This is a genomic window from Streptomyces sp. NPDC051913 (assembly GCF_044593635.1).
GTDB lineage: Bacteria > Actinomycetota > Actinomycetes > Streptomycetales > Streptomycetaceae > Streptomyces.
Genome location: NZ_JBIUCI010000007.1, coordinates 1 through 451,904 on the forward strand (window position 1 = coordinate 1; position 451,904 = coordinate 451,904).

At 70.8% G+C, this 451,904-nt stretch carries 425 protein-coding genes, 2 tRNA genes, 5 pseudogenes and 2 riboswitches (1 of these 434 running past the window's edge); of the genes and pseudogenes, 183 read left to right on the top strand and 249 right to left on the bottom strand.

Annotated features, from left to right (window positions below):
• Positions 1-362 precede the first annotated feature (362 nt).
• Complete coding sequence (locus ACIHIX_RS21795; RefSeq protein WP_399958607.1) at positions 363-1,004, bottom strand: DNA-3-methyladenine glycosylase; 642 nt, start codon at positions 1,002-1,004, stop codon at positions 363-365.
• A gap of 165 nt (positions 1,005-1,169) precedes the next feature.
• On the opposite strand from ACIHIX_RS21795, the gene ACIHIX_RS21800 reads away from it, so the two are divergent.
• From ACIHIX_RS21800 to ACIHIX_RS21810, 3 genes are all read left to right on the top strand, one after another.
• Entirely contained in the window at positions 1,170-1,952 is a 783-nt protein-coding gene (locus tag ACIHIX_RS21800; RefSeq protein ID WP_399958610.1) for a sporulation protein, read from the top strand.
• A gap of 44 nt (positions 1,953-1,996) precedes the next feature.
• Positions 1,997-2,536: a YbhB/YbcL family Raf kinase inhibitor-like protein gene (locus ACIHIX_RS21805; RefSeq protein ID WP_399958613.1), complete on the top strand. Its 540-nt coding sequence runs from the start codon at positions 1,997-1,999 to the stop codon at positions 2,534-2,536.
• Between the two features lie 157 nt (positions 2,537-2,693).
• Positions 2,694-3,200 (top strand): HNH endonuclease, encoded by a 507-nt coding sequence (locus ACIHIX_RS21810; RefSeq protein ID WP_399958616.1) that lies wholly within the window; start codon positions 2,694-2,696, stop codon positions 3,198-3,200.
• Between the two features lie 71 nt (positions 3,201-3,271).
• Here the strand turns inward: ACIHIX_RS21810 and ACIHIX_RS21815 are convergent, their stop codons facing one another.
• The 3 genes from ACIHIX_RS21815 to ACIHIX_RS21825 form a co-directional block, all read right to left on the bottom strand.
• Entirely contained in the window at positions 3,272-4,222 is a 951-nt protein-coding gene (locus tag ACIHIX_RS21815; RefSeq protein WP_399958618.1) for an SPFH domain-containing protein, read from the bottom strand.
• Positions 4,223-4,354: 132 nt separating this feature from the next.
• Entirely contained in the window at positions 4,355-4,789 is a 435-nt protein-coding gene (locus ACIHIX_RS21820; RefSeq protein WP_399958621.1) for an NfeD family protein, read from the bottom strand.
• Between the two features lie 49 nt (positions 4,790-4,838).
• A complete protein-coding gene (locus ACIHIX_RS21825; RefSeq protein ID WP_399958623.1) occupies positions 4,839-5,636 on the bottom strand; it encodes an ABC transporter ATP-binding protein in 798 nt (265 codons plus the stop codon).
• A 142-nt stretch (positions 5,637-5,778) separates the two neighbouring features.
• Here ACIHIX_RS21825 and ACIHIX_RS21830 point away from each other — a divergent pair, with 142 nt between their 5' ends.
• Positions 5,779-6,567: a hypothetical protein gene (locus ACIHIX_RS21830; protein ID WP_399958626.1), complete on the top strand. Its 789-nt coding sequence runs from the start codon at positions 5,779-5,781 to the stop codon at positions 6,565-6,567.
• 107 nt (positions 6,568-6,674) lie between these two features.
• Here ACIHIX_RS21830 and ACIHIX_RS21835 read toward each other — a convergent pair whose 3' ends face one another.
• From ACIHIX_RS21835 to ACIHIX_RS21850, 4 genes are all read right to left on the bottom strand, one after another.
• Positions 6,675-6,914: a chaplin family protein gene (locus tag ACIHIX_RS21835; RefSeq protein WP_399958628.1), complete on the bottom strand. Its 240-nt coding sequence runs from the start codon at positions 6,912-6,914 to the stop codon at positions 6,675-6,677.
• Between the two features lie 187 nt (positions 6,915-7,101).
• Complete coding sequence (gene chpE / locus ACIHIX_RS21840) at positions 7,102-7,344, bottom strand: chaplin ChpE (protein ID WP_059197195.1); 243 nt, start codon at positions 7,342-7,344, stop codon at positions 7,102-7,104.
• 158 nt (positions 7,345-7,502) lie between these two features.
• Positions 7,503-8,144 carry a response regulator gene (locus ACIHIX_RS21845; protein ID WP_399958630.1) on the bottom strand — a complete coding sequence of 214 codons (642 nt, stop codon included), beginning with the start codon at positions 8,142-8,144 and terminating at the stop codon, positions 7,503-7,505.
• Positions 8,137-9,315, bottom strand: a complete 1,179-nt coding sequence (locus ACIHIX_RS21850; protein ID WP_399958631.1) for a GAF domain-containing sensor histidine kinase — start codon at positions 9,313-9,315, stop codon at positions 8,137-8,139. Before ACIHIX_RS21850 ends, ACIHIX_RS21845 begins: the two co-directional genes overlap by 8 nt.
• A gap of 210 nt (positions 9,316-9,525) precedes the next feature.
• Between ACIHIX_RS21850 and ACIHIX_RS21855 the strand changes: the two genes are divergently transcribed.
• From ACIHIX_RS21855 to ACIHIX_RS21865, 3 genes are all read left to right on the top strand, one after another.
• Positions 9,526-10,224, top strand: a complete 699-nt coding sequence (locus ACIHIX_RS21855; RefSeq protein ID WP_399958633.1) for an SDR family NAD(P)-dependent oxidoreductase — start codon at positions 9,526-9,528, stop codon at positions 10,222-10,224.
• A complete protein-coding gene (locus tag ACIHIX_RS21860) occupies positions 10,221-11,315 on the top strand; it encodes an S-adenosylmethionine:tRNA ribosyltransferase-isomerase (protein ID WP_399958635.1) in 1,095 nt (364 codons plus the stop codon). Before ACIHIX_RS21855 ends, ACIHIX_RS21860 begins: the two co-directional genes overlap by 4 nt.
• Before the next feature lie 279 nt (positions 11,316-11,594).
• On the top strand, positions 11,595-12,347 hold the full coding sequence (locus tag ACIHIX_RS21865) for a transglycosylase SLT domain-containing protein (protein WP_399958637.1): 753 nt from the start codon (positions 11,595-11,597) through the stop codon (positions 12,345-12,347).
• Between the two features lie 107 nt (positions 12,348-12,454).
• On the opposite strand, the gene ACIHIX_RS21870 is transcribed toward ACIHIX_RS21865, so the two are convergent.
• Positions 12,455-14,977: an FHA domain-containing protein gene (locus tag ACIHIX_RS21870; RefSeq protein WP_399959415.1), complete on the bottom strand. Its 2,523-nt coding sequence runs from the start codon at positions 14,975-14,977 to the stop codon at positions 12,455-12,457.
• Between the two features lie 237 nt (positions 14,978-15,214).
• Here ACIHIX_RS21870 and ACIHIX_RS21875 point away from each other — a divergent pair, with 237 nt between their 5' ends.
• Both ACIHIX_RS21875 and serB read left to right on the top strand, forming a co-directional pair.
• Positions 15,215-18,127 (top strand): streptophobe family protein, encoded by a 2,913-nt coding sequence (locus tag ACIHIX_RS21875; protein ID WP_399958639.1) that lies wholly within the window; start codon positions 15,215-15,217, stop codon positions 18,125-18,127.
• A 118-nt stretch (positions 18,128-18,245) separates the two neighbouring features.
• Positions 18,246-19,457, top strand: coding sequence for a phosphoserine phosphatase SerB (gene serB, locus ACIHIX_RS21880; RefSeq protein ID WP_399958640.1), 1,212 nt, complete (start codon positions 18,246-18,248; stop codon positions 19,455-19,457).
• Between the two features lie 95 nt (positions 19,458-19,552).
• On the opposite strand, the gene ACIHIX_RS21885 is transcribed toward serB, so the two are convergent.
• From ACIHIX_RS21885 to ACIHIX_RS21900, 4 genes are all read right to left on the bottom strand, one after another.
• Positions 19,553-20,071, bottom strand: coding sequence for a SixA phosphatase family protein (locus ACIHIX_RS21885; RefSeq protein ID WP_399958641.1), 519 nt, complete (start codon positions 20,069-20,071; stop codon positions 19,553-19,555).
• A gap of 122 nt (positions 20,072-20,193) precedes the next feature.
• Positions 20,194-20,400 carry a hypothetical protein gene (locus ACIHIX_RS21890; RefSeq protein ID WP_399958642.1) on the bottom strand — a complete coding sequence of 69 codons (207 nt, stop codon included), beginning with the start codon at positions 20,398-20,400 and terminating at the stop codon, positions 20,194-20,196.
• A 180-nt stretch (positions 20,401-20,580) separates the two neighbouring features.
• Positions 20,581-20,697, bottom strand: coding sequence for an SGM_5486 family transporter-associated protein (locus ACIHIX_RS21895; RefSeq protein WP_097262240.1), 117 nt, complete (start codon positions 20,695-20,697; stop codon positions 20,581-20,583).
• Between the two features lie 48 nt (positions 20,698-20,745).
• Entirely contained in the window at positions 20,746-22,131 is a 1,386-nt protein-coding gene (locus tag ACIHIX_RS21900) for a CynX/NimT family MFS transporter (protein WP_399958644.1), read from the bottom strand.
• A gap of 70 nt (positions 22,132-22,201) precedes the next feature.
• On the opposite strand from ACIHIX_RS21900, the gene ACIHIX_RS21905 reads away from it, so the two are divergent.
• A complete protein-coding gene (locus ACIHIX_RS21905) occupies positions 22,202-22,891 on the top strand; it encodes a FadR/GntR family transcriptional regulator (RefSeq protein WP_399958646.1) in 690 nt (229 codons plus the stop codon).
• 3 nt (positions 22,892-22,894) lie between these two features.
• Here the strand turns inward: ACIHIX_RS21905 and ACIHIX_RS21910 are convergent, their stop codons facing one another.
• The 3 genes from ACIHIX_RS21910 to fabG all read right to left on the bottom strand — a co-directional run bounded on the left by ACIHIX_RS21910 (position 22,895) and on the right by fabG (position 24,872).
• Positions 22,895-23,230, bottom strand: a complete 336-nt coding sequence (locus ACIHIX_RS21910) for a hypothetical protein (protein WP_399958648.1) — start codon at positions 23,228-23,230, stop codon at positions 22,895-22,897.
• A gap of 146 nt (positions 23,231-23,376) precedes the next feature.
• Positions 23,377-24,162, bottom strand: coding sequence for an enoyl-ACP reductase FabI (gene fabI, locus ACIHIX_RS21915; protein WP_399958650.1), 786 nt, complete (start codon positions 24,160-24,162; stop codon positions 23,377-23,379).
• A 5-nt stretch (positions 24,163-24,167) separates the two neighbouring features.
• Positions 24,168-24,872 carry a 3-oxoacyl-[acyl-carrier-protein] reductase gene (fabG, locus tag ACIHIX_RS21920; RefSeq protein WP_399958652.1) on the bottom strand — a complete coding sequence of 235 codons (705 nt, stop codon included), beginning with the start codon at positions 24,870-24,872 and terminating at the stop codon, positions 24,168-24,170.
• A 241-nt stretch (positions 24,873-25,113) separates the two neighbouring features.
• Between fabG and ACIHIX_RS21925 the strand changes: the two genes are divergently transcribed.
• Genes ACIHIX_RS21925 through tyrS form a run of 3 tightly spaced genes read left to right on the top strand, consistent with a single transcriptional unit; the run spans position 25,114 to position 29,353 of the window.
• Entirely contained in the window at positions 25,114-26,637 is a 1,524-nt protein-coding gene (locus ACIHIX_RS21925; RefSeq protein ID WP_399958653.1) for a TldD/PmbA family protein, read from the top strand.
• On the top strand, positions 26,634-28,028 hold the full coding sequence (locus ACIHIX_RS21930) for a metallopeptidase TldD-related protein (RefSeq protein ID WP_399958655.1): 1,395 nt from the start codon (positions 26,634-26,636) through the stop codon (positions 28,026-28,028). The genes ACIHIX_RS21925 and ACIHIX_RS21930 overlap by 4 nt, the downstream gene beginning before the upstream one ends.
• Positions 28,029-28,084: 56 nt before the next feature.
• Positions 28,085-29,353 carry a tyrosine--tRNA ligase gene (gene tyrS, locus ACIHIX_RS21935; protein WP_399958657.1) on the top strand — a complete coding sequence of 423 codons (1,269 nt, stop codon included), beginning with the start codon at positions 28,085-28,087 and terminating at the stop codon, positions 29,351-29,353.
• 50 nt (positions 29,354-29,403) lie between these two features.
• Here the strand turns inward: tyrS and ACIHIX_RS21940 are convergent, their stop codons facing one another.
• Positions 29,404-29,682: a GlsB/YeaQ/YmgE family stress response membrane protein gene (locus ACIHIX_RS21940; protein ID WP_329340729.1), complete on the bottom strand. Its 279-nt coding sequence runs from the start codon at positions 29,680-29,682 to the stop codon at positions 29,404-29,406.
• Positions 29,683-29,925: 243 nt separating this feature from the next.
• On the opposite strand from ACIHIX_RS21940, the gene ACIHIX_RS21945 reads away from it, so the two are divergent.
• Positions 29,926-30,324, top strand: a complete 399-nt coding sequence (locus ACIHIX_RS21945) for a DUF3099 domain-containing protein (protein ID WP_399958659.1) — start codon at positions 29,926-29,928, stop codon at positions 30,322-30,324.
• A 215-nt stretch (positions 30,325-30,539) separates the two neighbouring features.
• A complete protein-coding gene (locus tag ACIHIX_RS21950; RefSeq protein WP_329340726.1) occupies positions 30,540-30,761 on the top strand; it encodes a hypothetical protein in 222 nt (73 codons plus the stop codon).
• Positions 30,762-30,784: 23 nt separating this feature from the next.
• On the opposite strand, the gene moaA is transcribed toward ACIHIX_RS21950, so the two are convergent.
• The 3 genes from moaA to ACIHIX_RS21965 form a co-directional block, all read right to left on the bottom strand.
• Positions 30,785-31,774, bottom strand: coding sequence for a GTP 3',8-cyclase MoaA (gene moaA, locus ACIHIX_RS21955; protein ID WP_399958661.1), 990 nt, complete (start codon positions 31,772-31,774; stop codon positions 30,785-30,787).
• A gap of 153 nt (positions 31,775-31,927) precedes the next feature.
• Entirely contained in the window at positions 31,928-33,553 is a 1,626-nt protein-coding gene (locus ACIHIX_RS21960) for a cation acetate symporter (protein ID WP_399958663.1), read from the bottom strand.
• Positions 33,550-33,906, bottom strand: coding sequence for a DUF485 domain-containing protein (locus tag ACIHIX_RS21965; protein ID WP_399958665.1), 357 nt, complete (start codon positions 33,904-33,906; stop codon positions 33,550-33,552). The genes ACIHIX_RS21960 and ACIHIX_RS21965 overlap by 4 nt, the downstream gene beginning before the upstream one ends.
• A 327-nt stretch (positions 33,907-34,233) precedes the next feature.
• Between ACIHIX_RS21965 and ACIHIX_RS21970 the strand changes: the two genes are divergently transcribed.
• The 5 genes from ACIHIX_RS21970 to ACIHIX_RS21990 all read left to right on the top strand — a co-directional run bounded on the left by ACIHIX_RS21970 (position 34,234) and on the right by ACIHIX_RS21990 (position 40,065).
• Complete coding sequence (locus ACIHIX_RS21970; RefSeq protein ID WP_399958667.1) at positions 34,234-35,763, top strand: S8 family peptidase; 1,530 nt, start codon at positions 34,234-34,236, stop codon at positions 35,761-35,763.
• A 107-nt stretch (positions 35,764-35,870) separates the two neighbouring features.
• Entirely contained in the window at positions 35,871-37,382 is a 1,512-nt protein-coding gene (locus tag ACIHIX_RS21975; RefSeq protein WP_399958669.1) for a S8 family peptidase, read from the top strand.
• A 55-nt stretch (positions 37,383-37,437) separates the two neighbouring features.
• Entirely contained in the window at positions 37,438-37,668 is a 231-nt protein-coding gene (locus tag ACIHIX_RS21980) for a hypothetical protein (protein ID WP_399958671.1), read from the top strand.
• A complete protein-coding gene (locus tag ACIHIX_RS21985) occupies positions 37,650-38,954 on the top strand; it encodes a CoA transferase (protein WP_399958673.1) in 1,305 nt (434 codons plus the stop codon). Before ACIHIX_RS21980 ends, ACIHIX_RS21985 begins: the two co-directional genes overlap by 19 nt.
• A 100-nt stretch (positions 38,955-39,054) precedes the next feature.
• The gene (locus tag ACIHIX_RS21990) at positions 39,055-40,065 is read left to right on the top strand and encodes a CopD family protein (protein ID WP_399958675.1); all 1,011 of its coding nucleotides are present in this window, start codon (positions 39,055-39,057) and stop codon (positions 40,063-40,065) included.
• Positions 40,066-40,082: 17 nt separating this feature from the next.
• Here ACIHIX_RS21990 and ACIHIX_RS21995 read toward each other — a convergent pair whose 3' ends face one another.
• The 8 genes from ACIHIX_RS21995 to ACIHIX_RS22030 all read right to left on the bottom strand — a co-directional run bounded on the left by ACIHIX_RS21995 (position 40,083) and on the right by ACIHIX_RS22030 (position 47,791).
• Positions 40,083-41,126: a zinc-dependent alcohol dehydrogenase family protein gene (locus tag ACIHIX_RS21995; RefSeq protein ID WP_399958677.1), complete on the bottom strand. Its 1,044-nt coding sequence runs from the start codon at positions 41,124-41,126 to the stop codon at positions 40,083-40,085.
• Between the two features lie 36 nt (positions 41,127-41,162).
• Complete coding sequence (locus tag ACIHIX_RS22000) at positions 41,163-41,882, bottom strand: lysoplasmalogenase (RefSeq protein ID WP_399958679.1); 720 nt, start codon at positions 41,880-41,882, stop codon at positions 41,163-41,165.
• On the bottom strand, positions 41,831-42,697 hold the full coding sequence (locus ACIHIX_RS22005; protein ID WP_399958681.1) for a sterol desaturase family protein: 867 nt from the start codon (positions 42,695-42,697) through the stop codon (positions 41,831-41,833). The genes ACIHIX_RS22000 and ACIHIX_RS22005 overlap by 52 nt, the downstream gene beginning before the upstream one ends.
• Positions 42,698-42,810: 113 nt before the next feature.
• A complete protein-coding gene (locus tag ACIHIX_RS22010; RefSeq protein WP_399958683.1) occupies positions 42,811-43,521 on the bottom strand; it encodes a VIT family protein in 711 nt (236 codons plus the stop codon).
• A 67-nt stretch (positions 43,522-43,588) separates the two neighbouring features.
• On the bottom strand, positions 43,589-44,815 hold the full coding sequence (locus tag ACIHIX_RS22015; RefSeq protein ID WP_399958685.1) for an amidohydrolase family protein: 1,227 nt from the start codon (positions 44,813-44,815) through the stop codon (positions 43,589-43,591).
• Entirely contained in the window at positions 44,812-46,095 is a 1,284-nt protein-coding gene (locus ACIHIX_RS22020) for an amidohydrolase family protein (protein ID WP_399958687.1), read from the bottom strand. Before ACIHIX_RS22020 ends, ACIHIX_RS22015 begins: the two co-directional genes overlap by 4 nt.
• A gap of 14 nt (positions 46,096-46,109) precedes the next feature.
• A complete protein-coding gene (locus tag ACIHIX_RS22025; RefSeq protein WP_399958689.1) occupies positions 46,110-46,994 on the bottom strand; it encodes an SDR family NAD(P)-dependent oxidoreductase in 885 nt (294 codons plus the stop codon).
• Entirely contained in the window at positions 46,994-47,791 is a 798-nt protein-coding gene (locus tag ACIHIX_RS22030) for an acetoacetate decarboxylase family protein (protein ID WP_399958691.1), read from the bottom strand. The genes ACIHIX_RS22025 and ACIHIX_RS22030 overlap by 1 nt, the downstream gene beginning before the upstream one ends.
• 107 nt (positions 47,792-47,898) lie before the next feature.
• Here ACIHIX_RS22030 and ACIHIX_RS22035 point away from each other — a divergent pair, with 107 nt between their 5' ends.
• The 5 genes from ACIHIX_RS22035 (at position 47,899) to ACIHIX_RS22055 (ending at position 53,584) form a co-directional block, all read left to right on the top strand.
• Positions 47,899-48,522 carry a TetR/AcrR family transcriptional regulator gene (locus ACIHIX_RS22035; protein WP_399958693.1) on the top strand — a complete coding sequence of 208 codons (624 nt, stop codon included), beginning with the start codon at positions 47,899-47,901 and terminating at the stop codon, positions 48,520-48,522.
• 156 nt (positions 48,523-48,678) lie between these two features.
• Positions 48,679-51,288 carry an MXAN_6230/SCO0854 family RING domain-containing protein gene (locus tag ACIHIX_RS22040; protein WP_399958695.1) on the top strand — a complete coding sequence of 870 codons (2,610 nt, stop codon included), beginning with the start codon at positions 48,679-48,681 and terminating at the stop codon, positions 51,286-51,288.
• Between the two features lie 105 nt (positions 51,289-51,393).
• Positions 51,394-52,404, top strand: a complete 1,011-nt coding sequence (locus tag ACIHIX_RS22045; RefSeq protein WP_399958697.1) for a DEDDh family exonuclease — start codon at positions 51,394-51,396, stop codon at positions 52,402-52,404.
• A 79-nt stretch (positions 52,405-52,483) separates the two neighbouring features.
• Complete coding sequence (locus ACIHIX_RS22050) at positions 52,484-52,717, top strand: hypothetical protein (protein ID WP_079083468.1); 234 nt, start codon at positions 52,484-52,486, stop codon at positions 52,715-52,717.
• A gap of 69 nt (positions 52,718-52,786) precedes the next feature.
• Complete coding sequence (locus tag ACIHIX_RS22055; RefSeq protein ID WP_399958699.1) at positions 52,787-53,584, top strand: SURF1 family protein; 798 nt, start codon at positions 52,787-52,789, stop codon at positions 53,582-53,584.
• A 21-nt stretch (positions 53,585-53,605) separates the two neighbouring features.
• Here the strand turns inward: ACIHIX_RS22055 and ACIHIX_RS22060 are convergent, their stop codons facing one another.
• From ACIHIX_RS22060 to ACIHIX_RS22075, 4 genes are all read right to left on the bottom strand, one after another.
• On the bottom strand, positions 53,606-54,544 hold the full coding sequence (locus tag ACIHIX_RS22060) for a hypothetical protein (protein ID WP_399958701.1): 939 nt from the start codon (positions 54,542-54,544) through the stop codon (positions 53,606-53,608).
• Positions 54,545-54,658: 114 nt separating this feature from the next.
• Positions 54,659-54,847 carry a YbdD/YjiX family protein gene (locus ACIHIX_RS22065; protein WP_399958703.1) on the bottom strand — a complete coding sequence of 63 codons (189 nt, stop codon included), beginning with the start codon at positions 54,845-54,847 and terminating at the stop codon, positions 54,659-54,661.
• Positions 54,844-56,946 carry a carbon starvation CstA family protein gene (locus ACIHIX_RS22070; protein ID WP_399958705.1) on the bottom strand — a complete coding sequence of 701 codons (2,103 nt, stop codon included), beginning with the start codon at positions 56,944-56,946 and terminating at the stop codon, positions 54,844-54,846. Before ACIHIX_RS22070 ends, ACIHIX_RS22065 begins: the two co-directional genes overlap by 4 nt.
• 90 nt (positions 56,947-57,036) lie before the next feature.
• Positions 57,037-57,252 (bottom strand): DUF3311 domain-containing protein, encoded by a 216-nt coding sequence (locus tag ACIHIX_RS22075; protein ID WP_356585650.1) that lies wholly within the window; start codon positions 57,250-57,252, stop codon positions 57,037-57,039.
• 164 nt (positions 57,253-57,416) lie between these two features.
• Between ACIHIX_RS22075 and ACIHIX_RS22080 the strand changes: the two genes are divergently transcribed.
• Genes ACIHIX_RS22080 through ACIHIX_RS22100 form a run of 5 tightly spaced genes read left to right on the top strand, consistent with a single transcriptional unit; the run spans position 57,417 to position 62,396 of the window.
• The gene (locus tag ACIHIX_RS22080; RefSeq protein ID WP_399958707.1) at positions 57,417-58,949 is read left to right on the top strand and encodes a sodium:solute symporter; all 1,533 of its coding nucleotides are present in this window, start codon (positions 57,417-57,419) and stop codon (positions 58,947-58,949) included.
• 11 nt (positions 58,950-58,960) lie between these two features.
• Positions 58,961-59,521 carry a sigma-70 family RNA polymerase sigma factor gene (locus tag ACIHIX_RS22085; protein WP_399958709.1) on the top strand — a complete coding sequence of 187 codons (561 nt, stop codon included), beginning with the start codon at positions 58,961-58,963 and terminating at the stop codon, positions 59,519-59,521.
• On the top strand, positions 59,518-59,814 hold the full coding sequence (locus tag ACIHIX_RS22090; RefSeq protein WP_399958711.1) for a hypothetical protein: 297 nt from the start codon (positions 59,518-59,520) through the stop codon (positions 59,812-59,814). Before ACIHIX_RS22085 ends, ACIHIX_RS22090 begins: the two co-directional genes overlap by 4 nt.
• A 33-nt stretch (positions 59,815-59,847) precedes the next feature.
• Positions 59,848-61,635 carry a glycoside hydrolase family 15 protein gene (locus ACIHIX_RS22095; protein ID WP_399958713.1) on the top strand — a complete coding sequence of 596 codons (1,788 nt, stop codon included), beginning with the start codon at positions 59,848-59,850 and terminating at the stop codon, positions 61,633-61,635.
• Between the two features lie 5 nt (positions 61,636-61,640).
• Positions 61,641-62,396 carry an SDR family oxidoreductase gene (locus ACIHIX_RS22100; protein WP_399958715.1) on the top strand — a complete coding sequence of 252 codons (756 nt, stop codon included), beginning with the start codon at positions 61,641-61,643 and terminating at the stop codon, positions 62,394-62,396.
• A 25-nt stretch (positions 62,397-62,421) separates the two neighbouring features.
• On the opposite strand, the gene amaP is transcribed toward ACIHIX_RS22100, so the two are convergent.
• Genes amaP through ACIHIX_RS22125 form a run of 5 tightly spaced genes read right to left on the bottom strand, consistent with a single transcriptional unit; the run spans position 62,422 to position 64,726 of the window.
• Complete coding sequence (amaP, locus tag ACIHIX_RS22105; RefSeq protein WP_399958717.1) at positions 62,422-63,000, bottom strand: alkaline shock response membrane anchor protein AmaP; 579 nt, start codon at positions 62,998-63,000, stop codon at positions 62,422-62,424.
• A 5-nt stretch (positions 63,001-63,005) separates the two neighbouring features.
• Complete coding sequence (locus tag ACIHIX_RS22110) at positions 63,006-63,653, bottom strand: DUF6286 domain-containing protein (RefSeq protein ID WP_399958719.1); 648 nt, start codon at positions 63,651-63,653, stop codon at positions 63,006-63,008.
• Positions 63,650-64,033: a hypothetical protein gene (locus ACIHIX_RS22115; protein WP_399958721.1), complete on the bottom strand. Its 384-nt coding sequence runs from the start codon at positions 64,031-64,033 to the stop codon at positions 63,650-63,652. Before ACIHIX_RS22115 ends, ACIHIX_RS22110 begins: the two co-directional genes overlap by 4 nt.
• 5 nt (positions 64,034-64,038) lie before the next feature.
• Positions 64,039-64,230, bottom strand: a complete 192-nt coding sequence (locus tag ACIHIX_RS22120) for a hypothetical protein (protein WP_399958722.1) — start codon at positions 64,228-64,230, stop codon at positions 64,039-64,041.
• Between the two features lie 31 nt (positions 64,231-64,261).
• Positions 64,262-64,726 carry an Asp23/Gls24 family envelope stress response protein gene (locus ACIHIX_RS22125; RefSeq protein ID WP_399958724.1) on the bottom strand — a complete coding sequence of 155 codons (465 nt, stop codon included), beginning with the start codon at positions 64,724-64,726 and terminating at the stop codon, positions 64,262-64,264.
• Positions 64,727-64,813: 87 nt separating this feature from the next.
• Between ACIHIX_RS22125 and ACIHIX_RS22130 the strand changes: the two genes are divergently transcribed.
• Positions 64,814-65,515: a nucleopolyhedrovirus P10 family protein gene (locus ACIHIX_RS22130; protein ID WP_399958726.1), complete on the top strand. Its 702-nt coding sequence runs from the start codon at positions 64,814-64,816 to the stop codon at positions 65,513-65,515.
• 199 nt (positions 65,516-65,714) lie between these two features.
• On the opposite strand, the gene ACIHIX_RS22135 is transcribed toward ACIHIX_RS22130, so the two are convergent.
• The 3 genes from ACIHIX_RS22135 to ACIHIX_RS22145 form a co-directional block, all read right to left on the bottom strand.
• Positions 65,715-66,509, bottom strand: coding sequence for an enoyl-CoA hydratase/isomerase family protein (locus tag ACIHIX_RS22135; protein ID WP_399958728.1), 795 nt, complete (start codon positions 66,507-66,509; stop codon positions 65,715-65,717).
• A 128-nt stretch (positions 66,510-66,637) separates the two neighbouring features.
• Positions 66,638-66,859, bottom strand: coding sequence for a helix-turn-helix domain-containing protein (locus tag ACIHIX_RS22140; RefSeq protein WP_004002281.1), 222 nt, complete (start codon positions 66,857-66,859; stop codon positions 66,638-66,640).
• Between the two features lie 335 nt (positions 66,860-67,194).
• Entirely contained in the window at positions 67,195-68,793 is a 1,599-nt protein-coding gene (locus ACIHIX_RS22145) for an ABC-F family ATP-binding cassette domain-containing protein (RefSeq protein ID WP_399958730.1), read from the bottom strand.
• A gap of 189 nt (positions 68,794-68,982) precedes the next feature.
• Here ACIHIX_RS22145 and ACIHIX_RS22150 point away from each other — a divergent pair, with 189 nt between their 5' ends.
• Both ACIHIX_RS22150 and ACIHIX_RS22155 read left to right on the top strand, forming a co-directional pair.
• Positions 68,983-69,876: a neutral zinc metallopeptidase gene (locus ACIHIX_RS22150; protein WP_399958732.1), complete on the top strand. Its 894-nt coding sequence runs from the start codon at positions 68,983-68,985 to the stop codon at positions 69,874-69,876.
• Between the two features lie 117 nt (positions 69,877-69,993).
• Positions 69,994-70,407 (top strand): VOC family protein, encoded by a 414-nt coding sequence (locus ACIHIX_RS22155; protein WP_399958734.1) that lies wholly within the window; start codon positions 69,994-69,996, stop codon positions 70,405-70,407.
• 7 nt (positions 70,408-70,414) lie between these two features.
• Here the strand turns inward: ACIHIX_RS22155 and ACIHIX_RS22160 are convergent, their stop codons facing one another.
• From ACIHIX_RS22160 to ACIHIX_RS22170, 3 genes are all read right to left on the bottom strand, one after another.
• Positions 70,415-71,821, bottom strand: a complete 1,407-nt coding sequence (locus ACIHIX_RS22160) for a hypothetical protein (protein ID WP_399958736.1) — start codon at positions 71,819-71,821, stop codon at positions 70,415-70,417.
• Between the two features lie 158 nt (positions 71,822-71,979).
• Complete coding sequence (locus tag ACIHIX_RS22165; RefSeq protein WP_399958738.1) at positions 71,980-73,107, bottom strand: alpha/beta hydrolase; 1,128 nt, start codon at positions 73,105-73,107, stop codon at positions 71,980-71,982.
• Positions 73,108-73,211: 104 nt separating this feature from the next.
• Entirely contained in the window at positions 73,212-73,943 is a 732-nt protein-coding gene (locus ACIHIX_RS22170; protein ID WP_399958740.1) for a class II aldolase/adducin family protein, read from the bottom strand.
• Positions 73,944-74,141: 198 nt separating this feature from the next.
• Between ACIHIX_RS22170 and ACIHIX_RS22175 the strand changes: the two genes are divergently transcribed.
• The 10 genes from ACIHIX_RS22175 (at position 74,142) to cobI (ending at position 87,809) form a co-directional block, all read left to right on the top strand.
• Complete coding sequence (locus tag ACIHIX_RS22175; RefSeq protein WP_399958742.1) at positions 74,142-74,891, top strand: lysozyme; 750 nt, start codon at positions 74,142-74,144, stop codon at positions 74,889-74,891.
• 154 nt (positions 74,892-75,045) lie between these two features.
• Positions 75,046-76,299, top strand: coding sequence for an anion permease (locus ACIHIX_RS22180; protein ID WP_399958744.1), 1,254 nt, complete (start codon positions 75,046-75,048; stop codon positions 76,297-76,299).
• 22 nt (positions 76,300-76,321) lie between these two features.
• Positions 76,322-76,543 (top strand): hypothetical protein, encoded by a 222-nt coding sequence (locus tag ACIHIX_RS22185; RefSeq protein ID WP_059197252.1) that lies wholly within the window; start codon positions 76,322-76,324, stop codon positions 76,541-76,543.
• Positions 76,544-76,701: 158 nt separating this feature from the next.
• A riboswitch (cobalamin riboswitch) is annotated at positions 76,702-76,843 on the top strand.
• A gap of 100 nt (positions 76,844-76,943) precedes the next feature.
• Positions 76,944-77,891 carry a cobalamin biosynthesis protein gene (locus ACIHIX_RS22190; RefSeq protein ID WP_399958746.1) on the top strand — a complete coding sequence of 316 codons (948 nt, stop codon included), beginning with the start codon at positions 76,944-76,946 and terminating at the stop codon, positions 77,889-77,891.
• Entirely contained in the window at positions 77,888-79,396 is a 1,509-nt protein-coding gene (locus tag ACIHIX_RS22195; protein ID WP_399958748.1) for a cobyric acid synthase, read from the top strand. Before ACIHIX_RS22190 ends, ACIHIX_RS22195 begins: the two co-directional genes overlap by 4 nt.
• On the top strand, positions 79,393-83,049 hold the full coding sequence (cobN, locus tag ACIHIX_RS22200) for a cobaltochelatase subunit CobN (protein ID WP_399958750.1): 3,657 nt from the start codon (positions 79,393-79,395) through the stop codon (positions 83,047-83,049). Before ACIHIX_RS22195 ends, cobN begins: the two co-directional genes overlap by 4 nt.
• On the top strand, positions 83,046-85,037 hold the full coding sequence (locus ACIHIX_RS22205; RefSeq protein ID WP_399958752.1) for a putative cobaltochelatase: 1,992 nt from the start codon (positions 83,046-83,048) through the stop codon (positions 85,035-85,037). Before cobN ends, ACIHIX_RS22205 begins: the two co-directional genes overlap by 4 nt.
• Complete coding sequence (cobO, locus tag ACIHIX_RS22210) at positions 85,037-85,636, top strand: cob(I)yrinic acid a,c-diamide adenosyltransferase (protein ID WP_399958754.1); 600 nt, start codon at positions 85,037-85,039, stop codon at positions 85,634-85,636. Before ACIHIX_RS22205 ends, cobO begins: the two co-directional genes overlap by 1 nt.
• Positions 85,636-87,078, top strand: coding sequence for a cobyrinate a,c-diamide synthase (locus tag ACIHIX_RS22215; protein ID WP_399958756.1), 1,443 nt, complete (start codon positions 85,636-85,638; stop codon positions 87,076-87,078). Before cobO ends, ACIHIX_RS22215 begins: the two co-directional genes overlap by 1 nt.
• Complete coding sequence (gene cobI / locus ACIHIX_RS22220; protein ID WP_399958758.1) at positions 87,063-87,809, top strand: precorrin-2 C(20)-methyltransferase; 747 nt, start codon at positions 87,063-87,065, stop codon at positions 87,807-87,809. Before ACIHIX_RS22215 ends, cobI begins: the two co-directional genes overlap by 16 nt.
• A gap of 17 nt (positions 87,810-87,826) precedes the next feature.
• Here the strand turns inward: cobI and ACIHIX_RS22225 are convergent, their stop codons facing one another.
• Positions 87,827-88,555 (bottom strand): ZIP family metal transporter, encoded by a 729-nt coding sequence (locus ACIHIX_RS22225; protein ID WP_399958760.1) that lies wholly within the window; start codon positions 88,553-88,555, stop codon positions 87,827-87,829.
• A 98-nt stretch (positions 88,556-88,653) separates the two neighbouring features.
• Between ACIHIX_RS22225 and cobM the strand changes: the two genes are divergently transcribed.
• Genes cobM through cobC form a run of 6 tightly spaced genes read left to right on the top strand, consistent with a single transcriptional unit; the run spans position 88,654 to position 94,983 of the window.
• Positions 88,654-89,472: a precorrin-4 C(11)-methyltransferase gene (gene cobM / locus ACIHIX_RS22230; RefSeq protein WP_399958762.1), complete on the top strand. Its 819-nt coding sequence runs from the start codon at positions 88,654-88,656 to the stop codon at positions 89,470-89,472.
• A complete protein-coding gene (cbiE, locus tag ACIHIX_RS22235) occupies positions 89,469-90,704 on the top strand; it encodes a precorrin-6y C5,15-methyltransferase (decarboxylating) subunit CbiE (RefSeq protein WP_399958764.1) in 1,236 nt (411 codons plus the stop codon). The genes cobM and cbiE overlap by 4 nt, the downstream gene beginning before the upstream one ends.
• Entirely contained in the window at positions 90,701-92,404 is a 1,704-nt protein-coding gene (gene cobJ / locus ACIHIX_RS22240) for a precorrin-3B C(17)-methyltransferase (RefSeq protein WP_399958766.1), read from the top strand. The genes cbiE and cobJ overlap by 4 nt, the downstream gene beginning before the upstream one ends.
• Positions 92,401-92,988, top strand: a complete 588-nt coding sequence (locus ACIHIX_RS22245) for a precorrin-8X methylmutase (RefSeq protein WP_399958768.1) — start codon at positions 92,401-92,403, stop codon at positions 92,986-92,988. The genes cobJ and ACIHIX_RS22245 overlap by 4 nt, the downstream gene beginning before the upstream one ends.
• A complete protein-coding gene (locus tag ACIHIX_RS22250) occupies positions 92,985-93,917 on the top strand; it encodes a sirohydrochlorin chelatase (protein ID WP_399958770.1) in 933 nt (310 codons plus the stop codon). Before ACIHIX_RS22245 ends, ACIHIX_RS22250 begins: the two co-directional genes overlap by 4 nt.
• Positions 93,907-94,983: an Rv2231c family pyridoxal phosphate-dependent protein CobC gene (gene cobC, locus ACIHIX_RS22255; protein ID WP_399958772.1), complete on the top strand. Its 1,077-nt coding sequence runs from the start codon at positions 93,907-93,909 to the stop codon at positions 94,981-94,983. Before ACIHIX_RS22250 ends, cobC begins: the two co-directional genes overlap by 11 nt.
• A 31-nt stretch (positions 94,984-95,014) precedes the next feature.
• Here the strand turns inward: cobC and ACIHIX_RS22260 are convergent, their stop codons facing one another.
• The 6 genes from ACIHIX_RS22260 to ACIHIX_RS22285 form a co-directional block, all read right to left on the bottom strand.
• Positions 95,015-96,091 carry a LacI family DNA-binding transcriptional regulator gene (locus ACIHIX_RS22260; RefSeq protein WP_399958774.1) on the bottom strand — a complete coding sequence of 359 codons (1,077 nt, stop codon included), beginning with the start codon at positions 96,089-96,091 and terminating at the stop codon, positions 95,015-95,017.
• A gap of 188 nt (positions 96,092-96,279) precedes the next feature.
• Positions 96,280-97,188, bottom strand: a complete 909-nt coding sequence (locus ACIHIX_RS22265) for an SCO1860 family LAETG-anchored protein (RefSeq protein WP_399958776.1) — start codon at positions 97,186-97,188, stop codon at positions 96,280-96,282.
• Between the two features lie 253 nt (positions 97,189-97,441).
• Positions 97,442-98,533: an amidohydrolase family protein gene (locus ACIHIX_RS22270; protein ID WP_399958778.1), complete on the bottom strand. Its 1,092-nt coding sequence runs from the start codon at positions 98,531-98,533 to the stop codon at positions 97,442-97,444.
• Positions 98,534-98,631: 98 nt separating this feature from the next.
• Positions 98,632-99,435 (bottom strand): amino acid ABC transporter ATP-binding protein, encoded by an 804-nt coding sequence (locus ACIHIX_RS22275; RefSeq protein ID WP_399958780.1) that lies wholly within the window; start codon positions 99,433-99,435, stop codon positions 98,632-98,634.
• The gene (locus ACIHIX_RS22280; protein WP_399958782.1) at positions 99,432-100,265 is read right to left on the bottom strand and encodes an amino acid ABC transporter permease; all 834 of its coding nucleotides are present in this window, start codon (positions 100,263-100,265) and stop codon (positions 99,432-99,434) included. Before ACIHIX_RS22280 ends, ACIHIX_RS22275 begins: the two co-directional genes overlap by 4 nt.
• Positions 100,266-100,269: 4 nt before the next feature.
• Entirely contained in the window at positions 100,270-101,133 is an 864-nt protein-coding gene (locus ACIHIX_RS22285; RefSeq protein WP_399958784.1) for a transporter substrate-binding domain-containing protein, read from the bottom strand.
• 175 nt (positions 101,134-101,308) lie between these two features.
• Between ACIHIX_RS22285 and ACIHIX_RS22290 the strand changes: the two genes are divergently transcribed.
• From ACIHIX_RS22290 to thpD, 6 genes are all read left to right on the top strand, one after another.
• A complete protein-coding gene (locus ACIHIX_RS22290; RefSeq protein ID WP_399958786.1) occupies positions 101,309-102,409 on the top strand; it encodes a pyridoxal-phosphate-dependent aminotransferase family protein in 1,101 nt (366 codons plus the stop codon).
• A gap of 82 nt (positions 102,410-102,491) precedes the next feature.
• On the top strand, positions 102,492-103,022 hold the full coding sequence (locus ACIHIX_RS22295) for a DinB family protein (RefSeq protein WP_399958788.1): 531 nt from the start codon (positions 102,492-102,494) through the stop codon (positions 103,020-103,022).
• Between the two features lie 306 nt (positions 103,023-103,328).
• Complete coding sequence (gene ectA / locus ACIHIX_RS22300) at positions 103,329-103,859, top strand: diaminobutyrate acetyltransferase (RefSeq protein WP_399958790.1); 531 nt, start codon at positions 103,329-103,331, stop codon at positions 103,857-103,859.
• Between the two features lie 104 nt (positions 103,860-103,963).
• Positions 103,964-105,235, top strand: a complete 1,272-nt coding sequence (ectB, locus tag ACIHIX_RS22305) for a diaminobutyrate--2-oxoglutarate transaminase (RefSeq protein ID WP_399958792.1) — start codon at positions 103,964-103,966, stop codon at positions 105,233-105,235.
• Positions 105,236-105,290: 55 nt separating this feature from the next.
• Positions 105,291-105,689, top strand: coding sequence for an ectoine synthase (locus tag ACIHIX_RS22310; protein WP_059197275.1), 399 nt, complete (start codon positions 105,291-105,293; stop codon positions 105,687-105,689).
• A 5-nt stretch (positions 105,690-105,694) separates the two neighbouring features.
• Complete coding sequence (gene thpD / locus ACIHIX_RS22315) at positions 105,695-106,582, top strand: ectoine hydroxylase (RefSeq protein ID WP_399958794.1); 888 nt, start codon at positions 105,695-105,697, stop codon at positions 106,580-106,582.
• On the opposite strand, the gene ACIHIX_RS22320 is transcribed toward thpD, so the two are convergent.
• A complete protein-coding gene (locus ACIHIX_RS22320; RefSeq protein WP_399958796.1) occupies positions 106,566-107,639 on the bottom strand; it encodes an alkene reductase in 1,074 nt (357 codons plus the stop codon). The two genes, thpD and ACIHIX_RS22320, sit on opposite strands and share 17 nt — an antisense overlap.
• 179 nt (positions 107,640-107,818) lie before the next feature.
• On the opposite strand from ACIHIX_RS22320, the gene ACIHIX_RS22325 reads away from it, so the two are divergent.
• The gene (locus tag ACIHIX_RS22325; protein WP_399958798.1) at positions 107,819-108,310 is read left to right on the top strand and encodes a MarR family winged helix-turn-helix transcriptional regulator; all 492 of its coding nucleotides are present in this window, start codon (positions 107,819-107,821) and stop codon (positions 108,308-108,310) included.
• Between the two features lie 42 nt (positions 108,311-108,352).
• Here the strand turns inward: ACIHIX_RS22325 and ACIHIX_RS22330 are convergent, their stop codons facing one another.
• From ACIHIX_RS22330 to ACIHIX_RS22340, 3 genes are all read right to left on the bottom strand, one after another.
• The gene (locus ACIHIX_RS22330; protein ID WP_399958800.1) at positions 108,353-109,411 is read right to left on the bottom strand and encodes an aminotransferase class V-fold PLP-dependent enzyme; all 1,059 of its coding nucleotides are present in this window, start codon (positions 109,409-109,411) and stop codon (positions 108,353-108,355) included.
• Positions 109,412-109,508: 97 nt separating this feature from the next.
• Positions 109,509-110,234, bottom strand: a complete 726-nt coding sequence (locus ACIHIX_RS22335; protein WP_399958802.1) for a DsbA family oxidoreductase — start codon at positions 110,232-110,234, stop codon at positions 109,509-109,511.
• A 45-nt stretch (positions 110,235-110,279) separates the two neighbouring features.
• On the bottom strand, positions 110,280-111,299 hold the full coding sequence (locus ACIHIX_RS22340) for a GlxA family transcriptional regulator (RefSeq protein WP_399958804.1): 1,020 nt from the start codon (positions 111,297-111,299) through the stop codon (positions 110,280-110,282).
• Between the two features lie 70 nt (positions 111,300-111,369).
• On the opposite strand from ACIHIX_RS22340, the gene ACIHIX_RS22345 reads away from it, so the two are divergent.
• Positions 111,370-112,743, top strand: coding sequence for an MFS transporter (locus ACIHIX_RS22345; protein ID WP_399958806.1), 1,374 nt, complete (start codon positions 111,370-111,372; stop codon positions 112,741-112,743).
• Here ACIHIX_RS22345 and ACIHIX_RS22350 read toward each other — a convergent pair.
• Both ACIHIX_RS22350 and ACIHIX_RS22355 read right to left on the bottom strand, forming a co-directional pair.
• Positions 112,709-113,317: a DUF1349 domain-containing protein gene (locus ACIHIX_RS22350; RefSeq protein ID WP_399958808.1), complete on the bottom strand. Its 609-nt coding sequence runs from the start codon at positions 113,315-113,317 to the stop codon at positions 112,709-112,711. The two genes, ACIHIX_RS22345 and ACIHIX_RS22350, sit on opposite strands and share 35 nt — an antisense overlap.
• A 106-nt stretch (positions 113,318-113,423) precedes the next feature.
• Complete coding sequence (locus tag ACIHIX_RS22355; protein ID WP_399958810.1) at positions 113,424-114,953, bottom strand: aldehyde dehydrogenase (NADP(+)); 1,530 nt, start codon at positions 114,951-114,953, stop codon at positions 113,424-113,426.
• 133 nt (positions 114,954-115,086) lie between these two features.
• On the opposite strand from ACIHIX_RS22355, the gene ACIHIX_RS22360 reads away from it, so the two are divergent.
• The 3 genes from ACIHIX_RS22360 to ACIHIX_RS22370 all read left to right on the top strand — a co-directional run bounded on the left by ACIHIX_RS22360 (position 115,087) and on the right by ACIHIX_RS22370 (position 117,878).
• Positions 115,087-115,860, top strand: a complete 774-nt coding sequence (locus ACIHIX_RS22360) for an IclR family transcriptional regulator (RefSeq protein ID WP_030956770.1) — start codon at positions 115,087-115,089, stop codon at positions 115,858-115,860.
• A 3-nt stretch (positions 115,861-115,863) separates the two neighbouring features.
• Positions 115,864-116,334, top strand: a complete 471-nt coding sequence (locus ACIHIX_RS22365; protein WP_399958812.1) for a GNAT family N-acetyltransferase — start codon at positions 115,864-115,866, stop codon at positions 116,332-116,334.
• Between the two features lie 95 nt (positions 116,335-116,429).
• Entirely contained in the window at positions 116,430-117,878 is a 1,449-nt protein-coding gene (locus ACIHIX_RS22370; RefSeq protein WP_399958814.1) for a peptidoglycan D,D-transpeptidase FtsI family protein, read from the top strand.
• A gap of 69 nt (positions 117,879-117,947) precedes the next feature.
• Here ACIHIX_RS22370 and ACIHIX_RS22375 read toward each other — a convergent pair whose 3' ends face one another.
• Entirely contained in the window at positions 117,948-119,405 is a 1,458-nt protein-coding gene (locus ACIHIX_RS22375; RefSeq protein ID WP_399958816.1) for an NCS2 family permease, read from the bottom strand.
• 232 nt (positions 119,406-119,637) lie between these two features.
• On the opposite strand from ACIHIX_RS22375, the gene ACIHIX_RS22380 reads away from it, so the two are divergent.
• From ACIHIX_RS22380 to ACIHIX_RS22395, 4 genes and pseudogenes are all read left to right on the top strand, one after another.
• The gene (locus ACIHIX_RS22380) at positions 119,638-120,204 is read left to right on the top strand and encodes a SigE family RNA polymerase sigma factor (RefSeq protein ID WP_399958818.1); all 567 of its coding nucleotides are present in this window, start codon (positions 119,638-119,640) and stop codon (positions 120,202-120,204) included.
• Positions 120,201-121,061 (top strand): hypothetical protein, encoded by an 861-nt coding sequence (locus tag ACIHIX_RS22385; RefSeq protein ID WP_399958820.1) that lies wholly within the window; start codon positions 120,201-120,203, stop codon positions 121,059-121,061. Before ACIHIX_RS22380 ends, ACIHIX_RS22385 begins: the two co-directional genes overlap by 4 nt.
• 106 nt (positions 121,062-121,167) lie before the next feature.
• Entirely contained in the window at positions 121,168-121,998 is an 831-nt protein-coding gene (locus ACIHIX_RS22390) for a pectate lyase (protein ID WP_399958822.1), read from the top strand.
• Between the two features lie 226 nt (positions 121,999-122,224).
• Positions 122,225-122,419, top strand: a pseudogene (locus ACIHIX_RS22395) (polysaccharide lyase family protein); the annotation flags it as partial.
• A 97-nt stretch (positions 122,420-122,516) separates the two neighbouring features.
• Here ACIHIX_RS22395 and ACIHIX_RS22400 read toward each other — a convergent pair.
• From ACIHIX_RS22400 to ACIHIX_RS22500, 21 genes are all read right to left on the bottom strand, one after another.
• A complete protein-coding gene (locus ACIHIX_RS22400; protein ID WP_399958824.1) occupies positions 122,517-123,671 on the bottom strand; it encodes a right-handed parallel beta-helix repeat-containing protein in 1,155 nt (384 codons plus the stop codon).
• A gap of 129 nt (positions 123,672-123,800) precedes the next feature.
• Entirely contained in the window at positions 123,801-124,598 is a 798-nt protein-coding gene (locus ACIHIX_RS22405; RefSeq protein ID WP_399958826.1) for an HAD family acid phosphatase, read from the bottom strand.
• 108 nt (positions 124,599-124,706) lie between these two features.
• Positions 124,707-125,819, bottom strand: coding sequence for a chondroitinase-B domain-containing protein (locus tag ACIHIX_RS22410; RefSeq protein WP_399958828.1), 1,113 nt, complete (start codon positions 125,817-125,819; stop codon positions 124,707-124,709).
• Positions 125,820-125,890: 71 nt separating this feature from the next.
• Entirely contained in the window at positions 125,891-126,940 is a 1,050-nt protein-coding gene (locus ACIHIX_RS22415) for a dienelactone hydrolase family protein (RefSeq protein WP_399958830.1), read from the bottom strand.
• Positions 126,927-128,171, bottom strand: a complete 1,245-nt coding sequence (locus ACIHIX_RS22420; protein ID WP_399958832.1) for a polysaccharide lyase family 1 protein — start codon at positions 128,169-128,171, stop codon at positions 126,927-126,929. The genes ACIHIX_RS22415 and ACIHIX_RS22420 overlap by 14 nt, the downstream gene beginning before the upstream one ends.
• Complete coding sequence (locus tag ACIHIX_RS22425) at positions 128,164-129,192, bottom strand: pectinesterase family protein (RefSeq protein WP_399958833.1); 1,029 nt, start codon at positions 129,190-129,192, stop codon at positions 128,164-128,166. Before ACIHIX_RS22425 ends, ACIHIX_RS22420 begins: the two co-directional genes overlap by 8 nt.
• A 1-nt stretch (position 129,193) precedes the next feature.
• The gene (locus ACIHIX_RS22430) at positions 129,194-130,324 is read right to left on the bottom strand and encodes a pectinesterase family protein (RefSeq protein ID WP_399958835.1); all 1,131 of its coding nucleotides are present in this window, start codon (positions 130,322-130,324) and stop codon (positions 129,194-129,196) included.
• Between the two features lie 150 nt (positions 130,325-130,474).
• Positions 130,475-131,809, bottom strand: coding sequence for a polysaccharide lyase family 1 protein (locus ACIHIX_RS22435; protein ID WP_399958837.1), 1,335 nt, complete (start codon positions 131,807-131,809; stop codon positions 130,475-130,477).
• A gap of 39 nt (positions 131,810-131,848) precedes the next feature.
• The gene (locus ACIHIX_RS22440) at positions 131,849-132,643 is read right to left on the bottom strand and encodes a rhamnogalacturonan acetylesterase (protein ID WP_399958839.1); all 795 of its coding nucleotides are present in this window, start codon (positions 132,641-132,643) and stop codon (positions 131,849-131,851) included.
• Between the two features lie 106 nt (positions 132,644-132,749).
• Complete coding sequence (locus ACIHIX_RS22445; protein ID WP_399958840.1) at positions 132,750-134,093, bottom strand: ABC transporter substrate-binding protein; 1,344 nt, start codon at positions 134,091-134,093, stop codon at positions 132,750-132,752.
• Between the two features lie 47 nt (positions 134,094-134,140).
• Complete coding sequence (locus ACIHIX_RS22450) at positions 134,141-136,135, bottom strand: pectinesterase family protein (RefSeq protein ID WP_399958842.1); 1,995 nt, start codon at positions 136,133-136,135, stop codon at positions 134,141-134,143.
• A gap of 42 nt (positions 136,136-136,177) precedes the next feature.
• Entirely contained in the window at positions 136,178-137,683 is a 1,506-nt protein-coding gene (locus ACIHIX_RS22455; RefSeq protein WP_399958844.1) for a family 43 glycosylhydrolase, read from the bottom strand.
• Entirely contained in the window at positions 137,680-138,525 is an 846-nt protein-coding gene (locus ACIHIX_RS22460; RefSeq protein WP_399958845.1) for a PmoA family protein, read from the bottom strand. Before ACIHIX_RS22460 ends, ACIHIX_RS22455 begins: the two co-directional genes overlap by 4 nt.
• Entirely contained in the window at positions 138,525-139,664 is a 1,140-nt protein-coding gene (locus tag ACIHIX_RS22465; protein ID WP_399958847.1) for a Gfo/Idh/MocA family protein, read from the bottom strand. The genes ACIHIX_RS22460 and ACIHIX_RS22465 overlap by 1 nt, the downstream gene beginning before the upstream one ends.
• On the bottom strand, positions 139,661-140,944 hold the full coding sequence (locus tag ACIHIX_RS22470) for a polysaccharide lyase family 1 protein (RefSeq protein ID WP_399958848.1): 1,284 nt from the start codon (positions 140,942-140,944) through the stop codon (positions 139,661-139,663). Before ACIHIX_RS22470 ends, ACIHIX_RS22465 begins: the two co-directional genes overlap by 4 nt.
• Before the next feature lie 577 nt (positions 140,945-141,521).
• Entirely contained in the window at positions 141,522-142,415 is an 894-nt protein-coding gene (locus tag ACIHIX_RS22475) for a carbohydrate ABC transporter permease (protein ID WP_399958850.1), read from the bottom strand.
• Positions 142,412-143,347: a carbohydrate ABC transporter permease gene (locus ACIHIX_RS22480; protein WP_399958852.1), complete on the bottom strand. Its 936-nt coding sequence runs from the start codon at positions 143,345-143,347 to the stop codon at positions 142,412-142,414. Before ACIHIX_RS22480 ends, ACIHIX_RS22475 begins: the two co-directional genes overlap by 4 nt.
• Positions 143,348-143,446: 99 nt before the next feature.
• Positions 143,447-145,186: an L-arabinonate dehydratase gene (gene araD, locus ACIHIX_RS22485; protein ID WP_399958854.1), complete on the bottom strand. Its 1,740-nt coding sequence runs from the start codon at positions 145,184-145,186 to the stop codon at positions 143,447-143,449.
• Positions 145,183-146,091, bottom strand: a complete 909-nt coding sequence (locus ACIHIX_RS22490) for a dihydrodipicolinate synthase family protein (protein WP_399958856.1) — start codon at positions 146,089-146,091, stop codon at positions 145,183-145,185. Before ACIHIX_RS22490 ends, araD begins: the two co-directional genes overlap by 4 nt.
• Positions 146,088-146,756 carry a GntR family transcriptional regulator gene (locus ACIHIX_RS22495; RefSeq protein ID WP_399958858.1) on the bottom strand — a complete coding sequence of 223 codons (669 nt, stop codon included), beginning with the start codon at positions 146,754-146,756 and terminating at the stop codon, positions 146,088-146,090. Before ACIHIX_RS22495 ends, ACIHIX_RS22490 begins: the two co-directional genes overlap by 4 nt.
• A 379-nt stretch (positions 146,757-147,135) precedes the next feature.
• Positions 147,136-147,729, bottom strand: a complete 594-nt coding sequence (locus tag ACIHIX_RS22500) for a TIGR03086 family metal-binding protein (protein WP_399958860.1) — start codon at positions 147,727-147,729, stop codon at positions 147,136-147,138.
• Positions 147,730-147,863: 134 nt separating this feature from the next.
• Here ACIHIX_RS22500 and ACIHIX_RS22505 point away from each other — a divergent pair, with 134 nt between their 5' ends.
• Positions 147,864-149,147: an MFS transporter gene (locus tag ACIHIX_RS22505; protein ID WP_399958862.1), complete on the top strand. Its 1,284-nt coding sequence runs from the start codon at positions 147,864-147,866 to the stop codon at positions 149,145-149,147.
• Here the strand turns inward: ACIHIX_RS22505 and ACIHIX_RS22510 are convergent.
• Positions 149,084-150,406, bottom strand: coding sequence for a hypothetical protein (locus ACIHIX_RS22510; protein WP_399958864.1), 1,323 nt, complete (start codon positions 150,404-150,406; stop codon positions 149,084-149,086). The two genes, ACIHIX_RS22505 and ACIHIX_RS22510, sit on opposite strands and share 64 nt — an antisense overlap.
• The gene (locus ACIHIX_RS22515) at positions 150,403-151,347 is read right to left on the bottom strand and encodes a 5-dehydro-4-deoxyglucarate dehydratase (RefSeq protein WP_399958866.1); all 945 of its coding nucleotides are present in this window, start codon (positions 151,345-151,347) and stop codon (positions 150,403-150,405) included. The genes ACIHIX_RS22510 and ACIHIX_RS22515 overlap by 4 nt, the downstream gene beginning before the upstream one ends.
• Before the next feature lie 174 nt (positions 151,348-151,521).
• Between ACIHIX_RS22515 and ACIHIX_RS22520 the strand changes: the two genes are divergently transcribed.
• The 6 genes from ACIHIX_RS22520 to ACIHIX_RS22545 all read left to right on the top strand — a co-directional run bounded on the left by ACIHIX_RS22520 (position 151,522) and on the right by ACIHIX_RS22545 (position 157,616).
• Positions 151,522-152,331: an NAD-dependent epimerase/dehydratase family protein gene (locus ACIHIX_RS22520; RefSeq protein WP_399958868.1), complete on the top strand. Its 810-nt coding sequence runs from the start codon at positions 151,522-151,524 to the stop codon at positions 152,329-152,331.
• A gap of 308 nt (positions 152,332-152,639) precedes the next feature.
• Positions 152,640-153,407 (top strand): DeoR/GlpR family DNA-binding transcription regulator, encoded by a 768-nt coding sequence (locus ACIHIX_RS22525; protein WP_399958870.1) that lies wholly within the window; start codon positions 152,640-152,642, stop codon positions 153,405-153,407.
• An 84-nt stretch (positions 153,408-153,491) separates the two neighbouring features.
• Complete coding sequence (locus ACIHIX_RS22530) at positions 153,492-154,862, top strand: ABC transporter substrate-binding protein (protein WP_399958872.1); 1,371 nt, start codon at positions 153,492-153,494, stop codon at positions 154,860-154,862.
• Positions 154,859-155,797: a carbohydrate ABC transporter permease gene (locus ACIHIX_RS22535; RefSeq protein WP_399958874.1), complete on the top strand. Its 939-nt coding sequence runs from the start codon at positions 154,859-154,861 to the stop codon at positions 155,795-155,797. The genes ACIHIX_RS22530 and ACIHIX_RS22535 overlap by 4 nt, the downstream gene beginning before the upstream one ends.
• Positions 155,794-156,630 (top strand): carbohydrate ABC transporter permease, encoded by an 837-nt coding sequence (locus ACIHIX_RS22540; protein ID WP_399958876.1) that lies wholly within the window; start codon positions 155,794-155,796, stop codon positions 156,628-156,630. The genes ACIHIX_RS22535 and ACIHIX_RS22540 overlap by 4 nt, the downstream gene beginning before the upstream one ends.
• Positions 156,627-157,616 carry a zinc-dependent alcohol dehydrogenase family protein gene (locus tag ACIHIX_RS22545; RefSeq protein ID WP_399958878.1) on the top strand — a complete coding sequence of 330 codons (990 nt, stop codon included), beginning with the start codon at positions 156,627-156,629 and terminating at the stop codon, positions 157,614-157,616. The genes ACIHIX_RS22540 and ACIHIX_RS22545 overlap by 4 nt, the downstream gene beginning before the upstream one ends.
• Positions 157,617-157,628: 12 nt before the next feature.
• Here the strand turns inward: ACIHIX_RS22545 and ACIHIX_RS22550 are convergent, their stop codons facing one another.
• Complete coding sequence (locus ACIHIX_RS22550; RefSeq protein WP_399958880.1) at positions 157,629-158,066, bottom strand: nucleoside deaminase; 438 nt, start codon at positions 158,064-158,066, stop codon at positions 157,629-157,631.
• Positions 158,063-158,878, bottom strand: coding sequence for an LLM class flavin-dependent oxidoreductase (locus ACIHIX_RS22555; RefSeq protein ID WP_399958881.1), 816 nt, complete (start codon positions 158,876-158,878; stop codon positions 158,063-158,065). Before ACIHIX_RS22555 ends, ACIHIX_RS22550 begins: the two co-directional genes overlap by 4 nt.
• 93 nt (positions 158,879-158,971) lie before the next feature.
• Here ACIHIX_RS22555 and ACIHIX_RS22560 point away from each other — a divergent pair, with 93 nt between their 5' ends.
• The 3 genes from ACIHIX_RS22560 to ACIHIX_RS22570 all read left to right on the top strand — a co-directional run bounded on the left by ACIHIX_RS22560 (position 158,972) and on the right by ACIHIX_RS22570 (position 160,974).
• Complete coding sequence (locus ACIHIX_RS22560; protein ID WP_399958883.1) at positions 158,972-159,418, top strand: Lrp/AsnC family transcriptional regulator; 447 nt, start codon at positions 158,972-158,974, stop codon at positions 159,416-159,418.
• A gap of 53 nt (positions 159,419-159,471) precedes the next feature.
• Positions 159,472-159,708 (top strand): hypothetical protein, encoded by a 237-nt coding sequence (locus ACIHIX_RS22565; protein ID WP_399958885.1) that lies wholly within the window; start codon positions 159,472-159,474, stop codon positions 159,706-159,708.
• A gap of 63 nt (positions 159,709-159,771) precedes the next feature.
• Positions 159,772-160,974 (top strand): TerD family protein, encoded by a 1,203-nt coding sequence (locus ACIHIX_RS22570; RefSeq protein ID WP_399959417.1) that lies wholly within the window; start codon positions 159,772-159,774, stop codon positions 160,972-160,974.
• A 214-nt stretch (positions 160,975-161,188) separates the two neighbouring features.
• Here ACIHIX_RS22570 and ACIHIX_RS22575 read toward each other — a convergent pair whose 3' ends face one another.
• The 6 genes from ACIHIX_RS22575 to ACIHIX_RS22600 all read right to left on the bottom strand — a co-directional run bounded on the left by ACIHIX_RS22575 (position 161,189) and on the right by ACIHIX_RS22600 (position 168,119).
• Positions 161,189-162,208: a 1-aminocyclopropane-1-carboxylate deaminase gene (locus ACIHIX_RS22575; RefSeq protein ID WP_399958887.1), complete on the bottom strand. Its 1,020-nt coding sequence runs from the start codon at positions 162,206-162,208 to the stop codon at positions 161,189-161,191.
• Between the two features lie 18 nt (positions 162,209-162,226).
• Positions 162,227-162,877, bottom strand: a complete 651-nt coding sequence (locus ACIHIX_RS22580) for a GntR family transcriptional regulator (protein ID WP_399958889.1) — start codon at positions 162,875-162,877, stop codon at positions 162,227-162,229.
• A gap of 106 nt (positions 162,878-162,983) precedes the next feature.
• Positions 162,984-164,564, bottom strand: coding sequence for a TROVE domain-containing protein (locus ACIHIX_RS22585; RefSeq protein WP_399958891.1), 1,581 nt, complete (start codon positions 164,562-164,564; stop codon positions 162,984-162,986).
• A gap of 366 nt (positions 164,565-164,930) precedes the next feature.
• Positions 164,931-165,006: transfer RNA gene (locus ACIHIX_RS22590), tRNA-Ile, on the bottom strand.
• 41 nt (positions 165,007-165,047) lie between these two features.
• The gene (locus tag ACIHIX_RS22595) at positions 165,048-166,484 is read right to left on the bottom strand and encodes an alkaline phosphatase PhoX (protein WP_399958893.1); all 1,437 of its coding nucleotides are present in this window, start codon (positions 166,482-166,484) and stop codon (positions 165,048-165,050) included.
• Between the two features lie 207 nt (positions 166,485-166,691).
• Positions 166,692-168,119 carry a hypothetical protein gene (locus ACIHIX_RS22600; RefSeq protein ID WP_399958894.1) on the bottom strand — a complete coding sequence of 476 codons (1,428 nt, stop codon included), beginning with the start codon at positions 168,117-168,119 and terminating at the stop codon, positions 166,692-166,694.
• A gap of 297 nt (positions 168,120-168,416) precedes the next feature.
• Here ACIHIX_RS22600 and ACIHIX_RS22605 point away from each other — a divergent pair, with 297 nt between their 5' ends.
• Entirely contained in the window at positions 168,417-170,246 is a 1,830-nt protein-coding gene (locus tag ACIHIX_RS22605; protein WP_399958896.1) for an endonuclease/exonuclease/phosphatase family protein, read from the top strand.
• 57 nt (positions 170,247-170,303) lie between these two features.
• On the opposite strand, the gene ACIHIX_RS22610 is transcribed toward ACIHIX_RS22605, so the two are convergent.
• The 5 genes from ACIHIX_RS22610 to ACIHIX_RS22630 form a co-directional block, all read right to left on the bottom strand.
• Positions 170,304-171,005 (bottom strand): antibiotic biosynthesis monooxygenase, encoded by a 702-nt coding sequence (locus ACIHIX_RS22610; RefSeq protein WP_399958898.1) that lies wholly within the window; start codon positions 171,003-171,005, stop codon positions 170,304-170,306.
• Between the two features lie 72 nt (positions 171,006-171,077).
• Complete coding sequence (locus ACIHIX_RS22615) at positions 171,078-171,578, bottom strand: DUF3618 domain-containing protein (RefSeq protein ID WP_399958900.1); 501 nt, start codon at positions 171,576-171,578, stop codon at positions 171,078-171,080.
• A complete protein-coding gene (locus ACIHIX_RS22620; RefSeq protein WP_399958902.1) occupies positions 171,575-171,985 on the bottom strand; it encodes a phage holin family protein in 411 nt (136 codons plus the stop codon). Before ACIHIX_RS22620 ends, ACIHIX_RS22615 begins: the two co-directional genes overlap by 4 nt.
• 52 nt (positions 171,986-172,037) lie before the next feature.
• Positions 172,038-172,733 (bottom strand): hypothetical protein, encoded by a 696-nt coding sequence (locus tag ACIHIX_RS22625; RefSeq protein ID WP_399958903.1) that lies wholly within the window; start codon positions 172,731-172,733, stop codon positions 172,038-172,040.
• A complete protein-coding gene (locus ACIHIX_RS22630; protein ID WP_399958905.1) occupies positions 172,730-172,867 on the bottom strand; it encodes a hypothetical protein in 138 nt (45 codons plus the stop codon). Before ACIHIX_RS22630 ends, ACIHIX_RS22625 begins: the two co-directional genes overlap by 4 nt.
• 179 nt (positions 172,868-173,046) lie before the next feature.
• Here ACIHIX_RS22630 and dapA point away from each other — a divergent pair, with 179 nt between their 5' ends.
• Positions 173,047-173,943: a 4-hydroxy-tetrahydrodipicolinate synthase gene (gene dapA / locus ACIHIX_RS22635; protein WP_399958907.1), complete on the top strand. Its 897-nt coding sequence runs from the start codon at positions 173,047-173,049 to the stop codon at positions 173,941-173,943.
• 1 nt (position 173,944) lies between these two features.
• On the opposite strand, the gene ACIHIX_RS22640 is transcribed toward dapA, so the two are convergent.
• Positions 173,945-175,165, bottom strand: coding sequence for a WD40 repeat domain-containing protein (locus ACIHIX_RS22640; protein WP_399958909.1), 1,221 nt, complete (start codon positions 175,163-175,165; stop codon positions 173,945-173,947).
• Positions 175,162-175,710 carry a SigE family RNA polymerase sigma factor gene (locus ACIHIX_RS22645; RefSeq protein ID WP_329344410.1) on the bottom strand — a complete coding sequence of 183 codons (549 nt, stop codon included), beginning with the start codon at positions 175,708-175,710 and terminating at the stop codon, positions 175,162-175,164. Before ACIHIX_RS22645 ends, ACIHIX_RS22640 begins: the two co-directional genes overlap by 4 nt.
• Positions 175,711-175,874: 164 nt before the next feature.
• On the opposite strand from ACIHIX_RS22645, the gene ACIHIX_RS22650 reads away from it, so the two are divergent.
• Positions 175,875-176,369, top strand: a complete 495-nt coding sequence (locus ACIHIX_RS22650; protein ID WP_399958911.1) for a hypothetical protein — start codon at positions 175,875-175,877, stop codon at positions 176,367-176,369.
• A gap of 32 nt (positions 176,370-176,401) precedes the next feature.
• Complete coding sequence (locus ACIHIX_RS22655) at positions 176,402-177,322, top strand: DUF4231 domain-containing protein (protein ID WP_399958913.1); 921 nt, start codon at positions 176,402-176,404, stop codon at positions 177,320-177,322.
• A 67-nt stretch (positions 177,323-177,389) separates the two neighbouring features.
• Here ACIHIX_RS22655 and dapD read toward each other — a convergent pair whose 3' ends face one another.
• Positions 177,390-178,379, bottom strand: a complete 990-nt coding sequence (gene dapD, locus ACIHIX_RS22660; RefSeq protein WP_399958915.1) for a 2,3,4,5-tetrahydropyridine-2,6-dicarboxylate N-succinyltransferase — start codon at positions 178,377-178,379, stop codon at positions 177,390-177,392.
• A gap of 138 nt (positions 178,380-178,517) precedes the next feature.
• Positions 178,518-179,774, bottom strand: coding sequence for an MFS transporter (locus tag ACIHIX_RS22665; protein ID WP_399958917.1), 1,257 nt, complete (start codon positions 179,772-179,774; stop codon positions 178,518-178,520).
• A gap of 87 nt (positions 179,775-179,861) precedes the next feature.
• Between ACIHIX_RS22665 and ACIHIX_RS22670 the strand changes: the two genes are divergently transcribed.
• Positions 179,862-180,749 carry a winged helix-turn-helix transcriptional regulator gene (locus ACIHIX_RS22670; protein ID WP_399958919.1) on the top strand — a complete coding sequence of 296 codons (888 nt, stop codon included), beginning with the start codon at positions 179,862-179,864 and terminating at the stop codon, positions 180,747-180,749.
• Here the strand turns inward: ACIHIX_RS22670 and ACIHIX_RS22675 are convergent.
• Genes ACIHIX_RS22675 through ACIHIX_RS22685 form a run of 3 tightly spaced genes read right to left on the bottom strand, consistent with a single transcriptional unit; the run spans position 180,733 to position 182,664 of the window.
• A complete protein-coding gene (locus tag ACIHIX_RS22675; protein WP_399958921.1) occupies positions 180,733-181,275 on the bottom strand; it encodes a TetR/AcrR family transcriptional regulator in 543 nt (180 codons plus the stop codon). The genes ACIHIX_RS22670 and ACIHIX_RS22675 overlap by 17 nt on opposite strands.
• Positions 181,275-181,595, bottom strand: a complete 321-nt coding sequence (locus tag ACIHIX_RS22680; protein WP_399958923.1) for a DMT family transporter — start codon at positions 181,593-181,595, stop codon at positions 181,275-181,277. The genes ACIHIX_RS22675 and ACIHIX_RS22680 overlap by 1 nt, the downstream gene beginning before the upstream one ends.
• Positions 181,596-181,635: 40 nt before the next feature.
• A complete protein-coding gene (locus tag ACIHIX_RS22685) occupies positions 181,636-182,664 on the bottom strand; it encodes a sulfotransferase family protein (RefSeq protein WP_399958925.1) in 1,029 nt (342 codons plus the stop codon).
• A gap of 231 nt (positions 182,665-182,895) precedes the next feature.
• Here ACIHIX_RS22685 and ACIHIX_RS22690 point away from each other — a divergent pair, with 231 nt between their 5' ends.
• Positions 182,896-183,720 carry an AbfB domain-containing protein gene (locus ACIHIX_RS22690; protein WP_399958927.1) on the top strand — a complete coding sequence of 275 codons (825 nt, stop codon included), beginning with the start codon at positions 182,896-182,898 and terminating at the stop codon, positions 183,718-183,720.
• A 55-nt stretch (positions 183,721-183,775) separates the two neighbouring features.
• Here ACIHIX_RS22690 and ACIHIX_RS22695 read toward each other — a convergent pair whose 3' ends face one another.
• Genes ACIHIX_RS22695 through ACIHIX_RS22730 form a run of 8 tightly spaced genes read right to left on the bottom strand, consistent with a single transcriptional unit; the run spans position 183,776 to position 190,336 of the window.
• A complete protein-coding gene (locus ACIHIX_RS22695) occupies positions 183,776-184,108 on the bottom strand; it encodes a metal-sulfur cluster assembly factor (protein WP_079308860.1) in 333 nt (110 codons plus the stop codon).
• Positions 184,105-184,572 carry a Fe-S cluster assembly sulfur transfer protein SufU gene (gene sufU, locus ACIHIX_RS22700; RefSeq protein WP_329340513.1) on the bottom strand — a complete coding sequence of 156 codons (468 nt, stop codon included), beginning with the start codon at positions 184,570-184,572 and terminating at the stop codon, positions 184,105-184,107. The genes ACIHIX_RS22695 and sufU overlap by 4 nt, the downstream gene beginning before the upstream one ends.
• Before the next feature lie 15 nt (positions 184,573-184,587).
• Positions 184,588-185,844 (bottom strand): cysteine desulfurase, encoded by a 1,257-nt coding sequence (locus ACIHIX_RS22705; protein WP_399958930.1) that lies wholly within the window; start codon positions 185,842-185,844, stop codon positions 184,588-184,590.
• Positions 185,841-186,605, bottom strand: a complete 765-nt coding sequence (sufC, locus tag ACIHIX_RS22710) for a Fe-S cluster assembly ATPase SufC (RefSeq protein ID WP_399958932.1) — start codon at positions 186,603-186,605, stop codon at positions 185,841-185,843. The genes ACIHIX_RS22705 and sufC overlap by 4 nt, the downstream gene beginning before the upstream one ends.
• A gap of 7 nt (positions 186,606-186,612) precedes the next feature.
• On the bottom strand, positions 186,613-186,930 hold the full coding sequence (locus tag ACIHIX_RS22715) for a bifunctional 3-phenylpropionate/cinnamic acid dioxygenase ferredoxin subunit (RefSeq protein ID WP_399958934.1): 318 nt from the start codon (positions 186,928-186,930) through the stop codon (positions 186,613-186,615).
• Positions 186,930-188,111 carry a Fe-S cluster assembly protein SufD gene (gene sufD, locus ACIHIX_RS22720; protein ID WP_399958935.1) on the bottom strand — a complete coding sequence of 394 codons (1,182 nt, stop codon included), beginning with the start codon at positions 188,109-188,111 and terminating at the stop codon, positions 186,930-186,932. The genes ACIHIX_RS22715 and sufD overlap by 1 nt, the downstream gene beginning before the upstream one ends.
• 60 nt (positions 188,112-188,171) lie before the next feature.
• Complete coding sequence (gene sufB / locus ACIHIX_RS22725; protein WP_399958937.1) at positions 188,172-189,596, bottom strand: Fe-S cluster assembly protein SufB; 1,425 nt, start codon at positions 189,594-189,596, stop codon at positions 188,172-188,174.
• Positions 189,593-190,336 carry a helix-turn-helix transcriptional regulator gene (locus ACIHIX_RS22730; RefSeq protein ID WP_399958939.1) on the bottom strand — a complete coding sequence of 248 codons (744 nt, stop codon included), beginning with the start codon at positions 190,334-190,336 and terminating at the stop codon, positions 189,593-189,595. The genes sufB and ACIHIX_RS22730 overlap by 4 nt, the downstream gene beginning before the upstream one ends.
• A 161-nt stretch (positions 190,337-190,497) precedes the next feature.
• Here ACIHIX_RS22730 and ACIHIX_RS22735 point away from each other — a divergent pair, with 161 nt between their 5' ends.
• The 4 genes from ACIHIX_RS22735 to ACIHIX_RS22750 are packed head-to-tail and all read left to right on the top strand — an operon-like array spanning position 190,498 to position 194,109.
• Entirely contained in the window at positions 190,498-191,295 is a 798-nt protein-coding gene (locus ACIHIX_RS22735; RefSeq protein WP_399958941.1) for an aminoglycoside N(3)-acetyltransferase, read from the top strand.
• Between the two features lie 45 nt (positions 191,296-191,340).
• On the top strand, positions 191,341-192,264 hold the full coding sequence (locus ACIHIX_RS22740; RefSeq protein ID WP_399958943.1) for an ABC transporter ATP-binding protein: 924 nt from the start codon (positions 191,341-191,343) through the stop codon (positions 192,262-192,264).
• Between the two features lie 50 nt (positions 192,265-192,314).
• Positions 192,315-193,031, top strand: coding sequence for an ABC transporter permease (locus tag ACIHIX_RS22745; protein ID WP_399959419.1), 717 nt, complete (start codon positions 192,315-192,317; stop codon positions 193,029-193,031).
• 58 nt (positions 193,032-193,089) lie between these two features.
• Positions 193,090-194,109 carry a heme A synthase gene (locus ACIHIX_RS22750; protein WP_399958945.1) on the top strand — a complete coding sequence of 340 codons (1,020 nt, stop codon included), beginning with the start codon at positions 193,090-193,092 and terminating at the stop codon, positions 194,107-194,109.
• Here ACIHIX_RS22750 and ACIHIX_RS22755 read toward each other — a convergent pair.
• The 4 genes from ACIHIX_RS22755 to ACIHIX_RS22770 form a co-directional block, all read right to left on the bottom strand.
• Positions 194,064-194,804: a nucleotidyltransferase gene (locus ACIHIX_RS22755; protein WP_399958947.1), complete on the bottom strand. Its 741-nt coding sequence runs from the start codon at positions 194,802-194,804 to the stop codon at positions 194,064-194,066. The two genes, ACIHIX_RS22750 and ACIHIX_RS22755, sit on opposite strands and share 46 nt — an antisense overlap.
• Before the next feature lie 46 nt (positions 194,805-194,850).
• The gene (locus ACIHIX_RS22760) at positions 194,851-195,957 is read right to left on the bottom strand and encodes an amidohydrolase family protein (RefSeq protein ID WP_399958949.1); all 1,107 of its coding nucleotides are present in this window, start codon (positions 195,955-195,957) and stop codon (positions 194,851-194,853) included.
• A 99-nt stretch (positions 195,958-196,056) separates the two neighbouring features.
• Positions 196,057-196,389 carry a hypothetical protein gene (locus tag ACIHIX_RS22765; RefSeq protein ID WP_399958951.1) on the bottom strand — a complete coding sequence of 111 codons (333 nt, stop codon included), beginning with the start codon at positions 196,387-196,389 and terminating at the stop codon, positions 196,057-196,059.
• Between the two features lie 69 nt (positions 196,390-196,458).
• Positions 196,459-197,412 (bottom strand): heme o synthase, encoded by a 954-nt coding sequence (locus tag ACIHIX_RS22770; RefSeq protein ID WP_399958953.1) that lies wholly within the window; start codon positions 197,410-197,412, stop codon positions 196,459-196,461.
• Between the two features lie 389 nt (positions 197,413-197,801).
• Between ACIHIX_RS22770 and tkt the strand changes: the two genes are divergently transcribed.
• Genes tkt through pgl form a run of 5 tightly spaced genes read left to right on the top strand, consistent with a single transcriptional unit; the run spans position 197,802 to position 204,369 of the window.
• Positions 197,802-199,889, top strand: a complete 2,088-nt coding sequence (gene tkt, locus ACIHIX_RS22775) for a transketolase (protein ID WP_399958955.1) — start codon at positions 197,802-197,804, stop codon at positions 199,887-199,889.
• Between the two features lie 33 nt (positions 199,890-199,922).
• A complete protein-coding gene (gene tal, locus ACIHIX_RS22780) occupies positions 199,923-201,041 on the top strand; it encodes a transaldolase (protein ID WP_399958957.1) in 1,119 nt (372 codons plus the stop codon).
• Between the two features lie 3 nt (positions 201,042-201,044).
• A complete protein-coding gene (zwf, locus tag ACIHIX_RS22785; RefSeq protein WP_399958958.1) occupies positions 201,045-202,568 on the top strand; it encodes a glucose-6-phosphate dehydrogenase in 1,524 nt (507 codons plus the stop codon).
• Entirely contained in the window at positions 202,565-203,590 is a 1,026-nt protein-coding gene (gene opcA, locus ACIHIX_RS22790; protein WP_399958960.1) for a glucose-6-phosphate dehydrogenase assembly protein OpcA, read from the top strand. The genes zwf and opcA overlap by 4 nt, the downstream gene beginning before the upstream one ends.
• Positions 203,587-204,369: a 6-phosphogluconolactonase gene (gene pgl, locus ACIHIX_RS22795; RefSeq protein ID WP_399958962.1), complete on the top strand. Its 783-nt coding sequence runs from the start codon at positions 203,587-203,589 to the stop codon at positions 204,367-204,369. The genes opcA and pgl overlap by 4 nt, the downstream gene beginning before the upstream one ends.
• 30 nt (positions 204,370-204,399) lie before the next feature.
• On the opposite strand, the gene ACIHIX_RS22800 is transcribed toward pgl, so the two are convergent.
• The 13 genes from ACIHIX_RS22800 to uvrC all read right to left on the bottom strand — a co-directional run bounded on the left by ACIHIX_RS22800 (position 204,400) and on the right by uvrC (position 221,000).
• A complete protein-coding gene (locus ACIHIX_RS22800; protein ID WP_399958964.1) occupies positions 204,400-205,359 on the bottom strand; it encodes a hypothetical protein in 960 nt (319 codons plus the stop codon).
• Between the two features lie 103 nt (positions 205,360-205,462).
• Positions 205,463-207,115 carry a glucose-6-phosphate isomerase gene (gene pgi / locus ACIHIX_RS22805; protein WP_399958966.1) on the bottom strand — a complete coding sequence of 551 codons (1,653 nt, stop codon included), beginning with the start codon at positions 207,113-207,115 and terminating at the stop codon, positions 205,463-205,465.
• 52 nt (positions 207,116-207,167) lie between these two features.
• Entirely contained in the window at positions 207,168-208,436 is a 1,269-nt protein-coding gene (locus ACIHIX_RS22810) for an MFS transporter (protein ID WP_399958967.1), read from the bottom strand.
• Between the two features lie 139 nt (positions 208,437-208,575).
• The gene (locus ACIHIX_RS22815) at positions 208,576-208,911 is read right to left on the bottom strand and encodes an RNA polymerase-binding protein RbpA (protein WP_003957010.1); all 336 of its coding nucleotides are present in this window, start codon (positions 208,909-208,911) and stop codon (positions 208,576-208,578) included.
• Between the two features lie 199 nt (positions 208,912-209,110).
• Positions 209,111-209,341: a preprotein translocase subunit SecG gene (secG, locus tag ACIHIX_RS22820; protein ID WP_059197350.1), complete on the bottom strand. Its 231-nt coding sequence runs from the start codon at positions 209,339-209,341 to the stop codon at positions 209,111-209,113.
• Between the two features lie 102 nt (positions 209,342-209,443).
• Positions 209,444-210,220, bottom strand: coding sequence for a triose-phosphate isomerase (tpiA, locus tag ACIHIX_RS22825; RefSeq protein WP_399958969.1), 777 nt, complete (start codon positions 210,218-210,220; stop codon positions 209,444-209,446).
• Positions 210,221-210,226: 6 nt separating this feature from the next.
• The gene (locus ACIHIX_RS22830) at positions 210,227-211,438 is read right to left on the bottom strand and encodes a phosphoglycerate kinase (RefSeq protein ID WP_399958971.1); all 1,212 of its coding nucleotides are present in this window, start codon (positions 211,436-211,438) and stop codon (positions 210,227-210,229) included.
• 122 nt (positions 211,439-211,560) lie between these two features.
• Positions 211,561-212,571 (bottom strand): type I glyceraldehyde-3-phosphate dehydrogenase, encoded by a 1,011-nt coding sequence (gene gap, locus ACIHIX_RS22835; RefSeq protein ID WP_361526855.1) that lies wholly within the window; start codon positions 212,569-212,571, stop codon positions 211,561-211,563.
• A 255-nt stretch (positions 212,572-212,826) separates the two neighbouring features.
• Positions 212,827-215,778: a M14 family zinc carboxypeptidase gene (locus ACIHIX_RS22840; protein ID WP_399958973.1), complete on the bottom strand. Its 2,952-nt coding sequence runs from the start codon at positions 215,776-215,778 to the stop codon at positions 212,827-212,829.
• A 146-nt stretch (positions 215,779-215,924) separates the two neighbouring features.
• Positions 215,925-216,914 carry a DNA-binding protein WhiA gene (whiA, locus tag ACIHIX_RS22845; protein ID WP_329340465.1) on the bottom strand — a complete coding sequence of 330 codons (990 nt, stop codon included), beginning with the start codon at positions 216,912-216,914 and terminating at the stop codon, positions 215,925-215,927.
• Complete coding sequence (gene yvcK / locus ACIHIX_RS22850) at positions 216,905-217,981, bottom strand: uridine diphosphate-N-acetylglucosamine-binding protein YvcK (RefSeq protein WP_399958976.1); 1,077 nt, start codon at positions 217,979-217,981, stop codon at positions 216,905-216,907. The genes whiA and yvcK overlap by 10 nt, the downstream gene beginning before the upstream one ends.
• A complete protein-coding gene (rapZ, locus tag ACIHIX_RS22855; RefSeq protein WP_399958978.1) occupies positions 217,978-218,913 on the bottom strand; it encodes an RNase adapter RapZ in 936 nt (311 codons plus the stop codon). Before rapZ ends, yvcK begins: the two co-directional genes overlap by 4 nt.
• Positions 218,910-221,000 carry an excinuclease ABC subunit UvrC gene (gene uvrC, locus ACIHIX_RS22860; RefSeq protein ID WP_399958980.1) on the bottom strand — a complete coding sequence of 697 codons (2,091 nt, stop codon included), beginning with the start codon at positions 220,998-221,000 and terminating at the stop codon, positions 218,910-218,912. Before uvrC ends, rapZ begins: the two co-directional genes overlap by 4 nt.
• A 448-nt stretch (positions 221,001-221,448) precedes the next feature.
• Here uvrC and ACIHIX_RS22865 point away from each other — a divergent pair, with 448 nt between their 5' ends.
• The 3 genes from ACIHIX_RS22865 (at position 221,449) to ACIHIX_RS22875 (ending at position 224,616) form a co-directional block, all read left to right on the top strand.
• The gene (locus tag ACIHIX_RS22865; RefSeq protein WP_399958981.1) at positions 221,449-222,408 is read left to right on the top strand and encodes a hypothetical protein; all 960 of its coding nucleotides are present in this window, start codon (positions 221,449-221,451) and stop codon (positions 222,406-222,408) included.
• Between the two features lie 163 nt (positions 222,409-222,571).
• Complete coding sequence (locus ACIHIX_RS22870; protein ID WP_399958983.1) at positions 222,572-223,699, top strand: LacI family DNA-binding transcriptional regulator; 1,128 nt, start codon at positions 222,572-222,574, stop codon at positions 223,697-223,699.
• Entirely contained in the window at positions 223,696-224,616 is a 921-nt protein-coding gene (locus ACIHIX_RS22875; RefSeq protein ID WP_399958985.1) for a carbohydrate kinase, read from the top strand. The genes ACIHIX_RS22870 and ACIHIX_RS22875 overlap by 4 nt, the downstream gene beginning before the upstream one ends.
• 31 nt (positions 224,617-224,647) lie before the next feature.
• Here ACIHIX_RS22875 and ACIHIX_RS22880 read toward each other — a convergent pair whose 3' ends face one another.
• Together ACIHIX_RS22880 and uvrA are read right to left on the bottom strand one after the other, a co-directional pair.
• Entirely contained in the window at positions 224,648-225,109 is a 462-nt protein-coding gene (locus ACIHIX_RS22880) for a DUF4231 domain-containing protein (protein WP_399958987.1), read from the bottom strand.
• Positions 225,110-225,266: 157 nt separating this feature from the next.
• A complete protein-coding gene (gene uvrA / locus ACIHIX_RS22885) occupies positions 225,267-228,323 on the bottom strand; it encodes an excinuclease ABC subunit UvrA (RefSeq protein WP_399958989.1) in 3,057 nt (1,018 codons plus the stop codon).
• A 224-nt stretch (positions 228,324-228,547) separates the two neighbouring features.
• Between uvrA and ACIHIX_RS22890 the strand changes: the two genes are divergently transcribed.
• The 5 genes from ACIHIX_RS22890 to ACIHIX_RS22910 all read left to right on the top strand — a co-directional run bounded on the left by ACIHIX_RS22890 (position 228,548) and on the right by ACIHIX_RS22910 (position 232,744).
• Positions 228,548-229,234 carry a maleylpyruvate isomerase family mycothiol-dependent enzyme gene (locus tag ACIHIX_RS22890; protein WP_399958991.1) on the top strand — a complete coding sequence of 229 codons (687 nt, stop codon included), beginning with the start codon at positions 228,548-228,550 and terminating at the stop codon, positions 229,232-229,234.
• A gap of 21 nt (positions 229,235-229,255) precedes the next feature.
• Complete coding sequence (locus ACIHIX_RS22895; protein WP_399958993.1) at positions 229,256-229,912, top strand: MBL fold metallo-hydrolase; 657 nt, start codon at positions 229,256-229,258, stop codon at positions 229,910-229,912.
• Between the two features lie 296 nt (positions 229,913-230,208).
• On the top strand, positions 230,209-231,096 hold the full coding sequence (locus tag ACIHIX_RS22900) for an ABC transporter substrate-binding protein (RefSeq protein WP_399958995.1): 888 nt from the start codon (positions 230,209-230,211) through the stop codon (positions 231,094-231,096).
• Positions 231,093-231,989, top strand: coding sequence for an amino acid ABC transporter permease (locus ACIHIX_RS22905; protein WP_399958996.1), 897 nt, complete (start codon positions 231,093-231,095; stop codon positions 231,987-231,989). Before ACIHIX_RS22900 ends, ACIHIX_RS22905 begins: the two co-directional genes overlap by 4 nt.
• Complete coding sequence (locus ACIHIX_RS22910) at positions 231,986-232,744, top strand: amino acid ABC transporter ATP-binding protein (protein ID WP_399958998.1); 759 nt, start codon at positions 231,986-231,988, stop codon at positions 232,742-232,744. Before ACIHIX_RS22905 ends, ACIHIX_RS22910 begins: the two co-directional genes overlap by 4 nt.
• A 61-nt stretch (positions 232,745-232,805) precedes the next feature.
• Here the strand turns inward: ACIHIX_RS22910 and aroQ are convergent, their stop codons facing one another.
• Positions 232,806-233,279 (bottom strand): type II 3-dehydroquinate dehydratase, encoded by a 474-nt coding sequence (aroQ, locus tag ACIHIX_RS22915; protein WP_399959000.1) that lies wholly within the window; start codon positions 233,277-233,279, stop codon positions 232,806-232,808.
• Positions 233,280-233,382: 103 nt separating this feature from the next.
• On the opposite strand from aroQ, the gene ACIHIX_RS22920 reads away from it, so the two are divergent.
• Both ACIHIX_RS22920 and ACIHIX_RS22925 read left to right on the top strand, forming a co-directional pair.
• Complete coding sequence (locus ACIHIX_RS22920; RefSeq protein ID WP_399959002.1) at positions 233,383-234,429, top strand: S66 peptidase family protein; 1,047 nt, start codon at positions 233,383-233,385, stop codon at positions 234,427-234,429.
• Positions 234,430-234,491: 62 nt separating this feature from the next.
• Complete coding sequence (locus ACIHIX_RS22925; RefSeq protein WP_399959004.1) at positions 234,492-235,805, top strand: MFS transporter; 1,314 nt, start codon at positions 234,492-234,494, stop codon at positions 235,803-235,805.
• Positions 235,806-235,891: 86 nt separating this feature from the next.
• Here the strand turns inward: ACIHIX_RS22925 and ACIHIX_RS22930 are convergent, their stop codons facing one another.
• The 7 genes from ACIHIX_RS22930 to ACIHIX_RS22960 all read right to left on the bottom strand — a co-directional run bounded on the left by ACIHIX_RS22930 (position 235,892) and on the right by ACIHIX_RS22960 (position 244,641).
• Positions 235,892-236,992 (bottom strand): calcium:proton antiporter, encoded by a 1,101-nt coding sequence (locus ACIHIX_RS22930; RefSeq protein ID WP_399959006.1) that lies wholly within the window; start codon positions 236,990-236,992, stop codon positions 235,892-235,894.
• Positions 236,993-237,053: 61 nt separating this feature from the next.
• On the bottom strand, positions 237,054-237,368 hold the full coding sequence (locus ACIHIX_RS22935) for a hypothetical protein (RefSeq protein WP_399959007.1): 315 nt from the start codon (positions 237,366-237,368) through the stop codon (positions 237,054-237,056).
• Between the two features lie 128 nt (positions 237,369-237,496).
• Positions 237,497-238,486, bottom strand: a complete 990-nt coding sequence (locus ACIHIX_RS22940; protein ID WP_399959009.1) for a TerC family protein — start codon at positions 238,484-238,486, stop codon at positions 237,497-237,499.
• Positions 238,487-238,719: 233 nt separating this feature from the next.
• Positions 238,720-240,774 carry a TerD family protein gene (locus tag ACIHIX_RS22945; RefSeq protein WP_399959011.1) on the bottom strand — a complete coding sequence of 685 codons (2,055 nt, stop codon included), beginning with the start codon at positions 240,772-240,774 and terminating at the stop codon, positions 238,720-238,722.
• A 91-nt stretch (positions 240,775-240,865) separates the two neighbouring features.
• Positions 240,866-241,444, bottom strand: coding sequence for a TerD family protein (locus ACIHIX_RS22950; RefSeq protein ID WP_329340429.1), 579 nt, complete (start codon positions 241,442-241,444; stop codon positions 240,866-240,868).
• Between the two features lie 151 nt (positions 241,445-241,595).
• Positions 241,596-243,731 carry an excinuclease ABC subunit UvrB gene (gene uvrB, locus ACIHIX_RS22955; RefSeq protein WP_399959013.1) on the bottom strand — a complete coding sequence of 712 codons (2,136 nt, stop codon included), beginning with the start codon at positions 243,729-243,731 and terminating at the stop codon, positions 241,596-241,598.
• A gap of 40 nt (positions 243,732-243,771) precedes the next feature.
• Positions 243,772-244,641 carry an MHYT domain-containing protein gene (locus tag ACIHIX_RS22960; RefSeq protein ID WP_399959015.1) on the bottom strand — a complete coding sequence of 290 codons (870 nt, stop codon included), beginning with the start codon at positions 244,639-244,641 and terminating at the stop codon, positions 243,772-243,774.
• A 291-nt stretch (positions 244,642-244,932) separates the two neighbouring features.
• On the opposite strand from ACIHIX_RS22960, the gene ACIHIX_RS22965 reads away from it, so the two are divergent.
• From ACIHIX_RS22965 to ACIHIX_RS22975, 3 genes and pseudogenes are all read left to right on the top strand, one after another.
• Positions 244,933-245,808, top strand: a complete 876-nt coding sequence (locus tag ACIHIX_RS22965; RefSeq protein WP_399959017.1) for a glycerophosphodiester phosphodiesterase — start codon at positions 244,933-244,935, stop codon at positions 245,806-245,808.
• Between the two features lie 55 nt (positions 245,809-245,863).
• A complete protein-coding gene (locus tag ACIHIX_RS22970; protein WP_399959019.1) occupies positions 245,864-246,418 on the top strand; it encodes a methylated-DNA--[protein]-cysteine S-methyltransferase in 555 nt (184 codons plus the stop codon).
• Between the two features lie 20 nt (positions 246,419-246,438).
• A pseudogene (locus ACIHIX_RS22975) lies at positions 246,439-246,606 on the top strand (VOC family protein); the annotation flags it as partial.
• 5 nt (positions 246,607-246,611) lie between these two features.
• Here ACIHIX_RS22975 and ACIHIX_RS22980 read toward each other — a convergent pair.
• Positions 246,612-246,854, bottom strand: a pseudogene (locus ACIHIX_RS22980) (VOC family protein); the annotation flags it as partial.
• A gap of 99 nt (positions 246,855-246,953) precedes the next feature.
• Here ACIHIX_RS22980 and ACIHIX_RS22985 point away from each other — a divergent pair.
• Complete coding sequence (locus ACIHIX_RS22985; protein ID WP_399959021.1) at positions 246,954-247,862, top strand: pseudouridine-5'-phosphate glycosidase; 909 nt, start codon at positions 246,954-246,956, stop codon at positions 247,860-247,862.
• Between the two features lie 2 nt (positions 247,863-247,864).
• Positions 247,865-248,812: a carbohydrate kinase family protein gene (locus ACIHIX_RS22990; RefSeq protein ID WP_399959023.1), complete on the top strand. Its 948-nt coding sequence runs from the start codon at positions 247,865-247,867 to the stop codon at positions 248,810-248,812.
• Positions 248,813-248,918: 106 nt separating this feature from the next.
• Here the strand turns inward: ACIHIX_RS22990 and ACIHIX_RS22995 are convergent, their stop codons facing one another.
• Positions 248,919-249,713 carry a methyltransferase domain-containing protein gene (locus ACIHIX_RS22995; protein ID WP_399959025.1) on the bottom strand — a complete coding sequence of 265 codons (795 nt, stop codon included), beginning with the start codon at positions 249,711-249,713 and terminating at the stop codon, positions 248,919-248,921.
• Between the two features lie 292 nt (positions 249,714-250,005).
• Here ACIHIX_RS22995 and corA point away from each other — a divergent pair, with 292 nt between their 5' ends.
• On the top strand, positions 250,006-251,133 hold the full coding sequence (gene corA / locus ACIHIX_RS23000) for a magnesium/cobalt transporter CorA (protein WP_399959026.1): 1,128 nt from the start codon (positions 250,006-250,008) through the stop codon (positions 251,131-251,133).
• Between the two features lie 18 nt (positions 251,134-251,151).
• Here corA and ACIHIX_RS23005 read toward each other — a convergent pair whose 3' ends face one another.
• The 4 genes and pseudogenes from ACIHIX_RS23005 to ACIHIX_RS23020 form a co-directional block, all read right to left on the bottom strand.
• On the bottom strand, positions 251,152-251,580 hold the full coding sequence (locus ACIHIX_RS23005) for a CBS domain-containing protein (RefSeq protein WP_399959027.1): 429 nt from the start codon (positions 251,578-251,580) through the stop codon (positions 251,152-251,154).
• Between the two features lie 162 nt (positions 251,581-251,742).
• Positions 251,743-252,156: a PPOX class F420-dependent oxidoreductase gene (locus tag ACIHIX_RS23010; protein ID WP_399959028.1), complete on the bottom strand. Its 414-nt coding sequence runs from the start codon at positions 252,154-252,156 to the stop codon at positions 251,743-251,745.
• Between the two features lie 79 nt (positions 252,157-252,235).
• Positions 252,236-252,877, bottom strand: a complete 642-nt coding sequence (locus tag ACIHIX_RS23015) for a uridine kinase (RefSeq protein ID WP_399959029.1) — start codon at positions 252,875-252,877, stop codon at positions 252,236-252,238.
• Positions 252,878-253,028: 151 nt separating this feature from the next.
• Positions 253,029-253,076, bottom strand: a pseudogene (locus ACIHIX_RS23020) (transcriptional regulator); the annotation flags it as partial.
• A gap of 183 nt (positions 253,077-253,259) precedes the next feature.
• Between ACIHIX_RS23020 and ACIHIX_RS23025 the strand changes: the two are divergent.
• The 3 genes from ACIHIX_RS23025 (at position 253,260) to ACIHIX_RS23035 (ending at position 256,237) form a co-directional block, all read left to right on the top strand.
• Complete coding sequence (locus ACIHIX_RS23025) at positions 253,260-253,955, top strand: DUF2293 domain-containing protein (RefSeq protein WP_399959030.1); 696 nt, start codon at positions 253,260-253,262, stop codon at positions 253,953-253,955.
• A gap of 177 nt (positions 253,956-254,132) precedes the next feature.
• On the top strand, positions 254,133-254,612 hold the full coding sequence (locus ACIHIX_RS23030) for a DUF1772 domain-containing protein (RefSeq protein WP_399959032.1): 480 nt from the start codon (positions 254,133-254,135) through the stop codon (positions 254,610-254,612).
• A 137-nt stretch (positions 254,613-254,749) separates the two neighbouring features.
• Complete coding sequence (locus tag ACIHIX_RS23035; RefSeq protein ID WP_399959034.1) at positions 254,750-256,237, top strand: glutamate synthase subunit beta; 1,488 nt, start codon at positions 254,750-254,752, stop codon at positions 256,235-256,237.
• A 28-nt stretch (positions 256,238-256,265) separates the two neighbouring features.
• On the opposite strand, the gene ACIHIX_RS23040 is transcribed toward ACIHIX_RS23035, so the two are convergent.
• A complete protein-coding gene (locus tag ACIHIX_RS23040; RefSeq protein ID WP_399959036.1) occupies positions 256,266-256,745 on the bottom strand; it encodes a carboxymuconolactone decarboxylase family protein in 480 nt (159 codons plus the stop codon).
• Positions 256,746-256,792: 47 nt separating this feature from the next.
• On the opposite strand from ACIHIX_RS23040, the gene ACIHIX_RS23045 reads away from it, so the two are divergent.
• Complete coding sequence (locus tag ACIHIX_RS23045) at positions 256,793-258,256, top strand: PLP-dependent aminotransferase family protein (RefSeq protein WP_399959038.1); 1,464 nt, start codon at positions 256,793-256,795, stop codon at positions 258,254-258,256.
• 122 nt (positions 258,257-258,378) lie between these two features.
• On the opposite strand, the gene ACIHIX_RS23050 is transcribed toward ACIHIX_RS23045, so the two are convergent.
• On the bottom strand, positions 258,379-258,633 hold the full coding sequence (locus tag ACIHIX_RS23050; RefSeq protein ID WP_266828603.1) for a DUF397 domain-containing protein: 255 nt from the start codon (positions 258,631-258,633) through the stop codon (positions 258,379-258,381).
• On the bottom strand, positions 258,634-259,494 hold the full coding sequence (locus tag ACIHIX_RS23055; protein ID WP_399959041.1) for a helix-turn-helix transcriptional regulator: 861 nt from the start codon (positions 259,492-259,494) through the stop codon (positions 258,634-258,636).
• A gap of 254 nt (positions 259,495-259,748) precedes the next feature.
• Between ACIHIX_RS23055 and ACIHIX_RS23060 the strand changes: the two are divergent.
• The 3 genes and pseudogenes from ACIHIX_RS23060 to ACIHIX_RS23070 form a co-directional block, all read left to right on the top strand.
• Positions 259,749-260,366 (top strand): annotated as a pseudogene (locus tag ACIHIX_RS23060) (ATP-binding protein); the annotation flags it as partial.
• A gap of 635 nt (positions 260,367-261,001) precedes the next feature.
• Entirely contained in the window at positions 261,002-261,442 is a 441-nt protein-coding gene (locus ACIHIX_RS23065) for a hypothetical protein (RefSeq protein ID WP_399959042.1), read from the top strand.
• 128 nt (positions 261,443-261,570) lie between these two features.
• Positions 261,571-263,502 carry an ABC transporter ATP-binding protein gene (locus ACIHIX_RS23070; RefSeq protein WP_399959044.1) on the top strand — a complete coding sequence of 644 codons (1,932 nt, stop codon included), beginning with the start codon at positions 261,571-261,573 and terminating at the stop codon, positions 263,500-263,502.
• On the opposite strand, the gene ACIHIX_RS23075 is transcribed toward ACIHIX_RS23070, so the two are convergent.
• The 3 genes from ACIHIX_RS23075 to ACIHIX_RS23085 form a co-directional block, all read right to left on the bottom strand.
• Entirely contained in the window at positions 263,480-263,668 is a 189-nt protein-coding gene (locus ACIHIX_RS23075; protein WP_399959046.1) for a hypothetical protein, read from the bottom strand. The genes ACIHIX_RS23070 and ACIHIX_RS23075 overlap by 23 nt on opposite strands.
• 158 nt (positions 263,669-263,826) lie before the next feature.
• The gene (locus tag ACIHIX_RS23080) at positions 263,827-264,516 is read right to left on the bottom strand and encodes a DUF899 domain-containing protein (RefSeq protein WP_399959048.1); all 690 of its coding nucleotides are present in this window, start codon (positions 264,514-264,516) and stop codon (positions 263,827-263,829) included.
• Between the two features lie 95 nt (positions 264,517-264,611).
• On the bottom strand, positions 264,612-265,976 hold the full coding sequence (locus tag ACIHIX_RS23085) for an amidohydrolase (protein ID WP_399959050.1): 1,365 nt from the start codon (positions 265,974-265,976) through the stop codon (positions 264,612-264,614).
• A gap of 125 nt (positions 265,977-266,101) precedes the next feature.
• On the opposite strand from ACIHIX_RS23085, the gene ACIHIX_RS23090 reads away from it, so the two are divergent.
• Entirely contained in the window at positions 266,102-267,079 is a 978-nt protein-coding gene (locus tag ACIHIX_RS23090) for an endonuclease/exonuclease/phosphatase family protein (RefSeq protein WP_399959051.1), read from the top strand.
• Here ACIHIX_RS23090 and ACIHIX_RS23095 read toward each other — a convergent pair.
• Positions 267,076-268,962 carry an FUSC family protein gene (locus tag ACIHIX_RS23095; RefSeq protein WP_399959053.1) on the bottom strand — a complete coding sequence of 629 codons (1,887 nt, stop codon included), beginning with the start codon at positions 268,960-268,962 and terminating at the stop codon, positions 267,076-267,078. The genes ACIHIX_RS23090 and ACIHIX_RS23095 overlap by 4 nt on opposite strands.
• A 224-nt stretch (positions 268,963-269,186) precedes the next feature.
• Positions 269,187-269,981: a nucleotidyltransferase domain-containing protein gene (locus ACIHIX_RS23100; RefSeq protein ID WP_399959055.1), complete on the bottom strand. Its 795-nt coding sequence runs from the start codon at positions 269,979-269,981 to the stop codon at positions 269,187-269,189.
• A 365-nt stretch (positions 269,982-270,346) separates the two neighbouring features.
• Between ACIHIX_RS23100 and ACIHIX_RS23105 the strand changes: the two genes are divergently transcribed.
• Both ACIHIX_RS23105 and ACIHIX_RS23110 read left to right on the top strand, forming a co-directional pair.
• On the top strand, positions 270,347-270,757 hold the full coding sequence (locus ACIHIX_RS23105; RefSeq protein ID WP_399959057.1) for a RidA family protein: 411 nt from the start codon (positions 270,347-270,349) through the stop codon (positions 270,755-270,757).
• Positions 270,754-271,224, top strand: coding sequence for a GNAT family N-acetyltransferase (locus ACIHIX_RS23110; RefSeq protein WP_399959059.1), 471 nt, complete (start codon positions 270,754-270,756; stop codon positions 271,222-271,224). The genes ACIHIX_RS23105 and ACIHIX_RS23110 overlap by 4 nt, the downstream gene beginning before the upstream one ends.
• 133 nt (positions 271,225-271,357) lie before the next feature.
• On the opposite strand, the gene ACIHIX_RS23115 is transcribed toward ACIHIX_RS23110, so the two are convergent.
• Together ACIHIX_RS23115 and ACIHIX_RS23120 are read right to left on the bottom strand one after the other, a co-directional pair.
• A complete protein-coding gene (locus tag ACIHIX_RS23115; protein WP_399959061.1) occupies positions 271,358-272,080 on the bottom strand; it encodes an aspartate/glutamate racemase family protein in 723 nt (240 codons plus the stop codon).
• A 5-nt stretch (positions 272,081-272,085) separates the two neighbouring features.
• Positions 272,086-273,558 carry an NCS1 family nucleobase:cation symporter-1 gene (locus ACIHIX_RS23120; RefSeq protein WP_399959062.1) on the bottom strand — a complete coding sequence of 491 codons (1,473 nt, stop codon included), beginning with the start codon at positions 273,556-273,558 and terminating at the stop codon, positions 272,086-272,088.
• A 165-nt stretch (positions 273,559-273,723) separates the two neighbouring features.
• Here ACIHIX_RS23120 and ACIHIX_RS23125 point away from each other — a divergent pair, with 165 nt between their 5' ends.
• Positions 273,724-274,395, top strand: a complete 672-nt coding sequence (locus ACIHIX_RS23125) for a GntR family transcriptional regulator (RefSeq protein WP_399959064.1) — start codon at positions 273,724-273,726, stop codon at positions 274,393-274,395.
• On the opposite strand, the gene pip is transcribed toward ACIHIX_RS23125, so the two are convergent.
• Together pip and ACIHIX_RS23135 are read right to left on the bottom strand one after the other, a co-directional pair.
• Positions 274,389-275,342: a prolyl aminopeptidase gene (gene pip, locus ACIHIX_RS23130; protein ID WP_399959066.1), complete on the bottom strand. Its 954-nt coding sequence runs from the start codon at positions 275,340-275,342 to the stop codon at positions 274,389-274,391. The two genes, ACIHIX_RS23125 and pip, sit on opposite strands and share 7 nt — an antisense overlap.
• 37 nt (positions 275,343-275,379) lie before the next feature.
• Entirely contained in the window at positions 275,380-276,057 is a 678-nt protein-coding gene (locus tag ACIHIX_RS23135; RefSeq protein WP_399959068.1) for a uracil-DNA glycosylase, read from the bottom strand.
• Between the two features lie 117 nt (positions 276,058-276,174).
• Between ACIHIX_RS23135 and ACIHIX_RS23140 the strand changes: the two genes are divergently transcribed.
• Positions 276,175-276,795 (top strand): RNA-binding S4 domain-containing protein, encoded by a 621-nt coding sequence (locus ACIHIX_RS23140; protein WP_399959070.1) that lies wholly within the window; start codon positions 276,175-276,177, stop codon positions 276,793-276,795.
• 26 nt (positions 276,796-276,821) lie between these two features.
• Here the strand turns inward: ACIHIX_RS23140 and ACIHIX_RS23145 are convergent, their stop codons facing one another.
• The 3 genes from ACIHIX_RS23145 to ACIHIX_RS23155 all read right to left on the bottom strand — a co-directional run bounded on the left by ACIHIX_RS23145 (position 276,822) and on the right by ACIHIX_RS23155 (position 279,137).
• Positions 276,822-277,292, bottom strand: coding sequence for a DoxX family protein (locus ACIHIX_RS23145; RefSeq protein WP_399959072.1), 471 nt, complete (start codon positions 277,290-277,292; stop codon positions 276,822-276,824).
• 124 nt (positions 277,293-277,416) lie between these two features.
• Positions 277,417-278,112 (bottom strand): class I SAM-dependent methyltransferase, encoded by a 696-nt coding sequence (locus ACIHIX_RS23150; protein ID WP_399959074.1) that lies wholly within the window; start codon positions 278,110-278,112, stop codon positions 277,417-277,419.
• A gap of 68 nt (positions 278,113-278,180) precedes the next feature.
• Positions 278,181-279,137, bottom strand: a complete 957-nt coding sequence (locus ACIHIX_RS23155) for an acyltransferase domain-containing protein (RefSeq protein ID WP_399959421.1) — start codon at positions 279,135-279,137, stop codon at positions 278,181-278,183.
• A 102-nt stretch (positions 279,138-279,239) separates the two neighbouring features.
• On the opposite strand from ACIHIX_RS23155, the gene ACIHIX_RS23160 reads away from it, so the two are divergent.
• Positions 279,240-279,518, top strand: a complete 279-nt coding sequence (locus ACIHIX_RS23160) for a DUF6343 family protein (protein ID WP_399959076.1) — start codon at positions 279,240-279,242, stop codon at positions 279,516-279,518.
• A 6-nt stretch (positions 279,519-279,524) separates the two neighbouring features.
• Here ACIHIX_RS23160 and ACIHIX_RS23165 read toward each other — a convergent pair whose 3' ends face one another.
• The 4 genes from ACIHIX_RS23165 to rpsA form a co-directional block, all read right to left on the bottom strand.
• The gene (locus tag ACIHIX_RS23165) at positions 279,525-279,905 is read right to left on the bottom strand and encodes a tetratricopeptide repeat protein (RefSeq protein ID WP_399959078.1); all 381 of its coding nucleotides are present in this window, start codon (positions 279,903-279,905) and stop codon (positions 279,525-279,527) included.
• A 50-nt stretch (positions 279,906-279,955) separates the two neighbouring features.
• Complete coding sequence (gene coaE / locus ACIHIX_RS23170) at positions 279,956-280,594, bottom strand: dephospho-CoA kinase (protein ID WP_399959079.1); 639 nt, start codon at positions 280,592-280,594, stop codon at positions 279,956-279,958.
• Between the two features lie 45 nt (positions 280,595-280,639).
• The gene (locus tag ACIHIX_RS23175; RefSeq protein ID WP_399959081.1) at positions 280,640-281,578 is read right to left on the bottom strand and encodes a PAC2 family protein; all 939 of its coding nucleotides are present in this window, start codon (positions 281,576-281,578) and stop codon (positions 280,640-280,642) included.
• Positions 281,579-281,744: 166 nt separating this feature from the next.
• On the bottom strand, positions 281,745-283,247 hold the full coding sequence (gene rpsA / locus ACIHIX_RS23180; RefSeq protein ID WP_399959083.1) for a 30S ribosomal protein S1: 1,503 nt from the start codon (positions 283,245-283,247) through the stop codon (positions 281,745-281,747).
• 367 nt (positions 283,248-283,614) lie between these two features.
• On the opposite strand from rpsA, the gene ACIHIX_RS23185 reads away from it, so the two are divergent.
• The gene (locus ACIHIX_RS23185; RefSeq protein WP_399959423.1) at positions 283,615-284,448 is read left to right on the top strand and encodes a class I SAM-dependent methyltransferase; all 834 of its coding nucleotides are present in this window, start codon (positions 283,615-283,617) and stop codon (positions 284,446-284,448) included.
• 22 nt (positions 284,449-284,470) lie between these two features.
• On the opposite strand, the gene ACIHIX_RS23190 is transcribed toward ACIHIX_RS23185, so the two are convergent.
• Positions 284,471-284,950 carry a hypothetical protein gene (locus ACIHIX_RS23190; protein WP_399959085.1) on the bottom strand — a complete coding sequence of 160 codons (480 nt, stop codon included), beginning with the start codon at positions 284,948-284,950 and terminating at the stop codon, positions 284,471-284,473.
• A 41-nt stretch (positions 284,951-284,991) separates the two neighbouring features.
• Between ACIHIX_RS23190 and hrpB the strand changes: the two genes are divergently transcribed.
• On the top strand, positions 284,992-287,508 hold the full coding sequence (gene hrpB / locus ACIHIX_RS23195; protein WP_399959425.1) for an ATP-dependent helicase HrpB: 2,517 nt from the start codon (positions 284,992-284,994) through the stop codon (positions 287,506-287,508).
• Here the strand turns inward: hrpB and ACIHIX_RS23200 are convergent.
• The 3 genes from ACIHIX_RS23200 to ACIHIX_RS23210 form a co-directional block, all read right to left on the bottom strand.
• Entirely contained in the window at positions 287,498-288,487 is a 990-nt protein-coding gene (locus ACIHIX_RS23200) for a DUF3068 domain-containing protein (protein ID WP_399959087.1), read from the bottom strand. The genes hrpB and ACIHIX_RS23200 overlap by 11 nt on opposite strands.
• A gap of 21 nt (positions 288,488-288,508) precedes the next feature.
• Positions 288,509-288,643, bottom strand: coding sequence for an SPW_0924 family protein (locus tag ACIHIX_RS23205; protein ID WP_194080202.1), 135 nt, complete (start codon positions 288,641-288,643; stop codon positions 288,509-288,511).
• A gap of 148 nt (positions 288,644-288,791) precedes the next feature.
• A complete protein-coding gene (locus ACIHIX_RS23210; protein ID WP_399959089.1) occupies positions 288,792-290,507 on the bottom strand; it encodes a lytic murein transglycosylase in 1,716 nt (571 codons plus the stop codon).
• A gap of 265 nt (positions 290,508-290,772) precedes the next feature.
• Here ACIHIX_RS23210 and ACIHIX_RS23215 point away from each other — a divergent pair, with 265 nt between their 5' ends.
• Entirely contained in the window at positions 290,773-291,627 is an 855-nt protein-coding gene (locus tag ACIHIX_RS23215; RefSeq protein ID WP_399959091.1) for a DUF4184 family protein, read from the top strand.
• Here ACIHIX_RS23215 and ACIHIX_RS23220 read toward each other — a convergent pair.
• Together ACIHIX_RS23220 and polA are read right to left on the bottom strand one after the other, a co-directional pair.
• Complete coding sequence (locus tag ACIHIX_RS23220; protein WP_399959093.1) at positions 291,548-291,979, bottom strand: hypothetical protein; 432 nt, start codon at positions 291,977-291,979, stop codon at positions 291,548-291,550. The two genes, ACIHIX_RS23215 and ACIHIX_RS23220, sit on opposite strands and share 80 nt — an antisense overlap.
• Before the next feature lie 179 nt (positions 291,980-292,158).
• Positions 292,159-294,885, bottom strand: a complete 2,727-nt coding sequence (polA, locus tag ACIHIX_RS23225; protein WP_399959095.1) for a DNA polymerase I — start codon at positions 294,883-294,885, stop codon at positions 292,159-292,161.
• 365 nt (positions 294,886-295,250) lie between these two features.
• Between polA and ACIHIX_RS23230 the strand changes: the two genes are divergently transcribed.
• The 9 genes from ACIHIX_RS23230 to ACIHIX_RS23270 all read left to right on the top strand — a co-directional run bounded on the left by ACIHIX_RS23230 (position 295,251) and on the right by ACIHIX_RS23270 (position 305,154).
• The gene (locus ACIHIX_RS23230) at positions 295,251-297,530 is read left to right on the top strand and encodes an FdhF/YdeP family oxidoreductase (RefSeq protein ID WP_399959097.1); all 2,280 of its coding nucleotides are present in this window, start codon (positions 295,251-295,253) and stop codon (positions 297,528-297,530) included.
• A 55-nt stretch (positions 297,531-297,585) separates the two neighbouring features.
• A complete protein-coding gene (locus ACIHIX_RS23235) occupies positions 297,586-298,074 on the top strand; it encodes a PaaI family thioesterase (RefSeq protein ID WP_399959099.1) in 489 nt (162 codons plus the stop codon).
• 56 nt (positions 298,075-298,130) lie between these two features.
• Positions 298,131-298,532 (top strand): hypothetical protein, encoded by a 402-nt coding sequence (locus ACIHIX_RS23240; RefSeq protein WP_399959101.1) that lies wholly within the window; start codon positions 298,131-298,133, stop codon positions 298,530-298,532.
• The gene (locus tag ACIHIX_RS23245) at positions 298,529-299,137 is read left to right on the top strand and encodes a Tat pathway signal sequence domain protein (RefSeq protein WP_399959103.1); all 609 of its coding nucleotides are present in this window, start codon (positions 298,529-298,531) and stop codon (positions 299,135-299,137) included. The genes ACIHIX_RS23240 and ACIHIX_RS23245 overlap by 4 nt, the downstream gene beginning before the upstream one ends.
• A 287-nt stretch (positions 299,138-299,424) precedes the next feature.
• Positions 299,425-300,654, top strand: coding sequence for a branched-chain amino acid ABC transporter substrate-binding protein (locus tag ACIHIX_RS23250; RefSeq protein ID WP_399959104.1), 1,230 nt, complete (start codon positions 299,425-299,427; stop codon positions 300,652-300,654).
• Between the two features lie 140 nt (positions 300,655-300,794).
• Entirely contained in the window at positions 300,795-301,727 is a 933-nt protein-coding gene (locus tag ACIHIX_RS23255) for a branched-chain amino acid ABC transporter permease (RefSeq protein WP_194080193.1), read from the top strand.
• Between the two features lie 5 nt (positions 301,728-301,732).
• The gene (locus tag ACIHIX_RS23260) at positions 301,733-303,559 is read left to right on the top strand and encodes a branched-chain amino acid ABC transporter permease (protein ID WP_399959107.1); all 1,827 of its coding nucleotides are present in this window, start codon (positions 301,733-301,735) and stop codon (positions 303,557-303,559) included.
• A 3-nt stretch (positions 303,560-303,562) separates the two neighbouring features.
• Complete coding sequence (locus ACIHIX_RS23265) at positions 303,563-304,441, top strand: ABC transporter ATP-binding protein (protein ID WP_399959109.1); 879 nt, start codon at positions 303,563-303,565, stop codon at positions 304,439-304,441.
• Entirely contained in the window at positions 304,438-305,154 is a 717-nt protein-coding gene (locus tag ACIHIX_RS23270) for an ABC transporter ATP-binding protein (protein ID WP_399959111.1), read from the top strand. The genes ACIHIX_RS23265 and ACIHIX_RS23270 overlap by 4 nt, the downstream gene beginning before the upstream one ends.
• Before the next feature lie 80 nt (positions 305,155-305,234).
• Here ACIHIX_RS23270 and ACIHIX_RS23275 read toward each other — a convergent pair whose 3' ends face one another.
• A complete protein-coding gene (locus ACIHIX_RS23275; RefSeq protein WP_059197437.1) occupies positions 305,235-305,891 on the bottom strand; it encodes an ANTAR domain-containing response regulator in 657 nt (218 codons plus the stop codon).
• A gap of 96 nt (positions 305,892-305,987) precedes the next feature.
• On the opposite strand from ACIHIX_RS23275, the gene ACIHIX_RS23280 reads away from it, so the two are divergent.
• Both ACIHIX_RS23280 and ACIHIX_RS23285 read left to right on the top strand, forming a co-directional pair.
• Positions 305,988-306,074, top strand: a tRNA-Leu gene (locus ACIHIX_RS23280).
• A gap of 77 nt (positions 306,075-306,151) precedes the next feature.
• Positions 306,152-306,928 carry a helix-turn-helix domain-containing protein gene (locus ACIHIX_RS23285; protein ID WP_399959112.1) on the top strand — a complete coding sequence of 259 codons (777 nt, stop codon included), beginning with the start codon at positions 306,152-306,154 and terminating at the stop codon, positions 306,926-306,928.
• Positions 306,929-306,937: 9 nt separating this feature from the next.
• On the opposite strand, the gene pyk is transcribed toward ACIHIX_RS23285, so the two are convergent.
• On the bottom strand, positions 306,938-308,368 hold the full coding sequence (pyk, locus tag ACIHIX_RS23290) for a pyruvate kinase (protein ID WP_399959114.1): 1,431 nt from the start codon (positions 308,366-308,368) through the stop codon (positions 306,938-306,940).
• 101 nt (positions 308,369-308,469) lie between these two features.
• A complete protein-coding gene (locus ACIHIX_RS23295; protein WP_399959116.1) occupies positions 308,470-309,186 on the bottom strand; it encodes an SIMPL domain-containing protein in 717 nt (238 codons plus the stop codon).
• Between the two features lie 150 nt (positions 309,187-309,336).
• Here ACIHIX_RS23295 and ACIHIX_RS23300 point away from each other — a divergent pair, with 150 nt between their 5' ends.
• Entirely contained in the window at positions 309,337-311,151 is a 1,815-nt protein-coding gene (locus ACIHIX_RS23300; RefSeq protein ID WP_399959118.1) for a bifunctional metallophosphatase/5'-nucleotidase, read from the top strand.
• Positions 311,152-311,215: 64 nt separating this feature from the next.
• On the opposite strand, the gene ACIHIX_RS23305 is transcribed toward ACIHIX_RS23300, so the two are convergent.
• The 6 genes from ACIHIX_RS23305 to ACIHIX_RS23330 all read right to left on the bottom strand — a co-directional run bounded on the left by ACIHIX_RS23305 (position 311,216) and on the right by ACIHIX_RS23330 (position 318,697).
• Positions 311,216-312,643 (bottom strand): lysine N(6)-hydroxylase/L-ornithine N(5)-oxygenase family protein, encoded by a 1,428-nt coding sequence (locus ACIHIX_RS23305; protein WP_399959119.1) that lies wholly within the window; start codon positions 312,641-312,643, stop codon positions 311,216-311,218.
• Complete coding sequence (locus ACIHIX_RS23310) at positions 312,640-314,046, bottom strand: pyridoxal phosphate-dependent decarboxylase family protein (protein ID WP_399959121.1); 1,407 nt, start codon at positions 314,044-314,046, stop codon at positions 312,640-312,642. The genes ACIHIX_RS23305 and ACIHIX_RS23310 overlap by 4 nt, the downstream gene beginning before the upstream one ends.
• 138 nt (positions 314,047-314,184) lie before the next feature.
• Entirely contained in the window at positions 314,185-316,692 is a 2,508-nt protein-coding gene (gene pepN / locus ACIHIX_RS23315; RefSeq protein ID WP_399959123.1) for an aminopeptidase N, read from the bottom strand.
• Positions 316,693-316,748: 56 nt separating this feature from the next.
• Positions 316,749-317,300, bottom strand: a complete 552-nt coding sequence (locus ACIHIX_RS23320) for a two-component system response regulator (protein WP_399959124.1) — start codon at positions 317,298-317,300, stop codon at positions 316,749-316,751.
• Between the two features lie 141 nt (positions 317,301-317,441).
• Positions 317,442-317,792, bottom strand: a complete 351-nt coding sequence (locus tag ACIHIX_RS23325) for a chorismate mutase (protein WP_329340312.1) — start codon at positions 317,790-317,792, stop codon at positions 317,442-317,444.
• Positions 317,793-317,803: 11 nt separating this feature from the next.
• Positions 317,804-318,697 (bottom strand): helix-turn-helix domain-containing protein, encoded by an 894-nt coding sequence (locus ACIHIX_RS23330; protein WP_399959126.1) that lies wholly within the window; start codon positions 318,695-318,697, stop codon positions 317,804-317,806.
• A 124-nt stretch (positions 318,698-318,821) separates the two neighbouring features.
• Between ACIHIX_RS23330 and ACIHIX_RS23335 the strand changes: the two genes are divergently transcribed.
• Entirely contained in the window at positions 318,822-320,555 is a 1,734-nt protein-coding gene (locus ACIHIX_RS23335; RefSeq protein ID WP_399959128.1) for a beta-galactosidase family protein, read from the top strand.
• 45 nt (positions 320,556-320,600) lie between these two features.
• Positions 320,601-321,482: a hypothetical protein gene (locus ACIHIX_RS23340; RefSeq protein WP_399959130.1), complete on the top strand. Its 882-nt coding sequence runs from the start codon at positions 320,601-320,603 to the stop codon at positions 321,480-321,482.
• 49 nt (positions 321,483-321,531) lie between these two features.
• On the opposite strand, the gene ACIHIX_RS23345 is transcribed toward ACIHIX_RS23340, so the two are convergent.
• Positions 321,532-322,437, bottom strand: coding sequence for an SDR family oxidoreductase (locus tag ACIHIX_RS23345; RefSeq protein ID WP_399959132.1), 906 nt, complete (start codon positions 322,435-322,437; stop codon positions 321,532-321,534).
• Between the two features lies 1 nt (position 322,438).
• The gene (locus tag ACIHIX_RS23350) at positions 322,439-323,179 is read right to left on the bottom strand and encodes an SDR family oxidoreductase (protein ID WP_399959134.1); all 741 of its coding nucleotides are present in this window, start codon (positions 323,177-323,179) and stop codon (positions 322,439-322,441) included.
• Between the two features lie 54 nt (positions 323,180-323,233).
• On the opposite strand from ACIHIX_RS23350, the gene ACIHIX_RS23355 reads away from it, so the two are divergent.
• The 4 genes from ACIHIX_RS23355 to ACIHIX_RS23370 are packed head-to-tail and all read left to right on the top strand — an operon-like array spanning position 323,234 to position 326,561.
• On the top strand, positions 323,234-323,992 hold the full coding sequence (locus tag ACIHIX_RS23355) for an enoyl-CoA hydratase family protein (RefSeq protein WP_399959136.1): 759 nt from the start codon (positions 323,234-323,236) through the stop codon (positions 323,990-323,992).
• Entirely contained in the window at positions 323,993-324,799 is an 807-nt protein-coding gene (locus ACIHIX_RS23360; RefSeq protein ID WP_399959138.1) for a CoA transferase subunit A, read from the top strand.
• A complete protein-coding gene (locus ACIHIX_RS23365) occupies positions 324,796-325,512 on the top strand; it encodes a CoA-transferase subunit beta (RefSeq protein WP_399959140.1) in 717 nt (238 codons plus the stop codon). Before ACIHIX_RS23360 ends, ACIHIX_RS23365 begins: the two co-directional genes overlap by 4 nt.
• Complete coding sequence (locus ACIHIX_RS23370; RefSeq protein ID WP_399959141.1) at positions 325,512-326,561, top strand: NAD(P)H-dependent flavin oxidoreductase; 1,050 nt, start codon at positions 325,512-325,514, stop codon at positions 326,559-326,561. The genes ACIHIX_RS23365 and ACIHIX_RS23370 overlap by 1 nt, the downstream gene beginning before the upstream one ends.
• Here ACIHIX_RS23370 and ACIHIX_RS23375 read toward each other — a convergent pair.
• From ACIHIX_RS23375 to ACIHIX_RS23385, 3 genes are read right to left on the bottom strand one after another with little or no spacing between them, the layout of a single operon-like run.
• Positions 326,545-327,702, bottom strand: a complete 1,158-nt coding sequence (locus tag ACIHIX_RS23375) for an acetyl-CoA C-acetyltransferase (protein WP_399959143.1) — start codon at positions 327,700-327,702, stop codon at positions 326,545-326,547. The two genes, ACIHIX_RS23370 and ACIHIX_RS23375, sit on opposite strands and share 17 nt — an antisense overlap.
• A 23-nt stretch (positions 327,703-327,725) precedes the next feature.
• Positions 327,726-328,340 carry a TetR/AcrR family transcriptional regulator gene (locus ACIHIX_RS23380; protein WP_399959145.1) on the bottom strand — a complete coding sequence of 205 codons (615 nt, stop codon included), beginning with the start codon at positions 328,338-328,340 and terminating at the stop codon, positions 327,726-327,728.
• 15 nt (positions 328,341-328,355) lie between these two features.
• The gene (locus ACIHIX_RS23385; protein ID WP_399959147.1) at positions 328,356-329,144 is read right to left on the bottom strand and encodes an SDR family oxidoreductase; all 789 of its coding nucleotides are present in this window, start codon (positions 329,142-329,144) and stop codon (positions 328,356-328,358) included.
• A 72-nt stretch (positions 329,145-329,216) separates the two neighbouring features.
• Between ACIHIX_RS23385 and ACIHIX_RS23390 the strand changes: the two genes are divergently transcribed.
• Positions 329,217-330,356, top strand: coding sequence for an acyl-CoA dehydrogenase family protein (locus tag ACIHIX_RS23390; protein ID WP_399959149.1), 1,140 nt, complete (start codon positions 329,217-329,219; stop codon positions 330,354-330,356).
• The gene (locus tag ACIHIX_RS23395) at positions 330,356-331,303 is read left to right on the top strand and encodes an acyl-CoA dehydrogenase family protein (RefSeq protein ID WP_399959151.1); all 948 of its coding nucleotides are present in this window, start codon (positions 330,356-330,358) and stop codon (positions 331,301-331,303) included. The genes ACIHIX_RS23390 and ACIHIX_RS23395 overlap by 1 nt, the downstream gene beginning before the upstream one ends.
• Here ACIHIX_RS23395 and ACIHIX_RS23400 read toward each other — a convergent pair.
• Complete coding sequence (locus tag ACIHIX_RS23400) at positions 331,275-332,927, bottom strand: cytochrome bc complex cytochrome b subunit (protein WP_399959153.1); 1,653 nt, start codon at positions 332,925-332,927, stop codon at positions 331,275-331,277. The two genes, ACIHIX_RS23395 and ACIHIX_RS23400, sit on opposite strands and share 29 nt — an antisense overlap.
• Before the next feature lie 49 nt (positions 332,928-332,976).
• Entirely contained in the window at positions 332,977-333,318 is a 342-nt protein-coding gene (locus tag ACIHIX_RS23405; RefSeq protein WP_399959155.1) for a MerR family transcriptional regulator, read from the bottom strand.
• A gap of 59 nt (positions 333,319-333,377) precedes the next feature.
• On the opposite strand from ACIHIX_RS23405, the gene ACIHIX_RS23410 reads away from it, so the two are divergent.
• The gene (locus tag ACIHIX_RS23410) at positions 333,378-334,232 is read left to right on the top strand and encodes an aldo/keto reductase (RefSeq protein WP_399959156.1); all 855 of its coding nucleotides are present in this window, start codon (positions 333,378-333,380) and stop codon (positions 334,230-334,232) included.
• Here the strand turns inward: ACIHIX_RS23410 and ACIHIX_RS23415 are convergent.
• Complete coding sequence (locus tag ACIHIX_RS23415; protein WP_399959158.1) at positions 334,213-334,941, bottom strand: vWA domain-containing protein; 729 nt, start codon at positions 334,939-334,941, stop codon at positions 334,213-334,215. The genes ACIHIX_RS23410 and ACIHIX_RS23415 overlap by 20 nt on opposite strands.
• 97 nt (positions 334,942-335,038) lie before the next feature.
• Between ACIHIX_RS23415 and ACIHIX_RS23420 the strand changes: the two genes are divergently transcribed.
• Both ACIHIX_RS23420 and ACIHIX_RS23425 read left to right on the top strand, forming a co-directional pair.
• A complete protein-coding gene (locus ACIHIX_RS23420) occupies positions 335,039-335,962 on the top strand; it encodes a rhomboid family intramembrane serine protease (RefSeq protein WP_399959160.1) in 924 nt (307 codons plus the stop codon).
• Positions 335,959-336,834: a chitosanase gene (locus ACIHIX_RS23425; RefSeq protein WP_399959162.1), complete on the top strand. Its 876-nt coding sequence runs from the start codon at positions 335,959-335,961 to the stop codon at positions 336,832-336,834. The genes ACIHIX_RS23420 and ACIHIX_RS23425 overlap by 4 nt, the downstream gene beginning before the upstream one ends.
• Here ACIHIX_RS23425 and ACIHIX_RS23430 read toward each other — a convergent pair.
• The gene (locus tag ACIHIX_RS23430; RefSeq protein ID WP_399959164.1) at positions 336,831-337,850 is read right to left on the bottom strand and encodes a glycoside hydrolase family 113; all 1,020 of its coding nucleotides are present in this window, start codon (positions 337,848-337,850) and stop codon (positions 336,831-336,833) included. The genes ACIHIX_RS23425 and ACIHIX_RS23430 overlap by 4 nt on opposite strands.
• Before the next feature lie 11 nt (positions 337,851-337,861).
• On the bottom strand, positions 337,862-339,679 hold the full coding sequence (locus ACIHIX_RS23435; protein ID WP_399959166.1) for a DUF2334 domain-containing protein: 1,818 nt from the start codon (positions 339,677-339,679) through the stop codon (positions 337,862-337,864).
• Positions 339,680-340,143: 464 nt separating this feature from the next.
• Between ACIHIX_RS23435 and ACIHIX_RS23440 the strand changes: the two genes are divergently transcribed.
• The 3 genes from ACIHIX_RS23440 (at position 340,144) to ACIHIX_RS23450 (ending at position 343,304) form a co-directional block, all read left to right on the top strand.
• Entirely contained in the window at positions 340,144-341,343 is a 1,200-nt protein-coding gene (locus tag ACIHIX_RS23440; RefSeq protein WP_399959168.1) for a glycosyltransferase family 2 protein, read from the top strand.
• Positions 341,344-341,481: 138 nt separating this feature from the next.
• Positions 341,482-342,645 (top strand): non-hydrolyzing UDP-N-acetylglucosamine 2-epimerase, encoded by a 1,164-nt coding sequence (gene wecB / locus ACIHIX_RS23445; RefSeq protein ID WP_399959170.1) that lies wholly within the window; start codon positions 341,482-341,484, stop codon positions 342,643-342,645.
• Positions 342,642-343,304: a calcium-binding protein gene (locus tag ACIHIX_RS23450; protein ID WP_399959171.1), complete on the top strand. Its 663-nt coding sequence runs from the start codon at positions 342,642-342,644 to the stop codon at positions 343,302-343,304. Before wecB ends, ACIHIX_RS23450 begins: the two co-directional genes overlap by 4 nt.
• Before the next feature lie 132 nt (positions 343,305-343,436).
• On the opposite strand, the gene ACIHIX_RS23455 is transcribed toward ACIHIX_RS23450, so the two are convergent.
• The 3 genes from ACIHIX_RS23455 to ACIHIX_RS23465 all read right to left on the bottom strand — a co-directional run bounded on the left by ACIHIX_RS23455 (position 343,437) and on the right by ACIHIX_RS23465 (position 350,600).
• Complete coding sequence (locus ACIHIX_RS23455; protein ID WP_399959173.1) at positions 343,437-344,897, bottom strand: glutamate synthase subunit beta; 1,461 nt, start codon at positions 344,895-344,897, stop codon at positions 343,437-343,439.
• Positions 344,890-349,497, bottom strand: a complete 4,608-nt coding sequence (gene gltB / locus ACIHIX_RS23460; protein ID WP_399959174.1) for a glutamate synthase large subunit — start codon at positions 349,495-349,497, stop codon at positions 344,890-344,892. The genes ACIHIX_RS23455 and gltB overlap by 8 nt, the downstream gene beginning before the upstream one ends.
• Before the next feature lie 371 nt (positions 349,498-349,868).
• Positions 349,869-350,600 carry a VIT1/CCC1 transporter family protein gene (locus ACIHIX_RS23465; RefSeq protein WP_399959176.1) on the bottom strand — a complete coding sequence of 244 codons (732 nt, stop codon included), beginning with the start codon at positions 350,598-350,600 and terminating at the stop codon, positions 349,869-349,871.
• 273 nt (positions 350,601-350,873) lie between these two features.
• Between ACIHIX_RS23465 and ACIHIX_RS23470 the strand changes: the two genes are divergently transcribed.
• From ACIHIX_RS23470 to ACIHIX_RS23500, 7 genes are read left to right on the top strand one after another with little or no spacing between them, the layout of a single operon-like run.
• On the top strand, positions 350,874-351,914 hold the full coding sequence (locus tag ACIHIX_RS23470; protein ID WP_399959178.1) for an ADP-ribosylglycohydrolase family protein: 1,041 nt from the start codon (positions 350,874-350,876) through the stop codon (positions 351,912-351,914).
• Positions 351,911-353,215: an ADP-ribosylglycohydrolase family protein gene (locus ACIHIX_RS23475; protein ID WP_399959180.1), complete on the top strand. Its 1,305-nt coding sequence runs from the start codon at positions 351,911-351,913 to the stop codon at positions 353,213-353,215. The genes ACIHIX_RS23470 and ACIHIX_RS23475 overlap by 4 nt, the downstream gene beginning before the upstream one ends.
• 17 nt (positions 353,216-353,232) lie before the next feature.
• Entirely contained in the window at positions 353,233-354,432 is a 1,200-nt protein-coding gene (locus ACIHIX_RS23480) for an ADP-ribosylglycohydrolase family protein (RefSeq protein WP_399959427.1), read from the top strand.
• Entirely contained in the window at positions 354,420-355,811 is a 1,392-nt protein-coding gene (locus tag ACIHIX_RS23485; protein ID WP_399959182.1) for an ADP-ribosylglycohydrolase family protein, read from the top strand. The genes ACIHIX_RS23480 and ACIHIX_RS23485 overlap by 13 nt, the downstream gene beginning before the upstream one ends.
• On the top strand, positions 355,808-356,704 hold the full coding sequence (gene rbsK / locus ACIHIX_RS23490; protein WP_399959184.1) for a ribokinase: 897 nt from the start codon (positions 355,808-355,810) through the stop codon (positions 356,702-356,704). The genes ACIHIX_RS23485 and rbsK overlap by 4 nt, the downstream gene beginning before the upstream one ends.
• Positions 356,701-357,906, top strand: a complete 1,206-nt coding sequence (locus ACIHIX_RS23495) for a CaiB/BaiF CoA transferase family protein (protein WP_399959186.1) — start codon at positions 356,701-356,703, stop codon at positions 357,904-357,906. The genes rbsK and ACIHIX_RS23495 overlap by 4 nt, the downstream gene beginning before the upstream one ends.
• Complete coding sequence (locus tag ACIHIX_RS23500) at positions 357,903-358,730, top strand: HpcH/HpaI aldolase/citrate lyase family protein (protein ID WP_399959188.1); 828 nt, start codon at positions 357,903-357,905, stop codon at positions 358,728-358,730. The genes ACIHIX_RS23495 and ACIHIX_RS23500 overlap by 4 nt, the downstream gene beginning before the upstream one ends.
• Before the next feature lie 64 nt (positions 358,731-358,794).
• Here ACIHIX_RS23500 and lgt read toward each other — a convergent pair whose 3' ends face one another.
• The 11 genes from lgt to hisI form a co-directional block, all read right to left on the bottom strand.
• Positions 358,795-359,748: a prolipoprotein diacylglyceryl transferase gene (gene lgt, locus ACIHIX_RS23505; RefSeq protein ID WP_399959190.1), complete on the bottom strand. Its 954-nt coding sequence runs from the start codon at positions 359,746-359,748 to the stop codon at positions 358,795-358,797.
• 93 nt (positions 359,749-359,841) lie between these two features.
• Complete coding sequence (locus ACIHIX_RS23510; protein WP_399959192.1) at positions 359,842-360,618, bottom strand: DsbA family protein; 777 nt, start codon at positions 360,616-360,618, stop codon at positions 359,842-359,844.
• A gap of 88 nt (positions 360,619-360,706) precedes the next feature.
• A complete protein-coding gene (trpA, locus tag ACIHIX_RS23515) occupies positions 360,707-361,525 on the bottom strand; it encodes a tryptophan synthase subunit alpha (protein WP_399959194.1) in 819 nt (272 codons plus the stop codon).
• Complete coding sequence (gene trpB, locus ACIHIX_RS23520; protein ID WP_399959196.1) at positions 361,522-362,805, bottom strand: tryptophan synthase subunit beta; 1,284 nt, start codon at positions 362,803-362,805, stop codon at positions 361,522-361,524. The genes trpA and trpB overlap by 4 nt, the downstream gene beginning before the upstream one ends.
• A 56-nt stretch (positions 362,806-362,861) precedes the next feature.
• A complete protein-coding gene (gene trpM, locus ACIHIX_RS23525; RefSeq protein ID WP_399959198.1) occupies positions 362,862-363,086 on the bottom strand; it encodes a tryptophan biosynthesis modulator TrpM in 225 nt (74 codons plus the stop codon).
• Between the two features lie 22 nt (positions 363,087-363,108).
• Positions 363,109-363,918, bottom strand: coding sequence for an indole-3-glycerol phosphate synthase TrpC (trpC, locus tag ACIHIX_RS23530; protein ID WP_399959200.1), 810 nt, complete (start codon positions 363,916-363,918; stop codon positions 363,109-363,111).
• 138 nt (positions 363,919-364,056) lie between these two features.
• Complete coding sequence (locus ACIHIX_RS23535) at positions 364,057-364,497, bottom strand: DUF2752 domain-containing protein (protein ID WP_399959202.1); 441 nt, start codon at positions 364,495-364,497, stop codon at positions 364,057-364,059.
• A gap of 89 nt (positions 364,498-364,586) precedes the next feature.
• A complete protein-coding gene (locus ACIHIX_RS23540) occupies positions 364,587-364,835 on the bottom strand; it encodes an HGxxPAAW family protein (protein ID WP_399959203.1) in 249 nt (82 codons plus the stop codon).
• Positions 364,836-365,010: 175 nt separating this feature from the next.
• Positions 365,011-365,652: a TIGR02234 family membrane protein gene (locus ACIHIX_RS23545; protein ID WP_399959205.1), complete on the bottom strand. Its 642-nt coding sequence runs from the start codon at positions 365,650-365,652 to the stop codon at positions 365,011-365,013.
• Positions 365,653-365,704: 52 nt separating this feature from the next.
• Complete coding sequence (locus ACIHIX_RS23550; protein WP_399959207.1) at positions 365,705-367,216, bottom strand: anthranilate synthase component I; 1,512 nt, start codon at positions 367,214-367,216, stop codon at positions 365,705-365,707.
• Positions 367,217-367,227: 11 nt separating this feature from the next.
• Entirely contained in the window at positions 367,228-367,653 is a 426-nt protein-coding gene (gene hisI, locus ACIHIX_RS23555; RefSeq protein ID WP_399959209.1) for a phosphoribosyl-AMP cyclohydrolase, read from the bottom strand.
• An 83-nt stretch (positions 367,654-367,736) separates the two neighbouring features.
• Between hisI and ACIHIX_RS23560 the strand changes: the two genes are divergently transcribed.
• The gene (locus ACIHIX_RS23560) at positions 367,737-368,372 is read left to right on the top strand and encodes a TIGR03085 family metal-binding protein (RefSeq protein WP_399959210.1); all 636 of its coding nucleotides are present in this window, start codon (positions 367,737-367,739) and stop codon (positions 368,370-368,372) included.
• A gap of 13 nt (positions 368,373-368,385) precedes the next feature.
• Here the strand turns inward: ACIHIX_RS23560 and ACIHIX_RS23565 are convergent, their stop codons facing one another.
• The 10 genes from ACIHIX_RS23565 to hisD form a co-directional block, all read right to left on the bottom strand.
• A complete protein-coding gene (locus ACIHIX_RS23565; protein ID WP_399959212.1) occupies positions 368,386-369,639 on the bottom strand; it encodes an MFS transporter in 1,254 nt (417 codons plus the stop codon).
• A gap of 23 nt (positions 369,640-369,662) precedes the next feature.
• Positions 369,663-370,253, bottom strand: a complete 591-nt coding sequence (locus tag ACIHIX_RS23570) for an ArsR/SmtB family transcription factor (protein WP_399959213.1) — start codon at positions 370,251-370,253, stop codon at positions 369,663-369,665.
• Between the two features lie 125 nt (positions 370,254-370,378).
• A complete protein-coding gene (gene hisF / locus ACIHIX_RS23575) occupies positions 370,379-371,134 on the bottom strand; it encodes an imidazole glycerol phosphate synthase subunit HisF (RefSeq protein ID WP_194080134.1) in 756 nt (251 codons plus the stop codon).
• Complete coding sequence (locus ACIHIX_RS23580) at positions 371,131-371,532, bottom strand: RidA family protein (RefSeq protein ID WP_399959215.1); 402 nt, start codon at positions 371,530-371,532, stop codon at positions 371,131-371,133. Before ACIHIX_RS23580 ends, hisF begins: the two co-directional genes overlap by 4 nt.
• Positions 371,529-372,257, bottom strand: a complete 729-nt coding sequence (gene priA, locus ACIHIX_RS23585) for a bifunctional 1-(5-phosphoribosyl)-5-((5-phosphoribosylamino)methylideneamino)imidazole-4-carboxamide isomerase/phosphoribosylanthranilate isomerase PriA (protein ID WP_399959217.1) — start codon at positions 372,255-372,257, stop codon at positions 371,529-371,531. The genes ACIHIX_RS23580 and priA overlap by 4 nt, the downstream gene beginning before the upstream one ends.
• A complete protein-coding gene (hisH, locus tag ACIHIX_RS23590) occupies positions 372,257-372,910 on the bottom strand; it encodes an imidazole glycerol phosphate synthase subunit HisH (RefSeq protein ID WP_399959219.1) in 654 nt (217 codons plus the stop codon). The genes priA and hisH overlap by 1 nt, the downstream gene beginning before the upstream one ends.
• Entirely contained in the window at positions 372,901-373,065 is a 165-nt protein-coding gene (locus ACIHIX_RS23595; protein ID WP_399959221.1) for a hypothetical protein, read from the bottom strand. Before ACIHIX_RS23595 ends, hisH begins: the two co-directional genes overlap by 10 nt.
• Positions 373,062-373,655 carry an imidazoleglycerol-phosphate dehydratase HisB gene (hisB, locus tag ACIHIX_RS23600; RefSeq protein ID WP_020137489.1) on the bottom strand — a complete coding sequence of 198 codons (594 nt, stop codon included), beginning with the start codon at positions 373,653-373,655 and terminating at the stop codon, positions 373,062-373,064. The genes ACIHIX_RS23595 and hisB overlap by 4 nt, the downstream gene beginning before the upstream one ends.
• On the bottom strand, positions 373,652-374,761 hold the full coding sequence (locus ACIHIX_RS23605) for a histidinol-phosphate transaminase (protein ID WP_399959223.1): 1,110 nt from the start codon (positions 374,759-374,761) through the stop codon (positions 373,652-373,654). Before ACIHIX_RS23605 ends, hisB begins: the two co-directional genes overlap by 4 nt.
• Positions 374,758-376,083, bottom strand: a complete 1,326-nt coding sequence (gene hisD, locus ACIHIX_RS23610) for a histidinol dehydrogenase (protein ID WP_399959225.1) — start codon at positions 376,081-376,083, stop codon at positions 374,758-374,760. Before hisD ends, ACIHIX_RS23605 begins: the two co-directional genes overlap by 4 nt.
• A gap of 140 nt (positions 376,084-376,223) precedes the next feature.
• Between hisD and ACIHIX_RS23615 the strand changes: the two genes are divergently transcribed.
• The 4 genes from ACIHIX_RS23615 to ybaK all read left to right on the top strand — a co-directional run bounded on the left by ACIHIX_RS23615 (position 376,224) and on the right by ybaK (position 380,416).
• Positions 376,224-377,786 carry an oxidoreductase gene (locus ACIHIX_RS23615; protein WP_399959227.1) on the top strand — a complete coding sequence of 521 codons (1,563 nt, stop codon included), beginning with the start codon at positions 376,224-376,226 and terminating at the stop codon, positions 377,784-377,786.
• 329 nt (positions 377,787-378,115) lie between these two features.
• Positions 378,116-379,138 (top strand): hypothetical protein, encoded by a 1,023-nt coding sequence (locus ACIHIX_RS23620; protein ID WP_399959229.1) that lies wholly within the window; start codon positions 378,116-378,118, stop codon positions 379,136-379,138.
• Between the two features lie 11 nt (positions 379,139-379,149).
• The gene (locus tag ACIHIX_RS23625) at positions 379,150-379,890 is read left to right on the top strand and encodes an LON peptidase substrate-binding domain-containing protein (protein ID WP_399959231.1); all 741 of its coding nucleotides are present in this window, start codon (positions 379,150-379,152) and stop codon (positions 379,888-379,890) included.
• A 19-nt stretch (positions 379,891-379,909) separates the two neighbouring features.
• Positions 379,910-380,416, top strand: a complete 507-nt coding sequence (ybaK, locus tag ACIHIX_RS23630; protein WP_399959233.1) for a Cys-tRNA(Pro) deacylase — start codon at positions 379,910-379,912, stop codon at positions 380,414-380,416.
• Positions 380,417-380,665: 249 nt separating this feature from the next.
• Here the strand turns inward: ybaK and ACIHIX_RS23635 are convergent, their stop codons facing one another.
• The 4 genes from ACIHIX_RS23635 to ACIHIX_RS23650 all read right to left on the bottom strand — a co-directional run bounded on the left by ACIHIX_RS23635 (position 380,666) and on the right by ACIHIX_RS23650 (position 384,608).
• Positions 380,666-381,331 carry an AAA family ATPase gene (locus tag ACIHIX_RS23635; RefSeq protein ID WP_399959235.1) on the bottom strand — a complete coding sequence of 222 codons (666 nt, stop codon included), beginning with the start codon at positions 381,329-381,331 and terminating at the stop codon, positions 380,666-380,668.
• A 34-nt stretch (positions 381,332-381,365) separates the two neighbouring features.
• Positions 381,366-382,187, bottom strand: coding sequence for an ABC transporter permease (locus ACIHIX_RS23640; RefSeq protein ID WP_399959237.1), 822 nt, complete (start codon positions 382,185-382,187; stop codon positions 381,366-381,368).
• Between the two features lie 130 nt (positions 382,188-382,317).
• Positions 382,318-383,292 (bottom strand): ABC transporter ATP-binding protein, encoded by a 975-nt coding sequence (locus ACIHIX_RS23645; RefSeq protein ID WP_399959429.1) that lies wholly within the window; start codon positions 383,290-383,292, stop codon positions 382,318-382,320.
• A 107-nt stretch (positions 383,293-383,399) separates the two neighbouring features.
• Positions 383,400-384,608, bottom strand: coding sequence for an NYN domain-containing protein (locus ACIHIX_RS23650; RefSeq protein ID WP_399959239.1), 1,209 nt, complete (start codon positions 384,606-384,608; stop codon positions 383,400-383,402).
• Positions 384,609-384,832: 224 nt separating this feature from the next.
• Between ACIHIX_RS23650 and ACIHIX_RS23655 the strand changes: the two genes are divergently transcribed.
• Complete coding sequence (locus ACIHIX_RS23655; RefSeq protein ID WP_165951132.1) at positions 384,833-384,997, top strand: hypothetical protein; 165 nt, start codon at positions 384,833-384,835, stop codon at positions 384,995-384,997.
• 106 nt (positions 384,998-385,103) lie between these two features.
• On the opposite strand, the gene dnaE is transcribed toward ACIHIX_RS23655, so the two are convergent.
• Positions 385,104-388,643 (bottom strand): DNA polymerase III subunit alpha, encoded by a 3,540-nt coding sequence (dnaE, locus tag ACIHIX_RS23660; protein WP_399959241.1) that lies wholly within the window; start codon positions 388,641-388,643, stop codon positions 385,104-385,106.
• 202 nt (positions 388,644-388,845) lie between these two features.
• Between dnaE and ACIHIX_RS23665 the strand changes: the two genes are divergently transcribed.
• From ACIHIX_RS23665 to ACIHIX_RS23685, 5 genes are all read left to right on the top strand, one after another.
• Complete coding sequence (locus tag ACIHIX_RS23665) at positions 388,846-390,171, top strand: DUF2252 domain-containing protein (RefSeq protein ID WP_399959243.1); 1,326 nt, start codon at positions 388,846-388,848, stop codon at positions 390,169-390,171.
• A 91-nt stretch (positions 390,172-390,262) separates the two neighbouring features.
• Positions 390,263-390,955 carry a hypothetical protein gene (locus tag ACIHIX_RS23670; RefSeq protein WP_399959244.1) on the top strand — a complete coding sequence of 231 codons (693 nt, stop codon included), beginning with the start codon at positions 390,263-390,265 and terminating at the stop codon, positions 390,953-390,955.
• Between the two features lie 83 nt (positions 390,956-391,038).
• Complete coding sequence (locus ACIHIX_RS23675; RefSeq protein ID WP_399959246.1) at positions 391,039-391,851, top strand: DsbA family protein; 813 nt, start codon at positions 391,039-391,041, stop codon at positions 391,849-391,851.
• 81 nt (positions 391,852-391,932) lie between these two features.
• Positions 391,933-393,591, top strand: a complete 1,659-nt coding sequence (locus tag ACIHIX_RS23680; protein ID WP_399959248.1) for an alkaline phosphatase D family protein — start codon at positions 391,933-391,935, stop codon at positions 393,589-393,591.
• 176 nt (positions 393,592-393,767) lie between these two features.
• Positions 393,768-394,754, top strand: coding sequence for a zinc metalloprotease (locus ACIHIX_RS23685; protein ID WP_399959250.1), 987 nt, complete (start codon positions 393,768-393,770; stop codon positions 394,752-394,754).
• Between the two features lies 1 nt (position 394,755).
• On the opposite strand, the gene ACIHIX_RS23690 is transcribed toward ACIHIX_RS23685, so the two are convergent.
• Entirely contained in the window at positions 394,756-395,325 is a 570-nt protein-coding gene (locus tag ACIHIX_RS23690) for a dienelactone hydrolase family protein (RefSeq protein ID WP_399959252.1), read from the bottom strand.
• 30 nt (positions 395,326-395,355) lie between these two features.
• On the opposite strand from ACIHIX_RS23690, the gene ACIHIX_RS23695 reads away from it, so the two are divergent.
• Complete coding sequence (locus tag ACIHIX_RS23695; protein ID WP_399959254.1) at positions 395,356-396,471, top strand: mechanosensitive ion channel family protein; 1,116 nt, start codon at positions 395,356-395,358, stop codon at positions 396,469-396,471.
• 3 nt (positions 396,472-396,474) lie between these two features.
• Here the strand turns inward: ACIHIX_RS23695 and ACIHIX_RS23700 are convergent, their stop codons facing one another.
• The 6 genes from ACIHIX_RS23700 to ACIHIX_RS23725 all read right to left on the bottom strand — a co-directional run bounded on the left by ACIHIX_RS23700 (position 396,475) and on the right by ACIHIX_RS23725 (position 401,903).
• Complete coding sequence (locus ACIHIX_RS23700) at positions 396,475-397,215, bottom strand: SDR family NAD(P)-dependent oxidoreductase (protein WP_399959256.1); 741 nt, start codon at positions 397,213-397,215, stop codon at positions 396,475-396,477.
• Positions 397,216-397,284: 69 nt separating this feature from the next.
• Positions 397,285-398,871: a Na+/H+ antiporter gene (locus tag ACIHIX_RS23705; RefSeq protein ID WP_399959258.1), complete on the bottom strand. Its 1,587-nt coding sequence runs from the start codon at positions 398,869-398,871 to the stop codon at positions 397,285-397,287.
• 73 nt (positions 398,872-398,944) lie between these two features.
• The gene (locus ACIHIX_RS23710; protein ID WP_399959260.1) at positions 398,945-399,415 is read right to left on the bottom strand and encodes a GNAT family N-acetyltransferase; all 471 of its coding nucleotides are present in this window, start codon (positions 399,413-399,415) and stop codon (positions 398,945-398,947) included.
• Entirely contained in the window at positions 399,412-400,356 is a 945-nt protein-coding gene (locus ACIHIX_RS23715; protein ID WP_399959262.1) for an RluA family pseudouridine synthase, read from the bottom strand. The genes ACIHIX_RS23710 and ACIHIX_RS23715 overlap by 4 nt, the downstream gene beginning before the upstream one ends.
• A gap of 58 nt (positions 400,357-400,414) precedes the next feature.
• Positions 400,415-401,011 carry a signal peptidase II gene (lspA, locus tag ACIHIX_RS23720; protein ID WP_399959264.1) on the bottom strand — a complete coding sequence of 199 codons (597 nt, stop codon included), beginning with the start codon at positions 401,009-401,011 and terminating at the stop codon, positions 400,415-400,417.
• A gap of 61 nt (positions 401,012-401,072) precedes the next feature.
• The gene (locus tag ACIHIX_RS23725; protein WP_399959266.1) at positions 401,073-401,903 is read right to left on the bottom strand and encodes a TraR/DksA family transcriptional regulator; all 831 of its coding nucleotides are present in this window, start codon (positions 401,901-401,903) and stop codon (positions 401,073-401,075) included.
• A gap of 593 nt (positions 401,904-402,496) precedes the next feature.
• Here ACIHIX_RS23725 and ileS point away from each other — a divergent pair.
• The gene (ileS, locus tag ACIHIX_RS23730; protein WP_399959268.1) at positions 402,497-405,658 is read left to right on the top strand and encodes an isoleucine--tRNA ligase; all 3,162 of its coding nucleotides are present in this window, start codon (positions 402,497-402,499) and stop codon (positions 405,656-405,658) included.
• 257 nt (positions 405,659-405,915) lie between these two features.
• On the opposite strand, the gene ACIHIX_RS23735 is transcribed toward ileS, so the two are convergent.
• The 16 genes from ACIHIX_RS23735 to rsmH form a co-directional block, all read right to left on the bottom strand.
• On the bottom strand, positions 405,916-407,139 hold the full coding sequence (locus ACIHIX_RS23735; RefSeq protein ID WP_399959270.1) for a DivIVA domain-containing protein: 1,224 nt from the start codon (positions 407,137-407,139) through the stop codon (positions 405,916-405,918).
• Between the two features lie 52 nt (positions 407,140-407,191).
• Positions 407,192-407,482, bottom strand: coding sequence for a YggT family protein (locus ACIHIX_RS23740; RefSeq protein ID WP_399959272.1), 291 nt, complete (start codon positions 407,480-407,482; stop codon positions 407,192-407,194).
• 50 nt (positions 407,483-407,532) lie between these two features.
• Positions 407,533-408,174, bottom strand: a complete 642-nt coding sequence (locus ACIHIX_RS23745) for a cell division protein SepF (RefSeq protein WP_329340175.1) — start codon at positions 408,172-408,174, stop codon at positions 407,533-407,535.
• A gap of 129 nt (positions 408,175-408,303) precedes the next feature.
• Entirely contained in the window at positions 408,304-409,023 is a 720-nt protein-coding gene (locus ACIHIX_RS23750) for a YggS family pyridoxal phosphate-dependent enzyme (protein WP_399959274.1), read from the bottom strand.
• Positions 409,024-409,029: 6 nt separating this feature from the next.
• Complete coding sequence (gene pgeF, locus ACIHIX_RS23755) at positions 409,030-409,758, bottom strand: peptidoglycan editing factor PgeF (protein ID WP_399959276.1); 729 nt, start codon at positions 409,756-409,758, stop codon at positions 409,030-409,032.
• Positions 409,755-410,951 carry a cell division protein FtsZ gene (ftsZ, locus tag ACIHIX_RS23760; protein ID WP_399959278.1) on the bottom strand — a complete coding sequence of 399 codons (1,197 nt, stop codon included), beginning with the start codon at positions 410,949-410,951 and terminating at the stop codon, positions 409,755-409,757. Before ftsZ ends, pgeF begins: the two co-directional genes overlap by 4 nt.
• A 277-nt stretch (positions 410,952-411,228) precedes the next feature.
• Positions 411,229-412,026: a cell division protein FtsQ/DivIB gene (locus tag ACIHIX_RS23765; protein ID WP_399959280.1), complete on the bottom strand. Its 798-nt coding sequence runs from the start codon at positions 412,024-412,026 to the stop codon at positions 411,229-411,231.
• Positions 412,027-412,052: 26 nt separating this feature from the next.
• Positions 412,053-413,150 carry an undecaprenyldiphospho-muramoylpentapeptide beta-N-acetylglucosaminyltransferase gene (gene murG / locus ACIHIX_RS23770; protein ID WP_399959282.1) on the bottom strand — a complete coding sequence of 366 codons (1,098 nt, stop codon included), beginning with the start codon at positions 413,148-413,150 and terminating at the stop codon, positions 412,053-412,055.
• 6 nt (positions 413,151-413,156) lie between these two features.
• On the bottom strand, positions 413,157-414,521 hold the full coding sequence (gene ftsW / locus ACIHIX_RS23775; RefSeq protein ID WP_399959284.1) for a putative lipid II flippase FtsW: 1,365 nt from the start codon (positions 414,519-414,521) through the stop codon (positions 413,157-413,159).
• A gap of 19 nt (positions 414,522-414,540) precedes the next feature.
• Positions 414,541-415,983: a UDP-N-acetylmuramoyl-L-alanine--D-glutamate ligase gene (gene murD, locus ACIHIX_RS23780; RefSeq protein ID WP_399959286.1), complete on the bottom strand. Its 1,443-nt coding sequence runs from the start codon at positions 415,981-415,983 to the stop codon at positions 414,541-414,543.
• Positions 415,965-417,038 carry a phospho-N-acetylmuramoyl-pentapeptide-transferase gene (gene mraY, locus ACIHIX_RS23785; RefSeq protein WP_266828289.1) on the bottom strand — a complete coding sequence of 358 codons (1,074 nt, stop codon included), beginning with the start codon at positions 417,036-417,038 and terminating at the stop codon, positions 415,965-415,967. Before mraY ends, murD begins: the two co-directional genes overlap by 19 nt.
• Complete coding sequence (murF, locus tag ACIHIX_RS23790; protein WP_399959288.1) at positions 417,035-418,444, bottom strand: UDP-N-acetylmuramoyl-tripeptide--D-alanyl-D-alanine ligase; 1,410 nt, start codon at positions 418,442-418,444, stop codon at positions 417,035-417,037. The genes mraY and murF overlap by 4 nt, the downstream gene beginning before the upstream one ends.
• A 4-nt stretch (positions 418,445-418,448) precedes the next feature.
• A complete protein-coding gene (locus ACIHIX_RS23795) occupies positions 418,449-419,969 on the bottom strand; it encodes a UDP-N-acetylmuramoyl-L-alanyl-D-glutamate--2,6-diaminopimelate ligase (protein WP_399959431.1) in 1,521 nt (506 codons plus the stop codon).
• Between the two features lie 162 nt (positions 419,970-420,131).
• Positions 420,132-422,093 carry a penicillin-binding transpeptidase domain-containing protein gene (locus ACIHIX_RS23800; RefSeq protein WP_399959289.1) on the bottom strand — a complete coding sequence of 654 codons (1,962 nt, stop codon included), beginning with the start codon at positions 422,091-422,093 and terminating at the stop codon, positions 420,132-420,134.
• Between the two features lie 5 nt (positions 422,094-422,098).
• Positions 422,099-422,656, bottom strand: coding sequence for a septum formation initiator family protein (locus ACIHIX_RS23805; protein WP_399959291.1), 558 nt, complete (start codon positions 422,654-422,656; stop codon positions 422,099-422,101).
• An 8-nt stretch (positions 422,657-422,664) separates the two neighbouring features.
• On the bottom strand, positions 422,665-423,621 hold the full coding sequence (rsmH, locus tag ACIHIX_RS23810) for a 16S rRNA (cytosine(1402)-N(4))-methyltransferase RsmH (RefSeq protein WP_399959293.1): 957 nt from the start codon (positions 423,619-423,621) through the stop codon (positions 422,665-422,667).
• 317 nt (positions 423,622-423,938) lie between these two features.
• Between rsmH and ACIHIX_RS23815 the strand changes: the two genes are divergently transcribed.
• From ACIHIX_RS23815 to ACIHIX_RS23830, 4 genes are all read left to right on the top strand, one after another.
• Entirely contained in the window at positions 423,939-424,547 is a 609-nt protein-coding gene (locus tag ACIHIX_RS23815) for a beta-class carbonic anhydrase (RefSeq protein WP_399959295.1), read from the top strand.
• 251 nt (positions 424,548-424,798) lie between these two features.
• Positions 424,799-425,830, top strand: coding sequence for an AAA family ATPase (locus tag ACIHIX_RS23820; RefSeq protein WP_399959297.1), 1,032 nt, complete (start codon positions 424,799-424,801; stop codon positions 425,828-425,830).
• The gene (locus ACIHIX_RS23825) at positions 425,827-427,203 is read left to right on the top strand and encodes a DUF58 domain-containing protein (RefSeq protein WP_399959299.1); all 1,377 of its coding nucleotides are present in this window, start codon (positions 425,827-425,829) and stop codon (positions 427,201-427,203) included. The genes ACIHIX_RS23820 and ACIHIX_RS23825 overlap by 4 nt, the downstream gene beginning before the upstream one ends.
• Complete coding sequence (locus ACIHIX_RS23830; RefSeq protein ID WP_399959301.1) at positions 427,200-429,584, top strand: DUF3488 and DUF4129 domain-containing transglutaminase family protein; 2,385 nt, start codon at positions 427,200-427,202, stop codon at positions 429,582-429,584. The genes ACIHIX_RS23825 and ACIHIX_RS23830 overlap by 4 nt, the downstream gene beginning before the upstream one ends.
• A 144-nt stretch (positions 429,585-429,728) precedes the next feature.
• Here ACIHIX_RS23830 and ACIHIX_RS23835 read toward each other — a convergent pair whose 3' ends face one another.
• The 3 genes from ACIHIX_RS23835 to ACIHIX_RS23845 all read right to left on the bottom strand — a co-directional run bounded on the left by ACIHIX_RS23835 (position 429,729) and on the right by ACIHIX_RS23845 (position 431,931).
• A complete protein-coding gene (locus ACIHIX_RS23835) occupies positions 429,729-430,124 on the bottom strand; it encodes a DUF3040 domain-containing protein (RefSeq protein WP_399959303.1) in 396 nt (131 codons plus the stop codon).
• Positions 430,125-430,407: 283 nt separating this feature from the next.
• Entirely contained in the window at positions 430,408-431,172 is a 765-nt protein-coding gene (locus tag ACIHIX_RS23840; protein WP_399959305.1) for a methyltransferase, read from the bottom strand.
• 186 nt (positions 431,173-431,358) lie between these two features.
• Entirely contained in the window at positions 431,359-431,931 is a 573-nt protein-coding gene (locus ACIHIX_RS23845) for an SAV_6107 family HEPN domain-containing protein (RefSeq protein ID WP_399959307.1), read from the bottom strand.
• Between the two features lie 171 nt (positions 431,932-432,102).
• Between ACIHIX_RS23845 and ACIHIX_RS23850 the strand changes: the two genes are divergently transcribed.
• From ACIHIX_RS23850 to ACIHIX_RS23870, 5 genes are all read left to right on the top strand, one after another.
• Positions 432,103-432,828, top strand: coding sequence for an ATP-binding cassette domain-containing protein (locus ACIHIX_RS23850; protein WP_399959309.1), 726 nt, complete (start codon positions 432,103-432,105; stop codon positions 432,826-432,828).
• On the top strand, positions 432,800-434,884 hold the full coding sequence (locus ACIHIX_RS23855; protein WP_399959311.1) for a YhgE/Pip family protein: 2,085 nt from the start codon (positions 432,800-432,802) through the stop codon (positions 434,882-434,884). Before ACIHIX_RS23850 ends, ACIHIX_RS23855 begins: the two co-directional genes overlap by 29 nt.
• A 44-nt stretch (positions 434,885-434,928) precedes the next feature.
• Positions 434,929-435,546, top strand: coding sequence for a TetR/AcrR family transcriptional regulator (locus ACIHIX_RS23860; protein ID WP_399959313.1), 618 nt, complete (start codon positions 434,929-434,931; stop codon positions 435,544-435,546).
• 382 nt (positions 435,547-435,928) lie between these two features.
• Positions 435,929-436,546, top strand: a complete 618-nt coding sequence (locus ACIHIX_RS23865) for a DUF4126 domain-containing protein (protein ID WP_399959315.1) — start codon at positions 435,929-435,931, stop codon at positions 436,544-436,546.
• 48 nt (positions 436,547-436,594) lie between these two features.
• Positions 436,595-438,106 (top strand): phytoene desaturase family protein, encoded by a 1,512-nt coding sequence (locus tag ACIHIX_RS23870; RefSeq protein ID WP_399959317.1) that lies wholly within the window; start codon positions 436,595-436,597, stop codon positions 438,104-438,106.
• A gap of 36 nt (positions 438,107-438,142) precedes the next feature.
• On the opposite strand, the gene ACIHIX_RS23875 is transcribed toward ACIHIX_RS23870, so the two are convergent.
• The 6 genes from ACIHIX_RS23875 to ACIHIX_RS23900 form a co-directional block, all read right to left on the bottom strand.
• Positions 438,143-439,090, bottom strand: coding sequence for a hypothetical protein (locus ACIHIX_RS23875; protein ID WP_399959319.1), 948 nt, complete (start codon positions 439,088-439,090; stop codon positions 438,143-438,145).
• A 56-nt stretch (positions 439,091-439,146) separates the two neighbouring features.
• A complete protein-coding gene (gene metF / locus ACIHIX_RS23880) occupies positions 439,147-440,070 on the bottom strand; it encodes a methylenetetrahydrofolate reductase [NAD(P)H] (protein WP_399959321.1) in 924 nt (307 codons plus the stop codon).
• Positions 440,071-440,231: 161 nt separating this feature from the next.
• The gene (gene thiE / locus ACIHIX_RS23885) at positions 440,232-440,888 is read right to left on the bottom strand and encodes a thiamine phosphate synthase (protein WP_399959323.1); all 657 of its coding nucleotides are present in this window, start codon (positions 440,886-440,888) and stop codon (positions 440,232-440,234) included.
• A 677-nt stretch (positions 440,889-441,565) separates the two neighbouring features.
• A complete protein-coding gene (locus ACIHIX_RS23890; protein WP_399959325.1) occupies positions 441,566-441,937 on the bottom strand; it encodes an Rv2175c family DNA-binding protein in 372 nt (123 codons plus the stop codon).
• Between the two features lie 76 nt (positions 441,938-442,013).
• Positions 442,014-443,177 (bottom strand): NAD(P)/FAD-dependent oxidoreductase, encoded by a 1,164-nt coding sequence (locus ACIHIX_RS23895; protein WP_399959432.1) that lies wholly within the window; start codon positions 443,175-443,177, stop codon positions 442,014-442,016.
• 89 nt (positions 443,178-443,266) lie between these two features.
• The gene (locus tag ACIHIX_RS23900) at positions 443,267-443,617 is read right to left on the bottom strand and encodes a hypothetical protein (protein ID WP_399959327.1); all 351 of its coding nucleotides are present in this window, start codon (positions 443,615-443,617) and stop codon (positions 443,267-443,269) included.
• A 52-nt stretch (positions 443,618-443,669) separates the two neighbouring features.
• Positions 443,670-443,781: riboswitch (TPP riboswitch) on the top strand.
• Here ACIHIX_RS23900 and thiO point away from each other — a divergent pair.
• The 6 genes from thiO (at position 443,779) to ACIHIX_RS23930 (ending at position 449,429) form a co-directional block, all read left to right on the top strand.
• Positions 443,779-444,939, top strand: coding sequence for a glycine oxidase ThiO (gene thiO / locus ACIHIX_RS23905; protein ID WP_399959329.1), 1,161 nt, complete (start codon positions 443,779-443,781; stop codon positions 444,937-444,939). Its footprint overlaps the riboswitch before it by 3 nt.
• Entirely contained in the window at positions 444,936-445,136 is a 201-nt protein-coding gene (thiS, locus tag ACIHIX_RS23910; RefSeq protein WP_399959331.1) for a sulfur carrier protein ThiS, read from the top strand. Before thiO ends, thiS begins: the two co-directional genes overlap by 4 nt.
• A gap of 3 nt (positions 445,137-445,139) precedes the next feature.
• The gene (locus ACIHIX_RS23915; protein WP_399959333.1) at positions 445,140-445,934 is read left to right on the top strand and encodes a thiazole synthase; all 795 of its coding nucleotides are present in this window, start codon (positions 445,140-445,142) and stop codon (positions 445,932-445,934) included.
• A gap of 118 nt (positions 445,935-446,052) precedes the next feature.
• Positions 446,053-447,981 carry a Stk1 family PASTA domain-containing Ser/Thr kinase gene (pknB, locus tag ACIHIX_RS23920; RefSeq protein WP_399959334.1) on the top strand — a complete coding sequence of 643 codons (1,929 nt, stop codon included), beginning with the start codon at positions 446,053-446,055 and terminating at the stop codon, positions 447,979-447,981.
• A gap of 37 nt (positions 447,982-448,018) precedes the next feature.
• Entirely contained in the window at positions 448,019-448,879 is an 861-nt protein-coding gene (locus ACIHIX_RS23925) for a deoxyribonuclease IV (protein ID WP_399959336.1), read from the top strand.
• Between the two features lie 76 nt (positions 448,880-448,955).
• Positions 448,956-449,429: a DUF4396 domain-containing protein gene (locus ACIHIX_RS23930; RefSeq protein WP_399959338.1), complete on the top strand. Its 474-nt coding sequence runs from the start codon at positions 448,956-448,958 to the stop codon at positions 449,427-449,429.
• A gap of 3 nt (positions 449,430-449,432) precedes the next feature.
• On the opposite strand, the gene ACIHIX_RS23935 is transcribed toward ACIHIX_RS23930, so the two are convergent.
• A complete protein-coding gene (locus tag ACIHIX_RS23935; protein ID WP_399959340.1) occupies positions 449,433-450,065 on the bottom strand; it encodes a sulfite oxidase-like oxidoreductase in 633 nt (210 codons plus the stop codon).
• Positions 450,066-450,239: 174 nt separating this feature from the next.
• Here ACIHIX_RS23935 and bfr point away from each other — a divergent pair, with 174 nt between their 5' ends.
• Complete coding sequence (bfr, locus tag ACIHIX_RS23940) at positions 450,240-450,719, top strand: bacterioferritin (protein WP_007381448.1); 480 nt, start codon at positions 450,240-450,242, stop codon at positions 450,717-450,719.
• Between the two features lie 11 nt (positions 450,720-450,730).
• On the opposite strand, the gene ACIHIX_RS23945 is transcribed toward bfr, so the two are convergent.
• Together ACIHIX_RS23945 and ACIHIX_RS23950 are read right to left on the bottom strand one after the other, a co-directional pair.
• Positions 450,731-450,955: a bacterioferritin-associated ferredoxin gene (locus ACIHIX_RS23945; RefSeq protein ID WP_399959434.1), complete on the bottom strand. Its 225-nt coding sequence runs from the start codon at positions 450,953-450,955 to the stop codon at positions 450,731-450,733.
• 147 nt (positions 450,956-451,102) lie between these two features.
• Positions 451,103-451,904, bottom strand: partial view of a class II 3-deoxy-7-phosphoheptulonate synthase gene (locus ACIHIX_RS23950; protein ID WP_399959342.1) — the 3' portion only. 551 nt of this gene lie beyond the right edge of the window; the window shows 802 of its 1,353 coding nt (coding positions 552-1,353); its start codon lies beyond the right edge, outside the window — the gene reads right to left on this strand; the stop codon is at positions 451,103-451,105.

Genomic DNA, 451,904 nt, shown 5'->3' on the forward strand with positions numbered 1-451,904 from the left:
AAGGAACGGACGCTTCCTTTGTACTCACCCGAGAGACTCTCTCAGGCTTTCCTCCGGGCTTTTCCCTTCGGTCTTGCGTTTCCGACTCTATCAGATCCTTTCGGCGTCCGATTCCCTGTCGGCGGGATTTGCCGAAGGCTTCTGGCTTTCGCCTGTCGGCCTTTCGACATTCACTACGTTAGCCGATCCTCTCGCTAACTCATAATCGAGTTCCGAGAGTTCGAATTCGAGCATGCGAGCACGCCGAATTCACCCTCGCTCAGAGGATGTCGTAGGTAGTGGTTTGGCCACTTCCGGCTGCAGGCGATCGCCGTACCCGGTTCAAGCGGCTCGGGCTACATTACGCACCGCGCAACGGCGCGTCAACTTGAACGACGCCTCGGCGTATGAGCCCGATAAGGGCTCACCGTGGGGTCGTTGGCGACCCAGAAGCGCCACGGGTGGACGCCACCCTCGCCCGAGACTCCGGTGCGTGGACCGTTGCGTACCTGGTCGGAGGGGACCGGGGTACCGGACAGGACCCTCAGGGGTGTCTCGGCGGAGGTGCACGCGTCCGTGCCGTCGAGCGACCGGTCCACGCCGAGGGCCGTGGCCAGACGGGCGGGCCCTTTGGCCAGTTCCTTGTCATTTCGGGCCGAGAGTCGACGTTTACGCGCGAGCTCAGCCCCCTCGATGACCTCGCCGGCGCGGAGCAGGACCGCGCTCGCCCGGCCGTCCGGGCCGCACACGAGGTTCATGCAGAACCACATGCCGTAAGTGAAGTAGACGTATACATGCCCGGGCGGACCGAACATCACTCCGTTGCGGGCCGTGCGGCCGCGATAGGCGTGGGAGCCGGGGTCGCTCTGGCCGTCGTACGCCTCGACCTCCGTGAGGCGGAGGGCGATCGGACCGTCGGGGGTGGTGCGTACCAGGATGCGGCCCAGGAGGTCGGGGGCGACCTCCAGTACGGGGCGGTCGAAGAACTCCCGGGGCAGGGGCGTACGGTCGGGGGTCGCGATCATGCCGTCCGAGGGTAGTGCAGACGGGTGGCCGCGACGGGGTGGTCAGGGGGCGTTCGCCTTGCAAGGGTGAGGGCGCGGAACCGGCCACGGCCGGATGGCGTTTGTATGGATCAAGGGTCCACGCGTTACCCGCACATACAGCAGGACGACGTAAGAGGGAGAGTCATGGCGTTCAAGAAGCTGCTCGCGAGCCTGGGTGCCGGCGGTGCTTCGGTCGAGACGGTGCTGACCGAGGTCAACGTCGTGCCGGGTGGTGTCGTCCAGGGCGAGGTGCGGATCCAGGGCGGGTCCGTCAACCAGGAGATCGAGGGGCTGTCGGTCGGGCTCCAGGCCAAGGTCGAGGTCGAGAGCGGTGACGAGGAGTACAAGCAGAACATCGAGTTCACCAAGGTGCGGCTCGGTGGTGCCTTCGAGCTCCAGGCCGGTGCGGTGCACGCGGTGCCGTTCGGGCTGGAGATCCCCTGGGAGACGCCGATCACGATGATCGACGGTCAGGCGCTGCGTGGGATGAACATCGGGGTGACCACCGAGCTGGCCATCGCGCGCGCCGTGGACTCCGGTGACCTGGACCCGATCAACGTGCACCCGCTGCCGGCGCAGAAGGCCCTCCTGGACGCCTTCATCCAGCTGGGCTTCCGCTTCAAGAACGCGGACATGGAGCGCGGGCACATCCGGGGCACGCGGCAGAAGCTGCCCTTCTACCAGGAGATCGAGTTCTTCCCGCCGCAGCAGTACCGGGGACTGAACCAGGTCGAGCTGAGCTTCGTGGCCGATCAGAGCGCCATGGACGTCGTCCTGGAGATGGACAAGAAGCCGGGGCTGTTCAGCGAGGGCAGTGACACCTTCCGTTCCTTCCAGGTGGGGCTCAACGACTACCAGGGCACCGACTGGGCGGCTTACCTCAACCAGTGGCTGTCCGAGGTCGGCAGCAAGCGCAACTGGTTCTAGGCTCGGGATTGCTGATTTCCGGCAATCGATCAGGAGGTACCGAGGTGACCGAGCTCAAGCGGCGGCCTCTCCCCCATGACTTCCACCCGCCCGTCCCGTCGTTCACGGTGACGAGCGAGGACATCGAGGAAGGGGCGACGCTCAAGGACGCTCAGGTCTACGCGGCCGGTAACACCTCACCGCAGCTGCGGTGGGAGGGCTTCCCGGACGGGACCAAGAGCTTCGCCGTGACCTGCTACGACCCCGACGCCCCTACGGGCAGCGGTTTCTGGCACTGGGTCGTGTTCGACATCCCCGCCTCGGTGACCGAGCTGCCGGTGGGTGCGGGCAGCGGGAAGTTCGAGGGGCTGCCGGAGGGCGCCGTACAGGCGCGCAACGACTACGGCAGCAAGGACTTCGGTGGTGCCGCGCCGCCGCCCGGCGACGGGCCGCACCGGTACGTCTTCACGGTGTACGCCGTGGACCAGGAGAAGCTCGGTCCGGACGCCGACGCCTCGCCCGCCGTCGTGGGCTTCAATCTGCGGTTCCACGCGATCGCCCGCGCCCAGCTGATCGGTGAGTACGAGAACCCCGAACAGAGCTGAACGATCCGAGCGTTCATGGAACGTTTGCCCGCCCCTGGTCTTGGAAGTGATCAGGGGCGGGCACTTTTTATTTCGTTGTCCATCTCGGCGTGCCCGGCCAGAGTTGATCCCAGCCCGCCATGGAGGTGGGCGGGTGAGCGCAGGAGGTGGGCTGGTCATGCGGGACACGCTGGTATTGAACGCGAGCTTCGAGCCGCTTTCGACGGTGACGTTGAACCGAGCCGTCGTTCTGGTGCTGCAGGACAAGGCCGTCGTCGAGCAGTCCCACCCCGAACTGCGTATGCGCGGAGCCGCGGTCGACATACCGGCGCCCCGGGTGATCCGGCTGTGCAGGTACGTGAGGGTGCCGTTCCGAAGACAAGCTCCGTGGTCGAGGCGGGGTGTGCTGGTCAGGGACCGGCACCGGTGCGCGTACTGCGGGCGCAGGGCGACGACGGTGGACCACGTGGTGCCGCGGGCGCAGGGTGGCCAGGACTCGTGGCTGAACACGGTGGCCTCGTGCGCGGAGGACAATCACCGTAAGGCCGACCGGACTCCGGAGCAGGCGGGGATGCCGTTGCTCAGGCAGCCGTTCGAGCCGACGCCGGCCGATGCGATGCTGCTGTCGCTCGGGGCCGATGACTTTCAGGCGCTGCCGGACTGGTTGGCCGTGGCCGCCGCGTAACGCCGCCGCCCACCAAGACTTCGGGGCTCGCCTTCCGCGTGAAGACGAGCCCCGTCGTCGTTTCCCCGGTCTCAATCGATCGGCGGCTTTTCCCTGCGTTCCGCTCCGCCGTTGCCCTGGTTGCCGCCGCCTCCTGAACCGCCGCCCAGGGGACCGAAGTTGCCCATCGCGCCGGACAGGCCCTTGAGGGCGTCGCCGATTTCGCTGGGGACGATCCAGAGCTTGTTTGCGTCGCCCTCGGCGATCTTGGGGAGCATCTGGAGGTACTGGTAGCTCAGCAGCTTCTGGTCGGGGTCGCCCGCGTGGATCGCCTCGAAGACCGTACGAACGGCCTGGGCCTCGCCCTCCGCGCGCAGGGCCGCGGCCTTGGCCTCACCCTCGGCGCGCAGGATCTGGGACTGCTTCTCGCCCTCGGCGGTGAGGATGGCCGCCTGGCGCGTGCCTTCCGCCGTGAGGATCGCGGCGCGCTTGTCGCGGTCGGCGCGCATCTGCTTCTCCATCGAGTCCTGGATGGAGGTGGGTGGCTCAATTGCCTTGAGCTCCACGCGGTTTACGCGGATGCCCCACTTGCCCGTCGCCTCGTCGAGGACGCCGCGCAGGGCCGCGTTGATCTCCTCGCGGGAGGTCAGGGTCCGCTCCAGGTCCATGCCACCGATGATGTTGCGGAGGGTGGTGACCGTCAGCTGCTCGATCGCCTGGATGTAGCTGGCGACCTCGTAGGTCGCGGCCCGCGCGTCCGTCACCTGGTAGTAGATGACCGTGTCGATGTTCACGACCAGGTTGTCCTGGGTGATCACCGGCTGGGGCGGGAACGGGACGACCTGTTCACGCAGGTCGATGCGGTTGCGGATGGTGTCTATGAACGGGACGACGATGTTGAGGCCCGCGTTGAGTGTCCGCGTGTAACGGCCGAAGCGCTCGACGATGGCGGCGCTGGCCTGTGGGATGACTTGGATGGTCTTGATCAGGGCGATGAAGACCAACACCACCAGGATGATCAAGACGATGATGACCGGTTCCATCGTCGCTTCCCCGTACCCTTCTTCGCCTCGGCGCTTTCGGAAGATCTTATGGTTGTTGAAGATCTTGCTGGTCGAGTCTGACAGACCGTCGAGCAACTCGTGGGCTGTTCGGTTCAGTTGAGTCGTACGAGGTCAGATGACGATCGCGGTCGCTCCCTCGATCTCCACGACGTCCACTTCCTGTCCTACTTCGTAGGCGCGGTCGACGTCGAGGGCGCGGGCCGACCAGACCTCTCCGGCCAGCTTGATCCGGCCGCCGCCGGTGCCGTCGACGCGTTCCAGTACGACGGCCTGTTTTCCCTTCAACGCCTCGACCCCGGAGACGAGTTGGGGCCGTTGTGTGCTGTGCCGGGCCGCGATGGGCCGTACGACGGCGATGAGGGCGACCGAGACGATGACGAAGGCGAGCACCTGCACGACGACGCCGAAGCCCAGACCCGCGAGGATCGCGCCGGCGACGGCGCCCACCGCGAGCATGCCGAACTCCGGCATCGCCGTGACCACGAGGGGGATTCCGAGCGCGGCGGCGCCGACGAGCCACCACACCCATGCGTCGATGTCGTTCACATGGTCATGGTAGGACCGCGGGTCCTGCGCGGACAGGGCGCGAGGCGCGTCAGGCCATCGGCAGGCCCTGCGCCGTCCAGCGCTCGCCGACCTGCTCGACGACGAGCGGGAGGCCGAAGCAGAGCGAGAGGTTGCGGGAGGTGAGTTCGAGTTCCAGCGGGCCCGCGGCCAGGACCTTGCCCTGACGGATCATCAGGACGTGGGTGAAGCCGGGGGCGATCTCCTCGACGTGGTGGGTGACCATCAGCATCGAGGGGGCGATCGGGTCGCGGGCGAGCCGGCCGAGTCGGCGTACGAGGTCCTCGCGACCGCCGAGGTCGAGACCGGCGGCGGGCTCGTCGAGGAGGAGGAGCTCGGGGTCGGTCATCAGCGCGCGGGCGATGAGGGTGCGCTTGCGCTCGCCCTCGGAGAGGGTGCCGAACTTCCGGTCCAGGTAGTCGCTCATGCCGAGGCGGTCGAGGAAGGCGCGGGCGCGCTGCTCGTCGATCTCGTCGTACTCCTCCTGCCAGCCGGCCGTCATTCCGTAGGCGGCGGTCAGCACGGTCTGCAGGACGGTCTGGCGCTTGGGGAGCTTGTCGGCCATGGCGATGCCGGCCACGCCGATGCGGGGGCGCAGTTCGAAGACGTCGGTGCCGGGCCTGCCGAGGGTCTCGCCGAGGATGGTGGCGGTGCCCTGGCTGGGGTAGAGGTAGCTGGACGCGACGTTCAGGAGGGTGGTCTTGCCGGCGCCGTTGGGGCCGAGGATGACCCAGCGCTCGCCCTCCTTGACCGACCAGGAGACCTGGTCCACCAGAGCCCGGCCCTCACGGACCACGGATACGTCCTGAAGCTCCAGAACATCGCTCATGAGCGCGTTGTCTCCCCTTGCAGTGTGACCGGTCTCGGCGTCTCGGCTGTCGCGTGCGCGCATTTTCGGGCGCAGCCTTCAAGGAAATCTACGCCACCGGTCGGGCGGCCCATTCCATCGGTCCGGTCCTTAGGGTGGAGGCATGCTCACGGAATCACGCTCTGGACGCCTCGCCGCTTGGGGAAACGCCCTTTTGGCCGGACTTGTGTCGCCTGACGACGCGGTGCTCGCCGCTGTCGGGGACGACGCGGTCCATCGGGTGGAGGGCCTGCCGGGTGAGTCGGGCCCGGTCGGGCTGACACTCGCGCTGGGGCGGTTGCGCGCGCTCGGGGTGACCGGGCTGCGGGTAGCTCTGCCGGCGCCGGGTCATCCGCTGGGGCTGAGCGGGCCGCCGGAGTTCAACGCGCGGGCGTTGGAGGCCGAGGAGGCGGTGATCTGTCACGGGGCCGCGCTCGGGTTGGTGCCGGAGGTGTACGAGGCCGGGCCCGAGGGTGATGTGCATGTCGAGGTCGTCTGGCATGTGCTGCCCGTACGGGAGGCGCCGCCCGCCGATGTGCCCTCCCTCGGCGAGGCCGAACGGGAGCTGGCGGAGGCCCTTCGGGAGGCGACGGAGGTGTTGACGCGGCTGGATGTGGCCGGGTCGGGGCCGGTGGCGGAGGCGGCGATCGACGCGTATCGGGCGCGGGCCGAGCGGGGGCGGGAGGTGTTGGCGCCGGGGTATCCGCCGCGGGCGGTGCGGGTGCTGGAGTTGGCGCAGCGGGTGGGGTTGTTGATCTCCGTGGCGTACGCGAACGGGCACGGGGGCGCGGTGACGGCCGGTGAGATGGGGGCGCGGGCGGAGGCGCTTCGGCCGGTGGAACGCACCGCCCGGCGTGCGCAGGTCGCGGCGTACAACGCGTATGTGGAGGAGCGGGAGCGCGGAGTGCGGTAGGCGGGGGGCCACCCCCCACAGATCCGCAGCCAAGAGACCGGGCCACACAGACCAGGGGCCCCTCAAGTCGCCCTTGACTTGAGAGGCCCACAGGCTCGGACCCGACGTCAGTCGTTCACGCCGTTGTTGCCGAACGCGGGGTTCAGGCCGGCGATGCCGTTGACCGTGTTGCCGACGACGTTGACGGGGACGTGGACGGGGACCTGGACCAGGTTGCCCGAGCCGACGCCCGGCGACTTCACGGCCGCGCCGTCGGCACCCGCGTCGGCGACAGCGGCACCGGCGGCGGCACCCGTGGCGATACCGGCGACGGTGAGGGCCACGGCAGCCTTCTTGGCGATGTTCATGAGAAGCGTTCCTCCTGCGTTTGCGTATCCGACCCGGCCGCGGGTCGTGCCTGGTCAACGCGGAGGTGAGCGCGAACGGTACGGGAGCCCGACGGCAACTGCCCGTTCGGGTCATTGGCCCTACAAACGGACCGGCCTCCCGGGAGCGCCCGGGAGGCCGGAGGTCACTGTCGCTCCTGGGTGGAGGTCAGTGGTTCACGCCGAGGTTGCCGAACGCGGGGTTGAGGATGCCCACGACGTTCACGCTGTTGCCGACCGCGTTGACCGGGATGTGGATCGGGGCCTGGACGAGGTTGCCCGAGGCGACGCCCGGCGAGCCCACGGCCTTGCCGTCGGCGTGCGCGTCGGTGGCGGAGGCCATCCCGGCACCGGCGGCGATCAGTCCGCCGGCCACCATCGTCACGGCCGCTGCCTTCTTCAGGTTCTTCACTTCTGAGCCCTCCCTAGCGATCGCCGCGGCAGTCGCCGCAGCACGCACTGGAGAACGGTGGAGATCCACGGAGGATGCGCCGTCCGGGTGACATTCCCACGACGGTATGAATCTCACTCCGGAGCGGAACCCTCCGTATTGCCGTCCACTCGATGGATTTAACCGGCCACTCCGTGACGTACCGCCCACAGAGCGGCCTGGGTGCGGTCCGCCAGGTCGAGTTTCATCAGGATGTTCGAGACATGGGTCTTGACCGTCTTCTCGGAGAGGACGAGGGCGCGGGCGATCTCGCGGTTGGAGCGGCCGTCGGCGATCAGGCCGAGCACCTCGCGCTCCCGTTCCGTGAGCGAGCCCGCTCTGCCCTGCCCGGAGTTGGCCTCCTCCTGCGAGAGCAGGGCGCCCGCGACCTCGGGCTGGAGGAGGATGTGGCCGGCGTGGACGGAGCGGATGGCGCCGGCGAGGGCGTCGGGGTCGACGTCCTTGTAGACGTATCCGGCGGCTCCGGCGCGCAGGGCCGGGATCACGGTGCGCTGCTCGGTGAAGCTGGTGACGATGAGCACGCGCGCGGGGTTGTTCAGTTCGCGGAGCTTGCGCAGGGCCTCGACGCCGTCCATGCCCGGCATCTTGACGTCCATGAGGACGACGTCCGGTTTGAGTTCCTCGGCGCGGGCGACGCCCTCGGCGCCGTCCGAGGCCTCACCCACGACCTCTATGTCGTCCTGTACTTCGAGGAAGGTGCGCAGTCCGCGGCGGACCACCTGGTGGTCGTCGACGAGCAGCACCTTGATTGCGTCAGCCACCAGGGACCTCCATATCGATCGTGGTGCCCTTGCCGGGCGCCGATTCCACGGTCAGCGCGCCGCCGACCCCGCTCGCCCGGTCCCGCATGGAGACGAGGCCGAGGTGGCGTCCCGCGCGGCGGGTGGTCTTCGGGTCGAAGCCGCTGCCGTCGTCGGTGACCCTCAGGAGGGCTCCGCTGCCGCGGCGGGCCAGGGTCACGTCGACGTGGTCGGCTCCGGAGTGCCGCAGGGCGTTGTGCAGGGCCTCCTGGGCGACGCGCAGGAGGGCCTCCTCCTGGGCGGCGGGCAGGGCGCGCACTCCGCAGCTGTCGAAGGTCACGCGCGCGGTGTGGGCGCGGTCGAGGACCTGGATCTGGGTGCGGAGGGTGGCGACGAGGCCGTCCTCGTCGAGGGCGGCGGGGCGCAGTTCGACGACGGCGGCGCGCAGTTCGTCGGCGGCCTCGGCCGCGAGTACGGCGACCTGCTGCAGCTCGCCCTTGGCGCGGGAGGGGTCGCGGTCGACCAGCGCGGCGGCGGCCTGGGCGGTCAGGCGCAGGGAGAACAGCTTCTGGGCGACCGCGTCGTGCAGTTCGTGCGCGAGCCGGGAGCGTTCCTCGGCGATGGTCAGTTCGCGGCTGCGCTCGTACAGGCGGGCGTTGGTGAGGGCGATCGCGGCGTGCTGGGCGAGGATGGAGAGCAGTTCCTCGTCCTCGGCGGTGAAGCCGCAGCTGCCGTCCGGTTTCGGGCACGCGTCCTGTGGGGGGTTTCCCCCCGCAGGACGCAGCTTGTTGGCGAGGAAGAGAGCACCGATGACCTCGTCGCCGTCGCGGATCGGCAGGCCCAGGAAGTCGGACATGTCGGGGTGGGCGGACGGCCAGCCCTCGAAGCGGGGGTCCTTGCGTACGTCGGCGAGGCGCTCGACCTGGGCCTCCTGGAGCATCGCGGCGAGGATGCCGTGCTGCCTGGGGAGCGGACCGATGGCCTTCCACTGCTGGTCGCTGACGCCGTCGACGACGAACTGGGCGAAGCCTCCGTGGTCGTCGGGGACACCGAGGGCGGCGTACTGCGCGTCGAGCAGTTCGCGGGCCGAGGCGACGATCGTCTTGAGGACGTCGCGCACCTCCAGATGCCTGCTCATGGCCAGCAGCGCGGCGCTCACCGCGGCCAGACCGGACCTGGGGCCTTGACTCATGCCCTCACGGTACCGGCGGGGTGTGACAGTCCGTATCCGCCCTGTGGCGGCGGCCGCCTAGGGCGCTGGGCCTAGGGCGAAGGGCCCGGACCGGGGGCTTAGGGCGAAGGGCCCCGCCCGGTCGCGACCCGCGTCCGACGCGGGCGGGGCCGCCTTGTTCCTACGTTGAGGGCGTCGAAGGCACTTGAAGTGACGACGAGGGGATGTGTCATGCCGGTAGCGATCATCACGGGGGCTTCCAGGGGGCTGGGGCGGGCGCTCGCGGAGGCGCTGGCCGCGCGCGGCTGGGATCTGGTGCTCGACGCCAGGAACGCCGAGACCCTGCACAAGACGGCGGCGGGAGTCGCGGCGCACGGCACGCGCGTGACGGCGTTGCCCGGGGACGTCACGGATGCCGGGCATCGGGCGGGGCTGGTGGCCGCGGCGCGTGAGCTGGGCGGCCTCGATCTGCTGGTGAACAACGCCGGGGTGTTGGGTGCCGAACCGCTGGTGCCGCTAGGCGATCACTCGCTGGGCGGCTTCCGCGCGGCCCTGGAGACCAACGTGGTGGCGCCGCTGGGGCTGCTCCAGGAGGCGCTGCCCGAGCTGCGGGCGGCGCCCTCGGGTGCGGTGGTGAACGTGAGCTCGGACGCGGGCGCTGAGGCGTACCGGACCTGGGGGGCTTACGGGGCGACGAAGGCGGCCCTGGACCAGTTGTCGGCGGTGCTGGCCGTCGAGGAGCCGGGGCTGCGGGTCTGGTGGGTCGATCCGGGTGGCATGCGCACCGACATGCTGGCCGCCGCCGAGCCCGACGAGGACCTGTCGGGGACACCCACGCCCACGGACATCACCCCCGCCTTCGTACACCTGCTCGACCGGCGTCCGGCGAGCGGTCGGTACACGGCCGCCGCGTTGCTGGAGGCGCGGTGACGCTGACGCTGCGCGTCCCGGAGGAGTTGTCGGCCCGGGTGCCGGCCGAGCAGCGCGGCCCCGGCCTGGACCGGGACGCCGTACGACTGCTCGTGTCGCGCGGTACTGAGGTGTCGCATCACGCGTTCACGGAGCTGGCGTGTCTGCTGCGGGCCGGGGATCTTCTGCTCGTGAACACGTCGCCGACGCTGGCGGCGGCCGTGGACGGCCGGATCGGGCACGCGCGCGTGGTGGTGCACTTCTCCACGCGCGGGGACGACGGCCGGTGGGCGGTCGAACTGCGGGACCCCGACGGGCACGGCACGACACGCGCGCGTGCGGGTGGGCCCGCGGGTACGGGGGTGCGGTTGCCCGGGGGTGTGCGACTGACCCTGGAGGAGCCGCTGAGCGGGCGGAGCGAGCGACTGTGGTGGGCGCGAGCCCACCCGGGGGCAGGTGTGCCCGGGCTGCTGCGGGAGTTCGGGCGGCCGATCCGTTACTCCTACACGGAGCGGGACCAGCCGCTGTCCGCGTATCAGACGGTGTTCGCCTTGCCGCAGCCCGGTGGGGTCGGGAGTGCGGAGATGCCGAGCGCGGCGCGGCCCTTCACCGCGCGGCTGGTGGCGGAGCTGGTGAGCCGAGGTGTGCAGTTCGCACCGATCACGCTGCACACCGGGGTGGCGTCGGCGGAGGTGCAGGAGCCGCCGTATCCGGAGCGGTTCGCGGTGCCGGAGGCGTCGGCGCGGCTGATCAACGCGGTGAAGGCGGCGCACGGGCGGGTTGTCGCCGTCGGGACCACGGCGGTGCGAGCCGTGGAGTCGGCGGTCGGCGCCGACGGGGTCGTCCGCGCGCGTGAGGGGTGGACGGACCTGGTGGTGACCCCTGAGCGCGGGGTACGGGTCGTGGACGGGCTGCTGACCGGGCTGCACGAGCCGGAGGCCTCGCATCTGCTGATGCTGCGGGCGGTGGCCGGAGGGGCCGCCGTCGATCGGGGTTACGAGGAGGCGCTGCGCGGGCTGTACCTGTGGCACGAGTTCGGGGACGTCCATCTCCTCCTTCCCGGCGAAGACCCGACTCCTTACGCAGAGCATTGCTTCAGCAACTGCCGGTGAGACCGCCACGCGTCCCATGTGAGCCCGCACATAGGGCGCACATCACGTACGAAGGTCAATAGGAGATAAACAGGTCCCCAGTGAGCGGGACAGACGTTCCCGTCTGTCCCGTTTTGCCCTTACCCGATCCACTACCCGGGATCGTATGTCACACCTTTGCCTCTCATTTTTGCGGCCGCTAAGAATGGCTGCCGTCGCTCAGCGCCGCGGGTTCCGCCCGCGGCGTTTGTGCCGCAAGGACGCAGAGCGACTCCGCGCTATTCGAAGAGGTCCATCCGCATGTCGCAGAACTCCACCCGTGGCCATGGCCGCGCGCTGACGAAGCGCCACAAGGTCGCGATCGCCGGTGTCGCCACGCTCGGCGCCGCCGCCCTCGCGTTCTCCGCTGTTCCCAGCAACGCGGACACGACCACGAGCGAGGCCGCCACCACGGCCAAGGTGGCCTACAGCTCCGAGCAGCTCAAGGGCCTCCAGTCCGGCGTCAGCGAGCAGCTCGCCGCCACGAGCCTCCAGGCGCAGGCCGCCGAGGCCGCCGCCGCGAAGAAGGCCGCCGTCGAGACGGCCGCGAAGAAGAAGGCGGCCGCCGAGGCCGCGGCCAAGAAGAAGGCCGAGCAGAAGGCCGCCCAGAAGGCCGCGCAGGAGCGCAAGGCGAAGGAGGCCGCGAGCCGCTCCGCCCAGCGCGCCGCGGTCAAGGCCACCACCAAGACCTACGCCAACAACCTCGACGGCTGGATCAAGCACGCCCTCGACATCATGGACGACAAGGGCATCCCGGGTACGTACAACGGTCTGTACCGCAACATCATCCGGGAGTCCTCGGGCAACCCGAACGCGATCAACAACTGGGACGTCAACGCGATCAACGGCACCCCGTCGATCGGTCTGCTGCAGATCATCAAGCCGACGTTCGACGCGTACCACGTCTCCGGCACCGCCTTCAGCCAGTACGACCCGGTCGCCAACATCGTCGCCAGCGCCAACTACGCGGCCGACAAGTACGGCTCGATCGACAACGTGAACAGCGCGTACTGAGGCCGCGCGGACCTCTCGTACACCGCTGCGTCACCGCATCGTTCGAGCACGCCGAAGGGCGGCACCCAACTGACGGGGTGCCGCCCTTCGGCGTCGTACGCGTGCGACTACTTGCGCATGACCTCGGGCTCGTGGCGGCGCAGGAAGCGGGCCACGAGGAAGCCGCAGATCACCCCGAGGACGATCAGGGCGGCCATGTCCAGGCCCCAGGCGCCGACGGAGTGGGCCCACAGCGGGTCGTCGCTGTCGCCCTTGGCGGGCGGGCTGATCTTGTTGAAGTCGAGCGTGGCGCCCGCGGCGGCGACCGCCCAGCGCGACGGCATCAGATACGAGAGCTGGTTGACACCGACCGAGTTGGCCAGCGGGAACAGACAGCCGGTGAAGACGACCTGGACGATCGCGAACATCACCAGCAGCGGCATGGTCTTCTCGGCGGTCTTCACCAGGGCCGAGATGATCAGGCCGAACATCATCGCGGTGAAGCCGAGCGCCATGATCGGCAGGCACAGTTCCAGGAGGATCTGGCCGCCGAAGATCAGGCCCTCGTCCGGGATGGTGCGGCTGGAGAAGCCGATGATGCCGACCAGCAGGCCCTGGAGCATGGTGACCAGGCCGAGCACGAAGACCTTGGACATCAGGTACGCCGAGCGGGACAGGCCGGTGGCGCGCTCGCGCTCGTAGATGACCCGTTCCTTGATCAGCTCACGGACGGAGTTGGCGGCGCCGGCGAAGCAGGCGCCCACCGCGAGGATCAGCAGCACCGTCAGGGCCGTGCCGTTGGCGACGGGCTTTCCGGTGTTCGGGTTGATCTCCGTGTTGACCAGCAGGTCCTTGCCGGAATCGATGAGCAGGCTCACCGAGCCGAGGACGAGCGGCAGGATGATCGACAGGGCCAGGAAGCCCTTGTCGGAGGCGATCACCGAGACATAGCGGCGCACCAGCGTGCCGAACTGCGACATCCAGCCCTGGGGCTTCGGCGGCTTCATCGCCTGCATCGGCGGCATCTGTACGGACTGCGGCGCGATCGCGTCGATGTCCGCGGCGTACATCTGGTAGTGCTGGGAGCCCTTCCAGCGTCCCGCCCAGTCGTAGTCGCGGTAGTTCTCGAAGGCGGAGAAGACGTCGGCCCAGGTGTCGTAGCCGAAGAAGTTCAGCGCCTCCTCGGGCGGGCCGAAGTAGGCGACCGAACCGCCGGGGGCCATCACCAGGAGCTTGTCGCAGATCGCCAGCTCGGCCACCGAGTGGGTGACGACGAGGACCGTGCGGCCGTCGTCGGCGAGGCCGCGCAGCAGCTGCATGACGTCGCGGTCCATGCCCGGGTCGAGGCCCGAGGTGGGCTCGTCCAGGAAGATCAGCGACGGCTTGGTGAGGAGCTCCAGGGCCACCGAGACACGCTTGCGCTGGCCGCCGGAGAGGGAGGTGACCTTCTTCTCCTTGTGGATGTCCAGCTTCAGCTCGCGCAGCACCTCGTCGATCCGGGCCTCGCGCTCGGCGCCGGTGGTGTCGGCGGGGAAGCGGAGCTTGGCCGCGTACTTGAGGGCCTTCTTGACGGTCAGCTCCTTGTGCAGGATGTCGTCCTGCGGGACCAGACCGATGCGCTGACGCAGTTCGGCGAACTGCTTGTAGAGGTTCCGGTTGTCGTAGAGGACGTCGCCCTGGTTGGCGGGGCGGTAGCCCGTCAGCGCCTTGAGCAGCGTCGACTTGCCGGAACCGGACGGTCCGATGACCGCGATCAGCGACTTCTCCGGGACGCCGAAGGAGACGTCCTTGAGGATCTGCTTGCCGCCGTCGACCGTGACGGTCAGATGGCGGGCCGAGAAGGAGACCTCACCGGTGTCGACGAACTCCTCAAGGCGGTCGCCGACGATCCGGAACGTCGAGTGACCGACACCGACGATGTCGGCCGGTCCCAGCAGCTGCGAGCCGCCCTTGGTGATCGGCTGGCCGTTGACGTACGTGCCGTTGTGCGAGCCGAGGTCGCGGATCTCCATACGGCCGTCGGGCGTCGAGCGGAACTCGGCGTGCAGACGGGAGACCTGGAGGTCGGAGACGACCAGCTCGTTCTCCAGGGCACGACCGATGCGCATCACGCGGCCGATCGAGAACTGGTGGAACGTGGTCGGGCTGCGGTCGCCGTAGACCGGCGGCGCCCCCGCGCCGACGCCGGGGCCGCCCTGCTGCGGCGGGATGTTCGCGGCCGGCTGCTGCGGCTGCTGCCAGCCGGCCTGCGGTGCCTGCTGCGCGGGTGCCTGCTGTGGCGGCGTCTGCTGTGCCCAGCCCGGGTTGGCGCCCTGTGCCGCGTACGGCTGCTGCTGGGGTTGCGGTGTGACGGCCGCCGCGGCGCCGGAGACGCTCACGCGCGGTCCGTCGGTCGCGTTGCCCAGGTTCACCGCCGCGCCGGGACCGATCTCCAGCTGGTGGATCCGCTGGCCCTGCACGAAGGTGCCGTTGGTCGAGCCGTGGTCCTCGATGACCCAACTGCGGCCGCTCCAGCTGATCGTGGCGTGCCGCCAGGACACCCTGGCGTCGTCGAGCACGATGTCACCCTGCGGATCGCGTCCGAGGGTGTAGGACCTGGACGGGTCGAGCGTCCAGGTACGTCCGTTCAATTCCAGTACGAGTTCCGGCACTCCATGCCCCATGAGTAGTCCCCCGAGTTACCCCCAACACAGGGAGTCTAGGGATGTCGAACATCGTCGGGAACTATTTCAGGCTCGGCCCCCTGACCGAAAGTCGGGCCTTGTGAAGACCACGTACGTACGCATCGACCGGTTCCGTTGACGGGGTTGAAACCGACCCGGAGAGTGGTAATCCACGCGAGGGGGACAAGCGCGGCGATCGCCGCGCCGCGGATCGGGGGGTCTGCCATGAGTGTGTCCACGAACGCCGAGACCACGAAGTACGGCGCGAAGCTGCCGTGGGGCGACATCCTGCTGACCGCGATCGTCGCCGTGAGCTGGGCGTTGATCGGTATGGCGGGCGTCGCGGCGCTCGGGCTGCATCTGCTGGGCGCGGACGCGACGGCCTCGCTGGGGCCGATGACCGCGGCGGTGGTGGCCCTTGGGGCGGGTGGTTCGGTGACCCCGTCCGGGGACGTGTCCGCGTTCGGGCTCACCGGCGCGGAGGCGGCGACAGCCATAGAGATCACGCCACTGGGCGTGAGCCTCGTCGGTGCGCTCCTTTTGTCCTGGTTCTTCCTACGGTCCCTGCGGGCGGCGGGAGTTGTGATCGCCCCGGCCGAACTCCTCGCTCGCGCGGGCACGGTGGTCGCCCTCTTCGTCGCCACGCTGGGCGGGCTGGCCTGGGCGGGGCACGATGTCATCACGATCGACGGCAGCGCGCTGGGGCTCGACAAACTGCCCGGGGGCGGGGGCGGCGGCGGCCTGAACATCCCCGGGCTCGGTGACGTCGGAGACATCGGCGGACTGCTGCCGGACCAGCTCGGCGACCTGGTCGACGCGAAGGCGGCGGTCGGCTTCACGGTGGACACGGTGCCGACGCTGCTGGGCGGGCTGGGCTGGTCCGCGGGCATCCTTCTCATCGCCCTGCTGGCATCCCGCCGTACGCCCCTCCCCCGCGGCCTGGAGGCCGTGCACCGGGTGGTCCGCCCGGCGGTGTCGGCCCTGGTCACCGTGCTGCTGGTCGCGGTCGTGGCGGGGCTCGCGGCGGGGGCGTACGCGGCGATCGGTGACGACCACCCGAAGCGGATCGCCGGCGCGGCGCTCCTGGGCGCCCCCAACGGCACCTGGCTCGGTATCCCGATCGGCCTCTTCGTCCCGTGGGACGGCCGCGCGACGGGCCCCCTGGCCCACTTCCTTCCCGCCCCCCTGGACGACCTGCTCAGCTCCGAACGCGACGAGTCCGTCTCCCTCTCCCGCCTCGCCGAACTCGACGGCCGGGTATGGCTGTTGGCCGTCGCGGCGGCCGTGATGATGCTGCTGGCCGGGGTCCTGACGGCGGTGCGGACGCCGGTGGGTGTGGTGACCAAGGGGGCGGGGGGTGCTGTCGCGACGGGGTCCGGGTCGTGGTCGGGGGCGGGAGCCCCGGAGACGTCGCGATGGCCGGACGCCGGTGCGGGTGCGGGTACGGGTGCCGGGGTCGGTGCCGGGGGTGTCGGTTTCGTACGAGGAGCAGGGCCCGGTGGGGCGGCGGCTGCGAGTGCCTCATTCGTACGGGATCCAGGCATCCTCGGCTTCGCCGGGCGTTGTGCGCTGCGGCTGGGGCTGGCCACGGCGTTGGCGCTGCCGCTGCTCGCCTGGCTGACAGAGGTGTCCGTGAACGCCTCGCTGTCGGTGCTGGGCTTCGACGCGTTCGGCGCCGGTATCGAACTCCACGGCCACCTGGGCATGGCCCTCCTCCTCGGCGCGCTGTGGGGTGCGGGGGCGGGCGCCGCCGGTGCGTTGCTGGCCCGGGCGACGGGGGCGGCGGGACAGCGGGCGGCTGCGCTGGCACTGGGTGACGCGGGCCCGGCCGGAGGGCCTGCGGTGACGGGTGGACGGGTGGGAGGTTCGGGGGTTCCGGGTGGTGGGCCAGGGCCTTACGCGGGGATGTCCGGGGCTGCTGCGCCCTATCCGGGGCAGCCTGGGGCCGGGCAGTATCCGGGGCGGTCCGGAGCTGCGCCTCATCCGGGCGGGGCGGGGACAGGGGCGTATGGGGGCGGGGCGGGGGCAGGGCCTTACGCGGGTGGGGCAGGGGCGAGGCCCTATGCGGGTGGGGCAGGACCCTATGGGGGTGGTGGCACGGGATCGGGGTCGGGGTCGGTCTCAGGGGTGAGTGGGGCAGGGGCTTCGAGTGCGGGTGCCGGAGATCGCGGCGACGGCGACGGCACGTCATGGCCCGATGCGGGCGGGGCCGGCCGGTACGCGGGCGGGCACGGGGCTGACCCGTACGCCGGTGGCGCCGTCGGCGATCCGTACGCCGGGGACGGCGTGGCTGGGCGCCATGCCGGGGACGCCGGTGCCGGGCACTATGCCCGTGGCGCCGGGACTTCGCCCTATGCGGGTCAAGGTGGGTCTTCGCGGGCCGGGCAGGGTGGGCCTTCGGCCTCCGGGGCGGGACATGGCGGGGCCTCTGGTGCGGGGCCGAGCGGGTCGCCGGCCTCTGGCGCGGGGCCGGGTGGCGGTTCCGGTGCTGGGTCGGGTGGAGACTCCGGGGAGGCTGGGCCGTATGTGCCGGGGGCGCCGTATCGGCCGCCGAATCCTGCGACCAATCCGTATCTGCGTGTGCCGGAGGAGTTGCGCGAGCCGGAGGACGCGCGGCCGGATGACGGGCCGGGGGCCGGGGTCTCGGACGCTCCTCCTGGAGGCGCGCGGCCGGCGTACGGCCCCTCGGCCGGGTGGGGCCGCGGCCGATCGCCCGAAGAGGCCTCGCGGGGGCAGTCGCCGTCCTCCGTGGAAGAGTCCTGGCGGCCGGGCCAGGAGGCTCAGCCGACCGAGGGGGCCTGGTGGCCGGGGGCGGGCGCCGTCCCCGAGCGCGGGCAGGTGCCGCGGTACGGCAGGCCGGGCGGCCGTGACGGTGAGCCGCCCGATGAGCTGCCCGGTGGGCCGCCGCCTCCCGCTGATGAGGGCCCGCCCGCCGACTCCCCCGACGAGCCGCCGCCGACCGGCGACGACATGTACGGCGCGCCCACCATGGTCCGCCCCGTCGAGCCGCCGCCTCGCGGGTCACGTGGGGCGCACCCCGGTGGCCGGAAGGCGTCCGGCCCGGACGAGGGGCCGCCGCCTCCACCTCCGCCGCCCCCGCCGCCACCCCCGCCCGGCAGGCCCAAGGGGCGGAGGTGAACGGAGGCGGTACGCCGCGCTTAAGATCCACTCCATCGGCCCGACACGCAGTGTTCCCTGTCCGCCAGGCGGACCTCAGGGGCGCAAGGCACTGCGTGCCGGATACGGTGGGTACACCATGAGCGCTTCGCAGACCTCCGACGTACCCACTCTTCTCGTCAAGATCTTCGGCAAGGACACGCCGGGCATCACGGCCGGTCTCTTCGACACCCTCGCCGCCTACTCCGTCGACGTCGTCGACATCGAGCAGGTCGTCACCCGTGGCCGGATGGTGCTGTGCGCGCTCGTGACCGAGCCGCCGCGCGGGCTCGAGGGTGAACTGCGGTCGACCGTCCACAGCTGGGCGGAGTCGGTGAAGATGCAGGCGGAGATCATCTCCGGCCTCGGTGACAACCGGCCCCGCGGCCTCGGCCGTTCCCTGGTCACGGTGCTCGGACATCCGCTCACCGCGGAGGCGACCTCCGCGATCGCCGCCCGGATCACCAAGGCCGGCGGCAACATCGACCGTATCTTCCGGCTCGCCAAGTACCCCGTGACGGCTGTGGAGTTCGCGGTGTCCGGGGTCGAGACCGAGCCGCTGCGCACCGCTCTGGTGACCGATGCCTCGGCACTCGGCATCGACGTCGCCGTCGTCGCGGCCGGGCTGCACCGGCGTGCTCAGCGTCTCGTCGTCATGGACGTGGACTCCACACTCATCCAGGACGAGGTCATCGAGCTCTTCGCGGCACACGCCGGCTGCGAGGACAAGGTCGCCGAGGTGACGGCGGCCGCGATGCGCGGGGAGCTGGACTTCGAGCAGTCGCTGCACGCGCGTGTGGCCCTGCTGGAGGGGCTGGACGCGTCCGTGGTCGAGAAGGTGCGCAGCGAGGTGCGCCTGACGCCCGGCGCGCGCACGCTGATCCGCACCCTCAAGCGCCTCGGCTACCAAGTGGGCGTCGTCTCCGGCGGGTTCACCCAGGTCACCGACGATCTGAAGGAGCGGCTGGGGCTGGACTTCGCCCAGGCCAACACCCTGGAGATCGTCGACGGCAGGCTGACCGGGCGGGTCACCGGCGAGATCGTGGACCGGGCCGGCAAGGCGCGGCTGCTGCGGCGGTTCGCCGCAGAGGCGGGGGTACCGCTGTCGCAGACCGTGGCGATCGGTGACGGTGCCAATGACCTGGACATGCTGAACGCGGCCGGTCTCGGCGTCGCCTTCAACGCCAAGCCGGTGGTGCGGGAGGCCGCGCACACCGCGGTGAACGTGCCGTTCCTGGACACCGTCCTGTATCTGCTGGGCGTGACCCGCGAAGAGGTCGAGGCGGCGGACACGCACGACGAGCTGCTCTGAGCGAGCGCGTCGGAAGAACCCGACGGGGCCCGGCACCGTGAGGGTGCCGGGCCCCTGCCGTCAGGCCGGTCGGCCCCGTGAGGCCTCGGTGGGGATCATTCGGTGGGTGCCCAGTAGTCGAGGAGGGTGGTCACACCCGGCTCCAGGCTCTTCCAGGCGCCGGTGAAGGACAGGACCGCGAAGGCGGCGGCCGGGAAGCCGCGGCGGCTCATCCGCTCGCGGGCGTCGCCCTCGGCCGAGCCCGTCAGGATCTCGGCGAGACCCTGCACACCGGGGTTGTGCCCGACGAGGATGACGTTCTGCGCGTCGTCCGGGGTCTCGTTGAGCACGGCGATGAGCTCGCCGGGAGAGGCTTCGTAGACCCGCTCCTCGTAGACGGTTTTCGGCCGGTGCGCGAGTTCGTGGACGGCGAGCTTCCACGTCTCGCGGGTCCGGATCGCGGTGGAGCACAGGGCCAGATCGAGGGTGATGTCGGTGTCGGCCAGCTTCCGCCCCGCCACGGCCGCGTCCATGCGGCCCCGGTCGGCGAGCGGTCGCTCATGGTCGGACACCTGTGGCCAGTCGGCTTTCGCATGCCGGAAAAGGACAATCCTGCGGGGTTCTGCGACGCTCATGGAACCCAGCTTCGCATGAAACAGGCCACGCGGCGCAGGGAGTTGACATGCGGCTTCAGGGCTGCGTACCGATCACCGCGGGCCGGTCCGGCCGGTCCCGGAAATCAGTGCCACCGGGCTGCTCAGCGGCCCGCCAGCTGCTGGATGCGCTCGACGAGGTGCGTGATCGCCGGGTCGCCCGCGGCGGCCTGCGCGTCGGAGGGGTTGAGTATCAGCGCGAGCAGGGTGATGAAGGCGAGTGTCGGCAGGGCGAGGGCCCACCAGGGCAGCCGGATGTCGGCGCGCCCCCGGGTCGCCGGGTGGGGCGGGGTGTGCGTTGGGGCCGACATGGGTGCCTCCGCGTCTCTCCGAGTGGACCGGTGGTCCGCTCGCTCGCGGCCACATCTCGAAGGTACGGATTCGGCGGCCCCCAACCCATCCGGTGATCCACCCAGTTGACCCTGAGACCCACCCCCTAGGGGACCGGGGGATAACCCCACCCTCGCCCGTGCGGCGAAGGGCTCACCGGCTCACGGCGAGGCGATCGTGGCGATGACGGCGATGATCACGAAGATGGCGAGGAACGAGCCGAAGACGAGCAGCATCTTCTTCTGGCCGTTCTGCGGATTCGGGTCGAGCACTGGCATACGGCAAGTCTCGCACCCCCGTCCGTCACCGGCCCCGTGGGGGTGGGGTCAGCGGGCGGCCTCGTCCTCCACCGTGCGGTTGCGTCCGGCGAGAACGCCGACCACCATCTGCGGGACCATCAGGCCGGTCATGAGGGCGATCGGCAGCCCCCAGCCGCCGCTGTGCTGGTAGAGCACGCCCACGAGGAGCGGCCCGGGGATGGAGATGAGGTAGCCGGTGCTCTGTGCGAAGGCGGACAGCTGGGCCACGCCCGCGCCGGTCCTGGCGCGCATCCCGACCATGGTGAGGGCGAGCGGGAAGGCGCAGTTGGAGACGCCGAGGAGCAGCGCCCACGCCCAGGCCCCGGCGGCCGGCGCGAGGTAGAGGCCCGCGTAGCCCACGAGGCCGCAGAGGCCGAGCACGAGCACGATCGGGCCCTGGTGCGGCAGCCGGGTGGCCACGCGCGGGATGACGAAGGCGAGCGGGACGCCCATCACCATGGTGACGGCCAGCAGCAGTCCCGCGGTGCTCGCGGGCACGCCCGCGTCCCGGAAGATCTGCGGCATCCAGCCCATCGTGATGTAGGCGGCGGTGGCCTGGAGCCCGAAGAAGACGGCGAGCGCCCAGGCGGTGCGGCTGCGGGTGATCCGCGGGGCGGGCTGCTCCCCACGCGCGGACGCCTGCCCGGCGGAGGCCGCGCCCTCGGGCCGACCGCCGCCCTCCTGTCGTACGCCGTCATCCTGTCGTGCGCCGTCCCGCTGCCGTACGAACGCGAGCCACGGCAGTACGGCGACGGCGGCCGGCACGGCCCACACCGCGAGACCGGTCTGCCAGCTGCCGCCCAGCAGGTCGGTGGCCGGCACGGTGGCCGCGGCGGCCACCGACGTGCCGAGGGCGAGGGCCATCGAGTACAGGCCGGTCATGGAGCCGACCCGGTCGGGGAACCAGCGCTTGACGATGACCGGCATCAGGACGTTGCTGACGGCGATGCCCATGAGCGCGAGGGCGCTGGCGGCCAGGAACCCGGCGGTGCCGCCCACGTACGGCCGGATCAGCAGGCCCGCGGTGATGGCTGCCATGCCCGCGCACACCACCGCGCCCGAGCCGAAGCGGCGGGCGAGGCGCGGGGCCATGACGCCGAAGACGGCGAAGCAGAGCGGAGGCACGGAGGTGAGGAGCCCGGCGACGCTGCCGCTCATGCCGAGTCCGTCGCGGACCTCCTCCAGGAGGGCGCCGAGGCTGGTGATGGCGGGGCGGAGGTTGACGGCGGCCAGCACGATGCCGAGCACGAGCAGCCGGGTCGTCCACGCGCGCGTGGGCGGTTTCGGGGACTCGCTCGCCACGGAGCTCGCCACGGAGCTCGCCACGGAGCTCGCCACGGAGTTCGCCGCTGAGCTCCGTATGTGCCGGGACGTGGTCGTACGGGTTTCCTCGCTTGCCATGACACCCATCATAGAATCATGGGATGATTGGTTGTCCATCCCCCGGTCGCCTTCGGGCGCCCGTCCCGTGCGAAGGTGTGCCATGCCTCTGAGCCACCCCCGTCGCTCGGCGCTGTCCGAGCAGGTCATCGCCGCGCTGCGGCAGCAGATCACCTCCGGTGAGTGGCCGGTCGGGGCGCGCATCCCGACGGAACCGGAGCTGGTCGAGCAGCTCGGGGTGGCCCGCAACACGGTCCGGGAGGCCGTCCGCGCGCTCGCGCACAACGGCCTGCTGGACATCCGCCAGGGCTCCGGCACCTACGTCGTGGCGACCAGCGAGCTGGCCGGTGTGATGCACCGCAGGTTCGCCGACGCCGATCCCCGGCACATCGCCGAGCTCCGCTCCACGCTGGAGTCGGCCGCGGCGAAGCTGGCGGCCCAGCGGCGTACCGAGAGGGACCTCAAGCAGCTCGACGCGCTCCTCGTGCGCCGTGAGGAGGCCTGGGAGGCCCGCGACAAGGAAGCCTTCGTCATGGCGGACGCGACGTTCCACCTCGCGGTGGTGTCCGCGTCGCGCAACGACGTGATGACGGCGATGTACGCGGACCTCGGCGAGGTGCTGCGGGACTGGCTGCGCGACGACGTCGGCGAGGAGATGACGCCGGAGACGCATCTGGACCACTCGGGGCTGGTGGACGCGATCCGCGCGGGCGACGCGGAGGCCGCCGCGGCGCAGGCGGCGAGCTATCCCTTCCAGTGCCGGCCGGGGCTGTTCAGCGCTGCCGGCGACTGACCGTCACCGCTTGTGGTGGCTGACCCACACCGAGCGGACTTCCTTCCAGCAGCGGCCGTCGAGCCGTACGGTCTGCGCGGGCCCGGCCTCCACGGGGGCGCCGTCGCTGTCCACGTCCCACCAGCGGTCGCACTCGATGTGCAGCCGGACGTGGTCGACGTCGGGATAGGGGTTGTGGCAGTAGGCGGTCACCCGGGAGCCGATGACCTTGCTGTAGCACGCGGCGCCGAACAGGTCCGGTGCCGTGTCCTCGCGCGCGTGGGGCGACGCTTCGTGCGGCAGGGACAGCAGCAGAACGGCTGCGACGGCCATCGGGGCCAGGCTGCGGGACAGGCGCACAAGGGGACCTCCTCGGCCGTGCTGGGGAGGGAAGCGGTGAACGCGTAATCCAGAGTGCCCAGTTGTGCCGCTCCCCCGCCCGGCCGGATGGGCCGAACGGGTGAGGGCCCGCGTTCCGGGGAACGCGGGCCCTCACCGTGGGAGTGTCAGGCGCCGATGGCGTGCAGACCGCCGTCGACGTGGACGATCTCGCCGGTGGTCTTCGGGAACCAGTCGCTCAGCAGGGCGACGACGCCCTTTCCGGCCGGCTCCGGGTCCTCCAGCTTCCACTCCAGCGGGGAGCGGCTGTCCCACACGGCCGCCAGCTCGGAGAAGCCCGGGATGGACTTCGCCGCCATGGAGCCGATCGGACCCGCCGAGATCAGGTTGCAGCGGATGTCGTGCTTGCCCAGGTCACGGGCCATGTAGCGGTTGGTGGCCTCCAGGGCGGCCTTGGCCGGGCCCATCCAGTCGTACTGCGGCCACGCGAACTGCGCGTCGAAGGTGAGTCCGACGACGGAGCCGCCCTCGGTCATCAGCGGCAGCAGCGCCATGGTCAGCGACTTCAGGGAGAAGGCGGAGACATGCATGGCGGTGGCCACGGACTCGAAGGGCGTGTTCAGGAAGTTGCCGCCGAGCGCGTCCTGCGGGGCGAAGCCGATGGAGTGCACGACACCGTCGAGCTTGTCGCCCAGGTGCTCACGGACCTGGCCCTCCAGGCGGGCGAGGTGCTCGTCGTTGGAGACGTCGAGCTCCAGGACCTTGACCTTCTCCGGCTGGGGGAGCTTCTTCGCGATGCGCTCGGTGAGGGTCGGCCGCGGCCACGCGGTGAGGATGATCTCCGCGCCCTGCTCCTGGGCCAGCTTGGCGGTGTGGAAGGCGATGGAGGACTCCATCAGCACACCGGTGATGAGGATCTTCTTGCCCTCGAGGATTCCAGTCGTGTTCGTCATCGTGCTCAGTGACCCATTCCCAGTCCGCCGTCAACCGGGATGACGGCTCCAGTGATGTACGAGGCGTCGTCGGAGGCGAGGAACCGCACCGTCGCGGCGACTTCCTCCGGCTGCGCGTAACGGCCGAGCGGCACGGCCTGCACGATGTTCGCGCGCTGCTCGTCGGTGAGCACCTTGGTCATGTCGGTGTCGACGAAACCGGGGGCGACGACGTTGAACGTGATGTTGCGCGAGCCGAGCTCACGCGCGAGCGAGCGCGCGAAGCCGACCAGGGCGGCCTTGGAGGCCGAGTAGTTGGCCTGGCCGGGCCCGCCGTACAGTCCGACGACCGACGAGATCAGGACGACGCGGCCCTTCTTGGCGCGCAGCATGCCGCGGTTGGCGCGCTTGACGACGCGGAAGGTGCCGGTGAGGTTGGTGTCGAGGACGGACGTGAAGTCCTCCTCGGACATCCGCATCAGGAGCGTGTCCTTGGTGATGCCGGCGTTGGCGACCAGGACCTCGACGGGACCGTGCTCGGCCTCGATCTCCTTGTAGGCCTGCTCCACCTGCTCGGTGTCGGTGATGTCGCACTTGACGGCCAGGAAGCCGGCCGGTGGCTCACCCGAGCGGTACGTGATCGCGACCTTGTCGCCGGCGTCGGCGAAAGCGCGGGCGATGGCGAGGCCGATGCCCCGGTTGCCTCCGGTGACGAGAACCGAGCGGCTCAACGGATCACCCTTTCGATAGCGGTATGAATACCCGCCCGAACACCTGGATGACAGGCGGCTTCCTCGAAAACCTATCGGTCCCCGACGTCCGGCGGACAATCGGGCACCGACAGTGGCGAAGGGGACTCGCTGTCGGGTCTCTACAGAAGGACGCGCGGTGCGGACGGAAACGTATGGTCCCTGGACCCGCCCACGCGACATGATCGGGGTCCACAGGTCACGACAGCAGGGAGATACCTCGGTGCCTCATACCATCGACGAAGCCTTCACAGCGCTTCCGCTACGCGCCCTCGCCGACGCCGCGCTGGCACGCGCGCGTGCGCTCGGTGCCGAGCACGCGGACTTCCGGTTCGAGCGGGTGCGCAGCGCGTCCTGGCGGCTGCGGGACGCCAAGCCCGCCGGGTCGTCGGACACCACCGACCTCGGGTACGCGGTGCGGGTCGTGCACGGTGGGACCTGGGGATTCGCGTCCGGCGTGGATCTGAGCATGGATGCGGCGGCCCGGGTGGCCTCGCAGGCCGTGGCCATGGCGAAGCTGTCCGCCCAGGTGATCAAGGCGGCCGGCTCCGAGGAGCGGGTGGAGCTGGCCGACGAGCCGGTGCATGCCGAGAAGACGTGGATCTCGTCGTACGAGATCGATCCGTTCACCGTGCCCGACGAGGAGAAGGCGGGGCTGCTCGCGGAGTGGAGCGCGCGGCTGCTGGGGGCGAACGGGGTCAACCATGTCGACGCCTCGCTGCTCACCGTCCATGAGAACAAGTTCTACGCCGACACCGCCGGGACCGTGACCACGCAGCAGCGGGTGCGGCTGCATCCGGCGCTGACCGCCGTGTCGGTCGACGAGTCGAGCGGCGAGTTCGACTCGATGCGCACCATCGCGCCGCCGGTCGGCCGCGGCTGGGAGTACCTGACGGGCACCGGCTGGGACTGGGAGTCGGAGCTCGACCGGATTCCGGAGCTGCTCGCCGAGAAGATGCGGGCGCCCAGTGTCGAGTCCGGGGTGTACGACCTCGTCGTCGACCCGTCCAACCTGTGGCTGACCATCCACGAGTCCATCGGCCACGCCACCGAACTGGACCGCGCCCTCGGCTACGAGGCCGCCTACGCCGGCACCTCCTTCGCCACCTTCGACCAGCTCGGCAAGTTGCGCTACGGCTCCGATCTGATGAACGTCACCGGTGACCGCACCGCCGAGCACGGCCTGGCGACCATCGGCTACGACGACGAGGGCGTCGCGGGCCAGTCCTGGGACCTGGTGAAGGACGGCACACTCGTCGGCTACCAGCTGGACCGGCGGATCGCGAAGCTGACCGGCTTCGAGCGCTCCAACGGATGCGCGTTCGCCGACTCCCCCGGCCATGTGCCCGTCCAGCGCATGGCCAACGTGTCCCTGCGGCCCGACCCGGCCGGGATGTCGACCGAGGACCTGATCGGCGGGGTCGACCGCGGCATCTACGTCGTCGGCGACCGCTCCTGGTCCATCGACATGCAGCGCTACAACTTCCAGTTCACCGGCCAGCGCTTCTTCAGGATCGAGAACGGTCGGATCACCGGCCAGCTGCGGGACGTGGCCTACCAGGCGACCACCACCGACTTCTGGGGCTCGATGGCGGCCGTCGGCGGCCCGCAGACCTATGTCCTCGGGGGCGCCTTCAACTGCGGCAAGGCCCAGCCGGGCCAGGTGGCCGCGGTGTCGCACGGCTGCCCGTCGGCCCTCTTCAAGGGCGTCAACATTCTCAACACCACGCAGGAGGCCGGTCGATGAGCGCCCGCAGCAACAAGCCGCACGAGATCGTCGAGCGCGCCCTGGAGCTGTCGCGCGCCGACGGCTGTGTCGTCATCGCCGACGAGCAGTCCACGGCGAACCTGCGCTGGGCCGGCAACGCGCTCACCACCAACGGCGTCACGCGCGGGCGCACGCTCACCGTGATCGCGACCGTCGACGGCAAGGAGGGCACCGCCTCGGGCGTCGTCTCCCGGGCCGCCGTCACCGTGGACGAGCTGGAGCCCCTGGTGCGGGCCGCCGAGGCCGCCGCGCGCGGCGCCGCGCCCGCCGAGGACGCGCAGCCACTGGTCAGGGACGTCCCCGCGTCCCCCGACTTCACGGACGCACCCGCCGAGACGTCCTCCGCCGTCTTCGCGGACTTCGCTCCGGCGCTCGGCGAGTCCTTCGCACGCGCGCGTGCGGGCGGCCGCGAGCTGTACGGCTTCGCCAACCACGAGCTGGTCTCCAGCTATCTCGGTACGTCGACGGGTCTGCGCCTGCGGCACGACCAGCCCAACGGCACCCTTGAGCTGAACGCCAAGTCCCCGGACCGTACGCGTTCGGCGTGGGCGGGCCGCTCCACCCGGGACTTCAAGGACGTCGACCCGGCCGCAATGGACGCCGAACTCGCCGTACGCCTGGGCTGGGCCGAGCGCAAGCACGATCTGCCCGCCGGACGGTACGAGACGCTGCTGCCGCCGACCGCCGTGGCGGACCTGCTCATTTACCAGATGTGGTCGGCGTCGGGCCGGGACGCGGCCGAGGGCCGAACCGTGTTCTCCAAGCCCGGCGGCGGCACCCGGCTCGGCGACCGGCTCACCGAGCTGCCGCTGACGCTGCGCAGCGACCCGAACGAGCCGGGTCTGGAGTCCGCGCCGTTCGTGCTCGCGCACTCCTCCGGGGGTGACTCGTCGGTGTTCGACAACGGGCTGCCGCTGACGTCCACCGAGTGGATGCGCGAGGGCGAGCTGAGCAGTCTGCTCACCAGCCGGCACAGCGCCGGGCTGACCGGACTGCCGGTGGCGCCGGGCATCGACAACCTGATCCTCGACGGCGGTGCGGACCGCTCCCTGGAGGAGATGGTCGCGAACACCGCGCGCGGGCTGCTGCTGACCTGCCTCTGGTACATCCGCGAGGTCGACCCGGCGACCCTGCTGCTGACGGGTCTGACCCGGGACGGCGTCTATCTCGTCGAGAACGGCGAGGTGACCGGCGAGGTCAACAACTTCCGGTTCAACGAGTCGCCGGTGGATCTGCTGGGCCGGGCCACCGAGGCCGGGCGCACCGAAAAGACGCTGCCGAGGGAGTGGAGCGACTGGTTCACTAGGGCTGCGATGCCGGCCCTGCGGGTGCCGGACTTCAATATGAGCTCTGTCAGTCGGGGCGTATAACCTCGTAGCCGGTGGTCACCCGGCCGCCTGAAGATCATCAAGGAGACGCGAGAACCGTGACGGACATCGTCGACGAGCTGAAGTGGCGTGGGCTGTGGGCCCTGTCCACTGACGAGGACGCTTTGCGCAAGGCGCTCGCGGACGGTCCGGTCACGTTCTATTGCGGCTTCGACCCGACCGCCGCCAGCCTCCACGTCGGTCACCTGGTGCAGGTCCTCACCATGCGCCGGCTCCAGCAGGCGGGACTGCGCCCGCTGGCCCTGGTGGGCGGCGCCACCGGCCAGATCGGCGACCCGCGCCCCACGGCGGAGCGGACGCTGAACGACCCGGAGACGGTCGCGAACTGGGTGACCCGGCTGCGCTCGCAGATCGAGCCCTTCCTGGCCTTCGAGGGCGACAACGCCGCGGTGATGGTCAACAACCTGGACTGGACGGCCGGGATGTCGGCCATCGAGTTCCTGCGGGACATCGGCAAGCACTTCCGCGTCAACAAGATGCTCACCAAGGACTCCGTCGCCCGCCGCCTGGAGTCCCAGGAGGGGATCAGCTACACGGAGTTCAGCTACCAGCTGCTCCAGGGCATGGACTTCCTGGAGCTGTACCGACGCTACGGCTGCACGCTTCAGCAGGGCGGCAGCGACCAGTGGGGCAACCTCACGGCGGGTCTGGACCTGATCCACCGGCTGGAGCCCGACGCTCAGGCGCACTGTCTGGCGACGCCGCTGATGGTGAAGGCGGACGGCACCAAGTTCGGCAAGACCGAGGGCGGCGCCATCTGGCTCGACCCCGAGATGACGACGCCGTACGCGTTTTACCAGTTCTGGCTGAACGTGGACGACCGGGACATCTCGACGTACCTGCGCATCCTGTCCTTCAGGTCCCGTGCGGAGCTGGAAGAGCTGGAGAAGCAGACCGAGGAGCGGCCCCAGGCCCGTGCCGCCCAGCGTGCGCTGGCCGAGGAGCTGACGACGCTGGTGCACGGCGCCGATCAGACGGCTGCCGTGATCGCCGCGTCCAAGGCCCTCTTCGGCCAGGGCGAGCTGGCGGACCTCGACGAGAGGACGCTGGCGGCGGCCCTGTCCGAGGTGCCGCATGTCCAGGTCGGCGAGCTCGGTCCCGTCGTCGACCTGTTCGCCGAGGTGGGTCTCGTGGCCAGCAAGTCGGCGGCGCGGCGCACCGTGAAGGAGGGCGGGGCCTACGTGAACAACGTCAAGGTCGCGGCGGAGGACTCCGTCCCGGCCAAGGAGGACCTGCTGCACGGGCGGTGGCTGGTCCTGCGGCGTGGGAAGAAGAACCTTGCCGCCGTTGAGGTCATTGGCGCGTAGAACGCCTGAAGGGGGCGCGGGTTCCCCGCGCCCCCTTCAGGCGTTCAGGCTCAGGCTCGTTGTTTCCTCTTGCCCAGCGTCGCCATGTACAGCATGTCGCCGACGCCCACGATGATGATCGCGGCGATCAGCTGGAACGCGTGGCGGGTCCAGTCGATGCCGGAGGTGGCGTCGACGCCGGCCCACCGCGCGATCGCGTTGCCGACGATGGCGCCCAGCATGCCGAAGATGGTCGTCAGCCAGAGCGGACTGTGCTGCTTGCCCGGGATGATCGCCTTCGCGATCAGGCCCAGCACGAATCCCACGATGATCGCCCACAACCAGCCCATGGCTGCCTCCTCGTACGGCTCTACGTGAGCATTACGGCCAGTGTCGGCCCATGTGCCCTACGACGCATGTCGAGTCGGCCGTACGTGCGAAGGCGCAGTGCGGTCGCCCTGTCGGGAGGTGCCCCGGTCTCGTAGGCGGCGGAGGCGCGGCGTAACGTAAGAGGTGTCCGGGTCCGGTTCTCGTACCGGGCGCGGAGTGGGAACGGGCCGGGCGAGTCCGATGCGGGCGGATGGTGGAATCTGATGCGGAAGCAGCATGCGGGCGGCGGCGCTCAGGTGTTCCGGATCACCGGAGCCCGTACGGGCCTTCAGGAGGACGTACGCGGTCGGCAGCGCCGGTATGTGATCTCCATGTCGGTGCGCACGCTGTCGGTGATCCTCGCGGCCACACTCTGGAACGTCGAACGGCACGTCGCGATCGTCGCGCTGGTGCTGGGAGTGCTGCTCCCCTATGTCGCGGTGGTGATCGCGAACGCCGGCCGGGAGAACGCGCCGGGGCTTCCGTCGACGTTCGTGGCCACTCCGGTTCGGCCGATGATCTCTCCGCCGCGGGCTCAGGAGCCCTTCGCGGAATCCTTCCCGGAGGACGCCGCGGACGGCTCGGCGCAGGGTGTGCGGAGCGAGCCTCACGAGCGGAAGTGACGCTCGGCGGAGGGGTCGCAACCGGACGTCACCTCCGGACGGAGCTCAAGAAAAGCTCAGATCAATCATGTTGTTCCAGTGCCGGGCGACGGGTTACCCGTGACATACTTCCTACGCGCTCCGCATCCCCCGTCGGAGCGACAGACCGACGCCGGGCAGCTCCCCCCGTGGCTGCTCGGCGTCGCCTTGTTCAGCGCACTTTGTGAGACGGACCAGTGAGTGAAGAGACCGCGCCGATCTGTTCGGCGAAGGGCTGCCGGGTCGACGCGGTGTGGGTGCTCGCGTGGAACAACCCGAAGCTGCACACGCCGGAGCGCAGGAAGACCTGGCTGGCGTGCGAGGAGCATCGGGAGCATCTGTCCCAGTTCCTGGGAGTGCGGGGGTTCTTGAAGGACGTGGTCCTTCTGAAGGAGTGGGAAGCCCCCGAAGGCGCCTAAGGGCGCCCAGGGCCTGTCCGGACCTAGCCGCCGATGGCGGACATCGGTCGGTCCGGCTGCACGAACGTCGGGTCGTCCAGGCCCGCTCCCGCCTTCTTGCCCCACATCGCCTCGCGCCAGATGCGCGCTATCTCCTCGTCCGGGGCCCCCGAGCGCAGGGCCGCGCGCAGGTCGGTCTCTTCCTGGGCGAACAGGCAGGTGCGGACCTGGCCGTCGGCGGTCAGGCGGGTGCGGTCGCAGGCCGCGCAGAACGGGCGGGTGACGGAGGCGATGACGCCCACCACATGGGGGCCGCCATCGACGATCCAGCGCTCCGCCGGTGCCGAGCCGCGCTTCTCCGAGCCCTCTTCCGTCAGCTCGAAGCGGGTGCGCAGCGAGGTGAGGATGTCGCCCGCGGTGATCATGCCGTCGCGCTTCCAGCCGTGCTGGGCGTCCAGGGGCATCTGCTCGATGAACCGCAGTTCGTAGTCGTGCTCGACGGCCCAGGCGAGGAGGTCGGGGGCCTCGCCCTCGTTGAGACCGGGCATCAGGACCGAGTTGACCTTGACCGGGGTCAGGCCCGCCTCGCGGGCGGCGTACAGGCCCTCGATGACGTCCTTGTGGCGGTCCCGGCGGGTCAGGGTCTTGAAGACGTCCGGGCGCAGGGTGTCGAGGGAGACGTTGACCCGGTCCAGGCCCGCGGCCTTGAGGGCCGTCGCGGTGCGCTTGAGGCCGATGCCGTTGGTGGTCAGCGACATCTGGGGGCGGGGGTCCAGGGCCGCGACGCGCTCGACGATGCCGACCAGGCCGGGGCGCAGCAGGGGCTCGCCCCCGGTGAAGCGGACTTCCTCGATGCCGAGGGAGGTGACGGCGATGTCGATCAGCCGGACGATCTCGTCGTCCGTGAGGAGGTCGGGCTTGGCCAGCCACTGCAAGCCCTCTTCGGGCATGCAGTACGTACAGCGCAGATTGCACCGGTCGGTCAGCGACACACGCAGGTCGGTGGCCTGTCGGCCGTAGGTGTCGATGAGCACGTGGGCCCCCTCCCTCGTTGCAAGCACTCGTCTTTCGTCACCTGCGAGCCTACGTGACGGCACCGACATCGACAGGTCCCGATCCCACGAGGTAAGACACGGCCGCGTCGTAGGTCCCTACGACGCGGCCGCTCAGTGGATCGTCCCAGGGGACTAGTGCGCGCCGGTGCCGGTCAGGGACCGGACCTCCAGCTCCGCGTACTTGCCGGCGTCGGGCTCCTCCTTGGAGACCATGGTGCCGAGCCAGCCCATGAGGAAGCCGAACGGGATGGAGATGATGCCCGGGTTCTTCAGCGGGAAGTACGCGAAGTCGACGTCGGGGAACATCGCCTTCGGGTCGCCGGAGACCACCGGGGAGAACAGCACCAGGCCGACGGCGACGATCAGGCCGCCGTAGATCGACCAGAGGGCGCCCTGGGTGGTGAACCGCTTCCAGAAGAGGCTGTAGAGGATGGTCGGCAGGTTCGCGGACGCGGCGACCGCGAAGGCCAGCGCGACCAGGCCGGCCACGTTGAGGTCGCGGGCGAGGGCACCCAGGCCGATCGCGACGGCGCCGATGAAGACGGTCGCCCAGCGGGCCGCGCGGACCTCCTCCTTGCCGGACGCCTGGCCCTTGCGGATGACGTTGGCGTAGATGTCGTGCGCGAAGGAGGACGACGAGGCCAGGGTCAGACCGGCGACCACCGCGAGGATCGTCGCGAAGGCCACCGCCGAGATCGTCGCCAGCAGGATCGCGCCCCACGCCGAGTCGACGCCGCCGAGGTGCAGGGCGAGCAGGGGTGCGGCGGTGTTGCCGGACGGGTTGGAGTCGGTGATCTCCTTCTGGTCGATCAGCGCGGCGGCGCCGAAGCCGAGCGCGATCGTCATCAGGTAGAAGCCGCCGATGATGCCGATGGCCCAGTTCACGGACTTACGGGCGGCCTTGGCGTTGGGCACCGTGTAGAAGCGGATCAGGATGTGCGGCAGGCCCGCGGTGCCGAGGACCAGGGCGATGCCGAGCGAGATGAAGTCCAGCTTGGAGGTGCCGGTGGCGCCGTACTGGAGGCCGGGTTCCAGGAAGGCGGAGCCCTTGCCGCTGTTCTCGGCTGCCGTGCCCAGCAGGTCGGAGATGTTGAAGTTGAACTTCAGCAGCACCAGGAAGGTGATCAGGATGGTGCCGCTGATGAGCAGCACGGCCTTGACCATCTGGACCCAGGTGGTGCCCTTCATGCCGCCGATGGAGACGTACACGATCATCAGGACGCCGACGAGGGCGACGATGGCGACCTTGCCGGCGTCGGAGGTGATGCCGAGCAGCAGCGAGACGAGGACGCCCGCGCCGGCCATCTGCGCCAGCAGGTAGAAGATCGAGACGACGATCGTGGAGGTGCCGGCCGCGGTACGGACCGGGCGCTGACGCATGCGGTACGCGAGGACGTCGCCCATGGTGTAGCGGCCGGAGTTGCGCAGCGGCTCGGCGACCAGGAGCAGGGCGACCAGCCAGGCGACCAGGAAGCCGATGGAGTACAGGAAGCCGTCGTAGCCGAACAGGGCGATGGCACCGGCGATGCCGAGGAAGGACGCGGCCGACATGTAGTCGCCGGAGACCGCGAGGCCGTTCTGGAAGGCGCTGAACTGGCGTCCGCCGGCGTAGAAGTCGGCGGCGTCCTTGGTCTGGCGGCCGGCCCAGATGGTGATGACGAGGGTCGCGAGGACGAAGACGGCGAACAGGCTGATGATCAGCGGCCGGTGCTCGCTGGCCTCGCCGGCCGCCAGGACACTCTGCTGCGCGATGCTCATGCGCCGCCCTCCATCCGGGACTTGATCGCCTCGGCCTTGGGGTCGAGCTTCGCGGCGGCGTGCCGCGAGTACCACCAGGCGATGAGGAACGTGGTGAGGAACTGGGCGATGCCGAACACGAAGGCGACGTTGATGTTGCCGAAGAGCTTGGTGCCCATGAAGTCGCCGGCGTAGTTGGACAGCAGGACGTACAGCAGGTACCAGGCGATGAAGGCGACGGTCAGCGGGAAGGCGAAGTTGCGGTAGGAGCGGCGCAGTTCACCGAACTCCGCGCTCTGCTGCACCTCGGTGAACTCCTCGGTGCTGGGGAGTTGGTGTTGCTCTGTCGAGGGGGGCGGTGCGTCGGTAGCCACGGAGTCTCCTCGCGTTGCGGGCGCTGTTGCCACGGCGGACGGGGGCTGATCGGGGGTGGGGGACGGGTTCGGTACGACGGACATGGGCGGCTCTGTTCCTCGCGGTTCGTCAGGGGGCTCGATCGTGCTCGTGCTCCCTGCCCAAGGTCACGGCGGCACGCGAGGACCGGTTCAACTGGGTTTGCTTCTTCTTGAAGTCATCCGGGGAAGGTCATTGCTGGCCAGCGACTTCGGGAGATAGCTTCGGGCCTGCACCACCCGTCATGTACCTGCCCGAGCACCACCTGTGTCTCGGGCGGTTTCGTTTCCGGATGATGTGGAGACCCCATGTCCCGTCTGCGTTCCAGACGTCGGCTCGCTCTCGCCGTACCTGTCGTGCTCTCGCTGACCGCCTCGCTCGGCTTCCTGCCGGCGGCCGCGTCGGCCGCCCCCTTCGCGGAGTCCACCGCGCAGACAGCGGACGCACCGAATCTGTCGTACGTCGTCAACACCAAGGTGGACCGTCACACGATCGCGTCCGTCAAGAAGGCCGTCGCCGCGGCCGGCGGCACCGTCGTCATCACGTACGACAAGATCGGTGTGATCGTCGTCCACTCGGCCAACCCCGACTTCGGCGCCCAGATACGGAAGGTGCGCGGCGTGCAGTCGGCGGGCGCGACCCGTACCTCGCCGCTGACCCCGGCCGGGACGACGGACGAGGGCGCGGCGCAGCTGCTCACCAAGGAGCAGGCCGAGAAGGTCGAGCAGGCCTCGGCCGCCGACGCGGCGAGCGAGCCCCTCGAGGCCGACCAGTGGGACCTGCGCGCGATCGGCGCCGACAAGGCGGCGCAGATCAACCCCGGCAGCAGGAAGGTGACGGTCGCCGTCATCGACACCGGTGTGGACGACACCCACCCGGACATCGCGCCGAACTTCTCCGCCTCCCAGTCCGCCAACTGCGACGGCGGTGTCCCGAACACCGCCGAGGGCGCCTGGCGGCCGTACACCGCGGAGGACTACCACGGCACCCACGTGGCCGGTGAGATCGCCGCCGCCCGCAACGGCATCGGTGTCGCCGGTGTCGCGCCGGGTGTGAAGGTCGCGGCCATCAACGTGACCGACCCGAGCAACGGCCTCTTCTACCCGGAGAGCGTCGTCTGCGCGTTCGTGTTCGCCGCCGACCACGGCGTGGAGATCACGAACAACAGCTACTACGTTGATCCATGGCTGTACAACTGTGTGGACGACCCCGATCAGCGGGCCATTGTCGACGCGGTCAACAGGGCGTCCCTGTACGCCCAGCACAAGGGCACGCTCAACCTGGCGTCCGCGGGCAACTCCAACGACGACCTCGACTCGGACGCCCTCGTCGACGACAGCAGCCCCGACGACTCCACCCCGGTCACCCGCACCGTCGACCCGCACGAGTGCTTCGACGTGCCGACCATGCTGCCGGGTGTCGTCACGGTCAGCGCGACGGGCGTGAACAACCTCAAGTCGTACTACTCCTCGTACGGTGACGGCGTCATCGACATCGCGGCCCCCGGCGGCGACCGGCTCTACCAGATCCCGGACACCCCGTCGAAGAACGGCCGCATCCTGTCGACGATGCCGAACAATTCGTACGGCTTCCTCCAGGGCACCTCGATGGCGTCCCCGCACGCCGCGGGCGTCGCCGCGCTGCTGAAGTCGACGCATCCGTGGGCGACTCCGGCGCAGCTCCAGGCGCTGATGAAGGCGCAGGCCGACAACCCGGGCTGCCCCGCCTCCTACGACCAGGACGGCGACGGCACGCAGGACGCGACCTGCGTGGGCGGCAAGCGGGTCAACGGGTTCTACGGCTTCGGCATCGTGAACGCGCTCCGCGCGGTCAAGTAGCCCTCGTCCTCGCAAGAGACCCGCACGGTCCGCTCGTACCGCTCGTACCGCTCGTACCGCTCGTACCGCTGGCAACGCTCGTACCGCGAACGAACTGGAGATCCAGAATGACAGCGCCTCACCCGCGCTTCCGCCGCACGATGGCCGTCCCCGTCGGGATGGCCATGGCGACGGCCCTCGCTTTCCTGCCGAACGTCTCGGCGTCGGCGGCGGAGGAAGCCCCGGCCGCCGAGGCCACCGCGCTCAGCTATGTCGTCAACGTCAGCCCCGGGCACGGGCTTTCGAAGCACGTGAAGAAGGCGATAGCCGAGGCCGGCGGCACCGTTGTGACGTCGTACGACCAGATAGGCGTGGTCGTCGTCCACTCGGCGAACCCCGACTTCGCGAAGATCCTGCGCACCGTGCGCGGTGTGCAGTCGGCCGGCAACACGCGCAACGCGCCGCTGCCCGCCCAGTCGACGACCGACGTGGGCACCCCCAAGGTGATCGACGCCGACGACCTCGCGAACGTGGAGGCCGCCGAGGGACAGGACCCGCTGGAGCCCTTGCAGTGGGACCTGCCCGCCATCAAGGCGGACAAGGCGCACGAGAAGTCGCTCGGCAGCAGCAAGGTGACCGTCGCCGTGATCGACACCGGCGTCGACGACACCCACCCGGACATCGCGCCGAACTTCGACCGGGCCGCGTCGGTCAACTGCGTGACGGGCAAGCCCGACACGACCGACGGGGCGTGGCGGCCGACCACGGGCGAGAGCCCGCACGGCACGCATGTCGCCGGTGAGATAGCGGCGGCCAAGAACGGCGTCGGCATGACGGGTGTCGCGCCCGGCGTGAAGGTGTCCGGCATCAAGGTGTCCACGACGGCCGGCTACTTCTACACGGAGGCCGTGGTCTGCGGCTTCGTGTGGGCGGCCGAGCACGGTGTCGACGTCACGAACAACAGCTATTACACCGACCCCTGGTACTTCAACTGCAAGAACGACCCGGACCAGAAGGCGCTCGTCGACGCCGTCTCCCGGGCCTCGCGCTATGCGGAGAAGAAGGGCGCGGTCAACGTCGCGGCGGCCGGCAACGAGAACTACGACCTCGCGGCCGACGAGATCACCGACCCGGTCTCCCCCAACGACGGGACCCCCTCGGACCGGGTCATCGACCCCTCCGAGTGCTACGACATCCCGACCCAGCTGCCGGGTGTCGTGACGGTCGCGGCGACCGGGGCGAAGGGCATCAAGTCGTCCTTCTCCAACCACGGTCTGGGCGTCATCGACATCGCCGCTCCCGGCGGCGACTCGACCCGCTTCCAGACCCCGGCCCCGCCGGCCACCAGCGGCCTGATCCTGGGCACGCTGCCGGGCGGCGGCTGGGGCTACATGGCCGGTACGTCGATGGCCTCCCCGCACGTCGCGGGCGTGGCCGCGCTCATCAAGTCGACGCACCCCAAGGCCTCCCCGGCCCTGGTGAAGGCCCTGCTGTACGCGGAGGCCGACGCCACGCCGTGCACCGACCCGTACGACATCGACGGCGACGGCAAGGTCGACGCGGTGTGCGAGGGGTCGAAGAACCACAACGGCTTCTACGGGTGGGGCACGGCTGACGCGCTGGACGCGGTCACCAAGTAGCGGCACGCGCGCGTTAATGAAGGGGTCGGGGACCGGGTCCTCGGCCCCTTTGCGTGTGGGGGATGATCTACGCCCCGAGAAGGTCGTCGGCGAATGGAACGCCAAGGCCGCGAATCCGCGCGACCCCAAGAAGTTCCGGCGGGTGATGGAGTGCGAGACACCGATGCATGACTACCGCGGCGTCGGCGGCTCCTACGTCGCTCAGGTCGCCCTCGCCCAGGGCTGGGAGCTGCGGCCCACTGACATGCGCAAGGAGGTGCGTCTTTGGTGGTCCGCCGCCTCGTAGTACGGGAGTTGGCGCATGCCTGTGTCGGGGCGTGTGCGCAGGCCGCCGCCGAGTTGGCGGCGCTGCGGGCCGGGCTCGACGAGGTGCCCGGCGTGCGGGTGGACGACGGGGCCGTCGCCACCGCGTTCACGAGTGAACGGCATCTGTTGATCAATGGTCGGGCTCCGGTCAACTTCGCGCCCCTTTCCAGGTTCTGGCGCACCGCCGACGGGTGGGTGCGGACCCACGCCAACTACCCGCACCACCGGGAGCGGCTGCTCAAGGTCATGGGTCCGGCCGACTCCCTGGAGCCGGCGTTCGCGGAGCGGTCGTCCCTGGAGGTCGAGGAGGCCGTGTACGCGGCCGGTGGCCTCGCCGTCGCGTTGCGGACGCCCGAGGAGTGGGCGGCGCACGAGCAGGCTGTGGAGCTGGCCGAGCGGCCCCTCATCGAGCGCGAGCGGCTCGACTCCGCCCCCGCGCGCGTGCTCGCGCCGATCGACGGCGCTCCCCTGCTGCCCGCCGCCGGGCTGCGGGTCCTGGATCTGACCCGGGTCATCGCGGGCCCGGTCGCGACCCGCACGCTCGCCCTGTTCGGCGCCGACGTACTGCGGATCGATCCCCCGCACGTCCCCGAACTCCCGGACCAGCACGCCGACACCGGCTTCGGGAAGCGGTCCGCGACGCTGGACCTGGCGGCCGACCCGGGCACCTTCGAGAAGCTGCTCGCGACGGCCGACGTGGTCGTCACCGGGTACCGGCCGGGCGCCCTCGACCGGTTCGGGCTGTCACCGCGGGCGCTGGCGGAGCGGCGGCCGGGGATCGTCGTGGCGCAGCTGTCGGCGTGGGGCGCGTACGGGCCGTGGAGCGAGCGGCGGGGCTTCGACAGCCTGGTGCAGGTGGCGACCGGGATCGCGGCGGTCGAGGGGTCGATGGAGCAGCCCGGCGCGCTGCCTGCGCAGGCGCTGGACCACGGGACGGGGTATCTGCTGGCGGCGGAAGTGCTGCGGGCGGTGCGCGAGCAGTCGTACGACGGCGGCAGCCGGTGCGTGCGGCTGGCGCTGGCCCGGACGGCGCAGTGGCTCATGGAGGGGGTACGGGACGGGTCAGCCGGAGGGATCGGGGGGTACGGCGCGGCCGGGCAGGTCACACACGCTGCCTACGACGGCCCGGACGCCTGGCTCGCCGAGACCGACAGCGGTATCGGCCGGTTGCGGTACGCCCGGTCGCCGGTGTCCTTCGTGGACGGGCCGGTCGACTGGGCTCGGCCGCCCGGCCCCTGGGGCGTCGATTCCGCGCGCTGGGAGTGAGCGGCGGTCGGCCGGAAAACGTACTCGTGGGCGGAATGGCGTAACGCCAGTTGTTTTCCTTGACTTGCCCTGTTCTGTGACAGCTGGTGAAGATCCTGAGGTGACCTTGATAAGACCCGGCACCCGGGCGACCGACGCCGACGCGCCACTGCCGCGTCGGCTCGGCCCCGGTCGTGCCGTGATCGTCCTCGTTCTGGTGGCGCTCGGCGCCCTGATACCGCTGCTCGGCCCGTCCGCCGCGCTGCACGGCACCGGGGAGGCCGCGGCTCCCGGTGACGGTGGCATCGCGCTGCTGCGGTCGGTGCTGGTGGCGGCGCTGTGCGTGCCGGTGGGCGAGCTGTTCGTGCAGCGGCTGGCCCGCGCGGTGCCCGGCGCTCCCCCGGTCATGCCGCGCAGTTGGGCCGTGTACGCCGCGGGCGCCGGGTTCGTCGCCGCGCTGGGGCTGGCCTCGGTCGTGGCGACCGGGAACCTCGTGCCGCACAGCCTGGCGCAGATCGACGTCGGCGGCCTGTACGCCTCCCGGGACGGCAAGCTCGCGCTCGTCGAGGTGAACGCGTTCCTCGTGGCCGGTCTGTGTGCCCGCTCGGCCCGCCCGGCCTCCCAGGTCTGGCCGCTGGCCGCGATCGTGGTGGCGGAGGCGCTGCGGGCCCATCCCCCGACCGAGCACGAACCGCTGGTCGGGTCGGGGCTGACGCTCGTCCATCTGACCTGCGCCGCGCTCTGGGTGGGCGGGTTGCTGTACGCGCTGCGGACGCTCCGGAGGTGGGGCGCGTCGGAGGCCGGCTCGGCCCTGCTGGGCCTCTACGCGCGCGTGGCCGCCGTGCTGCTGGCCGCGATCACCGCGACCGGGCTGTGGAGCACGCTGCGCCGGATGCCGCCGGAGACGGTCCTCGACCAGCTGACGACGACCGCGTACGGGCGCGTGCTGTTCGCCAAGGTGCTGCTGGTGGCCGCGGTAGCCGGGCTCGCTCTGTCGGCGCGGCTCCGGCTGCGCCGGGCGCCCGACCCGCTGACCGCCTGCTCCCCCGCGCGGGCGGAGATCGCCGTGCTGGGCGTGGTGGTCGTGGTGTCGGCGCTGCTGACGGCGCTGCCGTTGCCGATCCGCTGGTGAAGCGCGAAGCGTGAGGCTCAGCCCGTGACCAGGACCTTCAGCGCCGTGCGCTCGTCCATGGCCTGGTAGCCGCCGGGTACGCCCTCCATGTCGACCGTCAGGTCGAAGACGGGCGACGGGTCGATGCTGCCGTCCAGGATGTCGGGCAGCAGCTCGGGGATGTACGCGCGGACGGGCGCGACGCCGCCGCGCAGCCCGATGTTCCGGTCGAACATGACGCCGAGGTCGAGGCCCGTGCCGCTGCCGTGCGGGACGCCGACCCAGCCGACGGTGCCGCCGTCGCGCGCGATGCCGACCGCCGTGCGCATGGACTGCTCGGTGCCGACGGCCTCGACGACGGCGTGGGCGCCCTGGCCGCCGGTGAGTTCACGGACGGCCTCGACGGCCGCGTCACCGCGCTCGGCGACGACGTCGGTGGCGCCGAAGCGGCGCGCGATGTCGGTGCGGGCCTCGTGGCGGCCCAGGGCGATGATCCGCTCGGCGCCCAGACGCCTGGCGGCGAGGACCGCGCACAGGCCGACGGCCCCGTCACCGACGACGGCGACCGTGGCACCCGCGCGGGCGCCGGCGCCGAGGGCGGCGTGGTGGCCGGTGCCCATGACGTCGGAGAGGGTCAGCAGGGCGGAGAGCAGGTGGTCGTCGGAGGCCGCCTCCTTGGGCAGCTGGACGAGGGTGCCGTCGGCGAAGGGCACGCGCACGGCCTCGCCCTGGCCGCCGTCGTAGCCGACGGAGCCCCAGAAGCCGCCGTGCTCGCAGGAGGTGTGCAGACCCTCGCGGCAGTGGTCGCAGACGCCGTCGGACCACATGAAGGGCGCGACGACCAGGTCTCCGCGCCGTACGGTGGCCACCTCAGAGCCCGTCTCCTCGACGATGCCGAGGAACTCGTGCCCGATCCGCTGCCCCGGCTGCCGGGTCGCCTGCCCGCGGTACGCCCACAGGTCGCTGCCGCAGATGCAGGCGCGCAGGACGCGGACCACGGCGTCGGTCGGCAGCTGCACGACCGGGTCGGGCACGTCCTCCACGCGCATGTCGAAGGGGGCGTGGATGGTGGTGGCGCGCATGGCGAGGATCCTTCTCGTCTCTGGTGGTACCCGCGCTCAGGGGGTGGTCGAGCGCACCTCACCGTACGCCGCCCCCGGTAGCCGTCGCTCGCCGAGTGTGCCGGTGACCAGGAGGGACTGCGCGGCGACATAGGTGGCCATGATCCAGAGGTCGGGGCGCGGCAGCTGGTCCCACTCGGCGACTCCGCTCGCGATGAGCGTGTCGGAGAGCACGAACAGCACACCGCCGATGCCGGCGAGACGGCCCATGCGGGCGGCGGCCAGGTATGCCATGACGGTGAGCAGGACGCTGTAGCCGGCGACGGGGATCCGCAGGTCGGCCGGCAGGTCGGGCCACAGGGACTGGACGGTGGCGGCCAGGAGGACGGTGTAGACGACGGCGAGGAAGCCGCCCCGCGCGCGTACGGTCGCCCGGTCCGTGCCGTACCTCAGGAACAGGACGATGTAGCAGACGTGCCCGGCCGCGAAAGAGGCCATCCCCGCGAGGAAGGCGGGTTCGGCGTCCAGGAGGAGCAGGGTGTCGCCGCCCCAGCCGAAGAGCAGGGCGGCGATCAGGAGGCGGGGCGCACCGCACACGGCCGCGTACACGGCCAGGAGGGGCATCAGCAGGGGCTTGGCGACGAGGTGCCCGGGGTCCCAGTCGGCGGCCAGGGAGCCGAGGTCCACGGCGGTGGTGAGGGCGAGGGCCCCGATGAGCGGACGTCTCACGCGGCCACGGTCTCCTCGGCCGGTTCCGCCGCGGGCGCCGGCTGCCATCCCGGCCCCCGCAGGACATGCCCCACGCGGTTGCGCCATCCTCGGGCCGCCTTGATGTCCTTCGCGATCGACATGTACTCGTGGGTGGCGACCTTGATCGGGTTGAACGTGTTGATGTTCTTGGTCAACCCGTAGACGGGCCGGTCGGTCTCGGCGACGAACGAGCCGAAGAGCCGGTCCCAGACGATGAGGATGCCGCCGAAGTTGCGGTCCAGGTAGCCGCCCTGGGAGGCGTGGTGGACGCGGTGGTGGGAGGGCGTGTTGAAGACGAACTCGAACCACCGGGGCAGCTTGTCGATGCGCTCGGTGTGGATCCAGAACTGGTAGACGAGGTTCGCCGAGGAGCAGAACGCGAGCGCGGCCGGATGCACTCCGGCGGCGATCAGCGGCACGTAGAAGGGCCAGACCGTCAGCGAGGTCCAGGGCTGGCGCAGGGCCGTGGTGAGGTTGAACTTCTCGCTGGAGTGGTGGACGACGTGGCAGGCCCACAGGATGCGGATGACGTGGTGACCGCGGTGCGACCAGTAGTAGAAGAAGTCCTGCGCGAGCAGCATCAGCGGGACGGTCCACCACAGCACGGGGACGCGCAGGGGCGTGAGTTCGTAGATCGCCGTGTAGATCGCGACGATGGGGATCTTCCACAGGAAGTCGAAGACGAGGCTCCCCAGCCCCATGCCGACACTGGTCGCGGCGTCCTTCGTCTCGTATCCGGCGGCGTCGTCGTCGGGGTGGATGCGGACGCTGATCATCTCGACCACGGTGAGCAGCACGAAGGCGGGTATCGACCACAGCACGGCATCGGGCAGGTTCGGCATGGGGGCACCGTAGAACCGCTGGTGGGCTGCGGCTAGACGTTGTTACTCACAAGTATTACCGAGGGTACGCGCTTACTTGTTGGTGATCTCCGCCAAAGGCTGCACGGCCGTCTTCAGACTCCGGCCGCCCCGAGCAGCGCCCCCGCCACGTAGGTGACCCCCATGGCCAGCGCGCCCCCGGCCACGTTCCGCAGCATCGCCCGGCCCGGGTCGGCCGCGCCGAGGCGGGCGCTGCTCCAGCCGGTGAGGAGGAGGGCGGCGAGGACGGAGACCACGGTGACCGCGAGGCGCCAGCCGGCGGGCGGCAGGACCATCGCCAGCAGCGGGAGCAGCGCGCCCACCGTGAACGCCAGGAAACTCGCCCACGCGGCGTGCCAGGGGTTGGTCAGCTGATCCGGGTCGATACCGAGCTCCACGCGCGCGTGGGCGCGCAACGCGTCCCGCGCGGTGAGCTGCTCGGCGGCCTCCCGGGCCACGGCCCGGGAGAGCCCGCGTTCCTCCAGCAACCCGGTGAGCTCCTCCAGCTCGGCCTCCGGGCGCTCGCGCAGTTCCCGCTTCTCAACTGCCAGGGCCGCCTTCTCCGAGTCCCGCTGGGTGGAGACGGACACGTACTCCCCCGCCGCCATGGACATCGACCCGGCGAGCAGTCCGGCGAGGCCCGCCGTCAGCAGGGCCGAACGGTCGTCGGTGGCCCCGGCGACGCCGACGACGAGGCCGGCGGTGGACACGATGCCGTCGTTGGCGCCCAGGACGGCGGCCCGCAGCCAGTTGAGCCGCGCTCCCAGGGCGCCGCCGTGGGTCTCGTCATGCGTGGGTTCGGTCACAGACCGGAGGATGGCACCTCGGACGGTTGCAGCACCGGACCGACGCTCCCCGCAGCCACCCCGACGCTCACCACACCCGTACCGACGCCCCCTTGGCGAAGAGCGGGCTCGTCGCGTCCGCCGGTGGTTCGTCCAGCGGCTCGGCGATCTCCTCCACCGTCGGCCCCACCTTCGCCGCGATCGGGTCGAGGAGGTCGAGGTCGAAGCCGTACACGCGCGCGGCGTTGCCGCCGACCATCGCCGCGACCTCGTCGCGGGACACGTGCGCGTAGGCGTACCGCAGGCCCTCGCGCGTGTACGGGTACGTGCCCTCGTCGTGCGGGTAGTCGCTGCCCCACATGATCTTGTCGACGCCGATCCGGTCCCGCAGCGGCACCTCGTGCGGGCGCATGAAGCTGGCGCCGACGAAGCAGTTGTCGCGCCAGACCTGTGACGGCGCCTCACCCATGCGGGCGGCGAGTCCCGCGCCGAACTTGGACTCGGCGGTGTTGGCCTTCGTCGCCGCCGCGATCAGGCGCCCGTGGTAGTAGTCCAGCATCTCCAGCACACCCGGGATCCAGCCCGAGCCCTGTTCGGTCAGGACCAGCTTCAGCTCCCGGTGGCGGCGGAAGGCGCCGCCGAAGACCAGGTGCCACAGCGCCCGGTGCGAGAACCAGGTCGTCTCGACCATGAAGACCGCGCGGGCGGCCGGTTCGTCGCCGAGCGGCGGGGACGCCGACCCCGCGTGGTGGTTGACGGGCACGCCCAGCTCCGCGCAGACCGCCCAGAGCGGGTCGTACGCCGACGAGTACAGCTCGGGCAGCCCGGAGCCCGGCGGGGTGCCGGGCAGCATCAGGCCGCCCTTGAGGCCCGCCTCGGCGGCCCACCGGACCTCCTTGACGGCTTCCTCGACGTCGTTGAGGAGGATCTGGAAGACACCCGCGCGACGGCCCGGCGCGGCGGCGCAGAAGTCGGCCATCCAGCGGTTGTGGGCGCGCAACCCGGCCCAACGCCGCTCGAAGTCCTCCGTGGTGGGCGCGGGAGCCATGAGGGAGCTGGACGGGAAGAACGGCGGGATGGTGTTCGGGAAGAGCACCTCGGCGACGATCCCGTCCGCCTCCAGCTCCGCGAGCCGCCGCTCGGAGTTCCAGTTCTTGTCGGCGGTGTCGGCGACCAGGTCCTCGTACGGGTTGACGTACGTCGCCGCCCAGACGTCGAACTCGTCGTGGTACCGCTTCTCCAGATAGGGCCGGTAGTCGAGCAGGTCGGCGCCCGCGTGGCAGTCGGCCGAGATCACCGTGTAGCGGTCGGTCATGAGGAGGCCCCCAGCACAGGGAAGTCGTGGTCGGTCAGCCAGTGCCGGCCCACCTCGCGCGAGCGCGCCCAGGACGCCTCCACGGCCGTCTGGTCGGTGCTCTGGCCGAGGTCGGCGGGGGTGGGGCCGATACGGCGGGCGAGCGGGGTCAGCTTCTCGACGTCGAAGCCGAAGACGTCGGCCGCGGCGAGGCCCAGCATGCGGCGGGTCTCGGCGACCGGGATGTCGTGGAAGGTGCGCTTCAGCCACGCGCGCGTGTCGGGCCAGGTGCCCTCGGGGTGCGGGAAGTCGCTGCCCCACAGGATGTTGTCGACGCCGATCTCGTAGCGCTGGGCGAGTTCGCGGCGCTTGGTGTTGGTGGCGCAGATGAAGACCTGGCGGTCGAGGTACTCGTGCGGCGGGCGCTTCAGCTCCTGGAACGGGGAGAGTTTCTTGCCGCCGTGCGCGCCGAGGTAGAGGCGGTCCATGAACCACAGCAGGTTCGGCAGCCACCAGCAGCCCGACTCGGCGACCCCGAACCTGAGCCCGGGGTGGCGTTCGAAGACGCCGGACCAGAGCAGGAACCACAGGGGCCGGGCGGGCCACCAGGTCACCTCGCTGACGAAGATGCCCAGATGGTCGCCGTACTCGTGCCGCGGCGCCGATCCGGAGTGGGTGGTCACCGGCATCGCGCACTCGGCCGCCGCCGCCCACACGGGGTCGTAACGGCGGTCGTGGTACGGCTCCTTGTCGCCCCACAGGGCGGGGATCATCAGCGCGCCGAGCCCGGACTCCTTGGCCCGGTACACCTCGGCGACCACCTTCGGCACCTCGGCCGTGATCGGCAACAGGGCGACCCCGCAGTGCCGTTCGGGGTTCTCGGACACGAACTCCGCCAGCCAGCGGTTGTGCGCCTGCGCGCCCGCCATGCCCAGCTCCGGGTCGTGGTCGCCGGAGAGCCCGAGGCCCACCCCGAAGGGCGCGGCCGTCTGGCTGTCCACGGCGTCGGCGTCCGGGAAGACGACCTCGGCGGCCACCCCGTCGCCGTCCAGCTCCTTGAGCCGCTGCGCGGTGTCCCAGCCTCCGCGCAGGCCCTCCTCGTGGTCCTGGAACCACTTGGTCGCGAAGGCCTCGTTGCGGATGCCGAGCCGGGTCATCTCCGCCCGGCGCCGCTCGCGCCCGGCGAGGAAGTCGTCGAAGTCCCGGTGGAATCGGGCGTCCAGATAGGGCCGGTACTCCTCGGTGGGCAGCCCGGCGTGGCAGTCGGAGGAGATGATCAGATAGGGCTCCTGGTCGGTCACGTCGACCCCCTCGGTCAGTCCAGGATGAAGTTCTCCAGGTACGACGGGTTCGCGCGGTCCAGCATCGACTGGGCACGCGCGCGTATCTGCGCGTCGCTGTGCTCGCTCGCCGGCAGCATCCAGAAGCGGTCCGTGCGGATGCCGTCCACGACGGTCGCGGCCACCTCCTCGACGGGCGTGAAGCGCACCTCCCGGCCCGCGTCCCTCATCGCGGTCTCCCACTGATCGAGGCTGCGGTACGGCGTCCTGCGGGGCCGCTCCTTGGCGTACCGCTCGGGGCGGTTGCGGTGGGACTCCCACAGGCCGGTGCGGAGCATGTGGGGGCCCGGGAAGAGGACGGAGGCGCCCACACGCGCGTGCTCGGCCTTCAGATGGGCGTACAGGGACTCGGTCATCGTCACGACGGCCGCCTTGGTGACGGCGTAGACGGAGGCGGTGGGGAGCGGGGCGATGCCGCCGTCACCGGAGGATGTATTGACCACATGACCGGGTTGACCCGACTTGATCATGTGGGGGACGAACGCCTGGACACCATGGAAGACGCCCCACACGTTGACGGAGAACGCCCACTTCCAGTCGTTCGGCTCGTGCTCCCACATACGGCCCTCGGCGCCGGAGCCGACCCCGGCGTTGTTGCACAGGACATGGACGGCGCCGTACGTCTCGTAGGCGAAGTCCGCCAGTTCCAGGACCTGTTCGCGCTCGCCGACGTCGACCACGCGCGCGTGCGCGTCGGAGCCGTCCGCGCGGAGCGCCGCGACGGCCGCTTCCAGCGCCGGTCGTTCGACGTCGGCGAGGACGACCTTGAGGCCCTCCGCGGCGAACCGGCGGGCCATCGCGAGGCCGATGCCGCTCGCGGCACCGGTGACCACGGCGACCTGACCTGGCAGCAGCTCCATCAGGCGCTCCCTTCCGGCGGCCCGTCCAGCACCTGCGCCGGATCGTCGTAGCGCTGATGGACGTACGGCAGCAGCGCCCGCGCGTCCACCCGTTCCACGACCTTGCCGCGCTGGTCGCTGGTCTTCTCGCCGAGGGTGATCTCCACCAGCCGGCGCACCGGCAGATCGGCCACCGGGTCGTACCTCGACTCGCGCAGCACGACCTCGCCGGTGATCCGCTCAAGGCGGCGCACCTTCTCGTTGCGCAGGCAGTGGACGAGGACCGGGTCGCCGTCGAGGCCGGAACCGTCCACCGCGGGAAGGAACTTGAAGTAGAAGTCGGTCTTCTGGGCCGGCTCCGGCGGCGGCAGTTCCCCGGCGACCGTGCCGCGCACCTCCACGAAGGCGATGCCGTGCCGGGCCAGGCGCGCGCGTACGTCACGGCCCTCGCGCTCGACGACGACCTCGCCGAGCTTCTTCGGCTCGCCGAACACCTCACGGCCGCCGATCAGGGCCCGTTCATGGGTCATCGGCATGACCAGGGGGTACCAGCCGTCGACGCCGTCATGGGCCGCGGCGACCGCGAACGAGCCCGCGCCGAGCGGGTATCCGGGCAGGTCGACCTTGCTGATGTTGACCCGGGCCAGCGGCCGGGCCGTGGGCTTCAGGGGCGGTGGCAGGACCGCCGCGACCACGTCCGGGTCGGTCTCCCAGACGGCCACCACCCCGGTGGACCAGATGTCGGGGAGCCGCGCGCCCGCGGTGCGCGCGGCGGCGATCTCCGCCTCGGTCCGCGCGCCGTACCGTACGCGTGCCATGCCGTACCGCCCTTCTTCTGATGGGTCGTCAGTCACCTGTAACACAGTTACAGCAGACCCCGCACGGGGTAAATACGCGTGCACGAAACGGACTTGAGGGGGCAGGAATGGCGAGAGCTCCGCTCACCCGGGACGAAGTCCTCGACACCGCCGCCGGCCTGGTGAAGCAGCACGGCCCCGAGGCACTGACGATGCGCAAGCTCGCCGCCGAACTGGGCACCGCCGTCACCTCCATCTACTGGCACGTCGGCAACCGGGAGTCCCTGCTGGACGCGCTCGTGCGGCGGACCGTGACCGAGCTCGGCGAGATCAGGCCCGTGGGGCGCACCCCGGCCGAGCGGGCCGTCTCCGTGGCCCGCATCCTGCGCCGACGGCTGCGCGCGCATCCGCATCTCGTCGCGATGGTCCACGAACGCGGCCTGACCGAGCGGATGTTCCTGCCCGCCCAGCAGGCGCTGGTGCGCGAGGTGCACGCGGCCGGACTGCGGGGCGCCCGCGCGGCGGAGGCGGTGCGGGCGGTGCAGTTCCAGGTCGTGGGCTTCGTCCTCGTGGAACGCAACCGTGAACGGGCGCCCGCGCAGCAGCCCGCGGAGGACCCCTACGACGATCCGGCGCTCGCCCGCGCCTTCGCCCGCCCCGTCGACGAGGAGAGGCTGTTCGTGACGTCCGTGCGGGCGCTCGTGCAGTCGCTGCTCGGCAACGGATCCGAAGACGAAGCCCCTCGAAAATAAATGAGTGGCGCCCTCGAACACCGCCCTCCTACAGTCGTGATCGCGGGGACGGCTCCGCCGCGTGCTTCCTTCTCTCTTTTCTACGACAACGACAGCGCGCCCACTCTCCGTCCCCGCCTCTGAGACTTCTCTCCGTTTCCCCCAGGGGGCTTCCGCTTGTCCGTACTGTCGTCCGTGCTGCTCCGCCGCCTTCGTACCGTCTACGTCGACCAGGCCGGGCCACGCCCGGGCGACCCGTCGACGGAGCCAGGGCTCGTCGCGCTCGAAGCCGAGCTGCTGGACCGGGGATACACGCCGACGGCGGAACTGCACGCGGCCCTCGCCTGGCTGGGACCGACCGGGCTCGCGGACGCGGGCAAGCAGCTCGTCCGGCACATCGACGCCGAACTCGGTGCCGACCGCACCCATATGCCGATGTTCCGCGGCTTCCCGGCCTCGGTGCCCGACGACACCTTCCAGCTCTTCGTCGACCGGGTCTTCACCCTGCTGCTCCAGTGGCCCCGGCAGCCGTGCGTACTGTGCGCCACGGTCGGCAGCGTGCACCCCGTGTCGCCCTGCGCGCATCTGGTGTGCCGGGAGTGCTGGGACGGCGCGGACTACGCGGGCTGCCCGATCTGCCACCGCCGGATCGACCCCACCGACCCGTTCCTGAAGCCCGAACATCCGCGAGAGGCGCCCGAGGTCGCCGTCGGCCCGCTGAAGTTGCTCGCCCTCGGCAAGGACGCGAAGGCGGACGCCGTGCGGGCCCTGCTGCGGCTGCTGGCCCGGCGGACCCCGCTGCCGCCGCAGGACCGGGACGACGTGAAGATCCTGCTGGCCCACGCGCCGGCCGACCTGGGCTGGTTCCCCGAGGACGTCCCGGTGCGCCAGACCAAGGCCCTGGCTCTGGGCACCCTGCTGCTCGACCGCCACACGCGCGTGGCGGCGGCCGAGCTGCTGGACCGGCACCTGACGACCGCGACGGACGTGCTGCGGCTGCTGTGCGTGTGGTCCGGCGGCACCGCCGACCTGCTGGAACCCCGCCCTGTGCGCTCCCTCCCGCGCGCGCTCCGCCGCCGGCTGCTCGGAGTGCTCGACGGGCTGGCGACGCCCTCACTGGTCGAGGACGTGCTGCGCCACCCCGACGCCTGGAAGCGCGCCGCCGAGATCCTGCACCCCTACGAACAGCACGCCCGCCACCCCAGGGCCGCGCTCGCCTTCGCCGTCCTGCGCGCGACCGACCTCTCCGCGACCGAGGGCACGCTGGGCGAGGCGCTCCTGCGGACGGCCGCGGCCCACCCGGAGGCGGTCCGGGTCGACGGGACCCGCGTCAAGCCGGCCACCTGGACGGCACGCGTCGAACAGGCGCTGCGGGACAGGGACTTCCCCGCCGCTCTCGACCTGCTCGCCCAGCGCCCCGGCGAGCTGCTGCGCCGTCTCGACCATCTGCTGCGGCTGCGCGAACTCGACGTACTGCCGGACGAGTTCGGGGACACCCTGCGCCGGGTCCTGCCCCAGGCCGGCCCCGGGCCGCTGCTCGCCGCGCTCGGGCGGATGCGGATCCGCCATCTCCCGGGCGGACGTCGGGTGTTCTTCCCGCGCGGCCAGGTGACCCACTCCTTCACGATCGACGACACGCGCGCGCCGCTGTCGCCGAAGGTGACGGACGCGGTGTGCGCCCTGCTGGAGGCCGAGGCGCTGCGCCGCCTCGCCCTGCACGACGAGCCGCGCCTCGACCTGGCCGTGCTCGACTCGGCGCTCACCGGACTCGCGGTGCCCGCCGCCGAGACCGCCGCCAGCAAGGCCCTCGTCACGGTCCCGCGCGGCAGCACGCAGCCGCTGCCCGAGGGCGAGGTGCTGCGGCTGTTCCTGCACTGGACGGAGCCCGCGAAGAAGCGCGTGGACCTCGACCTGTCGGTGGCCCTGTACGACGCCGAGTGGAACTTCGCGGGCCTGTGCGACTACACGAACCTCGTCCACGAGGGCCGTTCGGCCGTGCACTCCGGCGACCTGGTGTCCGCGCCCGCGCCGGACGGGGCGACCGAGTACGTGGACCTCGATCTGGCGGCGCTCACGGAGCACGGGGTGCGGTTCGCGCTGCCGGTCGTCTTCAGCTTCAACGACGTCGCGTTCGAGGAGCTCCTGGACGCCTTCGCCGGTTTCATGGCGCTGCCGTCCGCCGCCGAGGAGGACCGGAACGCGGCGTACGACCCCCGGACGGTACGTCAGCGGTACGACCTGGTGGGCGACTCGCGCATCCACGTCCCGATGCTGGTCGACCTCGACCGCCGTACGTTCCTCTGGACCGACCTGCACCTCCCCGCCGACGAGGGCTTCCACAGTCTGTACCGGCACGGTGCCGACCTCGGCCGGGTCGCCCAGGACCTGCACCAGTACTTCGCCTCGGGCCGTACGACGCTGTGGGACCTGGCGGTCTGGCGGGCGACCGCGCGGGGCGACGAGGTGGTGGTGATACGGCGCGCACCGCATCCGCGCGCCGTGGACGAGTTGTGGCACTACCGGCGGCAGGAGGGGGAGCCCGTCACCGCGTTCGCCGCGCGGGTGCGCGCCCTGGAGACGCCTCCCTGGAAGCGGCAACCCGCCGAGGCGGCCGACGCCCTCGCGGGTGAAGTCGCGTCACACCGGCACGTCTTCCTCGCCCTCGTCCACGGGGGTGTGGCACCGGCGGGCGCCACCGGTTCGGCGTACCGGCTGCTGCCCGGCCCGGTCGACGGCTGCGGCCTGGAAGCCCTGGCGGCGGGGGATCTGGTGGCGGCGCTGGGCTGAGCCGCCACACCCCTGGGAGCGAGACGGTGAAGTGCCCGGTACCGGAGCAGGGTTGCGGGCGGGTGCGCGCGGGACTGTCAGTGGGGGCCCGTATCCTCAGGGACCATGCTCGAAGACCGTACCGCCGAAGCGTCCTCCCCCACCCAGTGGCCGGCCGCGTATCCGAAGGGATACGCGGTCGTTGACGTGGAGACCACCGGACTGGCCCGTGACGACCGGATAATCTCCGCGGCCGTCTACCGGCTGGACGAGCGCGGCGAGGTCGAGGACCACTGGTACACCCTGGTCAACCCGGAGCGCGACCCGGGCCCGGTGTGGATCCACGGTCTGACGAGTGACGTGCTCGAGGGCGCGCCCCTGTTCCAGGACATCGCCGAGGAGTTCTCGACCAGGCTCGAGGGCCGGGTACTCGTCGCGCACAACGCGGTCTTCGACTGGCAGATGATCGCCCGGGAGTACGCGCGCGCGGAGCGCGAGGCACCGGTGCGGCAGCGGCTGTGCACCATCGCGCTGTCCAAGGAGCTCGCCCTGCCGCTGCCCAACCACAAGCTGGAGTCGCTGGCCGCCCACTTCGGTGTCGTCCAGCAGCGGGCGCACCACGCGCTGGACGACGCGCGCGTGCTCGCGGAGGCGTTCCGGCCGAGCCTCAGGGCGGCGGCCTCGCAGAGCATCCGGCTGCCGCTGCACGAGTGCCGACCGCTGACCGAGTGGACGGACCGCGCGGTACCCCGGCAGCAGGGCAGCGCCGGAGGTGGCGGTGGGTACGGCGGCTACAGCAGCTATCGGCCGACCAGTTGGCGCCCGGCCCGCAAAAGGCCCGCATGCCCCTATCCCAACCCAGGGCGCTACGAAGAGGGCAAACCACTCAAGCAGGGCATGCGTATCGCGTTCTCCGGCGACACCTCGACCGAGCGCGACCTTCTGGAGGACCGCGCGATCGAGGCGGGGCTCCACATCGCCACGAGCATCTCCCGGCTGACCAGCCTTCTCGTCACCAACGACCCCGACTCGGGCACGTCGAAGGTGGTCAAGGCCCGGCAGTACGGCACCCCGGTCGTGGACGAGGCGGCGTTCGGACAGCTCCTGGGCAACGTGGCACCGGCGTCGGAGCGATGACCGTACGGACGGGTGATTGCGCCGCGACTCGCCCGCCGCCCGCTCGCCCGCGCCGGGTGGACGGCTCACCCTGTGGCGCATGGCGACTTGTGAAGTTTGCGGCAACAACTACGGCATGACCTTCGAGGTGCACGCCCAGGGCGCGGTCCACGTCTTCGACTGCTTCTCGTGCGCGATCCACCGCATGGCCCCGATCTGCGAGCACTGCCGCGTCCAGATCATCGGCCAGGGCGTGGAGGTCGAGGGCCACTGGTTCTGCGGTGCGCACTGCGCCCGCGCGGAGGGGAAGGTGGGCATCGTCGACCGGGTCTGACCACCGGGTCGACCGAATCCGACTGACCCCTGTGCGAACACCCCACGGCCCGAGTTGTACCGTCGTGGGGTGTACCGCTTCCTGTTGTCCCGGCAGTGGGTGATCCTCACGCTGGTCGCCCTCCTCCTCATCCCCACGATGATCAGGCTGGGCATCTGGCAGATGCACCGCTACGACGAGCGCACCGCCCGCAACCAGCTGGTCTCCGACGCACTGGACGCGAAGCCGGTGCCCGTGGAGTCGCTGACGTCCCCGGGACACACCGTGACCAGCAAGGAGCGGTACCACTCGGTGACCGCCAAGGGTCACTTCGACACCGCCCACGAGGTGGTCGTCCGCCGCCGCACCAACTCCGACGACGAGGTCGGCTACCACGTCCTGACCCCGTTCGTCCTGAACGACGGCAAGGTGCTGCTGGTCAACCGGGGCTGGATCCCCGCGGACGGCCCGAGCCAGACCGCCTTCCCGAAGATCCCCGCTCCCGCGCGGGGCGAGACCACCGTCACCGGCCGCCTGATGCCCGACGAGACGACCGAGGCGAGCGGCATCAAGGACCTCAAGGGCCTGCCCGACCGCCAGATCATGCTGATCAACAGCGCGCAGGAGGCGAAGCGGCTCGGCGCCGAGGTCCTCGGCGGCTATGTCGCCCAGACCGCGCCCGACCCCAAGGGCGACACCCCGGAGTTGATGGGCAGCAAGCCGGGCATGGAGAACGCCGCGCTGAACTACGCGTACGCCTTCCAGTGGTGGCTGTTCGCCGCGGGCGTGCCGATCGGCTGGGTCGTGCTGGTAAGGCGTGAGACGCGGGACCGCCGGGAGTCGGCGGAGAAGGAAGCCACCACGGAGACGGAGCCGGCGGCGGTCTGAGACACTCCCCCACCGGTCCCCTCACCCGCCGGGCCGGTCCCGCCAGTAGAGAAACGTGCGTTCAGGCGCCGGCAGCAGGTCCCACGGATGCGCCGTCATATGGCGGCCGATACGCCGGAAGACCGGCCCGGCATCGTCCGGACGGTGGGCGCGGACCAGGGCGAAGGCAAGCAGGTTGAGGTCGGCGACGGCCTCGGCGTGCGGTGCGGCGGCCGTGCGGAACCAGCCGGTCAGGGCCTTCTCGATCTCCTCGGTGGCCCGGAGTTCGCGCCAGTGGCCGTCCACCCCCAGCCCTGTCCTCCCCTGCCCCTGCCGGTAGGCGACGAGTTCGACGCGGGCCGCCACGGGCAGCAGGGCCAGCGGTGATCCGTGCGGTGCGCGGGAGGCCGTGTGCTGGGCGAAGTCCGTCATGGCGGTGACCGTGCCGTGCCCTCGCGGCGACAACTGGCGCAGCAGCAGATGGTGGGCGCCCCGGTGCCAGGGGGCTCGGTCGACGGCCTCGGTCCACACGGGCACGGCGTCCCGGATCGGGACGGCGAACGCGTACATCAGATCCAGCAGGGCCAGCCACGGTGTCGGGTCCTCGGGGCAGGCGTCGGCGGCGAGCAGGCACGCCTGTTCCGCCTGCCGGGCGGCGGCCCGCCCCTCCGCGGCAGCCCGCACGGACCGTACGCAGGCCCGCAGCACCAGGGCGTCCCCGTCACCGGGCCGGTCGGCGATCCAACGCTCGCAGACCGCGGCCGGCAGCTCCCCCGCCAGTACGGACATCCGGTGCCACCGGCGGTCCCAGTCCCGCCCCGTGTCGCGCAGCAGTCCGGCCACCGGCTGCCAGAGGGGGCGGGTACGGCCGGCGCCCAGGCCGTGCAGCTGAGGGGTCGGTCGGAGTTCCGTCAGTGTCGTGTGCAGCGCGTCGTCGTCGAGTGCGGGGCGGACCAGCAGGGCGGGTCGGCGTCTGAACATCTCGGTCCCGGGGATGAGTCGTAGGGGTGCGGTGTCCGAACATCTCGGTCCCGGAGGTGAGTCGTAGGGGTGCGGAGCGAGCGCCGGGCCCACCCCGCACCCCGATGGCGGGCGTCAGCAGCAGCGGCTCTGCGGGTGGGTCTCCCGGTGGCGGGTGCGCAGCACCTGGTACTCGCGCCGGGTCGGTACGGGAGCGAGCGGGTGGTGTCGCCGATGGCGCTCGCAGTAGCGGTCGTACTCCGTCTCGCCGGTCAGCTCCCGCAGATACCAGCGGACCGCCCGCGCCCACTGCCGACCCCTCATGACCGCGCCCCGACCAGCGGCGCCTCACCGGCCTGCTCAGGCACCCCGATACGCGACTCGACGTACGGCGCCTCGGTCGTGGGCAGGGAACCCGGCGTCCGTACCGCGCGTACACACACCACCCCCGCGTTGACGATCACCACCGCGACCAGCAGCAGGAACACCGCGATCAGCACCCCGTCCACCGTGGAGTTGGTGACCACGGTCCGCATGTCGTCGAGGGTCTTGGCGGGCGGCAGCACCTGGCCGGCGTCGATGCCGTCGGCGTACTTCGCGCGCTGGGCGAAGAAGCCGACCCGCGGGTCGTCGGAGAAGATCTTCTGCCAGCCCGCGGTGAAGGTGATCGCGACCACCCAGGCCAGCGGCACCGCGGTGACCCAGGCCCAGCGCAGCCGACCGGACTTGACCAGGACGGTCGTGCACACCGTCAGGGCCACCGCCGCCAGCAGCTGGTTCGCGATGCCGAAGAGCGGGAAGAGCTGGTTGATCCCGCCGAGCGGGTCGGTGGCGCCGGTGTAGAGGAAGTAGCCCCAGGCCGTCACCACCAGTGCGCTGCACAGCCAGATGCCCGGCTTCCAGTTGACCCGGCCGACCGGCTTCCAGACGTTGCCGAGCATGTCCTGGAGCATGAAGCGCCCGACCCGGGTGCCCGCGTCGACCGTCGTCAGGATGAACAGCGCCTCGAACATGATCGCGAAGTGGTACCAGAAGGCCTTCATCGCGGTACCGCCGAACACCCCGGAGAAGATCTCCGACATGCCGACCGCGAGCGTCGGGGCGCCTCCGGAGCGGGCGATCAGGGTCTGCTCCTCCACCGCCTTCGCGGCCTGGGTCAGCTGGTCCGGCGTGATGGTGAAGCCGAGGCCCGCGACCGCGTGGGACGCCGACTGGGCCGTCGTGCCGAGCAGTCCCGCCGGGGCGTTCATCGCGTAGTACAGCCCCGGCTCCAGCGTCGCCGCCGCGATCAGCGCCATGATCGCGACGAACGACTCCATCAGCATGGCGCCGTAGCCGATGAGCCGGACCTGCGACTCCTTCTGGATCAGCTTCGGCGTCGTACCGGAGGAGACCAGGGCGTGGAAGCCGGACAGGGCGCCGCAGGCGATCGTGATGAAGAGGAAGGGGAAGAGCGAGCCGGCGAAGACCGGGCCCGCGCCCGACGAGGCGAAGTCCGTGACGGCCTCCGCGCGCAGCACCGGGGCGGCGACCACCACGCCCACCGCGAGCAGCGCGATCGTGCCGATCTTCATGAAGGTGGAGAGGTAGTCGCGAGGTGCCAGGAGCATCCAGACCGGGAGGACGGACGCCACGAAGCCGTAGCCGATCAGGCAGAAGACGAGCGTCGTCGGGCTGAGGGTGAAGGCGGAGGCCCACGAGGACTCCTGGACCCAGCTGCCGCCGACGATCGCGAGCAGCAGCAGCGCGACGCCGATGAAGCTGGTCTCCACGACCCGGCCGGGACGGACGCGGTGCAGCCAGAAGCCCATGAACAGGGCGATCGGGATGGTCATCGCGACGGAGAAGGTGCCCCACGGGGAGTGCGCGAGGGCGTTGACCACGACCAGGGCCAGCACGCCCAGCAGGATGATCATGATGGCGAAGACCGCGATCAGCGCGGCGGCGCCGCCCGCGCGGCCGATCTCGTCCCGGGCCATCTGCCCGAGCGACTTGCCGTCCCGCCGCATGGACAGGAACAGGACCACCATGTCCTGCACCGCGCCCGCGAAGATCACTCCGGCGACGATCCACAGCGTGCCCGGCAGATACCCCATCTGGGCCGCAAGGACCGGACCGACCAGCGGTCCGGCGCCCGCGATCGCCGCGAAGTGGTGGCCGAGGAGCACCCGCTTGTCGGTGGGGTGGAAGTCGACACCGTCTTCCAGGCGTTCGGCCGGGGTGGCCCGGCGGTCGTCCGGCTTCAGGACGCGGCGGGCGAGGAAGCGGGAGTAGAAGCGGTAGGCGATCGCGTACGAGCCGAGCGCGGCGACGACCAGCCAGACCGCGGAGATCCTCTCACCCCGGGCCAGCGCGAGGACGCCCCAGGCGACGGCGCCGAGCAGCGAGACAACGGCCCACAGCAGGATCGACCGGGGTGACATACGTGACTTTTCAGGCGCCTCAAGGGCAGGCTGAAGGACGGTTTCGGGCATGGCGGCTCCTCACCAGAGGCGGTGCAAGATCAGAAGGGCTCAGCGGCGATGTCGGTCCGACAGGACGTACGCGGCGAGCAGGCAGAGGCCGCACCCCGGCACCCAGGCGAGCTGGTACCAGTAGAAGAACGGCGTGCCCGCCAGGCGCGGCTCCGCACCGGCGTACATCGGGACCCACAGCAGTCCCGCGGCAGGGGCGAGAAGCAGTACGGCGATCGCGACGCGCCGTAGCCGGTGATGACCGGTCCGTGCCATGACCTGCGCTCCTCTCCCCCTCGCTGTGGGTCTGTGCAAGAGTTGCGCACCCGTCGCGGACGGTTGACAGCGAAAGTCCAGAAGATTTCCCGCCGGTTCCCTGTCATCCGTTCCGGCTGCCCGCGCAACTCTCCCGCGAGGGCATACACCAAGGACGGTGACCCATGGCCGACAGCGCCATGACCACGACGTTCCTCGCCGTGATCGGCGGAGCGTCGCTGCTCGCCGTGACCGCGCGCCGGCTGCGCCCGAGCGACCGGCTGCCGTCCCTGGAGGACTGGGCGCTCGCCGACCGCAGCCTCGGCCCGGTGTGGACCTGGCTGCTGCTGGGCGGCACGATCTTCACCGCGTACACCTTCACCGCCGTCCCCGGTCTCGCCTACGGCAACGGCGCGGCGGCCTTCTTCGCGGTGCCGTACACGGTGATCGTCTGCCCGATCGCCTTCGTGCTGCTCGGCAGACTGGGCGAGGTGGCCCGGCGGCACGGCTACATCACCGCCGCCGACTTCGTGCGCGGCCGGTACGGCTCGGCGCCGCTGGCGCTGGTGGTCGCGCTGACCGGGATCCTGGCGACGATGCCGTATCTGGCGCTCCAACTGCTCGGGATCCGGGCGGTGCTGACCGCGGGCGGGGTGTATCCGCGAGGTGCGACGGGTGACCTGGTGATGGTGGCGCTGTTCGCGGGACTCGCGGTGGCCACCTATCGGCACGGACTGCGGGCCCCCACCGTGATCTCCGCGCTCAAGGCGGTCGCGGTCTTCGTCTCGCTGACCGCCGTCACCTGGCTGGTCCTGGAACGGCTCGGCGGGCCCGGTGCCGCCTTCGACGGAGCCGCCGAACGCCTCGGTGGCCCGGCCCTCCTCCTCTCCCCCGAACAGCAGCCCGCCTACGCCACCCTCGCCCTCGGCTCCGCCCTCGCCCTGCTGATGTACCCGCACGTCCTGACCGCCGGTTTCGCCGCCGACAGCCCGCGCACCCTGCGCAAGGTCGCCGTCGCCCTGCCCGCCTGGACAGGACTGCTCGCCCTCTTCGGGTTCCTCGGCATCGCGGCGCTCGCGGCCGGGGTGCGGGCACCGGAGGGCGGCGGCGAGACGGCCGTGCCGATGCTGGTGGACCGGCTGATGCCGGGGCCGCTGGCCGGTCTGGTGTTCGGCGCGATCACCGTGGGGGCGCTGGTCCCGGCGGCGGTGATGTCGATCGCGGCGGCCACGAGCTTCGTCCGCAACGTGTACGTCGAGTACGTGCACCCCACGGCCACGCCCAAGCGGCAGGTGCGCATCGCCAAGGCGGTGTCGCTGACGGCGAAGGTGGGCGCGGTCGCGTTCGTGTTCGGGCTGCGCGACCAGGACGCCGTCAACCTCCAACTCCTCGGCGGGGTCTGGATCCTGCAGATCTTCCCGGCCGTCGCCGTGGGTCTGTTCACCGGGCGCCTGCACCCCCGGGCGCTGCTCGCCGGGTGGGCTGCGGGGATGATCGCCGGCACCTGCCTGGTCGTACACGAGGGGTTCTCGACGATCGGTACCGGCCCCTTCCAGGTCTACGTCGGCCTCACCGCCCTTCTCCTGAATCTGACCGTGGCCGCCCTCGGCACCACCGTCCTCGAACGACTCGGCGCCCCCCGCGGCGCCGACCTGACCGATCTGCCGGCGCGCCTGACCCTCGGCCGGCGCCCGGAGACGGGAGCGAACAACCCGTGAGACAGCAACCCGTGAGACGGCACCTGGGGCGCACCGCCCCCGTACCGATACCGCTCAGCCCCGCGGCGACCGACCCGGCCGATGCGGCCCGTGAGGCCGGCGTGGCCCGGCTCTTCGAGCTGCACTACGCCTCGATGCTGCGGCTCGCCGTGCTGCTCGGCGCCGACGACCCGGAGAACGTCGTCGCCGAGGCCTACTACCAGATTTACCGGAAGTGGCGGCGCCTCAGGGACAGCGAGGCGGCGGAGGCGTATCTGCGCTCCACCGTCTGCAATCTGACCCGGATGCGGATACGGCACCTCCAGGTCGCCCGCAAGCACGTCGAGGCGCCGTCGACCGAGCTCGTCGCCTCCGCCGAGAGCACCGCGCTCCTCCACGACGACCAGCGCGTCCTCGTCGACGCCCTCCAGCAACTGCCCGCCCGGCAGCGGGAGGCACTGGTGCTGCGGCACTGGCTCGGACTCAAGGAGAGCGAGATCGCCGCCGCGATGGGGATCTCCTGCGGCTCCGTCAAGACCCACACGGCACGCGGCCTCGCCGCGCTGACCCAGGCGATGGAGGCCCGGCGATGAAGGACACGACCCCGGACCGCACCGAACGGGAACTCCAGGAGGCCCTGGCCGCGTTGGCGGGCGGCGTGCACGCGGCCCCCGACGCCTATCGCACCGCACGCGGCGAGTGGCTGCGCCGGGAACGCCGCCGCCGGCTCGTCCTCACCGTGCTCATCGCGGTCGTCTTCGCGCTGGCGACACTGATCGGCCTGTGGGTGCTGAACCAGACGCCCACGCACCAGGGCGTCATCTTCTCCGGCACCCACGCGCCACTTGCCCAGCCACCGGCTTCACTCCCCCGGCCGTTCCCCTGATTGTTCCCGGGGTCCACCGGGAACCCGCATCCCGTGCACCCCCGTATCGAGGATTACGCCCTCATCGGCGACGAACAGACCGCGGCCCTGGTCGGCAAGGACGGCAGTGTCGACTGGCTGTGCCTGCCCCGCTTCGACTCGGCCGCCTGCTTCGCCAGGCTGCTCGGCGACGAGAGCAACGGCCACTGGCGCATCGCACCACGCGACGCCCCAGGCGACTGCACCCGCCGCGCCTACCGGCCCGGCACCCTCGTCCTGGACACCGACTGGGAGACCGACACCGGCTCGGTGCGCGTCACCGACCTGATGCCCCAACGCGACCGCGCCCCCGACCTCGTACGGGTCATCGAGGGCCTGAGCGGCGAGGTCACCGTGCGCAGCACGCTCCGCCTCCGCTTCGACTACGGCTCGATCATGCCGTGGGTACGCCGGTCCGACGGGCATCGGATCGCCATCGCCGGACCCGACTCGGTGTGGCTGCGCAGCGAACCCGAGGTGCGCACCTGGGGCGAGGACTTCGGCACGCACTCGGAGTTCACCGTCAAGGAGGGCGAGAAGGTCGCGTTCGTGCTCACCTGGCACCCCTCGCACGAGCCGCGCCCACCGGAGACCGACCCGTTCGACGCCCTCGCCACCAGCGTCGAGGACTGGCAGGCATGGTCGGACCGCTGCCGCTACGACGGCCCGTACAAGGACGTCGTCCTGCGCTCCCTGATCACCCTCAAGGCCCTCACCTACGTTCCGACCGGCGGCATCGTCGCCGCGGCCACCACCTCGCTGCCGGAGCAGCTGGGCGGCGTACGCAACTGGGACTACCGGTACTGCTGGCTGCGCGACTCCACGCTCACCCTCGGCGCGCTGCTCTCGGCGGGCTACCACGAGGAGGCCGAGGCCTGGCGCGACTGGCTGCTGCGGGCGGTCGCGGGCGATCCGGCGGACCTTCAGATCATGTACGGCCTCGCGGGTGAGCGGCGGCTGCCCGAGTTCGAGCTGCCGTGGCTGACCGGTTTCCACGGCTCCCGGCCGGTGCGGATCGGCAACGAGGCCGTGAACCAGCTCCAGCTGGACGTGTACGGCGAGGTCATGGACTCCTTGTCGCTGGCCCGGAGTTCGGGGCTGTCCCCCAAGCCGCACATCTGGTCCATCCAGTGCGCGCTGATGGAGTTCCTGCGCGAGGCGTGGCGGCAGCCCGACGAGGGGTTGTGGGAGGTGCGCGGCGGGCGCCGGCAGTTCGTGCACTCCAAGGTGATGGTGTGGGTGGCCGTCGACCGCGCGGTGCGTGCCGTCGAGGACAACCCCGAGCTCGACGGCGACCTGGAGGGCTGGCGGGCGATGCGCGACGAGGTGCATCGCGAGGTGTGCGAGAAGGGCTTCGACGCCGAGCGCAACACCTTCACCCAGTCCTACGGCTCCCGCGAGCTCGACGCCTCCCTGCTCCTCATCCCCCGCGTCGGCTTCCTGCCGCCCGACGATCCACGCGTGATCGGCACCGTCGACGCGATCCGCGAGGAGCTGGGCCACGGCGGTTTCCTGCGCCGCTACAGCACCGACGGCACGACGGTGGACGGGCTGCCGGGCGACGAGGGCACGTTCCTGGTGTGCTCGTTCTGGCTCGCGGACGCCCTGCACATGACGGGCCGCACGAAGGAGGCCCGCGAGCTGTTCGAGCGCCTTGTGGCGCTGGCCAACGACGTGGGGCTGCTGTCCGAGGAGTACGACCCGGTGCACGAGTGCCACCTCGGCAACTTTCCGCAGGCGTTCAGCCACATCGGACTGGTGAACACCGCCCTCGCCCTGTTCGGGGACGAGGAGGCAGGATAGGGGGCATGGATCTTGGACTGAAGGACCGGGTGTACGTCGTCACCGGGGCCACGCGCGGCCTCGGCAACGCGTCCGCGCGCGAGCTGGTCGCCGACGGGGCGAAGGTGGTACTGACCGGGCGGGACGAGAAGCGGGTCGCCGACGCGGCGGCCGAGCTGGGGCCGAACGCCGTCGGGGTGGCGGTCGACAACGCCGACCCGGAGGCCTCGGCCCGGCTGATCGCCGCCGCGAGGGAGCACTTCGGCGGCTTCGACGGCATCCTGATCAGCGTGGGCGGTCCCGCACCGGGGTTCGTCGCGGACAACACGGACGAGCAGTGGACCAGCGCGTTCGAGTCGGTGTTCCTGGGAGCGGTACGGCTCGCGCGGGCGGCGGCGGCCGAGCTGGAGGCCGGGGGTGTGATCGGGTTCGTGCTGTCGGGCTCGGTGCACGAGCCGATCCCGGGGCTGACCATCTCCAACGGGCTGCGGCCGGGACTCGCCGGGTTCGCGAAGTCGCTGGCGGACGAGCTGGGACCGCGCGGGATCCGCGTCGTGGGCCTGCTGCCGTCGCGTATCGACACGGATCGCGTGCGCGAGCTGGACGGGTTGTCCGCGGATCCGGAGGCCACGCGGGCGGCCAATGAGGCCCGGATTCCGTTGCGGCGGTACGGGACGCCGGAGGAGTTCGGGCGTACGGCGGCGTTCCTGTTGTCGCCCGCTGCTTCCTACTTGACCGGGATCATGGTTCCGGTCGATGGGGGGATGCGGCACGGGTTCTGAGCTGCCGGCGCCTCAGGACAGAGTCTCAACTGACCCTTTCCGCCTTGTGCTTGACCGCCCTCATGCGGACCTCCGTCGGCAGGGACTCGAGCCCTGCCGAGTTGCGGGCGTGGGTGAGGGCTTCCGACGTGAGGTGGCTCAACGCGGCCCCGGGGTCCACGTGCGGTTCCAGCTGAAGCCGTACGCGGGTCTGCGGGGCGTTGCGCTTGCCCGTCAGTCGGACGTGGGCGTGGGAGACGCCGTCCAACCCCGTCGCCTCGTTGGCCAGTACGCCTTCCAGGGCCCGGCCGCGCAGCAGGGCGCCCTCGCCGTCGCCGGTGTCCACCAGGACCTCGGTGAGGCGGTGGCGGCGCAGGTTCGCGGCCAGCCACCAGAGGGTGAGCAGGACGAGGACGGCCAGTACGGCGAGGACGGTCGGCCACCACCAGCCGTGGTCCTCCCAGCGGGTGCGCTCGGCGTCGTCGAGGAGGACGTCGTGGCGGCTGTCGTGGATCCACCAGGAGGGCGGGTTCGCGCCCAGCCCCACGGCCAGCACCGACCCGCCCAGGACGACGAGCACCAGCCCGATCAGGCCCAGCAGCACCCGGTTGACGACCTTGAGCACGGCCCTCACCCCTTCTTCCCGGGCCGCCGCACATGCACCGACAGCGCGGGCGGCCGGGCCAGGCCCAGTCCCCCGATCGCGTCGCCGAGCACGGCGTCCAGATCGGCGCGTACGTCGTCCAGTTCACGGAAGTGCGAGACCGCGCTGACGTCGGCCTTGGCGCGGGACAGCCGGACCCGGACCGACTGCACCCCGGCGACCTCGACGGCGCGGTCGCGCAGGACCAGGGCGGCGGCCTCCCGGTGCAGCCCCGCCCGTACGTCGGCGTGGACGCGCCGCATGGGCAGGACGCCGCGCAGACCGGGGGTGGCGGCGAGGACGATCAGCCAGAGGCCGAGGGCCGCCGCGACGCCGGCGCCGACCAGGACCCAGGTGTCGTCGACGGGGCGCTCGGCGAGCTGGGCGGCCAGTTCGCGGCGCCAGCGCATGGCCGGCTGTTCGGCGCGGACGGCCGCGATGTCGTAGAGGAACAGTCCGGCGACGGCGAGGAGCAGTACCGCGACGACGCCCGCGGGGATGCGCCGGGGCGACCAGAAGCGGTGGTTGCCGCCCTCGCCTTCGAGGACCGGTGGTGGTGCGTGGTCCGGTTCGGTCGGCTTCTCCAGAACCGGCAGTCGCTGGGTCGTGCCCTCGGAGCCCTGGAGCTCGCTCATCGCGTCCTCCCCTGTGCCGCGCCGTGCGCCGGGGTCAGATGCAGCCGCTCGACCTGGACCGCGACCTCCGACACCTCCATTCCCACCAACGCGCGTACCCGCTCGACCACATGACGACGCACGCGCGCGCAGCGGGCGCCGATGTCGGTGGGGTAGCCGAGTTCGAGATGGACCCGGACGCGAGCGACGTCGTGGTGGACCACGACGGTGGCGTGCGGGGGTCCGGCCTCGTCCGGGAGCTCCCCGACGACCTCGCGGGCCGCCTGCGAGGCGATCTTCGCCACGACCCGGTCGGCGATCCGGGTCGCGCCGCGCTCGCCGGGCGCCACGACGGTCAGGCGTCCGCGGGACTCACCGGCCTCGGTGGCCTCGGCGGTCACCTACGTCACCGCCGGTCGCGGCGGTCGTTGCGGGTGCGGAAGAAGTCGCCGATCTCCAGGTCCCCCTCCATGAAGCGGCCGACGACGAACCCGATCGCGCCCAGGGCCGCCACCAGCAGAAAGGCCCCGAATCCACCGAAGTACCCGGCGAAGCCCAGCGCCATGCCGGCGATCATGCCGACCACGGCCATGCTCATGCCGTACTCCCTTCAGCCGCCCGGACAGTCTTCACTGGATCCGGGGCTCCGGCTCCTCGTCCTCTTCGTCCGGCAGTTTCACGTCGCTCACCGCGATGTTGACCTCGACGACCTCCAGGCCGGTCATGCGCTCCACCGCCGCGATGACGTTCTCCCGCACGGCGTGTGCCACATCGGAGATCGACACGCCGTAGTCGACGACGATCTCCAGGTCGAGCGCGGTCTGCACCTCGCCGACCTCGGCCTTGACGCCTCGGGTCACGGACTTCGAGCCGCCGGGCACGCGGTCGCGGACGGCGCCGAAGGTGCGGGAGAGCCCGCTGCCCATGGCGTGCACACCGAGGACGTCCCGGGCGGCCAGCCCGGCGATCTTCTCCACGACTCCGTCGGCGATGGTGGTCCGCCCTCGGGTCGCCGGGTCGCCGCCACCGCGCTTGACGGTCTTGCGCGGCTGCGGGGCGGTCTCCACGTCGGGAGTCTGCGTCTGCTCAGTCATCGCCGTACATCCCTTTCGGTAGTCCTCCTTGAACCACCGTAAGTGGGGTTGCGTCCGCGCGCGCCGGAGATGCGGCAGGCTGGAGCAATGACCGACCGCTGGACACAGTCCGTACGTCATCACCTGGCCCTCGGCAGGTTGCTGCCGCTGGGAGGCGCGCGCGACGGCGCGTGGATCGCGGAGGAAGCGGCCGAGGCGGTGCTGCGGTGCGCGGTGCGGGAGCTGCGCGGCGTACGGCTGGAGGCGCTGCGGATCGCGCTCGCCGATCCGGAGTCGGGGCAGGAACCCGCCGTACCGCCGCCGCCGAGCGGGCTACCCCCAGGGCCCCTACGGATCTCGGCGCGGTTCGCGGCGACCGCGCGGGAGCCGCTGCCGATGACGGCGGCCCGGCTGCGGTCCGGCCTCTCGACCGCGGCCACGGAGCTGCTGGGCCTGACGGTGGCCGAGGTCGATCTGAAGGTGACGGCTCTGCTGGACGAGGAGCCGGAGGCCGCCGCGGTACGACAGCCGGAGCCGCCGTCGGCCGCACCGGCCGACGATCCCGCCGCGGTCGCCGCCCTCGCGGTGCCCGGTGTGGTGGGGCTGACCGCCGTGCTGGGGCGGGCGGTGCAGGTCGAGGAGCGGCAGGGCGAGGACGACTCGGCCCTGCCGCGGCGCCATGTCCGGGTGGAGGTGGCGGTCGACGCGGACCACCGGGCGCTGGAGGTGGCCCGGGCGGTCCGTGAGCGGGTGGGGAGCACGCTCCCCGGTCATCCGACGGTGGCGGTGCTGGTCACGTGGGTCGGATGACGAGGGTGGTGCTGGTGCCGGTGACGTCGGTCGGGTGAAGCCGGCGGTGCCGGTTACCTCGATCGGGTGAAGCCGGCTGTGCCGGTTGCCTCGGTCGGGTGATGTCGGCGCCGCTGGTCACCTCGGTCATCCGGCGGTGGCGGTGCTGTTCACTCGGTCGGGTGACGGTGGGGGACCTGTTCACCCGGTCGGGTGGCGGTCACTCGCCGATGCCGGCCAGGTCCCGCAGTCGGCGTGCCTGGGCGGCGCGCTCGGCGGCGCGCTGGTCGTCGTAGGTGCGGTCCTGGGCGCCGCGGAGCAGCGCCTTGGTCTCGATGACGGCGTCACGCGGCGCGGCCAGCAGGGCGCCGGCGAGGTCGCGTACGGCGTCGTCGAGCTGGTCGCGGGGGACGGCGACGTTGGCGAGGCCGGTGTTCACCGCCTCCTCGGCCAGCACGAAGCGCCCGGTGGCGCAGATCTCCAGCGCCCGGGCGTAGCCGACCAGCGAGACGAGCGGATGCGTGCCCGTGAGGTCGGGGACGAGACCGAGACCGGTCTCGCGCATGGCGAACTGCACGTCGTCGGCGACGACGCGAAGGTCGCAGGCGAGGGCGAGCTGGAAGCCCGCCCCGATGGCATGCCCCTGGACGGCGGCGATGGACACGACGTCGCTCCGCCGCCACCAGGTGAAGCCCTCCTGGAACTCCGCGATGGCAGCGTCGAGTTCGCCGTCACCACTGCGGGCGAGGTCGATGAACGACGGCTCGCCCTCGATCCCCTCAGGCGTGAACATCTGCCGGTCGAGCCCCGCGGAGAAGGACTTGCCCTCACCGCGCAGCACGACGACCCGGACGGAGCCCGGCACCAGCCGACCCGCCTCGGCGAGCGTCCGCCACAGAGCGGGGCTCTGCGCGTTGAGCTTGGCGGGGTTGGTCAGCGTCACCGTGGCGAGGGTGTCCTCGACGGTGAGCCGTACGCCGTCCTTGTCGAGCAGGGGAACGAGTTCCTGGCCCATGGGGCGCCTCCGATGAGTGCGGTCATCCGCCGCGCCACACGGCACGACTAAGTGACTGCACAGTAACCACCCGGCCGATCAGGGAACCGACCGGGTGGCCACCATCGAAGCCGAGGGGCCGCCCGGAATCAGGACGACGCGGCCTTCTTGCCCCGGGTCGCGCCGCCACGCCCACGGAGCGTGACGCCGGACTCGCTGAGCATCCGGTGTACGAAGCCATACGAGCGGCCGGTCTCCTCGGCCAGCGCCCGGATGCTCGCACCGGAGTCGTACTTCTTCTTCAGGTCTGCCGCGAGCTTGTCGCGCGCGGCGCCGGTTACCCGGCTGCCCTTCTTCAGAGTCTCGGCCACCCGTGCCTCCTCATGGGAAGTGCGCTCTGGTCCCCTCATGATCACCCCTCCAGAGCTTCCTGGCCACCCATTCGGCAAGGTCCGTAAGACAAGGTTGTGACGACAGGAGCGCGTCCCCACATACGGAATCCGGGATTCCACGACGGCATGTTCGTACCGCCGAACGGGTTCATTTGTGAATGGGCAGGTCAGAGACGTACGACGGCCGACCCCTTGTCGACAAAGGGATCGGCCGCGAAGTGGATGTAGGACACACCTCGGTACGAGGAGATCTCACACAGATGATGGATCACCGGTAAGCCGAATGATCCATACGCCGTGGATCAAGCATTCGATCAAGCGAGGGCGACCAGATCGGCGTAGTCGGCGCCCCACAGGTCCTCGACGCCGTCCGGCAGCAGAATGATCCGCTCGGGCTGGAGCGCCTCGACCGCGCCCTCGTCGTGGGTCACCAGGACGACGGCGCCCTTGTAGGTGCGCAGCGCGCCGAGGATCTCCTCGCGGCTGGCCGGGTCGAGGTTGTTGGTGGGCTCGTCGAGCAGCAGGACGTTGGCGGAGGAGACGACGAGGGTGGCGAGGGCCAGACGGGTCTTCTCGCCGCCGGAGAGGACGCCGGCGGGCTTGTCGACGTCGTCGCCGGAGAACAGGAAGGAGCCCAGCACCTTGCGGACCTCGACCAGGTCGAGGTCGGGGGCGGAGGAGCGCATGTTCTCCAGGACCGAGCGCTCGGGGTCGAGCGTCTCGTGCTCCTGGGCGTAGTAGCCGATCTTGAGGCCGTGGCCGGGCACGACGGCTCCGGTGTCCGGCTGCTCGGCACCGGCGAGGAGCCGCAGCAGGGTCGTCTTGCCGGCGCCGTTGAGGCCGAGGATGACGACCCTCGACCCCTTGTCGATGGCCAGGTCGACGTCGGTGAAGATCTCCAGCGAGCCGTACGACTTCGACAGCCCCTCGGCCGTCAGCGGGGTCTTGCCGCAGGGCGCGGGCTCGGGGAAGCGGAGCTTGGCGACCTTGTCGGAGACCCGCACCGCGTCGAGCCCGGCGAGCAGCCGGTCGGCACGCTTGGCCATGTTCTGCGCGGCGACCGTCTTGGTGGCCTTGGCACGCATCTTGTCGGCCTGCGAGTGCAGGGCGGCGGCCTTCTTCTCGGCGTTCTGCCGCTCGCGCTTGCGGCGCTTCTCGTCCGCCTCGCGCTGCTGCTGGTAGAGCTTCCAGCCCATGTTGTAGACGTCGATCTGGGCGCGGTTGGCGTCCAGGTAGAAGACCTTGTTCACGACCGTCTCGACCAGGTCGACGTCGTGGGAGATCACGATGAAGCCGCCGCGGTAGGTCTTGAGGTAGTCGCGCAGCCAGACGATCGAGTCGGCGTCGAGGTGGTTGGTGGGCTCGTCGAGGAGCAGCGTGTCCGCGTCCGAGAACAGGATCCGGGCCAGCTCGATACGGCGGCGCTGACCACCGGAGAGGGTGTGCAGCGGCTGGCCGAGCACCCGGTCGGGCAGGTTGAGCGCGGCGGCGATGGTGGCGGCCTCGGCCTCGGCCGCGTACCCGCCCTTGGTGAGGAACTCGGTCTCCTGGCGCTCGTACTGCCTGAGGGCCTTCTCGCGGGTGGCGCCGCTGCCGCTCGCGATCCGCTGTTCGTTCTCGCGCATCTTGCGGATCAGTACGTCGAGGCCGCGCGCGGAGAGGATCCGGTCGCGGGCGAGCACGTCGAGGTCGCCGGTGCGGGGGTCCTGCGGGAGGTAGCCGACCTCGCCGGAGCGGGTGATCTGGCCGCCCGCGGGCGTGCCCTCACCGGCCAGGCACTTGGTGAGGGTGGTCTTCCCGGCGCCGTTGCGGCCGACCAGGCCGATGCGGTCGCCCTTGGCGACACGGAAGGTGGCGGACTCGATGAGGACTCGGGCGCCGGCGCGCAGCTCGATACCGGTGGCGGAGATCACGGACAGACTCCAGGGCGTGTGTTTGACGGTTGTGGGCGGCTGAGGACGTTCCCGCCGTCTAATGCGCGAGGAGAATGGCCATGGGCCAAGTCTAACGGGGGCGTGCAAGCACTTTTTCTGGGTACGGGTGTTCGGGAACCGCGGCAGGCTCCGGGTGCGGGTGCCGGAGCCGTGGATCACGATGACGGCATGCAGTTCGACGACGACGCCAAACTGGACACCTCCGAGGTCCAGGACGTGCGCGGCAGCCGCATCCCCGGGGGCAGGGCGACCGTCGGCGGCGGCATCGCCGGACTGATCGCCCTTTTGCTGGGGCTCTTCCTGGGCGTCGGCCCCGACCAGCTGGGCCTCTCGGACAGCGGCGCCGACCAGCCGGCGGCCACGGCGTCCGGCCTCGCGCAGGTGCAGCAGAGCTGCCGTACCGGGCAGGACGCGAACACCCGGGACGACTGCCGCACGGTGGCGGTGGTCAACAGCGTGCAGGACTACTGGGACCAGGAGTTCGCGCGGCGCAGCGGCTCCTACACCCGCTCCCCCACGGTCTTCTTCAGTCAGCGGGTCGGCACCGCGTGCGGGTCGGCGACCTCCGCGGTCGGGCCGTTCTACTGCCCCGGCGACCGCAAGGTCTATCTGGACCTCGGCTTCTTCGACGAGCTGCGGTCGAAGTTCGGCGCGAGCGGTGGCGCCTTCGCGCAGGCCTACGTCGTCGCGCACGAGTACGGGCACCATGTGCAGGACCTGATGGGCACGCTGAGCCGGTCCCAGGACGGACGCACGGGCGCCGACAGCAACGCGGTCAGGGTCGAGCTCCAGGCGGACTGCTACGCCGGCGTGTGGGCGCACCACGCGACCACGACGAACGACGAGTCGACCGGGCGCCCCCTCATCACGAGCCTCACCACCGCCGACATCACCGACGGGCTTGACGCGGCTGCGGCCGTCGGCGACGACCGGATCCAGGAGCGGTTCCAGGGACGGGTGACGCCCGAGTCGTGGACGCACGGGTCGGCGCGGCAGCGCCAGCAGTGGTTCCGGACGGGGTACGAGAGCGGCGACATGGCGAGGTGCAACACCTTCAGCTGACCGGTGTGCGGGGGTTTTCGCTGGTCAGGGGTGATTGTCAGTGGTCGCTGGAAGACTGGGCCGCACGTCGAGTTCATCGATTTCCGGGTGGTCCCGGATCACGAGGGAGTGATCGGCATGGCAGGCACGAGCGGTGGGCGGCCCAGCATCTACCCGACGCTGCTGTACGCGGATGCCAAGGCGGCGATCCGGCAGCTGACGGAGGCGTTCGGATTCAGCGAGCTGTCGGTGTACGAGGGTGAGGACGGCTCGGTGCTGCATGCCGAGCTGGTGCAGGGCAACGGCGCGGTGATGGTCGGCTCCAAGGGTCGCGGCGGCCTCTTCGACGCGGCGATGAAGGACGCGGGCACCACCGGGGTGTACGTCGCCGTGGACGACGTGGACGCACACCACCGGCACGCCGTGGAGCAGGGCGCGGAGATCCTGATGCCCCCGACGGACCAGGACTACGGAGCGCGGGACTACATGGCCCGGGACATCGAGGGCAACGTCTGGAGCTTCGGGACGTACACGCCGGAGATAGGCGGCTAGCGCCTTCCTAACTGCGGCCCGTGTGCACCTGGAAGGCCGCCCTGCGGACCGCCTTGGCCAGGGCGGGGTCGGGATGGGCGGCGGCGAGAGCGACCAGGACCTGCACCGTGCGGGGGTGGCCGACGGCACGCACCTCGTCGAGGAGCATGGGGACCGTCGGCTGCACCGCGGACTCCAGGTGCCGCACCAGCAGCGGGGCCTCGCCGTGGTCGGCGACGGCGGCCGCGGTGTCGACCCAGAGCCAGGTGGCCTCCTCCCGGGTGAGGACCTCGTGGGCGTCCTCGGGGTCGTGGCCGTCGTGCTCCGCCAGCCACAGCAGGGCGTACGGCCGCAGCGTCGGCTCGTCGGCGACGGCGCGGACGTCGGGTTCGGCGGGGGCGCCGACGACCCGGAGCGCCTCGAAGGCGAGGCCGCGCAGCAGGGCGTCCTCGCCGCGGGCGGCGTCGATGAGTTCGGTGACGGCGCTGCCGACGGGCCGGGCGGCGAGCCAGGCCCGGTACTCGGCGCGGGCGGCGTTGGGGCGCAGCTGGGAGCAGCCGCGGAGCATCTCCTCGGCGACGACCTCGATGTTGCCGGCGGGGCTCTGCGCGGCCACGCAGATCTGCTCCAGCTTGACCCACACCGCCCAGCTGCCGAGCGGGGTCAGGGTGGCCTGGCCGTCGCCGTAGGTGAGGGCGCCGACGGAGGCGAGTGCGTACAGGGCCCAGTCGAGGAGGGGTTCGAGGGGGGCGTCCTCGGTCCGCGCCTGTGCCTGGCCGGCCGGGTCGGGCTGGGGGCCGTAGGGGATCTCGCAGCGTTCGGTGCGCAGTTCGGTGACGCGCTGCTCCAGGAGGTCCAGGAGCTGTTCCACGGGCACGGGGCCGGCGGAGAGCTGGAGGAAGGAGAGCACCTGGGGCATGGCCGAGACGACCTCGGCGACGGCGGCGGGTTCGTGCTCCGCCGGTTCGGGGTGGGCCAGCGACCAGGCGTCGAAGAGGGCGACCCAGCCGCGCAGCACGGCGCTGTCGTCGCGGTCCCAGGCGCGCAGCCGCCAGCCGGGGCGGGCGCTGTCGCCGTGCACCTCGACGAGGCCGGCGAGGCGGGCGGTGTCCCAGTCGGCGCGGACCTGAGCGGCGGTCAGGCCGAGGTGGGCGGCGGCCCGTTCGGCGCTGGCGTCGGACAGGGTGGCCTTGCCGTCGTGCTGCCCGCCGTCACTGCCGGGGCCGAGGGCGGCGTCGGCCCAGTGGGCGACGCGGGCCGCGCCGGCGAGTCCGGAGCGAGCCATTCTGGCCAACTCGGCCTGTGCCGGGGTGCCCTCCGGAGGGCGGGGTGCGGGGCGGCGCGAGCGCCGCTGGTTCATCGCTCGGGGGGCGGCGGCCAGGGGTCGCGTGCGGACGAGTCGAAGCCTGGAGTCGCGCGGGATACGGGACGTCACGGGTGCAGTCTTCCGGTTGACGGTCCGAAAACCCAAACGGAATGTAACGGCGGGCTACGGGGATGGCCAACGCACAGGTCGCGGCAGGGGGTCGGGCGCCTGGATCAGGCCAGTGGTACGGCCTTAAACGGAACCTTCGCCGCCGTCGGTCGGCGCCGTTACATCAGGGGGGTCAGAAAGCGGCGGAGCGCCTCTTCGTAGCCCTCGGGGTCGGCGTTCCACATGGCTCCGTGGGGGGCGTGCGGAACGGTGTGGAGGGCGACGAGGTGGGGGCGGGCGGCGGCGAGGCGGCGGGAGAGGGTCCAGGGGGCGACGGTGTCGTCGGGGCCGTGCAGGATCAGGGTGGGCACCTTGAGCAGGTCGGGGTCGACGGCTTCGGCGAGGTTGTCGCCGTGCAGACCGGTGCGACCCTGTGCGGCGCGGACGGCGAGGGGCAGCAGGGCGCCGGGGGTGCGGCGGGCCGAGGCGAGGGCGCGCAGGGTGGTCTCCCAGCTGAGCACCGGGGAGTCCAGGATCAGGCCCTTGATCCGCTCGCGGACGCCGGAGTGGGCGGCGGCGCGCAGGGCCATGGTGGCGCCGGTGGACCAGCCGTGCAGGACGACGTTGCGGGCGCCGTGGCGGACGGCGTGGCGGATCGCGGCGTCCAGGTCGCGCCACTCGGTCTCGCCGAGGTGGTTGAGGCCGTCGGGCTGCCGGGGTGCGCCGAGGTCGCCGCGGTAGCCGAGGGCGAGCACGGGGAAGCGCCGGCCGGCGAGGAACTCCATGACGTTCATGGAGAGTTCGCGGGTGGCGCCGAGGCCGTGGACGGTGATGACCCAGGTGTCCCGGACGCCGGGCACGAACCACGCGGGCAGGGTGCCGAGCTCGCCGGGGATCTGGACGTCGGTGTGGTCGAGGCCGAGCGCGGAGCGCGGGTCGCCGACGTGGAGGTTGGGGGTGAGCCAGACCTTGTCGCCGGGTTCCAGGGTGCCGTGCGTGACGCGTTCGAGGCGGCGTACGACGGTGTCGGCGGAGTGGGACGCGGTGCCGAGGACGGGGCCGACGACCGCGTGGCTGCCGTCGCCGGCGAGGCCGTAGGTGCCGGGCCGCAGGGCGGCCAGGTCCCGGGTCAGGGCGATCTGTCCGGCCGCCGTGGCATGCACGGTGAGCCGGGGTTCGCCGGCCAGCGGCCGGCCCGGGGGTGCCTTCAGAGCGGCGTCGCTGGCGAGCCGCCCGGCGGCGACGCTCGCGGCTCCGGCGGCCAGGGCCACGGTGACGGCGGCGGCCGTCGCTTTGACAGTACGCACCCGTCCAGTGTCCGGGTGGACAGGGGTGGAGGCCAGTGGGAGGGCGAATGAGGGTGACGCCGGACCTCCGGAGCCGGGCTCCGGAGAGGAGGACGGCACCCACGTCACCCCCGCTGCCCGTACCCCCGCAGCTTCTCCCCCGCCTCGGCCACCTGTTCCTTCGACAGGAGGGTCGGGGTCAGGCCCGGGACCGAGGATGCCGTCAGCCACAGGCGGCACATCCACTCCAGCTGGGCGGTGCGGTCGTAGGCCTGGTCGAGGGTGTCGCCGTAGGTGATCGTGCCGTGGTTCCGAAGAAGGCAGGCGGTGCGGTCGGCGAGGGCGTGGAGCATGTTCTCGGCCAACTCCTCGGTGCCGTATGTCGCATACGGGGCAACCCGGACGGCGCCGCCGAGGGCGCCGGACATGTAGTGGACCGCGGGAAGCTCCGGTACGAGCATCGAGACGGCCGTCGCGTGGACGGCGTGGGTGTGGACGACGGCGCGGGCGTCCGTGGAGCGGTAGACGGCGAGATGCATGGGCAGTTCGCTGGTCGGGGCCAGGCTGCCGAGAACCTGCCGGCCGTCGAGGCCGACGCCGGTGATGTCGTCCGGGGTCAGCCGGTCGTACGGCACTCCCGACGGCGTGACCAGCACCGTGCCGCCGACGCGGACGGAGACGTTGCCGGAGGTGCCGACGACGAGTCCGTCGGCGACGGTGCGGCGGGCCGCGTCGACGAGACGCTCCCAGGCGAGGACCTCCTCCTCGCGCGCACCGCGCCCCCGCGGTGCGCCCGCCGTCCGCGCGCCCTCCCGGGCGTCCCGCCCGTCCCGGTGCTCCTGCCGCTGCTCAGCCATGCGGCGATCCTGCCAGTCGCCGCTCCGGCGCACCGCCGGGCCGGGCCACTTTAGGGCGGAGGCATGGCGTCCGGAAGGTCGCATATACGGATACATCACCCTCTTGCGCAGCTTGGCCAGACATCACCGAACGTTGCGGGATCTTCCAGTAGCCTCGCTGCCTGATTTGTCGTGCACGTCGCCATTCCGGGGGGAAATATGGCTCGTGATCGCAAACCGTCCCGTCACCGTGCCCGCCTGCTGGCGGCCTCCGTGGCCGCGCTCGCCCTGTCGGGGACCGCGCTGGCCGAGCTCCCGGCCGCGGCGGCGGGCAAGCCCAGGGGGCACGACGTCTCGTCCCATCAGAAGAACGTCGACTGGCCGGGCGCGAAGGACGACGGCGCCCGGTTCGTCTACGTCAAGGCGACCGAGGGCGGGACGTACCGCAACCCGTACTTCGGCCAGCAGTACACCGGCTCGCGCGAAGCGGGTCTGATCCGCGGGGCCTACCATTTCGCGCTGCCGGACCAGTCGTCGGGCAAGACGCAGGCACGGTACTTCGTGAACAACGGCGGCGGCTGGAGCGCGGACGGCTGGACGCTGCCGCCGGCGCTCGACATCGAATACAACCCGTACGACGGCAGGCACCGGTGCTACGGCCTGAAGAAGGCCGCGATGGTCAGCTGGATCAAGTCCTTCAGCAACGAGGTCAAGCGGCTCACCGGGCGGCGTCCGGTGATCTACACGACCGCCCACTGGTGGAACGTTTGCACCGGCGGCAGCGGCGCCTTCGCCCGGAACCACGCACTGTGGGTGGCCCGCTACAACGCGGCGGACGCCGGTTCACTGCCCAACGGATGGTCGTACTGGACGATCTGGCAGTACGACAACAGCGGCAGCCTGCCGGGTGATCAGAATCTCTTCAACGGCTCGGCGGCCCAGTTGAGGAAGTTCGCCCGGGGCTCGTGACCGTGCGGCGCACGGGCCGCGCGGTGGGCGCCGTCGGCATCGGAGGGAAAACCCTCGGTTCCAGACACCGTGCGGCCTGCCTCAGTTCATCTTCCGTTCACCCTGGTTACCTACGTTCAACGTGCCAATGACGCTCGAACGATTGCCTGGGTAAATGGAAAACTTCTCGCTGATCCTCGCGATTGTGGTGGTAACCGCACTTGCGTTCGATTTCACGAACGGTTTTCACGACACCGCCAACGCGATGGCCACGACCATCTCGACCGGTGCGCTCAAGCCCAAGGTCGCGGTGGCCATGTCCGCCGTGCTCAACCTTGTGGGCGCCTTTCTCTCCGTGGAGGTCGCCAACACGATCTCCAAGGGTCTCGTCGACGAGAGCGGCATCCGTCCCGAGGTCATCTTCGCCGCACTGGTCGGCGCGATCCTCTGGAACCTGCTGACCTGGCTGGTCGGACTCCCCTCCAGCTCCTCGCACGCCCTCATGGGCGGTCTGATCGGCGCCACCATCGCTTCGGCGGGCATGGGCGCGGTCCACGGTGACGTCCTGGTCACCAAGGTCCTGATCCCGGCGATCGCGGCGCCCATCGTCGCGGGCCTCGCCGCCATGCTGGCAACCCGCCTCTCCTACTCCCTCGGCAAGAAGGCGGACGGCAAGGCCGCCGCCAAGGGCTTCCGCGCCGGCCAGATCGCCTCGGCCGGCCTGGTCTCCCTCGCCCACGGCACGAACGACGCGCAGAAGACGATGGGCATCATCACCCTCGCCCTCGTCGCCGGCGGCGCCGTCGCGCCCGACTCCGACCCGCCCACCTGGGTCATCCTCTCCGCGGGTCTGGCCATCGCGCTCGGCACCTACCTCGGCGGCTGGCGCATCATCCGCACGATGGGCAAGGGTCTGACCGACCTCCAGCCGCAGCAGGGCTTCGCCGCCCAGACCAGCGCGGCGACGGTCATCCTGGCCTCCTCGCACCTCGGTTTCTCCCTCTCCACCACGCACTCCGTCTCCGGTTCGGTGATGGGCGCGGGCCTCGGCCGCAAGGGCGGCGTGGTCCGCTGGTCGACGGCGACGCGGATGTTCGTGGCCTGGGGCCTCACGCTCCCGGCGGCCGCCCTGGTGGGCGCGCTGGCGGAGTCGGTGACCGACCTCGGTGACTGGGGCACGGGCGTCGTCCTGATCTTCCTGATCGCCTCCAGCGCGGCCATCTGGAAGATCTCGCGCCGCGAGGTCGTGGACGCGTCGAACGTCAACGACACCGACGACGAGCCGGCCGGCGTGGTCACGACGGCGATCGCCGCGGTCACCCCGCCTCCGGCGGGCACCGTGACGGACGGCCTGACCGCCACGATCCCCGCCCCGGCAGCGGCCGCGGCCTCCACGGAACCGGCGGCCCCGCCGGCCGCCGCGGTCTGAGCGACGAAGGAAACCAAGCAACATGAAGATCGACTGGCAAGCACTGGGCTCCGTCTTCGGCGTCAGCCTCGTCGTCACCGTGGCCCTCGTGGCCCTCTTCACCCTCGGCATCATGGGCCTCTCTCGCCAGGAGCGGGCCTCGGCCGCGGGCGGCTCGGCGGCCCTCGCCGTGACCGGCGCGTACGCCTGCTTCGCCGCCTGTGCGGCGGCGGTGGGCTACGGCATCTATCTGATCGTCGCCTGACCCGCACCACGACGATTCCGCGCCCTGTTCCGGGCCTCTCGAAGAGGGGATTCCGGACAGGGCGCTTTCGCGTTCCGGGCCTCGCGAACCCCGTCCGCGGGCCCGCCGATGTGGGGTTCTGCACACTCCGCTCCCGCAGGTCAACAGCGAGTTGACGGCCCTTCCGGGCCCGTGGTGGACTGCCGGAGCCAAGTACGGCGGCCAGGGAGGAAGACCGGTGTGAATCCGGCGCGGTCCCGCCACTGTCACCGGGGTAGGTAGCCCCGGGAGCCAGGAACTCCCACCGTCGGTCTCGTCGAACCAGGGCGTGGACACCCTGAGTGAGGACATATCGCCATGCTCGCCTGCCGTTCGAGGTACAGCACCAGGTCGCTGCCCGACCCCACGGCCGGCTGAGCGCATGCGTGCCGATCGCGTCTTCGCGTACGGCGCCGCCGCCGGACTCGTCGCAGATCTGCTGCTCGGTGATCCACGCCGGGGGCATCCGGTCGCCGTGTTCGGGCGGGCCGCCGGCGCCGTGGAGAAGGCTCTGTGGCGGGACCATCGTGGGTGGGGCGCGCTGCACACCGCCGTGTGCGTCGGGGGCGCCGTGGGGCTGGGCGCCCTCGCCCAGAGCGTCGTACGTCCCTCCCGTAGCGCGTCCGTCGCGCTGACCGGCGCCGCCACCTGGGCCGTGGTGGGCGGGACGTCGCTCGCACGCGAGGCCCGGGTCATCGGTCTGGCTCTGGAGGCGGGGGACGTCGAGGGCGCTCGCGCCCGGCTGCCGCACCTGTGCGGGCGGGATCCGCAGGCCCTCGACGCCGACGGGATCGCCCGGGCCGTCGTCGAGTCCGTCGCCGAGAACACCTCCGACGCCGTGGTCGGCGCCCTGGTGTGGGGGGCGCTCGGTGGAGTGCCCGGTCTGCTCGGGTTCCGGGCCGTCAACACCCTCGACGCCATGGTCGGGCACAAGTCCGAGCGGTACCGGCGCTACGGCTGGGCCTCCGCCCGGCTCGACGACCTCGCCGGATGGCCGGGGGCGCGGCTCACCGCCGTACTCGCCGCCGTCGCCGGGAGCGACTCCCGGGGGGCCGTTCGAGCGTGGCGTGCCGACGCCGCCAAGCATCCGAGCCCCAACGCCGGGCCCGTCGAGGCCTCGTTCGCGGGGGCCCTCGGGGTGCGGCTCGGCGGGAGCCTGTCCTACGGAGGGCGGGTGGAGCACCGGCCCGTGCTCAATCAGTCCGGGCGGGCCGTCGCCACGCGGGACATCGAGCGCGCCGTACGGCTTTCGCGGCGCGTCGGGCTGCTCGCGCTCGGCATCGGTGCCGCCGCACGGGCCCTGGCCACGAAGAAGGGACGTACGTCATGAGCGGGGGGCTGCTCGTCGCCGGGACCACCTCCGACGCCGGCAAGAGTGTCGTCACCGCCGGGATCTGCCGGTGGCTGGTGCGGCAGGGGGTCAAGGTCGCGCCCTTCAAGGCGCAGAACATGTCCCTCAATTCGTTCGTGACGCGGGAGGGCGCGGAGATCGGGCGGGCCCAGGCCATGCAGGCCCAGGCCTGTCGGGTCGAGCCGACCGCGCTGATGAATCCCGTGCTGCTCAAGCCCGGTGGCGAGCAGAGCAGCCAGGTCGTGCTGATGGGGAAGCCCGTCGGCGAGATGAGCGCGCGCGGCTATCACGGGGGGCGGCAGCAGAAGCTGCTCGGGACCGTGCTCGACTGTCTCGCCGAACTGCGGGGCACGTATGACGCGGTGATCTGTGAGGGGGCCGGCAGTCCGGCGGAGATCAATCTGCGACGGACCGACATCGTCAACATGGGGATCGCCCGCAATGCCGGGCTTCCGGTGCTGGTGGTCGGGGACATCGACCGCGGGGGCGTGTTCGCCTCCTTCTTCGGGACCGTCGCGCTGCTCTCGACAGAGGATCAGAAGCTGGTCGCCGGGTTCCTCGTGAACAAGTTCCGGGGGGATGTGTCGCTGCTGGAACCCGGGCTCGACATGCTCCACGGGCTCACCGGGCGGCGGACGTACGGCGTCCTGCCCTTCCGGCACGGCCTCGGGATCGACGAGGAAGACGGTCTGCGGGTTTCCCTCAGAGGGACCGTCCGGGAGTCGAACACCGCCCCGCCCGTCGGGGAGGACGTGCTGCGGGTCGCCGTCTGCGCGGTCCCCCTGATGTCCAACTTCACGGACGTGGACGCGCTCGCCGCCGAACCGGGTCTCGTCGTGCGGTTCGTGGACCGGCCGGAGGAGCTCGCCGACGCCGATCTCGTCATCGTCCCGGGGACACGCGGGAGCGTGCGGGCACTGGAGTGGCTGCATGAGCGCGGGCTGGCCGGCGCCCTGGTGCGAAGGGCCGCGGAGGGACGTCCGATCCTCGGCATCTGCGGCGGCTTCCAGGTTCTCGGCGAGCACATCGAGGACGAGGTCGAGAGCCGGCGGGGGCAGGTCGAAGGGCTCGGGGTGCTGCCCCTAAGGGTTCGGTTCGCCCCCGAGAAGATCCTTGCCCGGCCGGAGGGGGAGGCACTCGGGGAACGGGTCACGGGATACGAGATCCATCACGGGGTCGCCTCCGTGACCTCGGGAGAACCCTTCCTGGACGGCTGCCGGGTCGGCCAGACCTGGGGCACCCACTGGCACGGTTCGCTGGAGTCGGACGGCTTCCGGCGGGCGTTCCTGCGCGAGGTGGCGGCCGCCGCGGGCCGCCGGTTCGTGCCGGCGCCCGACACCTCGTTCGCCGCGCTGCGCGAGGAGCAGCTCGACCGGCTCGGCGACCTGATCGAACAGCACGCGGACACGGACGCGCTCTGGCGGCTCATCGAGTCGGGCGCGCCGCAAGGACTGCCTTTCATTCCACCGGGAGCGCCCGCATGAGCACTGTGTTGTTGTTGTCGACCGCCGACACGGACCTGTTGGCGGCCCGGGCCGCCTCCGGCGCCGACTACCGGATCGGCAACCCGACCCGCGTGGACGTGGCCGCGGAACTGCCGGGGCTGATCCAGGGCTCCGACGTCGCCGTCGTACGACTGCTCGGCGGCAAGCGTGCCTGGGAGGACGGGCTGGCCGCGCTGAGGGCGTCCGGTGTGCCGACCGTGCTCCTTGGCGGTGAGGCCGTGCCGGACGCCGAGTTGATGGCCGAGTCGTCCGTGCCGGCCGGTGTGGTCGCGGAGGCGCTGAAGTACCTCGTCGAGGGCGGCCCCGCCAACCTCACCGAGCTGGCCCGGTTCCTGTCCGACACCGTGCTGCTGACCGGTGAGGGGTTCCTGGAACCGCAGAAGATGCCGGAGTACGGCGTCCATGGCGACCGTGCCTTCACCGAGGGCCGGCCGACCGTCGGCGTGCTCTTCTACCGGGCCCATGAGCTCAGCGGCAACACCGGCTTCGTCGACACCCTGTGCGATGCCGTCGAGGCGCGCGGCGCCAACGCCCTTCCCGTGTACTGCGGTTCGCTGCGCGGTGCCGACGCCGGGCTGTACGAGATCCTCGGCAGGACGGACGCGCTCGTCGCCACCGTCCTCGCCGCCGGTGGCGCGCACGCCTCGCAGGCGTCGGCGGGCGGCGACGAGGAGGCCTGGGACATCGGGGCACTGGCCGACCTCGATGTGCCGGTGCTGCAAGGGCTCTGCCTCACGTCGTCCAGGGCGGCCTGGGACGCGTCCGACGCCGCGCTCTCCCCCATGGACGCGGCGATGCAGGTCGCGATCCCCGAGTTCGACGGGCGGCTCGTCACCGTTCCGTTCTCCTTCAAGGAGCAGGGCCCGGACGACGTCCCCGTCTATGTCGCCGACCCCGAGCGGGCCGCGCGCGTCGCCGGGATCGCCGTACGGCACGCCCGGTTGGGGTACAAGCCGAACGCGGAGAAGAAGCTCGCGCTCGTCTTCACCGCGTACCCGACCAAGCACTCGCGGGTCGGCAACGCGGTCGGTCTCGACACGCCCGCCTCGGCGGTGCGGGTGCTGGACGCCCTCAAGGCAGCCGGGTACTCGCTCACCGAATACCCGTCCGGCGGCGACGAGTTGATCCACCGGCTGATCAACGCCGGTGGCCACGACGTCGAGTGGCTCACCGAGGAGCAGCTGGCCGCCGCGCCCGCGCGGGTGCCGCTGGCCGATTACCGGGCCTGGTTCGACAAGCTGGACCCGGAGCTGCGGGACAGCATGCTGGAGGCGTGGGGCGAGCCGCCGGGCAGCCTGTACGTCGACGGGGACGACATCGTGCTCGCCTCCCTCCAGTTCGGGAACGTCGTCGTGATGATCCAGCCGCCGCGCGGCTTCGGGGAGAACCCGATCGCGATCTACCACGACCCCGACATGCCGCCGTCGCACCACTACATGGCCGCGTACCGGTGGCTGGAGAACAGCTTCGGCGCCGACGCGATCGTCCACATGGGCAAGCACGGCACGATGGAGTGGCTGCCCGGCAAGGGACTCGGCCTCAGCGGCGGGTGCGCGCCGGACGCCGTCCTCGGGGAGCTGCCGCTGATCTACCCCTTCATCGTCAACGACCCCGGCGAGGGCACCCAGGCCAAGCGGCGCGGACACGCCACCGTCGTCGACCACCTGGTGCCGCCGATGGCGCGGGCCGACACCTACGGCGACCTCGCCAAGCTGGAGCAGCTCCTCGACGAGTACGCGCTCGTCTCCGACCTGGACCCGACGAAGGCGCCGGCCGTGCGGGCGCAGATCTGGACGCTGGTCAAGGCGGCCGAACTGCATCACGACCTGCATGTCGAGGACCAGCCGGACGACGACGACTTCGACGAGTTCGTCATGCACATCGACGGCTATCTGTGCGAGATCAAGGACGTGCAGATCCGCGACGGGTTGCACGTCCTCGGCGGCGGGCCGGTCGACGAGGCACGGGTCAACCTCGTGCTCGCCGTGCTGCGCGCCTCGCAGGTGTGGGGCGGACAGGCCAATGCGCTGCCGGGCCTCAGGGCCTGCTTCGCGGCCCATTTCGGGCTGGTGGAGAAAGAGCTGCTCGCCGAGCCGGGCGCCCCGGTGAAGGTGCCGGTCGAGCTGACGGAACTGGTCGAGGGCCCGGCCCGCAGCGCGGCCGACGCGATCGACCTGCTGGAGCAGCTGTGCCGGCGGGTCGCGGAGGGCATGGAGGCGCGCGACTGGGACGTCGCGGTGGTCCCGGCGGTGCTTCGGGGTGTGCTGGGGGTCGAACTCCCCGACGGCGTGGCGGTGTTGGAGTTCGCCTGCACCGAGGTGGTGCCGCGGCTCGCCCGCACCACCGACGAGATCGACCACATTCTCAAGGCGCTCGACGGTGGTTACGTCCCGGCCGGCCCGTCCGGTTCGCCGACGCGCGGGCTGGTCAACGTCCTGCCGACCGGCCGGAACTTCTACTCGGTCGATCCCAAGGCCATTCCGTCCAGGCTGAGTTGGGAGGTCGGGCAGTCGCTCGCCGACTCGCTGGTCCAGCGGTACCTGGCCGACACCGGCGAGTACCCCAAGTCCGTCGGCCTGACGGTGTGGGGCACGTCCGCGATGCGCACCCAGGGCGACGACATCGCCGAGATCCTGGCACTGCTGGGCTGCCGCCCGGTGTGGGACGAGGCCTCGCGCCGGGTGACCGGTTTCGAGATCATCGGCCTGGCGGAGCTGGGCCGTCCGCGCATCGACGTCACCGTCCGCATCTCCGGGTTCTTCCGGGACGCGTTCCCGCACGTCGTCGGTCTGATCGACGACGCGGTGCGCGAGGTGGCCGAGCTGGACGAGCCCGCCGAGCGCAACTTCGTGAAGGCCCACGCCGACGAGGACACCGCCGAGCACGGGGACCGGCGGCGCGCGACGGCCCGTGTCTTCGGCTCCAAGCCGGGCGCGTACGGTGCCGGTCTGCTGCCGCTGATCGACGCCCGCAACTGGCGCTCCGACGCCGACCTCGCCGAGGTGTACGCGGTGTGGGGCGGCTACGCCTACGGGCGCGGGCTGGACGGGCGGGCGGCGCGCGGGGACATGGAGATGGCGTTCCGGCGGATCAACGTGGCCGCGAAGAACGTCGACACCCGTGAGCACGACCTCGTGGACGCGGACGACTACTTCCAGTACCACGGTGGCATGGTCGCCATGGTCCGCCATCTGACGGGCGCCAACCCCGAGGCGTACGTGGGCGATTCGGCGACCCCCGACCAGGTGAAGACCCGCACGCTGGGTGAGGAGACGCACCGCGTGTTCCGGGCGCGTGTCGTCAACCCCCGCTGGATGGCGGCCATGCGCCGGCACGGCTACAAGGGCGCCTTCGAGATGGCGGCGACCGTCGACTACCTCTTCGGCTACGACGCCACGGCGGGCGTGGTCGACGACTGGATGTACGAGAAGCTCAGCGCGGAGTACGTCTTCGACCCGGAGAACCGGGACTTCATGAAGCAGTCCAACCCGTGGGCGCTGCGCGGCATCACCGAACGGCTTCTGGAGGCGGCGGACCGCGGCCTCTGGGCGGAGCCGGACGCGGAGACGCTGGAGCGGCTGCGCGCCACTTACCTCGAGCTCGAAGGCGACCTGGAGGGCGACGACCAGTGACCACCCCCTTCCCCTTCACGGCCGTCGTCGGCCAGGACGATCTGCGGCTCGCGCTGCTGCTGAACGCCGTGTCACCGGCGGTCGGCGGTGTGCTGGTGCGCGGCGAGAAGGGCACGGCCAAGTCCACGGCGGTACGGGCGCTCTCGGCGTTGCTGCCGGAGGTGCCGGTGGTGTCCGGCTGCCGTTTCTCCTGCGACCCCGCCGCTCCCGACCCCGCGTGCCCGGACGGCCCGCACGAGAGCGGGAACGGCGTGGCGCGCCCCTCCCGCATGGTCGAACTCCCCGTCGGCGCCTCCGAGGACCGGCTCGTCGGTGCGCTCGACATCGAGCGGGCGCTCGCGGAGGGTGTGAAGGCCTTCGAGCCGGGGCTGCTCGCCGACGCGCATCGCGGGATCCTCTACGTCGACGAAGTGAACCTGCTGCACGACCACTTGGTCGACCTGCTTCTCGACGCGGCCGCCATGGGCGCCTCGTACGTGGAGCGCGAGGGCGTCTCCGTGCGGCACGCCTCGAAGTTCCTGCTCGTCGGGACCATGAACCCCGAAGAGGGTGAGCTGCGGCCGCAGTTGCTCGACCGGTTCGGGCTGACCGTCGAGGTGGCCGCCTCGCGCGAGCCCGACCAGCGGGTGGAGGTGGTCCGGCGGCGGCTGGCGTACGACGACGATCCGGCGGGTTTCGCGTCCCGGTGGGCCGACGAGGAGGCCGCCGTACGTCAACGTGTCGTCGCGGCACGGGAGTTGCTGCCGTCGGTGCGGCTCGGGGACGGGGCGCTGCGGCAGATCGCGGCGACCTGTGCCGCCTTCGAGGTGGACGGCATGCGAGCCGACATCGTGATGGCGCGGACCGCCACCGCGCTGGCCGCGTGGGCCGGGCGGACCGAGGTGCTCGCGGAGGACGTACGGCAGGCCGCGCTGCTCGCGCTGCCGCACCGGCGTCGGCGTAATCCCTTTGACGCGCCGGGACTTGACGAGGACAAGCTCGACCGGACGCTGGAGGAGTTCAGCGGAGAAGGTGACGAGGATCCCGATCCGGACGGGCCCGGCGGGGGCGGTGGGCAACCGACGCCGGACGACGGGTCGCAGGGTGACTCCGGGGGCGGGGCGCGGCCCGAGGCCGGGGAGGACGGGGAGCCGCAGGCCGGCGGTGCCGGTGGCGGTGAGCAGTCCCCCGTACGGGCCTCCGAGCCGTTCCGTACCAAGGTGCTCAGCGTGCCGGGGCTCGGGGACGGTGCCGCCGGGCGGCGTTCGCGGGCGCGGACCGAGCACGGGCGGACCACGGGGGCGCACCGCCCCCGTGGTGCGCTGACCAAGCTGCATCTCGCCGCGACCGTGCGGGCCGCGGCGCCGCATCAGCGGGCGCGGGGGCGGTCCGGGCCGGGTCTGGTACTGCGCCGGGACGATCTGCGGCAGGCGACGCGGGAGGGGCGCGAGGGCAACCTGGTGCTTTTCGTGGTGGACGCCTCCGGGTCGATGGCCGCTCGGCAGCGGATGGGCGCGGTGAAGGGCGCCGTGCTGTCGCTGCTGCTGGACGCGTATCAGCGGCGGGACAAGGTGGGCCTGGTGACGTTCCGGGGGACGGCGGGTGAGGTGGCGTTGCCGCCCACGTCGTCGGTCGATGCCGCGGCCGCTCGGCTGGAGTCGCTGCCCACGGGTGGCCGTACGCCGCTCGCCGCCGGGCTGCTGAAGGCGCACGAGGTGCTGCGGATCGAGCGGTTGCGGGATCCCGCGCGTCGGGCGCTGGTCGTCGTGGTGACGGACGGGCGGGCCACGGGTGGGCCCGAGCCGGTCGCGCTGTCTCAGCGGGCGGCTCGGCTGTTCGCCGCCGACGGGGTCGCCTCCGTCGTCGTCGACTGCGAGTCCGGGCCGGTGCGGCTGGGGCTCGCGGGGCAGCTCGCGGGTGAGTTGGGGGGTACGGCGGTGACGCTCGACGAGTTGCGGGCGGACTCCATCGCAGGGCTGGTCAAGGACGTACAGAGGAGGGCCGCGTAATGCCGCAGGGACAGCCGAGTGTGGTGCCGGACGACGGGCTGACCACTCGTCAGCGTCGTAATCGGCCTTTGGTGGTGGTGCACACGGGGGTGGGTAAGGGCAAGTCGACAGCCGCCTTCGGACTTGCCCTGCGGGCCTGGAACCAGGGGTGGCCCATCGGGGTGTTCCAGTTCGTCAAGTCGGCGAAGTGGAAGGTCGGCGAGGAGAACGCGCTGCGGGTGCTCGGGGCGTCCGGCGAGGGCGGGTCCGTCGACTGGCACAAGATGGGCGAGGGCTGGTCCTGGGTCCAGCGGGACGCCCAGATGGACAACGAGGAGAAGGCCCGGGAGGGCTGGGAGCAGGTCAAGCGGGACCTCGCCGCCGAGACGTACCAGCTGTACGTGCTCGACGAGTTCGCCTACCCCCTGCACTGGGGGTGGATCGACACCGATGAGGTCATCGCCGTGCTGCGGGACCGGCCGGGGACCCAGCACGTCGTCATCACCGGGCGCAACGCCCCCGAGAAGCTGGTCGACTTCGCCGATCTCGTGACCGACATGTCCAAGGTCAAGCATCCGATGGACGCCGGGCAGAAGGGGCAGCGGGGTATCGAGTGGTGATGTCCTCCTCCGTTTCCGTCCCTCGGCTGGTCATCGCCGCGCCCTCGTCGGGCAGCGGGAAGACCACCGTCGCCACGGGGTTGATGGCCGCGTTCGCCGCGCGGGGGCTTGCCGTGTCTGCGCACAAGGTCGGGCCGGACTACATCGACCCCGGGTATCACTCGCTCGCCACGGGGCGGGTGGGGCGGAATCTCGACGCGTACCTGTGCGGGCCGGAGTTGATCGGGCCGTTGTTCGCGCACGGGGCACGGGGATGTGACATCGCCGTCGTCGAGGGTGTGATGGGGATGTACGACGGGGCCGCGGGGGAGGGTGAACTGGCGTCCACCGCTCATGTCGCGAAGCTGTTGCGGGCGCCGGTGGTCCTTGTCGTCGACGCGTCGTCGCAGTCGCGGTCGGTGGCGGCGCTGGTGCACGGTTTCGCCTCGTGGGATCCGGAGGTGCGGGTCGGGGGCGTGATCCTCAACAAGGTCGCGTCCGACCGGCATGAGGAGCTGCTGCGGGAGGCGTTGGAGTCGGCCGGGGTGCCGGTGCTCGGGGTGCTGCGGCGGGTGGCGCAGGTGGATACGCCTTCTCGGCATCTGGGGTTGGTGCCGGTCGCCGAGCGGCGGGGGGCGGCGGTTGCCGCCGTGGCGGCTATGGGGGCGCAGGTTGCTGACGGGTGCGATCTGGCCGCGTTGGAGGCGCTTGCGCGCGCTGCTGGTGCCGTACCAGGGGGCTCTGCCCCCTGGACCCCCGCCTCGCCCGCCCACCACCCGACTCGGTCAGTCGAAGAGCGAGGCAAGGGCGTCGACGCAGCCAGCGCCGAGAAGCGAGACTCCGGCGGCGCCGAGCCGCCTAAGCCCGTCGTCGCCGTTGCCGGTGGGCCCGCGTTCACCTTCTCCTATGCCGAGCATGCAGAGTTGCTGGCCGCCGCCGGAGCCGACGTCGTCACCTTCGATCCCCTGCGCGACGAGGAACTGCCCCCCGGCACCCGCGGGTTGGTCATCGGCGGCGGGTTCCCCGAGGTGTACGCGGCCGAGTTGTCCGCCAACGAGCCGCTGCGCAAGGCCGTCGGTGAGCTCGCCCTCAGCGGCGCTCCCGTCGCCGCCGAGTGTGCCGGGCTGCTCTATCTCTGTCGTGAGCTCGACGGGCTTCCCATGTGCGGAGTGCTGGACGCCTCCGCGCGGATGAGCGAGCGGCTCACGCTCGGGTATCGGGACGCGGTGGCCGTCGGGGACAGTTCGCTGGCCGTCGCCGGGACGCGGATGCGGGGGCACGAGTTTCATCGGACCGTCGTGGAGCCCGGCGCGGGGGCGGCTCCCGCGTGGGGGGTGCGCGCCCCTGCGCGGCGCGTCGAAGGTTTCGTACAACAAGGTGTGCACGCGAGTTATCTGCACACGCACTGGGCGTCCGAGCCCGGTGTGGCCCGTCGGTTCGTGGAGAGGTGCCGGACGTCATGAGCAGCAGCAGGTTGATCGGAGTCGGGGTCGGTCCCGGTGATCCGGAGCTGGTGACCGTCAAGGGCGTCAACGCGCTGCGTGCCGCCGACGTGGTCGTCGTACCCGTGATGGACACGGGGGAACGCGGGCGGGCCGAGGCCACCGTGCTGCATTACGTCGGGCAGGAGAAGGTCGTACGGGTGGTCTTCGCCCTCAACGAGCGGACCGACCGGGGGCGGCGGGAGTCCGCCTGGGACGCCGCCGGGCAGCGGGTCGCCGCGCTGCTCACCGCGCACGGGGCCGTCGCTTTCGCCACCATCGGCGACCCGAACGTCTACTCCACCTTCACCTACCTCGCGCAGACCATCGCCGAGCTGGTGCCGGGGACGGTCGTGGAGACCGTGCCCGGTATCACCGCCATGCAGGACCTCGCCGCCCGTTCCGGGGCTGTCCTGACCGAGGGCACCGAGCCGCTGACGCTCGTGCCCGTCACCGCCGGCGCCCAGGCGCTCAAGGACGCCCTGGCCGGGCCGGGGACGGTCGTGGCGTACAAGTTCGGGCGGCAGGCCGAGGAGGTCGCCGAGGCGCTGCGGGAGACCGGGCGGATCGACGACGCCGTATGGGGGTCGGCGCTCGGGCTGCCGGAGGAGTCCGTGCGGCCCGCCGCCGACCTGGACGGCGCCCCGCTTCCCTACCTCTCCACGCTCATCGCGCCCGCCCGGCGTGACGGCGGGCGGGGCGGCAAGCTGTGACCTCGCCCCGCGGGGCGTCAGTCGGCGATGCCCACCACCAGCCAGATGAACGCCACCCCCGCGACCGTGCACAGCAGGGTCGAGCGGGCGGGGTGTTCGTGGTGGGCCTCGGGGAGGATCTCGGCCGCCGCCAGATACAGGAGCGCGCCGCCGAAGAAGCCGAGGTACGCGCCGAGCAGCTTCTCCGGGATGGTGAAGAAGAGCGTCGACGCGGCACCGACGACCGGTGCCGCCGCGTCCGCCGCCAGCATCGCCAGCGCCCGGCGGCGGGCGTTCCCGTACAGGCTCGTGATCGTGTACGTGTTGAAGCCGTCCGCGAAGTCATGGGCGATCACCGCGAGGGCCACCGCCGTGCCCATGCCGCCGCCCACCTGGAAGGCCGCGCCGATCGCCACGCCGTCCATGGCACTGTGGCCGACCATCGCCGCGGCGGCCGTCAGGCCCACCTCGGGGACCCTGCCGCCGTGCTCCTCCCCGCCGTGCGCGGCCTGGCGTGCGGCGAGGAGCCGTTCCACCAGATGGGCCAGCAGAAAGCCGGCCACGAACAGCAGCAGCGCGGCCGGTACGCCGAAGACCTCGGTGCCCGCCGCCTCCAGCGCCTCCGGCAGCAGATCCAGGCCGACCACGCCCAGCATCAGGCCGCCGGCCAGGCCAAGGACCAGATGACGGCGGTCGGTCACCCGCTGTGCCGTCCAGCCCCCGGCCAGTGTCATCAGGAACGCGCCGAGCGCGACGAACACCGCCATGGCCCCTTCGTATCCGATGAAGGCCCGTTCGCGCACATCCGGCACCACCAACACCACCCGCTCCCCCAGTGATTCTTCGTACGAGAGGACCCGAACCCATGGCCGACGCCCCCACCGGCAAGGTGACCTTCGTCGGTGCCGGACCCGGCGCCGCCGACCTGCTGACGTTCCGTGCCGCGCGTGCCATCGCCGAGGCCGACGTCGTGATCTGGGCGGCCAGCCTGGTCCAGGCCGAGGTCCTGGAGCACGCCCGCGAGGGCGCGGAGATCCTCGACTCGGCGACGATGTCGCTGGAGGACGTCGTCGCCGTCTACGCACGGGCCGTCGCCGAGGGGCTGCGGGTCGCGCGGATCCACTCCGGTGACCCGGCCCTCTGGGGCGGTACGCAGGAGCAGCTCGACCGGTGCGCCGAGATCGGTATCGCCACGGAGGTGGTGCCCGGTGTCTCCGCCTTCTCCGCGGTCGCCGCGCTCGCGCAGCGCGAGCTGACCATCCCCGAGGTCGCGCAGTCCGTGGTGCTCACCCGGCTCGGCGGCGGCAAGACGCCGATGCCGCCGGGCGAGGAGGTGCGGGAGTTCGCCAAGCACGGCACCACCATGGCGATCTTCCTGTCGGCCGCGCGGAGCGGGCAGCTGGTGCGGGAGCTGCTGGAGGGCGGCTATCCGACGTCCACTCCGGTCGTCGTCGCCTACCAGGCGACCTGGCCCGAGGAGCTCGTCGTGCGGTGCACGATCGAGACGCTGGAGGAGACGGTCAAGGAGCACAAGCTCTGGAAGCACACGCTCTTCCTGGTCGGGCCCGCGCTCGACGCCGAGGGCACCCGCTCGCACCTGTACCACCCCGGCCACTTCCACGGCTACCGCAAGGCCGACCCGGAGGCCCGCCGGGCCCTGCGCGCGCGGGGTGCGAGTACGTGATCACGGTCTTCGGTACGGGGACGGGGGCGCCGGTTCCCGCCGACGCGCTGGCCGGGGCCCGGCTGGTGGTGGGCGGCCGACGTCACCTGGCGTCCGCGCCGGTGCCCGAGGATGCCGAGCAGGTCGAACTCGGGCCGCTCGCGCCCGCCCTCGACATCATCGAACGGCATCTGGACAAGCAGCAGCGGGTCGTCGTCCTCGCCTCCGGTGATCCCGGGTTCTTCGGGATCGTACGGGCGCTGGCCGAGCGGTTCGGGTCCGAGCGGTTGGACGTACGGCCCGGGGTCTCGTCCGTCGCCGCCGCTTTCGCGCGGCTCGGGCTGACGTGGGACGACGCGGTCGTCGTCAGCGCGCACGGACGGGAGCTGCGGACAGCCGTCAATGTGTGCCGGGCGCGGCCCAAGGTGGCCGTGCTGACCGGGCCGGGGGCCGGGCCCGCCGAGCTGGGAGCCGCGCTGCGGGCCGACGCCCGCGTCCTGGTCGTCGCCTCCGCGCTGGGCTCCGCCGAGGAGCGCGTCGAGCGGGTGACACCGGCCGAGGCCGCCGCCCGTGACTGGGGGACGTCGGTGAGCGTGGTGCTGTGCCTGGACGGGACGCGGGTGCTGGGCGCCGCCGCCCGGACGGTCGCCGGGCCGGGTGCGGGGCCCGCTCGATGGGCGCTGGACGAGGACGAGTTCACCCACCGGGACTCGATGATCACCAAGTTCGAGGTACGGGCGCTCGCGCTGGCCCGGCTCGGCCCCCGGCTCGGTGACCACGTCTGGGACATCGGCGCGGGTTCCGGTTCCGTCGCCGTGGAGTGCGCGCGGTTCGGCGCGGCCGTCACCGCCGTCGAGAAGACCCGGGACGGCGTCGAGCGGGTCCGCGCCAACGCGGCGGCCCACGGGGTCGACGTACGGGCCGTGCACGGGGCCGCGCCGACGGTGCTGTCCGATCTCGACGACCCCGACGCCGTGTTCGTCGGCGGCGGCGGGCGTGAACTGCCCGCGATCGTCACCGCGTGCGCGCGGCGCGCCCGGCGGACGGTGGTCGTGGCCATGGCGGCGCTCGACCGGGTACCGGCCGTGCGCGCGGCACTCACCGGCGCCGGGCTCTCCTGCGACGGGGTGCTGTTGCAGTCGTCGCGCCTGGCACCGCTGCCGGGAGACGTGACCCGGCTCGCCGCCACCAACCCTGTTTTTCTGCTGTGGGGGTTCCGAACCCCCGGTTCTCATGAGGGAGTTGCCCTGTGATCGGCCTCATTTCCGCCACCTCGGCGGGCGCGGCTGCGCGCGACCGGCTGGCCGCGGCGTGGCCGGAGCGGACACGCGTGTACGAGGGTCCCGTCGGGGACGCCGTACGGGCGGCGTTCGCGGAGTGCGAGCAGCTGGTGTGCTTCCTCGCCACGGGCGCCGTGGTGCGGCTGGTCGCGCCGCTGCTCGGCGACAAGACGTCCGACCCGGGCGTGGTGTGTGTCGACGAGGGCGGCCGGTTCGCCGTGTCGCTGGTCGGCGGGCACGGCGGCGGCGCCAATGAACTCGCCCGCGAGGTCGGGGAGTCGCTGGGCGCGGAGCCCGTGGTCACCACCGCGACGGACGCGGTGGACCTGCCGGGTCTCGACACGCTCGGCCTCCCCGTCGAGGGCGATGTGGCCGCCGTGTCGCGGGCGCTCCTCGACGGTGAACCGGTCGCCCTGAAAGCGGAGTTGGCGTGGCCGCTGCCCGCGCTGAAGGTCACCGACGAAGGTGCCTACGCGGTCCGCGTCACCGACCGGCTCGTGGCCGCCGCCGAGCGCGAGGTCGTCCTGCGGCCGCCGTCCCTCGTCGTCGGGGTCGGTGCCTCGAAGGGCGCGCCGGCCGAGGAGGTGCTCGGGCTGGTGCGCGGCGCGCTGCGGGACGCCGGGCTGTCCGAGCGGTCGGTCGCCGAACTCGCCACCGTCGACGCCAAGGCCGAGGAGCCGGGGATCGTGGCGGCGGCGGCTCGGCTCGGTGTCCCCGTGGTCACCTACTCCGCCGAGGAGTTGGCCGCCGTCTCCGTCCCCAACCCCTCCGACGCGCCCCTCGCCGCCGTCGGCACCCCGTCCGTCGCCGAGGCCGCCGCGCTGGCGAACGGCGGCGAACTCCTCGTACCCAAGCGGAAGTCGGCGCGTGCGGACGGTCTGCCCGCGATGGCGACCTGCGCCGTCGTACGGCGTCCCGCGCGCGGGCGGCTCGCGGTGGTCGGGCTCGGCCCGGGCGCACGGGACCTGCTCACGCCCCGCGCGAAGGCGGAGTTGCGACGTGCCTCCGTGCTCGTCGGCCTCGACCAGTACGTCGACCAGATCCGTGATCTGCTGCGGCCCGGCACCGTGATCCTGGAGTCGGGGCTCGGAGCCGAGGAGGAGCGGGCCCGTACGGCCGTGGCGGAGGCCCGCAAGGGGCAGGCCGTCGCGTTGATCGGCAGCGGGGACGCGGGCGTGTACGCCATGGCCTCCCCCGCGTTGGCCGAGGCGTCCGACGACATCGAGGTGATCGGCGTCCCGGGTGTGACCGCCGCTCTTGCCGCCGCCGCGATCCTCGGCGCGCCCCTGGGCCACGACCACGTCTCCATCAGCCTCTCCGACCTGCACACTCCCTGGGAGGTCATCGAGCGACGCGTCCGCGCGGCGGCCGAGGCGGACATCGTGGTCACCTTCTACAACCCGCGTTCCCGGGGCCGTGACTGGCAGCTCCCGAAGGCGCTGGCGATCCTCGCCGAGCACCGGGAGCCGACGACGCCGGTCGGTGTCGTACGGAACGCGTCGCGGCCGGACGAGTCCAGTCGGCTCACGACACTGGGGTCCCTGGACCCGGCGACGGTCGACATGATGACGGTCGTGACCGTCGGCAACACGGCGACCCGTGACATCGCGGGGCGCATGGTGACACCGCGCGGCTACCGCTGGCAGGGCAGCTCTCTGGAGGACGCCAAGTGAATCGCGTGATCCACCCCATCGAGGAGGAGTCCTACCGGCGGCTGCGGGCCCGCCTGGACACCTCGCACTTCCCGCCGCTGACCCGTGCGGTGGTCGAGCGGGTCATCCACTCGGCCGCCGACCTGGAGTACGCCGACGATCTCGTCATGGACGAGGGCGAGCTGGAGAAGGCTCATGCCGCCCTGCACGGCGGGGCGCCGGTCGTCGTGGACGTGGAGATGGTCGCGGCCGGCATCACCCGGCGCGAGACCGTCTGCCGGCTCCGCGACGCCGTGGCCGGGCCGGGGCTCACCCGCTCCGCGCACGCGATCCGGCTCGCCCACGAGCAGGTGGGCCCCGGCGCCCTCTGGGTGATCGGCAACGCGCCGACCGCGCTGGAGGAGCTGCTCACCCTGGACGCTGCCCCGGCGCTCGTCATCGGTCTGCCCGTCGGCTTCGTCGGCGCGGTCGAGTCCAAGGCCGCCTTGCGCGAGAGCGGGCTGCCCGCCGTGAGCAACGTGTCCGAGAAGGGCGGGTCGGCCGTCGCCTCGGCCGCGCTCAACGCCCTGCTGTACCACCCCGTTTCCACCGAGGAGAAATCGTGACCACCCCCCAGCCCGCTCTGCTCATCGCCGGCCACGGCACCCGGGACGAGGCCGGGGCCGAGGCGTTCCGTGACTTCGTCCGGGAGTTGGGGCGCCGTCACCCCGAACTGCCGGTCGCGGGCGGCTTCATCGAACTGTCCCCGCCGCCGCTGGGCGAGGCCGTCACCGAGCTGGTGGAGAAGGGCGTACGACGGTTCGCCGCCGTGCCGCTGATGCTGGTCTCCGCCGGTCACGCCAAGGGCGACATCCCGGCGGCGCTGGCCCGCGAGAAGGAGCGGCACCCGGGGATCTCGTACACCTACGGCCGTCCGCTGGGCCCGCACCCGTCGCTGCTGAACGTGCTGGAGCGGCGGCTGGAGGAGGCGCTCGGCACCGAGGGGCGCGCACCCGGCGACCTCGCGGACGTCACCGTGCTGCTCGTCGGGCGCGGCTCCACCGACCCGGACGCCAACGCCGAGGTCCACAAGGCGGCGCGGCTGCTGTGGGAGGGGCGCGGATACGCGGGTGTCGAGACGGCGTTCGTGTCGCTGGCGGCGCCGGACGTGCCGAGCGGCCTCGACCGGTGCGTGAGGCTGGGCGCGCGGCGGATCGTCGTGCTGCCCTATTTCCTGTTCACCGGTATCCTCCCGGACCGCGTCCGGCAGCAGACCGAGGGCTGGGCGGCCGCGCACCCGGAGATCGAGGTGCGCTCCGCCGATGTCATCGGGCCGGAGCCGGAGCTGCTCGACCTGGTGATGGAGCGGTACGAGGAGGCGATCAAGGGTGATCTGCGGATGAACTGCGACTCGTGCGTGTACCGCATCGCGCTGCCCGGTTTCGAGGACAAGGTGGGCCTGCCGCAGCAGCCGCACTTCCACCCCGACGACGACGGCCACCATCACCACGGCCACGGACACCACCACCACGGCTCCCCCTCCCATGCGCACTGACAGACACGGCACCGGCAGCCATGATCTGCGGCACCACGGTGACGCGGAGGTCCGTGACGACGGGGCGCGGCTGACCGACCTCGCCGTGAACGTCCGCGCGGACACGCCCCCGAGGTGGCTGCGGGAGCGGATCGCGGAGTCGCTGACCGGCCTCGCCGCCTATCCGGACGGCAGGGAGGCGCGGGCCGCGGTCGCGGCCCGGCACGGGCTGCCCGCGGAGCGGGTGCTGCTCACCGCCGGCGCCGCCGAGGCGTTCGTGCTGCTCGCCCGCGCCCTGGAGACCCGCCATCCGCTGGTCGTGCACCCGCAGTTCACGGAGCCGGAGGCGGCGCTGCGGGACGCGGGGCACACCGTCGACCGGCTGCTGCTGCGCGAGGAGGACGGCTTCCGGCTCGATCCGGACGCCGTCCCGAAGGACGCGGACCTGGTGGTGATCGGCAACCCGACGAACCCGACGTCGGTCCTGCACCCGGCGGACACGATCGCGCGACTGGCCCGTCCCGGGCGGACGTTGGTGGTGGACGAGGCGTTCATGGACGCGGTGCCGGGCGAGCGGGAGGCGCTGGCGGGCCGGACGGACGTCCCCGGGCTCGTCGTCCTGCGCAGCCTCACCAAGACCTGGGGTCTGGCCGGGCTGCGCATCGGTTACGTGCTGGCCGCCCCGGAGACCGTCGAGGAGCTGGAGCGGGCCCAGCCGCTGTGGCCGGTGTCCACCCCGGCGCTCGCGGCGGCGCGGGCCTGCGTGGCGCCGCAGGCACTGGCCGAGGCGGCGCACGCGGCCCATCGCATCGCCGCCGACCGGGCCCATCTCGTGGCCGGGCTGCGGGAGTTCGCCCCGGACGGGCTGGCGGTCGTCGAACCGGCCGAGGGACCCTTCGTCCTGGTCCGTCTGCCCAAGGCCGTCGCCGTACGCCGGCATCTGCGTGACCTCGGTTTCGCGGTGCGGCGCGGGGACACGTTCCCGGGCCTGGACGAGGAGTGGCTGCGGCTCGCGGTGCGGGACCGGACGACGGTCAACTCGTTCCTCCAGGCGCTGGACCAGGCGATGGTCCTGTCACAGCACTGACCGGCGGCGGGTGCCGGGAGGCAGGGGGCGGTCATTCGGGGGCGTGTCCCGCGTCGGCCGGAGGTGGGGCGACGCTGCGGCGCACGACGATGTGCGTGCCCAGCAGATGGTGGCTGCCGGCGGCCTCGTCGGGGTCCCGCAGCGCGATCCGTACCGCTGCCCGCCCCAGCTCCTCGGCGGGCGTACGCACGGTCGTGAGCGGCGGGTTGAAGTCCTCGGCCAGCGGGATGTCGTTGTAGCCGACGACGGAGACGTCCTCGGGCACGCGCAGCCCCGCGTCGGCGATGGCGCGCAGGGCGCCCGCGGCGACCATGTCGTCCCCGGCGACCACGGCCGTGAACTCCCGGGTCTCCTTGAGGAGTCGGGTCATGGCCCGCAGACCGGCCGCCCGCCCGAGTCCGCAGTCGACCACCCGGGCGTCGGCAGCCGGCACCCGGTGCTCCGCGAGGGCGGCCCGGTACCCGGCGACCCGGGCGTCCAGGGCCGTGTTCCCCGGCAGGCCTCCCAGGAAGACGATCCGCCGATGGCCCGCCGACAGCAGATGCCCGGTGATCGCGCGCGCCCCGGCCTCGTTGTCGAACTCGACCACCAGCGCCGGGATCCCGGGATCGGGGGCGGGCCGCCCGCACAGCACGAGCCGCGCGCCGGTCGAGTCCAGGGCCTGCGCGTAGTGCGCCACGCGCGAGCGGTACGCGTCGTCCTCGACGACCCCGCCGACCAGGATCACCAGCCGGGCCCCCTCCTCCCGCATGAGCTGCACGAACTCCATCTCACGCTGCGGGTCCCCGCCGGTAGCGCCGACGACGCACAGCCAGCCCCGGTCGGCGGCCTCGGCCTCGACGCCCTCGGCGACCTGGGCGTAGAAGGGGCTGGTGACCTGGCGGACGACGACCGCGGCCATCTTGCGGCCGCCGCCCACCAGGGCGCGCGCGTGCGCGTTGGCGACGTAGTCGAGGTCGCGGGCGGCGCGCAGGACGCGGGCCCGGGTGGCGGGCGGGACGGGATGGTTACCGGTCAGCGCGCGGGACGCGGTCGCCGTGGACACGCCCGCCCGCTCGGCGACCTCGCGGATGGTGACCCGCCCCTTGCCTGTCATGTCGTTGCCCATCCCCCGCGTCTCCTGTCCCACCGGCGGCCCGTGACGCGTCGGCCGCACAGCCCTTGGCGAACTCCTCGGCCATTCTGTCGCCCTCTCGGGGCCCGCCGCTCGTGCAGGGGCCCTGAGGACGCAGTCGTGGGCGTCGGACCGGGTGGGTGGTGGGCGCCGGACCGGGCGGGTGGTGGGTCGGGGCGCGGTCAGTTCCTGCCGCGTCGGGCCACGGCGACCGCCCCTCCGCCCGCGACGAGCAGGGCGATCGCGCCGCCCGCGATGTACGGGGTCAGGGAGTTGCCGCCGGTCTCCGCCAACCCGGCCTCGGCGGGTGCGCCTTGGGGCTTCACATCACCGGCCGGCGTCTCGGAGGGTGCCGCGGAGGCCGCCGTTGCCTTCGGGGACTCGCAGGTGGCCTTCGCCAGGGTCAGGGTGCCCTCGACCTCGGCCACGTTGAGCTTCAACGGGTTGACGGAGACGGTGAGTTCGAGGGCGGTGGCGGCGGCCGTGCGGGAGGTGGTCTCGCGCTTGGACAGGTCGAGGCGGACCTCGCCGACTCCCGGGACCTTCACCTCGGTCGGGCCGCCGGCGGTCAGGGTGACCTTCTTGCCGAGGACGGTGACATCGCCCAGCACGTCGGACGTGGCGACCGGCGGCTTCCCGGCTTCGCAGACCGCCTCGGACTTGACCGCGCCGAGCTCGATGACGGAGAGCAGGGGCAGGCCGGGGACGTGGAGCCTGGCGTGGGCCAGGTCGGTCGAGGCCTCGGCCCTGGTCGCGGTGACGTTCGCCTTCGCCGACGCCACCTCGGCGTTCAGCACGCTGAAGGCCTGGCCGTTGTTCACGCCGTTCAACTGGGCGGTCAGCGCGGTCTTCTCGGCGCTCCGCGGTGCCTGTACTTCGTTCAGGGAGACCGCGAGCGGGACGTTCACGGTCTTGTTGAGCAGGGACACGTCGAGCCCGGTGCGCAGCACGACGGCGCTCGCGCGGCCCTCGTCGCCGGTGGCGTGTGCGGAGCCCGCGCCGGCCAGGACCGCGGGACCTGCGGCCAGGGCGGTGGCCGTCGCGACGGTCGCGAGACGGCGTGCGGGCATACGGAAGTTCTTGCCGTTCAAGGTGGGGACCCCTCAGAGGAGACTTGCTCGGGACCCGGCAAGAATTACGCACTGAGAGTGAACAGTCAGCAGTCCGACGGGACTTCACCCCAACGTGGTGCTTCCGTGAACTTTTTCGAATCGGGCGGCACGAGTGTTCCTCGAAGTCACCCCCGCACCCCCTTCTGTGCGAGCGCGTCCGTTGACGGGGCGGCGCGTGCGCGGAGTGCAGAACGAGTCAGGTCGATGGCTGGTCACGCTGCGTCAACGTGGGCTAGGCGGCGACCCGTCCGTTGAGGACGACCCGCTGGGGGTCCGCCAGCACCCGTACGTCGGCGCGCGGATCGGACGCGTACACCACGAGATCGGCCGCGGCGCCCTCCTCCAGGCCGGGGCGGCCGAGCCAGGCGCGGGCCTTCCAGGTCGTCGCCGCGAGGGCCTCGACCGGCGGGATGCCCGCGGTGACCAGTTCCGCGACCTCGGCCGCGACCAGGCCGTGCGGCAGGGTGCCGCCGGCGTCGGTGCCGACGTACACCGGGATGCCGGCGTCGTAGGCGGAGCGCACGGTGTCGTAGCGCCGCTCGTGCAGCCGCCTGATGTGGGCCGACCACTGCGGGAACTTGTTCTCGCCGCCCGCCGCGAGCTGCGGGAAGGTCGCGATGTTGACCAGGGTCGGGACGATCGCCACGCCGTGCTCGGCGAAGAGCGGGATCAGCTCCTCGGTCAGCCCGGTGGCGTGCTCGACGCAGTCGATGCCCGCGCCGACCAGGTCGGGGAGGGAGTCCGCGGAGAAGCAGTGGGCGGTGACCCGGGCGCCGAGGCGGTGGGCCTCGGCGATGGCCGACTCCAGCGCGTCCCGCGGCCACAGCGGCGCCAGGTCGCCGACCTCGCGGTCGATCCAGTCGCCGACCAGCTTGACCCAGCCGTCGCCGCGCCGGGCCTCCTGGGCGACGTACGCGGCCAGGTCGGCCGGCTCGATCTCGTGGGCGTAACCGCGGATGTAGCGGCGGGGGCGGGCGATGTGCCGGCCGGCCCGGATGATCTTCGGCAGGTCTTCGCGGTCGTCGATCCAGCGGGTGTCGGAGGGCGAACCGGCGTCGCGGACGAGAAGCGTGCCGGCCTCACGGTCGGCCAGCGCCTGCTTCTCGGCGACGTCCTCCGTGACCGGCCCGTGCGGGCCGAGGCCGACATGGCAGTGCGCGTCGACCAGCCCCGGCAGGGCCCAGCCGACGACGGTACGGACGTCACGGGCGCCGACGGGGCGGTCGTAGGTGATCCGTCCACCGACGACCCAGAGCTCCTCCCGAACCTCCTCGGGCCCGACCAGGATCCGCCCCTTGACGTGCAACACCGCGCGCTCGCTCATGCCTCGCACCTTAGTAGGAGCGTCAGCGGATCACGGCTCCCAGGGCGGCGCCCCCTCGGCGGCACGGGCACCGAGCCCCTGGCACGTCCACGCCCGCTTCACTCCTGCTCGCTCTCGTCGCCCACCTGGTCCGACGTCTCCTCCTCCACGTCGGCCATCGCCGGGTCGAGGAGGCGGGAGAGGAAGTGGCGGGTGCGTTCGTGGGCGGGGTTGCCGATGACCTGGGCCGGGGTGCCGTCCTCGACGATCACTCCAGCGTCCATGAAGACGACCCGGTCGGCGACCTCGCGGGCGAAGGTCATCTCGTGGGTGACGACCATCATCGTCATGCCCTCGTTCGCGAGCATCCGCATCACCGCGAGGACGTCCCCGACGAGTTCGGGGTCGAGTGCGGAGGTCGGCTCGTCGAAGAGCATCACCTCCGGGCCCATGGACAGCGAGCGGGCGATGGCGACGCGCTGCTGCTGGCCGCCGGAGAGGGAGGCCGGGTAGGCGCCGGCCTTCTCGGACAGGCCGACCCGTTGCAGGTTCTCGGCGGCCACCTTCGCCGCCTCCGCCTTGCCCCGCCTGAGGACCCGGCGCTGCGGGAGCGTGAGGTTCTCGGTCACGGTGAGGTGCGGGAAGAGGTTGAACTGCTGGAAGACCATGCCGATACGGCGGCGTACGGCGTCGATGTCGACGTCGGGGTCGGTGAGTTCGGTGCCGCCGACGAAGACCCGGCCCCCGGTGGGTTCTTCGAGGAGGTTCACGCAGCGCAGCAGCGTGGACTTGCCGGAGCCGGAGGGGCCGATCACGCAGACGACCTCGCCGCGTCCGATCTCCAGGTCGATGCCCTTGAGGACCTCGTTGTCGCCGAACGACTTGTGCAGGCCCTGGACCTGGATCTCTGCAGTGGTGGTCACTTGACCGCCTCCTGGGCCTTGGCCTCCATACGGCGGACGACGAAGCCGAGCGGGATCGTCACCAGCAGATAGCAGAGGCCGGCGACGAGGATCGGCGTGGAGTTGGCGGTCTGGCTGGCCAGATCGCGGCCGTACTTGGACAGTTCGCGCTCCTCCAGGGTGACGCCGAGGAACAGCACCAGCGAGGAGTCCTTGAAGAGCAGGACGAGTTCGTTGGTGAGCGGCGGCAGGATGATGCGGAACGCCTGCGGGACGACGATCGAGACCATCGCGCGGGCCGGTGAGAAGCCCAGCGAACGGGCCGCCTCCATCTGCCCCTTGGGCACCGCCTGGATGCCGGCGCGGATCGTCTCCGCCATGTAGGCCGCGGCGACCAGACCGAGCGCGAGGGCGACCTTGCCGTACGTCCCGCCGGGGATCTCGGTCCCCGGGAAGGCGAGCGGCACGGCCACACCGATGAAGATGAAGATGAGCAGCGCGGGCAGCCCGCGGAAGATCTCGATGTAGACGCCGGCGAACCAGCGGTACGGCCCCACCGACGACAGTCGCATCAGCGCTATGACCATGCCGAGGACGAGTCCGAAGACGAAGCCGGACAGCGTGTACAGCACGGTGTTCTTGAGCGCCAGCGTGATGACGTCCGGGAACATCTCCTTCGCGATGTCCCACTGGGCGAACTGGTTCTTGAGCCGGCCCCAGTCCGCCGACACCGCGAAGGCGATCACGGCGCCGACGAACAGGACGTACTGCGCGCCGCGCGACAGGCCGCGCTTCTGACGCCGGGTCAGGCCCTTCTTCTTCGGCTGGAGTTGTACGTCGGTATCGGCCATGGGGTCAGGATGCCGACGCGGACGGGGAGGCGGAGGCCGCGGAGGCGTCGTACGGGCCGATCCACTTCTCGTACAGCTTCTTGTAGGTGCCGTCCGCCTTGGCGTCGGCGAGGGCCTTGTTGATGGCGGCGAGGAGCTTGGTGTTGCCCTTCTTCACCGTGAAGCCGTACTGCTCACCGGTGTTGATCTGCTCGGCCACCGAGAAGGCGTCGGAGTTGGCCTTGTCCTTCAGCCAGCCCTGGACCACGGGGTAGTCGATGACGACGGCCTTGACCTGGCCGGAGCGCAGACCGTTGAGGACGGCGTCGGAGGACTCGAAGGAGACCGGGTCGAAGCCCTGGCTCTTGGCGTAGTCCTCGCCGGTGGTCTGCGCCTGGGCCCCGAGCTTGACCTTCTTGGCCTTGGCGTCGGCGAGGGAGGTGATCCCGCTGTCCTTGTCGACGAGCAGGGCCTGGGTGGCGTCGAAGTAGGGGTCGGAGAAGTCGACGTTCTTCTTGCGCTCCTCGGTGATGGTCATGCCGGCCGCGGCGACGTCGCACTCGCCGGAGTTGAGGAAGGCGCCCGTCTTGAAGTTCTCGAAGGGGGTGTCGAGGATCTCCTGCTGCACGCCGAGGTTCTTGGCGACCAGGTCGATCAGCGAGACGTCGAAGCCCTGCACCTTGCCGTCGATCTCCGACTGGAAGGGCGGGTAGGGCAGGTGGGTGCAGGTGGTGAGCTGGCCCGCCTTGACGAGCTCGACGCCGCCGGCGGCGGTCTTGGTGCCGCTGCCGCCGTCGTCGTCCGAGGAGCAGCCGGCCACGAGCAGGAGCCCGGCCGTCGCGGTGGTGGCGGCCAGGGTGCGGGTCCGGCGCCCGAGGATCGTCTTCACGGGGGAGCCTCCTGTGGGGGAACTGTGGGTTCCGATTATAAGGAAACGTTTGAGCCTCTCAAACCAAAGCGATGGTCGCGAGGCCGTTCAGCCTGAGAAGCACCGGTCGGCGGCGCTTGCCGTGGGGCGGTTACCCTCGATCACGTCTACCCCAGTGAGCGAAGAGAGCACCGCCGTGACGCACCCGTTCCTTGACCTGGCCCCGTTGAGCGCCGCGCACTTCGCGTCGATCGAGGACCGTGTGGCGCGGCTGCTGAGCACCGAGCAGGACGTCGTGATCATGCAGGGCGAGGCACTGCTGCCGCTGGAGGGGGCCATCCGGGGGACGGCGGGGCCGGGGACCGTCGCGCTGAACGTCATCACCGGCCCCTACGGGCAGACCTTCGGGGACTGGCTGCGGGACTGCGGGGCGACGGTCGTCGACCTCGCCGTGCCCTTCCACAGCGCCGTCACGGCGGAGCAGATCCGGGAGGCCTTCGCGGCCCACCCGTCGATCGACTTCGTGTCGCTGGTGCACGCGGAGGCGGCGACCGGGAACACCAACCCGGTCGCGGAGATCGGTGAGGTCGTACGGGAGCACGGCGCGCTGTTCTACCTGGACGCGGTGGCGTCGATCGGCGCGGAGCCGGTACTGCCGGACGCGTGGGGGGTCGACCTGTGCGTGATCGGGGCGCAGAAGGCGATGGGCGGGCCGGCCGGGGTGTCGGCGGTGTCGGTGAGCGAGCGGGCGTGGGCGCGGATGGCGGCCAACCCGCGGGCGCCGCGCCGGTCGTACCTCGCGCTGCTCGACTGGAAGGAGCGGTGGGTCGACGGTGGCCGGCGTGCGCTGCTCCACGCTCCGGCGCAGCTGGAGATGCTGGCCCTCGAGGCATGCGTCGAGCGGATCGAGGAGGTCGGCCTCGACGCGGTGATGGCTCGGCACGCCTCGGCCGCCGCGGCGACTCGGGCGGGTGCCGTGGCGCTCGGCGGAGGGCTTGAGCCGTACGTGTACGAGGCTCGGGACGCGGCACCGGTGGCGACGACACTGCGGGCGCCCTCCGGGGTGGTGGCATCCGAGCTGGTGGCTCGGGCGCTGGCCTCGGATCCGGCGTTGCCGCTGGTCGCGGGTGGGGGTGCGCTGGCCAAGGAGATGATCCGGGTCAACCACTACGGGGTGGACGCGACGCCGGGGGCGGTGCGGGCGAGTCTGGCGGCGCTGGGTGCCGCGCTGGCGGAGCGGGGGCTGGACGTGGACGTGGAGGGGGCGTTGCGGGCGGTGGAGGGCGAGTGGCGGTAGCGGGGCGACCCGGCCCCGCGAAGGGCTCGCCCGCGAACGCCGGGCGGGCCCGGATGTCAGACGTGCGTGCCATGCTCCCCGCATGACCACCGACACACCCCACACCCTCCCTGACGGTCGCCCCGTCCCGCTTCTGACCGGTCCCGAACTCCCCATGCTGGAAAGCTGGTTGGACTTCCACCGGGCCACGCTCGCGCTCAAGTGCGCGGGGCTCGACGACGCACAGGCGCGGGTCGCCTCCGTCGAGCCCTCCACCCTCACCCTGCTCGGCCTGGTGCAGCATCTCGCCGAGGTCGAGCGGAACTGGTTCCAGCGGGTGATCGGCGGGCTGGACCTGCCGCCCGTGTTCGACGGGGACCCGAGCGGATACGTCCTCGATCCCGCGCGCACGCTCCAGGACGCGCTCGCCGTCTGGCGCCGCGAGGTCGAGCGCGGGCGGGGGCTGTACGTCGGCTGGTCCCTCGACGACACCGGGCGGATGGTGGACGCTCCCTTCACCGGGACGGACGTCAGTCTGCGGTGGGTGCTGATCCACATGATCGAGGAATACGCCCGGCACAACGGACATGCGGACCTCTTGCGGGAGGGAATCGACGGAGTTACCGGCGCCTAATTATCCGGTAATTCTGGAATTCTTTATCAGTACAGCTTCCCGTTTTCTTCTGCCCGCTTTTCCCCGGCCTAAACGCAAAGATTTCGCGAACGCCGAGCGGGGTGATTCGGGAAGGTCTCGTGGGGGTTACATGGGTGTGACGCGTTACACATCGCTACCCTTTCGTACCTTTTGCACGGGACATAAAGGACCATACCTCGCACTTCTCGCGCAGACGCCCGCGCCCGCGCGATAACACAACAGGGTCCATCATGTAACCCCGCCCGGCCATGCATTTTTTAATTTCCCTCGGTAAATTCAATCCGCATGACTGCCTCACCAGCAGACCTGCAAGCCCACCCGCAGAACGACCTGAAAATCGACCGCCCGTCCGTGACGGACGGTGCCGCATTGTGGCGGATAGCGAGGGACTCGAAGGCCCTCGACCTGAACTCGTCCTACAGTTATCTGCTGTGGTGCCGCGACTTCGCCGCCACCTCGGCCGTCGCCCGGGACGGGCGCGGGGAACCGGTCGGGTTCGTCACCGGTTACGTGCGACCCGACCGTCCGCGCACCCTGCTCGTCTGGCAGGTGGCCGTGGACGACGCCTACCGCGGGCGCGGCATCGCCGCCGCGTTGCTGGACGGGCTCGTCGAGCGGGTCGGTGGCGAGTACGGCGTGACGAGCGTCGAGACCACCATCACCCCCGGCAACACCGCCTCGGAGCGGCTGTTCGGCGCCTTCGCCGAGCGGCACGACGCCTCCCTGGAGCGCGAGGTGCTCTTCCCGACGCGCCTGTTCCCCGACGGCCCGCACGACCCCGAAGTCCTGTACCGCATCGGTCCCCTCTCCCCCTGACCGCGCCGGTTTCCCTCACCCCCGACCGCGCCGGTCCCCTCTCCCCCCGACCGGCCGCTGACGACCCCCGTACTCCCCCCACGCCTAACGAGGAGCGATTCGTCGTGACCATCACCCAGCCCGACCTCAGCGTCTTCGAGACCCTCGAGTCCGAGGTGCGCAGCTACTGCCGCGGCTGGCCCACCGTCTTCGACCGCGCGCACGGCAGCCGTATGTACGACGAGGACGGCCACGAGTACCTCGACTTCTTCGCCGGCGCCGGTTCGCTGAACTACGGGCACAACAACCCGGTCCTGAAACGGGCGTTGATCGACTACCTGGAGCGCGACGGCGTCACGCACGGGCTCGACATGTCGACCACCGCCAAGCGCGCGTTCCTGCAGACCTTCCAGGACCTGGTGCTGCGCCCGCGCGATCTGCCGTACAAGGTCATGTTCCCGGGCCCGACCGGCACCAACGCCGTCGAGTCCGCGCTCAAGCTGGCCCGGAAGGTGAAGGGGCGCGAGGCGATCGTGTCGTTCACCAACGCCTTCCACGGCATGTCGCTCGGCTCCCTCGCCGTCACCGGCAACGCCTTCAAGCGGGCCGGGGCCGGCGTACCGCTGGTGCACGGCACGCCCATGCCGTTCGACAACTACTTCGACGGGACCGTCCCCGACTTCCTGTGGTTCGAGCGGCTCCTGGAGGACCAGGGCTCCGGGCTCAACAAGCCCGCCGCCGTGATCGTGGAGACCGTGCAGGGCGAGGGCGGCATCAACGTCGCACGGCCCGAATGGCTGCGCGCTCTCAAGGAGTTGTGCGAGCGGCAGGACATGCTGCTCATCGTCGACGACATCCAGATGGGGTGCGGACGCACCGGTGCCTTCTTCTCCTTCGAGGAGGCCGGCATCACGCCCGACATCGTCACCGTCTCCAAGTCCATCAGCGGGTACGGCCTGCCGATGTCGCTGTGCCTGTTCAAGCCCGAGCTGGACGTCTGGGAGCCGGGCGAGCACAACGGCACCTTCCGCGGCAACAACCCGGCCTTCGTGACCGCGACCGCGGCCCTGGAGATGTACTGGGCCGACGGCTCGGCGATGGAGAAGCAGACCCGTGCGCGCGGCGAGCAGATCGAGCAGGGGCTCATCGCGATCACGGAGGAGAACCTCGCCGATGTGAAGGAGTACCGCGGGCGCGGGCTGGTGTGGGGCCTGGAGTTCCACGAGAAGGGCCGGGCCGGGCGGATCGCCCGGCGGGCCTTCGAACTCGGGCTGCTCATCGAGACGTCGGGCCCCGAGAGCGAGGTCGTGAAGCTGCTTCCCGCGCTCACGATCAGCCCCGACGAGCTGGACGAGGGACTCAGCGTCCTCGCCCGCGCCGTACGGGAGACCGTCTGACCGGGAGACCGTCGGACCGAAGAAGAAGCGCCAATCTAGGAGGCATCGCAGCACCGTGATCGTCCGTTCGTTCAAGGACATCGAAGGCACCGACCGGCACGTGAGGTCCGCGTCGGGGACCTGGGAGAGCAAACGCATCGTCCTCGCCAAGGAGAGGGTCGGCTTCTCGCTGCACGAGACGATCCTGTACGCGGGTACGGAGACGTCGATGTGGTACGCGAACCACATCGAGGCGGTCGTCTGCGTCGAGGGCGAGGCAGAGCTGACCGACGACGAGACCGGGCGGACGTACACGATCACGCCCGGGACCATGTACCTCCTCGACGGGCACGAGCGGCACACGATGCGGATCAAGGAGGACTTCCGCTGCATCTGTGTGTTCAACCCGCCCGTGACCGGACGGGAGGACCACGACGAGAACGGTGTCTATCCGTTGCTGACCGAGGAGGGCTGAGCCCGATGACCACCATCACCGATCCGTACCCGAGCCGAGGCGCCGCCGAGGTCACCGTCCCGCGCCAGGACCCCGTCGTCTGGGGCTCCCCCGACACGCCCGGCCCGATCTCGTCCCTCGACCTCCAGTCGTACGAGCGGGACGGCTTCCTCGCCCTCGACGAACTCATCTCCGAGGACGAAGTGGCCGTCTACCACCGGGAGTTGGAGCGGCTCGTCACCGACCCGGCGATCCGCGCGGACGAACGCTCGATCGTCGAGCCGAAGACCAAGGAGATCCGCTCGGTCTTCGAGGTGCACCGGATCAGCGAGGTGTTCGCGGCGCTGGTGCGGGACGAGCGGGTCGTCGGGCGGGCCCGGCAGATCCTCGGCTCGGACGTGTACGTCCACCAGTCCCGGATCAACGTCAAGCCGGGCTTCGGGGCCAGCGGCTTCTACTGGCACTCGGACTTCGAGACCTGGCACGCCGAGGACGGGCTGCCGAACATGCGGACGGTGTCCGTCTCGATCGCGCTGACCGAGAACCACGACACCAACGGCGGGCTCATGATCATGCCCGGCTCGCACCGGACCTTCCTCGGGTGCGCGGGGGCCACGCCGACGGACAACTACAAGAAGTCGCTGCAGATGCAGGACGCGGGCACGCCGTCGGACGAGGCGCTGACGGCGATGGCCGGGGAGTACGGCATCAAGCTGTTCACCGGCAAGGCCGGTTCGGCGACCTGGTTCGACTGCAACTGCATGCACGGGTCCGGCGACAACATCACGCCGTTCCCGCGCAGCAACGTCTTCATCGTGTTCAACAGCGTGGACAACGCGGCCGTGGAGCCGTTCGCGGCTCCCGTCAGGCGCCCCGAGTTCATCGGAGCACGGGACTTCACTCCCGTCCGCTGAGTACCGGGTAGTCCGTGTAGCCCTTCGCGCCCCCGCCGTAGAACGTCGTACGGTCGGGGGCGTTGAAGGGTCCGCCCGTGCGCAGGCGTGACGGCAGGTCGGGGTTGGCGAGGAACAGCTGGCCGTAGGCGACGAGGTCGGCGACGCCCTCCTCGACCAGGGTGAGGGCGTCCGGCCCCGTCGGGCCCTCGGAGGCGGGGCTGAGGACGAGGACGCCGCCGAACAGCTTGCGCAGGGCGAGGGTCAGGTCGCGGATCTCACCGACCTCCATGATGTGCAGATACGCCAGGTCCAGCGGCTCCAGCGCGGCGACGAGCGCGGTGTACGTCGGCTCCGGGTCCGGCTCGTGGATGTCGTTGAGGGGGTTGCCGGGCGACAGCCGCAGGCCGGTGCGGTCGGCGCCGACAGCGGCGGTGACGGCTCGGGCGATCTCGACGGCGAGGCGGATGCGGTTCTCGACGGAGCCGCCCCATTCGTCGGTGCGGTGGTTGGAGCCGGGGGCGAGGAACTGGTGGATCAGGTAGCCGTTGGCGCCGTGCAGTTCCACGCCGTCGAAGCCCGCCTCGATCGCGTTGCGGGCGGCGGTGACGAAGTCGTCGACGGTGGCGCGGATCTCGTCCCCGGTCAGCTCGCGCGGGACGACGTACCTTTTCGGGCCCTCGTGGGTGAAGACCTGCCCGTCGGCGGCCACCGGTGAGGCGCCGACCGGGGTCAGCCCGTCGGGCAGCAGCACCGGGTGGCCGATCCGGCCGGTGTGCATGAGCTGGGCGAAGATCCGGCCGCCGGCGGCGTGCACGGCGTCGGTCACCGTGCGCCAGGCGGCGACCTGCTCGGCGCTGTGCAGGCCCGGGGTGTCGGGGTAGCCCTGACCGACGAGGGACGGCTGAATGCCCTCGGTGACGATGAGCCCGGCGGAGGCGCGCTGGGCGTAGTACTCGGCGGTGAGCTCGGTCGGCAGGCCGCCGGCGCCGGCCCGGCTGCGGGTCATCGGCGCCATCGCGATGCGGTTGGCGAGCGGGGTGCCGGCGAGGTCGACGGGGTCGAACGCGGTGGTCATGGAGGCTCCTGAGGCGACGGGCGCGATACGACAGGCGTTGCGCGCGGCCGGTTTATGTGGTCGGCCAAGTAATTCAACCGGGAGCCACCCTAGCCCATTCCTTGGTCGGCCAAGCAAATTCCACGGGCGCGTATCCTTCCAGGCAGGAACCTGCGAGAACGGCGAGAACGGGGAGCCCGATGGAGGCCACCAAGGAGGCGGAGACCCGCCCCGCGTGTACCGAGCTGCCCTCGGCGGCCCACGACGGGCCGGTCAGCCACGCGCTCTCACGCGCCGCCCGGCTGCACCGCAAGGCCGCGGGGAAGCTGCTGCGCGGGCTGGGGCTGCACGCCGGTCAGGAGCTGGTGATGATGCACCTGTGGGAGCGTGGCCCGGCCCGCCAGTCGGAGCTGATCAGGCTCCTCGACCTCGACCCGTCCACGGTCACGAAGATGCTCCAGCGCCTGGAGCAGGCGGGCCACGTCCGGCGCCTGCCCGACCCGGCGGACCGCCGCGCGGTCCTCGTCGAGGCCACCGACGCCAGCGCCCATCTGCTCACCGAGGTCGAGAAGGCCTGGGGCGTCCTGGAGGAGAACACCCTCACCGGCCTCACATCGGCCGAGCGCGGCCAGCTCCTCGACCTGCTGGTGAAGGTCGAGAACAACCTCTGCGGCAAGGGCACCGAGGACTGACCGGGCCGACGACGTCTACAGCCAGGGGAGCTGCCCGCCCGTTCAGGAGGGCAGCACGGACAGTGCGTCCAGCAGGCGATCCACGTCCTCGTCCGTGTTGTAGAGGTGGAAGGCGGCCCGCAGGTTGCCCGCGCGGTCGGAGACCTCGATCCCGGCCGCGCTCAACTCGCCCTGGCGGTGGCCGAGTCCGGGCACCGAGACGGTCGGGGCGCCCGGGGAGGGCACGGGGGTGTGGCCGAGCGCGGACAGGCCGGTGCGGAAACGGTCGGCGAGGGCGAGGTCATGGGCCCTGATGGCGTCCACGCCGAGTTCCGCCAGGAGTTCGAGGGAGTGGCGGGCCGCCGCGTAGGAGAAGAGGGCCGGGCTCTCGTCGAACCGCCGTGCGGAGTGGGCGAGTTCGTCGATCGGGCCGTAACACGCGTCCCAGGGACGCTCCCCCGCCACCCAGCCGGCGAACAGCGGGGTGAGTCCCCCGAGGTCCTCCGGGACGACCAGGAACGCCACACCCCGCGGGCAGACGAGCCACTTGAAACCGACGCAGGCGGAGTAGTCGTACGCGTTCGCGTCCAGGGCCAGCCAGCCGGCGGCCTGGGAGGCGTCCACGTAGGTGCGCGCCCCGTGCGTCCGCGCGGCCTCACGGATCGCCGGGAGGTCGGCGATCCGTCCGTCGGCGGACTGGGCGGCGCTCACCGCGACCAGGGCGGTGCCGGGGCGGACGGACTCGGCGATCCGCGCCAGCGGGACGCTGCGGACCTTGAGGTCGGCGCGGACGTGGAAGGGGTTCACCAGGGAGCTGAAGTCGCCCTCCGCCGTGAGGACTTCGGCGCCCTCGGGGAGGGACGCGGCGATCAGGCCGCTGTAGACGGCGACCGAGGCACCGGCCGCGACCCGGCTGCGGGGCACGCCGACGAGGCGGGCGTAGGCGGTGCGGCTCGCCTCGACGTCCCCGAACATGTCGGTCGGGTCACCGGCGGCGGACGACTCCACGGCGGTGCGCATCGCGGCCACGGCCCGGGCCGGGAGCAGGCCGGTGCTCGCGGTGTTGAGGTAGGTGTTCTTCGGGGTGAACTCGGCACGGACGAGGCTCTCGAAGGTCTCCATGGACCCACTGTGGGCTTCCGGGAACTCCCCGTCCATTGCCGATTTCTGCGTGGTTTCGCTAAGTGATGCTTATAGATGGGTCCCGAGCTGGGGTTCTCTACCGCTGCGGTACCGCGCAGCCGTCGGGGCCGCAGGCCTCCGCGTCGCCCTGGCCGCTCTGGTCGATCAGCCGGAGCGGGGAGCGCTCGCCCCAGGCCTGGCTCAGGGCCTGCGCGAAGACCTCGGCGGGCTGGGCGCCGGAGACTCCGTACTTGCGGTCCAGCACGAAGAAGGGCACACCGTTCGCACCGAGCTCGGCGGCCTCGCGCTCGTCGGCGCGGACGTCGTCGGCGTAGGCGCTGGGGTCGGCGAGGACCTTGCGGACGTCGTCGGCGTCGAGGCCGGCGGCGACGGCCAGCTCCACGAGGCGCTCGTCGCCCTCACTGAAGACGGAGCGCTCCTCGGCGAAGTTCGCCTGGTAGAAGGCCTGGATCAGCTCGTTCTGCCTGCCCTGTTCCTTGGCGAGGTGGAGCAGACGGTGCATGTCGAAGGTGTTGCCGTGGTCGCGGTCACGGGTGCGGTACGCGAGACCCTCGGCGGCGGCCTGGGCGCCGAGGTTCTCCTCGCCGGCCTGGGCCTGGGCCTCGCTCATGCCGTACTTCTTGGTGAGCATCTTGATCACGGGCTGCACGTCGCCCTTGGCGCGGCCGGGGTCCAGCTCGAAGGAGCGGTGCACCACCTCGACGCCGTCGCGGTGCGGGAAGGCCTCCAGCGCCTTCTCGAAGCGGGCCTTGCCCACGTAGCACCAGGGGCAGGCGATGTCGCTCCAGATCTCGACGCGCATGTTCTCGGCTCTTTCTCCAGGTCGGCGGGGATGGTGGGTGAACGTTCAAGCAGCTGGGTTCATTCCCCGGTGGGCTGGGCCGCGCCGGGGGGCGGCGGTCTTCGTTCCGACGCGGCTGAACTGGGTCCGGTACGCCGTCGGGGTGAGGCCGGTGCGGCGGACCAGGTGGGTGCGGAGGGAGTCCGCTGTGCCCAGCCCGGCGGATCTGGCCACCTGGTCCATGGGGAGGGCGGTGGTCTCCAGGAGTTCCCTGGCTCGCTCCACACGCTGGTGGAGCAGCCACTGGAGCGGGCTGACACCGCTCTCCGCGTGGAAGCGGCGGGTGAGGGTGCGGACGCTGACGCCCGCGTGGCGGGCGAGGTCGGTGAGGGTGAGGGGCTTGTCGAGGTTGCGCATGGCCCAGCCCCGGGTGTCGGCGCAGGCCGTGCCCCGTTCGGGCGGCAGCGGTGTGTGGGTGAACTGGGTCTGGCCGCCCGGCCTGACCGGGGCCACCAGGGCCAGACGGGCGACCTCGTTGGCGGTGGCCGCTCCGTAGTCCGTGCGGATCATGTGCAGGCACATGTCGATGCCGGCCGCGTAGCCGGAGGAGGTGAGGATCTGGCCGTCCTCGACGTACAGGACGTCACCCTTGAGGTCGAGCGCCGGATAGCGGACCCTCAGCTCGTCCGCCAGCTGCCAGTACGTCGTCGCGCTGCGGCCGTCCAGCAGCCCCGCCTCGGCCAGCACGAAGGCGCCGCTGCAGATGGAGGTGACCCGTTTGCCCGCGCCGGCCGCCTCGCGTACGGCGGCGACCGTGCGGGGGTCCGGCGCGTAGCGCTCCCCCGTGCCGGCGAGCAGCACCGTGTCGGCGGCACGGACGGCTTCGAGGCCCCGGCTCACCTGCAGCTCCAGCCCGCCCGTGGTGGCCACCGGGCCGGGGTCCGGGGTGCAGACGGTCACCTCGTAGCCAGGTGTCCCGTCGAGCCGCACCTTCGCGAACAGCAGCTCCGGAATGGCAAGGTTGAACATCGAGACCGGCGACGGCGCGATGACGGCGATGCGGTGCGGTCCCCGCTGCTGCGACATGGCCAGAACCTCCGGATGCATGGCATTCAGGCCACTACTGTACTTCCCCGAAGATCCGCAGCATGAGGACATGCCAACGGACGAGACGCTCATGGATCATCAACTGACCAAAGATTCGCCCGAGTTGAAACCTTCCCCCGCCCTCACCCTCGCCGCCGCCCTTCTCGGCTTCGCGCTGATCACCCTCGACGCGTCCGTGGTCAACGTGGCACTCCCCTCCATCGGCTCCGCGCTCGGTGGCGGCATGTCGGGTCTGCAATGGGTCGTGGACGCCTACACCCTCGCGTTCGCCGCGCTGATGCTGTCCACCGGCGCCTTCGCCGACCGGGCCGGGGCCAGCCGGGCGTACGGCATCGGCATCACCGTCTTCACCCTCGCCTCGGCGGCCTGCGGTCTCGCCCCCACCCTCCCCGCGCTGATCGGTGCGCGGGTGGTGCAGGGGGTGGCCGCGGCCGTCGTCCTGCCCGCGTCGCTGGCGCTCGTGCGGCAGGCGTACGACGATCCCGCCCGCCGTGCCCGTGCGGTGGCCGTCTGGGCCGCAGGCGGGTCCGTCGCGGTGGCCCTGGGCCCGGTCGCGGGCGGTGCGTTGACGGCCGCCTGGGACTGGCGAGGCATCTTCTTCGTCAACCTGCCGCTGGGCGCGGTGGCGTTGGCGCTGCTGGTGCGCGCGCCGCGCTCACCGCGTCGTCCCGCGCCGCTGGATCTGCCGGGTCAGGTGGCGGCGGCGGTGACGCTGGCCTCGCTGACGTTCGCCGTGATCGAGGGCGGGTCAATGGGGCTGGTGGCCTCGGGAGTTGCGATCGCGGCCGCTGTGGCCTTCACCCGGATCGAGCTGCGGCATCCCCATCCCGTCGTCCCGTTCGGCCTGTTCCGCAGTCCGACCGTCTCCGTGGCGGTCGCGGTGGGGGCGGCGTGCAGCGTGGCGTTCTACGGTTCCGTCTTCGTCTTCTCGCTCTTCTTCCAGCAGGTCCAGGGGCGTTCCGCGCTCTACGCCGGGCTGATGTTCCTGCCGATGTCCGCGCTGATCGGCGCGACGAACCTGCTCTCGGGCAAGCTGGCCGGCCGGTACGGGGCACGGCTGCCCATGCTGGTCGGCCAGGGCCTCGCGCTCGTCGGGCTGCTGCTGCTCCTGTACGTCGACGAGACCACGCCCGCGGCCCTGGTGGCGGCGCTGCTCGTGCCGCTCGCCCTCGGCTGCGCGCTGACGGTGCCGCCGCTCACCACCCTGATGATGGAGGCGGTGCCGGCCGAGCGTGCGGGTCTCGCGGCGGGCGTCCTCAACGCGGCCCGGCAGGTCGCCGGAGGGCTGGGCATCGCGGTGTTCGGGGCGCTGGTGGCCGGTGGCTTCGTGGCCGGGATGCGGCTGAGCCTGGCCATCAGCGCGGCCCTCTTCGCGGTGACCTGGCTGGTCAGCTTCCGTCTCGCAGGTCCTGCATCCAGTTAGGGCGGAACTCCAGGTGGTCGTACGTCACCACGCACCCCTCCCCCATCGGCGACTGCGTCATGAAGCCGACCAGGGCGGCGCCGGTCTCCTTCTCCTCGCCCAGGGTGAAGAGCCGGACGAAGGTCCAGTGCTTGCCGTCGCGGGACGCGTGGAAGGCGAACGCCCGCCCGGTGCGGCTCACTCTGAGCCAGACCGAACTGCCCTCCACGGTGAAGGAGTTGGCGTCGTCCGAGTGCCCCCGGGTGACCACCGTGCAGACGGTGGCCACATCCGGGGAGTACTCCAGGCAGAGCTTGGCCCAGGCCCGGTCGCCGACATGGACGTAGAGCAGCCCGGCGTCGAAGGCCGCGGCGAACCCGACCGTGACCCGGGCTATCAGCTGGAAGTCCCCTTCCGGCGCCCCGAGCAGCCGGGGAGCGTCGGAGGCGGGATCGAGCCCCTCGGCGGTGGGAGGCACGAAACGGTCCTGCCGGGGCCCGGCCCAGCCGGTCAGGACCCCGTCCTCGTACGACCAGTGCCCGTCGGGCCCATAAGTACGGAGGGGAAAAGGCAGTTCGGAGAGTTCGACGTCCATGACCAATTTCTCTCAGGGCGAGGGGAGCTACCTAGGGGCGCGGGGAACTGTGCGACCAGCCACAACGTACCGGCACCCCGCAACGCGCCCCGCACCCCTACGGCGACTACCGCTCCAAACGCCCGTTGAACCTACGAGGAAGCCCCAGCGGATTGTCATCGCGCAACTCCACGGGCAGCAACGCCTCCGGCGCCCCCTGATACGCGACGGGCCGCATCCACCGCTCGATAGCCGTACCGCCCACGGAAGTGGAGGTGGACGTCGTGGCCGGGTAGGGCCCACCGTGATGCTGGGCCGCCGCCACGGCGACACCCGTCGGCCAGCCGTTGACCAGCACACGCCCGGCCAGCGGCGTCAGCTCCGCGAGGATCTCCGCGCCACGCCCCTCACCGGCGGCCTCCTCGGCCGACAGGTGAACCGTGGCCGTGAGGTTGCCCGGCAGCCGCGACAGCACGGCGTGGGCCTGCGCGTCGTCCTCGTAACGGGCGACGACGGTCACCGGACCGAAGCACTCCTCCAGCAGCAGGTCGTACGCGCCCTCCTGCGCCAGCTTCTCCGCGGCGACCGTGAGGAAGCCCGCGCTGACGGTGTGCTCGCCGCCCGCGCCCGGCGTCACCGGGGACTCGACCTCGGGCAGCTCGACGCGCTCGGCGACGCCCGCGATGAAGTTGTCCCGCATACGGTGGTCGAGCAGGACACCGGAGGCGGTGTCGCTGACGGCGTCCGTGAGGGACTTGACCAGGCCGTCGCCCGCGGCGCCGGCCGGCACCAGGACGAGGCCCGGCTTGACGCAGAACTGGCCGACGCCCAGGGTCATCGAGCCGGCCAGGCCGGTGCCGATGGCCTCCGCGCGCTCGGCGGCGGCGGCCTCGGTGATGACGACGGGGTTCAGGGAGCCCAGCTCGCCGTGGAAGGGGATCGGGACCGGGCGGGCCGCCGCCGCGTCGAACAGCGCGCGGCCACCGCGGATGGAGCCGGTGAAGCCGGCCGCCGTGACCAGCGGGTGCTTCACCAGCTCGACGCCCGCTTCGAAGCCGTGGACGAGTCCGACGACGCCCGCCGGGATGCCGTGCTCGGCGGCGGCGGCGCGCAGCACGGCCGCGACCAGCTCGGACAGGCCGGGGTGGTCGGGGTGGGCCTTGACGACGACGGGGCAGCCGGCGCCCAGCGCGCTCGCGGTGTCGCCGCCGGCGACCGAGAAGGCGAAGGGGAAGTTGGAGGCCGAGTAGACGGCGACGACGCCGAGGGGCACCTTGTAGCGGCGCAGGTCCGGGATCGGCGGGGTGGCGGTGTCGTCGGGATGGTTGATCACGACGTCGAGGAAGGCGCCCTCGTCGACGATGCCCGCGAAGGCCCGCAGCTGGTAGCAGGTGCGGGCGAGTTCGCCGGTGAGGCGGACCGGGCCGAGCGCGGTCTCCGCGTCGGCGGCCTCGACGAGCTGGTCCTTGGCCGCCTCCAGCTTGTCGGCGGCGGTGCGCAGGAACGCGGCGCGGACGGTGCGGTCGGCCAGGGAGGCCCGGGCGTCGTGCGCGGCGCGGACGGCGGCGTCGACCTCCTGGGCTGTGGCCTCCACCGCAACCTGTTCACGCTGCTTCCCGGTTCGGGGGTCGACACTCCAGACTGGTGCTGCTGCCACCGCGGGTCCCTCCACACATGTAATGCCGCAGTACTGGGTCACCCACCAGGGTCGTTCGATATACTGAACGCTGTCTCTGATGGTGAATATGCTGTTGGAGACTATTTCCCGTCGAACGAAGGGGTCAAGGGCGATGTCGGCTGGCGAGACGGGGGGCGGCGCGCAGGTCAAGTCCGCCGTACGGACGGTTGAACTGCTCGAATACTTCGCCGGACGCCCCGGTATGCATTCCCTCGCGGCGGTCCAGGAGGCCGTCGGATATCCGAAGTCCAGCCTCTACATGTTGCTGCGCACGCTGGTCGAGCTCGGCTGGGTGGAGACCGACGCCACGGGCACGCGGTACGGCATCGGGGTGCGGGCCCTGCTCGTCGGCACCTCCTACATCGACGGCGACGAGGTGGTGGCCGCGGCGCGGCCCACGCTGGACCGGCTGTCGGACGACACGACCGAGACCATCCACCTGGCGCGGCTCGACGGTACGAACGTCGTCTATCTCGCGACGCGTCAGTCCCAGCACTATCTGCGGCCCTTCACCCGGGTCGGCCGTCGGCTTCCGGCGCACTCGACGTCGCTGGGCAAGGCGCTGCTGAGCACGTACTCGGACGAACAGGTCCGCAAGATGCTCCCGGAGACGCTCCCGGCGCTGACCGAGAACACGATCACCGACCGGGAGAAGCTCATCGAGGAGCTCCACCAGGTGCGGGAGCAGGGCTTCGCCGTGGACCGCGAGGAGAACACGCTGGGGCTGCGGTGCTTCGGCGTCGCGATCCCCTATCGCACCCCGGCCCGCGACGCGATCAGCTGCTCGGTGCCGGTGGCGCGGCTGACGCCCGCCCACGAGCAGATGGTGAAGGACGCGTTGTTCGACGCTCGGGACCGGCTGACACTTGCCACCCGTAGGCTCTGAGGCATGCAGATCGCGCTCCGAGAGGTCCACGACAGTGATCTGCCGGTCTTCTTCCGGCAGATGAACGATCCCGAGTCCCTGCACATGGCCGCCTTCGTCCCCAGGGACCCGGCCGACCGTGCCGCGTTCGACGAGCACTGGAAACGGGTGCTCGCCTCCGACGCCGACAACCGGACGATCCTGGTCGACGGCGACGTCGTGGGCAGCGCGGCGGTGTACGGCGAGCCCGGCGAGCGAGAGGTCACCTACTGGGTCGACCGCGCCTACTGGGGGCGCGGGATCGCCACGGCGGCCCTCGGGGCGCTGCTCGCCGAGATCACCGAGCGCCCGCTCTACGCCCGCGCGGCGGCGGACAACGCCGGTTCACGGCGGGTGCTGGAGAAGTGCGGGTTCCGGCTGTCGGCCCATGACCGGGGCTACGCCCATGCCCGCGGCGAGGAGATCGACGAGGTCGTGCTGAGGCTGGACGCCTGACACCGCCGTAGCCCCGCCGTCGCACATGAACGTCCGATGAGAAATCCGGACGCAAGGGAACGATTCACTCCGGGCCGCTCGTCTACCAGTGCGGGATGAACAAGACGATCAGGCGCGCGTCGGTCTTCGCGCTGCTGCTGGTGTTCGCTCTGCTGGTGCGGGCGACCTGGGTGCAGTTCTACGAGGGCCAGGCGCTGGCGGACGACAGCGACAACCGGCGGAACGTGATCGAGACGTACTCGTCTCCGCTGGGGAACATCATCGTGGCCGGTGAGTCGATCACCGGTTCCGCGAAGACGACAGGGAGCGACCTCGAGTACAAGCGCACGTACAAGGACGGCGAGCTGTACGCGGCGGTGACGGGCTACGCCTCGCAGGCGTATGCGCCGACCCAGCTGGAAGGCATCTACCAGGACCTCCTCAACGGCTCGGACAGCCGCCTGAAGGGCGTCATGGACACGGTCACCAACCAGCGGGCCGAGCCGGGCAACGTGGTCACCACGATCGACCCGGACGTGCAGAAGGCCGCCTATGACGCGCTCGGCGACAAGAAGGGCGCGGCCGTCGCGATCGACCCGAAGACCGGCAAGATCCTCGCGGTCGTGTCCACCCCGTCGTACGACCCGTCCTCGCTGACCGACGCCAACACCGCCGGATCGGCCTGGAAGAAGCTCAACAAGGACTCCGACAAACCGCTGACCAACCGCGCGCTGCGGCAGCCGGTGGCGCCGGGTTCGACGTTCAAGCTGGTCGTCGCTGCGGCGGCGCTGGAGGACGGGCTGTACTCGTCGGTGGACGAGAAGACCAAGAGCCCCGACCCGTACACCCTGCCGGGCACGGTCACCCCGCTGGAGAACGAGAACAAGTCCGCGCCGTGCGAGAACGCCTCGATCCGCACCGCGCTGCGGTACTCCTGCAACAACGTCTTCGCGAAGATGGCGTACAACCTCGGCCAGGACAAGCTGCGGGCGATGGCCGAGAAGTTCGGCTTCAACGACAAGGAACAGGACGTTCCGGTCCGCGCCTACACCAGCGTGTACCCCTCGGACATGAACGACTCGTCCACGGCCCTCACCGGCATCGGCCAGTTCGACGTCACCGCGACCCCGCTCCAGATGGCCATGGTCTCCGCGGCCATCGCCAACGGCGGCAAGATGGTCAGCCCGCACATGGTGTCCACGATCACCAACAGCGGCGGTGACACCCTCAAGGACTACGACGACGAGGCGAGCACGACGCAGGTCGTCAGCTCCGACACCGCCGAGCAGCTCCAGTCGGCGATGCAGACGGTCGTCGAGGACGGCACGGGCACGAACGCGCAGATCGACGGCGTGACGGTGGGCGGCAAGACGGGCACGGCCCAGCACGGCGAGAACAACAGCGAGACGCCGTACGCCTGGTTCACGTCGTACGCCAAGAACGGGGACAAGGAGGTCGCGGTGGCGGTGCTGGTCGAACAGTCGAACGCGGCCCGCTCGGAGGTCAGCGGCAACGGCCTGGCCGCCCCCGTGGCCAGGGCGATGATGGAAGCAGCGGTGCGGTAAAGGGCCTTCAGGGGCGCGGGGAACTGCGCGACCAGCCACGACGAACCCGCGCTGGTCGCGCAGCGTGCCTCACTTGGCCCCGAGCACCTGCTCAATGGGGTCGATGGCGAAGTAGATCAGGAACAGCGCCGAGGTCCCCCACAGCAACCAGTGGATCTCCTTCGCCTTCCCCAGCACCACCTTGATCACCACGTACGCCAGGAACCCGGCGCCGATACCGTTGGTGATCGAGTAAGTGAACGGCATCACCGCGATCGTCAGGAACGCCGGGATCGCGATGTCGTACTTGTCCCAGTCGATGTTCTTGACCTGCGTCATCATCAGGAACCCGACCGCGACCAGCGCCGGCGCCGCCGCCTGGAGCGGCACGATCGTCAGCAGCGGTGTCAGGAACAGCGCGAGCCCGAACAGCCCGCCGGTGACCAGGTTCGAGAAGCCCGTGCGCGAGCCTTCGCCGACGCCCGCCGCCGACTCGATGTAGGACGTCGCGGAGGACGAGGACGCCGCGCCGCCCGCGACCGCCGCCGCGCCGTCGATGAGCAGCACGCGGCCGAGGTGGGGCACCTTGCCCTCCTCGTCCAGCAGTCCTGCCTCCGCGCTGATGCCGACGACCGTGCCCATGGTGTCGAAGAAGTCGGACAGCACGAGGGTGAAGATCAGCAGGACGACGGTGATGATGCCGACGCCCGCCGCGTCGAACGCGCCGAACAGGCTGAAGTGACCGAGCAGCCCGAAGTCAGGGGTGTCGACCAGCTTGTCGGGCCAGGCGGGGCTGGTCAGCCCCCAACTCTTCACGTCCGCGGCCGAGTTGATGATCATCGCGAGGATCGTCATCGTCACGATGCTGATGAGGATCGCGCCCTTCACCTTGCGGGCGAGGAGTCCGATGGTCAGCAGGACGCCGAGACAGAAGACGAGAATCGGCCATCCGGCGAGTGAGCCGGTGCCGCCCAGCTGCACCGGGACCGTGGTGTTCGCGGCGTCCGGGATGCGGCTGACGAAACCGGCGTCGACGAAGCCGATGAACGCGATGAAGAGACCGATACCGACGCTGATCGCCTGCTTGAGCGACTGCGGGATCGCGTGCATCACCGCCTCTCGCAGACCGGTCACCACCAACACGCAGATGAGCAGGCCCTCCAGGACGACCAGGCCCATCGCGTCGTCCCAGCTCATCAGCGGGGCGATCTGGAAGGCGACGACCGCGTTGAGGCCGAGGCCGGCGGCGAGGGCGAGGGGCAGATTGCCACCGACGCCCATGATGATCGTCATCACCGCCGCCACCAGGGCGGTGGCGGTGGTGAGTTGGACGGCGTCGAGCTGGTGGCCGAACTTGTCCTTCGCGCTGCCCAGGATGATGGGGTTCAGGACAAGGATGTAGGCCATCGTGAAGAACGTGGCGAATCCGCCGCGTATCTCCCGGCCGAAGGTGGACCCGCGTTCGGAGATCCTGAAGTACCGGTCCACGCCGTTCGCCGCCTGTGGTGGGGCGGTTGGCCGGTCGGCCGGTCTCTTCGTCTCGGACATGGCTGTGCTCCTTGTTGCCTGAATGATCGGTGCGCGGATGCTGGCTGGATTGTTCCCGTGTTGAACCCGTTTCAGGTTTTCAACGTGTTACGGAATCGGCGTCGACCCGTCAGACTGCGTTCGAAGCCCCGTACGAGCTGAGCGTTCGATCACTGCTACGCTTCCCGATCTCATCCGGGCCGCCGCCGGATGATCACATGTCATTCACATGACACGCACAGAGAGGACGTCCGTGGGCACTGTCGTCGACGACGCCGCCTCCGTGGAGTTCCATGCCTTCTTCGAGCGCCACTACGCCGAACTGTCGCGCCTCGCGCACCTGTTGACAGGTGAGTCGGACGCCGCCGACGACCTCGCGGCGGACGCGCTGCTCGCACTGTGGCACCGCTGGGACCGGGTGCGCGCCGCCGACCATCCCGTGGCGTACGCCCGTGGTGTCGTCGCCAATCTGGCCCGGACGCGCATCCGCAGCGCGGTGCGGGAGCGTCGGCGGATCGCGCTGTTCTGGTCGCAGCGCGAGGAGAAGACGGAGAACCCGGACATAGCGGGGGTCGTGGACGTCCAGGGCGCGCTGCGTCGGCTGCCCTTCCGCAAACGGGCGTGTGTGGTGCTCCGGCACGCGCTCGACCTGTCGGAAAAGGACACCGCTCTCGCCCTCGGTGTTTCCGTGGGTACGGTTAAGTCCCAGACGTCCAAGGGGATGGCCGAGCTCCAGCGTTTGCTCGGCTCCCAGGGCGTTCCCCAGAAGGTGCACGTGGCGATGGCGCGCGGCGGCGAGACCGTAGGACGGAACCGATGAGGCAGCAGGACGTGCACGACGAGCTGCGCGCCCGGTTGCACGAGGCGGCAGGGCAGCACGAGCCCGACCGGGCGCGCATCCTGGCGCGGATCGAGCGCGGCATGGCCGAGCAGGGCCGCCCCGACCACCGGGCCACCCGGCCGCCGGTGTTCGGCTGGGTGCGGGTGGTGTCCGCCACGGCGGCGGTCGCGTGTGTGCTCGGCATCGGCGGTTACGCGGTCGCGTCGGCCGTGAAGGACGACTCCCCGCAGCAGACCGTCGCCACCACGGCGACCCCCGAGCCGTCGCCGGACGCGACCAGCCGGGCGCCGATCCGTCCCTCGGCGCCGGAGCCGGACAAGACGCCCAGGACCGAGAAGCCGCGCACCACCCCCACGTCGAAGGCGCCCTCCGCGACCGCCACCGTGCAGCCGCCGGTCACCGCCTCCGGCGAGGAGGACGGCCCGCTGTGGTCGGACGGTTCGGTGGACCCGCACAGCAACGACTTCTGGGCGCAGAGCAACATCACCCTGAAGACCTCCGAGGAACTGACCGCGCTCACCGTGCAGTTGAAGATCGCGCAGACCGGCGGGGTGACCTCGGCGGGCGCCTGGCGCTCGCTGCCGGAGGACGACTTCACCCTCACCACCGAGGAGAAGGACGGCTTCCTCGTCTACACCTGGACGCTCAAGGAGGGCCGCAAGGTCGCCAAGGGCGAGTGGGTGTTCGCGGGGCAGTACGACCATGAGCGCGGCGGTCGGGACGCGGCCGACGACAGCTACACGGCGACCGGTACGGCGGGCGGCGAACAGCTCGCGGTGAAGGGCGACTTCGCGTCCCACAGCGACGACGACGCATCCGACGAGGGCGACTCGTAGGCACCTCCTCCCGAGGTTCGTGAAGAAGTTCCGCAGACGCGGCAACCCTTTCCCCACCCGTGGCGACCAGGAGACGCAAGGATCCTCTCCCACGCAAGGAATGGGCATGACTGCACGAGCTGAACAGCGCGTCCGCCACCGCCGCCGGACGACCAAGCGGCGGGCGGTGATCGCCGGGGCGTCCGCCCTCACCCTCACCGGCGCGGCGATTGTCACGACGACGATGCTGTCCACCGCCGGCGCCGCCTCCTCCTGGCCGACGGCCACCGGCAGCAAGGCCGTGTCCTCCACGATCGAGGTGTCCGGGACCCTGGACGGCAAGTACGTGAAGTACTACGGCTCCGGCGAGCTGGGCAGCGACAGCCAGGACGAGGACCAGGGCCCGATCTTCGAGCTGGCCGACGGCGCCACCCTGAAGAACGTCATCATCGGCACACCGGCCGCGGACGGCGTGCACTGCCTGGGCAGTTGCACGCTGCAGAACGTGTGGTGGCTGGACGTCGGCGAGGACGCGGCGAGCTTCAAGGGCAAGTCCTCCTCGGCCGTGTACACGGTCTACGGCGGCGGCGCGAAGAACGCCTCCGACAAGGTCCTTCAGTTCAACGGCGCCGGAAAGCTGGTCGTCTCCAAGTTCCAGGTGGAGAACTTCGGCAAGCTGGTGCGCTCCTGCGGCAACTGCAAGACGCAGTACAAGCGCACGATCATCATCAACGACGTGGACGTCACGGCGCCCGGCAAGTCGATCGTCGGCATCAACTCCAACTACGGCGACACGGCCGCGCTGCGCAAGGTCCGGATCCACGGCGACAGCAGCAAGAAGATCAAGACGTGCACCCGCTTCAAGGGCAACAACACGGGCGCGGAGCCGACCGAGATCGGTTCGGGTCCTGACGGAACCAACTGCAAGTTCACCTCCTCCGATCTTTCGTACGAGTGAGTGAACCTTCAAGCATGACGGATCCGGGCCCTTGAGCACCCACAGGAAAACCCTCACGCGCCGCCGGGTGCTCGGAGCCTCCGCGATCGGCGTCGCCGCGACCTTCGGCTACAAGGACGACGACAAGGGCGCCGGGCTCTACGAGATCCTGCACACCGGCTGGGTCGGCGGGTCCGGCCGCGGCAAGGTGGCGGGCGTCGGCCTGAAGAACATGGACGCCGCGTACCCGTACACCGTGGGCTTCACCACGGGTTCGTACCGGGGGAACAACCATTCGTTCGCTTTCAACGTCCCATCCAGTGCGTGGAAAACGGATCCGCATCAGTACAACGTCCTGAAGCTCACCATGGTGAGCGGGTCGGGCGGCACGGCGTTTCTCAGCGCCGGTACGTCGTTCGACTGCATAGACCTGCTGACCTGAGCCCCCCTCGGTCAGCAGCGCCGGCAGAGCCCCCCTCGGCCGGCAGGGAAACGCCCCGCCTGTGACGACAGGCGGGGCGATTCTTTTCTCTCCGCGTTCAGTTCATCGTCGAACCGATGGTGGTGGAGCCGGTGGTGAGGAAGGTGGTGGCCGGAAGCGAGCCGTCCGACCTACGGGCGCTGTACGCGGTCGTCGCGTCCGTCGTCTTGAAGGAGGGCGTCGAGACACCGCTGTCCCAGTTGTTCGCGGCGGAGACGGTGGACGAACTCAGCTTCGACAGACCGCCCTTGTTGCTCACCGCGAGGTTGCGGGCCACGCGCGCCTTGCCGGTGGCGAAGTAGAAGCCCGCCTGGGCGTTGGCGTACGCGGTGTTGCGGTTCAGGACGATCGCGCCGGGGTTGGAGTTCTCGGTGAACCCGTTCAGCGTGTTGTCCCAGGCCGCGTTGTTGTTGACGACATGCGCGACCGTGACGCCCCCGCCGCCCAGCTTGTACCCGTTGCCGTTGCCCTCGAAGGCCGAGTCGTTCCAGCGGTTCTTGCCATTGCCGAAGGCCCATGAGTGCTCGATGGTGACGGGTGAGGAGAACTGCCAGAGGTCGAGCCCGTCATCCGAGTTGTTGTAGAGACGGGCGCCGGTGACCTTGTTACCCGTGCCCGAGCCGAACTTGATCGCGATGCCGTCCGCGTTCTGGCCGTGGCCCGCCGGGTCGTAGTTGCCGTAACTGTCCAGGTTCTGCACGAGGTTGTCGGTCGTGCCGTCGCCGCGCAGGGTGAACCCGGAGTCGCCGTTGTCGGCGGTGACGAGGTTCTTGAAGACACCGCCCACGGACGAGGTGGCGACGAAGCCCTGGGCCGGGGACTTCTGGAAGGTGAGGTCGGCGACGGTCCAGTAGTCGCCGTAGATCCCGGCCAGCCAGGACCCGGCGGGCAGCTTGGAACCGTCGATCTTCACCTTCTCGCCGCCGTACGCCTGGAGCGTGATCCGCGCCGAACTGGTGCCGTTCGCCGTCGACTTCAGGGTGGCCGTCGGGTAGTACGTACCGGCGCGGACCTGGATGACGGTCCCCGCGGTCGCGCTCTTCACCGCCGACTCCAGCTGTGCGGTACTGGAGACGGTGACCGTCGTCGAGGCGGCCTCGGCGCCCCCGTTCGACAGCCCGAGGTACACGCCGCCCGCCCCGGCGGCGACGGCGACGGCCGCGGCGATCGAGAGGGTGCGGGTCCTGCGGTGGCGTCCGGTGCTCTGACGCACGGGGCGTTCCTTTCCTAGGGGGTTCGTACGCCCAGCAGTCGTCACCGTGCCCCAGGAGGTTGCCGCGCCGCGGCGAAAACAAGCGAAACTTTCGCTCACCGATTCATCACCGCGGCGCTCAACCGGCTGCTAGCTGACGAAGTACGTCGGGTTCGGCAGCTTGTAGGTGCGGTCGGCGTAGCCGCCGTCCAGGTCCGAGTACTGGTCGCCGAAGTTGGCGATGATCTCGTACCCGAGGTCGTCCTCGATGTGCCGGCGCGTGCCGCCCTTGTACTGCACGGTCGTGCAGGTCCAGGTGCCCGGTGTGGCGCAGGCGCTCAGGTAGGCCGGCGGGTTCGCCTTGTCCTTGAGGAACATGTGGTCGGCGTCGAGGTTCACATCGGCGCCGATCTTCTTCAGGTTGTCGACGGCGGCGGTGCGCTGCGCCTCGGACAGACCGGAGTTGTAGAAGACCTCGACGCCCTTGGACTGGGCGTACTGGACCAGCTCGGCACTGCCGAAGACACCCGGCCGGTCGGCCTTGTTCACGTAGTCGGCCCAAGTGGTCGAGTTGTACGTGTAGTTGTAGCGCCTCTCGTAGTCGAGGCTGAGCAGCAGCGTGTCGTCGATGTCGAAGACGACCGCGGGCTTCTCGCCCTTGTGGTGGGCCTTGCGGGCCGCCTGGTCGATGTACTTCCGGGCGGCCTTGTCGATGGCCGCGAGGTCCTTGGCGTACGGGCTGTCCGGGGACGCCTGGTAGACACCGCCCGCGTCGAGCGTGGTGCCGTAGTAGGTGTCGATGTCCTTGACCAGGAGCCCGATGTTGTAGGGCTCGTGGGTGCTGTTCGCCGTCGACTGACCGGCGGTGGCCGCGCCGGCACCGTAGAGGCCGGCGCCGGCGACGGCACACGCGGCGGCGATGGCCGCGATACGCAGTGGCTTATGCATGACAGAGTTCTACGCGCGTCACCCTGGAGGGCGCGAGACCCGTTGCCCGATCGATACCTCCTTCACAGGCAAAAAACGGGTCAAGCGCCCCGGTGTGTCGACAAGTGGTCAGTTCATCGTGGCGCCGATGGTCGACGAGCCCGTCGTCAGGAACGTCGTCGCCGGCAGGGTGCCGCTCGAACTACGGGCGTTGTACGTGCTCGACGCGTCCGTGGAGACGAAGGACGGGGTCGAGATCCCGGAGTCCCAGTTGTTGCCGGCCGAGGTGACCGACGAGCCCTTGCTGACCGAGCCGCCGCCGTTGCTCACGGCGAGGTTCTTGCCGAGCTTCGCGGAGCTGGTGGCGAAGTAGTAGCCCCACTTGCTGTTGGCGTAGGCGGTGGTCCGGTTGATGACGATCGCGCCGGTGTTGGAGTTCTCGGTGAAGCCGTTGCCGGCGTTGCCCCAGGCGGCCGAGTTGTTGACGACGTGGGCCACGACCTCGCCGTCGCCGCCCAGCTTGTAGCCGTTGCCGTCGCCCGCGAACGCCGAGTCGGACCAGCGGTTGACGCCGTTGCCGAAGGACCAGGTGTGCTCGATCGTGACGGGCGAGGAGAAGGACCAGAAGTCGATGCCGTCGTCGCTGTTGTTGTAGAGACGGGCGCCGGTGATCAGGTTGCCGGTGCCGGAGCCGAACTTCACGGCGACGCCGTCGGCGTTCTCCCCGTGGTTGGCGGCGTCGTAGTTGCCGGAGGAGTCGATGTTCTTGACGGTGTTGTTCACGGTCCCGTCGCCGGTGAGCGTGAAGCCGGAGTCGCCTCCGTTGATGGTCTTGATGTTGTTCCAGTTGGTCCCGGTGCAGGACTGGCAGACCACCGCGCTGTCCGGGGAGTTCTGGAAGGTGATGTTGGAGACGTTCCAGTAGTCGGCGGTCAGCTTGAAGATCCAGTCCCCGTCGGGGAGGGAGGAGCCGTCGATCTTCACGGTCTCGCTGCCGTACGCGGTGAGCTGGATCGGCGAGGAGGAGGTGCCGTTGGCGGTGGACTGGAGGGTCGCCGTCGGGTAGTAGGTGCCGCCGCGGACCTGGATGACGGTGCCTGCGGTGGCGTTCTTGATGGCGTTGGACAGGTCGGTCGAGTTGCTGACGACCACCGTCGCGGCCTGTGCCTGGGTGGGGAGGACGGCGATGCCGGAGCCGAGGGCGAGGGCGGCCGTCGCGAGGAGAGCGGTACGACGAGACATGGAGTGCGGGTCCTTTCGTCGTGCGGTGGGGGAAGGGTTCTCTCTGTGGCGGGAGGGGTTTTCCCGCTGGTTCACAGGACGGAGTCGAGCCAGTGGAAGACCTCGTCCTGCATCGGCTCCGTGAAGACATGGCCGAGCCCCGGCCAGATCTCGGTACGGAGCCGCTCCCCGGCGTGACGGGAGGTCCAGACGGCGCGCAGCTTGGCGTAGGCGGTCCGGACGCCCTCGGCGGGGAACAGCGGATCCTGCTCGCCGTCGAGGAAGTACATCGGCTTGGGGGCGCCGATGCTCGCCACGTCGGGGATGTCCAGGTGCCGGGCGAGCCCGGGGTGGAGCATGTAGTACGACGACTGCCCGCGCAGCGTGTTGTTGCCGGGCACCATCATTTCCTTCAGGCCGGTCATCCAGCAGACGGCGGCCGTCGCGGAGACGGCGTCGGTGAGCGCGGCGGTCTGCCAGGCGCGGAAGGCGCCCATGGAGAAGCCGAGGGCCGCGACCCCGCGCCCGCGGTTCAGGCCCGCCAGAAAGCCGGCGGCACGGGCGTCCTCGCGGGCCATGAGCCCGGCGAGGGAGGAGCCGAGGTTGTAGAAGTTGGCGGCGAGGGCCTGCTGGTCCTCGTAGGCGATCGGGCCGCGGTCGCCCCAGCCCGGCGCGTCGAGGCAGAGGACCGTGTGGCCACGCCGGGCCAGTTCGTCGCCCACGAAGCGTCCGCTGAAGTACTTGTCGGCCCAGGTCTGCGCGGCGGCGAGCCGGGTGTCGTCGTACCAGGGCCGGACGAGCTTCTCCTTGCCGATGTCGAACCTGGCCCCGTGGTCGTGGAAGAGGAGCACCGCCGGGAAGGGGCCGGGGCCGTGCGGGGTGAGCAGGGCGCCGCGGACCCGTTCGTGGCGGGTGAGGGAGAGGGTGACCAACTCCTGGGTGTAGGCGTCGGTCCGGGAACGGTCGCTGTACTCGGGTGCGTACGGCGTCTCGTCCTGCCGCTCCACGACGAGGTGCTCCTCGACCATCGCGCGGGCCGTCCGCCGCCATTCCCGGAAGTCTCGGATCGGTGACGTCCCCCAGGCCAGGGGGAAGTCGAGGTCCTTCTTCAGGTCCTCGTAGAGGCTGTCAGGCGTGGCCATGGGGCCTCCCGGCGCCGGCGTGGGTGAGGACGTGACGCTCGACTGCGGCAGCGGACTTGAGCGCCCGGTACGCGTACGCGTCCGCCGGGTTCCAGCCGACGTCGTCGGTCAGCCCGAGGCTCGCGGCGACCTTGTCGAGCCCGGCCGGGCGGCCGTCGACCCACGAACCCGTGTCGTGGAAGTGGGCGCCTCCGTAGGCGGCGAGGGTCGCGTCGTACCGGAAGACGTTGCGCTCGGAGTAGATCGCGGACTCCACGCCGACGCCGAGGGCGTAGAGCGGGGGCCGGCTCCGGGAGACGTACACGTTGTTGAGGACGTGCACCTGCCCGAAGCGGACGCGCGGTCCGCGCTGCAGGATGTCGCTGAACAGGTTCCGGGCGAAGGTGACCTTGAGGTGCCCTCGGTCGCGGTCGCCGCGGCTGTCGCCGGAGCCGATGAGGAGCGCCTTGTCGTGGTCCTCGAAGCGGCTCTCGGAGACGGTGATGTGATCGGAGCCGTCCTCGATGTCGAGCAGTCCGTCGTGCCGTTGGACGTGCTCGCCGTGGAAGCCGACCGGGGCCGCGCGGTCCGGGAAGCGGCCGTCGGTGAAGGTGCAGTGGTCGACCCAGATGTTCTTGCCGGTGATGACGGTCATCGCGTCGAAGCGGGCGTTCCAGTTGCCCTGGGTGCCGTCGTCCGGCGACCAGCTGGTGAAGTGGTCGACGGGTGCTTCGAGTCGGAGGTTCCGGACGATGATGTTCGTGCCGGTGTTGACGGTGAGGAACACGCCCAGAAGCCGGGCGTTCTCGCCGACGCCGACGAGGGTGGTGTCGCTCGGGACGGTCAGCTGGATCTGTGCCTTCTCCTTGTTGGATCCGGTCTGCCGCAACTGCCGTTGCTGCTTGCAGTAGTCGTGGCGGGTGTCGGACCAGGTGGCGCCGTCCTCGCCGAAGCAGGACATGTACTTGGCGAGGTCGTAGCCGGGGGCGTAGTCCTGCTCGCCGAGCAGCGAACCGTCGTCCGTCTCATGGCCGTTGATCGTGCCGACGACCCGGATCACCTTCGGACCGCCGGCCGCGAGGGCGTCCTTCAGCTCGGCGCGGGTGTGCACGGTCCAGGTGGTGCCGCCCGCCCCGCCGGTGGTGCCGGCGCCCCAGCCCACGGGGGTGCGATCGGCATCGGTGGCATGGGCCTGGGGCGCGCCGAGCAGCAGGCACGCCCCGGCGAGGAGGGCGGCCGACAGCCTACGCACGGGGACGCCAGTCGCCGAGGTAGGTCGCCTTGGTGTGCAACGCGGCCTCTTCGTCCGTCAGTTGCGGTCGGTTCTCCAGGACCGTGATCACCGCGCCCGGACCGGCGTTCCTATACTCCCCGAAGCGCATGGCCTGCCAGGGGTACTGCTCCCGCATGTCGGTGTAGGGGGTGACGGGGTCGATGCCGGGCCCGATGCGGGTGTCCCGGACGACGAGGGACGGCCAGGCGGTCGTCTCGTACGAGGGGACCCAGGGCCGGGCCAGCTTGTAGGCCGCGTCCTCGGCGCCGGAGGTGATGCGGGAGCGGAGCGCGAGGATGCCGTGGGGGTTGGCGCGGGCGGTGGAGGGGGCGAAGACCATGCCCTTGGGGGTGAAGGTGACGTCCCGTTGCAGGGTGTGGAAGTGGCAGTCCTCGAACACGGCGGTGGCCCGGCCGAAGACGAAGTCGACGTCCCCTTCGATGTGGCAGTGGTGGAAGTACTGCCGGTCGAAGGAGGTCAGCGCGGTCGTCTCGACGAAGAGGGTGTCCTGGTGGGCGAGGAGCCGGACGTTCTCGAAGTGGGTGCGGTCGCCGTAGGTGTACGCCGCCACCGCCTGGGTGCCGGTGATCTCGGGGTGGTCGGCGCGCAGCCAGTCGTTGGCGAGGGTGAGGTCGCGGACCAGGAGCCCCGGGGCGGCGGAGGTGAAGGTGGCCGAGCCGGCCGTGCCGTACGTGCCCGAACCGTCCGGTTTCTGCGTCCCGTTGGCGTTGTCGAAGACGATGACGGCGTCGTGCGGGTCGCAGGAGGCGCCGCGGATCGTCAACTCGGCCTTGTCGGCGGGTACGTTGACGACCTCGCGATAGGTGCCCGGGTGCACGACGATCGTCCAGCCGGGCCCGGTCACTGCGTCCACGGCGGCCTGGACGGAGTCACCCGGGCGGACGTGCAGCACACGGCGGCCGACGCCCGCGAAGGCGTCGGTGGAGCCGGCGGCCACAAGGCCCGCCGTCATTCCCGCCAGCAAGGTGCGTCGGCGCATGTCAGCACTCCTCCTTCCACGGCCGCCAGTCACCGAGATAGGCCTCACGGGTCGCCGACTCGGCCTGTTCGTCACTGAGTTGGGGTCGGTTCTCCGGGACGGTGATCTCGGCGCCGGGGCCGACGTTGCGGTACTCGGCGAAGCGCTGGTTCTGCCACGGGTAGGAGTTGGACATGTTGGTGTAGGGCGCGACCGCGTCGATGCCGGCGCCCATCCATGTGTTCCGCACGACGAGACTCGGCCGGGCGGTGGTGTCGGAGCTGGGCACCCAGGGGCGGGCCAGCTTGTAGGCGGCGTCGGGGGCCTCGCTGCTGATCCGGCTGCGGGAGACCAGGTGGCCGAGGGGGTTGGCGCCGGCCGTGGAGGGCGCGAAGACGAAGCCGTACGGGGCGGCGGCCAGGTCGGTACGGTCCAGGGTGCGGAAGTGGCAGTGCTCGTGGACCGCGGTGGCCCGGCCGAAGACGAAGTCGACGTCGCCCTCGGCGTAGCAGTGGGAGAAGTACTGGCGGGCGAAGACGGTCAGGGCGAGCGAGTCGGCGTACAGGGTGTCCTGGTGGCCGAGGAAGCGGCAGTGGTGGAAGGCGGAGCGGTCGCCCATGACCTTGAGGGCGACGGCCTGGGTGCCGCTGATGTCGGGATGGTCGGCGCGCAGCCAGTCGTTGGCGAAGGTGATCCAGCGGGCCGTGAAGCCGTCGGCCCTGAGGGTGGTGGTGGCCGAGCCGGTGGTGCCGTACGTTCCCGAGCCGTCGGGCTTCGGGGTGCCGGCCGCGTTGTCGTAGACGATGACGACGTCCCGCGGGTCCTCGGAGGCGCCGATCCAGGTGGCCTCGGTGCGGGTGGCGTCGAGGCTGACGGTCTCGCGGTAGGTGCCCGGTGCGATGACCAGGGTCCAGCCGCTGCCGGTGGTGGCGTTGACGGCGGCCTGGACGGTCGTGTGGTCGCCGCGGCCCCGGGCGTCGACGTACAGGGTGGTCGCGGTCGGCCGGGCGGCGGGCGAGCCGAACCGGCCGAAGACGCGGGCGTCGTGAGCCTGCGCGGGGGCGGCGGTGACACTGAGCGCGGCGGCGGCTCCGGCGCTCGCGATGAGGAATCCCCTTCTGGACAGGGGCGGTTCGAGATGGGGCGAGGGCATGGTGATGCTCCTAGGCTGTGCGGCTCTTCGGTGATGTGCGGGTACTTCCTCGCCGTGGGGGGTGGTGTTTCTCGGGCGTGGTGGCCGGGGCGGACGCGCTCCGGGTCGTGAGCACGACGCGGTCCGCCCCGGCCGTTCGGGTGGCGGGCGTCAGCAGGCGTTGCCGGCGCCCGCGCGGTGGTCGACGATCGCCGGGACCGCCTTGACCGGGTCGACCTTGGTGCGCAGGGTGGGCGTCCAGCCGGCGCCGGACTCCAGGGTCTCGGCCGGGATCTGCGCGTTGTGGACGGCGATCAGGTCGGTGACCGTGCCGTTCACGGTGTTGTCGGCGGCGGTCAGCGGCGAGACGTTCCATCGCTTGAGCACCTTGGCCGCGCTGACCCCCTCCGGCAGCGTGAACGCGTTGTGCTCGGCGACGAGCTGGGACTCCTTGCCGATGCCGAAGCTGTAGGCGTAGTCGTCGCTCGCCACGAAGTGGTTGTTGTACGAGTCGACCTGCCCGAAGCGGACGCGCGGCGCGCGCTCGACCAGGTTCGAGAACAGGTTGTGGTGGAACGTCACCTTCAGGTGGCCCCGGTCGATCGCCGTGGTGGCGGCGTTGTCGCTGTTGCCGATGAGGATCGTCTTGTCGTGGTCGGCGAAGACGTTCCAGGAGGCGGTGACGTAGTCGGCGCCCTTGACGATGTCCAGCTCACCGTCGTGCTGCTGGTAGAGCATGCCGAAGTAGGTCGGCGCGGCGCTGTCGGGGTGGGAGCCGTCGGTGAAGGTGTTGTGGTCGATCCACACATGGGTGGATCCGTAGACGACGGCGGTGTCGTACTCGGAGTTCCAGTTGCCCTTGTCCCCGTCGGTCGGGTCCCACTGCGGGAAGCAGTCGATCGGGCTCTCGAAGGTCAGGTTGCGGACGATGACGTTGTCGACGCCGGTGATCTGGAGGCTGGCGCCCTTGAAGCCGGCGTGCTTGCCGATGCCGACGATGGTCGTGTTGGCGGGGACGGCCGCCTTGATGACCTTGTTCTGGTTGGCGGCGGAGGCCGCCCGCAGCCCTTCCGGACTGTCGGCGGGCTCCGCGCTCAGGTCGGTGTCGAGACCCCAGGCCTCCGGTGCGTACTTGGCGAGGTAGGCGTCGAAGTCGTACCCGTCGGCGGCGAAGGCGTCACAGCCCTCGGAGACGGCGTCGATCGTCCCCTTGACCTTGATGATCTTCGGTGCGTCGCCGCCGGCGGCGAGGGCGGCCTTGAACTCGGCCCAGGTGGAGACGGTGTAGACGTGGTCGGCGTCGGCCTTGGCGCCGCCGGTGGTCCCGGTGCCGTACGACGCCCAGCCGTCGTTCGCCGCCAGGGTCTGCCGGGCGAGGTCACGGCCCTGCGCCTGGGCGCTGGGGCCGGTCACGGCGAGGACGAGGGCGGTGCAGCCGACCACGGCGGCGGCAGCGCGCGCCAGTGCGGCTACTGTGACATGCCCATGCCATCTCTGTGTGTCCATTGTGCGGCTCTCTTTTCTCGGGTCGATGAGTGAAGGCGGTTACGCGGTGGCTTCGGGCCAGGTGATCCAGGACGTGGGGATCTCGTCGTCGAGGCGGCAGACGTCCCGCGGCCGCAGCACCCCGGTCCGCAGCAGCTCCCGCACCACGAGCCGCGCCACGGCGATCGCGCCCGGCGGGTTGAAGTGCGTGTTGTCCTGCTCGGTCGCGGTCCAGTTGAAGTAGGTCTTGGTCTCCTCGACCCCGAGCCGCTGCCACAGGGCGAGGGACAGGGCCTGGATGTCGAGCAGCGCCACGCCCTCCTCCTCGGCCAGCGCCCGCATCGCCGCCGGGTAGTCGCCGTGGGTCGGCAGGGCGTTGCCGGCCGCGTCGAACTTCCGGCGCTCGACGGAGGTGGCGAGGACGGGCCGGGCACCATGGGCGCGGGCGCCGTCGATGTACAGCCGCAGATAGTCCTGGTACGTCGTCCAGGGCTCGGTGTACCGGGTCGGGTCGGCGGACTTCTCGTCGTTGTGCCCGAACTGGATGAGGAGGAAGTCGCCGGGCTGAAGCGCCGCGAGAATCACATCGAGCCGGCCTTCGTCGACGAAACTCTTCGAACTCCGCCCGTTCACCGCGTGATTGGCGACGGGCCGATCCTTGTGCAGAAAGAAGGGAAGTGCCATGCCCCACCCGGTCTCGGGAGCGGCGTCGGCGTATTTCTGGGCGGCGGTGGAATCACCGGCGATGTAGACGGTGCGTTTACGGGAGGCGGCCTGAGCGGTACCGGTGGCCGCGAGAGCGAGCGGAACGGCGGCAAGGGCCGCAGCGGTGACTTGTCTACGGGTAACGGACACAACGTGCCTTTCGTTGACGCCCTAGGGGCGCGGGGAACTGCGCGACCAACCACAACGGCCCCGCAGTCCCCCGCGGACAGAAACCACCCGAGCTCTGGGAGAAAAATCAGCCCTTCTGCGAATTCCACTCCACCTGGGCGTCGTTCAGCTGATCGGCCAGCGTGTCCAGGAAGTCCTTCGCGCTCATCTTCCCGAGCAGCACCTTCTGGAAGTTCGGCTCGTTGTCGGCCTTGGAGATGGTGCCCCAGTCAGGCAGGTAGTACGGCAGCTGAACGATCGTGGTCGACCCGTCGGTCAGCGCGGCAGCGGCCAGCTTCGTGGGCTCCGCCTTGGAGATCCACGCATCCTTCGCGGCGTCGTTGTTGGACGGCACCTGGCCCGCCGCCTCGTTGAACTTCGAGTTCTCCGCGCGCGAGGTCGCGAACTCGATGAACTTCCAGGCCGCTTCCTTGTTCTTGGAACTCTTGAACAGGCCCATGCCGTCAACCGGGTTGGACACCTGGACCCGCTTGCCGGAAGCGCCGATCGGCTGCGGAATACCGCGGAACTTCTCCACTCCCAGCGACTTCACGTGGTCCTGGTAGGAGCCCAGGTTGTGGTTGAGCATTCCGATCGTGCCGGAATCCCACTGGGCGACCATCTTGGTGAAGTCGTTGTTGAGGTCGGCGGACGGGGTGTCCTTCTTGTAGAGCGCGGCGTACTTCTTCAGCGCCTCGACGTTCTTCGGGTCGTTGACGGTGGTCTTGTCACCGTTCCAGAAGGACGTGATGCCGCTCTGTCCGTACATCGCGTCGAGCGCCTGGGCGATGGAACCGGCACCACCGCGGATGGTGTAACCGAACTCGTTCTTCTTGGCGTTGGTGAGCTTGTCCGCCGCCGCGTAGAACTTGTCCCAGGTCGTCGGCTCCTCCAGGCCCGCCTTCTCGAACAGGTCGGTGCGGTAGTAGAGCACGCCGTTGTTCGCGGAGGTCGGCACCGAGTACAGCGTGTCGTCGACGCCTCCGGCGGCCTTCAGCGAGGTGACCATGTCCTCGTTGAGCTTGCCGTTGAGCGAGGACTTGGCGAGCCGGTCGTCGAGCGGCTCCAGCACCTTCTGGGCGGAGAAGCTGGCGATCATCGCCGCGCCGACACCGCCGACGTCCGGCAGACCGCCGCCCTGGATGGCGGTCTCGACCTTGGACTGGTAGTCCGCGGAGGGGATGCCGACGTACTCGACGTCGATGTCCGGGTTGGCCTTCTCGAAGTCGGCGATGATCGCCTTCCAGGCGTCGGTGCGGACACCGCCGTTGTTGTCCCAGAAGACGATCTTGCCCTTGCCGCTGCCCTCGTCGCCCTTGTCGCCGCCGGTGCCGCTGCCGTCGTCACCGCAGGCGGTGGCGGTCAGGGCGAGGACGGAGCCCAGGGCGACGGCCACGGCGGCGCGCCTGCTTCTGCGGATGTTGATCTTCATGGGTCGGCTCTCTTCTTCTGGATCCAACTGAATATGAAGTTGTGGGGTCAGTGGCGGGTGTACGGCGCCCAGCCGTCGCTTCCCGCGAGGTAGTCGGCGACGGTGTGGGCGCGGGCGTCCTCGTCGCTCATCTGCGGCCGGTCCGCGGTGACCTCGGCGCCGGCGCCGTGGTTGCGGTACTCGGTGAAGCGGGCGTCCTTCCACGAGAAGCCGCTCATGTCGGTCCACGGCGCGGACTTCACCGCCGCGGGCAGTTCGGTGTCGCGGATCAACACCTGGGCGACGGCCTCCGGTTCACCGCCCGGGTGCCACGGCCGGCCCAGGTGGAAGGACTGGTCCGGCGCGTCGCTCACGACCTTCGACCGGGTGATCAGGAAGCCGTAGGGGTTCCCGGTCCAGGTCGAAGCGGCCGTCAGATAGCCGTTGTTGGTGGTCGAGCCCCGGCTCAGCAGCTTGATCACCGAGCGCTCGATCACCGTGGTGGCCCGTCCGTAGACGAAGTCGACGTCGCCCTCGATGTAGGAGTCGCGGACGTAGACCCGGCTGACGGTGGTCAGCTTGGGGCTGTCGGTCATCAGGGTGTCCTGGTTGCCCAGGAAGGCCGTGTCCTCGAAGACGATCCGGTCGCCGGTCGTCTTCATCGCGAGGGCCTGCTCGCCGTTCAGCTCGACCGCGGCCTCGTCGAAGTCGTTGCTGAAGGTGAGGTGGCGTGCCGTGACGTCGTTCGCGGCGATCCGCACGGTGGCGCTGCCGGTCGAACCGCCGTACGCGGCGGGTGTGTCGTAGACGATGACGGTGTCGGCGCGATCTTGTCCAGTCCCCTGCAACACAATGTTCGGCTTGGTCGCGGGGATGTACACCTTGGCCCGGTAGGTGCCGGGCGCGATCGCGACCGTCACAGGCACGGCGTTGCCATCGGGAACGGCGTCCACGGCGGCCTGCACGGTCGGGTAGTCGGCCGGGACATGCAGGGTCACGCCGATCTGCCGCTGCGGCCCGGAGAACCGCGTCACGAGCGCCGGCACCGCGACGGCCGGGTCCAGGCGGTAGTCGTAGAACTCCCGCGGGTCAAAGGCCGTGCCCCACGTGTCCGTCCGCCCGGTGGTGTTCCTCAGGATCGACCCCCGCTGCACCAACTCGGCGGTGGAGTCGGCCTGGTAGGGGTGCTGGACGCCGTCGTAGTAGCTGTTCTCGATGACCATCTTCGTCTTGCCGCGCGCCCAGTTCCCGTACGTCCACACCGGGTCGCCGTCCTTGACCTGCGAGGACAGGTAGTTGTTGTACAGGTGGGCGTAGGCGAGGTTGTCCGCCGAGGGGTTGCGCTGCTTGGTGCCGTGGAACCAGTTGTGGTCGATCGTCATCTCGGTCAGGACGTTGGTGGTCCAGCCGATCCCGAACGCCTTGTTGTGGTGGGTGAACTGGTTGTAGGAGACGGTGATGTACCGGCTGTCCTTGCGGATGTCGAGCAGCCCGTCGCCCATGTGCGTGAAGCGGTTGTGGTCGATCCAGACATGGTCGACGGTGTCCATCTGGATCGCGTCGAAGTCGGTCGTCTTGCCGTCCCAGTCACCCTCGACATAGCTGTCGCGAATGGTCAGGTTGCGGATGATGACGTTGCTGGTACCGGGGTTGAGGTGCAGTTCGCCGTGGACGATCTCGCCGGTGTCACCGACGCCGATGACCGTCTTGTCCGAGGCCACGACGATGTCCGAGCCGAAGGGCTCGACGGCTATCGACCCCGCCACCCGGATGACGTACGGCTCCTCGGCCGCCGCGTACTTGGCGAGCGAGGCCTGGTCGGTGACCGTCACGACCTTGCCGCCGGCCCCGCCGGTGGTGCCACCGGCGAGCGAGGCGAATCCGTGCGGCCGGTCGGTCCACCGGGAGGCGGCGACCGGGGCCTTCTGAGGAGAAGGCGCGTCGGCTCGCGCCTGCCCCACCGCCCCGAGTCCCAGCGCGGCGACGAGGCCGAGCACGGCGGCCAGCACCCTGCCCTGACCGGCTCCCGGTCTCGGCAAGCGCTTGCCCTGGAGTTGCGTCATTGCGGCTCCCAATAGGCGTAAAAGGCGTCCGTACGAGGTGAGTTACAGAGAAGTGATCCTGAACCGAGTGAAGGTTGCCGCGCCGGCGTGACCGTTTCCGGTGGGTGCGAGGGCGACGAGGCCGAGCAGGGCGCCCACCCAGCGCCAGGGGGTGGCGGCGAAGACGGGACCCGAGAGGTGCGGGCCGTCGCCGACGTCGTAGGAGAAGCGGCAGCGGGCGCCCGCGCCGATCTCGATCCGCAGCCGTACCCGTCCCTCGGGGGCGGGCCGGGGGTGGTCGGCGTCGCGCTCGCGCTCGGCGACACCTTCGGCGAACCGGTGCACGACCTGGACCGTGCCGTCGACGCCGCGTTCGAGGCCGATCCAGGTGAACGCGTCACCCAGGACCGCGAGTCCGGCCCGGGCGCCCGGTTCCTCGCTGTCGAGGCGGAGTTCGACCTCGACGGCGGACGGTGTGCCGGGCAGCCGCTGGGTGAGGACGTTCGGCAGCTTGCGCAGGTCGTGCGCGTCGGCCGAGCGGACACAGGTCAGCCGGAGGCCGTCACCCGAGTGCTGGGTGGCCCAGCCGTCCTGCGGGTTGGCGGTCCAGCTCCACTGCCGGCCGAAGCGTCCGCCGGGGAAGTCGTCGTCGGTGGCGGGCGCGGCGGGCGGCTGCGGCGGCAGATCGGGCTTCCTGTGCACGGCGACGGGGGCGCCCTCGTCGCCGAGGACCGGCCAGCCGTCCGCGCCCCAGCGCATCGGCTGGAGGTGGACCACCCTGCCGTAGGCGCCACGCTGCTGGAAGTGCAGGAACCAGTCCTCACCGGACGGGGTGCGCACCCAGCCGCCCTGGTGGGGGCCGTTGACGTCGGTGTCCTTCTGCTCCAGGACGATGCGCTCCTCGTACGGCCCGAAGAAGCCGCGCGAGCGGAAGGCGCCCTGCCAGCCGGTCTCCACTCCCCCGGCGGGGGCGAGGATCCAGAACCAGCCGTCGTGCCGGTAGAGCTTGGGACCTTCGAGGGTGAACCAGCCGGGTATCCGGTCGCCGTCGACGATGACCTTGCCCTCGTCGAGGAGTTCGGTGCCGTCGGGGCGCATCCGGTGGCCGGTGAGCCGGTTCTTGACGCCGGAGCGGGACTTGGCCCAGCCGTGCACGAGGTAGGCCTCGCCGGTCTCCTCGTCCCACAGGGGGCAGGCGTCGATCAGGCCCTTGCCCACCTTGAGGAGGTGCGGGCGGGTCCAAGGGCCCCTGATCCCAGGGGCGTTGATCTGGAAGATGCCCTGGTCGGGGTCGCCCCAGAAGATCCAGAAGCGCTCGTCGTGATACCTCAGGGACGGTGCCCAGACGCCGCAGTCGTGCCGTGGGGTCCTGAACTCACTCGCCGGTTCGAGGCGTTCGAGGGCGTGGCCGACGAGGGTCCAGTTGACGAGGTCGCGGGAGTGCAGCAGTGGCAGGCCGGGGGCGCGGCCGAAGCTGGAGGCGGTGAGGTAGAAGTCGTCGCCGACACGGAGGACGTCCGGGTCTGACCAGTCCGCGTCGAGAACGGGGTTGGTGTAGGTGGCGGTCACAGGCTCACCGCCTTGCGGACGAGCGCGGCGGCGGCGTCCCGGTCGAGGCGGCCGTCGGCGACGACGGTGACGACCCGGCGTACGAGGGTGTCCCCGGCCGTGATCGGCACCCGTTCGGTGTGCGCCAACGAGGAGCCCACGCCCGGGTATTCGGCGGTGCGCACGAACCACGGGTCGCGGCGGGTCTGTTCGGTGGCCCCGGCGAAGACCAGCGTCCAGCCGGCGCCGACGAGGGCGAGCCAGTCGGCACGCCGGCCGTGGACCTCGGACTCCCCCTCGGTGTCGGCGGTGAAGACGTCCGGTGTCCGCTCCTCCTTGCGGGCCCGCCAGAAGAAGCCGCCGTACGCGGCGCCGGGGCGGCCGTTGGTGGCCGGGCTGCCGATCGACAGCGGGTCGGCAGTGACGTTGGTCAGCGAGAAGGTGAAGTCCAACGCCCAGGCGGTGTCGGTGAGTTCGGTGGCCGCCACGGTCCGGCGCTCGCGCAGCAGCTCGCCGCCCGCGGCGACCCAGCGCAGCTCCTCCACGAAGCCGTCGGGGTCGCGCAGCTGGAAGGCGTTGTGCCGCTGGGCGCCATGGTTGTCGAGCTCGGTGGGGCCCTGGTCCCGGACGTAGGTGCGCCCGCCCCAGAAGTTGTGCCCCTCGACGTCGGGAACGGCGACACCGACGCCGAGGTGGTGCGGGTGGTCGGCGGGGCTGAGCTCGGTGACAGCCGTGCCGGCGAGGGTGGTGACGGGGTGGAGGTAGGGGCGCGGCGAGAGCCGGGGGGCCAGCTCGGGCCGGGTGACATAGCGGCCGACCGGGCGGCCCGCGACGCGCAGGACCGGGGTGTCGTTGGTCGTCATCAGGTGCTCACCTCTTTTGGCAGCGCCCAGGAGGCGCCGAGCTCCGAGAACAGGGCGAGAGTGTCGGCCGACGCCGCGACGAGGCCGTCGATGCCGGGGACCACCCGGCGGTCGTCCACGAGGTGCCAGGCACTGGCGGGCAGCGGGGCGGGGTCGGGGGCGGTGCGGATCGCCTCGACGACCTTCATGAAGGCGCCGGTCACGTCCGGGGGGACGATCAGGTCGGTGCCGTCGGTGAGGTGGTCGACGAGGTTCTCCAGCAGGTCGGTGCGGCCGTGCTCGTACTCCTCGGGGCCGTGGCCCGCGCGCTGGAGCAGGACACGGTCCTGCTTGTACCAGAACGTGATCCGGCCGCGGCTGCCGTGCACGAGGACGTACGGCTCGTCCGGGTGCTCGGCGCACAGCGTCGCCGCGACGGTGACCGGACGGCCCTGGGCCGTGGTGACACGGACGCACGAGGTGTCGTCGGACTCGATGTCGTTGGCGCGCAGCAGCTCGGTCCGGATGTCGGTGACGTCCTCGGCGCGGGTGGAGCCGTTGAGGGCGAGGCCGGTGGCGACGGCGTGCGCGAGGGGATTGGTGAGGGCGCCGTCGATGACGTCGACGCCGTTCAGACGCCGCTTGCCGGCCCAGGGGGCGCGCCGGTAGTAGGACTCCGGGCGGGCCCAGGCGCCGGCGCCGCCGATCCCGGCGATCTCCCCGATCGCGCCCTCGGCGATCAGCCGCCGGATCGCGGGCACGGCGTGCGAGCCGAGCGACTGGAAGCCGATCTGGCAGACCACCCCGGCGGCGGCGACGCCGTCGGCCATCCGCCGGAACTCCGCGTACGACGGCGCCGGGGGCTTCTCCAGGAGGAGGTGCACACCGCGCCGCGCCGCTTCCAGCGCCAGGTCGGTGTGTGTCGGGATCGGCGTGCAGATGACCGCGATCCGGGCGCCGGTGGAGTCGAGCAGGGCACCGAAGTCGGCGGACTGCTCGGGCGTGCCGAGCCCTTCGGGGATCTCCGTGGGCTCCAGCGGCGTCAGCTCGCAGATGCCCGCGAGCCGGACGATCCCCTTGTCCTGGAGCCGGCGGATGTTCTCCAGGTGCCAGTGGCCGTGGCCGCGTGCTCCCGCCAGGACGATGTCTACGGTGCTCATGGGATCCTCCCTGCGCCCGCGCCGCGTGCCACCTCTCGGTCGGCCGCTTCGGCGCTGTCGATCTTTGTGTGCAGGGTAGGCGTCCAGCCGACGTCGGCCGTGAGGTCGCGCTCGCTGCCGGAGTTGTAGGCGTTGTAGATGGGCAGCAGGTCGACCGGGAAGCCGTTGAAGAGGGTGCCCTCGTCGTGCAGGGCGGTGCCGTTCCAGCTCTTGACCAGGTCGGCGACCTCGATCCGGCCGAGGGTGGTGAAGGCGTTGTTCTGGGCGTAGACGCCGGACTCGGTCGACACGCCGAGCGAGTAGCGGTAGTCGTCGCCGGGGACGACGTACCGGTTGTTGTAGACGTGCACCTGCCCGAAGCGGACGCGGGGCGCCCGCTGTACGACGGACTCGAACTGGTTGTGGTGCAGGGTGACCCGGAGCCTGCCGCGATCGCCGGTGGCCGAGTCGCTGTTGCCGATCAGCATGGCCTTGTCGTGGCCGGAGAACCTGCTCCAGGAGACGGTGACCAGGTCGGAGCCGTTGGTGATGTCCAGCAGGCCGTCGTGGCGCAGGTGGTTCCGGCCGAAGTAGGTGGGCTCCTTCTCGTCCGGGTGGCCCTTGTCGCTGAGGGTGACGTGGTCGACCCAGACGTGGGTCGAGCCGGTCAGCCAGATGTTGTCGTACGCCGTCTTCCAGTCGCCGAGGCCGCCGGTGTTGGGCTGCCAGACGGGGAAGCAGTCGTAGGCGTCGCGGGAGTCGAGGTTGCGGATGACGACGTTGGTGGCGTTCTTGACCTGGAGGTTGGCGCCCTTGAGGACGGCTCCCTCAAGGCCGACGATCGTGGTGTTGGAGCCGACGGTGAGCGTGACCCGCTCGGCCTGCTTCGCGGCGGAGGCCTGACGGGCCTCCTCCTGGGGGCCGCTGGGCTTGGCGGAGCCCCAGGTGCGGGGGTCGTACGCGGCGAGGTAGGCCTTCAGGCTGTAGCCGCCGGTGGCGTAGTCGGCGCAGCTGAGGTGGTCGCCGTCGGCGTCGGTGTTGGCGTCGACGGTCCCGGCGATCTTGATGATCTTCGGGGTGGCACTGCCACCGTCGAGCGCCGCGACGAGCCCGGTCCGGTCGGTGACGACGTACACGTGCTCGGCGTCGGCGGCGGACCCACCGGTGGTCCCCACGCCCTCGGACGCCCACCCGTCGTTCACGGGCAGCGTGTCACGGCTGATGTCACGGGCGTCGGCGTGAGCGGGGACGCAGAGCAGCCCCAACACCCCCACGACCGCCCCGATGTGTCGGATCCTCATGCCCACACCTCCCTGAGCGGGCCCGGCGGGTTCCGGTGCGGTCCGGTAGCGCTCCGCAGGGGAGCGGGCCGGTACTGACAGGCGGCGCCACCACGGTGCACGACCAGCCACGACCGTGCCCCGGGCCACTGAACAGCCGCTCCGACAGACCCCCCGTCGACCCCACCCCCCACCGCCACAGACCGACCACCGGCCGCCACCGGAACGCCGCGGTGAACACTCCGGACGTCCATGCGCTCGACAAGGCCGGAGCAATACGCACCGCCCCCGCCGGAAGCAACCAGCCACGACAGGGCCCCGGACGACCGACGAACAATCGCGGTGACTCCACCGAGCCGCCTGGCACCGAACCCGCACACCCACAACGTCCAGGCCCGGTCAGCAGCCGCTCCGACAGACCCCCCGTCGACCCCACCCCCCACCGCCACAGACCGACCACCGGCCGCCACCGGAACGCCGCGGCGAACACTCCGGACATCCATGCGGTCGGTGCGGTCGGGGAGCCCCGGGCCCAGGGCCGGCCGCAGGGTCCGGCGGAAGCCCGGCCGCGTGCCACCGCGCACGATCTGGTGGCGCCTCATCCCTTCACCGCCCCCGCGCTGAAGCCGGTGATCAGCCACTTCTGGATGAAGGCGAACACCAGGACCACGGGTACGGCCGCGATGATGCCGCCCGCGGCGAGTGCGCCGAGGTCGACGCTGTCCGCGCCCATCAGGGTGTTGAGGCCGACCGGGATGGTCTGCTTCTCCGGGTTGTTGAGGAACATCAGCGCGAACAGGAAGTGGTTCCAGGAGTGCACGAAGGCGAAGGAGCCGACGGCGATCAGACCGGGCCGCAGCAGCGGCAGGACGACGATCCGGAACGCGGTGAAGCGGTTGCAGCCGTCGACCCAGGCCGCCTCTTCCAGGGAAGGCGGCACGTTCTTGATGAAGTTGCTGATCAGGATGATCGACAGCGGCAGCTGGAAGACCGTCTCGGCGATGATCACGCTGCCCAGCGAGTTGATCATCTGGATCTTGGCGAAGATCTCGAACAGCGGCACCAGCAGCAGCGCGCCCGGCACGAACTGGGAGCACAGCAGGCCCAGCATGAAGGCCTTCTTGATCTTGAAGTTGAACCGCGCCAGGGCGTAGCCGCCGGCCAGCGCGACCAGGGTCGTCATGATCAGGGTGGCGACGCCGACGAGGACGCTGTTCTGGAAGTACGTGCCGAACTCACGCTCGGTCCACACCTTCTCGAAGTGGTCGAAGGTCATCGGCCAGGGCACGAGCGAGGTGGATCCGGTCGGGCGGAACGCGAAGAGCAGGATCCAGTAGAACGGGATCAGGGTGAAGAGCAGGTAGATCCCCAGCGGCAGATAGATCTGCCAGCGGGGCACGTCGTCCCAGGAACGCTCCTTGCCCTTGGTCCGGGGCGGCGGCGGGGACTTGCGGACCTCGGACACGACCGGGGTGGCTTCCTTGATGCTCACTTGTCCTCGCCTCCGAACTTGCTCAGGCGCAGATAGACCATCGAGCAGAAGAGAAGAATCACGAACGCCACCGCGGTCAGGGCCGACGCGTAACCGAAGTTGTGCGCGTCGACGCTGGTGTTGGCGATGTAGAGCGGGAGGGTCGTCGTCTCGCCGGCGGGTCCGCCGCCGGTGAGGGTGTAGAGCAGGTCGACGTTGTTGAACTCCCAGACCGCGCGCAGCAGCGTGGACAGCACGATCGCGTCCTTCAGATGCGGCAGTGTGATGTGCCAGAACTGCTTGAGGCGGCTGGCCCCGTCGACCTCGGCGGCCTCGTACAGGTCCCGCGAGACCGACTGGAGGTCGGCGAGGATGAGGATCGCGAAGAAGGGGACCCCGCGCCACAGGTCGGCGACGATCGCCGCCGGGAACACGGTCGAGGTGTCCGACAGCCAGCTGGTGCCGTACGACCCGATGCCCATGTCGGCGAGGTAACGGGTGATACCGGTCTGGGAGTTGTAGAGGAGCACCCAGATCGCGGAGGTCAGCACGCCGGAGACGGCCCACGGCGAGAAGACCATCGCGCGGCCGAGCGCCCGCCCGACGAAGGTCTGGTTGACGATGAGCGCCAGCGCGAGCCCGAACAGCAGCTGAAGGCCGACCTCGACGAAGACCCACTTGGCGCTGAAGGTCAGCGTGTCCCAGAAGGCCGGGTCGTCGGTGAAGATCTTCGTGAAGTTGTCGAAGCCCGCGAAGCCGTTGCGCCATGGCTTGGTCGGGTTGTAGTTCTGCAGGCTGTAGTAGAAGACGCTGATGACGGGGTAGGCGATGAAGCCCAGCATGAGCAGGGCCGCCGGCGCGATCAGCAGGTAGGGAAGCCTGCGCGGGGTGGCGGAGGCACGGCGCCGCCGGGGTGGCGCGGGCGGTTTCGCCACGGCTGCGGCTTGGGCCATGACTGTTCTCCGATCAGTTCAGTACGTGGTGCGGGAAGCGCTTTCTCCTGGCGCAGGGTTGTGCGAAGCCCGTGAACGAAAGGGCCTTGGTGCTCGCGATCAGCTCGCGTAGGGGTCCTGCACGGTGCCCTTCCGGGCGAGGAACTCGAAGTCGCAGCCGGTGTCGGCCTGCGTGATCTGCTCGTTGTAGAGGGCGCCGTAGCCCCGCTCGTAACGCACGGGCGGCGGCGTCCAGTCGGCCCGTCGCCGCGCCAACTCGTCCTCCTCCACATGGAGATGGAGGGAACGCGCCTCGACGTCCAGAGTGATCAGGTCGCCGCTGCGCACGAGGGCCAGCGGTCCGCCGACGTACGCCTCGGGCGCCACGTGCAGGGCACAGGCGCCGTAACTCGTGCCGCTCATCCGAGCGTCGGAGATCCGGACCATGTCCCGCACACCCTGCTTGAGCAGATGGTCGGGGATGGGCAGCATGCCGTACTCGGGCATGCCCGGACCGCCCTTGGGCCCGGCGTTGCGCAGCACGAGCACACTGTCGGCGGTGATGCCGAGCGACGGATCGTTGATCGTCCGCTGCATGGTCTTGTAGTCGTCGAAGACGACCGCGGGACCGGTGTGCTTGAGCAGATGCTGCTCCGCGGAGATGTGCTTGATGACCGCGCCGTCCGGACAGAGGTTGCCGCGCAGGACGGCCACCCCGCCCTCGCTCGCGACCGGGTTCTCCCGGCCACGGATGACGTCGTCGTCGTGGACGACCGCACTCTCCAACTGCCCGCCCAGCGTGCCGTTGACGGTCGGCCGGTCCAGATGGAGCAGATCGGTGATCCGCGACAGGAAGCCGGGCAGGCCGCCGGCGAAATAGAAGTCCTCCATGAGGTACGTCCGGCCGCCGGGCCGCACGTTCGCCAGCACCGGGACGGTACGGGCGATGCGGTCGAAGTCGTCGAGGGTGAGCTTGATCCCCGCCCGGCCCGCCATCGCGATGATGTGGATCACCGCGTTGGTGGAACCGCCCAGCCCCAGCACGGTGGTGACGGCGTCCTCGAAGGCCTCACGGCTGAGGATCTCGGACGGCTTCAGCGCGGTCCAGGCCAGCTCCACGGCCCGGCGTCCGGAGGCGGCGGCCATCCGCTCGTGCCCGGAGTCCACGGCCGGGATCGAGGAGGCACCGGGCAGCGTCATGCCGAGGGCCTCGGCGGCCGCGGTCATGGTGGACGCCGTACCCATGGTCATGCAGTGACCGGGAGACCGCGCCAACCCACCCTGCAATTCCCGGAGTTCGCAATCCGTCAGGTTCCCGGCGCGATGCTCGTCCCAGTACTTCCACATGTCGGTACCGGACCCGAGCGTCTCACCGCGCCAGTGCCCGGGCAGCATGGGTCCGGCAGGGACGAAGATCGACGGCACGTCAGCCGAGGTGGCCCCCATGAGCAGGGCGGGCGTCGACTTGTCGCAACCACCGAGCAGCACGGCCGCGTCGATCGGATACGACCGCAGCAGCTCCTCGGTCTCCATCGCGAGCAGGTTGCGGTAGAGCATCGGGGTCGGCTTCTGGTAGGTCTCCGACAGTGTCGCGACCGGAAACTCGAGCGGAAATCCCCCGGCCTGCCACACCCCCCGCTTGACCGCCTCGGCACGCTCGCGCAGATGCACATGACAGGGATTGATGTCGGACCAGGTGTTGAGAACGGCGATGACCGGACGCCCCCGGTACTCCTCCGCCTCATAACCCAGCTGCCGCATCCGGGCGTTGTGCGACCAGGTGCGCAACTGCCCCTCGGTGCCGTACCACTGATGGCTGCGGAGTTCCTCGGCGCTCAACCGCTTTCTGCTGTCCGTCATATCGACCACCCGGCGGCTATGGCGGCGACCTCGTCCCGCTCGTCCTCCGGCAGCGGCTTGCTCGGCGGCCGGACATCGCGGCGGCACAGCCCCAGTGAGGCGAGAGCCTCTTTGACGACGGTGACGTTGTTGGCGGAGCCGTTGGCCGCGCGGAGCTCCTCGAAGCGGCGGATCTGCTCCCAGACCTTCATCGCGGCCGGGTAGTCACCGGATCGAAGCGCTTCGATCATGTTCAGCGAAACGGCCGGGGCGACGTTCACCAGCCCCGAGGTGAACCCGGTGGCGCCCGCCGAGAAATAGGAAGGGGCGTAAGGCTCGGCGAGGCCGGCGACCCACACGAAACGCTCCAGCCCCGCGTCCCGTGCGAACGCGGCGAACCTCGACGCATCCGGAACGGCGTACTTCACACCGATGACGTTCGGGCAGGAGTCGGCCAGCTCGGCCAGCCGCAGACCGCTGAGCTGCGCGTTGCGGATGTAGGGCACGACACCCAGCTCGGGCACGGCCTCGGCGATGGCGCGGTGGTAGTCGACCCAACCACCCTGGGAGACGTACGGGTGAACGGGCTGGTGGACCATCACCATGGCAGCGCCCAGCTCCCGGGCATGCCGCGCGGAGGCGACAGCGGTGGGCACGTCATGACCGACACCGACGAGGATCACCCCACGCTCACCGGCCTCGTCGATCGTCATCTCGGTGACGAGCTGCCGCTCCTCGGGGGTCAGGGCGTAGAACTCGCCGGTGTTCCCGTTGGGAGTGAGCGTCCTGATCCCCCCGTCGAGCAGACGACGCAGCAGGGCCCGGTGGGCGTCCTGGTCGACGGAGCCGTCCTCGGCGAAGGGTGTCACCGGGATCGCGACCACGTCGGCCAGGGCGGCCCGCTGGGTCTCGAACGTCGTTGTCATGCCTGACCGTCCTCTCCCTGGGCCTCGGACTCGGCGTCCGGGAAGGCCCGTTGCACGAACGACGCGATGTGCGCGTGGAGGGCACGACCGGCGCCGTCCGCGTCACCGTCGAGGGCGAGCCGCAGGATCTCGCGATGCTCACCGGCCTCCCGCTCCCAGGAGGGCGAGGCCGCCCAGGCGACGGCGGAGACGAGGGCGGCCTGGTCACGGACCTCGTCGAGCATCCGGCCCAGCAGCGGGTTGCCGCACGGCAGATACAGGGCGCGGTGGAACTCCCGGTTGGCCAGCGACCGTTCGGCGGTGTCGGTGGCCTGGTCCGCACGGGTCAGCGCGTCCCGGGCCTCGTCGAGGGAGGCCCCCCGCTTGACCGCCCGCTTCAACGCCTCTGGCTCCAACAGCAGCCGGACGTCGTAGACCTCGCGCGCCATGTCCGCGTCCACCATGCGCACCGTGACGCCCTTGTACTGGCTCATCACGACGAGCCCGGTACCGGCGAGGGTCTTGAGCGCCTCGCGCACCGGGGTCTTGGAGACCCCGAACTGTGCGGCGAGATCGGTCTCGACCAGCGCCTGGCCGGGCGTCAACTGCCCAGTGAGGATGCGGTGTTTGATCGCGTCCAGCACGAACTGCGTGCGGGACGGGATCGGCGTGGGCACAGAGGTCATGCGCGCCTCTCGGAAGTCACGTACCAGATGTCGGGCACCTGGTCTCGCGTATCTGATCTCGCGTATCGCGTCTCATATATGACGTACGAAGTACGACGCGTTGAAGGTAAGAGGGGGTAAGGGTTTCGTCAATGCTTCCGACAGAGAAAGTTGAGGTTGCTCACACCTCGGTTGGCGCGGCGCCCATGCGCTGCCGCAGCGGCAAGTCCGGCGACTGCGGCAGCGTCGTGGTTGGTCGCGCAGTTCCCCGCGCCCCTGGGGCGTCACCCGCAGCCGCGTTCGAACGCGAGGGGACGTGTCGGGGGGTGTCCGCCCGCAGCGGTTGGCGCGTCAACACGGGCGCCCCTTTACGAAACCGAACCGCGCACAGCGCGCCGGCTCAGCGCTGCCCCCTCCACCCCGGCTCCCGCCCGCTCAACCCGACCGTCCGCTCCAGCAGCGTCGCATCGTCCGAAACCGAGATCACCGGACCGAAGATGCCACCACCCCGACTGGGGTCCTCCGCGGCGGCCAGGAGAAAGTCGTATGTCGCCTGGAGCGCGGCGGGGTCGGGCTCGTACCGCTGACCGGTCGCGACAGCCAGGTCCCAACCATGGATCACCAGTTCGTCGACCGCGACGGCGCCGCCGACCTCACCGGGCAGGTCGACACCGCCGGCCCGGGTCATGCCGGTCCAGGCGGCCGGGTCGCGCCACGCGTCGGCGAGCTCGGCCAGCACCTTCGGCAGTTCCTCCCGCCAGCCAGGGCCGATGTCCGGAAGCGAGGCGGTCGGCGGAGTGTCGGTCGTGGCGCCGAGATCCTTACGGGCGGCGTCACGGAACGCGCCGGACAGATGGAGCAGATGGCCCAGGACATTGCGTACCGCGTACTCGGGACACGGCGTCCCGTCCGCCAGCTGCTCGTCGGTCACGGCCTCCGCGAGGCGTGCCACGACACGGGTCTGCGGTCCGAGATCCAGGGGTGCGTCGGTCATTCGCTTCTCCTCAGAACGTCGTCTGAGGGGTGGACCGCCCCCGCCTCCAAAACTCATCGCCGCCCGCCGATCCCGTTTTTCTAAGGCACCTTCCCCATCCCCCCACCCCCTCCTTAGCCCCACGATCAACAGACATGACACCCCCACCGCCCCCGACGCCCCCGACGCCCCCGACGCCCCCGACGCCCCCGAAACGCCCGCTCCCCCGCCCCCTCCTCCACGACCACAACGCCCGCCTCTACCTCACCGCGGTCATCGTCTCCGGCTTCGGCACCTCAGCCCTCTGGCTGGCATCCGGCGTCTGGGTCAAGGACCTCACCGGCTCGAACGGCCTCGCCGCGCTGTGCGCGCTCGCGATGTGGGCCCCCACCCTCGCCGGCCCCGCGCTCGGCACACTCGCCGACCGCGCCCGCCGCAAACCGTTGCTCATCGGCGCGAACCTGCTCCTGGCCGCCCTCCTGCTCACCCTCGTCACCGTGAACTCCCCCGGCGACCTGTGGCTCCTCTTCGCGGTGCTCTTCGTATACGGCGCGACCGGCGTCGTCCACGACGCCGCAGAGTCCGCCCTCGTCACCACCGCGGTCGACCGCACCCTCCTCGGCGACTTCAACGGCCTGCGCATGTCGGCCACGGAGGGCATGAAGCTGCTCGCGCCACTCGCAGGGGCGGGCCTGTACGCGGCGTACGGCGGCCCGGCAGTCGCCGCCCTGGACGCCGCCACCTTCCTGGCCGCCGTAGGCCTGTACACCCGTCTGCGCGTCCACGAGCCCCGCCCGGAACGCTCCACCCTCACCTGGCGCGCACAGACAGCGGAGGGCGCCCGCCACCTCTGGCGGCACCCCCGACTTCGCCCGCTCGTCCTGGCCGGCGGCACCACCATGCTCTGCGCAGGCCTCAACGGCGCGATGATCTACGCCGTCGTCGACGACCTGGGCCACTCCCCCGCGTACACCGGTGTCCTGTACGCCGTCCAGGGCGCCGGTTCCCTGACGGTCGGCCTGCTCTCCGGCCCCGCGCTGCGGCACCTCGGCGAGCGCCGGTTCGCGGCGTACGGCATCGTGGTGACGGCCGTCGCGGTGGGCCTGCGGGCGATACCGGCCGACCCACTGGCGCTGGCGTGCAGCGCGGCGATCGGCCTGGGCCTGCCCTGTGTGCTCATCGCCGTGCTCACCGCCGTGCAACGGGAGACCCCGGACCCGCTGCTCGGCCGTACCGTCGCCACGGCCAACACCTTGGTGTTCGCGCCGAACGTCCTCGGTCTCGCCGCGGGCGCGGTACTGGTCGAACTGGTCGGCCTACGCGCCCTGTTGCCGATCCTGGGCGCGGTGTGGCTGGCGACCGCCCTGCCGCTGCTTCACACCTCGGCGAGGGCCGACCGCACCGCCTCCAGGTCCGCGTCCGACGCCAACCCGGCGTGATAGAGCCGCAGCTCCGTCGCCCCCAGCTCACGCGCGCATGCCGCGTCCGAGGCGAGGGTGGCGGGGCTGCCGCCCATGCCGGAGACGACGGTGAAGTTGGCTGCGACGACGGACCCCCGAGACTCTCCGGACCCGACGGACCCGACGGACCCGACGGACCCGACGGACCCGACGGACCCGACGGACCCGACGGACCCGACAGCCCCGACAGCCCCGACAGCCCCGACAGCCCCGACAGCCCCGACAGCCCCGACAGCCCCGACAGTCTCCCCGGCCCCCCCGCCCGCTTCCACGAACGGCGTCAGCAGGCCCGGCCCGCCCGCGCAGGGCACGACCACGCCGTCCGCGACGGACAGGATGTGCGCCGGGTCCACGCCGGCGTTGGCGCCGACGTGGTACGAGACGGGGTCGGCGTGCAGCAGGATCTGGAAGCCCTCGGGAGCGGCACCGCGCACGGCCGTCACGGCCGCCTCCTGGAGCGTCCGCGCGGTGTCGTCGCGCCACGCGCGCGTGGCCGCCGCCGTCGACGCGCCGAGGAGCTTCTCGACGCCGGTCCAGCCCCCGTCGGAGGGCGCCCCCTGCCACACCGGGACCAGCGCGGTGCGCACGGCGGCCGCCAGCTCGTCGGCGTCCAGGCCCTGGGCGCCGTAGCCCTCCCGGCAGGTGGGGCAGAAGCAGAGCGCCATCAGGTACAGGCCCGCGTCGCCGAGGCCGACGCCGCCGGTCTTGTCGTGGGCGTGCAGATGCTGGAGGCCGTACCAGCCGAGGGACTCCAGTTCGGTGCCGTGCGCGCCCGGCCGTACCGCCGCCTCGGCGGCCAGGTCGACGAGGTAGGCGCGCGTGGCGGGCTGGGCGATGCACGGGGCCCATGGGTAGCGGTCGCCGTAGGCGTTGACGACGGAGGTGCTCGGATGTTCGGCGCCCAGGCGGGAGTTGTGCGCGAGGACCACCCAGGTATGCACGTCGAGGCCCGCGTCGGTGAGCGCGGCGGCGGCCTCGCCGAACGCGTCGCCGGGTGCCCAGTCACCGGCCGCGTAGGGACGCAACTGCCGTCCCTGCCACCGGTCGTCGGTGGGGTAGAGCACCGCCGCGTGCTCGGCGGTGACGATGCGGTGGCGCGGGTGGCGGGGGGTCAGCGCGCGCGTGGAGTGGTAGGCGGAGGCGAGTGTCGCCTGCTGGACGCCGGTGGCCGCGATGGTCGCGGCGGCCCGCGGATCTCCGTTGACGTCCCAGGGGTAGACGAAAGTCGACGCCTTCACTTGGTCTCCTCCTTCAGCAGCGCGTACCCGCGTTCGATGATCTGCGCGAGCTGCTTCACATGGTCCTCGGTCGGCTCGTGGAGCGGCGGCCTGACCTCCCCCACGTCGAGGCCGCGCAGCCGGACCCCCGCCTTGACGAGGGCGACGGCGTACCCGCGGCCCTGGGCGCGCAGTTCGACGAAGGGGCGGTAGAAGCCGTCGAGCAGACGGTCCGCCGTCGCCCGGTCCCCCGTCTCCAGCGCCCCGTGGAAGGCGAGGGCGATCTCGGGCGCGAAGCAGAACACGGCGGAGGAGTACAGAGGCACCCCGACGGCGCGATAGGCGAGCTGGGTCAGCTCGGCGGTCGGCAGACCGTTGAAGTAGAGGAAGCCGCGCGGGACCTCGCCGCGCACGGCGCTCACGATCCGCTGCATCAGGTCGAGGTCGCCGAGTCCGTCCTTGAGGCCGACGATCCCCGGTGTGCGGGCCAGGTCGACCACGGTCTCCGGGGTGAACACGGCGTTGTCGCGCTGGTAGACGACGACGGGCAGCGCGGTGGCGGCGGCGATCTCCCGGTAGTGCCGCAGCAGCCCCTCCTGCCCGGCGAGCACCAGGTACGGCGGCAGGGCGAGCAGCCCGTCCGCGCCGGCCCCCTCCGCGAGCCCGGCGTACCGCACGGCGAGCGCGGTGCCGTACCCGACGCCCGCGACGACCGGCACCCGTCCCGCGGTGGCCTCCACGGCGGCCCGGACCACTGTCGCGAACTCCTCGGGCGTGAGCGCGTGGAACTCCCCGGTGCCGCAGGCGGCGAACACGGCGGCGGCGCCCGCCTCGACGCCCTGACGCACATGCGTGCGATAGATGTCGAGGTCGACGGAGCCGTCGGGTCCGTAGGCGGTGACGGGGAAGAACAGCGGCCCGCTGGGGATGCCGAGTCGAGCGGCGAGGTCGGCAGGCGTCACGGGCACTCCCTAGAACGAGTAACGGCGGCGGGGGAACGAGAAACAGCGATGTGCGGGATTCTGATCGAAGTTTACATTTATGAACATGAGGCGCACCACCCTTGACGGGGCCAGGCAATGATCCTTAGCTTGTCCACGAATGTGAATACGGGTCTACTCCAAGGAGAACCGAGCATGCCAGCGCCCCGCACCGTTCTGCTCACAGGCGCCGCCGGCGGCCTCGGCACCCTGATGCGGGAACTGCTCCCCTCCTACGGCTATGAACTGCGCCTGCTCGACCTGCTGCCGATCGAGGGCGAGCCGGACGCGATCGTCGCGGACCTCGCCGACAAGGAAGCCGTGCGCGAGGCCGTTCGGGGCGTCGACGCGATCATCCATCTCGCGGGCATCTCCCTGGAAGCGTCCTTCGACAAGATCCTGAAGGCGAACATCGAGGGGACGTACAACCTCTACGAGGCCGCCCGCGAGGAGGGCGTCCCCCGGATCGTCTTCGCCTCCTCCAACCACGCCGTGGGCTTCACCCCCCGCCCCGAGGGCGACGCCCCGCTCATTCCGATCGACACCCCGCACCGCCCGGACACCTTCTACGGCCTGTCCAAGTCCTTCGGCGAGGACCTCGCCCAGCTCTACTGGGACAAGTACGGCCTGGAGACGGTCTCGGTCCGCATCGGCTCCTGCTTCGCCGAGCCCACCAGCGTCCGCATGCTCTCGGTCTGGATGAGCCCCGCCGACGGCGCCCGCCTCCTGCACGCGGCGCTGACCGCCGAGGACGTCAGGCACACCGTCGTCTACGGCTCCTCCGCCAACACCCGCCTGTGGTGGGACCTGACGACCGCCCGCTCCCTCGGCTACGCCCCCCAGGACGACTCCGAGCCCTACGCCGAGAAGCTGATCGCCGAACAGGGCGACCTGGACCCGGACAACATCGCCCACGCCTACCTGGGCGGCCACTTCGTGAGCGACCCGCCGATCTGGCCGTACTAGTTCGTCTTGATCACACTGCGGACGGGCACCGAACGGGCCCGTCCGCAGTGCTTTACGGGCACAGGTGGCGCCCCTGGACAGTGGCGCGCCAGCGCCACTCCAGGGGCGCGGGGAACTGCGCGACCAGCCAAAACGACCCCGCGGCCGCCACACAACCGCACCCCCCACCCCCTTGGGCGCACTCCGCCCGAACGGGCACACACGGACACGATCGCCGCTGCAACAGGCCTGGTCACCGCCTCCCACCCGCTGTAGAACTTCCTCCAGACGGCCCGAACGGGCAGCGCACCAGGAAGGCGGGTGACCTCATGACCAGCGCCGCGGAAGAACGCCAGCGGGAAATCGTCCAGGCCGCCCGCAGGGCCGGCGTCGTGGACGTCAACGCCCTCGCCGTCCAACTCGGCGTCGCGAAGGAAACCGTCCGCCGAGACCTCCGCGCCCTGGAGGACCACGGCCTCGTCCGCCGCACCCACGGCGGCGCCTACCCCGTCGAGAGCGCCGGCTTCGAGACGACGCTCGCCTTCCGCGCCACCAGCCACGTCCCCGAGAAGCGCCGGATCGCCACCGCCGCGGCCGAGCTGCTCGGCGACGCCGAGACCGTCTTCGTCGACGAGGGCTTCACCCCCCAGCTCATCGCCGAGGCCCTGCCCAGGGACCGCCCGCTGACCGTGGTCACCGCGTCCCTCCCCGTGGCCGGCGCGCTGGCCGAGGCGGAGCACACCTCCGTCCTGCTCCTCGGCGGCCGGGTCCGCCCCGGCACGCTGGCCACCGTGGACCACTGGACGACGAAGATGCTCGCCGGCTTCGTCGTCGACCTCGCCTACATCGGCGCCAACGGCATCTCCCGCGAACACGGCCTCACCACCCCCGACCCGGCCGTCAGCGAGGTCAAGGCGCAGGCCATCAGGGCCGCCCGCCGCACGGTGTTCGCGGGCGTCCACACCAAGTTCGGGGCGGTCAGCTTCTGCCGGTTCGCCGAGGTCGGCGCGCTGGAGGCGATCGTCACCAGCACGCTGCTGCCGTCGGCGGAGGCCCACCGCTACTCCCTGCTCGGGCCACAAGTCATCCGCGTCTGAGAAACAACCCGAGACACCCCTCCTCCCGCGGCACCCCCATGCCCCACCACGCCCTTTATCTCCCCATATGTTCAGGAGCGATCCATGCGCACCCCGAGCCGACGACGGCCACCGCGAGCCACGCTCGCCCTGGCCGCCGCAGGGACGCTGCTCGCCCCGCTGCTCTCCGGCTGTTGGGCCGGGGCGGGCGGGTCCGGTTCCGGCGGCGACTCCATCAACGTCCTGATGGTCAACAACCCCCAGATGACCGAGTTGCAGAAGCTCGCCCCGCGTTTCACCGAGGAGACCGGCATCAAGGTCAACTTCACCGTGCTGCCGGAGAACGACGTCCGCGACAAGATCAGCCAGGACTTCGCCAACCAGGCCGGCCAGTACGACGTGGCGACCCTGTCCAACTACGAGATACCGATCTACGCCCGCAACGGCTGGCTGCACGAGATGGACTCCTACGTCGCCGAGGACCCGGCCTACGACGAACAGGACGTCCTCAAGCCGATGCGCGAGTCCCTGACCGGCGACGACGGCAAGCTCTACGGCCAGCCCTTCTACGGCGAGTCGTCCTTCCTGATGTACCGCAAGGACGTGTTCGCCGCGAAGGGCCTGACGATGCCCGCGCATCCCACCTGGACCCAGGTCGCCGACCTGGCCGCGAAGGCGGACGGCGCCGAGCCCGGCATGAAGGGCATCTGCCTGCGCGGACTGCCCGGCTGGGGCGAGGTGATGGCGCCGCTGACGACCGTCGTGAACACCTTCGGCGGCACCTGGTTCGACAAGGACTGGAAGGCCCGGCTCGACTCCCCCGAGTGGGAGAAGGCGGCGAAGTTCTATGTCGACCTGGTCCGTGACCACGGCGAGTCCGGCGCGGCCCAGTCCGGTTTCGCCGAGTGCCTGAACAACATGACCCAGGGCAAGGTCGCCATGTGGTACGACGCCACGAGCGCGGCGGGATCCCTGGAGGCTTCCGGATCTCCCGTCAAGGGCAAGGTCGGCTACGCCCCCGCCCCCGTCGAGGAGACCAGGTCCTCCGGCTGGCTCTACACCTGGGCCTGGGGCATCCAGGACGCCTCCCGCAACCCCGACAAGGCCTGGAAGTTCGTCTCCTGGGCCTCTGGCAAGCAGTACGAGGAGCTCGTCGGCGACGAGATCGGCTGGTCCAACGTCCCGGCCGGCAAGCGCGCCTCGACGTACACCAACGCCGCGTACCGCCAAGAGGCCGCCGCCTTCCAGGAGATGACCAAGGAGGCCATCGAGGGCGCCCGGCCCACCGACCCGGGGGTGCAGCCGCGCCCCGCGCCCGGCATCCAGTTCGTCGGCATCCCCGAGTTCACCGATCTCGGCACCAAGGTCTCCCAGGAGATCAGCGCGGCCATCGCCGGACGCCAGTCCGTCGAGTCGGCGCTGAGCAAGTCCCAGCGGCTCGCCGAGAAGATCTCCGAGGAGTACGAGGGACGATGACCGCGACGACCACGGCCCCCCTGGCCACCACACCCGTACCGACCACCCGCCAACCGTCGGCCCGCCTGCGCGCCTGGGCCACCCGGGCCCCGCTCCTTCCCGCCCTCGTCTTCATGATCGCGGTCACTCAGCTGCCCTTCGTGGCCACGCTGGTGATCTCGTTCTTCGACTGGAACGCGCTCTACCCGAAGGCCCGCCACTTCACCGGCGTCGACAACTACCAGGAGGTCCTCACCGACGCCGACCTGCGTCACTCGGTGTGGACGACGATCCTGCTGACCGTGGCCGTGGTCCTGGCCAGCCTGGTCCTCGGCCTGGTGCTCGCGCTGCTCCTCGACCGGAGGTTCCGGGGCCGAGGAGTGGTCCGCACCCTGCTCATCGCCCCGTTCCTGGTGGTCCCGGTGGCGGCGGCGCTGCTGTGGAAACACGTCCTCTACAACCCCGAATACGGGCTACTGAACGGGTTGTTGCACTACGTCGGCGGCCCGCAACCCGACTGGATCTCCGGCACCCCGCTGCTCGCGGTGGAAGCGTCCCTGGTCTGGCAGTGGACCCCGTTCATGATGCTGATCCTGCTGGCTGGCCTACAGAGCCGTGACCCCCAACAGCTGGAGGCGGCACGGGTGGACGGCGCGAGCGACTGGCAGATCTTCCGCCATCTCACGTTCCCGCATCTGCGCCGCTATCTGGAACTGGGCGCCCTGCTGGGCTCGATCTACATCGTCCAGAACTTCGACGCCGTCTTCACCATCACCTCGGGCGGCCTGGGCACGGCGAACCTCCCGTACACCGTCTACCAGAGCTTCTACCAGGCCCATGAGAACGGCCTCGCCTCGGCCGCGGGCGTCCTGGTCGTCATCGGCTCGATCGTCATCGCGACCTTCGCCCTGCGGGTCGTCTCGTCTCTGTTCCGCGAGGAGGTGGGCCGGGCATGAGCGCGACCACTGTGAAACGCAAGGGACTCGGCCTCGGTGTGACGGCCTGGCTGCTGGGGATCCTCTTCTTCCTCCCCATCGCCTGGATGGCCCTGACGTCCTTCCACTCGGAGTCGGACGCCGCGACCAACCCCCCGTCCTTCGGGGCGGCGTTGACCCTGGACGGCTACCGCGAGTTCTTCGGCACGGGCGGCGGCGCGAGCCCCTGGCCGGCGCTGATCAACTCGACCGTCGCGTCGGTGAGTTCGACGCTCTTCGTCCTCCTCCTGGCACTCCCCGCGGCCTACGCCCTGTCCGTCAACCGGGTCCGGAAGTGGACGGACGTGCTGTTCTTCTTCCTGTCGACGAAGATGCTCCCGGTGGTGGCGGGCCTGCTCCCGATCTACCTCTTCGCCAAGAACACCGACATGCTCGACAACATCTGGCTGCTGGTCATCCTCTACACCTCCATGAACCTGCCGATCGCGGTGTGGATGATGCAGTCGTTCCTGGCCGAGGTCCCGGTCGCGATCATCGAGGCGGCGAGAGTGGACGGCGCGAGGCTGCCCACGATCCTCGCGCGCGTCGTGGCCCCGATAGCCCTTCCCGGCATCGCGGCGACCTCGCTGATCTGCTTCATCTTCAGCTGGAACGAGCTGCTGTTCGCCCGGGTCCTGACGGGCGTGGTCGCCGAGACCGCCCCCGTCTTCCTGACCGGCTTCATCACCAGCCAGGGCCTGTTCCTGGCGAAGGTGTGCGCCGCGTCGCTCGTCATCTCCCTGCCGGTGCTCGCCGCGGGGTTCGCCGCCCAGGACAAGCTGGTCCAGGGCCTGTCGTTGGGAGCAGTGAAATGAAGGCCGCCGTCATCGAGTCCGTGGGCAGGGCCGTCGTAGCCGAGGTCCCGGACCCGACGCCGGGTCCCCGGGACGTGGTGGTCGAGGTGGCTGCCTGCGGGCTGTGCGGGACGGACCTCCACATCCTCCAGGGCGAGTTCGCCCCGAAGCTGCCGATCGTGCCGGGCCACGAGTTCGCGGGCGCGGTGGTCGGGGTGGGCGCCCAGGTCACGGAAGTGTCCGTGGGCGACCGGGTCGCGGTCGACCCCTCCCTCTACTGCCACGAATGCCGCTACTGCCGTACCGGCCACAACAACCTCTGCGCACGCTGGGCGGCGATCGGCGTGACGACGGCGGGCGGCGCGGCCCAGTACGCGGTGGCCCCGGTCGCGAACTGCGTACGCCTCCCCGACCACGTCCGCACCCAGGACGCGGCCCTGGTGGAGCCCCTGTCGTGCGCGGTACGCGGCTACGACGTCCTCCAGTCCCGGCTCGGCGCCCATGTCCTCGTCTACGGCTCCGGCACGATGGGCCTGATGATGCTGGAGCTGGCCAAACGCACGGGCGCGGCGAGCGTGGACGTGGTCGACGTCAACCCGGCCCGGCTGGAGACCGCGCGCCGGCTCGGCGTCTCGGCCTGTGCCGCGAACGCGGACGAGCTGGACCGCCCCCAGGGCTGGGACCTGGTGGTCGACGCCACCGGCAACGCGGCGGCCATCCAGGACGGCCTGGACCGGGTGGCGAAGGCCGGGACCTTCCTCCAGTTCGGCGTCGCGGACTACGCCACGAAGGTCACGATCGACCCGTACCGCATCTACAACCAGGAGATCACCATCACCGGCTCCATGGCGGTCCTGCACAGCTTCGAGCGGGCGGCGGAGCTGTTCGCGAACGGGGTGCTGGACCCGGACGTGTTCATCAGCGACCGCATCCCGCTGGAGCGGTACCCGCAGGCGCTGGAGCAGTTCGCCGCGGGCGTGGGACGGAAGATCGTCGTGGTGCCGTGACCCGTACCGCTCTCAACTCGGCCGGTAGTAGCCCTCGATGGGCACGCGTGCCTCCTCGAACAGGGCCGGGCCGTCCTGCGGCACGGTCGGCCACGCGCCCGACCGCGGGTTGAGCGCGACCAGTTGCTCGGTGGTGAGCGCGAAGACGACCCGGCCGATGCCGGAGCGGACGATGCCGCCCGTGCACATCCCGCACGGCTGGCAACTGGTGTACAGGGTGGTGCCCGCGGCCGTCTCCTGGGCGAGTTCGCGGGCCGCCCAGCGGGCCAGCTTGAGTTCCGGATGGGCCGTGATGTCGTCGTCGCGCCGCACCGTGTTGTGGGCCTCGGCGAGGACCGTGCCGTCCGGGCCGGTCAGCAGGGACCCGTACGGTGCGTCGCCCTCGGCGACGGCCCGCGCCGCGATATCGATCGCTCGGCGCAGAAAGGCCTCGTCCACGGTGCTGATCACGATGCCGTCCTCCAACGGTCGGCCACCTCGGCGAGCGCCCGCCAGGCCGCGTGCGGCCGCAGGGTCTCCTCCGGGTCGCCTTGACAGGGATCGAGTACCACGGTGTCGGCGCCCAGCAGGCGAAGCCGTTCGAGGTCGTCGAGGATCTGCTCGACGGTGCCGACGCCGGCCGGCCGTTCCGGATCGTCGACGGGGGTGCCGGTCAGCCGCAGGGAGATGCGGGGCGCGAATCCCGGCAGCGCGTGGTCTGCCAGGATCTCGCCCATCCGGGCCAGGGAGAGCCGCAGCGGATGCCAGGCGTCCCCGAACCGGGCGGCCCGGCGCAGCGCTGCCGCACTGTGGCCGCCGACCCAGACGGGGATCGAGCCACCCTCCCGGGCATCGGTGCGCCAGGCGTCGCGGAGCGTGGCCAGACACTCGTCGGTCAGCCGGCCGCGCTCGGCGAACGGCACCCCCAACGCGTCGAATTCCTGCCGGGCCCAGCCGACCCCGACACCGAGCACCAGGCGGCCCTCGCTGAGCCGGTCGAGGTTGGCGGCCATCCGCGCCACCAGCAGCGGATGCCGGTACGGGAGGATCAGCACGGTCGTGCCCAGCCGCACCCTGGTGGTGACCCCGGCCAGCCAGGACAGCGTGGTGAACGGCTCGTGGAAGGGTTCCGGATAGCGCTCGGCCACGTCCGGGGTGATGACCACGTGGTCCGACACCATGAGCAGGTCGTAACCCAGCCCCTCCGTGACCCGCGCCCAGTCGCGCAGCACGCCGGGGTCGGTACCGGGGCCGAAGTTCGGTACGTTGACGCCTAGTTGCATGACCCGAGGCTATGTCGGCGATCACGACGGACGGAACAGAGTCTTCCCGGCGTCGGCGGCCTTCTTCCGTGATTCTGCCGGTAGAGTCGCGCGATGACCGTGAATCTGGACGACACCGACTGGGCGATCATCGAGGAGCTCCAGCGGGAGGCCCGCGTCTCGCTCAGCGAGCTGGGGCGGCGGGTGAACCTCAGTCCGTCGGCCACCACGGAACGGGTGCGGAACCTGGAGTCGCTCGGTGTCATCACCGGCTATCACGCCGTCGTGGACCTGGCCAAGGTCGGCTACGCCGTGCTCGCCGTCGTCCGGCTGAAGTACCCGGGCAACCGGCACGAACCCCTGCGCCGGCTGCTCGCCGAGCGGCGGCAGATCCTGGAGTGCCTGCGCACCACCGGCGACGACTGCTACACGCTGAAGGTGGCCGCGAGCTCCATGGAGCAGTTGGAGGAGCTCATGGACGAGCTCGCGGGCTTGGGCAGCACGACCACGAACGTGGTCTACAGCCAGACGCTGCCCTACCGGGGGCCCGACCGACCCTGACGGGCCCGGAAAACCGGTGGGCCCGGACCCCGACCGGCCCCTACCATCCGCCCATGCCCAGCCCACACGGCTTCCGCTACGAAGCCCATGCCGACGGCGCCGTCCACATCACCCACCACCACCGCCCCGCGACCACCCTCCACGGCCCCCGGGCCGCCCAGTTCCTCGCCGAGGTCGAGGCCTCCTCCGACCCCCAGCTCGTCATGGCCCGCTGGACCGGAAACTACAAGCGCGGCAACGAACGCACCGCCCGGAACCACCCCCGCAACCGCGGCACATCACCCCGCTGATCCGAACGGTCGCGGGTAAGGGAACGGTAAAGCGGGCTGGATCGTTCACCGGTCATGACAGCTATGACCCCCGGCTCGAACATCCCTCTCTCCACCGCGCGCGTGACGGTGGACGTCGCCGCCCCGGTGCGGCTCGACGTATCGGGCCTGCTGCTCACCGCCGACGGCAAGGTGCGCTCCGACGACGACTTCATCTTCTACAACCAGCCCAACGGCCCGGGCGTGACCTACCGCTCCGGCGGCGGCGCGGCACCCGACGCGATCGTCGTGGACACCGCCGCCCTCCCGCCGGGCATCGAGAAGATCGTCGTCACGGCCAGTCCGGACGCCGCCGGCCAGACCTTCCAGGGCATCGAACCGACGGCGACGATCCGCGGCGCCGACGACAACTCCGTCCTGGCGACGTTCACGCCGCCGCAGCTGGGCAGCGAGACGGCCCTGGTGGTCGTGGAGATCTATCTGCGCAACGGCGCCTGGAAGGCCCGCGCGGTCGGCCAGGGGTACGCCAACGGCCTGGCCGGCATCGCCACCGACTTCGGTGTGACGGTCGAGGAGCCGGCCCCGGCCCCGGTGGCCCCGCCCCAGCCGGTCGCCCCGCCGCAGCCCACGATCCAGACGCCGGTCACCCCGCCGGCCCCGCCGATGAGCACGCCGACTCCCCCGCCGCCCGCGCACGCGCCGGGCACCGGGAAGATCAACCTGGACAAGGGCCACGTCAGCCTCCAGAAGAACCAGACCGTGTCCCTGGTCAAGGGCGGCCGCCCGCTGCTCTCCCAGGTCAAGATGGGCCTGGGCTGGGAGCCGGCCTACCGCGGCAAGGACATCGACCTGGACGCCTCGGTCATCGCCTACGGCCCGCAGCGCAACCACATCGACAGCTGCTACTTCGGCAAGCTGTCCATCGTGGGCGGCGCGATCAAGCACTCCGGCGACAACCTCACCGGCGAGGGCGGTGGCGACGACGAGGTCATCGTCGTCGACCTCGGCCGCCTCCCGCAGGACGTCACCGGCCTGGTGTTCACGGTGAACTCGTTCTCCGGCCAGAAGTTCACCGAGGTCGCCAAGGCCTACTGCCGCCTCCTCGACGCCGCCACCGGCGAGGAACTGGTCCGCTTCGACCTCACCAACGCCGAAGCCCAGACCGGCGTGATGATGGCGAAGCTGATCAAGCAGTTCTCCGGCGAGTGGGAGATGACGGCGATGGGCGACTTCGTGAAGTCCCGCACGGTGAGGGGAATGGTGAAGCCGGCCGCACAGGCCCTCTAGGCCGCGTCCGCAAAGTCCCGCCTGCCGGGAGCCGCCATGCACGCACTCTCGCCGCACCGGGCACAAACCCACGTACAACCAGTACGCGGGTTCGTGCCCGGCACGCCGAGAGCACGCACCTGACGCCGCCCGGCCCGCCCTCCGGGCGGACGACGGGACTTTACGGACACGACCTAGGACCTGTGCGGGCCGCGGGCAGTCGTGCCGTCGAGACCTACGCGAACAGTGCGCTGTACGCGTTCAACGCCGGCTGCCCGCCCAGGTGCGCGTACAGCACCGTCGCGTCCCGCCCGATCTCCCCGCGCTCGACGAGATCGATCATCCCGGCCATCGACTTCCCCTCGTAGACGGGGTCGGTGACCATCCCCTCGGTGCGGGCGGCGAGCCGCATCGCCGCGAGGGTGGTCTCGTCGGGGATGCCGTAGACCCCGGCGTGATACCGCTCGTCCAGCTCGACGTCGGCCACGGTCAGCTCCCGCTCGACGCCGATGAGTCGGCCGGTTCCCTGCGCGATCCGGGCGATCTGCTCACGTGTCGCGGCGGGCTTCGCCGACGCGTCCACCCCCAGCACGCGCCGCGACCGGCCTCCCGCCCCCTCCAGCGCCGCGAACCCGGCGACCATGCCCGCCTGCGTGGACCCGGTCACCGAGCACACCACGACGGTGTCGAAGAAGACCCCCAACTCCCGCTCCTGCTCAGCGACTTCGTACGCCCACCCGGCGAAGCCGAGTCCGCCGAGGGGATGGTCGGAGGCACCCGCGGGGATGGCGTACGGCTTCCCGCCCGACTCCTCCACCTCCCGCAGCGCCTGCTCCCAGCTCTCCTTGAAGCCGATCCCGAACCCGGCCCGCACCAGCCGGACATCGGCTCCGGCGAGCCGGCTGATCAGGATGTTGCCGACCTTGTCGTACACGGCGTCGGGCCAGTCCACCCAACTCTCCTGCACGAGGACGCACTTCAGGCCGGCGCGGGCGGCGACGGCCGCCACCTGACGGGTGTGGTTGGACTGGACGCCCCCGATGGAGACAAGGGTGTCGCAGCCCTGCGCGAGGGCGTCGGCGACCAGGTACTCCAGCTTGCGGGTCTTGTTGCCGCCGTACGCGATACCGGAGTTGCAGTCCTCCCGCTTGGCCCACAGGGTCGCGCCGCCGAGGTGGGCCGTGAGGCGCTCCAGTGGATGCACCGGCGAGGGGCCGAAGAGGAGGGGGTAACGCTCGTACGAGGAAAGGGACATGGGGAGCCTCCTGGGTGCTCAGGGAACGTCGTCGGCGAGATCGGCCAGGCCCCGCCAGATCTCCGCGGTGACCTCGACCGCGCCGGTCACGTCACCGGCCGTGCAGGCCTCGATGAGCCGCTCGTGCAGCCCGGCGGAGCGGCAGTTGCCGCCCTCGCCGAAGCGACGGCGTTCCAGCCTGCGGATGAGGGGCGTGTAGCGGACGACGGTGGCGGCCGCGGCACGGTTGCCGCTGACGCGGACGAGGACGTCGTGGAGTTCGTCGTCGGCACGGAGCGCGGAGTCCACGTCACCGGCGCGGACAGCCGCGGCGAACCGTTCGTTGGCCGCGCGCATCGCCTCGATGTCCGCGGCGAACAGCCGGGGCACGGCGACCCGGGTGACCAGCTCGTGCAGGGCGCCGACGACCGCGGCGGCGTCCCGTACGTCCGCCGCCACGACCGGTGTCACCCGTGTGTAGCTCTGCGGCTTGCTCTCCAGCAGCCCCTCGTCGACGAGCCGCGAGAACGCCTCGCGCACCGGCGCCCGGGACAGCCCGAGCCGTTCGGCGAGATCGGCGTCCCGCACGACCGCGCCGGGCTCCAGCTCCCCGGACACGATGGCGTCCCTGATGGCTGCGTAGGCGCGGTCCCTGAGCAGGGTGCGGGCTACGGGTCGTATCGCCTCCACAACTGAAATGTTAGATGTCAATCAGGGACGCCGACAAGGGTGATGCCGACAGGGGTGTGGCCCGCACCCCCCGTGAAGTGCGGGCCACACCGGTGGACCGGGCCGGTCAGGCCGCGGCCCACGGCCAGTCGGCGTCCCGGGCGCTCTCCAGCAGCGGAACCATCCGGAACGCCGCGTCCGACAGACCCCCGAAGGTGTGCCGGTTCGCCTTGCCGGAGGGGCCGTGGCCCGCCCGGTACCCGGCGAGGTTCCAGGTGTAGACCGGCACATCGGCGGGGACCTGCTCGGTCGGGTCGCCGTAGTGGCTGTACGCGTACTGCTCGTCCGTGACGATCAGCACCCGGTCGTGCTTCCGGTAGTGCCGGCGCACCGCGCCCGTGGTGTCGGTGCCGCCCAGGTTGCCGAAGCGCTCCAGGATCCTCAGCACCGACTCGCCCTTGCGGTACCCGACCTCCGCACTGGTGGTCCCGAACTGCACCAGGTCCGCGTCCTCGGCGCGCAGCGCGAGCGCCGTGCCGAAGATCGCCGCCGCGTCGGCCCGGTTGAGCTGCGAGCGGCCGGACAGGGGACCCCACATCGAGCCCGAGCGGTCGACCAGGACGAGGGTCCGTCCGGGCAGCGCGGGCACGTTGGCCAGCGAGTGGCCGAGCGCCTGCTCCAGCGGGTACGCCCAGCGCAGCGACGGCGCGTGCTGGTACGCGGCGAGGTACCGGAAGGGGAACTGCCGCGACCGCGCGACCTCCGCCGGATCACTGATCCGGGCCGCGACCTGGGCCGCGACCTCGTCGGAGACACCGGCCTGGTCGAAATTCCGCAGATTCCGTACGAGTGCCATCGCACCCATGGACGGAATGACCGCCTCCCAGGCCGCCTTGTCCATCGGCCCCTGGAGCCACCCGGCCAGCGCCTCCCAGGTCATCCCGGCCGCGGCGAGCCGCTCGGCGCCGCCCTCGGAGGTGACGACCGCGCGCCGCTCCGCGACCGGCAGCGCCATCAGCTCGCGGTGTGCGACCAGCGTCCGGTTCGACGCGGGCGGCACGGCCGTGTCCGGGTTGTGCCGGCGGTCGAGGGCGTACCGGAACAGCTCGCCCTGCCACACCTTGTCCGGGTCGGGCACCGCGTGCACCAGGTTGAGGATGTCGCCGAAGCGGTAGCCCCTGGCCGCGGTGTCGTACTTCAGCAGGGACTTTCCGCTGTAGAGCCGCCGTACGGCGTCGGCGACGCCGCGCTTGACGGGCTTGGGCACATTGCGGCCGTACGTCGCCGTCCAGTACGCGAGCAGCTCGCCGGGCTCGTCCGGACGCCGGAGCACGGAGTCGACGACCTGCCGGTTCGAGGGGCCGCCGGTGGCGCCCGCGTCGAGACGCCCCTTCACGTACTCGGCGGCGCCGACGACGGAGGCGGTACGGAGGTTGCCCTCACCGCGCAGCCAGCCGAGCAGGCCTGCCGTCCACTCCGGATCGGTGACGGCGAGCTCCCGCACCAGCTTCGCGAACCGGTCGTCACGGTCGGCGCCGGTCTCGTAGAAGGTGTCCGCGACAAAGTGGGACACCGCCAGCAGGAAGAGCTCCGAGCGCGGGTCCCGCTCACGGCCTCGGCCGCCCTGGAAGGTACGGAGTATGCGGCCCGTCGAGGTGACGCGAGAGGTGGGCTGCGCCTTGGCGGCTCGCTTGTTGAATCGCGACATGCTGAATTCCCCCGAATTCACTGAAGTTTTCGGAGGGAGACGCAGCAGAAGGAGGGTGCCCGAGATCAGAAGTCGGCCACGGAACTAAGTCAGATGCTCTATCCATTGAGCTACACCGACCCTGAGTCGATGACGGGATTCGAACCCGCGACCTTCTGATCCAATGAAGTAGCCGTTGCCTGCGCACCGGGCACCCACCATGAGCTGCGCCTCCCGAGATCAAGTCGGCAGCGGCACGGGAATCTTTTTGGAGAAGAAGTAGCCGCGGCCCGCGCACCGGGAGGTGCATGAAGTTGTGGTGTCCAGAGTTCAAGGCCGGCGGAACCGACATTAGGTGCTCTGCCCCTGAGCTACACCGGCGTGTTGTACCGGCGGCGGGATTCGAACCCGCGGCCTCCCCGTTATCAGCGGAAGTAGGTCCTGCCTTCGCACCTGGACAGGCATTACTTTAGGAGGAGGGCCGCGGGGTGGTCGAACGAATTATCAGCCGCGCTTCTGCCGCTTCCAGGGGCCGGTGATGGCGAGCATGATGCCCGGCGTCTGGATGTTGGCGAAGAGAGTCCTGCCGTCGCAGGAGAAGGTGACGCCGGTGAACTCGCTGTATTCGGGGGCGTCTTCGGTGCCGATGTTCAGTTCGTTGCGGGCGATCGGGTAGGTCTTTCCGCTGTCGGTCGCGCCGAACAGGTGCTGGACGCCCTCGCCGTCCTCGGCGATGACGAGGCCGCCGTACGGGGAGACGGTGATGTTGTCGGGGCCGTCGAAGGCGCCGTCGACGGACGGGTCGGGGTTGACGCCGAGGAGGACCTTCAGGGTCAGCGTGCGGCGCTTGGGGTCGTAGAACCAGACCTGGCCGTCGTGCTGGACGGGGCTCTCGGTGCGGGCGTAGGAGGAGACGATGTAGGTGCCGCCGTCGCCCCACCACATGCCCTCCAGCTTGCGGGCGCGGGTGACCTGGCCGTCGGTGAACTGCTTGCGCACGGCCACCGTCTTGGCGTCGCGGTCGGGGACCGTCACCCAGTCGACGCCGTAGACCGTGCCGGTCTTCGTGGCGCGGGAGAGGTCGTCGACGAACTGGCCACCGGAGTCGAAGCACTTGAAGGCCTCGAAGACACCGGCGTCGTCGGCGAGCGTACGGAGCTTGCCGCGGCCGTGCTCGAAGCCCTTGGGCGGGGTCCAGCGGAACAGCAGGCCGTTGGGCGAGGCCGCGTCCTCGGTGAGGTAGGCGTGGCCGCGCTTGGGGTCGATGACGACGGCCTCGTGGGCGTAGCGGCCGAAGAACTTCAGGGGCTTGGGGTCACGGTTGGCACGGCGGTCGCTCGGGTCGACCTCGAAGACATAGCCGTGGTCCTTGGTCATGCCGTTGGACCCGGCCTTGTCCTCGTTCTCCTCGCAGGTGAGCCAGGTGCCCCAAGGGGTGCGGCCGCCCGCGCAGTTGGTGGAGGTGCCGGCGATGCCGACCCACTCGGCGACGCGTCCGTCGGGGCGGACCTCGACGACGGTGCAGCCGCCGGCCGCGGCGGGGTCGTAGACCAGGCCCTCGGTGAGCGGGACGGGGTACGTCCAGTTGGCGCGCGGGCCCTTCAGCTCGTGGTTGTTGACCAGGAGGGTGGTGCCGCGGGGGCCGTCGAAGGTGGCGGTGCCGTCGTGGTTGGACGGGGTGATCTCGCCCGATTCCAGCGTGGTCCTGCCGCTGTAGGTGATGACGCGGTACTTGAACCCGGCGGGCAGCGCGAGGATGCCGTCAGGGTCGGCGATCAGGGGTCCGTAGCCGACTCCGCCGTGAGCGTCCGCCTCGCTCCCGGTGTCGGTGGACGCGAGGGCCTGCGGCGCGGTGGCGAGGGCGCCGACGCTGCCGGCCAGCGCGACACCGGCACCGGTGATCGCGGAGTTTCTGGCGAAGTCCCTGCGGGTGAGCGACATGGTGTCTCCTGTGTGGCGAGGGGTGTGCCGTGGAGGGTGGGGGACCTCGGGTCGGCGTCACCGTTTCGCCCACGCCTGAACGGGAGTTGAACACCGGGCGACGTCCGCAGGATCGCTTCCATGAATCCGTACGTCGGCCAGGACCCCGCTCCCGCCACGGCACCGCGCCTGCGACTCGACCGCCTTACCGCGAGCGGCCTCGGCGGCTCACCCGCCTTGCTGGGAGCGGGCCTTGAAGGCCGCCTTGCGTGCTTCCTTCGCGATCTTCTTGTCCGGGTGCAGCCGCCCCATCGCCTCCAGCACATCGGCGGTGGCGGGGTGGTCCACCCGCCAGGCGGCGGCGAAGAATCCGCTGTGCTGCTGCGCGAGCCCCTCCACGAGCCCGGTCAGCTCCTCGGAGTTGCCCTCGGCGGCGAGCTGGGCCGCGACGGTGTCGACCGTCAGCCAGAAGATCATCGCCTCCGACGGCGGCGGTACGTCGGCGGCGCCGCGCTCGGTGAGCCAGACGCGGGCGAGTCCGCCGAGCTCCGGGTCGTCGAGGACGGCCCGCAGCGCGGGTTCGGCTTCCGTGCCGACGAGGGAGAGCGCCTGCTGGCAGCGCAGTCGGCGCAGCGGCGCGCCGGCGTCGCCGCCCCGGCTGGCGGCCAGCAACTCGTGGGCGGCGGCGAGGGGTTCACGCCGGTCGAGCCACTGCTCGGTCTCGGCCTGCGCGGCTCCGGGCGGGAAGGTGGAGGTGCCGTCGAGGAGGGCGTCCGCGCCCTTGTCGGCGAGGTCCCCGACGGCGGGCGCCGTGAAACCGGCCTCCAGGAGCCGGGCCCGCAGTCCGTAGAGGCCGAGCGGGGTGAGCCGGACCATGCCGTAGCGGGAGACGTCGGTGTCGTCGACCGGCGCGGCGGGCTCGTCGTCGGCGTCGGCCATGAGCGCCTCGTCGACGGGTTGGTACTCCACGAGGCCGACCGGTTCGAGCAGCCGGAACTGGTCGTCGAGGCGCATCATCGCGTCGGAGACCTGTTCGAGGACGTCGTTGGTGGGCTCCCCCATGTCGTTGGGCACGATCATGGACGCGGCGAGCGCGGGGAGCGGCACGGTACGGTCGCCGGGGCCCTCGTCGTTGACGGTCAGCAGATACAGGTTGCCGAGCACTCCGTCGAGGAAGTCGGCCTCGGCGTCCGGGTCCCAGTCCAGGGAGGAGAGGTCGATCTCGCCACCCTCGTCCATGGCGTCCACGAGGTCGTCGAGGTCGGGCACGCTCGCGTCGGCGAGCACCGCCTCCAGCGCCGTCTGCCACACCCCGAGCACGTCCTGCGGGGCGCCACCGGTGAGCAGGGCGAGTTCCTCGCCGGCCGCGACGGTGCCCTCGTTCTCGTCGACGATCTCCACGAGTCCGGTGTCGACGGCGACCCGCCAGGCCTCGCTCGCCCAGGCGGCGGCGTCGTCCCCGGTGAGTCCGAGGAGTTCGGCGGCGGCGGGAAGCTGCTCCTCGGCGAGCCCGCCACCTGCGTCGACGCGGGTGTCGGGAGAGGCCCAGCGGGCGAGCCGGGCGGCCCGGGAGAGCAACGGCGTGGACAGCGCGTCCCGCGCCAGCTCCGCTTCGGGGTGCAGCCGCGCCGGCGGCAGGGGGGAGCTGTCTGACATCGGCTGCTTCTCCTAGGCATCGCGTCTTACCACTCAGCCGCTCAGCCTAGACGGATTTGGCCCCATGCCGCCCGGTTCATCTCCCCGCCGACCCCCGTACATGGCCGAAACCTTGACAAGTGACCTGATCACGAAGGAGATTACGCGCGTAGAAATTCAATGCACACCTGTTCACCGCCCTGACACCTGTGCACGGTACTTTCTACGCGCGTCGCCTCCGCCCCACCGGTCGCGGCTCCCACCGTTCCACGCTCCACCCTCGTCCCGGCGCTCAAGAACGTCCCCGGAGGGATCCCGTTGCCGAGCAAGTCTTCCGCGCGCCTCGCCGCGCTCACCGTCGCCGCCGTGTGCTCCGCCGCGTCCACGGTCGTCCTGACCTCTCCCGCGCACGCGGACTCCGTGCGCATCCACGACATCCAGGGCACGACCCGGATATCCCCGTACGCCGGCCAGAAGGTGGCGGACGTCTCCGGCATCGTCACCGGCATCCGCACGTACGGCTCGTCCAAGGGTTTCTGGATCCAGGACCCGAACGCGGACGACAACCCGGCCACCAGTGAGGGCGTCTTCGTCTTCACCAGCTCCACGCCGAAGGGTGTCGCCGTCGGCGACCTCGTCACGGTCTCGGGCACGGTCTCGGAGTACGTCCCCGGCGGCACCACCTCCGGCAACCAGTCGATCACCGAGATCACCAAGCCGACCACCACGGTCGTCTCCAGCGGCAACGCCGTCCCCGCCGCCGTCGTCATCGACGCCGAGTCGGTGCCGGCCGCCTACGCCCCGGCCGGCGACACCGCCGCGGGCAACTCGATCAACGGCCTGACCCTGGAGCCCTCCAAGTACGCCCTGGACTACTACGAGTCCCTGGAGGGCGAGAACGTCCGGGTCGCCGACACCCGCGTGGTCGGCGCCAGCGACCCGTACACCGAGCTGTGGGTGACGGTGAAGCCGCGCGAGAACGCCAACCGCCGCGGTGGCACGGTCTACGGCTCCTACGACGCCCAGAACACCGGCCGCCTCCAGATCCAGTCGCTCGGCGCGACCTCCGCCTTCCCGGTGGCGAACGTCGGTGACGTGCTGGAGGGCGCGACCGAAGGCCCGCTGGACTACAACCAGTTCGGCGGCTACACCCTCGTCGCCAACACGATCGGCACGCTGAAGAGCGGCGGCACCGAGCGCGAGACGACCCAGAAGCAGAAGCGCGGCGAGCTCGCGGTCGCGACGTACAACGTCGAGAACCTCGACCCGTCCGACGGCACCTTCGCCGCGCACGCCGCCGCGATCGTGAACAACCTCCAGTCGCCCGACATCGTGTCCCTGGAGGAGATCCAGGACAACAACGGCGCGACCAACGACGGTACGGTCGCCGCCGACCAGACGGTCCAGAAGCTGATCGACGCGATCGCGGCCGCGGGCGGCCCGACGTACGACTGGCGCTCCATCGACCCGACCAACGGCACCGACGGCGGTGAGCCGGGCGGCAACATCCGCCAGGTGTTCCTGTTCAACCCGGAGCGGGTCTCCTTCACCGACCGCGCGGGCGGCGACGCCACCACGGCCGTCGGTGTGACGAAGGAGCACGGCAAGGCGGCCCTGACGGTCTCCCCCGGCCGCATCGACCCGACGAACGCGGCCTGGGCGTCCAGCCGCAAGCCGCTGGTCGGCGAGTTCGTCTTCCGTGGCCGCACGGTCTTCGTGATCGCCAACCACTTCAACTCCAAGGGCGGCGACTACGGCCTGACCTCGGCGACCCAGCCGGTGCCGCGCAGCTCGGAGGTCCAGCGCCACCAGCAGGCCACCCTGGTCAACGCGTTCGTCAAGGACGTCCTGGACACCCAGAAGAACGCGGACGTCATCGCCCTCGGCGACATCAACGACTACGAGTTCTCCGACACCGCCAAGATCCTGGAGACCGACGGCGCCCTGTGGTCGGCGATCAAGTCGCTGCCGAGGAGCGAGCGTTACTCGTACGTCTACCAGGGCAACGCCCAGGTCCTGGACCAGATCCTGGTCTCCCCGTCGATCCGGCGCGGCTGCGACTTCGAGTACGACAGCGTGCACGTCAACTCGGAGTTCAACGACCAGATCAGCGACCACGACCCGCAGGTCCTGCGCTTCAAGCCGTAGTCGCACGGCACTCCCACAGGCCCGGCCGGACGGTGAGTTCGGCCGGGCCTCGCCGTGCTACCCGGGCAGCAGACCGAGCACGTGCTCGTACCGGCTGACCGTACTGCCCTTCACCCCGGGGAATTCCTGGACCCGCTTCCACGGTTCGGTCGCCGAGCCGACGCCGTCGCCGGGGGCGGCGAGGGCGTCGATGTGGGCCTGGGCGGTCTCCCACTCGGCGTAGTTGAGGACGCGGGTGCCGTCGGTGCTGAGGTGGAAGTGGGCGCCGATGCCGCCGGGGTGCGGGTCGGGCTCGCTCTCCAGGGCCTCGAAGACGGCGTCGACCCAGGCGCGCTGCCGCTCCGGGTCGGGGCTCTCGAACTCCACCTCGACGATCACGACGCATCCCGGCACCCGCGTGTCACCGTCCTGGGTGACGCTGCGACAGTGGCGGTAGCGGTCGAGCCGGACCCGCTCGATACCCGGTACGGCGGTGTCGACCTCGTCGACGCGCTCCTGCCGGTGGGTCTTCACGAAGGCCTCGTACGCCGGCTCGTCCGCCCACTGCGAGTGGTGCAGGAGGGTGGAGCCGTCGTGTCCGGCGTAGACGTGGTAACCGAGCAGTCCGGTGGCGGGCCAGTCCCGGCGCTCCCAGGTCCGCGCGATCGTCGCCACCGCCTCCCGCTGCCGCTCGGGGGTGCCGACGCGCCAGGTGCTGAAGAAGGGTGCGCCGACGCGGGGGTCGGTCAGGTCGGGGTGGTCGTCGGTACGACGGGTCATGTCGGGCTCCGCTGTTCGAGTGCCGATGCGTGTACCGACGACCCTCCAACCTCAACCAAACTTCAGGTCAAGTCACTTCTTGGGGTACCGCCACGTCACCACGGCCACCGCGGCCACCGCCGCGCCGATGACCAGCACGGGGCGCGGATGCCGGATCGCCGCCTGGACGACGTGCCGGGCGGGCTGGGGGACGCTGTGTTCGGCCCGCCGCTGGAGTTCGTGCCCGGTCTTCGCGGCCCTGCCCTGCGCCTGATGACCGGTCCTGGTCGCCGTGTCCTGGACCTTGTGGCCCGCCTGCACGGCCTTGTCGTGCATGGTGTGACCGGCCTGGGTGGCCCGGTCGTGCGCCGTGTGGCCGGCCTGCGCCGCGGTGCTGCGCAGTTGCACGGTCATCGCGCCCGCCTTGTCCCGCAGATCGGCCGCCCGAGCTCGCGCTCGGCCCTTCACGTCCATCTTTCCTGCCAACTCCTCCACTGTGTCGCCGAGTTGGCTGCGGGTCTGTTCGATCTGCTCCCGCAGTTCCTCGGGGCCCTTGGCTCCGCGGCCCACGCCCGGCATCGCCTTGTCGGTCATCGGTGTGCCCTTTCCTTGATCTCCTCGACGTCGGCCCTGACGCTGCCGAGGGTCTCCTCGGGCGTGGGGGGTGCGGCGCGGCGGAGCTGGGCGCGGCCCTTCGCGGCCAGCAGGGCGGCGAGGGCGAACAGCACGGCCGTCACGATGAGCGCCGCGGCCCAGACGGGCAGCGTCAGCGAGAGGGCGGCGGTGGCCGTGCCGGCGAGGGCGAGCAGCCCGGCGTAGGCGATCGCTCCGGCGGCACCCAGCATTCCGCCGCCGCGCCCGGCCCGCCGCCCCTTCTCGGCGAGCTCCTCCTTGGCGAGGGCCACTTCCTGCCGTACGAGCTGGGAGAGCTGCTCGGTGGCCTGGCCGACGAGCTCGCCGACGGAGTGCTGGGCTTGCCCGGGCTCCTGGGTCTGGGTCACGGTGTCCGCCTCCTCTCGGTTCGGACCGTCCGAGTACCCGGACCCGCACCCGCTATCCCTGCGAACCCGCCTCCGGGCCCCGCTCCCCCAGCCGCGCCAGCTGCGTCTGGAACCAGTCGAGCCGGGCCTGCAACAGAGCGGCCTCCGCGGTGAGTTCGGAGACACCGAGATCGGCCGTGGCGGCCACCTCGGCATCGGCCGCCGCCTCGCTCCCCCGGCCCGCCACCACGCGCAGCCCCTCTCCCGCGAGCCGTGCGAACGAGGCGAGCGAGACGGACGTACGTCCGCGCAGACAGCCCGCGCAGGACGGGGCGAGGGCGCGCCAGCCGGGTCTGCCCCAGCCGGCGTCGGCGAGGGCGGAGGCGACCGTGCCGCAGGTACAGGGGCCGACGGTGGCGGTGCGGACGCGCTGGCGGGCGTAGCGGAAGCCGAGTTCGAAGCGGAGGTAGCGGCCGAGGACGGACACCTCCAGCAGGGCGGCCGCCCGGTGCTCGGCGGTGCACAGCAGGGCCTCGGCGGTCGTCCGGTCGTGCACGCAGTGGAAGCCGCAGTCGCAGCGGCGGTGCGGTGCCCGGTGCCGCAGGCCATAGACGCAGGACGCGTCGGCGAGGACGCCGTACGGCAGCGCGCCGCCGAGCGACACACCGGTGAACCCGGCCCGGGTGCCGTCGTGGGACAGCACCGGGTGGGCGATCTTGTATCCGGTCGGCGGCTCCGTCGGGCGTTCCTCCGGAAGCCGGAGTCTCATCGGGCGGCCGGTACCTCTTCGGGCGCCGTCAGTTCCTCGGTGATCTCTTCGGGGAGCCGGAGTTCGGGTTCTTCGTCCTGGGCCTGCGGCCGCTCCGTTGCGACTCCGGTGGCGAGTGCCTTGCCGAGCTTCATGACGCCTCCCATGACCAGGGGTCGATGCCTGGGGTCGATGACCGTCCTGACCATGGTGACCCATGAGGGGCCGATTTGGACATAGGGCCTACTCCGGCCCCCACCTCTCAGCGTTGCTTACCAATACATCGTAGAAGAATTAAGTGGAGCTTCACGATGACTGTGCCGAGACTACTCCCATGACCTACTCCGGCTCCTGCGCCCCGCCCTTCGGCCGTGCCCTCTGCGCGATGATCACGCCCTTCACCGAGGGCGGCGTCCTCGACCTGGACGGCGCGCAGCGGCTCGCCGAGCGGCTGGTGGCGGACGGCTGCGACGGCCTGGTCCTGTCCGGGACGACGGGCGAGTCGCCGACCACGTCGGACGCCGAGAAGGCCGACCTCGTCCGGGCGGTCCGGGAGGCGGTGGGCACCCGGGCGTCGATCCTCACCGGCATCGGCACCTTCGACACCCGGCACACCGCCGAACTCGCCCTGGAGGCCGAGAAGGCGGGCGCGGACGGGGTGTTGCTGGTCAGCCCCTACTACAGCAGGCCCCCGCAGGACGCGTTGGAGGCGCACTTCCGCCAGATCGCGGACTCCTCGGGCCTGCCGATCACCCTCTACGACATCCCGGGCCGCACCGGCACCCGCATCGAGCCCGAGACCCTCCTCCGGCTCGCCGAGCACCCGAGGATCGTCGCGGTCAAGGACTGCTCCTACGACTTCCTCGCCGCCCAGAAGGTCATCGCCCGCACGGAGTTGGCGTACTACGCGGGCTGCGACGAGCACAACCTCGCGCTGTACGCGGTGGGCGGGGCGGGGTACATCAGCACGGTGGCGAACGTCGCCCCGGCCGAACTGCGCGCCGTCCTCGACGCGTTCGACGCCGGCGACACGGCGGAGGCGGCCCGCCTCCAGCAACAGGCCACGCCTCTCATCGAGTCGATGATGTCGGCGGGTCTGCCCGGCACGGTCACGGCGAAGGCGCTGCTGAACGAGCTGGGTCTGCCGGCCGGCCCGGTGCGCGCACCGCTGCTGCCCGCCGACCGGGAGACGGTCGACGGGCTGCTCGCGGCGTACCGAGCGCTTCGCTGAATCAGCGCCGCACGAAGACCGGCTCCCAGGCCAGACGCTGCGGACCATCGTCCGGATCGCGCTCGCCGCTCAGCGGTACGACCTTGTCGCTGCCGATCGTGACGAGGACCAGGTGGTCCTTGTAGCCGGCGTTCTTGAGAGGTGTGGTGCGTTCCCAGGCGATGAGGCGCTTGTCGTCGACCCAGGCGAGCAGATGAGCGCCGCGCACCTTGGTGATCTCCTTGCCGGTGAGGGGGTTCTGGATCGAGGAGTAGGACTTACCGGGGAGCTTCTTGCCCATGTTGACCTCTTTGGTCAGACCGAGAGCGGCCAGCTCACCGTTGGGGGAGATCCGGGCCGGGACGTCCCAGCGCAGGTACTTCTCCTTCGCGGGCGCGGCGATCTTCTGGCCGGAGAGGTCGTAGAAGTTCTCCATGCCGTCCTTGCCGCCGACGACCTGGGCGTACAGCGCCTTGTCGTCGTCGGTGAAGGCGAAGTCCGCGCGGCTCGGGACATCACGGCCGGCCTTGACCTGCCACCAGGCTCCGCCGCCGTTCACCAGGTCCCAGACGAGGTATCCGGTCCGGGACGTGTCGCCTTCCACCAGCGCCGGGTCCACGCCGCTGTCGCCGTTCCTGACCATGACCCGCAGGTCGGGGTGCTCGTCGTACGTCGTGGCGACCAGCTTGGTCCCGTCGTGAGAGAAGGAGAGCCCGCCGACTCCCACGTCGAGCGGGATCCACTGCCTGATCTTCCCCGTCGTGAGGTCGAGCAGCCCGATCCGGTGGGCGGGCAGGGATCGTTCGAGGACGGCGGCGGTCTTCGCGCCGGGTGCGACGGCGACGTAGGACCATCGGGTGTCCTTCTTGTACCGCCCGGTCCGGGCATCAAGGAGCCGGTACGTCCGTTCGGCGATCCACCCGTCCTTGACCCTCGTCCGGGTGTCGGTGGTGTAGTAGGCGGCGAGCACCGTGTTCCCGACCGAGATCGTCCGCTGCGGCAGCGCCCCCTCCTGGCGGCCCGTGGTCCCGCTCGGGCGTACGTCGTCCCCGCCGGAGACCAGTTGCGGCACCGCCACCGAGACGGCGACCACGGCAGCGGTGGCCGCCGCGACGGACGCGAACGCACGGGCCCGCCGGCGCCGGCGCACGGCCAGCACCCGGTCGGCGAAACCCGGTCCCGGCGGCGGCTGTTCACCGGCCAGGTCGCGCAAGGAGTCACGTACGAGATCTTCGACGTTCACGGACGTACCTCCACGGGAGCGAAGTCACGGGACGGCCGGCTCGGGGTGTTCAGGGCGGCCAGTTCGGGGGCGAGGGTGCGCAGACGCGCGAGCGAGCGGTGGGTGGTGGACCGTACGGTGCCTACCGAGCAGCCCAGGATGCGGGCCACGTCCGCCTCCGGCAGATCCTCGAAGTAGCGCAGCACGAGGACCGTGCGCTGGCGTGCCGTGAGCCGCGCGAGCGCGCCCCGCATCACCAGGCGCACCTCTGCGGCCGACGAGTCGTCGCCGCCGGTGCGGTCCTCCGGTGGCTCGGCGACGCTGAGTTCGCGTCTTGGCCACTTCAGCCGCCAGCGGCTGATCTGCTGCCGGTAGAGGATCTGCCGTACGTACGCCTCGGGTTCGTCGATGCGGTGCCAGCGGCCGGCCGCCTTGATCAGCGCGTTCTGCAGCAGGTCCTCGGCGGTGTGCCGGTCGCCGCCGCTGAGCAGCACGGCCGTCTTCAGCAGCGCGGACGACCGGTGCTCCACGAACTCCCGGAAGCTGTCCTGCGCCTCGGCATCCATCGTCACCTTCTCTTCCCCGGGGAGGTTCCCCGGGGCCCGTCCCCGGAGCGGACCCGGTGTCCGCCCCCTCTGCCCCTTGTGACGCGCGCGACCGCGTCCCGCTATGCCTGCCGCGCACAGAAATTCTCAGCGCCCGCTCCCCCTCCCTGTCGTACGGTGATCGGGTGAGCCGCCCTCTGCTCTTCCTCGACGTCGACGGCCCCCTGAACCCGTACGCGGCGCAGCCCGAGCGCCGCCCCGAGGGTTACACGACGATCCGGGTGGCCCTGCGTCCGGGCCGCCCCCTGCGGGTGTGGCTGAACCCGTCGCACGGCCCGGCCCTTCTGTCCCTTCCCTACGACCTGTGCTGGGCGACCACGTGGATGGACGCGGCCAACCGCTGGATCGCCCCCGTCGTCGGTCTCCCCGACCTCCCCTACGTGGACTTCGGCGACCGCCTGCTCACCCATCGGCCCGACGGGGTGCACTGGAAGACGGAGGCGATCGTGGCGTACGCCGAGGGCCGGCCCTTCGCCTGGGTCGACGACGAACAGAGCGCCGCGGACGAGGAGTTCGTCACCGAGCACCATCCCGGCCCCGCCCTGCTGCACCACGTCGACCCGCGCATCGGCCTGCGGGAGAAGGACTTCGCGATGTTGCGGAACGCTACGCTGACCTGAACGCGCCCCCAGCACAGAGCGGGATCCACTTGATGCTGTCGCAAAGTCCCCTCGAAGAGAGCGATCTTCCCGGGGTTTTCGAGTCGGCGGACGCCATCTCCAAGGAGGGCCAGCGCGATTACCTCAAGTGGACGCGCGGGCGGCTTCAACTCGCCCTGGCCGCAGCTCTGTTCGGTGGCATCGCGGCCACGGTCGACAGCCACGGCAGGGTGGAGAAGACGGCGGCGGCTCTGGCGCTGACCGCCTTCATCGCCGCGCTGCTCACCGAGATCCATCTGTTGCGGGACAAGCCCGAGGAACGCTGGTACAACGGCCGGGCGCTGGCCGAGTCCGTCAAGACGCTGGCGTGGCGCTACATGGCGGGTGCGGCGCCCTTCCCGCCCTCGCTCTCGGACGACGAGGCCCGGGACGTCCTGCTCACCCGCATCCACGACCTGACGACGGAGGCGAACCTCCCCGGCCTGACGTTCGGCCAGGCCCAGGTCACCGACCGGATGCGGGAGGTGCGGGCGCTGGACTTCGCCGACCGGAAGTCCGCCTATCTGGCGCTGCGGGTGGCGGACCAGGAGGGCTGGTACAACGCCAAGGCCAGGCTCAACAAACAGAACTCCGGGAAATGGCGCAGCATCCTGATCCTCTTCGAGGTCCTCGGCGTCGCCACGAGCACCGTCAGCCTGCTGGACCTCGCCGACGTCGACGCCAGCAGCGTGGTCGCCGCGGCCATCGCCGCGGCGGGGGCGTGGCTGGAGGTCAAGCAGTACGACAACCTGTCCTCCGCCTACTCCCTCACCGCCACGGAACTCGGCTTCGTCCGCATGACCGGCGAGAACGTCACGACCGAGCCCGACTGGTCCCGGTACGTCGTCTCCGCGGAGCAGGCGATCAGCCGGGAGCACACGATGTGGCTGGCGCGGCGGCTGGGGATGCGGGCGGTGCGGATGAACTCGGAGTGAGGGTGCCTGGATGAGGGCGCCCGGGTAAGGGCGCCCGGGTAAGGGCGCCCTTCACACGGTCCGCTGATCAGTTGTGGCTGTGCAGGATCTCGTTCAGACCGCCCCACACCGCGTTGTTCGGGCGGGCCTCGACCGTGCCGGTGACCGAGTTGCGGCGGAAGAGGATGTTGGAGGCGCCGGAGAGCTCACGGGCCTTGACGATCTGCCCGTCGGGCATGGTGACGCGGGTGCCGGCCGTGACGTACAGCCCGGCCTCGACCACGCACTCGTCGCCGAGCGCGATGCCGACGCCGGCCTCGGCGCCGATGAGGCAGCGCTCGCCGATGGAGATGATGACGTTGCCGCCGCCGGAGAGGGTGCCCATGGTGGAGGCGCCGCCACCGATGTCGGAGCCGTCGCCGACGATGACACCGGCGGAGATACGGCCCTCGACCATGGAGGTGCCGAGGGTGCCGGCGTTGAAGTTGACGAAGCCCTCGTGCATGACGGTGGTGCCCTCGGCGAGGTGGGCACCGAGGCGGACGCGGTCGGCGTCGGCGATCCGGACGCCCTTGGGGGCGACGTAGTCCGTCATCCGCGGGAACTTGTCGATGGACGTGACCTGGAGGTGCAGGCCCTCGGCGCGGGCGTTGAGGCGCACCTTCTCGATGTCGTCGACGGCGACGGGGCCGAGGGAGGTCCAGGCGACGTTGGCGAGGAAGCCGAACATGCCCTCCAGGCTCTGGCCGTGCGGCTTGACGAGCCGGTGGGAGAGGAGGTGGAGCCGCAGGTAGACGTCATGAGCGTCGATCGGCTTGGCATCGAGCGAGGAGATGACCGTACGAACCGCGACGACCTCGACGCCACGCCGTGCGTCCGCGCCGATCGCCTTGGCGGCACCCGCGCCGAGCGCCTCGACGGCCTGCTCGGCGCTGAGCCGCTCGGTACCGGAGGGGCCGGCCTCTTCCTTCAGCTCGGGCGCGGGGAACCAGGTGTCGAGAACGGTGCCGTCAGCGGCGATGGTGGCAAGCCCGGCGGCCACGGCGCCGGTCGTACGAGGAGCAGTCGTGTCGGTCATGAGGGCAACCTAACCACCCGAGGCCTACGGAGGCTAACCAGCGGGGCTCACGTCTCAGGTGGCGAGCGCCCAGGGGCGCGGGGAACTGCGCGACCAGCCACAACGGACCCGCACCCGCCGACACGCCCCCGCGCCCCTTCAGGGCCGGCGGGGGTCCAGGGGGCGGAGCCCCTTGGCCGGGGTCGAAGGGCCGGCAGCCCCTGGGGAGGGGAACGGGTAGGGGCGGCGGGGGCGAGGAAAGGCGTCGGACAGCAGCACGACCACCCCAGCCACCACCCCCAACCCCGTACAGACCGGCCACACCACCCCGGGAGCCACCGCATACAACCCCCCACCCAACGGCGCCGCCAGCACCACCCCACTGATCGACGCCCCGGCGTACAACGACTGGAACCGCCCCTGCACATGCTCCGGCGCCTGATCCGCGACATACGCCGTGGCCGTCGTCTTGTACAGCGCCTCCCCGACCGTCAGCAACGCCATCATCACGACCGCACTACCGACCCCCACCCCCACCAGCAACACCCCGTACCCCGCCCCCACCAACACCAGACCCGCCCCGACCACCCGCAACGGCGACCGCTTCCGCAGCACCACCGCGACCGGCACCTCGAGGCACAGCAGAATCCCCCCGTTGACGGCGAGCAGCGTCCCGTACACCCGCGCGTCCATCCCGTGATCCGCGAGGAAGACGGGAAACGTCGAGTACTGCTGCCGGTACACGACATCGACGACGACGATCGCCGGCAGCAGCACCAACACCGCCGGGCGCGCCCGCAGCGCACCCCAGACGCCCCCACCCTCCCCGCCCAGGCCACGCCGCCGTGAAACCCCCCGCCCCACCGGCACCACCCGAGCCGTCCAGCACGCCAGCCCCACACTCCCGAGCCCTTCCCCCACGTACAGCCAGTCGTACGAGAACCTGGTCGCGACCAGCGCCCCGAGCACCGGCCCCACCGTGAACCCCCCGTTCGCCGCGGCCCGCATCACGGCGAACGCCTGCCGCCGCACCCCCTCCGGGACGATGACGGCGACGAGCGCGGACTGCGCGGCCCGCTGCACCCCCGCCGCGTACTGCGCGAGCGGCAGCACCCCGTACAGCACCGGCGTCGGCAGCAACGGCACCGCACCCAGCAGCAGCCCCGATCCCACGGCCGCCGTCAGCAGCACCCGCCGATGCCCGAACCGGTCCCCGTACCAGCCGCCGGTGAAGTTGCCCGCGACCAGCCCCACGCCCCCGACCCCGACGAGCACCCCGGCCGCGGCCGCTCCCAGCCCCCGCGGACCGGTGGCGTACAGGAAGACGAAGGCGAAGCCGACGCTCACGACCATGTTCACGAACGTGCCGCAGGCCAGCAGCCAGACCGCCCGTGGCACCTCTCGCAGTGCGCGCACCACGCCCCCCCGTTAGTTCCCTTTGGGAACTGACTATGTCAGCATGACAGCCTCGGGGCAACGCCGCAGACGAAGGGACGGGACGCCATGGCCCGCAGGACGAGCCTGGAGGACGCCACCTGCGCCATCGCCCAGGCCCTGGACGTCGTCGGCGACTGGTGGACCCTGCTGATCGTGCGCGACACCGCCCGCGGGGTGCATCGCTTCGACGAGCTCCAGCGCGAACTCGGCATGTCCCGGAAGGTGTTGACCGAACGGCTGCATCTCCTCGTGGACGCCGACGTACTCACCCGGGTGCCCTACCAGGAGCGGCCCGTACGGTACGAGTACCGGCTCACGCCGCGCGGCCACGCCCTGCTCCCCGTCCTCGTCGCCCTCCAGGACTGGGGCGACGCCTGGGTTCTCGGCGACGGCGGTACGACGGCCACCGCGGCGGAGGCCTCGGCGGAGGCGCGGCGGGTGCACGAGCTCGTCGGCACCCGGATGCCGGAGCTTCGACTCGTCGACGATCGTGGCACGTTGCGCGATCCCGTCGCGGACGGCAGCCCGTTCACCGTCCTGTACGGCTTCCCCGGCGCCTACGCCCGCGCCGACGCCTATCCGCCGGGCTGGTCCGACATCCCCGGCACGCCCGGCTGCACCCTGGAGTCCCGCACCTACCGCGACCGCCAGGCCGACTTCACGGCGGCCGGCGCCACCGTGCACGGCGTCTCCACCCAACGCCCGGACGAACAGCGGGCGTTCGCCGAGAAGGAGGGGCTGGGCTTTCCGCTGCTCTCCGACGCCGAGCTGTCCCTCATCGCGGCGCTGCGGCTGCCGACCTTCCGTGCGGCGGGTGCCAGCCGGCTCAAGCGACTCACCCTCGTGGTCGACCGGGAGCGGGTGGTGCGGGACGTGCAGTATCCGGTGACGGACGTCGCGGGGAGCGTGGAGGCGGCGCTGGCCGCGGTCGGGCGGCTCAGCGGGGCGGGATGATCCGCGCCAGCGCCTCCCGCGCGTACGCCTCGTCGTACACCCCGTCCGTCAGCAGCACCTGAAGACAGATGCCGTCCATCAGTGCCACCAGGGCTCGCGCCGTCAACGGGTCGGTGCGGCGGGCCACCAGGTCGACCAGCTGCTCGGTCCACTCGCCGGCGACCGGGCGCAGCGCGGGGCGGCGCAGGGCGGCGAGGTAGAGCTCGTACTCCAGCTCCACGCCGGTACGGTCGCCGGCCAGCCATTCCCCCATCCAGCCCGCCAGTTCCGCGGCCAGGTCGGCCCGCGGGTCCTCCAGACCGCCGCGCGCCGCGATCACCTTGGCGAAGCCCTCGTTGGCCTGCCGCAGCGCGGCGACCATCAGTTCGTCGAGTGTCTTGAAGTGGTACGTCGTCGAGCCGAGCGGCACGTCGGCCTCGGCGGCGGCGGTGCGATGGCTCAGTCCCGCCAGGCCCTTCTCGCCGACGACCCGGATCGCCGCGTCGATGATCCGCTGGCGTCGCTCGGGGTCGTAGCGCCGGGCCATCAGTGGGCACCGCCCAGGTTCAGCACGACCACCCCGACGATGATCAGCGCGATCCCGGCGGCCTTGGCGGCCGTCATCCCCTCCCCGAGGAACAGCATCCCGATGGTGGCGATGGAGGCGGTGCCGACCCCGGCCCAGATCGCGTACGCGGTACCGACCGCGACCGTCCGCAGGGTCTGCGCGAGCAGCGCGAAGGAGACGACGTACCCGAGGACGGTCAGCAGCGAGGGCAGCAGCCGGCTGAAGCCCTCGGTGTACTTCATGGCCGTGGTCGCCGCGACCTCGGCGGCGATGGCTCCCGCCAGCATCAGATACCCCATGTGTACGAGTGTACATAACGCCGCTCGCAGGTCGTGCGCCTCACGCCCTGAACTCCGAGGTGGTGACCGGCCGGGCCGCCGAGACGGGGCCCGGTTCACGCACCCGCGCCAGCCGGTCGAGCAGCCGCCGCTTGGCGTGGGCGGCGCGGCGCAGGGCCCGGACCCTGCGGTAGCGGAGCAGTTCGGCGGGGTCGGGGCGGACGGCTCCGCTGAGTTCGTAGCCGTTGCGGACGAGGCGGTCGCCGAACGCCGCCTCGCACAGGCGTATCTGATCGGGGGTCAGGCGCTGCTGCCAGCTGCCGGCCCGGCTGGCGTCGAGGGCGCCGCGGGTGCGGCTGTGCCAGGTCTTGCGGGCGGGGACGGCCTGGCTCGCCAGACGTCGCGGCTCGGCCATCCGGGGGTCGTACTCCTCGCCCAGGTAGCCGCAGAGAGCGCGGAGTTGGGGCTCGGGGTCGGCCACCAGGTCCTCGAAGCGCAGTTCGTGCCAGCTGTCGGGGCCGAGGCGGCGGGCGTGTCCGCGGGTGGTGTCCATCACCTGCGCCCAGGTGGCGACGGCCTCGTGGAAGCCGCGGTGCCACCAGGGCATGCCCAGCAGGGAGGCGACGCAGTCGCGGCCGTCGCGGACCAGGTGCACGAACTGGGCGTCCGGGAAGAGCCGCAGGATCTCTTCGACGTGCAGGGCGTAGGCGGGCCGTTTGTCGCCCCAGCGCGCCTTGCCGTGGCGCTCGGCGTACGCCTTGAGCGTGATGCCCAACGCGGAGCCGAGGGTGGGTGGTCCGGCCGCGATGCGCTCGGCAACCGCTTTCGCGTCCAGACCCAGTTCATGGAAGCGGGTCTCCTTGCGACCGGTGATCCACTGGGCGAGGCCGGCGCGGTTTCCGGCGTCGCGGAGGTCGCCGAAGCGCAGCCGCTGCTCGTAGGCGGGCAGCACGAAACGGGTTTCCGGGGGCAGTGCGATGCGCGGGTGCGCGTGCAGCATGAGCTGCAACAACGTGGTCCCGGAGCGGGGGCAGCCGAGCACGAAGACGGGGCGGGCGGCGGGCGGTGCGAGAGAGGCGGAGGTAACCACGCTCCCACGCTGCCGCCGGGTGTTGAGGCGGGGCTGGGAGGGCGCTGAGAAAGCGATGTGGAAGCGGTGGCTGAAGAGATGTGAACACGCGGTGGAGAACGATATGGAAACCGCTCGCTGAAAGGGCTGCTGCGAGGGAAGCCGTTCCACTACTGTGCCGTTTGCTTTACCGTTCACACACCCCCCATCACAGCCGCGGCCTTGCCATGGGCTCCGCCGGAGGAACCGCGCATGCCAGAAAACCAGTCCCGTCCTCCTCAGCCCTGGGAGAACGGGTGGGTCCCCGACCCGTCCCGAGCCCCCGGAACCAGGCGTCTCTATCTCGCGGGCGCACTCGCGGCCGCCACGATCATCGCCTGCGTGGCGGCGATAGCCTGGACGGACAGGGGCCCTGAGACCCTGTCAGCGCCGCCCCCCTCGGACGGCGCGACGCTGCCCGGCCTCATCTCCTTCGGCACCCCGTCGCAGACGGAGACGGCGCCGCCGAAGGGCAAGAGCGGCCTCACCACCGAGGAGGCCACCACCCCGGCCCCCCGCCAACAGGGCTCCACGCCCTCCCCGGCCACGGACCCGACCACCAAGTCCCCGACCTCGCACCCGAGTTCGTCGGACCCCAAGCCCGCCCCCAAGCCGGCGACCACCTGGCGCTCCGTCCGCTCGGTCAACTACCCCGACCGCTACTGGCATGTGAGCGGCGGCTATGTGAAGCTCGATGCCGTCGGCGGCTCGGAATCCCGCGAGGACTCCACCTTCAAGCTGGTCAAGGGCCTCGCCGACAGCTCCTGCTACTCCTTCGCCACCGCCGACGGCCAGTACCTGCGCCACCGCAGCTTCGTCCTGGTGGCCAACCGCAACGACGGCTCGGCCCTGTTCCGTCAGGACGCCACCTTCTGCGCCCGCGCCTCGTCGATCCCCGGCGCGATCACCCTGGAGTCGGTGAACTACCCCGGCCGCTTCCTGCGCCACCAGAACTTCCAGCTCAAGCTGGACCCGTACCAGTACGGCGACCTGTACCGCCAGGACTCGGCGTTCCGCCTGGTGGACGGGCTGGCCTGAGCGCACGGAAGGGGGCCGCGGCACCAAGCCACGGCCCCCTTCACCCACTGCTGTGTCAGACGTTGAACCCGAGCGCCCGAAGCTGCTCACGCCCGTCGTCCGTGATCTTGTCCGGGCCCCACGGCGGCATCCAGACCCAGTTGATGCGCAGCTCGTTGACGAGGCCGTCCGTGGCGGACTTGGCCTGGTCCTCGATGACATCCGTCAGCGGGCAGGCCGCCGAGGTCAGGGTCATGTCGATCGTCGCGATGTTCGCGTCGTCGATGTGGATGCCGTAGATCAGGCCCAGGTTGACGACGTCGATGCCCAGTTCGGGGTCGACGACGTCGTACAGCGCCTCGCGGATCTCCTCCTCCGAGGCCGGCTTCATCTCAAGCGTCTCGCTCATGCCGTCTTCCTTTCGGCGTCGGCTCCGCCCAGGGCCTGGGCCGTCGCGTCCTTCCACGCCATCCAGCTGAGGAGGGCGCACTTCACCCGGGCCGGGTACTTGGAGACACCGGCGAACGCGACCGCGTCCTCCAGCACCTCCTCCATCGCGTCGTCGGGCTCGATCCTGCCCTTGGACTGCATCAGCTCCAGGAAGGTCTCCTGGATCCGCTGCGCGTCGGACAGGTCCTTGCCGACCAGGAGGTCGTTCAGGACCGAGGCCGAGGCCTGGCTGATCGAGCAGCCCTGGCCCTCGTACGAGATGTCCGCGATCTGCTCGCCGTCGTACTTCACGCGCAGCGTGATCTCGTCGCCGCACGTCGGGTTGACGTGGTGCACCTCGGCGTCGCCATCCCGAAGACCGCGCCCGTGCGGGTGCTTGTAGTGGTCCAGGATGACTTCCTGGTACATCGAATCAAGCTTCACGACTCAGCCAGCTCCTCAGCCGAAGAAGTTCCGTACGTGCTCCAGACCGTCGACCAGAGCGTCGATCTCGGCCGGCGTGGAGTACAGATAGAACGACGCTCGCGTGGTCGCGGGAATTCCGTACCGGAGGCAGACCGGGCGGGCGCAGTGGTGACCCACGCGGACCGCGATGCCCTGCTCGTCCAGTACCTGGCCCACGTCGTGGGGGTGGATGTCACCGAGCGTGAAGGAGATCGCCGCGCCCCGGTCCTCGGCCGTGGTCGGGCCGATGATCCGCAGGTCCGGTACCTCGTTGAGCTTCCGCACCGCGTACTCGGTCAGCGCGTGCTCATGGGCGAGGATCTTGTCCATGCCGATCGAGTTCAGGTAGTCGATCGCCGCGCCGAGTCCGACCGCCTGCGCGATCGGCGGGGTGCCCGCCTCGAACTTGTGGGGGGCGGGAGCGTACGTCGACGAGTGCATCGACACCGTCTCGATCATCTCGCCGCCGCCGAGGAACGGAGGCAGGTCCTCCAGGAGCTCCTGGCGGCCCCAGAGCACGCCGATACCCGTCGGACCGCACATCTTGTGACCGGTGAAGGCCACGAAGTCGGCCTGGAGGGCCTGTACGTCCAGCGGCATGTGCGGAGCGGCCTGGGAGGCGTCGATGCAGACGAGGGCGCCGACTTCCTGAGCGCGGCGGATTATCGTCTCGACCGGGTTGACCGTGCCCAGGATGTTCGACACCAGCACGAAAGAGACGATCTTCGTCTTCTCCGTGATGATCTCGTCGATGTTGGACAGGTCGAGCCGGCCGTCGTCGGTGAGGCCGAACCACTTCAGCTTCGCGCCCGTGCGCTGCGCGAGCAGCTGCCACGGCACGATGTTGGAGTGGTGCTCCATCTCCGTGATGACGATCTCGGTCTCGGCGTCCACGCGGTAGGGCTCGTCGGCCCAGCCCAGCATGTTCGCCACGAGGTTGAGCGACTCGGAGGCGTTCTTGGTGAAGATCACCTCGTCGCGCGAGGGGGCGTTGATGAACGCGGCGACCTTGTCACGCGCGCCCTCGTACAGCGCCGTGGCCTCCTCGGCGAGCACATGCACACCGCGGTGGACGTTGGCGTTGTAGCGCTCGTAGTACTCGCTCAGGGCGTCCAGCACCTGGCGCGGCTTCTGCGAGGTCGCCGCGTTGTCCAGGTACACGAGCTTCTGGCCGTCGTGGACCTGGCGGTCCAGGATGGGGAAGTCCTTACGGATCGCCTCGGTGTCGAGGAGGCCCGGCAGCTGGGTCACTCGGATGCGCCACCCTTCGTGTAAGCCTCGTAGCCCTCGGCCTCGAGCTTGTCGGCGAGCTCGGCGCCGCCGGACTCCACGATCTTGCCGTTGGCGAACACGTGCACGTGGTCGGGCTTGATGTAGCGCAGGATGCGCGTGTAGTGCGTGATCAGCAGGGTGCCGACCTCGCCGGTCTCGCGGACGCGGTTGACGCCCTCGGAGACGATGCGGAGGGCGTCGACGTCCAGACCGGAGTCCGTCTCGTCGAGGATCGCGACCTTCGGCTTGAGCAGTTCGAGCTGGAGGATCTCGTGGCGCTTCTTCTCACCGCCGGAGAAGCCCTCGTTGACGTTGCGCTCGGCGAAGGAGGGGTCCATGTTGAGGCGCTCCATGGCCTCCTTGACCTCCTTCACCCAGGTGCGCAGCTTGGGGGCCTCGCCGCGGATGGCGGTGGCGGAGGTCCGCAGGAAGTTGGAGACGGAGACACCGGGGACCTCGACCGGGTACTGCATGGCGAGGAAGAGACCGGCGCGGGCGCGCTCGTCGACGGACATCTCCAGGACGTCCTCGCCGTCGAGGGTGACGGTGCCGCCGGTGATCGTGTACTTCGGGTGACCCGCGAGGGAGTAGGCGAGGGTCGACTTGCCGGAGCCGTTGGGGCCCATGATGGCGTGCGTCTCGCCCTGCTTCACGGTCAGGTCGACGCCCTTGAGGATCTCCTTCGTGGCGTTGTCGGCCTCGACGGTGACGTGCAGGTCGCGGATTTCAAGCGTTGCCATGGGTGCCTCAGGACTCCTGGTTGAGGGAGACGAGCACGTCGTCCCCTTCGATCTTTACGGGGTATACGGGGACGGGGCGCGTCGCGGGAAGGCCGGACGGCTTGCCGGTGCGGAGGTCGAAGCTGGAGCCGTGCAGCCAGCACTCGATCTGGCAGTCCTCCACCTCGCCCTCGGAGAGGGAGACGTTCGCGTGGGAGCAGATGTCGTGGATGGCGAACACCTCGCCCTCGGTCTGCACGACCGAGACCGGCGTGCCGTCGAGTTCCACCCGCTTCGGGGTGTCCTCCTCCAGCTCGCTCAGCCCACAGGCGCGTACGTACGTCATCAGACCGTGGCCTCCAGCTCGGCCTCGATCTTCTCCAGCAGCCGCGCCTCGATGTCCTCGACGCCGATCTGCTGGACCAGCTCGGCGAAGAAGCCGCGGACCACCAGGCGGCGGGCCTCGTCGGCGGGGATGCCGCGGGCCATCAGGTAGAAGAGCTGCTCGTCGTCGAAGCGGCCGGTCGCGGAGGCGTGTCCGGCGCCGACGATCTCGCCGGTCTCGATCTCCAGGTTCGGCACCGAGTCGACCCGGGCGCCGTCCGTGAGGACCAGGTTCCGGTTCATCTCGTAGGTGTCCGTGCCCTCGGCCTTGGCCTCGATGAGCACGTCGCCGATCCACACCGCGTGGGCGCCCTCGCCCTGCAGCGCGCCCTTGTAGACGACGTTGGACTTGCAGTGCGGGACGTTGTGGTCGACCAGGAGGCGGTGCTCCTGGTGCTGGCCGGCGTCCGTGAAGTACAGCCCGAACAGCTCGGCCTCGCCGCCGGTGCCGGCGTAGGTCACGCGCGGGTGCAGGCGGACGACGTCACCGCCGAAGGTGACGACGACCGACTTGAAGGAGGCGTCACGGCCGATGAGCGCGTTGTGCTGCGCCACGTGCACGGCCTTGTCGTCCCAGTCCTGGACGGAGACGACGGTCAGCTTGGCGCCGTCGCCCAGGACGTAGTCGACGTTGGCGGCGAGGACGGCGTCACCGGTGTGGTCGATGACGACGACGGCCTCGGCGAAGGCGCCCAGCTCGATGACCTGGTGGCCGAAGCGGACCCCGCCCTCACCGTGCACGGCGATGCGGATCGGCTCGGTGAGCACCGTCTCCTTGGGGACGGTGACCACGCCGGCCTTCTCGAACGCCGAGTACGCCTGGGCGGCGATGCGGTCCACCGGGGTTCCCGCCTTGCCGAGGCGGGCGTCGTCGCGGCCGACGGTCTCGACGGTGACGCCCTCGGGGGCCTGCACCTCGACCTTCACGCCCTCGCCGGAGGCGACGGCGGTGCCGTCGTGCAGCCCGCGCAGGCGCTCCAGCGGGGTGAACCGCCACTCCTCCTCGCGGCCGTGCGGGACCGGGAAGTCCGCCACGTCGAAGGACGGGGGCGCGCTCATGCGCGTGGCGACGGTCGACTCGGCGGCAACGGCCACCGCGCCGGCGGTGGTGGACCCCACCGGGATGTTCTGAGCCTCAGCCATGGCTGTCGTCATGCTCGCTTTCTGACGCTAATAAGACTTACGACGGTGAGTGGGTCGGTTTTAACCGACCGCACCCTCCATCTGGAGCTCGATCAGCCGGTTGAGTTCCAGCGCGTACTCCATCGGCAGTTCCTTCGCGATGGGCTCGACGAAGCCGCGCACGATCATGGCCATCGCCTCGAACTCGGAGAGACCACGGCTCATCAGGTAGAAGAGCTGGTCCTCGGAGACCTTGGAGACGGTCGCCTCGTGGCCCATGGACACGTCGTCCTCACGGACGTCCACGTAGGGGTACGTGTCGGAGCGGGAGATGGTGTCGACCAGCAGCGCGTCGCACAGCACGTTGGACTTGGAGCCGTGGGCGCCCTCGCCGATCTCGACGAGACCGCGGTAGGAGGTACGGCCACCGCCACGCGCCACGGACTTCGACACGATGTTGGAGGAGGTGTTCGGCGCCATGTGGACCATCTTGGAGCCGGCGTCCTGGTGCTGGCCCTCGCCCGCGAAGGCGATGGAGAGGGTCTCGCCCTTGGCGTGCTCGCCCATCAGGTAGACGGCCGGGTACTTCATGGTGACCTTGGAGCCGATGTTGCCGTCGATCCACTCCATGGTCGCGCCCTCGTACGCCACGGCGCGCTTGGTGACCAGGTTGTAGACGTTGTTCGACCAGTTCTGGATGGTCGTGTAACGGCAGCGGGCGCCCTTCTTCACGATGATCTCGACCACCGCGGAGTGCAGGGAGTCCGACTTGTAGATCGGGGCCGTACAACCCTCGACGTAGTGGACGTAGGCGTCCTCGTCGACGATGATCAGCGTCCGCTCGAACTGGCCCATGTTCTCCGTGTTGATCCGGAAGTAGGCCTGGAGCGGGATCTCCACGTGCACGCCCTTCGGCACGTAGATGAAGGAGCCGCCGGACCACACCGCGGTGTTCAGCGACGCGAACTTGTTGTCGCCGACCGGGATGACCGTGCCGAAGTACTCCTTGAAGAGCTCGGGGTGCTCCTTCAGGGCGGTGTCGGTGTCGAGGAAGATGACGCCCTGCTCCTCCAGGTCCTCACGGATCTGGTGGTAGACGACCTCCGACTCGTACTGGGCCGCGACACCGGCGACGAGGCGCTGCTTCTCCGCCTCCGGGATGCCGAGCTTGTCGTACGTGTTCTTGATGTCCTCGGGCAGGTCCTCCCAGGACTCCGCCTGCTTCTCCGTGGAGCGCACGAAGTACTTGATGTTGTCGAAGTCGATGCCCGACAGGTCCGAGCCCCAGTTCGGCATGGGCTTCTTGTCGAACAGGCGCAGGCCCTTGAGACGGAGCTTGGTCATCCACTCCGGCTCGTTCTTCTTCGCCGAGATGTCGCGGACGACGTCCTCGTTGATGCCGCGCTTTGCAGAGGCGCCGGCCTCGTCGGAGTCCGCCCAGCCGTATTCGTACTTACCCAGGCCCTCGAGCTCGGGGTGGGCAGTCTCCTCGATGGGGAGAGTCATGCGGGGTTCCTCCCGGCCGTGCTTGCAGATGCGTTGTGTGTCGTGTGGGAAATCTTGGGGATGAACGTCGTGCAGACGCCGTCACCGTGCGCGATGGTCGCCAGTCGCTGGACGTGCGTTCCGAGCAGCTGGGAGAAGATCTCGGTCTCCGCCTCGCAGAGCTGCGGGAACTTTTCCGCGACATGGGCGACGGGGCAGTGGTGCTGGCACAGCTGCTCGCCGACCGGTGCGCTGCGCGCCGTAGCAGCGTACCCGTCCAGGCTCAGGGCCTTGGCCAGGGCTTCGGTGCGCTCCTCGGGGGCGGCGGCCTCGATGGCCCGTCGGTAGGCGGTGGCCTGCTCGGCGATCCTGGCGCGCGCGAAGGCGACGACGGCTTCGTCCCCGCCGAACCGCTCCCGGATGAAGTTGAGGGCGTCCGCGGCGAGCTTGTCGTACGACTGGTCGAAGGCGTCGCGGCCGCAGTCGGTGAGCGCGAAGACCTTCGCGGGGCGCCCGCGCGTGCGTGCGCCGTAGACCCTCTGCTCGCGCGCCTCCACGACGTCGTCGGCGACCAGCGCGTCGAGATGCCTGCGTACGGCGGCCTGGGTGAGGCCCAGGCGGCCGGCCAGTTCGGCGACGGTCGACGGCCCGTGGTCCAGGATGGATCGCGCGACTCGGTTGCGGGTGGACCGCTCACCGGTCGCGAGCTCCTCCTGAGGGGCCCCCGTGGGGGTCTCCCGAGCCTCGCCGACGTTTTTCACAACGCCATTGTTGCGTAATTCCTCAGGGCCGGGCAACCCGCGTCCGGGTCGATCAACGGTGGGGTGCATCACTTAGGTAAGGCTGACCTGACCTGCGAAAACGATCTTTGATCGATCAATTCGGTGGCATGCGCCGAGCCCTTCCGGGACACTTCACCACCATGCCCACACCCCCTCCGACCGGCCCTCTTGTCACCCGCGGCACCGTGGCCGCGCAGCTGCGCGAGCTGGGAGTCCAGGACGGCGAGATCCTCCTCGTCCACTCCTCCCTGAAGTCCCTCGGCTGGGTCTGCGGAGGCCCCGTCGCGGTCGTCCAGGGATTTCTCGACGCCCTGGGTCCGACGGGCACCTTGGTGGTCCCCACCCAGACCGGCGAGCTCTCGGACCCGGCCCTGTGGAGAAACCCACCGGTGCCCGAGGAGTGGTGGGACCCGATCCGCGCGTCCATGCCGCCGTACGACCCGCTGGTCACCCCCTGCCGCCATGTCGGCGCGCTCCCGGAGACCGTGCGCACCTGGCCGGGCGCCCTGCGCAGCGCGCACCCGCAGACGTCTTTCGCGGCGCTCGGCGCACACGCGCGTGAGGTCATCGACGCTCACGCCACCGACTGCCGGCTCGGCGAGCGCAGCCCCCTCGCCCGCCTCGAAGCGCTCCACGCGCGTGTGCTCCTCCTCGGCGCCGGCTACGACACCTGCACCAGCTTCCACCTCGCCGAGTACCGCATACCGTCCCCGCTGGTGAAGGTCGGCCGCCCCGGTCCGGCCGGCTGGGAGACGGTGACCGAGGTGTCGATCACCTCCGACCGTTTCGACGAGCTCGGCCACGACTTCGAACGCGACCGTCCCGTCGTACGCGGCACGGTGGGCGCCGCCGACGCACGGCTGTTCCCCGTGGCCGACGCGGTGGCGTACGCGGAGCGCTGGCTGGCGCTGCACCGCCCCCGTGCGGAGGAGATCTGAACCCGGCGACCGGAGCCGCCACCGTCGTACCTAGACTCTTGAGCCATGCGAAGTGAGCCCGTGGTCCAGGTCCAGGCCCTGGTGAAGCGGTACGGCACGAAGACCGCGGTGGACGGCCTCGACCTGGTGGCCAAGGCGGGCGTGACCGCCGTACTCGGACCCAACGGCGCGGGCAAGACGACGACCGTCGAGACCTGCGAGGGGTACCGCAGGCCGGACTCCGGCGTCGTGCGCGTCCTGGGTCTCGACCCGGTCCGGCACTCCCGCGACCTGCACACCCGGATCGGCGTGATGCTCCAGTCCGGCGGCGTCTACTCGGGCGCCCGTGCGGACGAGATGCTCCGCCATGTCGCCAAGCTGCACGCCCACCCCCTGGACGTGGACGCCCTCATCGAGCGCCTGGGACTCGGCGGTTGCGGCCGGACGACGTACCGCCGTCTCTCGGGCGGCCAGCAGCAGCGGCTGGCGCTGGCCATGGCCGTGGTGGGCCGCCCGGAGCTGGTGTTCCTGGACGAGCCGACCGCGGGCCTCGACCCGCAGGCCCGCCGCGCCACCTGGGACCTGGTCCGTGATCTGCGCGCGGACGGCGTCTCGGTCATCCTCACCACGCACTACATGGACGAGGCCGAACAGCTCGCCGACGACGTCGCGATCATCGACGCGGGCCGGGTCATCGCCCAGGGCTCCCCCGAGGAGCTGTGCAAGGGCGGCGCCGAGAACACGCTCCGCTTCACCGGCCGTCCGGGCCTCGACGTCGGCTCCCTGCTGAAGGCGCTCCCGGCGGACTGCACGGCCGCCGAGCTGACGCCGGGCTCGTACCGGGTCGGCGGCAAGGTGGACCCGCAGTTGCTCGCCACCGTCACCTCCTGGTGCGCGCAGCACGGCGTGATGCCGGAGAAGATCTCGGTCGAGCGACACACGCTGGAAGACGTATTCCTGGAACTTACGGGCAAGGAGCTGCGCTCGTGACCGCGACCGGTACGTACACCCCGAAGCCGGAGGCGGCCCCCCTGGGGCGCATGATCGCGGCGCAGGCGGCGCTTGAGACCAAGATGCTGCTGCGCAACGGCGAGCAGCTCCTGCTGACGGTCGTGATCCCGACCCTCCTGCTCGTGCTCTTCAGCTCGGTCGACATCGTCGACACGGGCGCGGGCGAGGCGGTGGACTTCCTCGCCCCCGGCATCCTCGCGCTCGCGGTGATGTCCACGGCCTTCACCGGTCAGGCGATCGCGACGGGCTTCGAGCGCCGCTACGGCGTCCTGAAGCGGCTGGCCGCCTCACCGCTGCCCCGCTGGGGTCTGATGACGGCGAAGACGCTGTCGGTCCTGGTGACGGAGATCCTGCAGATCGTGCTGCTGACGGTGATCGCCTTCGCGCTGGGCTGGGACCCGCAGGGCAATCCGTTGGCCGTGCTGCTCCTGCTGATCCTCGGCACGGCCGCCTTCTCGGGCCTGGGGCTGCTGATGGCCGGCACGCTCAGGGCGGAGGCGACGCTCGCCGCGGCCAACCTCGTCTTCCTGCTGTTCCTCGTCGGCGGCGGTGTCATGGTCCCGATGGACAAGTTCCCCTCCGGCGCGCAGGACGTGCTGGGGCTGCTGCCCATCTCGGCCCTGTCGGACGGTCTGCGGGACGTGCTTCAGCACGGGGCCGGGATGCCGTGGGGTGACCTGGGGATTCTCGCGGTGTGGGCGGTCGTGGGCCTGGCGGCGGCGGGGAAGTTCTTCCGCTGGGAGTAGGAGGACCACGGACTGGACCACGGACCCTCGTGAAAGCGTGCACAAGCTGCCCCCTACGATGGACCCCGTGCCAAAGATGACCCGCGCCGACGCCACAGCAGCCGCGCGCAACCCCCTCGCCTTCATCGCCGCACGCTGGACCCCGGAACCCCGGACGGTGCAGCGGGCGGCCCTCGCCGCGCTCGTCATGTCGGTGGTCATCGTGGTCACCGGCGGTGCCGTGCGGCTCACCGGCTCGGGCCTCGGCTGCCCGACCTGGCCCAAGTGCACCGAGGACTCGCTGACCACCACCAGCGAGATGGGGCTGCACGGCTACATCGAATTCGGCAACCGCATGCTGACGTACGTCCTGTGCGCCGCCGTCGGCTGGGCCATCATCGCCGCCCGCTCGCAGAAGCCCTACCGCCGCAGCCTGACCCGGCTGGGCTGGGCGCAGTTCTGGGTCGTGATGGGCAACGCGATCCTCGGCGGGATCGTCGTGCTGGTCGGTCTGAACCCGTACACGGTCGCCGCGCACTTCCTGCTCTCCACCGCCCTGATCGCGGTCGCCACGGTGATGTGGCAGCGCACCCGTGAGGGTGACGACACACCGCGTCCGCTGGTCGGCGCGTCGGTGCAGCAGCTGGTGTGGTTCCTGGTCGCCGCGTCCGTCCTGCTGATCGCGGTGGGCACGGTCGTGACCGGCTCGGGCCCGCACGCGGGCGACTCCAGCGAGGTCGAGCGGATGCCGCTGGACTGGGAGACGGTCAGCAAGCTGCACGCCGTGCTGGCGTGGATCGTGGTGACGCTGACGTTCGCCCTGTGGTTCGTCCTCAAGGCCGTCGACGCCCCCAAGGGCCCGCTGGACCGCACCCGTGACCTCTTCCTGATCCTGCTCGCGCAGGGTGTCATCGGTTACGTCCAGTACTTCACCGATCTGCCCGAGATCCTCGTCGGCGTGCACATGTTCGGTTCCTGCCTGGTGTGGATCGCGGTGCTGCGGGTGCTCCTGGCACTGCGCGAGCGGCCGGAGATCGAGATCCAGCTGCCGGGTCAGCCGTACGCCGCCACGAGTTCGTCGATCGCCGGTCCCAGGTAGGTGCGGGTCAGTTCGCCCCTCCGCGCCGCCCACTCCTCGGTGGTCGGCGTCGGCGTCCTGTCGTAGCGCCGCTCGCGGATGTCCTCGACGACCTCGACGGGTGCGCCGAGTTCCGGCAGCAGTTCCAGTGCCTCCCGCTTGGAGAGCAGCCGTCCGTCGCGCAGGGTGGCGGTCGCGCGGGCGAAGGTCGTCAGGCCCACGTCGACCCAGGGGGCCTGCCGCCACCGTTCCGCCTTGCCGAGCTTGGGACGCCAGAAGTCACGCTGGTCGCGTACGACGAACTCGTCGAGCTCCGGATCCGACACCGGCGGCAGCAGCTCGGCGGGCGCCTTCCCGTGCAGCACCCGCCCGAAGGTGCGCAGTTCACGCCGGGTCACCGGGGTGACCGGCCGCTTGAACAGCTGTTCGTGCGCCCAGGTCGGATGGGAGCGCCCGGAGTCCTCGACGGCGTCCGGCGTGAGATAGGTGCAGTGCAGGAGTCCCGCGAGCGGCTCGTTGCGCAGCCGGGCGTGCAGCGTCGCCAGCCGCCAGACGGTGCGCGGGGTGAGCGGGGCGTGCAGGACGGCGATGAGGTCGAGGTCGCTGCGGCCCTCCTGGTAGTCCCCGCCGGCGAGCGATCCGTGCGCCCAGACGGCGATCGGGTCGACGGGGGCGAGGCCGGACAGGAAGCGGTCGAGTAACGCGTCGGTCTGCATCCCCCCATCCTGTACAGCCCGCACGGGCCCGTACACCCCGTACGTCTCACTCCAGCCCGTAGACCCTGCGGGCGTTCCCGGCCGCGATCAGCCCCGCCACCCGCTGGGCGTCCGCGAGCGACCACGCGCCCTCGGCGACCCAGGTGCCGAGGACCCGCCCGAGCGCCTCGCGGAACAGCCGCGCGCCCACGACATGCAGTTCGGGCAGGCCCTGGGCGCCGCTGGAGAAGAGGATCTTGCCGAAGGGGGCGAGTTCGAGGATCTCGGCGAGGACGGTCGCCGCGCGGGCTCCCGTACGCACCAGCGCCGCGCCGGAGTCGGCGTAGACATGTGGGAAGACGCCCGCGAGATGGGCGGCGTGGCGGTGGTACGGGTAGCCGTGCAGCAGCACCAGATCGGTGCCGAGGCCCGCCGTGGCGCGGACGAAGTCGGTGAGCAGGACCGGGTCGGTGCGGTCGATCCGCACGCCCGGCTCGCCGAGGCCCGCGTGCAGCTGGAGGGGCAGTCCCGAGGCGACGGCGATCCACAGCAGGTGCCGTAGCAGCACCGGATCGGTCAGGTGCCCGCCCACCCGGCGGCCCGCGAGCCACCGTCCGGCCGCGCCCCGCACCTCACCCGGGCCGGGCGGCTCGGGGGCGAGGGCGAGTCCGTGCCGTACGCCCGCCACCGAGGTGAAGGCGACCGCGCCGGTGGCCGCACCGTGCACGGATTCCGCGAGGTTGGCGAGGAAGGACTCGACGGTGCCGGAGGTGTCGGCGACCTGTTCGGCGAGGAGTTCCAGGCGCACGATCTCGCGGGCCTCGGCGTCCGACGCCACCGCCATCTCGTCGGGACCGGTGAGATCGCCGGGCAGCCCGGCGTCGACGAGGTACGTCGTGATGCCGCTGCCGCGCAGCAGTCTGCGGCCCGCCTCCAGTACGCCGAGTTCACGGCGCCGGGCGAGATAGCGGGCGGGCGGGCAGTGCGGTTCGAGACCGAGCAGGGGTGGACACCATCGGCGTACGGCGAAACCGGTCTGGGTGTCGAAGAGCGTCGTACCGGGGGCGGGCGGCCCCTCGGTACGGGCCAACTGGGCCTCGAAGGTGCCAAGGCCCAGCTCGGTTCTCAGTACGCCGTGGCAGTACTGGTCCACGAGGGACGGCGTTTCGATCATCCGGGCTCCCGTGACTGGACCATGTCCTCTCACGGGGCCTAACGGGTGAACGGGGTGTCAGGTGTTGCTCGGACACACCCCGTGCGAAACCGGCGTGCCTCAGGCGTTGCTCGGGCCGCCCAGCTGGATGCCCGCCATGCGGGTCCACTCGTAGCGGCCGGTCGTCACCTTCGCCGCGAACTCCCCGTCGAAGTCCTCGTGGACGGTGATGCCGGACTTCTCGACGGCCTGCCGGGCGATGTCGTACGTCGGGGCGACCAGGTTGCCCCAGTTGCCGTCCTCGCCGACGAGGGCGATCCGGGCGCCGGTCTGGCCGAGGTAGGCCACCTGGCCCTCGGCGCCGCCGTGTGCCTTGGAGAAGGCGGTGATCTGCTTGGCGAGCTTGGCCGCCTTGCGGTCCGCCTTCGCGTCAACCTGCTGCGTGTCTGCCATGGCCAGGATGCTACTCACCGGTAGATCCACTGGCGAGGGGAGGGCACTGTGACGTACGTCAGCCCGGACTCAGCGCAGGAAGGGGTCGACCGCGATCGCCACGAAGAGCAGCGAGACATAGGTGATCGACCAGTGGAACAGGCGCATCTCCTTGAGCTTCCCGCCCGTCACCTCCGCCTTCGCGCGGTTCTGCAGCGCGTGCGCCTCCCACAGCCACCAGCCGCCGGCGACCACGGCGACCAGCGTGTAGAACCAGCCGGTGTAACCGAGGGGCGTCAGGAGCAGGGAGACGGCGACCATCACCCAGCTGTAGAGGACGATCTGCTTGGCGACCGTCTTGTTGGAGGCGATGACCGGCAGCATGGGCACGCCCACGCGCGCGTAGTCCTCCTTCACCTTCATGGACAGCGGCCAGTAGTGCGGCGGCGTCCAGAAGAAGATGACCAGGAAGAGGATGACCGGCGCCCAGGTGAGCGAGTTCGTCACCGCCGACCAGCCGATCAGGACCGGCATACAGCCGGCGATGCCGCCCCACACGATGTTCTGCGAGGTGCGGCGCTTGAGGATCATCGTGTAGACGACGACGTAGAAGAGGAGCGCGCCGAGGGACAGCCAGGCCGACAGCCAGTTGACGGTCAGCCCGAACAGCAGCGTCGAGACGACCGCGAGACCGATGCCGAAGGCCAGGCACTCGCGCGGCGACACCATGCCGGTGACCAGCGGACGCTGCGAGGTGCGGTCCATCAGGGCGTCGATGTCCCGGTCGATGTACATGTTCAGCGCGTTGGCGCCGCCCGCGGACAGGTAACCGCCGACGCAGGTGAGAAGCACCAGCGTCAGATCGGGCACCCCCTGCTCGGCGAGGAACATCACCGGAACGGTGGTGATGAGCAGGAGCTCGATGATCCGCGGCTTGGTCAGCGCCACGAATGCCTTGACACGGGCCCCGAACGGCCGGTGAACCGAGCGCTTGCTCTCCCCCAGCACACCGGCTGGACGGGATTCGACGGCCGTCACGCACACCCCTACAGAGACATCCCAGCAAACCCCTCCCGTGTGAAGTCCCGGTAAAGGCTCGCGCGTACCACGCCACTGTAGACGTTGCCCATACCCCGATATTCGCGGGGGTGGGGTCGTGTTGGCAGGCACCCCCGGATGAGTGGAAGGACGCCCCCGCGAGCACGCGCCGGAAGAGCCGATCGGCACTCGGTTGAGCACTCGAACGAGCGGCGCCGTATTCAGTTGCCGAACGCGATTCCGGCCAGTCGGGAGGCGGATCCTCGAAGGGCCCGTCAGTCTGGATTGAGTCGAAAAAACGCACGTACTTACGGGGGTAGGCTCGACAACGGCCGGGGCGCCCGAAGCACCGGCATTCGACATGCCTGACATGTGGAGAGGAGCCCTGACCCAGGGTGAGCACCAAGCCGACCACCACAGACCTCGAGTGGACCGAGTTGGACCAGCGGGCCGTCGACACCGCCCGCGTCCTGGCCGCCGATGCCGTACAGAAGGTCGGCAACGGCCATCCGGGTACGGCGATGAGCCTGGCGCCTGCCGCGTACACCCTCTTCCAGAAGGTGATGCGGCACGACCCGGCCGACCCGGAGTGGGTCGGACGCGACCGGTTCGTGCTGTCCGCGGGCCACTCGTCCCTGACCCTCTACACCCAGCTCTACCTGGCCGGTTTCGGCCTTGAGCTGGACGACCTGAAGGCGTTCCGGACGTGGGGCTCGAAGACCCCCGGTCACCCGGAGTACGGCCACACCAAGGGCGTCGAGACGACGACCGGCCCGCTGGGCCAGGGTGTCGCCAACGCGGTCGGCATGGCCATGGCCGCCCGTTACGAGCGCGGTCTGTTCGACCCGGAGGCCGCCCCGGGCGAGTCCCCGTTCGACCACTTCGTGTACGCCATCGCCGGTGACGGCTGCCTCCAGGAGGGCATCTCCGCCGAGGCGTCCTCGCTCGCCGGCCACCAGAAGCTCGGCAACCTGGTGCTGCTGTGGGACGACAACCACATCTCCATCGAGGGCGACACGGAGACGGCGGTCTCCGAGGACACCGTTCTGCGCTACGAGGCGTACGGCTGGCACGTGCAGCGCGTCGCCCCGAAGCCGGACGGCGACCTCGACCCGCACGCCCTGTACAACGCCATCGAGGCCGCGAAGCGGGTGACGGACAAGCCGTCCTTCATCGCGATGCGCTCGATCATCGCCTGGCCCGCCCCGAACGCGCAGAACACCGAGGCCGCCCACGGCTCGGCGCTGGGCGACGACGAGGTGGCCGCCACCAAGCGCGTCCTCGGCTTCGACCCGGAGCAGTCCTTCGAGGTCTCGGACGCGGTCATCGACCACACCCGGCAGGCCCTCGACCGTGGTCGCGAGGCCAAGGCGGAGTGGGAGAAGCAGCTCCAGGAGTGGCGCGACAACAACGTCGAGCGCGCCGCCGAGTTCGACCGCATCGCCGCCGGCGAGCTGCCCAAGGGCTGGGAGGACAAGCTCCCCGTCTTCGAGCCGGGCAAGGGTGTCGCCACGCGTGCCGCGTCCGGCAAGGTGCTCCAGGCCCTCGGCGCGGTGATCCCCGAGCTGTGGGGCGGCTCCGCCGACCTCGCGGGCTCGAACAACACCACGATCGACAAGGACTCGTCCTTCCTGCCGGCGGACAACCCGCTGCCGGAGGCGAGCCCGTACGGCCGCACGATCCACTTCGGCATCCGCGAGCACTCCATGGCCGCGGAGATGAACGGCATCGCGCTGCACGGCAACACCCGTGTCTACGGCGGCACGTTCCTGGTGTTCTCCGACTACATGCGCAACGCCGTGCGCCTGTCGGCGCTGATGCACCTGCCGGTGACGTACGTGTGGACGCACGACTCCATCGGCCTCGGCGAGGACGGCCCGACGCACCAGCCGGTCGAGCACCTCGCCTCGCTGCGCGCCATCCCGGGTCTGAACGTGGTCCGCCCGGCCGACGCCAACGAGACCGCGATCGCCTGGCGCGAGATCCTCAAGCGCTGGACGAAGGTCTTCGGCAAGGGCGCCCCGCACGGCCTCGCGCTGACCCGCCAGGGCGTGCCGACGTACGAGTCCAACGAGGACGCGGTCAAGGGCGGCTACGTCCTGTTCGAGGCGTCCAACGGGGCTCCCGAGGTCGTCCTGATCGCCACCGGTTCCGAGGTGCACGTCGCCGTCGAGGCGCGCGAGCAGCTGGAGGCCGACGGTGTGCCCACGCGCGTCGTGTCCATGCCGTGCGTGGAGTGGTTCGAGGAGCAGGACCAGGGGTACCGGGACAGCGTTCTGCCGCCCGCCGTCAAGGCGCGTGTCGCGGTCGAGGCCGGTATCGGTCTGACCTGGCACAAGTACGTCGGCGACGCCGGTCGCATCGTTTCCCTGGAGCACTTCGGTGCTTCCGCCGACGGCAAGGTCCTTTTCCAGGAGTTCGGCTTCACTGCGGAGAACGTGGCCGCGAAGGCCCAGGAATCCCTGGCCGCCGCCCAGCGCTGACGCTGACATACGACACGTAGGAGATGTAATTCCATGACAGACGCACTCAAGCGCCTCTCCGAAGAAGGCGTCGCGATCTGGCTGGACGACCTGTCGCGCAAGCGGATCACGTCCGGCAACCTCGCCGAACTGATCGACCAGCAGCACGTCGTGGGCGTCACCACCAACCCGTCGATCTTCCAGAAGGCGATCTCCCAGGGCGACGGCTACGACCAGCAGCTGTCCGACCTCGCCGCCCGCAAGGTCACCGTCGAAGAGGCCATCCGCATGATCACGACGGCGGACGTCCGGGACGCCGCCGACATCCTGCGCCCGGTCTTCGACGCCACCGGCGGCCAGGACGGCCGCGTGTCGATCGAGGTCGACCCGCGCCTGGCCCACCACACCAAGGCGACGGTCGCCGAGGCCAAGCAGCTGGCCTGGCTGGTCGACCGCCCCAACACGCTCATCAAGATCCCGGCCACCAAGGCGGGCCTGCCGGCCATCACCGAGGTGATCGGCAACGGCATCAGCGTCAACGTCACGCTGATCTTCTCGCTGGAGCGCTACCGCGAGGTCATGGACGCCTACCTCGCGGGCCTGGAGAAGGCCAAGGCCAAGGGTCTCGACCTGTCTCTGATCCACTCGGTCGCCTCCTTCTTCGTGTCCCGCGTGGACACCGAGATCGACAAGCGGCTCGACGCGCTCGGCACCGACGAGGCCAAGGCCGCCCGCGGCAAGGCCGGTGTCGCCAACGCGCGGCTCGCCTACGAGGCGTACGAGGAGGTCTTCTCCTCCGACCGCTGGGCGGCCCTCGACAAGGCGCAGGCCAACAAGCAGCGCCCGCTGTGGGCCTCGACCGGTGTGAAGGACCCCGCCTACAAGGCGACCCTCTACGTCGACGAGCTCGTCGCGCCCAACACGGTGAACACCATGCCGGAGGCCACCCTCCAGGCCACCGAGGAGAGCGGCGAGATCCGCGGCAACGCCGTGGCCGGCACCTATGACCGGTCCCGCGCCGAGATCGACGCGGTGGAGAAGCTCGGGATCTCCTACAACGAGGTCGTGCAGCTGCTGGAGGACGAAGGCGTCGAGAAGTTCGAGGCGTCCTGGAACGACCTGCTCAAGTCGACCGAGGCAGAGCTGGAGCGCCTCGCACCCTCGGAGGGCTAAACCTTGTCGAGCAGCAATCCGCTGCGTGACCCCGCAGACCGACGGCTCCCGCGTATCGCGGGGCCGTCGGGCCTGGTCATCTTCGGCGTCACGGGCGATTTGTCCCGGAAGAAGCTCATGCCCGCCGTGTACGACCTCGCGAACCGGGGTCTGTTGCCGCCGGGCTTCTCGCTGGTCGGCTTCGCCCGCCGGGAGTGGGAACACGAGGACTTCGCCGCCGAGGTCCACGACGCCGTGAAGGCGCACGCCCGTACACCGTTCCGCGAGGAGGTCTGGCAGCAGCTCATCCAGGGGATGCGCTTCGTCCAGGGCACCTTCGACGACGACGACGCGTTCGAGCGGCTGCGCGGCACCATCGAGGAGCTCGACAAGGCACAGGGCACGGGCGGCAACTTCGCCTTCTACCTGTCGGTGCCGCCGCGTTCCTTCCCGGTGGTCATCCAGCAGCTGAAGAAGCACGGCCTGGCCGACCAGTCCTCCGGTTCCTGGCGGCGCGCGGTCATCGAGAAGCCCTTCGGCCACGACCTGAAGTCGGCGGAGGACCTCAACAAGGTCGTCCACGAGGTCTTCGGCTCGGACCAGGTCTTCCGCATCGACCACTACCTGGGCAAGGAGACCGTCCAGAACATCCTGGCGCTCCGCTTCGCCAACCAGATGTTCGAGCCGATCTGGAACCGGTCCTTCGTGGACCACGTGCAGATCACCATGGCCGAGGACATCGGCATCGGCGGTCGGGCCGGGTACTACGACGGCATCGGCGCGGCCCGTGACGTCATCCAGAACCACCTCCTCCAGCTCATGGCGCTCACCGCCATGGAGGAGCCCTCGTCCTTCGACGCGGACGCGCTGGCCGCCGAGAAGACCAAGGTGCTCGGCGCGGTACGGCTGCCGAAGGACCTCGGCCGGGACACCGTCCGCGGTCAGTACGCCGAGGGCTGGCAGGGCGGCGAGCAGGCGGTCGGCTACCTCCAGGAAGACGGCATCGACCCCAAGTCGAAGACCGACACGTACGCCGCGATCAAGCTGGAGGTCGACAACCGCCGCTGGGCGGGCGTCCCCTTCTATCTGCGCACCGGCAAGCGGCTCGGCCGCCGGGTCACCGAGATCGCGGTCGTCTTCCAGCGGGCCCCGCACTCCCCCTTCGACTCGACGGCCACCGAGGAACTGGGCCAGAACGCGATCGTCATCCGCGTCCAGCCGGACGAGGGCATCACGGTCCGCTTCGGCTCCAAGGTCCCCGGTACGTCCATGGAGATCCGGGACGTGTCGATGGACTTCGCCTACGGCGAGTCCTTCACGGAGTCCTCGCCCGAGGCGTACGAGCGGCTCATCCTGGACGTCCTCCTCGGCGACTCGAACCTCTTCCCGCGCACGGAGGAGGTCGAGCTGTCCTGGAAGATCCTCGACCCGATCGAGCAGTACTGGGACAAGCACGGCAAGCCGGCCCAGTACCCGTCCGGCACCTGGGGGCCGGTCGAGGCGGACGAAATGCTCGCACGAGAGGGACGGAGCTGGCGCCGGCCATGAAGATAGACCTCACGGACACCACCGCCAGCAAGATCAACAAGGCGCTGGTCAAGGGCCGCCGGGCCATCGGCACCCCGGCCGTCGGCATGGTGCTCACGCTGGTCATCGTCACGGACGAGGAGAACGCGTACGACGCCCTGCGGGCCGCCAACGACGCGTCGCGCGAGCACCCCTCGCGCACGCTGGTGGTCATCAAGCGCGTCTCCCGCTCGCCCCGCGACCGTACGCAGTCCCGCCTGGACGCCGAGGTGCGGGTGGGCGCGGACGCGGGCACCGGCGAGACGGTCGTCCTGCGGCTGTACGGCGACGTCGTCCACCACGCCCAGTCGGTGGTCCTGCCGCTGCTGCTGCCGGACGCCCCGGTGGTCGTCTGGTGGCCGGTGGACGCGCCGCTCGACCCGGCGAAGGACCCGCTGGGCGCGCTCGCCCAGCGCCGGGTCACCGACACCTACGCCTCCGAGCAGCCGGTACGGGATCTCGGCGCCCGCGCCGACGCCTACACCCCCGGCGACACCGACCTGTCCTGGACCCGCATCACGCCCTGGCGCTCGATGCTGGCCGCGGCCCTCGACCAGGTCACCGTGGACGTCAAGGGCGTCGAGGTGGAGGGCGAGGAGTTCAACCCGAGCTGTGAGCTGCTCGCCATGTGGCTCGCGGACCGGCTGGACGTGCCGGTGAAGCGTTCGCTGTCGAACGGCCCCGGTCTGACCGCGGTCCGTATGGACACCAGCCACGGCCCGATCGTCCTCGACCGTGCGGACGGCGCCCTGGCGACGCTGTCCATCGAGGGCCAGCCGGACCGTGCGGTGGCGCTCAAGCGGCGTGAGACGGCCGAGCTGATCGCGGAGGAGCTGCGGCGCCTCGACCCCGACGACACGTACGCGTCCGCGCTGCGGTTCGGGGTGGAGAAGCTGAATCCGGCTCCGGTGGTCGCCGAAGCGCCTGCGGAGGCGCCCGCTCCGGTGAAGAAGGCGGCCGCCAAGCGGGCCCCGGCTTCGTCGCGGAAGGCGGCAGCCAAGTGAGCACTCCCCAGCTGGTCGTGCACCGCGACAAGGAGCTGATGGCGCAGGCCGCCGCGGCCCGCCTGATCACGAAGATCGTGGACGCGCAGGCCTCTCGTGGCTACGCGTCCGTGGTCCTCACCGGCGGACGCAACGGCAACGGTCTGCTGGCCGCGCTGGCGGCGGCGCCCGCCCGGGACGCCGTCGACTGGGGCCGGCTCGACCTGTGGTGGGGCGACGAACGCTTCCTGCCCGAGGGCGACCCGGACCGCAATGTCACGCAGGCCCGTGAGGCCCTGCTGGACGCGGTGCCGCTCGACCCGAAGCGGGTGCACGCCATGCCCGCCTCGGACGGCCCGTACGGCGCCGACGTGGAGGCGGCGGCCGCCGCGTACGCGGAGGAACTCGCACGTGCGGCCGGCCCGGAGAACCACGGTTCGGTGCCGACCTTCGACGTCCTGATGCTGGGCGTCGGCCCGGACACGCACGTGGCGTCGCTGTTCCCCGAGCTCCCCGCGGTGCGCGAGACGGACCGCACGGTGGTCGGTGTGCGCGGTGCCCCGAAGCCCCCACCGACCCGGGTCACCCTCACCCTGCCCGCCATCCGCGCCGCCCGCGAGGTCTGGCTCCTGGCGGCCGGCGAGGACAAGGCCCAGGCCGCGGCGATCGCCCTGTCGGGCGCGGGCGAGATCCAGGCCCCGGCGGCGGGCGCGAAGGGCCGCTCCCGCACCCTGTGGCTCCTGGACGCGGCAGCCGCCTCCCAGCTGCCACGCTCGCTGTATCCGCCGGCGTCGTCCTGACGCCTTCGGCACCCCGAGGAACCCGTACGGTCAACTTCCGTACGGGTTCCCGCCGTTGTAGGGGCTCCCGGAGGGCGGGCCGTACGGGTTGTTGCCCTGGTTGTACGGGTGTGCGGGCGGGGGCCCGTACGGATTGCCGTTGCCGGGCTGCGGGCCGTAGGGGTTGCCGTACGGATTCCCCTGCGGCGGCACGTACGGCGGGGTGACCGGCGGCATCGGCGGGGCGTTCGGCGGCATCGGCGGGGTGAACGGAGCCCGGGTGGCCGGGTGGGACGTCAGGCGGATGCCGTAGCGCTGGTCCAGTCGTCGCATCTCCGTCAGCGCGATGCCCGTGACCGTCAGGGGCGCGCCCAGGATGAACAGGACGCCCATCCCGAGGCTCATGCCGTGCAGATCGCCCGTGAGGAGGTCGGGCAGGGCCATCAGCCAGGTGGTCACCGTAGCCAGCAGCGGCGGCAGACAGCGGTGCACACCGGCGGTGCCGAAGAAGTTCGCGCCCACGTGCCAGGCACCGCGTCCGACGAAGACCGCCAGCCAGATCACCAACGGGGCGAGCAGCAGGAGGAAGAACCCCGCGGCGGTGGTCGACTGCAGCAGCACGACGGTGAGCACGATCGACCCGACGAAGAGCAGCAGCAGCTTCAACGAGTTGAACAGCGGCGGTTTCAGCGCCCGGATGTCGCCGTGCCGCTTCCACACCAGGAGCATGACGCCGACCGTCAGCGGCGTGATGAACAGCAGGACGACGGACGCCGTCAGCATGTTCTCCAGCATCTCGTCGAAGGCGAAGCCGCCCTCCACGAAGGTGTAGACGCCGACCGCCGCTATCGTCCCGGCGATGAGACGGATCTTCTTGAGCTGCTCCACGGCCGGGTCGATGGACTCCGGGATCCACGCCGGATGAAACGCGGCCCGTGCCGCGTGCTTCGGCTTCAGCAGATCTCTCGCCGTCAGCGAGCCACCCGTCCAACTGCCGTGCGAACCAGCCACTTTGCACTCCCCCGAGCCATGGCTTCCATGATCGCCGAGGAGTCTACGGGAAGCGGACGGTCCCGCGCCGCCCGCTTTCCCGCATCGTGACCCTCAGTGGTGGCTACCGGCCGCGCAGCTCCCGGTACTTGGCGACCAGGGCCCGGGTCGAGCCGTCCAGACCCGGCACGTCCGCGCCCTCCGTGAGCGCCGGTTCGACGCGCTTGGCGAGCACCTTGCCCAGTTCGACACCCCACTGGTCGAAGGAGTCGATGTGCCACACCGCGCCCTGTACGAACACCTTGTGCTCGTACAGCGCGACGAGCTGCCCGAGCACGGACGGGGTGAGCTCCTTGGCGAGGATCGTCGTCGTGGGGTGGTTGCCCTGGAAGGTCTTGTGGGCCACCAGCTCCTCGGGCACCCCCTCGCCCCGCACCTCGTCCGGCGTCTTGCCGAAGGCCAACGCCTGCGTCTGCGCGAAGAAGTTGGCCATCAGCAGGTCGTGCTGCGCCTTCAGCCCCTCGCCGAGCTCGGCCACCGGCTCGGCGAAGCCGATGAAGTCCGCCGGGATCAGCTTGGTGCCCTGATGGATCAACTGGTAGTACGCGTGCTGCCCGTTGGTGCCCGGCGTGCCCCACACCACCGGACCGGTCTGCCAGTCCACGGGGAGCCCGTCCCGGCCGACGTACTTGCCGTTGGACTCCATGTCCAGCTGCTGAAGGTACGCCGTGAACTTGGACAGATAGTGGCTGTACGGCAGCACCGCATGTGACTGGGCGTCGTGGAAGTTGCCGTACCAGATGCCCAACAGGCCCAGCAGCAGCGGCACGTTGGACTCGGCGGGCGCGGTGCGGAAGTGCTCGTCGACGACCCGGAAGCCGTCGAGCATCTCCCGGAAGCGGTCCGGGCCGATGGCGATCATGAGGGAGAGGCCGATCGCCGAGTCGTAGGAGTACCGTCCGCCGACCCAGTCCCAGAACTCGAACATGTTGGCCGTGTCGATACCGAAGTCGGCGACCTTCTCGGCGTTGGTCGACAGGGCCACGAAGTGCTTCGCCACCGCTTCCTGACCGGCCTTCAGCTCATCGAGCAGCCACTCCCGCGCCGAGGTCGCGTTGGTGATCGTCTCGATGGTGGTGAAGGTCTTGGACGCGATGACGAACAGTGTCTCCGCCGCGTCCAGGTCACGGGTGGCCTCGTGCAGGTCGGCACCGTCGACGTTCGACACGAAGCGGACGGTGAGGTCGCGGTCGGTGTAGGCGCGCAGCACCTCGTACGCCATCGCCGGACCGAGGTCGGAGCCGCCGATGCCGATGTTGACGACGTTCCGGATGCGCTTGCCGGTGTGGCCGGTCCACTCCCCGGAGCGGACCCGGTCGGCGAAGTCGCTCATCTTGTCGAGCACGGCGTGCACCTGCGGGACGACGTTCTCCCCGTCGACCTCGACCACCGCGTCCGGTGCCGCCCGCAGCGCGGTGTGCAGGACGGCCCGGTCCTCGGTGGTGTTGATCCGCTCGCCGCGGAACATGGCGTCCCGCAGCCCGAAGACGTCCGTCGCGGCGGCCAGCTCTCGCAGCAGCCGCAGGGTCTCGTCGGTGACCAGGTGCTTGGAGTAGTCGATGTGCAGGTCGCCGATCTGGAGCGTGTAACCGGCGCCGCGCCCGGGGTCGGCGGCGAACAGCTCGCGCAGCCGCACCTCGCCGAGTTCCTCACGATGCTTGGCCAGAGCGGTCCACTCGGGCGTCTGGTTGAGCCTGGTACGGCCGTCTGCGTTCATGTCCGACTTCCGCCTTCTTTCGTGCTTGTCCCAGCCGGTCCAACCTAGTTGATCAGCGGGTGACGTGAGCTGTCGTGGCGCCGTCCTGCGGTGCAACAACAGGTACGTCCCGCTTGAACGCCGGTATCAACGAGGCGACGGACAGGGTGAAGAAGAAGGCCGCGAGCAGGGCCGGGGTGTTCAGCCCCCAGGCGGTGGCGACGGCCCCGCCCAGCAGGGCCCCCAGGGGTGCGCCGGCGATGCCCAGGGTGCGGAAGGCGGAGCTGACCCGGCCCAGCATCCCGGCGGGGCTGCGCTGTTGCATGAGGGTCGTGGTGTTGACGTTCCACACCATGCCCATGAGCCCGAAGAGGGCCATCGCGGCGACCATGGCGGCCAGGTCGCGGACGGTTCCCATGACGACGAGCGCGCCGATCTGCGTGGTCCCGGCGAGCAGCACCGCCCGTACCCGCCCCGTGCGGGAGACGAGCAGCCGGTTGACCGCTCCCCCGGCGAGCGAGCCGACGGTGTAGGCCGTGGTCGCCGCCACGTACCCGGTGCGGCCGGCGTCCAGCCAGCCGGTCACCAGGAGGACCAGGGTGGCGATGAGGGCGCCCACCCCGATGTTGCACAGGGCGGTGGCGGCGCACAGGCCGCGCAGGGCCCGGTCGCGGGCGAGGGTGCGCAGGCCCTCGCCGATCTCCCTGCGCAGGGTGCTGCCGGCAGGTCTCTGCTGACGAGCGGGCGCGGCGGGCCGCAGCGAGGCCACCAGGGCGGCGGCCAGCAGGAAGGTCGCCGCGTCGGCCGCGAAGGGCAGCGCGGCGCCGCCCGCCAGCAGCAGCGGTACGACGGGTGCGCCCAGCAGCCCGCCCGCGATCTTCTGCCCGGTCATCAGCCGGGCGTTGGCGCTGCCGAGGGCGTCGCTGTCGACCAGGGACGGCAGCAGCGCGGTGGAGGCGTTGTCGAAGAGGGTCTGGAACGTGGTCAGCGCGAAGGCGAGCGCGATGAGCAGGCCGATGGAGGCGTGCCCCAGGCCGACGGCGACGGCGAAGCAGGCGACGAGCAGACCTCGTAGGGCATCCACCGTCCACATCGCGCGCCGCTGGTCCACACGGTCCGCGACGGCGCCGCCGAGCAGTCCGAAGACCAGCCAGGGCAGATATCCGCAGGCGGTGACGGCCGCTATCGCCAGGGGCTCGTCGGTCAGGGTGGTGGCCAGCAGCGGCAGTGCCGCCGTACGCAGCGCGTCTCCGAAACTGGAGAGCACCGCGGCGCCCCACAGGCGCCCGAACCCTCCACGCCACGCGGGCGCACGCACGCCCACAGCCTCGACCGTCGCCACGGCTTCCCCCTCACGATCTGCACGCCTTGAAGCGATGCACAAACCGTAGAGGCCACCACTGACAACGTGGTGGGCCTGTGGACAACTCACGGAACAGCTCCGGCCAGGCACCTCTCGGTACCCGGCCGGTCGTCAACTCCTAGATCTCGCCCCGCAGTTTGGCGAGTGCCTCGGCGAGGATAGCCTCGCCGTCCGCGTCGCTGCGCCGCTCCCGTACATACGCGAGGTGCGTCTTGTACGGCTCGGTGCGCGGGGGGTCCGGCGGGTTGTCCCGGTCCTGTCCGGCGGGGAAGCCGCAGCGCGGGCAGTCCCAGGTGTCGGGGACCTGCGCGTCGCTGGCGAAGCTGGGCTGCGTCTCGTGCCCGTTGGAGCACCAGAAGGAGATGCGCAGTCGGGGCGCGGACTCGCCCCGCTCGGCCTCGCCCATCGGCCCCGCCCCGACCCGGCTTCCTCGGATCGCGTTGCCACTTGCCACGGTCGTAACTCCCTGCGTGATGGTGCCGCGAAGCGAGTCGGCGTTTCGCTTCGTTGCGAGCGCCTCAGTCTACGTAAGGCCCAACGCGCGTCCAGTGATTGGAGTTACAGCCCCCACATCTAGACGCAAGCCCCATGATAGGCGGCGCTCAGGGGCGCGTACCGAACATGGGGCCTTACGTACGGAATGGTTGTGCCGGTCAGTTGTTCGTCTTCATCAGCAGACCGAGCACGATGATGCACGCGAACCAGAGCAGACCGACCACGATGGTGATCCGGTCCAGGTTGCGCTCGGCGACGGACGAACCGCCGACGGAGGACTGCATGCCGCCGCCGAACATGTCGGAGAGGCCGCCACCCTTGCCCTTGTGCATCAGCACCAGCAGCATCATCAGCGCGCTGAAGACGATCAGGGCGATCGAGAACCCCATAACCACGGCTGGACCAACTTCCTCGGATCTGGACGGACGACGGGGGCACAGCCGCCGGGCTGTGCCCCCGCAAGGGTACGACGGATCGCCGCTACCGCATACTTACTGGTCGCGGAAGCGCACGATCTTGACGAACTCGTCGGCATCGAGCGACGCACCGCCCACGAGGGCGCCGTCGATGTCGGCCTGCGCCATGATCTCGGCGACGTTGCCCGACTTCACGGAGCCGCCGTACTGGATGCGGACCTGGTCGGCCAGCTCCTGCGAGTACAGCTCGGCGACCTTGCCGCGGATGGCCGCGCAGACCTCCTGGGCGTCCTCGGCGCCGCAGACCTTGCCGGTGCCGATGGCCCACACGGGCTCGTAGGCGATCACGACGGACTCGGCCTGCTCGGCCGGGAGGTCCTTCAGACCGCCCTCGACCTGGGCGAGGGTGTGGGAGACGTGGTTGCCCGCCTCGCGGACGTCCAGCTCCTCGCCGACGCACAGGATCGGGGTCAGACCGTGCTTGTAGGCGGCCTTGACCTTGGCGTTGACGATCTCGTCGGTCTCGGCGTGGTACTGACGGCGCTCGGAGTGGCCGACGGCCACGTACGTGCACTTCAGCTTGGCCAGCATCGCCCCGGAGATCTCGCCGGTGTAGGCGCCGGAGTCCTGGGCCGAGAGGTCCTGGGCACCGTACTTGATCTTGAGCTTGTCGCCGTCGACCAGGGTCTGCACGGAGCGCAGGTCGGTGAAGGGCGGCAGGACGGCGACCTCGACGGCCTCGTAGTCCTTGTCGGCCAGGGCGAAAGCGAGCTTCTGGACGTGCGCGATGGCCTCGAGGTGGTTGAGGTTCATCTTCCAGTTACCCGCCATGATCGGCGTGCGAGTGGTCATGCGGGGTCAGTCCTCCAGTGCGGCGAGGCCGGGGAGCGTCTTGCCCTCGAGGTATTCGAGGGAGGCGCCGCCACCGGTCGAGATGTGGCCGAACGCGTTCTCGTCGAAGCCGAGCGTACGCACGGCAGCGGCGGAGTCTCCGCCACCGACGACGGTGAAGCCGTCCGAGTCGATGAGAGCCTGGGCGACCGCCTTGGTGCCCTCGGCGTAGTCGGGGTGTTCGAAGACGCCCATGGGACCGTTCCAGAAGACGGTCTTGGCGTCGGTGAGCTTGCCGGCGTACAGCTCGCCGGTCTTCGGGCCGACGTCCAGGCCCAGGGATCCCTCGGGGATGTCGGACGCGTCGACGACGGCGTGCTCGGTGGGCGCCTTGGCCTTCAGGTCGGGGAAGCCCGCGGAGACCACGACGTCGACCGGGAGCACCAGTTCGACGCCGAGCTTCTCGGCGCGCTCCAGGTATTCGAGGACGGCCGGGATCTGGTCCTCCTGGAGCAGCGAGGCGCCGACCTCGTAGCCCTTGGCCTTGAGGAAGGTGAAGGCCATGCCGCCGCCGATGAGGATGCGGTCGGCCTTGCCGAGGAGCTGGTCGATGACGGCCAGCTTGTCGGAGACCTTGGAGCCGCCGAGCGCCACGGCGTAGGGCCGCTGGACGTCCTCGGTGAGCTTCTTCAGAACACCGACCTCGGTGGCGATGAGGTAGCCGGCGTAGTGGGGCAGCTTGGCCGGGAGGTCGAAGACCGAGGCGTGCTTGCGGTGCACGGCGCCGAAACCGTCGCCGACGTACACGTCCGCGAGGGCGGCCAGCTGGTCGGCGAAGGCGGCGCGCTCGGCGTCGTCCTTGGCCGTCTCGCCGGCGTTGAAGCGCAGGTTCTCGATGACCGCGACCCGGCCGTCGGCGAGGCCGGCGACGGTCGACGTGGCGGACTCGCCGACGGTGTCGGTCGCGAAGGCGACGTCGGCGCCGAGGAGTTCACCGAGGCGCGCGGCGGCCGGAGCGAGGGAGAACGCCGGGTCCGGGGCGCCCTTGGGGCGGCCCAGGTGGGAGGCGACGACCACGCGGGCGCCCGCCTCGGCCAGCGCCTTGACGGTGGGCAGCACCGCGCGGATACGGCCGTCGTCGGTGATCGTGGTGCCGGCCAGCGGCACGTTGAGGTCGGCGCGGACGAAGACCCGCTTGCCGGCGACTCCTTCGGCGAGGAGTTCGTCGATCGTCTTCATATAGGGGACTCCTGGGGAGGGCTCTGGATCGTACGAAAGCTGATCACACGAGCGAGGGCTCGGACAACGCGCCGTCGCGCTGCCCGAGCCCTGCACTCACATCAAGCTGCCTGCTCTGTCGATCAGAGCTGGTTGCCGACGAAGACCGTCAGGTCGACGAGGCGGTTGGAGTAGCCCCACTCGTTGTCGTACCAGCCGAGGATCTTCACCGACTTGCCCTCCTGGACCATGGTCAGGGAGGAGTCGAAGGTGCAGGAGGCCGGGTCGCTGACGATGTCCGAGGACACGATCGGGTCCTCGGTGTAGAACAGGATGCCCTTCAGGTCGCCGTCGTCGGCGGCCTTCTTGAACGCGGCGTTGACCTCGTCCTTGGTGACCTCGCGCTGGAGCTCGACGACCAGGTCGGTGGCCGAACCGGTCGGGACCGGCACGCGCATCGCGATGCCGTCGAGCTTGCCCTTGAGCTGCGGGAGGACCAGGGCGGTGGCCTTCGCGGCACCCGTCGTGGTCGGGATGATGTTCTCGGCGGCGGCGCGGGCGCGGCGCAGGTCCGAGTGCGGGAAGTCCAGGATGCGCTGGTCATTGGTGTACGCGTGGACCGTCGTCATCAGGCCCTTGACGATGCCGAAGTTCTCGTCCAGAACCTTGGCCATCGGCGCCACACAGTTGGTGGTGCAGGAGGCGTTGGAGATGACGTGGTGGTTGGCCGCGTCGTACTTGTCCTGGTTGACGCCCATCACGATGGTGATGTCCTCGTCCTTGGCCGGAGCCGAGATGAGGACCTTCTTCGCGCCACCGGCGATGTGCTTCTCGGCGTCGGCCTTCTTGGTGAAGATGCCGGTCGACTCGATGACGATGTCGACGCCCAGCTGACCCCACGGGATGTCGGCGGGGTTGCGCTCCGACAGCACCTTGATGGTGTGGCCGTCGACCGTGATCGTGTCGGCGGTGTGGGTCACCTCGGCCTTGAGGCGGCCCAGGATGGTGTCGTACTTCAGCAGGTGAGCGGTGGTCGCGGTGTCACCCAGGTCGTTGACAGCCACGATCTCGATGTCAGCACCCTGCTCCAGCAGCGCGCGGAAGTAGTTGCGACCAATACGACCGAAGCCGTTGATGCCTACGCGGATCGTCACGAACCGATCTCCTCGTTGGTACGCCGGCTATGCGGTGCCGGCGAGCTCTGTTTGGGATGTCCCCGACCGCCTACGACCCTACCTCTCCGAGGCCCCCTCGGTGACATCGAGATGCCCCATACACGGGCAGGCGGTCCGTACCCGCCAGTAGGGGTACGGACCGCCCGGGCCGAAAAGCTCTATGGCCCGAATTGACTACGGAGAGTCAGTCAGTGTTGACCAGTGCACTCCCCGCTCGTCCGTGTTTGTCCGCGCTCATCCGTCGAGCGCGGCGAGCGCCTTTCCGAGCAGTGCCGTGCGGTCGGCCGCCGCGGTGACGTGCTCCAGGCCGAAGCCCAGCAGCACGGTGTCGTCCGTGGTGACAGCGCCGTACGTCTTGAAGAGTTCACCGGCGAGCCCCCAGTCCTTGACGACCGCCGGGCTGCCCGCGGGCGGTCCGGGGACGCTCCAGGCGCCCAGCGAGGTCTCGAAGCCCTCGGTCTCCGTGGCCTGGCCGGTGATGACGACGGAGGCGTTGTCGACGAGGACGCCGCGACCGCCGCTGCCGGGGTCGGTGATGTAGCTGATGGAGATCTCGACCTTCTTGCCGGCGTAGGCGGAGAGGTCGAAGGCGACCTGCTGCCACCCGGCCGACGCCCCGGTGAAGCTGTTCCACTGGCCGCTGGTGCCCGTGTTGGTGCAGCCGCCCGAGCCGAGCGTCAGATACCGCTTGAGCGCGGGGTGGGCCGCGATGAAGTACCCGGCCTCGCACTCGGCGGGTACGGCGGTGCTGGTCTGGCCGTTCTTGTCGGGAAGCGTGGTCCAGTCGTCGGCCCCGGTCGTGTGGGCCTCAAGGACGGCGTGGTCGTAGCCCTCCTCGGTGTTCCACAGCATCCGGGTCTGGAACGTGGGCGCCTGGGCGGCGGTCACGTTCGTGAGGTCGATGGTGCGGGTGAGGCGGTTCCAGGCGTAGTCGCTGTGCGTGACAGCGGCCATGGAGGCGCCCTCGTAGGGGCCGTACGGATTGATCGTGCCGGGGTAGGAGCCCGCGCCCGCGCTGGCGAACTGCGGGTACTTCGCGACCGGCAGGCTGTCCGAGGTGACGCTGAAGGACCCCGCGGTGTCGAGCGGGTTGCCCGGGGCGGCACCGAGTGCTCCGCCGGCTCCGGCGAGCTTGCCGCTGCCCTGGAACGCGGTGGCGTTCGGCAGCGACGTACGGGTGTAGGCGCCCAGGTAGTACTGGCTGAAGTCGTTCGACAGGGTGCCGCCGCCGAGGTCGACGCTGCCGCCGGCCCGCTCGCCGGCCTCGATCAGCTTGCCGCCCTCGTTGAGGAAGGCCCGCAGCTGGAGCTGGGTGGCGTTGCCGGGGATGCTCGCGCCCGTGTAGTGGACGACCGTCTTGAAGTGGTCGAGGACGCCGAGCGCGTCGGGCGCGCCCTGGGTGGCGACGTCCCAGACGATCGCCTTGCGGCCGTTGGCCTTCAGTGCGTCGACGTAGGTCTGCGCCTGGGTCGCCGTGGCGCCTTCCTCGGCGACGACGAGCGTGTCCGCGCGGGGCCGTTCGGCGACCGTGTAGGTGAAGTGCTCGCTGGAGGTGCGCTTCTTGCCGCGCGTCTCGCCGGTGAACCACACCTCGACCTTGTCGCCCGGATCGGCGCCCGCGACCTTGGCGCGGTACTCGTCGAAGTAGAGGTTGTCCTCACCGCCGTACGTCTCGCCGCCCTTCCACGCGCGAAGCGACACGTCGTGCGTACGGCCGCCGTTGACGCGGTACTTGAGCTCCTTGTCGTGCACGGCCTTGCGTACGACGACGGAGACCTCCTGGCTCGCGCCGCGCGCGTAGGACGTGCTGAACGTCTTCGGGGTGAAGTCGGCGGCCTTCAGGCCGAGCGAGGACTTCGGCTGGTCGGGCTGCTTGGCCGACTCGGCGACGGAGAGCGCGAACGGGATGTTCTTCTCGAACTCCTGCTGGATCAGCTTCTCGTCGTCCGGGAAGTTGAAGACCGACTGGCAGTCGGCCGCGTTCCACTGGTCGTTCGGGTCCAGGTCCGAGGCGGTCTGGCAGGTCGACATCTCGGGCGTGAACATCGCCAGGCCGTTGACGTTCGAAGCGTGGCCGTCGGCCTCGCCGTTGGTGGTGTAGAGCTCCGAGGAGACCTGCGGCCGGTAACCGGGGATCGCGGAGTTGTCAGGGGTGCCGGCGAGCGCCTTGTACATGACGTCGTCCGGGGTGTCGGTGGCCACCTGCCAGCCGACTCCGTAGAGGAGGAGTTCGGCGGCGGAGTGGTAGTTGATGCCGTACGTGAACCCGATCCGCTTCTCGAACGCGTCGAGCGCCTTGGTCTCGGGCTCGGAGCCCGGCCCGGTGCCGCGGTAGGTCTCGCTGGTGGGGTTGGGGGACGAACCCTCGTCGTCGTAGCCCCACTTGTAGGAGAAGTTGCGGTTGAGGTCGACGCCGTCGCCGATGGCGATGGCGCCGTCGCCGTTGTTGTCGTGCAGGTTCTTGCGCCACAGACGCTGGTCGGTGCCGGTGAACGTGTAGTCGTAGCCGTCGGGGTTGGCCGAGAGGACGAACCACAGTTCGGTGGAGTCGACGATCTTCTTGATCCGCTGGTCGGTCTTGTAGTGGTCCAGGTAGTAGTGGAGCAGCCGCCGGGTCATCTCCGGGGTGATCCACTCGCGCGCGTGCTGGTTGGACATGTAGAGGACGGCGGGCTTGGCGCCGTCCTTGGTGTTCTTCGCGTTCTTGGTCAGTTTGACCGCGAGGATGTCCTGGCCGTTGACGGTCTTGCCGATGGAGACGGCCTTGGTGAGGCCGGGGTTGGCCTGGGCGGTGGCGAGGATCTCCTGCTTGAGGCCGCCGCTGCCGCTGTAGGGGCGGTACACGCCGTCGGCGGCGGCGTCGACGCGGGCCTCGGCCTTGGCGGAGAGGGTGTGCTCGGTGAGCTCGACGCCCTGTTTCTCCAGCTTGTCGGCCTGTTTGTCGGTGAGGTAGACCTCGACGGTCGCGGTGCCCTTCGCGGGTACCTGCTCACTCAGTTCGTGGCCGTCCTGACCGGCCGCCAGCAGCAGGGGTACCTGCGCGCTGGTGACATCGGCCCGGAAGACCTTGATCTCGTCGGGACCGGGAGAGCCGGCGCTCTCCGCGGCCTGGGCGAGGGGCGCGAGGCCCGCGCCGCCCAGCAGGAGTGCGCCAACGGCGAGGATCGGTCTCGCTCTTCGTCTCATGTGCCCCCCTTGCGGTGGTCCGCCACAGCAGCGAACGTATGCCAGGCTCATGACACTTCATGATCCAGTCAAGGGTGCCTCACAGACATGCGAAAGCCGGTGCCGTTCACCCAAGCGGGCGGCGGCACCGGCGCATTGACGAGGGGTCAGCCCGCCAGGTTGTCGGCCATCTCCTCGGTGATGCTGGACTCCGTACCCGGAATGCCGAGGTCCTGGGCCCGCTTGTCGGCCATGGCGAGCAGCCGGCGGATACGGCCCGCGACGGCGTCCTTGGTCAGCGGCGGGTCGGCGAGCGCGCCCAGCTCCTCCAGGGAGGCCTGCTTGTGGTCCATGCGCAGCCGCCCGGCGGCGGCGAGGTGCTCGGGCACGTCGTCGGCGAGGATCTCCAGCGCGCGCTGGACGCGGGCACCGGCGGCGACGGCCGCGCGGGCCGAGCGGCGCAGGTTGGCGTCGTCGAAGTTGGCGAGACGGTTCGCCGTCGCCCGCACCTCGCGGCGCATCCGGCGCTCCTCCCAGGCCAGCACCGACTCGTGCGCGCCGAGCCGGGTGAGCAGCGCGCCGATCGCGTCGCCGTCCCGGACCACCACGCGGTCCACTCCGCGCACCTCACGGGCCTTCGCGGCGATGGAAAGACGCCGGGCGGCGCCGACCAGGGCGAGCGCCGCCTCGGGGCCCGGGCAGGTCACCTCCAGGGAGGAGGACCGGCCGGGCTCGGTGAGCGAGCCGTGCGCCAGGAACGCCCCGCGCCAGGCCGCCTCCGCGTCACAGGTGGCCCCGGAGACGACCTGCGGGGGCAGGCCGCGGATCGGGCGGCCCCGACCGTCGACCAGGCCGGTCTGACGGGCCAGCTGGTCCCCGCCGGCGACGACCCGGACGACGTAACGCGAGCCGCGGCGCAGTCCGCCCGGCGCCATCACGATCAGCTCCGAGCTGTGGCCGAAAATCTCCAGGATGTCCCGCTTGAGCCGACGGGCCGCCATCGCGGTGTCCAGCTCCGCCTCGATCACGATGCGCCCGCTCACCAGGTGAAGGCCGCCGGCGAACCGCAGGATGGCGGAGACCTCCGCCTTTCTGCAGCAGGTCCGGGTGACGGGGAGCCGGGAGATCTCGTCCTTCACCGCTGCCGTCATCGCCATGGGCCGATCCTTCCATGCATCCGAAAAATACGGTCGTACGCGGCGGCCAACAGCTCCGGATCGTGCCTCGGGGTTCCGTCGGGCCGGGCCACCGGGGCCAGCTCGACCGCGGCGCCGAACCGCTTGGCGGCATCGGAGAGCGAGTCACGGTCGGGCACGGCGGCCTCGTCGGCCAGCACCACGTCCAGGGCGAGTTTAGGGGCGTGTCGTCCCAAAACCTCCAAATGACGCTGCGGGGAGAAGCCATCGGTTTCTCCGGGCTGCGGCGCGAGGTTCAGCGAGAGTACCCGGCGCGCCTTCGTCTCCGTGAGCGCGTCCAGCAGTTCCGGCACCAGCAGGTGCGGGATGACCGAGGAGAACCACGAGCCGGGGCCGAGGACCACCCAGTCCGCGTCCAGGACCGCGGCCACCGCCTCGGGGACCGCGGGCGGGTCGTGCGGCACGACGTGCACGGACTGCACCTCGCCCGGGGTGAGGGCGACGGTGGCCTGGCCGCGGACGGTGTCCACGTCCTCCGGCCGCTCCGGGTCGTGCCCCTTGACCAGGGCCTGGAGCTCCAGGGGTACGGCGGACATGGGCAGCACGCGCCCGTGCGCGCCGAGCAGCTTGCCGACCAGGTCCAGGGCCTGGACATGGTCGCCGAGCTGTTCCCACAGGGCGACGATCAGCACATTGCCGACCGCGTGGTCGTGCAGGTCGCCCTTGGAGTGGAAGCGGTGCTGAATGACGCGGGCCCAGGTCTGACCCCAGTCGTCGTCCCCGCACAGCGCGGCCAGCGCCTTGCGCAGATCGCCGGGCGGAAGGACGCCCAGCTCGTCGCGGAGCCGGCCGCTGGAGCCGCCGTCGTCGGCGACGGTGACGACGGCGGTGAGGTCGCCGGTGATCCGGCGCAGCGCGGCGAGCGAGGCGGACAGGCCCATGCCGCCGCCGAGGGCGACGACCTTGGGCTGGGCGCCGCGGCGGCGGGGCCGCGCGCCCCTGGTCTGGACGGGCCGGCCCGCGCGGGACTCGGGCACCGTCCGGCCCAGCCTGCCGAGCCGGCCCAGCCGCGGAGAACGTGCGGTCATTCGCGTCCCATGTCCCGGTGTACGACCACCGTCTCCACACCCTGGGAGACGAGGCGGGCGGCGAGCTTCTCGGAGGTGGCGACGGAGCGGTGCTTGCCGCCGGTGCAGCCGACCGCGATGGTCACGTACCGCTTGCCCTCGCGGCGGTAGCCGGCCGCGATCAGCTGGAGCAGTTCGCTGTAGCGGTCGATGAACTCCTTGGCGCCGGGCTGGTTGAAGACATACGCCGACACCTCCTCGTTCAGACCGGTGTACGGCCGCAGCTCCGGAACCCAGTGCGGGTTGGGCAGGAAGCGCATGTCCACGACCAGGTCGGCGTCGACCGGGAGGCCGTACTTGAAGCCGAAGGACATGACGGTGGCCCGCAGCTCGGGCTCCTCCTCACCGGCGAACTGGGCGTCCATCTTGGCGCGCAGCTCGTGCACGTTGAGGCTGGAGGTGTCGATGACCAGGTCGGCGTCGCCGCGCAGCTCGCGCAGGAGTTCGCGCTCGGCGTCGATGCCGTCGACGATGCGGCCGTCGCCCTGGAGGGGGTGCGGGCGGCGCACGGACTCGAAGCGGCGCACCAGGGCCTCGTCGGAGGACTCCAGGAAGACGATCCGCCGGGTGACGTGCTTGGCCTCCAGGTCGGCGAGGGACTCGCGGAGGTTGTCGAAGAAACGCCGGCCGCGGACGTCGACGACCACCGCGATCCGGGCGACATTGCCCTGCGAGCGGGCGCCGAGCTCCACCATGGTGGGGATCAGCGCGGGCGGGAGGTTGTCGACGACGAACCAGCCGAGGTCCTCCAGACACTTGGCTGCGGTCGACCGGCCGGCCCCGGACATGCCGGAGATGATCACCAGCTCGGGGATGGCCGCGTCGGGGATACCGGCCGCGTCCTGGCTTTCCTGGCCTTGGTTCTCCTGGCCTTCGTGCTCGTTCACATTCATGTCTCCTGCCCCCGTCGTTCGTCCGGGGCGCCCGCCGTCGCGGGCTCCCCACCGGAACCCATGATGTCGGGTTCCTCTTCCATGATCTCTCCAGTAGCTGTGTTCACGGCAGGCGCGGCCGGTGCCGCCTGGGCGAGCGCCACGGCAATGGTCTCGGCCGTTTTGCGGCCTATGCCGGGAACCTCGCAGATCTGATCGATGGTGGCAGATCGAAGTTTCTTCAACGAGCCGAAATGTTTCAGAAGCGCCTGCTTACGGGTGTCCCCCAGTCCCGGTACGTCGTCCAGGGGGCTGGCCCGGAACCGCTTGGCCCGCTTGGTGCGCTGGTAGGTGATCGCGAAGCGGTGGGCCTCGTCACGGACGCGCTGGAGGAGGTAGAGGCCCTCGCTGGTCCGCGGCAGGACGATCGGGTCGTCCTCGTCGGGAAGCCAGACCTCCTCCAGGCGCTTGGCGAGGCCGCAGACGGCGATGTCGTCGATACCGAGCTCGTCGAGGGCCCTCCTGGCGGCGGCCACCTGCGGCTGACCGCCGTCGACGACGAGGAGCTGGGGCGGGTACGCGAACTTCTTCGGGCGGCCGGTGTCCTCGGTGAGGGTGTTCCCGGAGGCGTCGCGGAAGTCGTCCTCCGCGGTGTCCCCGGCGGGGTCCTGGGCACCGGTGCCCTCGTCCACCCACTCGCCGGTCTTCTCCTTCTCGGCGAGGTACCGCTTGAAGCGGCGGGTGATGACCTCGTGCATGGAGCGGACGTCGTCCTGGCCCTCGAAGCCCTTGATCTGGAAGCGGCGGTACTCGCTCTTGCGCTGGAGGCCGTCCTCGAAGACGACCATGGAGGCCACGACGTCGTCGCCCTGGAGGTGGGAGATGTCGAAGCACTCGATCCTGAGCGGGGCGCTGTCGAGGTCGAGGGCCTCGGCGATCTCCTCCAGGGCACGCGAGCGTGTCGTGAGGTCGGAGGCGCGCTTGGTCTTGTGCAGCGCGAGGGCCTGCTGGGCGTTGCGGGCGACGGTCTCCATCAGGGCCTTCTTGTCGCCGCGCTGCGGGATGCGCAGCGAGACGCCCGAGCCGCGGCGCCCGGTGAGCCACTCCTGAACAGGCTCGACCGGCTCGGGCAGGGCCGGGACGAGGACCTCCTTGGGGACGGAGTCGCCGGTCTCCTCGCCGTAGAGCTGCTGGAGGGCGTGCTCCACGAGGGCGCCGGTGGTGATCTCCTCGACCTTGTCGGTCACCCAGCCGCGCTGGCCGCGCACGCGTCCGCCGCGGACGTGGAAGATCTGCACGGCGGCTTCGAGCTCGTCCTCGGCGACCGCGATCAGGTCGGCGTCGGTCGCGTCGGCGAGCACGACCGCGCTCTTCTCCATGGCCTTTCGCAGGGCCCCGATGTCGTCGCGCAGACGGGCCGCCCGCTCGTACTCCATCTCCTCGGCCGCCTCCGTCATCTGCTTCTCCAGGCGGCGGAGATAGGTGCCGGTGCGACCGGCCATGAAGTCGCTGAACTCCTCGGCGAGTTCGCGGTGTTCCTCGGCGGACACCCGGCCGACGCAGGGCGCGGAGCACTTGCCGATGTAGCCGAGGAGGCAGGGACGGCCGGTGCGGGCGGCGTTCTTGAAGACGCCGGCGGAGCAGGTGCGGACCGGGAAGACGCGCAGCAGGAGGTCCACGGTGTCGCGGATCGCCCACGCGTGTCCGTAGGGCCCGAAATAGCGCACGCCCTTCTTCTTGTGACCGCGCATCACCTGCACGCGCGGGAACTCCTCGTTCATCGTCACCGCGAGGTACGGGTAGCTCTTGTCGTCGCGGTACTTGACGTTGAACCGGGGGTCGTACTCCTTGATCCAGGAGTACTCCAGCTGCAGGGCCTCGACCTCCGTGGACACCACCGTCCACTCCACGGACGCGGCGGTGGTCACCATCGTGCGGGTGCGGGGGTGCAGGTTCGCCAGGTCCTGGAAGTAGCTCGCCAGGCGCTGGCGCAGGCTTTTCGCCTTTCCGACGTAGATCACCCGGCGGTGCTCGTCACGGAACCTGTAGACCCCGGGAGAGTCCGGGATCTGTCCCGGCCTGGGGCGGTAGCTGGAGGGGTCGGCCATGCTTCACACCCTACTGGCGGGCGGTGACAGTCCGGCGAGGCTGTGGACGAAGCCTTCAGCGGTCCGCGACCCGCACCGCGCCGGGCCGGGCGGGACGGTGTGAGTCGTGGCACATGCCGGACGGTCCGGCCCGCCTCGCCCCGCGGCGGCTCCAGGGCATCGCCGCCCATCGGTGCCAGCAGAGTCGTATTCGACAACGACTGCTTCGGCGGGCCGACTTGACTCCACCGGTCGCGTATCAGCCGCAGAGGGGCCGCTGTTGGGCAGGAGGTGTTGTCGGGACTAGGTCAACACGCTTCAATGCGGGGGAACTCGGGGCCGTGAACGACGGCGCACGGAAGCCACGGCGTACCTGTGTGATGACGCCCTGCGCCGACGGGGTGGCCCCGAGGACGTCCCCGCGCACGGTCTGACCAGCCGTTGCGAACACCCACAGAAAGGCCCCTGCATGCCGCACGCCACACAGCACGCGGACGTCGCCGCCGTCGTCGCCACCGCGGAACTGGACTCGGCCCTGCGAGGCGGCCCCTTCCACGTGGCCCTGCGTGCCGCGATCGCCGCCCGCGGTCTGCCTCTCCAGCGCGTGCAGCACCACCTCTCCCGCCACGGCGTCAAAGTCGGTGTCACCAGCCTGAGCTACTGGCAGCAGGGAGCACGGCGGCCCCAGCGGCCCGAGTCGCTGCGCGCCGTCCGCGCCCTGGAGGAGATCCTCCAGCTGCCCGAGGAGTCGCTGATCAGGCTGCTCGCCGAGACCGAGGACAGCGCGGCCGGCCAGCGCCCCGCCGCCCGCTCCTACCGCTCCCTCGTCGAGGCCTCCGGCGCCCTCCAGCGGCTGCTGGCCGACCTGGGCTCGCCCATGGACGGCGGACTGCACACCCTCGGGCACCACGAGCGGGTACGGATCGGTGGGCGCCGCGAGCTCCTCGGGCGCGAGTCGCACCACATCGTGCGCGCCCACAAGGACGGCGTCGACCGCTTCCTGGCCGTCCACCACGGCGACCCGGGGTGCATACCGGAGCGTATGCGGGTGCACGCACTGGAGAACTGCCGCACGGGGCGCGTGCGGCTGCACCACGACACCGGGGTACTGGTGGCCGAGCTGCTCTTCGACATGCGGCTGCGCGCGGGCGATACGTTCCTCTTCCGCTACGCCATCGAGGACGGCACGGCCGGTGTCTCCCGCGAGTACGTCCGCGGGTTCGGGCCCGCCGGCGGCCAGTACGCGCTCCAGGTGCGCTTCGACGAGAACGCGCTGCCGTCCCGCTGCCACCGCTTCACCCAGCACTCGCCCGCGGCCCCGCGCAGCGGCCGCCAGGAACTGGCCCTCACCGGGCTCCACCGCTCGGTCCACATCGTGGAACCGAGGGTGCGCAGCGGGATCGTGGGGATCGGGTGGGACTGGGAGTAGAGCGCGCCGCCTGAGATGCAGGGGCGCCCCCCTCCGAGGCGCGGAGCGCCCCTGCCCGAGTTCCCAGGGCCGCACGTAAACGCTTGCGCAAGCGTTTACGTCCGGCCCTGGATGGGATACGTTCCCGGCCTGAAGGTGTTTCTGGGAGGGAACGGGGGTCGCCATGCCGACCATGGCCGACGTGGCACGCAGCGCGGGCGTCTCCGTGGCGACCGTCTCGCATGTGCTCAACGGCACCCGGCCGGTCCTCCCCCACACCCGCCAGGCGGTCCTCGACGCCATGGACGAGCTCGGCTACACGCCCAACACCCTCGCCCGCGCCCTGGTGACGTCCCGCACCCGTTCCCTGGGGCTCGCGGTGTCGGCGATCAGCAATCCGTACTTCACGGAGATCCTCCAGGGCGTCGAGGCCGAGGCGCTGCGACACGGCTACGGTCTCCTCATCGCCGACCCGCACGACGACCCCGTCCATGAGCGCGAGGTCGTCCAGCTCCTGCACGAGCGCCGGGTGGACGGCATGATCGTCGCCCCCTCCGCGGAACCCGGTGACCTGCTGGCCTACCTCGACCGCCACCGGGTACCGACGGTGCTGCTGGACCGGGTGGTCGGCGACGCGCCTCGTTTCGACCAGGTGTGCGCCGAGAACGTCGGGCCGACCGGCCGGCTGGTCAGCCACCTCGCCGACCTGGGCCACCGGCGGATCGGCCTGGTCGCGGGGCTGCCCGGGCTCAGCACCAGCGATGAGCGGATCACCGGGTACCGGTCCGGGCTCACGGCCGCCGGACTGCCGTACGACGAGCAGCTCGTCGCGCACGGCGACTCCGCGTCGGCCGGTGCCGAACGGGCGACCGCCGCCCTGCTGGCCCTCGCCGATCCGCCCACGGCACTCGTCACGGCCAACAACGCGATGACCATCGGCGCCCTGCGTGCCCTGCGCGACCACGGTCTGTCGGTACCGGGCGACCTCGCGCTGTGCTGCTTCGACGACTTCGCCTGGGCCGACCTCTTCTCCCCCCGGCTGACCGCGATCGCCCAGCCCAGCAAGGAGCTCGGCGCCGAGGCCGTACGGGTGCTGCTGGCCCGGCTGGCCGCGCCGGACGAGCCCGCCCGGACCGTACGGCTGCCCTGCACGTTCGTGCACCGCAGCTCGTGCGGCTGCGCCGATACCGTCCCGCCGCCCGTGCGGCCCGGGGAGTCCGAGAAGGCTGCGGAGTCTGGAAAACCCGGGAAATCTGCGGAGTCCGGGGAGCCCGGGAACCCTGAAGAACCTCAGAAAGGAACCGCCTCGTGATCGTCGTCGCCGGTGAGGCACTCATCGACCTGGTACCGCAGGGCACGGGCGCCCTGGCGGCGCTGACGCCGGCGCTCGGCGGCGGCCCGTACAACACGGCCGTCGCCCTCGGCCGCCTCGGCTCCCCCACCGCCTTCTGCTCGCGTACGTCCACCGACGCGTTCGGCGAGGCCCTGCTCGACGGGCTGCGGCAGGCCTCGGTGGACGTGTCGGCCGTGCAGCGCGGCCCGGAGCCGACCACACTGGCCGTCGCGACGATCGACGCGCACGGCTCGGCCGCCTACTCCTTCTACGTCGACGGCACCGCCGACCGCCTGTTCACGGCCCCCGACCGCCTGCCCGCCGGCACGCGCGCGGTGTCGTTCGGCACCTGTTCGCTGGCACTGGAGCCCGGGGCGAGCGCCTACGAGGAGCTGATGCGGGCCTCCGCCGCGCGGGGCGTGTTCACCGCGCTCGACCCCAACATCCGCGCCGGGCTGATCCCGGACGCGGACGCCTACCGGGCCCGGTTCAAGAGCTGGCTGCCGTCGGTGTCGCTGCTCAAGCTCTCGGAGGAGGACGCGCTCTGGCTCGGCGGGACCCCGCGCGAGTGGCTCGCCTCGGGCCCCTCGGCCGTGGTCGTCACCCAGGGCGGTGCCGGACTGACCGCGTTCACCCGGGACGGGGGCGTGCACTCCGTGCCGGGCGAGGAGGTCGACGTCGTCGACACGATCGGCGCCGGCGACACCGTGAACGCGGCCCTGCTGCACGGCCTGGCCACCCTGGACGCCCTGTCCGCACAGGCCCTTGAGGCACTGCGCCCCGACGACTGGACCCGACTGCTGCGGTTCGCGGCGCGCGCGGCGGCGATCACCTGCTCACGGGCGGGGGCGGAACCGCCGTACGCCGGTGAGGTGGGGGACTTGCGGGAGAGCTGATCCGAGGGAGACGGCAGCAGGCGGCGGAAGGTCAGTGCGCCGTCTCGCGCTCCGCCCACTGGGTCGTTTCCTGGCTCCCGAGCTTCTCCACCTGTTCGGCGAGCAGCAGTTCGGGGTTCTGAGCGGTGGCGTAGGGGCCGGCGTGGGCCAGGTACAGGTGCTCCTCACGGCGCAGGTTCTCGCAGACCGAGCGGTAACTGATCCAGTTCTCCTGGTACTTGAAGAGCTGCTGGGTTCCCTCGACGACCGCGACCAGGGCGCCCATGAGTGCCGCGACCCAGTTCGGCGCGGAGGCCGCCACGGCTACGGGGATGCCCGCGGCCAGCACCAGCGTCGCCATCTTCAGGCGCCTGAACTGGTGTTGGGCGGACTCGCTCTTCCTGTCGAACCAGCGGATCTGTTCTTGCAGGCGCTGCCATACGACGTCCGCGGGCTTTTCCTCACGGCGGTCCGGTGACATGCCTCTGGCGGCCGGGACGACGGGTTCGGACATGGATTCCCCCTGCTGTGCAAGGCACTTGGTGCTCACTGCTCGATGCTGGGCGCAGCATGACAGCCCGGGGCCCGTCGATCAAAGGGACGGGGGCCGGAAACGGTGCCGGGAGGCGGCCGTCGGTCGGCCGCCTCCCGGGATCCCGTGTTCTGCCCCGTCAGGCCTTGCGGGCCCTGGTCGCCTTCTTGGCCGGAGCCGCCTTCTTCGCGGAGGCCGCCTTGGTGGCCGCGGCGGTGGTCTTGGCCGTCGCCGTCTTCTTCGTCGTCGACCTGGCCGCGACGGTCTTCTTCGCCGCCGTCTTGGTCGCAGTCTTCGCCGCGGTCCTGGCCGTCGCCTTGCGCGGGGCCTTCACCGCGGACCCGTCGCTGACCCGGTCGGCGCCGAGGATCTCGCGCAGGAACTTGCCGGTGTGGCTGGCCGGGACTCCGGCGACCTCCTCGGGGGTGCCCTCGGCGACGACGAGACCGCCGCCCGCACCGCCCTCGGGACCCATGTCGACGATCCAGTCGGCGGTCTTGATCACGTCGAGGTTGTGCTCGATGACGATGACCGTGTTGCCCTTGTCGACCAGGCCGGCCAGGACCGTCAGCAGCTTGCTGATGTCCTCGAAGTGCAGACCGGTGGTCGGCTCGTCGAGGACGTAGACCGTACGCCCGGTGGAGCGCTTCTGGAGCTCGCTGGCGAGCTTCACGCGCTGGGCCTCACCACCGGACAGGGTCGTCGCGGACTGGCCGAGGCGGACATAGCCGAGACCGACGTCGTTGAGCGTCTTGAGGTGGCGGTTGATCGCCGGGACGGCCTCGAAGAAGTTCATGGCTTCCTCGATGGGCATGTTCAGGACCTCGGCGATGGACTTGCCCTTGTAGTGGACCTCCAGGGTCTCCCGGTTGTACCGGGCGCCGTGGCAGACCTCGCACGGGACGTAGACGTCCGGGAGGAAGTTCATCTCGATCTTGATGGTGCCGTCGCCCGCGCAGTTCTCGCAGCGGCCACCCTTGACGTTGAAGGAGAAGCGGCCCGGCATGTAGCCGCGGACCTTCGCCTCGGTGGTCTCGGCGAACAGCTTGCGGATGTGGTCGAAGACACCCGTGTACGTCGCCGGGTTGGACCGCGGGGTGCGGCCGATGGGCGACTGGTCGACATGGACGACCTTGTCGACGAGGTCGTCGCCGTCCACGCGCGTGTGCCGCCCGGGGACGCTGCGGGCGCCGTTGAGCTCGCGCGCCAGGTGCGTGTAGAGGATGTCGTTGACCAGGGTGGACTTGCCGGAGCCGGAGACGCCGGTGACCGCGGTGAAGACGCCGAGCGGGAACGAGACGTCGATGTCCTGGAGGTTGTTCTCCCGGGCGCCGTGCACCGTGAGCAGCCGGGACGGGTCGTGCGGGCGGCGGATGTCCGGGAGCGGGATGGCCTTCTTGCCGGACAGGTACTGCCCGGTCATCGACTCGTCGTTGGCGAGCAGCTCCTTCATGGAGCCGCTGTGCACGACCTTGCCGCCGTGCTCGCCCGCGCCGGGGCCGATGTCGACCACCCAGTCGGCGACCTTGATGGTGTCCTCGTCGTGCTCGACGACGATGAGCGTGTTGCCCATGTCGCGCAGCCGGACCAGGGTCTCGATCAGCCGGTGGTTGTCGCGCTGGTGCAGACCGATGGACGGCTCGTCGAGGACGTAGAGCACACCGACGAGGCCGGAGCCGATCTGCGTGGCCAGGCGGATGCGCTGGGCCTCACCGCCGGAGAGGGTGCCGGCCGCGCGGTTCAGCGAGAGGTAGTCCAGGCCGACGTCGACCAGGAACTTCAGCCGTTCGTTGACCTCCTTCAGCACCCGCTCGGCGATCTTCTTGTCGCGGGCGCTGAGCTTCAGCTCGCCCAGGAAGTCCGCGCAGTCGCTGATGGACATGCCGGAGACCTCGGCGATCGACTTCCCCATGACGGTGACCGCGAGGACGATCGGCTTCAGGCGCGTGCCCGCACAGGTGGGGCAGGGCACCTCGCGCATGTAGCCCTCGAAGCGCTCCCGGCTGGCGTCGCTCTCCGACTCGCTGTGGCGGCGCTTGACGAAGGGGACGGCTCCTTCGAACGGCGTGGTGTACACGCGCTCACGGCCGTACCGGTTGCGGTAGCGCACCTCGATCTGCGTCTTGTGGCCGTGGAGCAGGGCCTTCCTGGCGCGCTGCGGCAGCCCGGCGAAGGGGATGTCCGTGCGGAAGCCGAGGGCGTCCGCGAGGGCGCCGATGAGACGGCCGAAGTAGTCCTTGGTGTGGCCGTGCGACCACGGGTGGATGGCGCCCTCGTCGAGGGACTTGTCCTCGTCCGGGACGATCAGCTCCGGGTCGACCTCCATGCGCGTGCCGATGCCCGTGCACTCGGGGCAGGCGCCGAAGGGGGAGTTGAAGGAGAAGGAGCGGGGCTCCAGCTCCTCGAAGGACAGGTCGTCGTAGGCGCAGTACAGGTGCTCCGAGTACATGCGCTCACGCTCGGGGTCGTCGGCGGGGAGGTCGACGAAGTCGAGGACGACCATGCCGCCGGACAGGCCGAGGGCGGTCTCCACGGAGTCGGTGAGCCGGCGCTTGGCGGAGTCCTTCACCGTGAGCCGGTCGACGACCACCTCGATGGTGTGCTTCTCCTGCTTCTTCAGCGTGGGCGGCTCGGAGAGCTGGATGGTCTCGCCGTCGACCCGCGCGCGGGAGTAGCCCTTGGTCTGGAGGTCGGCGAAGAGGTCGACGAACTCGCCCTTGCGCTCGCGTACGAGCGGCGAGAGGACCTGGAAGCGGCTCCCCTCCGGCAGCTCCAGGACCTTGTCGACGATGGCCTGCGGCGACTGGCGGGCGATGGGCCGCCCGCACTCGGGGCAGTGCGGCTTGCCGATGCGGGCGAACAGCAGTCGCAGGTAGTCGTAGACCTCGGTGATGGTGCCGACCGTCGAGCGCGGGTTGCGGGAGGTCGACTTCTGGTCGATCGAGACCGCCGGGGAGAGGCCCTCGATGAAGTCGACGTCCGGCTTGTCCATCTGGCCGAGGAACTGGCGGGCGTACGAGGAGAGCGACTCCACGTAGCGGCGCTGGCCCTCGGCGAAGATGGTGTCGAAGGCCAGGGAGGACTTGCCCGACCCGGACAGGCCCGTGAAGACGATGAGCGAGTCACGCGGCAGGTCGAGCGAGACGTTCTTCAGGTTGTGCTCGCGCGCGCCACGGACGATGAGACGGTCGGCCACGCCGGTCCGCACCTTTCTTGAGAGTGGTGACAGGGGCGAGGCCCCCGTGTCTTCTCACACTAGGGGGAGCCACTGACAACGCCGGTCGGATTCCCGAATGGGACAACAATCCCGGACCATCCAGCATGCCCGACGCCACGACCGACCATATAGCACGCGCATTCGATTTACGGCACTGCTTCACCACCTTCACCCAAAGGTGTGGCGGGGCTAGGGTCAGCACCATGATTGATCACGCGCATGACCTGGCGTCTGTACGTGACGCTACGGACCGGCTGCTCACCGCGGTCGGCGAACTGGACAACGCGTCTGTGACCGAGCCGTCACGGCTTCCCGGGTGGACCCGTGGTCACGTCCTCGCCCACCTCGCCCGGAACGCGGACGCTCTCGTGAACGTACTCGAAGGTCGCCCCATGTACGCCTCGGGCGACGCCAGGGACGCCGACATCGACCGGGACGCCCCGCGCCCCCTCGACGTCCAGCTCGCGGACGTCCGCGACAGCGCCGCCCGCTTCCAGGAGGCGGGGGCCGCGCCGGCCGACTGGTCGCGGATCGTGCAGCTGCGCAACGGGGTCACCGATTCGGCGGCCATGGTGCCGTTCCGGCGGTGGGTGGAGGTGGAGCTGCACCGCGTCGACCTGGGGATCGGATACGAGCTGGAGGACGTGCCTGCCGAGTTCACGGGAAGAGAGATCGCGTTCCTCGCCGACCGCTTCACCGGGCACCCCGACGTACCGCCGACACGACTGACGGACGGCACGCGCGTGTGGACGACGGGTCAGGTGGCCGAGGCGGTCGTGGCCACGGTCACGGGCCCCCCGGCGGACCTGCTCGGCTGGCTCGCCGGACGCCGGGACGGATCGACGCTGCGGGTGGAGGGCGGACGGCTGCCGGAGCTTCCCGCGCTGTGAGCGCGTCCTAGACTGACCGCCATGACGTACAGCGGACAGGTGACCGTCGGTGGCCCGGCGGACGTGCACGAGCTCAAGGACCTGATGATCACCAAGATCGCGGTCGGCCCGATGAACAACAACGCCTATCTGCTGCGCTGCCGGGCCACGGACGAGCAACTGCTGATCGACGCGGCCAACGACGCGGACGCGCTGCTCGGCATGATCGGTGACGACGGCATCGCCTCCGTCGTCACCACGCACCAGCACGGCGACCACTGGCAGGCGCTCGCCCGGGTCGTCGAGGCCACGGGCGCCCGCACCTACGCGGGCCGGGACGACGCCGTCGGCATCCCCGTGCCGACCGACGTCCTCCTCGCCGACGGCGACACCCTCCGGGTGGGCCACGTCGAGCTCACCGCCCGCCATCTGGTCGGCCACACGCCGGGCTCGATCGCCCTCGTCTACGACGACCCGCACGGCCATCCCCATGTCTTCACCGGCGACTGCCTGTTCCCCGGCGGTGTGGGCAACACGTGGAAGGACCCCGAGGCGTTCGCCAGCCTGATCCACGACGTGGAGACGAAGATCTTCGACGTCCTCCCGGACGAGACATGGGTCTACCCCGGGCACGGCAACGACACGACGCTGGGCGCGGAGCGACCGCAGCTGCCGGAGTGGCACGCGCGCGGGTGGTGAACGCCGGGGCGCGCGACGCCTGTCCGCGCGCCCCGTGTGAACCCTTCGCACACGCCGGTGTCCTCCGCACGCTCCCGGCCCGCGTTGTTGCGCGGTCAACTGGTGCCAGCCCCGCACAGGATGACGGCTCCTGCGCGGTACGGGCCGCCGGTCTTCCGATCCCCGCCCTCGACCGGCGGCCCCGGCGACGCACCCGCACAGGGACCGTTCACGAGAACGCAACACCCGTTCCCAGTATGCGGACAAAAGCCGACGTGACCTCGACAAACGGGGCGACGTGCTGTCAATCTCCCGCCATGCACCTCGCCCCCAGCGCCCTGCGCCGCGCCGTAGCCGCCGCAACGATAGCCCTGCTCGCCACCGCCGTCGGCTGTGCTCCGCAGCCCGAGGAGGACTCGGCCGCCAAGCCCTCGGGGTCGACGACGGGCGCCGCGTGCACCAAGGGCGAGCTCGCCACCAAGACGTCGGGCAAGCTGACGATCGCCACCGACGAACCGGCGTACGAGCCCTGGTTCAAGGACGACAAGCCCGCCAACGGCAAGGGCTTCGAGTCCGCGGTCGCCTACGCCGTGGCCGAGCAGCTCGGTTACGACAAGAGCGCCGTGGTCTGGCAGAGCGTCCCCTTCAACAAGGCGTTCGCGCCCGGGGAGAAGACATTCGACTTCGACATCAACCAGGTGTCGATCAGCGCCGAGCGCAAGAAGGCCGTGGACTTCTCGTCCGGCTACTACGACGTCCGCCAGGCCGTCATCGCCCTCAAGGGCACCAAGGCCGCCAAGGCGACGCGCATCGCGGACCTCAAGGGCCTCAAGCTGGGCGCCCAGGTCGGCACCACCAGCCTCAACTACATCGAGGACGTGGTGAAGCCGACGCAGCAGGCAGCCGCGTACGCCAAGAACGACCAGGCCAAGTCCGCCCTGAAGAACGGCCAGGTGGACGCGATCGTCGTCGACCTGCCGACCGCCTTCTACATCACCGCGGCCGAGGTCACGGACGCCGAGATCGTCGGCCAGTTCGAGAACCAGGGCGGCACGCCGGAGCAGTTCGGTCTCGTCCTCGACAAGGGCAGCGCGCTCACCTCCTGCGTGACCGGCGCCGTGGACGCCCTGCGCAAGGACGGCACGCTGACGAGGATCGAGCAGCAGTGGCTGTCCGACGCCGTCGACGCCCCGGTGCTCAAGTGACGCTCACGAAGGACGAGTCCGGCGCGCAGACGCCGGACCCGGTCGACGCGTACACGCCCTCCGCGCGGCGGCTGGAGCGCGAGCGGCACAAGCGCGCCCGCTCCCGTCGCGCCACCGCGATCGCCGCGGTCTCGACGCTCGTGACGGCGGTCGTTCTCTATCTGGTCGTCGTCAACGCGCCCGGCTGGCCGCGCACCAAGGAGACCTTCTTCGACGGGCAGTACGCGCGCGAGGCGCTGCCCAAGATCCTCGAAGGGCTCTGGCTCAACGTCCGGCTGCTGCTGATCTGCGGCGCGGCCGTGCTCGTCCTCGGCATGCTCATCGCCGTCGCCCGTACGCTGCGCGGCCCGGTGTTCTTCCCGCTCCGCGTGCTGGCCGCGGCCTACACGGACTTCTTCCGCGGGCTTCCGCTCATCATCAACCTCATGATCGTCGTCCTCGGCGTCCCCGCGCTGCGGCTCCAGGGCGTGACGGTCGACCCGGTGTGGCTGGGCGGCACGGCGCTGACGCTGACGTACTCGGCGTACGTCGCCGAGGTGTTCCGCGCCGGCATCGAGTCCATCCACCCCTCGCAGCGTGCCGCGGCCCGCTCCCTCGGCCTCTCCAACCGGCAGGCGCTGCGGTACGTGGTGCTGCCGCAGGCGGTACGCCGTCAGGTGCCGCCGCTGCTCAACGACCTGGTGTCGCTCCAGAAGGACACCGGGCTCGTGTCGATCGGCGGCGCGGTGGACGCCGTCCGGGCCGCCGACATCATCGTGGGCCGCAGCCTCAACTACACGCCGTACATCGTCGCGGGCCTGGTGTTCGTGGCGCTGACCATCCCGATGACCCGCTTCACGGACTGGGTGACGGCACGGATGGACCGTCAGCGGGCCCAGGGAGGGATCGCATGAGCGACGCGGACGCACCGGTGCTGCGGATGGAGTCCGTCCGCAAGACCTTCGGTGACTCGGTCGTGCTGCGGGACGTCGACCTGGAGGTCGCCCCGCACACCGTGACCGCGCTGATCGGCGCCTCCGGTTCCGGCAAGTCCACGCTGTTGCGCTGCGCCAACCTCCTGGAGGAGATCGACGACGGCGCGATCTGGCTGGACGGTGAGGAGATCACCGACCCGCGCGTCGACCAGGACGCGGTACGCCGCCGAATCGGCGTGGTCTTCCAGGCGTACAACCTCTTCCCGCACATGACCGTGCTGGAGAACATCACCCTCGCCCCGCGCCGGGTGCACGGGGTGTCCCGCGCGGAGGCCGAGGAGCGTGGCAGGGAGCTGCTGGAGCGGCTCGGGCTCGGCGGGAAGGCGGGCGAGTACCCGGACCGGCTGAGCGGCGGTCAGCAGCAGCGGGTGGCGATCGTACGGGCTCTCGCGGTGCGTCCCCGGCTGCTGCTGCTCGACGAGATCACCGCCGCCCTCGACCCGGAGCTGGTGGGCGAGGTGTTGAACGTCGTCCGTGACCTCAAGGACGACGGCATGACCATGGTGCTGGCCACGCACGAGATGGGCTTCGCGCGGGACGTCGCCGACCAGGTTTGTTTTCTGGACGGAGGCGTGGTCCTGGAGCGCGGGACGGCCGAGCAGATCTTCGGCGACCCGCAGCAGGAGCGCACACAGCGGTTCCTGCGGCGGATCGTGGAGGCGGGGCGGCTGTAAGGCATGGGTACGTAGGGCTGTAAAGGGCGGTTGTAACGACCGCCCTCCTGGCCATCGGTCCTTACACGTCGGCCTGTGCCGCCCCCACCAGCGCGGCGACCCGCTCCACGCCGAACACGTACCCCTGCACCCCGCAGCCCGCGATGACACCGTCGGCGCGCAGGGAGACGTACGAATGGTGCCGGAAGGCCTCGCGCTGGTGGATGTTGGAGATGTGGACCTCCAACACCGGCAGTCCGTCACAGGTGTTGAGGGCGTCCAGGATCGCGACCGAGGTGTGCGAGTAGGCACCGGGATTGATGACGATCCCGCAGTGGTTCAGCCGCGCCTCGTGGATCCAGTCGACCAGCTCACCCTCGTGGTTGGACTGGCGGAAGTCCACCGTGCCGCCGTGCGCGGCCGCCGCCTTGGCGCACAGGGACTCGACGTCGGCCAGCGTGTCCTTGCCGTAGATCTCCGGCTGACGCTGCCCGAGCAGGTTCAGATTGGGGCCGTTGAGGATCATGATCGGGGCGTTGGCCAGGGTGCGGGGCACGGTTCCTCCGGTCCGGTGAAGGGTGGGCGGCCCGTTGAAGACCGCTGCTCAGACCCGGTTTATCACGGTGCGCCGGGCGCGGTGCGGCCCGTACCCTCCCGGAATGACGACGATCTCGTACCCGCCCAAGCCCTCCCCCGGCGACCGAATAGCTGTCATCTCGCCCGGCGCCGGGCTGCCCGGGCTCTTTCCGCGCCCGCACGAACTGGGGCTGGAGCGGCTGCGCGAGGAGTTCGGCCTTGTACCCGTCGAGTACCCGACGACGCGCAGGATGGGCGCGACCCCGCAGGAGCGGGCCGACGACGTCAACGCCGCCTTCGCCGACCCCGACATCAAGGTGATCATGGCCTCGATCGGGGGCGACGACCAGATCACCGTCCTGCCGTTCCTGGACCGGGAGTTGATCCGGGCGAACCCGAAGCCGTTCTTCGGGATGAGCGACAACACCAACCTGCTGGCCTATCTCCACAACACCGGCATCGTCGGCTACCACGGCGCGACCGTGATGACCGCGCTCGGGCGCCCGGTGGCCATGGACACGCTCACCGCCGACTCGCTCAGGGCGGCGCTGTTCACCTCCGGCGGGTACGAACTCACGCCCGCCGAGCGCTGGAACGACGTCAACCGGGACTGGGCGGACCCGGCGACCTTCGAGACGGCACCGCCGACCCGGCCGGGTGGCGGCTGGACCTGGGTGAACCCCGACCGGGTGGTCGAGGGCCGCAGTTGGGGCGGCTGCCTGGAGATCCTGGGATGGCTGCTGATGGCCGACCGCGAGATCGCCCGCGACCTGAGCGTGTACGACGGCGGCGTGCTGCTCCTGGAGACCTCCGAGGAACTGCCGAGCGGCGAGGAGGTCTTCCGCACCCTGCGCAACATGGGCGAACGCGGCCTGCTCCGGCGCTTCTCCGCGCTCCTGATGGGCCGCCCCAAGACCTGGTCCTTCGAGCGGCCCAACAGCCCTGAGGAGGCCGACCGTTACGCGGTCGAGCAGCGCGAAGCGGTACTCCGCGCGATGCGCGTGTACGCCCCCGACACCACGATCGTCTTCGACGTGGACTTCGGCCACACGGACCCCCAACTGGTCATCCCCTACGGCGGACTCGTACGGGTCGACGGCCCCGCCCGGCGCATCACGGTCACCTACTGACCCGGCGGCCGCGCCTCCACGCGCCCCCGTAACCCATGGTCACCGTGGGTAGTTGACGCGGCATGCACGACGTACGCACCGTAAGGGCGCCCTCCATGCTGCGGCTCGCGGCCGCCTCCCTCGCCGGGACGGCCATCGAGTTCTATGACTTCTTCGTCTACGGGACCGCGGCGGCGCTGGTCCTGGGGCCGCTGTTCTTCCCGACGTTCTCGCCGCTGGCGGGGACGCTCGCCGCGTTCGGCACGTTCGGGGTGGGGTTCGTCGCCCGGCCGCTGGGGTCGGTGCTGTTCGGGCACATCGGCGACCGGCGCGGCCGGCGGCCGGTCCTTGTGCTGTCGCTGCTGCTCACCGGCGGTGCCACCGTCGCGGTCGGCTGTGTGCCGACGTACGACTCCATCGGGGTGGCCGCTCCCCTGCTGCTGCTCGGGTTGCGGTTCCTTCAAGGGCTGGGGCTCGGCGGGGAGTGGGGCGGGGCGGTGCTGCTGACGGCGGAGCACGCGCCGGCCGAGCGGCGCGGGCTGTGGTCGAGCTTTCCGCAGGTCGGGCCCGCGCTGGGCTTCCTGCTCGCCAACGGTGTGATGTTGGTGCTGTCGGCGACGCTCACGGACGCGCAGTTCGCTTCATGGGGGTGGCGGGTTCCGTTCTGGGCGGCGGGTGTGCTGGCCCTGGCGGGGCTGTGGCTGCGGTCGTCGCTCGTCGAGAGCCCGTCCTTCCTCGAACTCGACGACCACGCGCGCGTGCCGCTGGCCGAGGTGGTCCGCGACCACTGGCGGCTCGTCCTGCTGACGGCCGGCGGGCTCGCGGTCGGGTACGCGATCTTCTACGCGGTGACGACCTGGTCCCTCGCCTACGGGACCGAACGGCTGGGCGTGAGCCGTACGGTGATGCTGGCCTGCATCATGGCCGCGGTCGTGGTGAAGGGCTCGCTCACGCCGGTGGTGGCGCTGCTCGGCGACCGGTACGGGCGGCGGCCGTTGTGTCTGGCCGGGTGCGCGGCGGCGGCGCTGTGGATGTTCCCGATGGTCGCGCTCCTCGCGACGGGGGCTCCGCTGCTGATGTTCCTCGGGTTCCTGGGCGCGATGCTCGCGTTCATCACGATGTTCGCGGTGATCGCCGCGTATCTGCCGGAGCTGTACGAGCCACGGGTGCGCTGCACGGGTGCCGCGGTCGGCTACAACCTCGGCGGGGTCCTCGGGGGCGCGCTCACTCCGATCGTGGCGACGGCGCTGGCCGAGCGGGGCGGCCGGGTGCCGTGGGGGGTGGGGGCGTATCTGACGGGGATCGCGCTGCTCAGCCTGGTCTGCTTCGCGCTGCTGCCGGAGACACGACCGGTGGGGCCGACGGCGGCGGTCAAGGCGGAGCCGGTCATGGAATGAGCGGGGCGGGCGGCCTGAAGGGCGTTCTGGCGGCGCGCGGTCTAGGCCCCGCGGCCCCGGGATGATCCGAAAGACACGACCTAGTTCTAGGGGTTGAGCGCCAGTTCCAGGTAGGCCGCGAACACCACCAGGTGTACGCCGCCCTGGAGCGGGGTGGCCCGGCCGGGCACCACTGTCAGGGAGCTCACGACCACGGTCAGGGCGAGCAGCACCATATGGGTGGAGCCGAGGCCGAGGACGAGCGGGCCGTCGAGCCAGACGGTGGCCAGGGCGACGGCGGGGATGGTCAGGCCGATGCTGGCCATCGCCGAGCCGAGCGCGAGGTTGAGGCTGGTCTGCACCCGGTCGCGGCGGGCGGAGCGGAGCGCGGCGATGGTCTCGGGGAGCAGGACCAGCAGGGCGATGATCACACCGACGACGGCATGCGGGAGGTCGGCGGCCTCCACTCCGGACTCGATGGTGGGCGACACGCCCTTGGCCAGTCCCACCACGCCGATCAGGGCGAGGCCCAGCAGGCCCAGGCTGATCAGGGTGGTGCGGGCGGAGGGCGCGTCGGCATGGTCGTCGGCGGTGATGACCTCGCCTTGGCGGGTGATGGGGAGGAAGTAGTCGCGGTGCCGCACGGTCTGGGTGGCGACGAACAGGCCGTACAGGATCAGCGAGGACAGTGCGGCGAAGGTCAACTGGACGCCGGAGAACTCCGGGCCCGGCTTGCTCGTCGTGAACGTCGGCAGCACCAGGCTGAGGGTGGCCAGGGTGGCGACGGTCGCGAGGGCGGCGCCGGTGCCCTCGGGGTTGAAGACCGCGATGCCATGGCGCAGGGAGGCGACCAGGAGGCAGATGCCGACGATGCCGTTGCAGGTGATCATCACGGCCGCGAAGACCGTGTCCCGGGCGAGGGTCGAGCCCTTGCTGCCGCCGTCGGCCATCAGGGTGACGATCAGCGCGACCTCGATGATGGTGACGGCGACCGCGAGGACGAGCGAGCCGAAGGGTTCGCCGACCCGGTGGGCGACGACCTCGGCATGGTGCACGGCGGCCAGGACGGCGCCCGCGAGGACCACGGTCACCAGGCCGACCACCACGCCCGGCAGATCACGCCCCCAGGTGAAGGCCAGCAGGACGACCGCGAGCACCGGCACGAGGAGCGTCCACCGGGTGGTCAGCGACCTGAGCCGAGCGATCATGAAGCGATCGTCGCAGAGGCGAAGGGGCCCCGCACTCCGGCGGTACGGGGCCCGGCGGGCGCTACTTGAACTCGGTGACGTCCACGACGTCGCAGTCGGTGAAGGTGGGTGGCTTGGTACACAGCGCGGCCATCTGCTCGGCGAACTTGGTCGTGTCGGGGTGATCGCTGTTGGCCATCGCCTCGTCGTAGGAGTCGAACTCGATCACCGCGAAGTAGCGGTTGGGCTGGTTGCGGTCCTTCAGGACGAGGCGGTGCGTGGGGCCGCCGCTGCGGGCCGCCATGCTCTCCTCCTGCTGCTGAGCCAGCTCGCGCATCTCGTCGATGCGGTCGGTCTCGAAGTCGAGAATCTGTACGAACTTCATGGGTGCGTCCATGGTGCCTCCACCCGGCCGTGGCGTCTCCGGCGTGGAGACGCTCCGCAGACAACCGAAGCACCGGGAGCGACAGGCGGCAATCGGTCATGCGGCGCTCCCGGTGCTGGTTGTTCCTACGTCCGACGTGGTCAGGCGTCGATGCTGTCCTTCGGAGCGCCATCGCTCCGCGTCTGCGCCGCCTGCTTCCTGGTGGCGCGGAGGCTGGTGATCGTGGTGACGACCAGGACGCCGCAGATCACGCCGAGGGAGACCGGGATGCTGATCTCGGGGACGTGGACCCCGGACTCGTGCAGCGCGTGCAGCACCAGCTTGACGCCGATGAAGCCGAGGATGATCGACAGGCCGTAGCTGAGGTGGACCAGCTTCTTCAGCAGGCCGCCGATGAGGAAGTACAGCTGGCGCAGACCCATCAGGGCGAACGCGTTGGCCGTGAAGACGATGTACGGGTCCTGGGTCAGGCCGAAGATCGCGGGGATGGAGTCGAGGGCGAAGAGCACGTCGGTCGTGCCGATCGCCAGCATCACGACGAGCATCGGGGTCATGACCCGCTTGCCGTTCTCCTCGATCCAGAGCTTGGTGCCGTGGTAGCGGTCAGCCACGCCGAAGCGGCGCTCGGCGGCCTTGAGGAGCTTGTTCTCCTCGAACTCCTCGTCCTCCTCGTCGGCCCGGGCCTCCTGGATGAGCTTCCAGGCGGTCCAGATCAGGAAGGCGCCGAAGAGGTAGAAGACCCACGCGAAGCTGGCGAGGATGGCGGCGCCCGCGGCGATGAAGACGGCCCGCAGGACCAGGGCTATGAGGACACCGACGAGGAGCACCCGCTGCTGGTACTGCGAGGGCACCGCGAACTTCGCCATGATCAGGACGAAGACGAAGAGGTTGTCGACGCTCAGGGACTTCTCGGTGATGAAGCCCGCGAAGAACTCTCCACCGGCCTGACCCCCGCCGAAGATCAGCAGGCCGAGGCCGAAGAGGCCGGCCAGGGCGATCCAGACGACCGTCCAGATCCCGGCTTCCTTGATGGACACGTCGTGCGGCTTGCGGCCGATGAAGAAGTCGACCGCGATGAGGGCGGCCAGGCCCACGATGGTCAGGACCCACAGGGTCACGGAAACATCCACTGATCCTCCGGCATTACGTAACGGCAAATGTCAGCGTCGTCGCGCTGCCGGAGGTCTCTTCCACCCAAGGTGGGCCGACGCCCCGGGAACGGATCCATGGGATCTGCTCCGTATTGACGGGTACGCCGCATCGACAGGGAGTACTCCCCTCCGCAAGGAAAACGGTACCCCAATCACCAAGGAAAGGTAAAGCGATTGGCAAAAGAAAGGTCAAAGTCGCAGTTCGTGGGCCTTTACGTGTACTTGGTACGGGCGGCTGCGAGCTGACTCAGCACCCGCTGGAGCACCTGGCTGCCCGGCGGCACGAGCGAGGGCTCGTACGTCCAGGCATGCCCCACCCACGGGTCGGCGAGATGATCGTCGGGCACCGGACTCAGTCGCAGCAGCGAACGCCACAGCGGGTCCAGCAACGGGCCGTACGCGGAGGCCTCCTCGCGGTCCGCCACCATCATCAGATGGACGCCGACCGCCGGGCCCTCGTCGGCGAGATAGCGCAGCTGGGTCACGGCACGGTCGTCGAAGCCGTGCGGAAAGTCGTTGACGATCAGCAGCTGCTCGGAGGTGTCGAAGCCGGGTGGGAGCGAGTCGGGCGCGCCGCCGCGCACCGCCATCTGCACCAGGTCGACACGCTGGGTGAGCCGGGCCAGGACGTCCGCGACACCCGCCGCGCCGAGGGCGGGCGGCCCGGCGAGCACACCGGTCTGCACCAGCGGTACGAGCGCCTGCCCGCCGGAGCCCGCCGGGTCGATGACGTGCACGGTGAACTCGCCGGCCGGATAGACGGCGAGCAGCCGGGCCGCGTGCGCCACCGCGGTCTCCATCGCCAGACGCTTGAGGTCGTGGGAGTCGGTGAAGGAGCCGTCGAGCGAGTCGGCGCGCCCGCTGTCGATCCACAGACCGCGCTCCAGCGGCAGCCGGACCAGCATCGGGATGCGCAGCTGCGGGGCCTCGGGAAGATGCAGGTCGCCCAGGCGCAGGGCCATGGGGATCTCCATCGGCACCCGGTGGCCGTGCCAGACGGGGTTGTCCCAGCGGGCGTAGGCCGCGGGCAGCGCGGGCTCCACGACGTCGGCCTCGGCGGCGAGCTGGGCGAGGTCGCGATCCAGGGCCGCGCGCGCCTGGTCGACGAGTTCGGTGTGCCGGGCGCGGGCCGCCTCGCGCGCGGCGTCGCTCTGGCCGCCGATCCGGCTGCGCGGATCGGACAGGGCCTGGTCCAGCTCCTTCTCCATACGGGAGTCGGCGAAGTCGACCGCGCTGCGGTACGCGGCCATGGTGCGGGCCAGGTCCTCGAACATGCCCCACACCTGGTTGTAGAGCCGCTCGTCCATGGACCAGCCGGTCGCGTCGCCCGCGACGGGCTGCTGGGGCTGTCCGGGCTGGGCCGGGGGCGCGGTCGGCGGGGGCGGCGGCGGGGCGGTGGTCTGGCGGCGCGGATGGCTGTAGTTGACGGTGCCACCCGCGGTGGCACCCGGCTGGGCGCCGGAGGGCGGGTCCGCGGCGGCCGGGGGGTCATAGGGCGAGGCGGGCGGCTGCCCCGGGGTGCCTGGTGTCTGGGCACCGTAGGGAGAAGTGGGCTGCCCGGGCGCGCCCGCTGCCTGGTTGCCGTAAGGCGACGCGGGCGGGGGCGGTGGTACGGCGCCCTGAGCTGCGGCGCCGCCCTGGTCGGCGCCGAGGGTCGGGGTCGCCGCGTGCCGGGTGCGGTCGCCGTCGGTGCGGGGCGCCTGGACCGAGCGGGCGAGGCCCTGGGCCACGGCGTCGTTGATGCTGCCGGCCAGTTGGTGGGCCTGCGGCAGACCCTGGTCGGCGAGGAGGTCGGCGAGACCGCCGGCGTATCCCTGGCCGACCGCGCGGACCTTCCAGGCGCCCTGGCGGCGGTACAGCTCCAGGGCGACGACGGCGGACTCGGCCTCCAGGCCGGTGATGGTGTAGCTGGCGACCTCGGAGCCGTCGAGGCCGGTGACCGCGAGGAAGGGGGCGGCGAGACCACCGAACCTGACGGGGCCGCCCACTCCGGTGGGCAGGGCGAGCAGCACGCTGACCCGGTGCACCGCTTCCGGCACGGCGTCGAGGTCCACCGCGAGGCGGTGGTCGGCGGCGGCCTGGCGGGAGACCTCCAGGCCCGGCAGGGTGGGGGCGCCCGGGTGGGCCACCCATTCGATGCCGTGGACCTTGCCGTGCTCGTCGCTGAGCGTCACGCCGGCCACGATCGGCTTGCCGGCCGAGACCCGGATCTCGAGACGGGCCTGGGAGAGCGGGTGGTTCTGCCCCCGCACCAGCTCGGCCGTCATGCCTTCGTCCCCCTGTGTCGCTTTCGGTGTCGGGTGCCGCCAGGGCCCGGCGGACGGATCATGCCGGTGTCGCGGGCCCTGGCCGGGCGGGCTACAGGTGCGGCAGGATCGCCGGCATCAGGTCCTGGAAGGTGCGGCCGTTGGCCGGTGTGCCGAGGGCCGTCATCGTCCAGCCGGGGCCGGTGCGGTGCACCTTGGCCATGATCTGGGCCGTGTAGGCGCCGCCGCCCGCCAGCGTGTAGCGGGCCAGCTCCTGGCCGTTGGTCTCGTCGACGAGACGGCAGAACGCGTTCTGCACTTCCTGGAAGGTCTGGCCCGTGAAGGAGTTCACGGTGAACACGATCTGGTCGATGTGGACCGGGACGCGCGCCAGGTCGACGAGGATCGCCTCGTCGTCGCCGCCCTGGCCGACACCGCCGACGAGGTTGTCGCCGGTGTGGCGAACCGAGCCGTCGTCGCTCACCAGGTGGCGGAAGAAGACGACGTCGACCGGCTGCTTGTCCGCGAACAGCACGGCGGAGGCGTCCAGGTCGATCTCGCGGGTGCGCGAGCCGAACAGGCCGCGACGGGGAGCCGCCTGCCAGCCGAGACCCATGCGCACCGCGGTCAGGCTGCCGCCGTCGTTCTTCTGCAGACTGATGGCCTGACCCTTGGTCATGTTGACGGTCACGCGCTGATTCCCCTCTCGAACTGTCCCCTGTTGCCGCGGAGTCCGCGGTTGACCAGAACCCTACGCAGGGGCACTGACAGTGCCGCTACCCGGGGCGCAATTTGTGTCGGTCTTGCAACACAGCGCGTACAACAGGGGCGTCGCGTGTCCGTCAGGCGATGCCCGCCTCCCGCATCTGGCGGAGTTCCTTCTTCATCTCGGAGACCTCGTCGCGCAGCCGGGCCGCGATCTCGAACTGGAGATCGGCGGCGGCGGCGCGCATCCGCGCGGTCATCTCCTCGATCTGCTCGGCCAGCTCGGCCGCGGGCCGATCGGTCGGCACGGTGTCCTTGGCCTTGCCCTTGGCGGCCTTGCCGCCCGCCGCCTTGCCGCCGAGGGACGGCACCGGTGCCTTGGCGCCCTTGCCGTCCTTCTGCTTGCGGTAGCCGGAGCCGAGCAGTTGCTCGGTGTCGACGTCCTCGCGGGCGATCTGCGCCACGATGTCGTTGATCTTCTTGCGCAGCGGCTGGGGGTCGATGCCGTTCGCCGTGTTGTAGGCGACCTGCTTCTCCCGGCGCCGGTTGGTCTCGTCGATGGCTTTCTCCATCGCCGGGGTGATCTTGTCGGCGTACATGTGGACCTGGCCGGAGACGTTGCGCGCCGCGCGGCCGATGGTCTGGATGAGGGACGTGCCGGAGCGCAGGAAGCCCTCCTTGTCGGCGTCGAGGATCGCCACCAGGGAGACCTCGGGGAGGTCGAGGCCCTCGCGGAGGAGGTTGATGCCGACCAGGACGTCGTACTCACCGGCGCGCAGTTCGCGCAGCAGCTCGACGCGGCGCAGGGTGTCGACGTCGCTGTGCAGATAGCGGACCTGGATGCCGAGCTCCAGGAAGTAGTCCGTGAGGTCCTCGGCCATCTTCTTGGTGAGCGTGGTGACCAGGACGCGCTCGTCCTTCTCGGTGCGCTTGCGGATCTCGTGCACCAGGTCGTCGATCTGGCCCTCGGTGGGCTTGACCACGACCTCCGGGTCGATCAGACCGGTCGGGCGGATGATCTGCTCGACGACGCCGTCGCCGCGGGAGAGTTCGTAGTTGCCGGGGGTGGCCGACAGGTAGACGGTCTGCCCGATGCGCTCCTGGAACTCCTCCCACTTCAGCGGGCGGTTGTCGAGGGCCGAGGGCAGCCGGAAACCGTGGTCGACGAGGGTGCGCTTGCGGGAGGCGTCGCCCTCGTACATGGCGCCGATCTGCGGGACCGTGACATGTGACTCGTCGATGACCAGCAGGAAGTCGTCCGGGAAGTAGTCCAGCAGGGTGTTCGGCGGGGAGCCGGGCTCACGGCCGTCGAAGTGCATCGAGTAGTTCTCGACGCCGGAGCAGGAGCCGATCTGACGGAGCATCTCCAGGTCGTACGTGGTCCGCATGCGCAGCCGCTGGGCCTCAAGGAGCTTGCCCTGCTTCTCCAGCTCGGTCAGACGCTCACCGAGCTCCTTCTCGATGTCGTTGACGGCCCGCTCCATGCGCTCCGGCCCTGCCACGTAGTGGGAGGCCGGGAAGACGTACAGCTGCTGGTCGTCGCTGATGATCTCGCCGGTGAGCGGGTGCAGCGTGGACAGCGCCTCGATCTCGTCGCCGAACATCTCGATGCGGACGGCGAGCTCCTCGTAGACCGGGAAGATCTCGATGGTGTCGCCGCGGACCCGGAAGGTGCCCCGGGTGAAGGCCAGGTCGTTGCGCGTGTACTGGATGTCGACGAAGCGGCGCAGCAGCTCGTCACGGTCGAGTTCGTCGCCGACCCTGAGGGGGACCATCCGGTCCACGTACTCCTGCGGAGTACCGAGACCGTAGATGCAGGAGACCGAGGCGACCACGATGACGTCGCGGCGGGTCAGCAGCGAGTTGGTCGCGGAGTGGCGCAGCCGCTCGACCTCCTCGTTGATCGAGGAGTCCTTCTCGATGTAGGTGTCCGACTGCGGGACGTACGCCTCGGGCTGGTAGTAGTCGTAGTACGAGACGAAGTATTCGACCGCGTTGTTCGGCAGGAGCTCCCGGAACTCGTTGGCCAGCTGGGCGGCCAGGGTTTTGTTCGGGGCCATCACCAGGGTGGGCCGCTGGAGCTTCTCGATCATCCACGCGGTGGTGGCGGACTTGCCGGTGCCGGTCGCGCCGAGGAGGACGACGTCCTTCTCACCGGCCTCGATGCGCCGGGCCAGGTCGGCGATGGCCGTCGGCTGGTCGCCGCTGGGCTGGTAGGGGCTGACGACCTCGAAAGGCGCCACCGTGCGTTCGATGTGGGAAACGGGCCGCATGGAGTCCACCGTACGACCACCCACTGACAACGCGGTGCGGTCACCAGTTCTGCGGAGTCCGGGAGCTGCGCTGGCCGACCCGTCGGCGGGGGCGGACCGAGGGGCGGCGGGCCGTGTGCGGGGCGTCGGCGTGGGCCGGAATACCTGGCTTGTTCTCGACGGGCGCCCAGTCGGGCTTGCCCATGACCATCAGCGGGTCGAACATCACGACGACGCCGGCGATCAGCAGGAAGGCCAGCGGGCCGATCATCATGGGCGCGAGCAGTTCGGCGGGCGAGTCGCCCGAGGTCGGGGCGGCGGAGCTGCCGTGCAGATGGACGCTGAGGGCGGCCATGCCCGTGTAGTGCATACCGCTGACGGCGAGGCCCATGACGAGACTCGCGCCCACGCTCCACATCAGGCCCCTGACCTGGCCGGCCGCCCACAAGGCGGCGGTGGCGGCGGCCATGGCTATGACGACGGAGGCGGCGACGGTCAGCGTGTTGTATTCCAGGTTTCCGTTGAGCCGCATCCCGGCCATGCCCAGATAGTGCATCGAGGCGACGCCCAGGCCCGTAATGGTGCCCCCGGTGAACAGCGCCGTTCCGCTCGCGCCCTTGTAACCGACTATGAAGATCCCGACGCCCACCATGACAATCGCGACGCCGAGGCTCGCGAACGTCGTGGCTTTGTCGTAGTGGATCGGGGCGCCCCTGACGGTGAAGCCCATCATCGCCACGAAATGCATGGTCCATATGCCGGAGCCGATCGCGGCGGATCCCATGGCCAGCCAGCCGGGTCGCCACGAGTGCGACACCAGCATGGATCTGGTGGTGCAGCGCAGGCCGAGGGCGCCTCCCAGGCAAGCCATGAGGTAGGCCACCAGCGGTGTGACGAGTCCGTAGCTGAATCCGTCGACCGTGCCTTGCATGCGCGGCTACCCTTCCGCCTTCTTGCGTCCCGGAATGTGCTGAAATGCGCCCCCTCCCAGGACCGCCCGAGCGGTCAGGGTTGAGGCGAAGAGTATGACCCCCACCGGAATGGTCGAACGATTTTCCGGCAAAGAAACACGCCCTTGCCACGCCGTTGCCGCAGTTGTGCGGCACCGGTGAGCGGAGTTGGGCAACTCCATTCAATCTGTGGTCATTCTGTACTTCCGCTGCTGTTGACCCTCTGCTGTCACAGTGGAGCTGTCAGTGAACGCCCGATGCAAGGAGTACGCATGCACGCGCGTGCAGTTGCCGCCACGACCACCGCGCTCCTGGGAACCGCCGCCCTCCTGCTTCCCTCCTCCGACGTCCGGGCCGCCGACGACGGCGAACGGCCCACGGTCATCGCCCACCGCGGCGCCTCCGCCTACGCACCCGAGAACACCCTGGCCGCCGTCGACACCGCGGCTCGGCTGGGCATCCACTGGGTCGAGAACGACGTCCAGCGCACCAAGGACGGCAAGCTCGTCGTCATCCACGACGACAGCCTCCAGCGCACCACCGACGTCGAGCAGGTCTTCCCCAGCCGGGCGCCCTGGAAGGTGAAGGACTTCACCGCCGCCGAGATCGCGCGCCTCGACGCGGGGAGCTGGTTCGGCCCCTCCTACGCGGGCACACGCGTGCCGACGCTGGAGCAGTACGTGCACCGGGTCGACCGCAACCACCAGAATCTCCTCCTGGAGATCAAGAACCCGACCCTCTACCCGGGCATCGAGCAGCAGACCCTCAAGGTGCTCAGCAACGAGGGCTGGCTCGACAGCGGGCACCTCGCGAGCCGGCTGATCGTGCAGAGCTTCAGCGCGGACAGCGTGCGCACCGTCCACCAGCTGAAGCCCGGCGTCAAGACGGGCCTCCTCGGCACGCCGTCCGCGGCGGAACTGCCCGCACTCGCGCAGTTCACCGATCAGATCAACCCCTCCCACACCACGATCACCACCGGTTACGTGGCCACCGTCCACGCCTTCGACGGGGCGCACGGCAAGCCGCTGGAGGTCTTCGCCTGGACCGTCAACAGCGCGGAGACCGCCCGCCAGGTCGTCGGGTACGGAGCCGACGGCCTCATCAGCAACAAGCCCGACGTGGTCCGGGACGCGACCGGCGGGTCCTGAGGCCCCGGGCGACGCCCCGCGGGGCGTTGTCAGTGGCGGGTCGTACGGTGGGCGCATGGACAGCCATGGGCAGAACGCGCAGCAGGTCGTCTGGGCCGTCGTCGGTACCGGCATCGGCCCCCTGCTGCTGGCCGCGACCCGCGACGGACTGGTCAACGTCGTGTTCCACGCCACCGACCCGGTGCGCGACAAGGCGCTGGACCGGCTCGCCTCCCGACTGGGCGGCGAGCCGGTCGAGGCGCCCGGTTCACCGCTGCTGGCCGAGCCGATCCGTCAGGTGGAGGCGTACTTCGAGGGTCGGCGGCGCGATTTCGAGCTGCCCCTGGACTGGTCGCTGATATCCGGCTTCAACCGGCAGGTGCTGCGCGAGCTGGCGGCCGGGGTGCCGTACGGCAGCGTCGTCGGGTACGGCGATCTGGCCGGGAGGGTCGGCCAGCCGGGCGCGGCCCAGGCGGTCGGGGTGGCGATGGGGTCCAACCCGCTGCCCGTGGTCGTGCCCTGCCACCGGGTCGTCGAGAGCGACGGCGGGATCGGCGGTTTCGGGGGCGGGCTGGAGACCAAGCGGAAGCTGCTCGCCCTGGAGGGGGTGCTCCCCGAACCGCTGTTCTGAGAGGCGGCGGCCTCCGTCACGACTTCGACGCGCTGCGCACCCGCCTGGAGGAACACTCGGTGCCCGTCTCGGAGATCTTCCACGACTCCTACGGAGCCCGGGGCGCGGCCCCGCGCAGCTTCTACTTTCGCGATTTCTACTTTCGCGATCCGGACGGGAACGTCTTCGAGGTACGGCACTACGACTGACCGGCGGGACGGCCCGCGCTGTCGGCGGCGCCCGGGAGCATGGTCATGCGGTCCGCCCCGGCTTTCGGCGCGAGGTCGAGGATGGTCTCCTCGTTGAGCCGTACGGACGGGAAGGGCGCCTTTCCGGCGGCGAAGTCGGTGACCCTCAGGGGGCGCAGGCCGAGCGCCTTCTCGTAGAAGTCGGCCGACGCCGTCGGGTCGCGCACCCAGAGGACGACATGGTCGAGACGTGTCGAGTTGTCCGTCATGCACCCCAGGCTGGTGTCGTCTCCCACGGCTCGCAAGGGTTTGGCCGGGTGCGCCGCCCGCCAGAGATGAGGGAAGGACGATCGACAGGAGGCGGGCGCGTGGTGCTGGTGGTTTCCGAAGAAGTGCGCGAGGCGATCGACGCGCGTCGACCCGTGGTGGCCCTGGAGTCCACGATCATCGCGCACGGGTTGCCGCGACCGCGCAATCTCCAGGTGGCGCTGGAGCTGGAGGACGTCGTACGGCAGGAGGGCGCGGTTCCCGCGACGATCGCGGTACTGGACGGGCGGCCCCATGTCGGCCTGGACAAGGAGCAGTTGGAGCGGGTCGCGAACGAGGACGGGATCCGCAAGCTGGGGCATCGCGATCTGCCGCTCGCGCTGGCCGCCGGGGTGAGCGGGGCGACCACGGTGTCGGGGACCGCGCTGCTGGCGGCACTGGCGGGCGTCCGGGTGTTCGCGACGGGCGGGCTCGGCGGGGTGCACCGGGAGTGGACGGTGACCCAGGACGAGTCGGCCGACCTGGGGCTGCTGGCGCGGACGCGGATCACGGTGGTGTGCGCGGGCGTGAAGTCGATCCTGGACGTGCCCGCGACCCTGCAACGGCTGGAGACGCTCGGCGTCGCGGTGGCCGGGTACGGCACGGACCACTTCCCCGGCTTCTATCTGTCGGACTCGGGCCACCCGGTGGACTGGACGCTGGCCTCCCCGGGGCAGGTCGCGGACGTGATGCGGGCCCAGGACGCGCTGGACGGGCCCGAGTCGGCGCTGATCGTCGCCAACCCGGTGCCGGAAACCGAGCAGTTGGACCCGGATCTGCACGCCCGCGTACTCGCCGACGCGCTGCACGCGTGCGAGGAGCAGGGCGTCACGGGACAAGGTGTCACCCCGTTCCTCCTGGACTATCTGGTGCGGCACACCGACGGCGCCTCCCTCAGTGCCAACCTGGCTGCGGTCCGGGGCAATGTGCGGCTGGCGGGGCGGATCGCGGCGGCCTGGGCCGGGGCGTAGAGGTGAGGTCCGAGGGGTCCGGCGCCGAGGTGTCGGACGTCCGTTCGTCGCCGGGTGCCCTGCTGGTCGTCGGGGACGTCGTCACGGACATCGTCGCCCGGCATCGGGGGCCGCTCGCGGCGGGCACGGACACGGTCTCGGCGATCCGGACCCTGCCCGGCGGGGCCGGCGCCAACGTGGCCTGCTGGGCGGCCCATTGGGGTGGCAGCGAGGTCCGGATGCTCGGCCGGGTGGGCGCGGACGCGGTGGCCTGGCACGAGCGGGAACTGGCGGCCTGCGGGGTACGGCCCCGTCTCGTCGTCGACCCGGAGGCGCCGACCGGCACGGTGATCTGCCTGGTCGACACGGGTGCCGCCGCCGAGCGGACGTTCCTCACGGACAGTGGCGCGGCCGTACGGCTCGACCCGGGCGACTGGACGGACGCACTGCTCGACGGGGTGGCCCGGCTGCATCTGTCGGGATACCTGCTGTTCTCCGCGCCGAGCCGCGCGTTCGTGGAGGTGGCGCTGGCGTCGGCACGCGCGCGGGGGGTGCCGGTGAGTCTGGATCCGGCGTCGGTCGGGTTCCTGAGGGAGCTGGGGATCGACCGTTTTCTCGCGCTGGTGGACGGGGTCGACGTCCTGCTGCCGAGCCGTGACGAGGCCTGTCTGCTGACCGGGTTGCCCGATGTGGAGGACGCGGCGGCCAAACTCAGCCGTCAGGTACCGCTGGTGGTCGCCAAGCAGGGTGCGGACGGTGCGCTGGTGGCCCGTGGGGGCACGGTCACCGTCCGCGTCCCCGCGGTCCCGGCCACCCCGGTGGACACGACCGGCGCCGGTGACGCCTTCACCGGCGCCTTCCTCGCCACCCTCCTCACCGGCGCCGAACCGGAGGACGCGGCGCGGGAGGGGTGCCGGGCGGGGGCGAAGTCGATCGAGAGGGTGGGAGGCAGGCCACCGGGGTCCGGATGATTCCGAACGGTGATTCCAGCCGGGCAGTATGCCGGCGGTGTCCCAACGCTCCGGAATACACCGGCCCGGCGGCACGCGAGCGGCCCCCTGCCTCTCCCGCTCTCCCCTACCCTTTCCGCCCCCACGCCGAGATCATCGGTGCCGTGGCCAGATCCATCGCGCCCGACTCGACGTTCGCCAGGTGGCGGTCGATCTCCTCGTCCGTGGCCAGTCCCGCCGTGACGAGGTCGGCGCGGACCTGGCGGATCGTGGCCGACTCCAGGGCCGCGCAGGCGGGTGAGGTGAGCGGGAAGTAGGCGTCGGCCTGCACGCGCCGCAGGCCGGCCTCGCGGAGCAGGCGCGGGAGGCGGCGGCCGTAGGAGAGGTCGGCGCCGCGGTCGGTGAGGAGCCGGCGGAATCCGGTGCGCAGCCGGTTGGCCAGCTTCTCGGCGGGGCCGTGCTCGTCGGGGCAGGCCAGTGGCTGCAGGGCGGGGTCGGCGTCCTCGATCAGGAGCCGTCCGCCTGGGCGCAGGGACTCGATCATCGAGCGCAACGCCCGTTCCCGGTCCGGCACATGGACGAGGACGAGCCTCGCGTGCACGAGGTCGAAGCCCTCGCCCGGCGGCTCCTCCGTGCCCACGTCGTGGACGCGTACCTCCACCGGCGGCCGGGCGGCCGGGGCGACCCGGGAGGTGTCGATGTCGGTCGCGACGACCCGCCCGGTCGGGCCCACCTTCTTGGCCAGCCAGGACACGACGGACGTGCCGCCGGCCCCGACCTCCCAGCAGCGCCAGCCGGGGCCGACACCGAATCCTTCGAGGTGCCGGAAGGTCGTGGGGTCGAAGAGGGAGGCGAAGGCGTCGAAGCGCTCTCCGGCCTCGGTCTGCCGGTTGTCGAGGAGATACCCGTCGGTTCGCATCATGTCGCGATCATCCCAGTTGTCCTGGTTGTCCATAGTGGTCGACGCTCCGATACGACGGCATGGCGACGCAACTCCACGAGGGGGTACCCGCGCCCTCGCACCGACCCCGAAGCCCCTCCGCCCGGCGCCTGCCCAACGCCCTCCCCCGCACCCCCAACACCCTTGTCCACAGGCGGGAACAAAACGGAACGCCCTGGTCCCACAGGCTTACCCGCGTTTCACGCAGGGCTGGCACACTGGCACGCCAGGGCGCAGCAATGCGGCGAGCGGGGATCCACGCAAGGAGATCCAGATGTCCATGGCAGGGAATCTGCGGAAGGTCACGAGCCTCGGCAGGGTCGGCGGCCTTCGCAGGGTGGCACGGCTGGCGCGGCGCCGTCCGCGCGTCGACCTGAGCCATCCCGCCAGGTCACCTCTGGGCTCGTCGGTGGTGAACTGCGTGTCCTATCGGGACGGGGCCCGGGTCCCGGGGGGCGGCGACCTGGTCGACACCGTGGAGCGTGTGCGCAAGCACGGCGACGGTTTCGTGTGGCTCGGTCTCCATGAGCCGACGGACCAGGAGTTCGCCGGCATCGCGGAGCTCTTCGAACTGCACCCGCTGGCGGTCGAGGACGCGATCGAGGCACACCAGCGCCCGAAGCTGGAGCGGTACGACGAGACGCTGTTCGCGGTGTTCAAGACCGTCTGTTACGTGGAGCACGAGGAGCTCACCGCCACGAGCGAGGTGGTGAACACCGGCGAGATCATGGTGTTCGTCGGCAAGGACTTCGTGATCACCGTGCGGCACGGGATGCACGGCTCGCTGGGCCCGTTGCGCGAGGAGCTGGAGGCCGACGAACAGCAGCTGGCCAAGGGCCCGGCCGCGGTGCTGCACGCGATCGCGGACCATGTGGTCGACGACTATCTGAACGTCACGGACGCGGTCCAGGCGGACATCGACCAGGTCGAGACGGATGTCTTCTCCCCGGACGGCGCGCGGACCGACCCGGGGCGGATCTACCAGCTCAAGCGCGAACTCCTCGAACTGAAGCGGGCCGTGGTGCCGCTGGCCCGGCCGATCGAGGAGTTGTCCACACGTCCCATACGGGTGGTCAGTTCGGAGATACAGGCCTACTTCCGCGATGTCTCCGACCATCTGCTGCGCGCCAAGGAACAGATCGCCGCGTTCGACGAACTGCTCAACTCGATCCTTCAGGCACACCTCGCCCAGGTGACGGTCGCGCAGAACGAGGACATGCGGAAGATCACGGCATGGGCGGCCATCGTCGCCGTCCCGACGATGGTCTGCGGGGTGTACGGCATGAACTTCGAGCACATGCCGGAACTGCACTGGACGTTCGGCTACCCCATGGTCCTCGGCGTCATATCAGTGGCGTGCCTGGCCCTCTACCGAGGCTTCCGGCGCAACGGCTGGCTCTGAGCGGGCCTCGGGCAACGGTCAGCGCGTCGCGCTCTTCGCGTAGACGCTCTCCGCCCAGGCGGCGATCTGGTCCTCCGTCAGATGCCGGGCCAGGTCGGCCTCGCTGATCATGCCGACGAGACGCTTGTTCTCGATGACGGGGAGCCGGCGGATCTGGTGGTCCTGCATCTCCCGGAGCACGTCGCCGACATCGGCGCCCGCGTCGATCCAGCGAGGCGTGCCCTGGGCCATCTCACCGGCGGTGACCTTGGCCGGGTCGTGCCCCATGGCCACACAGCCGACGACGATGTCGCGGTCGGTGAGGATGCCGCAGAGCCGTTCGTTCGCGTCGCTGATGGGCAGGGCTCCGACGTTGAGCTCGCGCATCAGCTGGGCGGCGCGGTCGAGGGTCTCGTGAGCGGGGATCCACTGGGCGCCGCGGTGCATGATGTCTCCGGCGGTGGTCATGAAGTACCTCCCGGTTCCGGACGGCCGACGCCGAGCACAAGCGCACCGCGCGGTCCGGACGGCCGGCGCGGAGCACGAGCGCACCGCTGGTCCCGGCGCCGTTCATTCTCGCCGCGCCGAGCCGCTGTCGCACCCGGAGGCGGGAGCGGGGACCGGGGCGGTTCAGACCGAGAAGCCCACGATCCGCCGCGGGACGACACGGATGATCACGCGGGTCTCGTCGTCCTTCTCGGCGGGCGGGTCGATGCCGAGGTACTTGTGCGAGAGGTCGTGCGGGAGGCGCTTGCCGGGGTCCGGGAGGATCTCGGCGGTACCGCGGATCTCGACCGAGGTGTACGGGTTGGCCAGGTCGTAGACCGAGACGCTGATGCGGGGGTCGCGGCGGAGGTTGCGTACTTTCTGCCGGTTGTCGACGGAGGAGAAGAGGACGGCGTCGCCCTCGCGTTTGATCCAGACCACGGAGTTCTGCGGGGAGCCGTCGGGGCCGAGGGTGGCGACGCTGGCGAAGTTCTTGCCGTCGAGGAGGGCGCGGACGGAGTCGTCGAAGGAGAGGTGAGCGCTCGTGGAAGTCGTCATGGGGCTCAGCGTAGTTACATGCACGCGCATATAAAAGGGGTTTGCTGGATCTTCCGGAGGTGAATCTCCGCAACCCCGGTCAGCCCCGCCAAGCCGGGTGCCGGGGATCGTCGGCGCGCACCAGGACGTCGGCGGTGCCCACGGGGTCGGTCTCGCCCTCGTAGCGCTCGAAGGCCTCCAGGGTCCAGTGCTCGGCCTCGGGGGTGCGGCGGCGCAGGGCGCCCGACGAGAGGAGGACATGGACGGACAGGTCGAAGGGGAACCAGTGCCGCAACAGGAGGGGGCCGTGCAGCAACAGATAGCCCCCGGGCGGGAGTTGGACGTAGGGGCTGCGGGTGGCGCGGTCGGTGGCGGGGTCCCAGAGGTCGGGCAGGACGCGGCCGTCGCCGCCCGGTTCGAGGGGGCCGAAGACCTCGCGCCACAGGGCGCCGGTGTCGAACCAGCCGTCGTAATAGGCCTCCACGTCCTGGTGGCCGTACTCGAAACGGAGCGACGCGGGGCGCAGGAAGCCCTGGGTGCCGACGACGAGAGAGCGGCGGCCTCGTATGCGGAGCGCTTCGGCGACGCGTTCGGCGAGGTCCTGGGGGCGGGCCGCCGGAGCACCGTCGAAGGCGATGCGCGGCCAGGGGCTGCCGTCGGCCGGCTCCAGGTCGAGAAGGCGGTCGGCGAGGAGGTCGCCGAGTCGGTCCCAGGTGATCGCTTCGAGTCGCACAGGGCCCATGATGCGTCAGCCGACGGTCAGGACGCGTTCCGCTGGTGGGACCGGCGGGCGGCGAGCAGGTGCGGGAGATGGGTCTCGCTCCAGGTACGGCGGCTTCGAGGAGGGGGATCAGGGTGCGGCAGAGGGGGGTGAGGGCGTACTCGACGCGGGGCGGGTTCTCGTCGTAGGCGGTGCGGGTGAGCAGACCGTCGCGCTCCATGGCGCGCAGGGTCTCGCTGAGGACCTTGGGGGTGACGGCCCGGAGCGGAACGCGGAGGTGTCGACCGGGCGATGCTCACCCCGGGAGGAGGACTGGAGCAGGGCGCGCCGAGTACCGGGCGTTGGGTGTTCAGCGGCGAGCGGGCGGGGTGGTTCGTGGCCCGTGCACGGGAATGAACCCCCTATGGCTCACCTGGCAACTCCCCCGCACCGCACCGGGCTTCTCGCCGTCCAGCCGCTCAGGCAAAGGCAGTGCGCCGAGTGCCGGCGTGGGCCGCTGCCGATGCTGGTGCTGGAGGACGGGGCGCCGCGGTGTCTGGACTGCGCCGACCTCGGTCATCTGGTGTTCCTGCCGCGTGGCGACACCGCGCTGACGCGCAGGTCGAGGGAGGAGAGCGCGCTGTCGGCGGTGGTCGTACGGTTCAACCGGCGCAAGGGGCGGTACGAGCGGCAGGGCGTCCTCGTCGAGGAGGCGGCGCTGGCCCGGGCGGAGGCACGGTGTCTGGTGGACGCCGAGGCGCGACGGCGGCGCCGGGTGCGGGACGCGCGGCGGCGGGCGGCTCAGGACGTGCGGTTCGCGGAGGTGTTCGCGGCGGAGATCCGCCGGCTCTTTCCCGGCTGCCCGGCCGAACGGGCCCGGGGGATCGCCGCGCACGCGTCGGTGCGCGGCAGTGGGCGGGTGGGGCGGAGCGCGGCGGGGCGGGCGTTGTCGGAGGGGGCCGTCGTCTCGGCGGTGGTGGCGTCCGTGCGGCATCTGGACACGCCGTACGACCAGTTGCTGATGAGCGGGGTACCACGGCATGAGGCGCGGCGGAGGATCGCGGTGACGGTGGAGGGGGTGCTGGGTGGGTGGCGGCAGGTGGAGCCGGGGGCTTGCTGAACGCGGTGCGCAGGGGGTTTCGGTCGCGGGTCGGCCGGATCCCGCGAGGCGGCCCGTGGACGCCTGCGTATGCGCGCGCGTCGATCGGCCATGGTGACGGTCCTCGTACGGGAATTCACTTGTGGTGACGGTGGGTGCCGGGCAGGATCTCGGCTCGATGCGGGAGTTGACGTTGAGATGATCGCTGGACCGTATTTCGTACTGACGGTGCTGGGCGTGCTGGGGACCGGGCTGGTGGCCGGGGTGTTCTGCGCGTTCTCGACCTTCGTGATGAGGGGGCTCGCCGCGTTGCCGCCGGCGCAGGGGGTCGCCGCGATGAAGGCGATCAACGTGACCGCGCTGCGGCCGGCGTTCATGCTGGTGTTCCTCGGTTCGGCGGTGCTGAGCACCGTGCTCGCGGTGGTGACGTTCGTGCTGTTGCCGGACGACGGCACGGTGGGGTTGCTGCTGGGCAGTGCGCTGTATCTGGTCGGGTCGTTCGGGGTGACCATGGTCGCCAACGTGCCGCGCAACGAGGCGCTGATGAAGCTCGACCCGGGCACTGCCGAAGCGGCCGCCTACTGGCCGACGTATGTGCGCGAGTGGACGATGTGGAACCACGTCCGCATGATCGCCTCGGGCGCGGCGGCGGTGGCGTACGTGTTGGCACTGGCGTAGCCCGCCCCCGCCTCTCGGCACCCCTCCCGAAAGCGCTGTCTCCCACTCTGCGCGTGGTCCACGGGCGACGTATCGTGGCCGAAAGAGTGCCGCCCGATGACGCACGGCCCGTCGACGCCAACGCAAGGAAGACGGCCATGGCCGATCCCAAGGGATTCATGACCACCCCTCGCCAGGACTGGCCCCGTCGGCCCGTCGAGGAGCGGGTCCGGGACTGGGACGAGGTGTACGTCCCCGGGGCGCTGCTGCCCATCATCGACCGGCAGGCCGACCGCTGCATGGACTGCGGCATACCGTTCTGCCACGACGCCTGCCCGCTCGGGAACCTGATCCCCGAGTGGAACGACCTCGTCTCCCGGAACGACTGGCGGGCCGCCGCCGACCGGCTGCACGCCACCAACAACTTCCCCGAGTTCACCGGCCGGTTGTGCCCGGCGCCGTGCGAGGCGGGCTGCGTCCTCGCCATCAACCAGCCCGCGGTCACCATCAAGAACGTCGAGGCGGCCATCGCCGACCGGGCCTGGGAGCTCGGTTTCGCGCCACCACGGCCACCGGACCGGCTGTCCGGGCGCACGGTCGCGGTGATCGGCTCGGGGCCGACGGGACTGGCCGCGGCGCAGCAGTTGACGCGAGCGGGGCACACGGTCGCCGTGTTCGAGAAGGACGACCGGCCGGGCGGGCTGATGCGGTACGGGATCCCCGCGTTCAAGATGGAGAAGCACCATCTGGAGCGCCGCATCGGGCAGATGCGGGCCGAGGGAACGAAGTTCCGTACGTCGACGGCGGTCGGGCGGGACATCGGGGCGGCGGAGCTGCGGGCGCGGTACGACGCGGTCGTGATCGCCACCGGAGCCACCGCCTGGCGCGAACTCGACGTGCCGGGGCGGGAGTTGACCGGCGTCCAGCAGGCCATGGAGTATCTGCCGCTGGCCAACCGGGTGGGCGAGGGAGATCTGGACGTCTCGCCGATGTCCGCCGCCGGGAAGCATGTCGTCATCGTCGGCGGCGGCGACACGGGCGCCGACTGTCTGGGTACGGCGGTGCGCGAAGGCGCCGCGTCCGTCACGCAGTTGGACATCTACGCCCAGCCCGGCGCCGACCGCGACGAGGACGCCGAGCCCTGGCCGACGTACCCGAAGATCTACCGGCTGTCGGCCGCGCACGAGGAGGCCGGTGCGCTGGGGACCGCTCCGGCGGCGGACGCGGACGCACGGCTGTTCGCGGCCTCCACGCTCCGTTTCACCGGTGACGCCGACGGCCATGTGCGGTCGCTGCACCTGGTCGAGGTCGACGCGGCGCGGCGGCCCGTGCCGGGGAGCGGGCGGACGCTTCCCGCCGACCTCGTCCTGCTCGCCCTCGGCTTCTCCGGGCCCGACCGCGCGGACGGGCTCGTCGACCAGTTCGGGCTGGCCATGGAGGCGCGCGGCACGATCGCGCGGGACGCCGGGTTCGCGACGAGCGCCCCCGGGGTGTTCGCCGCGGGGGACGCGGCGCGGGGGCAGTCGCTGATCGTGTGGGCGATCGCGGAGGGGCGGGCGGTGGCGGCGGCCGTCGACCGCCACCTGACGGGGAGTTCGCGGCTGCCGGCGCCGATCGGACCGTACGACCGGCCGATGACCGTTTGACGACCGTGCGACGGGGCAGACACCCGGCTCACCCCCGTTCGTCCGTACCCGCCACCTTCTTCGTCGCCAGGGCCACCCGGTTCCACGTGTTGATCGCGAAGATCAGCGCCAGCACCTGCGCCAGCTCCTCCTCGCCGAACTGGGCCGCGGCCTGCGCGTACACCGCGTCCGGGACTCCCGCCTCGGCCACCAGCGTCACCGCCTCGGTCAGGGCCAGCGCGGCCTGTTCCCGCTCCGTGAAGAAGTGCCGGGCCTCGCGCCAGACCGCGACCATGTGGAGCCGGTCCTCGCTCTCGCCGGCCTTGCGGGCGTCGTTGGTGTGCATGTGGAGGCAGTAGGCGCAGTGGTTGAGGTGGGAGGCGCGGATCTGGATCAGCTCGACCAGGGCCGGGTCGAGGCCCGCGCGGGCGGCGGCGTCGAAGCCGATGAGGGCGCGGAAGACCTTGGGGGCGGACTTGGCGAAGTTGAGGCGGGTCGTCTCGGCGGAAGCGATCGTGTTCGTCGTCATGCCCTCGAATCTACGGCCCGGAAAGACCGGCGGTAAGGTGCATTTCCATGGCTGAATCATGGGTCAATTCCGCGGAGCGGATCGGCTCCGATCTGCACCTGGAACTGGAGCTGACCGGTTCGGGCAGCAGGCGGGCCGCTCTCGGCGACGCCCTGCGGGAGGCCGTACGCAGTGGCCGGCTCGCCCCCGGTACCCGGCTGCCGCCCTACCGGTCGCTCGCCGCCGACCTGGGCGTGGCCCGCAACACGGTGGCGGACGCGTACGCCGAGCTCGTCGCGGAGGGATGGCTCACCGCCCGCCAGGGTTCGGGGACGCGGGTGGCGGAGCGGACCGAACCATTGCGCGCGGCCGGGCAGGCGCGCGTACCCAGGAGGACGCCGCCACGCGCGCGTGGACCGCGGCACGATCTGCGGCAGGGCACCCCCGACGCGTCGGCGTTCCCGCGGACGGCCTGGCTGGCCTCCTACCGGCGGGCCCTTCAGCAGGCGCCCAACGAGGTGTTCGGACCCGGCGATCCCGCCGGGCGCGTGGAACTGCGGGAGGCGCTCGCGGAGTATCTGGCACGCGCGCGTGGCGTGCGGACCGAGCCGGGACGGATCGTGATCTGCTCCGGCTTCGCCCACGCCCTGCGGCTGCTCTTCCAGAACGCCCAGTGCCTCAAGGGCCCCCTCGCCGTGGAGGCGTACGGCCTGCCCTTCCATCGTGAGCTGCTCGCGGGCGCCGGCGTGCGGCCCGTACCCCTGCCGCTGGACGAACACGGCGCCGACGTGGGGCGGTTGGGGCGCGAGCGGGCCGTACTGCTCACGCCGGCACACCAGTTTCCGACCGGCGGCCCGCTGCACGCCGAGCGGCGGGCCGCGGCCGTCGACTGGGCACGCGCGCGTGACGGTGTGGTGCTGGAGGACGACTACGACGGCGAGTTCCGTTACGACCGCAAGCCCGTCGGGGCGGTTCAGGGGCTCGATCCGGAGCGGGTGATCTACGTCGGCTCGGTGAGCAAGAGCCTGTCGCCCGCGGTACGGCTGGGGTGGATGGTACTGCCGGAGCGGTACGTCGACACCGTGCTCGCGGCCAAGGGCGAGCGGGAGGCGTGGGCGAGCGTCCTCGACCAGTTGGCCCTCGCCGACTTCCTCGTCTCCGGGGCGTACGACCGTCATGTACGGCGGATGCGACAGCGGTACCGGAGCCGGCGGGACCGGCTGGTCGCGGCCCTCGCCGCGCACGCGCCGCACGTCGAGGTCAGCGGGGTCGCCGCAGGGCTGCACGCGGTGCTGCGGCTGCCGCCCGGCACCGAGCGGTCGGCGGTCAAGGCCGCCGTCTGGCAGGGCGTCGCGCTCGACGGGCTGGCGGAGTTCCGGCATCCGGCGGCGTCGGCAGGGGACACGCCGGTCCAGGACGGCCTCGTGGTCGGGTACGCAACGCCCTCCGAGCATGCGTACGGCGCGGCGCTGGAGGCGTTGTGCGCGGCGCTGCCGCCGGGTGAGCCCGGCGGCGCTCCTGCCTCCGGATGAGCCCGCCGCGCGACGCCTCCCCGTTCGGATCTCTGCCGGAGGCCTTCCTGTAGGTGGTCGATCGAGCAGACCCACCACGCTGAACGTCCATGTCAATCACTGCTTAACAAGGTCAACTCACGTCATGACAGCAGGAAGTCGGCCTCCCCGGCCTTGGCGCCCTCGATGAACGCGGTCATCTCGTCGCTGGTGTAGATCAGCGCCGGGCCGTCCGGGTCGGTCGACTGGCGGACGGCGATCCGGCCGTCGGCGAGCTTCATCGCCTCCAGGCAGTTGCCGCCGTTGCCGCCGCTCCACGGCTTGTGCCAGCCCTCGCTGCCCAACTCCCGCGCGGGCATGCCGTTGTAGACCGGTATGCGCGGCTTGATGCGATCCATTCACAGCTCCTTGCGGAGATCCCGGAGGATCTCCTTCGTGCGATGTGCCGTAGCGGCCTGCGCCGCCGTGCGGTCCATGACCTCGAGGTGGGTCGCCACCTCGGCGCGCGCGTCGAGATAGACGGCGCCGGTCAGGTACTCGCTGTAGACCATGTCCGGAAGCTCCGGCACGGCGAATCGGAACAGCACGAAGGGCCCGTACGTGCCGGGGTGCGGCCCGTTGGCGAACGGGGCGACCTGCAGCGTCACGTTGGGCAGCTTCGTGGCGTCGAGCAGCCTGTCGATCTGGGCACGCATCACCTCCGGGCCGCCGACCGGGCGGCGCAGCGCAGTCTCGTCGATGACCGCCCAGAAACGGGGGGCATCGGGACGGGTGAGCAGTTCCTGGCGTTGTACTCGCAGTGCGACATGCCGCTCGATGTCCTCGGGCCGGGTCTGGCCGATGGCCCCCGACCTCAGGACACCGCGGGCGTAGTCCTCGGTCTGGAGCAGCCCGGGCACGAAGTGCGGATCGTAGGACCGGATGAGGCTGGCGGCGCCCTCGAGGCTGACGTACATCGAGAACCAGCCGGGCAGGATGTCGTGGTACCGCTGCCACCAGCCGGGTTTGTTGGCCTCCTCGGCCAGCTGCACGAAGGCGTCGGCCTCCTCCTCGGAGACGCCGTAGGACTTCAGGAGCAGCTGGAGGTACGGGATCTTCAGGCCGACCTCGGCCATCTCCATGCGGCGGACGGTGGCGGGGGCGACGCGGAGGACCTTGGCGGCCTCCTCGCGCTTGAGACCGGCGCGCTCACGCAGGTCCAGCAGGCGCCGGCCGAGGACGACCTGGCCGACCGTCGGCGCGGACCGCGGCTCGCTCACCCTCCACCTCCCATGCGTCCCGGGGGCTCGGAGCCCCGGTGAAAATCCGACGTAAAAACCTGACCAAAAGAATCCTGGCAGCCCGACGGCGCCATTCGAAGACCTATTCGAAGACCTGGTCGGATCTCCGGTGATCTCAACTGGCGCCGCTCGACATGCTTGTTGCGAGCAGTGTGCCACGGCCTTCCAGACCGTCACACAGCACTCTGCACTTTTCAGAGTGACACTTGCCAAGTGTTCACGGCGGGGCGATAGTGGCAAGCGTGATTCCGTCCGCGCCCTTAGGAACAGACGCCGCCGCAGGCCCCCACAGCCTCGGTGCCGCATCGGGAGCAGGCCGCTCTGCCGGGCCCGCTGCCGAGCGCCGGTTCCGGTTCGAGCTGGCCGCACATCCGGGTTCCGCCGCCCAGGCCAGACGGCTGACGCGCGCCCGGCTGAACGGCTGGGCGGTCTGCGAGGACACCTGTGACACGGCCGCTCTGGTCGTCTCCGAGCTGGTCACCAACGCCATCGTGCACACGGCGAGCAGACACATAGTCTGCGAGCTCCACGACGGCGAGGACCTGGTGCGCATAGCCGTGCGCGACGAGGGCTGCGCCCCGGGCGAGCCCCACCCCTGCGCACCGCGCGGCGAGGAGGAGCACGGGAGGGGATTGCTTCTCGTCGACGCCCTGTGTCACTCCTGGGGCACCCATGAGCACGGCCCCGGCCTTCTGGTCTGGGCGGACCTGCCCCGCCAGGCCGACGCCCCGGACACCGACCTCGGCCCCCGGAACGACCTGGGCTGGGGAGCCCGCCCCAAGCCCGGCCCCGCCGACGGCACGGGCGACGAGGACGACGAGCCGGAGGCACGGCACGCGGCGGGAACGCGGCACGAGGCGGGAACGCGGCGCGGGGAAGAAGCCCGGCACCAGCCGCAAGCACGGCACGAGACAGCGGGCCGCGAGACAGCGGCCGACCACGAGGGCGACACCCGCCACCGCGCGATACCCGGGAGCGGCGACGCGATACCCGGACGCGGCAGCGCGACCCCGCGACACGACGGCATGCGAACCCGCCTCGACGGGATACCCAGGCCCGAGGGGCCGGAGACCCGCCACGACGGCACGCCCCGCCACTCCGTCTCGGAGCCCCGCCACTCCGCTGCGGAGCCTCGGCAAGACGACGCCCCCCGCCACCTCGCCGCAGAAACCTGGCACGACGGCACGCCCCGCCACACCACCGCCGACCCCCGGCACGACGACACCCCCCGCCACCCCACCCCAGAGACCCGCCATGACGGCGCGTCCCGCCACACCACCGCGGAGACCCGTCACGACGGCACCCCCCGCCACCCCTCCCCCGAGGCCTGGCACCTCGGTCGGCCCCGGCGGGACGGCTCCGAGACCCTGCACTACGGGGCTCCCTGGCACGACGGCACGGAAGTCCGGTACGACGGGGCGGAAGCCCGGCACCACGGCACATCCCGGCACCACGGATCGGCACCGCACCACGGGACGGGGGGCCCATGGCTCTGAGGGCTGCGACCGGTGGCCAGGTCATGACCCTGGACACGCTGGTCCGCCTCCGGCGGGGACTGCACACGCCGGTCGCCCCCCGACGGCTCCTCGTCCCCGACGGCATGACGGCCCCGCTGGGCTGCGACGCGGTGGCCGTACCCGCCCGCTTCGGCCCCCTGGTGATGCCCCGGCTGCCGCGCGTCGGATGCGTGTACGCCGATGACGCGCACTGGTGGTGGATCGTTCCGTCCGACTCCGACTACGCCCTGGAGTGGCCCGCACCCGCGCGCTACGCCACCGGCGCGATCGTCCCCGACGCCCCGGGCGTCCCGGATCTGATCCACAAACCGGAGGGCACGGTCCCCTACACCCCGCCGATCCCCCTGTACCTGGCCCTGTGCCGGCTCACGGGGACCACCCCGGCCTGGTCCCGCCCGGTCAGCGCCTGAGCCTCCACCTGCTCACGGGCTCGTACAGGCGTACGCCCGCGCGCGACCGCCCCTCCCCTCCGCGCCCTGCCCCTGACAGCCCCCGCCCGCGATAGTGGCCGTCCGTCCAGGATCCGGGGAGGTCGACGGTGGGCAGGAAGCGCGGCGCCGAGCAGGCCCAGGTGTCGGAGTCGGAGCGGCTGCTCTTCGGTGGGCCGCTGCGCTACGACATGGGCTGGAACAGCCACTCCGACGCCCGGCTCCAGCTGAACTTCCGGGAGATGGTGCGGCAGCTGCCCGCGCTGCTGTCGCTCAGTTTCCGGCTCGCCTGGCAGGCCGACCGGCGGGCCGCGAAGATCGTGCTCGGCGCCGAGGCGGGCCGGGGCGCGGCGCAGGCGGTGAGTCTGCTGGCCGTGAACAGCGTGCTGGGCCGGCTGATCCGCGGCGGTGCCATCGAGGACCGGTTACGGGGTGCCGTGCCCGCCCTGGTCACCATGGCCGCGGTGATGCTCGCGGCGGCGCTGCTGCGGGCCGCGTCGACGTACGCCACCGGGCGCCTGGAACCCAAGGTGGAGCGGGTGGCGACCGAGCGGTACCTGGAGCGGGCGGCGGCGGTCGAGCTGGCCGCGATCGAGGACCACGCCTTCCACAAACTGCTGGACACCGCCCAGTACGGCGCCTCCTCCGCACGCCGCATGATCGGCTACGCCACCTGGGTCATGAACGCGGGCATCTCGCTGATCGCGGCGGCCGGTGTGCTGACCGTGCTGCACCCGGCCCTGCTACCGCTGCTGATGACGATGACCCTGCCGAGCGCGTGGAGCGCCCTGACGATCGCCCGGCGCCGGTACGAGTCCTTCCACACCTGGGTGCAGCACGCTCGCGCCGGTCATCTGCTCAGCGAGCTGCTCACCGAACCGACCGCGGCACCGGAGATCCGGGTGCACGGAGTCGGCCCCTTCCTGCTGCACCACTACCGGGCGATGTCGGAGGCTGCGGAGGCGGAGCAGGCCCGGCTGGCCCGCCTCGCGGCCCGTACCGGGCTGATCGCGGCGTTCTGGACGGGCCTCGCGACGGTGGCGACGTACGCGACCCTCGGCGGACTGCTGCTCGCGGGCGCGATGGCGCTGTCGGTGGCCGGTACGGCCGTGATCGCGATCCGCTCCGGCTCGGCCAGCCTGGACAGCCTGGTCCTGGAGGTGAACCAGCTCCACCAGGAGGCGCTCTTCGTCGGCGACCTCCAGCGGCTGTACGTCGAGGCCGAGCAGCGGGCCATCCCGGTCGGCGGACGGGAGCTGCCCGAGGACCCGAGGGAGATCCGCTTCGAGAACGTCACGTTCAGCTATCCGGGCGAGTCCACGCGCCCTGCGCTGGACGACGTCACCCTCACCCTGCCCCTCGGCCGGATCGTGGCGCTGGTCGGCGAGAACGGCTCGGGCAAGACGACCCTGGTGAAACTGCTGGCCGGGCTCTACAAGCCGGACCGGGGCCGCATCCTGTGGGACGGCACGGACACGGCGGACGCGGACCGGCGTCTGCTCGCCGAGCGGATCGCGATGGTGGCGCAGGATTTCAAACGGTGGCCGTTCACGGCCCGGGTCAATGTGGCAGTCGGCCGGTCGGCGGCGCCGCTGACCGAGGAGCGGATGGCCGACTCGATCGCCGAGGCCGGGGCCGAGGAGGTGGTGGCGGACCTGCCGCGCGGCCTGGACACGCTGCTGGCCCGCCATTTCAGCGGCGGGCACGAACTCTCGGGCGGGCAGTGGCAGCGCCTCGGCATCGCGCGGGCGGCCTACCGACGCGGCCGGATCCTGATCGTGGACGAGCCGACGGCGGCTCTGGACGCGCGGGCCGAGCTGGAGGTCTTCGAGAAGATCCGCGCCCTGGCGGGCACCGGTCAGACCGTCGTCCTGATCACCCACCGGCTGGCGTCCGTACGCCACGCCGATCTGGTGCACGTGCTGGAGCAGGGCCGCCTCGTGGAGTCCGGCACGCCGGAGGAACTGCTGGCGACCGGTGGGGTCTACGCGGAGCTGTACTCGCTCCAGGCGGACCAGTTCACGGCACCGAAGGCGAGCTGACCGCCGTGTCCCCGGGGACCACGACGAGGAACGCGTCCGTCGCGAGGTCCATCACGACCTCGGCGGGCATGCCCTCCATCCGCCGCGCGTGCGCGAACTCCTCAGCGGGCCAGGAGCCACGCGGGCCACCGGCGGGAAAGCGCTCGAGCACGGTTCGCCCGTTCACCATCCTGCACCTCCGATCAAGCGTCCTTCTTGTAGGAGTTAACGCTCTGGAGAGGCGGAACGGCTCGCTGAGTTGCGGTACTGAGACGTAGTTGACACCGGTTCAACGCGCAGCGTGAGAAACCGGTTACCGAACGGTCACTTCCGTAACCTTCCGCGTCATTCCTCGTACTCATCGTGATAGCGAACGCGCTCGCTCCCCGCGGGCGCTCCCAGCGCCGAAGCACGCCCCTCGGGCTCCTCCCACTCCTCCTGCCTGCCCAGCGCGGTGAGGTCCAGGAGGCTGGTGGTGGAGCCGAGCCCGTCGAGGCCGCGCTCGAAGGTCGAGTAGGTGTGGAAGACGCGGTCGCGCTCCCGCAGGAAGCAGCTGAGGCCGGGGCGCTCGACCAGCCTCCCGTCCTGCTCCAGGGTCACCTCGAAGTCACGGTTGAAGTCACCGCCGTACGACGAGTACCAGGGCACGGTCCAGCCCATCCGCGCCTTGAACGGCAGGATCCTGGTGTACGGCGCCCGCGACACCGCCGCGAACGTCGTCCCCCGCGCCTTCAGATGCGCCAGATGCCCGATCTGGTCCAGGAACGCCGAGCAGCTGCGGCAGCCGGCGTCCCACTCCGGCGCGAACATGAAGTGGTATACGACGAGTTGGGAGCGCCCTTCGAAGAGGTCGAGCAGCGTCGCCTTGCCGTCGCCGCCCTCGAAGAGGTACTCCTCCTCGATCTCCACCATGGGCAGCCGACGCCGCTCGGCGTTGAGCGCGTCCCGCGCCCGCGTGGCGGCCTTCTCCCTGCCCAGCAATTCCCCGCGCGCCGCGCGCCACTCCGCACGCGAGACGACCTCCGGAAGCGACATGACCCCTCCTGTGCAACGGTCCGTTCGGGGTGGTGACCGATGGACAGGGCGGAACTCATCGCTGTGCCGGAAGATTCTTTTCTCCCGGCGGGCTCTCAGGTGTCGTACTCCTGGATCCGCCTGCCATGGCTCCGGTCCAGGAGTGCCGGCAATCGCTCCCCCAACTCCCGCACCACCGACGCCACATCGATGGTCAGCAGCTCGCGGTCGCGCATCAGGACCCGTCCGTCGACGATCGTCGTGCGGACGTCCGAGGAGCGGGCGCTGTGCACGAGGGTGGCGGGCAGGTCGTGGACGGGCTGGGTGTGCGGCCCGGTGAGGTCGACGAGGACGAGGTCGGCGCGGCGGCCGGGGGCGAGGGTGCCGAGAGTGTCGCCGAGTCCGATCGCGCGGGCGCTCTGGAGGGTGGCGTGGTGCAGTGCCTGGCGGGATGTCAGCCACCGCGGGTCGCCGGTCGTGGACTTCTGGACGAGCGCGGTCAGCGCCATCGACTCCCACACGTCGAGGGAGTTGTTGGAGGCGGCGCCGTCCGTGGCGAGGCCGACGGGGATGCCGAGGTCGTGCAGGGCACGGACCGGTGTGGTGGTGGGCCAGGCGAACTTGAGGTAGCCGCGGGGCGCGGTGGCGACGGAGACCCGGCCGGTCGCCGCGGCGAGGAGCGGCAGGTCGCGGTCGAGGATGCCGGTGCCGTGGGCGATGAGGACGTCGGTGTCGAGGATGCCGGTGCGGGCCAGGACCTCGACGGGGGTGGCGCCGTGGCGTTCCAGGCTCGCCTCCGCCTGGTCGACGTTCTCGGCGGCGTGGAGGTGGACGGGCAGGCCGTGGGCGCGGGCGAGGTCGGCGGTGGTGGCGAGGTCGGCGTCGTCCACGGTGTAGGGGGCGTGCGGGGCGAGAGCGGTGGTGATGCGACCGCCGGCACCGCCGCGGTGCCGGAGCGCGAACTCCAGTGATCTCTCCCGCCCTTGAGGACCCTGGGAGGAGAAGTAGGTCTCACCGAGATGGGCCCGGATGCCGCACTCCTCGACTACGGCGGCGACGGCGCTCATCGAGAAGTAGTGGTCGGCGAAGCAGGTGACACCCCCGCGGATCATCTCCGCGCAGGCGAGCCGGGCCCCCAACTCCACGTCCGACTCGGTGAGGTTGGACTCGATCGGCCACACGACGTCGTTGAACCACTCCTCGGTCGGCAGATCCTCGGCGACACCGCGCAGCGCGACCATCGGGGCGTGGGTGTGGCAGTTGACGAGCCCTGGCATGGCCACCTGCCCACGGGCGTCGATGTGTTCGGCGCAAGGCGGCGGTTCACGGCCCGTGCCGACGGACTCGATGACTCCCTCCCGTACGACGATGGTGGCGTTCTCCTCGAACCCGACGCGCTCCTGGTCGTCGTGGACGAGGACGGCGCATCCGGTGATGACGAGGTCGGCGGGGGAGCCGGTGCCGGCGGGAGAGTCGGTCATCCCGCCAACGTACGGCGTGCTCCTCGGGTCGGGTGAGCCGAACCGCGCATCCTGTCACGGCTCTGTCGCGGCGCCGCCCGGACGAGCACCCTGGCCTGACCACCGTGCCCGGAAGGGGGACCGGCATGCTCATCGGCACCTGGAACCTGGAGAACCTCTACCGCCCCGGCGGCCCGTTCGGCCCGGCCGACAAGACCGCGTACGAGACGAAGCTGGCCGCCCTCGCCACCACGATCGCGGAGCTCGACCCCACGCTGCTGGGCGTGCAGGAGGTCGGAGACCCGGATGCACTGCGGGACCTGGCCGACATGGTGGGCGGCGACTGGCACACCGCGCTCTCCGAGCACCCGGACGGCCGGGGCATCCGGGTCGGTTTCCTCAGCCGTACGCCGCTGACGGTCCTGTCCGACACCACCGCGTTCCCGCCGCGCCTGCGCCCGGTCCAGGCGGACGACGAGGGTGGCGTGGTCGCCGAGGCGGGCCGCAGCTTCCTGGCGGTGGAGACGGCGACGGACGCCGACCCCGAGCACGGGACGGACGCCGGACCCCTGCGGGCGGCGGTCTGCCATCTCAAATCGAAGCTGCTGTCCTACCCGGACGGCCGCTTCCAGCCGCGCGACGAGGGCGAACGGGCGCGCTACGGGGCGTACGCGCTGTACCGGCGAGCGGCGGAGGCGACGACGCTGCGCTCCCTGGCCGACGTACTGCTGGCGGGCGACGGTCGGCAGCGGGACGTGGTGGTGCTGGGCGATCTCAACGACGAGGTGCAGGCGGCGACCACACAGATCCTGCTCGGCCCACCCGGCTCGGAGATCGGCACACCCGGTTTCGACCGGCCGGACGGGGGCGACGCGCTACGGCTGTGGGACGTGGCCCCGCTGATCCCGGCCGAGCGGCGCTTCTCCCGCGTCAACTCCGGGCGCCGCGAACTGATCGACCACATCCTGCTCAGCCACCGCCTCGTCCACCGGGTGACAGCGGCGGGTACTGGCCTGCCCGACGCGGCGCCGCCCGACCTCCCGTCCGTGGACCCGCGTCGTCCGGCGGAACGGCAGGGGGCGCCGGGCTCGGACCACGCGCCGGTGTGGGTGCGGATCGGCTAACCGGCCAACGGGAGTTCTGGAACCCGTACGCCCAAGTGAGCACGGTCATCGGCGAGTTCGCGCACCAGCCCGGCCAGGCGCTCGGTGTGCAGGGGCGCGAGCCGGCCCGTGTCGTCGAGGTGGACGGCGCACGCGGTGGTCGTGTCGACGAGCTCCTCGAGTACGGCGACGACATGGCCCGCGCCCTCCGAGTGCCGGGCGAGCGGCGGGAGTTCGGCGGCGGCGAGGGCGATGGCGGTACGGGCTTCGGCGAGCGCGCGGTAGGCCTCGCGGCGGAGGGTCCAGCGAACGGCACGACTGTCGGCGCCTGGTTCAACAGCACGACGGCCGGTGTCCGGGTCCGTCTCGTGCAGGACGTGGGCGAGATACGCCTGGGCGGCCTCGCCCGCCACCCCGACCCGGGCCCGTACTCCCCCGCCGCGCTGCCCCGGCATCGGCAGATGTCCGACGACCAGCACGAGGGCGCAGGCCAGCAGCGTCTCGCCGATCCGGCTCACCGAGGCCTGCGGTTCGCCGCCGACCATGACCAATGCGAGCACGAGAACGGTGACCACCGCGGTCTGGGCGGCGAAGTGCCGGGTGGCGACGGGGATGAGCGCCCCGCTCACGGCGACGAGCGCGATGAGCCCCTCCGGCCGGGGCAGTACGAGGGCGAAGGCGGCGAAGACGAGCGCGCCGAGGACGGTCCCCGCGGCCCGGCACAGCACCCGCGAGACCAACGGCCCCAGATCCGGCTTGACGAGGAAGACGGAGGTAGCGGGCAGCCAGTACCAGTGCTCGTGCTCCCCGTACCAGTGGGAGTGATGCAGGGCCTGGGCGATGGCGGCGCTGACCCCGAAGCAGAGGGCGACCCGAAGCCCGTACTCCCGCCCGCCGCTGCCGAACGCGGCCCGCAGCAGATCCCCGGCCGCCCGCTGCCGGGTGTGCAGATCCCCGCCCTTGCCCCGGTCGAAGGCCTCGGCTGCGTGCAGCAGGGCGTCGTCGAGCGCACGCAGCGCGGGGGCGGACCTGTGGGGCGCGGGCAACGGCCCGGTGTGCGTGTTCTCGCGTACGGCGGTGGCCAGCCGTCGGGGCCCGGTCGAGGCCCGCCCGGTCAGGGGTTCGCCCGCCCAGGCGAGCGCGGTGGCGGCCTCGGCGAGCGGAAGGGCGGCGGCGTACTGCGCGTGCAACCGGCGCTCGGCGGCGGAGCCGGCGTGCTGCCGCAGCCGGGGTCCGGCGAGGGCGTCCTGCGCGTGGTCGAGGGCGGCGGTGAGGGCGGCCCGCCGGGCGGTGGCGTGCTCGGCGCCGACGGCGTCGAGCAGGTCGGCGACGGCGTCGTACACCCCCGCGACCGCCGCCCGCTCCCCGTCGAACCGGAAGTCACCCGGGGATCCTGGCGTGGGCAGGGCCAGCCGCAACCCGAGCAGCCAGGCCGCACCGGCGAGATAGCCGAGCGCCCGCTCCCAGCCGGCCTCCGGCAGTGGCATGCCGGCCCCGATGGCGGAGGCGACCAGCAGTTGCGTCCCCGCACCGGAGGCGACGGGTCCGACGGCACTCATGCCACCCGCGACCAGCCCGAGCCCGGTGAGGAGGAGGGTGAGCGGCAGGGCGGAGACCTGCTGTCCGGCATACGTCCCGACGAGCATCCCCAGCGCCCCGGCCAGCGCCGGTACCCCGATCCGCGGCACGGCGGCGCGCCTGCTGCCGGGCCGGTCGTTGATCCCGGCGAGCATCGCGGCGATGGCGGCGACGACACCGAGGGAGGTGCGGTCGGTGACCACGGCGGCGAGCAGCAGGGGCCCGGCGGAGAGGGCACCGCGCAGGACGGCGTTCCAGGGGACGGGGCCGCGCTGGGTGCGCAGGGTGTGGGCGAGCCAGGGCGGGAGGGCGAACGGACGTGACACTGGGCTCCTGTCTGCTGGTCGAGGGCGGGGTGGGTGCCTTCGGGCGACGGTGGCCGGGCTGTCGGTGTCCACGGTAGATCGCGTGCGGGGAGGAAATGGGACGGTCGTATTTCGGAGATGTGACGGTCGGCCGGGAGACTGGTTTCTTTATGAACTCAACTGCCCCCGGGCCCTGAGTGACGCCGTCCGTTGCGCACGCCGGCACGCTTGAGAACCCGGATCAGTCATCCCTGGAGACCAGCCGCGCTGTCCCGGCTCGCCGTCTCGAAGATGGTCCCGGCCCGGGTGGCCGAGGCGATCAGGGACTCCGGGGCCGCTTCCTCGGAGAGGGACGCGACGATGCCGTCCAGGGTTCGCAACCCGGCCCGTTCCAGGAGTCGCTTCTCGTTGGTCACCCACTCGCCGCGCGCCGCGAGCACTCCGTGGGCCGTCTGCGCGGCAGCCGTGGCGAGGGCACCGGCGAGTTCGGTGACCCGGCCGGCCGGCGCGTGCGCGGACTTGGCGTAGGCCAGGGTGGCCCGGGCCGTGCCGTGCCACCGCTCGCTCGCCGTACGGCGGAGCTTCTCGGGATAGCCGTCCGGGCGCGGAAGCTCCCCTCGCAGCACCCGGTTGATCGCCAGCTCGGCCACCACCAAGTAGCTCGGGATTCCCGCGAGATGGAAGAGCAGCGGCTCCACATGGAACCGGCCTTCCCGCGCCTCCGCCAGCTCGTGCTCGACGACGTCGAGATCGCGGTAGTGGACGTCGACCCGCCGCCCCCCGACGGTGAGCCACGCGCCGCCGTTGAAGACGCCGCCGCCCCAGCCTCCGACCTCCGACACCTCCCCTTCCCAGCCGACGGCACGCAGGTCGGCGGCGCTGAAGGGGCCGCGGTAGTAGACGGCCAGGTCCCAGTCGCTGTCCGGGCGGTGGGAGCCCTGGGCACGCGAGCCGCCGAGGGCCACGGCGGAAACGGTGGGGAGCGCGGCGAGGCGGTCGGCGACGGTGTCGAGGAAGGCGGCGTCGGAGAGGGTCGGCATGGGGGCAGGGTAGGGATCCGGGTGACGCACTGCCACGCGAATACCCGTTGTCAGTGGTGAGGGCGCAGCTGAACTCGGCGTTCGAGCAGCGGGGTTCGGCAACCTCATTGCCGGTCCACGGACCCGGTCGGCCGAGCGGCCGGAAGGCGGGCAGGGTGCGGTGCCCGCTGGGGACGTGGTGAACGGTGCGTGACATGGCGGAGGCTGACACCTGGGCGTCGGGGGTGTCGACCGGTTTCCCGGAACCGGGCGGCGCTCGGCCCGGGAGTCACGCCCTCCGCGCCGCACGAAAATCGGATGCGGCGCGCCCCCGCGGCCTGGATGATCGCGAGGTCGTCCGCCCTCCGCCCAGTCCTGGAGCCCCCGTGATCCGGCGCGTCACCGCCCCCGCCCTCTTCCCACCGCCCACCTATTCCCACGCCTCCGTCGTGGAGGCCGGCACGAAGCTCGCGTTTCTCGCCGGATCCGTGCCGCTCGACGCCGAGGGCAGGATCGTCGGCGAGGGCGACCCCGTACGGCAGGCCGAGCAGGTGATCGCGAACCTGGAGGAGCAACTGCGCGCGATCGGCAGCGACTTGGCGCACGTTCTGTACACCGACGTGTATGTGGTGAGCGGTGAGACCTCGGTGCTCTCCGCCGTCTGGGAGGTCGTGGAGGCCTCCGGGCTCAGTACCGGGCCCCACTCGTCGACGCTGATGGGCGTGGCCTGTCTCGGGTACAGCGGGCAGTTGGTGGAGATCACCGCGACGGCCGCGATCCCGGAGGAGGCGCGATGAGCGACGAAGCGGACGTCACCCTTCGGCGTGCCACCGCCCCGGACGCCGCCGCGGCGGCCGACGTCTGGCTGCGGTCGTTCGCTGCCGCGCTGCCGACGGTCGTGCGGCCCCGGTCCGACGACGAGGTACGGGACTACTTCCGGGACGTCGTCGTGCCGCTGCGGGAGACATGGGTCGCGGAGGAGAGGGGACCGCAGGGACTGAGGATCGTGGGGGTCATGGTGCTCGACGGCGACCTCCTCTCCCAGCTCTACCTCGCCCCCGACCGGCGCGGGCACGGCATCGGGGACCGGTTCGTCGCGCTCGCCAAGGAACGTGGTCCGCAGGGGCTGCACCTGTGGACCTTCCAGGTCAACAAGCCCGCCCATCGCTTCTACGAGCGGCACGGTTTCGTCGCCGCCGAGTACACGGACGGCAGCGGGAACGAGGAGCGGGAGCCGGACGTCCGGTACGTGTGGCAGCCCTGAGGGACCTGACGGCCTTCAGACGTCCGGACACGTGTGGCAGCTCCGAGGGACCTGACGGCCTTCAGCGACGGGCGTTCCTGGCCGGGCCTCCGGCACGTACTCCGGCCACCGACTCCCCGTCGCCGCGCGCCCCTCACCCCACCGAGGGCCTCCCCCAGACCCGCCCCTTGGGCAACGGCCGCGCATACCCTCCCACCTTGCTCGTCCCCAACCCCAGCCCCACCAGCGACTCCGCCAGTTTCACCGCGGCCCCCACCCCGTCCACCACAGGCAGCCCCAGCTTCTCCCCCACCGCCCGTTGCAGCCCGGTCATGCCGGCGCAGCCCAGCACCAGCACTTCGGCCCCCGCGGCGATCGCCCGCTCCGCGGCGGTGACGAAGGCGGCCTCCGTACGGTCCGCGTCGCCGAGTTCCAGGACGCTGAGCCCCGTTCCCACCACCGCGGCGCAGTTGCGGCCCACGCCCGCCAGTTCCAGGCTGTCCTCGATCTGGCCGCAGGAGCGTTCCAGGGTGGTGATCACCCCGTAGCGCCGGCCGAGCAGACAGGCCAGATGAGCCGCCGCCTCCGTGATGTCGACGACGGGGACGTCGACCAACTCCCGGACGCCTTCCCGCCCGTGCTCTCCGAATCCGGCCATGACGACCGCGTCGTAGGCGGGGCCTTCGTAGGTGCGCAGGAGATCGATGACAGCGGCCGCCGACAGGTAGCTGTCGAGCCAGCCCTCGGCCGACTCGGGCCCCCAGCGCGGGGTCAGCCCGGTCACGGCGGTGCCCGGACCGGCCGCGGCCCGGGCACCTCGTACGATCTCCTCGGTCATCTCCTGCGTGGTGTTGCAGTTGGTGACGACGATCCGCACGTCCGTCAGACCTCCACAGCCTCGGTAGACGTAGCCACAGCCGCGCGCTCGTTCCGGCACAGCAGCGCGTACAGTCCGGCCGCCAGGGCCGTGCCGATGAACCAGGAGTACGGGGCGACGTCGCTGAACGTCTTCACCAGGGCGAGGACGGCCGCGACGCCCGCCGACGGCAGGAACGCCCACAGCGCCCTGGGGTTGACGCCCTTCTTGTAGTAGTAGCGGGAGCCGGGGGCGCCGTCGAACAGGGCGTTCGCGTCCACGCGGCCCTTCTTGATCCAGTAGTAGTCGAGCATGATCACGCCGAACAGCGGGCCCAGGAAGGCGCCGAGGCCGCCCAGGAAGTAGTTGACGACGGTCGGGTTGGAGAAGAGGTTCCAGGGGGTCACGACCAGCGCGGCAACCGTGCTGATCATGCCGCCGATCTTGAAACTGATCTTCTGCGGCCAGACGTTGGCGAGGTCGTACGCCGGTGAGACGAAGTTGGCGACGATGTTGACGCCCATGGTGGCGATGGCGAAGGTGAGCGCCGCGACGACCAGGACCCAGGTGTTGCCGACCTTGGCCACCAGCTCGGCCGGGTCGGTGATGGCCTCGCCGAACACCTCCAGCGAACCGGCCGTGACGATCACCGAAACCACCACGAACGCGGTGGAGTTGATGGGCAGGCCCCAGAAGTTGCCGCGGCGGACCGTCTTGTAGTCCGGCGCGAAGCGGGAGAAGTCGCAGAAGTTGAGCATCAGCGTGCCGTAGGTGGCGAGGATCAGGCCGATCGCGCCGAACCACTGGCGCCACTGCTCGCCGACCGACACCGGGTGCGGGGTGGTGGTGAGGGAGATGGTCCAGTCGGCCTTGGCGAGCACCCAGACCGCGAGCGCGATCATGACGATCCAGATCGCGGGACCGCAGAAGTCCTGGAACTTCCGTACCGATTCCATGCCCTGACTGATGATCAGCGCCTGGATCAGCCACAGGGAGAGGAAGGAGACCCAGCCCAGCGCGTCGAGCCCCAGGAAGGAGCTGTGCGTCCAGGACTCCAGACCCGGCCAGGCGGCCAGCAGCATGACGTTCACCGCGACCGAGGCCAGATAGGTCTGGATGCCGTACCACATGATGGCGATCACGGCCCGGATGAGGGCCGGGATGTTGGCGCCCCACACCCCGAAGCTGATGCGGCTGACGACCGGGAAGGGGACACCGTGGCGCTGGCCGATCTTCCCCATCCAGTTCATGCCGATGTAGATGAGCACGAAGCCGACGAGGAGCGAGGTGAAGACCTGCCACACGTTCATGCCGAGGACGAGCAGTCCGGCGGCGAAGGTGTAGTTGCCCAGGTTGTGGACGTCGGACATCCACATGGCGAAGAGGTCGAAGACCTTCCAGTTCCGCTTCTCGGCGGGCGCGAGGTCTTCGTTGGTCAGACGGGGGTCGGGGACGAACGCTGGGGCGCCCGTGGTTGTGGCACGGTCGGCGAGGGACACGGAGCCTCCATGAGACGGGGACGGAGGAGGGTGGCGGAAAAGGACCGCCTGGAACGCCGTTTGGTATACCAAACTGCGGTCATGGTCCTCCCGTCAAGCGTTCTGACCGATGTCGTCTCTGTTAACGCTCCGTAAAACACCTCCGGAGTCGGCGAAGATGGCTCCATGAGCTCCACGACGAAGATCGAACCCCTCGGTGCCGTCCGCGAACGCGTCCTGGCCGCGCTACGGCAGGAGATCATCGCGGGCGGTCTGCGCCCCGGCGACCGTCTGGTCGAACGGGAGCTCGCCGAGCGCTTCGGGGTCTCCCGGGTGCCGGTGCGTGAGGCGATCCGCGCCCTGGTCGCCGAGGGCTTCGTCCACTTCGAGACACCGCGCCGGATCGTCGTACGGCGGCTGACCCCGCAGGACGTCCAGGAGCTCTTCGAACTGCGCGAGGCGCTGGAGGTCTACGCGGCGGGGCTGGCCGCGTCCCGCGCGACCCCCGAGGACCTGGCCGAGGTCGAGCAGCTTCTCGACCGGGCGGCCGCCGCGACCGAGGCGGGCGACGCGGAGACGATCACGGACGTCAACAGCCTGCTGCACGACCGGATCGTGGCCATGGCCGGCAACTCCCTGCTGATCGAAGCCCTCGAACCGGTGGCGGGACGACTGCGCTGGATGACCCGACGGAACGAGGAATGGCCCCAACTCCTCGTAGAACACCGTGAGTTGTACGAGGCCATCGCCTCGGGCGATCCGGAGCGGGCCCGCGCGCACGCCCTCGCCCATGTGCGCACCAACTACGAGTCGACGGTACGGCAGTTGTTCAAAGAGGGACCCGAACTCACCTACTGACGCGCGTACTTGTCCGTCGCCGCCACCATCGCGTCGGCGACCCCCGGCGCACCGGCGTTGTGCCCGACCTCGTCGATCACCACCAGCTCGCTGCCCGGCCAGGCGTGATGGAGCCGCCAGACGATCCCGGTGAGGTTGCCGAAGTCGAGGCTGCCCTGCACGAGGGTGCCGGGGACGCCTTTCAGCAGATGCGCGTCGCGCAGGACGACGCCGTCCTCCCCCAGGAAGTGCCCGTTGCCCCAGTAGTGCGTGACGGTACGGGCGAAACCGAGGCGGAACTCCGGGTCCTCGAAGCGCGCGACCGACCTGGGCGGTGCCGGAATGGTCGCCGTCTCCCAGTCCGTCCACGCCCGCGCCGCCCGGGCCCGCACCTCGGGATCGGGCGACTCGATGAGCCGGTTGTACGCGGCGGCGAGATCGCCGTCCCGCTCGTCGGCGGGCAGCTCCGCCAGAAACCGCGCGAACGCCTCCGGGAAGATCTGCCCGAGTCCCCTGGTGAGCAGGGCGACTTCGGCGTCGGACCCGGTCGCGACCCCCGTCAGCACCACCTCACTCACGGCCGCCGGGTGCGTCTGCGCGTACCGCAGCCCCAGCACCGACCCGAACGACACTCCCCACACCAGCCACCGCTCGATCCCGAGGTGCTCCCGCAGCAGTTCCAGGTCGGCGATGAGACGCGGCATCGTATTGACGCTCATGTCGGTGCCGTACGCGCTCGCCGCCGGCGTCGACCGCCCGGCACCGCGCTGGTCGAGCAGCACGATCCGGTACGCCGCCGGATCGAACAGCCGCCTGAAGTACGGCCCGCTGCCGGATCCCGGCCCCCCGTGCAGCACCACGGCGGGCTTGCCTCGCGGGTTCCCGCAGGTCTCCCAGTAGACGCGGTTGCCGTCTCCGACATCGAGCATGCCGTGGTCGTACGGTTCGATGTCCGGGTAAAGAGGCATCCGGCGAGCCTAGCCCTCGTACGGCGACCAGGTCCCCTCAATAAACCGCCGCCGCCGTGCGCAGCACGTCCCGCAGCATCTGCGGGGTCAGCCGGCCGGTGAAGGTGTTGCGCTGGCTGACGTGGAAGCAGCCGAACAGGTCGATCCCGTCGAGCGGCACCCGCACCCCGTGCCCGAAGACGGGCCGCGGCCGGGGCACGTCCCACCCCGCCGCCGCCAGCGCGGGCAGCGTGGCCTGCCAGCCGAAGGCGCCGAGCACGACGACGCTGCGCAGGGTGGGCCGCAGCAGGTTCAGTTCCTGCACGAGCCAGGGGCGGCAGGTGTCCCGCTCCCCCGGCGTGGGCTTGTTGGCGGGCGGGGCGCAGTGCACGGGCGAGGTGACACGGACGCCGCGCAGTTCGAGCCCGTCGTCGATGCCGACCGACGTGGGCTGCGAGGCGAGACCGATCTCGTACAGCGCCTGGTACAGCACGTCACCGGAACGGTCGCCGGTGAACATCCGTCCGGTGCGGTTGCCGCCGTGCGCGGCGGGGGCGAGGCCGACGATCAGCATCCGGGCGTCCGCCGGCCCGAATCCCGGCACCGGCCGACCCCAGTACGTCTGGTCGGCGAAGGCGGCCCTTTTCGTACGAGCCACGTCCTCACGCCAGTCGACCAGGCGGGGACAGGCCCGGCAGCCCGCGATACGCCGGTCGAGATCGGCAAGAGCATCCACGTCACCACCGTACGACCGCCGCAGGGCCACCCCGGCATTCCGGCCGGACGGGACGGAACGGGGCGCGGCGGGGAAATCCCGTCGGGGTGGGTGGGGCCGGGCGGATAAGGTCGGGGCATGGCTGCTGAACGCGTGGAGAACGGTGTGGGCGACGCCGTGAGCGCCGACGAGGACTCCCGGGGCGGTACCGGGGTGGGTCCGACCGGGGCCGGGGGCAAACCGGTCACGGCCGGCGCCGGAGCGGCCGGGGATCCACAGGTCCCCGCCGGAACGGGTACGGATCCGCAGGTGGCCGCGGCGGTGGCCGCCGCCGAGGCTGCCGGGCCGCAGCAGGGCGAGACGGTGCGCGTCGACAGCTGGATCTGGTCCGTCCGCCTGATCAAGACCCGCTCCGCCGGTGCCGCCGCCTGCAAGGGCGGGCATGTCCGGGTGAACGGTGACCGGGTCAAGCCCGCCCACTCCGTCCGCGTCGGCGACGAGGTACGTCTGGTGCACGAAGGCCGTGAACGGATCGTCGTCGTCAAGCGCCTCATCCGAAAGCGGGTCGGGGCCCCGGTCGCCGTGCAGTGCTACGTCGACAACAGCCCACCGCCTCCGCCGCGCGAGGCCGTCGCGCCGGCCGGAATCCGCGATCGGGGCGCGGGTCGGCCCACCAAGCGGGACCGTCGGGACATGGAGCGCCTGCGGGGCATGGGCGGGCCTACGGGAGCGACGGACGGGCGCGCCGGGGGGCGCTGACCGCCGAGAAGGGCCAGAGGCACCCGTCACGCTCCTCGTCGCAGCAGCCGCAGCAGCTGTGCGTTGTGGCTGCGGCGGGCCCAGGCGATGAGAGCCAGGGGGATGATCAGGATGAGTGGTGTAGCGGCGTTCTCCCCGTCGAAGTAGGAGACCTGGACCACGAAGGCGCCCACCATCAGCCCGCTCAACGCCACCGCCGCCACGGACTGGAGCACCGGAGTCAACAGCGCGATCGCACCGGCGAGTTCGAGCGCGCCGATGGTGTACATCCCCGCGTTGCCCCAGCCCATCTCCGCGAAGGCGTCGGCGGCGGAGGGGTGCGCGATCAGCTTGGGCAGCGCGCTCGCGAACGCGTAGAACAGGGCGAGCAGCACCTGAATGGTACGCAGGGCGATCCGGGCGCGACGGCCGCGGGCGGTCGCGGACTCGGCGACAACGGCACCGGAAGCGGAGTTGAGGGACGCGGCGGTGGTGACGGGGGCGGTGGTCTCGGACATCGGGGTCTCCTGTGGGAAGCGGTCCGTTGTGCTGTCACAGAGATAGACCGACCCCCGCACCGAAACTCATCGCCACCCGGCCGGCGACTTCACCTCCGGTCGCCGCCCGCGCACCGCTCCCCCTCTAGACGGCCTCCGCCCCGTCCGCGCGCACCGCCCGCACCCAGATCCGGTCCTCCGTCAGATACTTGTCCACTCGCAGCCCCGCCTCCCGCAGTGCCTCCTCGAACTGCTCCTTCGTCAACGGCCGTGCCAGGAACGTCTGGGTCCAGACCGCGTCCGGGAACTCGTACTCCGCGCGCACCGCGTTCACCCCGTCCCCGACCGGCTCCGCCGACACCATCCGGACGGTGAAGCCACTGGGGTCGACCCGCTCGCGCGGCAGGTCGGTGTGGTAGTCCTCGCCCTCCCGCTGGATCAGCACGCACCCGCCCTCCGCCACATGCCGGGCGCAGGCGCGCAACATCCCCCGCCGCACCTCGGCGTCGCCGGTGTGCACGAGGAACGACGCGAGCATCACCACGTCGAAGGTCTCGGCCAGGTCCAGGTCCTCGACCGCGGCGCGTATCGTCCGCGCCCCCTGGACGCGGGCCAGCATCTGGGGGGACTCGTCCACCGCCGTGACCCTGAACCCCCGTTCCAGCAGCGGGTGGGTCACCCGCCCGACACCGCAGCCGAGTTCCAGGATGTGTGCCCCCGCCGGTACGGCCGCGGCGATGATGTCCGGCTCGTCGTACACCGGAAGCCGCGCGTACAGCTCCACCGCGCAGCCGTCCGGAGTGATCGCCCCGGGACCGGTGCCCTCATACCCCTCACGCATTTTCAGCTCCATGCCCGCCCAACGGCCCGCACCCGCACGCCCGTTCCCCGGCCGAACACCTTCACCCGTCAGAGCGACCCCTGATCGCCCCCGCCCCCGCCCCCGCCTCCCGTCGGCATCGGAAACCACCCGTGCCCGACATACCAGTGCCCACCCGACCGCAGGTGGTCCCCCACCGCCCGCTCCACCGACGTGCGCCGCGGCAGCGCCTCCACCGGCAGCTCCGGGTCCCCGAACACGAACTGGACCGGCTCGGTGTCGGCCGGTTCGGTGTCCTGCGCGGTGAGCCGGAACCGCTCCTGGAAACGGACGATGTTGGAGTCCGCGGGCAGATACCGCTTCAACTGCGGGTCCAGCAGCCAGGAGTGGCACATCGCCGCCCGGTACTCCTCCTCCGGGTAGTGCGCCCGGAAGAACACGCCCGCCCGCGCCACCGCACGGTCGCACGCGGCCGGGGTCAGCGGGCCGAGGTAGTCGGGGATGTGAAGGTCCAGACTGAGCGTCCCGGCAGCCGCCTCCATCCCGGCCGCGGTGAGTTCGCGCGCCGCCCGCTGCCAGAGCCGTGTCCGCTGGAAGTGCAGGCGCCCCAACTGGTAGAGCTCGCCGCGGAAGTGGAGGACCAGCCACTGCGGGGACTGGACCCCGCACGTCCCGTGCCGTCTGCGGTGGACGGCCATGTTCCGGCCGAGGTCGGTGAGGGTGCGCCGGGAGACGTCGGCGGGGACACCCCGTGCGCGGTGGTACGCGCTCGTGTGCGGAAGGGCGGCGACGCACACGTACGCGGCGAAGGACCGGCGCAGCGCCGCAGGCACCTCGGCGACCCGATGCCCCAGCTGCAGCCCGTCGCCGTACTCGACGATCTGCCCCATGTCGCGCACCAGCGCCTCGACGCACTCCTCAAGGAGCCGCAGCACTCCCGCGTCGGCCACCACCGTCCGGCGCAGCGCGACGAGGACGTTGATGTCCTCGTGCGGTACCGCGAGGTCGAGCAGCACCTCGGCGAGCTCATCGGTGTCCGGCAGCACATGCCCTCCGGCAAGGGGTACGAGGAATACGAAGACCACGAGCAGTACACACCAGGGTCCGGAGTACCAGGAGTACCTTGACAGAGAGGAGTCGTGGTCCCGATGCGTACGGGCAGTGAGCCGACGACCGCGCGCAGTGCGCTGCGGGCCCGGTTCTGGCTGAGCGTGTGGGGGCTGGTCTGGGCGATCTTCGGTACGGCCGCGTTCGCCCTCGCCGGCCGTCCCGGTTGGGCCGCGGCCTGCGGGGTGCTGTGGCTGGTGGTCACCGTCGATCTGGCCCTGATCCTCCGGCACATCCGCCAGGGCCCGCACTACCAGCCGGGCCCCGACGTCCCGCCGTACCGGCCACCGGAGAACCGGTACCCGAACCGGCGCCCCTAGGGAGCCTCACGACTCGAACCGAGCCGCCTTCAGGTACTGCGGGTTCGGGTCCAGCGCGGCGGCCAGCCGGAAATGGCGCTTGGCCTGGTCAGGGCGGGCCTGACGCTCGTAGGTGCGGGCGAGCGCGAAGTGCGCGAACGCGTTGTCCGGCTCGCGCTCCAGGACGATGGTGAACTCCAGTTCCGCAGGGCGCAGTTGCGCGGCCGCGAAGAAGGCACGCGCACGCAGCAGACGGGCGGCGGTGTTCTCGGGGTGCGCGGCGATCACCTGGTCGAGCAGTTTCACCGCGCCCTGCGGGTCCCGCGCGGCGAGCAACTGCTCGGCGGCACGGAAGTCGATGACATGCGTCTCCGGAGTACGTCCGGTCGAACCGCTGGTCTCGGGCACGGCAGAGTCCTTCCCTCACTGGAAGGGTTCAACGCCCGGACAAGGGCCCGCTATTCCTGGGACGTCCGGGGCGAGCCCTGGGACGGGTGGGGCGCGCGGGCCCTTCGTACGAGGTCGTCCCACACGTCCGCCACGCGTCGCCGCAGGTCTTCCAGGGGTACGTCGTTGGCGATGACGATGTCCGCGATCTCCAGGCGCTTCTCGCGCGTCGCCTGGACGGCCATTCGCGCGCGTGCGTCGTCCTCGGTCATGCCGCGCAGCCGGACGAGACGGTCCAGCTGGGTCTGCGGGCTCGCGTCGACGACGATCACGACGTCGTAGAGCGCGGCGAGGCCGTTCTCGGTGAGGAGCGGGACGTCGTGGACGACGACCGCGTCCTCGGCGGCGGCCGACTCCAGGGCGCGGGAGCGGGCGCCGACCAGCGGGTGCACGATCGCGTTCAGCACGGCGAGCTGCTCGGGGTCGGCGAACACGATCGACCCCAGCTTCGGCCGGTCCAGACTGCCGTCGGCGGCGAGCACCTCGGCTCCGAAGGCCTCCACGACCGCCGCCAGCCCGTCCGTGCCCGGCGCGACGACCTCGCGCGCGATACGGTCCGCGTCGATCAGCACGGCACCCCGCTCGACGAGCAGCCGCGACACCTCACTCTTGCCGGCACCGATCCCACCGGTCAGGCCTACCTTCAGCATGAGCCGCAGCTTAGGCGGTGCCGCTGACAGCGCACCCCGCAGGGCTCAGTTGTCGCCCTCCCGCTCGGCCAGGAACCGCTCGAACTCGAGCCCGATCTCGTCGGCGGAGGGAATGTCGGTCGACTCGGCGAGCATGTTGCCGCGGGTCTCGGCGCCCGCCGCCGCGTCGTACTGGTGCTCAAGACCCTGGACGAGGGCCACGAGGTCCTCGTCCCCCTCCTGGATCTGCCGGTCGATCTCGGTCTGGGTGCGGTGGGCGTCGGTGCGCAGCGCGTGCGCGATGCCGGGCAGGACCAGACCGGTGGCGGCGGTGATGGACTCCAGGACGGTCAGGGCCGCGTCCGGGTACGGGGAACGCGCGATGTAGTGAGGGACGTGCGCGGCGACGCCCAGGACGTCGTGTCCGGCCTCCATGAGGCGGTACTCGACGAGCGCCTCGGCGCTGCCGGGGACCTGCGCCTCGTCGAAGGGGCTGCGGTGGCCCGGCACCAGGTCGTTGCGGTTGCCGTGCGGGGTGAGGCCGACGGGGCGGGTGTGCGGGACGCCCATGGGGATGCCGTGGAAGTTCACGGACAGCCGGACGCCGAGCCGCTCCACGATCTGCTGGACGGCCGCCGCGAAGCGCTCCCACTCCACGTCCGGCTCGGGGCCCGACAGCAGCAGGAAGGGCGCCCCGGTGGCGTCCTGGACGAGTCGCACCTCGATCGAGGGGACCTCGTACTCCGTCCAGCGGTCGCGCTTGAAGGTGAGCAGCGGACGGCGGGCGCGGTAGTCCACGAGCCGGTCGTGGTCGAAGCGGGCCACGACCTGGTGGGGCAGCGAGTCGAGCACACGGTCGACGATCTGGTCGCCGGTCTCACCCGCGTCGATGTATCCGTCGAAGTGGTAGAGCATGACAAGACCGGCCGACTCCTGGGCGAGCGCCATGTCGACGACAGCCAGGCCCTTCGGCTCCCATGCGTACAAACCCTGCGGATCAAGCACAGTGACCGCTCCTCCTCGTGTTCATACGCTTCAACGCCCCCTGGAGCAGGGGCATTCCCACGAGGACCTCTGATCAGCCGCCTCTTAGGCCCTTTTCATGACTGAAGGGCCGCACCTCGAAAGGTACGGCCCCTCAGTTAGCTGCTAAGCCTCAGCGAGCCAGCGTTCAGCTCTGGCCACCCGCGAGCTTCTCGCGAAGCGCGGCGAGCGCCTCGTCGGAAGCCAGCGCACCGGAGGTGTCCGCACCCTCGGAGGAGTACGAACCGCCGCCACCGCCCGCGGCCGGAGCCGCACCGGCGGCGTCGCCACCCTCGGCAGCGGCGGCCTCGTCGGCCTCGCGGCTCTTGATGACCTGCTGCTGGTGCTGCTCGAAGCGGGACTGCGCCTCGGCGTACTGGTTCTCCCAGACCTCACGCTGCGACTCGAAGCCCTCGAGCCAGTCGTTGGTCTCGGGGTCGAAGCCCTCGGGGTAGATGTAGTTGCCCTGGTCGTCGTAGGACGCGGCCATGCCGTACAGGGTCGGGTCGAACTCGACCGAGGCCGGGTCGGCACCGAAGGACTCGTTGGCCTGCTTCAGCGAGAGGCTGATGCGACGACGCTCGAGGTCGATGTCGATGACCTTGACGAAGATCTCGTCGTTGACCTGGACGACCTGCTCCGGGATCTCCACGTGGCGCTCGGCCAGCTCGGAGATGTGGACCAGACCCTCGATGCCCTCGTCCACGCGGACGAACGCACCGAACGGAACCAGCTTCGTGACCTTACCCGGAACGACCTGGCCGATCTGGTGGGTACGGGCGAACTGCTGCCACGGGTCCTCCTGCGTCGCCTTCAGCGACAGGGAGACACGCTCGCGGTCCATGTCGACGTCGAGGACCTCGACGGTGACTTCCTGGCCGACCTCGACAACCTCGGAGGGGTGGTCGATGTGCTTCCAGGAGAGCTCGGAGACGTGGACCAGACCGTCGACGCCACCCAGGTCCACGAAGGCACCGAAGTTGACGATCGAGGAGACCACACCGGAACGGACCTGACCCTTCTGGAGGGTCGTGAGGAACGTCTGGCGGACCTCGGACTGGGTCTGCTCCAGCCAGGCACGGCGGGACAGGACCACGTTGTTGCGGTTCTTGTCCAGCTCGATGATCTTCGCCTCGAGCTCCTTGCCCACGTAGGGCTGGAGGTCGCGGACGCGGCGCATCTCGACCAGGGAGGCCGGGAGGAAGCCACGGAGGCCGATGTCGAGGATGAGACCACCCTTGACGACCTCGATGACGGTACCGGTGACGATCCCGTCCTCTTCCTTGATCTTCTCGATGGTGCCCCAGGCACGCTCGTACTGGGCGCGCTTCTTCGAGAGGATCAGGCGGCCTTCCTTGTCTTCCTTCTGGAGGACAAGGGCCTCGATCTCATCGCCCACGGCGACGACCTCGTTGGGGTCGACGTCGTGCTTGATGGAGAGCTCGCGGCTCGGGATAACGCCTTCGGTCTTGTAACCGATGTCGAGCAGGACCTCGTCCCGGTCGACCTTCACGATGACGCCGTCGACGATGTCGCCGTCGTTGAAGTACTTGATCGTTTCGTCGATCGCGGCGAGGAAGGCTTCCTCGTTACCGATGTCGTTGACCGCAACCTGCGGGGTGGTGGCGGTGGTCTCGGTGCTGCTCGTCATGTGGGAAAGGGCTCCGGTTACGGACAGAAAGTCGTAGGTACTGCTACGCCGGGAGCCCGTATCGCTCTGATGAAGCCGGACAGCCAAGGAAGCGCCCCACCAGTGAACTGGTGATGGCGCCTCGAAAACCGAGGGGACATACAACAGATGCGAGCGCAGCCTGCTACGTCTGAGGTGCGCAGGCCCGCAGCGCAACTTGTAGCATACGGGGGCAGCCGGGCAGGGTCAATGCGCGAAGGCGCACACCCGGGGCGGATCGCCGCATACCCGGCACAAGAACTGTCTCTGGAGGCCACGCAGGCCTGAGACACCTCTTCCGTGACACCCGTGGGGACGGGTTGGAGGGAAGAGTACGACGAGGGAGCCGATCATCCAAGAGCCCACTTCTTCCGAGTCCGAGTTCGAGCCGGAGGCCACGCGGCGGGACGCCGGAGCCGCCGAGAGCTCCCGGGCCAACCGCGGCTGGTGGGACCGGAACGCCGACGAGTACCAGGTGGAACACGGCACGTTCCTCGGTGACGACCGCTTCGTGTGGGGCCCCGAGGGCGTGGACGAGGTGGAGGTCGAGCTGCTCGGCCCCGCGGAGGACCTCAAGGACAAGCGGGTCCTGGAGATCGGTGCCGGCGCGGCCCAGTGCTCGCGCTGGCTCGCCGCGCAGGGCGCCCGCCCGGTCGCGCTCGACATCTCGCACCGCCAGCTCCAGCACGCCCTGCGCATCGGCGGCGCCTTCCCCCTGGTCTGCGCCGACGCAGGCGCCCTCCCCTTCGCGGACGCCTCCTTCGACCTGGCGTGCTCGGCGTACGGGGCGCTGCCGTTCGTCGCCGACCCCGTGCGGGTGCTGGCGGAGGTGCGGCGGGTGCTGCGCCCGGGCGGCCGTTTCGTGTTCTCGGTGACGCACCCGATCCGCTGGGCGTTCCCGGACGAGCCCGGCCCCGAGGGGCTGAGCGTCTCCGCCTCCTACTTCGACCGCACGCCGTACGTCGAGCAGGACGAGCAGGGCCGCGCGGTGTACGTCGAGCATCACCGCACGATCGGCGACCGCGTCCGGGACATCGTGGCGTCGGGATTCCGTCTCGTGGACCTGGTGGAGCCGGAGTGGCCGGTCTGGAACACCTCGGAGTGGGGCGGCTGGTCGCCGCTGCGCGGAAATCTGATCCCGGGAACGGCGATCTTCGTGTGCGAGCGGGACGCCAGGAGCTGACCCGCGGCGGTGCCCGGGGCCCTCAGTCCGGCAGGTCGGTCCCGGGGCCGGCGGTGGGGTCCTCGGCCAGCCAGCGGGACACGATCCCCTCGACGGCCCGCTGACCACCGCGCTGCTTGATCAGCCCCTCCTTGGCGGCGCCCCGGACGTGGACCGTGCTGCCCGCGCCGTCGGCCGCGGTGACGACGAGCGTGACGACGGCCGGGTTGAGCCCGCCGAACCCGGTCCCCATGACCGCGCGGACGGCGTGGCCGCCGCTGGGGAGGGCCACGACGGCAAGCGGCGGCACACAGTCCGCCACCACCCGCTCCGCCAGTGCCAGCGCCGCCTCCGGCGTCAGGTCGGTGTCGAGGCGGATCTCCTGTACGTCCTTCTTCAGCCGTCGGGCCACGAGGCGGGTGAGCCTTCCCTGCGCGCCCACGGACTGGGCGACGCCGCCCAGGTGGTGGTCGAGCGTCATGTCCTCGTCGGGCAGTGGCATGTCTTGTTCAGGCAGCGGCATGCGGTGACGATAGCGACAGCGACGTGCCCGAGACTGGTCAGGTGATCCGCAGCGACGCCCTCGACCGGCTGCCCGTACGTTCCGCCCTGCCCGCCCTGCGTACGGCGCTCGACGACCACGGCACCGCCGTCCTCGTCGCGCCGCCCGGCACCGGCAAGACCACCCTCGTGCCGCTGGTCCTTGCGGGTCTCCTGGACGCCGACGCTCCCGCGCGTCGGGTGCTCGTGGCCGAGCCGCGGCGTATCGCGGCCCGCGCCGCCGCCCGGCGGATGGCGTGGCTGCTGGGCGAGAAGGCCGGCGACAGCGTCGGCCACACCGTGCGCGGGGAGCGGGTCGTCGGGCGGCACACGCGCGTGGAGGTCGTCACGACCGGTGTGCTGCTCCAGCGGCTCCAGCGGGACCAGGAGCTCACGGGCGTCGACGTGGTGGTGCTCGACGAGTGCCACGAACGGCATCTGGACGCGGACACCTCCGCCGCGTTCCTGTGGGACGTACGGCAGACACTGCGGCCGGAGCTGCGGCTGGTGGCCGCGTCGGCGACCACGGACGCGGAGGGTTGGGCGCGGCTGCTGGGCGGGGCGCCGGTCGTGGCGGCGGAGGGGGCCTCGTATCCGGTGGACGTGGTCTGGGCGCCGCCGGTCAGGCCGGTACGGCCGCCGCACGGGATGCGGGTCGATCCGGCGCTGCTCGCGCACGTGGCGTCGGTGGTACGGCGGGCGCTGGCCGAGCGGACGGGGGACGTGCTGTGCTTCCTGCCGGGCGTCGGCGAGATCGCGCGGGTCGCCGGACAGCTGGGCGGCCTCGGGGACGTCGAGGTGCTCCAGGTGCACGGGCGTGCTCCGGCGGCCGTGCAGGACGCGGTGCTGGCTCCGGCGGAGCGGCGCCGGGTGGTGCTGGCAACGTCGGTCGCCGAGTCCTCGCTGACGGTTCCCGGGGTGCGGGTGGTCGTGGACTCCGGGCTGGCCCGGGAGCCGCGGGTCGATCACGCGCGCGGGCTGAGCGCGCTGACGACCGTACGGGCATCGCGGGCGGCCGGGCGGCAGCGGGCGGGGCGGGCCGGGCGTGAGGCGCCCGGGGCGGTGTACCGGTGCTGGGCCGAGGCCGAGGAGGCGCGTCTGCCGCTGTTCCCCGCGCCGGAGATCAAGGTGGCCGACCTGACGGCGTTCGCGCTCCAGGCGGCCTGCTGGGGCGATCCCGACGCGTCCGGGCTGGCGCTGCTGGACCCGCCGCCGGGCGGGGCGATGGCGGCGGCGCGGGGCGCTCTCACGGCGGTGAACGCGGTGGACTCCGCCGGGCGGGCCACGGAACGGGGCGTGCGGCTGGCCCGGATGGGACTGCATCCCCGGCTGGGGAGGGCGCTGCTGGACGCTCCCGGGGACGCCGCGGAGGTGGTGGCGCTGCTGTCGGAGGACGTCCCGCGGGAGTACGGCGACGATCTCGCGGCTGCTCTTCGGACTGCTCGGCGTGGAGGCGACGCCTACGCGGGGCGCTGGCGGACCGAGGTACGGCGACTGCGGGCAGTCTCCACGGGGGTTTCCGACCCGCCCACTCGTGACTCCCCTCCGGCGCCGACGGTCGCCGGCGGCGACGACCGCCTCGCCGGACTCGTCGCCGCCCTCGCCTTCCCCGAGCGGGTCGCCAAGGCCGACGGTGGCTCCTATCTCATGGCGTCCGGTACCCGCGCCGAGCTGTCGGACGGTTCCGTGTTGCGCGGTGCCCCCTGGATCGCGGTGGCCGTCGCCGATCGGCCCGTCGGGAAAGGGCACGCGCGGGTGCAGCTCGCCGCGGGCCTGGACGAGGAGACGGCGCGGGCGGCCTGCGCGTCGATGTACTCCGAGGCTCAGGAGGTCCACTGGGCCGGCGGGGACGTCGTCGCGCGGCGCGTCGAGCGGCTCGGGGCGATCGAGCTGACCGCACGGCCGTTGAGGAACGCCGACGCCGGCCTCGTGCGCGAGGCACTGCTCGAAGGGCTGCGGCAGGACGGGCTGGGGTTGTTGCGCTGGTCGCCGGAGGCGGGCGTACTGCGGCAGCGGCTCGCGTTTCTGCGGCTTCACCTCGGCGCGCCCTGGCCCGATGTGTCCGACGAGGCGCTCCACGCGCGCGTGGACGAGTGGTTGGAGCCGGAGCTGAGCCGTGCGCGGCGGCGGGGCGATCTGGCGCGGATCGACGCCGGGGAGGGGTTGAACCGGCTGCTGCCGTGGGCGTCGGGTGAGGCGGGGCGGCTCGACGAGCTCGCGCCCGAGCGGATCGCGGTGCCGAGCGGGTCCAGGATCCGGATCGACTACGCGGAGCCGGAACAGCCGGTTCTCGCCGTGAAGTTGCAGGAGATGTTCGGGCTGCAGGAATCGCCGCGGATCGCCGGGGTGCCGCTGCTCGTCCATCTCCTCTCCCCCGCCGGGCGGCCCGCGGCCGTCACCGCCGATCTCGCCTCCTTCTGGAAGGACGGCTACAAGGGCGTGCGGGCGGAGCTGCGCGGCCGGTATCCGAAGCATCCGTGGCCGGAGGACCCGGCGTCCGCCGAGCCCACTCGGCACACGAACGCGCGTCTCAGGCGGTGACCGGTTCCGGTTCGTCGGCGGTCGTGGGCACGGGGTCGTCCGGGCGGCGGCTGCGGGCCTCCAGCCACAGGGAGAGGGCGAGGAGCAGGACCGCGAGGGTCAGAAAGCCCCAGGGAAGGTACGTCGTCATCATCAGGACCAGCAGCCGGTTGGACTTGACCAGGTCGACCGTGTGCTCGATGTAGTCCTCGCGCATCTTCACGTGGCCGTCGAACGCGGTGACCTTCTCGCGGTCGCCGAGGAGGGTGCCACCGCGGAGTTCCTCCTTGTGGATCTCCTCGCCGTAGACGGGGGCGCCGGTGACGGGCTCGACCCAGAACTTGCGGACCGTGGTGTACCAGCGGGTCATGCCGGTCTTGGCGATCTGCTCGGGGGTGATGCCCGCGACGGGCAGCTTCTTGGGGAACCTGACCTGGGTCCAGGGGATGGTCTGCTCGAAGTAGTAGACCTCCAGGCCGCGGAAGTTCCGCGTCCCCTTGTAGTGGATGGGGCTGCTGGTGCGGGTCTGCGCGTCGAAGTACTCGTAGTCCCGCTTCTCCGTCCGGAACGGCCACTTGAACTCGATGCCCTCGCGTTTGACCGGGTCGCCGTCGACCATCTCGCCGGTGGCGTGGACGGGGGCCTGGCTGTGGGCGTCGAAGATGTAGCGCTCGGGGATGTAGGCGACCATCTTGCCGTCGGGGTCCTGGGCGTAGGACAGGCTGTCCCAGACGACGACGTCCCGGCCCAGCGTCTTCTCGATCTTCTCCGAGGCCTCCACGTTGCCCTTGAGGGTCTGCACGATGGTGATCTTGGAGACCTTCTTCTCCTGCAACGCGTTGTCGACGAGGGTGGCGTCCTTCGCCTCCAGGACCATGTCCTGGTACTGGTCGGCCGGGACCTTGGCCAGGCGCGGGAAGGCGTACCAGCGCAGCATCGGGGACAGCGCCGCGAAGAACACGGCGAGGGCGAGCAGGATCAGGCTGGCCTTGCGGCGCATCTCGGCCTCCCTCCCGGGCGGTTACGGGTGTGACGGCACGGTCGTGAGCAGCGGCTTGGGGGAGGTCCTGCCGGTCGGCGAGCCCATCGCGGTGATCGTGAACACCAGGGCGAGCGCGACGGCCAGGCCGATCGCGGCGGCGATCAGGGCACGCATGACGGCCTCCCGACGGACACCTGGAGCTGATACATCGTCAGATCCGGCACCGTAGCAACGGGCGGCCGAGATGAGAACACGTTGCACACGACGACGGCGCCCTTCCGGAGAAGGACGCCGTCGAGGTCGTACGGGAGGTGACGAGACGTTATGCGCTGGAGCCGGCCGACGGGCTCGGCGACTCGGTCGGCTCGGCTGCCGCCGCCACCGTCAGTTCGACGGTCAGGACCGCGCCGCCCGCGGTGTTCACGCGGAGCAGGAACGTGCCGGTGGTGTCGTCCGCGTAGAGCTTCGGCAGCTTCAGCAGACCGTCGGCGTCGGTCTCCAGGCCGGTCAGGGTGCGTACGGTCTTGCCGTCCGCGTCCTTGAAGTAGGGGCCCTTGGTGTTCTCGGTGGCGTCGTCCGCCGAGGTGATCAGGGTGGCGGTGGCGGCGACGCCGTCCGCGACGGCGCCGTCGTCCGTCGCCTTGACCTCGACCTGCTCGGCGAACTCGCCGCCCGGGGTGCAGGTCAGCGCGGTGTCGCTGGTGCGGACGAGGGTGTCGGCGACGCGCTCGGTGACGGTGGCCTTGTAGTCGAGGCCGGTGACCGCGCGGCCCACGACGGTGGCGCGGACGGTGAAGCCGCCCGTCTTCTCGCCTGCCTTCAGGGCGGGCGCGACGGCGACGCCGGAGCTGTTGGTGACGATCGTCGCGACGCTCTCACCACCGGTGAAGGTGGCGTCGGTGTCGCCGACGATCGTGAAGCGGATACGGACCTTGCCGACGGCCTTGCCGGCCGAGGTCTCGGCGCGGGTGCTGATCCGCTTGGTGAACGCGTCCCCGGCCTGCGCGGTGAGCTTCGCGGTACCCGCGTCCTCCAGGTGGTCCACCGTGTCGGTCGGGGTGGGCGTGGGCGTGGGGGTGGGGGTGGGGGTGCTGGGCGTCGACGGCGTGCTCGGGGAGGTGGGCGTACTGGGCGTGCTCGGGGTGCTGGGCGTCGACGGTGAGGCGGGCGACGGGGACGGGCTGGGGCTCACGGTGTCGTTGTCGTCGCTGCGGTTGCCCGGCAGCGAGCCGGTGCCGTCGGGGATCTCGTGGGTGCCCTTGCGGTAGTACTCCAGCCACGACAGGACCGTGTTCAGGTAGTCCTGCGAGTTGTTGTAGCTGAGGATCGCGCGGTTCATGTCGGCCTGCGCGGACAGGTCCCAGCCGTTGCGGCACAGGTAGTGGCCGGCGGCGAGGGCCGCGTCGTAGATGTTGTTGGGGTCCTTCTTGCCGTCGCCGTTCCCGTCGCGGGCGGCCCACTCCCAGGTGGAGGGGATGAACTGCATGGGCCCGACGGCCGCGTCGTACGTGCTGTTGCCGTCGTAGACGCCGTTGTCGGTGTCCGGAATGAGGGCGAAGCCGTTGCCGTCGAGCTGGGGGCCGAGGATCGGGTCGATCGTGGTGCCGTCGGCGGTGACACGGCCGCCGCGGGCCTGGCCGGACTCGACCTTGCCGATGGCGGCGAGCAGCTGCCAGGGCAGGTTGCAGCCGGGCTTGGACTCCTGGAGGGCCGCCGCGGCCTTCTTGTAGGCGTCGAGGACGGTCGCGGGGATGCCGGCCTCACCGGTGCCCGTGGCGGCGGTGCCGCCGCTGCCCGCGCTCGGCGCGGGGCTCGGGCTGTTGAGGGGCGGGAGGTCCATGTAGAACGGCGAGCCGCCGGTCGCGCCGTCGTCGTCGCTCGCGTCGGGAGTGGGCTGGGCGTCGGCGGTGGTCGATCTGCCGTTGTCGTCCACCGACACACCGGGTGCCTGGGACGCTGACAGTGCCGCGACCGCCGCGGCGGCGACGGTGGTGGCCACCGCCCCCTTGCGCAGCCTCCTGCCGAATTGCGCCGACATAAAGTGAACCCCTCCCGTGGACGCCGAGCGCCCGTCTCCGTCCGACGTGCTCGTCATGGTGTGACGATCGACCCGCGGCGCGGGTTGCCCTCGTGGAGCCTTTCGGTGCGTCGTTCTTCTGTTCGGTCCCTCTGGCCCTCCCCGCTCCCCGGCGGAGGGACCCAGGCGACCCTACGACAACTTCCTTTGCTCGGGCACCCGTTCGTGCCCGGTTTTCACCAGTTGGCCATACTGGGCCGATCCGTTTCCTGCCTTGGGAGGCCTCTTGCCGTTCACCCTCAGCCACGCGGCGGCCGTGTTACCGGTCGTGCGTGCCGACGGAACCGGGCGGGGGCGGTTGATTCCCGCCGTTCTCGTGGCGGGTTCCTTCGCTCCCGACATGACGTACTTCGCGGCGAGCGCGCTCTCCGAGGCGATGGAGTTCGGGAGCGTCACGCATTCCTTCCCGGGCGTCTTCACCGTCGACGTACTCGTCGCGTGGGCGTTGGTGGGGTTGTGGCTGCTCGTACGGGAGCCACTGGTGGCGCTGCTGCCGAGGACGCGGCAGGGGCGGGTGGCGGCGCTGCTGCGCTGCGGGGCGCCACGCGCGCGCGTGCGGCCGGCGCTGGTGGCGCGGTGGTACGGGTCGGCGGCGCTGGGGGCCTTGACGCATGTCGTGTGGGACGCGTTCACGCACCACGACCGGTGGGGGATGCGGTTGTTCCCCGTGCTCGGCGAGACGATCGCGGGCTCGCCGCTGTACTGGTATCTGCAGTACGGCAGTTCGGCGGTGGCGGCGGTCGTGATCGCCGTGTTCCTGGTGCGAGCGGTACGGCGGCTGCCGGCGACCGAGCCTTCGGGGGTGCCGGCGCTCTCGCCGCGCGACCGGTGGTGGGCCGGGGTCGTCATCGGCGGCTGCGTGCTGGTCGCGGCGGTGCAGCGGGCCTCGCGGTGGTGGGCCTACTGGGGGTCCTCCGCGAGGCCCTGGGAACTGATCCCGACGCTGTGCTTCGGCGTGGGCGCGGGGCTGGTGCTGGGGGTGCTGGGGTACGCCGTGGGGGTCAGGGCGTGGCGTCCGGTTCGGGTGCCCGACGGGCCCCACCGGACGGGGCGGGAGCCGAGCCGTCCGGGGCGTCGGTGACGGTCCTGCCGGGAGCCGAGCCGGGTGAGGCGTCGGTGACCGTGCCGACGGTCGTGATGAACACGGTCATGGTCCGCATCGGGCGGGAGCGGGGGACGGCGCTGAGGAGCAGCGCCAGGTAGCCGCGGGCCTGGTCGGCCCAGAGGCGCAGGTCCTTGCGCCGGTACCTGCGGGTGAGCCGGTGGCGGACGTCCGTGGCCGCCCGGCGGAGGGTGATGGCGAGGTCCCTGGGCAGGCGGGGCGTGCTGGCCGCTGCCGAGTAGGGCGGGACGTGCACGGCTGGGGTGGACGCGGTCGCATCGGTGTTCGCCTGCGCCGGAGCCGTCTGGCGGTGGAGCGTGCGTATACCCATGCCCGCATCTTTACGGGCGGGGGTGGGTGGCGGCGTTTTCGCGGGGGCCACCTGAGTGACGGCTTTTCGGGGTGCCGGGTGGGTTCGGCACCCCCGCGACGCGCCGCCGCCGGTGTTCGCCGCCGCGGCGGAGAAGGGACCGCAGTGGCCCTCTCCGCCGCAGCTCACGGCGCTGGACGCTAGTGCGCCGCCGACTCCCAGTCCGGGCCCACGCCCACCGAGACGTCCAGCGGCGCGCGCAGCTGGACCGCGTTCGCCATCTCACGGCGGAGGAGTTCCTCGACCCGGTCGCGCTCGCCCGGGGCGATCTCCAGGACGATTTCGTCGTGGACCTGGAGCAGCATCCGGGAGGTGAGCTCCGCCTCGCCGAGGGCCTTGCCGACGTTGAGCATGGCGATCTTGACGATGTCGGCCGCGGTGCCCTGGATGGGCGCGTTGAGGGCCATCCGCTCGGCGGCCTCGCGGCGCTGGCGGTTGTCGCTGTTGAGGTCGGGCAGGTAGCGGCGGCGGCCGAAGAGGGTCGCCGTGTACCCCGTCGCCCGCGCCTCGTCCACCGCGCGGCGCAGATAGTCCTGGACGCCGCCGAAGCGCTCGAAGTACGTGTCCATCAGGGCACGCGCCTCGCCCGCTTCGATGTTCAGCTGCTGGGAGAGGCCGAAGGCGGACAGACCGTACGCCAGGCCGTACGACATGGCCTTGATCTTGCGGCGCATCTCCGCGTCGACGGCGTCGCGCTCGACGGCGAACACCTGCGAGGCGACCGTGGTGTGCAGGTCCTCGCCGGAGGTGAACGCCTCGATGAGGCCCTCGTCCTCGGAGAGGTGGGCCATCACACGCAGTTCGATCTGGCTGTAGTCGGCGGTCATCAGCGACTCGAAGCCCTCGCCGACCACGAACCCGCGGCGGATGGCCCGGCCCTCGTCCGTGCGGACGGGGATGTTCTGGAGGTTCGGGTCGGTGGAGGAGAGCCGGCCCGTGGCCGCGACGGTCTGGTTGAACGTGGTGTGGATACGGCCGTCCGCGGCGATCGTCTTGATCAGGCCCTCGACCGTCACGCGCAGCTTCGCCTGCTCACGGTGGCGGAGCATGATCACCGGCAGTTCGTTGTCCGTCTGGGTCGCGAGCCAGGCGAGCGCGTCGGCGTCCGTGGTGTAGCCAGTCTTGGTCTTCTTCGTCTTGGGCAGGCCCAGTTCACCGAAGAGGACTTCCTGGAGCTGCTTGGGCGAGCCCAGGTTGAACTCGTGCCCGGCGGCGGCGTGGGCCTCCTTGACGGCCTGCTGGACGGCGCCGGCGAACATCTGCTCCATGGCCTCCAGGTGGGCCCGGTCGGCGGCGATGCCATGCCGCTCCATGCGGGCCAGCAGGGCGGAGGTGGGCAGTTCCATGTCGCGCAGGAGGTCCGCGGCGCCGACCTCGGTCAGCTTGGTCTCGAAGGCCTCGCCGAGGTCGAGGATGGCGCGGGCCTGCACCATGAGGGCCTCGGCCTCCGCGCCGTCGTCCGCGCCGAAGGCGAGCTGGCCGTCGGCCGCGGCGGCGGGCGCGAGCTCCCGGCCGAGGTACTCCAGGGACAGGGCGTCCAGGTCGAAGGAGCGGCGGCCCGGCTTGACAAGGTAGGCGGCGAGCGCGGTGTCCATGGCGACGCCGTCGATGCTCCAGCCGTGGTCGGCGAAGACGCGCATCGCGCCCTTGGCGTTGTGGAAGACCTTGGGCCGGTCCGCGTCGGCCAGCCAGCCGGCGAGGGCCTTCTCGTCGGCCTCGTCGAGCTGGGTCGGGTCGAGCCAGGCGGCCGCTCCGCCGGCTGCCGCGAGCGCGATCTCGGCGACCGAGCCGGTGCCCAGGCCCCAGGTGTCGACCGTGGCGACGCCCAGCGTCTCGGTGCCGTGCTCGGTGAGCCAGGCGGAGACCTCGCCGGTGCCGAGGACGGTGCCGTCGAGTTCCACGCCGGCCGCCGCGGCCGGAGCCGGCTCGGCCTCCTCGGCGCCCGGGTCGACGGCGAGCAGGCGCTCGCGCAGCGAGGGGTTACGGATCTCGAGGGTGTCGAGGATCATCGCGAGCGTCTTGCGGTCGTACGGCGCGCGCTCCAGGTCGGTGACCGTCTTCGGCAGCTCGACGGTGCGGACCATCTCGGTGAGGCGGCGGTTGAGCTTGACCGCCTCCAGATGCTCGCGCAGGTTCTGCCCGGCCTTGCCCTTGACCTCCTCGACGCGCTCGACGAGGTCCGCGAACGACCCGAACTGGTTGATCCACTTCGCGGCCGTCTTCTCGCCGACGCCCGGGATGCCCGGCAGGTTGTCGGACGGGTCGCCGCGCAGGGCCGCGAAGTCGGGGTACTGGGCGGGCGTCAGGCCGTACTTCTCGAACACCTTCTCCGGGGTGAACCGGGTCAGCTCGGAGACACCCTTCGTCGGATACAGCACGGTGGTGTGCTCACTCACCAGCTGGAAGGAGTCGCGGTCGCCGGTGACGATCAGCACGTCGAAGCCGGCGGCCTCGGCCTGGGTGGCGAGCGTGGCGATGACGTCGTCGGCCTCGAAGCCGTCGACCGCGAAGCGCGAGACGTGCATCGCGTCGAGGACTTCGCCGATCAGCTCGACCTGGCCCTTGAACTCGTCCGGGGTCTTCGAGCGGTTGGCCTTGTACTCCGTGTACTCCTCGGAGCGCCAGGTCTTGCGCGACACGTCGAAGGCCACCGCGAAGTGCGTCGGCGCCTCGTCGCGCAGGGTGTTGGCCAGCATCGAGGCGAAGCCGTAGATCGCGTTCGTCGGCTGGCCCGTCGCGGTCGTGAAGTTCTCCGCGGGCAGCGCGAAGAACGCGCGGTACGCCAGTGAGTGCCCGTCCATGAGCATCAGGCGCGGGCGGCTGCCGCCGGGGCTGTTGTCGGTCGTCTTCGATGCTGTCTCTGCCACGCCCCCGATCCTGCCACGCCCCACTGACACTCGGACCACACCACGGAAGGCGGCCATGGGGGGTGGGGGGACAGGTCGGGTACATCGGGACGGCAACAGGGGGACCGCGTGCCCACGCGCGGGGGCGACGGTGGGGGTGTCCCGGACCATGCCGGGGGCTGCGTGCCGAACCGTCGGGCCGCCGCACCACCTCATCACCCCCGCTCACCGACCGCTCCCCCATCCCCCGTTCCCTCTTCCGCAACTCTTGCCTGATACGCAACCATTGCCACAGCCCTCCACCCACCCCGGCCACCCCCGTTGTCGGCGTTGCGTGCGAGGATCGGAGACGTACCTCACATGTGCACGCGAAGGAGATCGCCGCGATGGCAACGAAGCCGCCCAAGGGGGATCCGGTCCAGGACGCTCCGCAGGTCGCCGAGCCGAAGCACGCGGCGGCGGGGCTGCCCGCCATCGGGCACACCCTGCGGATCGCCCAGCAGCAGATGGGCGTGAAGCGGACCGCGCTGACGCTGCTGCGGGTGAACCAGAAGGAGGGTTTCGACTGCCCCGGCTGCGCCTGGCCGGAGCCCGAGCACCGGCACACCTTCGAGTTCTGTGAGAACGGCGCGAAGGCCGTGGCCGAGGAGGCCACCCTGCGCCGGGTCACCCCGGAGTTCTTCGCCGCGCACCCGGTCACCGACCTCGCGACGCGCAGCGGCTACTGGCTGGGCCAGCAGGGGCGGTTGACCCACCCCGTGTATCTCCCCGAAGGGGGCACGCACTACGAGCCGGTGACCTGGGAGCGCGCCTTCGACATCGTCGCCGAGGAGATCGCCGCCCTCGACTCCCCCGACGAGGCCCTCTTCTACACCTCGGGGCGCACCAGCAACGAAGCCGCGTTCCTGTATCAGCTGTTCGCGCGCGAGCTCGGCACCAACAACCTGCCGGACTGCTCCAACATGTGCCACGAGTCCTCGGGCTCGGCCCTCACGGAGACCATCGGCATCGGCAAGGGCAGCGTCCTGCTGGAGGACCTCTACAAGGCCGACCTGATCATCGTCGCCGGCCAGAACCCCGGCACCAACCACCCGCGCATGCTCTCCGCGCTGGAGAAGGCCAAGGCGAACGGCGCGAAGGTCGTCAGCGTCAACCCGCTGCCGGAAGCCGGCCTGGAGCGGTTCAAGAACCCGCAGACCCCGCAGGGCATGCTCAAGGGCGCCGCCCTCACCGATCTGTTCCTCCAGATCCGCATCGGTGGCGACCAGGCCCTCTTCCGCCTCCTCAACAAGCTGATCCTGGAGACCGAGGACGCCGTCGACCAGGCTTTCGTCGACGAACACACCCACGGATACGAGGAGTTCGTCGAGGCCGCCCGCGCCGCCGACTGGGACGAGACGCTCGCCGCGACCGGCCTCACGGGCGCGGAGATCGAGGAAGCCCTCTCCCTGGTGCTCGCCTCGCAGCGCACCATCGTCTGCTGGGCGATGGGCCTGACCCAGCACAAGCACTCCGTGCCGACCATCCGCGAGGTGGTCAACTTCCTGCTCCTGCGCGGCAACATCGGCCGCCCGGGCGCGGGCGTGTGCCCGGTGCGCGGTCACTCCAACGTGCAGGGCGACCGCACCATGGGCATCTTCGAACGCCCCGCCCCGGCCTTCCTGGACGCCCTGGAGAAGGAGTTCGGCTTCGCGCCCCCGCGCGAGCACGGCTACGACGTCGTACGGGCCATCGAGGCGTTGCGCGACGGCCGGGCGAAGGTCTTCTTCGCCATGGGCGGCAACTTCGTCTCCGCCTCCCCCGACACCGACGTCACCGAGGCCGCAATGCGGCGCGCCCGGCTGACCGTGCACGTGTCGACGAAGCTCAACCGCTCGCACGCCGTCACGGGCGCGCGCGCCCTGATCCTGCCCACCCTCGGCCGCACCGAGCGCGACCTCCAGGGCGGCGGCGAGCAGTTCGTGACCGTCGAGGACTCCATGGGCATGGTGCACGCCTCCCAGGGCCGTCTGGAGCCCGCGAGCGGCCATCTGCTGTCCGAGCCGGCCATCGTGGCCCGCCTCGCCCGCCGCGTCCTCGGCGACGCCTCCCGCACCCCCTGGGAGGAGTTCGAGAAGGACTACGCGACGATCCGGGACCGCATCGCGCGCGTGATCCCAGGTTTCGAGGACTTCAACGCGCGCGTGGCGGCGCCCGGGGGCTTCGCCCTCCCGCACGCCCCGCGCGACGAGCGCCGCTTCCCGACCGCCACCGGCAAGGCCAACTTCACCGCCGCCCCCGTCGAGTACCCGGCGCTTCCTGAAGGCCGCCTGCTGCTCCAGACCCTGCGCTCGCACGATCAGTACAACACCACGATCTACGGCCTGGACGACCGCTACCGGGGCATCCGGAACGGCCGCCGGGTCGTCCTGGTCAATCCCGAGGACGCGGCGAGGCTGAAGCTCGCGGACGGCTCCTACGTGGACCTCGTCAGCGAGTGGAAGGACGGCGTGGAGCGCCGGGCGGCCGGTTTCCGCGTCGTGCACTACCCGACCGCGCGCGGCTGCGCCGCCGCCTACTACCCCGAGACCAACGTCCTCGTCCCGCTGGGCGCCACCGCGGACACCAGCAACACCCCGGCCAGCAAGTCCGTCGTGGTGCGTCTGGAACAATCGGCCACCGACTGAGCGTTTGCTCAGCGGACTGAGTTGTGAGTGTTCCCGACGAACGGAGCCGGGCCCCATGGGCGAGCAGCAGCACGTGAAGTTCCCGCAAGAGGTCATCGACGAGTACGCCGCGCTCGGCGTGGACCTGCTGGCCCTGTTCTCCGCCGGGCACCTCGGCACCCGCATGGGCGTCGAGATCGTCGAGGCCTCCGCGGACCGGGTCGTCGGGACGATGCCGGTGGAGGGCAACACCCAGCCGTACGGGCTGCTGCACGGCGGCGCCTCCGCCGTCCTCGCCGAGACCCTCGGCTCGGTCGGCTCGATGCTGCACGGCGGCAGCTCGAAGATCGCCGTCGGCGTGGACCTGAACTGCACGCACCACCGGGGCGCGCGCTCGGGCCTGGTGACCGGCGTGGCCACGCCCGTGCACCGGGGGCGCTCGACGGCGACGTACGAGATCGTGATCAGCGACGAGGACGGGCGGCGCGTGTGCACCGCCCGGCTGACCTGTCTGCTGCGGGACGTGAACCCGGGCGACGGCGCCCATGTCGGAGCCACCGCCTGACGCCGAAGTCCTTTCGGGCCTGGCCCCGACCGTACCGCAAGGCCTAGCGTCGGGGCATGCGAACGGGTGGAGTCCCGATGCTCGGGGCCGGGGTCGGGTTCATGGCGGTCCTGCTGACCCTCGGCGGATGCGGAGGATCCGGATCCGCCGCCACCCCGCAGAAGGCCACAGCCGCAGCGGCACCCACCGCGACCCCCGCACCCCCCGAAGACCTCTGCACCCGACTCGTCGCCCACTGGTCCCGCGAGGTGCTGGACCAGAACACCTACGGCGACTACCAGTCGATGGGCCTGTCCAACGGCCAGTACGACATCCTCATCAAGGTCGTCGACGCCGCCCGCGCCGAGAAGAAGCGCCAAGGCGCCACCGCCGCCGACCGGTTGATCGACCGTCAGGCCCGCAGCGGCTGTGTGCGCTGGTACCGCGACGGCGGTCCCGGCGAGGGACCCTGGAGTTGAGCGGCACCGGGCCGGTCGAGCCGGGCGAGGGCACACACGCCTGGGAAACCCTCGGCTCCCCCGCCTCCGCCCCGCCCCGCGGCCGCCTCACCGGGCTCTACGACCGGCACCGGCGTGCCGTCCTCGGCACCGCGGCGACCCTGGCGCTCCTCGCGGGTGGCGGCTACCTCTACGCGACCCGGCCGCAGCCGCCGGAACCCCCCGACCCGCCGTACCCGTCTCAGGTGACGGACCTGCACTACCTCAGCGGAGAGCCCACCTCCGCGGGCGCCGAGCCGCGGAGCTTCAGCTTCGGGGTGGAACTGAGCGTGCTCTCCGGCCCGCCCGTCACCGTGGTCCGGATCTCCCAGCCCTACGCCGGCATGTCGGTGGCCTCCACACCAAAAGCCCCCTTCGGGACGAGAGCGGGCACCAGCCGCAAGATCGTCATCACCATGCATGTGGCGCAGTGCAGGAAAGTGCCATGGAACGCCGGGCTCCCTTTCCTTGACGTAACTCTACGTAATACGCGTGCAATAGAAGTTCACAGCTTCATCCTCGGGCAGCGCTATGCCCAGCACCTCTCGGAGGCCCTACAAGTCGCCTGCAGCAACAGTTCTGGGTAATTACCAAAACCGCTGAGACGCCTGAACAAGTTGCATCGGGTCCTGCGGGTTCTCAGAATGCGGACAGGGCGAATCGGCCTGAATTCCGCTGTTCCACCCACTCAGTACCGCTCTGCATTACGACGTGTCATAACAAGAGCGTCACAGCCTCCGTCAGACCCTCCTCCACCCTCCCCGCACGCGCTTAGAGTCACGCCCAGTCACCGCGCCATGGAATCTCACAACAGACCAGCGCAGCGACTCGGTCGCTTCCAGGGGGGAGCGCCGCGCCAGTGAAAGGACGAATCGTGCGTCAACGTTCGCTCATCACCATCACCGCCGCGCTGGCGGCGGGAGCACTCACCCTCACCGCCTGCGGCTCGCGCGACGACGACGGCGGCTCGGACTCCGGCAGCGGCGGCACCAAGGTCGTCATCGGTGTCGACGCCCCGCTGACGGGTGACCTCTCCGCGCTGGGTCTCGGCATCAAGAACTCCGTCGACCTCGCCGCGAAGACCGCCAACAAGCAGAAGCTCGTCGACGGTGTCACCTTCGAGATCAAGGCCCTCGACGACCAGGCCCAGCCCTCCTCGGGCCAGGCCAACGCGTCGACCTTCGTCAGTGACGACAGCGTCCTCGGCGTCGTCGGCCCGCTGAACTCCTCCGTCGCCGAGTCGATGCAGAAGGTCTTCGACGACGCCAAGCTCGTCGAGGTCTCCCCGGCCAACACCGGCCCGGCCCTCACCCAGGGTGTCGACTGGCAGACCAAGAAGGTCCGCACCTACAAGTCGTACTTCCGCACCGCGACCACGGACGCCATCCAGGGCCCGTTCGCCGCGCAGTACGTCTACAACGACGCCAAGAAGAAGAACGTCTTCGTCATCGACGACAAGAAGACCTACGGCGCCGGTCTCGCCGCCACCTTCACCGACGAGTTCAAGAAGCTCGGCGGCAAGGTCGTCGGCACCGACCACATCGACCCGGACACCAAGGACTTCTCCGCGGTCGCCACCAAGGTCAAGAACTCCGGCGCCGACGTCGTCTACTACGGCGGCGAGTACCCGCAGGCCGGCCCGCTCAGCAAGCAGATCAAGGCCGCCGGCGCCAAGATCCCGCTGGTCGGCGGCGACGGCATCTACGACCCGACCTTCGTCGAGCTGGCCGGCGCCAACAGCACCGGTGACCTCGCCACCTCGGTCGGTGCCCCGGTCGAGACGCTCAGCTCCGCCAAGCAGTTCGTCGCCGACTACAAGAAGGCCGGCTACAAGGAGGAGTACGCGGCCTACGGCGGTTACTCCTACGACGCCGCCTGGTCGATCATCCTCGCCGTCAAGAAGGTCGTCGACGACAACGACGGCAAGCTCCCCTCCGACGCCCGCGCCAAGATCACCGCGGCCGTCCAGAACGTCTCCTTCGACGGTGTGACCGGCAAGGTCTCCTTCGACGAGTACGGTGACGCCACCAACAAGCAGCTCACCGTGTACGCCGTCGAGAACGGTGCCTGGAAGGCCGTCAAGTCCGGCACCTACACCGGCTGACCCATCCCCACCCGCACCACCTGAGCCGCGCGGGGCGCTGTTCCACAGGCGCCCCGCGCGGACTCACATCCGGCTCCGGACACACATCCGGTCACGTCCGGTCACATCCGTCGAACATCCGAAACCTCGGAGGACATGCGGTGAACGAACTGCCGCAGCAGCTGGTCAACGGCCTGCTACTAGGAGCAATGTACGGGCTGGTCGCCATCGGCTACACAATGGTCTATGGCATTGTCCAGCTCATCAACTTCGCCCACGGCGAGATCTTCATGATCGGAGGGTTCGGAGCCCTCACGGTCTATCTGTACGTACTGCCCGACGGCACCACCATGTGGGTCGCACTGCCACTGATGCTCGTGGGAGCCGTCATCGCAGCCGTCCTCGTCGCCGTCGGAGCGGAACGGTTCGCCTACCGCCCCCTGCGCACCGCCCCACGCCTCGCGCCCCTCATCACCGCCATCGGCCTCTCCCTCGCCCTCCAGCAGGCGGTATGGGCCTGGTACCCCGGCGCCAAGGAGTCCATCAACTTCCCCGAGATCCCGGGCGGACCCTTCGAGATCGGCAGCGTCACCATTCAGACCGGTGACATCTTCCTGTTCATCGCCGCACCCGTCAGCATGGCGATCCTCGCCTACTTCGTCATGAAGACCCGCACCGGCCGCGGCATGCAGGCCACCGCACAGGACCCCGACACCGCCAAGCTCATGGGCATCAACACCGACCGCATCATCGTGGTCGCCTTCGCCCTCGGCGCCCTCTTCGCGGCCGTCGGAGCCGTCGCCTACGGCCTCAAGTACGGCCAGGTCCAGTTCCGCATGGGCTTCATCCTCGGCCTCAAGGCCTTCACCGCCGCAGTCCTCGGCGGCATCGGCAACATCTACGGCGCCATGCTCGGCGGCCTCGTCCTCGGCCTCGCCGAGACCATGGCCACCGCCTACATCGCCGACGTCCCCGGCTTCGACCTGCTCGGCGGCCAGTCCTGGGCCAACGTCTGGGCCTTCGTACTCCTCATCCTCGTACTCCTCGTCAGGCCACAGGGCCTGCTCGGCGAGCGCGTCGCGGACAGGGCGTGACACCGATGACGACACAGACCACCCAGTCCCCCAGCGCCCCCGCCAACAAGGACGGCGCCACCAAGGGCCTCGTCGGCCTCCCCGAGAACGTCGGCCGCGCCCTCGCCACCATCGGCGGCGCCCTCGCCGTCGTCTCCACCTTCCTCGCCTGGACCTGGACCTCCGAGTTCCCCGGCGACCTCACCTACTACGGCTACCCCGGCGGCCTCCAGGTCCTCGTCCTCATCGGCGGCGCCCTCACCGCCCTCTTCGGCCTCGCCTCGTACGGCGTCAAGGGCCTGCGCTGGCTCGCCCCCGCCGGCGCCGACGGCGCCATCAAGCTGGCCGCGACCGGCACCTTCGCCACCACCTGGTACACCGTCATCGCGATCAGCGACGAACTCGGCGGCGTCGTCAACCTCGAACCGGGCGGCTTCATCGCCGCGGCCGTCACCCTCGCCGCCTTCCTCGGCGCCTTCTCCCTGCCCTTCGAACGGCCGGAAGACGAGCACATCGACGAGGACGAGAGCGTCGGCGAACGCATCGGCCGCATCTGGCGCCACATCGTCGCCCTCCTGAAGTCCGCCGTCTTCACCCCCGCCCCGGCCCCGGCCCGCAAGCTCCCCGCCTACGCCGAGATCCTCGTCATCGTCGCCGCCATGGCCGTCGGCCTCACCGTCTTCACCTACGGCATCGGCACCGAGTACGACGAACTCTTCGTCGGCTTCCTCATCACCGTCGGATTCCTCTTCGCCGCCCTCTCCAAGGCCGGGCTCGTGGCCCGGGTCTCGGCGATCACCGGCCGGCACAGCACCATCACCATGTTCGGCGCGTTCATCGCCGCCGCGCTCTTCCCCTTCACCCAGTCCGACGACCAGTACGCGACGATCGGCGTCTACATCCTGATCTTCGCCACCGTCGCCCTCGGTCTGAACATCGTCGTCGGCCTCGCCGGCCTCCTCGACCTCGGATACGTCGCCTTCCTCGGCGTCGGCGCCTACACCGCGGCCATGGTCTCCGGCTCCCCCTCCTCGCCGTTCGACCTGCACCTGCCGTTCTGGCTCTCCGCGCTCCTCGGCGCCGCCGTCGCCATGGTCTTCGGCGTCCTCATCGGCGCCCCCACCCTGCGACTGCGCGGCGACTACCTCGCCATCGTGACGCTCGGCTTCGGTGAGATCTTCCGCATCACCGTCCTCAACATGGACGGCACCAGCGGACCGGACATCACCAACGGCTCCAACGGCATCTCCTCCATCCCGAACCTCGACATCCTCGGATTCGACTTCGGCCTGGAACACACCATCCTCGGCTTCACCATCGGCCGATTCGCCAACTACTTCCTGCTGATGCTCCTCATCACGCTCATCGTCGTGGTGGTCTTCAAGCGCAGCAGCGACTCCCGCATCGGCCGCGCCTGGATCGCCATCCGCGAGGACGAGACCGCCGCCCTCGCCATGGGCATCAACGGCTTCCGCGTCAAGCTCATCGCGTTCGCCCTCGGCGCCTCCCTCGCCGGCCTCGCCGGCGCCGTCCAGGCCCACGTCACCTACACCGTGACGCCGGAGCAGTACCAGTTCGCCCACGTGGTCCCACCCAACTCGGCCTTCCTCCTCGCGGCGGTCGTCCTCGGCGGCATGGGCACCATCGCCGGACCCCTCGTCGGCGCCGCACTGCTCTACCTCATCCCGGCCAAGCTCCAGTTCCTGGGCGACTACCAGCTCTTCGCCTTCGGCGTCGCGCTCGTCCTCCTGATGCGCTTCCGCCCCGAGGGCCTCATCCCCAACCGGCGCCGCCAACTCGAATTCCACGAAGAGGCCGAAGCCCCCGCAGTCCTCAGCAAGACAGGGGTCTGACACATGACCGACACCACCACCGTCACCGGGACCACCGTCCTCGACGCCCGCGGCGTCACCATGCGCTTCGGCGGCCTCACCGCCGTACGCAACGTCGACCTCCAGGTCAACAGCGGCGAGATCGTCGGCCTCATCGGCCCCAACGGCGCCGGCAAGACGACCTTCTTCAACTGCCTGACGGGCCTCTACATCCCCACCGAGGGCGAAGTCCGCTACAAGGACCAGGTCCTCCCGCCCAAGTCCTTCAAGGTCACCGCCGCCGGCATCGCCCGCACCTTCCAGAACATCCGTCTGTTCGCCAACATGACGGTCCTGGAGAACGTGCTCGTCGGCCGCCACACCCGCACGAAGGAAGGCCTGTGGAGCGCCCTGCTCCGCGGCCCCGGCTTCCACAAGGCCGAAAGGGCCTCGCGCGAACGCGCCATGGAACTCCTGGAGTTCGTCGGCCTCGCGAACAAGGCCGAACACCTCGCCCGCAACCTCCCCTACGGCGAACAGCGCAAGCTGGAGATCGCACGGGCGCTGGCGAGCGAACCGGGCCTGCTCCTGCTGGACGAGCCGACGGCCGGCATGAACCCCCAGGAGACGCGGGCGACCGAGGAACTGGTCTTCGCCATCCGCGACAAGGGCATCGCCGTACTCGTCATCGAGCACGACATGCGCTTCATCTTCAACCTCTGCGACCGCGTAGCCGTCCTCGTCCAGGGCGAGAAGCTCATCGAGGGCGACAGCGCCACCGTCCAGGGCGACGAACGCGTCATCGCCGCCTACCTCGGCGAACCCTTCGAAGGCACCCCCGGCGACGAAGAAGCAGCCGAAGTCGAAGCAGCCGAAGCAAGCGCCCCGTCGGACGCCACGCCCGGCAAGGAGAACGACCGATGACCGCACTCCTCGAGGTCGAGGACCTCCGCGTCGCCTACGGCAAGATCGAAGCCGTCAAGGGCATCTCCTTCAAGGTCGACGCCGGCGAGGTCGTCACCCTCATCGGCACCAACGGCGCCGGCAAGACGACCACCCTGCGCACCCTGTCCGGCCTGCTCAAGCCGGTCGGCGGCCAGATCAGGTTCGGCGGCAAGTCGCTGAAGAAGGTCCCCGCCCACGACATCGTCTCGCTGGGACTGGCCCACTCCCCCGAGGGCCGGCACATCTTCCCCCGCATGACGATCGAGGACAACCTCCGCCTCGGCGCCTTCCTCCGTAACGACCGGGCAGGCATCGAGAAGGACATCCAGCGCGCCTACGACCTCTTCCCGATCCTGGGAGAGCGCCGCAAGCAGGCCGCGGGCACCCTGTCCGGCGGCGAGCAGCAGATGCTGGCGATGGGCCGCGCCCTGATGTCCCAGCCGAAACTGCTCATGCTGGACGAGCCCTCCATGGGCCTGTCGCCGATCATGATGCAGAAGATCATGGCGACCATCGCCGAACTCAAGTCCCAGGGCACGACGATCCTCCTCGTCGAGCAGAACGCCCAGGCGGCCCTGTCGCTGGCCGACCACGGCCATGTGATGGAAATCGGCAAGATCGTCCTGTCCGGCACGGGCCAGGACCTCCTGCACGACGAGTCGGTCCGCAAGGCGTACCTGGGCGAGGACTAGCACTTCGCCCTGAATGCGATACGACGAGGCCCGCGCCCCCTGCTGGGGACGCGGGCCTCGGTGCGTGAGCCGGTCGGGCGTCAGCCCTTCGACGCCTTCTTCTCATCGGCGTCCTGGATGACGGCCTCCGCAACCTGCTGCATCGACATACGCCGGTCCATCGACGTCTTCTGGATCCACCGGAACGCGGCGGGCTCGGTCAGCCCGTACTCGGTCTGAAGGATGGACTTGGCGCGGTCGACCAGCTTGCGCGTCTCCAGTCGGAGGGTGAGGTCGGCGACCTCCTTCTCCAGCTCCTTCAACTCGGTGAACCGGGACACGGCCATCTCGATGGCCGGCACGACATCACTCTTGCTGAACGGCTTCACGAGATACGCCATGGCACCGGCGTCGCGCGCACGCTCCACGAGGTCGCGCTGCGAGAAGGCGGTGAGCATCAGCACGGGCGCGATGCGCTCTTCGGCGATCTTCTCGGCGGCGGAGATACCGTCCATCTTCGGCATCTTCACATCGAGGATGACGAGGTCCGGCTGGTGCTCACGGGCGAGCTCGATGGCCTGCTCACCGTCACCGGCCTCGCCTACGACGCTGTAGCCCTCTTCCTCCAGCATCTCTTTGAGATCGAGGCGAATCAGCGCCTCGTCCTCGGCGATGACGACACGGGTCGTCAGCGGAGGCACGTGCGACTTGTCGTCGTCGGGCGCGTCTACGGGCTGGGGCGACTCGGGGGCGGTCACGGGGGCTCCTCGTTCAGGGGCAGGGGTGCTGCTTACCAGAGCCTACCTAGCTGCAGCTCGGCTTGGTCACCCGGTACACTCCCATCAGCAACCTAAGCCGGGTTGGCGCAATTGGCTGACGCGGAGGTCTCAAACACCTCTGTCCGAAAGGACGTGTGGGTTCGAATCCCATACCCGGCACCAACAAGCGGATGTTCCCATTCTCGTGAACATCCGCTTTTTGCTGCGCGTCGCCGCGATCAATCACACAGAGTGATCGCGTGAACATCCACAGCACTGAGGTGCGACAAAAGGCCCTGACTCTGCTGCGCGCTGGGGTGAAGAACGCAGCGGTGGCTCGGGAGCTTGCGGTGCCCCTCGGGACAGTCAGCTATTGGAAGCACCTAGACCGCGCCAAACGCGGCGAGTGCCCAGGACGACACAGCCCGCCGTGCCCCCGGTGTGACGGACGAGAGCTGGACGGGGCCGCCTACAGCTACCTCCTCGGGCTCTACCTCGGCGACGGCCACATCAGCCACTACTCGGGACATCGCGTGCCCAACTTGATGGTCACGTGCGCTGATTCATGGCCCGGTCTCATGGACGACTGCGAGCACGCCATGCGTATCGTCTTCCCGGGGAACGCCGTCTGCCGCGTCCGCAAGACGGGTTGTCGCAACGTCAAGGTTTACTCGAAGCACCTGCACTGCCTCTTCCCTCAACACGGCCCCGGCAAGAAACACGAGCGCACGATCACCCTCAAACCCTGGCAACAAGCCATCGTCGACGCCCACCCCTGGGAGTTCGTTCGCGGCCTCATCCACTCCGACGGATGCCGCATCACCAACTGGACCACGCGCCTCATCGCCGGTGAACGCAAGCGCTACGAATATCCCCGCTACTTCTTCACCAACCTGTCCGGCGACATCATTCGGCTCTTCACCGGCGCCCTGGACCGAGTCGGCGTCGAATGGAGGCAGGCGAACCCCCGCAACATCTCCGTCGCCCGCAAAGCCTCCGTAGCCCTGATGGACACCCACGTAGGCCCAAAGCACTGACCGCTGAAGCTACTTGTCGTCCACTCCGATGTGATGCACCCGGACCAGGTTCGTCGCCCCCGCAACCCCGGGCGGCGAACCGGCCGTAATGACCACCACGTCACCCTTCTCGCACCGCCCGTACTTCAACAACAGCTCATCCACCTGATCGACCATCGCATCCGTCGATTCCACCCGCGGCCCCAGGAACGTCTCCACACCCCACGTCAGACTCAGCTGTGACCGAGTAGCCGCCTCCGGCGTGAACGCCAGCAACGGAATCGGCGACCGGTACCGGGACAGCCGCCGCGCCGTGTCGCCGGATTGAGTGAACGCCACCAAGAACTTGGCGCCCAGGAAGTCGCCCATCTCCGCCGCCGCCCGCGCCACCGCGCCGCCCTGCGTACGGGGCTTGTTGCGGTCCGTCAGTGGGGGCAGGCCCTTCGCGAGGATGTCTTCCTCCGCCGCCTCCACGATCCGCGCCATCGTCCGGACCGTCTCCACCGCGTACTTGCCGACGCTCGTCTCCCCCGACAGCATCACCGCGTCCGTGCCGTCGATGACCGCGTTGGCCACGTCCGACGCCTCCGCCCTCGTCGGACGGGAATTGTCGATCATCGAGTCCAGCATCTGCGTGGCGACGATCACCGGCTTGGCGTTGCGCTTCGCCAGTTTGATCGCGCGCTTCTGGACGATCGGGACCTGTTCCAGGGGCATTTCGACGCCCAGGTCACCCCGCGCCACCATGATCCCGTCGAACGCCGCCACGATGTCGTCGATCGCGTCCACCGCCTGCGGCTTCTCCACCTTGGCGATGACGGGCAGGCGGCGCCCCTCCTCGTCCATGATGCGGTGGACGTCCTCGATGTCCCGGCCGGAGCGGACGAAGGAGAGGGCGATGACGTCGAAGCCGGTGCGCAGCGCCCAGCGCAGGTCGGCCTCGTCCTTTTCCGACAAGGCAGGAACGGACACGGCCACACCCGGGAGGTTCAATCCCTTGTGGTCGGAGACCATGCCGCCTTCGATGACGGTCGTGTGGACGAGCGGGCCGTCGACGTCCGTGACCTCCAGGCACACCTTGCCGTCGTCGACGAGGATGCGCTCCCCTGCCGTCACGTCCTCCGCGAGGCCGGCGTACGTCGTCCCGCACTGCCCCTGGTTGCCCTCCGCGCCCTCCTCCACCGTGATGGTGAAGGCGTCGCCGCGTTCAAGGAGTACGGGGCCTTCGGCGAAGCGGCCGAGGCGGATCTTCGGGCCCTGAAGGTCGGCGAGGAGGCCGACGCTGCGGCCGGTCTCGTCGGAGGCTTTGCGGACGTGGTGGTAGCGCTCCTCGTGCTCGGCGTAGCCGCCGTGGCTGAGGTTGAAGCGGGCTACGTCCATTCCGGCGTCGACCAGGGCTTTGATCTGGTCGTACGTGTCGGTGGCGGGGCCCAGGGTGCAGACGATTTTGGCTCGGCGCATGGTTCGACCTTAGGGCTTACCGGTGGGTAGAGAATTGGCCGGGCATGGCCGCCCAACAACCGTTCGGTGAAGGGGCGTTGACAAGTGTTGAAGTGTGCGGCTCACAGCTGCGGGGGGTGCATGGTGAACCGTGCGTTGACCTGGGCGTAGACGCGTTGGCGTTGGGGTTCGAGGTCGAGGGGGGCGGCGGCGGTGTCTTCCGCGGCGGCGTAGGACATGGAGCGCATACGTCCGCCGGGGGCGGCGGGGGCGAGGGGCTGGGCGTTCTCCGCGCCGATGTCGGCCAGCTCCACCAGCGCCGCCAGTGTCGTACCCAGTGCTTCCGCGTATTCCTGTGCCCGCTGGACGGCTTCTCGTACGGCCTGTTGGCGTGCGTTGCGGTAGGCCGGGGAGTTCAGGCGCAGGGCCCACCAGGGGCCGTCCACGTGAGTGAGGTCCAAGTCGGCCACGCGCGTGGTGAGTTCACCCAGGGCCGTGAAGTCGGTCAGTTCGGCGGTGATGCGGACGCGGCCGTGGTACGCGTGGATCCGCTCCCCTCGTCCCTTCTCCTTCAGCTCCGGCGTGATCGAGAAGGATCCCGTCTCCAGCTTTTCCACCGCGTCGCCGTATGTCTTGATGAGGTCCAGGACCGTGGCGTTGCGGCGGGTGAGGTCGTCGAGGGCGGTGCGGCGGTCTTTGCCGCGGGCGGCGACGGTGACGCCGATGCGGGCGATCTCGGGGTCGACTTCGAGGCGTGCTTCGCCGCGGACGGCGATGCGGGGGGCGTCGGGGGTGCCGTAGGGCACGGCCGGCGAGGAGTCGGGAGTGGGTGTGGTCATACGACCCACTCTGTCACTTCTTGACTGGTTGGCGGGGGCTGAAGTGACGGGTTCGGTCACCAGATCGAAACCTCTGGGGTCTATTGCCGTTCGGCATGCGCGGGTCAGAATCTACGCGCGTTGTTGACCGTTCCCCGAGGAGATCGAGACATGCCGTTGAACCGCAGGAAGTTCCTGGAGAAGTCCGCCGTGACCGGTGCCGGGGTCGCGCTGGCGAGTGCCGTGGGGGCTCCTGCGGCGCAGGCGTCGGAGGCGGCGGGAAGCAAGAAGGGGCGGAAGCCCGCGAAGCGGTACTCCCTGACGGTGATGGGCACGACGGACCTGCACGGGCACGTCTTCAACTGGGACTACTTCAAGGACGCCGAGTACACGGACGCCAAGGGCAACGCGCAGGGTCTGTCGCGTATCTCGACGCTGGTGAACCAGGTCCGCGCGGAGAAGGGGCGGTGCAACACGCTGCTGCTGGACGCGGGCGACACGATCCAGGGCACTCCGCTGACGTACTACTACGCGAAGGTGGACCCGATCACCGCCCCGGGTGGTCCCGTGCATCCGATGGCCGCCGCCATGAACGCCATCGGGTATGACGCCGTCGCGCTCGGCAACCACGAGTTCAACTACGGCATCGAGACGCTGCGGAAGTTCGAGGAGCAGTGTGACTTCCCGCTGTTGGGTGCGAACGCGCTGGACGCGAAGACGCTGAAGCCGGCTTTCCCGCCGTACTTCATCAAGAAGTTCCATGTGGCGGGTGGGCCGCCGGTCAAGGTGGCGGTCCTCGGGCTCACCAACCCTGGTATCGCGATCTGGGACAAGGCGTATGTCGAGGGGAAGTTGACGTTCCCGGGGCTGGAGGAGCAGGCGGCGAAGTGGGTGCCGAAGCTGCGGTCGATGGGCGCGGACGTGGTGATCGTGTCGGCGCACTCCGGGTCGTCCGGTACCTCCTCCTACGGTGACCAGCTGCCGTACGTCGAGAACTCGGCGGCGCTGGTGGCCCAGCAGGTGCCCGGTATCGACGCGATTCTCGTCGGGCACGCGCATGTGGAGATCCCGGAGCTGAAGGTCACGAACACGGCGACGGGCAAGACCGTCGTCCTGTCCGAGCCGTTGGCGTACGCGGAGCGGCTGTCGCTGTTCGACATCGAGCTGGTCTTCGAGAAGGGGAAGTGGACGGTCGAGTCGGTGGCCGCCTCGGTGCTCAACTCGGCCTCCGTCGCGGACGACCCGAAGATCACGAAGCTGCTGAAGGACGATCACGACGTCGTCGTGGAGTACGTCAACCAGGTCGTCGGTACGGCGACGCAGACGTTGACGACGGTCGAGGCGCGGTACAAGGACGCTCCGATCATCGATCTGATCACGAAGGTCCAGGAGGATGTCGTCAAGGCGGCGCTGGCCTCCACCGAGTACGCCTCGCTGCCGGTCATCGCGCAGGCGTCGCCGTTCTCGCGGACGTCGGAGATCCCCGCGGGTGAGGTGACGATCCGGGATCTGTCGAGCCTGTACGTGTACGACAACACGCTGGTCGCGAAGTTGCTGACGGGCGCGCAGCTCAAGGCGTACCTGGAGTACTCGGCGGAGTACTTCGTGCAGACGGCGGCGGACGCGGTGGTGGATGTCGAGAAGCTGACGAACGCCAACAACCGGCCGGACTACAACTACGACTACGTGTCGGGTCTTTCGTACGACATCGACATCGCGCAGGCGGTGGGTTCGCGGATCAGGAACCTGACGTACAACGGTGCGGCGCTGGACGACGCGCAGCGGTTCGTGTTCGCGGTGAACAACTACCGTGCCAATGGCGGCGGTGCGTTCCCGCATGTGGCGTCGGCGACGGAGGTGTGGTCGGAGTCGACGGAGATCCGTACGCGGATCGCGGAGTGGGTGACGGCGAAGGGTGTGCTGGACCCGGCCGACTTCGCGTCGGTGGACTGGAAGCTGACGCGGAACGGTACGCCTGTGTTCTAGCCGGTACTGGCGCGTTGGACTCGTCGCGGACCCGGCCTGAGGCGGTACGGGTCCGCGACGTCTTCTATCGGGCGTCCGTCAGTGGGGTGAGGCGGGTGGCGACCGGGGCCTGGCGGGCTTGCGGGATCTGGGCCGCCCGCTCAAGTCCGAAGGTGGTGAAGGACGTTCGGGTGGGCAGGGGGTAGGGGTCCTTGCCGGTCACGGTGTTGAGGATGGTGGCGCTGCGCCAGGCGGCGAGGCCGAGGTCGGGGGTGCCGACGCCGTGGGTGTGGCGTTCGGCGTTCTGGACGTAGAGGGAGCCGGTGACGGAGGGGTCCATGACGAGCCTGAACTGTTCGTCGACGCGTGGGCGGTCGCGGCTGTCGCGGCGCAGATAGGGGTCGAGGCCGGCGAGGATGCGGTCGAGGGGGCGTTCGCGGTAGCCGGTGGCGAGGACGACGGCGTCGGTGGTGAGGCGGGAGCGGGTGTTCTGCTCGGTGTGTTCGAGGTGGAGTTCGACCTTGGTGGTGGCGACGCGGCCCGCGGTGCGGACGCGGACGCCGGGGGTGAGGACGGCGTCGGGCCAGCCGCCGTGCAGGGTGCGCCGGTAGAGCTCGTCGTGGATGGCGGCGATGGTGTCGCTGTCGATGCCCTTGTGGAGCTGCCACTGTGAGGTGACGAGGCGGTCGCGGACGCCTTCGGCGAGGCCGTGGAAGTAGCGGGTGTAGTCGGGGGTGAAGTGTTCCAGGCCGAGCTTGGAGTACTCCATGGGCGCGAACGCCTCGGTGCGGCCGAGCCAGTGCAGGCCCTCGCGGCCGGTGGGGCGGTCGCGCAGCAGGTCGAGGAAGATCTCGGCGCCGGACTGTCCGAGGCCGATGACGGTGACGTGTTCGGCGGCGGCGAGGGACTCGCGGTGGGCGAGGTAGTCGGCGGCGTGGATGACGGGCACGCCGGCGGCCTCGACGAGGGGCTTGAGGGGTTCGGGGATGTAGGGCTCGGTGCCCACCCCGAGGACGATGTTCCTGGTGTAGGAGCGGCCGAGGGCCTCGGCCTCGCCGTCCGCGTCGAGCTGGGTGAAGTCGACCTCGAAGACGTCGCGTTCGGGGTTCCAGCGCACGGCGTCGACCTGGTGGCCGAAGTGGAGCCCGGGGAGGTTCCCGGCGACCCAGCGGCAGTAGGCGTCGTACTCGGCGCGCTGGATGTGGAAGCGCTCGGCGAAGTAGAACGGGAAGAGCCGGTCGCGGGCCTTGAGGTAATTGAGGAAGGTCCAGGGGCTGGCGGGGTCGGCGAGGGTCACCAGGTCGGCGAGGAAGGGGACTTGGATGCGGGCGCCGTCGATGAGCAGACCCGGGTGCCAGTCGAAGGCGGGGTGCTGTTCGTAGAAGACGGTGTCGAGTTCGGCGAGGGGCTGGGCGAGGGCGGCGAGGGAGAGGTTGAAGGGACCGATGCCGATGCCGACCAGGTCGCGGGGTGCGTCGGGCTCGTGGGGGTGGGGCGGGGTGGGGGTGCTCATCGGGGGGTGGTTCCTTCCACGAGGTGTTCGACGAGTTTCAGCAGGGCGGCCAGGTCGCCGGGCCGGGAGTGGGGGTTGAGGAGGGTGGCCTTGAGCCAGAGCCGGCCGTCGAGGCGGGTCCGGCCGAGGACGGCGCGGCCGGTGGTGAGGAGCTGTCGGCGGGTGGTGGCGATGGCGTCGTCCGTCGCGTGTGCCGGGCGGAACAGGACCGTGCTGATGGTGGGGCGGTCGTAGAGCTCGAAGCCGGGGTGCGCGTCGAGGAGTTCCGCGAACTCGCGGGCCCGGTCGCAGACTTGGTCGACGAGGGCGCCGAGCCCGGTCCGTCCCAAGGTCTTCAGGGTGACGGCGATCTTGAGGACGTCGGGGCGGCGGCTGGTGCGCAGGGAGCGGCCGAGGAGGTCGGGGAGGCCGGCTTCGGTGTCGTCGTCGGCGTTGAGGTAGTCGGCGTGGTGCTGGAGCGGGGTGAGGTCGGTTGCGTCGCGGACGGCGAGGATGCCTGCGGCGACGGGCTGCCAGCCGAGTTTGTGCAGGTCGAGGGTGACGGTGGCGGCGGCGCTGAGGCCGGTGAGCTTGGCTCGGTGCCGGGTGCTGAAGAGGAGGCCGCCGCCGTATGCCGCGTCGATGTGGAGGCGGGCGCGGTGAGCTTCGCAGACTGCGGCGATCTCGGGGAGGGGGTCGATGAGGCCGGCGTCTGTGGTGCCCGCGGTGGCGGCGACCAGGTGGGGGCCGGGGAGTTCGGTGAGGGCGGCGTCGAGGGCTGCGGGGTCCATCGTCCCTGCGGGGGTGGGGACGGTTACTGGCTCGGGTAGGCCCAGGAGCCACGCGCTGCGGGGCAGTGAGTGGTGGGCGTTGGTTCCGCAGATCAGGCGGACGTTGGCGCCCAGGGACTCTCTGGCCAGGAGAAGAGCTACTTGGTTGGATTCGGTGCCACCTGTTGTGACCAAGGCTGCGGGTGTGTGGGGGCTGGTCGCGCAGTTCCCCGCGCCCCTGGGGAGCTGACCGTAGACCTCGTTGGCAAGTGCCCTGGTCACCAGTGCCTCAAGCTCGGAGGCTGCCGGCGCCTGGTCCCATGAGTCCAAGGACGGGTTGAGGACCGACGCCGCCAAGTCTGCTGCCGCTGCCACCGCCAAGGGCGGGCAGTGCAGGTGCGCCGCGCACAGCGGGTCCGCCGGGTCCGCCGAGCCCTCCGTCAGCGCTCGCACGAGGTGCCGTAGCGCCTCCTGGTCACCCTCCTGCGGGACTACGTCGCCCACTGCCGCCCGTAGCCGTGTCGCCACCGGCTCCGGGCCGCCCTCCGGCAGCGGTCCGCCCCGCAGGCGCGTGCCCTCCCCCAGGGCGTCCAGGACCGTGTCCAGCAGGGGGCGCAGGGCGGCTGGGTCCGACGCGAGCGGTGGGGTGCTCATGGTGTGGGTCCTCCCGGGCGCGGTGGGAGTTCCAGCTTGTACGCGGATGCGTGCGCGCGCCCGAGAAGCCCAACGATCGGAACCCGAAAGGGGGTACGTCCGTACGGGTGGGGTCCCCCAGCTGGGAGACCCCTGCTGTTACGCCTGCCTCACCCGCAACGCCCGCCCCAGATCATCCAGTTGGTCGGCGAGTTTGCGGCGCAGTGCCGGAATCGGCTCGGCGTCGCTCAGGCACCGCTCTCCGAAGCGCAGCGTCTCCGCGTCGACGGCGTGGGCCGGGAAGGCCCAGCGGCCCGCGGCGTCGGCGATGGCGGGGCCGCGGCGGGCGGCGAGGGTGACGGCGTCCTCGAAGAAGCGGGGGACGTAGTCGCGGACGAGGTCGGCCTGTTCGGGCTGCCAGAAGCCCTGGGCGGTGGCGGTGAAGAGGTAGTTGGAGAGGTCGTCGCCGCCGAACATCGCTTCCCAGGCCTTGGCCTTGGCGTCCGCTTCGGGCAGGGCGGCGCGGCAGCGGGCGGCGCCTTCCTGGCCGGTGGCGGAGGGGTCGCGGGCGAGTTCGGCGGCGATGGCGGCCTCGTCGGTGGCGCCGAGGACGGCGAGGCGGGCGAGGACGCGCCAGCGCAGTTCGGGGTCGAGTTCGGGGCCGCCGGGGACGGTGCCGTCGGCGAGCCAGGCGGCGATGGTGTCGGGGTGGGCGGCGACGTCGATGAAGTGGCGTACGGCGATGAGGCGCAGGCCGGGGTTGTCGCCGTCCTCGGTGCGGCGGATGAGGTCGCGGCACAGGGAGGTGAGGGTGGCCAGGGCCGCCGGGCGTTCCTCGGGGGTGACGTAGCGGTCGGCGATCTGGACGGAGGCGAAGGCGAGGACGCCCTGGACGAGGGCGAGGTCGGTCTCGTGCGGGAGGTGGGCGCGGGCGGCCTCGAGGTAGGCGGCGGGCGGGAGGTCGCCGTCGCGGACGGAGTCGCGCAGGGCGTTCCAGACGACGGCCCGGGTCAGCGGCGAGGGCAGTCCGGACAGGCCGGCGGTGACCGTCTTGAAGGACTCGGCGTCGAAGCGGACCTTGGCGTAGGTGAGGTCGCCGTCGTTGAGGAGCAGGAGGGCGGGGCGCTTGCCGACGGGCAGCGGGCCGTCCGTCTGCGGGACGTCGAGGTGCAGGCGTTCACGCAGGACGAGGTGGCGGCCCTCGTCGGCTGCGTTGTCGGCCAGGGCCCGGTCGTAGAGGCCGACGGCGATGCGGTGGGGGCGGCTGCCGTCGTGTTCGACCTGGAGGCTGTAGGTGCCTTCGTCGCCGGGGGTGACCACGGGGGTGAGGGTGTCGACGCCGGTGGTGCGCAGCCAGGTGTCGGCCCAGGCGTGGACGTCGCGTTCGGTGCCGCTGGCGAGGGAGTCGATGAAGTCGGCGAGGGTGGCGTTGGCGAACTTGTGCCGGGCGAAGTGGGTGTTGATGCCGGCGAGGAAGTCCTTCTCGCCGAGCCAGGTCACGAGTTGCCGCAGTGCGGAGGCGCCCTTGGCGTAGGAGATGCCGTCGAAGTTGAGCATCGCGGAGGCGGTGTCGGGCACGAGCTCGGGGTCGGGGGCGACGGGGTGGGTGGAGGGGCGCTGGTCGGCGTCGTAGCCCCAGGCCTTGCGGACGACACCGAAGTCGGTCCAGGTGTCGGTGAAGCGGGTGGCCTCGGTGAGGGTCTGGTAGCCCATGTACTCGGCGAAGGACTCGTTGAGCCAGATGTCGTCCCACCAGCGCAGGGTGACGAGGTCGCCGAACCACATGTGGGCCATCTCGTGGGCGATGACCATGGCGCGGGTCTGGCGTTCGGTGTCGGTGACGGCGGAGCGGTAGATGAACTCGTCGCGGAAGGTGACGAGTCCGGGGTTCTCCATGGCGCCGGCGTTGAACTCGGGAACGAACGCCTGGTCGTAGGAGTCGAAGGGGTAGGGCTCCTCGAACTTCTCGTGGTAGCGGTCGTAGCACTGCTTGGTGATCTCGAACAGTTCGCCGGTGTCCGTGTCGAGGTAGGGGGCGAGCGAGCGGCGGCAGTGGAGGCCGAAGGGCAGGCCGCGGTGTTCGGTGCGGACGGAGTGCCAGGGGCCGGCGGCGACGGCGACGAGGTAGGTGGAGATCAGCGGGGTGGGGGCGGCCTGCCACCGGCCGTCGCCGAGGTCGGTGGTGATGCCGTTGGCGAGGACGCTCCAGCCGTCGGGGGCCTTCACGGTCAGTTCGAAGACGGACTTGAGGTCGGGCTGGTCGAAGGCGGCGAAGACGCGCTGGACGTCTTCCATGAACAGCTGGGTGTAGGTGTAGGTCTCGCCGTCGGTGGGGTCGGTGAAGCGGTGCATGCCCTCGCCGGTGCGGGAGTAGCGCATGCTCGCGTCGACGCGGAGTTCGTGTTCGCCGGCGGTGAGGTTCTTCAGGGGCAGGCGGTTGCCGTCGAGGGTCTCGGGGTCGAGGGGCTGTCCGTCGAGGGTGACGGAGCGTAGGTCGGCGGGCTTGACCTCGACGAAGGTGTCCGCGTCCGTGCGCGCGGTGAAGCGGATGACGGTCTTCGAGTCGAAGGTGTCGTCGCCGGTGGTGAGATCGAGGTCGATCGTGTACCGGTGGACGTCGAGGAGGGTGGCACGGGTCTGCGCTTCGTCGCGCGTCAGTACGGACATGCACGACATGCTGCCTGATGGTGCGGGTACGGCACAGGGGCGGATCGGTACGCGCCTTATGTCCGGTCCTGTTCGAGGTTGCCGGTGTGCGCCCCTTGTGCGCGTTGCAGCGGGACGCGGGGGTCCGGGTGGGACAGCGCGGGGCGGGAGAGGCGGCCTGCCGGTTCGGGGCCGTCCTTGACGAGGGCGCGCAGGGCGCGGTTTTCCTCTTCGAGGGCGAGCTGGCGGCGGTGGGCGTCGAAGAGGTAGCGGACCTTGGTGCGCAGGGCCCAGGGGTCGATGGGTTTCATGACGAGGTCGGCGACGCCGAGGCCGAAGGCGGTGGCGGTGAGTTCCTGGTCGGGGCCGAAGCCGGTGAGCAGGACGACGGGGATGTGCTGGGTCTGTTCGACGCGGCGCATGTAGCGGACGACGTCGAGGCCGCTGACGCCGGGCATGCGGACGTCGAGGAGGAGCAGGCCGACCTGGCCGCGCAGGACCTGCTTGAGCGCCTCGTCGCCGCTGGTGGCCCGGCCGAGCCGGTAGCCCAGCGGGGCCAGGGCGCTCTCCAGCGCGTACAGCGTGTCCTCGTGGTCGTCGACGATGAGGATCTTGGCATCCGACGGCATGGCCCGACGTCCCTCCCGCATGGGACAACCAGCTTATGTCCGAGACGCTGACCGTGTGTGCCCGCCAGCTGACAAGGAGTGCACAGCGCAGCATGCCCCTGCGGGGGGTGTTCTGTCACGCCCTGGGGGCGTCTGCCGAGGTCAGTTCGCTGTGGGCGTGGCGCCGTTGACGGCGTCGTCGGCGATGCGCTCGTGGTGGCGGATCACTTCGGCGATGATGAAATTGAGGAACTTCTCAGCGAAGGCCGGGTCGAGTTTGGCGTTCTCGGCGAGGTTGCGCAGCCGTTCGATCTGGCGGGCCTCGCGGGCCGGGTCGGCGGGCGGCAGCTGGTGTTCGGCCTTGAGGTGGCCGACCTGCTGGGTCGCCTTGAAGCGTTCGGCGAGCATGTGGACGACGGCCGCGTCGATGTTGTCGATGCTGTCGCGCAGCCGGGCGAGTTCCTCGCGCACGGCGGGGTCGACGTCACCGGTACCGGGGTTGCTGGTGGTCATGAGCGTCCACCCTACGGTGCCCCGGTGGCGGGGATGATCGGCGGATCCTCCGGGTCGGGTACCCGGTCGCTCCAGCCGCCGGGGACGACGCGGCCCTGTCGGGCGCGGAAGCGGACGGGCGGGGTGCCGACGCGGCGGGTGAACAGGCGGGAGAAGTAGGCGGGGTCGTCGTAGCCGACGCGGCGGGCGACGGCCGCGACGGGGAGTTCGGTGGTGGCGAGGAGTTCCTTGGCGTGGCCGAGGCGGATGCCGAGGAGGTAGTCCTTGGGGCTGCATCCGGCGCCGCGGCGGACGGCGGTGCGCAGTTCGGCGAGGGTCATGCCGTGCCGGGTGGCGTGGTCGGCGACGGTCATCGGCTTGAAGGCGTCGCGGGCGAGGCTCTTGAGGACCTGGTCGCCGTCGGGGGTGAGGTCGGCGCGGGCGCGGCGCAGGGCGACGAGGAGTTCGTGGACGGCGGCGCCGGTCTCGACTTCGAGGAGGGGGTTGTCGCGGCGGGCGGCGCGGGCCGTGCGGCCGATGACGGCGCGTGGTCCGGAGGCGTCGGAGAGGGGCACGACGGGGCGGTCGGGCTCGATGTAGCCGAGTTCGGTGTAGGAGGCGGTGGCGGGCCCGGTGAAGTCGACGAAGCCCTCGTCCCAGCCGGTGTCCGGGTCGGGTGCGTAGTGGTGCGGGACGCCGGGGGTGAGCCAGAGCAGGGCGGGCGCGGTGACGGTGGTGCGGCGGCCGTCGGGGTGGTCGTACCAGCCGTGGCCGGTGCTGATGACGACGGCGACGTGGTGGTCCAGGACGCGGGGGCCGACGGTGGGCAGGGCGCCGTACTGGAGGCCGACGCCGAGGCAGACCAGGCCGAGGCGGTGGTGGGCGGGGCCGGGCGTGAAGAACCGCATCCAGGTGTGGTACGTCATCGCGTCCCTCCCTTCGGTCCAAGCCCGGTCGGTCCTACGGTCCAGGCCGTGCCGATCCTTCGGTCCAAGCCCCGTCGATCTTTGTCCATGGACCGTGATCGGCGCCAGAGGTGAGGGTGGGCGCATGAGCGAGTTCACGGTCGGCGACGACGACTTTCTGCTGGACGGCCGGCCGGTGCGGCTGCTGTCCGGCGCGCTGCACTACTTCCGGGTGCACGAGGCGCAGTGGGGGCACCGGCTGGCGATGCTGCGGGCGATGGGCCTGAACTGTGTGGAGACGTACGTCCCGTGGAACCTGCACGAGCCGCGGCCCGGGGTGTACGAGGATGTGGCGGCCCTCGGCCGGTTCCTGGACGCGGCCCGAAAGGCGGGGCTGTGGGCGATCGTGCGTCCTGGCCCGTACATCTGCGCCGAGTGGGAGAACGGCGGGCTGCCGCACTGGCTGGCGGGGCGGGCGCGGACGAGCGAGGCGGTGTATCTGGGGCAGGTGGAGCGCTGGTTCGGCCGGCTGCTGCCCCAGATCGTGACGCGGCAGGCGGACCGGGGCGGCCCGGTGATCATGGTGCAGGTGGAGAACGAGTACGGCAGCTACGGCTCGGACGCGGAGTATCTGCGCCGGCTGGCGGCTCTTCTGCGCGCCCAGGGCGTCAGCGTCCCGCTGTTCACCTCGGACGGCCCCGAGGACCACATGCTGACGGGCGGCTCGGTTCCCGGGGTCCTGGCCACGGTCAACTTCGGTTCCCAGGCCCGCGAGGCCTTCGCTGCCCTGCGCCGGCACCGCCCCTCCGGGCCGCTGATGTGCATGGAGTTCTGGTGCGGCTGGTTCGATCACTGGGGCGCCGAACACGTCGTACGGGATCCGGCGGACGCGGCGGCGGCGCTGCGGGAGATCCTGGAGTGCGGCGCGTCCGTGAACCTGTACATGGCGCACGGCGGGACGAGTTTCGCGGGCTGGGCGGGTGCGAACCGGGGTGGCGGCGAGCTGCACGACGGTGTGCTGGAGCCGGATGTGACGTCGTACGACTACGACGCCCCGATCGACGAGTTCGGGCACCCGACGGAGAAGTTCTGGCGCTTCCGTGAGGTGCTGGCGCGGTACGCGGACGGCCCGCTGCCCGAACTTCCCCCGCTGCCGCCGCAGTTGGCCGAGCGGGCGGAGGCGGACCTCACGGCGTGGGCGCCCCTGACGGAGGTGCTGGAGACGCTGGGCGGGCCGGAGTCGGTGACCGCGGTCCCGCCCACCTTCGAGGAACTGGACGTGGACCGGGGGCTGGTGCGTTACGAGGTGACCGTGCCGGGGCCGCGGCAGCCGTACCCGTTCCTGGCGCGCGGGCTGCGGGACCTGGCGGTGGTGTACGTCAACGGGGAGCGGGCCGGGGTGCTGACGGAGCGGGACGAGCGGCTGAGGGAGCCGGTCGCCGGGCACGCGCGCGTGGAGCTGTGGGTGGAGTCCCTGGGCCGGGTCAACTACGGTCCGCGCAGCGGGGAGGCCAAGGGGATCACCGGCGGGCTGCTGCACGAGCGGCAGTATCTGCACGGGGTACGCGCGCGTGGGCTGCGGCTGGACGCGCTGGACGACATCGGGGAGGTACGGCTGCGAGGCCTTCCCGAGGACGGTGCCCCGGGCCTGTACCGGGGGACGCTCGACGTCCGCGGGTCCGGGGACGCGCTGCTGGAGCTACCTGGCTGGACCCGCGGCTTCGTGTGGATCAACGGGTTCGATCTGGGCCGCTACTGGTCCGTGGGTCCGCAGCGGTCGCTCTACGTGCCCGGCCCGGTACTGCGGGAAGGGGTCAACGACGTGTGGGTCCTCGAACTGGAGCGGGCGGCGTCGGCGCCGTACGTCAGGAGGCGATGACCTCGTAGAGTGGAGGCGGGTTCTCGGCGTCTTGGGGGTAAGGGCGTGGCGAACGACGGGCCGGTCGAGCACGGGTATCCGCATCTGGAGACGGTGCGGGCCGCGATCACCGCGCTGTGGAAACGGCTGTCGTACGACACCGTCCAGACCTTCGCGACCAGCGTGGCCCCGGCCGATGTGGCGTTCTGCGACACGGACGATCTCCATCTGGGCGCGCAGCGGGTGGCGCGCGAGATGGTGCGGCACTATCGGCTGCCCGATGCCCGGATGATCGTCGGCTTCCGTGAGATGACGCATGCGGCGAACGTGGAACTCGCCGCCGGGCCCGAGTACTTCATCGAGCTCAACGACCGGTTCCGGACGCATCGGCGGGACATCGGGGCGGCGCTGGCGCACGAGGTGATGCATGTGTATCTGCACCGTCTCGGGCTGTCCTTCCCGGGCACGCGGGACAACGAGATCCTCACGGACACGGCGGCGACGTACCTGGGTGCGGGGTGGCTGCTCCTTGACGCCTATCGGGAGGACTCCGCGTCCTCGCAGAAGCTCGGGTATCTGACGCCGGAGGAGTTCGGGTACGTGCTGGCCAAGCGGTCGCTGGTGTTCGGCGAGGATCCGTCGGTCTGGTTCACCAGCCCGCAGGGCTACACCGCGTACGGCAGGGGGATGGCCCGGGCGCGGGAGGACGAGCAGCAGCCGCCGTTGACCGCGGCGGGGTGGGCGGGGCGACGGCGCTACGCGCGCGAGCGGAAGCAGGCGGCCACCGCTCCGGCCGGGGTGCCGTACGCGTTCAGTCCGGACGGGGGCGGGCGGCTGCGGGTGTCCTTCCCCTGTCCGACCTGCCACCAGAAGATCCGGGTGCCGGTGCAGGGGCGGATGCGGGCGCGGTGCGGGGTGTGCCGGACGGTGCTGGAGTGCGACACGTGACCGTGCCGCCCGCCGGGGCAGCGTCGCCCGCAGTGCGCGCATCCGCGTCCTACGCTCCGTAGACGGCTCCGGGTTCCTCCGCGCGCGCCAGCAACTTCCGTACGGTGTCCCCGACTTCGTCCGGAGCCCAGCGCTCCCCCTTGTCGGCGCTCGGGCCGGGGCGCCACCCTTCCATGACCGTGACCCGGCCGCCCTCCGTCTCGAAGACGCGCCCGGTCACGCCCTCGCTCGCCGTCGATCCGAGCCAGACGACGAGCGGCGAGACGTTCCCGGGCGCCATCGCGTCGAACCCGCCGGCGGGTGCCGCCATCGTCTCGGCGAACGTGCGTTCCGTCATCCGGGTCCGGGCGGCGGGCGCGATGGCGTTGACCTGGACGCCGTAGCGGGCGAGTTCGGCGGCGGCGACCAGTGTCAGGCCCACGATCCCGGCCTTGGCGGCGCTGTAGTTGCCCTGCCCCAGTGAGCCCAACAGGCCTGCTCCGCTACTGGTGTTGACGATCCGCGCGGCCGGTGCACGACCCGCTTTCGACTCGCCCCGCCAGTACGCCGCCGCGTGCTTCAGGGGGAGGAAGTGGCCCTTGAGGTGGACCCGCAGCACCGCGTCCCAGTCGTCTTCGTCGAGGTTCACCAGCATCCGGTCGCGCAGGAACCCGGCGTTGTTGACCAGGGTGTCGAGGCGGCCGTACGTGTCGAGGGCGGTCGCGATCAGGGAGGCCGCCCCCTCGGTCGTCGCGATGTCTCCCCCGTGCGCGACCGCCTGACCGCCCGCGCCCCGGATCTCGTCCACGACCTGGGCGGCCGGGCTGTCGGCGGCGGGCCTGCCGTCGAGGCCGACCCCGAGGTCGTTGACGACGACCCGCGCCCCCTGGGCCGCGAAGGCGAGGGCGTGCGCGCGGCCGAGCCCACGGCCCGCTCCGGTGACGACGACCACGCGCCCCTCACAGATACCGCTCATCTCACGTCTCCCTGTTGGCGGTTGCGGCGTCCAGGAACAGCGGCCGCTCCCCGCCCCCGTGGACCAGGAGCGAGGCCCCGCTGAGGTAGCCGGCGGCGTCGGAGGCGAGGAAGACGGCCGCGCCGCCGACGTCGGACGGCTCGGCCAGGCGGCCCAGCGGGACCGTGCGCGCGACCGCGGTGATCGCCTCCTGGCCGCCGTAGTGCAGATGGGCGAGTTCGGTGCGGACCATGCCGACGACCAGGGTGTTGACCCGGACGTCCGGCGCCCACTCCACGGCCATCGAGCGGGCGAGGTTCTCCAGTCCCGCCTTCGCCGCCCCGTACGCCGCAGAGCCGGGCGAGGGGCGGCTGCCGCTGACGCTGCCGACCATGACGACGCAGCCCTTGGCGCGCTTGAGGTGGGGGTACGCGGCGAGGGAGACCGTGAGCGGGGCGAGGAGGTTGAGCTCGATCACGCGCGCGTGCCGTGCCGCGTCCGTGTCGGCCAGCAGTCGGTAGGGGCCGCCGCCCGCGTTGTTGACGAGGACGTCGACGCGGGGCAGCCCGGTGAAGAAGGCGTGCACGGCGTCGTGGTCCCGGACGTCGAGGGGCATGAACTCGGCTCCCTTGACCGGCACTTCGGGCGGGCGGCGGGCGCAGATCACGACCTCGGCGCCCGCCTCGGCGAAGGAGCGTGCGATGCCGGCGCCCACGCCCCGGGTGCCGCCCGTGACGACGGCGACCCTCCCCTTCAGCTCCATTCGCCGCTACCCTCCACCTAACAAACGTTTGGTGGAAAGGTAGCTGATGCTTCCATGGGTGTCTCCACCTCGTCCCAGGAAAAAGGGATGCGAGAAAAGGGGATCCGCGTCGTCACGGTCGACTTCCCGCCGGTGAACGCCCTTCCGGTGGACGGCTGGTACGCGCTGGCCGACGCCGTGCGCGCCGCGGGGCGCGATCCGGCCACGCGCTGTGTGGTGCTGGCCGCCGAGGGGCGGGGGTTCAACGCGGGCGTCGACATCAAGGAGCTCCAGGCGCGGGGTCCGGACGCCCTGGTCGGGGTCAACCGCGGCTGTTTCGAGGCGTTCTCGGCGGTGTACGAGTGCGCGGTGCCGGTGGTGGCGGCCGTGCAGGGGTTCTGCCTCGGGGGCGGGATCGGTCTGGTGGGCAACGCGGATGTGATCGTGGCGAGCGAGGACGCCTCCTTCGGGCTGCCCGAGCTGGACCGGGGAGCCCTGGGCGCCGCCACGCATCTGGCCCGCCTCGTCCCCCAGCACCTGATGCGCGCCCTGTACTTCACCTCCCGCACGATCACCGCGGCCGAGCTGCACGCGCACGGCTCGGTGTGGGCGGTCGTACCGCGCGAGGAACTGCTCGACGCCGCCCTGGAGTTGGCGGGCGAGATCGCCGCCAAGGACGGGGAGCTGCTGCGGCTGGCGAAGGCCGCCATCAACGGCATCGACCCGGTCGACGTGCGCCGCAGCTACCGCTTCGAGCAGGGGTTCACCTTCGAGGCGAGCGTGAGCGGGGTCGCCGACCGGGTGCGGAGCAGCTTCGGGAAGGGTGGTTCCTAGGTGACCGACAAGACCATGACGGCCGACGAGGCCGTCTCGCGGCTGGAGAGCGGCATGACCCTCGGCATCGGCGGCTGGGGTTCGCGCCGCAAGCCGATGACGCTGGTGAGAGCACTGCTCCGCACGGAGATCACCGATCTCACCGTCGTCTCCTACGGCGGCCCCGACGTCGGCATGCTCGCCGCCGCCGGACGCCTGCGCTCACTCGTCGCCCCCTTCGTCACCCTCGACTCGATCCCCCTCGAACCCCACTACCGCGCGGCCCGTGAGCGCGGCGCCCTCGCGCTGACGGAGATCGACGAGGCGATGTTCATGTGGGGTCTGCGCGCGGCCGCCAACCGCCTGCCGTTCCTGCCGGTGCGGGCCGGCCTCGGCTCGGACGTCATGCGGGTCAACCCCGGTCTGCGAACGGTGACCTCGCCGTACGACGACGGCGAGACCTTCGTCGCCATGCCCGCCCTGCGCCTGGACGCGGCCCTGGTCCATGTCAACCGCGCCGACCGGCTGGGCAACGGACAGTGCCTGGGCCCCGACCCGTACTTCGACGACCTGTTCTGCGAGGCGGCCGACGCGGCGTACGTCTCGTGCGAACGGGTCGTGGACACGGCCGAGTTGACGAAGGAGGGGCCGCCCCAGTCGCTGCTCCTCAAACGGCACACGGTGACCGGAGTCGTGGAGGCGCCGGGCGGAGCCCACTTCACCTCCTGCGCCCCCGACTACGGCCGCGACGAGATGGCCCAGCGGGAGTACGCGACCACACCCTGGCCGGAGTTCGCCGAGCGGTACCTCGACGGGAGGACGACATGACCGCGACCCGCGCCGAGTACTGCGTGATCGCCTGCGCCGAGGCCTGGCGCGACGCGGGCGAGATCCTCGCCAGCCCCATGGGCCTGATCCCCTCCCTGGGCGCCCGGCTGGCCCGCCTCACCTTCGCGCCCGACCTGCTGCTGACCGACGGCGAGGCGATGCTGGTCCGTCCGGACGGCACCGTCGAGGGCTGGCTGCCGTACCGGCAGCATCTGGCCCTGGTCACCGGCGGGCGGCGGCACGTGATGATGGGCGCGAGCCAGATCGACCGGTACGGCAACCAGAACATCTCCTGCATCGGCGACTGGGAGCAGCCGAAACGACAGCTCCTCGGCGTGCGGGGCGCGCCGGTCAACACCTTGAACAACCCGACCAGTTACTGGGTGCCCCGGCACTCCCGGCGGGTCTTCGTGGAGAAGGTCGACATGGTGTGCGGGGTGGGGTACGACCACGCGGCCGGGGCTCGTTTCCACCGCATACCCCGGGTCGTCTCCGACCTCGGTGTCTTCGACTTCGCGACGCCGGACCACTCGATGCGGCTGGCGTCGCTGCATCCCGGGGTGAGCGTCGAGGAGGCGGCCGAGGCCACCGGCTTCCCGCTGAGCGTCCCGGCCGAAGTGCCGTACACCCGCGAACCGACCGCTCAGGAACTGGAGTTGATCCGTGAGGTGCTCGACCCCGCCGGCGCCCGCACCAGGGAGGTCGCCGTCTGATGGACACGGCACTCACCCGGCTCGTCGGCATCCGCCACCCGGTCGTGCAGACCGGGATGGGCTGGGTGGCGGGCCCCCGTCTGGTGTCGGCCGCGGCGAACGCGGGCGCGCTCGGCATCCTGGCCTCGGCCACGATGACCCCGGACCGGCTGCGCCAGGCGATCCGCGAGGTCAGGTCCCGTACGGACGCCCCCTTCGGGGTGAATCTGCGGGCGGACGCGGCGGACGCCGGGGAGCGTGTGTCGATCATGCTCGAAGAGGGCGTGCGAGTGGCGTCCTTCGCACTGGCCCCCTCCCCCGAGCTGATCGCCCGGCTCAAGGCGGCGGACGTCGTGGTCATCCCCTCGGTCGGGGCCCGCCGCCATGCCGAGAAGGTCGCGGCCTGGGGCGCGGACGCGGTGATCGTGCAGGGCGCGGAGGGCGGCGGTCACACCGGCGAGGTGGCGACGACCGTGCTGCTGCCCCAGGTGGTCGACGCGGTGGACATCCCGGTCGTGGCGGCGGGCGGCTTCTTCGACGGGCGGGGTCTGGTCGCGGCCCTGTCGTACGGGGCGGCGGGCGTGGCGATGGGCACGCGGTTCCTGCTGACGTCGGACTCGACGGTGCCGGACGCGGTGAAGCGGCGCTATCTCGCGGCGACCGTCAGGGACGTGACGGTGACCCGCGCGGTGGACGGGCTGCCGCACCGGATGCTCCGTACGGACCTGGTGGACTCCCTGGAGCGGTCGGGCCGTTCACGGCGGCTGCTGCACGCGGTGCGCAGGGCGGCCGGCTTCCGCGCGCTGTCCGGGCTCACCTGGCGCCAGATGCTGCGCGACGGCCTCGCCATGAAGCACGGCAAGGACCTCACCTGGAGCCAGGTCCTGCTCGCCGCCAACACGCCGATGCTGCTCAGGTCGGCGATGGTGGACGGGCGTACGGATCTCGGGGTGATGGCCTCGGGGCAGGTCGCCGGGGTGATCGACGACCTGCCGTCGTGCGCGGAGCTGGTGGCACGGATCATGAAGGAGGCCGACGAGACCCTTCAGGTCCTCAGAGCCGCTCGATGATCGTCACGTTCGCCTGTCCGCCGCCCTCGCACATGGTCTGGAGTCCGAACCGCCCGCCGGTGCGCTCCAGTTCATGCAGCAGGGTCGTCATCAGCTTCACTCCCGTGGCCCCCAGCGGATGCCCCAGCGCGATCGCGCCGCCGTTGACGTTGACCTTCTCCGGATCGGCCCCTGTCTCCTTCAGCCAGGCCAGCACCACCGGCGCGAAGGCCTCGTTGATCTCGACGAGGTCGATGGCGTCGATGGACAGGCCGGTCTTCTTCAGGGCGTGGGCAGTGGCCGGGATGGGCGCGGTGAGCATCCGGATGGGGTCCTCACCGCGCACGGAGAGGTGGTGCACGCGCGCGCGGGGCGTGAGCCCGTGTTCCCGTACCGCCCGCTCGGAGGCGAGCAGCATGGCGGCGGCGCCGTCGGAGACCTGGGAGGAGCAGGCGGCGGTGACGGTGCCGCCGTCGAGGACCGGCTTCAGCCCGGCCATCTTCTCCAGTGAGGTGTCCCGGCGCGGCCCCTCGTCGACGCCCACGTCCCCGTATGCCACGGTCTCCCGCGCGAAGCGGCCCTCGTCGATCGCCCGTACCGCCCGCTGGTGGGAGCGCAGCGCGAACTCCTCCTGGTCCTGCCGGCTGATCCCCCACTTGGCGGCGATCATCTCGGCCCCGGCGAACTGGTTCACCGGCTTGCCCGGATACCGCGCCTGCCAGCCCACGCTGCCCGCGAAGGGCCCCTGGGTGAGGCCGAGGGGCTCGGCGGCCTGGCGGGTGGCGAAGGCGATCGGGATCATCGACATGTTCTGCACCCCACCGGCGACGACCAGGTCCTGTGTCCCGGACAGCACACCCTGCGCCGCGAAGTGCACGGCCTGCTGGGAGGAGCCGCACTGGCGGTCCACGGTCACCCCCGGCACCTCCTCGGGCAGCCCGGCGGCCAGCCACGCGGTCCGCGCGATGTCCCCGGCCTGTGGCCCCACGGCGTCGAGGCAGCCGAAGACGACGTCCTCGACGGCCCCCGGATCCACTCCCGCCCGTGCGACGAGCTCCTTCAGGACATGCGCTCCGAGGTCGGCCGGGTGGACCGCGCTCAGTCCTCCCCCGCGCCGCCCGACGGGCGTCCGCACCGCTTCGACGATATAGGCCTCGGCCATGACAACTCCCTGCCAGATAGGGGTTATTCGCGTACGGCGATCCCGTCCAGCACCATCGACAGGTACTGCCGGGCGATCTCCTCCGGGCTGTGCTGTCCGCCGGGCCGGTACCAGGACACGGCGACCCAGACGGTGTCGCGCACGAAGCGGTAGGCGAGCCGCATGTCGAGGTCGGCCCGGAAGACCCCGGCGGCGACCCCGCGCTCCAGCGTGGACAGCCACGCCTTCTCGAACCGGCGCTGCGACGCGGCGAGGAAGCCGAACCGCTCCTGCGCGACGAGCTGCTTGCTCTCCTTCTGGTAGATCGCGACGGCGGCACGGTGCCGGTCGATCTCCCGGAACGACTCGGTGACGAGGGCCTCGAGCGTCTCGCGCGGGTCCAGCTCGGCCTCCAGGACCGTGTCGTAACCGGCCCAGAGCTCGTCGAGGAAGGTCCGCAGGATCTCCTCCAGCATCGACTCCTTGGAGTCGAAGTGGTAGTAGAGGCTGCCCGCGAGCATGCCCGCGTGGTCCGCGATCTTGCGGACGGTGGTGGCGTTGTAGCCCTGCTCGGCGAAGACCTCGGCGGCGGTGTCGAGGAGTTCGCGGCGCCGGGCGGGCGCGGCGGGGGTCACCTGGGGCTTCTTCTTGGTCGGCACGCCATCATTCTCGCCCTAGGGGTGCCGGCTGCTGACGGCGACGACCTCGCCCGTCATGTAGGACGAGTAGCCGGAGGCCAGGAACACGATCACGTTGGCCACCTCCCAGGGCTCTGCGTACCGCCCGAACGCCTCCCGCGCGGTCAGCTCCCGCAACAGCTCGGGAGTGGTCACCTTCGCCAGGTGCGGATGCATGGCGAGACTCGGGGCCACCGCGTTGACGCGCACCCCGAACTCGGCCGCCTCGATCGCCGCGCACCGCGTCAGCGCCATGACCCCCGCCTTCGCCGCCGCGTAGTGCGCCTGCCCGGCCTGGGCCCGCCAGCCCACGACGGAGGAGTTGTTGACGATGACGCCGCCCCCGCTCTCCCGCATCCGCCGCAGGGCGGCCCGGGTGCACCGGAAGGTGCCGTTGAGGGTGACGTCGAGGACCCGGGACCACTGCTCGTCGGCCATGTCGACAAGAGGTGAGGTCCCGCCGAGGCCGGCGTTGTTGACGACGACGTCCAGTCGCCCATGGGTCTGTACGGCGGCCTCGAACAGCGCCTGCACCTGTGCCTCGTCGGTGACATCACAGGCGACGCCGCTCACCGCCGCTTCCCCGAACTCACCGGCCAGCTGGGCCTCGTACTCCTTGAGCCGCCGCACATGCGTGTCGCTGACGATCACGCGCGCGCCCTCCTCCAGGAAGCGCCGCGCGGTCGCCCCGCCGATGCCCGCGCCCGCGGCGGCGGTGATGACGGCGGTGCGCCCTGCCAGCAGCCCGTGCCCCGGCTCGTAGGCCGGACTCTCGACGCCTGTCATAGGGGCACGCTAACCTACCAAACACTTGTTAGGGAAGGTCGGTGGAGAAGGACGCCAGGGGAGGGTTCGCCGATGGATCTCGCCTTCACACCAAAGGACGAGGCGTTCCGGGAGGAGGCCAGGGCATGGCTCCTGGCGCGCGTCCCGGCGACTCCCCTCCCCTCGCTGGAGACGGCGGAGGGCTTCGCGGCCCATCGCGCCTGGGAGGCCGAACTGGCCGCGGACCGCTGGTCGGTGGTCGACTGGCCGACGGAGTACGGCGGCCGGGACGCGGGGCTCGTCCGCTGGCTGCTCTTCGAGGAGGAGTACTACGCCGCCGGCGCCCCCGGCCGCGTCAGCCAGAACGGCGTCAGCCTCCTCGCGCCGACCCTCTTCGACCACGGCACGCCGGAGCAGCGGACGCGGGTGCTGCCGCCGATGGCCCGGGGCGAGGTGGTCTGGGCGCAGGCGTGGTCCGAGCCCGAGGCGGGTTCGGATCTGGCGTCACTGCGCTCCAGGGCGGTGCGGACGGACGGGGGTTGGCTGCTGAGCGGGCAGAAGACCTGGTCGTCCCGGGCCGCGTTCGCGGACCGCGCCTTCGGTCTGTTCCGCAGCGACCCTGACGCCCCGAAGCCCCATCAGGGCCTGACGTACCTCATGTTCGACCTGCGGGCGCCCGGTGTCACCGTCCGCCCGATCGCCCGTCTCGACGGCAAGCCGGCCTTCGCCGAGCTGTTCCTGGACGAGGTGTTCGTGCCGGACGCGGACGTGATCGGGGAGCCGGGTCAGGGCTGGCGGATCGCGATGGCGGCGACGGGCAACGAACGCGGGCTCACGCTCCGCTCCCCCGGCCGCTATCTGGCGGCGGCACGCCGCCTCCACGCCCTGTGGCGCGAGCAGGGCAGCCCGGACGCCATGAGGTCCCGGGTCGCCGACGCGCTGATCGGCGCGCGCGCCTACCAGCTCTTCACCTGCGCCGCCGCCTCGCGTTTCCTCGACGGCGAGTCCCTCGGCCCGGAGTCCAGCCTGAACAAGGTGTTCTGGTCGGAGTACGACATCGCGCTCACGGAATCGGCCCTCGATCTGCTGGGCGCGGAGGGCGAGTTGGCGGACACCGAGTGGTCCGAGCGGTATGTCTTCTCCCTCGCCGGCCCTCTTTACGCGGGTACCAACGAGATCCAGCGCGACATCATCGCCGAACGCCTGCTGGGCCTGCCGAAGGGGCGACGCTGATGCGGCTCGTGCTCGACCGCGAACAGCGGGCGTTCGCCGCCTCGTTGGAAGCCCTGCTGGCCGGAGCGGACACCCCTTCCGTCGTACGGGAGTGGAGCCTGGGCGAGCACGGAAGCGGGCGCGCCCTGTGGGGACGCCTCGCGGCGGCCGGGGTGTTCGCGCTGGCCGCCCCGGAGGAGTACGACGGGGTCGGCGTCCGCCCGGTCGAACTCGCCGTCGCCTTCCTGGCGTTGGGGCGCCACGCCGTCCCCGGTCCACTCGTCGAGACGGTCACCGCGGCCGTGCTCCTCCCCGTACCGGACCTCGTCAAGCGGCTCGTGTCGGGCGAGGTCATGGCGACGATGGCGTACGACAGCCCGTACGCCCTGGACGGTGACGCGGCCGACCTCCGCCTCGTCCTCACCGCCGAGGGCCTGCACCACGCCACCGGCCACGGCCCGGTACGCCCGTCCCTGGACCCGGCCCGGCGCCTCACGGCCCTGGCCCCCGACGAACTCCTCACCGCCGCCCCGTCCATCGAGCAGGCCCTCCTGCTCGCCCGCCTCACCACCGCCGCCCAGGCCCTCGGTGTCGGACTCGCACTCCTCGACCGGACCGTCTCCTACGTCCAGCAGCGGACTCAGTTCGGCGCCCCCATAGGCGCTTTCCAAGCCGTCAAGCACCAGCTGGCCGACGCGAAGGTCGCCTTGGAGTTCGCCCGCCCCCTGGTGTTCGCGGCCGCGCTGACCCTGGACCCCGCCGACGTCGCCGCCGCCAAGGTCACGGCCTGCGAGGCGGCGTACACCACCGCCCGCACCGCGCTCCAGCTGCACGGCGCGATCGGCTACACGGCGGAGTACGACCTGTCCCTCTGGCTCACCAAGGCCCGCGCCCTGCGCACGGCCTGGGGCAGCCCCCAGGCGTGCCGGGACGCGGTCCTCAATGCTGCTGATGGTCCCCACTGGTGAGCTGCCGGTACTCCTCCGGCGTCGGCTTCGGGATCCGGGTCTCCGGCCCGAACATCGCCCGGGCCAGCCGCGCCCGCACCCGCATGGAGGCGGTGACCGGGCGGCGGACGCCGTGGGCGTCGACGAGCGGGCCGATCTCGTAGTGGCCGTTCTGCTCGTGCTGGGTGAGGGTGTGCAGCTGCGCCTGGGCGAGGGGCTCGTGGACCTCGACGTACTCGCCGTGCGGCAGCCGCCGGATGACGCCCGACTCCCTGCCGTGCAGCACCTTGTCCCGGTCGCGGCGCTGGAGCCCGAGACAGACCCGTTTGGTGACCACGAAGGCCAGCACCGGCACCACGAAGACGGAGATCCGCACGAACCAGGTGATCGCGTTGATGGACAGATGCAGATGCGTGGCGACCACGTCGTTGCCACCGCCGATCAGCAGGACCACGTACAGGCTCAGCCAGGCCACGCCGAGGCCGGTGCGCACGGGGACGTTGCGCGGCCGGTCCAGGATGTGGTGCTCGCGTCTGTCACCGGTGATCCACGCCTCGATGAACGGATAGGCGCCGATGGCGGCCAGGATCAGCGGGAACAGCGAGAAGGGGATGAAGACGCCCAACTGGAGAGTGTGGCCCCAGGCGTTGATCTCCCATCCCGGCATCACCCGGATCAGCCCCTCGGAGAAGCCGAGGTACCAGTCGGGCTGGGCGCCGGTGGTGACGAGGTCGGGGCGGTACGGCCCGAAGGCCCACACGGGGTTGATCTGCGCGATGCCGCCCATGAGCGCCAGCATGCCGAAGACCAGGAAGAAGAAGCCGCCGGCCTTGGCGGTGTAGACCGGGAGGAACGGCATCCCGACGACCGACCTCTCGTTCCGGCCGGGCCCCGGGAACTGGGTGTGCTTGTGGTAGAAGACCAGGATCAGATGCGCGGTGACCAGGCCCAGCATGATCCCGGGCAGCAGCAGGACATGGATGGGGAACAGCCGCGGGATGATGTCGTGGCCCGGGAACTCCCCGCCGAACAGGAAGAACGACAGATAGGTGCCGATGATCGGCACGGACAGGATGGCGCCCTGCGCGAAGCGGATACCGGTGCCGGACAGCAGGTCGTCGGGGAGCGAGTAGCCGGTCAGACCGGTGAGGATGCCGAGCATCAACAGGGTCCAGCCGAACACCCAGTTGACCTCGCGCGGCTTGCGGAAGGCGCCGGTGAAGAACACCCGCATCATGTGCACGAGCATGCCGGTGACGAAGACCAGGGCCGCCCAGTGGTGGATCTGCCGGATCAGCAGCCCGCCGCGTACGTCGAAGCTGATGTCGAGCGTGGACTCGAACGCCCGCGTCATCACGATGCCGTTGAGGGGCTCGTAGGAGCCGTTGTAGACGACCTCGACGCCGCTCGGTTCGAAGAACAGGGTGAGATAGATGCCGGTGAGGATGATCACGATGAAGCTGTAGAGGCAGATCTCACCGAGCATGAAGGACGGATGGTCGGGAAAGACCTTGCGCATGTTGGCCTTGGCCAGCCCGTACAGACCGAGCCGCCCGTCCGCCCAGTCGGCGAGCTTCTCACCGCCGCCCGGCGGACCCGAAGTGCGCCCGCCCACCCGTCCGTTGACCGATCGCGCGCCGTCCATACGTCGCCGCCTCCCGTCGGATCAACCTCAGGGTGGCACGGTCGTCCGGCTAAGCCAACGGGGCGAGCAGCCGCGCGAGCGACCGGCGTGAACCCTCCAGGCCCGCGATCCGCTCCTCGATCCCCTGGAGTTGCTTCAGCAGCACGGGTGTCAGACAGGGTTCGACCTCGGCCTCGCTGCCGCACACGCAGTCCAGGACCTCGCGGATCACCCGGGTGGGCAGCCCGGCGTCGAGCAGGGCGCGGATCCGGCGTACGGTCACCGGCGCCCCGGCGTCGTAGACCCGCTGCCCGCCCGCGGTGCGTCCCGCGTCGAGCAGCCCCTGCTCCTCGTAGTAGCGCAGCAGCCGCACGCTGACGCCGGTCTCCGCGGCCAGCTCCCCGATCTTCATGTGACCCCCATCACAGACCCTTGAACCTCACATCCATGTGAGCTCATAGCGTCGCAGCCATGACGAACACCACGGTATTCCGGCTCGGCGGCGACCTCGAAGTACGGCGGATCGGCTACGGCGCGATGCGCCTGGCGAACTCCCCGCACGAGCGGGCCGGCATGACGGCCCCCATCTGGACCGCGCCCACCGACCGCGCGGAGTCGATCGCCCTGCTTCGCACGGCGGTCGATCTCGGCGTGAACCTCTTCGACACCGCCGACGCCTACGCGCTCGGCGCGAACGAGGAGTTGCTGGCCGAGGCCCTGCGACCGCACCGCGACGACGTCGTGATCGCCACGAAGGCGGGCGTCGTGCGGCCGAGTCCGACCGAGTGGATCCCCCTCGGCCACCCCGCCTATCTGCGCCAGCAGGCCGAGTTGAGTCTGCGTCGGCTGCGCACCGACCGCCTCGACCTGCTGCATCTGCACCGCGTCGACCCCGACTACCCGCTCGCCGACCAGATCGGCGCGCTGCGACAGCTCCAGGAGGAGGGCAAGGTCCGCCACATCGGCCTCTCCGAGGTCTCCGTCGCGGAGCTGGAGGAGGCCGCGCGCATAGCGCCGATCGCGAGCGTGCAGAACCTGTACAACCTGGGCGAGCGCGGCCACGATCCGGTGATCGACCACACCGCGGAGCGCGGGATCGCCTTCGTGCCGTACTTCCCGGTCAGCGGGGGCGAGCGGGGTGCGCTGGCGGAGGTCGCCGCCGAGCTGGGCGCGACGGCCTCGCAGACCGCGCTGGCCTGGCTGATGCACCGCGCGCCGAACGTGCTCCCGATCCCGGGGACCTCGTCCCCGGGCCACCTCGCGGAGAACGCCGGCGCGCTCGAACTCGCCCTCACGGACGAGCAGTTCAAGCGCCTGGCGGGATGATCCCCTGCGCCCGCGCGGCCACCAGCCACTTCGGGAACTCGCCGACGAGTCGGTCGTACAGCTCGGTGTCGGAGACCTTGCGCGGCTCCGAACCGGCGTGGAAGAACCCGGCGTTGTCGACGGCGCGCTTGTCGGGGACGGCCAGCTCATCGAGTTTGCGCAGATAGTCGAACTGCTTGCTCTTCGCGTCCCCGAAGCCGATGAACTGCCAGAACAGCGGCAGCCGGGCCGCCTTGCACAGATAGCGTTCCGCGGCGAGCTTGTTGATGGGGCCGCCGTCGGTCTGGAAGACGACGAGGGCGGGTTCCCGGGAGCCGCTGTCGAGGTAGTGGTCGATGACCGCGTCCATCGCCAGGTGGTAGCTGGTCTTGCCCATGTGCCCGAGGCCGGCCACGATCCGGTCGATGCGCCCCTCGTGGTCGGCGAGGGCGATCTCCGTCTCGGCGTCGACGTCGGTCGAGAAGAAGACGACCGGGACGGTGCCGTCGTCGTCGAGGTGCGCGGAGAGCCCGAGCACCCGGTCGGCGAGGGCCTGGACACTGCCGTCGGCGTAGTACGGCTTCATGGACCCGGAGTAGTCGACCACGAGGTAGACGGCGGCCCGTAGCCCGTCCAGACCGTGCTTGCGCAGCGAGACCCCCGCGCTCTTGTACAGGTTCACCAGCGCGGGTGCCGTCTCCTCGACCTTGCTGAGACTGATCGCCGCCATTCGTTCCCCCACTGTCTCTCTCTTCCCAGGCATTCGCTATTTTGTTCGCCGCCGTCCCCACCGGCTCACAGATCGTCCCATCTCCGAGGAGCCGGCCGTGGAACCCGAGGCCACCGAGTCCGCCGTCACCACCTGCTTCCGCCATCCCAAGGTGGAGTCCCACGTCCGCTGCACCCGCTGCGACCGGTACATCTGCCCGGACTGCATGCGCGAGGCGGCGGTGGGTCACCAGTGCGTGGAGTGCGTGAAGGAGGGCGCCCGGTCGGTGCGGCAGGCCCGCACGGTCGTCGGCGGGCGCGTGTCGGCGGTGCCGCTGGTGACGTACGTACTGATCGGGCTGAACGTGCTCGCGTATGTCGGCGAGGTGGTCCGCCCGCAGATCGTGGACCGTTTCGCGATGCTCACCGCGGGCCTGGTCGGCCCGGACGGCGGTCACTACCTCTACGAGTCCTCCCACCCCTCCGACTACCACGCCGAGGGTCTGGTGGCCGGGCAGTGGGAGCGCCTGCTGACCAGCGGCTTCCTGCACCTGGAGCCCACCGAGGGGACCTTCGGGCTGCTGCACATCGTGATGAACATGCTCTCGCTGTGGCAGCTCGGCCGGGCCGTGGAACCGGCGCTGGGCCGGGTCCGCTACCTCGCGCTCTACCTCCTCGCGACGGTCGGCGGTTCCGTCGGCGAAGCACTGCTCGCCGACTCCGGTACCGAGTCGCTGGGTGCCTCGGGGGCGATCTTCGGCCTCGCCGCGGCCTACTACGTGCTGGCCCGCCGGGGCGGCGCGGACATGCGCGGGGTGAACCGCTTCATGGTGTACATGCTGGTCTGGCTGGCCGGCTCGGCCTTCGTCACGTCCTGGCAGGGCCACCTCGGCGGCCTGCTCACGGGCGGTGCCGTCGCGCTCGCCTACGCGTACGCTCCCCGAGGGCCGCGGCGCGCCCTCGTCCAGGCGTCCGCCTGCGTGGCGCTCCTCGCGCTGCTCGTAATCCTGACGCTCGTGAAGATCTCGGAGTTGACCCAGTGAGACGTGTGGGTGTCCCGCTGCTCGCGGCCGTTCCCGTGGCCATCGCGGCGGGAGTGTTCTTCCTCTCCCCTTCGGACTCGACCGAGTCCGAGTCCGAGGCGCCGGCCGCCACCTCCCGGTCGGAGCAGCGTTCGGACGACGACAAGACCCTCGCCTCGCTCCCCGCGGGCCTCGCCGCCCCCGCCAAGAAGGAGCTGGCCCAGCAGCTCGTGGCGAGCGCCGAGAACTCCACCCTCGACTGGCGCACCGCCTACGCCTACGTCGAGGACATCGGCGACGGCCAGGGCTACACGGCCGGCATCATCGGCTTCTGCACCGGCACCCACGACCTGCTCACCCTGGTCGAGCGCTACACGAAGGACCACCCGGACAACGGTCTCGCCCGCTACCTCCCCGCCCTGCGCAAGGTCGACGGCTCGGACTCGCATGAGGGCCTGGACCCGGGTTTCACCGCGGCGTGGAAGGCGGAGGCGAAGGTCGAGGCGTTCCGCGAGGCCCAGGACGCGGAACGCGACCGCGTCTACTTCGACCCCGCGGTCCGCCTCGCCAAGCTCGACGGGCTCGGCGCCCTGGGCCAGTTCATCTACTACGACGCCATGGTCTTCCACGGCCCCGGCACCAACGCCACCAGCTTCTACGGCCTGCGCGAGAGCGCCATGAAGAAGGCCGACCTGCCCTCCGAAGGAGGCTCCGAGAAGGCCTACCTCAGCGCCTTCCTCGACGTCCGCGAGGCCGCGATGCGCACCCGCAGCGCCGACATCGACACCTCCCGCGTCGACACGGCCCAGCGCCGCTTCCTGCGCGAGGGCAAGCTGGCGCTGGAGACGCCGTTGACGTGGGCGGTGTACGGGGAGACGTACCAGGTTTCCTAGGTGCCCCACTCCTCTCGCAGCACCCGCTCCGCCGGCTTCCCATGCGGCGAATACGCCAGCCTCGCCGGTGTCTCGCCGCTGTCCGGCCAGTCGTCCCACATCCACCAGCAGACCCCGGCCCACCAGCGGCGGCCGGTGAAGGTGTCCAGCAACGCCCGGTAGGCGGCGGCCTGTTCGGCGTCTCCGGTGCGTTCGCTGAGGTCCCAGGCGTACGGCGCGGTGGTCGCGCCGCGCTGGCTGACGTACCCGGCCTCGGTGAACAGCACGCGCCGGTCGTGCCGTTCGGCGAACGCGGCGAGCTTCTCGGCGATCGGCAGCCAGGCGCGGCGCAGCTGTCCGACGTCCGTCGTGGGCTTCTCCGCCAGCGGCCAGTAGGCGTCGATGCCGATGAGGTCGAGCTCCTTCCAGAAGCGGACCTTCGTGTACTCGTCGTAGTTGGCGGCGTAGGTCAGGGTGCCGTCGTAGCGGTCCCGGACCGCCGCGATGACCCGGGTCCACGCCTCGCGCTCGCCGGAGACCCCGGCGAGTTCGGTGCCGACCGCGAACTGCTCGACGCCCGTGTCCGATGCGAGGTCGGCGTAGTGGGTGATGAAACGGCGGTACGAGGTGAACCAGGCGGCCCGGTCACGGGGGCGGATCTCGGCGCGGTCGCCGTCGCCGGGCAGGTCCACGTGCGGCTTGATCATCACCTGGAGGCCGGCCCGATGTGCGCGGCGCACGATCCGGCGCAGACTGGCGTCGCTCGCGGTCTCCTCGGTGGGGTGCATCTCCGTGTCGGTGCGATGCCGCTGGTACCAGGTGGGCGTGAAGGTGACCCAGCGGGCCCCGGTGGCCTTGATGTCCCGCAGATAGCGGGGGGCGGCGGGGCTGTCGTAGTCGGTGCGGTACCAGGAGGGCAGGGTGATGCCGCGCAGGGTGGCCCCCGGTCTCTTGTGGTCCGCGGCGCCGGTGGTGGTGCAGCCCGCGGCGGCGAGGAGGGCCGCCACCGCGGCAGCGGCGACGACCCTCCTCTTCACGGTGGTGCCCCTCACAGGCTGGTCGGGCTGACGAAGGTGTAGCCCAGGGCCCTGATGCCGTCGATCGTGTCCTTGAGCGGCTGGGTCGGGTAGTACGGGTGGTAGAAGAAGCTGGCGAAGCCGTCGCGGACGGCCAGGTTGGCCTTGGCCGAGGCGATCAGGTCGGCCGGCAGCCTCGCCGGGTGGTTGTTGTAGGCGTCGGGTTCGTAGTTGCCGATGTTCTCGGGCAGCACCTTGGTGCCGTACACGTCCTTGACGACGTACGGGAAGAACTGGCCGATGAACACGTTGGGCCCGGCGGAGTTGCCGCTGAGCGTCCCGGAGAAGTAGAGCGAACGCTCCAGGCGGGCCGAGAAGTTGGCGCTGATGGCCTTGTAGTCGGTGGCCGAACCCGCGTAGTGCGGGGTGGTCCACAACGTCGGTTTGGGCAGCCCGACGGCGGCGAACGCGGCCAGCGCGCTGGTCACCCGGCCCTGCGCCCAGATGGTGGAGTCCCCGGCGACGGGGCCGTCGTAGACCACGTTGTCCGAGGCGTCGACATGCGCCCGGTAGAACTCGAAGTCGTCGCCGGTGACCCCGTTGTAGGGGTTGGCGACATTGCCGTACTGGTGGGTGTAGCCGTGGTCCATCAGGACCGCGCCCCTGGCCAGCATGTACTTCAGGGCGCTGACCACCTGCGGCCGTTGGGCGAGCGTGAGCGTCTGCGGGACACCGTTGTTGTAGGTGCCGTTGGGGTCCGTGTAGACGGGGATCACGTTGATGCCGTACGCGATGTTCTGCGACTTGAGGTAGTCGGCCATCGCGCGCAGCTCGGCCGGGTCGGAGTCGGGGCTGATGTCCTCCAGGCGCAGCAGCGCGCGGTGCCGTTCGGTGGTGGCCGGTGCGAGGGCGTCGAAGAGGAGGTCCTCCAGGGCGATGATGCGGTCGTTCTCCGAGACGTAGGCGAACGGGATCTCACCGATGTAGGTGAGGTTCGAGGAGCGGACCGCCCACCCGAAGGTGTGCCCGTTGGAGGTGTCGAGTCCCTCCGCGAGCCGGGTGACGGCGGGGTAGCCGGGACCGGTGAGGACGTTGGGGCGCAGCACACCGCCGTCCTGGCCCGCCGGGATCTTCCGGGTGAGGGCCTGGTTCTTGTACGTCACCTGCGTCACGGTCCCGATCGAACCGCCGTCCTCGTAGTACGACGTCGTCGGGTCCCAGCCGTACTTCTGGGTGAACTGGGCTACGCCCACCGAGTTCGCCATGTTCCAGATGTTGGCACCCATCCACAGCACCGGCTTGGTGGTGGTGGAGGCGTCCTGGTAGAAGGCGGCCGGGACGGCGTCCGGGACGTCGCAGCAGTAGTAGGTCGAGCCGATGTAGATCACGGCCGAGTACGACTCGACCAGGCCGGCCGTGTACTGCTGGACCGGCTTGGCGGTCACCGTGCCGAAGTGGCCGGCGAGGTTGGCCGCGGCCATGGCGTACAGCTCGCCCAACTGCCCGTAGGGGCCTGCCGTGTCGTAGAGGACGAGGGTGCTCGGGTCGGCCGCGGCGGCGACGTCGGCGGCCTGGAGCAGGGTGGCCTGCCGGGTCACCGTCGAGGCGGTGCGGGCCGGGAGGACCGCGGTGCTCGACAGCGTGGTCGCGGCGGCCTTCCGGCGTTTCTTGTCGTGGCGTGCGTCGTCGGCCTTGAGCTGGGCCTTCGCCCAGCCTTTGAGGTCGACGCGATTCAGTCCGGATTTCCCACCGATGTTTTCATGGCCATGTCCATGACCTTTCGGCGCGGCCTGGGCACCGGCGGCCAGGAAAGTGCCGCTCAACAGGGCGGCGATCAGCAACAGGAGCACGGAAAACTTCGAGATTCCTCGTCGCCGAGGACGGACCATCGGTCTCACGATCATTCCCCCCACTTTGCATGAATTTTGTGAGCGCCAGGAGACCCTACCGGAAGATCACACATTGCCTTTTCCCGATTAGTCTGCCGACTCGCCCTCGACTTCTGCTACGTTCACCTTCGCGCGATGGGGACGCGCTGTGAAATGTGGGGGGACAATGTACGGACGACCCGCCCTGGGGGCTCTGCTACCCCTGGCTGGGGCGATGGCCGCGCCAGAAGCTGTACCGGGGCTACCTTTGGCCAAAGCCCTGCAGGCAACGGCGGGAGCCGGATTTCTGTTCTATTGCCTGACGGCCTGTCTCATATTGCTGGCCCGGATACGACTGCGCCGTCAGGCACAAAGGACGCAGGTCGGCACCGGGAGCACCCATGATCACTGAACTGCTGCTGTGGTCGAGCATCATTCTGATCATTATGGCCGGGTGCTACAACACGAGTCTCTTTCTGTTGTCGAGGCGCAGAATTCGCCGTTCCAGGACCGACCGGAGAGACCGGTTCTACGTATTTCTGCTCGCCTGTCTCAACGAGGAGAAAGTGCTTTCTGAAAGCCTGGCGCGCATCACTTCGCTGCCCGCCCGGAATTTCATGGCCCTGGTCATCGACGACGGCTCGGACGACCGCACCTTCCAGGTCGCCAGGGCCGCCGATCCGGCCCTGGTCCGGGTGCACCGGCGCACCCCGCCGAACTGCCGCAGGGGCAAGGGCGCCGCCCTCAACGACGGGGTCCGCCATCTGCGCGAGTCCGGGCTGCTCGCCGGCCACGACCCCGCCGACGTTGTCCTGTGCGTGGTCGACGCCGACGGACGGCTCGATCCGCACGTCGTGCAGTCGGTCGACCCGTACTTCGACGACCCGCGCACCGGCGCGGTCCAGGTCTGCGTCCGGATGTACAACCGGCACCTCGGACTCCTCGCCCGTATGCAGGACATGGAGTTCGTCGTCTACGGCGACGTCTTCCAGAGCGCCCGCCGCTACATCGGCAGCGTCGGCATGGGCGGCAACGGACAGTTCATGCGGCTGTCCGCCCTCGACACCCTGGACGGCGACGGCCCGTGGAGCGACAGCCTCACCGAGGACCTCGACCTCGGGGTGCGGCTGATCGCCAAGGGCTGGACCAACCAGCACTGCACCACCGCCGCCGTCTCCCAGCAGGCCGTACTCAGTCTGCGGCGCCTGATCCGCCAGCGGTCCCGCTGGTTCCAGGGCCACCTCCAGTCGGCCGGACTCGTCCCGCTCATCCTCAGGGACGTCCCGACCAGAGCCGCCGTCGATCTGCTGTACCACCTCTCCAGCCCGGTGCTGATCCTGCTCACCTCGCTGCTGCCGCTGTCCTTCCTCGTCGCCTTCGGCGCCACCACCGTGGCCTCCGTGCAGGTGGGACACCCGCTCGTGTCCCCGATGTGGCTCCTCGGCCCGTATCTGCTCTCCTTCACCGCCGCCTACGCGTACGGCTTCGTGTACGCCAAGCGGGAGCGTGACCTCGGACTGGTGCGCTCGGTCCTGCTCGCGCACGTCTTCGTCTTCTACGGCTACATCTGGTTCGCGGCCGGCTGGTGGGGCTTCTGGCGGATGCTCACCGGCCAGCGGGGCTGGCTGAAGACGGCACGCACCTGAGGACTTCCACCCTGCTCGCATGAGGACGTTCAGGCCGCGCCGGATCCCCGCGCGGGTCCTCAGCTTTCACCGCTCCACCTCTCATCACCCTCACGTGGTCGCTGCGCCGATCACGCATGCCCAAGGGGGGCACCCATCATGTCCACACCTCCGTCAGCCCTGCCCGTACGCGCCATGCTGGTGCTCGGCACCCGCCCAGAAGCCATCAAACTGGCGCCCGTGGCACGGGCGATGGCCGCCGGTCCGCAGTTCGAACCGCTCGTCGTCACCACCGGCCAGCACCGCGAGATGCTCCATCAGATGCTCGGCATGCTGGGGGTCGACGCCCGGATCTCCCTCGACGTGATGCGTACCCGGCAGCAACTCTCCGACCTGACCGCCCGGTTGGTCCGGGAGCTCGGCGGGGTGCTGCGCGAGCAGCGTCCCGACCTGGTGGTGGTGCAGGGGGACACCACCACCGCGCTGGCCGGCGCCCTGGCCGCCTTCTACGAGAAGATCCCGGTCGCCCATGTCGAGGCGGGCCTGCGCACCGGCGTCATCGACAACCCGTTCCCCGAGGAGCTCAACCGCAGCCTCATCGGCCGTATCGCCCGCTGGCACTTCGCCCCGACCCCGGCCGCGGCCCGGCATCTGACCGACGAGGGCGTCCCCGGCGAGCAGGTCTTCACCACCGGCAACACCGTCATCGACAACCTGCTGTGGGTGCTGACCGAGGGCGCCGGGGTCTCCGCGTTCCGCACCGACGCCAAACGCATCCTGGTGACCCTGCACCGCCGGGAGAACCAGGGCGAGCGGATGCGCGGCATGGGGCGGGCGCTGGCCCGGCTCGCCCGGCGCGGGGACCTGGAGATCGTGCTGCCGCTGCACAAGAGCCCGGCCGTCCGCGAGGCGCTGCTGCCCGAACTCGAAGGCCACCAGGGCATCTCGCTCGTCGAACCGCTCGCCTACCTGGACTTCGCGGCGACGCTGGCCGAGTGCGACCTCGTCCTCACCGACTCCGGCGGCATCCAGGAGGAGGCGCCGAGCCTCGCCAAGCCCTCACTGGTGCTGCGCACCACCACCGAACGGCCCGAGGCGGTCGAAGCGGGTGCGGCCCGGCTGATCGGCACCGACCCGGAGGCCATCGTGACCTGGGCGGAACGGCTGTTGGACGACCCGGCGGAGTACCGGCGGATGGCGACCGCGGGCAACCCGTTCGGCGACGGCGAGGCAGCGCACCGCATCCTGGGCCAGCTGGCCGAGGACTTCGCCGCCGATGTCCCGGTCGGCCTGACGGCATCCGGGCCATACTCGACGGCATGACACGCAGGGGTGGTCGGGTCACCGGACTGGCACTGGCTCTCGCCCTGGCCGCGATCGTCGCGATCACCGTGAGCCAGTGCCAGGGCGACGACTCGCCGCCTCCCAGGCCGTGGATCGACGGCACCACACACGGCCGTTGGCTGTCGGTGTTCAACGGCATGGGCACCAACCACGGCGACAACGCCTCGCTCACCCTCTCCCCCATGGCCGCCGAGGACCCCGGCACCACCCATGCGGGCCTGGTGGTGAGCACCGCCGCCTACACGGACGTGCGCTACGAGGCACGGATGCGGACGCTGAAGCAGCTGCGCTCACCCAAGCCGAACCCGTGGGAAGTGCCGTGGCTGGTCTGGGCGTACACCGACCCGGAGCACTTCTACTACATCACCCTCAAGCCGAACGGCTGGGAGCTCGGCAAGCGCGACCCGGCCTACCCGGGCGGCCAGCGCTTCCTGGCGACCGGCCGGACCGAGTACCCCGTGGGTCCCTGGTACGACGTGCGGGTCGAGCAGCGCGGGACGGCGCTGTCCGTGTCGGTCGGCGGCAAGCCGCTGGTGCGGTTCACGGACGCCGAACTGCCGTACAACCAGGGCCGGGTGGGCGCGTACTCGGAGGACGCGACGGTGGAGTTCGAGGGCCTGGAGGCGACTTCGGGCTGAGAAGGGCTGCGAAGGGCTGCGAAGGGCTGAGAAAAGGGCGACGGCGCCCGCCCATCGTCCGGTCGGGGACGAGATGGGCGGGCGCCGTCAGTGTTCCGTACGCCGTTGTACGGGACGTCTATGCGGGTGAGATCACACCATCAGCGAGCGGTCGGTCGGCCGGATCGGGGCCGGCAGGTCGCTGGCGCCGGTCAGGAACCGGTCGGTGCCGCGGGCGGCCGAGCGGCCCTCCGCGATCGCCCACACGATGAGCGACTGACCGCGGCCCGCGTCACCGGCGACGAAGACACCGGGGACGTTGGTCTGGAAGTCGGCGTCGCGGGCGATGTTGCCGCGCTCGTCGAGTTCGAGACCGAACTGGTCCACCAGGCCGTTCTCCCGGTCGGTGCCGGTGAAGCCCATGGCGAGGGTGACCAGCTGGGCGGGGATCTTACGCTCCGTGCCCGGCTTCTGGGTCAGCTTGCCGTCGATGAACTCGACCTCGACGAGGTGCAGCCACTGGACGTTGCCGTCCTCGTCGCCCTCGAAGTGGGTGGTGGAGACGGAGTAGACCCGCTCACCGCCCTCCTCGTGCGCCGAGGTGACCTTGTAGAGCATCGGGAAGGTCGGCCAGGGCTGGTTCGGGGCGCGGTCCTCACCCGGCTTCGGCATGATCTCCAGCTGCGTGACCGAGGCCGCGCCCTGGCGGTGCGCGGTGCCCACGCAGTCGGCGCCGGTGTCGCCACCGCCGATGACCACGACGTGCTTGCCCTCGGCGGTGATGGGAGCGGTGACGTAGTCCCCCTCCTGCACCTTGTTCGCCAGCGGCAGGTACTCCATGGCCTGGTGGATGCCCTTGAGGTCGCGGCCCGGGGCGGGCAGGTCACGGGCGGTCGTCGCACCGGCGGCGATGACGACGGCGTCGTACCGCTTCTTCAGGTCGGTCGCCTTGAGGTCGCGGCCGATCTCGATGCCGGTGCGGAAGCGGGTGCCCTCCGCGCGCATCTGCTCGATGCGGCGGTTGATGTGCCGCTTCTCCATCTTGAACTCGGGGATGCCGTAGCGGAGCAGACCACCGATGCGGTCGGCGCGCTCGTACACCGCGACCGTGTGACCGGCCCGGGTGAGCTGCTGGGCGGCGGCGAGGCCGGCCGGGCCCGAGCCGATGACGGCGACGGTCTTGCCCGACAGGCGCTCGGGGATCTGCGGCTCGACGTCACCGGTGTCCCACGCCTTGTCGATGATCGAGACCTCGACGTTCTTGATGGTCACGGCCGGCTGGTTGATGCCGAGCACACACGCCGACTCACAGGGCGCGGGGCAGAGGCGACCGGTGAACTCCGGGAAGTTGTTGGTCGCGTGCAGCCGCTCGCTGGCGGCCGCCCAGTCCTCGCGGTAGGCGTAGTCGTTCCACTCGGGGATGAGGTTCCCGAGCGGACAGCCGTTGTGACAGAACGGGATACCGCAGTCCATGCAGCGGCTGGCCTGCTTGCTGATGATCGGCAGCAGGGAGCCGGGGACGTAGACCTCGTTCCAGTCCTTCAGCCGCACGTCGACCGGACGGGACTTGGCGACCTCACGGCCGTGGTTCAGGAAGCCCTTGGGATCAGCCATTGGTCGCCGCCTCCATCATCTTCTCGGTGATCTCGGACTCGGAGAGTCCGGCCTGCTCGGCGGCGGCCTTGGCGGCGAGCACAGCCTTGTACGTACTGGGGATGATCTTGCTGAAGCGGTCCACCCCTCCTCCGGGGGTGTCCCACTCGGCCAGGAGCTTCTCGGCGACCGTGGAGCCGGTCTCCTCCTGGTGGCGGCGCACGACGTCGTGCAGCCACTGCTTGTCGGCGTCGTCGAGCGCCTCCACGGCGTTCACGTTGCCGACGTTGACGTTGTCCTTGTCGAGGTCGATGACGTACGCGACGCCACCGGACATGCCGGCCGCGAAGTTGCGGCCCGTCTCGCCGAGGACCACCGCGTGACCACCGGTCATGTACTCGCAGCCGTGGTCGCCCACGCCCTCGGAGACGACGGTGGCACCGGAGTTGCGGACGCAGAACCGCTCGCCGGTACGGCCGCGCAGGAAGAGCTCGCCGCCGGTCGCGCCGTACGCGATCGTGTTGCCCGCGATCGTCGAGTACTCGGCGAGGTGGTCGGCGCCCCGGTCGGGACGGACGATCACCCGGCCGCCGGAGAGGCCCTTGCCGACGTAGTCGTTGGCGTCGCCCTCCAGGCGCAGTGTGATGCCGCGCGGGAGGAAGGCGCCGAAGGACTGGCCCGCGGAACCGGTGAAGGTGATGTCGACGGTGTCGTCGGGCAGGCCCGCGCCACCGAACTTCTTGGTCACCTCGTGGCCGAGCATGGTGCCGACCGTGCGGTTGATGTTGCGGATCGCGACCTGGGCGCGGACCGGCTGGGCGCCGGTCGCCGAGTCGGCGGCCAGCGCGTCGGCGGCGAGCTTGATGAGCTCGTTGTCGAGCGCCTTCTCCAGGCCGTGGTCCTGCTCGATGACCTGGTGCAGCACCGCGCCCTCGGGCAGCTCGGGCACGTAGAAGAGCGGGGCCAGGTCCAGGCCCTGTGCCTTCCAGTGGTTGACCGCGCGGGTCACGTCGAGGGTCTCGGCGTGGCCGACGGCCTCCTCGATGGTGCGGAAGCCCAGCTCGGCGAGGATCTCGCGGACCTCTTCGGCGATGAACTGGAAGAAGTTCACGACGTACTCGGCCTTGCCGGAGAACCGGTCGCGCAGCGTCGGGTTCTGGGTGGCGATGCCGACCGGGCAGGTGTCCAGGTGGCAGACGCGCATCATGACGCAGCCGGAGACGACGAGCGGCGCGGTCGCGAAACCGAACTCCTCGGCGCCGAGCAGCGCGGCGATGACGACGTCACGGCCGGTCTTGAGCTGACCGTCGGTCTGCACGACGATGCGGTCGCGCAGGCCGTTGAGCAGCAGGGTCTGCTGGGTCTCGGCGAGACCGAGCTCCCAGGGACCACCGGCGTGCTTGAGCGACGTCAGCGGCGAGGCGCCCGTACCGCCGTCGTGGCCGGAGATGAGGACGACGTCCGCGTGCGCCTTGGACACACCGGCCGCGACCGTGCCGACGCCGACCTCGGAGACCAGCTTCACGTGAATCCGCGCCTGCGGGTTCGCGTTCTTCAGGTCGTGGATCAGCTGGGCCAGGTCCTCGATGGAGTAGATGTCGTGGTGCGGCGGCGGGGAGATCAGACCGACACCCGGGGTGGAGTGACGGGTCTTGGCGACCCACGGGTAGACCTTGTGGCCGGGCAGCTGGCCGCCCTCGCCGGGCTTGGCGCCCTGGGCCATCTTGATCTGGATGTCGTCCGCGTTGACCAGGTACTCGGAGGTCACACCGAAGCGGCCGGAGGCGACCTGCTTGATGGCGGACCGGCGGGCCGGGTCGTAGAGGCGGTCCGGGTCCTCGCCGCCCTCACCGGTGTTGGACTTGCCGCCCAGCTGGTTCATCGCGATGGCGAGGGTCTCGTGGGCCTCGCGCGAGATGGAGCCGTAGGACATGGCGCCGGTGGAGAACCGCTTGACGATCTCGGAGACGGGCTCGACCTCGTCGATGGAGATCGACGGCCGGTCCGACTTGAAGCCGAAGAGTCCACGGAGCGTCATCAGCCGCTCGGACTGCTCGTTCACGCGGTCCGTGTACTTCTTGAAGATGTCGTAGCGGTTGGCGCGCGTCGAGTGCTGGAGGCGGAAGACCGTCTCCGGGTCGAACAGGTGCGGCTCGCCCTCGCGGCGCCACTGGTACTCGCCGCCTATCTCCAGCGCACGGTGGGCCGGCGCGATGCCGGACGCCGGGTACGCCTTCGCGTGCCGGGCGGCGACCTCCTTGGCGATGACGTCGATACCGACGCCGCCGATCTTGGAGGCGGTGCCGTTGAAGTACTTGGCGACGAAGGACTCCTCCAGGCCGACGGCCTCGAAGACCTGGGCGCCGCGGTAGGAGGCGACGGTCGAGATGCCCATCTTCGACATGACCTTCAGGACGCCCTTGCCCAGGGCGTAGATCAGGTTGCGGATGGCCTGCTCGGCCTCGATGCCGGAGAGGAAGGTGCCCGCGCGGACGAGGTCCTCGACGGACTCCATCGCCAGGTACGGGTTGACCGCCGCGGCGCCGAAACCGATCAGCAGGGCGACGTGGTGGACCTCGCGGACGTCACCGGCCTCAACCAGCAGGCCCACCTCGGTGCGCTGCTTGGTGCGGATGAGGTGGTGGTGCACGGCCGCGGTGAGCAGCAGCGACGGGATCGGCGCGTGCTCGGCGTCGGAGTGGCGGTCCGACAGGACGATCAGCCGGGCGCCGTTCTCGATCGCGGCGTCCGCCTCGGCGCAGATCTCCTCGATGCGCGCGGCGAGGGAGTCGCCACCGCCGGAGACCCGGTACAGACCGGACAGCGTCGCGGCCTTGAAGCCGGGCATGTCGCCGTCGGCGTTGATGTGGATGAGCTTGGCCAGCTCGTCGTTGTCGATCACCGGGAAGGGCAGGGTGACCGTACGGCAGGAAGCGGCCGTCGGGTCGAGCAGGTTGCCCTGCGGGCCCAGCGAGGAGCGCAGCGAGGTGACGAGCTCCTCGCGGATGGCGTCCAGCGGCGGGTTGGTGACCTGCGCGAACAGCTGGGTGAAGTAGTCGAAGAGCAGCCGCGGACGCTCGGAGAGAGCGGCGATCGGCGAGTCCGTGCCCATCGAACCGATGGGCTCGGCACCGGCCTTGGCCATCGGGGCGAGCAGGACGCGCAGCTCCTCCTCGGTGTAACCGAAGGTCTGCTGGCGGCGGGTGACCGAGGCGTGCGTGTGCACGATGTGCTCGCGCTCGGGCAGGTCGGACAGCTCGATCTCGCCGGCCTCCAGCCACTCCGCGTACGGCTGCTCGGCGGCGAGGGCGGCCTTGATCTCGTCGTCCTCGATGATGCGGTGCTCGGCGGTGTCGACGAGGAACATCTTGCCGGGCTGGAGGCGGCCCTTGCGGACGACCTTGGCGGGGTCGATGTCGAGGACGCCGACCTCGGAGCCGAGCACGACGAGACCCTCGTCGGTGACCCAGTAGCGGCCGGGGCGCAGACCGTTGCGGTCGAGAACCGCACCCACCTGCGTGCCGTCGGTGAAGGTGACACAGGCCGGGCCGTCCCAGGGCTCCATCATCGTGGAGTGGAACTGGTAGAAGGCGCGTCGGGCCGGGTCCATGGAGTCGTGGTTCTCCCACGCCTCCGGGATCATCATCAGCACGGAGTGCGGAAGCGAACGCCCACCGAGGTGGAGGAGTTCGAGCACCTCGTCGAAGGACGCCGAGTCCGAGGCGTCCGGCGTACAGACGGGGAAGACACGGTCGAGCGCCTTCTCGTCGTTGCCGAACAGGTCGGAGACGAGCTGCGACTCGCGGGCCACCATCCAGTTGCGGTTGCCCTTGACGGTGTTGATCTCACCGTTGTGCGCGACGAAGCGGTAGGGGTGCGCGAGCGGCCACGAAGGGAAGGTGTTCGTGGAGAACCGCGAGTGGACGAGGGCGACGGCCGAGCCGACGCGGCGGTCGGACAGGTCCGGGAAGAAGGGCTCCAGCTGACCGGTGGTCAGCATGCCCTTGTGGACGATCGTCCGCGCGGACAGCGAGGGGAAGTAGACGTCGACCTCGCGCTCGGCGCGCTTGCGCAGCACGAAGGCCTTGCGGTCGAGGTCGATACCGGTGCTGGTGCCGTCGGCGACGAAGATCTCGCGGAAGACGGGCATGGTCGACCGGGCGGTGGCACCGAGCAGCTCGGGCGCGACCGGGACCTCACGCCAGCCTAGGACGGTGAGGCCCTCTTCGCCGGCGATCGTCTCGATCTTCGAGACGGCGTCCGCGGTCCCGTCCTCGGGCAGGAAGGCGATACCGACGGCGTAGCCGCCGGCCTCGGGCAGCTCGAATCCGGCGACCTCACGGAAGAAGGCGTCCGGAACCTGGGTCAGGATGCCCGCGCCGTCACCCGAGTCGGGCTCGGAGCCGGTGGCACCGCGGTGCTCCAGGTTGCGCAGAACCGTGAGCGCCTGCTCGACCAGCGCATGGCTCGCCTCGCCGGTGAGGGTGGCCACGAAACCGACGCCACAGGCGTCCTTTTCGTTGCGGGGGTCGTACATACCCTGCGCAGCAGGGCGAGCATCCATGAAGGACCAGTTCTGGCCATTCGCGGAATGCTGGGACGGCTGGCGCGGCGTACGCATCGGCTCTCCCGTCGTCGTCTCAAGTGGCAATGTGCTGTGCCGAGGGACGACGTTGGCCCTCTGCGTGTGCGCAAAATTTCGTGCAGGTTACATGATGGAGCGGTTCTCGGGAACCGGATACTTCGTTCCAGCATGCGGACGCCATGCGGTGGCGACGGGGGTATCGCGCACATGGCTTGAAGTGTGTGGGGACCGAACGGGACAGATCGATGTCCGTCGGCCCGAGGGCGAGGCGAGCGACGTCGCCCACCTCGCGCATGCGCGGCAGGCGTCATTGCCCACAGCGCTTACGGCTCATGCCCAGTGGTTAAGCATTCGAAACCAGTGAGTAACGGCTACTTATGCGGCCCATCGCATAAGTAGCGGTCGACCTATCCTACGGCCGATCCGAACAAGCTGCCCAGGGCGTACGTCACACCGGCCGCCGCGCCACCGAGAGCGAGCTGCCGCAGTCCGCTGAACCACCAGCTCCGCGCCGTCACCTTGGCCACGACCGCCCCGCATCCGAAAAGCCCGACGAGCGCGAGGAGAACCGCGGGCCACAGCGCGCTCGCTCCCAGCAGATAAGGCAGTACGGGCAGCAGCGCGCCGAGCGCGAAAGCCCCGAAGGACGACACGGCGGCGACGAGCGGCGAGGGCAGATCCCCGGGGTCGATCCCGAGCTCCTCCCGGGCGTGGATCTCCAGGGCCTGCTCGGGGTCACGGGAAAGCTGCTTGGCGACCTCCCGCGCCAGCGACGGCTCGACCCCCCGGCCCTCGTACAGCGCGGCGAGCTCGGCCTCCTCGTCCTCCGGATGCTTGCGCAGCTCCCGCCGCTCGACATCCAGCTCGGCCTCGACGAGCTCGCGCTGGGAGGCGACGGAGGTGTACTCACCGGCGGCCATGGAGAACGCGCCGGCGGCCAGCCCCGCGAGGCCGGTGACGACGATGGCCTGCTGCCCGACGGCTCCACCGGCGACACCGGTCATGAGGGCGAGGTTGGAGACCAGCCCGTCCATGGCCCCGAAAACCGCGGGCCGCAGCCATCCCCCGTTCACATCACGGTGGGTGTGGTTGTCACGGTGCGCCTCGTGCAGCGGCGCCTCGGTCTCGATGATGGCCATCAGGGGTCCCCCAGGGAAGCTAAGCCAAAGCTAACTTTAGACAGATTCTAATTACCGACAACCCGACTGTACGACGAGAAATTCCCGCCCGCCACGAAGGAAAGGCTGCGCTAACCTGCACCTTTACCTCCGAATGCGCATACGATCGAAGGCTCGCTCAGATGTCGACCGGGTGATGCTGAGGCCGGTGATGCTCTTGTCGCGACCCTCCCGTGGGACACATCCGCAAAGGCCCCGCGCCCTGTGCGGAGCCCCCGTAGGAGAGGCCGCCGTATGGCATCGATCGCCTGCATCCCGTCGGCACCGGCGCCCGGGGACGCCGCCGAACTCCGCGAACGAGGGCGTGGAGCCCTGCTGGGCCTGGCGGTGGGAGACGCCCTCGGCGCCCCCGCCGAGAACCTCAAACCCTCCGAGATCCGAGCCCGCTGGGGCCGCATCACGGGCTATGTGGCGCAGAATCCCTCCGGCACGGACGACACGGAGTACGCGATCTTCTCCGGCCTCCTCCTGGCCCGCCACGGCTCGGCCCTCACCCCGGCCCACGTGGAGGCGGCCTGGCACGAGTGGATCGCGGACCGCGACGAGGGCCCGTTCCGAGGAGCGGGCTTCAGCGAACGAGGAACCCTGGAGAACCTGCGCCGGGGCCTCGCGGCCCCCATCTCGGCCCAGCACCGCCACGCCTGGAGCGACGGCCTGGCGATGCGCGCGGCCCCCTTCGGCGTCTACGCGTCGGGCCGCCCCGCCGAGGCGGCCCGCCTGGCGGCGATCGACGGCTCGGTGAGCCACGACGGAGAGGGCATCTACGGCGGCCAAGCGGTGGCCGCGGGAGTGGCGGCGGCGATGGCGGGCGCCCCCACGGTCGCGGTCGTCGCCTCGGCCCTGGCGGTCGTCCCGGACGACTCCTGGACGGCCCGCTCCCTGCGCCGCGCGGTGGCGGTGGCCCACCGGGGCGAACGCGCGGTCCGCTCCGCGGTCGTGATCGGCGGCTACCCCTGGACCGACCTCGCCCCCGAGGCCGTCGCCCTCGCCTTCGGCGCGTACGCGGCGGCGGACGGCGATTTCGTGGAGGCGGTACTGACGGCCGTCAACATGGGCCGCGACGCGGACACGACGGCGGCGGTGGCCGGCGCCCTGGCCGGCGCGACCCGAGGAGTCTCGGCGATCCCGGCGGACTGGGCAGCGGCCATCACCCCGGCAAGAGGCACCTGCCTCCCCTCCATGGCAGGCCACCACGTACTGGACGTGGCAGACCTGCTGACCCCGCCCGAGTACGTACTGGCGGCGGACGGCGATGAGATGGAGGGCGCGAGATGACGCTGGAACACGAGGAGCGCCCGCCTCTCGACGCCGGCCCGGTTCATCCAGCCCGTCCGGCGTTTGAGGACGAGGCCCGTTCAGGGCCGAAGCGGGGGTCTGGGGGCGGCAGCCCCCAGGACGCGGGGTCGAAGGGGCGGCAGCCCCTGGTGATGGGACGGGTAGGGGCGGCGGGGGCGAAAAACGCCCCTCACCGCATCGAAGGCCTGCTACTGGGCCTAGCCGCAGGCGACGCCGCCGGATGGCCCGCCGCCCGCCACAGAGCCGCCCGCATGCCCGACTGGACCCGCCGCCTCACCCGAGAACTCGACACCTTCGCCGAACAGAACGCGACCACCACCCTCCCCGTCCCCATCGCCCTCAACCAACCCCCCGAGCCCCTCCGCCTCGGCCCCTCCGACGACGCCGAATGGGCGGCCTTCACCGCGGAGTCGATCCTCCGCGCAGGCGACGACACCGCCCTCCCCGACCTCAGCCGAGACCGCCGTACCAGAGCGGCCATCGACCTCACCTGGACCACCCTCGCCGGCGAGGTCGCCGCCGCCGCGCACCGCGCCCCGGAAGTCGAGTCCGCCGTACTCCCCCTACGCGCCCGCATCTCGGTAAGAGCGGGCCTGGGCAATCTCGCCACCGGCCTGCGCCCACCCGCGACCGGCCACGACAACCCCCACTACTTCGACGACGCGGCCTGCGTCAGAGCCTGCGTCCTGGCCGTGGCCCACCCCGGCAACCCCCGACTCGCCGCGGATCTGGCCGAGTTCGACGCCCGCTACACCCAGGACGGAGACGGCGTACACGGCGCGAGGGCGATGGCGGCCGCCCTCTCCCTCGCCCTCACCGGCGCGGACATCCACACCTGCACCACGGCCGCCCTCACCGAACTCCCGGAAGAGACCGAGATCGGCCGCAACGCCCGCCACGCCCTGCACCTCGCCCGCACCACCCCCACCGCGTTCGCCCTGATCCCCCTCCTGGAACACCAGATCGTCGACCACGTCTACAGCTACGGCATCGCGGCCGCGGAAACCGTCCCGGTCGCCCTGGCCCTGGCCACCGCGGCGAACGGCGACATCACGGAAGCGGTCCCCGCCGCCGCCTGTCTGTCACGCGTCGCGGACTCGGCCCCCGCCCTGACCGGCGCCCTCACCGGAGCCCTCACCGGCGGCGCCGCGCTCCCGCCCTCCTGGCGGGCCGCCTGCCGCACCCTCTCGGGCTGTGCCCTCCCCCGCCTCACCGGCACCGATCTGGTGGAACTCGCCGAACTCCTGGAAGCCACGCAACCGCCCCTGCCAGGAGGATGATTCGGTCCATGCCACCGATGTCACCCAAACCACCACAACACACCCCCACCACGACCGCCCCCGTCCCCACCCCCACCCTTGAGGACCGCGTCACCGGCGCCCTGGTGGGCGCCGCGGTGGGCGACGCCCTGGGCGGCCCGGTGGAGGGCTACTCCCCCGACCAGATCCTCGACCGCCACGCGGGCCGCGTCCACGGCATCGTCGGCCCCTGGAACGGCGACGCCTGGCGCACGGCCCGCCCGATCGCCCCGTACCACAAGGGCGACGGCCATGTCACCGACGACACCTTGATGACGCACGCCCTGGTCAGGGTCTACGCCGAGGTCCGCGACCACCTCGACGCCTACGCGGTCGCCGACCACCTGGTCCCCGACCTGATGACAACTCCCCGCTGGATCCCGGAACTCGAACAGGAGGCCCTCCCCCTCCACCGGATCTTCCTGGCGGAGAAATGGCTGGTGACCCGCCTCCACTACGGCCATGCCGACCCCCGCGAGGCAGGCGTCGGCAACATCGTGAACTGCGGCGCGGCGATGTACATGGCCCCGGTGGGCCTGGTCAACGCGGCGAACCCCAGGACCGCCTACGTCGAGGCGCTGGACATCGCGGGCGCCCACCAGTCGTCGTACGGCCGCGAGGCGGCCGGTGTCTTCGCGGCGGCCGTGGCGGCGGCCTGCGAACCGGACGCGACCCCGGAGACAGTCGTCGCCCACTGTCTGTCCCTCGCGAAGGACGGCACGAGGACGGCGATCGAGAAGGTCTGCGAAGCGGCGACGCACCACAGCACCTTCGAATCGGCCCTGGCCCCCCTGCGCGAGGCGGTGGCCCCCTACGACACGGTGGGCCCCGACTACCGCAGCCCCTCTCTCGGCGCCCGCCGTCCGTCCCGCCTCCACTCGATCGAGGAACTCCCCATCGCCCTGGGCATGTTGATCGTGGCCGGGGGCGACTACCGCGCCGCGGTCCTGGGTGCCGTGAACTACGGCCGCGACTGCGACTCCATCGCGACGATGGCCGGCGCGATCGCGGGCGCCCTGGGCTCCCCGGTGCCGGAGGCCTGGTCCAAGGCGGTCTCGGAGGCCAGCCGCCTGGACCTCTGGGAACCGGCGACGACGCTCACCCGGGTGACCCGTGAGATCCACGACCGGGACCTCCACCGTCGGCGCGCTCATGAGGCCGCGTTCACGGAGATCGGAGGCCTGAGATGCTCCGGCTGACCTGGGTCCAACCGGAAGACCTCCTGGGCCACGAACTCCGGCAGGCCGCGCTGGACGGCCGTGAGGCGTCGGTGATCGCGGCGCGCTGGAAGGCGGCAGGCGGCCAGGAGGCCCCCCTCAGAGCAGGCGCCTCCCCCCACCCGCCGTCCCGCTACCTCCGCCTCCTGGCGAAGGACCTGCTGGACGAACTGGCGGACCTGCCCAGCAGGTTGGCGGACCAGGAACCCACGGACCTGGAAAGAATCAAGGCCATCTGCCCGACTTGGCCCTCCGCCCCAGCTGAAACGCCCCCGCACCAGCCCCCACCCCCCGCGGCCTACGAAGCGGCCTGGCTGGGCCGCGCCATCGGCTGTCTCCTGGGCAAGCCGGTGGAGAAGCTCCCCCTCGACGCCATCCGCCAACTGGCCAAGTCGACCGGCAACTGGCCCCTCACCACCTACTTCACCGCGAAGGGCGTCCCCCCAGCCCTTCTCGCCGCCCATCCCTGGAACCGCCGCTCGGCCCCCACCTCCCTCGCCGAGAACATCGACGGCATGCCCGAGGACGACGACCTCAACTACCCCCTCCTCAACCTCCTCCTGCTCCAACGCCACGGCAGGCGGTTCACGACCACGGACGTGGCCGCCCTGTGGCTGGACGAACTCCCCGCGGGCCGCACCTTCACCGCCGAGCGCATCGCGTACCGCAACCTCCTCCTAGGCATGGCACCCCCGCACACCGCCCGCCACCGCAACCCCTTCCGTGAATGGATCGGCGCGTTGATCCGGGCCGACGTCCACGGCTGGACCAACCCCGGCGACCCGGCGGCCGCGGCGGAACAGGCCCACCGGGACGCCACCCTCACCCACACCGCCAACGGCGTCTACGCGGCGATGTTCACGGCGGCGACGATCGCCACCGCGGCCACCGGCACCCACGACGTCCACGCCTGTCTGCGCACCGGCCTGACCGTCGTCCCCCCCGACTCCCGCCTGGCGAAGGCGATCCGGCAAGCGATCCGACTCGCCCGAACAACCCCCGACTTCGACACAATCGTGGACGAACTCCACGCCACCCACTCCCCCACCCACCACTGGGTCCACGCGATCCCCAACACCGCCCTGATCGCCGCCGCCCTCACCCACGCGAACGGCGACTTCACCGCGTCCATCTCCCTAGCGGTGAGCGGCGGTTGGGACACCGACTCCAACGGCGCGACGGCGGGCAGCATCGCAGGCCTGCTCACCGGCAGCCCCGACGCCCTCCCCGACCGCTGGACGACCCCGTTGAAGAACCGACTCGCCACGTCCGTGGGCGACTTCGACGGCACCGGCTTCGACACCCTGGCCCACCTGACCCATGCCCTCGCTCCGACCCCCGTGGAGGCATCCCGCCCATGACGCACATCGCCGTACTCGGCAGCACGAACATGGACCTCGTCGCCTTCGTCGAGAAGGCCCCGCAGCGCGGCGAGACGGTCACCGGGCGCGAGTTCCGTACGATCCCCGGCGGCAAGGGCGCCAACCAGGCGATCGCCGCCGCCCGCGCCGGCGCCACCGTGTCGATGATCGGCGCGGTCGGCAACGACCCCTACGGCACCCGACTCCGTTCCACCCTTGAGCACTCCGGCGTCGACACGGACCATCTGCGCACCGTCGAGGGCCCGTCCGGCACCGCGCACATCGTCGTCGACGACGAGGGCGGCAACGCGATCGTCGTGATCCCCGCGGCGAACGGCACCGTCGACCATCTCGCCCCCGGCGACGAGAGCCTGATCGCGTCCGCCGACGCCCTGCTGCTCCAGTTGGAGATCCCGCTGAAGGCCGTCGTGGCCGGCGCCGAGGCGGCCCGCGCCCACGGCGTCCGGACGATCCTCACCCCCGCCCCCGCGCAGCCCCTCCCGCCCGAACTCCTCGCCGCCACCGACCTGTTGCTCCCCAACGAGTACGAGGCGACCACCCTCACCGGCCTGTCCGACCCGATCGCCGCGGCCCGCGCCCTGCTCGACCGGGTACCGGCGGTCGTCGTGACGCTCGGCGCGGCGGGCAGCCTCTATGTGACCCGGGACACCGCCGAGCCCCTCGCCGTGCCCGCCCCGCCGGTCACCGCCGTGGACTCGACCGGCGCGGGCGACACCTTCGCCGGCGCCCTCGCGGTCGCGCTCAGCGAGGAGCGCCCCATCCGCGAGGCCCTGTACTGGGCGGCAGCGGCGGCGGCCCTGTCGGTGCAGCGGCCGGGCGCGTCGGCGGCGATGCCGTACCGCTCCGAGATCGACAGGCAGCACCACGCATGACCGACACCCCGCCCCCCGCCGCCCCGCTGTCCGGTCTGCGCGTCCTCGACCTCGCCACCCTCTTCGCCGGCCCCCTCGCCGCCACGTTCCTCGGTGACTTCGGCGCGGAGGTCGTCAAGGTCGAGCACCCCACCAAGCCGGACCCCTCCCGCGGCCACGGACCGTCCAAGGACGGCGTCGGCCTGTGGTGGAAGGTGCTGGGCCGCAACAAGCGCACGATCACCCTCGACCTCTCCAAGCCGGGCGGCCGGGCCACTCTTCTGCGCCTGGCGGCCACCGCGGACGTGATCATCGAGAACTTCCGTCCGGGCACCCTGGAGAAATGGGACCTGGGCTGGGACGAGCTGTCCGCGGCCAACCCCCGGCTGATCCTCACCCGGGTGACCGCCTTCGGCCAGTTCGGCCCGCACGCCCACCGGCCGGGCTTCGGCACCCTCGCCGAGGCGCTGAGCGGTTTCGCCGCGATCACCGGCGAACCCGACGCGCCCCCGACGCTGCCGCCGTTCGGCCTCGCCGACTCCATCGCCGGGCTCGCGACCGCGTACGCCGTCATGACCGCCCTCGCGGCCCGCGACCGCACCGGCGAGGGCCAGGTCGTGGACATGGCGATCATCGAGCCGATCCTCACCGTCCTCGGCCCCCAGCCGACCTGGTACGACCAACTCGGCTATGTCCAGCAGCGCACCGGCAACCGGTCCGCCAACAACGCCCCCCGCAACACCTACCGCACCGCGGACGGCGGTTGGGTCGCCGTCTCCACCTCCGCCCAGTCGATCGCGGAACGCGTGATGCACCTGGTCGGCCGCCCGGACCTGATCGACGAACCCTGGTTCGCGACCGGCGCCGACCGGGCCCGGCACGCCGACGTCCTGGACAAGGCGGTGGGCGACTGGATCGCCGAGCGCAGTCGTACGGAGGTGCTGGCGGCCTTCGAGAAGGCGGAGGCGGCCGTGGCCCCGGTCCAGGACGTCCAGGACGTGATGGCGGACCCGCAGTACACGGCCCTGGACACCATCACCACCCTGCCCGACCCCGAACTCGGCCCCCTCCGGATGCAGAACGTCCTCTTCCGCCTCTCCGCCACCCCGGGCGCGATCCACTGGGCGGGCCGTCCGCACGGCGCCGACACCGACCCGGTCCTCACCGAACTGGGCCTGACCGAAGCCGAGTTGACGGCCCTGCGCGCGGAGGGAGCCGTATGACCACACCGCTGACCTGGTTGTACGCTCCCGGCGACCGGCCCCACGTCGTGGCGAAGGCGCTGGCGGCCGGCGCCGATGTCGTCGTGGTCGACCTGGAGGACGCGGTCGCCCCGGACCGCAAGGCGTACGCCCGCGACGCCACCGCCGAACTCCTCACCGCACGGCACCCCGTCCCGGTGCACGTCCGCGTGAACGCCCTGGACGGCCCGTTCGCGGGAGCCGATCTGAGGGCGGTGGCCGCCCTCCCGGGCCTGTCAGGACTGCGTCTGCCCAAGGTGGCAGGACCAGGGCAGATCACCGCCATCGCCGAGCGCACCGCCCCCGCCGCCGGCGGCGCCCCGGCCCTCCACGCCCTCCTGGAGTCCGCCCTCGGCATCGAACACGCCTACGCGATCGCCACGGCCCACCCGTCCCTGCGCGGCGTCTCCCTCGGTGAGTCCGATCTACGGGCCGACCTGGGCGTACGGGACGACGCGGGCCTCGACTGGTCCCGCTCCCGGGTGATCGTGGCCGCGCGCGCCGCGAACCTCCCGCCGCCGCCCCAGTCGGTCCACCCCGACATCCGCGACCTGGCGGGCCTGGCCGCCTCCTGCGCCCACGGCCGCACCCTGGGCTTCCTGGGCCGGGCGGCCATCCATCCCCGCCAGCTCCCGGTCATCGAAAGGGCCTACCTCCCGGCCCCGCAGGAGATCGAGAAGGCGGAGACGATCGTGAAGGCGGCGACCAGGGAACAGGGCGCTCAGGCGCTGCCGGACGGCAGCTTCGTCGACGCGGCGGTGGTCGCGGCGGCACGACGCACGCTGTCGCTCGCCCGCCGCCGCTGACCTCCACACATTGCAGAGGGCGCCCGGCCTGCGCCGGGCGCCCTCGTCGTCGTACGACCGACCGTCAGCCCTTCTTCGCCGACTCGGCCTCGTCCTTGACGTCCTCGGTGGATTCCGTGGATTCCGTGGCCTCCTCGGACGAGTCGGCCTCGGCCTTCTCATCCGCCTCGGTCTCACCGGCCTCCTCGGCCTCACCGTCGGCGGCACCCGGCTCGACGACCTCTTCGCGGCCCGGGCGCTTCTTCGCCGAGAGCACGATGTAGACGACCGCCAGCAGGAACACGATGAGCGCGGTCCAGTTGTTCAGGCGCAGACCCAGGATGTGGTGGGCGTCGTCGACCCGGAGGTACTCGATCCAGAACCGGCCCACGCAGTACGCCGCGACGTACAGCGCGAACGCCCGTCCGTGGCCGAGCTTGAAGCGGCGGTCGGCCCAGATGACGAGCAGCGCGACGCCGATGCACCACAGGGACTCGTAGAGGAACGTCGGGTGGTAGGTGCCCGGCACCCGGCCGTCCGTGGAGGACGTGATCTTCAGGGCCCAGGGGAGGTCGGTCGCCCGGCCGTACAGCTCCTGGTTGAACCAGTTGCCCCAGCGGCCGATCGCCTGTGCGAGGGCGATACCGGGGGCGATGGCGTCGGCGTAGGCCGGCAACGGGATGCCCCGGCGGCGGCAGCCGATCCAGGCGCCCACCGCGCCGAGCGCGATCGCGCCCCAGATACCGAGGCCGCCCTCCCAGATCTTGAAGGAGTCCACCCAGTCACGACCCTCGCTGAAGTACAGCTCGTAGTCCGTGATCACGTGGTAGAGCCGGCCGCCGATCAGACCGAACGGCACCGCCCAGACCGCGATGTCGGCCACCGTGCCGGCGCGGCCACCGCGGGCCAGCCAGCGCTTGTTGCCGAGCCAGACCGCGACGAAGACGCCGATGATGATGCAGAACGCGTAGCCGCGCAGCGGGATGGGACCGAGGTGGTACACCCCGTGCGACGGGCTGGGAATGTAGGCAAGTTCCATGGCAGAACCGACGCTACCGTGCCGGGCGCCGCCGACGGCAGGCAGCCCGGCTACGGCTCCATAACGGGAGGGTCGGAATTCTCCTGTCCCCCCTTACCCTTTGGCCGCCTTCTGCACCTGCTCCTTCAGCTTCGCCGGAGTCATCGTCTGGTCCTGGTAGATGTTCTTGCCGTTGAGGATGACGGTGGGGGTGCCACTGAATCCGCCGTTGCGGAAGGCCGCCGCGGACTTGCTGACCCAGCTGTCGTGGGTGCCCTTCTCGACACACGCCCGGAACGTCGCGGTGTCCAGACCGTCGACCTTCTTCGCCAGCTCGATGAGCTTGCCGGTCTCGGCGTAGGCGTCGTCCGTCTCGGACGGCTGGTTCTCGTACAGCACGTCGTGGTACGCGGTGAACTTGCCGGCGTCCTGGGCGCAGGCCGCGGCGTTGGCCGCGGTGCGGGAGCCGCTGCCGCCCATGTTTCCGTCGATGATCGTCGCGAGGTGGTACTCGACCTTCAGCTCGCCCGAGTCCGTCAGCTCATGGATCGTGGAGCGGTAGGCGTCCTCGAAGGACTTGCAGGCGGGGCAGCGGAAGTCCTCCCACACCGTGAGCGTGGACTTGGCGTCGGTCTTGCCCACCGGGATGGCGAGGTTGTCGTCGCCATTGGCGCCCGAGGGCGCCACGACCGGGCCCGCGGCCTCGCTGTCGTCGTCCTTGCCCGCGTTGGCGGCGACGATTCCGATCACCGCCGCGAGGCCCAGGACGCACAGGACGCTCGCGCTCACGATCAGCGTCCGCCGTCGCCTCTCCGCGGCCTTCTGCTTCTCACGCTCGACCGCCAGCCGCTCGCGGGCGGTGCGCTTTCCCTCACGGTTCTTCTCGCTCACACCCCGGAAACGAACCGGGGAGGCGCAGCGCGCCTCCCCGGTCCCAGGTCCACCCGTTCGAGTGACCTGTACGAAACGTCCTGACTTGTTACGCCTGTCCGCGCACGCCCTTCGCCAGATCAGCGGCGAGCTCGCGGACGGCCTCGACGCCGGCCTTGTCGTCCGGCGCGTCCAGCATCCGCTTCACGAAGGCCGAGCCCACGATCACCCCGTCGGCGAAGCCGGCCACCTCGGCGGCCTGCGCTGCGTCGGAGACGCCGAGCCCGACACAGACCGGCAGGTCGCCGCCGGCGGCCCGGGTGCGCTCGACCAGGTTCTGCGCCTGCGCGCCGACCGACGCACGGGTGCCGGTGACGCCCATCAGCGAGGCGGCGTACACGAATCCGCTGCCCGCCGCGGTGATCCGGGCGAGCCGCTCGTCCTTGCTGCTCGGCGCCACGACGAAGACCGTCGCGAGACCGTGCTTCTCGGCGTGCTCCCTCCACAGCGCCGACTCCTGCACGGGCAGGTCGGGCAGGATGCACCCGGCGCCCCCCGCTTCGGCGAGCTCCGCCGTGAAGCGCTCGACGCCGTAGCGGTCGATCGGGTTCCAGTACGTCATCACGAGCACCGGCTTCCCGGTGGCCTCGTACGCCTCCTTCACCGTCCGCATGACATCGGCGATCTTGACGCCGCCGCGCAGGGCGATGTCGTCGGCGGTCTGGATGACGGGACCGTCGAGGACCGGGTCGCTGTGCGGCAGCCCCACCTCGACGACGTCGGCGCCGCCGTCGAAGACGGCCTTGATCGCCTCGATGCCGCCGTCCACGGTCGGGAACCCGGCCGGGAGGTAGGCGATGAGCGCGGAGCGGCCCTCGGCCTTGGCGGCCGCGAGGGTGTCGGTCAGCAGCTGGATGTTCCCGCTCACTTGGCGTCCCCCTCGATCTCGGCCAGGTCGGCGGCGTCGGCCGCGACCTCGGCGTCGGTGTCGTACAGGCCGAAGTAGCGCGCGGCCGTGTCCATGTCCTTGTCACCGCGCCCGGACAGGTTGACGATGATCAGCCCGTCCTTGCCCAGCTCCTTGCCGACCTCCAGGGCGCCGGCCAGCGCGTGGGCGCTCTCGATGGCCGGGATGATGCCCTCGGTGCGGGAGAGCAGACGCAGCGCCTGCATGGCCGCGTCGTCGGTGACCGCGCGGTACTCGCCGCGGCCGGAGTCCTTGAGGTAGGAGTGCTCGGGGCCGATGCCCGGGTAGTCCAGACCGGCGGAGATGGAGTACGGCTCGGTGATCTGGCCCTCCTCGTCCTGGAGGACGTAGGAGCGGGACCCGTGCAGGATGCCGGGCTCGCCCGCGGTCAGGGTGGCCGCGTGCTCACCGGTCTCCACGCCGTGCCCGGCGGGCTCGCAGCCGATGAGGCGTACGTCGGCGTCCGGGATGAAGGCGTGGAACAGACCGATGGCGTTGGAGCCGCCGCCGACACAGGCGATCGCCGCGTCGGGGAGCCGGCCGGTCCGCTCCAGGATCTGGCGGCGGGCCTCGACGCCGATGACGCGGTGGAAGTCGCGGACCATCGCCGGGAAGGGGTGCGGCCCGGCGACCGTGCCGAAGAGGTAGTGCGTGTGGTCGACGTTGGCGACCCAGTCGCGGAACGCCTCGTTGATCGCGTCCTTCAGCGTGCGGCTGCCGGACTTCACGGCGATGACCTCGGCGCCGAGCATGCGCATGCGGGCCACGTTGAGGGCCTGGCGCTGGGTGTCGATCTCGCCCATGTAGATCGTGCACTCGAGGCCGAACAGCGCGCAGGCGGTGGCGGTGGCCACGCCGTGCTGGCCGGCGCCGGTCTCGGCGATCACCCTCGTCTTGCCCATGCGCTTGGTGAGCAGGGCCTGGCCGAGCACGTTGTTGATCTTGTGCGAGCCGGTGTGGTTGAGGTCCTCCCGCTTGAGGAAGACGCGGGCGCCACCGGCGTGTTCGGCGAACCTCGGCACCTCGGTGAGGGAGCTGGGGCGGCCGGTGTAGTGGACCAGCAGGTCGTCGAGCTCGCGGGCGAACTCGGGGTCGTGCTTGGCCTTGTCGTACTCGACGGCGACCTCGTCCACGGCGGCGACGAGGGCCTCCGGGATGAACTTGCCGCCGAAGTCGCCGAAGTAGCCTTCGGCGCTCGGTACTTGACCCTCGGGGTCGGGGATGAAGAACTCGCTGGGCATGCGGAAACCTCACGGTGAGTTGGGGAAATACCTAATCGCCGTGGGGGCGGGGAATGTCAGTCGGCTGCGGGCCCGTCGTGGCTGGTCGCGCAGTTCCCCGCGCCCCTGAAGGGGCGCTGATGCCATCGCATGCCATTGACCTGACCCGGCTCGTCACCGATGACATACCGGACCCGGCGACCGTGCACCCTTCGCGCGGGCGCACGGCAACCACGCGGACGGCAGCCACGCGCGAGGCGTGCATAGCGGTCCGCGGTCGTCACGGTCATCAGGACGGTCATCGAGCCCAAGCCTAGCGAATGATCAACCGCGGCCGTGGCGCAGTGCGGGATGTGCGCCCGCCGCGACCAGGTCCGCGACCGCCGTCTTAGGGTCCTTGCCCGTGACCAGGGACTCGCCGACCAGGACCGCGTCGGCGCCGGCGTTGGCGTACGCGATGAGGTCGTGCGGGCCGCGGACACCGGACTCGGCGATCTTGACGATGCGGTCGGGGATCTCGGGGGCGACGCGCTCGAAGGTGCCGCGGTCGACCTCAAGGGTCTTGAGGTTGCGGGCGTTGACGCCGATGATCTTCGCGCCGGCGTCGACCGCGCGCTCGACCTCGTCCTCGTCGTGGACCTCGACGAGCGGGGTGAGTCCGATGGACACCGCGCGCTCGATGAGGGACTCCAGGGCGGGCTGCTCCAGGGCGGCCACGATCAGCAGCGCGAGATCGGCGCCGTAGGCCCGGGCCTCCCACAGCTGGTACGACGTGACGATGAAGTCCTTGCGCAGGACCGGGATGTCCACGCGCGCGCGGACGGCCTCCAGGTCGGCCAGCGAGCCGCCGAAGCGACGCTGTTCGGTGAGGACGGAGATGACGGCGGCGCCGCCCGCCTCGTAGTCGGCGGCGAGGCCCGCCGGGTCGGCGATCGCGGCCAGCGCGCCCTTGGAGGGGCTGGAGCGCTTGACCTCGCAGATGACCTTGACGCCGTCGCCGCGCAGAGCGGCCACGCCCTCCTTGGCCGCGGGAGCCTGCGCCGCGCGCTCCTTGAGCTCGTCGAGGCTGACGCGCGCCTGCCGCTCCGCGAGGTCGGCACGGACTCCGTCGATGATCTCGTCGAGCACACTCACGCGAGCGGCCCCCTTCCAGACGGTTGACAGTTCCAGCGACCGGTGAAAACAGGTGGTCACTGCGATGGTATCCGCAGGAGGGCGTAGCCCTCGCATCCGGTTGACGCCGGTCCCACTACCTGGACGTTCACCGATTGATCAAGGATGCAGCCAGCCACCGAACGGCAGGTTCCGGACAACCGTGAAGACCAGCAGCAACGTCCCCAGCGTCCACAGGTGGACCGGGCCGAGGTCGATCCGCAGGGGCCGTCCGCGCGCCGAGCGGACCACCCAGACGGTCCACAGCACGGCGAGGCCCAGATAGCCGAGAACGGCCGGGGCGTTGGCCTGGAGGGCCGTCAGGAGGTCACCGTGGACGAAGGCGTGCGCGCTGCGCAGTCCGCCGCAGCCGGGGCAGTACAGGCCGGTGTACCGCAACAGCGGACAGACGGGGTAGTGCCCTGGCTCGTTGGGGTCGACGGCCCCCACGTAGGCGAAGGCCCCGGCCACGGCCGCGAGGACGCCGGCGGGTACGGCCACCCGTCCCAGCACGGCCGTATGCGTCATCACCCTCTGGCTGTCGGCGTCCACGCCTCGCATTGTGCCCCCGCGCGGGCCCGGACGCGCGTGAGGGGCGGCCCCGGCACATCCGCCGGTCCGCCCCTCCACGAGGTACGTACGTGCTGCTCTCAGCCCTTGGCGCTCGCCGGCTCCGGCTGCGCGGCGAGGAGATCCTTGTGGGTGTCCTTCGGCTGGCCCATGCCCATCGCGCTCATGATCCAGCCGACGACGCCGCCGATGACCACGATCGCCATGCCGGCCCAGAAGCCCGCGGGCTGGGCCATCACCATGAAGGCGCCCGAGACGCAGAAACCGATGAAGGCGATCGTGACACCGGTCCAGGCGGCCGGGGTGTGACCGTGGCTGCTGCCCGCCATGACTTGCTCCTCGTTGCTGTAAACGTGTCTGAGCCGGACGCTCGGGATCCATTGTTCCGCACGGGTGCGGAAGAGGGACGCAGGGGTGGCCCTAGCGCGTCAGTACCGGTGAGTGGAGCTACCCGGGGACGCGGGGAACCGCGCGACAAGCCCCCACCGGCCCGCGACCAGGAACCTACGCCCCCGTCGGATCCTCGCCCCGGTCCAACGCCTTCCACATCTCCTCGGGCCGCTCGGGATCGACGGCCTTCGCCCGCCGAACCGCCCGCGGCTCTCCGTTCCGCTCATACCGCCCGGACATCGCGGGCCACAGCCGGCCGTACCGCAGCGCCAACAACCCGGCCAGCAGAATCAACGCCCCGCCGGCCACGGCGAGGTACGGCCACGCGGTGTGGCTGAGGCCGTCGACCGTCGCCGCCGCGTCGCCGGACGCGGACGCGGCCTGGTCATCGAGCGCGGAGCTGTCGGACGCTCCGAGGAGCGCCGAGACGACGATGCCGACACCGGAGAGCGCGAGCAGCGCGGCGACCGCGAAGCGGCCGACCTTGCGGACGGCGAAGACGGCGACGAGCGCGGCGAGGCCCACTATGGCGAGGGCCGCGGGGACGCCCGTGACGTCGCTGCCCTTGGCGGTCAGCGGGAAGTCGCCGCCGGCCACCGTGGCGGTGCCCGACGACCACTGCTGGCGGGTGGCGAGCAGCGCCACGGCCGCGCCGAGGGCGCCGGCCAGCAGGGCCACGGCGAGGCTGAGGCGGTCGGCCCTGGCGGGTCCTGCGGCTTCGGAACGGGGGTGAGGAACAGCAGTCACGTACTCCACTATCGCCCGAACCCCGGGCGAACCGTCACCCGGGGTTCGTATGAGCCTCGTCCTACTTTCCGGACGAGCACCGTCCGGACTCGCTCTGTCGCCCGAGCCGGTTGGCGGTGTGCACCGCGCGCAGCACCGCCGCCGCCTTGTTGCGGCACTCCTGGTCCTCGGCGACCGGGTCGGAGTCGGCGACGACCCCGGCGCCCGCCTGGACGTACGCCGTACCGTCCCTGAGCAGGGCCGTTCGGATGGCGATGGCCGTGTCGGAGTCGCCCGCGAAGTCGAGGTAGCCGACGCAACCGCCGTACAGACCGCGCCGGGACGGCTCCAGTTCGTCGATGATCTGCATCGCGCGGGGCTTCGGCGCGCCGGAGAGGGTGCCGGCCGGGAAGCAGGCGGTGAGGACGTCGAAGGCGGTACGGCCCTCCGCCACCTTTCCGGTGACCGTCGAGACGATGTGCATCACGTGCGAGTACCGCTCGATGGACATGAAGTCGACGACCTCGACCGAGCCCGGTTCGCAGACCCGCCCCAGGTCGTTGCGGCCGAGGTCGACCAGCATGAGGTGCTCGGCGCGCTCCTTGGGGTCGGCGAGCAGTTCGTCGGCGAGGGCCTGGTCCTCCTGCGGGGTGGCCCCGCGCCAGCGGGTGCCGGCGATGGGGTGGACCATGGCCCGCCCGTCCTCGACCTTGACGAGGGCTTCGGGGGACGAGCCGACGACGTCGAAGCCGTCGAAGCGGAACAGGTACATGTACGGGGAGGGGTTGGTCGCCCGCAGGACCCGGTAGACGTCCAACGCGCTGGCCGTGCACGGCGTTTCGAAGCGCTGGGAGGGGACGACCTGGAAGGCCTCGCCCGCGCGGATGCGCTCCTTGACGTCCTCGACGGCGGCCTGGAAGTCCTCGCCGCCCCACAGGGCGGTGTACTCGGGGAGTTCGGAGGGCGGCAGTACGGCGGGCGGCTGGGCCACCGCGCGGGAGAGATCCGCCTGCATGGCGTCCAGGCGCGCCACCGCGTCGGCGTAGGCCTCGTCGACGCCGGTGTCGAGGTCGTTGTGGTTGATCGCGTTGGCGATCAGCAGGACCGAGCCCTCCCAGTGGTCCATCACGGCGAGGTCGCTGGTGAGGAGCATGGTCAGCTCGGGCAGCTGGAGGTCGTCGCGCTCGCCGGGGCCGATCTTCTCCAGGCGGCGGACGATGTCGTAGCCCAGGTAGCCGACCATGCCGCCGGTGAAGGGCGGCATGCCTTCCTGGTGCGGGGTGTGCAGGGCCTCGATGGTGGCGCGCAGGGCGGCGAGCGGGTCGCCGTCGACGGGGACGCCGACCGGCGGGGCACCGAGCCAGTGGGCCTGGCCGTCGCGCGCGGTGAGCGTCGCGGAGGAGCGGACGCCGACGAAGGAGTAGCGGGACCAGGAGCGGCCGTTCTCGGCGGACTCCAGCAGGAAGGTGCCGGGGCGCTCGGCGGCGAGCTTGCGGTAGAGCGCGACCGGGGTGTCGCCGTCGGCGAGGAGCTTGCGCGTGACCGGGATGACGCGCCGGTCGGTGGCGAGCTTGCGGAAGGTCTCGAGGTCCATGGCGGCTGACCTTACTGATCCGAGGCGGGCGAGCCGGAATCGGCGCCGCCCTGGTCCGGGCCGTCGCCGTCCTTGAGGAGCACGTCGACGTCGAAGCAGGTGCGCGCGCCGGTGTGGCAGGCGGCGCCGACCTGGTCCACCTTGACCAGCACGGTGTCGGCGTCGCAGTCCAGCGCGACCGACCTGACCCACTGGAAGTGGCCGGAGGTGTCGCCCTTGACCCAGTACTCCTGGCGGCTGCGCGACCAGTAGGTGCAGCGGCCGGTGGTCAGCGTGCGATGCAGCGCCTCGTCGTCCATCCAGCCGAGCATCAGCACCTCACCGGTGTCGTACTGCTGGGCGATGGCGGGGACGAGCCCGTCGGGGCTGCGCTTGAGACGCGCGGCGATCTCGGGGTCGAGGCTGCTGGGCCGGGGGTCTCCGGTCGTGCTGGTCATGGGTGCCATTGTGCCGCGCCGCACTGACAGTGACGGCGTGGTGTCCACTGTGCGGACCCCCGGGCCGGTCGTAGGCTGACGGCATGTCGACTTTCGCCAAGCGTGAACGACTTCTGCTCGCCGATCTCCTGGAAACCGCCGGTCCCGAGGCACCGACCCTGTGCGAGGGCTGGCGGACCCGGGACCTCGCCGCGCACGTGGTGGTGCGCGAGCGCCGCCCCGACGCCTCGGCCGGCCTCCTCATCAAGCAGCTCTCCGCCCGCCTGGACAAGGCGATGGAGGAGTTCGCTGCCAAGCCGTACGAGGAGCTGATCCAGCTGATCCGTACCGGCCCGCCGCGCTTCTCGCCGTTCCAGCTCAAGCAGCTCGACGAGGCGTCCAACACGATCGAGTTCTACGTCCACACCGAGGACGTCCGCCGGGCCCAGGAGGACTGGACGCCCCGCGAGCTCGACCCCGTCTTCCAGGACGCCCTGTGGTCCCGTCTGGAGCGCACCGCCCGGCTGATGGGCCGCGGCGTCCCGACCGGTCTGGTGCTGCGCCGCCCCGACGGCCAGACTGCGGTCGCCCACCGGGGCACGCCCGTCGTGACGGTGACGGGCGAGCCGTCGGAACTGCTGCTGTTCCTCTACGGCCGCCAGAGCGCCGCCAAGGTGGACCTGGACGGCGACAAGGACGCCATCACGAAGCTGCACGAGGGCAAGCAGCTGGGGATCTGACCGCCGACTCCGGCTACTTCGGCAGCTCGGCGCGGCGCAGGTCCCGTACGCACAGGGCCACGAACCCGCCGAGCCCGCACACCGCCGCGCTGACGACGAACACCGGGCCCGTGCCCCACGCCCCGACGGCCGCGGCGGACAGCGGCATGCTCAGCGGTGCGAAGCCCAGGCTGACCAGGCCGGCGACGGCGCTGACGCGGCCCAGATAGGCGGCGTCGGCCTGGGTCTGGAGCAGGGCGCCGCACATCGCGCCGCTGAGCCCGGCGAGCAGCCCGACCAGCAGGGCGGTACCGACGGCGGCGACCAGACTCGGCGCGAAGGCCAGCGCCCCGATCGCGACGGAGCCCGCGAGGATGGCGTACGCCGCGACCTGCCCGGCGTGCGGCAGCCGCCCGCGGACCGTCAGCAGCAGCGAGGCCAGCCCGGCGCCGACGCCGAACCCGGCGAGCACCGCCCCCATGCCGGAGGCGCCCCAGCCGCGTTCGTCGGCGAGCAGGGTCAGACCGACGTTGAGCGGGCCGACGAAACCGAGGTCGCCGAGGGCGATGGCCAGCATCAGCGGGGCGAGGACACGGTGTCGGCGGATGTAGCGCAGGCCGCTCACCAGGTCGCTCCAGGCGGTGCCGCGAGGGGCGTCACCGGACGTGTCGTCGGCGGGGAGCTCCCCCATGCGCACGCTGACCAGCAGCGGCACCGACACCGCGATCAGCAGCCCGGCGAGCCCGAAGGCGGCCGCCGCCCCGCCCACCGCCACCCCGAGGCCGCCCAGCGGTCCGCCGACCACGCTCGCGAATCGGATCGCGAGCCCCCGCATGCCCTGCACGCGCGCGAGCTGGTCGCGTGACGTCACGCGCGCGGGGAGGGCACCCACGGCCGGCATGAACACGGCGTCGACGGTGCCGAAGACGAACGCCAGCGCGGCCAGCGGCCACAGCCCGGGGTTGGTGAGGAACAACAGCGCCGCCACCGCGAGGACGGCCGCGCAGCGCACGATGTCGCTGCCGATGACGACCCGGCGCGGTCCGAGCCGGTCGGCGATGACTCCCCCGCCCAGCATCAGCACCGCCCGCGGCAGCGCGCTCACGGACATCACGACACCGGCCTGCGAAGGACTGCCCGCCTGTACGGCGGCCCAGGACAGGGCGATGTAGTACACGCTGTCGCCGACCATCGAGGAGGTGTAGGCGGCGAGCCAGCGCAGGACGTTGCCGTCGCGGTGGGCGGGGCGGGAGGTGACGTCCGTCGGGGCTATGAGCGTGGCGGTCATCGGCGGGGTCCTCTCGGGACGTCTCAGGCGCGGAACGGAAAGGTGTACGTGTGCACCGCGACGTTCTCGCGGCCCTCGGTGTCACCGGCGGCGTCGGCGACCCGGCCCAGCTCGTCGTACTTGTGGAGCAGCGCGAGCAGTTCCTTGTTCAGTTCGGCCGTCTCCTCCACCGTCAGGCGGACCGCCGACTCGGTGGACGTGGCCGTCCGGTTCCACTCGGGGTTCCAGGTGGACCGTTCGTCGAGCCAGCGGCGGTACATGTCGATGCGCTGGTCGGCGAAGATCCTGGTGGCCGCCGCGTGTGCGGCCGCTACCTGGGGGGCGTCCTGGAAGTCCTCGTCGCGGATGCTGACGCCCTCGGAGGCCGGCTGCCACCACCGCTCCCGGCCGTCCGCGCTCTGCGGTTCGGCCTCCTCGATCAGCCCGTGCTCGGCGAGCTTGCGCAGGTGGTAGCTGACCAGAGAGACGGCCTCGTCGACCGCCTCGGCCAACTGTGAGGCGGTGGCGACACGGGCCAGGGTCAGGTTCCGGTACAGCCGCATCCGCAGCGGGTGGGCGAGCGCCTTGAGCGTGCCCACGTCTGTGATCCTGCGGTCTCTCTCCTTGCCTGTCATATGTCTCACCGTAGATACGAAAGAAAAGTTGCGCAATAGATTTTGCGCAACTTCCCTTTCGTATCTGCCCACAAGTAAGCCCCGACCACCGGATGGGCGGGGCTTACTTCAACCCTTGAGGACCGTCACCGCACCGGGTGCCCGGCCCCTCGCAGCGCGTCCTTCACCTCACCGATCCGCAGATCACCGAAGTGGAACACCGAGGCGGCAAGCACCGCGTCCGCTCCCGACTCGATCGCCGGGGCGAAGTCGGCCAGCTTGCCGGCGCCGCCCGAGGCGATCACCGGAACCGTCACGTGCTTGCGGACGGCGGCGATCATCTCCAGGTCGTAGCCGTCCTTCGTCCCGTCCGCGTCCATCGAGTTGAGCAGGATCTCGCCCGCCCCCAGCTCGGCGGCCCGGTGCGCCCACTCGACGGCGTCGATGCCGGTGCCCTTGCGGCCACCGTGGGTGGTGACCTCGAAGGTGCCTTCGGGAGTACGCCGCGCGTCCACCGACAGCACCAGCACCTGCCGCCCGAACCGCTCGGCGATCTCGCGGATGAGATCCGGGCGCGCGATGGCGGCGGTGTTCACGCCGACCTTGTCCGCGCCGGCCCGCAGCAGCTTGTCCACGTCCTCGGCGGTCCGCACGCCACCGCCGACGGTGAGCGGGATGAAGACCTGCTCGGCCGTGCGGCGCACGACGTCGTACGTCGTCTCGCGGTTGCCGGACGACGCGGTGATGTCCAGGAACGTCAGCTCGTCGGCGCCCTCGGCGTCGTACACCTTGGCCATCTCGACGGGGTCGCCCGCGTCGCGCAGGTTCTGGAAGTTGACGCCCTTGACGACCCGGCCGTTGTCCACGTCCAGGCAGGGGATGACTCGGACCGCCAGGGTCATGAGTTCACGGCTCCTCTGAATGCCTCTACTTCGACTTCGACCAGGATGCGCGGGTCGACGAAGCCCTCCACGACGAGAAGGGTCGAGACCGGGCGCACCGCGTCGAAGAGCTCCTTGTGCGCGCGGCCCACGTCGTCCACGTCCCGCGCATGGGTCAGGTACATCCGCGTACGGATCACGGACTCGACGCCGAGGCCGAACTCGCCGATGGCCTCGATCGCCGCGGTGAAGGCGACCTTGGCCTGCTCGTAGGGATCGCCCTCGCCGTACAGCACGGAGCCCTTGAAGGACGTCGTGCCGCCGACCAGCACCCGGTCGCCCGCCGCGACGGCGCGTGCGAAACCGAAGGACTCTTCCCAGGGGCTCCCGCTCTGCACCCGCCGTACGGCCTCACTCATCGCGCCACGACCTCCAGGGCCTCTTCCAGCGTGAACGCGTTCGCGTACAGGGCCTTCCCGACGATGGAGCCCTCGACTCCGAGGGGTACCAGCTCGGCGATGGCGCGGAGGTCGTCCAGCGACGACACGCCGCCGGAGGCCACGACCGGCCGGTCGGTGGCCGCGCAGACGTTGCGCAGCAGCTCCAGGTTGGGGCCCTGGAGGGTGCCGTCCTTGGCGATGTCGGTGACGACGTACCGGGCGCAGCCCTCCTTGTCGAGCCGCTCCAGCGCTTCGTAGAGGTCGCCGCCCTCGCTGGTCCAGCCGCGGCCCTTGAGCGTCGTACCGCGCACGTCCAGGCCGACCGCGATCTTGTCACCGTGCTCGGCGATGACCTTGGCGACCCACTCGGGGGTCTCCAGGGCGGCCGTGCCGAGGTTGACGCGGGTGCAGCCGGTGGCGAGGGCCGCCGCCAGGGAGGCGTCGTCCCGGATGCCGCCGGACAGCTCGACCTTGATGTCCATGGCCTCGGTGACCTGACGGACCAGGGCGCGGTTGTCGCCGGTGCCGAAGGCGGCGTCCAGGTCGACCAGGTGGAGCCACTCGGCGCCCGCCGCCTGCCAGGCGAGGGCGGCCTCGAGCGGGGAGCCGTAGGAGGTCTCCGTGCCGGACTCGCCGTGCACGAGGCGCACGGCCTGGCCGTCCCGGACGTCGACGGCGGGGAGAAGTTCGAGCTTGGGAGCCATCAGAGGGTTCCGATCCAGTTGTTCAGCAGCTGCGCTCCGGCGTCGCCGGACTTCTCGGGGTGGAACTGGGTGGCCCACAGGGCGCCGTTCTCCACGGCGGCCACGAAGGGCTTGCCGTGCGTCGACCAGGTGACCAGGGGGGCCTTCATCGCCGGGTTCGTGATCTCCAGGGACCAGTCGTGGACGGCGTAGGAGTGCACGAAGTAGAAGCGCGCGTCCGCGTCCAGGCCGGCGAACAGCTGGGAGTCGGCCGGCCGGTCCACGGTGTTCCAGCCCATGTGGGGCACGATGTCGGCCTGCAACGGCTCGACCGAGCCGGGCCACTCGTCGAGGCCCTCGGTCTCCACGCCGTGCTCGATGCCGCGCGCGAAGAGGATCTGCATACCGACGCAGATGCCCATGACCGGGCGCCCGCCGGACAGCCGGCGGTCGATGATCCAGTCGCCGCGCGCCTCCTTGAGGCCCTTCATGCAGGCCTCGAAGGCGCCGACGCCCGGCACCAGCAGGCCGTCGGCGTTCATGGCCTTGTCGAAGTCACGCGTTATCTCGACGTCGGCCCCGGTGCGCGCGAGGGCGCGCTCGGCGGAGCGGACGTTTCCGAAGCCGTAGTCGAAGACGACGACCTTCTTGCCTCCGGCAGCGCTCAACTCCACACCTCCAGCCTCATGACACCGGCGACGAGACACATCGCGGCGGCGACGGAGAGCAGCACGATGAGCTGCTTCGGCATCTCCTGCTTGGCGAAGGAGATGATGCCGCCGACCAGGAAGAGGCCGACGACGATCAGGACGGTGGACAGCCCGTTCACAGCGCGCCCTTCGTGGAGGGGAGGATGCCGGCCGCGCGCGGGTCCCGCTCGGACGCGTACCGCAGCGCCCGCGCGAGTGCCTTGAACTGGCACTCCACGATGTGGTGCGCGTTGCGCCCGTAGGGCACGTGCACGTGCAGGGCGATCTGGGCCTGGGCGACGAAGGACTCCAGGATGTGCCGGGTCATCGTGGTGTCGTACTCGCCGATCATCGGCGCCATCTTCTCGGGCTCGGTGTGCACGAGGTACGGGCGGCCGCTCAGGTCCACCGTCACCTGGGCGAGGGACTCGTCCAGGGGAACCGTGCAGTTCCCGAACCGGTAGATCCCCACCTTGTCGCCGAGCGCCTGCTTGAAGGCGGCGCCGAGGGCGAGGGCGGTGTCCTCGATGGTGTGGTGCGAGTCGATGTGCAGGTCGCCCTCGGTCTTCACGGTCAGGTCGAACAGACCGTGCCGGCCGAGCTGGTCGAGCATGTGGTCGTAGAAACCGACACCGGTCGACACATCGACCTTGCCGGACCCGTCGAGATCGATCTCGACGAGCACGGAGGTCTCCTTCGTGACTCGCTCCACGCGTCCCACGCGGCTCATGCGTTCAGCTCCTTCTTCACTTCACGGACCGCGTCGAGGAACGCGTCGTTCTCTTCGGGGGTTCCGGCGGACACCCGCAGCCACCCCGGAATGCCGTTGTCCCGGACCAGGACACCCCGGTCGAGGATCTTCTGCCAGGCGACGTGGGAATCGTCGAAGAGGCCGAACTGAACGAAGTTCGCGTCGGACTCCACGACCTCGTACCCGGTCGCCCGCAACTCGCTGACCAGCCGGTCCCGCTCGGCCTTCAACTGCTCGACGTACTTCAGCAGCGTGTCGGTGTGCTCCAGGGCGGCCAGGGCGGTCGCCTGGGTGACGGCCGACAGGTGGTAGGGCAGCCGTACGAGCTGTACGGCGTCCACGACCGCCGGGTGCGCGGCGAGGTAGCCGAGGCGCAGGCCCGCCGCGCCGAAGGCCTTCGACATGGTCCGCGAGACGACCAGCTGAGGCCGGCCCTCGATGAGCGGCAGCAGCGAGTCGCCGTGGCTGAACTCGATGTACGCCTCGTCGACCACGACCATCGACGGCTTCGCCGCCTGCGCGGCCTCGTACAGCGCGAGGACCGTCTCGGGCGGGACCGCGTTGCCGGTCGGGTTGTTGGGGGTGGTGATGAAGACGACGTCCGGCTTGTGCGCGGCGATGGCCTTCTCGGCCGCCGCGAGGTCGATCGTGAAGTCCTCGTTGCGCGGACCGGAGATCCAGCCCGTGCCGGTCCCGCGCGCGATGAGACCGTGCATCGAGTACGACGGCTCGAAGCCGATCGCCGTCCGGCCGGGGCCGCCGAAGGTCTGGAGCAGCTGCTGGATGACCTCGTTGGAGCCGTTGGCGGCCCACACGTTGGCCAGGCCCACCTGGTGACCGGACGTGTCCGTCAGGTACTTGGCGAGCTGGGTGCGCAGCTCGACCGCGTCCCGGTCCGGGTAGCGGTTGAGGTCGCGGGCGGCCTCACGGACCCGCTCGGCGATGCGCTCGACCAGCGGCTCGGGCAGCTGATACGGGTTCTCGTTGGTGTTCAGCCGTACCGGCACGTCCAACTGGGGCGCGCCGTAGGGGGACTTGCCGCGCAGCTCGTCCCGTACGGGGAGATCGTCGATTCCGAAGCTCACTTGCTCTCAGGCACCTTCCAACCGAACCTTGCCTTGATCGCCGCGCCGTGCGCGGGCAGGTCCTCCGCCTCCGCCAGCGTGACCACGTGGTGCGCCACGTCCGCGAGCGCGTCCTTCGTGTAGTCGACGATGTGGATGCCGCGCAGGAAGGACTGGACGGAGAGCCCGGAGGAGTGGCAGGCGCACCCGCCGGTGGGCAGCACGTGGTTGGACCCGGCGGCGTAGTCGCCGAGCGACACGGGCGCCCAGGGGCCGATGAAGATCGCGCCGGCGTTGGTCACCCGCTCGGCGAGCGCGGTGGCGTCGGCCGTCTGGATCTCCAGGTGCTCGGCGCCGTACGCGTTGACGACCCGCAGGCCCTCCTCGACGCCGTCGACGAGGACGATCGCGGACTGCTTGCCCGCGAGGGCGGGGGCGATCCGGTCCTCGATGTGCTTGCTGGCCGCGACCTGCGGGGCCAGCTCCTTCTCCACCGCGTCCGCCAGCTCGACGGAGTCGGTGACCAGGACGGCGGCGGCCAGCGGGTCGTGCTCGGCCTGGCTGATCAGGTCGGACGCCACGTGCACCGGGTCGGCGGTGGCGTCCGCGAGGACCGCGATCTCGGTCGGGCCGGCCTCCGCGTCGATGCCGATCTTGCCGGTGAAGTAGCGCTTGGCGGCGGCGACCCAGATGTTGCCGGGGCCGGTGACCATGTTGGCGGGCGGGCAGGACTCGGTGCCGTACGCGAACATCGCGACGGCGGTGGCGCCACCGGCCGCGTACACCTCGTCGACGCCGAGCAGCGCGCACGCGGCGAGGATCGTCGGGTGCGGCAGGCCGTCGAACTCGGCCTGGGCGGGCGAGGCGAGGGCGACGGAGGCGACACCGGCCTCCTGGGCGGGCACCACGTTCATGATCACGGAGGACGGGTAGACCGACCGGCCGCCCGGCGCGTAGAGCCCGACGCGGTCGACGGGCACCCACTTCTCGGTGACGGAACCACCGGGCACGACCTGGGTCGTGTGGGTGCTGCGGCGCTGGGCGCGGTGGACGAGCCGGGCGCGGCGGATGGACTCCTCCAGGGCCGCGCGCACGGCCGGGTCGAGTTCCGCGAGGGCCTTGTCCAGCGCCTCCGCCGGCACCCGTACGGATTCCAGGCGCACCCCGTCGAACTTCTCCGCGAAGTCGATCAGCGCCGCGTCGCCCCGATGATGCACGGCCTCGCAGATCGGACGCACCTTCTCCAGGGCGGCCTGAACGTCGAAGTCGGCTCGGGGCAGCAGGTCGCGCAGGGCGGGACCCTCGGGGAGGGCGTCGCCGCGCAGATCGATTCGGGAGATCACGGGGTCAATTCTCTCAGACCACGGTTCGGCGTCGTTCGGGCATTCCAGTGGCTGATACGCAACCCGGAAGATCGCCTTCACGTCCTGTGCTTCGGGGGTGACCGAACGGGCATCACGGGGATGCGTACGCGATTGGAGGAGTGGTGACCGAGGGGGAGCTGCCGGACGATCTGACGCCTGCCGAGGCCGGCATGTGGCAGGCGTTCCGCAACGGCAGCGTGTACGACCTGAGCAGCGGCGACGCGGTCGTCGACGATCCGCACGGCGGGCACCCCTGGGGGCCCGAGCGGACCGTGCGGGCCCGCATCGTGTGCTGGCTGCTGCTGGACGGACCGCCCGCGCTGGCCGGCCGGGTGTCGTCGCTGAAGCTGGCCGGTGTGCAGATCAGCGGCCCGCTGGACCTGGCGGGCGGCATCGTGGTGCCGTACGTGGAGCTGAAGGGCTGCCGGTTCGAGCGGGACGTCCTGCTGCCGGAGGCCCGCTTCACCACCATGCGGATGGTGGACTGCTCGGTGCCGCGCCTGGAGGCGGCCCGCGTCCACACCGAGGGCGATCTGCATCTGCCCCGCTGCCGGTTCCACAACGGCGTACGGCTCACCGACGCCCACATCGGCACCGATCTGCTGCTCAACCAGGCGATCGTCTACCGGGACCGCAGCGGCCGTTCGATCGCCGCCGACGGCATGACCGTGGGCCAGGATCTCCAGGCCGAGCTCCTCGAGTCGCACGGCGAGCTGAGTCTGCGCAGCGCCAAGGTCGGCGTCTCGCTGAGTCTGCGCGGCGCGAAGCTGGCCAACCCGTACACGCGCCTCGCGCTCAACGCCCCGCAGCTGACGGTCGGGCGCTCGATGTACCTGACCCCGGCGGGCATCGGCAGCCCGCTGCTGAGCGGGGCGACCCCGGCGCAGGGCACCCGCATCCAGCGCTTCACCTGCGAGGGCGGGCTGCGCCTGGACGACGGTCGGTTCGGGGACGCGGTCGACTTCGAGCAGGCCCGCTTCACCCTCACCGACGACCAGGAGCTGTCGCTGCGCCGCATCCAGACGCCCGAGCTGCGCTTCCTCGGGAAGGCTCCGGCGCGCGGCATGGTCGTGCTGTCGGGGGCGCGGGTGGTGAACCTGATGGACCGCACGGACAGCTGGCCGGGCCCGGGCCGTCTCCACATGGGCGGCTTCGGCTACGAGAACCTGGTGCCCAGAGGTCCGTTCCCGCTGGAGGAGCGGCTGGCCTGGGTGGCCGCGGCGACCGCCGAGTACAACCCGGAGCCGTACGAGCGCCTCGCGACCGTGCTGCGGGCCGGCGGCGAGGACGAGGACGCGCGCGAGGTGCTGCTCGCCAAGCAGCGCCGCCGCCGCGAGACCCTGCCGCCGGCCGCCAAGCTGTGGGGGTACGCGCAGGACTGGACGGTCGCCTACGGCTACCGGCCCGGGCGCGCCCTGGTGTGGATGGCGCTGCTGTGGGCGGCGGGCTCGCTGGCCTTCGCGCACGCCGCCCATCCGCCGCTCAAGGGCGGCGAGGTCCCGCACTGGAACGCGACCCTGTTCGCCCTCGACCTGCTCCTGCCGGTCATCGACCTGGGCCAGGTCGGCTTCTGGCAACTGCGCGGCGGCTGGCAGTGGCTGGCGGCTGCGATGATCCTGCTGGGCTGGATCCTCGCGACGACCGTGGCGGCGGGGGCGACGAGGCTGCTGAGACGCAACTAGGGCCTGTCCGGCGGATCATGCCGCAGACGCGGGGGCTGGCACGCCGGCCTGCGGCGTTGTCGTCGGTTGCCGACGCTCCGCGTCGCCGCCCTCCTCCGCCTTGCACTCCGACGCGCCAGCCCCCGCTCACCGGCGTCGATGAGGCGCCGCGGCTTTCCTGCGACCTGATCCGCCGGACAGGCCCTAGGCCCGTGTGCCGCGAGTGACGGGTGCACAGCGATCGAACAGTTGTTGAACAGTAACCTTTTTACCGGCTCTTGACCGGACGGCGTACAACTTTCCTCACATTGCCGAGAACCTCTGGCGCTTCCCCGACCTGCGGCTTTTCAATGGTCGACACCATGGCTCTACTGCCCCCGTTCGTCCGCGCCTCCCGGACGGCCAGGACCGTCGAGCACCCGCCTGTCGCGCTGCCGGCCGACGACGAGGTGCTCCTCGACGCGCCCGACGACCTGCTCGGCCCCGCCCTCGTGGCCGCGGGGCAGGGATCGTACGAGGTCGCGGCCACCCTGCTCGCCACGACCCGCGCGAGCGGCGCCTGGGAGAACCGCGACCGGTACGTCGTACGCCTGGCGTCCTTCGCGTGCGCGCGCCCCGAGTGGTTCGACGCCTGGCGTACGGCCGCCCCGCACGACCCGGACCTGCTGGTGCTCGGCGCCCAGCTCGCCGTGACCCGCGCCTGGCCCTCGCCCGCCAGGGCGGAACTGCTGCGCGAGGTGAGCCCGCTGATCACGGCCGCCGCCCGCGGGGACGACCGGGATCCGGTGCCGTGGCGGATAGCGCTGGACCACGCGCACGGCTCGAACGCCGGGCACAAGTACTTCGAGGAGCTGTGGGAGGCGGCGATCCGCCGCGCGCCCCACCACTACGGCTGCCACGCCGCCGCCCTGCGCTACCTCGCCGACTCCTGGCACGGCTCGCACCACGAGTGCCTCGACTTCGCGGAGACCGCCGCGCAGGACGCCCCCGCCGACTCCCTCGTCCAGGCCCTGCCGACCCGCGCGGTGCTCGCCTATCTGACCGACGGCTGCGGCCCGGACATACCCCGGGCCCGGCTGGACGCGGCGGCCGACCGGGCGATCGCGCTGTCGGCGCGGTTCCCGGCGGCGGACCCGTGGCCGGCCGAGATGCGCAACAAGCTGACGTACGTCCTCTCGTTGCTGGACCGCCGGCCGGAAGCCCTGGAGCAACTGCGCCGGATCGGCCCGTACGCGACCTCGTTCCCCTGGGAGCTGGTCTCCGACGACCCGCTGGGCCGGTTCCTGGAACTGCGGGAGGAACTCCGCCTCAGGTCGGCCTCCGGGCATCCACGGAGTGGGCACCGAGGACGTGCACACTCCCGCGACCATTAGGCTTTTGCGCCGTGACCACCGTCCGGCTCCCGCTCTTCCCCCTGAACTCGGTACTGTTCCCGGGGTTGGTGCTCCCGTTGAATGTCTTCGAGGGGCGCTATCGCGCCATGATGCGCGACCTTCTGAAAACCCCCGAGGACGAACCGCGCCGCTTCGCCGTCGTCGCCATCCGCGACGGCCACGAGGTGGCGGCGAGTGAACCGGGCATGCCCGATCCCACGTCCGCGCCCGAGCGCGGCCCGGCGGCGGGCTTCGGCACCGAGCCGCTCAAGGCGTTCCACGGCACCGGCTGCATCGCGGACGCGGCGACGATCAGGGAGCGGGCCGACGGCACGTTCGAGGTCCTGGCGACCGGCACGACCCGCGTGAAGCTGGTGTCCGTCGACGCGTCGGGGCCCTACCTCGTCGCGGAGCTGGAGGAGCTCCCGGAGGAGCGGGGCGAGGAGGCGGGCGCCCTGGCCGAAGGGGTCCTGAGGGCCTTCCGCTCGTATCAGAAACGCCTGGCGGGCGCCCGTGAACGCTCGCTCACCTCCGGCTCGGAACTGCCGGACGAACCGGCGGTCGTCTCCTACCTGGTGGCGGCGGCGATGATGCTCGACACCCCGACCAAACAGCGCCTCCTCCAGGCCCCGGACACCGCGTCCCGGCTGCGCGACGAGCTGAAACTCCTTCGCACCGAGACGGCGATCATCCGTAACCTGCCGTCGTTGCCCGCGTCCGATCTGACGCGCGGCCCGACGAGTCTGAACTGAGGCCGGGGGACGACGACCGATGGCGAAGAAGTCGAAGAAGCAGGCGCAGCAGCAGGGCGGCACCCCCGCGACGGTGGCGCTGACGGCGGCGGGAGTGGAGTACACCGTCCACGCCTACGACCATGACCCGAGCCACCCCTCCTACGGCGAGGAGGCGGCCGAGGCGATGGGCGTGTCCCCCGAGCGCGTCTTCAAGACCCTCGTGGCGGACGTGGACGGCACGCTGACGGTGGCCGTGGTCCCGGTGGCGGGCCAGCTGGATCTGAAGGCGCTGGCGGCGGCGGTCAACGGCAAGCGGGCCGCGATGGCCGACCCGACGCTCGCCGAACGCACCACGGGCTACGTCCGAGGCGGCATCTCCCCGTTGGGCCAGCGCAAGAAGCTCCCCACGGTCCTGGACGCCTCCGCCACCACCCACCCCACGATCTGCATCTCGGCGGGCCGCAGAGGCCTGGAGGTCGAGCTGTCCCCCGAGGACCTGACGAAGCTCACGGAAGCGGTACTGGCCCCCATCGGCCGCGCCTGACCTCTCGACGCGGGTCCGTTCCTCGGTTAAGTACGAGGAACATGTCGAAAAAAACGCGAAAGCGAAAGTGGCGCATCAAGAAGGGCCGCTCAAACCACGGCAGGCGCCCGGCGTAGCCCTTCCTGCCTCTCCGCCCCAGCTGCGGGCAGTCGTGCCGCTGGGGCGGCACGGGTGGGCGCAGCGGCATCCCGCAAGCGCGGGCGAGCGAGACCCACCCCCGGCCAGCCCCCACCCAGGGCACCCGACGAACTACGCCTGCGGCTTCGCCCCGTACGGCCCCGCCCCGTACGGCACCTCAGGGTCCCGCGGCCCGAAGAGCCCCGTAAGCCCGAGGTGCACCACCAGCGCCCCCAACGACCACGCCAGCAACGCCCCCTTCGCGCCCAACTTCAGCGGCGCCGAGAACGTCACCCCCTTGCCCACGGACTTCGCGTGAGCCAGCACATCCTGCGCGGGCCCGAGCCAGATCCCGACCCGCCACGCGAGCAGCGACCCGAGCAGCCCCCCGACCCCGAGCGCCACCACCAGCGGCACACCCCCACGCCGCCGCAGCAGAAACACCACGAACGCGCTCACGACACCGAACGCGAGCCCGAGCAGCGTGAACGTTCCGTCGACGCCGATCGCCTGCTCCCCCTCGGTGTCCTTGAGGTAGACGACCCAGCGCTTCTCGACGATGTCCCCGACCAGCGGCACATGCGGGGCCAGCCACCACCACAGCACCCCGAGCAGCAGCCCGGCCAGCGCCGACGCCACCGCGATCACGGCGGCTTCCCGCAGTTCGGTCTTCATTCCAGGGCCGTCCTGTTCGTACAGGCTTCCGGGCCCACCGGCACCGTACGGCGGCGGCGCCTGCCAGGCCTGGTGCGGAGACGGGTCGCTCGGCGGCGGAGGAGGAGTCAGCGGTGCGGTCACCCTGACATCGTGCCAGGCCCGTCTGTGCGGCGCGTCACCGGACGGCCGCCCGACGATACGCCCAGGTGGCGACGCCCAGCGAGAAGACCCCGACCGCCCCGCAGACGGCCAGGTCGCCGAGGACGAACGCCCAGTCGGGATGCGGCCCGAAGGTCCGCGCGAAGGCTTCGACGCCGTACGTCGAGGGCAGCAGATCCCGCAGGAACCGCACCCCCTCCGGCATCCGGTCGGCCGGCAGCACACCCAGCAGGAGCGCCGCGGACATGCCCAACTGACCGAGCACCGTAGCCAGTTCCGGCCGCGGCGCGAGCAGCCCGAAGGCCGCCCCGAGCCCGGCCAGCGCGGCCCCGGCGAGCGGGATCACCGCGACGAGCACCCACAGATGCGCCATCGGCAGCCCGAACAGCACGCAGCCGAACACGGCCGTCACGACGGTCCCCGGCACGGTGAAGGAGGCGTACGCCCCCGCCGCCCCGAGCACCACAGCGGCGGGCGGCACCGGCAGGGTCGCGTAGTGGTCCAGGCCCCCGCTCGCCCGCAGCTGCCCGAAGTACTGGGCGAGCAGGTTGAGCGCGACGAAGGCCACGACGAGCACCGCCGAGCCCGCGACCACGGCCTGCGCCTCGGCCCCGCCGTCCACGACCCCGCGCATCAGGATCATGATCCCGACGGACTGGAAGGTCGCCACGAACAGCAGCGGGATGCGCGCGACCCGGGCCCGCGACAGCTGGGCCCGGTAGACGGCCACGAGCGCCGGCCACAGCCGCGCACGCGGCCCGAGCTCGGCCACGTCCCGGTCCGTCTCCTCGACGGCCAGGGCGCCGCCCGGCAGCACCTCGGCGGGTACGACACTCACGTGGCGCTGCTCCCTTTCACCAACGGGGTCACTGAGGGGGATCTGTCGGCGAACGCGTTCGCCCCGTTCCCTCTCCGTACGGATGCTACGGCCCGCTCACTCAAGCCCGACTCAAGAGCCTTCCAAGCGTTCACGCCTTCACCAGCCCCTGCCGGGCCGCGCCGCCCAGCGCCAGATAGACGTCCTCCAGGCTGGGCGTGGCCAGCGTGAAGTCGTCGAGGGCGGCGAAGGCGGCCCCGCCGGTGACGGTGGCGACGACCGCGCGCGCCTCCTCGGGGGCGAGCCGGAGCGTCCAGCGCCGTCCGGCCTCGACGGCCCGGTCGTGCAGCGCGGCGACCTCGGGGACGTGCAGCGGGGCGGCCTCGCGCCACACGAGGTCGACCCGGACCTCCCCGGCGACCTGCTCCTTGAGCCCGACGGGGGTGTCGCAGGCGATCACCCGCCCGCGGTCGAGGACCGCGACCCGGTCGAGCACGGTCTCGGCCTCGATGACGTTGTGGGTGACGAGCAGCACGGTCGTCCCGCGCTCGGCCCGCCGCCGGTCCACGGCCGCCCACACGGCCCGCCGGGCCACCGGGTCCATGCCGGTGGTCGGCTCGTCGAGCACCAGCAGCGACCGCTCCCCGACCAGCGCGGCGGCGAAGCACGCGAGCCGCCGCTGCCCGCCGGACAGCTTCTTGATCGCCCGCCCGGCGAGCGACGTGAGCCCGAGTTCGTCGAGTACGGCGTCCCGCTCGGCCCGCGCCGCACGCGCCTCCAGGCCGCGCAGCCGTCCGGTGGTCTCGGCGGCCAGCGACACGGTGAGTTCGTCGAGGGCGGTGGACTCCTGGCCGAGGTAGGCGAGGATGCGCGCGGCCCGCTCCGGGTGGCGCACGATGTCGTGCCCGAGGATCTCCACGCTGCCACTGTCGGGCCGCATCAGACCGGTCATCTGCCGTACGAGGGTGGACTTGCCGGCGCCGTTCGGGCCGAGCAGCCCGAAGATCTCACCGCGGCGGACGTCGAGCCGTACGTCGTCGGTGGCCCGCACCTCGGGCGTCGCGGGAACGCCGCGTCTGCCGCGTACCGCGGGATAGGTCTTGGTCAGTCCGCGCACGGCGCACACGACGTCGCCGCCCTGCCGAATAGCCTGTCCCGCGCGCGTACTCACAAGGGACGAGACTACGGGGTCGACAAGCTCCGCCCGCCCTTGGGGGCGGGGTATGTGCCGTTTCACTCCCCCGCGGGCGCGTGCTCGGCGGACGTGCGGACGTCGATCTCGCGCCAGAACCCGGCCCGGATGGCATACCGGTCGTGCTCGTCGATCTGGTCGTCCTTGTGGGCGAGCAGTCCGAAGCGGGCGGCGTAGCGCAGCAGCTCACCGTCGATGCGGTGCGGGACGCGCGGGTACATGCCCGACAGCTTCTGCAGCTGGCCCTGGTCGCCGAGCCGCTCCATCCAGCGCCGGGCGAAGACCTGCCCCACCTCGTAGGGGTCGCCGCCGACGGTCGTGATGTCCTCCTCGCGGTCGGCCCAGCGCTGCTCGGCGGTGGTGAGCTGGGCGAGCGTGGGCATGGAGGCGACCTCGGGCGGTTCGGCGGCGCCGCCGGGCCGGTCGACCCAGCCCTTGTCGGAGGACCAGCGCAGGGTCGCGTTGGCGGGGTGCTGGGGCTGGACGCCGGGGGCACGCAGGGCGGCGAGGTCCTTGGGGGTGGGCACGCCCTTGGGCGCGGGCACCCGCTCCTGGGTGCCGTTCTCCGCGGCGGGGGCGTGCTCGCCCTCCTCGGCGGAGCGCTCTGCGGCGGCGGCGAGCGCGGACTCGGGCAGCGGCGCGGACAGGATCGCGGCGATCTCGGGGCGCGGCGCGGGCGGCGGTGCGCAGATCCCGCCGAGATCCTTGGCGCGGACGGCCTTGGTGATCCACGTCCGGTCCAGGACGCGCCGTTCGTCGGCCTCGGCGACGAGGTCCTCGGACTGGTTGTAGTCGCCGTCGGCGGCCTGCACGGCCCACAGGTGTACGGCGACGCCGTGCTCCTTGGCGGCCATCATGCCGGGCAGCAGGTCGCCGTCGCCGGTGACGAGGACGATGTCGGAGCAGGCGCGGTTGCGGGCCAGCTCGGTGAGTTCGGCGTGCATGGCGGCGTCGACGCCCTTCTGCGCCCAGCGTCCGTCGCTGCGGGTCAGGGCGCCGAGCCGGACGGTGACGCGGGGCATGACCCGCAGGCGGCGGTGTTCCGGCTGGGGGACGCGGTCGGGGGCGCCGTCGAACCAGTAGATGCGCAGCAGCGGCCGTTCCGTGTCCGACTCCGCGCGTTCGCGCAGGCCCTGGATGAGGGCGGCGTGATCCACGGTGATGCGGGAGCGGGAGGGCTCTCCGGCGAGGAGACTGGCCGCCGCCCCCAGCAGATACCCGGCGTCCACCAGGACGATGCAGCGGTCCACGCGACTCACCCTCTTCCCGGGAGGTTTGCTTCGGGCTTCCTTCGAGTCTGCCCGACCGCGCGGAGGTTAACGGCCGGAACTCGATCTTCGGCGTGGCGTTTCGAGGCATCGCCGAGCGACAGCCCTTGTCACACACGGTAATTATCCGAAATGCGTTCTTTGTCAGCCTATGTGAATCTGGTCGCGGCCCTGGCCCCTAGATCCCCCTCAGGAGGCAGATCACCATGGCCAAGAACAAGAACCGTGACCGTAAGCAGCCGCAGTCCGAGCGTGGTCAGCAGCAGGCCCAGCAGTCCTCGATGGAGGCGCAGGCCGAGCAGCGCATGACCCAGGTGACTCCGGGTGACATGGCCCGCAAGGGCAAGCAGAAGCGCTTCGGTCACAACTGACATCTGCATAACGGGTTGTCGAGACCCACGGGTCCTTGAGACCCAGGCACACAGAGAGGGCGCGTCCGGACCCCCGGATGCGCCCTCTCGACGTGTACGCGTACGGCTAACCGGCCAGGCAGGACGGGCCGAGCAGGACCTTCAGGTCGCCGAAGAGCGCCGGGTCCGGCTTGACCCGGTGCCGGTCGAGGCGCAGCACCGTGGTCCTGGTCGGGCCCTGGAGCTTGATCCGGACCTCGCTCTCGCCCTTGTGGTGACTGAGGATCTCGCCGAGGCGGCTGACCATCGGCGGGGTGACCCTGGTTGCCGGGATGGTGAGGATCACGGGGGCGTTGGTGCCCGCGTTGGACAGGTCGGGGACCTGGAGTTCCATCGCGACGAGGCGGGGGACGTCCTCGCGCTTGTCGAGGCGGCCCTTGACGAACACGACGGCGTCCTCGACGAGTTGGGTCGACACCAGCTGGTAGGTCGCCGGGAAGAACATGCACTCGATGGAGCCGGCGAGGTCCTCGACGGTGGCGATCGCCCAGGCGTTGCCCTGCTTGGTCATCTTGCGCTGGAGGCCCGAGATGATGCCGCCGATGGTGACGACCGCGCCGTCCGCGTGCTCACCTCCGGTGAGCTGGGCGATGCCCGCGTCGGCCTTGTCGGACAGCACGTGCTCCAGGCCGAAGAGCGGGTGGTCGGAGACGTAGAGACCGAGCATCTCCCGCTCCTGGGCGAGCAGATAGGCCTTGTCCCACTCGTCGGTGGTGAACTCGACGTCGAGTCCGAAGCCGGGCTCGCTGGTCTCCTCCTCGCCCATGCCGCCGAAGAGGTCGAACTGGCCCTCGGCCTCCTTGCGCTTGACCTGCACCACGTTGTCGATCATCGGCTCGAAGTGCGCGGTGAGGCCCTTGCGGGTGTGCCCCATGGTGTCGAAGGCGCCCGCCTTGATCAGCGACTCCGTGGTGCGCTTGTTGCAGGCGACCGCCTCGACCTTGTCGAGGTAGTCGGGGAAGGAGGCGTACTTCCCCTTGGCCTTGCGGCTCCTGATGATCGACTCGACCACGTTGGTACCGACGTTGCGCACCGCTTCGAGGCCGAAGAGGATCACGTCGTCGCCCTGGGCGGCGAAGTTGTGCACCGACTCGTTCACGTTCGGCGGGAGCACCTTGATGCCCATGCGCCGGCACTCGTTGAGGTAGATCGCGGACTTGTCCTTGTCGTCCTTGACCGAGGTGAGCAGTCCGGCCATGTACTCGGCGGGGTGGTTCGCCTTGAGGTAGGCGGTCCAGTACGAGACCAGGCCGTACGCGGCGGAGTGCGCCTTGTTGAACGCGTAGCCGGCGAACGGGACCAGGACGTCCCACAGGGCCTGGATGGCCTCGTCGCTGTAGCCGTTCTTCTGGGCACCCGCCTGGAAGATGGTGAAGTTCTTGGCCAGTTCCTCGGGCTTCTTCTTGCCCATCACGCGGCGGAGGATGTCGGCCTCGCCGAGCGAGTACCCGGCGATGATCTGGGCGGCCTTCTGCACCTGCTCCTGGTAGACGATCAGGCCGTAGGTGACGTCCAGGACCTCCCTGAGCGGCTCCTCCAGCTCGGGGTGGATCGGGGTGATCTCCTGGAGCTTGTTCTTGCGCAGCGCGTAGTTGGTGTGCGAGTCCATGCCCATCGGGCCCGGCCGGTACAGGGCCGACACGGCGGAGATGTCCTCGAAGTTGTCGGGCTTCATCAGGCGCAGCAGGGAGCGCATGGGGCCGCCGTCGAACTGGAAGACGCCGAGCGTCTCACCGCGCTGGAGGAGTTCGAAGGTCTTGGGGTCGTCCAGCGGCAGGGCCAGCAGGTCGAGGTCGATGCCCTTGTTGGACTTCACCATCTTGACGGCGTCGTCCATGATCGTCAGGTTGCGCAGGCCGAGGAAGTCCATCTTCAGCAGGCCGAGCGACTCGCACTGCGGATAGTCCCACTGCGTGATGGTCACGCCGTCGGTGTGCCGCACCCAGATCGGGGCGTGGTCGACGATGGGTTCGCTGGACATGATCACGCCGGCCGCGTGCACACCCATCTGCCGGACCAGGCCCTCGACGCCCTTGGCGGTGTCGATGACCTTCTTCACGTCCGGTTCGTTCTCGTACATCGCGCGGATCTCGCCGGCCTCGCTGTAGCGCGGGTGCGAGGGGTTGGTGATGCCGTCGAGGTCGATGCCCTTGCCGAGGACGTCGGCGGGCATGGCCTTGGTGAGGCGGTCGCCCATCGCGTACGGGTAGCCCAGCACGCGCGCGGAGTCCTTGATCGCGTTCTTGGCCTTGATCTTGCCGTAGGTGCCGATCATGGCGACCTTGTCGGAGCCGTACTTCTCCGTCACGTACCTGATCACCTCGACGCGCCGACGCTCGTCGAAGTCGATGTCGACGTCGGGCATGGAGATGCGCTCGGGGTTGAGGAACCGCTCGAAGATCAGGCCGTGCGGGATCGGGTCGAGGTCGGTGATGCCCATGGCGTAGGCGACGATGGAACCGGCCGCGGAGCCTCGGCCCGGGCCGACCGCGATGCCCTGCTTCTTGGCCCACATGATGAAGTCGGCGACCACGAGGAAGTAGCCCGGGAAGCCCATCGAGATGATGGTGTCCATCTCGTACTCGACCTGCTTCATGCGGTCGTCCGGGATGCCGTCCGGGAAGCGGCGGGCCATGCCGCGCATGGTCTCCTCGCGGAACCAGGTGACCTCGGTGTAGCCCTCGGGGATGTCGAACTTCGGCATGAGGTTCTTGGCCTCGAACATGCCGGCGGTGTCGACCTGCTCGGCGACCAGGAGGGTGTTGCGGCAGCCCTCCTGCCAGGCGTCGGAGGAGTCGACGGCGTACATCTCGTCCGTGGACTTCAGGTAGTAGCCGGTGCCGTCGAACTTGAAGCGGTCCGGGTCGGAGAGGTTTTTGCCGGTCTGGATGCACAGCAGCGCGTCGTGGGCCGTCGCCTCGTGCGCGTACGTGTAGTGCGAGTCGTTCGTCACCAGCGGCGGGATGCCGAGCTTCCTGCCGATCTCCAGCAGGCCGTCACGGACCCGGTGCTCGATCTCGATGCCGTGGTCCATCAGCTCCAGGAAGTAGCGGTCCTTGCCGAAGATGTCCTGGTACTCGGCGGCCGACTTCAGGGCCTCGTCGAACTGGCCGAGGCGCAGCCGGGTCTGGAGCTCGCCGGAGGGGCAGCCGGTGGAGGCGATGAGGCCCTCGGACCACTGGGAGATGGTCTCCTTGTCCATCCGGGGCCACTTCTGCAGCCAGCCCTCGGCGTAGGCGTCCGAGGACAGCTTGAAGAGGTTGTGCAGGCCCGTCGCGTTCGCCGCCCAGATCGTCTTGTGGGTGTAACCACCCGAACCGGAGACGTCGTCCCGCTTCTGGTGGGGCTGGCCCCACTGGATCTTGCGCTTGTTGCGCCGGGACTCGGGGGCGACATAGGCCTCGATGCCGATGATCGGCGTGACCCCGGCCTTCTTCGCGGTGTGGAAGAAGTCGTACGCCCCGTGGAGGTTGCCGTGGTCGGACATGGCGATATGGGTCATGCCCATCTCGTTGCACGCGTCGAACATGTCCTTCAGCCGCGCGGCACCGTCCAGCAGGGAGTACTGGGTGTGGACGTGCAGGTGCGTGAACGGCGGCTTCGACACGGTTTGGCCTCCAGGGAAAACAGTCGGCGACGGCTGGCGCACAGTTCGGGGGACAGCTCGGAAGTCTATGCCTCGGCACTGACACTCCGGGGCCCGCCCCGCGTACCTTCACAGCGAGGGATTCCGTGGGCACTTTCGTCCGCTCCCGCCCGTTGAGACGACAGAAACGCTGTCGTACACATGCACCAGGAGGCACCCAGCGATGTCGGTACCGCAGCTCAACGACGAGCCTCGCGGCGAGGAGATCCTCGCCGTCTTCGACACCGCGTTCGGCGAGCTCCTGGCCGCCGACCCGGCCGCGTTCCGCGTGAAGTTCCGCAAGATGGCAGCCTCGGCGTTCGCCTTCTACCGGGGTACGGCGTGCCTGTTCTACAACGACCTCGAAGCGGACAAGCGAGGCGGCCCGTACCTGGACGAGCGCACCTCGCGCGTGTGGATCCACGGCGACCTGCACGCCGAGAACTTCGGCACGTACATGGACGCCAACGGCCGACTGATCTTCAACGTCAACGACTTCGACGAGGCCTACGTCGGCCCCTTCACCTGGGACCTCAAGCGCTTCTCCGCCTCCATCGCCCTCATCGGGTACGCGAAGGCACTCAGCGACGAGCAGATCACCGAGCTGGTGCGGGTGTACGCGGGCGCGTACCGCGAGCGCATCCACGCGCTGGCGACCGGCGCCAAGAGCGACGAGGTGCCGCCCTTCACCCTGGACACCGCCGAGGGCCCGCTCCTGGACGCGCTGCGCGACGCCCGCTCGCTGACCCGCTTCGGGCTGCTCGAGTCGATGACGGAGATCCGTGACTTCGAGCGCCGCTTCGCCCCGGGCGGCGGCTCCATCGAGCTGGACGCGGCCACGCGCTACAAGGTGCTGGCGGCCTTCGACGGCTACCTGGAGACCCTGCCGGAGACCTCGCTGGCCCGCCCGGACTCCTACCGGGTGAAGGACGTCGTCGGCCGGCGCGGGATCGGCATCGGCTCGGCGGGGCTCCCGTCGTACAACATCCTCCTGGAGGGCCACAGCGACGCGTTGGAGAACGACGTCGTGATCTACATCAAGCAGGCCCAGACCCCGGCCGTCTCCCGGCACATCACCGACCCGGCGATCCGCGGCTACTTCCAGCACGAGGGCCACCGCACGGTGATCTCCCAGCGCGCCCTCCAGGCGCACGCCGACCCGTGGCTGGGCTGGACCGAGCTGGACGGGGCGGGGCAGCTGGTCGCCGAGGTCTCGCCGTACGCGGTGGACCTGGACTGGAGCGACATCGACGACACGGAGGAGATCGCGGCGGTCGTCGCCGACCTCGGCCGGGCGACGGCCACCATGCACGCGGCGGCGGACGACCAGTCCGGCGAGTCCCTGGTGCCGTTCTCCACCGAGCGGGCCATCGACGCGGCGATCGCGGCGGACGAGGACGGCTTCGCGGAGCTCCTGGTCTCCTTCGCGCACGACTACGGCGCACGCGCGCGTACCGACCACCAGATCTTCGTCGACCTGTTCCGCAACGGCCGGATCCCGGGTCTGTAGCGCGCCTCCCTGTGGGATCGATAACGATAGGACCGCTCACAGGGACTTTTTAGGGGTCCCTTACGGGCCCGCGTGACACACTCTCTCCGCTATGGACATATCCGGGACCCAGCTACGAGCGCTCCGCGCGGCGCTGTTCACGGCACTCGTCGTGACGCTCAGCACCGCGTCGCACGTGCTGCTGTCCCGGGCCCCGCTCCCGCTGAACACGGTGGCCCTGGTCGCGGCCGCCGTGTTCGCCGTGGCGTACGCGCTGGCCGGCCGGGAGCGGAGCTTCGGCCGGATCGCCGCCCTGCTGGTCCCGCTGGAGCTGGCCGCGGACACGGCCCTCACCACCGGGCAGCACGTCTGTTACGGCGCCGCGGGCGGCCCCGTCGCGGGACCGCTGCGCTCGGTCGGCTGGGACGTGTTCTGCGGTGACGGCACCAGCGTCGGCAGCCCTCTGGCCCGCGTCACGGGCACCGACACCGACCGTCTCGCGACCCTTCTCGCCCACGCCGACCCGCAGGCCGCCTGGCTGCTGCTCGGCGCGCACATCGGCGTCGGTCTGCTGGCCGCCGGCTGGCTGCGCCGCGGCGAGCGGGCGCTGGCCCAGCTGCTCGGCGCGGTGACGGCGACGACGTTCCGCCCGCTGCTGCTGGCGGTCGCCGCGGTCGCGGTCCGTCGCACCCCGGCGCCGCGCCGCCCGCGACACCCCGGTCGCCGTACGGCCACCGCGCGCGACCGGATCCTCGTGCACTCCCTGGGACGGCGTGGACCGCCGTGCTCGGTCGCTTTCGCCTGACCCACCCGAACAGCACCGAGCACCACCACTCCCTCTTACGTATCCGCACACGACGTGTGCGCGTCCCCTTACGGAGATCACCCATGAGCAAGCGGAACAGCCAGGCGGCGAAGACGGCGGCGCGCGAGCGTCTGCGCCAGGAACGCGAGCGCCAGGCCAAGCGCGACAAGATCAAGCGGCAGGTCATCGTCGCCTGCTCCATAGTGGGCGTCCTCGCGATAGCCGGAGGCATCGGCTACGCCGTCGTCCAGAACAACAAGCCCGGCTACTGGGAAGACGCCAAGAACGACAAGCTCGTCAAGCCGGCCAACACCACCGGCACGAACGGCACGACCGTCGTCATCGGCAAGAGCAGCGCCAAGAAGACCCTCGTCATGTACGAGGACTCGCGCTGCCCGGTCTGCGCCCAGTTCGAGCAGACGGTCGGCCCGACCGTGAAGAAGGACCTCGACGCCGGCAAGTTCAAGATCCAGTACGTCGGCGCCACCTTCCTGGACGACAAGCTGACCGGCGAGGGCTCCAAGAACGCCCTCAGCGCGCTCGGCGCCGCGCTCAACGTCAGCCCCGAGGCCTTCCTCGAGTACAAGACCGCGCTGTACTCGACGAAGTGGCACCCCGAGGAGACCGACGACAAGTTCAAGGACGACGCCTACCTCATCAAGATCGCCAACACGGTCGACGCCCTGAAGAACAACAAGCAGTTCCAGAAGGACGTGAAGGACGGCACCTACGACAGGTGGGCGCTGGAGGAGTCCAAGGTCTTCGACAAGGCCGGCGTGGGCGGCACCCCGACCCTGCAGATGGACGGCAAGAACCTGACCGGCTCCGACGGCGAGAGCGCGCCGATGACGGTGGCCGAGTTCAACACCGCGCTCGAGGCGGCCCTGAAGGCCTGATCCAGGCCTTCGGTCAAAGAGCGGGCGAACTTTCACCGGTTCGCCCGCTCTCGTTCATACCGATCAGTAACCTGATCGGTCGTGACCAGTAGACACAGAGCATCCGAGCGCCTCAACTCCCTGGCGCCACGCCGCCGTACGGTCGTCAAGGCCGCCGCCGCCACCGCGGGCGCCGTCCTCGTCGCGACCCCCTTCCCCGCCGGCGCCGCCGACGAGGCCCCCGCCTTCCTGCACGGCGTCGCCTCCGGCGACCCGCTTCCCGACGGCATCCTGCTGTGGACCCGGGTGACCCCCGTGGCCGCGGCGATACCCGGCTCCGGGCTCGGCCCGGACACCGAGGTGAGCTGGATCGTCGCCCTGGACAAGGCGTTCACGAACATCGTCGCCAAGGGCTCGGTCACCGCGACCGCCGCCTCCGACCACACCGTCAAGGCCGACGTGCGCGGCCTCGCCCCCGCCACGCACTACTGGTTCCGTTTCTCCGCGGGCGGCACCGACTCCCCGGCGGCGCGCACCCGCACCGCGCCGGCGGCGGACGCGGCCGTCACGAACCTCCGCTTCGGCGTGGTCTCCTGCGCCAACTGGGAGGCCGGCTACTTCGCGTCGTACCGCCATCTCGCGGCCCGCGGCGACCTGGACGCCTGGCTCCATCTGGGCGACTACATCTACGAGTACGGCACCGGCGAGTACGGCACGCGCGACACCGTCGTACGGCAGCACGCGCCGACCCACGAGATCCTCAGCCTCGCCGACTACCGCGTCCGGCACGGGAAGTACAAGACCGACGCCGACCTTCAGGCGCTGCACGCGGTGGCCCCGGTCGTCGCGATCTGGGACGACCACGAGTTCGCCAACGACGCCTGGTCGGGCGGGGCGGAGAACCACACCGAGGGCGCGGAGGGCGCCTGGGCCGCGCGCCAGGCGGCCGCCAAGCAGGCGTACTTCGAGTGGATGCCGGTGCGCCCGGCGATCGCGGGGACGACCTACCGTCGGCTGCGCTTCGGCAAGCTGGTCGACCTGTCCCTCCTCGACCTGCGATCCTTCCGTTCGCAGCAGGTCTCCGTCGGGAACGGCTCGGTCGACGACCCGGACCGCACCCTCACCGGGCGGGCCCAACTGGACTGGCTGAAGGCGGGACTGAAGTCCTCCGACACCACCTGGCGGCTGGTCGGCAACTCGGTGATGATCTCGCCCTTCGCGATCGGCTCGCTCTCCGCCGACCTGCTCAAGCCGCTCGCCAAGCTGCTGGGCCTGCCGCAGGAGGGCCTCGCCCTCAACACCGACCAGTGGGACGGCTACACGGACGACCGCCGTGAACTCCTGGCCCATCTGCGCTCGAACGCCATCCGCAACACCGTGTTCCTGACCGGTGACATCCACATGGCGTGGGCCAACGACGTGCCGGTGGACGCCGGTACGTACCCGCTGTCGGCCTCGGCCGCGACCGAGTTCGTCGTCACCTCGGTGACCTCGGACAACCTCGACGACCTCGTGAAGGTCCCCGAGGGCACGGTCTCCGCGGTCGCCGCGCCGATCATCAAGCTGGCCAACCGGCATGTCCACTGGGTCGACACCGATCGCCACGGCTACGGCGTCCTGGACATCACCGCCGACCGCGCGCAGATGGACTACTACGTCCTGTCCGACAAGACGAAGGCCAACGCGACCTCGTCCTGGGCCCGTTCATACCGCACGAAGTCCGGCACGCAGAAGGTCGAACGGACTTACGACCCCGTGTAGTCAGGTTCCAGCCAACGGCGAGGGGCGCGGCCCGTGTTCGTATACGGCCGCGCCCCTTGGCCGGTCAGAAGGTGATCGGAAGGCATTTACAGGCTGGGCATGTACACGTAATCTCCGGGCGGCGGCCAGGAAGACCCCTGCGTCCGCTCTCCCCAACGCATCCGCTAGGAGTCAGAATGCGTGCGCTCGCCCGGATATCCCCCACTATGCGCAGACGCCTTCTCGGCACGGCCGTTGTGGCCGGAACCCTGATGCTCACCCCGTTGTCGGCACCCACCGGAATCGCCGCGGCCCAGACTCCGGCCGCCGACTGCGCCGACACGGACACCCACGCGGCGGCCCGCGAGTCCCGCCCGGGCAGCGGCGAACACGTCGCCGAGCCCAACGAGGTCACCGCCGCCAAGGCCCAGGCGATGAACGCCGACCTCAAGGCCAAGCTCGACAAGCTGCCGAAGTCCGGCAGCCGCAGCCTCGCCGCCGCGGCCTCCACCAGCATCCCGGTGTACTTCCACGTCATCCACGACGGCGCCACCGGCAACCTCAGCTCGTCCGCCATCACCGCCCAGATGAACGTCCTGAACGCGGCCTACGCCGGCCAGGGCACCGGAAACGTCGACTCCGGCTACCAGTTCACGCTGGCCGGCACGGACTACACCGACAACGCCACCTGGTACAACGTCGGTTCCGGCTCCGCGGCGGAGAAGGCGATGAAGACCGCCCTGCGCAAGGGCGGCGCGAACGCGCTCAACATCTACACCGCCAACCTCGGCGGCGGCCTCCTCGGCTGGGCCACCTTCCCCAGCTCCTACAAGTCCAGCCCGTCCATGGACGGTGTCGTCATCCTCGACACGTCCCTGCCCGGCGGCTCGGCGACCAACTACAACGAGGGCGACACCGCCACCCACGAGGTCGGCCACTGGATGGGGCTGTACCACACCTTCCAGGGCGGCTGTAACGGCAACGGCGACTACGTCAGCGACACCCCGGCCGAGAAGAGCGCGGCCTACGAGTGCCCGACCGGCCGCGACAGCTGCACCAACAAGACCGGCGTCGACCCGATCCACAACTTCATGGACTACACGTACGACAACTGCATGTACCAGTTCACCTCGGGCCAGGTGACGCGCATGCAGCAGAGCTTCGCGGCCTACCGCGCAGGCTGACCTAGAGCGAGTCGAGGAAACCGAGCGCCACCCGCCAGGTGGCCTCGGCGGCCTCCTCGTCGTAGTCGGGCAGGTCGGGGTCGGTGTAGAGGTGGCCGGCCCCGGCGTACCGGTAGATCTCCACGTCCGCGCCGGCGCGGCCCATCTGGAGATACCAGGAACTCAGCCAGTCGTCCGTCTCGAACTGGTCCGGCTCGGCGACATGCAGCTGGACCGGCAGCTCGTCCACGGCCGCGTTGGCCGCGATGTCCGAGGTGCCGTGCAGAAGCAGCAGCCCGCGCGCCTTGTCGTCGCCGAGAGCGAGGGTCTGCGCGACGGAGGCGCCGAACGAGAACCCGGCGTAGACGAGCCCCCGCTCCGAATAGGGCGCGGCGGCCAGCACGGCACGCTTCAGCAGCTCGTCCTTGCCGAGGCTGTCCTTGAACTCCATGCCCTCCTCGACCGTCTCGAACGTGCTGCCCTCGAAGAGGTCCGGCGTCCAGACCTGGTGTCCGGCGGCGCGCAGCCGGTCCGCCGCCGCGCGCACCGCGGGCCGCAGACCGTACGTCGAGTGAAAGAGCATGATGTTCATGAGCCCCATCGTGCCAGTACGGTCGGAGGCATGGAGAACGTACTGCGCCCGCTGATCGTCGTCGGTGGCTCGGTCGTGCTCACGCTTCTCATCGGCTGGGCCACCGATCTGCTGATGCGCAAGGCCGACCAACGGCAGAGCGAGACCCCGCTGTGGGGTCTGCTGCGCCGCGGCCGCATCCCCTACCAGCTCGTCATCTTCGCGGCCCTGCTCAGAGGGTCGTACGACGAGGCACGGGTGCTGGTGGAGCACCGGGTCGGTATCGGCCGGACCCTGACGCTGGTCCTCATCGGGGCGACGGCGTGGCTGATGATCCGGATCGCGGCGGCGGTCGTGGAGACGACGTACACGCGCTACTCCCGTGCCCAGCGTGATCCCGCCCGGGTCCGCCGGGTCCGCACCCAGGTGACCCTCATCACACGGGTGGTCACCGCGGTCGTCGCCGTCGTGGCGACCGCCGCGATGCTGCTGACGTTCCCGGCGATGCGCGCGGCCGGTGCCTCGCTGCTGGCCTCGGCCGGCATCCTCGGCATCGTCGCCGGTGTCGCGGCACAGTCCACGCTGAGCAACATGTTCGCGGGGCTGCAGATCGCGTTCGGCGACATGGTCCGCATAGGGGACACGGTCGTGGTGGACGGCGAATGGGGCACGGTCGAGGAGATCACCCTCACGTTCCTGACGGTCAGGACCTGGGACGAGCGCCGGATCACCATGCCTGTGTCGTACTTCACCTCGAAGCCCTTCGAGAACTGGTCGCGCGGCGGGGCCCAGATGACCGGCATCGTCTACTGGCATCTGGACCACTCGGCGCCGATGGAGGCGATGCGCGAGAAACTCCGCGACATCCTTCGCGAGTGCCCGGCGTGGGACGGCCGCGCCTGTGATCTGACGGTCACGGACTCGACGCCCAACACCATGCAGGTGCGGGCCCTGGTGACCGCCAAGGACGCCGACGACATCTGGAAGGTGCGGGTCACGGTCCGCGAGCAGATGATCCGCTGGCTGACCGCCCGCCACCCCTACGCCCTGCCCCGCGTCAACACGGCCGACTCGGCCCTGCCCCCGGGCTCGAACGGCGCCCGCCCGTCCGCCTCCCCGGACGGCGCGCCCCGCCGGATGCACGAGCCCCCGAGGCAGAGCCGCTGACCGTCAATTCCCCCGCTCGGCGCCCCCGTTGACCTGCACGATCTGTGACGTCACATGGCCGGCGCCGGGCGAGGACAGCCAGTGCAGCGTCTGTGCGATGTCCCCGGGGTTCCCGGCGCGGCCGTTGGCGGTGTCGTCGATGAGCCGCTCGCGCCGGGCGGGGTCGATGGCGCCGCCGAAGAACTCGGTGTCCTCGATGTAGCCGGGCGCGACGACGTTCACGGTGATGCCGCGCGGCCCGAGATCCCGCGCCAGGTCATGGGCGTACGGATGGAGCCCGGCCTTGGCCGCCGCGTACGCCCCGCTCCCCGACCCCCGGTAGGCGGCGATGGAGCTGACGAACAGCACCCGCCCGCCGGGCGAGGCGAGCCGGTCCTTGAGGGCCTCGGTGAGCAGCGCGGCGGTCAGCAGATTGAGCCGGAAGTTGACGGTCCAGTTGTGCGCGACGGCATCCAGCGGATCGTCACCGGCGACGGCCGGTTCGAGCTGCCCGGTCCCCCCGGCACTGTGGACCAGGACGTCCACGGCCCCGAGCTGCCGCCCGACGAACTCGGCCACCCCGCGCACATCGGCCGTGTCACTGAGGTCGGCGGCATACGTCAGCGCCCCGGGCACCCCGGCCTCCTCCAGCACTTCCTTGCGCCGCCCGAGGAGCAGCACTCGATCCCCGTCCGCCGCGAAGACACGGGCCGCGGCGAGCCCGATTCCCGTTCCACCACCACTGATCACCACGTTGCGAGCCATGAACCCACCCTAAAAAGGGGCGGCGGCTCCCGTCATCCGTGTTCACACGAAGGTCATACGACTGCCAGGTCAGCGCAGACTGCGCACGTCGAGGTGCCTCAACACCCGGTCCACGACCTCCGGATCCGCCCCCGGCTCACTGCGCGCCGCCATCACCTCGTGCCGCGCGGCGCTCATCATCTCGCCCTGGATCCGCCGCACCCGCTTCAACCGCTTCACCCGCTGCTGATGCGCCTCGCGCCGCTCCTCGTCGCCCATGTCGGGACTGATCCGCACGCCGATGTCGAAGGCCCGCCGCAGCATCTGCTCGGACAGCTCCTCCGGCAGCTCCTCGACCTCCTCGATCTCCCTCAGCCGCCGCTTGGCGGCCTTGGCGGCCCGGATCGCGAGGGTCTTCTCGAACTCCTTCTCCCGCGCGGTGTCGGCCTTCACGCCGAGCTTCTTGACCAGCCACGGCAGGGTCAGCCCCTGGAGCACGAGGGTCGCCATGATGACGCCGAACGCGATGAACACGATCTCGTCCCGGTCGGGGAAGGCGCCCCCGTCCTCGGTCTTCAGCGGGATCGCCAACGCCAGCGCCACGGACGCCACTCCCCGCATCCCCGACCACCACATGACGACGGTCTCCCGCCAGGTCATCGGGATCTCCTCGTCGTAGTCCTGCTTCGCGTGCAGCCGCTTGGCGACCCAGGTCGCGGGCAGCAGCCACAGCAGGCGTACGAGGACGACGACCGCGACGATCGCGGCGGCCCAGCCGAGCATCTCGCCCCACCGCCCGGACGCGGTACGGACGGCGTTGTGCAGTTCGAGGCCGATCAGCCCGAAGGCCACGCCGGTGACGAGCGTGTCGACGATGTCCCAGAAGGTGTGCCCGGCGAGCCGGGTGGCCACGTCGTCGGGGTCGGTGGCGTACTCGGCGAGGAACAGCGCGGTGGTGAGCACCGCGAGCACCCCGGAGCCGTGCAGTTCCTCGGCCATGACGTAGGAGGCGTACGGCACCAGGAGCGTGAGCCCGATCTGGAGGGTCGTGTCGTCGAGCAGGTCCATCAGCTTGTTGGCGCACCAGCCGAGGACCACCCCCACGACGAGGGCGACGACCGCGGACAGCACCAGCTCAAGGGCGGCCTCGCCGGTGTGGAAGGAGCCACTGACGGCCGCGGCGATCGCCACGTGGTACAGCACGATCGCCGTCACGTCGTTGAAGAGCCCCTCGCCCTCCAGGATCGACACCAGCCGCCGCGGCAGCCCCAGTTGCCCGGCGACGGCGGTCGCCGCGACCGGGTCGGGCGGCGCGACCAGCGCGCCGAGCGCCACGGCGGCGGCGATCGGCAGCCCCGGCACGATGGCATGGGCGACGGCGGCCACGCACACGGTGGTGACGAACACCAGCGCCACGGCCAGCAGCAGGATCGGCCGTACGTTGGCCGCGAACTGCCGCCAGGAGGTGCGGCGTACGGCCGCGTAGAGCAGCGGCGGCAGCAGGAGCGGCAGGATCAGATCGGGCGCGACGTCGACGTTGGGCACGAAGTCGAGCAGCGCGAGCACTATGCCGAGGAGCGTCATGAGCACCGGCGCCGGCAATTTGAACCGGTCCCCCACCGGGACGCTCACCACGGCCCCGAGCAACAGCATGAACAGCAGGGCCAACTGATCCACGGTCAGGCTCCGGCGGGTCGGACGAGCAGGAATCTCCAGCCATCCAGCCTGCCATGACGGCCGCGCCGATCAGTTACAGCGCGCGCCGCATCCCCTGGTGCGGAATCTCCGCCTCCAGGTATTCGGGCCCGTACGCCTCGTACCCGAGCCGCTCGTAGAACCCCAGCGCGTGGGTCTGCGCGTGCAGATCCACCGCCGCGAGCCCCCGCGCGCGTGCCGCGTCCTCGATGGCCCGTACGAGCGCCACGCCCACGCCGAGACCGCGCGCCTCCTCGGCGACCGCGAGCCGCCCCAGCGAGCCCAGGGTGAGATCGCCGCCGACCTTCTCGGCAGCCCGGGGACCGAACAGCAGCCGCCCGGTGCCCAGCGCCACCCCGTCGTCCCGCACGGCCAGCACATGCACCGCCACGGCGTCGTACGCGTCGTACTCCAGGTCCTCCGGGACGCCCTGCTCGACGACGAAGACCTGCTTGCGCACGGCGAAGCACATCTCCCGGTCGGCGGGGTCCTCGGCGACCCGCACGGTGTACGACGGCCGGCTCACGCGTACGTCTCCTCGCGGACCTGGTCGAGGGCCTGCTGGAGGTCCTCCGGGTAGTCGCTGGCGAACTCGACCCACTGCCCGTCCCCGGGGTGCTCGAAGCCCAGGCGGACCGCGTGCAGCCACTGCCGGGTCAGGCGCAGCCGCTTGGCGAGGGTCGGGTCGGCACCGTAGGTGAGGTCACCGACGCAGGGGTGGCGGTGGGCGGCCATGTGGACGCGGATCTGGTGGGTGCGGCCCGTCTCCAGCTTCACGTCGAGCAGGGAGGCCGCGCGGAACGCCTCGATGAGGTCGTAGTGCGTGATCGACGCCTTGCCCTCGGCGGTGACCGCCCACTTGTAGTCGTGGTTCGGGTGGCGGCCGATGGGGGCGTCGATGGTGCCGCTCGTCGGGTCCGGGTGGCCCTGGACGAGGGTGTGGTAGCGCTTGTCGACCGTGCGCTCCTTGAACTGGCGCTTGAGCGAGGTGTACGCGCGCTCGGACTTGGCGACCACCATCAGGCCGGAGGTGCCGACGTCGAGGCGGTGCACGATGCCCTGGCGCTCGGCGGCACCGGAGGTCGAGATGCGGTACCCGGCGGCGGCGAGGCCGCCGATGACGGTCGGGCCGGTCCAGCCGGGCGACGGATGGGCGGCGACCCCTACGGGCTTGACGATGACGACCACGTCGTCGTCGTCATGGATGATCTCCATGCCCTCGACCGGCTCGGCGACGATCTGCACGGGCGCGGGCGCGCCGGGCATCTCGACCTCCAGCCAGGCGCCGCCGTGCACGCGCTCGGACTTGCCGACCACGGCCCCGTCGACCTGGACCTTGCCCGCCGCCGCCAGCTCGGCCGCCTTGGTGCGGGAGAAGCCGAACATCCGGGAGATGGCAGCGTCGACGCGCTCGCCCTCCAGGCCGTCCGGCACGGGCAGGGTTCGGATCTCGGGAATCGTGCTCACCCGTCGAGTATGCCGGACCGGATCCGGCACCCCGCACGAGCCTGTGGAAAACCGGGGCTCAGTCCTTGTGGACGGTCCCGTCCGGGTCGAGGCCCTTGAAGGACAGCAGCACGATCAGGATGCCGCCGCACACGATCGCCGAGTCGGCCAGGTTGAACACCGCGAAGTGCTTCGGCGCGATGAAGTCGACGACCGCGCCCTCGAAGACGCCGGGCGAGCGGAAGATCCGGTCGGTGAGGTTGCCGAGCGCTCCGCCCAGCAGCAGGCCGAGGGCGATCGCCCAGGGCAGGCTGTAGAGCTTGCGGGCGAGGCGGGCGATGACCACGATCACGGCCGCCGCGATCACCGTGAAAATCACGGTGAAGGCCTCACCGAAGCCGAAAGCGGCGCCCGCGTTGCGGATCGCCTCGAACTTCAGCCAGTCCCCGATGATCTCGATCGGCGCGTGGTGCTCCAGCTTGGCCACGACGAGCAGCTTGCTGCCGAGGTCGAGGAGGTACGCGAAGGCGGCGACGGCGAACAGCACGGCGATCCGGCGCTTGCCCCTGGGCCGGGGTCGCTCCTCGACGCCCTCCTGCCCGGCTGCCCGCTCCGGCTCGGCCCCGCCCCCCTCAGGGGTGTCCGGCGTACCGATCATGCGCTCCGCTTCGGTCACGTGAGTCCCTCAACCTAGGTGCCTGACTGAGGACGAGGGTACGGCACGCCCCTGCGGGCCCTCAGTACCGGCGTTCCTGCTTCTGCTTGCACTCGACGCACAGGGTCGCGCGCGGGAACGCCTGCATCCGCGCCTTGCCGATCGGGTTGCCGCAGTTCTCGCACAGCCCGTAGGTACCCGCGTCGAGCCGGTCCAGTGCCCGCTCGGTCTGTTCGAGCATCTCGCGGGCGTTGGCGGCGAGGGCCATCTCGTGCTCGCGCGTGATGTTCTTGGTCCCGGTGTCGGCTTCGTCGTCGCCCGCGCCGTCCCCGGAGTCCCGCATCAGGCCCGCCAGGGACTCCTCGGACGTCGTGATCTCGGCGCCCAGCCGCAGCGCCTCGGACTGAAGCTCGGCGCGCGCCTCCGCGACCTCCTCCGGGGTCCAGGGGTCCTCGCCGGGGCGGACCGCGAGCTCACCCGGCTCCGCCGCGGCGAGGCGTGCCTTGGGGACGGCCGTCTTCGCCGCCGTGGCCGTGCCAGGAGTCTTCTTCGCAACCACTGTCGTGGCTCCCGTCTGCTTCGCGGCCTGCGCCGCGCCCGCCTTCTTGGCCGTCTTACCGGCCGCGCTCTCGCCGGCCGCACTCTTGGTGGAGGTGCTTTTCGTGGTCTTCGTGGTCTTCGAGGTGGTGCTCTTCGCGGCAGCGGTCTTCTTGGCGGCCGTCTTCTTCACCGCCGCCTTCGCCGCGGCGGTCTTCCCGGTCGCTGCCTTCTTGCTCACCGCCTTCTTGGCCGTCGGCTTCTTCGCGGCCGCCCCCACCGCCTTCTTGCCGTCCACGTCCTTGGCCGCACCGCCGGAGGCATGTGTGGATCTGCCCGACGCCGACTTCTGATCGGCGGTCTTCTTCGCCACCATGGCCGCGGCCCCTTCACATATTGTGATCTTGCACGCGAATCGTGCTGGGACGATAAATCGACTTGAGTCCCGCGGCAACGGGGCGCACCGCCCGATTCGCCCGCCTCGCGCAGAGAGCACGCCAGGCATGCAAGCGTTGTGCCCAGCTCCCCGCCGGGTAATCCGCCGGATCGCACGTCCCGGAATCCGAACACGCGTACCGCTCCATTCGGGTCACCCCGACGCCCTCGACGCCCCCGCACCCGGGCCCGGAAAATCCGGTCGGCCGCTGTCCGCGCGGCGCCGTACACTGGGCGGAGCGAGAAGCGTGGATGGGGACGAGTAGCGGCGTACGCAGCCCAGAGCGACCCGGGGACGGTGGAAGCCCGGGGGCGAGCGCGACGTGAAGATCACCCCGGAGCCGCCGGAAGAAAGCCCTCCAGGGCCAGTAGACCCGGCATCGCGACCCCAATGAGGGGGCTCACCGGTGTGCACGGCGCACAGGGGAGCCAAGGAGGGTGGTACCGCGGGAGCGCGCCGACACCGGCGTACGGAAAGACAAGCTCTCGTCCCTCCGGACGGAAGGCAGCAAGTCCGCCGGAGGAAGCTCGCTGATGACAACGCCGCAGTACCGCCAGGTGCCCGCCCAGGTCGACCTGCCCGCCCTCGAGCACGCCGTGCTCGACTTCTGGCGCGAGCAGAAGATCTTCGCCAAGAGCCTGGAGCAGTCCGAGGGCCGTCCCGAATGGGTGTTCTACGAGGGCCCGCCCACCGCCAACGGCATGCCCGGCGCCCACCACATCGAGGCCCGCGTCTTCAAGGACGTCTTCCCCCGCTTCCGCACCATGCGCGGCTACCACGTGGCCCGCAAGGCCGGCTGGGACTGCCACGGCCTGCCCGTGGAGCTCGCGGTGGAGAAGGAGCTCGGCTTCAGCGGCAAGCAGGACATCGAGGCGTACGGCATCGCCGAGTTCAACGACAAGTGCCGTGAGTCCGTCCTGCGCCACACCGACGCGTTCTCCGAGCTGACGACCCGCATGGGCTACTGGGTCGACCTGGACGACGCCTACGTCACGATGGACCCCGAGTACATCGAGTCGGTCTGGTGGTCGCTCAAGGAGATCTTCAACAAGGACCTGCTGGTCCAGGACCACCGCGTCGCCCCCTGGTGCCCCCGCTGCGGCACCGGCCTCTCGGACCACGAGCTGGCGCAGGGCTACGAGACGGTCGTCGACCCGTCCGTGTACGTCCGCTTCCCGCTCACCTCCGGCCCGCTCGCCGGCGAGGCCGCGCTCCTGGTCTGGACGACGACCCCGTGGACGCTGGTCTCCAACACGGCCGTCGCCGCCCACCCCGAGGTCACCTACGTCGTCGCGACGAACGGCGAGGAGAAGCTGGTCGTCGCCGAGCCGCTCGTCGGCAAGGCGCTCGGCGAGGGCTGGGAGACCACCGGCCAGTCCTTCACGGGCGCCGAGATGGAGCGCTGGACGTATCAGCGTCCGTTCGAGCTCGTGGAGTTCCCCGAGCCCGCCCACTACGTGGTGAACGCGGAGTACGTCACGACCGAGGACGGTACGGGTCTGGTCCACCAGTCCCCCGCCTTCGGTGAGGACGACCTCAAGGTCTGCCGCGCCTACGGCCTCCCGGTCGTGAACCCGGTCCGCCCCGACGGCACCTTCGAGGAGGACGTCCCCCTCGTCGGCGGCGTCTTCTTCAAGAAGGCGGACGAAAAGCTCACGGAGGACCTGCACGACCGCGGTCTCCTCTTCAAGCACATCCCGTACGAGCACAGCTACCCGCACTGCTGGCGCTGCCACACCGCGCTGCTCTACTACGCGCAGCCGTCCTGGTACATCCGCACCACGGCCATCAAGGACCGTCTCCTCCAGGAGAACGAGAACACCAACTGGTTCCCGGACACGGTCAAGCACGGCCGGTACGGCGACTGGCTGAACAACAACATCGACTGGGCGCTGTCCCGCAACCGCTACTGGGGCACCCCGCTGCCGATCTGGCGCTGCGAGGACGACCACCTCACCTGTGTCGGCTCCCGCGCGGAGCTCAGCGAGCTGACGGGCACGGACCAGTCGAACCTGGACCCGCACCGCCCGTTCATCGACGACGTCACCTTCGCCTGCCCCAAGGACGCCTGCGGCAAGGCGGCCACGCGCGTGCCCGAGGTCATCGACGCCTGGTACGACTCGGGTTCGATGCCGTTCGCGCAGTGGGGCTACCCGTACAAGAACAAGGAACTCTTCGAGTCCCGCTACCCGGCCCAGTTCATCAGCGAGGCCATCGACCAGACCCGCGGCTGGTTCTACACCCTGATGGCCGTCGGCACCCTGGTCTTCGACAAGTCCTCGTACGAGAACGTCGTCTGCCTCGGCCACATCCTCGCCGAGGACGGCCGCAAGATGTCCAAGCACCTGGGCAACATCCTTCAGCCCATCCCGCTGATGGACCAGCACGGCGCCGACGCGGTCCGCTGGTTCATGGCGGCCGGCGGCTCCCCGTGGGCGGCCCGCCGCGTGGGCCACGGCACCATCCAGGAGGTCGTCCGCAAGACGCTCCTCACGTACTGGAACACGGTCGCCTTCCAGGCCCTGTACGCCCGTACGTCCCACTGGGCCCCGTCCACGGCCGACCCGGCCCCGGCCGACCGCCCGGTCCTCGACCGCTGGCTGCTGTCCGAACTCCACGCGCTCACCGACCAGGTGACGCAGGCTCTGGAGGCGTACGACACCCAGCGCGCCGGCAAGCTCCTCTCGGCGTTCGTCGACGACCTGTCCAACTGGTACGTCCGCCGCTCGCGTCGCCGCTTCTGGCAGGGCGACAAGGCCGCGCTGCGCACGCTGCACGAGGTCGTCGAGACGGTGACGAGGCTGATGGCCCCGCTGACCCCATTCATCACCGAGCGGGTCTGGCAGGACCTGGTCGTCCCGGTGACCCCGGGTGCGCCCGAGTCGGTCCATCTGGCCGAGTGGCCGGAGGCCGATCTCGCCGCCATCGACCCGGAGTTGTCGCGGCAGATGGTCCTGGTCCGCCGGCTGGTCGAGCTGGGCCGTGCCACGCGCGCGGAGTCGGGCGTGAAGACCCGTCAGCCGCTGAGGCGCGCGCTGGTCGCGGTGACCGGCTTCGACACCCTCAACCCGGAACTGCACGCGCAGATCACGGAGGAGCTGAACGTCGAGTCGCTGGCGTCCCTCTCTGATCCCTCCGCTGGTCCAGCGGGCGGCGGCAGCCTGGTCGACACCACCGCCAAGGCCAACTTCCGGGCCCTCGGCAAGCGGTTCGGCAAGCGCGTCCAGGACGTGGCGAAGGCGGTGGCCAACGCGGACGCGGCGGCCCTCTCCCTCGCCCTGCGCGAGGGCACGGCCTCGGTCGAGGTCGACGGCGAGACCATCACGCTCGCTCCCGACGAGGTCATCATCACGGAGACCCCGCGCGAGGGCTGGTCGGTCGCCTCCGACTCCGGTGCGACGGTCGCCCTGGACCTGGAGATCACGGAGGAGCTCCGCCAGGCGGGCCTCGCCCGTGACGCGATCCGCCTGATCCAGGAGGCCCGCAAGAACAGCGGCCTGGACGTCGCCGACCGCATCGCCCTGCGCTGGACGTCCACGGACCCGGCGGTGATCGCGGCCCTGTCCGAACACGCGGAACTGATCGCCGACGAGGTCCTGTCGACGGACTTCGCCCAGGGCGAGCCGGACGACACGTACGGCGAGCCGTTCACCGACGAGGGCCTGTCCCTGACGTTCCACCTGCGCAAGGCGTAACGCGGCCACGGCCTACGAGGGCCCGGTCTCCTCGCACGGGGAGGCCGGGCCCTTCAGCATGTCGAGAAGCAGGGTCCGGGTGGGCTCACCGCAACCCCGCGGCAGCCACCTGCGTACGAGCCTCCGTCGCCCATGCCCGCGCACTACAACCCGCCACCGACACGGCGATCAACCCGCGTAAAAGGGGCGAGCCCCGGACCGGAGTCCAGGGCTCGCCCCTTTGAACGCTGCCGACGCCTAAGGCGTACTACAACTCGTCAGTTGTCGTCCTCGTCGATCAGGAACCCACGCATCGGCGAGGGAGCCTGCCCCATCGGCGACGGACCCTGCGGCCGGACCGGAGCCATCGGCTGGGTCATCGCGGGCGACATCTGCTGCTGACCGCCGTAGGACGGAGCGGCCGGCGCCGGAGCACCGCCCATGCCGCCCGGGTTGCCACCGTACGACGGGGCGCTCGCACCGGCCGGAGCCATCGAGGGCGCCGGGGACGGCGGCAGCGACGCGGTCGCCGGGGTACGCGGCGGAGCCAGCGAGTCGTCGGCCTGGGTCTCCAACTGACGCAGCTGCGACTCCAGGTAGGACTTCAGACGCGTGCGGTACTCGCGCTCGAAGCCGCGCAGGTCCTCGACCTTGCGCTCCAGCGTGGCGCGGGCGGACTCCAGGGAGCCCATCGCGACGCGGTGCTTCTCCTGCGCGTCCCGCTCCAGGGCGTCGGCCTTGGCACGGGCGTCACGCTCCAGACCCTCGGCGCGCGAACGGGCCTCGCCGACGATCTTGTTGGCCTCGGAACGGGCCTCGGCGATCGCCTGGTCGGCGGTCTGCTGGGCCAGCGAGAGGACACGGGCGGCGCTGTCGCCACCGGGGCCCTGACCAGGGCCGCCCATCGGACCGCCCATGGGGCCGCCCATCGGGCCACCCATCTGCTGCTGCATGGGCGGCTGACCACCCATGGGGCCCTGACCCATCGGACCCTGGCCCATCGGACCCTGGCCCATCGGACCCTGCCCCATCGGACCGGGACCCTGCGGGCCACCCTGGCCGCCGCTCGGGCCGGCGGGCAGCTGCGGCGCACCGCTCGGCAGCTGGGGCGGGCCACCCATGGGGCCACCCATCTGCTGCTGCGGCGGGCCAGATATGCCGGCGGGCACGGGGCCGCCGGGCCCACGCATGCCCTGCTGCGGCATCCCCTGCTGCGGCATGCCCTGCCCGGGCATCCCCTGCTGGGGCATGCCCTGCTGCTGGTCCTGCGGACCGGGACCACCAGGACCCTCGGGGGGCTTGCGCATGTTCTGCTGGTTCTGGGCAGCAGCACGCGTCGCCGCGGCCAGCTTGGCGCGCAGGTCCTCGTTCTCGCGCAGCAGGCGCGTCAGTTCGGCTTCGACCTCATCGAGGAAGGCATCGACCTCGTCCTCGTCATAGCCTTCTCGGAGGCGGACGGTCGTGAACTGCTTGTTCCGCACGTCCTCGGGGGTCAACGGCATCTCTTCACCTCAACGTAGTCATCGGCAGTCGGCAAGACCGTATCGTCCACTGTCACCTCGCGAGATTGCCCACGATAGAGATCAAGATGTAGACGATGATCATCAGTACGAAGAAGGACAGGTCGAGCGCCACGCCCCCGAGACGCAGCGGCGGAATGAACCGCCGCAGAAGCTTCAGCGGTGGATCGGTGACAGTGTAGGTGGCCTCCAGGACGACCACCATCGGCTTGCCAGGTTGCCACGAGCGGGCGAACTGGAAGACGTAGTCCATGACCAACCGGAAGATGAGCACGATGAGGAACACCATCAGCGCGATGTAGATCACCTGCGCGAACACGCTCATGGTCTTTCTTTCCCTCTCCCCTGTTTCGTGCTGTTGCCGGTCTGTCTGTCTCAGCTCTGGTTGAAGAACCCGCCCTCTGCGATACGGGCCTTGTCCTCCGCCGTGACATCGACGTTAGCAGGCGACAACAGGAACACCTTCTGCGTCACCCGCTCGATGCTGCCGTGAAGACCAAACACCAAACCGGCCGCAAAGTCGACAAGTCGCTTCGCGTCTGTGTCATCCATCTCAGTGAGATTCATGATCACCGGGGTGCCCTCACGGAAGTGTTCCCCGATGGTACGGGCCTCGTTGTAGGTCCGCGGGTGAAGCGTGGTGATCCGGTAAGGCTCTCGTTCGGACACGACCTTGGGCATGATCACCGGTGCGTTCTTCTCCAGGCTCTGGCGTTCTTGTGTGATGGACGCCACGGGCGCGATGCGCGCCGGACGTCCGGATTCCGCGGCTAGCGAAGCGGAACGGGCGAGCGGCTCACGAGGGGTGGAGGGTTGTACGATTCGCACCTCTTCGTCCCTTTGGGACTGATGTGCGCTGTGCGACTGGTGCACCGGCTCGTGCCGCCGGTGGTCCCGCTCGGGCTCCGGGTCCAGTTCGGGTTCGAAGTCGTCGTCGGGGTCGAAACCGCGGCCGTCGTACCCATCGTCCTCCACGAGGCCGAGGTAGACCGCCATCTTGCGCATCGCGCCGGCCATGCTCTGAGTCCTCCGCTCTGTGGTGGATCTGCTGACGACTGCCAAGTGCCTGCGATCCACGAGGTCGTTACGCCCGCCTTCCGGCGGTAATGACCATATTTTCTGCTGTGGTCCGACTTCTTGGCGACGTTACCCGAGCCTCGCGCGGACTCCGAGTACCGCGGTACCGACGCGTACATGTGTCGCTCCGGCGGCCACGGCCTGTTCGAGATCCGCACTCATCCCTGCCGAGACCATGTTCGCAGCCGGATGAGCTCGGCGCAGGTCGGTCGACAAATCCATCAACCGCTCGAACGCCGCCTGTTGGCGCCCCGCGTACTCCCCGGTGAGCGGTGCGACGGTCATCAGTCCGTCGAGCCGCAGCCCCGGGGCCCCGGCGACGAGGTCGGCCAACTCTTCGATTCCGCCGGGCGCCACGCCACCCCGCTCCCCACGCTCGCTCGCCTCCGCGTCGAGCGCGACCTGGAGCAGACACCCCACCTCGCGCTCGGCCCGTACGGCCTCCTTGGAGAGAGCCGTCACCAGCTTCGAACGATCGACGGACTGCACGAGATCCGCGTAACCGACCACGGAACGCACCTTGTTGGTCTGAAGCTGACCGACGAAGTGCCAGTTAAGGGACAGATCGGAACATTCGGCGGCCTTGGGAGCCGCGTCCTGATCCTTGTTCTCGGCGACGTCGCGGACACCGAGTTCCGACAGGATCCGCACATCGCTCGCGGGGTAGGTCTTGGTGACCACGATCAGGGTCACCTCTTCGCGTTTGCGCCCCGCGGCCACGCACGCGGCGGCGATGCGCTCCTCCACCTTCGCCAGGTTCGTGGCGAGTTCGCCCTTACGGTCCGTCATGCTCTCTCAGTCCAACCAGACATATCCCGCGAGTCGCCCTGTGGTGCGATCGCGGCGGTACGAGAAGTGGTCGCCCGATTCCCGGGTGCACACCGGCGACTGCTCCCGGTCGCGCACCCCGAGCCGGTCGAGCTGTGCGTGCACTCCGGCGGTCACGTCGACGGCGGGAGTGCCCCAGCTCGTCTCGGCGTACGCCGCGGGCTCGATCGCGGCGACGTCGGCGCGCATCTCCTCCGGCACTTCGTAGCACCGGCCGCAGACGGCGGGTCCGGTGCGGGCGACGATCCGGGCGGGATCGGCGCCGAGTTCGGTCATGGCCCGTACTGCGGCGGGGACGACCCCCGCGATCATGCCGGGCCGGCCCGCGTGGGCCGCGGCGACGACTTGGGCGACCGGGTCGGCGAGCAGGACGGGCGTGCAGTCGGCGGTGAGGACGGCGAGGGCGAGACCGCGTCCGGCGGTGACGATCGCGTCGACCTCCGGTACCGGCCGGTCCCCCCACGGCTCGGAGACCACCGCCACCTCCGCCCCGTGCACCTGGTTCATCCAGACCACCCGCGCCGGGTCGATCCCCAGCGACTTGGCGGCGAGTTCACGATTGGCGCGGACGGCGTCGGCGTCGTCGCCGACCGCCCCGCCGAGATTGAGCTCCTCGTACGGAACGGCGCTCACCCCGCCCCACCGGTCGGTGAAGGCGAAGTGCGCGCCGCTCACGGTGTCGCGCCGTCCTATCACTTCAGGAAGTCCGGCACGTCCAGTTCCTCGGCCGCGCTGTCCGAGTAGGTGCGCGACGGCGGGACCGGCGGGGCGACCGGGAGGTCGGCCACCGGCTCGGGCGCGGGCTCCGGCTCCTCCTTCGGCGTGACGCTGCCGAGCGAGCCGAAGGACGGGCGGGACTCGGTCTGCCGTACCGGAGTGGGCTCTTCGCGGCGGGCCGAGGTGGAGGCCGAGCCGAGGACGTTGTCCCGGCGGGCCGGCGGCTGGCCGCCGTCGAAGCCGGCCGCGATGACGGTGACCCGCACCTCGTCGCCGAGGGCGTCGTCGATGACCGCGCCGAAGATGATGTTGGCCTCGGGGTGGGCGGCCTCGCTGACCAGTTGGGCGGCCTCGTTGATCTCGAAGAGGCCGAGGTCGGAGCCACCGGAGATGGAGAGCAGTACGCCTCGGGCGCCGTCGATGGACGCCTCCAGCAGCGGCGAGGAGATCGCCATCTCGGCGGCGGCCACGGCGCGGTCGTCGCCGCGGGCCGAGCCGATGCCCATGAGGGCCGAACCGGCCTCGGACATGACCGACTTGACGTCGGCGAAGTCGAGGTTGATCAGACCGGGCGTGGTGATGAGGTCGGTGATGCCCTGGACGCCGGAGAGCAGGACCTGGTCGGCCGACTTGAAGGCGTCGAGGACCGAGACCTGGCGGTCCGAGATGGACAGCAGCCGGTCGTTGGGGATGACGATGAGGGTGTCGACCTCTTCGCGGAGTTCCGCGATGCCGTCCTCGGCCTGGTTGGCGCGGCGCCGGCCCTCGAAGGTGAACGGGCGGGTGACGACGCCGATGGTGAGGGCGCCGAGGTTGCGCGCGATGTTGGCCACGACGGGCGCGCCGCCGGTGCCGGTGCCGCCGCCCTCGCCGGCCGTCACGAAGACCATGTCGGCCCCCTTGAGGACCTCCTCGATCTCCTCGCGGTGGTCCTCGGCGGCCTTGCGGCCGACGGCCGGGTTGGCGCCGGCGCCGAGTCCGCGGGTGAGTTCACGGCCGACGTCGAGCTTGACGTCGGCGTCGCTCATCAACAGCGCCTGCGCGTCGGTGTTGATGGCGATGAACTCGACGCCCTTGAGACCGACCTCGATCATCCGGTTGATGGCATTGACACCACCGCCGCCGACACCGATGACTTTGATGACTGCGAGGTAGTTCTGCGGTGCTGCCACGTCGAAGGCCTCTCGCCTCGAGTTACGTGTCGTCGTCTCGCGTGGTCATGCGATACGCGACGGATGCCGAATGGGACGGTCCATAGTGCCGACCCGAACCCTAACGTTGAAGTTTAGGGTTACCAGTGTGTGTGTTCCCTGGAGTCTTCTGAACAGGACACTAAGTCGACAAGTGGCGCACGTTCAACGAACACGCCGAACCTCCCGTTTTTCTTTTCACCCTATGTGATCAGCCGTAGCGGTAGCCAACCAGGGTGCTGGCCTGCGCGGATGTACGTCAACTCCCTGATGACGCAGGGGCGGTGGGAACCGAGACGTCGAAGTGCCGCGCGTCGGGCGCCGCTTTCAGCAGGGCGGCGAGCGTACGGGCCTTCGCCGTGCCCTTCTCGCCGCTCCCCCACGCGACCGTGCGGCCACCGCTCAACTCCAGCGAGATGTCGTCGTACGAACGCACCTTGACGGTCCGGGTCGTTCGCGCGACGGCGGCCGGAAGGTCACCGGCGACGCGGACCGCCTCGCGCACCAGCCGGTCCGCGCCGAAGCGGCGCAGGCTCGCGGCGGAGGAGCCCGACTCGGAGGCCGTCAATTCGAGTGCGGGGACGCCTTTCGGGGCCCGAGAAACCGTGGCAAAACGGACGCCGTCATCGTCCACTTCGACAAACTTTCCGCCCTTTTCGACAATCAGGACGGGAGTGCGCTCGACCACTTTCAGCCCGATTCCGTGCGGCCAGGATCGGGCCACATCAACCGAGTCAATTCGGGGCATTTTCCGGAGCAACCGTGCCTCGATCGCATCGGTGTCGACGGAAATCAGCGGCGATCCGAGCGGCACGTCGGCCGCCTCGCGCACCTGTGCGGGCGTCAGTACGTCGGTGCCGGAGACCGACACCCGCTCCACGCGCAGCCATTGGGAGCCGTACAGGGCCCAGACGCCTCCGCCGCCGAGGAGAACCAGCGCGACGGCGAGGATGATGATCGTACGAGGCCCGGGCGGCCTCAGCCGACGGGCAGGGGACGGGGTGGACGACGACTCCTGCTGGCGTTCACCGCGTTCGGCGGTGGTCGGTCCGGCCACGCTCCCTGCCCTTCGGTCATACGTTCCTAGTGGCGTGCACGGTTGGCGGCGATCGCCTCGTACACCATGCCGACGAGCAGGTCGTCGGCGTCCCGGCGGCCGAACTCGGCGGCGGCGCGGGACATCTGGTACAGCCGGTGCGGGTCGGCGAGCACGGGCAGGACGGTCCGCTGGACCCACTCCGGGGTGAGTTCCGCGTCGTCGACCAGCAGGCCGCCGCCCGCCTTGACCACCGGCTGGGCGTTGAGCCGCTGTTCACCGTTGCCGATGGGCAGCGGGACGTAGGCGGCCGGGAGTCCGACGGCGGAGAGTTCGGCGACGGTCATCGCGCCCGCACGGCAGAGCATCATGTCGGCCGCGGCGTACGCGAGGTCCATCCGGTCCACGTACGGTACCGGGATGTACGGCGGCATCCCCGGCATATGGTGCACCTGCGGCAGTTCGTTCTTCGGGCCGACCGCGTGCAGGATCTGGATGCCGGCCTGCTGGAGCCAGGGCGCGACCTGCTGGACGACCTCGTTGAGCCGGCGGGCACCCTGGGAGCCGCCGGAGACCAGCAGGGTCGGCAGGTTCGGGTCGAGGCCGAACGCCGCGCGGGCCTCGGGGCGTACGGCGGCCCGGTCGAGGGTGGCGATGGTGCGCCGCAGGGGGATGCCGATGTACCGGGCGCCGCGCAGCTTGCTGTCCGGCGTGGAGACGGCGACCTGGGCGGCGTACCGCGAGCCGATCTTGTTGGCCAGGCCGGGGCGGGCGTTGGCCTCGTGGATCACGATGGGCACACCCAGGCGCTTGGCGGCGAGGTAGCCGGGCAGAGCCACGTACCCGCCGAAGCCGACGACGGCGTCCGCCTTGGTGCGCTCCAGGATCTGCTCGGCGGCCTTGATCGTGCCGCGCAGCCGTCCCGGGACGGTGATCAGCTCAGGGGTGGGCTTGCGTGGCAGCGGTACGGCGGGGATCAGCGCGAGTTCGTAGCCGCGCTCGGGGACGAGACGAGTCTCCAGGCCGCGCTCCGTGCCCAGGGCCGTGATTCCCACGGTCGGGTCCTGCCTGCGCAGGGCGTCCGCGAGGGCGAGCGCGGGCTCGATGTGGCCGGCGGTCCCCCCACCGGCGAGTACGACATGCACCGAAATTCACCGCTCTCCGGACGTACGTGCCGCCGAGGCACGCCGTCGCATCGTGTTCCATCTCCGCGGCTCCCTGTTGCGAGCGGAGCCCCCGGCACCCCGCTTTCTACCAAAGCGAGGTTGCCGCATCGCAAGCGCGGCCCGTGCACCGGGTTCGTCGCGTGCGAAGGCGATCAGCAAGCCGATCGCGAACATGGTCGGCAGCAGGGCGGATCCTCCGTAGGAGAACAGCGGGAGCGGGACACCGGCGATCGGCAACAGGCCGAGCACCGCACCGATGTTGATCACCGCCTGTGCGGTGATCCAGGTGGTCACGCCTCCCGCGGCATACCTGACGAAGGGGTCCTCCGTGCGGCCGGCCACGCGGATACCCGCATAGCCTAGAGCCGCGAACAGGGCCAGTACCGACAGCGTCCCCGCCAGGCCCAGTTCCTCACCGGTGACGGCGAAGATGAAGTCCGTGTGTGCTTCTGGTAGTTGGCCCCATTTCTCCACACTCGCACCGAGCCCGGAGCCGAAGATTCCGCCGGAGGCGAGGGCGTAGATGCCGTGCACGGCCTGCCAGCAGTCGGCGCCCCCCGACTTGGGCTCGGTGGCGCCGATACAGGCGAGCCGGGCCATCCGGTTGGGGCTGGTCTTGATGAGGATCAGGCCGATCAGCGCGGCGATCGACAGCACCCCCACGAACAGCCGGGTCGGCGCCCCCGCGAGCCACAGCAGGCCGAACAGGATCGCCGTGAGGATGATCGCCGTCCCCATGTCGCCGCCGAGCATGATCAGCCCGAGCAGCATGAAGGCGACCGGGACGAGCGGCACCAGCATGTGCTTCCACTGGGTCAGCAGCTTCTTGTCCTGCTTGCGGGCCAGCAGGTCGGCGCCCCAGAGCACCAGCGCGAGCTTGCCGAACTCACTGGGCTGGATGAGGAAGGAGCCGCCGAGCGCGATCCAGTTCTGGTTGCCGTTGATCGACACTCCTATCCCCGGCACCTGCACCAGCGCCATGAGGAAGACCGCGCCGGCCAGGATCGGATAGGCCAGCGCCCGGTGCAGCTTGACGGGCATCCGGGAGGCGATCAGCAGCAGCACCCCGCCGATCGAGGCGGCGAGGAACTGCTTGCGGAAGAAGAACGAGCCCGGCTTGGACAGTTGCAGCGCGGTGATCTGGGAGGCCGAGTAGACCATCACCAGACCCAGCACGGTGATCAGCAGACTGCCGCCGAGGATCAGGTAGTACGCGGTCAGTGGCCGGTCCCAGGCCTTCTTCGCCCGCAGATAGAGCTGTCGTACGGGGTTGTCGCGCGCGGTCCGGGGAGCGGCGGGACGTCTGACGGTCCGCTGCACGGGCGGTCGGCCGGTACGGCTGCTGGGCATCAGAGCCTCCGCTGGTCGGTCAGGAGCCGAGTTCGCGAACCGCCTCCGCGAACGCGTCACCGCGCTTGTTGTAGTTGGTGAACATGTCCATGGAGGCGCAGGCCGGGGCCAGCAGCACCGTGTCGCCGGGGCGAGCGAGCCGCTTCGCCTCCGTCACCGCCTGGAGCATCGCCCCAGTGTCGGTCCGGTCGAGGTCGACCACGGGTACTTCCGGCGCGTGTCGCGCGAGGGCTTCGCGGATCAGGGCCCGGTCGGCGCCGATCAGCACCACGCCCCGAAGTCGCTCGGCCGACTTGGCGACCAGCTCGTCGAAGGAGGCTCCCTTGGCGAGCCCGCCGGCGATCCACACGATGGACCCGTACGCCGCCAACGAGGCTTCCGCGGCGTGGGTGTTGGTGGCCTTGGAGTCGTCCACGTACGCGACGCCGTCCACGTCCGCCACATGCGCGATGCGGTGGGCGTCCGGGGTGAACGCCCGCAGACCGTCCCGTACGGCCTTGGCGGGCACCCCGAAGGCGCGCGCGAGGGCCGCCGCCGCAAGGGCGTTGGCGATGTTGTGCGGAGCGGGCGGATTGACGTCGGAGACCTCGGCGAGCTCCTGGGCGTTCTTCTGCCGGTTCTCCACGAAGGCGCGGTCGACCAGGATGCCGTCCACGACGCCGAGTTGGGACGGGCCGGGCGGGCCGAGCGTGAAGCCGATGGCCCGGCAGCCCTCCTCGACGTCGGCCTCGCGCACCAGGTCCTCGGTGGACGGTTTGTCGGTGGCGTCCACGTTGTAGACGCAGGCGACGCGATTGCCCTCGTAGACACGGCCCTTGTCGCGCGCGTACGCCTCCATCGAGCCGTGCCAGTCGAGGTGGTCCGGGGCGAGGTTCAGGACGGCCGCCGAGTGGGCGCGCAGCGAGGGCGCCCAGTGGAGCTGGTAGCTCGACAACTCCACGGCCAGGACGTCGTACCGCTCCTCGCCGAGGACCGCGTCGAGGAGCGAGACGCCGATGTTGCCGACGGCGGCGGTGCGCAGTCCGGCGGCCTTCAGGATGGACGCCAGCATCTGTGTGGTCGTCGTCTTGCCGTTGGTGCCGGTGATCGCGAGCCAGGGGGCCGCATCGGGGCCGCGCAGGCGCCAGGCGAGTTCGACGTCGCCCCAGACCTCGACACCGGCTTCCCGGGCCGCCGTGAACAGCGGCTTGTCGGGCTGCCAGCCGGGTGCGGTGACGATGAGTTCGGTGCCCTCGGGCAGGGTGGCGCCGTCACCGAGGCGGACGGTGACACCGAGCGCCTCCAGCTCGGCGGCCTGCTCACGCGCGCGTGCGTCGTCGCCGTCGTTGACGACCGTGACGAGCGCCCCGCGCGCGTGCAGCGCCTTGGCCGCCGGGATGCCGGAGACACCGAGTCCCGCGACGGTGACGTGCTTGCCCTGGAAGTCCGCGGACACCGTGGAGGTCACTTTTCTGCTGCCCATCCCGCGTAGAAGAGACCCAGGCCGACGATCACACAGATGCCCTGGATGATCCAGAAGCGGACCACCACGAGGACCTCGGACCAGCCCTTGAGTTCGAAGTGGTGCTGGAGCGGTGCCATGCGGAAGACGCGCTTGCCGGTCAGCTTGAAGGAGCCGACCTGGATGACGACCGACATGGTGATGAGGACGAACAGGCCGCCCATGATGGCCACGAGCAGCTCGGTGCGGGAGCAGATCGCCAGGCCCGTGAGGACGCCGCCCAGGGCGAGCGAACCGGTGTCGCCCATGAAGATCTTCGCCGGCGAGGTGTTCCACCACAGGAAGCCGAGGCAGGCACCCATCAGCGCCGAGGCGATGACCGCGAGGTCCAGGGGATCTCGTACCTCGTAGCAGGCGCCCGGGTTGGTCAGGGTGCCCGCGTTGGCGCAGGACTCCTGGAACTGCCAGACGCCGATGAACGTGTAGGCGCCGAAGACGAGCACGGAGGCGCCGGTGGCCAGGCCGTCCAGACCGTCCGTCAGGTTCACGCCGTTCGACATCGCGAGGATCATGAACAGCGCCCAGACCACGAACAGCACGGGGCCGATCTTCCAGCCGAAGTCCGTGATGAACGACAGCTTGTCGGAGGCCGGTGTGTTGTTGCGGGCGTCCGGGAACATCAGCGCGAGCACCGCGAAGCTGATGCCGACGATCAGCTGGCCGGCCATCTTCGCCTTGGCCCGCAGGCCCAGCGAACGCCGCTTGACGATCTTGATGTAGTCGTCGAGGAAGCCGACCAGACCCATGCCGACCATCAGGCCGAGCACCAACAGGCCCGAGTAGGTGGGCGGGTAGCCGGTGATGACCTTGGACAGGAAGTAGGCGGCGACCGTCGCGAAGATGAAGGCGATACCACCCATGGTCGGCGTACCGCGCTTGCTGGCGTGCTCGCGCGGACCGTCGTCGCGGATGTACTGGCCGTAGCCCTTGCGCGCGAGCAGCTTGATCAGCAGCGGGGTGCCGACCAGGGTCAGGAACAGACCAATGACTCCTGCGAACAGGATCTGCTTCATCATCGCGCGGCAACCTCACCCTCGGCGCCGAGCAGCGCCGCGGCGACACTCTCCAGGCCGACCGAACGGGACGCCTTCACGAGTACGACGTCTCCCGGGCGCAGCTGACTGCGCAACAGGTCGACCGCCGCCTGTGCGTCGGACACGTGCACCGACTCCTCACCCCACGAACCCTCGTTATATGCGCCCAGTTGCAACCAGGAGGCTTCGATCCCCCCGACCGCGACGAGCTTGCTGACGTTGAGCCGGACGGCGAGCCGTCCGACCGCGTCGTGCTCGGCGAGCGCCTCGTCCCCGAGCTCGGCCATCTTGCCGAGCACCGCCCAGGTCCGCCGCCCCCGGCCCATGGCCACGAGCGCGCGCAGTGCGGCCCGCATGGATTCGGGGTTGGCGTTGTAGGCGTCGTTGACGACGGTCACGCCGTCCGGGCGCTCGGTGACCTCCATCCGCCAGCGGGAGAGGGAGCCCGCCTCGGAGAGCGCGGTGGCGATCTCTTCCGCGGACATGCCCAGCTCATGGGCGACGGCGGCCGCGGCGAGCGCGTTCGACACGTGGTGCTCACCGTACAGGCGCATGGTCACGTCGCTGTCACCGGAGGGTGTGCGAAGCCTGAAGGCGGGCTGTCCCGTGTCCGTGAGTCTCACGTTCTCGGCGCGTACGTCCGCTTCGTCGGACTCTCCGAAAAGGATCACCTTCGCCTTCGTACGGGATGCCATGGCCCGTACGAGGGGATCGTCGGCGTTGAGGACCGCCGTACCGCCTTCTTCCGCCGGCGGAAGCCCCTCGACGAGCTCGCCCTTGGCCTGCGCGATCTGCTCCCGGCCGCCGAACTCGCCGATGTGGGCGGTGCCGACGTTGAGGACGAGGCCGATCTTCGGGGGCGTCAGTTCGGCGAGGTAGCGGATGTGGCCGATACCGCGGGCGCCCATCTCCAGCACGAGGAACTGCGTCTCCTCGGTGGCGGACAGGGCGGTCAGCGGGAGCCCGATCTCGTTGTTGAGCGAGCCCGGCGTCCACACCGTCGGCGCCTTGTGCTGGAGCACCTGGGCGATCAGGTCCTTGGTGCTGGTCTTGCCGGCCGAGCCGGTCAGCGCCACGAGGGTCGCGCCGAGCCGTCGTACGACCTCACGCGCGAGGGCGCCGAGGGCCTTCTGGACGTCGTCCACCACGATCGCCGGCACGCCGACGGGGCGCGACGCCAGCACGGCGACCGCACCCGCCTCGACGACCTGGGCCGCGAAGTCATGGCCGTCGACGCGCTCGCCGACGAAGGCGACGAAGAGACTGCCGGACCCCACTTCTCGGGAGTCCCGGACGACCGGCCCGGTGACCTGGACGGACGGATCCGGTATGTCGTACGTCTGCCCGCCGACGACTGCTGCGATCTCGGCGAGAGAGAGGGCGATCACAAGTTCATCCCTGGGTCTTCTGGATGGCTTCTCGAAGCACCTGGCGGTCGTCGAAGGGACGGACCACCCCGGCGATGTCCTGGCCCTGCTCATGGCCCTTGCCCGCGACCAGCACGGTGTCCCCGGGTCGTGCCCGGGCGACGGCGGCGGCGATCGCGGCGGCCCGGTCCTCGAAGACCTGGACCTCGCCGCGCTCGTGCACCGGCACGGACGCCGCGCCCTGGAGCATGGTGGCGAGGATCGCGAGGGGGTCCTCGGAGCGGGGGTTGTCGGAGGTCAGTACGGCGGTGTCGGCGAGCCGGGCCACGGCGGCGCCCATCGGCGCGCGCTTGGTCGTGTCCCGGTCGCCGCCGCAGCCGAGCACGACGTGCAGGCTGCCCTCGGTGACCTTGCGGAGCGCCTTGAGGACCGACTCGACGGCATCGGTCTTGTGGGCGTAGTCCACGACCGCGAGATAGGGCTGTCCGGCGTCCACGCGCTCCAGCCGGCCCGGCACGCCCGGCACCGCGGCGACGCCGTCGGCGGCGGTCTGCGGGTCGAGGCCTGCGACGGCGAGGGCGACGATCGCGGCGAGCGTGTTGGCCACGTTGAAGGGACCGGCCAGCGGTGACCTGGCGTGGATGCGCTCGCCCTCGGGGCCGATCGCGGTGAACGTCGAGTCCATCGGGCCGACCTGGACGTTCTCGGCGCGCCAGTCGGCGTCCGGGTGCCCCTCGGCGGAGAAGGTGACCACGGGGACCGTGGCCTCCGCGACGAGCCGGCGGCCGTACTCGTCGTCGAAGTTGACGACACCCTGCTTGCTGCGTTCCGGCGTGAACAGCTGTGCCTTGGCCCGGAAGTAGTCCTCCATGTCGGAGTGGAACTCCATGTGTTCCGGGCTGAGGTTGGTGAACACCCCGATGTCGAAGACACAGCCGTCGACCCGGCCGAGGACCAGGGCGTGGCTGGAGACCTCCATCGCGACGGCCTCGACACCGCGTTCGCGCATGACCGCGAACAGGGCCTGGAGGTCGGTGGCTTCGGGGGTGGTGCGCTCGGACTTGATGCGCTCGTCGCCGATCCGCATCTCGACCGTGCCGATCAGACCGGTGTTGTTCTTGGTCTTCAGCCCGCCCTCGACGAGATAGGCGGTGGTGGTCTTGCCGGAGGTTCCGGTGATGCCGATCTGGAGCAGATCGCAGCCGGGGCGGCCGTAGATGGTGGCCGCCAGCTCGCCCATCCGCGCGCGCGGGTCGGCCACCACGAGGACCGGCAGGCCGGTCGCCGCGGCGCGCTCGGCGCCGGTCGGGTCGGTGAGCACGGCGACCGCGCCGAGGCCGGCGGCCTGGGTGACGAAGTCGGCGCCGTGCAGGCGGGCGCCCGGGAGGGCGGCGTACAGGTCACCGGGGCGGACCGCGCGGGAGTCATGGGTGATGCCCGTGACCTCGGCGGTACTGTCCGGCTGCTCGGCACCCAGCTGATCGGCGAGTTCCGCGAGGGGTGTGGCGGAGACCCGGACCGGCCGGGGCGGTCCCGGATATGTCACGGGATGGCCCTTCTGGGTGGTTTGGGACTGATCAGCGTGTGGCACGGCGGTGAGCGTACCGGGCACACCCGCTTCGGAGCGAAGCGAGGGCGTGGGCGTGCTCTGGTTCCCGGAATCGGGAGTGATCGTTGTCACGAGGTGGTTCCTGGCTGCTCGTACTGATCAGGGTGTGAAGGTGACGGGGAGAGAGGCGGACTTGGTTCCCGTCGGCGGGACCTGGAGGGACTTCAGGGCGAATTCCATGACCTGCTTGTAGACGGGGCCGCAGATCTGACCGCCGAAATAGCTGCCCTTGGTGGCGTTCTGGATGGCGCAGTACACGGTGATCCGGGGGCTGTCGGCGGGCGCGAACCCGGCGAACGACGAGGTGTAGCCGTGGTACTTGCCGGTGGCCGGATCCACACGGTTGGCCGTACCCGTCTTGCCCGCGACCCGGTACCCCGGAATGCGCGCCTTGGCACCGGTGCCCGCCTCGTCGTCCACGACCGACTCCAGCATCTGGGCGAGGGTCTTCGCCGTCTTCGCGCTGATCACCCTTGCCTTCTTGGGCTGCGCCGCGGGCGTGAAGCGTCCGTCGGGCCCCTGCGTTCCGCGCACCAGGGTGGGTTCGACGCGTACGCCGCCGTTGGCGATCGTCGAGTAGACGGAGGCGGCCTGCATCGCGTTGAGGGAGACGCCCTGGCCGAAAGGAATCGTGTACTGCTGCGAGGTCGACCAGTCCTGGGGCGCCGCGAGGATGCCCTTGGTCTCACCCGGGAAGTCCAGACCGCTGTAGCTGCCGAGGCCGAACTTGCGCAGGTACGAGTAGAGGATCTGGTTCGACTGCGCCTGGGTCTTGCCGAGTTGGCCGGTGGCCAGGATGGTGCCGATGTTGCTGGACATGGCGAGCACGCCGTTGAGCGTGAGGTACCAGGTCTTGTGGTCGATGTCGTCCTTGAAGAGGCGATCGCCGCGGTGCAGCCGGTTGGGCACGGTGACATGCGTCAGCGGGGTCGCGGTGTTCTCCTCCAGTACGGCGGCCATCGACATGACCTTGGCGGTGGAGCCGGGCTCGTAGGCGTCCTCCACGGCCCAGTTGTGCAGGGTGCCGGGGTCGGCCTGGGAGAGGTCGCCGGGGTCGAAGCCGGGCGAGTTGGCCATGGCGAGGATCTCGCCGGTCTTCGTGTCCTGCACTATCACGTACCCGCGGTCCGCCTTGGACTTCTGCACCTGCTCGGTGATCGCGTTCTGCGCGGCCCACTGGATGTCGCGGTCGATGGTGAGCTCGACGTCGCTGCCGGGCACGGCGGGCGTCTCCGTCGAGCCCGCCGTCGGAACCTGTCGTCCGCCTGACTGGGCGTACCGGATCTTGCCGTCCTTGCCCGTCAGCAGTTTGTTCAGCTGCTGCTCGACCCCGCCGCCGCCCTTGCCGTCGGCGTTGACCCAGCCCAGTATCCCGGCGGCCAGATCCCCGTTGGGGTACACGCGCTTGCTGGTGGCGACGGCGAAGACACCGGCGAGCACATTGACGCCGGTGCCCTCCTCGGCCTTCGTGGCGAGCGCGCTCTTGAGGTCCTTGATCTGCTTCCAGACCTGCGGTGTCTGCCGCCCGGCGAGCTTGACGTACTGCCCCTTGGTGCGGAGCTTCTCGGTCAGCTCGCTCTGCTCCTGTCCGAGGATCGGGGCGAGCAGCGCGGCGGCCTGCTCGGGCCCGTCGTCGATCTTGAGCTGCTTGCGCTTGAAGAGCGTGGGGTCGGCCGTGATGTCGTACGCGTCCACGCTGGTCGCGAGGGCCACGCCGGCCCGGTCGGTGATCTGGCCGCGCTCGGCGGCCAGGGTGTAGCCGACGTACCGGTTCTGCTCGGCCTTGGCCGCGTAGGTGCTCGCGTCGACGGCCTGGACCTGGAGCAGTCGGACGACGAACGCGATCATCACCAGGGTCAGGGCGAGGCTGACCATGCGCAGCCGGGGCCGGGGGCTGCCGAGCCGGAGCGGGCGCTGGGCCGTGGCGCGCGGGGCCGCGGGGCGGGGCTGCGCCGGGCGGCGGACCGGGCGGGCGCCGGGCCCTGCGGGGCGCCGGCGGCCGTCGCCCGCGGGCCTGGCGGGTCCGGGCACACGGCGGCGCGGCGGTTCCCTGTCGGACACTTCCGTCACCTGCCGGGGGTCGGGGTCGCGGAGGACGGTTCGGTGGAGGGGGTGGCTGTGAGGGTGGTCGTGGGGGTGGGTACGGGCGTGGATGTCGGCACGGTGGCCGTGGACGCCGTGGCCGTGGGCGTCGGGGACGTGGCCGTGAGGGGCATGGCCTCGGGCGGCCGTACGACCTGGGCCGAGGACTGCTCGGCCGCGGCGCCCGGGACGCCCTTGACGGTGCCGTCCGGGTCGAGGAAGGCCGGGTCGCCGCCGGGGACCATGCCGAGCTCACGGGCGCGGCGCTGGAGGGCGTCGGGGGCGGAGTAGGCGTCGATGTCGCGCTGGAGAGCCTGCTGCTGGTCGGTGAGGCTCTTCGTCTCCTTCTGGAGGTCGTCCAGTTTGAACGACCCTTCGCTGAGCGCGGAGTTCAGCACCAGGAGCCCGATGAGGCCGCCGCCGAGAAGGAGCACGACGAGGAGCACGAACGGAGTGCGGGCGGCCTGGCCGGAGCCGGAGGACGATGGGAGGAGCCGCGCGAGACGAGCCGCCCGCCCCCTCAGTTCGGGTTTCCTGCTCACTCCGCTCCTCACTCGATGTCCGCCCTGATCCGCTCGGCTCCACGCAGCCGCGCGGGGGCCGCCCGCCGGTTCTCGGCGACCTCTTCCTCGGTGGGAAGTTCGGCACCGCGCGTGAGCAGCTTGAGCCGCGGCTGGTACTGCTCGGGGACCACCGGGAGGCCGGGGGGCGCGGTGTTGGCGGCGCCGGCCGCGAACACCTGCTTCACCAGCCGGTCCTCCAGCGAGTGGTACGACAGCACGGCGATCCGTCCGCCCACGTCGAGCGCCTTCACCGCGGCCGGGATCGCCCGCTCCAGGACCGAGAGTTCCCCGTTGACCTCGATGCGCAGCGCCTGGAAGGTGCGCTTGGCCGGGTTGCCGCCGGTGCGCTTGGCGGCCTGGGGCAGGGAGTCCCGGATCAGCTCGACGAGCCGCGCGCTGTTGCTGAACGGCTCCTTCGCGCGCTCGCGCACGACGGCGGCGACGATCCGCTTGGCCTGCTTCTCCTCGCCGTAGGCCCGCAGGATCCGCACCAGCTCGCCCGGCGGGTAGGTGTTGAGGACCTCGGCGGCGCTCATGCCGGTCGTCTGGTCCATGCGCATGTCGAGCGGGGCGTCCTGGGCGTAGGCGAAGCCGCGGTCGGCCTCGTCGAGCTGCATGGAGGAGACGCCGAGGTCGAACAGGACGCCCTGGACGTGCGGGACGCGGAGTCGGTCGAGAACGTCCGGAAGCTCGTCGTAGACCGCGTGGACGAGGGTGGCGCGCTCGCCGTAGGGCGCGAGGCGCTCGCCGGACAGGCGCAGGGCCTCCTTGTCGCGGTCGAGGGCGACCAGACGGACCTCGGGGAACTGCTGGAGAAGGGCCTCACTGTGGCCGCCGAGACCGAGGGTGCAGTCGACGACGACCGCTCCGGGGGCCTGTAGGGCGGGGGCCAACATGTCCAGGCAGCGCTGGAGCATCACCGGGACATGTCGCGTGTTGCTCAAGGGGCCCTCTCAGGTCCGGCGGGCCGTCCGCACCGCCGGGCACCCGCCTCCGGGAGAAGGCCGAGCCGTACGTACGCGCCGCGCGCGTGGGGAGATTCCGGTGACTGCGCCGGTGTCTCCCGGGGAATTGATGCCGACAGGGAGACCTCGCCTCCCGCTTCGCGTCACTTTAGTCCACGGTGTCTCGCGGTCAATCAACCGGCCTGCGCGTCGCGGCCGGGCATCGAGGTGAGGCGACCGGTGGCGGGATTTCACCCGGCCGGGCGCACCCGCCCCCTGTGGCTCACCTCTGTGGCTTACCTCACAAAGAGGACGTGATGACGCTCTTTTTCCCTTCTCACCGCAGGACCGGATCGGCTGTGACCAGTAACGTCGTCACCATGACGACTTCTGCATCCGCCGCCACCGCATCCGAAGGCGCCATACGCGTCGGCGCCGTCACCGACCGCCTCGTCGACGCGAACGAGCAGTACGCCGCCGCGTTCACCGACCCCGGCATGGACGCCCGCCCCGTTCTGCACGTCGCCGTCGTGGCCTGCATGGACGCCCGTCTCGACCTGCACGCCGCGCTCGGTCTGGAGCTCGGCGACTGCCACACCATCCGCAACGCCGGCGGGGTGGTCACCGACGACGTGATCCGGTCCCTCACCATCAGCCAGCGCAAGCTGGGCACCCGTAGCGTCGTCCTGATCCACCACACCGGCTGCGGTCTGGAGGCGATCACCGAGGACTTCCGCACCGAGCTGGAGATGGAGGTCGGCCAGCGCCCGGCCTGGGCGGTGGAGTCCTTCCGGGACGTCGACCAGGACGTACGGCAGTCCATGCAGCGCGTGCGCACCAACCCGTTCCTGCTGCACACCGACGACGTGCGCGGCTTCGTCTTCGACGTGAAGACGGGTCTGCTGCGCGAGGTCGACCCCGCCTGACCCCGCCGGACCGCCCTCCGAAGCTGTCGTTCTCCTGTTGATTTCCGGTTCCTGGGTGCCCAAAAGGCCGCAAGCCCTGACATATCGCAGGCAGTTGTCCACAGGCGAGTGACACGAATCGGTAACGGCAGCAAGAATGCGGGGATGGACGTCACGCGGAACCATTTCCGCGTGCTGTCCGTGAATTCGGGGTGGGCCGGTCCGCATCGCAGAGCGTCGGCCCGGAGAAAGAACGGGCCGAGGAGGGCCGGGTGACGACCTATGACGATCGAGCGAGCCTCACTGATCTGACCGCCACTGTGGAGCGTGTCCGCAGTTCGGTGGAAGGAGTGATCGAGGGCAAGCCCGAGGTCGTACGGCTTTCGCTGACCGTACTGCTCGCCGAGGGGCATCTTCTGATCGAGGATGTCCCCGGCGTCGGAAAGACCATGTTGGCGAAGGCACTGGCGCGGTCCATCGACTGCTCGGTGCGGCGTATCCAGTTCACGCCCGACCTGCTGCCCTCGGACATCACGGGTGTGTCCATCTGGGACCAGCAGCGCCGGGACTTCGAGTTCAAGCCGGGCGCGATCTTCGCGCAGATCGTGATCGGCGACGAGATCAACCGCGCCTCGCCGAAGACGCAGTCCGCGCTCCTGGAGTCCATGGAGGAGCGGCAGGTCACCATCGACGGGCAGACCTACGAGCTGCCCAGCCCCTTCATGGTGGTGGCCACGCAGAACCCGGTCGAGATGGAGGGCACCTACCCGCTGCCGGAGGCCCAGCGCGACCGCTTCATGGCGCGGGTCTCCATCGGCTACCCCAGCGCGGAGGCCGAGTTGCAGATGCTCGACGTCCACGGCGGGGTGAGCCCGCTGGACGACCTCCAGCCGGTGGCCCACGCGCACGACATCGTGAAGCTCGTCGACGCCGTCCGCGGCGTCCACGTCGCCGACCCGGTCCGGCGCTACGCCGTCGACCTGGTCGCCGCCACGCGCACCCACCCCGACCTGAGACTCGGCGCCTCCCCGCGCGCGACGCTGCACCTGCTGCGCGCGGCGAAGGCGTCCGCCGCCCTCAGCGGCCGGGAGTACGCGCTGCCGGACGACGTCCAGGCCCTCGCCGTCGCCGTCCTGGCCCACCGGCTGCTGCCCACCGCCCAGGCCCAGCTCAACCGGCGCACCTCCGAGCAGGTCGTGCAGGAGATCCTGCAGCGCACCCCGGTGCCCCAGCAGCAGGGCGGCATCGGTCTCGGCCACGGCACGCAGGCATACGGCCAGCAGCCGCCGCGGAGGCTTGGATGACCACCGCCGCCGGGCCAGGCCACGCGGAGCCCGACCGGGGCGACAAGGGCGGGGTGCGCACCGCGCTGGCCGGTCTGACCACCCGCGGCCGGTCCTTCCTGGCCGCGGGCATCGCCGCCGCCATCTGCGCGTACGTCCTGGGGCAGAGCGATCTGCTCCGGGTCGGCCTGCTGCTGGCCGTGCTGCCCCTGGTCTGCGCCACCGTCCTCTACCGCACCCGCTACCGGGTCGCCGGCAGCCGCCGGCTCTCCCCCGCGCGCGTGCCCGCCGGCAGCGAGGCCCGCGTCCACCTGCGGATGGACAACGTCTCGCGGCTGCCGACGGGCCTGCTGATGCTCCAGGACCGGGTGCCGTACGTCCTCGGCCCGCGCCCCCGCTTCGTCCTCGACCGGGTCGAGGCGGGCGGCCGCCGCGAGGTCTCCTACCGGGTCCGCTCCGACCTGCGCGGCCGCTATCCGCTGGGCCCGCTCCAGCTGCGCCTGACCGACCCGTTCGGCATGTGCGAGCTGACCCGGTCCTTCTCGTCGTACGACACTCTGACGGTGATCCCGCGCGTGGAGCCGCTGCCGCCGGTGCGCTTCAGCGGCGAGGCGAAGGGCTACGGCGACGGGCGGCAGCGCTCGCTCGCCCTGGCCGGCGAGGACGACGTCATCCCGCGCGGCTACCGCTACGGCGACGACCTGCGCCGGGTCCACTGGCGTTCCACCGCGCGCTACGGCGAGCTGATGGTGCGCCGCGAGGAGCAGCCGCAGCGTTCGCGCTGCACGGTGCTCCTCGACACCCGGGGCCTCGCCTTCCACGGCGCGGGCCCCGACTCGGCCTTCGAGTGGGCCGTCTCGGGCACCGCGTCGGCGCTGGTCCACATGCTCGAACGCGGCTTCTCCGTCCGGCTGTTGACGGACACCGGCAGCTCGGTGCCCGGCGAGGGCGCGGACGGCTTCGCGGGCGCGAGCCAGGAGTCGGCGGACGCGGCGGGCCTGATGATGGACACCCTCGCGGTGATCGACCACTCCGACGGCACGGGCCTGTCGCGCGCCTACGACGTGCTGCGCGGCGGCAACGAGGGGCTGCTGGTCGCCTTCTTCGGCGACCTCGACGAGGAACAGGCCACGGTCGCCGCCAAGATGCGCCAGCGCAGCGGAGGCGCGGTCGCCTTCCTGCTGGACGGGGCGGGCTGGGGTCGGGAACCGACCGATGCGGCCCGGCCGTTGGACCGGAGCGAGGAGCGGTTGCGGATGCTGCGCGAGGCCGGCTGGACGGCGCTGCGCGTGCCGCGCGGTGCCTCTCTGAGCGAACTGTGGCGCCAGGCGGACCGCGAGCGCACCGGTCTCGGTGCGGCGAACGGCGCGGGCAGTGAGGGGGCACGGACATGAGCGGGCGGGCACGACTGGCGCTGGGTGCCTGGGCGGCCACCCTGATGGCGTCCTGCGCCCTGCTGCCCCTGGTCGAACCGGCCACCTGGATCCTCCAGGCGGCCTTCCTGCTGGGCGTCCAGTCCCTGGTGGGCGCGGCGACCCGGCGGGTACCGCTGGCCCGCCCCCTGACCGTGGCCTCGCAGGCCCTGGTCACGCTGATGATGCTGACCCTGCTCTTCACCCGGGAGCAGGCGGTCGCCGGGATCGTGCCCGGCCCCGAGGCCTTCCAGCGCTTCGCCGACCTGCTTCAGCAGGGCAGCGACGACATCGCGCGGTACGCGATCCCGGCGCCGCTGGAGTCCGACGGCATCCGGCTGATGATCATCGGTGGCGTCCTGGTCATCGGGCTCGCGGTGGACACCCTCGCGGTGACCTTCCGCAGCGCGGCCCCGGCCGGACTGCCGCTGCTCGCGCTGTACTCCGTGGCCGCGGGGCTGTCCGACGGCGGTGCCGACTGGCTCTGGTTCGTGGTCGCGGCGGGCGGCTATCTGATGCTGCTGCTCTCCGAGGGACGCGACCGGCTCTCCCAGTGGGGCCGGGTCTTCGGCGGGGCGCCGCGCACCCCGGGCGGCGAGTCCGGCCCGGTGGCCCCGGTCCGCACCGGGCGGCGTATCGGCGCCGTCGCGCTGGGCCTGGCCCTCGTGGTGCCGATCGCCCTGCCCTCGATGAGCGGCGGCCTGCTGGACGGCGTCGGAGCGGGCGCGGGCGGTGGCAACGGCAGCGGGGGCACGATCTCCGCGGTCAACCCCCTGGTGTCCCTGCGCGACAACCTCAACGCGGACGACGACCGCGACGTCCTGTCGGTGCGGTCCGACCCGGAGGCGGCCGGCGCCCAGTATCTGCGGATCGTCTCCCTGGACGACTTCGACGGCACCACGTGGAAGCCGTCCAAGCGGGACATCGACAAGGTGCCGGACGAGTTCCCCACCCCGCCCGGTCTCGGCGCCGACGTCCGGCGTGCCGAGATCACGACGCGGATCTCGGCCGCCGACTGGTACCAGCAGGACTGGCTGCCGATGCCGTACCCGCCGAGCGGCGTGGAGGTCGACGGCAAGTGGCGCTACGAACCGGTGGGCATGACGCTCGTCGGCGACCACGGCCAGACCACGCGCGGGAAGACGTACACGGTCAGGAGCCTGGACGTGCGGCCGACGGCCGAGCAGCTGGCCTCGGCCCCGGAGCCTCCCGCGAGCCTGAAGCGCGAGTACACCAAGCTGCCGAAGTCCCTGCCCGACATCGTCACCAGGACCGCCCGGGAGGTCACCGCCGGCTCCTCGAACCACTACGACGAGGCGGTGAAGCTCCAGGAGTACTTCACGGTGACCGGCGGCTTCCAGTACGACACCCAGGTCCAGGCGGGCAGCGGCTCGCAGGCGATCGCCCGGTTCCTGGAGAACAAGCAGGGCTTCTGCGTCCACTTCTCCTTCGCGATGGCCGCGATGGCCCGCAGCCTCGGCATTCCGGCCCGGGTGGCGGTGGGCTTCGCCCCCGGTACGCCGCAGGGCGACGGATCGGTGACGGTCACGCTGCGCGACGCGCACGCCTGGCCCGAGCTGTACTTCGAGGGCGTCGGCTGGACCCGCTTCGAGCCGACCCCGACCCGGGGCACGCAGCCCGAGTACACGCAGACGCAGACCCCGGGCAGCAGCCTGCCGGACACGGGCCGTCCGACCCAGTCGGCGAGCGCGGCGCCCTCCGCCACGCCGTCGGCGAGCGAGAGCTGCTCCGCGGAGCAGAAGAAGCTCGAGGCCTGCCCGAGCGAGTCCACGGCGGCCGCGCTCGCCAAGGACGACGACGGCCCGAAGTGGTACGTCTTCCTGGCGTGGGCGCTCGGCGGTCTCGCCGCCCTGGCGATCCCGCTGGCGCCGGCGCTGTGGCGGACCCGGACCCGGGCGGTACGGCTGGGGGCGCACGGCCGGACCGAGGCGGACGCCGCGCGGCACACGCTGGCGGTCTGGCTGGAACTGACCGACACGGCCTGGGACTTCGGGATCGTGCCGGACGAGTCGCAGACGCCTCGCAAGACGGCGGCCCGGTTCGTCCGGCTGGGTCATCTCGACGAGGCTGCCGCGGCCTCGGTGCACCGCGTGGCGGAGGCGGTGGAGCAGGTGCTGTACGCGCCGCGGCCGCGCCCCACGGCGGGGCTCGCGGAGGACGTCCGGCGGGCGATCGCCGGGCTGCGCGGCACAGCACCGCGCAGCACGCAACTGCGGGCGGTCTTCGCCCCGCGCTCGACCGTACGGGTGGTGTGGGCCGTCTCGGAGTGGTGGAGCGGCGTCACGTCCCGGGTGGCGGCGGTCCGACCCAGCCTGCGCAAGCCGTCCGGCCAGCAGAACTAGACCGGGCACTGGGCACAGAGCGAGCCCCCGATCCGTGGAAGCGGATCGGGGGCTCGTCTCGTCGGCCGGGCTGCCGGACCAAGGGCGTGCGTGAGGGGGTGACCGCCCGGTGGGCGGTCACCCCCTCATCCGCTGTGGGTCGAGCTACTGGCCGCCCTGTTCATCGCGGCGCCGCTGCCAGCGCTGCTCGATGCGGTCCATCATGGAGCGCTTCTGCCGGGGCTGACGACGAGCCTGCGGGCCACCCGCCGCGGGCTGTTCGCCCGGCTTGGGGGCCTTGCGCCAGCCGGTCACGGCGAGTACCGCACAGCCCAGCATGACGAGGAAGCCCACCACGCTGAGCCAGACCTGCTTGGCGACCATTCCTGCCATGAGGAGCGCGATACCTACGAGGAAGCCCGCGACCGCCTGGTAGACCCGTCGCCGGGTGTACGTACGCAGCCCGCTTCCCTCGAGCGCTGTCGCGAACTTGGGATCTTCGGCGTACAGCGCTCGCTCCATTTGCTCGAGCATTCGCTGCTCGTGCTCCGAGAGCGGCACGGAGTCCTCCTCATCGTGCAGTCGCCGGGGCGACTCGGGGGGTCCCTTCAGGATAGGCAGGGAATCGCCCCCGTGAAACCCGCCCCTCTACGCCAATTAGCCAACCGGATTCCGCCATGAGCGTCCCGGCCACTGAATCTTGCATTCCCCAGCAGCCGACCCGTCATGCCGGGCGGTCTCCCTCGATCATACGGCGCTGGGCGCCCGATCGGGGGGCCTGTGGCGTACTCCATCTGCACCCAAGTCCCTGATCAGCGCCGCACCAGGACGCGGCACAGGGGTCTCAGGAGGTGGTCCGCGTCTCGCCGAGCACATGAAGCTGGGTGGCCACGGAGTGGAAGGCGGGCAGTTCGGCCGCCGCCTCCTCCAGCTTGAGCAGGGCCTCCAGGGCCCCGGGCTCGGTGTCGACCAGCACGCCGGGGACCAGGTCGGCGAAGACCCGGACGCCGTGCACGGCGCCGACCGCCAGGCCCGCTCCCTCGACGAGTGCGGTGAGCTGTTCGGCGGTGAAACGCCTCGGCACGGGGTCGCCGTCCCCCCAGCGGCCGTTCGGGTCGGCGAGGGCCTGCTTGGCCTCCTTGAAGTGGCCGGCGAGGGCGCGGGCGAGCACGGCGCCGCCCAGGCCGGCCGCGAGCAGGCTGAGGACGCCTTCGGAGCGCAGCGCGGCAATCACGTTGCGGACGCCCTCGGCCGGGTCGTCGACGTACTCCAGGACGCCGTGGCACAGCACCGCGTCGTAGGCGCCGCGCTCGACCACGTCGAAGAGGCCGTGGGCGTCGCCCTGGACGCCCTGGACGCGGTCGGCGACGCCTGCCTCGGCGGCGCGGCGCTCCAGGGCGAAGAGCGCGTTGGGGCTGGGGTCGACGACGGTGACGCGGTGGCCGAGGCGGGCGACGGGCACGGCGAAGTTGCCGCTGCCGCCTCCGGTGTCGAGGACGTCCAGGGACTCCCGGCCGGTGGCCTTGACCCGCCGTTCGAGGGCGTCCTGGAGGACTTCCCAGACCACGGCGGTACGGAGGGAGGCGCGGGGTCGCAGCGGGTCCGACACGGCAGTTGACTCCTCGGCGCGGCACCGCCTCATGCACGGCGGAGCGAACGGGCACCCTCCCCGCCGGGGGTGCGGAAGGCGAGGGTTTCAGGCGCCTCCACCCTAATGGGCGGCGAAGCGAGTCATCACCGGCCGAGTCCTGCGCCGTGAGCCGTGTTCGGCGGGGCGTGCGGCGCGCCGACCAAGTCACCCCGCGTCCGGCATGTCCCTGCTCCCTGGGTGGTCGTCGGGGGCCGGGTGGTCCGTGTCCTGGCGGGGCTGGGGCAGGACCGGCTGGAGGACCAGCATCCGCTCGACGAGGCGCAGGAACATCGCCACGTCGCGCATCAGGTCGTCGGCGTCCCGGCGGGAGGCCGCGCCCTGGATGCCGGCCTCGGCCCGGGCGCGGCGGCGGGCCCCGGCGGCGAAGAGCGCGCTCCACTCGGCGAGCTCGGGCGCTATCTCGGGGAGCACTTCCCAGGCGCTCCGGATCCTGGCCCGGCGTCGGGGGGTCGGCTCCGGGCGTCCGCGGGCGGCGAGCACGGCGGCGGCGGTGCGCAGGGCGGCGAGATGTGCCGTCGCGTAGCGCTCGTTCGGGGTTTCCAGGACGGCGGCCTCGTCGAGTCCGGCGCGGGCCTGGGCGAGCAGGTCGAGGGCGGCGGGCGGGGCCGTGGTCCGGCGCAGCACGGGGTGTACGTCGCTCGCCGGTCCGGTCAGTGAGGGGGCAGGGCCGGTGGCGCGGCGCCGACGGGCGGCTGCTGCTGCGTGAGAGGTGGCCATGACGAACCTCCTGTCGTCTGCGTGACGGCGTTGTGGCCGTATGTGCCCATCGTGAGGTATGGCACTGACAATCCGTTCTGACCTGGGCTTTTGCTTCGATCGAAAGTTCGGGTTAGTTTTTGCACTGACCAGTCAGTTCAAAAACTCGCTTCAACACTCAGGGGGTGGGCTGTGGGCGGAGTCGCCGTCACAGCCGAGGGCCTCGGGCTCAAGGGGCCGCGGGGGTGGGCCTTCCGCGGGATCACCTTCGAGGCCGAGCCCGGCTCGCTCGTCGCGGTCGAGGGTCCGTCGGGGACCGGCCGCACATGTCTGCTGCTCGCGCTCACCGGGCGCATGAAGGCCACCGAGGGGACGGCGGTCGTGGGCGGGGCGCGGCTGCCCAAGCAGCTCGGGGCGGTGCGGCGGATGAGCGCCGTCGCGCATGTCGCCGGTGTCACCGACCTCGACCCGGCCCTCACCGTCGGGGAACACCTGCGTGAGCGGGCCCTGCTCCAGCACCGGTTCGGGGACTCCCTGCGCGCGCTGCTGCGGCCCCGCGCGGAGCGGAAGAACGAGGCACGGCTGCGGATCGACACCGCCCTGATCGCCGCCGGTCTCGACCAGGAGGCCCTGCCCAAGGGCTCCCGGACCGCCGTGCGCGATCTGGAGCGGCTGGAGGGACTGCGGCTGTCCCTCGCCCTCGCGCTCATCGGCCGTCCGCGGCTGCTCGGCGTCGACGACGTCGATCTGAAGCTGTCGGACGCCGAACGGGCCGAGGTCTGGGCCCTGTTGAGGTCGCTCGCCGAGGCCGGGACAACCGTCGTGGCGGTGTGCAGCGAGGCCCCGGACGACGTGGTGAAGGTGTCCACCGAGGGGAAGGAGAAGGCCGATGCGCTCGCCGCGACTGGCCGCGCTTGAGCTCCGGCGCTTCGGCCGGGGCAAGCTGCCGCGCGCCGCCCTGGTCGCACTGCTGGTGCTGCCGCTGCTGTACGGCGCCCTGTACCTGTGGTCGTTCTGGGACCCGTACGGCCGGCTCGACCGCATCCCGGTGGCGCTCGTGAACGCCGACAAGGGCGTGACCGCCGACGGGAAGAAGATCACCGCGGGCGCCGACATCACCAAGGGGCTGCGCGAGAGCGACGTCTTCGACTGGCACGAGGTGAGCGCCGCCGACGCGCGCGGGGGCGTCGAGGACGGCACGTACTACCTGTCACTGACCGTACCGGCCGACTTCAGCGAGCGGATCGCCTCCAGTGCGGGCGACTCCCCCGAGACGGGCGCGCTCCAGGTCAGGACCAACGACGCGAACAACTACATCGTCGGGCAGATCTCGCGCACGGTCTTCAGCGAGGTGCGTCAGGCCGCGTCCACGAAGGCGTCGAGGTCCTTCCTGGACCAGATCTTCATCTCCTTCTCCGACATCCACGGCGCGACGGTCAAGGCCGCCAAGGGCGCCGACAAGCTGGAGACCGGCACGGCCAAGGCCGAGAAGGGCTCCAAGGACCTCGCCGACGGGCTGAAGGACGCCAAGAGCGGCAGCGGCAAGCTGTCCAAGGGCCTCAAGAAGCTCGACAAGGGCGCGGGCGACCTCCAGGACGGCTCGGAGAAGGTCGCGGAGGGCACCCAGACCCTCGCCGACAAGGTCGACGGGGTCGCGGAGAAGGTCGGCCCGTTCCTCAAGGACAACGAGAAGACGATCGGCGACACCGCCCAGCTCGTCGCGGACTCCGCGGGGGCGATCCGCGACAACCTCGACACCCTGGTGAAGACGGCTCCGGTCGCCGCCAAGGGCGCCCACACGGCCTCCGACACCCTGGACGACGTCTACCAGGCGCGCTGCGAGAACCCGGTTCTGCCGGACGGGGCCTGTGCCGACCTGAAGAAGGCCAAGGACGCCGCCGCCGACGTGGCGACGATCGCGGACGACGTGAACACCCTCGTGGGCGACCAGGACGGCGATCTGAAGAAGCTCGACAAGAACCTGGCGACCCTCCAGAAGCAGGCCCAGGCCCTCGCCGACCGGGCGCCCAATCTCTCCGAGGACCTCGACGACGCCGTCTCCAAGATCGACAAGCTGAACGAGGGCGCGGGCAAGGTCGCCGCGGGCGCCAAGACCCTCCACACCGGGCTCGGCACGGCCAAGACCGGCGCCGGCGACCTGGACGAGGGGGTGGGCAAGCTCAAGACGGGCGCCGAGGACCTCAACGGCGGCATGTACAAGCTCGTCGACGGCTCCGGGAAGCTCTCCGACGGACTGCACGACGGCGCCGGCCAGATCCCCGACTACGACAAGGCCGACCGCGACGAGCGCACCGGCGTCATGGCCGACCCCGTCCAGCTGGTCTCCAAGGACTTCCACAAGGCGCCCAACTACGGCACCGGCTTCGCCCCGTACTTCATCCCGCTGTCCCTGTGGGTGGGCGCGATGGTGGCGTACATGCTCGTGGCACCGATGAACCGGCGTGCGCTCGCGGCGGGCGCCCCCGCGTGGCGGATCGCGCTGGCCGGCTGGCTGCCGGTGGTGGCCGTCGGAGTGCTCCAGACCGTCGCCCTGATGTCGGTGCTGCACTGGGCGATCGGCCTCCAGATGGTGCGGGCGGCCGGCACGGTGGGCTTCCTGTTCCTGGTCACGGCGTGCTTCGCGGCGATCGTGCAGTGGCTCAACGCCCGCTTCGGGGCGGCCGGACGGATCCTCGTCCTGGCCTTCCTGATGCTCCAGCTGACCTCCGCCGGCGGCACGTACCCCGTGCAGACCAGCCCGGGCTTCTTCAACGCGCTCCACCCCTTCCTGCCGATGAGCTACGTCGTCGAGGCGCTGCGCCGGCTCATCACCGGCGGCGGGCTCGGTCCGGTGTGGCACGCGTGCGTGGTGCTCGTCGCCTTCACCGCGGGCGCTCTCGCGCTGACCGCCCTGTCGGCCCGCCGCCGCCAGGTGTGGACGCTCGACCGGCTGCACCCGGAGCTGAGCCTGTGACCTCGACGACCGACGGGGCCGCGGTTGCTGTGAGAATCGGGGCCATGGAAAGCAGCAGCGGCAGCACGCGCCGCGAGGCCACCCGGCAGAAGCTCTACGAGGCGGCCGTCACCCTCATCGCCGAGCAGGGCTTCTCCGCCACGACCGTCGACGAGATCGCGGAGCGGGCCGGGGTCGCGAAGGGCACCGTCTACTACAACTTCGCGAGCAAGTCCGTCCTCTTCGAGGAGCTGCTGCGGCACGGCGTGGGCCTGCTCACCGCCTCCCTCCGGGAGGCGGCGGAACGGACCGCCCAGCAGGGCGGCAGCAAGACGGACGCCCTGGACGCGATGATCCGGGCCGGTCTGGTCTTCATCGACCGCTACCCGGCCTTCACCCAGCTCTACGTGGCCGAGCTGTGGCGCACCAACCGGGCCTGGCAGTCCACGCTCATGGTGGTCCGTCAGCAGGCGGTGGCGGTCGTCGAGGACGTCCTGCGCGAGGGCATCGACAACGGCGAGTTCCATGAGGCCATCGACGTCTCCCTGACCGCGTCGGCCCTCGTCGGCATGGTGCTGGTGGCGGCCCTGGACTGGAAGGCGTTCCAGCCTGAGCGCTCCCTGGACGACGTCCACTCGGCGCTGTCGCGGCTGTTGCAGGGCCGGGTGAGCGGCCACCGCTGACCTGGGCCGTCCACACGAAAGCGCCAGTCCGCTGTGGCCGCGTCCCCCGCGGGCCACCTCGAACCGGCGCCTTCTCGTGCTCCCCCGTTCTCCCTTTCCCCCGTGTCCCCCGTCGGACCCCCGTTCGGTCGTTCCCCCGGGCCCCCCGTGCCTCGCTCCCGCCGACTTCCGTCGGCGGAAGGAGCGGATCCGGGGCGGCTCCGCTCCGGCGCCCCGTGTCGCCGGTGCCGGAGCCGTTCCCCTTCTCCGTGGCTCCACTCTCTCGTTCACGCAGGTCGGCACCCATCCGCGCGCGTACTCATCTCGCCCCCTAGGTACGGATACTCAGACCTGCGCACTCAGGCCCAGGACGCCCCGTTGCCGACTGGTTACGATCGCCTCCGTGTCGGTACTCCCTCTCGTCTTCACCAGCGGCTGGGCCAGCGGAATCAACGCGTACGCCGTCGTGCTGCTGCTCGGCGTCTTCGGCGCGACCGGGCTGAGCGACGACGTCCCCGCGACCTTGCAGCGCCCTGAGGTGCTCGTCACAGCGGGCGTGCTGTTCCTGTGCGAGGCGGTCGCGGACAAGATCCCGTACGTCGACTCGGCGTGGGACTCCGTGCACACGGTGATCCGCCCGGCGGCGGGCGCCTGGGTGGGCGCGGTGCTGGCCGGTCAGAGCGGCTCGCTCAACGACGTGGTCGCGGGTCTGGTGGGCGGTTCGACGGCGCTGGCCAGCCACGCGGTCAAGGCCGGGACCAGGATGGCGGTCAACACCTCGCCGGAGCCGTTCAGCAACGTGATCGTGAGCCTGGCCGAGGACCTCGGCGTCGGCGGCCTCGTCACCTTCGCGATCTTCAACCCGCAGGCTGCGGCGATCATCGCGGCGGTGCTGCTGCTCGGCGGGCTGGTGATACTGATCTTCCTGATCTCCCGGATCCGGCGCTTCCTGCGGCGCAGGGCCCAACGCCGGGAGGAGAAGCGGCTCGCGGGCCGGACAGGGTCGCCACCGGGCTGGTGACCCCACCTGTCATCAGGGCTGTCGGTGGCGGCCGATAAAGTCGCGGGCATGGCACGGATTGCGGTGATCGGCGCCGGGATGGGCGCGATGGCGGCCGCTGCCCGGCTGGCCGTCGCGGGCCACCGGGTGGCGGTGTACGAGCGTACGGAGACGTACGGCGGTGCGGTGCGCCGCTTCGAGCGCGACGGGTTCGCCTTCGACACCGGCCCGGGACTGCTGCCGCTCCCCGCCGTCTACCGCGACCTGTTCGTCAAGACGGGCAAGGAGCCGCTGGAGTCGGTCGTGGAGCTGGTCCAGGTCGACCCGTCGTCGCGGCACCTCTTCGCGGACGGCACCGAGGTCTCGCTGCCGAACGCGTCCCGCGCGGGCGTCGTGGCGGCGCTGGACGAAGCGCTCGGTGCGGGGACCGGCGACCGTTGGGGCGACTTCCTGGTCCGGGCCCGCGAGGCCTGGGACCGTACGCGCCGGCCGCTCCTGGAGGAGCCGCTGTGGCCCAACTGGTCGGTGCTGGCCGACCGCGAGCCCTACCCGTCGGTCCCCCACAAGAAGCTGCTGCGCACCCGCCGCGCCGGTCTGCTCGCCGAGATCGGCGCCTGGGAGCTGCGCGACCCCCGGCTGGCCGCCCTGCTGGACGGCTACGCGCTGGCGTACGGCCTCGACCCGAGCGACGCCCCCGCGAGCGCGGCGGTGCTGCCGTACATGGAGCACGCCTTCGGGACCTGGTATGTCCGCGGCGGTATGCGGGAGTTGGCGCGCGCGGTGTACGAGCGGTGTGTGGCGCGCCGGGTGGAGTTCCACTTCGGCGCCGAGGTCACCGGGGTGCTGGAGAAGGACGGCCGGGCGGCCGGGCTTGAGCTGGCCGACGGGTCGGTGGTGGACGCGGACACCGTCGTCGGTGGCGGGCCCTGGCGCCTGGGGAGCCTTGTGCGCGGGCGTGAGCTGTACGACGCGGAGGCGGTGGAGGTGAACCCGGAGGGCATGTCCCCGGGGCGCGTCGTGGTCTGCCTCGCCCTGCGGGGCGCGCGCGAGGCCGGTGCCGCGCATCGCACCGTCGTCCACGGCCCGGACTCCGAGAGCGAGTGGGAGCTCTTCTCGCTCGGTGTGCCGCCCGAGCAGCCGACGGTCCGGATCGACCGGCCCGACGATCCCGCGCTGCGCCCCGACGACGCACACGAGTCGATGGTGCTCACCGCGACGGTGCCCTCGCAGACGCACTACGACTGGACCGCCGACGGCGCCGCCGACGCCTTCGCCGACCGGATGCTCGCCGCGGCCGAGCGGGCCGTACCGGGCCTGCGGGAGCGGACACTGTGGCGCGAGGTCCGCACACCGGTCCACACGCGCGAGGAGACGGGCGCCGAGGGCGGCGGTGTGCCCGCGCCCGCACTGGCCGCGGCTCGGGGAACCCTGCTGCGCCCGGCCAACCGGACGGAGCTGCCGGGCCTGTTCACCGTCGGCGGCTGGGCGCACCCCGGTGGCGGTCTGCCGCACGCGGGCATGTCGGGCGCGCTGGTCGCCGGACTGATCGTGGAGGGACCGGACTTCCGGGGCTCTCAGTGACGGTCCCGCGAGCCGCCCACCCCGGGTGAGCGCCGCTCAGAAGCGGTACTGCTCGTCGTAGCCGTTCCCCTGCTGACCGTTGCCCTGGTAGGGGTACGGCTGCTCCGGCGGGAGTTCACCGCCGTAGGAGTCGTCGGTGCGCTGCTGCGGGACCCAGACGCCACCGGCCGGGGTCTCGCCGCCGTAGGTGGCGTTGCCGTACTGGTCCTGACCGTAGGCCTGCTGGCCGTACTGCTGCTGACCGCCGTAGGAGGTGTCGTACCCGCCGCCGTAGGTCTGGGTGCCGATGTACGGGTCGGAGTAGGCGGCGTACTGCTGCTGGCCGGCCGTGTCGTAGCCGTACTGCTGCTGGTCGTAGCCGGTGTAGCCGTCGTAGGCGTAGTTCTGGTCGGTGGCCTGTGCCGCCGTCGCGTACTGGTCCTGGCCGGCGTAGGTGCCGTCGCCGGCCGCCGCCGGGTAGGGGGTGTCGCCGTATATGCCGTAGGAGCCGGTGTCGTCCGGCATGGGCTGGGGCTCGTAGACCGCGGTGGTCTCGGCCGCCGCGGCGGGGCGGGCGGGCGTGAACACGTCGTCGCGGTCGTACTCGTCGCCGTAACCGGCGGTGTTCTGGCGGTAGTTGCCCTCGTCGCCGTAGTCGGCGTCGGTCGCCTCGAGGTCGGAGACCTCCAGGGTCGGCTCCTCACGGCCACGCTCACGGCGCTTGCCGCCGGCCAGGCCGCCCAGAGCCGCCGGCGGATTGACCGCCCAGCCCTGCTCGAAGCCGCGGCGGAAGGAGAGCGTCACGTAGGTCTGGCCGATCGCGAAGGCGATGGCGCCCAGTCCGATGACGACGACGGACGGGATCAGGACACCGAAGACGACGCCCACGAAGCCCGCGAAGGCGAGCAGGCGCCAGCGCAGGCGCGCCTTGTACTGGAGCAGCACCTCGCCGAGCAACCACAGCGCGACGACTCCGAACGCGATGTAGAGGACCGTCCAGCCCATGTACGCCCCTCTCCCAGTAACCGCTACGCAGTGTGTCGTATATCCGTGCGGCCGGTCTAGGCCTGCGGTGGGTGGTGCAGGCCCAGGTTCTCGTAGATTTCCAGGGTCGCCGTGGAGTTGTTGAGCGTGATGAAGTGCAGTCCGGGCACTCCCTCGGCCAGCAGCCGCGCACAGAACTCGGTGGCGAATTCGATACCGATGGAGCGTACAGCGGCCGGATCGTCTTTTGCTGTGAGGATCCGCTCTTTCAGGGCAGCGGGGATCGACGCGTTGCTGAGCTGCGGAAGCCGTTCGAGCATCTTCACACTCGTGACCGGCATCACTTCGGGGATGACCGGGGTGGAGCAGCCGGCGGTGGCCACCCGGTCGCGGAGGCGAAGGTAGGAATCCGGCTCGAAGAACATCTGCGTGATGGCGTAGTCGGCGCCGGCCCGGCACTTGTCGACGAAGTGCTCGACGTCCGTGTCCCAGTCGCCGGAGCGCGGGTGCATCTCGGGGAAGGCGGCGACGCCCACGCAGAAGTCACCCGACTCCTTGATGAGCCGGACCAGTTCGGCCGCGTACGTCAGGCCCTGCGGATGCGGCACCCAGTCGCCCATGGGGTCCCCGGGCGGGTCGCCGCGCACCGCGAGCATGTTGCGGATCCCGGCGTCGGCGTACTGGCCGATGATGTTGCGCAGCTCGGCGATCGAGTGGTTGACCGCGGTGAGGTGGGCGACCGGGGTGAGGGTGGTGTCCGCGGCGATCCGCTCGGTGGCGCGGACGGTGCCCGCACGGGTGGAGCCGCCGGCGCCGTACGTCACGGAGACGAAGTCGGGGGCCACCGCCTCGACCCTCCGCAGCGCGTTCCACAGGTTCCGCTCGCCCTTCTCCGTCTTCGGAGCCCAGAACTCGAACGAGTACACGGTCTTGCCGGTGGCGAGGATGTCGCGCACGGTGCGTGCGCGGTCCGTCCTGGTGGATGCGGTTCCGAGGGCCATACCGGCAGGTTAGCCAGGGGGCGCTGGTCACCCAACCAGATCACGGAAATTTGCCCGTTTTGTCGATTTGTTGTCCACCCATCGGACAGTTTTCGGACAGGAGGCGTGCGATGGGCCGCCCGCCGCCTCCGGTCGCCGCCTCCGCTCGCCCCTGTGGCTGGTCAGCGCTGTCGCAGGCGCTTGGCGAACTCGGCTGCCGCCGCGCCGGGGTCGTCCGCCTCGGTGATGGCGCGTACGACGACGACACGCTCCGCGCCCGCCTCCAGGACCTCGTCGAGGTTGCCGAGGTCGATGCCGCCGATGGCGAACCACGGGCGGTCGGTGCGGAGGCCGGCCGTGTGGCGGACCAGGTCGAGACCGGGGGCGTGGCGGCCGGGCTTGGTGGGGGTCGGCCAGCAGGGGCCGGTGCAGAAGTAGTCGACGCCGGCCTGGACCGCGGCCGCCTCGGCTTCCCGCTCGGCGTGGGTGGAACGGCCGATGAGGACGTCCTCGCCGAGGATCGCGCGGGCCGCGGGGACCGGGAGGTCGCCCTGGCCGAGGTGGAGTACGTCGGCGCGGGTGGCGTGGGCGACGTCGGCGCGGTCGTTGACCGCGAGCAGCTTGCCGTGGCGTGCGCAGGCGTCGGCGAAGACCTGGAGGTGCTCCAGTTCCTCGGCGGCCTCCATGCCTTTGTCCCGGAGCTGCACGATGTCCACACCGCCGGCCAGGACCGCGTCCAGGAACTCCGGGAGGTCGCCCTGGCGCCTGCGGGCGTCCGTGCAGAGGTAGACGCGGGCGCCGGTGAGGTGGGCGCGGGCGGCGTCGGTGGCGTCGGTCATGTTCGGTCCCCCGGGGTCGGTGACGGTACGGGCCTCGGACGAGTGCGGTCGGCCTCGGCGGGCGGTAGTGAACCACAGGTGGGTCAGGCCGGGGCACGCCGGTACGTCATGGCGGATCAAGTGGGCCGGGGTGGGTTTCGCTCGCCCGCGCCGGCGGGGTGCTGCTGCGCCCACCCGTGCCGCCCTGCGGCACGACTGCCCGCAGCTGGGGCGAGAGACCACTGCCGCTGCTCGATAGGCGCCGCCCCTACGGCACGACTGCCCGCAGCCGGGGCGAGAGATCACTGCCGCTGCTGGGTGGGCGCCGCCCCAGCGACACGACTGCCCGCAGCCGGGGCGAGAGACCACCGCCGCCGCTGAATGGGCGCCGCCCCAGCGACACGACCGCCCGCAGCCGGGGCGAGAGACCACCGCCGCCGCTGGATGGGCGCCGCCCCAGCGACACGACCGCCCGCAGCCGGGGCGAGAGACCACTGCCGCTCCTGGATGGGCGCCGCCCCAGCGACACGACTGCCCGAGCTGGGGCCAGAGACCACTGCCGCCGCTGGATAGGCGCCGCCCCAGCGACACGGCCGCCCGCAGCCGGGACGCGATACGTCGAGCGGGCAGCCGCCCCCGGCGCCGGGGCCGCACAGGACATCCTGCGGCCCCGGTTCGCACACCAGGCGGCGTTCGGCTCAGACGGCGAGCGCCTGGGCGCGGCGCTTCACCTCCGTGCCGCGGTTCTCGCTGAGGGCCTGGGCCGGGGTGCCGGGGAGGCTGTCGTCCGGGGTGAAGAGCCACTCCAGCATCTCTTCGTCGCTGAAGCCGTCGTCCCGCAGGAGCGTCAGGGTCCCGGTGAGGCCCTTGACGACCTTCTGCTCGACCCCGTCGATGAAGGCGGCGGGGACGTGCAGTGCGCGGTTCTCACCTCGGCGTACGGCGATGAGCTGGCCCTCCTTGACCAGCTGCCGCACACGCGTCACCTCGACGTCCAGCATTTCTGCGATGTCGGGGAGGGTGAGCCAGGCGGGGACGAGAGCATCGATCTTTGCGTCAATCTCGGTCACGGAATCAAGCCTGCCATCCCGCACTGACAGTCGGAAGCCGGGGCCGCCCGAAACGTCCCCTACCTTGACATTTCCGCTAGACCACCGCCGCCTTCAGCGGCCTGCCCGGGTCCGGCAGCAGCTCCGGGTCCAGCTCCGTCCCCGCCTCGATCAGCCGCCGCCCCTGCGCCAGGTCCCGCGGCCGGCCCACCGCCAGCAGCGCGACCAGCCGGTTCCCGCGCAGCCAGCAGACCGTCCAGGCCGGCCCCGACGGGTCCCCGCGCCACAGGACCGTGTCGGCGGACGTGTGATGGCCGGCGTACTGGACGAAACGGCCGAACTGCTCGGACCAGAAGTACGGCACCGGGTCGTAGACCGACGGCGTCTCGCCGATGATGTTGGCCGCGACCGTGCGGGGCCCCTGGAGGGCGTTGTCCCAGTGGTGGACCAGCAGTCGCTCGCCGTAGCGCCCCGACGGGAAGGAGGCGCAGTCGCCGACGGCGTACACGTCCGCGACCGAGGTGCGCAGCCCGGCGTCGGCCACGACCTCGCCGTGCGCGCCGAGGTCGACGCCCGAGCCGGACAGCCAGGACGTGGCGGGGCGGGCGCCGATGCCGACCACGACGGCGTCTGCGGGCAGCCGGGAACCGTCGTCGAGGACGACCTCGCCGGGCTCGATGTGCGCCACGCGCGCGTGGGTGCGCAGTTCGGCCCCCGCGTCGGCGTACCAGGCGGTCATCGGCGTGGCCACCTCCGCGGGCAGGGCGCCCGCCAGCGGCCGGTCGGCTGCCTCGACGACCGTCACCGCGCAGCCCGCGTCACGCGCGGCGGTGGCGAACTCGGCGCCGATCCAGCCCGCGCCGACGACCACGATGTCGTGCTGCCGGGCGAGTACGGGCCGCAGCCGCTCGGCGTCGTCGAGGGTGCGCAGCAGATGGACTCCGGGGATGCCCTCCGCGCCGGGCAGCCGGATCGGTTCGGCGCCGGTGGCGAGGACCAGGACGTCGTACGGCACCGGGCCCCCGACGGTGTCGAGTTCATGGTCGTCGGCGCGGACGCCCAGCACCTCCACGCCGAGGCGCAGTTCGATGCCGAGCGCCTCGAAGTCGACCTCGAAGGCGGAGCCCTCGGCCTTGCCGAGCAGCACGGCCTTGGACAGCGGCGGCCGGTCGTAGGGCTGATGGGGTTCCGCACCGATCAGGGTCACGGTGCCGGTGAAGCCCTGTTCGCGCAGGGCCACCGCGGTCTGGACGCCGGCCATGCCCGCGCCGACCACGACCACGCGCCGCCGCGCCTGCGTATCCGTCTCGTCGCTCACCTGATCACCATAGACACCTGACAATTTGTCAGTCAGGAGTCCTGCACCGTGACCTGCTCCACAACGCTGGTCCCGCTGCCGGGCTGCGACTCCCACTCCCAGCTCTCCTCCAGTCGCACCCGCCCGTCGGACAGTTCCACGACCGCGGACACGCAGTGCCCGGAGGAAGTCGTCCCGTCGTGCTTCAGCTGCACGTACCGGAAGTCGAGCCGGTCGCCCTCCCGGGTGCCGACGAGATGCCCGCGGACGACGTCGCCGCCCGCGTACTCGGCCCAGATCTCGCCGTCCTTCTCGTGGTAGCTGAACCGGGTTCGAGTACCCACCTGACCTGGGGCCTGGTCGGCGACGGGGGCGAGGACGAGGCCGTCCAGCGAGCGGGCCATGACAGTGGGCCTCCTTACAAAAGGGCAAAACCAAGAGCTAGGGTGGCCAACGTAGAGCACTCGCGGGAGCCCGGACGCACCGGGCTGAGAGGGAGGCTGGCGGCCTCCGACCGTACGAACCTGATCCGGGTCATGCCGGCGAAGGGAGGGGCTGGACGCCCATGTCCTCACGTACGTCAGACGTCCTCGTCGTCGGGGGCGGAATCATCGGCCTCGTCACGGCCTGGCGGGCCGCGCAGCGCGGTCTCGCCACGGCCGTCGTGGACCCCGAACCGGGCGGCGGGGCCGCCCAGGTGGCGGCCGGCATGCTGGCCGCCGTCACCGAACTCCACTACGGCGAGCAGACCCTGCTCGCCCTGAACCTGGCCTCGGCCCGCCGCTATCCGGAGTTCGCGGCCGAGCTGACCGACCTGACCGGGCTGGACCTCGGCCACCGCCGCTGCGGCACGCTCGCCGTCGCTCTGGATGCCGACGACCGTGCCCATCTGCGCGAACTGCACGCCTTGCAGCAGCAGTCGGGCCTGGAATCCGAGTGGCTGTCCGGGCGGGAGTGCCGGCGTCTGGAGCCGATGCTGGCGCCGGGTGTGCGCGGCGGACTGCGAGTGGACGGCGATCACCAGATCGACCCGCGACGGCTGACCAAGGCGCTGCTGGCCGCCTGTGAGCGGGCCGGTGTCGTGTTCCATCGCGACTGGGCCGAGCGGCTGGACGTCGTACGGGACCGGGCCGTCGGCGTCACGACGACCGACGGCACCCGGCTGGGCGCGGGCCAGGTCGTGCTGGCGGCCGGCAGCCTGAGCGGTCGCCTGGCAGGTGTCCCCGACGCGGTGCTTCCGCCCGTCCGCCCGGTGAAGGGCCAGGTGCTGAGGCTGACCGTGCCGCAGCGCTACGCGCCGTTCCTGAGTCGGACCGTGCGGGCCGTGGTGCGCGGCAGCCACGTCTATCTGGTGCCGCGCGAGAACGGCGAGCTGGTGATCGGGGCGACCAGCGAGGAGCTGGGCTGGGACACGACGGTGACCGCGGGCGGGGTGTACGAGCTGCTGCGCGACGCCCATGAGCTGGTCCCCGGCATCACCGAGCTGCCGCTGACGGAGACCCGCGCGGGTCTGCGCCCCGGCTCCCCGGACAACGCCCCGCTGCTCGGACCGACCGAGCTGCCGGGGCTGCTGCTGGCCACCGGCCACTACCGCAACGGGGTGCTGCTGACGCCGGTCACCGGGGACGCGCTGGCCCACGCCCTCACCGCCGGTGAACTCCCGGACGAGGCCCGCCCCTTCACCCCCCGGCGATTCACTAGGCACCGCACGGAGCAGCCCGCATGAACATCTCCGTCAACGGGGAGCCGCGCCAGTTCGCTCCCGGCACGGCGCTCGACGCCGTCGTGCGCGCCCTCACCCCGGCGCCCTCCGGGGTGGCCGCCGCCCTCAACGAGACCGTCGTCCCGCGCGCGCAGTGGCCCTCGACGCCCCTCTCCGACGGGGACCGCGTCGAGGTCCTCACCGCCGTCCAAGGAGGCTGACCCATGGCCGACGATCCCTTCGTCCTCGGCGGTACGACGTACTCGTCCCGGCTGATCATGGGCACGGGCGGGGCGCCCAGCCTGGACGTGCTGGAGCGGGCGCTGGTCGCCTCGGGCACGGAACTGACGACGGTCGCGATGCGGCGCGTGGACCCGAACGTGCACGGCTCGGTCCTGTCGGTACTGACGAGGCTCGGCATCCAGGTGCTGCCGAACACGGCCGGCTGCTTCACGGCGGGCGAGGCGGTGCTGACGGCCCGCCTCGCGCGCGAGGCGCTCGGTACGGAGCTGATCAAGGTGGAGGTCATCGCCGACGAGCGCACCCTGCTGCCGGACCCGATCGAGCTCCTGGAGGCGGCGGAGATCCTGGTCGACGACGGGTTCACGGTGCTGCCGTACACCAACGACGACCCGGTCCTGGCGCGGAAGCTGGAGGACGTGGGGTGTGCGGCGATCATGCCGCTGGGCTCCCCCATCGGGTCCGGGCTCGGTATCCGCAACCCGCACAACTTCCAGCTGATCGTCGAGCACGCGCGCGTGCCGGTGATCCTGGACGCGGGAGCCGGTACGGCGTCGGACGTGGCACTCGCGATGGAGCTGGGCTGCGCGGGTGTGATGCTCGCCTCGGCGGTGACGCGGTCCCAGGAGCCGGAGCTGATGGCGCACGCGATGCGGCACGGGGTCGAGGCGGGTCGGCTGGCCCACCGGGCCGGGCGCATTCCCAAGCGGCACTTCGCCGAAGCGTCCTCCCCCGTCGAGGGGTTGGCGCGCCTGGACCCGGAGCGCCCAGCGTTCTGAACGTACGTTCGATGAGATTCGGGAGCGGGTGCGAGGTCCGTCACAGCTCGGCTTCAGTCCCGCCCCGATCTCACCCGAACCCCCGGCCCTGTCAGTCACGGCTCGTACACTCACCTGCGTGGATACGACCCTTCAGGACCCGCTGGTCGGGCAGGTGCTCGACGGCCGGTATCGCGTGGAAGCGCGGATCGCCGTCGGCGGGATGGCCACGGTCTACCGGGCCCTGGACACCCGCCTCGACCGCGTGCTCGCCCTGAAGGTCATGCACCCGGGCCTCGCCGCCGACGCCACCTTCGTCGACCGCTTCATCCGCGAGGCCAAGTCCGTCGCCCGGCTCGCCCACCCCAACGTGGTGCAGGTCTTCGACCAGGGCACCGACGGGTCGTACGTCTATCTCGCCATGGAGTACATCGCCGGCTGCACCCTGCGTGACGTGCTGCGCGACCGAGGGGCGCTCCAGCCGCGAGCCGCGCTCGACATCCTGGAGCCGGTCCTCGCCGCGCTCGGTGCCGCGCACCGCGCCGGGTTCGTGCACCGGGACATGAAGCCCGAGAACGTGCTGATAGGGGACGACGGCCGGGTCAAGGTCGCCGACTTCGGACTGGTCCGCTCGGTCGACACCGTCACCAACACCACCGGCACCGTGCTCGGCACGGTCTCCTATCTCGCGCCGGAGCAGATCGAGCAGCCGGGCGCCGCCGACGCCCGCGTCGACGTGTACGCGTGCGGTGTCGTGCTGTACGAGATGCTGACCGGCGAGAAGCCGCACGACGGGGACTCCCCCGCCATCGTCCTCTACAAGCATCTGCACGAGGACGTCCCGCCGCCGTCGGCGATCGTGCCGGGCCTGCCGTTCGAGCTCGACGAGCTGGTCGCGTCGGCGACCGCCCGGGTCCCGGACGTCCGCCCGTACGACGCGGTGGCGCTGCTCGCTCAGGCCCGCGAGGCGCGTGCCGCGCTCAGCGAGGAGCAGCTGGACGCCGTACCGCCGCAGGCGCTGACCACCGAGCACAACAACACCGAGGACCGGACGAGTGTGATCCCGCGCTCGCTGACGGTGCCGCGGCCACTGCCGGTCAACGAGGACGACGAGTCGGCGCTCCACCGCACCAGCCGGTTCGCGACCCCGCCGCCCCCGCCGCCCCGGCGCCGCGGCTCGGGCGTTCCGCGCGGCCCGCTCGCCATCGTCGTCGCCCTGCTGCTGATCCTCGGCGTCGGCGCGGGCGTCTGGTACATCAACTCCGGCCAGTTCACCAAGGTCCCGGCGCTGATCGGCAAGACCGAGGCGCAGGCCGAGGACCGGCTGGAGCAGACCGGGCTGGAGGTCGGCACGGTCAAGCGGGAGTACAGCGACACCGTCAAGCGCGGCCAGGTCATCGACTCGGACCCGTCCTTCGGCACCCGGATCCGCTCCAACGACTCGGTGACGCTGACCATCTCCAAGGGCCCCGAGACCGTGCAGCTCGGCGACCTCAAGGGCCTGCGGCTCGACAAGGCGAAGGAACGGCTGAAGAACGACGGTCTGGAACCGGGCATGGTGACCCGGGAGTTCAGCGACGACGTCATCAAGGGCTTCGTGATCCGCACCGACCCCGAGAGCGGCACCGAGCTCCACGCGGGCACGGCGGTCGCGCTGGTGGTCAGCAAGGGCAGCGCGGTCGACGTCCCGGACGTCACCGGCGAGAGCCTGGAGGACGCCAAGGCGGATCTGACGGAGGCGGGCCTGAAGGTGAAGGTCGCCGCCGAGCAGGTCAACTCCGAGTACGACCAGGGTCAGGTCGCCGCCCAGACGCCGGGCGAGGGCAGCGAGGCCGCCGAGGGCGACACCGTGACGCTGACGCTCTCCAAGGGGCCGGAGCTGGTCGAGGTCCCGGACGTGGTCGGCGACAGCGTCGACGACGCGAAGGACGCGCTGGAGGCGGCCGGGTTCGAGGTCGACGAGGACCGCGGGATCCTCGGGCTCTTCGGTGACACCGTCAAGAGCCAGTCCGTGGACGGCGGGGACACCGCGCCCAAGGGGTCGACCATCACGATCGAGATCCGCTGACACGGCACTTGGCCGCGCATGACACCCTGAACGGGTGATGACTCAGCGCAACCCCGTCGGCGGCCATGTGCCCGTGGCCGGCGGCCTGAACTCCGTCGGCCTGTCCTACGCCCGTGACCTGGGGGCCGAGACCGTACAGGTCTTCGTGGCCAACCCGCGCGGCTGGGCCACGCCCGTCGGCAACCCCCGGCAGGACGAGGAGTTCCGCGCGGCCTGCGAGGCGGAGTCGATCCCGGCGTACGTCCATGCCCCGTATCTGATCAACTTCGGCTCGCACACCGAGGCGACCGTGGAGAAGTCGGTGGAGAGCATGCGGCACTCGCTGCGGCGCGGGCGGGAGATCGGGGCGCTCGGCGTGGTCGTGCACACGGGCAGCGCGACCGGTGGACGGGACCGGTCCGTGGCGCTGAAGCAGGTCCGCGAGTACCTGCTGCCGCTGCTGGACGAACTCACCCACGACGACGACCCGTTCCTGCTCCTGGAGTCGACGGCCGGACAGGGCTCCTCGCTCTGCTCGCGCACCTGGGACTTCGGGCCGTACTTCGAGGCCCTGGACGCCCATCCCAAGCTGGGGATCTGCCTCGACACCTGCCACATCTTCGCCGCCGGCCACGACCTGACCGGCCCGACCGGTATGCACCAGACCCTCGACCTCCTGGTGGACACCGTCGGTGCGGGCCGGCTGAAGCTGATCCACGCCAACGACTCCAAGGACGTCGTCGGCGCCCACAAGGACCGGCACGAGAACATCGGCGCAGGTCACATTGGTGAGGATCCGTTCCGGGCATTGATGACCCACCCCGCCACGGAGGGTGTACCGCTGATCATCGAGACGCCCGGCGGCAAGGAGGGGCACGCGGCGGACGTGGAGCGGCTGAAGAAACTTCGCGACGTGTAGCCCGTGACGGAATACCCCCAGGGGGTATACGGTTCCTGTTCGGCACAGGAACCGTTACCTGACGTTGGGGGCACTCATGCAGCACGAGGCGCACGCGGGACACGTACACCACCAGGCGAGCAGCTGGCCCATGGCCGTCCAGGCCACTCTCCACTGCCTCACGGGGTGCGCCATCGGCGAGGTGCTCGGCATGGTCATCGGCACCGCGCTCGGCTGGGGGAACCTGCCGACCACGATCCTCGCGATCGTCCTCGCGTTCTTCTTCGGCTACTCGCTCACCCTGCGCGGGGTGCTCCGCTCCGGCCTCGGCCTCCGGGCCGCGGTGAAGGTGGCGCTGGCCGCGGACACACTGTCGATCGCCGTGATGGAGCTGGTCGACAACGGGGTGATCGTGCTGTGGCCGGGCGCGATGGACGCGGAGCTGGGCGACCTGCTGTTCTGGGGCGCGCTGGCGATCTCGCTGGTCATCGCGTTCGTCGTCACCGTGCCGGTGAACAAGTGGATGATCGGCCGGGGCAAGGGGCACGCGGTGGTGCACCAGCACCACTGACCCTCACAGTTCCGGGCCGTCCCCGGGCTCCTCCTGGTACGAGTACCGCTGCTCCTTCCAGGGGTCGCCGACGTTGTGATAGCCGCGCTCCTCCCAGAAGCCACGGCGGTCGGCGGTCATGTACTCGACGCCGCGGACCCACTTGGGCCCCTTCCAGGCGTACAGGTGGGGCACGACCAGGCGGAGCGGGAAGCCGTGCTCGGCGGTCAGCAGTTCGCCGTCCTTGTGGGTGGCGAAGATCGTCGAGCCGGCGGCGAAGTCCGCGAGGCGGAGGTTGGAGCTGAAGCCGTACTCGGCCCACACCATCACATGGGTGACGTCCGGCGCGGGCGGCGCGATCTCCAGGACGGTCCGGGCGGGGACCCCGCCCCACTCGGCGCCGAGCATGCTGAACTTGGTCACACAGTGCAGGTCTGCCACCACGGAGGTGTACGGCAGGGCCGTGAACTCCTCGTGGTTCCAGCAGCGCTTCTCACTGTCCGCGGTGGCCCCGAAGACCCGGAACTCCCAGCGCTCGGGCCGGAACTTGGGGACCGGGCCGTAGTGCGTGACGGGCCAGCCACGCTGCAGTCGCTGCCCCGGCGGAAGCTCGGAGTGCGCCGCTTCCCCACTTTCGCGCTCCACCGGCTGACCCATGACTCCATCCTGACAGACCTAGGGCGGTGCACCTGACCAACCCCACCCCGATTCATCTCAAACCGGACTAAGCATGTACTTACTTACTAAGCGAAGACTTACTGGACGATCTTCGGTGACGGTGCAAGGATGCGGCGCAACCTGCCAGTTCCCCCTGTGGAAGGAGCCTCTGCGATGCAGGGCGACCCCGAGGTCATCGAATTCCTCAACGAGCAGCTCACCGGCGAGCTCACCGCGATCAACCAGTACTTCCTGCACGCGAAGATGCAGGAGAACTTCGGCTGGACGAAGCTCGCGAAGTACACCCGCCACGAGTCGTTCGACGAGATGAAGCACGCCGAGGTGCTCACCGACCGGATCCTGTTCCTGGAGGGGTTGCCGAACTACCAGCGCCTGTTCCATGTCCGGGTCGGGCAGACGGTCAAGGAGATGTTCGAGGCCGACCGGCAGGTCGAGGTCGAGGCCATCGACCGCCTCAAGCGCGGGATCGAGGTGATGCGCGCCAAGGGCGACATCACGTCGGCGAACATCTTCGAGTCGATCCTCGCGGACGAGGAGCACCACATCGACTACCTCGACACCCAGCTGGAGCTTCTGGAGAAGCTCGGTGAGGCGCTCTACATCGCCCAGCTGATCGAGCAGCCGGAGAGCTGAGCCGCGAGTGGCTAGGCCGCCTCGTCGAGCTCGGCGAGGACCGGCTGCCCCTGGTCCGCGAGCTCCCGACGGGGGCACGCGCCCCGGCCCAGGATCGCCTGGATACGGCGGACGCAGGAACCGCAGTCCGTGCCCGCCTTGCAGGCGGAGGCTATCTGGCGGGGGGTGCAGGCACCGTCCGCCGCGTGCTTCTTCACCTGCTGCTCGGTGACCCCGAAACAGCTGCACACGTACACGCGGGTCACCTCCCGAGGGGATTGATCGGTCTTGCCATCCCCGTTGATCGGTGAGGCTAACCTAACCTTACCCGCCCTGCGGGAGTCGTAAAAGAGGAGTGGGGCGCGGATCGTATGTGATCCGCGCCCCACAGCCGTCTCAAGAACTCACTGGTCCCGGTACATCTCCGCCACGAGGAACGCCAGGTCGAGCGACTGGCTGCGGTTCAGCCGGGGGTCACAGGCCGTCTCGTAGCGCTGGTGCAGGTCGTCGACGAAGATCTCGTCGCCGCCGCCCACGCACTCGGTGACGTCGTCGCCGGTGAGTTCCACGTGGATGCCGCCCGGGTGGGTGCCCAGCGCCTTGTGGACCTCGAAGAAGCCCTTGACCTCGTCGAGCACGTCGTCGAAGCGGCGGGTCTTGTGGCCCGAGGCCGCCTCGAAGGTGTTGCCGTGCATCGGGTCGGTCACCCAGGCGACCGTCGCACCGGAGGCGGTGACCTTCTCGACCAGCTCGGGCAGCTTGTCGCGGACCTTGTCCGCGCCCATGCGCACGATGAAGGTGAGGCGGCCCGGCTCGCGGTCCGGGTCGAGGCGCTCGATGTACTGGAGCGCCTCCTCGGCCGTGGTGGTCGGGCCGAGCTTGATGCCGATCGGGTTGCGGATCTTCGAGGCGAACTCGATGTGCGCGTGGTCCAGCTGCCGGGTGCGCTCACCGATCCACACCATGTGGCCGGAGACGTCGTACAGCTGGCCGGTGCGCGAGTCCACGCGGGTGAGGGCCGACTCGTAGTCGAGCAGCAGCGCCTCGTGCGAGGAGTAGAACTCGACGGTCTTGAACTCCTCCGGGTCGGTGCCGCAGGCCCGCATGAAGTTCAGCGCGTTGTCGATCTCCCGGGCGAGCTGCTCGTAGCGCTGGCCGGAGGGGGACGACTTCACGAAGTCCTGGTTCCAGGCGTGCACCTGGCGC

Bases quoted from the DNA above. Each gene is read 5' to 3' on its own strand.
- ACIHIX_RS21795 (WP_399958607.1), bottom strand. From the start codon at position 1,004: ATGATCGCGACCCCCGACCGTACGCCCCTGCCCCGGGAGTTCTTCGAC.
- ACIHIX_RS21800 (WP_399958610.1), top strand. From the start codon at position 1,170: ATGGCGTTCAAGAAGCTGCTCGCGAGCCTGGGTGCCGGCGGTGCTTCG.
- ACIHIX_RS21810 (WP_399958616.1), top strand. From the start codon at position 2,694: ATGCGGGACACGCTGGTATTGAACGCGAGCTTCGAGCCGCTTTCGACG.
- ACIHIX_RS21815 (WP_399958618.1), bottom strand. From the start codon at position 4,222: ATGGAACCGGTCATCATCGTCTTGATCATCCTGGTGGTGTTGGTCTTC.
- ACIHIX_RS21825 (WP_399958623.1), bottom strand. From the start codon at position 5,636: ATGAGCGATGTTCTGGAGCTTCAGGACGTATCCGTGGTCCGTGAGGGC.
- ACIHIX_RS21830 (WP_399958626.1), top strand. From the start codon at position 5,779: ATGCTCACGGAATCACGCTCTGGACGCCTCGCCGCTTGGGGAAACGCC.
- ACIHIX_RS21835 (WP_399958628.1), bottom strand. From the start codon at position 6,914: ATGAACATCGCCAAGAAGGCTGCCGTGGCCCTCACCGTCGCCGGTATC.
- ACIHIX_RS21850 (WP_399958631.1), bottom strand. From the start codon at position 9,315: ATGAGTCAAGGCCCCAGGTCCGGTCTGGCCGCGGTGAGCGCCGCGCTG.
- ACIHIX_RS21855 (WP_399958633.1), top strand. From the start codon at position 9,526: ATGCCGGTAGCGATCATCACGGGGGCTTCCAGGGGGCTGGGGCGGGCG.
- ACIHIX_RS21865 (WP_399958637.1), top strand. From the start codon at position 11,595: ATGTCGCAGAACTCCACCCGTGGCCATGGCCGCGCGCTGACGAAGCGC.
- ACIHIX_RS21875 (WP_399958639.1), top strand. From the start codon at position 15,215: ATGAGTGTGTCCACGAACGCCGAGACCACGAAGTACGGCGCGAAGCTG.
- serB (WP_399958640.1), top strand. From the start codon at position 18,246: ATGAGCGCTTCGCAGACCTCCGACGTACCCACTCTTCTCGTCAAGATC.
- ACIHIX_RS21885 (WP_399958641.1), bottom strand. From the start codon at position 20,071: ATGAGCGTCGCAGAACCCCGCAGGATTGTCCTTTTCCGGCATGCGAAA.
- ACIHIX_RS21890 (WP_399958642.1), bottom strand. From the start codon at position 20,400: ATGTCGGCCCCAACGCACACCCCGCCCCACCCGGCGACCCGGGGGCGC.
- ACIHIX_RS21895 (WP_097262240.1), bottom strand. From the start codon at position 20,697: ATGCCAGTGCTCGACCCGAATCCGCAGAACGGCCAGAAGAAGATGCTG.
- ACIHIX_RS21900 (WP_399958644.1), bottom strand. From the start codon at position 22,131: ATGATGGGTGTCATGGCAAGCGAGGAAACCCGTACGACCACGTCCCGG.
- ACIHIX_RS21905 (WP_399958646.1), top strand. From the start codon at position 22,202: ATGCCTCTGAGCCACCCCCGTCGCTCGGCGCTGTCCGAGCAGGTCATC.
- fabI (WP_399958650.1), bottom strand. From the start codon at position 24,162: ATGACGAACACGACTGGAATCCTCGAGGGCAAGAAGATCCTCATCACC.
- ACIHIX_RS21930 (WP_399958655.1), top strand. From the start codon at position 26,634: ATGAGCGCCCGCAGCAACAAGCCGCACGAGATCGTCGAGCGCGCCCTG.
- ACIHIX_RS21940 (WP_329340729.1), bottom strand. From the start codon at position 29,682: ATGGGCTGGTTGTGGGCGATCATCGTGGGATTCGTGCTGGGCCTGATC.
- ACIHIX_RS21945 (WP_399958659.1), top strand. From the start codon at position 29,926: ATGCGGAAGCAGCATGCGGGCGGCGGCGCTCAGGTGTTCCGGATCACC.
- ACIHIX_RS21960 (WP_399958663.1), bottom strand. From the start codon at position 33,553: ATGAGCATCGCGCAGCAGAGTGTCCTGGCGGCCGGCGAGGCCAGCGAG.
- ACIHIX_RS21970 (WP_399958667.1), top strand. From the start codon at position 34,234: ATGTCCCGTCTGCGTTCCAGACGTCGGCTCGCTCTCGCCGTACCTGTC.
- ACIHIX_RS21975 (WP_399958669.1), top strand. From the start codon at position 35,871: ATGACAGCGCCTCACCCGCGCTTCCGCCGCACGATGGCCGTCCCCGTC.
- ACIHIX_RS21995 (WP_399958677.1), bottom strand. From the start codon at position 41,126: ATGCGCGCCACCACCATCCACGCCCCCTTCGACATGCGCGTGGAGGAC.
- ACIHIX_RS22000 (WP_399958679.1), bottom strand. From the start codon at position 41,882: ATGGCAGCCGGCGCCCGCGGCGGAACCGGCCGAGGAGACCGTGGCCGC.
- ACIHIX_RS22005 (WP_399958681.1), bottom strand. From the start codon at position 42,697: ATGCCGAACCTGCCCGATGCCGTGCTGTGGTCGATACCCGCCTTCGTG.
- ACIHIX_RS22015 (WP_399958685.1), bottom strand. From the start codon at position 44,815: ATGACCGACCGCTACACGGTGATCTCGGCCGACTGCCACGCGGGCGCC.
- ACIHIX_RS22025 (WP_399958689.1), bottom strand. From the start codon at position 46,994: ATGGAGCTGCTGCCAGGTCAGGTCGCCGTGGTCACCGGTGCCGCGAGC.
- ACIHIX_RS22030 (WP_399958691.1), bottom strand. From the start codon at position 47,791: ATGGCACGCGTACGGTACGGCGCGCGGACCGAGGCGGAGATCGCCGCC.
- ACIHIX_RS22035 (WP_399958693.1), top strand. From the start codon at position 47,899: ATGGCGAGAGCTCCGCTCACCCGGGACGAAGTCCTCGACACCGCCGCC.
- ACIHIX_RS22045 (WP_399958697.1), top strand. From the start codon at position 51,394: ATGCTCGAAGACCGTACCGCCGAAGCGTCCTCCCCCACCCAGTGGCCG.
- ACIHIX_RS22050 (WP_079083468.1), top strand. From the start codon at position 52,484: ATGGCGACTTGTGAAGTTTGCGGCAACAACTACGGCATGACCTTCGAG.
- ACIHIX_RS22060 (WP_399958701.1), bottom strand. From the start codon at position 54,544: ATGTTCAGACGCCGACCCGCCCTGCTGGTCCGCCCCGCACTCGACGAC.
- ACIHIX_RS22065 (WP_399958703.1), bottom strand. From the start codon at position 54,847: ATGAGGGGTCGGCAGTGGGCGCGGGCGGTCCGCTGGTATCTGCGGGAG.
- ACIHIX_RS22070 (WP_399958705.1), bottom strand. From the start codon at position 56,946: ATGTCACCCCGGTCGATCCTGCTGTGGGCCGTTGTCTCGCTGCTCGGC.
- ACIHIX_RS22075 (WP_356585650.1), bottom strand. From the start codon at position 57,252: ATGGCACGGACCGGTCATCACCGGCTACGGCGCGTCGCGATCGCCGTA.
- ACIHIX_RS22080 (WP_399958707.1), top strand. From the start codon at position 57,417: ATGGCCGACAGCGCCATGACCACGACGTTCCTCGCCGTGATCGGCGGA.
- ACIHIX_RS22090 (WP_399958711.1), top strand. From the start codon at position 59,518: ATGAAGGACACGACCCCGGACCGCACCGAACGGGAACTCCAGGAGGCC.
- ACIHIX_RS22100 (WP_399958715.1), top strand. From the start codon at position 61,641: ATGGATCTTGGACTGAAGGACCGGGTGTACGTCGTCACCGGGGCCACG.
- ACIHIX_RS22110 (WP_399958719.1), bottom strand. From the start codon at position 63,653: ATGAGCGAGCTCCAGGGCTCCGAGGGCACGACCCAGCGACTGCCGGTT.
- ACIHIX_RS22120 (WP_399958722.1), bottom strand. From the start codon at position 64,230: ATGAGCATGGCCGTGGTCGGCATGATCGCCGGCATGGCGCTGGGCTTC.
- ACIHIX_RS22125 (WP_399958724.1), bottom strand. From the start codon at position 64,726: ATGACTGAGCAGACGCAGACTCCCGACGTGGAGACCGCCCCGCAGCCG.
- ACIHIX_RS22130 (WP_399958726.1), top strand. From the start codon at position 64,814: ATGACCGACCGCTGGACACAGTCCGTACGTCATCACCTGGCCCTCGGC.
- ACIHIX_RS22135 (WP_399958728.1), bottom strand. From the start codon at position 66,509: ATGGGCCAGGAACTCGTTCCCCTGCTCGACAAGGACGGCGTACGGCTC.
- ACIHIX_RS22150 (WP_399958732.1), top strand. From the start codon at position 68,983: ATGCAGTTCGACGACGACGCCAAACTGGACACCTCCGAGGTCCAGGAC.
- ACIHIX_RS22155 (WP_399958734.1), top strand. From the start codon at position 69,994: ATGGCAGGCACGAGCGGTGGGCGGCCCAGCATCTACCCGACGCTGCTG.
- ACIHIX_RS22170 (WP_399958740.1), bottom strand. From the start codon at position 73,943: ATGGCTGAGCAGCGGCAGGAGCACCGGGACGGGCGGGACGCCCGGGAG.
- ACIHIX_RS22175 (WP_399958742.1), top strand. From the start codon at position 74,142: ATGGCTCGTGATCGCAAACCGTCCCGTCACCGTGCCCGCCTGCTGGCG.
- ACIHIX_RS22180 (WP_399958744.1), top strand. From the start codon at position 75,046: ATGGAAAACTTCTCGCTGATCCTCGCGATTGTGGTGGTAACCGCACTT.
- ACIHIX_RS22185 (WP_059197252.1), top strand. From the start codon at position 76,322: ATGAAGATCGACTGGCAAGCACTGGGCTCCGTCTTCGGCGTCAGCCTC.
- ACIHIX_RS22190 (WP_399958746.1), top strand. From the start codon at position 76,944: ATGCGTGCCGATCGCGTCTTCGCGTACGGCGCCGCCGCCGGACTCGTC.
- ACIHIX_RS22195 (WP_399958748.1), top strand. From the start codon at position 77,888: ATGAGCGGGGGGCTGCTCGTCGCCGGGACCACCTCCGACGCCGGCAAG.
- cobN (WP_399958750.1), top strand. From the start codon at position 79,393: ATGAGCACTGTGTTGTTGTTGTCGACCGCCGACACGGACCTGTTGGCG.
- cobO (WP_399958754.1), top strand. From the start codon at position 85,037: ATGCCGCAGGGACAGCCGAGTGTGGTGCCGGACGACGGGCTGACCACT.
- ACIHIX_RS22215 (WP_399958756.1), top strand. From the start codon at position 85,636: ATGTCCTCCTCCGTTTCCGTCCCTCGGCTGGTCATCGCCGCGCCCTCG.
- ACIHIX_RS22225 (WP_399958760.1), bottom strand. From the start codon at position 88,555: ATGGCGGTGTTCGTCGCGCTCGGCGCGTTCCTGATGACACTGGCCGGG.
- cobM (WP_399958762.1), top strand. From the start codon at position 88,654: ATGGCCGACGCCCCCACCGGCAAGGTGACCTTCGTCGGTGCCGGACCC.
- cobC (WP_399958772.1), top strand. From the start codon at position 93,907: ATGCGCACTGACAGACACGGCACCGGCAGCCATGATCTGCGGCACCAC.
- ACIHIX_RS22260 (WP_399958774.1), bottom strand. From the start codon at position 96,091: ATGGGCAACGACATGACAGGCAAGGGGCGGGTCACCATCCGCGAGGTC.
- ACIHIX_RS22270 (WP_399958778.1), bottom strand. From the start codon at position 98,533: ATGAGCGAGCGCGCGGTGTTGCACGTCAAGGGGCGGATCCTGGTCGGG.
- ACIHIX_RS22280 (WP_399958782.1), bottom strand. From the start codon at position 100,265: ATGGCCGATACCGACGTACAACTCCAGCCGAAGAAGAAGGGCCTGACC.
- ACIHIX_RS22295 (WP_399958788.1), top strand. From the start codon at position 102,492: ATGACCACCGACACACCCCACACCCTCCCTGACGGTCGCCCCGTCCCG.
- ectA (WP_399958790.1), top strand. From the start codon at position 103,329: ATGACTGCCTCACCAGCAGACCTGCAAGCCCACCCGCAGAACGACCTG.
- thpD (WP_399958794.1), top strand. From the start codon at position 105,695: ATGACCACCATCACCGATCCGTACCCGAGCCGAGGCGCCGCCGAGGTC.
- ACIHIX_RS22320 (WP_399958796.1), bottom strand. From the start codon at position 107,639: ATGACCACCGCGTTCGACCCCGTCGACCTCGCCGGCACCCCGCTCGCC.
- ACIHIX_RS22325 (WP_399958798.1), top strand. From the start codon at position 107,819: ATGGAGGCCACCAAGGAGGCGGAGACCCGCCCCGCGTGTACCGAGCTG.
- ACIHIX_RS22330 (WP_399958800.1), bottom strand. From the start codon at position 109,411: ATGGAGACCTTCGAGAGCCTCGTCCGTGCCGAGTTCACCCCGAAGAAC.
- ACIHIX_RS22335 (WP_399958802.1), bottom strand. From the start codon at position 110,234: ATGCGCGTCGAGATCTGGAGCGACATCGCCTGCCCCTGGTGCTACGTG.
- ACIHIX_RS22340 (WP_399958804.1), bottom strand. From the start codon at position 111,299: ATGTCGCAGCAGCGGGGACCGCACCGCATCGCCGTCATCGCGCCGTCG.
- ACIHIX_RS22345 (WP_399958806.1), top strand. From the start codon at position 111,370: ATGCCAACGGACGAGACGCTCATGGATCATCAACTGACCAAAGATTCG.
- ACIHIX_RS22350 (WP_399958808.1), bottom strand. From the start codon at position 113,317: ATGGACGTCGAACTCTCCGAACTGCCTTTTCCCCTCCGTACTTATGGG.
- ACIHIX_RS22360 (WP_030956770.1), top strand. From the start codon at position 115,087: ATGTCGGCTGGCGAGACGGGGGGCGGCGCGCAGGTCAAGTCCGCCGTA.
- ACIHIX_RS22365 (WP_399958812.1), top strand. From the start codon at position 115,864: ATGCAGATCGCGCTCCGAGAGGTCCACGACAGTGATCTGCCGGTCTTC.
- ACIHIX_RS22370 (WP_399958814.1), top strand. From the start codon at position 116,430: ATGAACAAGACGATCAGGCGCGCGTCGGTCTTCGCGCTGCTGCTGGTG.
- ACIHIX_RS22375 (WP_399958816.1), bottom strand. From the start codon at position 119,405: ATGTCCGAGACGAAGAGACCGGCCGACCGGCCAACCGCCCCACCACAG.
- ACIHIX_RS22385 (WP_399958820.1), top strand. From the start codon at position 120,201: ATGAGGCAGCAGGACGTGCACGACGAGCTGCGCGCCCGGTTGCACGAG.
- ACIHIX_RS22390 (WP_399958822.1), top strand. From the start codon at position 121,168: ATGACTGCACGAGCTGAACAGCGCGTCCGCCACCGCCGCCGGACGACC.
- ACIHIX_RS22405 (WP_399958826.1), bottom strand. From the start codon at position 124,598: ATGCATAAGCCACTGCGTATCGCGGCCATCGCCGCCGCGTGTGCCGTC.
- ACIHIX_RS22410 (WP_399958828.1), bottom strand. From the start codon at position 125,819: ATGTCTCGTCGTACCGCTCTCCTCGCGACGGCCGCCCTCGCCCTCGGC.
- ACIHIX_RS22415 (WP_399958830.1), bottom strand. From the start codon at position 126,940: ATGGCCACGCCTGACAGCCTCTACGAGGACCTGAAGAAGGACCTCGAC.
- ACIHIX_RS22425 (WP_399958833.1), bottom strand. From the start codon at position 129,192: ATGCGCCGACGCACCTTGCTGGCGGGAATGACGGCGGGCCTTGTGGCC.
- ACIHIX_RS22430 (WP_399958835.1), bottom strand. From the start codon at position 130,324: ATGCCCTCGCCCCATCTCGAACCGCCCCTGTCCAGAAGGGGATTCCTC.
- ACIHIX_RS22435 (WP_399958837.1), bottom strand. From the start codon at position 131,809: ATGGACACACAGAGATGGCATGGGCATGTCACAGTAGCCGCACTGGCG.
- ACIHIX_RS22445 (WP_399958840.1), bottom strand. From the start codon at position 134,093: ATGAAGATCAACATCCGCAGAAGCAGGCGCGCCGCCGTGGCCGTCGCC.
- ACIHIX_RS22450 (WP_399958842.1), bottom strand. From the start codon at position 136,135: ATGACGCAACTCCAGGGCAAGCGCTTGCCGAGACCGGGAGCCGGTCAG.
- ACIHIX_RS22460 (WP_399958845.1), bottom strand. From the start codon at position 138,525: ATGACGACCAACGACACCCCGGTCCTGCGCGTCGCGGGCCGCCCGGTC.
- ACIHIX_RS22465 (WP_399958847.1), bottom strand. From the start codon at position 139,664: ATGAGCACCGTAGACATCGTCCTGGCGGGAGCACGCGGCCACGGCCAC.
- ACIHIX_RS22470 (WP_399958848.1), bottom strand. From the start codon at position 140,944: ATGAGGATCCGACACATCGGGGCGGTCGTGGGGGTGTTGGGGCTGCTC.
- ACIHIX_RS22480 (WP_399958852.1), bottom strand. From the start codon at position 143,347: ATGGCCCAAGCCGCAGCCGTGGCGAAACCGCCCGCGCCACCCCGGCGG.
- araD (WP_399958854.1), bottom strand. From the start codon at position 145,186: ATGACGGACAGCAGAAAGCGGTTGAGCGCCGAGGAACTCCGCAGCCAT.
- ACIHIX_RS22490 (WP_399958856.1), bottom strand. From the start codon at position 146,091: ATGACAACGACGTTCGAGACCCAGCGGGCCGCCCTGGCCGACGTGGTC.
- ACIHIX_RS22495 (WP_399958858.1), bottom strand. From the start codon at position 146,756: ATGACCTCTGTGCCCACGCCGATCCCGTCCCGCACGCAGTTCGTGCTG.
- ACIHIX_RS22500 (WP_399958860.1), bottom strand. From the start codon at position 147,729: ATGACCGACGCACCCCTGGATCTCGGACCGCAGACCCGTGTCGTGGCA.
- ACIHIX_RS22505 (WP_399958862.1), top strand. From the start codon at position 147,864: ATGACACCCCCACCGCCCCCGACGCCCCCGACGCCCCCGACGCCCCCG.
- ACIHIX_RS22520 (WP_399958868.1), top strand. From the start codon at position 151,522: ATGCCAGCGCCCCGCACCGTTCTGCTCACAGGCGCCGCCGGCGGCCTC.
- ACIHIX_RS22525 (WP_399958870.1), top strand. From the start codon at position 152,640: ATGACCAGCGCCGCGGAAGAACGCCAGCGGGAAATCGTCCAGGCCGCC.
- ACIHIX_RS22530 (WP_399958872.1), top strand. From the start codon at position 153,492: ATGCGCACCCCGAGCCGACGACGGCCACCGCGAGCCACGCTCGCCCTG.
- ACIHIX_RS22535 (WP_399958874.1), top strand. From the start codon at position 154,859: ATGACCGCGACGACCACGGCCCCCCTGGCCACCACACCCGTACCGACC.
- ACIHIX_RS22540 (WP_399958876.1), top strand. From the start codon at position 155,794: ATGAGCGCGACCACTGTGAAACGCAAGGGACTCGGCCTCGGTGTGACG.
- ACIHIX_RS22545 (WP_399958878.1), top strand. From the start codon at position 156,627: ATGAAGGCCGCCGTCATCGAGTCCGTGGGCAGGGCCGTCGTAGCCGAG.
- ACIHIX_RS22555 (WP_399958881.1), bottom strand. From the start codon at position 158,878: ATGCAACTAGGCGTCAACGTACCGAACTTCGGCCCCGGTACCGACCCC.
- ACIHIX_RS22560 (WP_399958883.1), top strand. From the start codon at position 158,972: ATGACCGTGAATCTGGACGACACCGACTGGGCGATCATCGAGGAGCTC.
- ACIHIX_RS22565 (WP_399958885.1), top strand. From the start codon at position 159,472: ATGCCCAGCCCACACGGCTTCCGCTACGAAGCCCATGCCGACGGCGCC.
- ACIHIX_RS22570 (WP_399959417.1), top strand. From the start codon at position 159,772: ATGACCCCCGGCTCGAACATCCCTCTCTCCACCGCGCGCGTGACGGTG.
- ACIHIX_RS22575 (WP_399958887.1), bottom strand. From the start codon at position 162,208: ATGTCCCTTTCCTCGTACGAGCGTTACCCCCTCCTCTTCGGCCCCTCG.
- ACIHIX_RS22585 (WP_399958891.1), bottom strand. From the start codon at position 164,564: ATGTCGCGATTCAACAAGCGAGCCGCCAAGGCGCAGCCCACCTCTCGC.
- ACIHIX_RS22595 (WP_399958893.1), bottom strand. From the start codon at position 166,484: ATGTCGCTCACCCGCAGGGACTTCGCCAGAAACTCCGCGATCACCGGT.
- ACIHIX_RS22600 (WP_399958894.1), bottom strand. From the start codon at position 168,119: ATGTCAGACAGCTCCCCCCTGCCGCCGGCGCGGCTGCACCCCGAAGCG.
- ACIHIX_RS22610 (WP_399958898.1), bottom strand. From the start codon at position 171,005: ATGACCCGTCGTACCGACGACCACCCCGACCTGACCGACCCCCGCGTC.
- ACIHIX_RS22615 (WP_399958900.1), bottom strand. From the start codon at position 171,578: ATGACCGACAAGGCGATGCCGGGCGTGGGCCGCGGAGCCAAGGGCCCC.
- ACIHIX_RS22625 (WP_399958903.1), bottom strand. From the start codon at position 172,733: ATGAGACTCCGGCTTCCGGAGGAACGCCCGACGGAGCCGCCGACCGGA.
- ACIHIX_RS22630 (WP_399958905.1), bottom strand. From the start codon at position 172,867: ATGAAGCTCGGCAAGGCACTCGCCACCGGAGTCGCAACGGAGCGGCCG.
- dapA (WP_399958907.1), top strand. From the start codon at position 173,047: ATGACCTACTCCGGCTCCTGCGCCCCGCCCTTCGGCCGTGCCCTCTGC.
- ACIHIX_RS22645 (WP_329344410.1), bottom strand. From the start codon at position 175,710: ATGGATGCCGAGGCGCAGGACAGCTTCCGGGAGTTCGTGGAGCACCGG.
- ACIHIX_RS22655 (WP_399958913.1), top strand. From the start codon at position 176,402: ATGCTGTCGCAAAGTCCCCTCGAAGAGAGCGATCTTCCCGGGGTTTTC.
- dapD (WP_399958915.1), bottom strand. From the start codon at position 178,379: ATGACCGACACGACTGCTCCTCGTACGACCGGCGCCGTGGCCGCCGGG.
- ACIHIX_RS22670 (WP_399958919.1), top strand. From the start codon at position 179,862: ATGGCCCGCAGGACGAGCCTGGAGGACGCCACCTGCGCCATCGCCCAG.
- ACIHIX_RS22675 (WP_399958921.1), bottom strand. From the start codon at position 181,275: ATGGCCCGGCGCTACGACCCCGAGCGACGCCAGCGGATCATCGACGCG.
- ACIHIX_RS22680 (WP_399958923.1), bottom strand. From the start codon at position 181,595: ATGGGGTATCTGATGCTGGCGGGAGCCATCGCCGCCGAGGTCGCGGCG.
- ACIHIX_RS22690 (WP_399958927.1), top strand. From the start codon at position 182,896: ATGCCAGAAAACCAGTCCCGTCCTCCTCAGCCCTGGGAGAACGGGTGG.
- ACIHIX_RS22695 (WP_079308860.1), bottom strand. From the start codon at position 184,108: ATGAGCGAGACGCTTGAGATGAAGCCGGCCTCGGAGGAGGAGATCCGC.
- sufC (WP_399958932.1), bottom strand. From the start codon at position 186,605: ATGGCAACGCTTGAAATCCGCGACCTGCACGTCACCGTCGAGGCCGAC.
- ACIHIX_RS22715 (WP_399958934.1), bottom strand. From the start codon at position 186,930: ATGACGTACGTACGCGCCTGTGGGCTGAGCGAGCTGGAGGAGGACACC.
- sufD (WP_399958935.1), bottom strand. From the start codon at position 188,111: ATGGCTGAGGCTCAGAACATCCCGGTGGGGTCCACCACCGCCGGCGCG.
- sufB (WP_399958937.1), bottom strand. From the start codon at position 189,596: ATGACTCTCCCCATCGAGGAGACTGCCCACCCCGAGCTCGAGGGCCTG.
- ACIHIX_RS22735 (WP_399958941.1), top strand. From the start codon at position 190,498: ATGCCCACACCCCCTCCGACCGGCCCTCTTGTCACCCGCGGCACCGTG.
- ACIHIX_RS22740 (WP_399958943.1), top strand. From the start codon at position 191,341: ATGCGAAGTGAGCCCGTGGTCCAGGTCCAGGCCCTGGTGAAGCGGTAC.
- ACIHIX_RS22745 (WP_399959419.1), top strand. From the start codon at position 192,315: ATGATCGCGGCGCAGGCGGCGCTTGAGACCAAGATGCTGCTGCGCAAC.
- ACIHIX_RS22750 (WP_399958945.1), top strand. From the start codon at position 193,090: ATGGACCCCGTGCCAAAGATGACCCGCGCCGACGCCACAGCAGCCGCG.
- ACIHIX_RS22755 (WP_399958947.1), bottom strand. From the start codon at position 194,804: ATGCAGACCGACGCGTTACTCGACCGCTTCCTGTCCGGCCTCGCCCCC.
- ACIHIX_RS22760 (WP_399958949.1), bottom strand. From the start codon at position 195,957: ATGATCGAAACGCCGTCCCTCGTGGACCAGTACTGCCACGGCGTACTG.
- ACIHIX_RS22765 (WP_399958951.1), bottom strand. From the start codon at position 196,389: ATGGCAGACACGCAGCAGGTTGACGCGAAGGCGGACCGCAAGGCGGCC.
- tal (WP_399958957.1), top strand. From the start codon at position 199,923: ATGACAGACGCACTCAAGCGCCTCTCCGAAGAAGGCGTCGCGATCTGG.
- opcA (WP_399958960.1), top strand. From the start codon at position 202,565: ATGAAGATAGACCTCACGGACACCACCGCCAGCAAGATCAACAAGGCG.
- pgi (WP_399958966.1), bottom strand. From the start codon at position 207,115: ATGAACGCAGACGGCCGTACCAGGCTCAACCAGACGCCCGAGTGGACC.
- secG (WP_059197350.1), bottom strand. From the start codon at position 209,341: ATGGGGTTCTCGATCGCCCTGATCGTCTTCAGCGCGCTGATGATGCTG.
- tpiA (WP_399958969.1), bottom strand. From the start codon at position 210,220: ATGACCACTCGCACGCCGATCATGGCGGGTAACTGGAAGATGAACCTC.
- ACIHIX_RS22830 (WP_399958971.1), bottom strand. From the start codon at position 211,438: ATGAAGACGATCGACGAACTCCTCGCCGAAGGAGTCGCCGGCAAGCGG.
- ACIHIX_RS22840 (WP_399958973.1), bottom strand. From the start codon at position 215,778: ATGAGACGAAGAGCGAGACCGATCCTCGCCGTTGGCGCACTCCTGCTG.
- whiA (WP_329340465.1), bottom strand. From the start codon at position 216,914: ATGGCGATGACGGCAGCGGTGAAGGACGAGATCTCCCGGCTCCCCGTC.
- yvcK (WP_399958976.1), bottom strand. From the start codon at position 217,981: ATGACCGCACGTTCTCCGCGGCTGGGCCGGCTCGGCAGGCTGGGCCGG.
- rapZ (WP_399958978.1), bottom strand. From the start codon at position 218,913: ATGAATGTGAACGAGCACGAAGGCCAGGAGAACCAAGGCCAGGAAAGC.
- uvrC (WP_399958980.1), bottom strand. From the start codon at position 221,000: ATGGCCGACCCCTCCAGCTACCGCCCCAGGCCGGGACAGATCCCGGAC.
- ACIHIX_RS22865 (WP_399958981.1), top strand. From the start codon at position 221,449: ATGCCGCACGCCACACAGCACGCGGACGTCGCCGCCGTCGTCGCCACC.
- ACIHIX_RS22870 (WP_399958983.1), top strand. From the start codon at position 222,572: ATGCCGACCATGGCCGACGTGGCACGCAGCGCGGGCGTCTCCGTGGCG.
- ACIHIX_RS22880 (WP_399958987.1), bottom strand. From the start codon at position 225,109: ATGTCCGAACCCGTCGTCCCGGCCGCCAGAGGCATGTCACCGGACCGC.
- ACIHIX_RS22890 (WP_399958991.1), top strand. From the start codon at position 228,548: ATGATTGATCACGCGCATGACCTGGCGTCTGTACGTGACGCTACGGAC.
- ACIHIX_RS22895 (WP_399958993.1), top strand. From the start codon at position 229,256: ATGACGTACAGCGGACAGGTGACCGTCGGTGGCCCGGCGGACGTGCAC.
- ACIHIX_RS22900 (WP_399958995.1), top strand. From the start codon at position 230,209: ATGCACCTCGCCCCCAGCGCCCTGCGCCGCGCCGTAGCCGCCGCAACG.
- ACIHIX_RS22910 (WP_399958998.1), top strand. From the start codon at position 231,986: ATGAGCGACGCGGACGCACCGGTGCTGCGGATGGAGTCCGTCCGCAAG.
- ACIHIX_RS22920 (WP_399959002.1), top strand. From the start codon at position 233,383: ATGACGACGATCTCGTACCCGCCCAAGCCCTCCCCCGGCGACCGAATA.
- ACIHIX_RS22925 (WP_399959004.1), top strand. From the start codon at position 234,492: ATGCACGACGTACGCACCGTAAGGGCGCCCTCCATGCTGCGGCTCGCG.
- ACIHIX_RS22930 (WP_399959006.1), bottom strand. From the start codon at position 236,992: ATGATCGCTCGGCTCAGGTCGCTGACCACCCGGTGGACGCTCCTCGTG.
- ACIHIX_RS22935 (WP_399959007.1), bottom strand. From the start codon at position 237,368: ATGGACGCACCCATGAAGTTCGTACAGATTCTCGACTTCGAGACCGAC.
- ACIHIX_RS22945 (WP_399959011.1), bottom strand. From the start codon at position 240,774: ATGACGGCCGAGCTGGTGCGGGGGCAGAACCACCCGCTCTCCCAGGCC.
- uvrB (WP_399959013.1), bottom strand. From the start codon at position 243,731: ATGCGGCCCGTTTCCCACATCGAACGCACGGTGGCGCCTTTCGAGGTC.
- ACIHIX_RS22960 (WP_399959015.1), bottom strand. From the start codon at position 244,641: ATGCAAGGCACGGTCGACGGATTCAGCTACGGACTCGTCACACCGCTG.
- ACIHIX_RS22965 (WP_399959017.1), top strand. From the start codon at position 244,933: ATGCACGCGCGTGCAGTTGCCGCCACGACCACCGCGCTCCTGGGAACC.
- ACIHIX_RS22970 (WP_399959019.1), top strand. From the start codon at position 245,864: ATGGACAGCCATGGGCAGAACGCGCAGCAGGTCGTCTGGGCCGTCGTC.
- ACIHIX_RS22995 (WP_399959025.1), bottom strand. From the start codon at position 249,713: ATGATGCGAACCGACGGGTATCTCCTCGACAACCGGCAGACCGAGGCC.
- corA (WP_399959026.1), top strand. From the start codon at position 250,006: ATGTCCATGGCAGGGAATCTGCGGAAGGTCACGAGCCTCGGCAGGGTC.
- ACIHIX_RS23005 (WP_399959027.1), bottom strand. From the start codon at position 251,580: ATGACCACCGCCGGAGACATCATGCACCGCGGCGCCCAGTGGATCCCC.
- ACIHIX_RS23010 (WP_399959028.1), bottom strand. From the start codon at position 252,156: ATGACGACTTCCACGAGCGCTCACCTCTCCTTCGACGACTCCGTCCGC.
- ACIHIX_RS23015 (WP_399959029.1), bottom strand. From the start codon at position 252,877: ATGGGCCCTGTGCGACTCGAAGCGATCACCTGGGACCGACTCGGCGAC.
- ACIHIX_RS23025 (WP_399959030.1), top strand. From the start codon at position 253,260: ATGGCTCACCTGGCAACTCCCCCGCACCGCACCGGGCTTCTCGCCGTC.
- ACIHIX_RS23030 (WP_399959032.1), top strand. From the start codon at position 254,133: ATGATCGCTGGACCGTATTTCGTACTGACGGTGCTGGGCGTGCTGGGG.
- ACIHIX_RS23035 (WP_399959034.1), top strand. From the start codon at position 254,750: ATGGCCGATCCCAAGGGATTCATGACCACCCCTCGCCAGGACTGGCCC.
- ACIHIX_RS23040 (WP_399959036.1), bottom strand. From the start codon at position 256,745: ATGACGACGAACACGATCGCTTCCGCCGAGACGACCCGCCTCAACTTC.
- ACIHIX_RS23045 (WP_399959038.1), top strand. From the start codon at position 256,793: ATGGCTGAATCATGGGTCAATTCCGCGGAGCGGATCGGCTCCGATCTG.
- ACIHIX_RS23050 (WP_266828603.1), bottom strand. From the start codon at position 258,633: ATGGATCGCATCAAGCCGCGCATACCGGTCTACAACGGCATGCCCGCG.
- ACIHIX_RS23065 (WP_399959042.1), top strand. From the start codon at position 261,002: ATGGCTCTGAGGGCTGCGACCGGTGGCCAGGTCATGACCCTGGACACG.
- ACIHIX_RS23080 (WP_399959048.1), bottom strand. From the start codon at position 264,516: ATGTCGCTTCCGGAGGTCGTCTCGCGTGCGGAGTGGCGCGCGGCGCGC.
- ACIHIX_RS23085 (WP_399959050.1), bottom strand. From the start codon at position 265,976: ATGACCGACTCTCCCGCCGGCACCGGCTCCCCCGCCGACCTCGTCATC.
- ACIHIX_RS23090 (WP_399959051.1), top strand. From the start codon at position 266,102: ATGCTCATCGGCACCTGGAACCTGGAGAACCTCTACCGCCCCGGCGGC.
- ACIHIX_RS23100 (WP_399959055.1), bottom strand. From the start codon at position 269,981: ATGCCGACCCTCTCCGACGCCGCCTTCCTCGACACCGTCGCCGACCGC.
- ACIHIX_RS23110 (WP_399959059.1), top strand. From the start codon at position 270,754: ATGAGCGACGAAGCGGACGTCACCCTTCGGCGTGCCACCGCCCCGGAC.
- ACIHIX_RS23125 (WP_399959064.1), top strand. From the start codon at position 273,724: ATGAGCTCCACGACGAAGATCGAACCCCTCGGTGCCGTCCGCGAACGC.
- pip (WP_399959066.1), bottom strand. From the start codon at position 275,342: ATGCCTCTTTACCCGGACATCGAACCGTACGACCACGGCATGCTCGAT.
- ACIHIX_RS23140 (WP_399959070.1), top strand. From the start codon at position 276,175: ATGGCTGCTGAACGCGTGGAGAACGGTGTGGGCGACGCCGTGAGCGCC.
- ACIHIX_RS23145 (WP_399959072.1), bottom strand. From the start codon at position 277,292: ATGTCCGAGACCACCGCCCCCGTCACCACCGCCGCGTCCCTCAACTCC.
- ACIHIX_RS23150 (WP_399959074.1), bottom strand. From the start codon at position 278,112: ATGCGTGAGGGGTATGAGGGCACCGGTCCCGGGGCGATCACTCCGGAC.
- ACIHIX_RS23160 (WP_399959076.1), top strand. From the start codon at position 279,240: ATGCGTACGGGCAGTGAGCCGACGACCGCGCGCAGTGCGCTGCGGGCC.
- coaE (WP_399959079.1), bottom strand. From the start codon at position 280,594: ATGCTGAAGGTAGGCCTGACCGGTGGGATCGGTGCCGGCAAGAGTGAG.
- rpsA (WP_399959083.1), bottom strand. From the start codon at position 283,247: ATGACGAGCAGCACCGAGACCACCGCCACCACCCCGCAGGTTGCGGTC.
- ACIHIX_RS23190 (WP_399959085.1), bottom strand. From the start codon at position 284,950: ATGCCGCTGCCTGAACAAGACATGCCACTGCCCGACGAGGACATGACG.
- ACIHIX_RS23200 (WP_399959087.1), bottom strand. From the start codon at position 288,487: ATGCGCCGCAAGGCCAGCCTGATCCTGCTCGCCCTCGCCGTGTTCTTC.
- ACIHIX_RS23205 (WP_194080202.1), bottom strand. From the start codon at position 288,643: ATGCGTGCCCTGATCGCCGCCGCGATCGGCCTGGCCGTCGCGCTCGCC.
- ACIHIX_RS23210 (WP_399959089.1), bottom strand. From the start codon at position 290,507: ATGTCGGCGCAATTCGGCAGGAGGCTGCGCAAGGGGGCGGTGGCCACC.
- ACIHIX_RS23220 (WP_399959093.1), bottom strand. From the start codon at position 291,979: ATGGGTATACGCACGCTCCACCGCCAGACGGCTCCGGCGCAGGCGAAC.
- ACIHIX_RS23230 (WP_399959097.1), top strand. From the start codon at position 295,251: ATGGCAACGAAGCCGCCCAAGGGGGATCCGGTCCAGGACGCTCCGCAG.
- ACIHIX_RS23235 (WP_399959099.1), top strand. From the start codon at position 297,586: ATGGGCGAGCAGCAGCACGTGAAGTTCCCGCAAGAGGTCATCGACGAG.
- ACIHIX_RS23240 (WP_399959101.1), top strand. From the start codon at position 298,131: ATGCGAACGGGTGGAGTCCCGATGCTCGGGGCCGGGGTCGGGTTCATG.
- ACIHIX_RS23260 (WP_399959107.1), top strand. From the start codon at position 301,733: ATGACGACACAGACCACCCAGTCCCCCAGCGCCCCCGCCAACAAGGAC.
- ACIHIX_RS23265 (WP_399959109.1), top strand. From the start codon at position 303,563: ATGACCGACACCACCACCGTCACCGGGACCACCGTCCTCGACGCCCGC.
- ACIHIX_RS23270 (WP_399959111.1), top strand. From the start codon at position 304,438: ATGACCGCACTCCTCGAGGTCGAGGACCTCCGCGTCGCCTACGGCAAG.
- pyk (WP_399959114.1), bottom strand. From the start codon at position 308,368: ATGCGCCGAGCCAAAATCGTCTGCACCCTGGGCCCCGCCACCGACACG.
- ACIHIX_RS23295 (WP_399959116.1), bottom strand. From the start codon at position 309,186: ATGACCACACCCACTCCCGACTCCTCGCCGGCCGTGCCCTACGGCACC.
- ACIHIX_RS23300 (WP_399959118.1), top strand. From the start codon at position 309,337: ATGCCGTTGAACCGCAGGAAGTTCCTGGAGAAGTCCGCCGTGACCGGT.
- ACIHIX_RS23305 (WP_399959119.1), bottom strand. From the start codon at position 312,643: ATGAGCACCCCCACCCCGCCCCACCCCCACGAGCCCGACGCACCCCGC.
- ACIHIX_RS23310 (WP_399959121.1), bottom strand. From the start codon at position 314,046: ATGAGCACCCCACCGCTCGCGTCGGACCCAGCCGCCCTGCGCCCCCTG.
- pepN (WP_399959123.1), bottom strand. From the start codon at position 316,692: ATGTCCGTACTGACGCGCGACGAAGCGCAGACCCGTGCCACCCTCCTC.
- ACIHIX_RS23320 (WP_399959124.1), bottom strand. From the start codon at position 317,300: ATGCCGTCGGATGCCAAGATCCTCATCGTCGACGACCACGAGGACACG.
- ACIHIX_RS23325 (WP_329340312.1), bottom strand. From the start codon at position 317,792: ATGACCACCAGCAACCCCGGTACCGGTGACGTCGACCCCGCCGTGCGC.
- ACIHIX_RS23330 (WP_399959126.1), bottom strand. From the start codon at position 318,697: ATGACGTACCACACCTGGATGCGGTTCTTCACGCCCGGCCCCGCCCAC.
- ACIHIX_RS23335 (WP_399959128.1), top strand. From the start codon at position 318,822: ATGAGCGAGTTCACGGTCGGCGACGACGACTTTCTGCTGGACGGCCGG.
- ACIHIX_RS23345 (WP_399959132.1), bottom strand. From the start codon at position 322,437: ATGAGCGGTATCTGTGAGGGGCGCGTGGTCGTCGTCACCGGAGCGGGC.
- ACIHIX_RS23350 (WP_399959134.1), bottom strand. From the start codon at position 323,179: ATGGAGCTGAAGGGGAGGGTCGCCGTCGTCACGGGCGGCACCCGGGGC.
- ACIHIX_RS23355 (WP_399959136.1), top strand. From the start codon at position 323,234: ATGGGTGTCTCCACCTCGTCCCAGGAAAAAGGGATGCGAGAAAAGGGG.
- ACIHIX_RS23365 (WP_399959140.1), top strand. From the start codon at position 324,796: ATGACCGCGACCCGCGCCGAGTACTGCGTGATCGCCTGCGCCGAGGCC.
- ACIHIX_RS23370 (WP_399959141.1), top strand. From the start codon at position 325,512: ATGGACACGGCACTCACCCGGCTCGTCGGCATCCGCCACCCGGTCGTG.
- ACIHIX_RS23375 (WP_399959143.1), bottom strand. From the start codon at position 327,702: ATGGCCGAGGCCTATATCGTCGAAGCGGTGCGGACGCCCGTCGGGCGG.
- ACIHIX_RS23385 (WP_399959147.1), bottom strand. From the start codon at position 329,144: ATGACAGGCGTCGAGAGTCCGGCCTACGAGCCGGGGCACGGGCTGCTG.
- ACIHIX_RS23390 (WP_399959149.1), top strand. From the start codon at position 329,217: ATGGATCTCGCCTTCACACCAAAGGACGAGGCGTTCCGGGAGGAGGCC.
- ACIHIX_RS23395 (WP_399959151.1), top strand. From the start codon at position 330,356: ATGCGGCTCGTGCTCGACCGCGAACAGCGGGCGTTCGCCGCCTCGTTG.
- ACIHIX_RS23400 (WP_399959153.1), bottom strand. From the start codon at position 332,927: ATGGACGGCGCGCGATCGGTCAACGGACGGGTGGGCGGGCGCACTTCG.
- ACIHIX_RS23405 (WP_399959155.1), bottom strand. From the start codon at position 333,318: ATGAAGATCGGGGAGCTGGCCGCGGAGACCGGCGTCAGCGTGCGGCTG.
- ACIHIX_RS23410 (WP_399959156.1), top strand. From the start codon at position 333,378: ATGACGAACACCACGGTATTCCGGCTCGGCGGCGACCTCGAAGTACGG.
- ACIHIX_RS23415 (WP_399959158.1), bottom strand. From the start codon at position 334,941: ATGGCGGCGATCAGTCTCAGCAAGGTCGAGGAGACGGCACCCGCGCTG.
- ACIHIX_RS23440 (WP_399959168.1), top strand. From the start codon at position 340,144: ATGGCCGGGTGCTACAACACGAGTCTCTTTCTGTTGTCGAGGCGCAGA.
- wecB (WP_399959170.1), top strand. From the start codon at position 341,482: ATGTCCACACCTCCGTCAGCCCTGCCCGTACGCGCCATGCTGGTGCTC.
- ACIHIX_RS23450 (WP_399959171.1), top strand. From the start codon at position 342,642: ATGACACGCAGGGGTGGTCGGGTCACCGGACTGGCACTGGCTCTCGCC.
- ACIHIX_RS23455 (WP_399959173.1), bottom strand. From the start codon at position 344,897: ATGGCTGATCCCAAGGGCTTCCTGAACCACGGCCGTGAGGTCGCCAAG.
- gltB (WP_399959174.1), bottom strand. From the start codon at position 349,497: ATGCGTACGCCGCGCCAGCCGTCCCAGCATTCCGCGAATGGCCAGAAC.
- ACIHIX_RS23465 (WP_399959176.1), bottom strand. From the start codon at position 350,600: ATGGCCATCATCGAGACCGAGGCGCCGCTGCACGAGGCGCACCGTGAC.
- ACIHIX_RS23470 (WP_399959178.1), top strand. From the start codon at position 350,874: ATGGCATCGATCGCCTGCATCCCGTCGGCACCGGCGCCCGGGGACGCC.
- ACIHIX_RS23475 (WP_399959180.1), top strand. From the start codon at position 351,911: ATGACGCTGGAACACGAGGAGCGCCCGCCTCTCGACGCCGGCCCGGTT.
- ACIHIX_RS23480 (WP_399959427.1), top strand. From the start codon at position 353,233: ATGTCACCCAAACCACCACAACACACCCCCACCACGACCGCCCCCGTC.
- ACIHIX_RS23485 (WP_399959182.1), top strand. From the start codon at position 354,420: ATGCTCCGGCTGACCTGGGTCCAACCGGAAGACCTCCTGGGCCACGAA.
- rbsK (WP_399959184.1), top strand. From the start codon at position 355,808: ATGACGCACATCGCCGTACTCGGCAGCACGAACATGGACCTCGTCGCC.
- ACIHIX_RS23495 (WP_399959186.1), top strand. From the start codon at position 356,701: ATGACCGACACCCCGCCCCCCGCCGCCCCGCTGTCCGGTCTGCGCGTC.
- ACIHIX_RS23500 (WP_399959188.1), top strand. From the start codon at position 357,903: ATGACCACACCGCTGACCTGGTTGTACGCTCCCGGCGACCGGCCCCAC.
- lgt (WP_399959190.1), bottom strand. From the start codon at position 359,748: ATGGAACTTGCCTACATTCCCAGCCCGTCGCACGGGGTGTACCACCTC.
- trpB (WP_399959196.1), bottom strand. From the start codon at position 362,805: ATGCCCAGCGAGTTCTTCATCCCCGACCCCGAGGGTCAAGTACCGAGC.
- trpM (WP_399959198.1), bottom strand. From the start codon at position 363,086: ATGACCGTCCTGATGACCGTGACGACCGCGGACCGCTATGCACGCCTC.
- ACIHIX_RS23535 (WP_399959202.1), bottom strand. From the start codon at position 364,497: ATGCGAGGCGTGGACGCCGACAGCCAGAGGGTGATGACGCATACGGCC.
- ACIHIX_RS23540 (WP_399959203.1), bottom strand. From the start codon at position 364,835: ATGGCGGGCAGCAGCCACGGTCACACCCCGGCCGCCTGGACCGGTGTC.
- ACIHIX_RS23550 (WP_399959207.1), bottom strand. From the start codon at position 367,216: ATGGACCTCGAGACCTTCCGCAAGCTCGCCACCGACCGGCGCGTCATC.
- hisI (WP_399959209.1), bottom strand. From the start codon at position 367,653: ATGACCAGCACGACCGGAGACCCCCGGCCCAGCAGCCTCGACCCCGAG.
- ACIHIX_RS23560 (WP_399959210.1), top strand. From the start codon at position 367,737: ATGTCGACTTTCGCCAAGCGTGAACGACTTCTGCTCGCCGATCTCCTG.
- ACIHIX_RS23565 (WP_399959212.1), bottom strand. From the start codon at position 369,639: ATGACCGCCACGCTCATAGCCCCGACGGACGTCACCTCCCGCCCCGCC.
- ACIHIX_RS23570 (WP_399959213.1), bottom strand. From the start codon at position 370,253: ATGACAGGCAAGGAGAGAGACCGCAGGATCACAGACGTGGGCACGCTC.
- hisF (WP_194080134.1), bottom strand. From the start codon at position 371,134: ATGACCCTGGCGGTCCGAGTCATCCCCTGCCTGGACGTGGACAACGGC.
- ACIHIX_RS23580 (WP_399959215.1), bottom strand. From the start codon at position 371,532: ATGAGTGAGGCCGTACGGCGGGTGCAGAGCGGGAGCCCCTGGGAAGAG.
- priA (WP_399959217.1), bottom strand. From the start codon at position 372,257: ATGGCTCCCAAGCTCGAACTTCTCCCCGCCGTCGACGTCCGGGACGGC.
- hisB (WP_020137489.1), bottom strand. From the start codon at position 373,655: ATGAGCCGCGTGGGACGCGTGGAGCGAGTCACGAAGGAGACCTCCGTG.
- ACIHIX_RS23620 (WP_399959229.1), top strand. From the start codon at position 378,116: ATGGTCGACACCATGGCTCTACTGCCCCCGTTCGTCCGCGCCTCCCGG.
- ybaK (WP_399959233.1), top strand. From the start codon at position 379,910: ATGGCGAAGAAGTCGAAGAAGCAGGCGCAGCAGCAGGGCGGCACCCCC.
- ACIHIX_RS23655 (WP_165951132.1), top strand. From the start codon at position 384,833: ATGGCCAAGAACAAGAACCGTGACCGTAAGCAGCCGCAGTCCGAGCGT.
- ACIHIX_RS23665 (WP_399959243.1), top strand. From the start codon at position 388,846: ATGTCGGTACCGCAGCTCAACGACGAGCCTCGCGGCGAGGAGATCCTC.
- ACIHIX_RS23670 (WP_399959244.1), top strand. From the start codon at position 390,263: ATGGACATATCCGGGACCCAGCTACGAGCGCTCCGCGCGGCGCTGTTC.
- ACIHIX_RS23675 (WP_399959246.1), top strand. From the start codon at position 391,039: ATGAGCAAGCGGAACAGCCAGGCGGCGAAGACGGCGGCGCGCGAGCGT.
- ACIHIX_RS23685 (WP_399959250.1), top strand. From the start codon at position 393,768: ATGCGTGCGCTCGCCCGGATATCCCCCACTATGCGCAGACGCCTTCTC.
- ACIHIX_RS23690 (WP_399959252.1), bottom strand. From the start codon at position 395,325: ATGAACATCATGCTCTTTCACTCGACGTACGGTCTGCGGCCCGCGGTG.
- ACIHIX_RS23695 (WP_399959254.1), top strand. From the start codon at position 395,356: ATGGAGAACGTACTGCGCCCGCTGATCGTCGTCGGTGGCTCGGTCGTG.
- ACIHIX_RS23700 (WP_399959256.1), bottom strand. From the start codon at position 397,215: ATGGCTCGCAACGTGGTGATCAGTGGTGGTGGAACGGGAATCGGGCTC.
- ACIHIX_RS23725 (WP_399959266.1), bottom strand. From the start codon at position 401,903: ATGGTGGCGAAGAAGACCGCCGATCAGAAGTCGGCGTCGGGCAGATCC.
- ileS (WP_399959268.1), top strand. From the start codon at position 402,497: ATGACAACGCCGCAGTACCGCCAGGTGCCCGCCCAGGTCGACCTGCCC.
- ACIHIX_RS23735 (WP_399959270.1), bottom strand. From the start codon at position 407,139: ATGCCGTTGACCCCCGAGGACGTGCGGAACAAGCAGTTCACGACCGTC.
- ACIHIX_RS23740 (WP_399959272.1), bottom strand. From the start codon at position 407,482: ATGAGCGTGTTCGCGCAGGTGATCTACATCGCGCTGATGGTGTTCCTC.
- ACIHIX_RS23745 (WP_329340175.1), bottom strand. From the start codon at position 408,174: ATGGCCGGCGCGATGCGCAAGATGGCGGTCTACCTCGGCCTCGTGGAG.
- ACIHIX_RS23750 (WP_399959274.1), bottom strand. From the start codon at position 409,023: ATGACGGACCGTAAGGGCGAACTCGCCACGAACCTGGCGAAGGTGGAG.
- ftsW (WP_399959284.1), bottom strand. From the start codon at position 414,521: ATGCCCAGCAGCCGTACCGGCCGACCGCCCGTGCAGCGGACCGTCAGA.
- murD (WP_399959286.1), bottom strand. From the start codon at position 415,983: ATGGGCAGCAGAAAAGTGACCTCCACGGTGTCCGCGGACTTCCAGGGC.
- mraY (WP_266828289.1), bottom strand. From the start codon at position 417,038: ATGATGAAGCAGATCCTGTTCGCAGGAGTCATTGGTCTGTTCCTGACC.
- ACIHIX_RS23815 (WP_399959295.1), top strand. From the start codon at position 423,939: ATGACGCTCTTTTTCCCTTCTCACCGCAGGACCGGATCGGCTGTGACC.
- ACIHIX_RS23825 (WP_399959299.1), top strand. From the start codon at position 425,827: ATGACCACCGCCGCCGGGCCAGGCCACGCGGAGCCCGACCGGGGCGAC.
- ACIHIX_RS23830 (WP_399959301.1), top strand. From the start codon at position 427,200: ATGAGCGGGCGGGCACGACTGGCGCTGGGTGCCTGGGCGGCCACCCTG.
- ACIHIX_RS23845 (WP_399959307.1), bottom strand. From the start codon at position 431,931: ATGGCCACCTCTCACGCAGCAGCAGCCGCCCGTCGGCGCCGCGCCACC.
- ACIHIX_RS23855 (WP_399959311.1), top strand. From the start codon at position 432,800: ATGCGCTCGCCGCGACTGGCCGCGCTTGAGCTCCGGCGCTTCGGCCGG.
- ACIHIX_RS23860 (WP_399959313.1), top strand. From the start codon at position 434,929: ATGGAAAGCAGCAGCGGCAGCACGCGCCGCGAGGCCACCCGGCAGAAG.
- ACIHIX_RS23870 (WP_399959317.1), top strand. From the start codon at position 436,595: ATGGCACGGATTGCGGTGATCGGCGCCGGGATGGGCGCGATGGCGGCC.
- ACIHIX_RS23875 (WP_399959319.1), bottom strand. From the start codon at position 439,090: ATGGGCTGGACGGTCCTCTACATCGCGTTCGGAGTCGTCGCGCTGTGG.
- metF (WP_399959321.1), bottom strand. From the start codon at position 440,070: ATGGCCCTCGGAACCGCATCCACCAGGACGGACCGCGCACGCACCGTG.
- thiE (WP_399959323.1), bottom strand. From the start codon at position 440,888: ATGACCGACGCCACCGACGCCGCCCGCGCCCACCTCACCGGCGCCCGC.
- ACIHIX_RS23895 (WP_399959432.1), bottom strand. From the start codon at position 443,177: ATGGCCGGCGTCCAGACCGCGGTGGCCCTGCGCGAACAGGGCTTCACC.
- ACIHIX_RS23900 (WP_399959327.1), bottom strand. From the start codon at position 443,617: ATGGCCCGCTCGCTGGACGGCCTCGTCCTCGCCCCCGTCGCCGACCAG.
- thiO (WP_399959329.1), top strand. From the start codon at position 443,779: ATGTCCTCACGTACGTCAGACGTCCTCGTCGTCGGGGGCGGAATCATC.
- thiS (WP_399959331.1), top strand. From the start codon at position 444,936: ATGAACATCTCCGTCAACGGGGAGCCGCGCCAGTTCGCTCCCGGCACG.
- ACIHIX_RS23915 (WP_399959333.1), top strand. From the start codon at position 445,140: ATGGCCGACGATCCCTTCGTCCTCGGCGGTACGACGTACTCGTCCCGG.
- ACIHIX_RS23925 (WP_399959336.1), top strand. From the start codon at position 448,019: ATGACTCAGCGCAACCCCGTCGGCGGCCATGTGCCCGTGGCCGGCGGC.
- ACIHIX_RS23930 (WP_399959338.1), top strand. From the start codon at position 448,956: ATGCAGCACGAGGCGCACGCGGGACACGTACACCACCAGGCGAGCAGC.
- ACIHIX_RS23935 (WP_399959340.1), bottom strand. From the start codon at position 450,065: ATGGGTCAGCCGGTGGAGCGCGAAAGTGGGGAAGCGGCGCACTCCGAG.
- bfr (WP_007381448.1), top strand. From the start codon at position 450,240: ATGCAGGGCGACCCCGAGGTCATCGAATTCCTCAACGAGCAGCTCACC.